The sequence below is a fragment of the Flavobacterium frigoris PS1 genome (assembly GCF_000252125.1).
Classification (GTDB): domain Bacteria; phylum Bacteroidota; class Bacteroidia; order Flavobacteriales; family Flavobacteriaceae; genus Flavobacterium; species Flavobacterium frigoris_A.
On record NZ_AHKF01000015.1, the window covers coordinates 1 to 371,659 of the forward strand.

313 protein-coding genes, 7 tRNA genes and 3 pseudogenes are annotated in these 371,659 nt (G+C 34.7%); 178 read left to right on the forward strand and 145 right to left on the reverse strand.

Translation table 11 applies throughout. From position 1 onward, the window contains the following. Positions 1-593 (forward strand): OmpA family protein (locus tag HJ01_RS05325; RefSeq protein ID WP_040473719.1); only part of this gene is annotated, 593 nt, incomplete at its 5' end. 64 nt (positions 594-657) lie between these two features. Next, positions 658-3,420, forward strand: coding sequence for a PD-(D/E)XK nuclease family protein (locus HJ01_RS05330; protein WP_007137297.1), 2,763 nt, complete (start codon positions 658-660; stop codon positions 3,418-3,420). Between the two features lie 56 nt (positions 3,421-3,476). Here the strand turns inward: HJ01_RS05330 and HJ01_RS05335 are convergent. Beyond that, a pseudogene (locus HJ01_RS05335) lies at positions 3,477-4,265 on the reverse strand (alpha/beta fold hydrolase); the annotation flags it as partial. Positions 4,266-4,456: 191 nt separating this feature from the next. Between HJ01_RS05335 and HJ01_RS05340 the strand changes: the two are divergent. Further along, positions 4,457-5,665 carry an AbiH family protein gene (locus HJ01_RS05340; protein ID WP_007137299.1) on the forward strand — a complete coding sequence of 403 codons (1,209 nt, stop codon included), beginning with the start codon at positions 4,457-4,459 and terminating at the stop codon, positions 5,663-5,665. 135 nt (positions 5,666-5,800) lie between these two features. Here HJ01_RS05340 and HJ01_RS05345 read toward each other — a convergent pair whose 3' ends face one another. From HJ01_RS05345 to aceB, 3 genes are all read right to left on the reverse strand, one after another. Beyond that, complete coding sequence (locus HJ01_RS05345) at positions 5,801-6,601, reverse strand: TIGR00266 family protein (RefSeq protein WP_007137300.1); 801 nt, start codon at positions 6,599-6,601, stop codon at positions 5,801-5,803. Between the two features lie 398 nt (positions 6,602-6,999). Beyond that, positions 7,000-8,292: an aminopeptidase P family protein gene (locus HJ01_RS05350; RefSeq protein ID WP_007137301.1), complete on the reverse strand. Its 1,293-nt coding sequence runs from the start codon at positions 8,290-8,292 to the stop codon at positions 7,000-7,002. 375 nt (positions 8,293-8,667) lie between these two features. Further along, a complete protein-coding gene (aceB, locus tag HJ01_RS05355) occupies positions 8,668-10,269 on the reverse strand; it encodes a malate synthase A (RefSeq protein WP_007137302.1) in 1,602 nt (533 codons plus the stop codon). A 117-nt stretch (positions 10,270-10,386) separates the two neighbouring features. Here aceB and HJ01_RS05360 point away from each other — a divergent pair, with 117 nt between their 5' ends. Further along, positions 10,387-11,868, forward strand: a complete 1,482-nt coding sequence (locus HJ01_RS05360) for a helix-turn-helix domain-containing protein (RefSeq protein WP_007137303.1) — start codon at positions 10,387-10,389, stop codon at positions 11,866-11,868. 64 nt (positions 11,869-11,932) lie between these two features. Here the strand turns inward: HJ01_RS05360 and HJ01_RS05365 are convergent, their stop codons facing one another. Continuing rightward, on the reverse strand, positions 11,933-13,294 hold the full coding sequence (locus HJ01_RS05365) for a hydroxymethylglutaryl-CoA synthase family protein (protein ID WP_007137304.1): 1,362 nt from the start codon (positions 13,292-13,294) through the stop codon (positions 11,933-11,935). Between the two features lie 371 nt (positions 13,295-13,665). On the opposite strand from HJ01_RS05365, the gene HJ01_RS05370 reads away from it, so the two are divergent. The 4 genes from HJ01_RS05370 (at position 13,666) to HJ01_RS05390 (ending at position 18,611) form a co-directional block, all read left to right on the forward strand. Beyond that, positions 13,666-14,331: a succinate dehydrogenase cytochrome b subunit gene (locus HJ01_RS05370; protein WP_007137305.1), complete on the forward strand. Its 666-nt coding sequence runs from the start codon at positions 13,666-13,668 to the stop codon at positions 14,329-14,331. A 12-nt stretch (positions 14,332-14,343) separates the two neighbouring features. Further along, on the forward strand, positions 14,344-16,344 hold the full coding sequence (locus HJ01_RS05375; protein WP_007137306.1) for a fumarate reductase/succinate dehydrogenase flavoprotein subunit: 2,001 nt from the start codon (positions 14,344-14,346) through the stop codon (positions 16,342-16,344). Positions 16,345-16,427: 83 nt separating this feature from the next. Continuing rightward, positions 16,428-17,174, forward strand: a complete 747-nt coding sequence (locus HJ01_RS05380; protein WP_007137307.1) for a succinate dehydrogenase/fumarate reductase iron-sulfur subunit — start codon at positions 16,428-16,430, stop codon at positions 17,172-17,174. Positions 17,175-17,843: 669 nt separating this feature from the next. Beyond that, the gene (locus HJ01_RS05390; protein WP_007137308.1) at positions 17,844-18,611 is read left to right on the forward strand and encodes an amidohydrolase; all 768 of its coding nucleotides are present in this window, start codon (positions 17,844-17,846) and stop codon (positions 18,609-18,611) included. Here the strand turns inward: HJ01_RS05390 and HJ01_RS05395 are convergent. Further along, on the reverse strand, positions 18,608-20,272 hold the full coding sequence (locus tag HJ01_RS05395; protein ID WP_007137309.1) for an Ig-like domain-containing protein: 1,665 nt from the start codon (positions 20,270-20,272) through the stop codon (positions 18,608-18,610). The genes HJ01_RS05390 and HJ01_RS05395 overlap by 4 nt on opposite strands. A gap of 215 nt (positions 20,273-20,487) precedes the next feature. Here HJ01_RS05395 and mce point away from each other — a divergent pair, with 215 nt between their 5' ends. The 3 genes from mce (at position 20,488) to HJ01_RS05410 (ending at position 21,493) form a co-directional block, all read left to right on the forward strand. Then, positions 20,488-20,889: a methylmalonyl-CoA epimerase gene (gene mce, locus HJ01_RS05400; RefSeq protein WP_007137310.1), complete on the forward strand. Its 402-nt coding sequence runs from the start codon at positions 20,488-20,490 to the stop codon at positions 20,887-20,889. 143 nt (positions 20,890-21,032) lie between these two features. Beyond that, positions 21,033-21,106: transfer RNA gene (locus tag HJ01_RS05405), tRNA-Ile, on the forward strand. A 156-nt stretch (positions 21,107-21,262) separates the two neighbouring features. Further along, a complete protein-coding gene (locus HJ01_RS05410; RefSeq protein ID WP_007137311.1) occupies positions 21,263-21,493 on the forward strand; it encodes a hypothetical protein in 231 nt (76 codons plus the stop codon). A 34-nt stretch (positions 21,494-21,527) separates the two neighbouring features. On the opposite strand, the gene HJ01_RS05415 is transcribed toward HJ01_RS05410, so the two are convergent. Continuing rightward, positions 21,528-22,115 carry a riboflavin synthase gene (locus HJ01_RS05415; protein WP_007137312.1) on the reverse strand — a complete coding sequence of 196 codons (588 nt, stop codon included), beginning with the start codon at positions 22,113-22,115 and terminating at the stop codon, positions 21,528-21,530. Between the two features lie 58 nt (positions 22,116-22,173). Here HJ01_RS05415 and pdxA point away from each other — a divergent pair, with 58 nt between their 5' ends. From pdxA to HJ01_RS05465, 10 genes are all read left to right on the forward strand, one after another. Then, positions 22,174-23,220 (forward strand): 4-hydroxythreonine-4-phosphate dehydrogenase PdxA, encoded by a 1,047-nt coding sequence (gene pdxA / locus HJ01_RS05420; protein ID WP_007137313.1) that lies wholly within the window; start codon positions 22,174-22,176, stop codon positions 23,218-23,220. 87 nt (positions 23,221-23,307) lie between these two features. Then, positions 23,308-23,859: a YceD family protein gene (locus HJ01_RS05425; RefSeq protein WP_007137314.1), complete on the forward strand. Its 552-nt coding sequence runs from the start codon at positions 23,308-23,310 to the stop codon at positions 23,857-23,859. A 9-nt stretch (positions 23,860-23,868) separates the two neighbouring features. After that, the gene (gene rpmF / locus HJ01_RS05430) at positions 23,869-24,063 is read left to right on the forward strand and encodes a 50S ribosomal protein L32 (protein WP_007137315.1); all 195 of its coding nucleotides are present in this window, start codon (positions 23,869-23,871) and stop codon (positions 24,061-24,063) included. A 176-nt stretch (positions 24,064-24,239) separates the two neighbouring features. Further along, a complete protein-coding gene (locus HJ01_RS05435) occupies positions 24,240-25,238 on the forward strand; it encodes a beta-ketoacyl-ACP synthase III (RefSeq protein ID WP_007137317.1) in 999 nt (332 codons plus the stop codon). Positions 25,239-25,261: 23 nt separating this feature from the next. Beyond that, positions 25,262-25,738: an acetyl-CoA carboxylase biotin carboxyl carrier protein gene (gene accB / locus HJ01_RS05440; protein WP_007137318.1), complete on the forward strand. Its 477-nt coding sequence runs from the start codon at positions 25,262-25,264 to the stop codon at positions 25,736-25,738. A gap of 89 nt (positions 25,739-25,827) precedes the next feature. Beyond that, positions 25,828-27,174: an acetyl-CoA carboxylase biotin carboxylase subunit gene (gene accC / locus HJ01_RS05445; protein WP_007137319.1), complete on the forward strand. Its 1,347-nt coding sequence runs from the start codon at positions 25,828-25,830 to the stop codon at positions 27,172-27,174. A 260-nt stretch (positions 27,175-27,434) separates the two neighbouring features. Beyond that, on the forward strand, positions 27,435-27,731 hold the full coding sequence (locus HJ01_RS05450) for a hypothetical protein (protein ID WP_007137320.1): 297 nt from the start codon (positions 27,435-27,437) through the stop codon (positions 27,729-27,731). 39 nt (positions 27,732-27,770) lie between these two features. Continuing rightward, complete coding sequence (locus HJ01_RS05455; RefSeq protein ID WP_007137321.1) at positions 27,771-28,067, forward strand: hypothetical protein; 297 nt, start codon at positions 27,771-27,773, stop codon at positions 28,065-28,067. A gap of 44 nt (positions 28,068-28,111) precedes the next feature. After that, a complete protein-coding gene (locus tag HJ01_RS05460; RefSeq protein WP_007137322.1) occupies positions 28,112-28,411 on the forward strand; it encodes a hypothetical protein in 300 nt (99 codons plus the stop codon). A gap of 277 nt (positions 28,412-28,688) precedes the next feature. After that, the gene (locus tag HJ01_RS05465) at positions 28,689-30,017 is read left to right on the forward strand and encodes a sigma-54-dependent transcriptional regulator (RefSeq protein WP_007137323.1); all 1,329 of its coding nucleotides are present in this window, start codon (positions 28,689-28,691) and stop codon (positions 30,015-30,017) included. On the opposite strand, the gene HJ01_RS05470 is transcribed toward HJ01_RS05465, so the two are convergent. The 3 genes from HJ01_RS05470 to HJ01_RS05480 form a co-directional block, all read right to left on the reverse strand. Further along, positions 30,010-32,430 carry an ATP-binding protein gene (locus tag HJ01_RS05470; protein ID WP_007137324.1) on the reverse strand — a complete coding sequence of 807 codons (2,421 nt, stop codon included), beginning with the start codon at positions 32,428-32,430 and terminating at the stop codon, positions 30,010-30,012. The two genes, HJ01_RS05465 and HJ01_RS05470, sit on opposite strands and share 8 nt — an antisense overlap. A gap of 183 nt (positions 32,431-32,613) precedes the next feature. After that, positions 32,614-33,810: an aminopeptidase C gene (locus HJ01_RS05475; protein WP_007137325.1), complete on the reverse strand. Its 1,197-nt coding sequence runs from the start codon at positions 33,808-33,810 to the stop codon at positions 32,614-32,616. Between the two features lie 78 nt (positions 33,811-33,888). Continuing rightward, positions 33,889-35,790 carry a S9 family peptidase gene (locus HJ01_RS05480; protein ID WP_007137326.1) on the reverse strand — a complete coding sequence of 634 codons (1,902 nt, stop codon included), beginning with the start codon at positions 35,788-35,790 and terminating at the stop codon, positions 33,889-33,891. Between the two features lie 155 nt (positions 35,791-35,945). On the opposite strand from HJ01_RS05480, the gene HJ01_RS05485 reads away from it, so the two are divergent. The 3 genes from HJ01_RS05485 to HJ01_RS05495 are packed head-to-tail and all read left to right on the forward strand — an operon-like array spanning position 35,946 to position 38,737. Then, positions 35,946-37,058: an NAD(P)/FAD-dependent oxidoreductase gene (locus HJ01_RS05485; protein ID WP_007137327.1), complete on the forward strand. Its 1,113-nt coding sequence runs from the start codon at positions 35,946-35,948 to the stop codon at positions 37,056-37,058. After that, on the forward strand, positions 37,058-37,801 hold the full coding sequence (gene mtgA, locus HJ01_RS05490) for a monofunctional biosynthetic peptidoglycan transglycosylase (protein WP_007137328.1): 744 nt from the start codon (positions 37,058-37,060) through the stop codon (positions 37,799-37,801). The genes HJ01_RS05485 and mtgA overlap by 1 nt, the downstream gene beginning before the upstream one ends. Next, positions 37,802-38,737, forward strand: a complete 936-nt coding sequence (locus HJ01_RS05495; protein WP_007137329.1) for a lipid A deacylase LpxR family protein — start codon at positions 37,802-37,804, stop codon at positions 38,735-38,737. It abuts the gene before it with no gap. Between the two features lie 60 nt (positions 38,738-38,797). Here the strand turns inward: HJ01_RS05495 and HJ01_RS05500 are convergent. Continuing rightward, positions 38,798-38,871: transfer RNA gene (locus HJ01_RS05500), tRNA-Ala, on the reverse strand. Positions 38,872-38,985: 114 nt separating this feature from the next. Here HJ01_RS05500 and HJ01_RS05505 point away from each other — a divergent pair. From HJ01_RS05505 to HJ01_RS05515, 3 genes are all read left to right on the forward strand, one after another. Then, the gene (locus HJ01_RS05505; protein WP_007137330.1) at positions 38,986-39,753 is read left to right on the forward strand and encodes an enoyl-CoA hydratase/isomerase family protein; all 768 of its coding nucleotides are present in this window, start codon (positions 38,986-38,988) and stop codon (positions 39,751-39,753) included. A 210-nt stretch (positions 39,754-39,963) separates the two neighbouring features. After that, positions 39,964-40,416: a 6-pyruvoyl trahydropterin synthase family protein gene (locus tag HJ01_RS05510; protein ID WP_007137331.1), complete on the forward strand. Its 453-nt coding sequence runs from the start codon at positions 39,964-39,966 to the stop codon at positions 40,414-40,416. Positions 40,417-40,440: 24 nt separating this feature from the next. Then, positions 40,441-41,199 carry a UDP-2,3-diacylglucosamine diphosphatase gene (locus tag HJ01_RS05515; RefSeq protein ID WP_007137332.1) on the forward strand — a complete coding sequence of 253 codons (759 nt, stop codon included), beginning with the start codon at positions 40,441-40,443 and terminating at the stop codon, positions 41,197-41,199. Here the strand turns inward: HJ01_RS05515 and HJ01_RS05520 are convergent. The 6 genes from HJ01_RS05520 to HJ01_RS05545 form a co-directional block, all read right to left on the reverse strand. Continuing rightward, a complete protein-coding gene (locus tag HJ01_RS05520; RefSeq protein WP_007137333.1) occupies positions 41,196-41,552 on the reverse strand; it encodes a hypothetical protein in 357 nt (118 codons plus the stop codon). The two genes, HJ01_RS05515 and HJ01_RS05520, sit on opposite strands and share 4 nt — an antisense overlap. A gap of 66 nt (positions 41,553-41,618) precedes the next feature. Then, on the reverse strand, positions 41,619-42,887 hold the full coding sequence (locus HJ01_RS05525; protein ID WP_007137334.1) for an MFS transporter: 1,269 nt from the start codon (positions 42,885-42,887) through the stop codon (positions 41,619-41,621). Between the two features lie 13 nt (positions 42,888-42,900). Beyond that, a complete protein-coding gene (gene recJ, locus HJ01_RS05530) occupies positions 42,901-44,589 on the reverse strand; it encodes a single-stranded-DNA-specific exonuclease RecJ (RefSeq protein ID WP_007137335.1) in 1,689 nt (562 codons plus the stop codon). Positions 44,590-44,630: 41 nt separating this feature from the next. Continuing rightward, positions 44,631-44,975: a HopJ type III effector protein gene (locus HJ01_RS05535; RefSeq protein WP_007137336.1), complete on the reverse strand. Its 345-nt coding sequence runs from the start codon at positions 44,973-44,975 to the stop codon at positions 44,631-44,633. Between the two features lie 10 nt (positions 44,976-44,985). Further along, positions 44,986-45,708, reverse strand: a complete 723-nt coding sequence (gene rsmI, locus HJ01_RS05540) for a 16S rRNA (cytidine(1402)-2'-O)-methyltransferase (protein ID WP_040473721.1) — start codon at positions 45,706-45,708, stop codon at positions 44,986-44,988. Positions 45,709-45,807: 99 nt separating this feature from the next. Further along, the gene (locus HJ01_RS05545) at positions 45,808-46,959 is read right to left on the reverse strand and encodes a hypothetical protein (RefSeq protein WP_007137338.1); all 1,152 of its coding nucleotides are present in this window, start codon (positions 46,957-46,959) and stop codon (positions 45,808-45,810) included. Positions 46,960-47,200: 241 nt separating this feature from the next. Here HJ01_RS05545 and HJ01_RS05550 point away from each other — a divergent pair, with 241 nt between their 5' ends. Further along, positions 47,201-47,794, forward strand: a complete 594-nt coding sequence (locus HJ01_RS05550; RefSeq protein WP_007137339.1) for a thymidine kinase — start codon at positions 47,201-47,203, stop codon at positions 47,792-47,794. Between the two features lie 131 nt (positions 47,795-47,925). On the opposite strand, the gene rpoN is transcribed toward HJ01_RS05550, so the two are convergent. After that, a complete protein-coding gene (rpoN, locus tag HJ01_RS05555) occupies positions 47,926-49,392 on the reverse strand; it encodes an RNA polymerase factor sigma-54 (RefSeq protein ID WP_007137340.1) in 1,467 nt (488 codons plus the stop codon). A gap of 79 nt (positions 49,393-49,471) precedes the next feature. Beyond that, entirely contained in the window at positions 49,472-50,908 is a 1,437-nt protein-coding gene (gene asnS, locus HJ01_RS05560; protein ID WP_007137341.1) for an asparagine--tRNA ligase, read from the reverse strand. A gap of 309 nt (positions 50,909-51,217) precedes the next feature. On the opposite strand from asnS, the gene HJ01_RS05565 reads away from it, so the two are divergent. Continuing rightward, entirely contained in the window at positions 51,218-51,676 is a 459-nt protein-coding gene (locus tag HJ01_RS05565; RefSeq protein WP_007137342.1) for an RNA methyltransferase, read from the forward strand. 44 nt (positions 51,677-51,720) lie between these two features. Beyond that, on the forward strand, positions 51,721-52,494 hold the full coding sequence (locus HJ01_RS05570; RefSeq protein WP_007137343.1) for a TlpA family protein disulfide reductase: 774 nt from the start codon (positions 51,721-51,723) through the stop codon (positions 52,492-52,494). 107 nt (positions 52,495-52,601) lie between these two features. On the opposite strand, the gene HJ01_RS05575 is transcribed toward HJ01_RS05570, so the two are convergent. The 3 genes from HJ01_RS05575 to HJ01_RS05585 form a co-directional block, all read right to left on the reverse strand. Beyond that, entirely contained in the window at positions 52,602-55,232 is a 2,631-nt protein-coding gene (locus HJ01_RS05575) for an MGH1-like glycoside hydrolase domain-containing protein (RefSeq protein ID WP_007137344.1), read from the reverse strand. Between the two features lie 333 nt (positions 55,233-55,565). Beyond that, entirely contained in the window at positions 55,566-56,396 is an 831-nt protein-coding gene (locus HJ01_RS05580) for a mechanosensitive ion channel family protein (RefSeq protein ID WP_007137345.1), read from the reverse strand. Between the two features lie 264 nt (positions 56,397-56,660). Further along, the gene (locus HJ01_RS05585) at positions 56,661-59,075 is read right to left on the reverse strand and encodes an efflux RND transporter permease subunit (protein ID WP_040473722.1); all 2,415 of its coding nucleotides are present in this window, start codon (positions 59,073-59,075) and stop codon (positions 56,661-56,663) included. 198 nt (positions 59,076-59,273) lie between these two features. Here HJ01_RS05585 and HJ01_RS05590 point away from each other — a divergent pair, with 198 nt between their 5' ends. Continuing rightward, a complete protein-coding gene (locus tag HJ01_RS05590; protein WP_007137348.1) occupies positions 59,274-61,544 on the forward strand; it encodes a cation:proton antiporter in 2,271 nt (756 codons plus the stop codon). 65 nt (positions 61,545-61,609) lie between these two features. On the opposite strand, the gene frr is transcribed toward HJ01_RS05590, so the two are convergent. From frr to HJ01_RS05605, 3 genes are all read right to left on the reverse strand, one after another. Continuing rightward, on the reverse strand, positions 61,610-62,173 hold the full coding sequence (gene frr, locus HJ01_RS05595; protein ID WP_007137349.1) for a ribosome recycling factor: 564 nt from the start codon (positions 62,171-62,173) through the stop codon (positions 61,610-61,612). A 76-nt stretch (positions 62,174-62,249) separates the two neighbouring features. After that, positions 62,250-62,957: a UMP kinase gene (pyrH, locus tag HJ01_RS05600; protein WP_007137350.1), complete on the reverse strand. Its 708-nt coding sequence runs from the start codon at positions 62,955-62,957 to the stop codon at positions 62,250-62,252. Positions 62,958-63,025: 68 nt separating this feature from the next. Then, a complete protein-coding gene (locus HJ01_RS05605; RefSeq protein ID WP_007137351.1) occupies positions 63,026-63,805 on the reverse strand; it encodes a patatin-like phospholipase family protein in 780 nt (259 codons plus the stop codon). Positions 63,806-63,920: 115 nt separating this feature from the next. On the opposite strand from HJ01_RS05605, the gene HJ01_RS05610 reads away from it, so the two are divergent. Beyond that, on the forward strand, positions 63,921-64,538 hold the full coding sequence (locus tag HJ01_RS05610; RefSeq protein ID WP_007137352.1) for a thioredoxin family protein: 618 nt from the start codon (positions 63,921-63,923) through the stop codon (positions 64,536-64,538). Here HJ01_RS05610 and HJ01_RS05615 read toward each other — a convergent pair. The 5 genes from HJ01_RS05615 to HJ01_RS05635 form a co-directional block, all read right to left on the reverse strand. Next, complete coding sequence (locus HJ01_RS05615) at positions 64,535-65,065, reverse strand: hypothetical protein (protein WP_100208534.1); 531 nt, start codon at positions 65,063-65,065, stop codon at positions 64,535-64,537. The genes HJ01_RS05610 and HJ01_RS05615 overlap by 4 nt on opposite strands. Before the next feature lie 773 nt (positions 65,066-65,838). Further along, positions 65,839-66,537, reverse strand: coding sequence for a tRNA pseudouridine(55) synthase TruB (gene truB, locus HJ01_RS05620; protein ID WP_007137355.1), 699 nt, complete (start codon positions 66,535-66,537; stop codon positions 65,839-65,841). Then, positions 66,537-67,322, reverse strand: a complete 786-nt coding sequence (locus tag HJ01_RS05625; RefSeq protein ID WP_007137356.1) for an undecaprenyl-diphosphate phosphatase — start codon at positions 67,320-67,322, stop codon at positions 66,537-66,539. The genes truB and HJ01_RS05625 overlap by 1 nt, the downstream gene beginning before the upstream one ends. Further along, positions 67,323-67,565, reverse strand: coding sequence for a DUF3098 domain-containing protein (locus HJ01_RS05630; RefSeq protein ID WP_007137357.1), 243 nt, complete (start codon positions 67,563-67,565; stop codon positions 67,323-67,325). It lies immediately after the preceding gene. Positions 67,566-67,628: 63 nt separating this feature from the next. Further along, on the reverse strand, positions 67,629-68,504 hold the full coding sequence (locus tag HJ01_RS05635; protein WP_007137358.1) for a cell division protein FtsX: 876 nt from the start codon (positions 68,502-68,504) through the stop codon (positions 67,629-67,631). A gap of 273 nt (positions 68,505-68,777) precedes the next feature. Between HJ01_RS05635 and leuS the strand changes: the two genes are divergently transcribed. Beyond that, complete coding sequence (gene leuS / locus HJ01_RS05640; protein WP_007137359.1) at positions 68,778-71,642, forward strand: leucine--tRNA ligase; 2,865 nt, start codon at positions 68,778-68,780, stop codon at positions 71,640-71,642. 174 nt (positions 71,643-71,816) lie between these two features. After that, the gene (locus HJ01_RS05645) at positions 71,817-72,506 is read left to right on the forward strand and encodes a zinc metallopeptidase (protein WP_007137360.1); all 690 of its coding nucleotides are present in this window, start codon (positions 71,817-71,819) and stop codon (positions 72,504-72,506) included. Between the two features lie 68 nt (positions 72,507-72,574). Here HJ01_RS05645 and HJ01_RS05650 read toward each other — a convergent pair whose 3' ends face one another. The 3 genes from HJ01_RS05650 to HJ01_RS05660 form a co-directional block, all read right to left on the reverse strand. Next, a complete protein-coding gene (locus tag HJ01_RS05650) occupies positions 72,575-73,045 on the reverse strand; it encodes an Lrp/AsnC family transcriptional regulator (protein ID WP_007137361.1) in 471 nt (156 codons plus the stop codon). 159 nt (positions 73,046-73,204) lie between these two features. Further along, complete coding sequence (locus tag HJ01_RS05655; protein WP_007137362.1) at positions 73,205-73,954, reverse strand: uroporphyrinogen-III synthase; 750 nt, start codon at positions 73,952-73,954, stop codon at positions 73,205-73,207. Positions 73,955-73,967: 13 nt separating this feature from the next. Continuing rightward, a complete protein-coding gene (locus HJ01_RS05660) occupies positions 73,968-74,639 on the reverse strand; it encodes a DUF4271 domain-containing protein (protein WP_007137363.1) in 672 nt (223 codons plus the stop codon). 103 nt (positions 74,640-74,742) lie between these two features. Between HJ01_RS05660 and HJ01_RS05665 the strand changes: the two genes are divergently transcribed. The 3 genes from HJ01_RS05665 to HJ01_RS05675 are packed head-to-tail and all read left to right on the forward strand — an operon-like array spanning position 74,743 to position 77,328. Then, positions 74,743-75,468, forward strand: coding sequence for a polyprenol monophosphomannose synthase (locus HJ01_RS05665; RefSeq protein WP_007137364.1), 726 nt, complete (start codon positions 74,743-74,745; stop codon positions 75,466-75,468). 10 nt (positions 75,469-75,478) lie between these two features. Then, on the forward strand, positions 75,479-76,819 hold the full coding sequence (locus tag HJ01_RS05670) for a dihydroorotase (protein ID WP_007137365.1): 1,341 nt from the start codon (positions 75,479-75,481) through the stop codon (positions 76,817-76,819). Positions 76,820-76,833: 14 nt separating this feature from the next. Further along, positions 76,834-77,328, forward strand: a complete 495-nt coding sequence (locus HJ01_RS05675) for a DUF4296 domain-containing protein (RefSeq protein ID WP_007137366.1) — start codon at positions 76,834-76,836, stop codon at positions 77,326-77,328. On the opposite strand, the gene HJ01_RS05680 is transcribed toward HJ01_RS05675, so the two are convergent. Next, a complete protein-coding gene (locus HJ01_RS05680; RefSeq protein ID WP_007137367.1) occupies positions 77,321-78,340 on the reverse strand; it encodes an NAD-dependent epimerase/dehydratase family protein in 1,020 nt (339 codons plus the stop codon). The genes HJ01_RS05675 and HJ01_RS05680 overlap by 8 nt on opposite strands. 93 nt (positions 78,341-78,433) lie before the next feature. Here HJ01_RS05680 and tyrS point away from each other — a divergent pair, with 93 nt between their 5' ends. Next, entirely contained in the window at positions 78,434-79,732 is a 1,299-nt protein-coding gene (gene tyrS / locus HJ01_RS05685) for a tyrosine--tRNA ligase (protein ID WP_007137368.1), read from the forward strand. Between the two features lie 21 nt (positions 79,733-79,753). Here the strand turns inward: tyrS and HJ01_RS05690 are convergent, their stop codons facing one another. The 4 genes from HJ01_RS05690 to HJ01_RS05705 form a co-directional block, all read right to left on the reverse strand. After that, positions 79,754-80,734, reverse strand: coding sequence for an acyltransferase (locus HJ01_RS05690; protein ID WP_007137369.1), 981 nt, complete (start codon positions 80,732-80,734; stop codon positions 79,754-79,756). A 121-nt stretch (positions 80,735-80,855) separates the two neighbouring features. Then, positions 80,856-81,194, reverse strand: coding sequence for a T9SS type A sorting domain-containing protein (locus HJ01_RS05695; protein ID WP_007137370.1), 339 nt, complete (start codon positions 81,192-81,194; stop codon positions 80,856-80,858). A 106-nt stretch (positions 81,195-81,300) separates the two neighbouring features. After that, positions 81,301-82,512: a hypothetical protein gene (locus HJ01_RS05700; protein ID WP_007137371.1), complete on the reverse strand. Its 1,212-nt coding sequence runs from the start codon at positions 82,510-82,512 to the stop codon at positions 81,301-81,303. Between the two features lie 235 nt (positions 82,513-82,747). Continuing rightward, positions 82,748-85,495 (reverse strand): TonB-dependent receptor, encoded by a 2,748-nt coding sequence (locus HJ01_RS05705; protein WP_007137372.1) that lies wholly within the window; start codon positions 85,493-85,495, stop codon positions 82,748-82,750. Between the two features lie 221 nt (positions 85,496-85,716). Here HJ01_RS05705 and HJ01_RS05710 point away from each other — a divergent pair, with 221 nt between their 5' ends. The 9 genes from HJ01_RS05710 (at position 85,717) to HJ01_RS05750 (ending at position 96,916) form a co-directional block, all read left to right on the forward strand. Then, a complete protein-coding gene (locus HJ01_RS05710; protein ID WP_040473750.1) occupies positions 85,717-86,400 on the forward strand; it encodes a response regulator transcription factor in 684 nt (227 codons plus the stop codon). A gap of 86 nt (positions 86,401-86,486) precedes the next feature. Then, positions 86,487-87,563 carry a sensor histidine kinase gene (locus HJ01_RS05715; protein ID WP_007137374.1) on the forward strand — a complete coding sequence of 359 codons (1,077 nt, stop codon included), beginning with the start codon at positions 86,487-86,489 and terminating at the stop codon, positions 87,561-87,563. Positions 87,564-88,270: 707 nt separating this feature from the next. After that, positions 88,271-89,482, forward strand: a complete 1,212-nt coding sequence (locus tag HJ01_RS05720) for a porin (RefSeq protein WP_040473723.1) — start codon at positions 88,271-88,273, stop codon at positions 89,480-89,482. Between the two features lie 99 nt (positions 89,483-89,581). Beyond that, complete coding sequence (locus HJ01_RS05725; protein WP_007137376.1) at positions 89,582-90,445, forward strand: PstS family phosphate ABC transporter substrate-binding protein; 864 nt, start codon at positions 89,582-89,584, stop codon at positions 90,443-90,445. A gap of 186 nt (positions 90,446-90,631) precedes the next feature. Next, positions 90,632-91,840 (forward strand): phosphate ABC transporter permease subunit PstC, encoded by a 1,209-nt coding sequence (gene pstC / locus HJ01_RS05730; RefSeq protein ID WP_040473751.1) that lies wholly within the window; start codon positions 90,632-90,634, stop codon positions 91,838-91,840. A gap of 1 nt (position 91,841) precedes the next feature. Further along, the gene (gene pstA, locus HJ01_RS05735; RefSeq protein ID WP_007137378.1) at positions 91,842-92,720 is read left to right on the forward strand and encodes a phosphate ABC transporter permease PstA; all 879 of its coding nucleotides are present in this window, start codon (positions 91,842-91,844) and stop codon (positions 92,718-92,720) included. Between the two features lies 1 nt (position 92,721). Next, positions 92,722-93,474 carry a phosphate ABC transporter ATP-binding protein PstB gene (gene pstB, locus HJ01_RS05740; RefSeq protein WP_007137379.1) on the forward strand — a complete coding sequence of 251 codons (753 nt, stop codon included), beginning with the start codon at positions 92,722-92,724 and terminating at the stop codon, positions 93,472-93,474. 84 nt (positions 93,475-93,558) lie between these two features. Then, positions 93,559-94,227, forward strand: coding sequence for a phosphate signaling complex protein PhoU (gene phoU, locus HJ01_RS05745; RefSeq protein ID WP_007137380.1), 669 nt, complete (start codon positions 93,559-93,561; stop codon positions 94,225-94,227). Between the two features lie 427 nt (positions 94,228-94,654). Further along, entirely contained in the window at positions 94,655-96,916 is a 2,262-nt protein-coding gene (locus tag HJ01_RS05750) for an inorganic phosphate transporter (protein WP_040473724.1), read from the forward strand. Between the two features lie 103 nt (positions 96,917-97,019). On the opposite strand, the gene HJ01_RS05755 is transcribed toward HJ01_RS05750, so the two are convergent. The 4 genes from HJ01_RS05755 to HJ01_RS05770 form a co-directional block, all read right to left on the reverse strand. Beyond that, a complete protein-coding gene (locus HJ01_RS05755) occupies positions 97,020-98,093 on the reverse strand; it encodes a glycosyltransferase (RefSeq protein WP_007137382.1) in 1,074 nt (357 codons plus the stop codon). A gap of 112 nt (positions 98,094-98,205) precedes the next feature. After that, positions 98,206-101,637: a hypothetical protein gene (locus HJ01_RS05760; protein WP_007137383.1), complete on the reverse strand. Its 3,432-nt coding sequence runs from the start codon at positions 101,635-101,637 to the stop codon at positions 98,206-98,208. Positions 101,638-101,719: 82 nt separating this feature from the next. Further along, complete coding sequence (locus tag HJ01_RS05765) at positions 101,720-102,979, reverse strand: aspartate kinase (protein ID WP_007137384.1); 1,260 nt, start codon at positions 102,977-102,979, stop codon at positions 101,720-101,722. 27 nt (positions 102,980-103,006) lie between these two features. Then, positions 103,007-103,486, reverse strand: a complete 480-nt coding sequence (locus tag HJ01_RS05770; protein ID WP_007137385.1) for a GNAT family N-acetyltransferase — start codon at positions 103,484-103,486, stop codon at positions 103,007-103,009. 168 nt (positions 103,487-103,654) lie between these two features. On the opposite strand from HJ01_RS05770, the gene fbp reads away from it, so the two are divergent. Next, positions 103,655-104,674 carry a class 1 fructose-bisphosphatase gene (gene fbp, locus HJ01_RS05775; RefSeq protein ID WP_007137386.1) on the forward strand — a complete coding sequence of 340 codons (1,020 nt, stop codon included), beginning with the start codon at positions 103,655-103,657 and terminating at the stop codon, positions 104,672-104,674. Positions 104,675-104,721: 47 nt separating this feature from the next. Here fbp and HJ01_RS05780 read toward each other — a convergent pair whose 3' ends face one another. Beyond that, positions 104,722-105,150 (reverse strand): hypothetical protein, encoded by a 429-nt coding sequence (locus HJ01_RS05780; protein WP_007137387.1) that lies wholly within the window; start codon positions 105,148-105,150, stop codon positions 104,722-104,724. 185 nt (positions 105,151-105,335) lie between these two features. On the opposite strand from HJ01_RS05780, the gene HJ01_RS05785 reads away from it, so the two are divergent. The 3 genes from HJ01_RS05785 to HJ01_RS05795 are packed head-to-tail and all read left to right on the forward strand — an operon-like array spanning position 105,336 to position 107,941. Next, positions 105,336-105,929, forward strand: coding sequence for a HupE/UreJ family protein (locus tag HJ01_RS05785; RefSeq protein WP_007137388.1), 594 nt, complete (start codon positions 105,336-105,338; stop codon positions 105,927-105,929). Between the two features lie 2 nt (positions 105,930-105,931). Then, positions 105,932-106,363: a deoxycytidylate deaminase gene (locus HJ01_RS05790; protein ID WP_007137389.1), complete on the forward strand. Its 432-nt coding sequence runs from the start codon at positions 105,932-105,934 to the stop codon at positions 106,361-106,363. Further along, positions 106,364-107,941: a S41 family peptidase gene (locus HJ01_RS05795; RefSeq protein WP_007137390.1), complete on the forward strand. Its 1,578-nt coding sequence runs from the start codon at positions 106,364-106,366 to the stop codon at positions 107,939-107,941. A 24-nt stretch (positions 107,942-107,965) separates the two neighbouring features. Here the strand turns inward: HJ01_RS05795 and HJ01_RS05800 are convergent, their stop codons facing one another. The 4 genes from HJ01_RS05800 to HJ01_RS05815 form a co-directional block, all read right to left on the reverse strand. Further along, the gene (locus HJ01_RS05800; RefSeq protein ID WP_007137391.1) at positions 107,966-108,715 is read right to left on the reverse strand and encodes a lysophospholipid acyltransferase family protein; all 750 of its coding nucleotides are present in this window, start codon (positions 108,713-108,715) and stop codon (positions 107,966-107,968) included. Positions 108,716-108,773: 58 nt separating this feature from the next. Then, positions 108,774-109,379, reverse strand: a complete 606-nt coding sequence (locus tag HJ01_RS05805; RefSeq protein WP_007137392.1) for an FAD-dependent oxidoreductase — start codon at positions 109,377-109,379, stop codon at positions 108,774-108,776. A gap of 2 nt (positions 109,380-109,381) precedes the next feature. Continuing rightward, complete coding sequence (locus HJ01_RS05810) at positions 109,382-109,585, reverse strand: hypothetical protein (protein WP_007137393.1); 204 nt, start codon at positions 109,583-109,585, stop codon at positions 109,382-109,384. Positions 109,586-109,708: 123 nt separating this feature from the next. Further along, positions 109,709-110,287, reverse strand: coding sequence for a MarC family protein (locus tag HJ01_RS05815; RefSeq protein WP_007137394.1), 579 nt, complete (start codon positions 110,285-110,287; stop codon positions 109,709-109,711). A gap of 219 nt (positions 110,288-110,506) precedes the next feature. Here HJ01_RS05815 and HJ01_RS05820 point away from each other — a divergent pair, with 219 nt between their 5' ends. The 4 genes from HJ01_RS05820 (at position 110,507) to HJ01_RS05840 (ending at position 116,326) form a co-directional block, all read left to right on the forward strand. Next, positions 110,507-111,073 carry a DUF3109 family protein gene (locus HJ01_RS05820; protein WP_007137395.1) on the forward strand — a complete coding sequence of 189 codons (567 nt, stop codon included), beginning with the start codon at positions 110,507-110,509 and terminating at the stop codon, positions 111,071-111,073. Positions 111,074-111,335: 262 nt separating this feature from the next. Further along, a complete protein-coding gene (locus HJ01_RS05825; protein ID WP_007137396.1) occupies positions 111,336-112,313 on the forward strand; it encodes a ribonucleotide-diphosphate reductase subunit beta in 978 nt (325 codons plus the stop codon). Between the two features lie 256 nt (positions 112,314-112,569). Then, positions 112,570-114,996 carry a ribonucleoside-diphosphate reductase subunit alpha gene (locus tag HJ01_RS05830; RefSeq protein WP_007137398.1) on the forward strand — a complete coding sequence of 809 codons (2,427 nt, stop codon included), beginning with the start codon at positions 112,570-112,572 and terminating at the stop codon, positions 114,994-114,996. Between the two features lie 829 nt (positions 114,997-115,825). After that, on the forward strand, positions 115,826-116,326 hold the full coding sequence (locus HJ01_RS05840; RefSeq protein ID WP_007137400.1) for an RDD family protein: 501 nt from the start codon (positions 115,826-115,828) through the stop codon (positions 116,324-116,326). A 46-nt stretch (positions 116,327-116,372) separates the two neighbouring features. On the opposite strand, the gene metE is transcribed toward HJ01_RS05840, so the two are convergent. Next, entirely contained in the window at positions 116,373-118,697 is a 2,325-nt protein-coding gene (gene metE / locus HJ01_RS05845) for a 5-methyltetrahydropteroyltriglutamate--homocysteine S-methyltransferase (RefSeq protein WP_007137401.1), read from the reverse strand. 152 nt (positions 118,698-118,849) lie between these two features. Between metE and HJ01_RS05850 the strand changes: the two genes are divergently transcribed. Then, a complete protein-coding gene (locus HJ01_RS05850) occupies positions 118,850-119,311 on the forward strand; it encodes an Lrp/AsnC family transcriptional regulator (RefSeq protein WP_007137402.1) in 462 nt (153 codons plus the stop codon). A 75-nt stretch (positions 119,312-119,386) separates the two neighbouring features. Here HJ01_RS05850 and HJ01_RS05855 read toward each other — a convergent pair whose 3' ends face one another. From HJ01_RS05855 to HJ01_RS17730, 4 genes are all read right to left on the reverse strand, one after another. Continuing rightward, positions 119,387-120,121 (reverse strand): hypothetical protein, encoded by a 735-nt coding sequence (locus HJ01_RS05855; RefSeq protein ID WP_007137403.1) that lies wholly within the window; start codon positions 120,119-120,121, stop codon positions 119,387-119,389. Between the two features lie 82 nt (positions 120,122-120,203). After that, the gene (locus HJ01_RS05860; RefSeq protein WP_007137404.1) at positions 120,204-120,629 is read right to left on the reverse strand and encodes an OsmC family protein; all 426 of its coding nucleotides are present in this window, start codon (positions 120,627-120,629) and stop codon (positions 120,204-120,206) included. A 4-nt stretch (positions 120,630-120,633) separates the two neighbouring features. After that, complete coding sequence (trxA, locus tag HJ01_RS05865) at positions 120,634-120,954, reverse strand: thioredoxin (RefSeq protein ID WP_007137405.1); 321 nt, start codon at positions 120,952-120,954, stop codon at positions 120,634-120,636. A gap of 18 nt (positions 120,955-120,972) precedes the next feature. Further along, positions 120,973-121,131 carry a hypothetical protein gene (locus HJ01_RS17730; protein ID WP_007137406.1) on the reverse strand — a complete coding sequence of 53 codons (159 nt, stop codon included), beginning with the start codon at positions 121,129-121,131 and terminating at the stop codon, positions 120,973-120,975. A gap of 404 nt (positions 121,132-121,535) precedes the next feature. On the opposite strand from HJ01_RS17730, the gene HJ01_RS05870 reads away from it, so the two are divergent. Continuing rightward, the gene (locus tag HJ01_RS05870) at positions 121,536-121,892 is read left to right on the forward strand and encodes a hypothetical protein (protein WP_007137407.1); all 357 of its coding nucleotides are present in this window, start codon (positions 121,536-121,538) and stop codon (positions 121,890-121,892) included. Positions 121,893-121,922: 30 nt separating this feature from the next. Here the strand turns inward: HJ01_RS05870 and HJ01_RS05875 are convergent, their stop codons facing one another. Together HJ01_RS05875 and HJ01_RS05880 are read right to left on the reverse strand one after the other, a co-directional pair. Next, positions 121,923-122,744 (reverse strand): helix-turn-helix domain-containing protein, encoded by an 822-nt coding sequence (locus tag HJ01_RS05875; RefSeq protein ID WP_007137408.1) that lies wholly within the window; start codon positions 122,742-122,744, stop codon positions 121,923-121,925. A gap of 25 nt (positions 122,745-122,769) precedes the next feature. Continuing rightward, complete coding sequence (locus HJ01_RS05880; protein ID WP_007137409.1) at positions 122,770-123,822, reverse strand: flavin monoamine oxidase family protein; 1,053 nt, start codon at positions 123,820-123,822, stop codon at positions 122,770-122,772. A 258-nt stretch (positions 123,823-124,080) separates the two neighbouring features. Between HJ01_RS05880 and HJ01_RS05885 the strand changes: the two genes are divergently transcribed. Then, entirely contained in the window at positions 124,081-125,427 is a 1,347-nt protein-coding gene (locus HJ01_RS05885) for a deoxyguanosinetriphosphate triphosphohydrolase (RefSeq protein ID WP_007137410.1), read from the forward strand. Here HJ01_RS05885 and HJ01_RS05890 read toward each other — a convergent pair whose 3' ends face one another. Genes HJ01_RS05890 through HJ01_RS17125 form a run of 3 tightly spaced genes read right to left on the reverse strand, consistent with a single transcriptional unit; the run spans position 125,428 to position 129,230 of the window. Further along, positions 125,428-126,414 (reverse strand): DUF3078 domain-containing protein, encoded by a 987-nt coding sequence (locus HJ01_RS05890; RefSeq protein WP_007137411.1) that lies wholly within the window; start codon positions 126,412-126,414, stop codon positions 125,428-125,430. A gap of 35 nt (positions 126,415-126,449) precedes the next feature. Next, positions 126,450-128,231 carry a 1-deoxy-D-xylulose-5-phosphate synthase gene (locus HJ01_RS05895; protein WP_007137412.1) on the reverse strand — a complete coding sequence of 594 codons (1,782 nt, stop codon included), beginning with the start codon at positions 128,229-128,231 and terminating at the stop codon, positions 126,450-126,452. 48 nt (positions 128,232-128,279) lie between these two features. Beyond that, positions 128,280-129,230 carry a hypothetical protein gene (locus HJ01_RS17125; RefSeq protein ID WP_007137413.1) on the reverse strand — a complete coding sequence of 317 codons (951 nt, stop codon included), beginning with the start codon at positions 129,228-129,230 and terminating at the stop codon, positions 128,280-128,282. 61 nt (positions 129,231-129,291) lie between these two features. On the opposite strand from HJ01_RS17125, the gene HJ01_RS05905 reads away from it, so the two are divergent. After that, a complete protein-coding gene (locus HJ01_RS05905; protein WP_007137414.1) occupies positions 129,292-129,735 on the forward strand; it encodes a nucleoside deaminase in 444 nt (147 codons plus the stop codon). Between the two features lie 37 nt (positions 129,736-129,772). Here HJ01_RS05905 and HJ01_RS05910 read toward each other — a convergent pair whose 3' ends face one another. After that, positions 129,773-130,609, reverse strand: a complete 837-nt coding sequence (locus HJ01_RS05910; protein WP_007137415.1) for an AraC family transcriptional regulator — start codon at positions 130,607-130,609, stop codon at positions 129,773-129,775. A 127-nt stretch (positions 130,610-130,736) separates the two neighbouring features. On the opposite strand from HJ01_RS05910, the gene HJ01_RS05915 reads away from it, so the two are divergent. Further along, on the forward strand, positions 130,737-131,915 hold the full coding sequence (locus tag HJ01_RS05915) for an MFS transporter (RefSeq protein ID WP_007137416.1): 1,179 nt from the start codon (positions 130,737-130,739) through the stop codon (positions 131,913-131,915). Positions 131,916-132,113: 198 nt separating this feature from the next. Here the strand turns inward: HJ01_RS05915 and HJ01_RS05920 are convergent, their stop codons facing one another. Then, a complete protein-coding gene (locus HJ01_RS05920; RefSeq protein ID WP_007137417.1) occupies positions 132,114-133,658 on the reverse strand; it encodes a ribonuclease E/G in 1,545 nt (514 codons plus the stop codon). A 390-nt stretch (positions 133,659-134,048) separates the two neighbouring features. Next, positions 134,049-134,339 carry an HU family DNA-binding protein gene (locus HJ01_RS05925; RefSeq protein ID WP_007137418.1) on the reverse strand — a complete coding sequence of 97 codons (291 nt, stop codon included), beginning with the start codon at positions 134,337-134,339 and terminating at the stop codon, positions 134,049-134,051. A gap of 134 nt (positions 134,340-134,473) precedes the next feature. Here HJ01_RS05925 and mutY point away from each other — a divergent pair, with 134 nt between their 5' ends. From mutY to gldD, 4 genes are read left to right on the forward strand one after another with little or no spacing between them, the layout of a single operon-like run. Further along, positions 134,474-135,508 carry an A/G-specific adenine glycosylase gene (mutY, locus tag HJ01_RS05930; protein WP_040473725.1) on the forward strand — a complete coding sequence of 345 codons (1,035 nt, stop codon included), beginning with the start codon at positions 134,474-134,476 and terminating at the stop codon, positions 135,506-135,508. Positions 135,509-135,558: 50 nt separating this feature from the next. Further along, complete coding sequence (locus tag HJ01_RS05935) at positions 135,559-135,999, forward strand: single-stranded DNA-binding protein (protein ID WP_040473726.1); 441 nt, start codon at positions 135,559-135,561, stop codon at positions 135,997-135,999. A 23-nt stretch (positions 136,000-136,022) separates the two neighbouring features. Then, a complete protein-coding gene (locus tag HJ01_RS05940) occupies positions 136,023-137,339 on the forward strand; it encodes a gliding motility-associated protein GldE (protein WP_040473727.1) in 1,317 nt (438 codons plus the stop codon). After that, positions 137,314-137,910: a gliding motility lipoprotein GldD gene (gene gldD, locus HJ01_RS05945; protein WP_238531070.1), complete on the forward strand. Its 597-nt coding sequence runs from the start codon at positions 137,314-137,316 to the stop codon at positions 137,908-137,910. The genes HJ01_RS05940 and gldD overlap by 26 nt, the downstream gene beginning before the upstream one ends. A 61-nt stretch (positions 137,911-137,971) precedes the next feature. Here the strand turns inward: gldD and HJ01_RS05950 are convergent, their stop codons facing one another. Beyond that, positions 137,972-138,352: a heavy-metal-associated domain-containing protein gene (locus tag HJ01_RS05950; RefSeq protein ID WP_007137423.1), complete on the reverse strand. Its 381-nt coding sequence runs from the start codon at positions 138,350-138,352 to the stop codon at positions 137,972-137,974. Positions 138,353-138,462: 110 nt separating this feature from the next. Between HJ01_RS05950 and HJ01_RS05955 the strand changes: the two genes are divergently transcribed. Then, the gene (locus HJ01_RS05955; RefSeq protein ID WP_040473728.1) at positions 138,463-139,329 is read left to right on the forward strand and encodes a DMT family transporter; all 867 of its coding nucleotides are present in this window, start codon (positions 138,463-138,465) and stop codon (positions 139,327-139,329) included. A gap of 118 nt (positions 139,330-139,447) precedes the next feature. On the opposite strand, the gene HJ01_RS05960 is transcribed toward HJ01_RS05955, so the two are convergent. Next, entirely contained in the window at positions 139,448-140,863 is a 1,416-nt protein-coding gene (locus HJ01_RS05960) for a M16 family metallopeptidase (RefSeq protein WP_007137425.1), read from the reverse strand. Positions 140,864-140,870: 7 nt separating this feature from the next. Beyond that, the gene (locus HJ01_RS05965; protein WP_007137426.1) at positions 140,871-142,196 is read right to left on the reverse strand and encodes a M16 family metallopeptidase; all 1,326 of its coding nucleotides are present in this window, start codon (positions 142,194-142,196) and stop codon (positions 140,871-140,873) included. A gap of 245 nt (positions 142,197-142,441) precedes the next feature. Here HJ01_RS05965 and rplU point away from each other — a divergent pair, with 245 nt between their 5' ends. Together rplU and rpmA are read left to right on the forward strand one after the other, a co-directional pair. Beyond that, complete coding sequence (rplU, locus tag HJ01_RS05970; RefSeq protein ID WP_007137427.1) at positions 142,442-142,867, forward strand: 50S ribosomal protein L21; 426 nt, start codon at positions 142,442-142,444, stop codon at positions 142,865-142,867. Positions 142,868-142,890: 23 nt separating this feature from the next. Continuing rightward, entirely contained in the window at positions 142,891-143,157 is a 267-nt protein-coding gene (rpmA, locus tag HJ01_RS05975; protein ID WP_007137428.1) for a 50S ribosomal protein L27, read from the forward strand. Positions 143,158-143,433: 276 nt separating this feature from the next. Here rpmA and HJ01_RS05980 read toward each other — a convergent pair whose 3' ends face one another. Together HJ01_RS05980 and ahcY are read right to left on the reverse strand one after the other, a co-directional pair. Beyond that, positions 143,434-144,072 (reverse strand): hypothetical protein, encoded by a 639-nt coding sequence (locus HJ01_RS05980; RefSeq protein ID WP_238531071.1) that lies wholly within the window; start codon positions 144,070-144,072, stop codon positions 143,434-143,436. A 312-nt stretch (positions 144,073-144,384) separates the two neighbouring features. Beyond that, on the reverse strand, positions 144,385-145,701 hold the full coding sequence (ahcY, locus tag HJ01_RS05985) for an adenosylhomocysteinase (protein ID WP_007137430.1): 1,317 nt from the start codon (positions 145,699-145,701) through the stop codon (positions 144,385-144,387). 301 nt (positions 145,702-146,002) lie between these two features. Here ahcY and HJ01_RS05990 point away from each other — a divergent pair, with 301 nt between their 5' ends. From HJ01_RS05990 to HJ01_RS06015, 6 genes are all read left to right on the forward strand, one after another. After that, entirely contained in the window at positions 146,003-146,644 is a 642-nt protein-coding gene (locus tag HJ01_RS05990) for a 4'-phosphopantetheinyl transferase family protein (RefSeq protein ID WP_040473729.1), read from the forward strand. 67 nt (positions 146,645-146,711) lie between these two features. Beyond that, positions 146,712-147,428, forward strand: coding sequence for a geranylgeranylglyceryl/heptaprenylglyceryl phosphate synthase (locus HJ01_RS05995; RefSeq protein ID WP_007137432.1), 717 nt, complete (start codon positions 146,712-146,714; stop codon positions 147,426-147,428). 26 nt (positions 147,429-147,454) lie between these two features. After that, positions 147,455-148,078 (forward strand): nicotinamide riboside transporter PnuC, encoded by a 624-nt coding sequence (gene pnuC / locus HJ01_RS06000; protein WP_007137433.1) that lies wholly within the window; start codon positions 147,455-147,457, stop codon positions 148,076-148,078. Continuing rightward, positions 148,039-150,153, forward strand: a complete 2,115-nt coding sequence (locus HJ01_RS06005; protein ID WP_040473730.1) for a DUF4301 family protein — start codon at positions 148,039-148,041, stop codon at positions 150,151-150,153. Before pnuC ends, HJ01_RS06005 begins: the two co-directional genes overlap by 40 nt. 24 nt (positions 150,154-150,177) lie before the next feature. Continuing rightward, entirely contained in the window at positions 150,178-150,582 is a 405-nt protein-coding gene (gene arfB, locus HJ01_RS06010) for an alternative ribosome rescue aminoacyl-tRNA hydrolase ArfB (protein WP_007137435.1), read from the forward strand. A 301-nt stretch (positions 150,583-150,883) separates the two neighbouring features. Further along, complete coding sequence (locus tag HJ01_RS06015; RefSeq protein ID WP_007137436.1) at positions 150,884-153,091, forward strand: TonB-dependent receptor; 2,208 nt, start codon at positions 150,884-150,886, stop codon at positions 153,089-153,091. A 56-nt stretch (positions 153,092-153,147) separates the two neighbouring features. On the opposite strand, the gene HJ01_RS06020 is transcribed toward HJ01_RS06015, so the two are convergent. Further along, the gene (locus HJ01_RS06020) at positions 153,148-153,561 is read right to left on the reverse strand and encodes a Rieske (2Fe-2S) protein (protein ID WP_007137437.1); all 414 of its coding nucleotides are present in this window, start codon (positions 153,559-153,561) and stop codon (positions 153,148-153,150) included. A 164-nt stretch (positions 153,562-153,725) separates the two neighbouring features. Here HJ01_RS06020 and greA point away from each other — a divergent pair, with 164 nt between their 5' ends. From greA to HJ01_RS06035, 3 genes are all read left to right on the forward strand, one after another. Beyond that, the gene (gene greA, locus HJ01_RS06025) at positions 153,726-154,202 is read left to right on the forward strand and encodes a transcription elongation factor GreA (RefSeq protein WP_007137438.1); all 477 of its coding nucleotides are present in this window, start codon (positions 153,726-153,728) and stop codon (positions 154,200-154,202) included. Between the two features lie 42 nt (positions 154,203-154,244). After that, positions 154,245-154,634 carry an HIT family protein gene (locus HJ01_RS06030; RefSeq protein WP_007137439.1) on the forward strand — a complete coding sequence of 130 codons (390 nt, stop codon included), beginning with the start codon at positions 154,245-154,247 and terminating at the stop codon, positions 154,632-154,634. Positions 154,635-154,697: 63 nt separating this feature from the next. Next, on the forward strand, positions 154,698-155,858 hold the full coding sequence (locus HJ01_RS06035; protein WP_007137440.1) for a transglutaminase domain-containing protein: 1,161 nt from the start codon (positions 154,698-154,700) through the stop codon (positions 155,856-155,858). Here HJ01_RS06035 and HJ01_RS06040 read toward each other — a convergent pair whose 3' ends face one another. Next, the gene (locus tag HJ01_RS06040) at positions 155,859-157,004 is read right to left on the reverse strand and encodes a sensor histidine kinase (protein WP_007137441.1); all 1,146 of its coding nucleotides are present in this window, start codon (positions 157,002-157,004) and stop codon (positions 155,859-155,861) included. 185 nt (positions 157,005-157,189) lie between these two features. Here HJ01_RS06040 and HJ01_RS06045 point away from each other — a divergent pair, with 185 nt between their 5' ends. Beyond that, the gene (locus tag HJ01_RS06045) at positions 157,190-158,065 is read left to right on the forward strand and encodes a flavin reductase family protein (protein WP_007137442.1); all 876 of its coding nucleotides are present in this window, start codon (positions 157,190-157,192) and stop codon (positions 158,063-158,065) included. 26 nt (positions 158,066-158,091) lie between these two features. Continuing rightward, entirely contained in the window at positions 158,092-158,463 is a 372-nt protein-coding gene (locus tag HJ01_RS06050) for a DUF3127 domain-containing protein (RefSeq protein WP_007137443.1), read from the forward strand. Between the two features lie 54 nt (positions 158,464-158,517). On the opposite strand, the gene HJ01_RS06055 is transcribed toward HJ01_RS06050, so the two are convergent. Beyond that, entirely contained in the window at positions 158,518-159,249 is a 732-nt protein-coding gene (locus HJ01_RS06055; RefSeq protein ID WP_007137444.1) for a phosphatase PAP2 family protein, read from the reverse strand. A 94-nt stretch (positions 159,250-159,343) separates the two neighbouring features. On the opposite strand from HJ01_RS06055, the gene aat reads away from it, so the two are divergent. Next, on the forward strand, positions 159,344-159,982 hold the full coding sequence (gene aat / locus HJ01_RS06060; protein WP_007137445.1) for a leucyl/phenylalanyl-tRNA--protein transferase: 639 nt from the start codon (positions 159,344-159,346) through the stop codon (positions 159,980-159,982). On the opposite strand, the gene HJ01_RS06065 is transcribed toward aat, so the two are convergent. Then, positions 159,968-160,543, reverse strand: a complete 576-nt coding sequence (locus tag HJ01_RS06065) for a DNA-3-methyladenine glycosylase I (RefSeq protein WP_007137446.1) — start codon at positions 160,541-160,543, stop codon at positions 159,968-159,970. The two genes, aat and HJ01_RS06065, sit on opposite strands and share 15 nt — an antisense overlap. A 124-nt stretch (positions 160,544-160,667) precedes the next feature. Between HJ01_RS06065 and HJ01_RS06070 the strand changes: the two genes are divergently transcribed. Beyond that, a complete protein-coding gene (locus HJ01_RS06070; RefSeq protein WP_007137447.1) occupies positions 160,668-162,794 on the forward strand; it encodes a M3 family metallopeptidase in 2,127 nt (708 codons plus the stop codon). A gap of 80 nt (positions 162,795-162,874) precedes the next feature. Here HJ01_RS06070 and tsf read toward each other — a convergent pair whose 3' ends face one another. From tsf to rplM, 4 genes are all read right to left on the reverse strand, one after another. Then, positions 162,875-163,699 carry a translation elongation factor Ts gene (gene tsf / locus HJ01_RS06075; RefSeq protein ID WP_007137448.1) on the reverse strand — a complete coding sequence of 275 codons (825 nt, stop codon included), beginning with the start codon at positions 163,697-163,699 and terminating at the stop codon, positions 162,875-162,877. A 137-nt stretch (positions 163,700-163,836) separates the two neighbouring features. Continuing rightward, the gene (gene rpsB, locus HJ01_RS06080; protein WP_007137449.1) at positions 163,837-164,673 is read right to left on the reverse strand and encodes a 30S ribosomal protein S2; all 837 of its coding nucleotides are present in this window, start codon (positions 164,671-164,673) and stop codon (positions 163,837-163,839) included. 171 nt (positions 164,674-164,844) lie between these two features. Continuing rightward, positions 164,845-165,231, reverse strand: coding sequence for a 30S ribosomal protein S9 (rpsI, locus tag HJ01_RS06085; protein ID WP_007137450.1), 387 nt, complete (start codon positions 165,229-165,231; stop codon positions 164,845-164,847). Next, positions 165,231-165,686, reverse strand: coding sequence for a 50S ribosomal protein L13 (gene rplM, locus HJ01_RS06090; protein ID WP_007137451.1), 456 nt, complete (start codon positions 165,684-165,686; stop codon positions 165,231-165,233). The genes rpsI and rplM overlap by 1 nt, the downstream gene beginning before the upstream one ends. Positions 165,687-166,036: 350 nt before the next feature. Here rplM and HJ01_RS06095 point away from each other — a divergent pair, with 350 nt between their 5' ends. After that, positions 166,037-167,062 carry a LacI family DNA-binding transcriptional regulator gene (locus tag HJ01_RS06095; protein WP_007137452.1) on the forward strand — a complete coding sequence of 342 codons (1,026 nt, stop codon included), beginning with the start codon at positions 166,037-166,039 and terminating at the stop codon, positions 167,060-167,062. 76 nt (positions 167,063-167,138) lie between these two features. On the opposite strand, the gene polA is transcribed toward HJ01_RS06095, so the two are convergent. After that, positions 167,139-169,979: a DNA polymerase I gene (gene polA / locus HJ01_RS06100; RefSeq protein WP_007137453.1), complete on the reverse strand. Its 2,841-nt coding sequence runs from the start codon at positions 169,977-169,979 to the stop codon at positions 167,139-167,141. 275 nt (positions 169,980-170,254) lie between these two features. Here polA and HJ01_RS06105 point away from each other — a divergent pair, with 275 nt between their 5' ends. Both HJ01_RS06105 and HJ01_RS06110 read left to right on the forward strand, forming a co-directional pair. Continuing rightward, complete coding sequence (locus HJ01_RS06105) at positions 170,255-171,487, forward strand: metallophosphoesterase (protein ID WP_040473732.1); 1,233 nt, start codon at positions 170,255-170,257, stop codon at positions 171,485-171,487. Positions 171,488-171,561: 74 nt separating this feature from the next. After that, a complete protein-coding gene (locus HJ01_RS06110) occupies positions 171,562-171,858 on the forward strand; it encodes a thioredoxin family protein (protein WP_007137456.1) in 297 nt (98 codons plus the stop codon). A gap of 17 nt (positions 171,859-171,875) precedes the next feature. On the opposite strand, the gene HJ01_RS06115 is transcribed toward HJ01_RS06110, so the two are convergent. Both HJ01_RS06115 and HJ01_RS06120 read right to left on the reverse strand, forming a co-directional pair. After that, on the reverse strand, positions 171,876-172,526 hold the full coding sequence (locus HJ01_RS06115; RefSeq protein ID WP_007137457.1) for a polysaccharide deacetylase family protein: 651 nt from the start codon (positions 172,524-172,526) through the stop codon (positions 171,876-171,878). An 86-nt stretch (positions 172,527-172,612) separates the two neighbouring features. Next, positions 172,613-175,924: a DUF2723 domain-containing protein gene (locus tag HJ01_RS06120; RefSeq protein WP_007137458.1), complete on the reverse strand. Its 3,312-nt coding sequence runs from the start codon at positions 175,922-175,924 to the stop codon at positions 172,613-172,615. A gap of 255 nt (positions 175,925-176,179) precedes the next feature. Here HJ01_RS06120 and HJ01_RS06125 point away from each other — a divergent pair. After that, positions 176,180-176,250 (forward strand) — tRNA-Gln (locus tag HJ01_RS06125). A gap of 100 nt (positions 176,251-176,350) precedes the next feature. On the opposite strand, the gene HJ01_RS06130 is transcribed toward HJ01_RS06125, so the two are convergent. Further along, positions 176,351-177,175, reverse strand: coding sequence for a universal stress protein (locus HJ01_RS06130; protein ID WP_007137459.1), 825 nt, complete (start codon positions 177,173-177,175; stop codon positions 176,351-176,353). 173 nt (positions 177,176-177,348) lie between these two features. Between HJ01_RS06130 and rimP the strand changes: the two genes are divergently transcribed. The 3 genes from rimP (at position 177,349) to infB (ending at position 182,090) form a co-directional block, all read left to right on the forward strand. After that, the gene (gene rimP / locus HJ01_RS06135) at positions 177,349-177,813 is read left to right on the forward strand and encodes a ribosome assembly cofactor RimP (RefSeq protein ID WP_040473755.1); all 465 of its coding nucleotides are present in this window, start codon (positions 177,349-177,351) and stop codon (positions 177,811-177,813) included. 13 nt (positions 177,814-177,826) lie between these two features. Then, positions 177,827-179,080 carry a transcription termination factor NusA gene (nusA, locus tag HJ01_RS06140; RefSeq protein WP_007137461.1) on the forward strand — a complete coding sequence of 418 codons (1,254 nt, stop codon included), beginning with the start codon at positions 177,827-177,829 and terminating at the stop codon, positions 179,078-179,080. A gap of 109 nt (positions 179,081-179,189) precedes the next feature. After that, positions 179,190-182,090 (forward strand): translation initiation factor IF-2, encoded by a 2,901-nt coding sequence (infB, locus tag HJ01_RS06145; RefSeq protein ID WP_007137462.1) that lies wholly within the window; start codon positions 179,190-179,192, stop codon positions 182,088-182,090. Positions 182,091-183,953: 1,863 nt separating this feature from the next. On the opposite strand, the gene HJ01_RS06150 is transcribed toward infB, so the two are convergent. Next, on the reverse strand, positions 183,954-184,343 hold the full coding sequence (locus tag HJ01_RS06150; RefSeq protein WP_007137464.1) for an SPOR domain-containing protein: 390 nt from the start codon (positions 184,341-184,343) through the stop codon (positions 183,954-183,956). Positions 184,344-184,560: 217 nt separating this feature from the next. Here HJ01_RS06150 and HJ01_RS06155 point away from each other — a divergent pair, with 217 nt between their 5' ends. From HJ01_RS06155 to queG, 10 genes are all read left to right on the forward strand, one after another. Then, on the forward strand, positions 184,561-185,883 hold the full coding sequence (locus tag HJ01_RS06155) for a c-type cytochrome (protein ID WP_040473733.1): 1,323 nt from the start codon (positions 184,561-184,563) through the stop codon (positions 185,881-185,883). Between the two features lie 32 nt (positions 185,884-185,915). After that, positions 185,916-188,966 carry a TAT-variant-translocated molybdopterin oxidoreductase gene (locus HJ01_RS06160; RefSeq protein WP_007137466.1) on the forward strand — a complete coding sequence of 1,017 codons (3,051 nt, stop codon included), beginning with the start codon at positions 185,916-185,918 and terminating at the stop codon, positions 188,964-188,966. 26 nt (positions 188,967-188,992) lie between these two features. Beyond that, positions 188,993-190,396: an NrfD/PsrC family molybdoenzyme membrane anchor subunit gene (gene nrfD, locus HJ01_RS06165; RefSeq protein ID WP_007137467.1), complete on the forward strand. Its 1,404-nt coding sequence runs from the start codon at positions 188,993-188,995 to the stop codon at positions 190,394-190,396. Continuing rightward, a complete protein-coding gene (locus HJ01_RS06170; protein WP_007137468.1) occupies positions 190,389-190,913 on the forward strand; it encodes a DUF3341 domain-containing protein in 525 nt (174 codons plus the stop codon). The genes nrfD and HJ01_RS06170 overlap by 8 nt, the downstream gene beginning before the upstream one ends. A gap of 7 nt (positions 190,914-190,920) precedes the next feature. Continuing rightward, positions 190,921-191,466 (forward strand): c-type cytochrome, encoded by a 546-nt coding sequence (locus HJ01_RS06175; protein WP_040473734.1) that lies wholly within the window; start codon positions 190,921-190,923, stop codon positions 191,464-191,466. Positions 191,467-191,493: 27 nt separating this feature from the next. Further along, positions 191,494-192,837 (forward strand): hypothetical protein, encoded by a 1,344-nt coding sequence (locus HJ01_RS06180; protein ID WP_007137470.1) that lies wholly within the window; start codon positions 191,494-191,496, stop codon positions 192,835-192,837. 19 nt (positions 192,838-192,856) lie between these two features. Beyond that, positions 192,857-194,005, forward strand: a complete 1,149-nt coding sequence (locus HJ01_RS06185) for a cytochrome c oxidase subunit II (RefSeq protein WP_007137471.1) — start codon at positions 192,857-192,859, stop codon at positions 194,003-194,005. A 28-nt stretch (positions 194,006-194,033) separates the two neighbouring features. After that, complete coding sequence (locus HJ01_RS06190; RefSeq protein WP_007137472.1) at positions 194,034-195,830, forward strand: cbb3-type cytochrome c oxidase subunit I; 1,797 nt, start codon at positions 194,034-194,036, stop codon at positions 195,828-195,830. A gap of 78 nt (positions 195,831-195,908) precedes the next feature. After that, positions 195,909-196,931 carry a Holliday junction branch migration DNA helicase RuvB gene (gene ruvB / locus HJ01_RS06195; RefSeq protein ID WP_007137473.1) on the forward strand — a complete coding sequence of 341 codons (1,023 nt, stop codon included), beginning with the start codon at positions 195,909-195,911 and terminating at the stop codon, positions 196,929-196,931. Between the two features lie 110 nt (positions 196,932-197,041). After that, positions 197,042-197,965, forward strand: coding sequence for a tRNA epoxyqueuosine(34) reductase QueG (gene queG, locus HJ01_RS06200; RefSeq protein ID WP_040473735.1), 924 nt, complete (start codon positions 197,042-197,044; stop codon positions 197,963-197,965). 46 nt (positions 197,966-198,011) lie between these two features. On the opposite strand, the gene HJ01_RS06205 is transcribed toward queG, so the two are convergent. The 6 genes from HJ01_RS06205 to HJ01_RS06230 form a co-directional block, all read right to left on the reverse strand. Then, on the reverse strand, positions 198,012-199,040 hold the full coding sequence (locus tag HJ01_RS06205; protein ID WP_007137475.1) for a LacI family DNA-binding transcriptional regulator: 1,029 nt from the start codon (positions 199,038-199,040) through the stop codon (positions 198,012-198,014). 260 nt (positions 199,041-199,300) lie between these two features. Further along, positions 199,301-200,320, reverse strand: a complete 1,020-nt coding sequence (locus HJ01_RS06210; protein WP_007137476.1) for a LacI family DNA-binding transcriptional regulator — start codon at positions 200,318-200,320, stop codon at positions 199,301-199,303. A gap of 149 nt (positions 200,321-200,469) precedes the next feature. Next, positions 200,470-202,170: a glycoside hydrolase family 13 protein gene (locus HJ01_RS06215; RefSeq protein ID WP_007137477.1), complete on the reverse strand. Its 1,701-nt coding sequence runs from the start codon at positions 202,168-202,170 to the stop codon at positions 200,470-200,472. Positions 202,171-202,220: 50 nt separating this feature from the next. Next, positions 202,221-203,123 (reverse strand): carbohydrate kinase family protein, encoded by a 903-nt coding sequence (locus HJ01_RS06220; RefSeq protein WP_007137478.1) that lies wholly within the window; start codon positions 203,121-203,123, stop codon positions 202,221-202,223. Beyond that, positions 203,113-203,625, reverse strand: a complete 513-nt coding sequence (locus HJ01_RS06225) for an MFS transporter (protein WP_007137479.1) — start codon at positions 203,623-203,625, stop codon at positions 203,113-203,115. Before HJ01_RS06225 ends, HJ01_RS06220 begins: the two co-directional genes overlap by 11 nt. A gap of 21 nt (positions 203,626-203,646) precedes the next feature. Beyond that, entirely contained in the window at positions 203,647-205,245 is a 1,599-nt protein-coding gene (locus HJ01_RS06230) for a glycoside hydrolase family 32 protein (RefSeq protein ID WP_007137480.1), read from the reverse strand. 181 nt (positions 205,246-205,426) lie between these two features. Between HJ01_RS06230 and HJ01_RS06235 the strand changes: the two genes are divergently transcribed. From HJ01_RS06235 to HJ01_RS06370, 28 genes are all read left to right on the forward strand, one after another. Continuing rightward, positions 205,427-207,430 (forward strand): glycosyl hydrolase family 95 catalytic domain-containing protein, encoded by a 2,004-nt coding sequence (locus HJ01_RS06235; protein ID WP_007137481.1) that lies wholly within the window; start codon positions 205,427-205,429, stop codon positions 207,428-207,430. A 495-nt stretch (positions 207,431-207,925) separates the two neighbouring features. Then, positions 207,926-210,943: a SusC/RagA family TonB-linked outer membrane protein gene (locus HJ01_RS06240; protein WP_100208535.1), complete on the forward strand. Its 3,018-nt coding sequence runs from the start codon at positions 207,926-207,928 to the stop codon at positions 210,941-210,943. An 11-nt stretch (positions 210,944-210,954) separates the two neighbouring features. Continuing rightward, positions 210,955-212,475, forward strand: a complete 1,521-nt coding sequence (locus tag HJ01_RS06245; RefSeq protein WP_007137483.1) for a RagB/SusD family nutrient uptake outer membrane protein — start codon at positions 210,955-210,957, stop codon at positions 212,473-212,475. Between the two features lie 166 nt (positions 212,476-212,641). Then, the gene (locus HJ01_RS06250; RefSeq protein WP_007137484.1) at positions 212,642-215,959 is read left to right on the forward strand and encodes a VCBS repeat-containing protein; all 3,318 of its coding nucleotides are present in this window, start codon (positions 212,642-212,644) and stop codon (positions 215,957-215,959) included. Further along, positions 215,952-219,209, forward strand: coding sequence for a VCBS repeat-containing protein (locus tag HJ01_RS06255; RefSeq protein WP_007137485.1), 3,258 nt, complete (start codon positions 215,952-215,954; stop codon positions 219,207-219,209). Before HJ01_RS06250 ends, HJ01_RS06255 begins: the two co-directional genes overlap by 8 nt. A gap of 44 nt (positions 219,210-219,253) precedes the next feature. After that, positions 219,254-220,579 (forward strand): vanadium-dependent haloperoxidase, encoded by a 1,326-nt coding sequence (locus HJ01_RS06260; protein ID WP_007137486.1) that lies wholly within the window; start codon positions 219,254-219,256, stop codon positions 220,577-220,579. Continuing rightward, positions 220,580-221,491, forward strand: a complete 912-nt coding sequence (locus HJ01_RS06265) for a hypothetical protein (protein WP_007137487.1) — start codon at positions 220,580-220,582, stop codon at positions 221,489-221,491. A gap of 163 nt (positions 221,492-221,654) precedes the next feature. After that, complete coding sequence (locus HJ01_RS06270) at positions 221,655-222,959, forward strand: MFS transporter (RefSeq protein ID WP_007137488.1); 1,305 nt, start codon at positions 221,655-221,657, stop codon at positions 222,957-222,959. Further along, on the forward strand, positions 222,952-224,127 hold the full coding sequence (locus HJ01_RS06275) for a glycoside hydrolase 100 family protein (RefSeq protein ID WP_007137489.1): 1,176 nt from the start codon (positions 222,952-222,954) through the stop codon (positions 224,125-224,127). Before HJ01_RS06270 ends, HJ01_RS06275 begins: the two co-directional genes overlap by 8 nt. Position 224,128: 1 nt before the next feature. Continuing rightward, a complete protein-coding gene (locus HJ01_RS06280) occupies positions 224,129-225,064 on the forward strand; it encodes a carbohydrate kinase family protein (RefSeq protein ID WP_007137490.1) in 936 nt (311 codons plus the stop codon). Positions 225,065-225,094: 30 nt separating this feature from the next. Further along, positions 225,095-226,309, forward strand: a complete 1,215-nt coding sequence (locus HJ01_RS06285; RefSeq protein ID WP_040473736.1) for an MFS transporter — start codon at positions 225,095-225,097, stop codon at positions 226,307-226,309. Further along, a complete protein-coding gene (locus tag HJ01_RS06290) occupies positions 226,306-228,171 on the forward strand; it encodes a trehalase family glycosidase (protein ID WP_007137492.1) in 1,866 nt (621 codons plus the stop codon). Before HJ01_RS06285 ends, HJ01_RS06290 begins: the two co-directional genes overlap by 4 nt. Positions 228,172-228,245: 74 nt before the next feature. Beyond that, positions 228,246-228,680, forward strand: a complete 435-nt coding sequence (locus HJ01_RS06295; protein ID WP_040473737.1) for a CBS domain-containing protein — start codon at positions 228,246-228,248, stop codon at positions 228,678-228,680. Positions 228,681-228,827: 147 nt separating this feature from the next. Continuing rightward, the gene (locus HJ01_RS06300) at positions 228,828-231,107 is read left to right on the forward strand and encodes an NADP-dependent malic enzyme (RefSeq protein ID WP_007137494.1); all 2,280 of its coding nucleotides are present in this window, start codon (positions 228,828-228,830) and stop codon (positions 231,105-231,107) included. 80 nt (positions 231,108-231,187) lie between these two features. Further along, on the forward strand, positions 231,188-231,769 hold the full coding sequence (gene ruvA, locus HJ01_RS06305; RefSeq protein ID WP_007137495.1) for a Holliday junction branch migration protein RuvA: 582 nt from the start codon (positions 231,188-231,190) through the stop codon (positions 231,767-231,769). A 24-nt stretch (positions 231,770-231,793) separates the two neighbouring features. After that, complete coding sequence (sprA, locus tag HJ01_RS06310) at positions 231,794-238,954, forward strand: cell surface protein SprA (RefSeq protein ID WP_007137496.1); 7,161 nt, start codon at positions 231,794-231,796, stop codon at positions 238,952-238,954. An 87-nt stretch (positions 238,955-239,041) separates the two neighbouring features. Next, positions 239,042-239,422: a glycine cleavage system protein GcvH gene (gene gcvH / locus HJ01_RS06315; RefSeq protein WP_007137497.1), complete on the forward strand. Its 381-nt coding sequence runs from the start codon at positions 239,042-239,044 to the stop codon at positions 239,420-239,422. After that, the gene (locus HJ01_RS06320; protein WP_007137498.1) at positions 239,415-239,798 is read left to right on the forward strand and encodes a VanZ family protein; all 384 of its coding nucleotides are present in this window, start codon (positions 239,415-239,417) and stop codon (positions 239,796-239,798) included. Before gcvH ends, HJ01_RS06320 begins: the two co-directional genes overlap by 8 nt. Positions 239,799-240,039: 241 nt before the next feature. Next, on the forward strand, positions 240,040-240,783 hold the full coding sequence (deoC, locus tag HJ01_RS06325; protein ID WP_007137499.1) for a deoxyribose-phosphate aldolase: 744 nt from the start codon (positions 240,040-240,042) through the stop codon (positions 240,781-240,783). A gap of 19 nt (positions 240,784-240,802) precedes the next feature. Beyond that, complete coding sequence (locus tag HJ01_RS06330) at positions 240,803-242,926, forward strand: hypothetical protein (RefSeq protein ID WP_007137500.1); 2,124 nt, start codon at positions 240,803-240,805, stop codon at positions 242,924-242,926. Between the two features lie 173 nt (positions 242,927-243,099). Continuing rightward, the gene (gene cyoE, locus HJ01_RS06335) at positions 243,100-244,002 is read left to right on the forward strand and encodes a heme o synthase (RefSeq protein WP_193363017.1); all 903 of its coding nucleotides are present in this window, start codon (positions 243,100-243,102) and stop codon (positions 244,000-244,002) included. A gap of 2 nt (positions 244,003-244,004) precedes the next feature. Next, the gene (locus HJ01_RS06340) at positions 244,005-244,592 is read left to right on the forward strand and encodes a heme-copper oxidase subunit III (protein WP_007137502.1); all 588 of its coding nucleotides are present in this window, start codon (positions 244,005-244,007) and stop codon (positions 244,590-244,592) included. 42 nt (positions 244,593-244,634) lie between these two features. Beyond that, positions 244,635-245,663, forward strand: coding sequence for a cytochrome c oxidase subunit 3 (locus HJ01_RS06345; RefSeq protein WP_007137503.1), 1,029 nt, complete (start codon positions 244,635-244,637; stop codon positions 245,661-245,663). Positions 245,664-245,681: 18 nt separating this feature from the next. Next, entirely contained in the window at positions 245,682-246,032 is a 351-nt protein-coding gene (locus HJ01_RS06350) for a cytochrome C oxidase subunit IV family protein (protein ID WP_007137504.1), read from the forward strand. Between the two features lie 88 nt (positions 246,033-246,120). After that, positions 246,121-246,762: a hypothetical protein gene (locus tag HJ01_RS06355; RefSeq protein ID WP_007137505.1), complete on the forward strand. Its 642-nt coding sequence runs from the start codon at positions 246,121-246,123 to the stop codon at positions 246,760-246,762. A gap of 11 nt (positions 246,763-246,773) precedes the next feature. Beyond that, positions 246,774-247,460: an SCO family protein gene (locus HJ01_RS06360; protein WP_007137506.1), complete on the forward strand. Its 687-nt coding sequence runs from the start codon at positions 246,774-246,776 to the stop codon at positions 247,458-247,460. Positions 247,461-247,465: 5 nt separating this feature from the next. Then, complete coding sequence (locus HJ01_RS06365; RefSeq protein ID WP_007137507.1) at positions 247,466-248,005, forward strand: DUF420 domain-containing protein; 540 nt, start codon at positions 247,466-247,468, stop codon at positions 248,003-248,005. Beyond that, positions 247,998-248,234, forward strand: a complete 237-nt coding sequence (locus HJ01_RS06370) for a hypothetical protein (protein WP_007137508.1) — start codon at positions 247,998-248,000, stop codon at positions 248,232-248,234. The genes HJ01_RS06365 and HJ01_RS06370 overlap by 8 nt, the downstream gene beginning before the upstream one ends. A gap of 8 nt (positions 248,235-248,242) precedes the next feature. On the opposite strand, the gene HJ01_RS06375 is transcribed toward HJ01_RS06370, so the two are convergent. After that, positions 248,243-249,649 carry a DUF4403 family protein gene (locus HJ01_RS06375; protein ID WP_007137509.1) on the reverse strand — a complete coding sequence of 469 codons (1,407 nt, stop codon included), beginning with the start codon at positions 249,647-249,649 and terminating at the stop codon, positions 248,243-248,245. 178 nt (positions 249,650-249,827) lie between these two features. On the opposite strand from HJ01_RS06375, the gene HJ01_RS06380 reads away from it, so the two are divergent. From HJ01_RS06380 to tsaB, 7 genes are all read left to right on the forward strand, one after another. Continuing rightward, on the forward strand, positions 249,828-250,529 hold the full coding sequence (locus HJ01_RS06380) for an ABC transporter ATP-binding protein (RefSeq protein ID WP_007137510.1): 702 nt from the start codon (positions 249,828-249,830) through the stop codon (positions 250,527-250,529). After that, on the forward strand, positions 250,522-251,766 hold the full coding sequence (locus HJ01_RS06385) for an ABC transporter permease (protein WP_007137511.1): 1,245 nt from the start codon (positions 250,522-250,524) through the stop codon (positions 251,764-251,766). The genes HJ01_RS06380 and HJ01_RS06385 overlap by 8 nt, the downstream gene beginning before the upstream one ends. A gap of 2 nt (positions 251,767-251,768) precedes the next feature. Then, positions 251,769-253,034 carry an ABC transporter permease gene (locus tag HJ01_RS06390; RefSeq protein WP_007137512.1) on the forward strand — a complete coding sequence of 422 codons (1,266 nt, stop codon included), beginning with the start codon at positions 251,769-251,771 and terminating at the stop codon, positions 253,032-253,034. A gap of 39 nt (positions 253,035-253,073) precedes the next feature. Continuing rightward, a complete protein-coding gene (locus HJ01_RS06395) occupies positions 253,074-254,186 on the forward strand; it encodes an efflux RND transporter periplasmic adaptor subunit (protein WP_007137513.1) in 1,113 nt (370 codons plus the stop codon). A gap of 84 nt (positions 254,187-254,270) precedes the next feature. Further along, entirely contained in the window at positions 254,271-255,641 is a 1,371-nt protein-coding gene (locus HJ01_RS06400) for a TolC family protein (RefSeq protein WP_007137514.1), read from the forward strand. Between the two features lie 6 nt (positions 255,642-255,647). After that, positions 255,648-256,937, forward strand: coding sequence for an efflux RND transporter periplasmic adaptor subunit (locus HJ01_RS06405; RefSeq protein WP_007137515.1), 1,290 nt, complete (start codon positions 255,648-255,650; stop codon positions 256,935-256,937). A 65-nt stretch (positions 256,938-257,002) separates the two neighbouring features. Then, positions 257,003-257,674 (forward strand): tRNA (adenosine(37)-N6)-threonylcarbamoyltransferase complex dimerization subunit type 1 TsaB, encoded by a 672-nt coding sequence (tsaB, locus tag HJ01_RS06410; RefSeq protein WP_007137516.1) that lies wholly within the window; start codon positions 257,003-257,005, stop codon positions 257,672-257,674. A gap of 23 nt (positions 257,675-257,697) precedes the next feature. Here the strand turns inward: tsaB and HJ01_RS06415 are convergent, their stop codons facing one another. From HJ01_RS06415 to HJ01_RS06425, 3 genes are all read right to left on the reverse strand, one after another. Beyond that, positions 257,698-258,525 (reverse strand): mechanosensitive ion channel family protein, encoded by an 828-nt coding sequence (locus tag HJ01_RS06415; RefSeq protein ID WP_007137517.1) that lies wholly within the window; start codon positions 258,523-258,525, stop codon positions 257,698-257,700. A gap of 492 nt (positions 258,526-259,017) precedes the next feature. Next, positions 259,018-259,218: a dodecin family protein gene (locus tag HJ01_RS06420; protein ID WP_007137518.1), complete on the reverse strand. Its 201-nt coding sequence runs from the start codon at positions 259,216-259,218 to the stop codon at positions 259,018-259,020. A gap of 129 nt (positions 259,219-259,347) precedes the next feature. Next, positions 259,348-260,247 carry a NifU family protein gene (locus HJ01_RS06425; protein ID WP_007137519.1) on the reverse strand — a complete coding sequence of 300 codons (900 nt, stop codon included), beginning with the start codon at positions 260,245-260,247 and terminating at the stop codon, positions 259,348-259,350. A gap of 158 nt (positions 260,248-260,405) precedes the next feature. On the opposite strand from HJ01_RS06425, the gene HJ01_RS06430 reads away from it, so the two are divergent. Together HJ01_RS06430 and HJ01_RS06435 are read left to right on the forward strand one after the other, a co-directional pair. After that, a complete protein-coding gene (locus HJ01_RS06430; protein ID WP_007137520.1) occupies positions 260,406-261,404 on the forward strand; it encodes a type IX secretion system membrane protein PorP/SprF in 999 nt (332 codons plus the stop codon). Positions 261,405-261,422: 18 nt separating this feature from the next. Continuing rightward, a complete protein-coding gene (locus tag HJ01_RS06435; protein ID WP_007137521.1) occupies positions 261,423-261,941 on the forward strand; it encodes a gamma carbonic anhydrase family protein in 519 nt (172 codons plus the stop codon). A 23-nt stretch (positions 261,942-261,964) separates the two neighbouring features. Here the strand turns inward: HJ01_RS06435 and HJ01_RS18025 are convergent, their stop codons facing one another. From HJ01_RS18025 to HJ01_RS17865, 3 genes are all read right to left on the reverse strand, one after another. Next, positions 261,965-262,267, reverse strand: coding sequence for a LytR/AlgR family response regulator transcription factor (locus HJ01_RS18025; RefSeq protein ID WP_007137522.1), 303 nt, complete (start codon positions 262,265-262,267; stop codon positions 261,965-261,967). A 69-nt stretch (positions 262,268-262,336) separates the two neighbouring features. Then, positions 262,337-262,585, reverse strand: a complete 249-nt coding sequence (locus HJ01_RS18030; RefSeq protein ID WP_316928984.1) for a hypothetical protein — start codon at positions 262,583-262,585, stop codon at positions 262,337-262,339. A 221-nt stretch (positions 262,586-262,806) separates the two neighbouring features. Then, entirely contained in the window at positions 262,807-263,145 is a 339-nt protein-coding gene (locus tag HJ01_RS17865) for a histidine kinase (protein ID WP_238531075.1), read from the reverse strand. Between the two features lie 407 nt (positions 263,146-263,552). Between HJ01_RS17865 and HJ01_RS06450 the strand changes: the two genes are divergently transcribed. Continuing rightward, positions 263,553-263,936: a hypothetical protein gene (locus tag HJ01_RS06450; protein WP_007137525.1), complete on the forward strand. Its 384-nt coding sequence runs from the start codon at positions 263,553-263,555 to the stop codon at positions 263,934-263,936. A gap of 1 nt (position 263,937) precedes the next feature. On the opposite strand, the gene murI is transcribed toward HJ01_RS06450, so the two are convergent. The 8 genes from murI to HJ01_RS06490 all read right to left on the reverse strand — a co-directional run bounded on the left by murI (position 263,938) and on the right by HJ01_RS06490 (position 272,270). Beyond that, a complete protein-coding gene (gene murI / locus HJ01_RS06455; RefSeq protein ID WP_007137526.1) occupies positions 263,938-264,714 on the reverse strand; it encodes a glutamate racemase in 777 nt (258 codons plus the stop codon). A 115-nt stretch (positions 264,715-264,829) separates the two neighbouring features. Beyond that, a complete protein-coding gene (locus HJ01_RS06460; protein WP_007137527.1) occupies positions 264,830-265,330 on the reverse strand; it encodes an OmpH family outer membrane protein in 501 nt (166 codons plus the stop codon). A gap of 25 nt (positions 265,331-265,355) precedes the next feature. After that, a complete protein-coding gene (locus HJ01_RS06465; RefSeq protein ID WP_007137528.1) occupies positions 265,356-266,360 on the reverse strand; it encodes an OmpH family outer membrane protein in 1,005 nt (334 codons plus the stop codon). Positions 266,361-266,394: 34 nt separating this feature from the next. Further along, the gene (bamA, locus tag HJ01_RS06470; RefSeq protein WP_040473738.1) at positions 266,395-269,124 is read right to left on the reverse strand and encodes an outer membrane protein assembly factor BamA; all 2,730 of its coding nucleotides are present in this window, start codon (positions 269,122-269,124) and stop codon (positions 266,395-266,397) included. Further along, complete coding sequence (locus tag HJ01_RS06475) at positions 269,057-269,797, reverse strand: isoprenyl transferase (protein ID WP_007137530.1); 741 nt, start codon at positions 269,795-269,797, stop codon at positions 269,057-269,059. Before HJ01_RS06475 ends, bamA begins: the two co-directional genes overlap by 68 nt. Positions 269,798-269,801: 4 nt before the next feature. Further along, complete coding sequence (locus tag HJ01_RS06480) at positions 269,802-270,485, reverse strand: DUF6089 family protein (protein WP_007137531.1); 684 nt, start codon at positions 270,483-270,485, stop codon at positions 269,802-269,804. A gap of 170 nt (positions 270,486-270,655) precedes the next feature. Next, positions 270,656-271,540, reverse strand: coding sequence for an NAD kinase (locus HJ01_RS06485; protein WP_007137532.1), 885 nt, complete (start codon positions 271,538-271,540; stop codon positions 270,656-270,658). Positions 271,541-271,613: 73 nt separating this feature from the next. Then, positions 271,614-272,270: a CBS domain-containing protein gene (locus HJ01_RS06490; RefSeq protein WP_007137533.1), complete on the reverse strand. Its 657-nt coding sequence runs from the start codon at positions 272,268-272,270 to the stop codon at positions 271,614-271,616. Positions 272,271-272,386: 116 nt separating this feature from the next. Between HJ01_RS06490 and HJ01_RS06495 the strand changes: the two genes are divergently transcribed. The 18 genes and pseudogenes from HJ01_RS06495 (at position 272,387) to HJ01_RS06585 (ending at position 292,654) form a co-directional block, all read left to right on the forward strand. After that, on the forward strand, positions 272,387-273,100 hold the full coding sequence (locus HJ01_RS06495) for a pyridoxine 5'-phosphate synthase (protein ID WP_007137534.1): 714 nt from the start codon (positions 272,387-272,389) through the stop codon (positions 273,098-273,100). Positions 273,101-273,241: 141 nt separating this feature from the next. Continuing rightward, a complete protein-coding gene (locus HJ01_RS06500; RefSeq protein WP_007137535.1) occupies positions 273,242-274,003 on the forward strand; it encodes an alpha/beta fold hydrolase in 762 nt (253 codons plus the stop codon). Positions 274,004-274,049: 46 nt separating this feature from the next. Beyond that, a complete protein-coding gene (locus tag HJ01_RS06505; protein WP_007137536.1) occupies positions 274,050-274,394 on the forward strand; it encodes a phage holin family protein in 345 nt (114 codons plus the stop codon). A 99-nt stretch (positions 274,395-274,493) separates the two neighbouring features. Then, a complete protein-coding gene (locus tag HJ01_RS06510; RefSeq protein ID WP_040473739.1) occupies positions 274,494-274,862 on the forward strand; it encodes a hypothetical protein in 369 nt (122 codons plus the stop codon). Between the two features lie 152 nt (positions 274,863-275,014). Next, the gene (locus HJ01_RS06515; RefSeq protein ID WP_007137539.1) at positions 275,015-275,851 is read left to right on the forward strand and encodes a DUF3347 domain-containing protein; all 837 of its coding nucleotides are present in this window, start codon (positions 275,015-275,017) and stop codon (positions 275,849-275,851) included. 18 nt (positions 275,852-275,869) lie between these two features. Next, positions 275,870-276,394: a heavy-metal-associated domain-containing protein gene (locus HJ01_RS06520; RefSeq protein WP_040473740.1), complete on the forward strand. Its 525-nt coding sequence runs from the start codon at positions 275,870-275,872 to the stop codon at positions 276,392-276,394. Beyond that, positions 276,395-277,198, forward strand: a complete 804-nt coding sequence (locus tag HJ01_RS06525; protein WP_007137542.1) for a hypothetical protein — start codon at positions 276,395-276,397, stop codon at positions 277,196-277,198. 48 nt (positions 277,199-277,246) lie between these two features. Further along, complete coding sequence (locus HJ01_RS06530) at positions 277,247-277,936, forward strand: DUF3347 domain-containing protein (RefSeq protein WP_007137543.1); 690 nt, start codon at positions 277,247-277,249, stop codon at positions 277,934-277,936. A gap of 103 nt (positions 277,937-278,039) precedes the next feature. Beyond that, positions 278,040-281,228: pseudogene (locus HJ01_RS17870) on the forward strand (efflux RND transporter permease subunit). Then, on the forward strand, positions 281,215-282,468 hold the full coding sequence (locus HJ01_RS06545) for a TolC family protein (protein WP_007137546.1): 1,254 nt from the start codon (positions 281,215-281,217) through the stop codon (positions 282,466-282,468). Before HJ01_RS17870 ends, HJ01_RS06545 begins: the two are co-directional and overlap by 14 nt. A gap of 2 nt (positions 282,469-282,470) precedes the next feature. Beyond that, positions 282,471-283,718, forward strand: coding sequence for an efflux RND transporter periplasmic adaptor subunit (locus tag HJ01_RS06550; RefSeq protein ID WP_040473742.1), 1,248 nt, complete (start codon positions 282,471-282,473; stop codon positions 283,716-283,718). Positions 283,719-283,720: 2 nt separating this feature from the next. Beyond that, entirely contained in the window at positions 283,721-284,935 is a 1,215-nt protein-coding gene (locus tag HJ01_RS06555; RefSeq protein ID WP_007137548.1) for an efflux RND transporter periplasmic adaptor subunit, read from the forward strand. Positions 284,936-285,254: 319 nt separating this feature from the next. Next, positions 285,255-285,737 carry a DUF305 domain-containing protein gene (locus HJ01_RS06560; protein ID WP_007137549.1) on the forward strand — a complete coding sequence of 161 codons (483 nt, stop codon included), beginning with the start codon at positions 285,255-285,257 and terminating at the stop codon, positions 285,735-285,737. Positions 285,738-285,762: 25 nt separating this feature from the next. After that, positions 285,763-286,302: a helix-turn-helix domain-containing protein gene (locus tag HJ01_RS06565; protein ID WP_007137550.1), complete on the forward strand. Its 540-nt coding sequence runs from the start codon at positions 285,763-285,765 to the stop codon at positions 286,300-286,302. An 86-nt stretch (positions 286,303-286,388) separates the two neighbouring features. Further along, positions 286,389-289,103: a heavy metal translocating P-type ATPase gene (locus HJ01_RS06570; RefSeq protein ID WP_007137551.1), complete on the forward strand. Its 2,715-nt coding sequence runs from the start codon at positions 286,389-286,391 to the stop codon at positions 289,101-289,103. Between the two features lie 39 nt (positions 289,104-289,142). Continuing rightward, on the forward strand, positions 289,143-289,694 hold the full coding sequence (locus HJ01_RS06575; protein ID WP_040473756.1) for a hypothetical protein: 552 nt from the start codon (positions 289,143-289,145) through the stop codon (positions 289,692-289,694). A gap of 206 nt (positions 289,695-289,900) precedes the next feature. Further along, entirely contained in the window at positions 289,901-290,287 is a 387-nt protein-coding gene (locus HJ01_RS06580) for a DUF302 domain-containing protein (protein ID WP_007137554.1), read from the forward strand. 27 nt (positions 290,288-290,314) lie between these two features. Next, entirely contained in the window at positions 290,315-292,654 is a 2,340-nt protein-coding gene (locus HJ01_RS06585) for a multicopper oxidase domain-containing protein (protein ID WP_007137555.1), read from the forward strand. Positions 292,655-292,755: 101 nt separating this feature from the next. On the opposite strand, the gene HJ01_RS06590 is transcribed toward HJ01_RS06585, so the two are convergent. Further along, positions 292,756-293,298: a hypothetical protein gene (locus HJ01_RS06590; protein ID WP_007137556.1), complete on the reverse strand. Its 543-nt coding sequence runs from the start codon at positions 293,296-293,298 to the stop codon at positions 292,756-292,758. Between the two features lie 259 nt (positions 293,299-293,557). Beyond that, positions 293,558-293,890: a YegP family protein gene (locus HJ01_RS06595; RefSeq protein WP_007137557.1), complete on the reverse strand. Its 333-nt coding sequence runs from the start codon at positions 293,888-293,890 to the stop codon at positions 293,558-293,560. A 525-nt stretch (positions 293,891-294,415) separates the two neighbouring features. On the opposite strand from HJ01_RS06595, the gene HJ01_RS06600 reads away from it, so the two are divergent. From HJ01_RS06600 to HJ01_RS06615, 4 genes and pseudogenes are all read left to right on the forward strand, one after another. Next, positions 294,416-294,487 (forward strand) — tRNA-Glu (locus tag HJ01_RS06600). 308 nt (positions 294,488-294,795) lie between these two features. Continuing rightward, a pseudogene (locus HJ01_RS06605) lies at positions 294,796-295,029 on the forward strand (MOSC N-terminal beta barrel domain-containing protein); the annotation flags it as partial. A 22-nt stretch (positions 295,030-295,051) separates the two neighbouring features. Then, positions 295,052-295,273 carry an MOSC domain-containing protein gene (locus tag HJ01_RS06610; protein WP_262487893.1) on the forward strand — a complete coding sequence of 74 codons (222 nt, stop codon included), beginning with the start codon at positions 295,052-295,054 and terminating at the stop codon, positions 295,271-295,273. A gap of 461 nt (positions 295,274-295,734) precedes the next feature. Beyond that, on the forward strand, positions 295,735-296,238 hold the full coding sequence (locus tag HJ01_RS06615; protein WP_007137561.1) for a CAP domain-containing protein: 504 nt from the start codon (positions 295,735-295,737) through the stop codon (positions 296,236-296,238). Between the two features lie 124 nt (positions 296,239-296,362). Here HJ01_RS06615 and HJ01_RS06620 read toward each other — a convergent pair whose 3' ends face one another. From HJ01_RS06620 to HJ01_RS06640, 5 genes are all read right to left on the reverse strand, one after another. Next, the gene (locus HJ01_RS06620) at positions 296,363-297,355 is read right to left on the reverse strand and encodes a phosphotransferase (protein ID WP_007137562.1); all 993 of its coding nucleotides are present in this window, start codon (positions 297,353-297,355) and stop codon (positions 296,363-296,365) included. A gap of 159 nt (positions 297,356-297,514) precedes the next feature. Further along, on the reverse strand, positions 297,515-298,966 hold the full coding sequence (locus HJ01_RS06625) for a flavin-containing monooxygenase (protein ID WP_007137563.1): 1,452 nt from the start codon (positions 298,964-298,966) through the stop codon (positions 297,515-297,517). Between the two features lie 153 nt (positions 298,967-299,119). Continuing rightward, entirely contained in the window at positions 299,120-299,302 is a 183-nt protein-coding gene (locus HJ01_RS06630) for a hypothetical protein (protein ID WP_007137564.1), read from the reverse strand. Positions 299,303-299,377: 75 nt separating this feature from the next. Continuing rightward, entirely contained in the window at positions 299,378-299,800 is a 423-nt protein-coding gene (locus HJ01_RS06635) for a hypothetical protein (protein ID WP_040473744.1), read from the reverse strand. 21 nt (positions 299,801-299,821) lie between these two features. After that, entirely contained in the window at positions 299,822-300,991 is a 1,170-nt protein-coding gene (locus tag HJ01_RS06640) for an MFS transporter (RefSeq protein ID WP_007137566.1), read from the reverse strand. A 703-nt stretch (positions 300,992-301,694) separates the two neighbouring features. On the opposite strand from HJ01_RS06640, the gene HJ01_RS06645 reads away from it, so the two are divergent. Then, a complete protein-coding gene (locus HJ01_RS06645; protein ID WP_007137568.1) occupies positions 301,695-302,072 on the forward strand; it encodes a hypothetical protein in 378 nt (125 codons plus the stop codon). Positions 302,073-302,216: 144 nt separating this feature from the next. Here HJ01_RS06645 and nhaA read toward each other — a convergent pair whose 3' ends face one another. Next, positions 302,217-303,530, reverse strand: a complete 1,314-nt coding sequence (gene nhaA, locus HJ01_RS06650; protein WP_007137569.1) for a Na+/H+ antiporter NhaA — start codon at positions 303,528-303,530, stop codon at positions 302,217-302,219. A 436-nt stretch (positions 303,531-303,966) separates the two neighbouring features. On the opposite strand from nhaA, the gene HJ01_RS06660 reads away from it, so the two are divergent. The 5 genes from HJ01_RS06660 to serB all read left to right on the forward strand — a co-directional run bounded on the left by HJ01_RS06660 (position 303,967) and on the right by serB (position 310,296). Next, positions 303,967-304,842 (forward strand): hypothetical protein, encoded by an 876-nt coding sequence (locus HJ01_RS06660; protein WP_007137570.1) that lies wholly within the window; start codon positions 303,967-303,969, stop codon positions 304,840-304,842. A gap of 339 nt (positions 304,843-305,181) precedes the next feature. After that, complete coding sequence (locus HJ01_RS06665) at positions 305,182-306,507, forward strand: trigger factor (RefSeq protein ID WP_007137573.1); 1,326 nt, start codon at positions 305,182-305,184, stop codon at positions 306,505-306,507. Positions 306,508-306,909: 402 nt separating this feature from the next. Further along, positions 306,910-307,584 carry an ATP-dependent Clp endopeptidase proteolytic subunit ClpP gene (gene clpP / locus HJ01_RS06670; RefSeq protein ID WP_007137575.1) on the forward strand — a complete coding sequence of 225 codons (675 nt, stop codon included), beginning with the start codon at positions 306,910-306,912 and terminating at the stop codon, positions 307,582-307,584. Between the two features lie 83 nt (positions 307,585-307,667). Continuing rightward, positions 307,668-308,900, forward strand: coding sequence for an ATP-dependent Clp protease ATP-binding subunit ClpX (gene clpX / locus HJ01_RS06675; RefSeq protein WP_007137576.1), 1,233 nt, complete (start codon positions 307,668-307,670; stop codon positions 308,898-308,900). 163 nt (positions 308,901-309,063) lie between these two features. Then, the gene (gene serB, locus HJ01_RS06680; protein WP_007137577.1) at positions 309,064-310,296 is read left to right on the forward strand and encodes a phosphoserine phosphatase SerB; all 1,233 of its coding nucleotides are present in this window, start codon (positions 309,064-309,066) and stop codon (positions 310,294-310,296) included. A gap of 74 nt (positions 310,297-310,370) precedes the next feature. Here serB and HJ01_RS17620 read toward each other — a convergent pair whose 3' ends face one another. Both HJ01_RS17620 and HJ01_RS06685 read right to left on the reverse strand, forming a co-directional pair. After that, complete coding sequence (locus HJ01_RS17620; protein ID WP_007137578.1) at positions 310,371-310,520, reverse strand: hypothetical protein; 150 nt, start codon at positions 310,518-310,520, stop codon at positions 310,371-310,373. Then, the gene (locus tag HJ01_RS06685) at positions 310,521-312,047 is read right to left on the reverse strand and encodes a GH3 auxin-responsive promoter family protein (protein WP_007137579.1); all 1,527 of its coding nucleotides are present in this window, start codon (positions 312,045-312,047) and stop codon (positions 310,521-310,523) included. A 189-nt stretch (positions 312,048-312,236) separates the two neighbouring features. Here HJ01_RS06685 and HJ01_RS06690 point away from each other — a divergent pair, with 189 nt between their 5' ends. Next, positions 312,237-313,031, forward strand: coding sequence for a DUF2797 domain-containing protein (locus tag HJ01_RS06690; RefSeq protein ID WP_007137581.1), 795 nt, complete (start codon positions 312,237-312,239; stop codon positions 313,029-313,031). Between the two features lie 42 nt (positions 313,032-313,073). On the opposite strand, the gene HJ01_RS06695 is transcribed toward HJ01_RS06690, so the two are convergent. Next, positions 313,074-315,698: an AsmA-like C-terminal region-containing protein gene (locus tag HJ01_RS06695; protein ID WP_007137582.1), complete on the reverse strand. Its 2,625-nt coding sequence runs from the start codon at positions 315,696-315,698 to the stop codon at positions 313,074-313,076. Positions 315,699-315,920: 222 nt separating this feature from the next. Next, complete coding sequence (sppA, locus tag HJ01_RS06700; RefSeq protein WP_007137584.1) at positions 315,921-317,681, reverse strand: signal peptide peptidase SppA; 1,761 nt, start codon at positions 317,679-317,681, stop codon at positions 315,921-315,923. A 135-nt stretch (positions 317,682-317,816) separates the two neighbouring features. Between sppA and folK the strand changes: the two genes are divergently transcribed. After that, positions 317,817-318,953: a 2-amino-4-hydroxy-6-hydroxymethyldihydropteridine diphosphokinase gene (folK, locus tag HJ01_RS06705; RefSeq protein WP_007137585.1), complete on the forward strand. Its 1,137-nt coding sequence runs from the start codon at positions 317,817-317,819 to the stop codon at positions 318,951-318,953. Position 318,954: 1 nt separating this feature from the next. Here folK and HJ01_RS06710 read toward each other — a convergent pair whose 3' ends face one another. The 3 genes from HJ01_RS06710 to HJ01_RS06720 all read right to left on the reverse strand — a co-directional run bounded on the left by HJ01_RS06710 (position 318,955) and on the right by HJ01_RS06720 (position 322,397). Further along, positions 318,955-321,288: a T9SS type B sorting domain-containing protein gene (locus HJ01_RS06710; RefSeq protein WP_007137586.1), complete on the reverse strand. Its 2,334-nt coding sequence runs from the start codon at positions 321,286-321,288 to the stop codon at positions 318,955-318,957. Between the two features lie 57 nt (positions 321,289-321,345). Continuing rightward, entirely contained in the window at positions 321,346-321,891 is a 546-nt protein-coding gene (locus tag HJ01_RS06715) for an RNA methyltransferase (RefSeq protein WP_007137587.1), read from the reverse strand. 71 nt (positions 321,892-321,962) lie between these two features. Next, complete coding sequence (locus HJ01_RS06720; RefSeq protein WP_007137588.1) at positions 321,963-322,397, reverse strand: DUF1573 domain-containing protein; 435 nt, start codon at positions 322,395-322,397, stop codon at positions 321,963-321,965. A gap of 162 nt (positions 322,398-322,559) precedes the next feature. Between HJ01_RS06720 and mutS the strand changes: the two genes are divergently transcribed. The 4 genes from mutS to HJ01_RS06740 all read left to right on the forward strand — a co-directional run bounded on the left by mutS (position 322,560) and on the right by HJ01_RS06740 (position 326,021). Then, a complete protein-coding gene (mutS, locus tag HJ01_RS06725) occupies positions 322,560-325,166 on the forward strand; it encodes a DNA mismatch repair protein MutS (RefSeq protein WP_007137589.1) in 2,607 nt (868 codons plus the stop codon). 147 nt (positions 325,167-325,313) lie between these two features. Further along, positions 325,314-325,389, forward strand: a tRNA-Gly gene (locus HJ01_RS06730). Between the two features lie 76 nt (positions 325,390-325,465). Beyond that, positions 325,466-325,551: transfer RNA gene (locus HJ01_RS06735), tRNA-Leu, on the forward strand. Between the two features lie 122 nt (positions 325,552-325,673). Further along, a complete protein-coding gene (locus HJ01_RS06740) occupies positions 325,674-326,021 on the forward strand; it encodes a YegP family protein (protein WP_007137590.1) in 348 nt (115 codons plus the stop codon). A gap of 82 nt (positions 326,022-326,103) precedes the next feature. Here HJ01_RS06740 and HJ01_RS06745 read toward each other — a convergent pair whose 3' ends face one another. Together HJ01_RS06745 and HJ01_RS06750 are read right to left on the reverse strand one after the other, a co-directional pair. Then, on the reverse strand, positions 326,104-326,292 hold the full coding sequence (locus tag HJ01_RS06745) for a hypothetical protein (RefSeq protein WP_007137591.1): 189 nt from the start codon (positions 326,290-326,292) through the stop codon (positions 326,104-326,106). Positions 326,293-326,769: 477 nt separating this feature from the next. Beyond that, complete coding sequence (locus HJ01_RS06750) at positions 326,770-327,996, reverse strand: 3-deoxy-D-manno-octulosonic acid transferase (RefSeq protein WP_007137593.1); 1,227 nt, start codon at positions 327,994-327,996, stop codon at positions 326,770-326,772. 220 nt (positions 327,997-328,216) lie between these two features. Here HJ01_RS06750 and HJ01_RS06755 point away from each other — a divergent pair, with 220 nt between their 5' ends. From HJ01_RS06755 to HJ01_RS06765, 3 genes are all read left to right on the forward strand, one after another. After that, positions 328,217-329,350 (forward strand): DegT/DnrJ/EryC1/StrS family aminotransferase, encoded by a 1,134-nt coding sequence (locus HJ01_RS06755; protein ID WP_007137594.1) that lies wholly within the window; start codon positions 328,217-328,219, stop codon positions 329,348-329,350. Positions 329,351-329,416: 66 nt separating this feature from the next. Continuing rightward, positions 329,417-330,436 (forward strand): UDP-glucose 4-epimerase GalE, encoded by a 1,020-nt coding sequence (gene galE / locus HJ01_RS06760; RefSeq protein WP_007137595.1) that lies wholly within the window; start codon positions 329,417-329,419, stop codon positions 330,434-330,436. Then, the gene (locus HJ01_RS06765; RefSeq protein WP_081478704.1) at positions 330,436-331,635 is read left to right on the forward strand and encodes a glycerophosphodiester phosphodiesterase; all 1,200 of its coding nucleotides are present in this window, start codon (positions 330,436-330,438) and stop codon (positions 331,633-331,635) included. Before galE ends, HJ01_RS06765 begins: the two co-directional genes overlap by 1 nt. Before the next feature lie 65 nt (positions 331,636-331,700). On the opposite strand, the gene HJ01_RS06770 is transcribed toward HJ01_RS06765, so the two are convergent. From HJ01_RS06770 to HJ01_RS06830, 13 genes are all read right to left on the reverse strand, one after another. After that, positions 331,701-331,958 (reverse strand): hypothetical protein, encoded by a 258-nt coding sequence (locus HJ01_RS06770; RefSeq protein WP_007137597.1) that lies wholly within the window; start codon positions 331,956-331,958, stop codon positions 331,701-331,703. Between the two features lie 134 nt (positions 331,959-332,092). Further along, positions 332,093-332,968 carry an ACP S-malonyltransferase gene (gene fabD, locus HJ01_RS06775; RefSeq protein WP_007137598.1) on the reverse strand — a complete coding sequence of 292 codons (876 nt, stop codon included), beginning with the start codon at positions 332,966-332,968 and terminating at the stop codon, positions 332,093-332,095. A 263-nt stretch (positions 332,969-333,231) separates the two neighbouring features. Continuing rightward, on the reverse strand, positions 333,232-333,759 hold the full coding sequence (locus HJ01_RS06780; protein ID WP_007137600.1) for an NADPH-dependent FMN reductase: 528 nt from the start codon (positions 333,757-333,759) through the stop codon (positions 333,232-333,234). A gap of 2 nt (positions 333,760-333,761) precedes the next feature. Next, on the reverse strand, positions 333,762-333,986 hold the full coding sequence (locus tag HJ01_RS06785; protein ID WP_007137601.1) for a (4Fe-4S)-binding protein: 225 nt from the start codon (positions 333,984-333,986) through the stop codon (positions 333,762-333,764). 94 nt (positions 333,987-334,080) lie between these two features. Continuing rightward, positions 334,081-334,368 carry a GNAT family N-acetyltransferase gene (locus HJ01_RS06790; RefSeq protein ID WP_007137602.1) on the reverse strand — a complete coding sequence of 96 codons (288 nt, stop codon included), beginning with the start codon at positions 334,366-334,368 and terminating at the stop codon, positions 334,081-334,083. 9 nt (positions 334,369-334,377) lie between these two features. Then, a complete protein-coding gene (locus tag HJ01_RS06795; RefSeq protein WP_007137603.1) occupies positions 334,378-335,094 on the reverse strand; it encodes a pirin family protein in 717 nt (238 codons plus the stop codon). A gap of 187 nt (positions 335,095-335,281) precedes the next feature. Beyond that, complete coding sequence (locus tag HJ01_RS06800) at positions 335,282-335,857, reverse strand: Crp/Fnr family transcriptional regulator (protein WP_007137604.1); 576 nt, start codon at positions 335,855-335,857, stop codon at positions 335,282-335,284. After that, complete coding sequence (locus tag HJ01_RS06805) at positions 335,857-336,189, reverse strand: DUF6370 family protein (protein WP_007137605.1); 333 nt, start codon at positions 336,187-336,189, stop codon at positions 335,857-335,859. The genes HJ01_RS06800 and HJ01_RS06805 overlap by 1 nt, the downstream gene beginning before the upstream one ends. Before the next feature lie 135 nt (positions 336,190-336,324). Continuing rightward, complete coding sequence (locus tag HJ01_RS06810) at positions 336,325-337,272, reverse strand: bestrophin family protein (RefSeq protein WP_007137606.1); 948 nt, start codon at positions 337,270-337,272, stop codon at positions 336,325-336,327. A gap of 11 nt (positions 337,273-337,283) precedes the next feature. Next, a complete protein-coding gene (locus tag HJ01_RS06815) occupies positions 337,284-338,045 on the reverse strand; it encodes a hypothetical protein (RefSeq protein ID WP_007137607.1) in 762 nt (253 codons plus the stop codon). A gap of 77 nt (positions 338,046-338,122) precedes the next feature. Beyond that, positions 338,123-339,511 carry a sensor histidine kinase gene (locus tag HJ01_RS06820; protein WP_007137608.1) on the reverse strand — a complete coding sequence of 463 codons (1,389 nt, stop codon included), beginning with the start codon at positions 339,509-339,511 and terminating at the stop codon, positions 338,123-338,125. A gap of 2 nt (positions 339,512-339,513) precedes the next feature. Continuing rightward, positions 339,514-340,188 (reverse strand): response regulator transcription factor, encoded by a 675-nt coding sequence (locus HJ01_RS06825; RefSeq protein ID WP_007137609.1) that lies wholly within the window; start codon positions 340,186-340,188, stop codon positions 339,514-339,516. 171 nt (positions 340,189-340,359) lie between these two features. Beyond that, the gene (locus tag HJ01_RS06830) at positions 340,360-340,722 is read right to left on the reverse strand and encodes a DUF983 domain-containing protein (RefSeq protein WP_007137610.1); all 363 of its coding nucleotides are present in this window, start codon (positions 340,720-340,722) and stop codon (positions 340,360-340,362) included. Between the two features lie 91 nt (positions 340,723-340,813). Between HJ01_RS06830 and HJ01_RS06835 the strand changes: the two genes are divergently transcribed. Continuing rightward, a complete protein-coding gene (locus tag HJ01_RS06835; protein WP_007137611.1) occupies positions 340,814-341,677 on the forward strand; it encodes an AraC family transcriptional regulator in 864 nt (287 codons plus the stop codon). Between the two features lies 1 nt (position 341,678). Here the strand turns inward: HJ01_RS06835 and purT are convergent, their stop codons facing one another. From purT to HJ01_RS06855, 4 genes are all read right to left on the reverse strand, one after another. Next, positions 341,679-342,839: a formate-dependent phosphoribosylglycinamide formyltransferase gene (gene purT, locus HJ01_RS06840; protein ID WP_007137612.1), complete on the reverse strand. Its 1,161-nt coding sequence runs from the start codon at positions 342,837-342,839 to the stop codon at positions 341,679-341,681. Positions 342,840-343,003: 164 nt separating this feature from the next. Then, a complete protein-coding gene (locus HJ01_RS06845) occupies positions 343,004-344,872 on the reverse strand; it encodes a peptidase U32 family protein (protein WP_007137613.1) in 1,869 nt (622 codons plus the stop codon). Between the two features lie 409 nt (positions 344,873-345,281). Beyond that, positions 345,282-346,469, reverse strand: a complete 1,188-nt coding sequence (locus tag HJ01_RS06850; RefSeq protein ID WP_007137614.1) for a pyridoxal phosphate-dependent aminotransferase — start codon at positions 346,467-346,469, stop codon at positions 345,282-345,284. 115 nt (positions 346,470-346,584) lie between these two features. Next, a complete protein-coding gene (locus HJ01_RS06855; RefSeq protein WP_007137615.1) occupies positions 346,585-347,679 on the reverse strand; it encodes a fatty acid desaturase family protein in 1,095 nt (364 codons plus the stop codon). 108 nt (positions 347,680-347,787) lie between these two features. Between HJ01_RS06855 and rsmG the strand changes: the two genes are divergently transcribed. Then, a complete protein-coding gene (rsmG, locus tag HJ01_RS06860; protein WP_007137616.1) occupies positions 347,788-348,417 on the forward strand; it encodes a 16S rRNA (guanine(527)-N(7))-methyltransferase RsmG in 630 nt (209 codons plus the stop codon). 140 nt (positions 348,418-348,557) lie between these two features. On the opposite strand, the gene pruA is transcribed toward rsmG, so the two are convergent. The 3 genes from pruA to HJ01_RS06875 form a co-directional block, all read right to left on the reverse strand. Then, positions 348,558-350,186, reverse strand: a complete 1,629-nt coding sequence (pruA, locus tag HJ01_RS06865) for an L-glutamate gamma-semialdehyde dehydrogenase (protein WP_007137617.1) — start codon at positions 350,184-350,186, stop codon at positions 348,558-348,560. A 167-nt stretch (positions 350,187-350,353) separates the two neighbouring features. Continuing rightward, positions 350,354-350,740 (reverse strand): Co2+/Mg2+ efflux protein ApaG, encoded by a 387-nt coding sequence (gene apaG / locus HJ01_RS06870; protein ID WP_007137619.1) that lies wholly within the window; start codon positions 350,738-350,740, stop codon positions 350,354-350,356. Positions 350,741-350,820: 80 nt separating this feature from the next. Continuing rightward, positions 350,821-352,071 carry a DUF5103 domain-containing protein gene (locus HJ01_RS06875; protein ID WP_007137620.1) on the reverse strand — a complete coding sequence of 417 codons (1,251 nt, stop codon included), beginning with the start codon at positions 352,069-352,071 and terminating at the stop codon, positions 350,821-350,823. A gap of 171 nt (positions 352,072-352,242) precedes the next feature. Between HJ01_RS06875 and HJ01_RS06880 the strand changes: the two genes are divergently transcribed. Next, complete coding sequence (locus HJ01_RS06880) at positions 352,243-355,056, forward strand: M16 family metallopeptidase (protein WP_040473748.1); 2,814 nt, start codon at positions 352,243-352,245, stop codon at positions 355,054-355,056. Between the two features lie 66 nt (positions 355,057-355,122). Here HJ01_RS06880 and HJ01_RS06885 read toward each other — a convergent pair whose 3' ends face one another. Genes HJ01_RS06885 through HJ01_RS06910 form a run of 6 tightly spaced genes read right to left on the reverse strand, consistent with a single transcriptional unit; the run spans position 355,123 to position 361,844 of the window. Beyond that, positions 355,123-355,887: a class I SAM-dependent methyltransferase gene (locus HJ01_RS06885; RefSeq protein WP_007137622.1), complete on the reverse strand. Its 765-nt coding sequence runs from the start codon at positions 355,885-355,887 to the stop codon at positions 355,123-355,125. Next, entirely contained in the window at positions 355,887-356,705 is an 819-nt protein-coding gene (map, locus tag HJ01_RS06890; protein ID WP_007137623.1) for a type I methionyl aminopeptidase, read from the reverse strand. Before map ends, HJ01_RS06885 begins: the two co-directional genes overlap by 1 nt. Before the next feature lie 42 nt (positions 356,706-356,747). Then, a complete protein-coding gene (locus HJ01_RS06895) occupies positions 356,748-358,145 on the reverse strand; it encodes a TolC family protein (protein ID WP_007137624.1) in 1,398 nt (465 codons plus the stop codon). Then, positions 358,145-359,494, reverse strand: coding sequence for an HlyD family secretion protein (locus HJ01_RS06900; protein ID WP_007137625.1), 1,350 nt, complete (start codon positions 359,492-359,494; stop codon positions 358,145-358,147). The genes HJ01_RS06895 and HJ01_RS06900 overlap by 1 nt, the downstream gene beginning before the upstream one ends. Before the next feature lie 3 nt (positions 359,495-359,497). Next, entirely contained in the window at positions 359,498-361,162 is a 1,665-nt protein-coding gene (locus HJ01_RS06905) for a peptidase domain-containing ABC transporter (RefSeq protein ID WP_007137626.1), read from the reverse strand. Positions 361,163-361,169: 7 nt separating this feature from the next. Continuing rightward, complete coding sequence (locus HJ01_RS06910) at positions 361,170-361,844, reverse strand: TetR/AcrR family transcriptional regulator (protein WP_007137627.1); 675 nt, start codon at positions 361,842-361,844, stop codon at positions 361,170-361,172. Positions 361,845-362,002: 158 nt separating this feature from the next. Between HJ01_RS06910 and HJ01_RS06915 the strand changes: the two genes are divergently transcribed. Then, entirely contained in the window at positions 362,003-363,241 is a 1,239-nt protein-coding gene (locus tag HJ01_RS06915; protein WP_007137628.1) for a DUF445 domain-containing protein, read from the forward strand. Between the two features lie 58 nt (positions 363,242-363,299). Here the strand turns inward: HJ01_RS06915 and gpmI are convergent, their stop codons facing one another. From gpmI to HJ01_RS06930, 3 genes are all read right to left on the reverse strand, one after another. Beyond that, a complete protein-coding gene (gpmI, locus tag HJ01_RS06920; RefSeq protein WP_007137629.1) occupies positions 363,300-364,817 on the reverse strand; it encodes a 2,3-bisphosphoglycerate-independent phosphoglycerate mutase in 1,518 nt (505 codons plus the stop codon). Between the two features lie 140 nt (positions 364,818-364,957). Beyond that, positions 364,958-367,375, reverse strand: coding sequence for a DUF5916 domain-containing protein (locus HJ01_RS06925; protein ID WP_007137630.1), 2,418 nt, complete (start codon positions 367,373-367,375; stop codon positions 364,958-364,960). A 178-nt stretch (positions 367,376-367,553) separates the two neighbouring features. Next, positions 367,554-369,947 carry a DUF5916 domain-containing protein gene (locus HJ01_RS06930; RefSeq protein ID WP_007137631.1) on the reverse strand — a complete coding sequence of 798 codons (2,394 nt, stop codon included), beginning with the start codon at positions 369,945-369,947 and terminating at the stop codon, positions 367,554-367,556. Between the two features lie 181 nt (positions 369,948-370,128). Here HJ01_RS06930 and HJ01_RS06935 point away from each other — a divergent pair, with 181 nt between their 5' ends. Together HJ01_RS06935 and HJ01_RS06940 are read left to right on the forward strand one after the other, a co-directional pair. Further along, positions 370,129-370,845: a murein L,D-transpeptidase catalytic domain family protein gene (locus HJ01_RS06935; protein WP_007137632.1), complete on the forward strand. Its 717-nt coding sequence runs from the start codon at positions 370,129-370,131 to the stop codon at positions 370,843-370,845. Between the two features lie 568 nt (positions 370,846-371,413). Continuing rightward, positions 371,414-371,486 (forward strand) — tRNA-Gly (locus HJ01_RS06940). Positions 371,487-371,659 lie beyond the last annotated feature (173 nt).

The window sequence follows — 371,659 nt, forward strand, 5'->3', positions numbered from 1 at the left end:
ATAAAGATGATGCTTGTCCAGATGTATTTGGTTTAGCTGCATTAAAAGGTTGTCCAGATGCTGATGGAGATGGAGTTACTGATAAAGATGACAAATGTCCTACTGTTGCAGGTCCAAAAGAAAACGCAGGTTGTCCTTGGCCAGATACTGATGGAGATGGAGTTTTAGATAAAGATGACAAATGTCCAGAAGTTAAAGGAACAGTTGCAAACAAAGGTTGTCCTGAAGTATCTGAAGAAGTTATGATGAAATTGAATGAGTATAGTAAAACTATCTTGTTTGATTCTGGAAAATCTACTTTCAAAAAACAAACTTATCCAGTTTTAGTATCAATTACTGAAATCTTGAAAGAGTATCCTTATTCAAGATTCTTGATTGAAGGTCACACTGATAGTGATGGTTCTAATGAAATGAACCAGACTTTATCTGAAAATAGAGCCGCAGTAGTTAAAAATTACTTAATTGAAAATGGAATTAAAGCTGATAGATTACAATCTACTGGTTTTGGTGAAACTAAACCAATTGACACTAATAAAACTGCTGCAGGAAAAGCACACAATAGAAGAACTGAAATCTCTTTAATTAAAGAATAAATTTTTCTAAAATATTTATAAGAAACGCCTCGATAAATCGAGGCGTTTTTTTTATTTTTATGAAATGACAAATACTTCCTTTTTAGATAAGATTGCGCAGGTTTTAGTAGATAATTACTCCGACAAATTATCCAATACGATAGTGGTACTGCCAAATAAAAGAGCTAAAATATTTTTGATTGAAGCACTAAAAAAGCAAGTTGAGAACAATATTCTTTCTCCTGAAATTATTAGTATTGAGGATTTTATTCAGGATATTTCAGGCATACGCTCCGTTGATCCAATTGAATTACTCTTTGAGTTTTATGAAGTCTATTTGTCAGTCACAGAAAAGTCAAATCAACAATCTTTTGAGCTATTTGCTAATTGGGCAAAAACATTGCTGCAAGACTTCAATGAAATTGACCGCTATTTATTAGATCCTACACATGTGTTGTCTTACCTAAAAGACATTGAGGATATCAAAAAGTGGGGAATCGAAGTAGAGAATAAAACCCAACTACTCGAGAATTACATTGATTTTTGGAAGTTATTACCTAATTACTATCAATCTTTATACGCTCATTTGCTTAAAAAAGGAATTGGTTATCAGGGATTAATTTACAGACAGGCAGTAGATAATCTGATATCTTTTTCGAACTCAGTTACTGATAAGCAGTATGTATTTGCTGGCTTTAATGCTTTAAATGCTTCTGAAGAAAAAATAATTCAACATCTTATTGCTTCGGATAAGGCTAAAATTTATTGGGACGCCGATCAAACCTTTCTAAATGATCCGTATCACGACGCAGGGCTTTTTTTAAGACGATTTAAGGCCAACTGGAAGCATTATAAAACGACTGATTTTGAATGGATTGTAGACGATTTTTCGCTCACTAAAAACATACAAGTCATTGGTACGCCAAAAACCATTGGTCAGGCTAAAATAACCGGTAGTATTATTGAAAATATCATCAGGGATAATCCCGATACAACTTTAGACAAGGTTGCGGTAGTTTTAGGGGAAGAAAATCTTTTGGTTCCGCTTCTATATTCACTTCCATCAACTGTTGGGGCATTGAATATTACCATGGGATATTCTAGTAAAAATAATCCAGCTCAAATTCTAATTGCTAAACTATTCAAGATGCACACCAATGCTTTATCTCGAAACGCAAAGAGTTATGTGTTGTATTACAAAGATGTTTTGGATATTTTAACGCATCCATTGGTGGAGCCGTACGCGAAAACGGCGGGTTTGGTGAATATTATTAATCAAAATAATTATACTTTTATTACTCATCAAAAGGTGATGGAGTTAAATTTAGAACCTACGGATTTGTTTCTTTTACTATTCGAAAAATGGGAAAAAGGTTCGGTTACTGTTTTGCAAACGGTAGCTAAGTTATTGTTAAGAATTAAAGATAATTTGAGCAATGACAATGAAGAAGAGAAAATTACAAAAGCCTTTGTATTTGCCATTTTTAAAGTCATCAATAAACTGATTAATTATTATTCCCAGCACGAACACATTGATAAGATAGATACTTTACATGCTATTTATAAGCAAGTAATTGACTTGGCTGAGGTTTCTTTTGAAGGAGAGCCGCTTAATGGTTTGCAAATAATGGGAGTTCTAGAAAGTAGGGTGCTGGATTTTGATACGGTTATTGTTACTTCTATGAATGAAGGGAAGTTTCCGGCGGGTAAATCACAGAATTCGTTTATTCCTTATGATGTGAAGCGCGAATTAGGACTGCCCACTTTTAAAGAGAAAGATGCGATATATACTTATCACTTTTACCATTTGTTGCAACGTGCCAAGAATATTTATTTATTATATAATACCGAAAGTGAAGGCCTAGATGCAGGAGAAAAAAGTCGTTTTATTACACAGCTTGAAGTAGAAAAACAGGCCAATCATAATTTGACACACGAGATATATAACGCTGTGCTACCAGAGACAGCTTATAAACCCATGGTTATTGAGAAATCAGAAGCGGTGATGACTCGTTTGAAAGAAATTGCATCTGTTGGTTTTTCGCCTTCGGCATTGACAAGTTATATTCGGAATCCGATTCAGTTTTATTTCCAAAAGATTTTAAGAATTCGAGAAGTGGAAGAAGTAGAAGAGAATATTGCTTTGAATACTTTAGGAACTATTATTCACGAAACCTTAAAAGTCCTGTATGAACCTTTTATAGGTAAGTTTATAGCTGAGCAAGATATTCAAAATTGCTTTAAGCAAATAGATGATGAGGTTCTTAAGCAGTTTAAAGCAGTTTATAAAGAAGGGGAAATTAAAAAAGGACGAAATTTACTCGCTTTTGAAGTTGCTAAACGCAATGTTTCCAATTTCCTAAAAGTGGAATTAGAAAGTATTAAAGCTGGTGATGCGATTAAAATACTTGCCTTAGAGGAAACTTTCCAAAGGACTTTGACACATCCAAGATTGCCGTTTCCTGTTTTGATAAAAGGGAACGTCGACAGAATTGAAGAGCGCAACGGAACCATCCGAATTATTGATTATAAAACCGGTAAGGTAGAGAAAGCAAGTGTAACTTTGAAAACCTGGAAAGGATTGACAGAAGAAATCAAGAATGATAAAATTATTCAGGTTTTGGCTTATGCTTATATGTATGAAACCAAATCAAATTCAAAACCAATAGAAGCGGGTATTATTTCTTTTAAAAACTTAAAATTGGGGTTCTTGCCCTTTAATTTTAAAGAAGAAAAAGAAGCAAACATGATTATAAACGAAGAAGTAATGACTAATTATCTCGAGCAAATTGTTGTGCTTTTAAATGAGATCTTGGATGAAGCCGTTCCGTTTGAGGAGAGAGTATAGATTTTCTAACAGCAAAGAATGCAAGGGTATTTCGCTAAGTGTACTAAGTAATTTGATTATATCTTCTTAAAGAATTGCAATAATATTTTGGTCAGTTCTTCTTGATTTTCAATATAAGACATGTGTCCATCGGGGAAAGTGACAAATTCTACTTCGGTGTTTGTAATTTGTGCCTTAGTTTCTTCGTAGTCCAGAATAGGATCTTTTTTGCCAAGGACAAGCATTTTTTGATAAGGCGTAAGATGCAATAAAACTTCTCGATCAGCTCTTATTTTCATTCCTTCCAGTGAAGCAACAATGGCTTGAAGTGGTGTTTTCAAGGCCTCTTTTTTTGTATTTTCAATTTCTTCAACAAGTCTTTCTCGGTTGTTTTCGCTGAATAGATTGGCTACGGCCAAACTAACAAAACCGATGTAACTTTGTTTTACTGCTTTGATGGCACGATCTCGGTTTGTTTTTCGTTCGTCACTGTCGGCTTTAGCGGTAGAATTCAATAAAACCAAACCTTTTATATTTTCAGGATACAATTCGGCGAAAGCCAAAGCCACATAACCACCCATAGAATGACCAACGAGAATCGCTTTGCGGATGCGTAATTCAGCTAAGACGGCATGAACTGCATCAGCATTATCCTCCATAGTGTGCACATACCCCAAACATTCCGTGTCGCCATGACCTAGTAAGTCGATGGTGATTACTCGGTTTTTTTTAGTAAAAGGCGCAACGTAATTGTCCCACATTTTTTGATTTTCTAGAAAACCGTGGAGTAGAACGATTGCAGTTCCTTTACCTGTGTCCGTGTAAGCAATGCTTGTATTTTTGAATTGGATGTTATTCACTTTTTTTGTTTCGTTTTGAGCGACTGCAAAATTAAGGCTTTATTTTTTTTAAACCATGTAAGTTTTGAGGATAGTAGGGGAGATGATTTTAAAACATATAAGGCATGTAAGTTTTTAGAAAAGTATGTTTAAACTATATGTGGGGTAGAAGTTCATGTAAGAGAAAAGACTATATTTGAGAAAAGCATTCTTTTAATATGGCTAAGATTTTAATTACAGGAAATGGATTTGATTTATTTCATCATTTGCCAACAAAATACCAGCATTTTATGTCTGTGATGAAAACAATTGAAAATAGTCAATTTAATAATGAAGTTTCTTTTGATGAATTATTTGGGCTTGAATTTAAGAAAGATTCTAGTAATGATTATAGTGCAATCGTAGATCATTATAAAGTAGAAAATATTTTATTTAAGCATGATAAGGTAAATAAAATAAAGGAGATGCTAAAAGATAATTTATGGTATAAATATTTCTCTACTGTATTAGAGATTGATACATGGATAGATTTTGAGCTTGAAGTTGGAAATGTTTTGAATCAATTATCTGTTTTAATAAAATCAGAAACCCCTCAATCTAAAAAAGTTAATAATTTTAGAGATGTGGCTATAAATTATCCTGATTTTAATTTATTTGGAATTATTGAGCATAAATTTGATGACAAAGAATTATTCAGTGTTTCTGAGAAATATTTAGATAAGAGAAAAAGAGGTGTAAAGATAGGGGGTGTATTGCATGACTTGTCAACTTCATTTGAAGGTTTTATTGTTATTTTCAATCAATATCTTGTTGATATTGTTGGGTTGTTTTATGATTATACAAAACGCGATCAGATTATTCCTTTTCATTTAATTAATGAGATTTACACATTCAATTACACCCCTACATTAGAAAAAATTTATAAAGTTGATAAATCGAAAGTAGTTTATTTGCATGGAGAAAGTAATGATGATTATCAAGTTCAAAATTTAGTATTTGGAGTCAGTGATATTCCAGAAGAAGTAAAAAAAGTAAAAGCATATGATTTTGCTAAATATTATCAAAGAACACAGAAAAACACCAATAGAGAGTTTGTTAAAATACCGATTAGTGAAACAAATAAACTTAATGAAACAATTTTTTACATAATTGGGCATTCTTTAGACGAATCGGATAAAGACTATATTAAAGACCTTTTTAAGTTTCTTAATTTTGATACAAGGGGAACCTCTAAAATATGTGTTTTTTATCATAGTGCTCATGATAGAGAAAATAAATTAAAAAATTTATTTAATGTAATCGACAAGAATGTAATTATCGAAATGAATAAGACTGGTCGTCTTTATTTTGTTGAATTAAATATTAAAAATATAAATGATCAATTCAATTTGAAAACCTATATAAGAAATACTGGCATTTATATTTAAAAATAGCAAAACGACTTGCATTGCTGAAAGTCGTCGTTATTTTGTCATTTCGACGCAGGAGAAATCACATAATCTGAAAAACTTGTGAGATCGCTCCTTCGTCGGGATGATAAGTATGGGGCAAAGGCTTGTCTGTTAAAATCGATTATCACCATCCAATAAATTTCCTAATCCGCCAAGTAAACTTCCTTCGTCATGGCTTTTTCCTCCTGCTCTAGGTGCTGAAGCGATTATTCTATCAGCTAGTCGGCTGAAAGGTAAAGATTGTACGTAAACGGTTCCTGGACCACGAAGTGTAGCGTAGAATAAACCTTCACCTCCAAAAACAGAATTCTTTATTCCGCCAATGAACTCGATATCATAATCTACATCTTTTGTAAATCCTACAATACAACCGGTGTCTACTTTTAGTACTTCGCCTGCTCTTAGTTCTTTTTTGGCTAATGTTCCTCCTGAATGTACAAATGCCATTCCGTCTCCTTCAATTTTTTGCATGATAAAACCTTCACCGCCAAAAAGACCGCGCCCCATTTTTTTAGAAAATTCGATTCCAACAGATACGCCTTTTGCGGCGCAAAGGAACGAACTTTTTTGGCAGATGAATTTTCCTTGAAATTCGGTTAAATCGATAGGGAGGATTTTTCCAGGATAGGGAGAAGCAAAAGATACTTTTCCTTTGGAACTGGCTTGATTGATAAATGCAGTCATGAATAAGCTTTCGCCTGTAAGGACTCTTTTTCCGGCATTTAAGAGTTGGCCAAAGATTCCGGATTTTTGTTCTGAACCATCTCCAAAAATCGTTTCCATCTGGATGTTGTTGTCCATCATCATAAAACTTCCTGCTTCGGCAATGACGATTTCTTGCGGATCTAATTCGATCTCGACATATTGCATTTCTTCGCCAAAAATCTGGTAATCTATTTCGTGTGCTGTCATAATTTTATTTTTTATACCATTAAGGAATTAAGTTTTATTAAGATCAAGATTTATTTTTTATAAATTCTGCGATGGTTTAAGGTATTCATATACGATCTCTAGTAAAAGAATTCGTGTTTTTTTAATAAGACGTTGGTCGTAGTATAAAGTTACGATTTTAAGATTGTTTTAGGATTTGTTAGGAAATTTTATGCGTTGTGGTACTCTGCGCAAGGGATAGCAGCGAAAAGCCCACAGCCCCGTCTCGTCTTTTAGGACGAGACGGGGCGCGGACTTGTAGTGAATAGCCCGACCGAACTGAAGTTTACGGAAGCGGGGATGCGCCCAAAAAATAGAAAGCATAAAAAAACGGTTCACATTGCTGCGAACCGTCTTTATTCTTTTCTGTTTATTCTAAATTAGGAATTCATCAAACTCTCAATTTCATCGATCTCGATTGGGATATTGCGCATCAAGTTGAACGGTTCTCCCGTTTCTTGAATCACTACATCATCTTCAAGACGGATTCCGAAACCTTCAGCAGGAATGTAAATTCCGGGCTCTACTGTGAAAACCATATTAGCTTGCATTGGTTCTGTAAGAATTCCGTAATCATGTGTGTCGAGTCCCATGTGGTGAGAAGTTCCGTGCATGAAGTATTTTTTATAAGCAGGCCATTCTGAATTTTCATTTTGAACATCGGCTTTGTCAAGCAGTCCTAAACCTAATAATTCTGAAGTCATCAATTTGCCAACTTCAATATGATATTGTTTCCAAAGTGTCCCTGGAACAAGCATTTTAGTTGCTTCTTTTTTAACATTCAAAACCGCATTATAAACTGCTTTTTGTCTGTCAGAGAATTTCCCGGAAACGGGAATTGTACGTGTCATATCACTTGAATAATTAGCATATTCAGCACCGACATCCAATAAAATTAAATCGCCCGCTTTACATTGTTGGTTATTCTCAATGTAATGCAGCACATTGGCATTGTTTCCAGAAGCAATAATTGGAGTATAAGCAAAGCCTTTAGAACGGTTGCGTGTGAATTCGTGGATGAATTCAGCTTCGATTTCATATTCCATCACATTCGGTTTCACGAAAGATAAAATACGTCTGAATCCTTTTTCTGTAATATCACAGGCTTGCTGAATCAAATCTAACTCTTCGCTTTCTTTTACGGAACGGATACGTTGCAGAATAGGGTTGCTTTTTGCGACTGTGTGTGCTGGATATTTTTCTTTCCATTTTTTTACAAAACGAGCTTCGCGAGTTTCAGTTTCGACTACTGCGCGATAATGTTCGTTAGTGTTGATGTACATAGTATCAGCATAGGTCATCATTTCGTTTAATACTTTATCAAAATCTTGTAACCAGTGTACATTCTTGATTCCAGAAACAGACAAAGCGCGTTCTTTGGTTAGTTTTTCACCTTCCCAAACGGCAATATGATCATTTGTTTCTTTTAAAAATAGCATTTCTCTTTGGTTCTCGTACGGAGCGTTAGGAAAGAGTACTAGGATGCTTTCCTCTTGATCTACGCCGCTCAAGTAAAAAATGTCTCGGTGCTGTGCAAATGGCATTGTGCTATCAGCGCTAATTGGATAAATATCATTTGAGTTAAAAACGGCAACACTTTTAGGCTTCATTTGAGCCATGAATTTGGAGCGATTTTTTATAAATAAGTCACGGTCAATTTGATGGTATTTCATAACAATGTAAGATTTACGTTTAATACCTCAAAAATACTAAGATTTAATCGTTTCAGCTTATGAATTCGATAATTTTATGTAAAAAAACGACAAAAACGCATTAGCTTAAAAAGAGTTTTTTTAAACCAATGCGTTATGCAATTGAATTAGTAATGCTGATTTTATTTAAAAGTGAGTGAGTTCTCTAGAGTCTCTCATTGCAGTTTTTTAAGATTCTCAAGCGGTTATTTTATTTTGAATGGCGTCAAAATAAGCGGTGTCTACAAAACCTTGGTGTTTAACCGCTTTGAATCTGTTTTTTCGGTAATTTAATTCTCTTTGTCCTCTGGTTTTATCATTTATTTTGACGTCAATAGTTTTTTAGTTAAATGGTTTTTAAATGTATTTGTAACCAGCAATGGTTAGAAAGTCGATGAAATTTGGATTAACAACTAATATGTCTAATAGTTGTTCAGCTAAAATGTATTTTCCTTCTTGATGATTATCGTCGCCAACTAATTTTTTTATTTTTTCGAATTCTTCCATTGCCAATCTATGGTAGTAATTGTTTGTTAGGGCTTTATTATTGTCCAATATGACTTCGTTCTGTAGCCACTGCCACAATTGAGATCTCGAAATCTCCGCTGTTGCTGCGTCTTCCATTAAATGATGTATTGCGACTGCGCCTTGTCCGCTGAGCCATGAAGACAGATATAAAATTGAGATGCTGATATTTTTTCTGACACCTTCCTCGGTAACAGTTCCTTTCGGCACTTCTAGTAAATCGCTTTCTGTGATTTGCAAATCAGCTCTTTTTATATGAATCTGATTTTTTGTAGGCATTTCTTTGTCAAATACTTGCATTGCTAGTGGAACCAAATCGGGATGTGCTACCCAGGTTCCATCATGTCCATTTCTAACTTCTATTTCTTTGTCGGTAATCACTTTATTGAATGCAATTGTATTGGCTTGCTCGTCATTTTTTATTGGAATCTGTGCAGCCATACCACCTATAGCGTGAATGTTTCTTTTGTGGCAACGTTGAATTACCAGTTGTGAATACGCACTCATGAATGGTGTAGTCATGTTTACCTGATCTCTATTTGGTACTATAAAATCGGGGTTGTTTCTTAATTTTTTAATGTAAGAAAAAATATAATCCCATCTTCCGCAATTCAGGCCAACAATATGGTCTCTCAATTCAAAAATTATTTCGTCGAGTTGAAAACTGGCCGTTATGGTTTCTACTAAAACAGTGGCTTTAAACGTTCCGTTTTGCTCTCCTAAATATTCTTGGGTAAATTCAAATACATCATTCCACCATCTCGCTTCTAAATAATGCTCCAGTTTTGGTAGATAAAAATAGGGTGCAGTACCGTTTTTTATTAATTGTTCGTGATTATGAAAAGCATATAATCCAAAATCTGTAAGGGAGCCCGAAGCTTGCTCTAAATCTATCAGAATATTTTTCTCTTGTAAATGCAGTCCTCTTGGGCGAACAATTAAAACTGCTGTATTTTCATTTAAAGAGTATTTCTTATTTTTTAGTGGATCTTCTAAAGAGATGGTTTTGTTTACTGCATCTTTTAAGTTTTGTTGGCCATTCATTACGTTATGCCAAGTTGGTGAAGTGCTGTCTTCAAAATCAGCCATAAAAGTTTTGGCTCCAGAATTCAGTGCGTTAATTACCATTTTTCTGTCAACAGATCCTGTTATTTCGACTCTTCTGTCTAATAAATCTTTAGGAATTGCTGCTGCACGCCAGTTGCTATCTCTAATGCTTTTTGTCTCGATTGGGAAACAAGGTAGTATACCAGAATCAAATGAGGCTTGTTGTTTTTTTCTTTCCTCCAATAACAAAAGTCTTTTGTTGTTGAATTTTTGATGCAGTTCAGTAAGAAAGTCAATCGCCTTATCGGTTAGTATTTCTGGATATTTTCGTGTTGTTTCAGCTGATAACTCGAAGTTTTGTTCGGTTATTTCGGTTTGATGTGTCATGGTTAGTTTATTTTACAAGACAATGTTACGAAAAGTTTTTTATTAAACAAGCGAACGTACGCTAGAAATTAATAAAACTTTTTTTGCGAATTTTATTTTTTAAGCTATCTTTGATGTATGAACGTAGAAAAAGAGTATATCAAATTAATTTTTGGGCTAAAGCTCAAGCAAGCGCGGACCAATAAGAATTTGTCCTTATTTGGCTTGGCTAAAATAACGGAGCTTTCTAAATCCTATTTGAATGAAATCGAAAAGGGGAAAAAATATCCCAAAACGGATAAGATTATTCTTTTGGCAGAAAAGCTGGAAGTTTCATACGATCATATGGTTTCTTTGAAGTTGGATAATAATTTGGCGCCAATCGGGGAGATTTTAAAATCCGGGATTCTAAAAGAGATACCCTTGGATATTTTTGGGATTCAGGAAAACGATCTTATCGATATCATTGCAAATGCGCCAGCCAAAGTAAATGCTTTTATAAGTACGATAATTGAGATTGCACAGCATTATAATCTGACCAGAGAAAGTTTTTTCCTGGCTGCCCTGCGGTCGTATCAAGAGGCGCATAATAACTATTTTGAGGATTTAGAGCAAAAAGTATTAGATTTCTCGAAAGCTTTTCAGATAAATATAAACACTAAGATTTCTATCGAGGACTTAACTGCGGTCCTGACGGATGAATATGGATATACTATTCAGGAGATTGTTTTTTCTGAACAAGAGGAATTGGGTGATTTAAGGTCTATCTATGTACCTAAAAGTAAAACTTTGTTGCTTTCTGTAGATATAGATTCGCAACAAAAAGCATTTATTTTGGCAAAAGAAATCGCCTATAATTACCTTGAAATTACTGAAAGGTTGTATACTTTTAGTTGGATCAAGTTCAAGAATTTTGACGAGGTTCTCAATAATTTTTACGCTTCGTATTTTGCCGGAGCGTTGTTGATTCCTAGAAAGCAATTGGTGAGTGAACTTAATTTATTTATGGCTAAAACGGATCCTAAGCCACAAGAAATGATTGCGCTAATGAGTCAGTTTAATGTTTCTCCAGAGTCTTTTTACCAAAGATTAACTAATATTTTACCAAAGGACTTTCAATTAAAAAACATCTTCTTTCTTCGTTTGTCTCATAAAATAGGTGCAGAAACCTATCAGATAAAAAAGGAGTTGCACATCACTAATCAGCAGGAGCCACATGCTAATGAAATGAATGAGCATTACTGTCGAAGATGGATTTCAGTAAAAACAATAGTAGAATCTATAAAACACAATAAGAGTCATTTTTTTGACGCACAAATTTCGCGTTATGAAAATAGTGGTAATGAATTTTTGGTGTTTTCATCAGCGACGGAAGACCCTTTCAAAAAAGATTGTTTGAGGAGTATTTCTGTTGGGATTTTGATTACGCCAGGGATGAAGAAAAAATTTAAATTCATCGACAATAAATCAATAAAAAAACAAATTGTAGGGGTTACTTGCGAAACATGCGCTGTCAAAAATTGCGAGGAGAGAGCTTCGCCTCCTATTCAATTAGATCTTAAAATTAGAAATGAAAATACGGATTTAATTGTTCAAAAATACATGGCTAAGTTTAGCTGATTAAACGTATTTTAGATAAAAAAACCTAGGTTGTAAATAATTACAACCTAGGTTTTTTCTGTTTTTATTCTATCCATTTGTAATATCGTGCGCCCAATAAATTTGGATTATCTTTTTCTATGCGGTCTAAAGTCCATTCCTTGTGCGGTTTTTTTACGCTGCTGGCTTGTTCTTTTTTATGTAGTTTTTCGTAGGTGTGAAAATCAATTTCAAAACTTTTGTCTAGTGTTTCAAAAAGATTGGTGCCATCTATAGCTTTTTTCCAATCGTTTTGAATTGTACCTTCAAAAACTTTAGATTTAGATCCGCTTCCATAGGCTAGGAAGCCAAATTTTGTTCCTGCTATTTCTCTGTCATTATCATGAAAATAGGCTAAAGTTGAAAGAAGCCCCATGAAAATTGAACCCGTGTATAAGTTTCCTATTAAAGAAGAAGCCAGTTCCGCGGGCATTAATTTTTGGTTTACAAAATCCTTGTATTCGTTAGACTTGCTTGTCTCTTTAAGCTTAGTTTGGTATTCTTGAGGGTCTTCGTTTCCGTTTATGGTCTTCGTTTCTGCATCCAGAGTGTATATCTCTGACAGCATCCTGCGTCCCTGAAAGGCATAAGGTAGGTGCATGATGATGCTTTCCCAAGTGTTGTAAACAGTTCCCACTGTGTCTTTTAATTTTTTGAATGAAAAATAGGCGTCACGGGTGCGATCCATATAACATTGATTGGAATATTGCCCGTCAAAAACAGGTTGCTCCTTGTGTATTTCGATTTCCGATTCTAAGTTGTCAAACCAAGCGTCATTAGAAATCTTTCCGGTGATGGTTTCTTTTGAGATTGTTCGGTAGGGTTTAAAGAAATCAAAAACACCTTTAGTACTGGTGGCCCAATTGTTTTCAAATGCTATGATTCTAGGGTCGGCAGCAATAAGCATGGCTAATGCTCCGGCTCCTTGAGTGTATTCTCCAGTTGAGTTTAAATCGTATTTCGCTAAATCTGTAGTGACAACGATCGCTTTTTTACTTGGGTTTAACTTTACAAAATCAATGCAGTTTTGCATGGCATCAACACCACCGATACAGGCAAAAGTAAAATCTACTACGTCGCATTGGGATAAAGAGTCTTCGCCAAATTGCTGTTCCATTAGTGCAATTAAAAAAGAGCTTATGGGTTTTGAGTTGTCAATACTGCTTTCAGTACCTACGTATATACGGGCAATTTCAGTAAGGTCGATGTTGTTGTCTTCAATTAATCTGGTCAAAGCGTTAGCGCCAAAAACAACGGTGTCTTGGTGTAAATCTGCAAGGGTCATTTTGATTAATCCCAAGCCTTTTTCTAATTTTTCAGGCTCAATATTTCTGGCTTTCGCCAAAGTTTTAATGGGTAAATGTATCTTGGCAACATCAAAAGATATGCTATCAATTCCTACTATCATTTTATTGTTTTTTTGAAATTGTAAAGTTAGAAGCGCGCAGTCAGAATACAATTTTTTAAATGAACAAAATGTCTGTGTTTTGTGTTTTTGTTAATTTATAGGAAAATGGCAGTTGAAATTATAATATTGATAATTTCAGTTCTTTTTGAGTAGCTAATATTGCTCATTTTGCATAACTGTTTTTAAGACTTTTTTGTTAGTTGTTTAACTAACTTGCCGTTGCATAAAGGGTTAGAGCTTATTTTTTAAGGATTTATTAGTTTTTTGGCTAAAACACTTTAAAATCATTATAAATAACAACGAAAAGGTTGTAGTTCAAGTCTATTTGCTTTATTTTTGTCATATTTTTCAAAACAAATTATTCAAATCTTATGGCAAAATCTGCATTATTGAAGTCGTCAATAGCTAAAAAAGTTGCTATGGCGCTTTCAGGACTTTTTCTGATGTTGTTTCTAGCACAGCACTTCTTCATCAATATGACTTCGGTGTTTAGTCCCGACGTATTTAATTCCATTTCTCATTTTATGGGAAACAATCCTTTAGTTCAATTTGTAATTCAGCCTATTTTAATTGTAGGTGTTGTTTTTCACTTTATTATGGGTTTTGTTTTAGATTTTAAAAATAGAAGCGCAAGACCAATTGCTTATGCAAAAAATAACGGCGGAGCAAATTCTTCATGGGCATCAAGAAATATGATTATTTCTGGTTCGGTAATTTTGGCTTTTTTAGGGTTGCACTTTTATGATTTCTGGGTTCCGGAAATGGTTTATAAGTATGTAGCGTTTAATCCATTGGATGAAACTAGATATTTTCATGAATTAGCTGAAAAGTTTGAAAGTCCTATTCGTACAGGATTGTACTGCTTGTCTTTTGTACTTTTATCTGTTCACTTGAATCATGGATTTAGTTCTTCTTTTCAATCGGTAGGTTTCAATAATAAATATTCTAAAGGGTTAAAAAATTTCGGAATAGCTTTCGCTTTTGTAGTCCCTTTTGGATTTATTTTTATTGCATTATTTCATCATTTCAATCATTAATATTAAATTATAATGGCATTAGACTCAAAAATTCCAAATGGTCCAATTTCGGATAAATGGACAGATTATAAAGATCATATTAATTTAGTAAATCCGGCTAACAAACGTAACTTAGATGTTATCGTTGTTGGAACAGGATTAGCTGGAGGTTCTGCTGCTGCAACATTAGCAGAATTAGGATATAACGTAAAAGCTTTTTGTTTTCAAGATTCGCCTCGTCGCGCGCACTCTATCGCTGCACAAGGAGGAATCAACGCTGCAAAAAACTATCAGGGAGACGGAGATTCTGTTTTCAGGTTATTTTATGACACTGTAAAAGGTGGAGATTACCGCTCGCGCGAAGCAAACGTTCATCGTTTGGCTGAAGTCTCTACTAATATTATTGACCAGTGCGTAGCTCAAGGCGTGCCTTTTGCGCGTGAGTATGGTGGGTTACTTGACAATCGATCTTTTGGAGGAACTTTAGTATCACGTACTTTTTATGCTAAAGGACAAACAGGACAACAATTGCTGCTAGGTGCTTATTCAGCAATGAATCGCCAAATAGGACGTGGTAAAATAACAATGCACAACCGTCACGAAATGCTAGATTTAGTAATAGTAGATGGAAAAGCAAGAGGAATTATTGCTCGTAACTTAATTACAGGCGAGATCGAAAGACATTCAGCGCACGCGGTTGTAATAGCTTCAGGAGGATACGGTAACGTTTTCTTCTTGTCTACAAATGCTATGGGATCTAACGCGACTGCAGCTTGGAAAATACATAAAAAAGGAGCGTTTTTTGCGAATCCTTGTTACACACAAATTCACCCAACTTGTATCCCAGTATCTGGAGATCATCAGGCCAAATTAACTTTGATGTCGGAGTCTCTTCGTAATGATGGACGTATTTGGGTGCCTGCAAAGTTAGAAGATGCGAAAGCGATTCGTGAAGGAAAATTAAAACCAACGCAGATTGTTGAAGCAGACCGCGATTATTACTTGGAAAGAAGATATCCTGCATTTGGAAACCTTGTTCCTCGTGATGTAGCTTCTCGTGCGTCTAAAGAAAGATGTGATGCTGGTTTTGGAGTTAATAAAACTGGTGAAGCTGTATACTTAGATTTTGCTGCGGCAATTCAACGTTACGGAAAAGAACAAGCACACATAAAAGGTTTAGACGAAAAAGATGCTGAATTAATTATCAAATTAGGTACTGATGTAGTAGCTAATAAATACGGTAACTTATTTCAGATGTATGAGAAAATTGTGGATGAGAATCCATATGCAACCCCTATGATGATTTATCCTGCGGTACATTACACAATGGGAGGAACTTGGGTTGATTATAACTTACAAACGACTATTCCGGGATGTTTCTCTATTGGTGAATCAAACTTCTCTGATCACGGAGCAAACAGACTTGGAGCTTCTGCCTTGATGCAAGGTTTAGCTGACGGATATTTTGTATTGCCTTATACTATCGGAGATTATTTGTCGCCAGATATTAAAATGGGACCAATTTCTACTGACTTGCCAGAATTTGCCGCTGCAGAAAAAGGAGTGAAAGATCAGATCGAAAAATTCATGAACAATAACGGAACACAGTCTGTTGATCACTTTCATAGAAGATTGGGTAAAATTATGTGGGACAAAGTTGGAATGGCTAGAAACGCTAAGGGTCTTAATGAAGCTATCACAGAAATCGCTGCTTTACGTGAAGAGTTTTATAAAGATGTTAGGGTTCCAGGAACTGATAAGGGGTTCAATCAAGAATTAGAAAAAGCGACCCGTGTTGCGGATTTCTTAGAATTGGGAGAATTGTTTGCTAAAGATGCATTGCATCGTAATGAATCTTGTGGAGGTCACTTCCGTGAGGAATATCAATCTGCTGATGGTGAAGCACAGCGTGATGACGAGAACTTTGCTTATGTAGCTGCATGGGAATACAAAGGGAAACCAAGTGATGCTGTATTGCATAAAGAAGAATTAATTTTCGATAATGTTAAATTGGTAACTCGTAGTTATAAATAGTAATTTGTCGAAAGTTTAAAGTTAAGAGTCACATTAAAATTGGACTTTTGACCTTCGACTTTAAGACTTTCAAACTTAAAAAGATGAAACTTACATTAAAAATATGGCGTCAGAAAAACGCCCAAGATAAAGGAGCAATGGTCGATTATCAAATTGACGGAATTGAGCCAGATATGTCATTCCTTGAAATGCTAGACGTGTTTAATCAAGACTTGATGAATAAAGGTGGAGAGCCAGTAGCATTTGACCACGATTGTCGCGAAGGGATTTGCGGAATGTGTTCTTTGTATATTAATGGTGAAGCACACGGTCCAGATAGAAAAGTAACTACTTGCCAATTGCACATGCGTATGTTCAAGGATGGGGATACCATTACAATCGAGCCTTTTCGTGCAGCTGCTTTTCCAGTAGTAAAAGATTTAGTAGTTGACAGAAGTGCTTTTGATAGAATCCAACATGCAGGAGGATTTATTTCAGTAAATACTTCAGGAAATACGATCGATGCAAATACAATCCCAATTAACAAGCAAGACGCTGATGATGCGTTTGATGCGGCTACTTGTATCGGTTGTGGTGCCTGTGTTGCTTCTTGTAAAAACTCATCAGCCATGCTGTTCGTAGCTGCAAAAGTATCTCAGTATGCATTATTACCGCAAGGAAGAATCGAAGCGACTGATCGTGTATTAAACATGGTACACCAGATGGACGCTGAAGGTTTTGGTAATTGTACTAACACTGGAGCTTGTGAGGTTGAATGTCCTAAAGGAATTTCTCTTGAGAACATCGCTCGTATGAACAGAGAATATATGTCAGCAAGCTTAAAAGGATAATTCTAGAAATAGATTTTATTATATATCAAAAACGCATCCATTCATTTGGATGCGTTTTTTTGTTTTTGGGGTGCCCTACGGTCGGGCTATGCGTTGCAATCTTTTATTCCATAAAAGGATTTCCACTGCTATCCCTCACCCGAGAGAAAGAGTTTAGAATAGAGAGTAAAGAATAAAGAAGAGATAGTGTAGAGGAAAGAATAAAGAGAAAATGTACAGTGGTAATTTGTAGTTTTTTATTTTTGATAAACCAATGGGATAGGAAGCTAAACAAATTCAATAATTGAATGAAACAAATAATAATATTATCTTTTATCGGTTTATGTTTTTGGTCTATGACTACAACTTTTAGAGCAATATTTCTTATTTCAACAAATAAATTTAATGGTTCAAAGACAACGTGGATTCTTATATCAATAATTGCCTTTGTTGGGCCTGTTTTATGGATTACAAAAGGGAATAAACTAATTTCAAAAACGGTCAATAAAAATACCGATTCCGCGAATCTGCAATCCGTGCCCGAAAATAATTCGAAGAATAGATTTTAAAACTAGTTAGTAGTTTTTATTAAATCCGTTCAAGCCGTGTCATCTGCATTCCATTTTCAAGAATAATAATTCACAGTAACACACTATCATCTGTGTGCCATTTTTTTAGTAAATTTATAAAATGAAAGTAGCCTTAATTCAATCCGCATTAGTTTGGGAAAACCCAGAAGCAAACAGAGCTTATTTTGAAGAAAAAATCAATTCAATTACTGAGGAAGTAAATCTAATTGTGCTCCCAGAAATGTTTACTACCGGTTTTACAATGGAGCCCGCTAAAGTTGCTGAGACTATGAATGGCAAAACAGTATTGTGGATGCAAGCTTTGGCGAAAGCCAAAAACTGCGCAATAACAGGAAGTGTTGTAATTGAAGAAAATACTGAATTTTATAACCGCATGTTATTTGTTTTTCCGTCAGGCAAAATACAGCATTATGATAAGAGGCATTTGTTTACGCTTGCGGGAGAAGATAAGGTCTACTCCAGAGGCATTCAAAAATTGATTGTAGAGTACTTTGGTTGGAAGATATGTCCGTTTGTGTGTTATGACCTGCGATTCCCGGTTTACTCTCGCAATGTCGAGGATTATGATTTATTGATTTATGTGGCAAGTTGGCCTGAAATAAGAATAAAAGCTTGGGATACTTTACTAGCAGCCCGTGCCATTGAGAATATGAGTTTTACTATTGGCGTTAATAGAATAGGTGAAGATAGTAATGGTTATAAATATGTAGGTCACTCACAGGTTGTTGATGGCTTAGGAGAATATTTAGTAGCTCCAATTGAATCAGAAGCTGTTTTTATTACAAGCTTAGACCAGTCAAAATTAATTGATGTTCGAAAAAAATTAAATTTTCTAAATGATAAAGATTCTTTTGAAGTAATAAATTAAAAGCCAGGTTTTTTGTTGGCTTCTGTTTTCTTTTTCGGTTCTGGAGTATAAGGAATGCTCACATCAAAAACCTGATCAACATCCCAGTTGGCACGAACATCTATTTCCTTAGAAAAATAAACAACCTCTTCAGAATGTCTTTTTTCTAAAAAGTTACCAGAGTCATACTGCTTATTTTTGTTTTCGTCGTAAATAATGCGCAGGCTGTAGAGGGTAGGATTGATTAGGTTAAAATCAATTGTTGTTTTTTCTTCTGTATATTCTGAAGCTAGCACTTCTCCTTTTGTATCAATGAGTTCAACAATTACAGGGAAATATTTTACATTTTGTAATTGAACGCGCAGATTTCCGAATTCGGCTTCGTTTTTTGTAGTTAATTTATAGCTTAAGCTATCGTTAGATTCCTCGTAAAAATCAGTTAACGCACCTGGTAATAAGTTAAAACTGTATTTTTGATTGGGTTCTTTCTTAAAATCAAAATAAACTTTTTGATTAAAAACATCATATTCTCTTTTAAAAGAAATCTCGGTACTGTCTTTAGTGATTATTTTAATTTTTGAATCATCAAACTTTACTAGCGGAGTTGCGGTTTCAAGAGTAAAACGATCTCTGAAGTTTAAGTTTCCATTTTGCAAGGCACTGATGTTTAAAGTGTCCTTTTTTTGATCTTTAATTTTTACAATATAGTCTTGCATATAGTTTTTTCTAGATACACTAATGGCTAACGAATCTGCTTTCAAAGGCTTGAACCAAATTTGTAAAGAGTCTTTTTTGGGCATTTGAGTAATAATCGATTCTAGGTTCTGTGAATTATTTTTAACGACTATTGTGGGTTGGTTTCCTTTTATGTTTTGTTTGCCATTGTAACCTAACAGCAATCTGTTTCCAGAGGCTTGACTTGGCTTGTATGACCTAAAATCTAATGTTTCCTTGAATAACTCTATTTCATAAACAGTGTCGTTTGGAATGCTAATAAATTCCTTTCTGAATCCTATTTTGTCTTCTTTAGGGTTGAATTTGTTATTACTGTTTTTGTCCTTCATGGCCACTAAAAGATATTTGCCCGCTTTTAGATTTTCTAATCTAAATGTTTTTAAACTATCTAAAGTGTTAGTGACATAGCGAGGAGAATCGTTAAAAACAATAGAGTCATTGTATTTTTCATTTACCTCATAAAGCATTACTGATACAAAGGCATCTGCTTCTTTTTCGTATGCGTCCTTTATTCTTCCGCCTATAGAGAGAGAGTCAATATAATCTCCCGTTGAAAAAACATATTTAAACTGATTGTAAGGATTTCCCTCATTATTATCAGCAATACTTTGACCAAAATTAAAACTATAGGTTGTATTAGGTTGTAGCGTGTCCTTTATCTTTATGTTCAAAAATTTGCTGGCTGCAGTAGGTGATATTATTGGCTCCTGTTTCATGGGAGGAGAAATAATTAATTGCTTATTTAAGTTTTTGAGCTTTATGTTTTCATCGAATACTAATTTGATTTCATCGCCTTTAAAATTGGTGCTGTAGTTTTGAGGGAAACTCATTTTTAATGTAGGGGCAAGGGTGTCTTTTAGGCCACCAGTAATTGTACCCCTTTTGGCGCAGCTAACTATGACCAAAAGTGCTAGTAAGCAAATATATTTTAAATTGTTTTTCAACATATGAAATTATGTGTTAGAGTGTACAAAATAACAATTATAATTAATGGAATTGAAATTTTTTACAGTTTTATTATGGGTATTAACTTCGTTTAGCTTTTATGGCTTGTCTGATTTTTTAGATTTTAATATGTAGATTTACACGAGCGAAAAGCTGGAGATAAAAAGAAACGTGATTTGACTTTTATTTCAAACTAAATTGTAATTAAATAGAACTAATGGAAAAAATAGAACATATAGGAATTGCCGTCAAAGACTTAGCAGTTTCAAATTTAATTTTCGAAAAATTGTTTGGTGCTCCTGCCTATAAATCTGAACAGGTAGAAAGTGAAGGGGTAGCGACTTCGTTTTTTAAAAGTGGGCCTAATAAAATAGAACTTTTAGCAGCCACAAGTCCTGATAGTCCGATTGCTAAGTTTATAGATAAAAAGGGGGAGGGAATTCATCATATCGCTTTTGCTGTAGAAGATATCGTGTCGGAAATTGCGCGTTTGCAGAAAGAAGGCTTCATTGTCTTGAATGAAATCCCTAAAAAAGGCGCGGATAACAAACTGGTTGTTTTTCTGCATCCGAAAAGTACAAATGGAGTGTTGATAGAATTATGTCAGGAAATAAATTAATTTTAGATGTTAATATAATTTTAGAAATCTAATAATCAGTAGTTTTCGATTTCAAGTATTTTAATATTGCTGTTTAGTAAAAATCTAGTGGAAAAATATTTGGAGTAAACGAAAAATAGTAGTAATATTGCAAACTCTTAACCGGTCCTATAGCTCAGCTGGTTAGAGCACCTGACTCATAATCAGGTGGTCCCTGGTTCGAGCCCAGGTGGGACCACTTTTACAAGCCTTTCAAGCAATTGAAGGGTTTTTTGCTTTTAAATAAAACCAAGCACTGCTAAAATTCGTAGCTTTATGTAAATAACCGTGGTTAAATGGCTAATTAGCTGTAATGATTTTTTTTTCTCGGTTAATTTGCTATTTTTGATTCCAAATGAAAGATTTACAAAACAAATATTATTTCTTAGCATTCTTCCTGTTTGGGGTGTTGTCTGCGTTTGCAGATGGTCCAGACCCGCCGCCTCCGGCACCACCACCGCCACCGCCACCGCCACCGCCAGGTTTGGCTGTCGATGAGAATATTTTCGTCTTACTTAGTATTGCAATACTGTTTGGAATTTATATCATTTATAAGAATAACATAAAATTAAAAAGCCCAATCTAGATTGGGCTTTTTGATTTTAAAAGGTCGAGAGGTATTATTTGTTTGAATATAATTTAGAAACATATTTGCCAATAACGTCGAATTCCAAATTAATTTGAGTGCCCACTTCAAAGGTGCTGAAGTTAGTATGCTCATATGTGTATGGGATGATGGCAACGCTAAATTGATTTTTTTTAGAATCTACTACTGTGAGACTCACGCCGTTTACGGTAATTGAGCCTTTTTCAATGGTAAGATTGTTTGATGCTTCATCATATTCAAAGGTGTAAAGCCAACTTCCGCCAGTTTCTTTCGCGGTAATGCAGGTTCCGGTTTGATCAACATGTCCTTGTACCATGTGTCCGTCCAGTCGATCGCCTAGTTTCATGGCTCTCTCAAGATTGACGCTGTCGCCAACCTGCCAGTTTCCTAGATTTGTTTTTTTAATTGTTTCGTCAATAGCCGTTACCGTGTACAAAGTGTCTTTTATTGCGACCACAGTTAGACAGATTCCATTGTGGGCGACACTTTGGTCAATTTGGAGCTCTGTAGTTATTGATGATTCGATCGTGATGTGAAAGTTGTCTTTCTCTTTTTGTATTTCTTGGATGGTACCAAGGGTTTCTATGATTCCTGTAAACATTTCTTGTTTTATTTTACTAAATTTGCACTTCAAAATTAGCAATAAATAACTTGTGGTCATGATGAAAAAAGCAGAAAATATTATCGTCGGAATTTCAATAGGAGATTTAAACGGTATTGGCAGCGAAGTTGTGCTGAAAACTTTCGAGGATTCACGCATGTTGGAGCTATGTACGCCTGTTATTTTTGCCAATGTGAAAATAATGTCATTTATAAAAAAGAATTTAGATTCGACGGTTGCCTTACATGGTATTGATAAACTAGATCAAATTCTTCCAGGGAAGATTAATGTTTTGAATCTTTGGAGAGAAGGCGTGGATTTAAACTTGGGGGTTAATGATGATAAAGTTGGTGAATATGCTGTAAAATCATTTGTTGCGGCTACAAAAGCACTGAAAGAAGGGTTGGTAGATGTCTTAGTGACGGCGCCGATAAATAAATATAATATCCAGTCAGACTCTTTTAAGTTTCCGGGACATACTGATTATTTAAACCAAGAATTAGAAGGCAATGCTTTGATGTTGATGGTTCAAGATAATTTGAGGGTTGGGTTGTTGACGGATCATATTCCGATTAGTGAGGTGGCTTCGCATCTTACGGAGGAGTTGATTAAGCAAAAAATAGAAACCGTAAGACAGTCGTTAATTCAAGATTTCAGTATCAATAAACCTAAAATTGCTGTCTTGGGATTAAATCCACATTGTGGTGATGGCGGTGTGATCGGTAAGGAAGATGATGCGGTATTAAAGCCTGTGCTTAAAAAAATATTTGAAAAAGGGACTTTAGTTTTTGGGCCTTTTGCTGCTGATGGCTTTTTTGGGAGTGGTCAATATGCGAATTATGATGCTGTCATAGCTGCGTATCACGATCAAGGATTGATTCCTTTTAAAACATTGTCGTTTGGTAATGGTGTTAATTTCACTGCTGGTCTAAATAAAATCAGAACTTCCCCAGATCACGGTACCGCTTATGACATTGCGGGAAAAGGGATAGCAGATTATAATTCCTTTAAGGAAGCGGTATATCTTGCTTTGGATGTATATCGGTCAAGAATTCAGTATGCGGAAATCAGTCAGAAACCGCTTAAAATCAAAGAAAAACAGTAGTAAATAAAAAAAGATAAATAAGGTTATTAGTTTTGTAATAATTTTATATCTTTGCACTCCCGAAGTTTGGGGCAAAATTTTGTTGAAATGAATAAGACTAAACAATATTTAATTCCTTTTGTAGGGTTAAAGCTAGGAAAACATCATTTTGAATATCAAATAAGTAATGCGTTCTTTGAAATCTTTGATTATGATGAATTTGAAAGTTCAGACATCAAAGTAAGTGTAGTTTTAGAGAAAAAAAGTGCCATGCTGGAATTGATTTTCAAGCAACAAGGAACGGTTAATGTGCCTTGTGACCTTACTAGTGAGGATTTTGACTTGCCGATAGAAGGTGAGATGAAATTGATAGTGCGTTTTGGAGATGTATATAATAATGACAACGAAGAGTTACTTATTCTGCCATATGGAGAATTTGAAATAGACGTTGCGCAGTATATATATGAAATGATTGTACTTTCGGTGCCTCTAAGACGTGTTCATCCAGGGATAAAAGACGGAAGTTTAAAAACGGAAGCCCTCACGAAACTGAATGAATTAATACTGGAAGAACGTACAGAAGAAAATAAAGAAGAGAATAAAGAAGAAAATATTGACCCGCGGTGGGACAAATTAAAGAAACTATTAACGGATAAATAATATAGTAAAATGGCGCATCCAAAGAGAAAAATCTCCAAAACAAGAAGAGATAAAAGAAGAACACATTACAAAGCTACCGTAGCACAAATCGCTACTTGCCCAATTACGGGTGAAGCGCATTTATACCACAGAGCTTACTGGCATGAAGGGAAAATGTATTACAGAGGGCAAGTTGTTATAGATAAGTCTGTAGCTGTTGCTTAATGCATTTTTTTTGTAAATGATATTAGAACTCTCACATCGTGAGAGTTTTTTTGTTCTTTGTAATTTTCATTAAATAAGAAGTTCCAAAACAATTGGTTTGGATTTTTTTTTGTAATTTTCACCACTTTTAAACGTTTTTTCAAACGGTAACATTTGAAAAAAAATATTCGAATACAATGAATACAATCACAGCCGCAATAACCGCTGTCGGAGCTTATGTTCCTGACTTTGTTCTTTCAAACAAAGTGCTAGAAACAATGGTTGAGACCAATGATGAGTGGATAACTTCGAGAACAGGAATTAAAGAAAGAAGAATTCTGAAAGATAAAGATAAGGGAACGTCTTTCTTAGCTATTAAAGCAGCCCAAGACCTATTATCTAAATCAAATGTCAATCCCTTAGATATTGACATGATAATTATGGCGACAGCTACACCTGATATGCCAGTTGCTTCGACAGGAGTATATGTTGCTACTGAGATTGGTGCGACGAATGCTTTTGCTTATGATTTACAAGCTGCTTGTTCCAGTTTTTTATATGGAATGTCTACTGCAGCTGCTTATATTCAATCAGGGAGATATAAAAAAGTGCTGCTTATCGGTGCTGATAAAATGTCGTCTATTGTTGATTATACAGATCGTTCTACTTGTATCATTTTTGGTGATGGAGCAGGAGCAGTACTATTTGAACCCAATTATGAAGGTTTGGGGCTACAAGATGAATATTTGAGAAGTGACGGTATCGGTCGTCATTTTCTAAAAATAGATGCTGGTGGATCTCTTCATCCTACGTCTTTGGATACGGTAAAAGAAAACAGACATAACATCGTTCAAGACGGGAAAACAGTTTTTAAATATGCTGTAACTAACATGGCAGATGCCAGTGAGTTAATTCTTAAAAGAAATGATTTAACGAATGAAGATGTAGATTGGTTAGTTCCACATCAGGCAAATAAGCGCATAATTGATGCTACGGCCAATAGAATGAATTTAGAAGATTCTAAAGTTTTAATGAATATAGAAAAGTATGGAAATACTACCTCGGCAACTTTACCTTTAGTACTTAATGATTTTGAACATCTGTTCAAAAAAGGAGATACTATTATCTTAGCGGCATTTGGAGGTGGATTCACATGGGGGTCCATTTATTTAAAATGGGCATACGACAAACAATAAATTTAAACTAAAAACAAATAATTATGGATTTAAAAGAAATTCAGAACTTAATCAAATTTGTAGCAAATTCGGGCGTTGCAGAAGTTAAATTAGAAATGGATGATGTGAAAATCACCATCAGAACAACATTAGAAGGAAATTCGACAGAGACCACGTATGTTCAACAAATGCCGTCTCAAAGTCCATTCCAGCAAGCTTTAGCTCCGCAACCAGTAGCACCAGTTGCTTCTGCACCAGTAGCAGCTGCTGAGGACTCAAAATACATTACTATAAAATCTCCAATTATTGGAACTTTCTATAGAAAACCATCTCCTGATAAGGCTATGTTTGTAGAAGTAGGGACAACTATTGGTAAAGGTGATGTTCTTTGTGTTATTGAGGCAATGAAATTATTTAACGAAATCGAGTCTGAAGTTTCTGGTAAAATCGTAAAAATCTTAGTTGACGATATGTCTCCTGTTGAATTTGACCAACCTTTATTCTTAGTTGATCCATCTTAATTAATTTTAAATTATACATTTCAGATGATGTTTTGTTTTATCTGAAATAATTTAAAATTTAAAAGTCATAATTTAAAATTTAAAAAGAGATGTTTAAAAAAATATTAATTGCAAATAGAGGAGAAATTGCACTTCGTATAATACGAACTTGTAAAGAAATGGGCATTAAAACTGTGGCCGTTTACTCTACTGCCGATGCAGAAAGTTTGCATGTTAGGTTTGCTGACGAAGCTGTTTGCATAGGACCGCCTCCAAGCAACTTGTCCTATTTGAAAATGTCAAATATTATTGCCGCTGCAGAAATTACAAATGCTGATGCAATACATCCGGGCTACGGATTTCTTTCTGAAAATTCAAAATTTTCAAAAATATGTCAAGAACACGGAATTAAATTTATTGGAGCTTCTCCAGAAATGATTGACCGAATGGGTGATAAAGCATCTGCTAAATCAACTATGATTGAAGCTGGTGTTCCATGTGTTCCTGGTTCAGAGGGAATTTTGGAGTCATTTGAGCAAACTCAAGAAATAGCAAAATCTTTTGGTTATCCTGTAATGCTTAAAGCAACTGCAGGTGGTGGTGGAAAAGGAATGCGCGCTGTTTGGAAAGAAGAAGACTTACTTAAAGCTTGGGAAGATGCTCGTCAAGAGTCAGCTGCCGCTTTTGGGAATGACGGAATGTATCTTGAAAAACTAATTGAAGAGCCTCGTCATATCGAAATTCAAGTAATCGGAGATTCTTACGGAAAAGCCTGTCATCTTTCTGAGAGAGACTGTTCTGTTCAACGTCGTCATCAAAAACTAACGGAGGAAACTCCATCGCCATTCATGACAGACGAATTACGTCAAAAGATGGGTGATGCTGCAGTTAAAGCCGCTGAGTATATAAAGTATGAAGGTGCGGGTACAGTGGAGTTCTTGGTTGATAAACACCGTAATTTCTACTTTATGGAGATGAATACTCGTATTCAGGTGGAGCATCCTATTACGGAACAAGTAATTGATTATGATTTAATTCGTGAGCAAATTTTAGTTGCCGCCGGTGTGCCTATTTCAGGTAAGAACTATATGCCTGAATTGCATGCGATCGAATGTCGTATCAATGCTGAAGATCCTTACCATGATTTTAGACCTTCACCAGGAAAAATCACAACATTGCATATGCCAGGAGGACATGGAGTTCGTTTAGATACTCATGTGTACTCAGGTTATACAATTCCACCAAATTACGATTCGATGATTGCTAAACTTATTACTACTGCCCAATCTCGTGAGGAGGCTATTAGTAAAATGAGAAGAGCATTAGATGAATTTGTTATTGAAGGAATAAAAACAACAATACCTTTTCATAGACAGTTAATGGATGATCCAAGATATATAGCTGGAGATTATACGACAGCATTTATGGATACTTTTAAAATGATTCCTCTTGAATAGTAATTGATTCAAATATTTATATAAGCCGTACAGTAATGTACGGCTTTTTTTTGTGCTCTTTTTTTGTAAACTGGGTAAAAATTACACGCTTCGTTGTTACAGGAAACACTTTTCTTTGCTGTATTTTTTCTTACTAAAAAAAATAATCGGTTGTTAATCAGTGTTTTTCATTAAATGTTGGTTTTTTAATTTTCACGGCATAATAATTTCATTAGCTAATGTGAAAAACAACAATACAAAATCATTAAAACAGACATATTATGAAAAAGTTAGTATTATCAGTAGCCGTTCTTTTAGGAAGTTTATCAACATTCGCTGCTATCGCGCCAGTACAAAATTCAGTACTCAAAGTAATCACTATTGCAGATGAATACACTGAAATTAAAATTGAAGAATTACCAGTAGCAGTAACAGACGCACTTAGAACAGCCTACCCAGATGCTGTAATTAGTAAAGCTTTTGTGAACGAAAATAAAGAGTACCGTATTGATATTAAAACGGGTGATCAAGAAGGATCTTTATTCGCAGATGCAAAAGGAAAATGGATTCAACAATAACATAACAAACAATTCAATATCAAATAAAAAACACACATTATGAAAAAGTTAGTATTATCAGTAGCCGTTCTTTTAGGGAGTTTATCCACTTTCGCTGCTATCGCACCAGTTCAAAATTCAGTTGAAAAAGTAATCACTATTGCAGATGAGTATACAGAGATCAAAATTGAAGAATTGCCGACTGCTGTTACAGATGCATTAAAAATTGCTTATCCAGATGCAGTAATCAGTAAAGCTTATGTTAGTGAAACCAAAGAATATAAATTAGATGTTAAGATGGGGGATAAGGAAGGATCTTTATTTGCTGACGAAAACGGAAAATGGATTCAAAAATAAGCATTAATAACAAATAGTTTAATAACAAACAAAAAACATATATTATGAAAAAGTTAGTATTATCAGTAGCAGTTCTTTTAGGAAGTTTATCAACATTTGCAAGTAACACAATAGCACCAACAGTAGTTTCTGTAAATGAAATCGTTATGCAAGATGAGTACACAGAGATAGGTGTTGACGCTCTGCCTGCTGCAGTAAAAGCTTCAATTGAGAGTGCTATGCCTGGAGCTGTGGTAGAAAAAGCGTATATAAATGAAAAGAAAGAATATAAACTTGAAGTAAAAGTTGCGGATCAAAGCACTACCATCTTTACAGATGCAAACGGAGCTATTGTCAAAAAGTAAAAATACCAGCAAACAAAATCGTGCTTGTATCAATAGTTTAAAAGCCACGCATTTTAGTGTTTAAGTGAGCTTTAATGAGTGTAAATTAAAATTACAGTGAAAGACCAGATGGCTACTGTTTTTGCAGGTGTCTAAGGTGATTGCTTATAGGTATTAATATCGTATTGCGTTTATTTTTGAGAAGAGAAGTTACTTTATGTGACTTCTCTTTTTTTTGCATAATTTTATGAAAAGACAATTTTAATAACCTTAATTTAGCGTAAAATGTAGCCCAATAATGCCAAAGATTTTATTAATTGAAGATGATATTTCATTTTGTAAACTATTAGAGAAATTTCTAATCAAAAATGCCTATACTGTAACCACTTCGTTTTCTGCTGCAGAAGCTAGAAACGCTTTGAAGGCGGAAATTTTTGATTTAGTTTTAACTGATTTACGTTTGCCTGATGAAGATGGGATTAGTCTTATGGCTGAAATTAAAGTAGCATTTCCTCAGACTCCAGTAATTTTAATGACGGGATACGCGGATGTTAATACTGCGGTAAAAGCAATTAAAAATGGTGCTTCGGACTATATTTCAAAGCCAATCAATCCTGATGAAGTATTACTTGTAATTACTAACGCTTTGCATTCTCCAGCTGTTTCGGCTCCAATAGAAAAGAAACAACAACCTGAAGCAACTTCAAAGGATGAATTTGTGAAAGGAATTTCAAAAGCCTCCACTACATTAGCGGAACATATTAAACTGGTCAGTCCAACTGATATGTCAGTTTTAATTATTGGAGAAAGTGGTACCGGAAAAGAAATTGTAGCCAAAAGTATTCATCAGCAAAGTCTTCGTAAGGGAAATAGTTTTATAGCTGTTGATTGTGGCGCTATTCCTAAAGAACTAGCTGCAAGTGAGTTTTTTGGTCATTTGAAAGGATCATTTACAGGAGCGATTTCTGATAAAATAGGCTATTTTGAAGCAGCTAATGGTGGAACTATATTTTTAGATGAAATAGGAAACCTTTCTTACGAGAATCAAATTCAGTTGCTAAGAGCTTTACAAGAAAGAAAAATAAAACCTGTAGGAAGTAATAAAGAAATAAAGGTGGATATTAGGATTCTGACTGCCACCAATGATGATTTAAGAGAAGCAGTAAAAAATGGTGACTTTAGGGAAGATTTATACCACAGAATCAATGAATTCTCAATTCACTCTCCTGCACTTTCAGAGAGGGGGGAAGATTTAATGTTATTTGCTGAGTTTTTTCTTGAAAAAGCAAATGAGCAATTAAATAAAGAAGTAATTGGATTTTCTCCAGAAGTAATGATGATTTTTCAAAAATATCCTTGGCCAGGAAATCTAAGAGAACTTCAAAACTGTGTCAAAAGAGCGACTCTATTAACGCAAACTGATTTTATAGAAAGTAATGTTTTACCCGCAGAGTTTTTTCAAAAGGAGCTACATGCTGGAAGTGATTTTTCATTATCTGTAAATGAAAAAGAGACTATTTTAAATGCATTGGCAAGAACGCAAAACAATAAGTCAGAAGCAGCCAAGTTGCTAAAAATCACCCGTAAAACCTTGTACAATAAGTTGAAATTATACAATATTAATTGATGGTTTTTTCAATAGATGTTATTAGCAAATGTATTTCTTGATTTAAATTTTCAAATAAAGTTTCTAATGCTGCGGTAGTATAATTATTTGTTTCAAGATTATTTAAAACAATAGCTATTTCATTGGCTTCGATTTGTTTAAACATAGGCGCCATCCTATGAGCAGTAGCCTTAATCGCATCAAAATCACTATTCTTTATTGCAGTTTCTAAAAGAAAAACATTCCTTTTTGTTGATTCGATGAAGGAAGTTAAAACATTTTTAACGGCTTCTTGATCATTGTTTAAAAAGGATTGTAGTGATTGTAATGTAAATAGTTCGTTAGGCTGCTTTACAGTAGTCTCTTCTTCTTGAAAAGGGATCGGCTGTTGATTGAATATAGCTGCTACTGTTGATAACAGTGTTTTTGGTAAAAAAGGCTTTTTTATGACAGTTTTAAAGCCCGCTTTTTCATACACATCTAAAGCTAAATCACTTCTACCCGTTACGGCAACAAGTGGTTGATTTTCATAATTGTCAATCTCTTGTACTGCTTTTGCAAAAGTAAAACCATCCATAATTGGCATTTGGATGTCAGTAATAATAAGATCGTAATGGCTATTGCCAATTTTTTTTAATGCCTCACTTGCACTGTTAAAAGCTATAGCTATATAGTTATTTTGTTTTAATACCTCTGTAGTGAGTTGCAATAAATTAAGGTCGTCGTCAACTACTATGATAATTTTATTTATTGTGGTAATTTCTTCGTTCTTACTCTCTGTAATAGTGTTGTCAAAGTGTAAGGGCAACGTTATTTCAAAAACACTGCCTTCAGTAGAGCTTTCTTTTAAACGAAGTTCACCATCTAATAAAGCAATTATTTTTTTTGAAATGGATAAGCCTAAACCAGTGCCTCCATATATTTTTTCGATATTTTCGTTGGCTTGCACAAATTCTTCAAAAACAAATTCTTTGCTGCCTTCTTCAATGCCTATTCCTGAATCTTCAATAGTAATAATTAGTTGCTGATTGTTCTCCTTTACTGAAGTATTGATTTTAATATAACCTTTTTCGGTAAACTTATACGCATTCCCTATAATGTTGATAAGTACTTGTTTTAATCGAAATGGATCGCCAATGATGGGTTGATTTAATGCAGGATCAGAAATTATACTTAGCGAAATTTCTTTTTGAGAAAATACCGACTGAATGTTTTTAGTAATTCCTTCAATAGCTTCAGGGAGTATAAAACTTGTTTTTTCAATTGCAATTTTTCCCGCTTCTATTTGGGAGAAATCTAGTAAATCCTGTACTAAACGGGATATATATTCAGAAGAGTTTTTTATGTTTTTTGTAAAGTATGACTGTTTTGTTGTTAAATTAGAATTAGCTAAAAGTTCGGCATAGCCCATAATTGTACTTAAAGGCGTTTTTAGATCATGGCTTACTGTTGAGATTAATTGCTCTCTACTTTTCAATAAATTTTTAGTTTTAAAATTAGCAATCTCTAGCTGCTTTTTATAGGACTGAGTTTTTGAAAAATCACTAGTAATCAAAATAGAAAAGAAAATAGTAAGCAGTAAACCAATAATGGCAGCTGCAGTTACAATTTGATTAATTTTTTTAAGTGATTTTTCCTTTTCATTGTTGTTTTGTACAGAGTAAACAATAATTTCGCGTTCAATAATTCGGAGTACTTTGCGAAGTTGATCAGAGATCAATATTTCGTTTTTAAGGAGTTTGTTTTCTTGGATATTTACGGATTCTTTTTTCCTTTCCGTCTCTCTTTTTACATTACTAAGGAGCCTTTTAGAAGCTGATAATATCGAATCGCTTGCTTTTTTTGTAAGTGTATTTGTGCTATCGTCAGGTATGTTTTGATTAAGATAGTCAACATATTTTTGCAAAACGTTACGCTGATAGCTGCCTAATTGTTGTGGGTTTTTAGTAAAATCGCCGAGCTTAAGTTTGCGAAGTGAAAATTCTAATTTGGTAAGTTCGTCGATTGCGTTATTAACAGACGCTTCCTCTGTTGCTTTATTTTTAATCGCTTTTAATAGCCTTATATTGTAGTTTTTTTCAGATAGTAATATGTTAACGCTATCTAATAATTTTATTTGGTATTCCGTTGAAACTAAATTTTTTAAGGAGTCAATTCGAATCTGTAAAGAGTCAGTCTGAACTATATAATTCCTAAAGTCAACTTCAGAGTTTGTTTGTATTGTTTTACGTGCTAAACTCTCGGTTTTGTAAACATTTGTAAAGAGTTTACTAATCTTTAAAACTTTACTTTTTTCAAAGGCAATTTTTTTTTCAATATTGGTGTAAACAATATTTTCAGAATATAAAATCCATCCCACACTAATCACTAACGCTGCTAGGGCTAGGTAACTAATAAAAACCTTTATAGGAATATTACTGTTCTTATTTCCCATTTTTTAGAATTAATGTGGGGTAGATTTAGAAACTATTATTTTATTTCCTTTATCTATTTGAAAAATATCCTGAGCCTCTAACCTCTTCGCGTTGGAATGATTAAAACAAGCGGCATTCGGTTATTCGTTAAGCGTAAAGGATTAAACGGAGTTTGTATTTTATGTCCAACTCGCATTGTGAAATTAAACACCTATTTTACCTGATATATCAGCAGGAATTCCGGCTTTGTTTACCATAAAAGAAGTCGTTTTATATTTCACAAAATTCTTACTCACGTATAAATAACCTTTGTAGTCATTTGTAGTACCCCAAGAATTCTTAACTATATAGTATTCTTTTCCTAGTTGATCTTTAGCAATTCCAACAATATGCATGGCATGATCATCTGTCGTTTGATAATTATCAAATGCTTTTTGACGAATTTCTTCAGTGATTTCCAGTTCTTCTTTAGGGCCGTTAAACATATTCTCTTTTTCGTCTTTTGTCATATCGTCATACTTTTTTGTAGGAACATAAGCGACACCGTTTTTCCAGCTAAAGCTTTTTTCACTCACATCAGATGCCCAAGCCACTGTAAATCCATTTTTTAATGCATTGTCAATGATTGATGTAATTTCATTCATTTTTATATTATAAACCAAATCAAAAGACCAGTTATCTGGAACCATCATCATTGTTTTTTTATAATAAGGCTCAGTAGAATAAGAAGCAAATTCAACGTATTCATCAGGATTAATTCCTACGATTTCTTTTGCAAAAGACTGTGGTGTGTAGCTTTTTCCTTTATAGCTAAAGTTTTTTGGAACTTCACCAAGGTAGGAATCAATGACTGCTGCATAGGCTTTTTCCCAATTTGGGGTCAGTTCTCCATTTGGATTTTTTACCACTGCGGCTAATAATGCTTCTGTGATTCCTGACATTTCTGCAAACTTGTTTTTAGTAGTGCCGTAATTTAAGCCACTATATACTTCCTGAGGGACTGCTCCGTACTTTTTGTACATATTGATTACATCATGTAATTCTCCTCCGTCTCCAAGAGTAACAGCACCATGCATGCGAACATAATTCTTACCTTTTTCCACATAGGCATTACGGGCCGAAAATACCTGAGATATTTCTACCGGCTGTTTGCCTAATCGTATCATTTCAGATTCTAAATAGGAATTGGTAGAATAACTCCAACAAGTTCCTGATGAACCTTGGTTTTTTATGGAAGTATTTGCAAGATTAATTACATCGGTAAATTTAAAGCTTTCAACACTTTTTTCACTAGCATTGATTTTTAATGAATTTACTAATCCATCTTGTGCCGAAACGGTACCCATAGCCAATATAATTGTAGAGGCAAGGAAAAGGTTTCTGATTTTTAAGGGATACATAATTGTTTTATTTAAGTTTTATTATAGGTTTGTTTTTTGATTAAAAAGTTACATTTAAAACCAATTTTAACTTTTTTCTTACAGGGTTTCTTTCAACCATTTGAAAAATTCTTTTTGCCAAACTTGTGCATTTTGAGGTTTTAGAACCCAATGGTTTTCTTCAGGAAAGTAAACGAACCTACTTTTTATTCCACGTAATTGTGCCGCTTGAAATGCCTCTTGCCCTTGTCCGATTGGTACACGGAAGTCTTTACCTCCTTGATAGATTAATATTGGAGTATCCCATTTTTCAACTAAAGTGGCAGGATTAAATGTGGTGTAGGTTTTTTGAGCAACAGCGTTGTCTTTCTCCCAATACGCACCTCCAAAATCCCAATTGCTGAAGAAAACCTCTTCAGTGGTTCCAAACATACTTTGTGTATTAAACACGCCATCATGTGCAATGAAAGTTTTGAATCGGTTGCTGTGTATGCCCGCTAAATAAAATACTGAATAACCACCATAACTTGCCCCGACACAACCTAGACGTTCTTTGTCTACATAACTTTCTTTGGCAACGTCATCAATCGCTGATAAATAATCGTCCATTACCTGACCGCCCCAATCTTTACTAATTTGCTCATTCCATTCCACTCCGTGTCCTGGCATTCCACGACGATTTGGCGCTACGACGATGTATCCGTTTGCGGCCATTAATTGGAAATTCCAACGGAAAGAGTAAAACTGTGTCAACGCGCTTTGTGGTCCACCTTGGCAATATAAAAGGGTTGGATATTTTTTTGTAGCATCAAAATTTGGTGGAAGAATAACCCAAACCAACATTTTCTTTCCATCGGTTGTGGTAACATATCTTCTTTCGGTTTTGCTTAACGCCAAAGAATCGTAGGTTGCTGTATTGACATTTGACAATTGTTTCCAACTTTTTTTCTGCATGTCAAACGAAAATATCTCGGAAGCATGATTCATATCGGCTCTAGTTGTGATAATATTGTTTCCGGAAAAGCCAATAATTTCGTTTACGTCAAAATCACCATCAGTAATTTGTTGAACATGAATTGCGATTTTGGTTAAACCTGGAAAATTAACTTCAAATATTTGTTTGGTTCCATCAATTGCAGCAATAAAATAGACTTTTTTGCCGTCTTTACTCCAGGTAAAACTATCGACAGTTCCGTCCCAGTTAGCAGTTAAGTTCATTTTGATTCCTTTAAAATCGACGATGATGTCGTTTTTATCAGCTTCATAACCATCTCGCTGCATTTGTAGCCAAGTTAGATTACCTGAAGGAGAGAATTTTGGAGATACATCATATCCCAAATTGTCTTCGGTTCTATTTATCGTTTTCCCTGTTTCCAGATTATATTCGTAAATATTTGTATTGGTTGAAATAGCATATTGAGTACCTTCTTTTTTCTTGCTTACATATAAAATATGTTTGCTGTCTGGTGACCAAATGTAATCTTCGTCACCACCGAAAGGTTTTTGTGGGCTGTCAAAAGCCGCTCCGCCAAGGATATCAACTCCAACAGATCCTTCTGTATTTTCTTTATAAAAAACGTGGTTAAATTTGCCTTCATTCCAAGTATCCCAATGGCGATAGTCTAAGCCATCGTAGATTTGCACTTCTGATTTCTCTAATTTAGGATAAAAGTCTTTTCCAAGCACATTATTAATCTTAGCCTCTTCGTTATACACAATGTACTTCCCGTCTGGAGAGATGTTTTTGTCTTTCACTAAATCCTTGTACTCTTTGACTTCAGTCGGAACGCCTCCGTTAACTGGCATGAAATAATATTTTGAATTTGATTTGTTTTCTTCAACTGAAGGGATAGTTACTTTGTAAACTATATTTTTTGCATCTTTAGAAATTCCTAAAGGGGTTACTCTTCCTAATTCCCAAAGAGTTTCTGCTGACATTACATTTTGACCAATTGCGCTTAAACTCATCATAGTTAGGGTTGTAAGGAGTATTTTTTTCATAGGTAATTAAATTAATTTGGAATTCTAAAAGTACACTTTTATTCTAAAATGGGAATCAGGTTTATGTTAACTCTTTCTGAATGTTATTTTGTTTAAAACTGCCAGAAGCATCCCTTAAGTTCGCTAAAAATATTATTTTTATAAAAAATTTGAAGATGGAACTTAGCTATTGGGAATTAAAAAACTGGTTTACAAATGTAGATTATACTGTTGTAGGTAGCGGAATTGTAGGTTTACATGCTGCATTGCGCTTGCGCGAAAGATTCCCAGACAGTAAAATTTTAGTTCTTGAGAAAGGACTGTTGCCTCATGGAGCTAGTACGAAGAATGCTGGTTTTGCTTGCTTCGGAAGTATCTCGGAAATAATTGATGATTTAAAATCCCATTCAGAAGAAGAGGTTTTTAGCCTTGTTCAAAAGCGCTGGAAGGGATTACAATTGTTGCGAAAAAGACTTGGTGATGAAAGAATAGATTTTAAACCTTTCGGAGGTTATGAATTGTTTTTAAAAGAAGATGAGAGTTGTTATGATGAGTGCATGAATAAATTACCGTTCATAAATGAAATATTGAAACCTCTTTTTAGAGCTGACGTATTCGCCAAAGAAATCGATCGTTTTGGTTTTAATGGAATTCGGGAACATTTGGTTTTTAATCCTTTTGAATCGCAAATCGATACAGGTAATATGATGCAGGCTTTATTGAGAGAGGCTATTTCTGAAAATATATTGATACTTAATCGGCAAACGGTGGTTTCTTTTTTAGATAAAGAAAATGAAGTTGAAGTTATGCTGGATGATTTTAGTTTCATCACAAAGAAAATATTATTTGCGACCAATGGTTTTGCCAATGAATTAACAAATGGAGCAGTTAAACCTGCAAGAGCACAAGTTTTAGTTACGGAACCAATTAAAAATTTAGATATTAAAGGAACTTTTCACTTGGATAGGGGGTATTATTATTTTAGAAATATAGGTGATCGAATTCTGTTAGGGGGAGGAAGGAATTTAGATTTTGATGCTGAAACCACTACAGAGTTTGCACAAACAGAAATTGTGCAGAATAAATTGGAACAGTTACTAAAAGAAGTAATTTTACCTAATCAAGAATTCAAGATAGCACACCGTTGGAGCGGTATAATGGGAATAGGAAATAGTAAGAACCCTATCGTTTCTCAATTGTCTGAAAATGTGTATTGCGGAGTGAGATTGGGTGGAATGGGAGTAGCAATAGGAAGTTTAATAGGAACAGAATTAGCAGATTTAATATAATGGCAACAAGAATCACAAAGAAAAAAGCAGCAAGAAAGCCAATAAAAAAGGAATCAAGTGGCTTTATGCAAAAATTAAGCAGCCTTTTGTTTAAAGGGTTTTTATGGTTTATCGGTATATCTGTTTTTTTTGTACTGCTTTTTAAATTTGTACCGGTACCGTTTACTCCTTTAATGGCCATTCGATCCATCGAAAATAAAACTGCTGGCAAAGAAATGATATGCAGTCATGACTGGGAGCCTCTGGAAAACATATCAGTTAATTTGCAAAAAGCAGTGATAGCAAGTGAAGACGGAACTTTTCTGAAGCACAATGGTTTTGACTTTACAGCGATGCAAAAAGCATATAAAAACAATGAGCGAGGCCGAAAAATAAAAGGAGGAAGTACTATTTCGCAACAAACGGCTAAAAATGTATTTCTTTGGCAAGGGCGCAGCTATCTGAGAAAAGGCTTAGAAGCTTATTTTACGGTTCTTATAGAATTTATTTGGGGGAAAGAACGCATAATGGAAGTGTATCTAAATAGCATCGAAATGGGTGATGGAGTATATGGAGCGCAAGCAGCTGCAGAACATTGGTATCGAAAAGATGCAGCCAAGCTTACTCCACTTCAAGCGGCCGGAATTGCTGCAATTTTGCCTAATCCTAGAAAATTTACAGCAACTAGCTCCTCTTCCTATATCAATAATCGAAAAACAAAAATAATGCGTGTTATGCGTACTGTTGGGAAAATAGAATACTAGATGTTAGGTCATAAAGTTCTTTTTGTTCTTGCCATTATGGCGTCAGTTTTTACTTTCGGACAAGGGAAGACTACAGAAATAGGTGCCATTACTGATAATGATTTGTACACTTCGTCTAAAAACGACATGTACTACACTAACGGACTAGAATTTTTTTACCGTCATTTACTTAAAAATAACAAACCAGAAATTCAAAAAAAAAGTATAGAATTTAGATTAGGTCAATACATTTATACGCCTAGATTCTTAGATTCTGACAAAATAGAAATCGTAGATCGTCCCTTTGCAGGGTATCTTTTTGGTGAGATTGGAAAAAATATATTTTACAAGAACGAGTCTGTGTTTAAAGCCGATTTACAATTAGGATATGTTGGTCCCAATTCATTTGGTAAAGAAGTGCAAAAAAATTTTCATAATTTAATTGGGTATAAAGCTGTTAACGGTTGGGAATACCAGATTGAAAACGCACTTGCAATACAAACACATTTTTTGTTTTCAAAAAAATTATTTCTAAAATCTGATAGTAAATCAGTCGATTTTCATTTTCAATCTGAAGCTAATTTAGGAACGATATTTACAGGAGTTTCAACTGGTTTCATGGCAAGACTCGGATTTAAAAAATTAGTGCCAGTTTTTAATTCTAACCTACATGGGGCTTCCATAGCGAGTGCTGAAAGTGAATTTTATTTTTATATCGCGCCGAGTATCAACTATCAGTTGTATGATACAACAATTCAAGGTAGTCTCTTCAATAATAATAGTCAGGTAACTTTTGAATTGGTTCCGTTTCGATTCAATGGAGAAGCGGGTTTTAAATACCGAAAAAACGATTTCAACTTATCGTATGTCTTTGTCTATAGAGGAAAAGAGTTATACAGCAAGACCATTTCAGGTTATTTTTATGGCTCAATAGGAGTTTCGTATTTGCTAAAGTAGAGTACTACTAAACAAAAAAACCGTCAACACTTAATTAAAAGGATTGACGGTTTTATTCTGTGGAGAATATCGGATTCGAACCGATCACCTCTTGCCTGCCAGGCAAGCACTCTAGCCAAATGAGCTAATCCCCCAGAAGTTTTGCAAATATAGTGTAAAAAACAGATGTTTTGAAAAACAATTTTCAAATTTAGTAAAAATGTACCGTTTCCTATTAATATTTTTAACTTTACATAAAAACTACTAAAATGGCAGCACAAGACCCAAATGGTTCACTCAGCACAACAATCAATAATAAAATTGCGACTGTTGAATTCGGGCATCCTGCCAGTAATTCATTTCCACGTCATTTATTAGATTCCTTGACATCTGAAATTAATGCGTTAAGTGGTAATCAGGAAGTTTCATTAATTGTTTTGCGAAGTGTAGGTACAGGAGCTTTTTGTGCAGGGGCTTCTTTTGATGAGCTTTTGGCCGTGTCTAGCCAAGAAGAAGGGACTGTTTTCTTCTCTGGTTTTGCTAATTTGATTAATGCCATGCGCAAGTGTTCAAAAATAATTGTGGGGCGCATCCACGGGAAAGCTGTTGGAGGTGGAGTAGGTATTGCCGCTGCCTGCGACTATGCATTTGCAACGGTTAATAGTTTCATAAAACTTTCAGAATTAGCCATAGGGATTGGGCCGTTTGTGATTGAGCCTGCGGTGAGCCGTAAAATCGGAAAAAGCGCTATGTCTGAAATGACGTTGGCTGCCCACGAATGGAAAGATACTGATTGGGCCCAGCAAAAAGGACTTTATGCCAAAGTACTGCAAGACCAAGTAGAAATGGATATTGATTTGGAACATTTCATAAATAAACTGGCATCCTATAACCCGCAAGCCCTTGACGAAATGAAAAGTGTAATGTGGGAAGGAACGGATCATTGGGACAGTCTTTTACTGGAAAGGGCCGCCGTGTCGGGGCAATTAGTGCTTTCTGATTTTTGTAAAAATGCCTTGTCACAATTTAAAACATAGTTATTAGTATTTATTCTATTTTTATTTGGGAGCTAATCCTGCTATCCGCTATATTCCCGATGTAGAAAAACTACGGCTAAAAAGCCTTGTTTTTCTTATCGGGAGATGCCGCTGCTATCAGGGCTAAAAATCAGTATCGGCAGGAAACAATATATTTCCAATTCATTTCTCATGTCAATTTACTAAATTTGCACACAAAATTATATCTCGATGAGCAATATCAGAATTACAAAAAAATTTAGTTTCGAAACCGGTCACGCCTTATATGGTTATGATGGGAAATGTAAAAATGTTCACGGACATAGTTATAAATTGTCAGTAACCGTTATTGGAAGCCCTATCGTAAACCGAAATGATGTTAAATTTGGAATGGTTATCGATTTTACAGACTTAAAAAAAATCGTAAAAGAAGAAATTGTAGATCAATTTGATCATGCAACTGTTTTTAACGAAACGACACCGCATGTTGAGTTGGCGAAAGAATTAATAAGTCGCGGTCATCACGTAATCTTGGTAGATTACCAGCCCACAAGTGAGAATATGGTAGTTGATTTTTCGCAACGAATTATCGCAAGACTACCAGATGGAATAAAGTTATTCTCTTTAAAACTACAAGAAACTGAATCTTCTTTTGCCGAATGGTACGCCAGCGACAATTTGTAAATTCAAAACCCATACTTTAGCTTCATGCAATTACCTAATAATAAAAAAGTCTATTTCGCTTCTGATCAACATTTTGGAGCGCCAACAGCCGAATTGAGTTTTCCAAGAGAAAAACGATTTGTGGCTTGGCTTGATGAAGTAAAAGTAGATGCCAAAGCTATTTTTTTAGTGGGTGATTTATTCGACTTTTGGTTTGAATATAAAACTGTTGTTCCCAAAGGCTTTGTACGTGTTTTAGGTAAACTGGCCGAAATTCGGGATAGCGGAATTCCAATTTACTTTTTCGTAGGAAACCATGATTTATGGATGGAAGATTATTTCCAGAAAGAATTAAACATTCCCGTATTTTATGACAACCAGGAATATACTTTTGGCGATAAAACATTCTTAGTAGGTCACGGGGACGGCAAGGGTCCCGGAGATATGGGTTACAAACGAATGAAAAAGGTGTTTACTAATCCATTCTCGAAATGGCTTTTTAGATGGCTTCATCCCGATATTGGAGTGGGGCTGGCACAATATCTTTCAGTAAAAAATAAATTGATTTCGGGTGATGAAGACGTTACTTTTTTGGGGGAAGACAACGAATGGTTGATTTTGTATTCCAAAAGAAAACTAGAAACTAAACACTATAATTACCTTGTTTTTGGACATCGCCATTTGCCTATGAAAGTCACAGTAGGTGAAAACTCTGAATATGTGAATCTCGGTGACTGGATTACGTATTTTACCTACGGTGTTTTTGATGGGGAAACTTTTGAATTAAAAAAGTACGAGAATTAATTCATTCCCTCGCCGTATAAATAATCATTTAGGTTAATTTTAAACAAAGTACCTTCTACTAGGTCTTTTACCGAGTTTAATTCGTCCATAGAAACAGCCAAATCAATTTGGGAACAAGGTGTTTTTAGTAAAAATTTGTGACAATTACTTTTGAGTTCACAGTCATCACAACAATTATTTAGAATATAACTTTCTTCAATACAACATTGGAATAGTTTTAATTCGTGTCGGCTGAAATAAAATCCTGTTTCTCTAAAAATCAGTTGTATCTTATCCGTTAATATCTCATTCTCTTTTCTCCAAAAGAAAGAAGTGCCTGATTCGTTATAATAAATCTGTTTCATTTCTTGCATAATTCATTCATTTGAAACAAATATAGCAATTATTTAGATTTATTCTAAATAAAAAACAATTATAATTTACTCCTGATTCTCATGTTCTTCTAAATCTTTCGTCAGGTCTAATTTTCTGAATGTAGGGGAGATTATCCCGGTTGTTAATACCACGAAGAGCGTCATGCTTCCTCCAAAGACCACTGCCGTTACCGTTCCCATTAGTTTTGCCGTAAGCCCGCTTTCAAAAGCTCCCAACTCATTAGAGGAGCCCACAAACATTGAGTTTACTGCCGAGACTCTGCCTCGCATGTGGTCTGGCGTTTTAAGTTGTAAAATGGTTTGACGTATCACTACCGAAATCCCATCAAAAACACCGCTTAGAAACAAGGCTAAAAGCGATACCCAAAAAATAGTGGAAAGTCCAAATACAATAATACAGATTCCAAAAGCAAAAATGGCCGACAATAATTTCATTCCTGCATTCTTGCTCAAAGGAACATAAGCTGTAATGAGCATAGTTATAAAAGCACCAACTGCTGGGGCAGCTCTCAAGAAGCCAAATCCTTCTGGACCTACTTTTAAAATGTCCTGCGCAAAAATAGGTAACAGTGCCACCGCTCCTCCAAAAAGCACAGCCACCATATCTAGTGTTATGGCCCCTAAAACGGTCTTATTATTGAACACGAATTTTATTCCTTCAGATAGGCTTTGCATCACCGGTTCCCCTATTTTTGGATTCATAATAGGTTTTTTTTCAATTTGCGATAAAGCCAGCATTGCAAAAAGGGAACAGCCAAAGACTGAACACATAGACCAGTGTACGCCAATTAAAGTAATCGAAAAGCCAGCCACGGCTGGCCCCGCCACTGAAGCTATTTGCCAAACGGAACTGCTCCAAGTAGCCGCATTGGGATATACTTTTTTTGGAACCAATAGCGATAAAAAAGAAAAAATAGTTGGGCCTAGAAAAGCTCGCACTAATCCTCCTAAAAAAACCAAGAAATAAATAGAGTACAAAATTGTTTTTGTCGCGTAATCTTGTACGACCGCAGGCCAAGTCAATAGGAAAAGCCCAAAACTAATCACCGAAAAAGCCAAGATGCATTTCAACAGCAGTCCTTTCTTCTCTTTCTGGTCGACAATGTGTCCGGCAAACAAAGCCATAGATACTGCTGGAATTACTTCCATTAAGCCAATAAGTCCTAGTGAAAGTGGGTCTTTGGTTATACTGTACACCTGCCATTCGATCACGATAAACTGCATCGACCAGGCAAAAACCATAGCAAAACGCAGCAATAAAAAAGTATTAAATTCTTTGTATCGTAAAGCTGCGTATGGATCTTTCTTTGTCATTTTTTCAATCTAATTATCTAATACTTTTTAATCTCAATTGGATGGATATTTTTCCATTCCATTCATTTTCGTCAATGCAATAAACGGCTTCAAATGGTTTTTGATGCGTGGTTAAATCCATCTTGTCTCCCAATCCAAACCCTATTGCTGGAATTCCTTCAGAATTATTTTGTTTTACAAACAGTTTCAAATGTTCGTCTTCGGCACCCATTTTCTTTGCATAGCCTGTGTCTTTTACATTTTTTGTCAAAAATACTGGCGTCATGTTTTGAGGGCCAAAAGGTTCAAATTGTTTTAAAATACGGGTGAGTTTGGGAGTAATATCTGTAAAGTCTATTTCGGCATCAATCTCGATTTCTGGAATTAACATATCGGGATGGATTGTTTGCTGAACTTGTTTCTCGAATGCTTCCTTGAAAGTCGAGTAGTTTTCTTCCTTTAATGTCATTCCTGCGGCATACATATGTCCGCCAAATTGTTCTAAATGTTGAGAACAGGCTTCTAGTGCATTATAGACATCAAAACCTTTGACTGATCGTGCTGAAGCGGCGTATTTATCACCACTTTTTGTAAAAACAAGAGTAGGGCGATAGTAGGTTTCAATCAATCGAGAAGCTACAATCCCGATAACCCCTTTGTGCCAGTCTTCCTGATATAAAACAGTAGTGAATCGGTCTTTCTCGCCATTATTTTCAATTTGCAATAAACCTTCCTTGGTGATTTGTTTATCTAGTTCTTTACGGTCAGAATTGTATTGTTCAATTTCTGAGGCAAATTGTTGTGCCTGTTCAAAATTAAATTCGGTTAATAACTCCACCGCATGATTGCCGTGTTTGATGCGCCCAGCTGCGTTGATACGCGGAGCAATGATAAAAACGACATCGGTAATATCTAAGCTTTGTTTTTTTATCTGGTGAATCAAAGCTTTAATTCCTGGTCTAGGATCGCCATTGATGACCTGCAAGCCAAAATAAGCAAGGACCCGATTTTCACCAGTCATTGGGACAATATCTGCCGCAATTGCGGTAGCGACGAGGTCTAAGTATGGGATAAAATCATCAATGGTTTGATTTCTTTTGCTTCCTAAAGCCTGTATTAATTTAAAACCAACACCACAACCGCACAATTCATCATATGGATAGGAACAATCGTTTCTTTTTGGGTCGAGAACAGCTACGGCTTCAGGTAAAAATTCCCCTGGTCTGTGGTGGTCGCAAATGATGAAGTCGATGTTTCGTTCTTTTGCGTAAGCGACATGATCAATTGATTTTATTCCGCAATCCAATGCAATGATCAGCGTAAAACCATTGTCATCTGCAAAGTCAATCCCTTTAAAGGAGATTCCGTATCCTTCAAGATAACGATCTGGAATATAAGTAGCAATATTTGGATAGTAGGTCTTTAGATAAGAAGAAACAAGCGAAACTGCTGTTGTACCATCTACATCATAATCGCCAAAAACAAGAATGTTCTCCTGGTTTGCAATCGCAAATTCAATTCGGGCTACCGCTTTATCCATGTCTTTCATTAAGAATGGATCATGCAAATGATCTAATGTAGGGCGAAAAAAATTCTTGGCATCATCAAAAGTTTCAATGCCTCGTTGAACCAATAAAGTGGCTACAAAATCTTCCACATTCAAAGCTCGCGCTAGGTTTTTTATTTTGTCCTCTAGTGGTTTTGGTTTAAGGGTCCAACGCATTGTCTTTTGTTTAAAGTTCCAGGTTTAAAGTTTTTTGTGTTTTATTTCAAATCTAATGCTTCGACTTTAAACTGAATTCCGTCCCATCCGGTTGTCATGAAATTGCGAATATTTTGATGGTCATTGCCTTTTGGATTTTTTAAAACGTCTTCAAAATAATACTCGCCAAAACAGGCTAGTGTTTCTTCTTGTGATAAGTTTTGCAATTTGGCAAAAGCAAACAATTTGCAAGAGCCAGAATTTTCGCCAGCTGTATTTTGTTGATTTCCGTTTTGAAAAGTAGTAGGAGTAAAGTGGTAATTTTCCTCAATTACAGCTATTGTTTCCGGGAATGTTATTTCTTCTGGAGTGTTTTTTAATTTGGATAAAAAAGAGGGTAAAGTCATAGTGTTAAATTTATTCTTGGTCTTCGTCTTTTGAGAATTTACTCTTTTTCACTTCTTTAACAATTGGTTTTCCGCCAACAACCACGACGATTTCACCTCTTGGCGCTGTTTTTTCAAAATGGGTTAAAACCTCACGAGTGGTTCCTCTCACGTTTTCCTCGTGCAATTTTGACAATTCTCTAGAAACACAAATTGGTCTGTCTTCGCCAAAGTAGGTGATGAATTCGGCCAGTGTTTTTACTAATTTATGAGGAGAAACATATAGAATCATAGTTCTCGTTTCCTCAGCAAGTTCTAAATATCGAGTTTGGCGCCCTTTTTTTTCTGGTAAAAAACCTTCGAAAACAAATTTGTCATTAGGTAAACCGCTATTGACTAAGGCAGGAACAAAAGCCGTTGCGCCAGGCAAACATTCGACAGTGATACCGTTTTCGACACAAGCGCGAGTCAACAAAAAACCTGGGTCCGAAATCGCTGGAGTTCCCGCATCAGAAATCAAGGCAATAGTTTCACCTGCTTTCATTCGTGAAATTAAATTCTCGACTGTTTTGTGCTCATTGTGCATGTGATGGCTATGCATATGTGTGCCAATCTCAAAATGCTTTAAGAGCTTTCCGCTGGTGCGCGTGTCTTCGGCTAGAATCAAATCGACTTCTTTTAGGATTCGAATTGCTCTAAACGTCATGTCTTCAAGATTGCCTATTGGTGTGGGAACTATATATAATTTTGACATAAAATGGGATGCGAGTATTCTATTTAGTTTTGGATAAAAACAAAAAACCTTCTGTTATTTAAGCGAGTCTTTATCTTGATTTGTGAAATTCAAATTTGTTTAGAGGAACTTCTTCTCAATGATGTCCATAAAACGTTCTGCATAATCATCTTTTCCTTTCCAATCATTATAATCAGGTTTCACCATTTCTTCTATAAAATTCTTTGTTTCATAAAAGTTGTCAAAAGTGATTAGTTGATTTAGAACGCGGTTGTAATCTTCAGTGCTGTTACCAAAAAGGTGTTTTACAAATGCTATTCTATCGTTCAAATCAATGTCGATTCCTTTTGATAGTTTATCGTTTAGCGACACACTTTTTGCTTGGACCGTTTCAGTTTTTGTTTCCTCTATATTAACTGTAGCTTTTTCTTGTGGAGCTTCAAATTCAGTTATCGGAGGTAAAGCTTCAATATCATCTACTTTTACAAAATGAGGTTCACTATAATTACCGCCTAATAAATCTGCAAATGAGATTTGCATCGTTTCCGGCTGCTTTGGAACTTCCAATTCTGTGTCTTCCGTTAGTTCAAAAGCGGCTTTAAATGTTGGGGGAGTTTCTTTTTTAGCTTCTATATCTTCAACTGTTTCTTCCGCAACTATACTCTCTTGACTTTCCTCTTCCGACAAATCCTTTTCTTCTGTCTCAGGCTGTAGTTCCTGTATATCTGCTTCAAATTCTTCAACAACTGTCTCCTCTTCTTCTATATCTTCGTCCATTTCGTCCATTGAAAATTCAGGTGATGTGGTTCTTTCAACTTTGGAATTTTCTTCTGTTTCTGAATTTTCAGTGATTTCAGATTCATCGACTGCAGTGATTTCTTCAGTTGCTAATTCTTCTTCAGTGGATATCTGTTCGTCTAGATTTTCAACTTCGGCAGTTTCTTCAACTGGGGTGATTTCTTCTAGTGTTGTTTCTTCCGCAAGCGTTTCTTCTGAAGCTTCAGGAAAAACGTTGCTTTCTGTCATTTCAATAACGGTTTCAACAGGCAATTCGGCATTACGGTCATAAAGATCTTCAATTTCTTTCTGCATTTCTGCATAATCTATCGTCGGTTTGGTCGTGCCATAGTTTTCTTCTATAAATCTTAAAACGGACAGTTTCTCATATAATTTTTGAGTTTCTAAATACAATTGATTGATGTCAGATTTATTCTTTATTTTTAAAATTCTATGTGCAATGCTGATTAAGTCGGCTTCCAATCTTTTTTTCATAACGTTTTAGATTATAGTATGTATGGCGTATGTATTTGTGTTTTTTGTCTAATTGTATTTTGCCTAAGAAATAAAGACCTTTTATGTGGAACATTTTATTGTTTAAATAAGCGTTCACGGATTCCCGAATTGATAAAATTTTTCTACATTTGAGACAACGTAAAAGTATAAAATCTTAAGCGGGTTTATTACACTACAAAGTAATAAAAACTATTCATTTTTTAAGTTAGAAAAATACGAAATGTTTCTCGAAAATACAGTAAATCATAAAGAACAATTTGGTTGGATCGAAGTTATATGCGGTTCCATGTTTTCGGGTAAAACCGAAGAGTTAATTCGTCGCCTCAAAAGAGCACAGTTTGCCAAACAAAAAGTTGAAATATTTAAACCTGCAATTGACACGCGCTATCATGATGATATGGTTGTATCTCACGATGCTAATGAAATTCGCTCCACTGCCGTACCTGCAGCAGCAAACATCGCCATTTTGGCCCAAGGTTGTGACGTAGTGGGAATTGATGAAGCGCAATTTTTTGATGATGAGATCGTCAAAATCTGTAATGATCTTGCAAATCAAGGGATTCGTGTTATTGTTGCCGGATTAGATATGGATTTCAAGGGAAACCCTTTTGGACCTATGCCTGCATTAATGGCAACAGCCGAATATGTAACTAAAGTACATGCGGTATGTACACGTACTGGGAACCTGGCTAATTATAGTTTTCGTAAAACTGACAGTGATAAATTAGTAATGCTAGGTGAAACTGAAGAGTATGAACCATTAAGCCGTGCGGCTTATTATCACGCCATGCGAAAAAATGACGAGGAAAAATAAACCCTCTTCCTAGTCTTCTCCGGAGCAGAGGTAGGTTGAATTTAATTGGAATCAAAAAAGTCTACATGACAAAAAAACCTTTCTGACACTCAGAAAGGTTTTTTATATAAATAAATCTCGAATCGGTAATATTATATCTTCTTCCTCATTCTTGCTACTGGAATATCGAGTTGCTCTCTGTATTTAGCAATGGTTCTTCTGGCAATAGGGTAGCCTTTCTCTTTTAACAATTCTGCCAATTGATCATCTGGTAAAGGTTTTTTCTTGTCCTCTTCCTCAATAATATTTTGCAATATTTTTTTGATTTCAAGTGTAGAAACATCTTCACCTTGGTCATTTTTCATGGCTTCAGAGAAAAATTCCTTAATCAGTTTAGTGCCATAAGGTGTTTCAACATATTTACTATTTGCCACACGAGAAACAGTCGAGATATCGAGCCCAACTAAATCAGCGATGTCCTTCAAAATCATCGGTTTCAACTTGGTTTCATCACCATCTAAGAAGTATTCTTCCTGATAATGCATGATGGCATTCATAGTTACAAAAAGTGTTTCCTGACGTTGTCTAATGGCATCAATAAACCATTTTGCCGAGTCTAGTTTTTGTTTGATAAACTGAACGGCATCTTTTTGTGAGCCTGATTTGTCCTTAGATACCTTATAGGTCTGCATCATTTCCTGATAATCTTTGGAAACGTGTAGGGAAGGAGCGTTTCTTCCGTTTAATGTTAATTCCAGTTCACCTTCTACAATTCTAATAGCAAAATCGGGAACTACATTCTCCGTGATTTTGTTATTCCCAGTAAATCCTCCACCTGGTTTTGGGTTGAGTCTTTCGATTTCATGAATTGCTTTTTTTAGCTGTTCATTCGAAATGTTGTATTTCTGGATTAACTTATCGTAATGTTTTTTTGTAAAAGCGTCAAATTGATTTTCGATAATATCAGTAGCCAATTCCACGTATTCTGTTGGCGTTTTATGTTTCAGTTGCAGCAATAAACATTCCTGTAAATCTCTAGCGCCAACTCCTGATGGTTCTAGTTCATGGATTACTTGCAACATTCGCTCTACCGTTGGCTCGTCAGTATAAATACCTTGAGTAAACGCCATATCGTCTACTATGTCTGGAATACTTCTACGAATGTAACCCATGTCATCAATGCTACCTACCAGAAATTCAGCAATATCACGCTCTCCATCATCTAGAATAAAGGTGTTTAGTTGATTGATTAAATCCTGGTGAAAACTTACTGGAGCCGCTAATGGAGATTCACGCTCCTCATCGTCATCACTGTAATTATTCGCTTGAGTTTTATAATCGGGAGTATCGTCACTACTTAAATATTCGTCTATGTTGATATCCTCAGCATCATTTCTGTCTGATTCTGCATCATCATAATCGTCATAATCTTCGTTTTCGAATTCGTCTTTCTCGTATTCATCCTCTTCATTTCCGGCTTCAAGAGCTGGATTCTCATTCATTTCTTCTAATAAACGTTGCTCAAAGGCTTGCGTAGGCAATTGAATTAACTTCATCAACTGGATTTGTTGAGGAGATAATTTCTGTGATAATTTTAAATTTAAGAATTGCTTTAGCATTTTTATTGTTTAAAAGTGTAAGGTTTAAAAGTTTAAAGTTGTTAGAGTTTTAAACAACTTTAAACTTGAAACATTTTTTTTAGAACTCCGCATTCATTGGTGTTCTTGGAAAAGGAATTACATCACGTATGTTAGTCATTCCAGTCACAAACAACACTAATCTTTCAAATCCAAGACCAAAACCAGAGTGAACCGCTGAACCAAATCTTCGTGTATCAAGGTACCACCATAATTCTTCTTCGTCGATTCCTAAAGCTTTCATTTTTTCGACCAAAACATCAAAACGCTCTTCTCTTTGGGAACCTCCTACAATTTCACCAATTCCTGGGAAAAGGATGTCCATCGCACGAACTGTTTTTCCGTCTTCGTTCAAACGCATATAAAATGCTTTGATATTTGCAGGGTAATCAAACAAGATTACCGGACATTTAAAGTGTTTTTCAACTAAGTAACGCTCGTGTTCTGATTGTAAATCAGCTCCCCATTCGTTAATGATATAATTAAATTTTTTCTTTTTATTTGGTGTGCAATCTCTCAAAATATCAATAGCTTCAGTATAAGATACACGTTTGAAATTGTTTTCCAAAACAAAATTTAGTTTGTCTAGCAAAGCCATTTCGCTTCTTTCAGCTTGTGGTTTTGATTTCTCTTCGTCTAACAATCTTCCTTCTAGGAATTTCAAATCTTCAGGACATTTGTCCAAAACATATTTGATCACGTACTGAATAAAGTCTTCAGCAAGATCCATGTTGTCATTCAAGTCATTAAAAGCAACCTCTGGCTCAATCATCCAAAATTCTGCAAGGTGGCGTGAAGTATTTGAATTCTCTGCTCTAAACGTAGGTCCAAAAGTATAAATCTGACCTAAAGCCATTGCAAAAGTTTCTCCTTCTAATTGTCCTGAAACCGTTAGATTAGTCTCTTTTCCAAAGAAATCTTCTTTGTAATTTACTTTTCCATCTTCGGTTCTTGGCGTTCCGTCAAATGGTAAAGCAGTAACTTTAAACATTTCACCAGCACCTTCAGCATCTGATCCGGTGATGATAGGAGTATTTACATATACAAAGCCTTTTTCCTGAAAATAGCTATGTACTGCGTAAGACAATACGGAGCGCACGCGCATAATTGCTCCAAACATATTCGTACGAACACGTAAATGTGCATTTTCACGCAAGTAATCTAAGCTTGGTTTGTTTTTTGGTTGTATCGGGAATTTCTCAGCATCTGAGTCTCCTAGTATTTCCAGTTTGTTAACTTGAATCTCAAATTTCTGTCCGGCACCTTTACTTTCTACCAAAGTTCCTGTTACAGAAATAGCAGCACCGGTAGTTATTCTTTTCAAAGTTTCATCTGGCGTGTTCTCAAAATCGACAACACATTGTATATTATTGATGGTTGAACCATCATTCAAAGCGATAAATTGATTGTTTCTAAAAGTTCTTACCCATCCTTTTGCATTTACCTCGTGTAGTATCGTTGTACTGTTTAGTAAGTCTTTAACTTTTGTGTGTCTCATTTAATTATATAATTGATATTAAAAATTGTCGTTCAATCGGATTACAAATATAATCGATTTCTTTTAATTGTCATTGTTGTAATAGTGTATTCAGGAGCTATTTCCCGCTATTCGCTATATCTTTTACTTTTTAAAGTAAAAAGTAAAAGGATGCCGCTACTATCGGGGCTAGGCTGTAGAGGACTTTTAATTGTCCAAATAGAATTAAAATGCGTCCCAATCGCTAAGTCTCTAATTTCATAAAAAACAAGACATCTTTAAACAAATTAAAAACTTGACAAACCTGCTAACAGTTTGTATTTTTGCAGGATGAATGATAATTTTATAACGGAGTATTTCGGCATAGGAATACAAAATGGTAAAACCCCTGAGAACTTAGGTGTTTTATGGCGCACGGCGCAAAACTTGGGCGCCAGCTATATTTTTACAATTGGAAACCGCTATGCTAAACAAGCCTGCGACACCCATAATGCTGTAAAATCAATCCCTTATTTCCATTATGAAAATTTTGAAGGTTTCTATAAAAACTTGCCTAAAGGAGCGCGATTAGTAGGAGTGGAACTAGATGATAATGCAACTGATTTAGAGGTATTCGAACACCCACGGCGTTGTGTTTATTTATTAGGCGCTGAAGACAACGGTCTCTCTAAAAAAGCCATCGAAAAATGCCATTATTTAGTAAAATTCAAATCCGAAAAGAGCTTAAACGTATCTGTCGCAGGAAGTATTGTACTTTATGATAGAGGTCTTAATAAACCTAGATCATAAAAAATGTTTTGTTTATTGTGCCTTGAACACCTAATTTATTTAGAATGAAAAAACTCTTTTACACGCTTTCTTTCGCCTTGATTTTTACATCATGTATAGGGCAAACTAAATTGGATAAACCTGATGTAAATCCTGTTGAAGTTCAAAAAAGCTATCAAGAGTGGTACAAATATCAAAAAGAGCACATCATGCTTTCTACAGACTTTGTAGCATTAGATTCTAATTCAAACCAAATTACTAAAGTAGCTTTCCTTCAGGAATTAACCGAAGGAAATTACATCCCTATTCGACTAAAGTCTGATACAGCTACTTTGTATTACCAGCTTTATAAAATAGAACCCAAATCTGATTCGAGTATAAAAGCATCTATCGCCGAAACAGCATTCAATGAAATTCAAAATCTAAAAAAAGAAGGTGAACCATTTCCCGTATTTTCATTCAAGGATTTAGATGGAAATTTAATTACAAATGAAAATCTAAAAGGAAAGATTGTCGTTATAAAATGCTGGTACATTCATTGTGCAGCCTGTCTTAAAGAGTTTCCAGATGTCAATCAATTAGTAAGCAAGTATAAAGATAGAAACGACCTTGTTTTCCTGAGCTTAGCTGAAGATACTCCAGAACAATTAAAGCCTTTTTTAGCAAGAAAGCCACTCTCTTACGCTGTTGTTCCTAATATGAAAACGTATATGAATTTGACCTTGCAACTCAACGCTTTTCCCACACATTTTATCCTTAATAAGGAAGGATTTATAGTAAAAGTATTATCAGACTATAATAGTCTAGAGGTTGCTTTAGATAAAGTAAGTAAGGAATAAATTCATCCTTCAATAGAAGGAAATCAATACGTTGTTTAGCTTGTCAGTTGCTTTTTGAACATAAAAAATCCCGCCTTTACAGACGGGAAGTTGAATGGTTTTTATGTTTATTTATTTTCCTCCATTTCCATGATCAAATTGGCAATAAGAGCAGTCCATCCCGTTTGGTGTGAAGCGCCAAGGCCTTTCCCGGTATCTCCATCAAAAAATTCATAAAATAAATGCTGACCTTTAAAATGTTCGTCTTTTGAGAAAACATGGTTATGATCATCAGAATGGTATTGAAATTTCCCTTTCTCATTTCGTTCAAAAAGTTTAATTAGTCTTTTTGTTAATTCGTTGGCAATTTCGTTTAAGTTTAGTTTTTTTCCTGAGCCTGTTGGAAATTCATACAAATAAGTAGCTCCGTAAAAGGTATAATATTTACGCAACGACTGGATAATCATATAATTTAATGGCATCCAGATAGGACCACGCCAGTTTGAATTTCCACCAAACATACCAGAACCGCTTTCGCCAGGTTCATATTGAATTTGGTGATGACCTTGGTCTCCAAAAACAAAAGGATGGTCTTTATGGTATTTAGATAACGAACGAATTCCATAATCAGAAAGAAATTCGTCTTCATCTAATAAGCGTTTCAAAAGGTGTTCTAATCTAAAACCACGCATAATCGAGAATAGAAAATTACCATCTTTATTGGCGTTCTCTATATTTGAAATTAACGATGCCAGATCGGGACGTGTTCTTATAATTTCCTTTGATCGTCTTTGAAAGTCTTTTAACTCTTTAAATAAATCGATATTCATTATTTCGACGGCAAACATTGGAATAACACCAACTAAAGAACGCACTTTCAAACGTTCTGTACTTCCGTCAGACATTTCGACAACATCATAATAGAAATTGTCTTGGTCATCCCAAAGTGAAAGATCTCTTTTTCCAATATGGTGCATTGCCCAAGCAATATTTAAAAAATGCCTGAAAAATTTAGCCGATATTTCTTCATAAATTTTGTTCGTTTTTGCTAACTCGAGTGACATGCGCAACATATTCAAAGAGAACATCGCCATCCAACTCGTTGCATCTGCTTGTTGCATTTTTTTGATTCCCTCTGGCATATGGTTGCGGTCAAAAACTCCAATGTTGTCTAGACCTAAAAATCCTCCTTCAAATAAGTCGGTACCGCTAGTGTCTTTTTGGTTTACCCACCATGTAAAATTGATAAGGAGTTTTTGGAATGCTTTTTCTAAAAATGGAGTGTCGGCTTTGCCAGTTCGCTTTCTGTCTTTTTCATAAACAGTCCAAACTGCCCAAGAATGAACAGGCGGATTTACATCACTAAAGTTCCATTCATAAGCTGGAATTTGACCATTAGGATGCATATAGCTTTCTTGCAAGACTAATAAAAGTTGTTGCTTAGCAAAATAAGGATCTATTTCTACAAAAGATGCCATATGAAAAGCTAGATCCCAAGCTGCGTACCATGGATATTCCCATTTATCAGGCATAGAAATAACTTGTCTGTTATTAAGGTGTTGCCAGCTAAAATTACGGGAGTCAGCTCTTCTGTTGGCAGCTGTTTCATCAGTGCCACCAAATATCCATTTGTGAACATTATAATAATAAAACTGTTTGGTCCATAACAATCCTGAAAAAGCACTTTTTGCAATAGCTTGCTGCTCTTTTGGAATGTCTTCGCTTATAATTTCGTTATAGAATGTTTCGCATTCTGTTTTTCTTAAATCAAATATCGTCTCAAAATCATCCCAGGGATTTTCTACAGCGACATTGCTTAGACGGATTTTTACACTTTTTTCTTCGCCTCCTTTTAAATTAAATTGATGCCAAATAGCAGCTTTAGTACCAAACTTCTCTGGATTTATAGTTGGTTCTCCGCTTATAACATGGTTGTTAATGCCGTCTTTAACATACTGATATTCATTAGGGGAATTATAAATGCGCTCGTTATTCGTCTCATTTTCGCAGAATAATTGTTCACCTTCATTATGATAAAGATAATAGTCGTCATTGCGGCTACTTTTAGAAACAATGCTGTTCTTTGAAACAGATTCCATATTAGGACGTGGATGTCTGTTGTTGTGTTTCCAGAAATTACGAAACCAAAAATGAGGAAGTACATGAATTTCAGCGGTATCTTTTCCTCTGTTGACAACGGTAACTTTCATCAGGATATCATCAATATCCCCTTTTGCATATTCGATATAACAATCAAAATAAGCATTGTCCTTAAAGCTATCAGTGTCTAATAGTTCAAACTCTGTTTCGTCTCTACTTCGGTGATTGTTGTTCGTTATTATTTCCTCATAAGGAAATTCATTATGAGGATATTTATAGAGGTATTTGTTGTAGGAATGGGAAGGTGTTGAAACTTGATGAAAATAAAGTTCTTTAACGTCTTCTCCGTGATTTCCTTGATTATTAGTGAGGCCAAATAAGCGTTCTTTTAAAATAGGATCTTTTCCGTTCCAAAAGGCGGGAGCCAAACATAAAATCTCACGAGAATCGCAAAAACCACCAATTCCTTCCTCACCCCAACGATAAGCATTACTACGTGCTTTATCGTGGTTAATAAATTCCCATGCATCTCCATTTTCACTGTAATCTTCACGAACCGTTCCCCATTGTCTTTCGGCTAAATATGGGCCCCATTTTTTCCAATTTCTGTAATTATTAGAAACGGCTAATTTTTCTGCCTCAGAAATTTTCTGCCTCATATATTGTAGTGTAATAATTAATTTTAGGCTTAAAAAAAGCAAGCATTTATTGTAAAGCGAATAGCTAGAAAGTTAAAATATTCTAATCAATTCTTTTCTTTAGAGTGTGGGGGCAAAAATAAGATTTATTTTTAATAAGTAGTTAAGCAATTGGTTACTATTGCTTAATTGTTAGCTATCGTTAGGATTCATTTGCTATCTCGTAAAAATAAATAATATTAATTGACGAACTCATACTGATATTTTTTTGACGATTGATAAAAAAACTCCCGTCTTTAATGACGGGAGTTTTAATTGTTTGGTAAAAACTAAGGACTCTAAGTCCTTTATAGTTTATTTGTTATTCTGAACATGAACATCCATCTGTGGAAAAGGAATGTTGAGGTCGTAATCAGGAAATTTAGTATATACTTTCTCGTTCATATCAAAAAATACTTCCCAATAATCAGCGCTATTAACCCAAACACGTACAGCAAAATTCACAGAACTGTCAGCAAGTTCTGACAAACCTATAAAACCTGCAGGGTCTTTTAATATACGATCGTCGTCAGCGATAAATTGGTTAATGGCTTTTTTAAAATTCTCCACGTCATCGCCATAAGCAATTCCAAATGTCCAATCAACTCTTCGTAAAGGTTCAGTAGAATAATTGATAAGTGCACCAGTAGATAGTGGTCCGTTAGGAATAATCACTAATTTTTTATCTGGAGTGTTTAACAGTGTTGAGAAAATATTGATTTCTTTTACAGTTCCTGAAAAGCCTTGCGCTTCAATAAAATCACCAATTTTAAAAGGCTTAATAATCAATATAATTACACCGCCAGCAAAATTTTGAAGTGTACCTGATAACGCTAAACCAACGGCTAAACCAGCAGCACCAATAATAGCTACAAATGAGGTCATTTCAATACCTATCATACCCATTACTGTTATGATAAGTAAGGCTTTTAAAATGATGTTTGTTAAACTCTTTAAAAACGGGATAAGAGATTGATCTATTGAAGATTTTGCTAATGATTTCCCAACTGCTTTAGTAACTAATTTGGTTATCCATAAACCAACTACTAAAACTATTATTCCACCTATTAATTTAGGTGCGTATTCAAAACCAAAATTGGTTATTTTGTCTAGATAATCCTCTACAACTATAACTTGTTGATCCATTTATTCTGTTTTTTATTTTTTCTACTCATTAGGCTTTTCGATTTCTCCCCGTTTTTTTTTATTGGTGACTGGACTCCATTTTTAGCGTAAAATGCAATAAAATATTTTTTCACTCGATTTTATTGATTTACAATGTCATTATTTCAAATATACATTTTTTTGAAATAAATCCCAAAAAGTTCGGGTTTTGGATATAAAAAATCCCGCCTAAAAAGACGGGAAAGTTTGTAAAAGCTGAAAATATTGTATTATCAGAGTAGTAATTTATTGTTTTAATGGTCCTTCTTGCTCTTCGGTAGGTTTGCTTAAAACATCAATTTTTGGCTCGATAAATTCCTGTTTGTTGGCAAGTGATTTATTTAACGTTAAAACTAAACACGGCAGCAACATTAGGTTTGATAACATTCCGAAAATTAAGGTAACCGCAATCAGCCCTCCAAGAGCAACTGTACCTCCAAAATCAGACAACATAAACACGGAGAATCCAGCAAATAAAACTACAGAAGTATAAAACATACTGATTCCGGACTCTTTAATAGTTGCAAAAACAGATTTTTTTATCTTCCAGTTGTTGTTTGTCAATTCTTGACGGTATTGTGCAAGAAAGTGAATGGTGTCATCGACTGAAAGTCCGAATGCGATACTAAAAACCAATATGGTAGAAGGCTTGAGCGGAATCCCAAAATAGCCCATCAGTCCGGCAGTAATCATCAAAGGCAGCAAATTTGGAATTAATGAAACCACTACCATTTTGAAAGAGCGGAACATGAAAACCATCAGAAGAGAGATTAGTAAAATTGCAAAAAGCAATGAAGTGACCAAGTTGTCAAGTAGGTATTTTGTACCTTTTTCAAAAACCAATGCTTTTCCAGTCATCACAACTTTATAGCGATCAGAAGGGAATACTTTGTTGATTTTGGTCCATAGCTTGGTTTCAATTTTCTTCATGTTCCCAGTCTCGATATCTCTCATGAAAGTAGTAATACGAGCGACTTGTCCCGTACTGTCTACATAGCTTTTCATGATATTATTCTTGCTGTCTTTGGTCGCGTTTTTAGCATAACCCAAAATAAAGCTTTGTTCTTGAGAAGTGGGCAATTCATAATATTCAGGGTTCCCATTATAATAGGCCTGCTTGGAGTATTTAACCAAATTTAAAATGGAAATAGGTTTAGAAAGTTCAGGGATTTCCTCAATTGTTTTTTGAAGTTCGTCCATCTTTTTCAAAGTAGAGAGCTTCATGACCCCTTTTTTTCTTTTGGTGTCAATGGTAATTTCAAGGGGCATTATTCCTTCAAATTCTTTTTCAAAGAAAAGGATGTCTTGAAAAAAGCCGGTGTTTTTTGGCATGTCTTCAATCAAACTGCCCGATGTCTTAATTTTAAAAGCGCCAATACTGCTGATCAAAAACAAGAATATCGCTACGACATACACATATCGTCTGTTGTATTTTACTGTTTTTTCTATCCAAGTCATGAAAACGCGTGTATAATTACGGTTTAAATGTTCTAAATGTTTCTTTTTTGGAATAGGTTGGTAGCTATAATAGATTGGAATAATGATAAGGCATAAAAAGAATAAAGCAATAATACTCAAAGAGGAAATGATACCAAATTCTCTCAACAATTCACTTTGGGTAACGATAAAAGTGGCAAACCCGGCGGCTGTAGTCAAGTTCGTCATCAGAGTAGCGGTTCCTACTTTTGTAATTACTCTTTGTAGGGCACGTGCTTTGTTACCATGTGAAATGAATTCCTGTTGGTACTTATTGGTCAGGAAAATACAATTTGGAATACCAATGACTATAACTAGTGAAGGGACTAGGGCGGTAAGTACTGTAATCTCAAAATGGAATAGGCCAAGGAGTCCAAAGGTCCACATTACACCAATTACCACGATAATTATAGAAATTAATGTAGCTCTAAAAGAACGGAAAAAGAAAAAGAAGATAAGGGAGGTGACTAACAGGGAGGCGCCTATAAATAGGCTAATCTCGTCAGTTATACTTTTTGCATTCAGTGTTCTTATATAAGGCATTCCTGAAACCTTTAAATCGATGCCTGTTTCTTTTTCAAAAGCTTCAATTTTTGGAATAAAATCATTTATAATATAATCCTTACGATGTATCGTATTTACTATTTTCTTGTCTAAGTAAATCGCCGAGCGAATGGTTCCATTTTTTTTATTGAAAAGCAAGCCTTCGTAAAATGGCATTTTTTCAAACAGCTCTTTTTTTATTGAAGTAAGGTACTCTTGATTTATAGTTTTACTTTGATTAACAAAAGGAACTAATTCAAAAGTTTGAAGGCTGTCGTTTTTTTGAAGCTTCTTTAAATCACTGATGGAAACGATCAAATCAATTTCTTTTTGAGATTTGATATCTTTCATTAATTTATCCCAGGCGGCAAATGCTTTTGGAGTAAAAAAGGCGTCATCTTTAACACCTACGACAATTAAATTGCCTTCTTCCCCAAACATATCCAAAAAGGCATTGTATTCTTTATTTACAATATGAGTATCAGGAAGTAGATTAGCTTCTGTAAAAGAAAACCGAATGTTTTTCCATTGTAGGGCTAAAAAAATGGTTATTAAAACAATAACTCCAAGTATAACTATTCTGTTTTTAAGCACAATTCTGGCGATTAACTCCCAAAAACCTACTTTCAATTTCTTTTTCATAAATGTTTTAAAATGGGTGCAAATGTAGTGAAAACCACCGCTAAACATGAAGTTTATTCAAAGTTTTTTACGCTGTTGTAAAGCTAAATGGTTGTTTTTTAAATTCATGAGAAAGTTAATTTAAGTGTTGTAAAACATATGTTAGAATTTCACATCTTTGTGTGGTTTTTAAAATGACTTAGCTATTATAAGAGGAATATGAAGAAATATAAAAATACCTTGTTTTATTTTAGTGTTACCGGCGGTTTCACCGTTTTGATTTATTGTATACTTACAAGAGGAAAACAACTTGAAAAAGGAAAGATAGCGGCTGTTTCGGATATAGGTAGTAGCACTTGGAATGATTTCACAGCGTCGCTGCAGGATAATTTTAACGATCCTCTAGCAATACTTTTAGCGCAGATTGTGATGATAATTTTGGTCGCGCGGCTTTTTGGATGGATTTTTAAAAAAATTGGGCAGCCTACGGTTATTGGTGAAATCATAGCTGGAATCGTTCTTGGGCCATCTTTAGTGGGACTCTATTTCCCAGGGTTTTCGGCGGCTTTGTTTCCAGTTGAATCCTTAGGTAATTTAAAATTTCTAAGTCAAATAGGGCTGATTCTTTTCATGTTTGTGATAGGAATGGAGCTTGACATAAAAGTTCTTAAAAACAAAGCAAGTGAGGCAGTCGTAATCAGTCATGCAAGTATCGTTATCCCTTTTGCGATGGGTATTGGATTGTCCTATTTTGTTTATAATAAATTTGCTCCGGCAGGCGTTGAGTTTCTTTCTTTTAGTTTGTTTATGGGAATCGCCATGAGTATAACCGCTTTTCCTGTCTTAGCACGAATTGTGCAGGAAAGAGGGATTCACAAGACGAAACTGGGGGCCATAGTGATTACCTGTGCTGCGGCTGATGATATTACAGCTTGGTGTCTTCTGGCGGTGGTAATTGCAATAGTAAAAGCAGGAAATTTTGTGGGCTCGTTGTATGTTATTTCACTTGCGATACTTTACGTGCTTGCCATGATTTTTATCGTAAAACCCTTTTTGAAAAGAATTGGGGATTTATACGGTTCAAAAGACAGTATTGGAAAGCCGGTGATGGCTATTTTCTTTCTTTTTCTGATTCTTTCGTCTTATGCGACTGAGGTAATTGGAATTCATGCACTATTTGGAGCTTTTATGATGGGTTCTATTATGCCTGATGTTTCTAAATTCAGAATGATATTTATAGATAAAGTGGAGGATGTTGCGGTTATTCTTTTACTGCCTTTGTTTTTTGTGTACACCGGATTACAAACAGAAATTGGACTTATCAATGATCCTTATTTATGGAAAATAACTGCAGCAATTATTGCAGTTGCAGTTATTGGGAAGTTTCTTGGAAGTGCTTTGGCAGCAAAATTTGTAGGGCAGAATTGGAAAGATAGTTTAACCATTGGTGCTTTAATGAATACTAGGGGGCTGATGGAATTGATCGTGTTAAACATAGGGTTGGAGTTAAAGGTCCTGACTCCAGAAGTATTTGCGATGATGGTGATAATGGCATTGGTGACTACTTTTATGACTGGTCCTGCATTGGATTTTATCAATTTTGTTTTTAAAAGTAAAGAGGCCCCCGATGCCGAGGAAATTACGAGTCAGAAGAAATATCGAATACTGATTTCATTTGGGAATAATGAGAAAGGGAAATCGTTACTGCGGTTGGCAAATAGCTTGACAAGAAAGCAAAAAAACAGCTCTGACATTACTGCCATGCATTTGTCTTTGAGTGATGAGTTGCATTCTTTCAATATGGAAGAAAAAGAGAAAAATAGTTTTGACCCTATTTTCGAGGAATCAGAGCAGTTAAATCTGGAGATTGCTACCGTTTTTAAGGTGACTAATGATATTGAAACCGAAATTGTTGATGTTGCTAATCAAGGCGATTATGATTTGTTGTTGGTAGGTCTGGGGAAATCTATTTTTGAAGGAACATTGCTTGGTAGGGTGTTAGGCTTCACGACCAGGATTATCAATCCGGATCGGTTGATCGATAAATTCACGGGAAAAGAAGGATTGTTCGAAAACTCTCCCTTTGACGAAAGAACTAGACAGATTGTAGCAAAAACAAAGTTGCCTTTGGGAATTTTGATTGATAAAGAGTTTCAAGAAATAGACCGAGTTTTTATTCCTGTTTTTAAATCGGAGGATTCCTTGTTAATTGATTATGCGCAAAAACTAATCAGCAACAATAATTCTAAAATAGTGGTTTTGGATATAAACGGTCACGTTCGCACCAATTTTGTCATTCAAAGTGCCGTAAATTCATTGGAGCAAAAATACCCAAACAACATGGAGATTGTATCTGAAAATAGCGTTGACACTGCCTTTTTGGAAAACCAAGATCTAATGGTGATCAGTCTTGAAGGCTGGAAAGTTTTGATAGATTCTGATGCTACCTGGTTGAGTAGCGTGCCTTCGGTCTTGATTATTAAACACTAGTTATTGAAAAAAAAATCCGTCTCATTATTTAAACGAGACGGATATTAATTTTGAATTTAAGAAAGTTAAACTTTCATAATGTCTGCTTCTTTCGCAACAAGAAGTTCATCCACTTTCCTTATGAAACTGTTAGTTAAATTTTGAACTTCGTCTTCGGCACTTTTGCAAATGTCTTCAGATGTTCCGTCTTTTTCTAATTTTTTAATCTCTGTATTCGCATCTTTACGAGCATTTCTGATACCAACTTTAGCATCTTCTGATTCTACTTTAGCCTGTTTGGCAAGATCGCGTCTTCGTTCCTCTGTTAATGCAGGAACGCTTATAATAATTACGTCACCATTGTTCATAGGGTTGAAGCCAATGTTTGCTATCATAATCGCTTTTTCAATTGGATGCAGCATGTTTCTTTCAAAAGGCTGTAAAGTGATGGTTCTTGCGTCCGGAACACTGATTTTGGAAACTTGCGAAAGCGGCGTAGCTGAACCATAATAATCTACAAAAACACTTCCTAGCATAGCGGGAGATGCTTTACCAGCACGAATATTTAAAAATTCTTTTTCTAAGTGTGCAATAGAACCGGTCATTGATTCTTTGGTGCTATCTAATATAAATTCAATCTCTTCAGTCATAACTTTTTATTTAGTGGTCAGTGGTCAGTTCATAGTGGTCAGTTTTTACTACAAACTGAACACTGAATACTGCTAACTATATATTTACTACGGTTCCTATGTTTTCTCCTTCACAGATTTTCTCAAGGTTCCCTTGTTTATTCATGTCGAAAATTACAATAGGTAATTTGTTTTCTTGGCTTAAAGTGAATGCAGTCGAGTCCATTACGTTCAGCCCTTTTTTAATTACGTCTTCAAATGAAATGGTATCGAACTTGACAGCAGAAGCATTTTTCTCTGGGTCAGAATCATAAACACCATCTACTCTGGTTCCTTTTAAAATCACGTCAGCATGAATTTCAACACCACGCAAAACGGCTGCTGTATCTGTTGTGAAATAAGGGTTTCCGGTTCCGGCTCCAAAAATCACAATTCTACCCTTTTCAAGGTGGCGAACAGCTCTTCTTTTTATGTAAGGTTCAGCAATAGCTTCAATCTTCAACGCGGTTTGCAAACGAGTAAGCATTCCTTTGTCTTCTAATGCGCCTTGTAAAGCCATCCCGTTAATAACAGTGGCAAGCATTCCCATATAGTCTCCTTGTACTCTATCCATTCCATTGCTGGCTCCAGCAACTCCTCTGAAAATATTTCCACCACCTATTACAATGGCAATTTCTACCCCTTTGTCGTGAATCTTTTTGATTTCTTCGGCATATTCAGCTAATCTCACCGGGTCAATTCCGTATTGTCTATCGCCCATTAAAGCTTCGCCACTTAATTTCAGAAGAATTCTTTTATATTTCATGTGTTTGTTGAGTTGTTTGGTGCAAATATAGTCATATTCTTTTTTTTTGAAATAGTGTCGCCTAAATTTTATAGATTAAGTTTTTCATAAGAGCTTTTTGCTGCCTCATATCCAATGTTGAAAATAGCATCCATTTTAAGTTTGTTCATTTCAAATGTGCTGTAAAGGCTCAACTCTTTAGGTTCAATTAGCCAGTCACAGATGTTAAATTTCTGCAGATTTGTATTTGCCGAAAGAATATCAAAAGCTCTTGAGGTAACAGCCCTGATGGAATTTAAGTCTTTAGCTTCTATTTTTTGAATTGGACTTACATAAACGCCAATTATGGTCTCGCATTGACCTTGTAGAATGTCTGTTGGGAAATGATTTAAAATTCCGCCGTCACTATAATGTTCTCCTGATATTTCAAAAGGTGAAATCACTCCAGGAAATGCAGAAGAAGCTAGAAGAGCATCTATGATTTTTGTGTCTTTGTCAAAAATTTTCAATCGTCCTCTTACCATATCTGTTGCCGTAATAAGGGTAGGTATATTTAATTCGCCTATTACTGCATCCTTAAAAATAGCATGGAAATTATGTTTAAAGGAATCCGAATCGATAAATCCGGCTTTTTTAAAAGTAAAATGTCTCCAATGGAAAAGATATATGGATTTAAAGAAATCTAAAATTTCATCAGGTGTTTTTCCCCAAGCATACATCGCGCCTACAATTGATCCAGCACTTGTTCCAGCTATCCTGCTTGGTTTAATGTTTTTTTCTTCTAAGAATTTAATGGCTCCAGCGTGAGCTAAACCTTTTGATCCACCACCGGAGAGTGCAAGACCAATCGATTTTGAAGTTAATTCCATCTTCAGTTATTTGTTTTTTTGATAAAATTACACTTTTTGTTTACTTAGAACTGAGTTTTATCATATTTAAACCAAGTAATTTGTTTTAACTTTACCTATATAAAAAAAAGTAAACATGAAAATCCCAATCGGCAAGGCATTATTTAAGAGTCATTCGTATTCAGAATATAGAAAATTGGTGTCTGATTTGTTGCGGAATGAGAAATCAACAGGAAAGGAACAATCTCCAGAATTGACAAATTATAGTAGTTTGAATGAAACCCGAATGAATCGTTTGGAGAAGACAATGAAAATTTCGGAAGAGATTATTCAGAGCTTGAAATTTTTGAAAAACGAATATATATGGTTAGTCATTTCTGAAGGTTGGTGTGGTGATGCTGCCCAATTACTTCCTATTTTTGATAAAATGACTGACGCTTCTGAAGGAAAAATAGAGTTAAAAATTGTTTTGCGAGATGAAAATGAAGAATTGATGAACTTGTTTTTAACAAATAAAGCAAAGGCGATTCCTAAGTTGATTGTTATAAATAGAGAAACAGGTGGAGCTCTTGCACATTGGGGACCAAGACCAAAGGGTGCTGCTGATTTAATTGCTAATTATAAAAAGGAACATGGTGCGCTTGATGAGACTGCAAAAGCAGACTTGCAATTGTGGTATTTACACGATAAAGGCATGTCTACTCAGAATGAAATTATTGGGATGATGCTTGATTTAGATAATCAGACTGATTAAAAACTGACTAAGGATAATCCCAGACCGACGCTTCCGGCTTCTTTTTGGTTGTTTATGGGGATGCCAAAACCGCTAACCTCTATAAATAGCAAAAGGTCGTCGGAGGTTTGAAGTCCTAGGCTTATTTTTCGGTACTCGCCAGTTAAGTCACCCCGTCCTAAAGCGATTGTTTTTCCTAACCCCAGTTGAAGAGTGATTCGGGTTTCTTCTCCTATTTTTGGACTAAGTCTAAAATTAGCAAAGATAGGGGCAATGACTAATTTGTCAGTCCATTTCCATTCTAAGCCAGTGTGAATACCAAGGCCAACCCATTTATGATAATGAACTCCGTAGCCTATTTTACTACCTATTCCATCTGGTAGAAACCAGCTTCCTTTTTCATTCGTATAGGGATCAATATCGTCTCTGTCCGGATTTCCTATTAACGGAATATTAATATCAAATTGGAAGTAAGTATTTTTGTTGTTTTGTGCGTAAGCAACTGAACTGAAAAGTAAAAGACACAAAATCAAATTTAGTAATTTCACAATAGTAATAGTTTTGGTCTGTTTTTTTTAATAGTAAAAGTCTTTTGGATTTTACTTTGTAGGTGCCTATTTGTTTCTGTTAAGCTAAAGTTAGAGTCTTTATTTTTTCAAATTGCAATTTAATAAACGAATATAGCTACTTTTTATAGAATAAACCATTGGAGGACAAATCGAAGTTTTTTCTTTATTTCTATGTTGTAATTTTAAAAAGCTATTTAATGAGATTCGTGATCTTTTGGAGAATTTCCTATTTGAAGACGAAGATTTTAGTAAATATTAAACGCTAGTTTTTAAAATCATAAGTAATTCCAAATTACTGGACCACTTTTTTTCAAATTTCTATTTCTTTAGTTTTTTATGGCGTGGAGCGTACGGCAAGCAGACTAAGTTTTTGTTATTCCTAAATTCTGAAGTGAAACGGGTATTTAGAAATAAATTTCTGTGCGTTAACTAATTATATTTTGTTTTTCTGAAAATATAATCGTAATTTAGTGTCCGCCAACCACTTCTACTATTTTCTATTTGATTTACCTTTTTATTGGTGTTACTCTATTGTTTAACAATTTAAAAAACATCACTATGAAAAAGCTATTTGAAAAGTTTTACGATTATTTATCTAATTTCCTGTTTGGAGGCGAAAAAATAAATCATTATTAAACGAGTGGGCATATCCACATAGAAAAAATTAGTATGGTATAAAAATACTTTAATTTTAGAAAAAGAACACATCACAAATTCAATTTTGAATTATGTCATGTGTTTTTGCTTTTAGATTACTCATGATTTATTAGACTTTGTTCGAAGAGTTCCACATCTACCGCATCAGTGACATTATAATCGCCAATTTTTGTTCGTCGTAAAACAGTCAAGTGCGAACCAGAGTTCATAGCAAGCCCAAAATCAAAAGCTAATGAACGAATGTAAGTTCCTTTACTGCAAACAACCCTAAAGTCAATTTCAGGCAATGCTATTCGAGTGATTTCAAATTCGTGAATGGTGGTTTTTCTAGAGGCGATTTCTACTGTGTTTCCTGCGCGAGCATGCTCATATAGTCTAACACCTTCTTTTTTTATAGCAGAGTAAATAGGTGGTTTTTGGTCAATTTCGCCCAAAAACTGTTTCACTGTTTCGTGAATTAATGCGTCATCTATATGAGCAGTTACAAAAGTCTGATCAACTTCAGTTTCTAAATCATAAGAAGGTGTAGTGGCACCAATAAAAAAAGTTCCGGTGTATTCCTTGGCTTGGCCTTGAAGTTCTGTAATCCTCTTGGTAAACTTACCGGTACATACTAAAAGTAAGCCTGTAGCTAAGGGATCTAGAGTTCCTGCGTGACCAATTTTAAATTTTTTAGGAAGCCCTAAGTTGTTTATCAGGGCATATTTTAATTTGTTTACAGCTTGAAAAGAGCTCCACTTCAGGGGTTTGTCAATCAATAAAATTTGTCCGTCTAAGTAGTCTTCGTCTGTCATTAAATGATAGTCAGGGGATGAATGAAAAAATGAATAATCAGTAAAATGATTCCAGCAGCAATTCGGTAATAACCAAAAACTTTAAACCCTTTTTTACTTAAAAATCCGATAAAACTTTTAATAGCTAAAAGAGCCACGATAAAAGCGATGACATTACCAATAATTAATAAGTTGATTTGGTCGTGATTCAATTCAAGACCATCTTTGTAATAGTCGTAACATTTTTTTGCTGTTGCACCAAACATAGTAGGGACGGCCAGAAAGAATGAAAATTCTGCTGCTGATGTGCGTGCTAATTTTTGGGACATTCCACCTACAATACTTGCGCCGCTTCGGGAAACTCCTGGGACCATTGCTAAACATTGGTATAGCCCAATTTTGAATGCTTTTAGGTAGGTAACTTTAGTGTCCTCTGAGTGATTAAACCAATCGTCTACTTTTAATAAAACGATACCACCAAGTAAAAGAGAAACAGCAACCGTGACAGGGCTTTCTAATAATTCGTCTATCATATCGCTGAATAATAATCCTAAAACTACAGCAGGAATAAAAGCAACGAACAATTTAAAATAAAAGTCCCAAGTCTGAAAGAAACGTTTGAAATATAAAACAACAACCGAGAGAATGGCTCCAAGTTGAATCACAATTGTAAAAAGTTTTGTAAAATCATCACTTGCAATACCAAAAAAGGAAGAAGCGATAATCATATGTCCAGTAGAAGAAACAGGCAGGAATTCAGTAATTCCTTCAATAATAGCAAGGACAATAGCTTGTAATGTATTCATTTAAACTTTTTTTGGATTCTTTAAAATGGCATAGACAGTAATTCCAAAACCAATTAAAACAGTTGTTGGAGCGAGACGGATTCTTCTGAAACTGAAGATAGCGTCACTGTAAACGTTTGGATCATCACTTCCGCCGCCTGACATTAGGATAAAGCCAAGAGTAATCACTCCAATACCAATTAATAGAATTTTGTAGTTTGCTTTACCAAAAAGAAATTCTGGTTTTTGTTCGTTATTTTTCATTTATGCTGAATTTATTTCAACATCAAAAAAATGCTGAATTGTACTATTTTTTTAAATCGTAAATTAATAAAGGTCGTCTGTTCTTAAATTTAAGAATCGTTGTGTTGCAAAATAAGTGCTCAACCAAGTGATTAAAATACCAAACCCTAATACGGCTAACAGCACTACTGCAATTAGGAATTTGTCATTCAAGATTCCAAGATCAGGAAAACTGGTTTCGACATATGCTAAAACGCCAAGTAATGCGAGAATTGCTAATACAGCACCCAGCATTCCCAGTTTTATGCTACGCATCACAAATGGTTTTCTTATAAATGCTTTAGTGGCACCCACCATTTGCATGGTTTTAATAATAAATCGGTTGGAATGAATTGAGAGTCGTAATGAACTATTGATTAGTAATACAGCGATAAAAGTTAAAAATCCGCTTATTATTAAAATCCACATACTCACTTTTTTGATGTTGTCATTCACCATATTTACTAATTGTTTATCGTAAACAATATCTGAAATCATTGGGTTTGCACGCAATTGCTTCTCAATTTTAGCAATGCTGTCTTTCTCCACGTATTCTGCTTTTAAGTGGATGTCGTAGGAGTTTTGTAAAGGATTTTCGCCAAGGAAAGTCATGAAGTCTTCGCCAATAATATCAGTATGTTGCTTTGCAGCAGCTTCTTTAGAAACAAAAACATTCGATTTTGCATATTTAGCTACTTTTAATTGTTTGCCAAAAGTTTTCAGAATGCTGTCGTTAGCCTCGTTTTTAAAAAACACCGTCATGGCTATTTTTTCCTTAAAATCGTTCGCTAGTTTTTGGGAATTTATGATGAATAACCCTAAGATTCCCAATAGAAATAAAACTAAGAATACACTTAGCACTACTGAAAAATAAGATGAAATTAACCTGCGTTTTTGAAACTTATCAAATGAAGAACTCATAGTTTGCTTTAATTATGGGGTAAAAATAATAAAGAATTTCTTTATTTGAAGTTAATAACGTCCAAAGTTTCAACTTTCGTACAATAAACGTAAATTTGGCAGCTGAATATAAAATGAAAAAACCTTAGGAACTTTGCAGCTTTGCAACTTTTCAACTTTGAAATGAGTTTAGTGTACGAAAGCAGGACTCCATTAAAATAAAAATTTAAACAAGGAATGACTCGAGCTTTTGCGACAGCATGACTCCGTTAGAAAAAAAAATAGAAAAAGGGAATGAAATACAATCCGAACGAAATAGAGGCCAAGTGGCAAAAATATTGGGCAGAAAATCAAACATTTGCCGCAGAAAATAATTCCGAGAAACCTAAATATTATGTTCTTGATATGTTCCCTTATCCATCTGGAGCAGGATTACACGTAGGACATCCATTGGGTTACATTGCTTCTGATGTGTATTCTAGATACAAAAGACATCAAGGTTTTAATGTATTGCATCCAATGGGGTATGACAGTTTTGGTTTACCTGCAGAACAATATGCTATTCAAACTGGACAGCGACCGGAGGATACTACGTCGGTAAATATTGACGGAGGTTTTGATAAGGAAGGTAATAAAATTGCAGGCTATAGAAAACAGTTGGATAAGATTGGTTTTTCATTCGATTGGAGTAGGGAAGTGCGAACTTCAAATCCAGATTACTACAAACATACCCAATGGATTTTTATTCAACTATTCAATTCATGGTACAATAAAAGCAGTGATAAATCGGAAGATATTTCGACATTAATTTCAATATTTGAAAAAGAAGGAAATGCAACTGTAAATGCCGTTTGTGATGAGAAAATTATTTCTTTTTCAGCATCTGAATGGAATGCTTTCGCAAAAGAGCAACAGGAAAAAATCCTATTACAATATAGATTGACTTATTTGGCAGAGACCGAAGTAAATTGGTGTCCGGGATTAGGAACGGTTTTGGCTAATGACGAAATTGTAAATGGAGTTTCGGAACGTGGTGGTTTTACTGTAGTCCGTAAAAAAATGACTCAATGGAGCATGCGTATTTCTGCTTATGCGGAGCGTTTGCTACAAGGGCTTAACGATATCGATTGGAGCGAAAGTATCAAAGAGAGTCAAAGAAATTGGATTGGAAAATCAGTTGGTGCAATGGTTTCTTTTAAGTTAAAAGAACATGACGCTAATATAGAGGTTTTTACGACCAGACCTGATACTATTTTTGGTGTGACGTTTATGACATTGGCACCAGAGCATCCTTTGGTTCAGGAAATCACAACGCCAGAATATCAAGATAAAATAAACGATTATATTTTAGCATCGTCAAAACGTTCCGAAAGAGAGCGTATGGCTGATGTTAAAACCATTTCTGGTGTATTCACGGGAGCGTATGCTGAACATCCTTTTACCAAAGAGCCGGTTCCGGTTTGGATTGGGGATTACGTTCTAGCAGGATACGGAACAGGCGCTGTTATGGCAGTTCCTTGTGGAGACGAAAGAGATTATGCTTTTGCTAATTTCTTTAAAGGTCAAAGCGGAATGCCCGAAATAAAAAATATTTTTGCCAATGTTGACATTTCTGAAGTCGCTTACGGTTCAAAGGACAATGTAATTATTGCTAATTCTGATTTCTTAAATGGCTTGACTTATAAGGAAGGAACGAAGAAAGCAATTGAAGAATTAGAAAAATTAAACCAAGGGTACGGAAAGATCAATTACCGTTTGCGTGATGCCGTTTTCTCTAGACAACGATATTGGGGAGAGCCATTTCCAGTGTATTATGTAAATGGTTTGCCTAAAATGATTGATGCACAACATTTGCCAATCATTTTGCCAGAAGTAGAGAAATACTTACCAACAGAAGACGGTTTGCCTCCTTTAGGAAATGCTTTAGTTTGGGCTTGGGATACAGCAATTAATAAAGTGGTAAATACTGATTTAGTAGATCATAAAACTATTTTTCCTTTAGAATTGAACACTATGCCAGGTTGGGCAGGAAGTTCGTTTTACTGGATGCGCTATATGGATGCGCACAATGAAAATGAATTTGCAAGCAAAGAAGCCTTGGCTTACTGGGAAAGTGTGGATTTGTATATTGGTGGAAACGAGCACGCGACTGGACACTTATTATATTCCCGTTTTTGGAATAAATTCTTAAAAGACAAAGGTTTTGCACCTACCGAAGAACCGTTCAAAAAACTGATTAATCAGGGAATGATTTTGGGGACTAGTGCTTTTGTTTATAGAATTGATGGAACAAACACTTTTGTTTCGAAAAATAATATTGACGGGCAGAAAGTTCAGCCTATTCATGCAGATGTTTCCATGGTTAATTCATCAGATGAGTTAGACATAGAAAAATTCAAAGCTTGGAGAGAAGATTATAAAGATGCTGAATTCATTTGCGACGAAAATGGAAAATACATTGTAGGTCGCGAAGTAGAAAAAATGTCTAAATCGAAATATAATGTAGTTACTCCAGATGATATTTGTAATGAATATGGAGCAGATACATTGCGTTTGTACGAAATGTTCTTAGGACCATTAGAGCAAGCTAAACCATGGAACACGGCAGGTATTTCCGGAGTTTTTGGTTTTTTGAAAAAACTGTGTCGTTTGTATTTTGATGAGCATGCAATGATTGTCACGGATGTGTCGCCAACCAAAGATAATTTCAAAACTTTACATAAAACGATCAAGAAGGTAGTTGATGATATTGAGAATTTCTCATTCAATACTTCGGTTTCTCAGTTTATGATTTGTGTGAATGAATTGTCGACTCAAGGTTGTCATTCTCGTGCTATTCTAGAGCCATTGGCAATTGTGATTTCGCCTTATGCACCTCACATTGCTGAGGAATTATGGTCATTATTAGGAAATGAAGGTTCTATTGCAACTGTACCATTTCCTGTTTTTGAACCAAAACATTTAGTAGAATCTGAAAAAGAATATCCAGTTTCTTTCAATGGAAAAATGCGTTTCACGATTACATTGCCTTTGGATTTAACCAAAGATCAAATTGAAGAAATCATCATGAAAGATGAAAGAACAATCAAACAATTGGAAGGTAGAACACCAAACAAGGTAATTATTGTTCCTGGTAAAATCATCAATTTGGTTGGGTAGGTATGAATAACGTCTCTACAACGTCAACATATAAAAATCCAAATCCCAATTAATGTGGGGTTTGGATTTTTTTGTATTTATTTTAACGGGTGCCAAATTGACAATCTAAAAATTTGGTTCGTAATTTGATATTTCATTTGTAACTTTATATAGAAACAAAAAAAGATAAAAAATATGGGAATGAGTTATTTGATCTTAGCCGGTGCGATCATGCTGGCAAGCTGGCTGGTGAGCTCAAGGCTAAAAAGCAAATTTGAACAATATTCTAAAGTACATTTGCAAAACGGCATGAGCGGAGCTGAAATTGCCGAGAAAATGCTTGCAGATAACGGGATTCGTGATGTACGTGTGATTTCGGTTGCAGGGCAACTAACGGATCATTATAATCCAACGAATAAAACAGTAAACCTTAGCGAGGCAGTGTATAATCAGCGTAATGCTGCTGCAGCTGCTGTTGCGGCACACGAGTGTGGACATGCTGTGCAACATGCCGTGGGCTATGATTGGTTAACAATGCGTTCTAAATTGGTTCCGTTTGTAAACGTTGCTTCAACTTATATGCAATGGATTTTGTTAGGTGGGATTTTAATGATGGAGAGTTTTCCACAGCTTTTGCTTGTAGGTATAGTTTTGTTTGCTGCGACTACTGTATTTTCAATTGTTACTTTGCCTGTAGAGTATGATGCAAGTCATCGTGCTTTGGCTTGGTTAGAGAATAAAAGGATGCTTACACAGCAGGAACAGGCAGGTGCAAAAGATGCGCTAAAATGGGCAGCAAGGACTTATGTAGTCGCTGCTCTTGGGTCAATTGCGACTTTGTTATATTATGTTTCAATCTATATGGGCGGAAGCCGAAGAGATTAAAAAAAGCCAATATTTTAAATCCCAATTCTCAGTCTTAATAAATGAGAATTGGGATTTTTTTCCGTCTTTTATAATTGTATTTGTCTGTCTATTTGTTGGTCTAGCGAAATGAAAGTTTCAGTTCTTGAAACGCCTTCTATCGCTTGAATTTTGGTATTGAGTAATTGCATCAAATGTTGGTTGTCCCTGCAGATTATTTTGATCAATATCGACCAGTTTCCTGTGGTGTAGTGGCATTCCAACACTTCGGGTATTTTTCTTAATTCCTTTACTGCTTCAGGGTTCTTTGCAGCCTTGTCTAAATAAACGCCAACAAATGCCATGGTGTTATAGCCTAAAACTTTATGATTAACGACAAACTTAGAACCTGAAATTACACCAGACTGTTCTAGTTTTCTCAGCCTTTGATGGATAGCTGCTCCGGATATGCCAATTTTATTAGCAATCTGTAGAATTGGTTTACGGGCGTCGTCCATTAAAGATCTTAAAATTTCTTTATCGATGCCATCTATTTCTACTATAAGGGAGTTGATTTTCATAAGTTGATTTTTGGAACTAAAAGCGTGAATTTGGTTGTTGTTTTAAATCAAAATTAATAAAAATTAGGTTAAAAGGCTTGTTTTTGCTGGTTTTATTTAAAATTAAACAATAAAAAAACCGCGTTTATCGCGGTTTTTTGTATGATGTAAGTAAATTTACTACTTTCCTTTATTGGCTTCAGTAATGTATTTTTCTAATGCCATTGTCATCGATGGTGTGCCTGGAGTAGGAGCAAGAATATCTATTCTTAAGCCATGGTCCAAAGCCTCTTTTTGAGTTGAGCTACCAAAAACGGCTATTCGTGTATTGTTTTGTTCGAAATCTGGAAAGTTTTTGAACAAAGACTTTATTCCCGTTGGACTAAAAAAGGCTAAAACGTCGTAATAAACATCAGCCAAATCAGATAGGTCACTCATCACGGTTTTGTAGAAAATCGCTTGCGTCCAGTCTACTTTTAATCCGTTAAGAGTAATCGGTGCGTCAACATTCAGTTGATCTGAAGCTGGTAAAAGGAATTTTTCGTCTTTGTATTTTTTTATCAATGGTGATAAATCAGCAAAGTCCTTAGGGCCAACATAGATTTTTCTTTTTCTGTATACGACGTATTTTTGCAAATAAAATGCAACAGCTTCTGATTGACAGAAATATTTCAATCCTTCTGGTACTTTAAAGCGCATTTCTTCAGCAACTCTAAAAAAATGATCAACAGCATTTCTACTCGTTAAGATAATTGCAGTGTAATGATTAAGATCGATTTTTTGTAATCTTATCTCTTTGGCACTAACTCCTTCTATATGTATAAAAGGTCTGAAATCAATTTTTACTTTATGTTTTTGCTGAAGCTCAAAGTAAGGAGAATTCTCTACTTTAGGTTCGGGTTGTGACACCAAAATTGTTTTCACTTTCATATTTTAACGTTTTCTAAGCGCCTCCTTTTGTTATCAAATAATACATGAAAAAATAAGGGGCTATTTCGAGAGTGCAAAGATATAAAATAAAATAAAACAACTTACCGAATATTAAATTTTGATATTTTTTTATTGAAATCAAATATGTTATGATATTCAATATCAGCACTATAGATATAATTATTAGTGGAATTATTCTGGATATTGTTTCGTAATAAAATAGAATAATGTTGATTGGCAGTATAATAAGTCCAATATATGTACGATAAGTAACTTTTTGCAGATTAAATTGCTCTACAAACTCTTCGATATTGAATGCTGTTGCAATAATTTTTTCGACCAAATATTTTGATAGAATAAAGAAAATAAGAAAGGTTATAATCTGGATGTAAAATATCAAATCGGTTTTAGATGCATATCCAAAAAGATTTAGTGAAAGTTGGATGAAAAAGGCAAATGAGATAACCTGTGCAAAAAAAAGTGAAATGGTAAATCCGCTTTTCAAGTGACTACCATCGCGATATACCTTGTTATATTTATCTGAAAATAGTAGATTCATAAAATCACCAAATCGATTCTCGTGAACGGATTTGGTAAGGGCGATTATGGCAAATGTTAATATAAATAAAAATGTTGCCCAATCTTTATTATCGGTGATTCTCGGATGCAGTAAATGTTCAATCATAATCGGCAAAATTACTAATTTTTTATATCAATCTTTTTATTATAATTTTATTATGAATCAAATGCCATAAAAACGTTACTTTTGCCGTGAAATCACTAGAAATATGAACGATTGTATTGTTATAATTCCTACCTATAACGAAATTGAAAATATCGAAAGCATTATCAGATCGGTGCTTTCTCAACATAAACCTTTTCATATACTTATCGTTGATGATAATTCTCCGGATCGTACTGCAGATAAGGTTAAACTGCTGCAAACGGAATTTAAAGGGCGTTTGTTCTTGGAAAATAGAGAGAAGAAATCTGGCTTGGGAACAGCATACGTCCATGGTTTTAGATGGGCATTAGATAATGGTTATGATTTTGTTTTTGAGATGGATGCTGATTTTTCCCATAATCCTAACGACTTAGAAAAGTTATATGATGCTTGTCATTTTGGCAATGCTGACTTGGCTATAGGTTCGCGTTATGTTACGGGAGTAAATGTTGTTAATTGGCCATTGAATCGAGTACTCATGTCATATTTTGCCTCAGTTTATGTGCGGCTGATAACCGGTATGAAAATTCATGATGCCACAGCAGGCTTTATATGTTATAAAAGAGAAGTTTTAGAAAATATTGGGCTTAATAAAATAAGATTTGTAGGTTATGCGTTTCAGATTGAAATGAAATATAGAACTTTTTGTAAAGATTTTAATATTGTAGAGGTTCCAATAATATTTACAGACAGAACAAAAGGAGAATCAAAAATGAGTAACTCTATAATAGTGGAAGCTGTTTTTGGAGTGATATCATTGAGATTAAAAAAATTAGTTAATAGTTTATAAGAAAAGTACAATGAATAGGGTTTTAATTAAGAATGCCAAAATAGTAAATGAAGGTGTGATTTTTGAGGGCGATGTTTTAATTGAAAATGACTTAATTGTTGAAATTTCAGAAAGCATAAGTGCCAAATCATCGCAGTGTATCATAATCGATGCCGAAGGAAATTATTTGATGCCGGGAGCCATTGATGATCAAGTGCATTTTAGAGAGCCGGGACTTACTTATAAGGGAGATATAGAATCGGAATCTAGAGCGGCGATTGCAGGTGGTATTACCTCTTTTATCGAGCAGCCCAATACAGTTCCTAATGCAGTTACCCAAGTCATTTTAGAAGAAAAATATCAGCTTGCAGCTGAAAAATCATACGCAAACTATTCTTTTATGATGGGTGCGACTAATGATAATTTGGAAGAAGTCTTAAAGACAAACCCTAAAAATGTCGCTGGAATAAAAATATTTTTAGGTTCTTCAACTGGGAATATGCTTGTTGATAATGAGGCTACTCTTGAGAAGATATTTTCAAGTACACCAATGCTTATTGCAGTACACTGTGAGGATGAAACGACCATTAAAAACAACTTAGAAAAATATAAAGCAGAATATGGTGAAGATGTTCCCGTTACGGTGCACCACCTTATTCGATCTGAAGAAGCATGTTATATATCTTCTTCTAAAGCAGTGGCTCTTGCTAAAAAAACAGGGGCGCGTTTACATATTTTTCACCTTTCTACTGCTAAAGAAATGGATTTGTTTACTAACAAAATTCCATTGGAGCAAAAGAAAATTACTGCTGAGGTTTGTATTCATCACTTGTGGTTCACAAATGACGATTATGCAACTAAGGGAAATCTTATTAAGTGGAATCCGGCTGTGAAAACTGCTAACGATCGAAAAGTACTTTGGGAAGCATTATTGGATGATCGAATTGATGTGATTGCCACAGATCATGCCCCTCATACATTGGAGGAAAAAAAGCAATCCTATCTTAATGCGCCCTCAGGTGGACCTTTAGTGCAGCATGCCGTTGTGGCTATGTTTGAAGCTTTTCATCAAGGCAAAATTAGTGTTGAGAAAATTGTCGAAAAAATGTGCCATAATCCTGCCAAGATTTTCAAAATAGAAAAGCGTGGTTTTATCAGAGAAGGCTATTATGCCGATTTGGTGATCGTAAATTCAGGTTTGCCATGGAGTGTGAAAAAAGAAAATATTTTTGCTAAATGCGGCTGGTCTCCTTTTGAAGGATTTACATTCAAATCTAGAATTACACATACTTTTGTGAATGGACAATTAGTCTATAACAATTTCAAAGTTAAAGAAATTCGTGCGGGGAAACGAATGTTATTTGATCGATAAAATCAGACAAGTAGATGAGAAAAACAATATCTTTTTTAGCAATTTTAATTCTGTTTTTAAGCTGTAAGGAAGAAGTGGTTAAAAAGCCGGAACGTCTTATTAAAAAAGAAAAGATGGTCGATATCATGTATGATTTGGCCGTTTTGGAAGGGGTAAAGTATCAAAATCCAACCTCGTTGGTGACTTATGATATAAACCCATCTCAATACATTTATAAAAAATATAAAATTGACAGTCTGCAATTTGCGCAAAGTAATGTGTATTATGCCTCTAATTATGAAGAGTATAAGGATGTTTTTGATGAAATTATCAAGCGAATCAACGATCAAAAAACGGTGGTAGATTCTTTGGTGAAGATTGAAAATAAGAAAAAGGCCAAGCTTGATTCCATAAAGCTAAAAAAAGCAGTTCCAGTAGCTGAGGATACTTTGATACCACAAAAAAAGAAGATAGAGAATTTAAAATTGGCAAGGAAGAACTTGAAAAATAATGACTCGTTAATTAAATAAATGGTTCCGATTGTAACTTTGAAATTTCTTTAATGTATTGGTGAACGTCTAAAAAGTCTGTTTTTAATTCTGCTTTTATTTTTTCATTAGAATATATATTAGTCGAATAGGATGCCTCAGCTGTGGCTCTCGTTAGCTGTCTTTTTCTTCTTAAAACGGTAGCTAAAATCCAATCGATTCTCCAGCCAATTTGCAGTAAGAATGCTTTTATGTGAATTGTAGGTCTTTTTACTTTTATTGCGTCAGCCATTGTGTTTAAAAGATCACGAAAAACGATATTTTGTGCAATTAGAGTGTATCGTTGATTACAAATTTCACTTCTTGTAAGCTCAGCCGCGATTCTAACTACATCACTAATAGCTACAAAGCCAGTAACTCCTAGGGTGAAAAATGATAATCCATTTGCCACTTTGTTAAACAGCTGCCCGCTTCCTTGTTCGGGAAAACCAGGACCGATGATAATACCTGGATTAACTACTACAACATTTAACCCTTCTTGCTGGCCTCGCCATATTTCCATTTCGGCTCCATACTTAGAAATGGCATAATCACTATGCGGTTTCTCTGGATTCCATTCTGTTTCTTCTGTAATGACAGATTCATGTGCGGCGAGGTCGCCAAGCGCTGCTGTAGAACTAATGTAGCATAATTTTTTTACACCCTTGTCAAGACAAAAATTAACAATGTTCGCAGTTCCTTCAATGTTTGTTTTGCGGAGAAGATCTTCATCTTTTGGATCGAATGAAATTATGGCGGCACAATGGTAGACATAATCAATTCCTAGAAAAGCGTGTTCTAGTGACGGAATATCTACAATATCGGCTTGTACCCATTCTATGGTATCAAACAAGGAGTTTTTTTTGTAGAGACTAAAAAGCGACTTTGTTTTTTCAATGCTTTTTAAATTTCGATAGATAGCACAGACTTTTTGATCTCCAAGGCTTTCGGATTCAATTAAATGAAGTAATAAATGTGCACCTACTAAACCTGTTCCTCCTGTAACTAAAATCATTCTGTAAAGATAATTAGTTTGTTTGATTTTTAGAGCGATTGATTTTCAAATTATGCAATTAAAACTATCTTTGTGAAAATTGATTTTTAGAAAATGAAAAATATTATTTCCGAATTACAATGGCGCGGACTGGTTCACGACATTATGCCTGGAACCGAAGAACAACTTTTAAAAGAAATGACTACGACCTATATAGGATTTGATCCAACTTCGGATTCTTTACATATCGGTAGTTTAGTGCCGATTATACTTTTAGTACATTTAAAAAATTTCGGTCATAAACCTATTGCATTGGTTGGTGGAGCCACAGGAATGATTGGTGATCCTTCTGGAAAATCAGATGAGAGAAACTTGCTTGATGAAGCAACATTAAATCATAATGTAGAAGGTATAAAAGGCGTTTTATCTCGTTTTTTAGATTTTAATTCGAAAGAAGTAAATGCTCCAGTTCTTGTTAATAATTACGACTGGATGAAAAATTTATCCTTCATTAATTTTGCGCGTGACGTAGGTAAACGTATTACCGTAAATTATATGATGGCTAAGGATTCTGTAAAGAAAAGGCTAGCAGGTGAAGGAGAAGGAATGTCTTTTACGGAATTTACATATCAGTTAATCCAAGGGTATGATTTTTATCATTTGCATAAAGAATACAATTGTTTGTTGCAAATGGGAGGTTCTGACCAATGGGGGAATATCACTACTGGAACTGAATTAGTTCGTCGTATGAATGTAGGTGAAGAAGCTAAAGCTTATGCAATGACATGCCCGCTAATCACTAAAGCTGATGGAACAAAATTCGGAAAATCAGAAGGTGGAAATGTGTGGTTAACGGCTGATAAAACTTCAGTTTATAAGTTTTACCAATTTTGGTTGAATACTACTGATGTTGATGCTGAGAAGTATATTAAGATATTTACATTTTTAGATAAAGAGACGATTGATAGTTTGATTGAAGAGCATAAAAGCGCTCCGCACATGAGGGCTTTACAACGTAAATTAGCTGAAGAGTTAACGACTTTTGTTCATTCGAAAGAAGAACTAGAAAAAGCGATCAAAGCATCTACTATTTTATTTGGAAACGCTACTGCTGATGATTTAAAGGAATTGGATGAAGGTACTTTCTTAGAAGTTTTTGATGGTGTTCCTCAAGCTGAAATTGCAAGAAGCGAAATGGAAGCTGGAATTGATATTATTACTGTTTTGAATGAAAAGACAGGATTCCTTAAGTCGAATGGTGAAGCCAGACGTGCTTTGACTGCCAATTCAATTTCTGTCAATAAAGAAAAAGTGAAAGAAGACTTTGTGTTGTCAACGAAAAATTTGATCAACAACCAATTTGTGTTGTTGCAAAGCGGAAAGAAAAACTATTTTGTAGTTAGGGTGGTGTAATGTTTTATTTTAATGAATAAACTAAAGTACCATCAAATTGCAACCTCGAATATCAGAATTATCAAAACGTCCCAATACCTCGAAAGAGTTGTTGGGATTTTTTTTGCCTAAATCCTGAGTGGCAATAAAAGAACAAGAGTTAATATTGGCCAAATCGATTACATTCAGTCCCCCCGTTTTTCCTTGTGGAATATAGCTCAAAGCATCTTCGGTGTCACGAATTAGGATTTGCATCCAAGAAGGGCATTCGAACACTCCATTTCCTAAGGAATAGGCTTGAGAAAGCAGTTCGGTCATTCCATATTCAGAATGGATCATGGAGACTCCAAAACCTTCACATAGCTGTTCGTGTAGTTCTTCGCGAATCATTTCTTTGCGTTTGCCTTTCATTCCTCCGGTTTCCATGATGATGGTATTCTGTAATTTGAATTGCTGCTTTTCAATCAAATCTAATAAAGCATAGGTAACCCCAATAAGAATTACATTTTGGCCTGATTCATCTAATTCCAAAAGCTTTTTGATTAGTTCATCATGGTTGTGCAGGTAGAAGCCGCTATCAGAATGGTTTGATATTTGAATCAAATCTTCGACCATGTAAATTAGTGATGAACCATCTCTTTCAAGATAAGAAGGGAGTAAAGCTAAGACGACATAGTCTTCTATGTTTCCATAAAATTCAGAAAATCCTTTCTGATAGCTTTTTTCGTATATAGAAGTATCAGTTACTAAATGTTTGCTTGTAATCATTCCAGTTGTACCACTACTTGTAAATGTAGCTTGAATTGCGTTTGTAGTAGAAACTACTTGGTGGCTTTTGAAAAATTGTATGGGTAAAAACGGAATTTGCTGTATTGATTTTACTTTTTGCACCTCTATTTTTAGTAGATCGCAAAACTCTTGATACACTAAGTTCTTTTCATATTGAAAACGAAATACTTTTAAGGCTATTTTTTCAAATTGCTTTTGGCCCGAAATGGAAAATATGGTAGCAGATGTAATCAAGAATTTTTATTGCAAAGGTATAAATTTTAATAATCGTTTTGGTTTTTTAAACGGGCGGTAATTATAAATAAAAAAGCTCCAATTTGACTTGGAGCTCTAGAATTATTTTATCAAGTAATTTTTATCGTACAATAAGTTTTCTGGTTGCCGATGCATTTGCTTCAGTGATTTTAATAATGTAAACACCAGAGTTAAGATTTGATATATTTAGTTCTTTTGAAGTAATCAACGTTTGTAGTACTTTTTTACCTAAAAGGTCAAAAATGATAATTTCCTTTTCGGAGTCGTTTTTGGTTGAAATATATACCTTGCCATTGCTCACGGGATTCGGGTACAAGTTCAAGCCTTCAATAATAGAAGTTTCTTGTGCTTTTGGTTGTTGCTTCATGTCTTGGGCATTGCTGCTCAGGGTGAAGAAAAAGACCAATAAAAGAATACTATAGAAGTAATTTTTCGTCATTAGCTTAGTATTGATTAGTAAATATACGAAAAAAATCAAATACTATACCAAAAAAAAATACCTCCCAGAATGAGAGGTATTTTAGTATAAATTTTTGTTTACTCAATTAGAAACCAACAGACCATCCAGTAGCCCAAGCTGGCATTCCAGCACCGTTTCCAGCACCAGTTGAAGTACCTTCAGAAGATATAATTGCAGAAACATTAGCGCTTACTCCACTAGTTGCAGGTGCTACAGCATTTAATTTACCTTTAGTTTTTGTAGCTACATCAGCAATAAAGTTAACGTTTACAGCTTTTAAAGCAGTTGGGATCCATGCGATAGTTTCGTCGTTTTCTACGTTGAAACCTACAGCCCATCCGCTAAACACTAAGTTTGTAAAAATCCCTTTAGTTCCTCTTCTTAATTTCATAGCATCATTTTCTAACCATGTTCCAGTTGTTGGAGCACTTCCAGGCCCTACAAGAGTTAAGTTAGTAATAGATGGGTTAGCGATTGGTGTGTTTGCATATCCTAATTCGAAGTTATCAGCTTCAATTCCTCTATTTCCTTTTCCGAAATCTAATTTTCCGTACCAGTTTGTGTTTGTTCCAGACCATCCTTCAGTCCAGTCAAATTGATCATCTTCGTTACCGATAGAAATTAAGTTTGAAGTATTTACTGTTCCTCCGAAGAATTCTACTCCATCATCAGCTCCCTGAAAAAACTCTACATAATCAATTGTAGTTCCTGATCCAACTCCAAATAATGAAAGTCCGTTGAATTCTTTTTCACTGTTAAAAGCAGCCCCTGCGTATTCAATTCTAAGGTATTTTAATATTCCTGAGTTGTCATTAGAAACAGTTCCACCGTAACTTAAATCTGCTACTTCTGATTGTGCTGTACTAGCTCCACCAGTTACACGATTAATTGGCGCTTTACCACAAATTACTAAACCACCCCAGTCTCCTGCTTTTTTTGTAGTTAAACCGCTTGTCATAACAACTGGTTTAGCTGCCGTACCGTTTACATTTAATTTTCCGCCTTGTGCAATTGCAATGTATGAAGAAGTTCCACCTGTACCTTCAATAACAGTTCCTGCAGGAATGTTTAATGTTGCTCCGCTGTTTACTTGAATTTTTCCTGTTAATTTGTAGGTTTTTGTTGGGTCCAAAGTTACTTCACCATCAGATATAGTTCCTTGAAAATTAGTTGCGTCAGCAGTAAAAGTTGACGAAGGAGGTGTTGAAGGTGTAGGAGTGTCATTAGATGAACAGCTAGTGATTAAACCTGCGGTTAATGCTAAAATTCCAATTAATTTTACAGTTGTTTTTTTCATGATTCTTTAATAATAATTTTAGTTATTTTGTTTGTACAAAGATGCGTAAAGAACTCGTTTTGGATGTTACCTAAATGTGACTGTTAGTTTAAAAAAAGAGCAATTAAACATTAAGCAAATGTTACCAAACACATAGTCATCGTTATTGGATTGCGTAATTTCTTGAGGTATAGCGGTAAAAAAAAAGAACAGCAATTAGCTGTTCTTTTTAGAATCTGTATTTTAATTTTTTAGATTAAAATTGATAGTTTAAACTTAGACTTAAAGACATTCCTTTTTTATAAGAAAGAACATTAACGTCTCCAGTTGCATTTTCTTGAACTCTATTTATTGAAGGATCTAAAAGGTTTTTAACTACTAACCCTAATCCCATTTTTTCAGTAAGTTTTGATTTTGCTATAAAGTCTAATGAACCAAAAGCTTTATCAACTAAATCACCTTTTCCGTTTGTTCCAATTGCATTTACTCTATCTGAAAAATAAGAATAAGCTAATGTTGTGTTCAGGTTACTGTTTTTATTGTTCCATTCGTTAAAGAATGTCAAGTCGGCATTTAATAATAAATCCGATGCTCCAGTAAATTTACTTGTTTTGTTGGTAAAATCTACTTGGTAGTTTGTTTCACTGTTTACTTTTTCAGTATTTAACTCTTGGTTACTGTACAAATACGAAGCGTTAATACCTGCGGATAGTTTTTTAGCATTTTCAGTATCGATATTGAAAAGTTGTTTTCTGTATTCAATTTCTCCACCCGCAACAAATCCATAATCTCCGGTGTTGATAAACGAGATATCATTAGAAGAAGAAGAAATAGTTACTTCGTTCATTGGGTTCAAAATGTATTTTCCAAAAGCAGTAACTGAAATTAGTTCATCACTTTTAGGGAACATTTCCCATTTAAGATCTAAGTTATAATCATCAGATTCGTATAAGAATGGATTTCCTACTTTAACTTGTAGTACTTCCTCATAAACAAATAATGCTCTTTCTTTAAACTGAGGTAATGTGTATGTTTTACTTGCTCCTAAACGCAAATTTTGTTTGTCGTTTAATTCATATTTCATGATTACACTAGGTAAAAAAGCTGTTTTTTCCAATTTATCATTACCTATTCCTCCTAATTGCGTGTACCAGTTTATTTTTTGAGAAATTTGCTCTCCTCTCAAACCTAATATTGCAGTTAGTTTGTTGAATTTGTATTCGGTGTTTAAGAAAGCACCATGTATTATCTGATCTCCACTATAAGTTTGAGGATCTAGAGCATTAAATACTTGTGAATTTCCGCGGAATGTTGCTATAGAAAAATAACCTTTATCGAAATTATCTTGGTTGTAAAACAAATCTAAGTTATTTGGGTCTACAACTGTGTTAGTAAAACCATTGTTTGCTTTGAAGTTGAATTGAGTAGCTTGAAAACCTCTCGATTTTATTCTTTCATTCACGCCTACTGTAAATTTTCCTAGATAGTCACCATCAGCATTTTTGTTGAATTTGTAATCGTATGAAGCATTTGCAGCAAGTTCATCTTCTTTTAATTTTTGAAAGTATCTGTGATTGTCTGGCGCTGATATACTTGATAATTGGTATCCGGTAGCTTCTTTTCTGAAGATATTTTGAACTCTATCAGGCATGCTTCCATCAATGATGTTATAGGACACTCCCCAATTTAATTTAGAACGATCACCTATCCTGTGGTCTCCTAAGATTTGGTTGATCCATAAACTGTTTTTTTCATAATTGAAACGACGAATCAAACCGTTACCGTCATTAGCGATGTCAACAATGTATCCGTAAAATTCTTCTTTTGACTGTGTAGATGTGTTAATGTAAAGCGAATTGAAGCTTACTTTGTTATTGCTGTTGAATTTATAACCAATATTAGCCATTCCGGTAGTATTAGTCTCATATTTCAATTCACTATATTTTGAAAAGTTTTTATTAGCTATACCGTTTCCATTTACACTTGCTTTAGCAGTTCCATCGCTCTTCACTGAAAAGTCATTGTTGAAAGAGGCTGTTGCAAAAAAGCTAAGTTTTCCTTCTGAGCCTACATCAAATGATTTTCCTCCAGAAATTCCAAATGAGTTCGCAATTGGAGTGTAGTCCTGCATTTGAAGAGAGCTATAGTTGTATTGTGTTAAGGCGTTGCTTGGTATTCCTTTACTTGTGAATCCAGTTCTACTCATTCCTCCTTGTAGCTTAAAATTTTCTTCGGCTATCGCATTGGTATTTACTTTTGTTCCGATATCAAATTTTAAGAAACCACTCCCTTTGTAATCTTTAGAAACTATATCTACGTTTCCTCCGGCAAAATCTCCATAGATTTTACCATTGTATACTTTGTCCACTGAAATATACTCAACAATGTCTGTAGAGAAAATTTCAAGATTTAGGTTTTTCTTTTCAGGATCGTTTGATGGTATTGGTAGGCCATTCATTGTAGTTGAATTGTATCGGTCACCTAATCCTCTTACAAATATATTTCCTGAACCTTCTTGTTTGGTAATACCACTTGTTTTAGTAACGGCAGTTGCTACATCACTAACTCCTTTTCGGGATAGTTCTTGTGCTCCAATGCTTTGTTTTATTTCTACGGCATTTTTCTGGTCCAGTAATAAAGCCGTTTCTTTTTGTTTGTTTACCGTTGTGGTAATTACGACATCATCTAGTTTGTAGCTAGAAGATCCAAGAGCTTTGCTTATTGTAATGTTTTCACCGCTTTTTACGGTAACATTAGTTTCTGCTGATTCGTACCCAATGAAGCTAAATTGGATTATGTAGTTTCCGGCTGGTGCATTAATTGTATATTTACCATCAATGTCAGTTGTAGTATTTATTTGTGTTCCTTTTAATAATATGTTTGCAAAAGGTAACGTTTCGTTGTTTGAATCTTTATCAGTTAGTACTCCAGAAATAGTACCTTTATTTTGTGCAAAAGTAAGGGTACTGATAAAAAGCGTTAAAATGAATAATTTCAGTTTCATAGTTGTATTTAATTTTTTGCAAAGTAAAGGCGCTATTGTTAAGATGAGGTTACCTGAGGATTACCATTTTGTTTCTTAAACATTAACAAAAGGTTACCATATTAAATTACTAACGCTGCGGTTTTTTAACAATTGAATTATTATTATATTTACATTCGAAATTAACCTTGTTGGATGCCATTTGTGGGAAGATTCAGCAAGAGAAAAATAATTTTCTACAGATGAAAAAAAAAAACACGAAGATCTTACTTGTTGATGATGAGCCAGATATTTTAGAGATTGTAGGATATAACCTTACTCAAGAAGGATATCAAATTGTTACTGCCGCAAATGGAAAGGAAGCTATTCTAAAAGCAAAAAAAGAGTTGCCAGACCTAATTATAATGGATGTTATGATGCCTGAGATGGATGGTATGGAAGCTTGTGAGAATATTAGAAAGATTCCTGAGTTAAGTAATGTTATCATAACGTTTCTAACAGCTCGTAGTGAAGATTATTCTCAGGTGGCAGGATTTGATGCTGGCGCCGATGATTATATCACAAAACCTATTAAACCGAAGTTGTTGGTAAGTAAGGTAAAAGCTCTGTTGCGTCGATTAAAAGAAGTAGATCAAAATAGTGAAACGTTAAATGTAGGCGGAATAGAAATAAACCGAGAAGAATATAAAATAGTAAAAGACAATATTGAAATTGCACTCCCAAGAAAGGAGTTCGAATTATTTTATCTTTTGGCATCTAAACCAGGTAAAGTATTTAAGAGGGATGAAATTCTTGACAAAGTGTGGGGGAATGAAGTTGTTGTTGGCGGAAGAACAATAGATGTGCATATTAGAAAACTCCGTGAGAAAATTGGTGAGGAGCTTTTTAAAACCATCAAGGGAGTTGGTTATAAGTTTGAAGTTTAAGCATAATACCTGTAAAGAGTTTAATGAAATATATGGACGGAATTTTTTATCTTGTCTTTTATTTTAACTACTCAAGAATTATATAAATGAATATCAGTTTTAAGAAAACCTACAAGTTTGCTGTAAAATCAGCGTTATACATCAGTCTTTTTTCAACGGCATTTGTCGTAGTATTGGTGGCCATGATATTCAATTATACTCCAAAAAGTTTATGGCTGTTTGGGAGTGTTTTTATTGTAATAATCTACGTCTTTTCATTTGTGGTTTTGCAGTATCGGGTAGAGCGTTTTATTTATCGAAGGGTAAAGAAAATCTATGATGATGTATCCCTATTAGAGTCTAGTTCCTTAATCAATTACCCTATAACGACTGATATGGAGACCTTGACAAGGGAGGTGAAGAAATTTGCCACAGATAAGAAACTGGAAATAGAAATGCTTAAGGTTCGAGAGCAGTACAGACGAGAATTTCTTGGCAATGTTTCCCATGAGCTTAAAACTCCGCTGTTTACAGTGCAGGGGTATATTTCTACTTTGCTTGATGGAGCAATGGAGGACAAGGTCATTAGAAAAAAATATTTAAAACGTGCCGAGAAAGGAGTAGAGCGATTAATCTATATCGTTGAGGATTTAGATATGATAACTAAACTTGAGGTTGGAGATTTAAATTTAGATTATTCTGAGTTTGATATCGTAGAGTTGATTCAGAACGTGTTTGATTTGTTAGAAATGAAAGCGGAGAAGAAGAAAATCTCACTCGCTTTTGAAAATTATCATATTCTTCCCAATTTTGTATGGGCTGATAAAGATCGTATTCAACAGATTATAGAGAATTTAATTGTCAATTCTATTAAGTACGGAAAAATTAACGGTACAACGGAGGTGGCTGTTGTTAATTTAACAAAAGAAAAAGTACTAATCCGAATCAGTGATAATGGAGAGGGAATAGAAAAGCAAAACATACCAAGACTATTCGAACGTTTTTATCGCGTAAATAAAAGTGGTTCCCGATCTGAGGGAGGTTCTGGTTTAGGACTTGCAATAGTTAAGCACATAATCGAGGCTCACAAAGAAAAAATTTATGTCGAGAGTGAGTTTGGAGTAGGATCTGAATTTTCGTTCACACTTGAAAAAGCCGACATGAAAAGAGATTTGAAAAAATAAACCTGGCTTGTAGGGGTAATTTTTAGTTATGTTAAGTGGTCTTCTCGAATTAATAACAAGACGGGCTGTTTTTTAAGAAATCTTATTTTAACGAAAAACTAAATAGTAGCACTTTAGTCTACAATACAGTGATTTTGCGTCTTCTTTACTTTTCCCGAAATCGATGAGAGACGACTCCTTTTCATAAAAAAATCATGAAAAGGAGTCGTCTCTATTATTGTCGTGTCGAATGATTTTAGATATTGCTATGCCGAAATGCATTCCGGCATTTAATCCCCAATAATGCTGCAAAGATCTTTGTGCTGGTTGAAAAATGTATGTTTATTGTCTTTACTAAGCTGTTAGATTAAATATACTTTGGTATCTGGAATCAAATAAGGAAGCTCAAATGTTTTCGCGTGTTTTTAATTATTGAATCCCTTGTTGTTCTCTTTTTCTTTTTAAAAAAAAACGTACCAAAATAGTTGAATTTTTTTGCATTTAACAATGTGTTTCTTTTTGGTTATTTATAATTTTAACGTGTTTTAGTGATTTAAAGTGTGGTTTTTCTTGTTTTTTTAAATAGGACGGCTATTTTTAGGTGTTTTTATTTTGTGACCTGTTTTAGCATACATTAAATTCGCCCAATGGTAGCCGTTGTTTAAGATAAAAGATTATATTTAACATTTGTTTTACCTTTAGATAATACAATAACAACAATTATTAAAATGAAAAAGCTTTTATTAAGTAGTGCACTAATGTTCACTATGTTCGTATCAGCTCAAGAGGGTACAGCAGTAACAAAGCCGGTTGAGAAAAAAACAGAATCGAATCAGTATCTTAATTCAAGTAAAAAACTAGGATTTACAGCAAAGGATAGTTTATTTCAAGTAAATATTGGTTTTAGAATTCAAAGTAGAGCCGGATACATAAAAACGGAAGGGGAATCTGGTGTTATTGAAGGAGAAATCAGAAGAATGAGATTGAAGTTGGATGGTTTTGTTTATAATGCAAAGTTTGGTTACAAAGTGGAATTAGGGTTTTCAGCCAAGGACATGACTGCATTCGGTAATGATGGAAATGTAATTCTTGATGGAGTCCTTTTTTACAAGCCTACAAAAAATTGGTTAATTGGGTTTGGGCAAACAAAGTTGCCGGGCAATAATCAAAGGGTAATTTCTTCGGGATCTTTGGAATTTACAGACCGTACAATAAATAACTCTAAATTTAATATCGACCGTGATTTTGGATTGTTTTTAGATTATTCGTTGCAAGATGAGGATCATTTTTCTTATTCATTGAAAGGAGCCATTACTAAAGGTGAAGGAAGAAATTATACAAAAAACTTAAATGATGGTATTTCTCTAACAGGAAAAGTGGAATTGTTTCCTTTAGGAGCTTTTACTAAAAATGGCTCTCATTTTGAAGGAGATTTACTAAGAGAAAAAACGCCAAAACTAATGCTTTCAGGAGCTTTCAGTCAAAACAATAATGCAGGAAGATCTCAAGGTCAATTAGGTGATGATTTATTTGAAGCTAGAACTTTACAATCAGTATTTTTTGATGCGATGTTTAAATACAACGGATGGTCAGCTGAAACATCATACATGTCAAGAATGACAGATGATGCCATTACGGTCAATCCTTTAGATATCACTGAGAAACAAGCTGTTTTTGTTGGTCATGGAATTGATACTCAATTGAGTTATGTGTTCCCTTCAAAATATTCATTGGCAGCAAGATATTCTACTCAAAAAGTGGGTTCTGATATTGAAACAATTAGTCCTATTGTAGATGAATACGCAATCAGTTTGTCGAAATATATTTTAGACCATAAACTAAAAATTCAAACAGAATTTTCATATGAAAACGAAAAGTTTTATACTGGAAATACTTCAGGAAGTTGGTATGCGCGAGTGCAAGTTGAGATCGGTATATAAATAGTATCGAAAAGAAAGTTGCATAACACTAACGTAACATTTGGTTAACATTGGGGTTATACTTTTGTTTAACATTTGAATCAAATAAATTAAAATAAAATGAAAACATCAAAATTATTTCTAATCTTACCTTTAATAGGTATGTTGAGCTGTGGTAAAGCAAAAACGGAAGATAAAGGAGCTGAGGCAAAAACGGATGCTGTATCTATTACAATCAAAGGAAGTGATACTGTTTTGCCATTGGCACAAAAAGAAGCAGAAGATTTAATGAAGACAAATTCAGATGTTACCGTTACTATTGTGGGTGGTGGATCTGGTGTAGGTTTAACAGCTTTAATTGATGGGACTACTGATATCGCAATGGCTTCAAGAGATTTAAAAACAGAGGAAAAATTGAAGTTTTCTGAAATGAAAAAAGAGATTGAACAAGTTATTATTGCATATGATGCGTTAACAGTTATTGTTAACCCTGCAAATAGTGTTTCTAAGCTTACTCGTGAGCAATTAGAGAAGATCTTCACTGGACAAATTAAAAACTGGAAAGAAGTTGGCGGGGCTGACGAGAAAATCGTAGCCTATTCAAGAGAATCTTCTTCTGGAACATATGAATTTTTCAAAGAAGAAGTGTTGGATAAGAAAAATTATGCTACTGATATTTTGAATTTACCAGCAACTGGTGCAATTGTTCAAGCAGTAGGCCAAACTAAAGGTGCTATAGGTTATATTGGATTAGCATATGAAACAAAGGAGGTAAAACAATTGGCGGTTTCTTACGATCAAGGAAAAACTTTTATTGAGCCGTCTGTTGCGAGCGCAAAGGACAAAACATACCCTATTTCTAGACCATTGTTCTATATGTTTGATAAAACAAACGCTGCAAAAGTAAAATCAGTTGTAGATTATGCACTTTCTGCTGAAGGACAAAAAACAGTAGCTGAAATTGGCTATGTTCCGTTGAATTAATAAAGGTTAGTTGTCTATACGTAAAAAGGTTGCCCTAATTTAGAGGGCGGCCTTTTTTGTTTAAAAAGTGTTTTTAAACTTGGCGGGATAACAAGCACTTAACGTTAAATTTACATAAAGTTAACGATGCAAAAACATTAGCAAAGGATGTCTAGCGTAGTTTTGCTAAAAATAAAACACACTGATTTGAAAACAAATTTTAAACAGATTAAAGAAAAGATAATTGAATTTATTTTGATGCTAAGTAGCGCTGCTACAAGTATTACAGTGGTGTTGATTGTCTTTTTTCTATTTATTGAAGGTGCGGGAGTTTTTAGTAAAAAGCCAATAGATAAGGGTTTTTTGTTGGCAGTTAATGACTCAAATTCGGTAAAGAAGCTAGAGCCGTCTCAGATAAAGGATATTTTTGATCAGAAAATAACAAACTGGAAAGAGCTTGGCGGGAAAGATCAAGCTATTGTTTTGTTCAGAACCGGAGATATAACTGACTATTATACCGAAGAAGAACTTGGGCCTAATTTTGAATATTTCCCAGATAAAATCAATGAGCTCATAGCGAAAACACCAGGTATAATTGCATTTTTCTCAGATAAATATAAAAGCAAGGACTTTAAAGGACGTGAACTAGAGTTAGATAAAATTTCAGTATTTAAGTTTTTATCTGATGAGGAATGGTTTCCTACGGCAGAGCCCGTTGCTCAAATGGGGGTCAAGCCGTTGATTTACGGTACACTATTGGTTAGTTTTGGTGCTATTGTGTTGGCATTGCCTATAGGGTTGTTTGCTGCTATATACTTAAGTGAGATCGCAAAGAAACGAACGCGAAATTTTTTAAAACCTCTAATTGAATTGTTGGCGGGAATTCCTTCTGTTGTATATGGATTCTTTGGTTTGGTAATTATTGTGCCGTTGATTCAGAGTGTTTTTAATTTGCCTGTTGGCGAAACCGCTTTGGCGGGTAGTGTGGTGTTAGCCATTATGGCGTTGCCTACGATTATCACTATTTCTGAAGATGCGATGCGAAACACACCCCGCGCAATGAAAGAAGCTAGCTTAGCGTTAGGTGCATCTCATTGGCAAACGATATATAAAGTAGTTATCCCTTATTCTGCGTCTGGAATTACGGCTGGAGCGATCTTGGGAATAGGTCGTGCAATTGGTGAAACTATGGCTGTTTTAATGGTTACAGGAAATGCAGCTGTAATACCGCATACATTTTTAGCGCCCGTTAGAACAATCCCTGCGACCATTGCGGCAGAGCTGGGCGAAGCTGCAAATGGGGGCTTACATTATGAAGCATTATTTGCATTGGGTTGCATTCTATTTGTAATTACTTTCGGAATCAATATGTTAGTTGAAATGGTTACTAACAAGCAATCGCATAAAAAACACTAAGATGAATGTAGAAAATCGTTTAGCAAACAAAAAAAGAAGAAGTCAAAAAATTGCCTTCGGAATATTTAGCTTTACTAGCTATTCTGTTGTGGCACTATTATTTGTAATTTTGGCTTTTATCGTAGTAAAAGGAATCGGTGCTATCAGTTGGGAGTTTATTTCTGAAATGCCTAAAAATGGAATGACCGAGGGAGGTATCTTTCCTGCTATTGTGGGGACTCTTTGTTTGGTTTTGGCAAGTATGATATTTGCTTTCCCTATCGGGGTGTTAGCGGCCATATATTTGAATGAATACGTTAAGGCAGGCTGGCCAAAGAAAATTATCAAACAAATGACAAATAATCTTGCGGGAGTACCATCAATAGTTTTTGGACTTTTCGGGATGTCATTATTTGTAAATAAATTAGGCTTTGGAGACTCTATCCTGGCAGGTGGTTTAACTTTAGGATTATTGGTGCTGCCTGTTATCATTAGAACTACAGAGGAAGCGTTAAAATCAGTTGACGATACGTTCAGGCAAGCTAGTTTAGCTTTAGGAGCTAGTAAATGGGAAACTACAAGCAAAATTGTGTTTCCAATTGCGTTTCCTAATATTATTACAGGTTTAATATTATCGATAGGACGAGTTTCAGGAGAAACAGCTCCTATTTTATTTACGGTGGCTGCCTATTTTTTACCTAAACTACCAACGTCAATTTTTGACCAAGCGATGGCGTTACCTTATCACCTTTACGTAATCTCTACTAGTGGTACTAATATTGAAGCATCTAGGTCAATGGCTTATGGTACGGCGCTTATTTTAATTATTATTGTATTAATTTCTAATTTATTGGCGAATGGTCTTCGAAAATATTATGGAAAAAAAGTAAAAATGAATTAACATGCATAAAATAGAATCACAGAACGTAAATTTTTACTACGGGGAAAATCAAGCTTTGCACGATATTTCGTTGTCGATGAAAGAAAATACTGTTACGGCACTAATTGGACCTTCAGGTTGCGGTAAATCAACTTATTTGCGTTTATTAAATAGAATGAATGACCTTATAGATGATACCAAAATGACTGGAAATATTCTTATTGACGGTACAGACATTTATGGTAATTCCACTAACGTTGATAATTTACGTAAAAATGTAGGTATGGTTTTCCAAAAACCAAATCCTTTTCCAAAAACTATTTTTGAGAATGTGGCTTATGGGTTAAGAGTAAATGGTATCACTGATAAAAATGAAATCGAAGAGCGTGTTGTTACAACAATAGAACAAGTGGCACTTTGGGGCGAGGTGAAAGACAAACTGAAAAAGTCGGCATTTGAACTTTCAGGAGGGCAACAACAACGATTGTGTATCGCTCGTGCTTTAGCAATAAAGCCATCTATATTATTAATGGATGAGCCTACATCAGCATTAGACCCAATTTCTACTTCTAAAATAGAGGAGCTGATTTATGAATTGAAAAATAAATACACCATAGTTATTGTAACGCATAATATGCAACAAGCTGGTCGTGTGAGTGATAATACTGCTTTTTTCTATATGGGTAATTTGATAGAATATGATAAAACAAAATCAATATTCACAAAACCAGCAAAAAAACAGACAGAAGATTATATAACAGGAAGGTTCGGATAAAATTGGTTTTGAATTGTAAGCAGAATCGATTAACTTTAAATCTTCAAATCTTCAAATCTTCAAATCTTCAAATCTTTAATAAAAATGGCGTCACATTTAGAAACAGAACTAGGTAAGCTTAGGGGAATTATTATAAAAATAGGGAATTTAGCCGAAAGCCAGGTAGCTGAGGCGGTTAAGTCAGTGCTTTCAGAGCCTGTTTCCGAAGGGAAGGAAGTGAAAAAAACGGAAAATAAAATTGATAAACTAGATGTAAAAATTGACGATATCTGTCAAAGTGTGTTTGCTTTGCAGCAGCCTGTTGCTTCAGATTTACGGTTTATTATATCTGCAATGCAAATGAGTAAAGAAATAGAGCGAATTGGCGATTTGTCGATGAGCATTATTAAACTTTCCAAAAGCATAAAGGAAAAACATGAATTAATTTCGAAGTTCAATATTACCGATATTGCTCGAGAAGTTGAATTTATTACAGTTAAAACAAATGAGTGTTTTCAAGACATGGATGAAGACATGACCGAAGAAATCTTTGTTTTAAACAATAGCATCAGAAACAAAACCAGTGATGCAACTCAGAATATCATTGCTGAGATGAAGAATAATTCTAAAACTGTGGTGTCAGGCACCAATTTGATTATAGCATTGAAGCATTTTGATAGAATAGCGGATCATTGTACTAATGTTGCAGAATCTATTTATTTTATGATTAATGCAAAGACTATTAAGCATGAAAAAATTACAGATAAAAAGTAATTTTTTTTCGAAGTTTAAAACCAGATTAAAGCTGATTTTCGCATCTTTTTTAATGCAGAAATCAGCTTTAATCTTTGTATGTAGTGAGCATTAAACTTTGTGCACAAAACAAATTTTAACAATTGAAGAATGTGTCGAAACAAGTAAAGCCGTTTTCATTCTCGAATTAGTAAGCGTAAAGATTGTATTCAAGCTCCATATGGGAGATTGTGTAGCGCAGATTTAGAACTTGTAGCCAGCTTTTCTATCACAATTGAAAAGGCAAATTAGAAGAAAGATAATTGCAGCATAATAGCATTATTTCAGAATTTTGACTTTTTTAGAAAAGGGGCTAAATACAAAATACAGGAAATTAAATATATAAACATAGCAAGTTTCGAATAATTAACCGATTTTTGCAGTCCTTTTCAAAAAAATATTGTCAATTATGGAACAAATTTATTTAGTAATGCTCGTTGTTTTGGGTATACTTGCAATAACAGATCTGGTAGTAGGAGTTAGTAATGATGCGGTAAATTTCCTAAATTCCGCAATAGGGTCTAAAGCGGTTTCTTTTCGTACTATTATGATTGTGGCCAGTTTAGGGGTTTTAGTGGGGGCATTATTCTCTAGTGGAATGATGGAAATTGCCAGAAGCGGTATTTTTGTTCCGGCGATGTTTAGTTTCAATGATGTGATGATTATTTTTCTGTCCGTCATGATTGCAGACATCGTACTATTAGACTTTTATAACTCTTTTGGGATGCCGACTTCCACCACTGTATCAATAATTTTTGAACTTTTAGGTGCTGCATTCTGCCTTGCGCTTTATAAAATATACATGTCAGATGGTGATTTGAATACAATTGGCAATTATATTAATACTGAAAAAGCGACACAAATTGTCACCAGTATTCTTCTGTCTGTAGTGTTATCGTTTACTTTGGGTAGTTTTGTTCAGTATATTTCTCGTTTGATTTTTACTTTTCAATACGAAAAAAGAATGAAGTATATCGGGTCACTCTTTGGGGGACTTGCCATTACAGCTATCAGCTTTTTTATCCTGATTAAAGGATTGAAAGGTGTTTCTTTTATCAGTGCTTATACCCACTCGTGGATTAAAGAAAACCAATGGATAATTATTGGTGGAAACTTTGTCTTTTTTACCGTGCTTTCTCAAGTGTTAATGACCTTTTTTAAGGTTAATATTCTCCGAGTGATTATTATTATCGGAACCTTTGCATTGGCATTGGCTTTTGCCGGAAATGACTTGGTAAACTTCATCGGAGTTCCAATTGCAGCATTCAATTCCTATCAAATTTTTAGTGGCTCTGGAGTATCAGGAGATGTTTTTATGATGGGAGCTTTGGCGGATGAAAATATCGTAGCGCCATTCTACTTTTTAGTTTTTGCAGGATTAGTTATGGTAATAACGATTTGGACTTCTAAAAAAGCAAAAAGTGTTATTGAAACTGAAGTCAATTTGTCAAGGCAAGATGAAGGTTCTGAGCGTTTTTCATCGAACGCTTTGTCAAAATCTGTCGTGAGATCAAGTGTATATATGGGACAATGGTTGAATTATGTCTTGCCTAAATCCATTCAATTAAGAATTGATAAACAATTTGAAAAGCCCGAATTAAAAGGGAAAAAGAAAAAAGATGAACCTGCTTTTGATATGATCCGTGCTGCAGTCAATCTTATGGTTGCTAGTATCTTGATTTCTATTGGGACTTCATTAAAATTACCGCTATCTACTACTTATGTTACTTTTATGGTGGCTATGGGATCGTCATTTGCTGATAGAGCTTGGGATAGAGAAAGTGCCGTTTATCGAATAGCGGGTGTTTTTAATGTCATAGGAGGTTGGTTCTTCACAGCTATTATTGCTTTTATATCGGCTTTTGTCATTGCTTTTTTATTAAAAGTAGGAGAGGTTTTTGCTTTTGTAGGACTTTTGGTTGCTTTGGGTATTATCTTATATCGAAGCGCAAAAAAATATACTAAAAAAGAGAAAGAAGTACAGGAATTGCTGCTTCTTAAACGGGAAGATATTGTGACGATTAATGAAGTTATTAATGAAAGTAGAACCCAGATTTCAAGCGTTATCCATAGTACTAATGAAATTTACAGTGATGTAATTGATAATTTAGGGCTTCAGGATTTAGGCAAGCTTAAAGACAACAAAAAAGCCTTAAAGAAGCTGGAAAAAGAAGTTGATGAATTAAAGACGAATGTGTATTATTTCATCAAGAATCTGGATGAAACTTCTGTAGAAGCTAGTATGTTTTACATCATGATTCTCGGCTATTTGCAGGATATGATCCAATCGCTAGTTCTTATCACTCAATACAGTTACAATCATATTGACAATAATCACAAACAGCTCAAATTCAATCAGATTAGAGATCTTAAGAAGGTAGATAACGAGTTAATGGCTCTTTTTGATAAGATAGAAGTTATTTTTAAAGAGAGCACTTTTGATAACATTAGCAATCTGATTGAAGGAAAAAATGAACTTTTAGATTTGGTATCCACGTTGATTCAAAAGCAAATTGGAAGAATTAGAACTGTTGAAACAAGTCCTAAAAATAGTAAATTATATTTTGCCTTGCTTTTAGAAACTAACGATTTAATCAAAGCAACGATGAGTTTACTGGAGTTATTCAATGAGTTTAATACTCATGCCAATTCAAAGGTTACGAAGATTTAGTTGAAGTTTTGTCTGTAGTAAATAAACGGCCCAAGCCCATTCCTATGAATGAGTTTGGGCTGTTTATTTATAGAAAACATCAAAAATATTAATTGATAGTGCTTTACGGTTTGAAAACGCTAAATAGATTTGTCCAGTCAATCGAAGTGTTGAAATAATGTAATCCAGCATAAGAATCGACTTCTGATAAATTTTCAATGGTAAAGCTATCTTGATCTGCATAAGGAACTAAGCCTTCTTTTTTTAGTTTTTTTGCTAAATAGACTTGTTCGTACTGCCCCGGCGTGGGGATGAAAAAGGCTTTTTTTTCCAGTTTTACTAAATCCATAATAGTGGTGTATCCAGACCTACATAAGATAATTTCACTTTCGTTAAATGTTTGCTCTAGTTGGCGGCTGCTCATAAAATTATAATAACTAACAGTATCAATTTGTTCTTTTATTTGATTTGACTCGACCACTCCTTTTATAAAAACTACATTGCCTTTGAATCTTTGAATTTCAGTTTTTAGTTTTTCTTCCAATATTCCACGTTGGGGTTCGGGTCCTGAAAGTATGATCATTAGGTCATATTTTTTTTGCACGTCTTTTTTATGCATTCGGCTTAAAGGACCAATATAATTCACTTTAAGAGAATCGTTTTTTATATGACTTAATTCTCCGGCTAAATTTGGAGTGGTTGCAACATCTGGAACCCAACATTCTAAATGTTTTTTTATAATATTTTGATGCAATTTAGTAGTCAGCCAGGTAGTGTTTCCTGTCATCACTTGTAATTGATGCGTCACAAATACAGAAGGGATTTTTTTACTAAAAACCCCCAGTCTATTATCCGATATAATTCCGTCTATCTCATATTGAGTTATCCATGTTTTTACTAGTTTTTGCTCGTCTAGAATCGCCGTAATCATTTTTGGTAAGTTTTGTATCAATTTCCATTTGAAATTTTTACCGTTTTTGGGATACTTTATTTGATAGGATGGCAGTTCTAGATATTTTAAATAAGGAAATTCTTTTCGTAGTAATTCAAGCGCAATACCATCTGATGCGATTATAGGAATGTAATTGTTTTCTTGTAATGCTTTAATAATAGGAATGCAACGAGTTGCATGTCCTAGCCCCCAGTTCATGGGCGCAATCAAAATAGTTCTAGTGTCGTGGTTTGCGTCGTTAAACATAGATTGGGCTTTTTTATGCAAGTTACGCAAACAATAGATTTGTAAATATACAGGCTGGATTATCAAAGTATTAAGTTATTATTCCATAATGTGAGTAGAAGAGTGGATTGTTTTAAAAATAAGCTCTCAATTGTATGTTTCCTGTATGAATGGTTTGACTTGATTCACTCTTCCGCCCTTGATAATTTAAGTTAATGTCAAGAAATTGGGTGATGTTCTTCTGAAGGAGTATTCTCCATGTTATATTTTGACCTGTTTGCAGCCCTTCCAGCATTTGAAAGCCTACGGATGAGTACTCATTGCCATTGAATTTGTTTTGATAAAAGGAAACTTCTCCATTCATGGTTAACTTGTTTTCGCCAGCATAAGTAAATGATGTTCCAAAACGGTTTTGTAGTAAGGTTTCGAATTCACCTATTTTGTTTTCTTTATTTTGTAGTTCATAAAAGAGATCCCAACTTGTGTTTTTTGAAAATAAGTAACTGATTTTTGGAGCTAATTGATAGCCTTTTAAAGTGTAGTTTTTTTCAGCGAAGTTTTCAGATAGGATAGACGTTTGTATTGTTTTTGCAAAAAGACCAAACAGCCAACTTTTCCTGTATAAATGGGAGTATTGAATTTGATGGGAACTGTTATCCGATTCTTGGGAGCCTATAGAAAGCAAGTTTTTGGTCTTGTTTTCCAAATAAGAATAGGTGACAGAATGGTCTTGTTTTCCTCGATTGTAGAACAAGCTATTTCTAAAACTAGAGCTCAAACCCAAAATATTCTCCTTTGAGGAAGCGAAAGGATTCAGTTCGAAGTTGTTTCCTTCGTTTTTAGTTTTTCGATCAATGATAAAGGAAGTCTGATTATAAAAAAATGATGCCGCTTTTCTAAATCCAGTTTCATTTTGCCATTGATTAGGGTTTAAAATTAACGATTGAGAGAATTTAGTTTGATGGGTTTTTATATAAACCCGATTGGGTAAATAGATTCTAATGAATGTGGCTTGATCGATAAATGGAGCCACTTCAAATTCTTGTAGTTCCTGAATCCCATTGTCATTGTAGTCATTCCAAGTGTAAACTCCTTGTCCGGCCGGAACCTCTAGGTAAGTAAATTCTTGTTGTGCTAGCGTTCCTGAATTAGTTTCGTAGGCAGTTGTCGCTTGAATCAACTGATTGAAGAAACGGTCGTTGTATACAATTCTGGAATTTAGAGTAGGTTCTTTCTTCTTTGTAGAGTCAGTAAAATTCAGAACTCTATAATTGGCATAAATGGACAAGTCGCTTTTATTCGTTTGGATTAATTTTGATCTCAAAAAGTAGGCTTGAGAACTGTTCACTTTTTGCAATAAACCATTCTGTATGCTGTCGTTGTTTCTTTTCAAAAATCCGAGTTCGACAAATACCTTTGTGCTGTCACCTCGGCCTGTAAAAAAACCATATTCGGAAAAGCGTTGACTTAAATCTGAAAACTGTTTTGTCGATTTATTTTTCTCCTGGTTGTCTTCAAAGCGCTGGCTGGTACCAATCCAGTTTTTATCAAAATGATACCGGATTTGAGATTCATTCCTAATGAATTTGGAAGAAGTTACTGTACCATCACTTTTTAAGTAGCTTCCTTTATTTTTAAATAACCAGTTTTTCGTATTATAGTTACCATTTAAGATATGTCTATTACCAGAAAAACTATCTGAAAAAGCCAATTTTTCAAATTGGTATGTTATCAATCCTTTATTTGAAGAATCAATTCCTTTGTTCAAATTAAAGTTAAGTCCCGACACTAATAAACTTTGATTTCCACTTGCCGTTGTCGCCAGATTCCAGTCTCTGTTAAATTCGATGGTATAAAAGCGTTCTATGGAGCTGAATTCTTGTTGAGTAAATTGGTAATTAGCAAATGCGTCAACATTCCATTTTGCAGAAAAAAGGCGCTGACTTATATTTAGTTTTCCGCTTAAACCCTGGTTATCGGAGTCGTCACTATTCGAAAAAAGATTTTTATCGTTATTACTGACTGCTATTTCAAAATCAATTGTTGATTTTTCTGAGGGTTTATAATTTCCCAAAAATGTGGCGACTTGAATTTTTGTAGGGGATACCAGTTGGATAATTGGTTCGTAATCCCCTTGTGGAATAGCATTAATAGGACTGACGTATTCATATATCCGAGTGATTGCTGAAGCGTTCGTTAACACGTAATTTCCTTTTTTGGCGCCAATTAAACTAAATCTAACATTGAACAATTCTTGCTCTGAGTCATTTGAATATTCAAAAACTTCAAGTCCGTTAATAATAGTTTTTCTATATAGCACTTTGTTGTCAGAATAGGAATCCAAGTATGCTGATGGCGCCACCATCAATTCTGGATTATCACCCGAGGCCACTAATATTTGCGCTTGTTCTTCTGTAAGGTTTTGTTGTAGTGGTTGGTTTTTGATGTCATTTTCAGAATATAAATAACTACCAAAACTCCATTTCTCATTTTTGTGCGTAACTCCGGCATAGGTTACAAATCGGGTGTAATTTCTATCAGAGTATTGGTATTCTATCGCAATTCGCATTTCAGAAGTAATCGTAAACAAAGGTGTAAATGTAATTTCCCCAGCATTGTAGTCAATAGTATAATCGTTGTTTTCTCCTCTTTTTAAAAGGAGTCCATTTACATAAACGCGCTCAGAACCGGATATCACAAGGACATACAATTCTCCATTTGTTCCTTTTAACTTGTAGGGACCTTGGCTACCTTCAATACCTATAAAATTACTCTTGGCGTATTGGCCTTTTACCAAAGCAGCCGATGCAAAGACATTAGTTTTGTTTTTATTAGTTCCAAAAGTGAAATTGGCGGAAATTCCTTGTACTTTTTTATTGAAATTTAGAAATTGAGTTTTGTGATTTTCAAGAAATACATCTCCCGCCCGTAGATTCCATTTGTCGCTGTAAAGTTCCATGAACACATTATCAAACTGGTCTAGTTTTTGGGAATATCCTCCATCTTGTAATGGAATATTGCTGTCTTGTAAAGACGCTCGTAAACTCACTTTGTCGGATAGTTTTCCCGTAATCTGCAAATCAAGATTGGAATTTAAAACCGTGTTTTGGTTATTACCTATCGTAACGCCACGGGTAATGCTCCCCGAAGTGCTTAGTCCATCAAACGGAATATTTTTTTGTGTGGGATTCGGGTCAATTCGATAGATTTTCTCGTCATTGATGTCATTAGTGACGATTCGGCTAGGGTCGTAAGTTTGATATTTTTTCGTTAGAAAATCGGGATATTTTAAGTATTGTACCGTTATCGAATCTAAGTCTATGGGAAAATTTTCGTTTAGAAATAATGTTCCATTTTGAAAATTAACAGTATAGTGAGCAGGGTCAATAGTTGTGTCTTTGGCGTCAAGCAACTTAAAAAAACTCGAGTTGAGGCTTTCGTTTTCAAGATGAATACTGTCTTTAGAAACAGGGATTTTTTTTGTTTTGTATAATGATTTATTTTCCTGGGCTTGTAACCCAGAAAAATAAATAATCATTACTAATAGCAATACTTTTTTTAACATAAAGAAAATAACGTCTATGTTTCAAAAGTAGTGTATTCTACATTATTGTGGGCGTTTGTGATGCAATAACGATTAAAGTTTATTATTTATCATCACTAGTTACAATTTGCATGGTTTCTGTACTCACTTGTTTTAGTATCACTTTTTTACCTTGTTCAACTGTTTGTGTGGCCATGTCGTCAAAATGTCTAATGGTGTATAAAGTAACATTTTCGCTAAAATCAACTTTGAATTTTTTTGACAATATAGTGTTCAAACTTTTAAAATTGTCAAATTTATCCTCTACACATACTGAAAAACTAATTGCGGTATTTTGAATCAAGTTTACCTTAAGCTTGAATTGGTGAAATAAAGCGAAGATTTCGCTTATGTTTTCCTCCATGATGAAAGAGAAGTCAATTGATGAAAGAGAAATTAGCAATTGGTTTCTTTTAACAATAAAGCAAGGTAAGAAAGGCTCTAACGCAACACCTTTAGAAACGCTTGTTCCTTTTAGTAAAGGGTTAATGAAAGATTTCACATACAATGGAATTTCTTTTTTTTGTAAAGGCTGTAATGTTTTTGGATGAATTACTGTTGCACCATAAAACGCTAATTCTATCGCTTCACGATAAGAAATCTGATTTAGTAAACTCGCATTTTCAAAATACCTTGGGTCAGCATTCATAACTCCGGGAACATCTTTCCAGATAGTTACACTTTCAGCATTTAAGCAATAAGCAAAAATAGCAGCAGTATAATCAGAACCTTCACGGCCTAATGTAGTGGTGAAATTATTTTCATCAGAACCCAAGAATCCTTGAGTAACGTTTAAAATTTTTCTTTTTACATTTTTGGAGATGTTTTTTTGAGTTGATACCCAATCCACTTCTGCATCCCTATAGTTTGAATTCGTTTTAATAAAATTGCGAACATCGATCCATTGTGTTTGGATGCCCATAAAATTCATGTAATGACTCAATATAGTGGTAGAGATCAATTCTCCAAAACTGACTATCTGATCGTAAACAAAATTATAGTTTGGTGATTTGTTATGGGTTAAAAAATATTCTAAATCTGAAAAAAGGGACTTCACCGCAACGAAAACTTCATTTTTGTCGTTTTCGAATAGATCTAATAGGATTTGGTTATGATATTTTTTTACTTCCTGTACAGATGATTGCAATGCGGATGATTTGTCAAAATAGTCTTTTATGACCACTTCAAGGGCATTTGTTGTCTTTCCCATAGCGGAAACTACCAACAGTACATCCTCAAAACCTACTTTTTGTAAAACGTCATAAACGTTTCTGATCCCTTCGGCATCTTTTACAGATGCACCTCCAAATTTGAATACTCTCATATTTTTTTAACAAATAATTTTGTAACTTTATTTCAATCTATTATCGACAAAGTAATTAATTCCCTCCTCGTCCATTTGTGCCAGATACCAGTCTTTTAGGACTTTTGCGCCTGATTTTTCATAAAATTCAATTGCGGGGGTATTCCAGTCAAGAACATGCCAATCAATTCTGCGTACATTGTCTTTCTTGCCTTGTTTGATGATCTCAGAATACAAAGCGTAACCTAATCCAGTACCTCGCATCTTATCTTTGACCACTAAATCTTCTAAATGGATTATTTTCCCTTTCCAAGTGGAGTAGCGGTAATAATACAATGCAATTCCTACAATCTCTGATTCTACTTCCGCAACAAAAACATGAAATAATGGATTAGGACCAAAACCATCACGGATCAAATCATCTACCGTTATTAAAACCGCATCTGGTTCTTTTTCATAATCTGCCAGTTCTTGAATCAGTTCCAAAACGGCGTTCATGTCTTCCGATTTTCCTCTTCTAATATTCATATAATCTAATTTTAAAGGTTTAGATGCCCAAAATAAGCTTTTTCAACTCCTAATTTAGCTGTTTTATCAGCAAATATACAATACTGATAAACTAAGTAAATTTTATTCAAATCATTTTCACAAAATAAGCGATATTTGTGACCTTAAACTAACTACAACGATGTCGTAATGGAAGAACGCAACAAGACCTTAGGGGAATTTATCATTGAAAACCAAAATGCCTTTCAATATTCGTCAGGCGAATTATCCCGAATTATCAACTCAATCCGATTGGCAGCTAAGGTTGTTAATTATAAAGTAAACAAAGCTGGACTGGTGGATATAGTGGGAGCAGCAGGCGAACAAAACATTCAGGGAGAGGACCAACAAAAATTGGATGTCTATGCTAATGAGGTTTTTATTCAAACCCTAATAAACCGTGAAATTGTATGTGGAATAGCTTCTGAGGAAAATGACGAATTTATAACTGTTGAAGGAAGCGATAATAGCCATAATAACAAGTATGTGGTTTTGATGGATCCGCTGGACGGTTCGTCTAATATTGACGTAAACGTTTCTGTGGGAACTATATTCTCTGTTTATAGAAGAATAACTCCAATAGGAACTCCGGTAACAATAGAGGATTTCTTACAGCCCGGAACAAACCAAGTTGCTGCGGGATATGTTATCTACGGTACATCTACGATGATTGTTTATACAACAGGTCATGGAGTAAATGGTTTTACATTAAATCCAGCAATTGGAACCTTTTATTTGTCACACCCAAGCATGCAATTTTCTGAAGACGGAAATATTTATTCTATTAATGAGGGGAATTATGTTCATTTTCCTCAGGGTGTTAAAAACTATCTTAAGTATTGCCAATCAGAAGAAGGCGACAGGCCGTATACATCTCGTTACATAGGAAGTCTGGTTTCAGATATTCATAGAAACATGATAAAAGGGGGGATTTATATATATCCAACTAGTTCTAAAGCACCAAAAGGGAAGTTACGACTGTTATACGAATGTAATCCAATGGCATTTATTGTAGAACAGGCCGGAGGAAAAGCCTCTGATGGTTTTGGGAGAATAATGGAAATTCAACCAACCGAATTACACGAACGTGTTCCGTTTTTCTGTGGAAGTTATAATATGGTTGAAAAAGCAGAAGAGTTTATGCACGATGCGAAATTAAGCAAGTACTAAAAATAAAAACGCCCTAACAAAATTAGGGCGTTTTTTATATACTTATTTTATTCGTGTTTTTGCATTTCTGTAAGGAAGTCGTCTAAGTCTGCTTTTTTGTCTACCAAAGATAATGCTGTGGCAACAATAAGGTCTACGTTTTCAGTAGTGAATCCAATACCTAAGCTAAGTTTCTTTAGCATTACTTCTTGATTGTCTCCCAATACGTGATCAACATTCACTATTCGTGCCAGATCATATAAACGCTCTAATCGTTGCGCGTATAAGTAAGGAGGGTTGATTGGGTATTTCGAAGGGTTCTCTAAAATTTCGGCATATTCTGCTTGCGAAATTTCCAGTCGAATCGCTAATTTGTCTAAAAATTCTTTTTCTTCCGGGGCAAAAACCCCGTCTGCTAATGCTAATCTTACAATGGAAGAAAAGTGACCTTTATTTCTTTGTTTGAATTCGCTATCAAATAAATCTGAAAATGACATAGTTAATTTTTTATTTATATTGTGCAAATATAATTCAATTTTTAAAATATTAAATTTCTTTTTAATTTTTCTTTGCCAACTGTAATTTTTAATAAAATTTAACTAAGGATTTGAAGGTTCGATTCAGTCATTTTCAAAATTAATCGTAAGTTTACAACCCCTTTATCAATTTAATTATTTAACCTATGTCACAGTTTTGGATTTATTTTCAAATAGGATTAAAGCATGTTTTAGATATTCATTCTTATGATCATGTTCTTTTTTTAATTGCATTAGCCATTCCGTTTTCTTTCAAAGATTGGAAGAGATTAACACTTTTAGTATCGCTCTTCACTATTGGTCATACCATGGCTTTATTGCTTTCTGTTTTTGGTATTATTGCTATCAAAGTAAACGTGGTCGAATTGTTGATTCCAATAACTATTTTGATAACAGCGCTTTATAATCTTTTTACTGCAGGTAAATCAAATAAGAAGGAAGGCTTGAACCTAATATTTTTCGTAACCTTGTTTTTTGGTATAATACATGGATTGGGTTTTTCAAACTATTTCAAATCGATTCTTGGCGGTAATGCCGTGTCTAAATTATTGCCTTTGTCTGAATTCGCATTAGGAATTGAAGCTGCACAAATTGTTGTGGTTTTTATTGTTTTAATTTTGTCGTATATTGTACAAACCGTTTTTAGATTCTCAAAAAGAGATTGGGCATTGGTGTTTTCGGCATTCGTAATAGGAGTGGTATTGCCAATGATAATTGGAAATGAAATTTGGATAAGATAAAAATGGAGACAAAAAAGTTGAATAAATACGATAAAGCGTATCTTAGAATTGCTACGGAATGGGGGTTGTTATCATATTGCAAACGGAAACAAGTGGGCGCAATAATTGTTCGCGACCGAATGATAATTTCGGATGGTTATAATGGAACGCCTTCTGGTTTTGAAAATTGCTGTGAGGATGAAGAGGGATTGACTCGTTGGGATGTTTTACATGCAGAGGCTAATGCAATTCTAAAAGTGGCAAGGTCCACTCAGTCCTGTGAGGGAGCAACTTTATATATAACGCTTTCGCCATGCAAAGAATGCAGTAAATTAATACACCAATCCGGAATTAAAAGAGTGGTGTATCATAATGGATACCGAGACGACTCGGGAATTCAGTTTTTATTAAAAGCGGGGGTGATGGTTGAGCATATCCCAGCATTAGAGGAATAAATGAAAACAAACATTAAATATCTTCCTATACTTCTTGGCGCTACTCTTGCAGTTGGGTTTGCGTTAGGCGGACTTTTGAATTCCTCTAACGAGAATTATTTTTCAGCAACCAGCACTTCAAAAACAAAACTCAATAAACTTATTGATTTTATCGACAATGAATACGTAGACGAAGTCAATACAGATTCTATAGTTGATATAACCGTTGATAATATATTAGGACAACTTGATCCGCATTCTGTTTATGTGCCTCCAAGTGAGCAGGCACAAGTGGCAGAAAACATGAAAGGCGACTTTGTGGGAATAGGAGTTAACTTTTATATGTACAAAGATTCTCTAGCGATTATAAAACCAGTTGAAAATGGCCCTTCGGCAAAAGCGGGAATTAAAGCGGGTGATCGAATTTTATACGCTGGAAAGACAAAGCTATATGGACGTAAATTGTCAAGTGATAGTTTGTTTTCTAGTTTAAAAGGAGAGCAAGGTTCCGTAGTTGAGCTTACAATCTACAGAAAATCAGAACAAAAGAAAATAAAAGTAAAAATTAAAAGGGATGTCATTCCTTTGAAAAGCGTCGATGTCGCGGTGCTTCTCGATCAAAATACAGGTTATATAAAAATCAATCGATTTGCCGAGACGACCTTTGAAGAGTTTAAAATAGGTTTGACTAAATTAAAAAAAGAGGGCGCGAAATCACTAGTTATTGACCTTAGGGATAATGGCGGTGGTTATATGGATGAAGCCATTGAAATTGCTGATGAACTATTAAAAGACAAACAATTAATTGTTTTTACCAAAAGCAAAAAAGGCAATGTTAAGAAAACCTATGCTACTAAAAAAGGGGAGTTTGAGAATGGAAATGTATTTGTATTAATTAATGAAAATAGTGCTTCTGCTAGTGAAATTCTAGCGGGTGCCATTCAGGATAATGATAGGGGAACTATTGTAGGGCGCCGTTCATTTGGTAAAGGCTTAGTGCAACGCGAAATGGATTTTAATGATGGTTCTGCAGTGCGGTTGACGGTTGCGAGATATTATACACCTACTGGGCGATCCATTCAAAAGTCTTATTCTAAGGGGAATGAAGAATATTTTAAAGAGTCAGAATCTCGTTTTGAAAAAGGAGAGCTGTATGAAAAAGACAGTATAAAGGTAGTGGACAGCTTGAAATTTAAAACACCAAAAGGAAAGATTGTATATGGCGGAGGAGGAATTGTCCCGGATATTTTTATACCAATTGAAGTGGAGCACGGTGACGTAAACGTAGTGTATTTAATGCAATCCGGTATAGTGGGTAATTTTGTTTTTGAGCAGTTAGACCAAGACAGAAGTGTTTTTAAAGGGCTTCCATATGTGGATTTTGTTTCCAAAATGAACGCTAGCAATTTGTATTTTAGTCAATTTCAGAAAAAACTATATAAAAACGGATTAGAGATAAATTTGACAAATAGTAAGGCAATTGTAAAACGCTATCTCATGGCTGAGTTTGCCCGACAGTTGTATGGAGAGACAAGCTATTATGAGATTGTCTTAAAGGAAGATGCGATGGTTAAAGCAGTCTTGAAGGGTAAAAAATAAAAGGCGTAAGTAGTTTATGTGTTTTTATTTTTCATTATCCCAATCTGTTCGATATCGAATAAGTTCCTTATCTATCATTTCTTTAGACGTTTTTAATAGATATTCTGGATCTTCAGAATATACTGGTGGGAAATAAGTAATTTTTATTTCGGTGGTGAGTTTTCCAAAACATTTTAAAAAGTGCGGAATAAAGGTGTCATCATTTACGAAAGCATCTGTCTTTACTTTGTAATCGATAGCGACAGGTATTATCGCAGCTTTTATTTGGGTAGCGGTCTTAAATGAGCCGTAATTAAAATTTACTGTTGTAGGTGAAACATGAGTTGTGCCTTCTGGAAAATTAATGACTGAATTGCCATTATTGATGACTTCTTTTATGTTTTCGCATGTTTTTTGTCGGCTGTTCTGACATTCTCTTTCAACAAAGATCACTCCCGATATTTTACAGATATAACCAATGAGTGGCCAAGATTCCACCTCTTTTTTGCCTACTGGGTAAGCATGAATATGGCCTACAATAACTATTGGGTCAAAATAAGAACGATGATTGGCTACAATTAATCCTTGAACTGTTGGTAGTTTACCGTATACAATTGTACGGATTCCTAAAATCAGGTTTGTTGTTTTAATTATAAAATCACGTAATAAAAGTGCATTTTTCTTTGTAGTTTTTTCGCTCCAAAACAGACTTAATATATAAAAGCTTAGGGAAAAAAAGGAGACGTAAATAATAAAAATCAGAAGTCTGGCAAGGCTTAAAATAAATGAAAACATATATTAGATTTATAAAAGGGTAAATCTAACATTATTATTCTAATATGCTAATTTCTATTTATCTAATACTGTCGTGTGCATGAGTTTGAACGCCATTGTTCCATAAAGTAAGGATATCTGTGCCAACTGCTGCTCCGCTTCCGGAAGCAATAGCCAATTGACTTCTCCAGCCTGCAAGGGTACCGGTCACGTAAATCCCTTCGGCTACTTTGTGATCTAGGTTGCGCAATTGAATTCTTTGTTTTGCAGCTAGTGATTTTTGGTGCGGCTCTACATATTCCATCAATCCTTCAATCGAAAATGTATTTGCAGCGCCAATACCAATGACAATTATTTTGGACGTATAGCTATTCTTGTTTGTAGTAACAGTAAATTCAGGGAATTGACCTTCTACTTTCAGGACTTTTTCGTTTAGAATTTGTGTAATGTGTGGATAAGTGTCAGACAGATGCTTCGTGCTTTCTTTTAGTAAGTCAGAACCCAAGGTGCCTGGAGTAATACCGTAGGCATTATTGAAAACAGCTTCTTGTAGCGAAGACGCTTTCTGATGTGTTAAAATTCCAATTTTTTTTTCGGTGACAAACGCTTTGTTTTTTGCGGAGCCCAAAATAAGGGAGCATGAAATGCCAGAAACGCCTCCGCCGATAATTAAAGCATCAAACATAGTTATAGTTTGTCATTCATTTTTTCTTCAATTTTTTTGGACATTCTAAAAATCAACAGAATTAACACTGCGCAGAATGATGCTGCAATTCCAATAAAAGCAACTACGCTATCTCCTTGAAATGGATGTTTGAAGTCTAATAATGTGATATTAAAGATAATAAGCGCCAATGCCAGGAATACTAAGATGTTGGTGAATATTTTCATAAGATTGTTTTTTCTCTGTATTTTAAAAATGAGTTGTGGAAGCGATTTAATTTAAATGCATCTCCAGAAAAATCAGATTGATTTCACAGACTACATTTTGAGGTAAATTTATAAAAAAAAATATTAGACAAACAAACCTTTAACATTAGCTGCGAATAATTTAACAGCAATTGCAAGCAATATAACTCCAAAAACTTTTCGGATGATTCCTAAGCCTGATGATCCAAGCATTTTTTCAATTTTTGAGGATGATTTTAAAACTAGGTAAACTAGTGCTATATTAAGTAAGATAGCAATAATTATGTTGATTGTATGGTATTGCGATTTTAGGGATAGTAAAGTAGTCATTGTTCCTGCACCAGCAATTAAAGGAAAAGCGATTGGAACAATAGAAGCTGTTTCTGATTCTTCTTCTTTGTATAAACGAATGCCTAAAATCATCTCTAGTGCTAAGAAAAAAAGCACAAAAGCACCGGCTACTGCAAAAGAATTCACGTCAATTCCAATTATGTTTAATAATTCTTCTCCAATAAAAAGAAAAAGGATCATTATAATCATGGCCACAACACTGGCTTTTTCAGACTGAATGTGGCCTACTCTACTCCGTAAGTCAACAATAATAGGTATGCTTCCTAAGATGTCAATTACGGCAAAAAGTACCATTCCAACTGTGGCAATCTCTCTAAAATCTATTTCCAACATGAATTTTTTATTTTTTGTTTGCAAAGGTATAAGATTAGATGAGTTTTTGTTATAAACACCCTTTTTTTAAGTATTCTAATTGGAGGTTTTGTCACATTCTTTTTTTTAAACCGACTCAGTTGCATTTTGTATTAGCGTTGTGTTAAAAGCAATATTTAATCAAGACCCTTTGTCTTAGTTTGACTATCTTTGCGCTTTATAATCACAGTACCCATAGCAATGTTTCAATTAGGAAAAACCATCGTTTCAGAAGATATATTAGATAAAGATTTTGTTTGCAATCTGTCAGCCTGTAAGGGTGCGTGTTGTGTTGATGGCGATGCCGGAGCACCACTAAGTGAGGAGGAAACTAAAATTTTGGAAGAAATATATCCTAAGGTAAAACCATTTCTTCGCAAGCAGGGAATAGCTGCAATCGAAGCGCAGGGAGTTTGGGTAAAAGGTACAGATGGAGACCTTGAGACGCCGCTGATTGATGATAAAGATTGTGCCTACGTTATTTTTGACGGTAAGACCGCTCTATGTGGTATTGAGCAAGCTTACAATCAAGGGGTGATCGACTGGAAAAAACCTGTTTCGTGTCATTTATATCCTATCCGAGTAAAAGATTTTACAGAGTTTGCTGCGGTTAATTATGACAAATGGGATATTTGTGATCCAGCCTGTTCTTTAGGTCAGGAGCTAGAAGTTCCCGTGTACAAATTTGTCAAAGAAGCATTAGTCAGAAAATTCGGTGAGGATTGGTATATGGAACTTGAGAAAGTGGCTCAAGACATGAAAAAATAGATTTCGGCTTATAAATATTTTCTTATTCCCAGTTTGTAAAATCCTATATTTCACGGTGCTTTAAGTACTTTAGTAAAATTTAAGGCGCTGTATGTCAGTTTCTTGCGGATGCTATTAAAATCGTTCTGATTTTTGCATTTTGTTAAAAACTATGACCGATTGTGAATAAGTTTGGCTTTTTATAACCACCATTTTTTACAATCTTTGTAATCCACAGAATACATAAAATTTCGTTAAAATTTCAAAAAAAACAACAACAGCAATGTCGCAAATTGAACCAATACTACAAGAAAACAAAAATCGTTTCGTAATTTTTCCTATCAAGCACCATGATATATGGGAGTTTTATAAATCAATGGAGGCTAGTTTTTGGACTGCAGAGGAAATCGATTTGTCTCAGGACTTGAATGACTGGAATAATAAACTGAATGACGACGAAAGGTATTTCGTTAAACACATTTTGGCGTTTTTCGCAGCTTCAGATGGGATTGTAAATGAAAATTTAGCTGAGAATTTCGTAAACGAAGTGCAATATGCTGAAGCGAAATTCTTCTATGGCTTTCAGATCATGATGGAAAACATACATAGTGAGACTTACTCCTTGTTGATTGACACTTATGTGAAAGATGATGCTGAAAAAGATCAATTGTTTAATGCATTAGAAGTTTTTCCAGCGATTAAGAAAAAAGCGGATTGGGCTTTACAGTGGATCGAGTCAGATTCGTTTGCTGAAAGATTGATTGCATTTGCAGCTGTGGAAGGTATTTTCTTCTCGGGAGCATTTTGCTCTATCTACTGGTTGAAAAAACGTGGATTAATGCCGGGACTTACATTCTCAAATGAATTGATTTCTCGTGACGAGGGTGTTCATTGCGATTTTGCAGTGCATTTACACAATCACCACTTGATAAATAAAGTGCCTAAAGAAAGAATCAGAGGTATAATCGTTGATGCTTTAAACATCGAAAGAGAATTTATTACGGAATCACTTCCGGTAAGTTTGATAGGGATGAATGCAGTGTTGATGACACAGTATTTAGAGTTTGTTGCTGATAGATTGTTAGTTGAATTAGGTTGCGATAGAGAATACAATACTACTAATCCTTTTGATTTCATGGATATGATTTCATTGCAAGGGAAAACAAATTTCTTTGAAAAGAAAGTGGCTGAATACCAAAAATCAGGTGTTATGAATACTGATGGTGATGCCCAAAAAATCTCATTTGACGCTGACTTTTAGATTGACGACAAAATAAAACAAATCAATTTGCGCTTTGGGAACTGTTGTTTCCATAAATGCTCAATTTGTAAATTAGCTTAGCCCCGATAGCAGCGAAAATCCTTTTGTTTTTTTTAAAATAAAAGATTGAAGCGAATAGCGGGAATAGCTCCTGATACTGAAGTGAATTCAGAATTAATAAAAGATGCACAGTGTTTGAATATTGAAATTCATTTTTCAATGTTTAAATTTTTCAATAATAAAAAAAAGTAAACTTATGTATGTAGTAAAGAGAGATGGCCATAAGGAGCCTGTAATGTTTGATAAGATTACCGATAGAATCAAAAAGCTGTGTTACGGTTTGAACGAATTAGTTGATCCAGTAAAAGTGGCGATGCGTGTGATTGAAGGTTTGTATGATGGTGTTTCTACCTCTGAACTAGACAATCTTGCTGCCGAAACTGCTGCTTCTATGACTATTGCGCATCCTGATTATGCACAATTAGCTGCTCGTATTGCAATATCAAACTTACATTCAAATACTACCAAATCGTTCTCAGAAACGATGAACGAAATGTATCATTATGTAAATCCAAGAAATGGACAAGATGCGCCATTGCTTTCGGAAGAAGTGCATAAAGTGATTCAGGAAAATGCGGAATTCCTTGATTCCCATATCATATACAACAGGGATTTTAATTACGATTATTTTGGTTTTAAAACATTAGAGCGTTCTTATTTGCTTAAGATAAACGGAAAAATTGTAGAGAGACCACAACATATGTTAATGCGTGTTTCTGTAGGGATTCACTTAGATGATTTAGAGTCGGTTTTAGAAACCTATGACCTAATGTCTAAAAAATTCTTTACGCATGCTACGCCTACCTTATTCAACTCAGGAACGCCAAAACCTCAAATGTCTTCTTGCTTCCTTTTAGCAATGCAAGACGATAGTATTGACGGGATTTACGATACTTTGAAACAAACAGCAAAAATATCGCAATCAGCAGGTGGAGTAGGACTTTCTATTCACAATGTACGTGCAACAGGTTCTTATATTCGTGGAACTAATGGAACTTCAAACGGGATTGTTCCTATGTTGAGAGTCTTTAATGATACGGCTCGTTATGTAGATCAAGGTGGTGGAAAACGTAAAGGAAGTTTTGCTATTTATATCGAAACTTGGCATGCAGATATTTTTGATTTCCTAGACTTGAAAAAGAATACAGGAAAAGAAGAAATGCGTGCTAGAGACTTATTCTTTGCAATGTGGACATCAGATTTATTCATGAAACGCGTACAGGAAGACGGGAATTGGACTTTAATGTGTCCTAACGAATGTCCTGGATTGTATGATGTTTACGGTGAGGAATTTGAAAAAATGTATACTGATTATGAAAAAGCGGGTAAAGGTCGAAAAACTATTAAAGCACATGAGTTGTGGGAGAAAATTCTAGAATCTCAAATTGAGACTGGAACGCCATACATGTTGTATAAGGATGCTGTTAACCGTAAATCAAACCAAAAGAATTTAGGAACGATTCGTTCGTCTAATTTATGTACTGAAATCATGGAGTACACTTCTCCTGATGAGGTTGCGGTTTGTAACTTGGCTTCACTCTCATTACCAATGTTTGTTGATAATGGGAAATTTGATCACGAATCGCTTTATACAGTTACTAAACGAGTAACTAGAAATTTAAATAAAGTTATTGATAGAAATTACTATCCGGTAAAAGAGGCCGAAAACTCAAATATGCGTCACAGACCAATTGGTCTTGGTGTACAAGGATTAGCAGATGCTTTCATCATGTTGCGTTTGCCTTTTACATCTGATGCTGCTAAGAAACTGAATCAAGAAATTTTTGAAACACTATACTTTGCTGCTGTAACTGCTTCTATGGAAATGGCAAAAGAGGAAGGACCGTATTCTTCATTTAAAGGATCGCCAATGTCTCAAGGGGAATTCCAATACAATTTGTGGGGAATGAAAGATGAGGAATTGTCAGGTCGTTGGGATTGGGCTTCTTTACGTAAAGAAGTGATGGAACACGGTGTTCGTAACTCTTTATTAGTTGCGCCTATGCCAACCGCTTCAACATCTCAAATATTGGGTAATAACGAAGCATTTGAGCCTTACACCTCTAATATTTACACACGAAGAGTGCTTTCAGGAGAATTCATCGTTGTAAACAAACATTTACTGCACGATTTAGTAGAGCTTGGGTTGTGGAACGAAACTATGAAACAAGAATTGATGCGTAATAATGGATCAGTTCAGGACTTAGATATTCCGCAAGATTTGAAAGAGTTATATAAAACAGTTTGGGAGATGTCAATGAAAGACATTATCGATATGTCACGTCAACGTGGTTATTTTGTAGATCAATCTCAGTCATTGAACTTGTTTATGCAAAATGCCAACTATTCTAAATTGACTTCGATGCATTTTTATGCTTGGCAATCTGGATTGAAAACAGGAATGTACTACTTGAGAACAAAAGCTGCGGTTGATGCGATTAAGTTTACCTTGAATAACGATAAAAAAGCAGAGCCTATTGTGGTAACGTCTAAGCCAGCTGCTATTGCAGTTGAGGCTATTGAAGCCGTTGAGCCTGTTGCAATAAACGCTGAAGAATACAGAGCAATGCTGGAACTGGCTAAAAATGCTGGCCCAGATGATTGCGAAATGTGTGGTTCTTAATTAGAAAATAGAATAGAGAGTAAAGAATAAAGAGAAACAGCTATCAATTTGATAGCTGTTTTTTTATGCTTGTATTTTGACAATCAGTACTGTTTTTTAAGAGGATTAAAACCTTAAAAACAGCTTCTTTACTCAAGAGCAAATACAATCGATATTTACACTTTATTTTTCTTTTGTTTATTAGGGCAGCTAACTGTTTTAGCTAATTAGTTCTTTAAATGTGACGTAATTATATAAAAACATCCAAAAATTCTATAAAAGTCAATTGTCTCATGCAGAGTATATTTGTAATATCAAATGACACAATTATGGGCGCAATTGAATATAGTAAGAAAATAAGCAATGGAATAATACAATTATTTTATGCTACTTGTACTAATGACTTGATTGTGTATTCAAAACAAGCTAGTAATATAGAGATCTTTATTTTGGCCTTTTTCATAGAATGTAATCGTCACTTTATCGCTGATAGCCTTTTTATGGATGTGTTTAAGAAGTATTTGTAGTATGTTTAAACAATAGTAAAGATCTATTTATAGAAGGCGTTTAAGAATCAATCATATAGAATAAGAACAGCAATCAATTTTGATTGCTGTTTTTTTTGGGGGAGCTTTCTCCCGCTTTCCATTTCAATCGGGGATAGGGAATTAATGTTTGAATTGATTTTAGGCTTGTCAAGTTGATTGGGATTTCAGTTGTTTTAAATGGTAAAAGGAATTGTAGAACTAGTGTAATAATGAAAATTCTTAATAATAATACAAGAATAAATCACTATATTTGAGTAGGTTGAGATTATTTATTAGACTTTTTTAATATTAAAACAGTAAATATGAAAAACAAAGAATTTGCAATTACAGAGAATGTGCTCGCTTCACAAGGACAACGTTTCCTTAATGTAATAATTGACTCCCTCTTTATCTATATCCTTGTTTTAAGTGCAGGGACTACTATTGTTTTAATAGGGGAAGCTACAAATAACTTTGCAGTTTCTGGATGGGTTGAAAATATGAATTTTGTAGAAATTGTTGCTTATGGCTTGCTAATACTGTTTTTGTATTACTTTTTATCCGAAGTTTATTTCTCCAGAACACTAGCGAAATTAGTTACCCGTACTGTTGTTGTTAGAAGTGATGGTTCAAAACCCACGATCAAAATGATTTTTATTAGAACCATAAGTCGGTTTATTGTTTTTGAGTCCTTATCTTATTTAGGAGGGATTTCTAGAGGATGGCACGACAGTCTTTCAGGAACTTATGTGGTCAAGAAAGAAAAATTAGCAAAAAGCAAACATTACTTTCAACATCCAGAAGAATTTGGAAGAGTAGAATAATAGAAAAACCTAGTGTATAAGAGACACTAGGTTTTTTCATTTTCAATTATATTGTTGCGGTATTGGAAACGGCAATTCGCATTTGTTTGGCTGCAGTAACCATCTCGATTAATGCTTTTTTAGTTTCGTCCCAGTGACGTGTTTTTAACCCGCAATCAGGGTTTACCCATAGTTGGTCTACAGGAATTACAGCAGCAGCTTTCTCTAGTAGATCAACCATTTCCTGACTAGAAGGAACACGAGGCGAGTGAATATCATATACTCCAGGGCCAATTTCATTGGGGTATTTAAAGTCGGCAAAAGCGTCTAATAATTCCATTTGCGAACGCGAACATTCTATTGTAATCACATCAGCATCCATGTCAGCGATGTTTTGTATAATATCATTAAACTCACTATAGCACATGTGTGTGTGGATTTGAGTGTCGTCACTCACGCCACTTGCCGAAATTCGAAATGCTTTTATAGCCCAGTCTAAGTATGTTGCCCATTCTTCCTTACGCAATGGCAGTCCTTCTCTGATGGCCGGCTCGTCAATTTGAATGATTTTAATTCCTGCTTTTTCAAGATCTACTACTTCGTCACGAATCGCTAGTGCAATTTGTGTACAGGTTTCTGACCTTGGTTGATCGTTACGTACAAATGACCATTGTAATATTGTCACAGGACCTGTAAGCATTCCTTTGACCCATTTTGGAGTTAGCGATTGTGCAAACTCGGCCCATTTTACAGTCATTGGTTTTGGTCGAGAAACATCGCCATAAATTACAGGTGGTTTCACACAACGGCTTCCATAGCTTTGAACCCAACCATTTTTGGTAAAGGCAAATCCATCCAATTGTTCACCAAAGTATTCTACCATATCATTACGTTCAAATTCCCCATGAACTAAAACATCAATGCCTGATTCTTCCTGAAAACGAATCGTTTCTTCAGTTTCTTTTTTAATGAGGGTATCGTAATCGGATTGCGATAATTCTCCTTTTTTAAATTTTGCTCTCCAGCTACGTACTTCGGCAGTTTGTGGGAATGAACCAATGGTTGTAGTCGGGAATAAGGGCAATTTTAGCGCGTCAATTTGCAGTTTTCTTCTTACGGAGAAAGAGTTTTCTCTTCTGGAATCTTCATCTACAATACTCGCTACTCTATTTTTTACTTCAGCATTGTGAATAATTGTCGCTTTTTTTCTATTGCTATTTGCAATTGTATTTTCTTCAAAATGAGCTTGGTCGCTCTCGGTGATTTCGTTCGAAGCTAAATTGCGAAGTACAACTACTTCTTCTATTTTTTGTTTGGCGAAAGCCAGCCATTGCTTAATTTCAGGAGTTAGTGTTTCTTCGTTAGTTTCTAATTCCAAGTCGCAAGGCGAATGAATTAAGGAGCAAGATGGAGCAATAAAAACACGATCACTACCTAAGACATCGGTTGCTTTCTGGATTAATGCCAATGACTTTTTGAAATCATTTTTCCAAATGTTTCTTCCGTCAATTACTCCAAGTGAAAGCGAAGTGTTTTTTGAAAGCAAATTAGACTCTAAAATATCATCTAATTGTAACGAACAACGTACTAAATCTAAATGAAAAGTATGAACTGGAAGAGATAAGGCTGTTGCCAAATTTTCTCCAAAACAATCAAAATAGTTAGCAAGAATGATTTTGATATTCGGGAATTTTTCATTGATTTTCGTGTAAGTATACACTAATGCCGCTCTTTCAATATCAGTTAGATTTAAGGCTAGAAAAGGTTCGTCAAACTGAACGTATTCTACTTTTTCATCCTGTAGCTTCTGTAAAATATTAAAATAAACAGGAAGCAGTTTGTTGATTAGCTCAATTCTATGAAAGCCTTCTTGCTTCTCTTTTCCTAAAAGCAAATAAGAAACGGGTCCTATGATTACTGGTTTTGTTTGGAATCCAGCTGCTTTTGCTTCTTTGTATTCATCAATTATTTTTTCTGAAAACAAGCTAAATCCTTGATCTTTTGTAAATTCAGGTACAATATAATGGTAGTTAGTGTCAAACCATTTGGTCATTTCCATGGCTACAACATCTTGACCTTCTTTTTGTGCGCCTCTTGCCATTGCAAAATACAAGTCGAGAACTGAATTCTCTTTGGCGAAAGCCGAATACTGCTCCGGAATAACTCCAAGTGTTAAAGATAAATCAAGTACCTGGTCGTAAAAAGAGAAGTCATTTGACGGAATTAAATCAATTCCACCATTGTATTGAAGCGCCCAGTTTTCTTTTCGAATGTTTTTTCCAGTTGCTAAAAGTTGTTCGGCTGTAATTTTACCAGACCAATATAGCTCGCTGGCTTTCTTTAATTCTCTATTGCTGCCTATTCGTGGATAACCTAAATTGTTTGTTTTCATTTTTAGTGTTTTTTTCTAGGCAAAGGTATAGTCTTAGTATTAATTACTTATTTTTGCATTATACTTAAGTAATAATACTTGTGTTGTTTAAATCGTGCAGTAATTTGTTTTGTGCGATAGTAAAAAAGATAACTTTAACAGTAAAATTCACTATGGAAAATTTAGATTCAACCGACTTACAGATTCTGAGACATCTTCAAGAAGACTCAGATATCAATATAAAAGACCTAGCGAGTAAGTTGTTTTTAACAGCAACTCCGATTTATGAACGTATAAAAAGACTGGAAAGAGAAGGCTACATAATGAAATATGTAGCTTTATTAGACAAGAAAAAGATGAATCTGGGAATGATTGTTTTTTGCAATGTGCGGTTAAAAGAGCATGCCAGAAATGTAGGAAGCAATTTTGTTAGAGATATTGTGGCACTTCCTGAAATTATAGAATCGTATAATATTGCGGGTGACTATGATTTTATGCTGAAAATATTGGTTAAAGATATGGAGAGCTATCAGGATTTTGTAATGAATAAATTATCTACGATTGAAAACATTGGTAACACCCAAACTATTTTTGTGATGGGCGAAATTAAGCATAGTACGGCACTGAATTTTTAGATTTAACTTATTTGAGACATAAAAAAAGGAAACAATATATGTTTCCTTTTTTAGCTAGGAGTGTTTTTATAAAACTTATAAATCAGTAAACGGATCTTGACCGTTATTGATTTCTTCAATTGATTGTGCTGTTTTAACGTTCTCTAGTTTTAAATCCAATAGACCTTTATGACTTGTAGCGATTTTTAGATTATTTGGAAACGTTTTCCAATCTTCCCAACTCGTTTCTAATCCGCCAATAGGAATAATACTAACCCACATTCTCCAAGCTTTTGGCATATAATTTTCATCGACTAACCATACATAAGAATCTCCAGGCGTACTTCCTCCAGACGCATAAGTAACAATAAGTGCTTCTTGATTGTCTTGCATCACGATACTCCTTGTAGTACCTGCATCGCGTAATTTGAATGGAGCAATAAGCCAAAATGAATCATTGTTAAAGTAATCATTTGCTTTTTTTATGGCATCCGTTTTTTGGGAGTTGTTTAGTTTTTTGTCGTTTTCGTAAGCCACACCTTCTAGGGTTTTATTATTGTAAAGGACTTTTTTATCATCCCATTTCACTTGGACTAAATTGCGTTTTTTGTCCCAGAGATAATGATGGTTTCCTCTAAATGTAAAAGAAACAACGGTAGTAGTATCCCATGCTTTTTGATTGATTGCTGTTTGGATTTTATCAGTAAGTGCTTCGGCTTTAGTTCCCTCTTGTCCAACGGGCAAAGGCTTGCTTGTGAAATACAAGAATGCTGCGATGGAGATAATTAGGATAAGAATAATAGAGCCTGCTATTTTGAAGATTTTTTTCATTTTTTATAATTGGTTTATTTTAAAATGCTTCTCAAATGTAGCAAAATAAGACCATTTGTGCAGGACGTTTCTGAAGTTGTTATTAAACCAAAACTTTTTCTGTAAGTTCTACTGCGTTTTCTATATCCCAATCGCCTTCAATCATGCGGTGAACGTAGCATGCATCGGCTTGTTTAAGTAATTCGGTTTTTTGTTCTGCAGTTAGGTCGCCTTTAATTTTAATTTTGGCAGTAACATGAGAGCTAAGTTTTCCGTCTTCACCACGTTTTACGTTTAGTTCAAATTCTCCATCAACTTCACCAATTTCCCATTTATTTTTTCGGGCAATGTAGCGTACTGTGGCCACCTTACACAGGGCAATACTAGACAAGATTAAATCCTCTGGCGAAAAACCTAAATCGGTTCCTGTGCTTGAAGTGGGTTCATCACCTACAATGGCATGTCTACCATTTGTAATTAAGGATTGGTATCCCGTAGTTAGGTTTTTTATGTTTATTTTCTTTCCCATGATATTAACTTTTTAAAATGCTTGTTAAATGACTCGTCATTACTGATTTACTTTGTATTCCGTTTTGAGTACCTACAACTTCTCCGTTTTTAAAATAGAGCAGGGCAGGAATGCTTCTTACTTTAAATTGGGCGGCTAGCTCTTGATTTTTATCTACATTAATTTTTGAAATCACTGCTTTACCATCAAAGTTTGCCGCTAATTCTTCAAGTGCAGGATGCAAAGCCTTACAAGGACCACACCAGTCAGCAAAGAAATCTACTAGCACTACGTTGTTTGTATTTATGGTTTCGTCAAAATTGTATTTGTCTAAATATTGTATCATTTTATTTTGAATTAATAATTATATGAATAAGTTGTTTTCGTCACAGTAGTAATCAGTGATTGCCAGATTTTGGCAAAAACTGTCTTGTGTTACTGCAATTATTTGTGTTGTTTCATTTGGAGTATTAAGACCTAAAATATTTTTAAAGCCTCCGATAATTGTATGTATTGTTTTCATGATTCCCGTTGTTTCAGTTTGATGGTACAAAGGTGCGAAGAAAGCTAAGCTTGAAGTTAGGTCGCATTTCCCGTAGAGTTGTTCATTCTTCCCTTAACGCCTTTTTTAGGGGTTTAGGGGGCAGATATTTTGTTGGTTGTAGGAACATTTGTCTCGCTTTTCGTTTCAATCTTTTTATTTTTAAAGGAAAAAGAAAAAGGATTTCCACTGCAATCGGGGTTAAGAGATTATGTTTAGTGGTTAAAAAATTGAATTGAGTGGACTGATGAAGAAAGAATAGAGAGAAAAAAGTAAAGGGGAAGAGTAGATAAAGGTTAATTTTCTTTCTTATATTTAATTTCAAATTATGTCACGCAACCATTTCCTATTAATCGAGTCTTAGAATAGAACCAAATAATCAAAAAATGAAAAACACTTATTTAATCTTAATTGGCACTTTAATTTTTACGTCTTGTTCAAATAGTAATGATGTTAATCAATCTTTTAATGTAGAAGGTACTTTTGAATATAAGATTCTTAATTGTGATAATACCGGACAGCCCGAAAAGAATTGTACCGAAATAATCACATTTATAGATGATTCAACTGTTGATGTATTAATAGGAGGAGGAGACATAACGGAGAGAACGAACTATTCGATATCTAAAAATAAAATTGGTATTGATGGCTTACAAACTGATATTTCTTTTAATATTAAAAATGATTCTACACTTATTCGTATTCAAAATGGTGAAATCTGGAAAAAAGCAAATACTAATTAAATCCGCAATAGCTCTTGAAAACACTAGGAGTTATTCCGCTTTTTTAAAATCAGATGGGGAAACACCTTCAATTTTCTTAAAAAACCGACTGAAAGACTGAATGTCTTCATAACCTATTTCGTAAGCGATTTCTTTGATGCTCTTGTCAGAATAGCGCAAAAGGCGGCGCGCTTCAAGAATGGTGCGGTTTTGAATAACCTGCAAAGGTGATTTTTCATTGTATTTCTTGAATAAATTCGATAGTGTCTTCGGACTTTTATTCAGCATTTCGGCGTAATCCGCCACCTGGTGCTTGGTTTTAAAATTGCTTTCGACCAAATAATTGTATTCTCGCACAATATCCAATTGCTTCTTGTCAAATGTGGTCAGCTCTGTTTGTTCTTTGTACACGCGGGTGCATAAAATAAGCAAACGTTTGAGCATCATTTGTAGCATGTCGTTTTGTAAATCATCTTTGGAAACCATTTCGATAGCAAACATTTTCCATAGAATTTCAAACTTCTCTAGTTCTTCCGCAGGAATAGAAATCTTAGGTAATTGAGATGCTCCAAAAAACAAAATTCCCTTGCAACCTACCTCGCTGTCGTGATCTGCAATGCAGTAAAATGCCCTGTTGAACCGAATCAAACGCGCTTTGTTCAGTTTTAAAACTTCAACTTTATGATACTCGGTTAAAAATAAAACCGAATTTGCCGGAAACAAATGCGCAGTTCCGTCAACATTAATTTTTAATTCATCTAAGGACCAAATAACACTCAAGCCGTCGGTAATTTTTTCTTTAAGCAAATCATAATTGCTAGCGTCAATTTCGGCTAATCGGATGAATTCATTAAGTTGGCCTGTGTAAAGCATAGTTGTCTTTTGGTTAAAACCTACATTATAATTTTAAAATGGCTTCGACAGTGTTTTCGGCAGCAATTACGGCGCCTTCCATATAACCAGGATATTGATTGGCAGTTTCTGTTCCTGCAAAAAACAAGTGATTGTCGCAGTATGATTCCCTGAATAAAGGATGTCCATTATTTTGATGCGGGTACATAAACCCAATTTGCCCAGCACTTTTAGTTTGAATTTCTCTTGCCCAAACCGTCTCATGATATGACGTAAAATTTAGCGCTTCCTGACCAAAAACTTTAACTAATTGTATTTTTAATTTTTCTAAGCGCTCTGTTTTAGAATACATCTCCATTCCGGAACTGATAAAACCACAAAGTGCAAATTTATCTAATTCGGAATTTGATTGATCATAAAACTCGGTTATAGGCCCCACATTGCTAAAAAATGTGCCCGAAAAATTCTTGTTACGCCAGAAAGGCTCAGCATATACAAAAGCCACTTTAATAGAATCTTGCATCCAAGTATGGGTTTTCTCAGTAATATCACTCAGTTTTTGTGGTAGTGCAGGGGTGACAATAATATCATTTGCAAACAAGGCTAGCGGCAAGGTCGAAATCACATAATCAGCTGCAAAAGATTGATTTTGAGTCGTGATTTTAACTTTGCTATTTTCAAAATTGAGTTGACTAACTATTTCGTTTAAGTGTATTGGAACAGTAGCTAATTTGCTTTTTAGGGTTTCGATAAGTTGGCTTGTGCCACCCGAAACTCTGTAGCTTGGACTATTTTTCGGAATCTGGATTTCTTGTACTGCAGCAGCTGAAAACGGTTCGAAATACGAAGTGCCTTCCATGAATTGTTCGAAATAATTCAAATCCAGTTCGCTTAACAGCTTTTTGAAATTAACATGAATGTCGTTAAACCATGTAGCACCCATTTCGACTTGAGCGGTATCAGAATGTAATGTGTGAATTCGTCCACCAACCCGATCTCTAGCTTCGATAATTTCAATATTAAAACCTTTATTTTGCAAGCGGTAGGCGATTAATAATCCGCTTAATCCTGCACCAAGAATTATAATTTTTTTATTCATTTTTTTTTAATAATAATAGCTTGTAAAAATACAATCTGTTTGTTTAATACTGACTTTTGGAGTATCAATTTATCAAATAGTCCTATTGTAGTTTTTAATAATAAACAAAGCTCAGGTTAGATTTTAATAATAGGTTTAAGTTAAAGTGGTTTTGTTTTCTTTGGTTAGTTTTAGAAATCAGAATAAAGCTATTTTTAGTTATCGCTATTTCTCTATCTTTGAAAAATAATCCAATTATTCAAAATCGAAAAACACAGTATGAACTGGGAACAACTTTTATCATTAAGACGCCAAGGCGATACAAGCAAGCGATTACGTATTGAACAGGATGATACCCGTTTGGGTTTTGAAGTTGATTATGACCGCATTATTTTCTCTGCCGCTTTTAGAAGTTTACAAGATAAAACACAAGTTATTCCTTTGTCTAAAACTGATTTTGTTCACACTAGGCTGACGCATAGTTTAGAAGTTTCGGTCGTTGGGCGTTCTTTAGGAAGATTGGTTGGAAAGAAAATCATAGAAAAATACCCGCATTTAAAAGAAGTTCACGGTTTTCATATGAATGATTTTGGAGCCATAGTCGCTGCAGCTTCACTAGCGCACGATATAGGTAATCCTCCTTTTGGTCACTCAGGTGAAAAAGCGATAGGAGAGTATTTTTCTATCGGAAAAGGAAAACAATACAAAGACCAGTTGTCTAAAAAAGAATGGCAGGATCTGATTGATTTTGAAGGGAATGCGAATGGTTTTGCAGTTCTTACTGCCAGTCGCCCAGGAATTGAAGGCGGACTTCGTATTTCGTACGCGACTTTAGGGGCATTTATGAAATACCCAAAAGAAAGCTTGCCCAAAAAACCAACTAAAGATATAGCTGATAAAAAATACGGTTTCTTCCAAAGTGACAAAAAGTTCTTTCAGGAAGCCGCAAAAGACATGGGATTGATTCCAAATAAAACAGGAGACGATATTGGTTTTGAAAGACATCCTCTGGCTTATTTAGTAGAGGCAGCTGATGATATTTGCTACACTATTATAGATTTTGAAGATGGAATTAATCTTGGACTAGTTTCTGAGGATTTTGCGTTGGAGTATCTTATCAAATTGGTAAAAGAAAGCATTGACACATCTAAATATAAAACACTTACTACTAAGGAAGATCGTATTAGTTATTTGCGTGCTCTGGCAATTGGTAGTTTAATTAATGATGCCGTAAAGGTCTTTATAGATAATGAAGAGGCTATTTTAGATGGTAAATTTCCATTTGCTTTAACAGACAAAAGCAAATACAAAGCACAGATGGATGACATCATCAGTATCAGTGTAAAAAATATTTACCAAAGTAGGGAGGTTATTGAGAAAGAGATTGTGGGTTACCAAATTATTCAAACCTTATTGGATAAATTCATTACTGCCTACGATAATAATTTTAATGGCACAGCTTCTAACTATGATAAATTGATTTTAAAAATGTTGCCGGAAAGACACCATTTAGAAAAAGAAGATTTATACGGTAGGTTGCTTCATATCTGTCACTACGTATCGCTACTTACAGACGGAAATGCTTTGGAATTATTTGAAACGATAAATGGTAAAAAAAGAGATTAATTAGAATTGATACAAGATTCCTACTCCTAAAACTTGTTTTAATTGAGTTTTGGGACCTACGGTAACTTGATTTCCATTAAGTTCTTCTTTGGCCTTTATGTCATCGTCATAAATGATATGAAGGCCAATGTTGGTTTTTACGTACTCATTTACCTTTAAATCTAGCATCAGGTCATAATCAATATCGATATTTCCAAAATTATTTATGTAATCAGAATATAGACTTAAGCGATTTTCTAAAGTGATGTTTTTTAAGATTTCTTTTTTATATAAAGCTGTCAGCAGGAAACCAAGTTCGATCTTCGCTCTTTCACCTTCAGAAATTAAATTACCGTTCAAGTCATACACCGCTTTAACAACCCCAAAAGCCCCCAGGTTAGCTAATCGCTGATCTAAAACAAAAGTTATTTTTGAAGTGAATGGAGAGAGATAAAGCATTTCATCCTTCTTTTTTGTGGCATATTCAGCACCAAGACCTAAGAAAATATAGGCTGGGGCAAAAGGGCTCGAAACAGAAATTTCCTTATTTGGATACGAATAACCATTGGTAAACTGCGTATTTAAGTTAAATTTTGCCGAGTGATACCAGTTAGAAAGAGTATCCTTTCGATAGCCTAATGTTGAGCTAAACTGAAATGCATCTTCTGTTTTTCTAAGCTCAATACCATCCTGTTTGTTTAAACCATAACGCATAATCAGTTCGTTTGACCAACTGTAATTGTCTGTGGCGTACACTCTGTTAAATTTGGTTTTTAAAAGTCCCGATATCGAACTGGTACCCCCGGCGTTCCAATTGACAAAGGCGATTTCAGATATATCGAAACCTATTTTGTTTTTATTTGTCCAATGCGATAAAGTATCCTTAACTGGAACGAGTTTAGCTACCTTAACTGACTTGTCTGGCTGTATAGTGGTTATGATTTTCTGAGAGAAAGTATTTATAGAAAAGAAAAAGAATAGGCAGGCAAAAGATAATAATTTGGTCATAGGTTAGTTCGTTAAAGGGCGCAAAATAATTATTTTCATTTAGTTGAAAAAATTATTTCTAAACTTTTAACGTCAATATTGCAATATTGTTGTAATTCATCAACAGTTCCGTGTTCTATAAATTCATCAGGAATCCCCAATGTTTTTATATTTGCAGAATAATTGTGATGGGATGCAAACTCAAGAATCGCAGTTCCGAAACCACCCGAAACCACTCCGTCCTCCAATGTTATTACCGTTTTATACGTTTTGAATATGGAATGTAATTCCGCTTCATCTAAAGGTTTGACGAACGCAAAATCATAATGAGCGATAGTGTTTGGATTGTTTAAATTAGCTAAGGCCAAAGTAACATTTTTACCTATAGGACCATTCGACAGGACTGCTGTTTTAGTACCCTTTTTTAGACAGCTTGCAAGGCCAATTTCAATTTTTTCATATTTTCCAAAATGTTGAGACTGCCAATTCACAATTACTCCTCTACCCCGAGGGTAACGGATTGCTATAGGATGGTCTAAACCTAATTGAGCGGTATATAAAATATTTTGCAGTGCAATTTCATTCAATGGCGAATAGATAATGATATTGGGAATGCAACGCAAATAAGCCAAATCAAAAACGCCATGATGTGTAGCTCCATCTTCGCCCACTAAGCCGGCTCTATCCAAACAAAAAATAACAGGCAACTTTTGTATAGCGACATCATGGATGACCTGGTCATAAGCGCGCTGTAAAAAGGTGGAATATATGTTGCAAAAAACAATCATTCCCTGTGTTGCCATTCCAGCTGAAAGTGTGACAGCATGCTGTTCAGCAATTCCTACATCAAAAGCACGATGAGGTAAGGCATCCATCATAAATTTTAAGGAACTTCCGGAAGGCATTGCCGGTGTAATCCCTATTATTTTTTCATTTTTTCTGGCTAAGTCTAATACGGTCAGGCCAAAAACATCTTGGTATTTTGGAGGAAGCTTTTCTTCTGATTTTAAATAAATTTCGCCCGACTTTGCATCAAATTTTCCAGGAGCATGGTATTTGACCTGATCTTCCTCGGCTTGTTTAAGTCCTTTTCCTTTTGTGGTTATTACATGAAGGAATTTAGGTCCTTTTGCTTTTTGTAAACGTTTTAGTTCTTTGATAACTGCGAAAATATCATGGCCGTCAATAGGTCCTGAATAATCAATATTCAAAGACTTGATCATATTATTTTGCCTTGGGTTTTTTCCGTTTTTCACTGCGGTAAGGTAATCTTTCAATGCACCTACACTTGGATCAATACCGATTGCGTTGTCATTTAGAATCACCAATAAATTAGCGTCAGTAACTCCGGCGTGATTTAGTCCTTCAAACGCCATTCCTGATGCTATGGAGGCATCTCCAATGATTGCTATATGCTGTTTTTCGAAATCTCCTTTTAAATTAGACGCAATTGCCATTCCTAAAGCTGCGGATATGGAAGTGGAGGAGTGACCTACGCCAAAAGCATCATAGATACTTTCGCTTCTTTTTGGAAAGCCAGAAATACCTCCTAGTTGTCTGTTGGTATGGAAATTTTCTCTACGGCCTGTTAGAATTTTATGTCCGTAAGCTTGATGGCCTACATCCCAAATCAGTAAATCATCTGGGGTGTTGAATACGTAATGCAGTGCAATGGTTAGTTCGACCACACCCAAGCTTGCTCCAAGATGGCCTTCTTTTACGGATACAATATCAATTATAAAATCACGTAATTCTTTGGCTAATAGAGGAAGTTGTATTTCGTGTAATTCACGTAAATCCGTTGGGTAATTAATGCTTGAAAGTAGATTATCTGACATAAAGCAAATTTACAGTTTTATAGTGGAAATTTAGTTCATTCAAATAGGTTATTGTTTAATAATAATAGAGTCAATTCTTTGATTAAATCTTTTCTTAAAAAACGAATTTTTTAAAGTATCCGTTTTGATAATTAGTGTTATCGAATATAAGTGTCGTGTCACTTTCCCGTTTTGTGTTCCGGGAATCCATTTTTCAGATTTTTCTAAAAGTCGTATCAGGTCTTTTCCCATTCCGTCTCCAATATCTTTCAGTAATTTGATATTGCTTAAGCTGCCGTCTTTTTCAGTTACAAAACAAGCTTGGATTTCACCATTTAAGTTGTTCGTTTCTTTAGAGAATATATAATTACCCTGAATGTAATCTTTGAATTTATCCATACCGCCTTTGTATTCAGGATCTGTATAAACCGCTCCTCCCATATATATTATTTCCTCCTCCTCAGTAGCTTTACTAGTATTAACGACGTCTGTTTTTATTGGTATTACTTCTCCGCATATAATTGTTTTGGGTTTTACAAATTTCACTTGATCCGTTTTTGGAAGCGGCGATGGCGGAATATTATGTTCTAAACTATTATTTGGGCTATGTTTTGGTGGTAATCGCATCCCAACAACTGTGTTTTTGATTTCTATAGAATCAGTAATTATTTCAACTTTGTTAATTTGTTGCTTATTTCCATTTTTATCTACACAGCTAAATAATGTGGTTCCCATTGCCACAAATAAAGCAATTAAAAACATCTTGTGATATTGAGTTTGTGAATACACAACCCGACTTGGAACTTGAATTGTTAAAGAATCCAATTGTGACTTTTTGAACCTTCCACAGATGTGATTGTTCTGCTGAAAATACACTTTAATTTCGCCAGGAAGCATAGCGGTAAAATCAACCACAGTTTTAGAACAACTGCCACAAAATCGACCTTTATCGGTTGCTTTCATTTTGTTCCAATCCTCATTACAAGGTTCTGGTATGTTTATTTTATAATTTGATTCCATAAAATTAAATAGCAATAATTAAAAGTACAGAATAATAATATCAAAACAGTATTTTTGTTTTATGGAAAACATCTTTACCGACGAATATTTTATGAAAAAAGCTTTGAATGAGGCTGAAATAGCTTTTGAAAAAGGCGAGATTCCTGTTGGAGCTATTATAGTAGTAAATGATACTGTAATCGCGAGGAGCCATAATTTGACGGAATTGCTTAATGATGTTACTGCCCATGCCGAAATGCAAACCATAACTGCTGCGGCTAATTATCTTGGGGGTAAATATTTAACGGGTTGCACGCTTTATGTAACTCTGGAACCGTGCCAGATGTGTGCAGGAGCTTTATACTGGAGTCAAATTTCTAAGATTGTTTTTGGAGCCCGAGATGAAAATAGAGGTTTTGAGAAAATGGGAACCCAACTGCATCCTAAGACTATTGTAAAACGCGGAGTTATGGCAGAAGAAGCTTCGGACTTGATGAAGCGATTTTTTGCTGAAAAAAGAAAATAATATGTAAAGGAATTACTCTCCTTTACATAGCTAAATTCTATTGCAGTTTACTGATTTCACTAGGTTTCATGTTTCTTTGCTTCTTAAAATAATTTGAAAGATGGCTTTCATCGGTAAAACCAAATTCATATGCGATTTGTTTAATAGGCATTTGGTTGTTGATTATTCTTTTTTCGATCAATTGTATTCTAAGTTTATTGATATAATCTCTATAGGTAATTAAAAAATTACGTTTAAAATAAGTTCCAAAGTACGTATGTGAAATATTAAAATGTTTTGCAATGTTTTTGATTTGAACGAGTTTTGGGTTGTAAATATTTTGATGAATATAGGAAAGTATTTGATCGTTATCTATTCCTTTTCCTGCAATTTTTATATTCAGACCCTGTATTGTTTCTTTAATCAAGCCAAAGATGGAAAGTATTTGATAGAAAATAATCGGAGAAGTAGCGATGTTTGTTTTGCAATCATATTTAGTAATATTTTCAATTGTGTTTTTTAGTATTGTTTTGCAAGGGTCGTCGAGTCTCAGAACATTTTCTTTGAGATATTGATCTCGCATAAAATTTTCTGGTGTATTTAAAAGAAAGTCATCACACGAAAGTTTTTTATTGGAATTGAAATAAGTGTCGGTGAATTTTATAAAGACAAAACGGGTACATTTTTTAATGTCAAAATAATGTTCGTCATCAGGCGAAATTACAAATAAATCTCCCGTTCTATAGGGTAGCAGGTTTTTGTTTAAATGATGAATTCCATTGCCTTTTAGTATATAAATAATCTCATAATAGGTGTGACTATGCGTTGGAAGATGAAACTTCTCTTCTTCAAATTCATCAATTACTAATGTTTCAAATTGATTTAGTTTCTTCATAGCGTATAGTTACAAGTTTATAGTGTAAAGTTACAATGTATTATGCAGTTTTATAAATAAATTTGCAGGATCTAATAGTAGCTCATTTTTAAACGGCTACGAAACACAAATAATTAATTTTTTTAAAATGAAAAAAAGTCTTGTTTCACTCGCGTTGGGTGGTTTAACTTTGGGAGTAACAGAGTTTGTGATGATGGGTTTGTTACCAGATATAGCTACTGATTTAAAAATTAGTATTCCCGTTGCGGGATATTTAATTTCTGCCTATGCTTTAGGAGTTGTTATTGGAGCACCGTTATTAGTAATTGTCTCTAGAAATTACCCACCCAAAAAAACGCTTTTAGCCTTGGTCACGATGATGGCGATATTTAATTCTTTGTCTATTATTGCTCCTAATTATGTATTTCTATTTGCTTCCCGGTTCCTTTCAGGTTTACCTCACGGTGCGTTTTTTGGAGTGGGAGCTGTAGTTGCGAGTCGACTGGCAGATAAAGGTAAGGAAGCGCAGGCAATATCTATTATGATTTCTGGTTTGACAATAGCAAATGTCGCAGGAGTGCCCATAGGAACTTACGTGGGGCATAATTATTCTTGGCGTTATACTTTCATTATTATCTCATGTATAGCACTTATTACTTTTGTAGCGGTTTATTTTTGGATGCCAAACCTGGAAGCGAGAGCAAAAGAAACCATAAAAAGTCAGCTGCAATTTTTCAAGAAACTGGATGCTTGGTTGGTCATAGGGATTTCTGCAATTGGTTTTGGCGGATTGTTTTGTTGGATAAGTTATATCGCTCCGCTGCTTACGGAGGTTTCTGGTTTTTCTGCTGGTGATGTCTCGTATATTTTGATAATAGCCGGACTTGGAATGGTCTTGGGGAATTTTATTGGTGGTAAGCTGGCGGATAAGTTTTCAGCCGAGAAGACAATTATATATTTGCTTCTGGCTATGGCTTTTGACTTGTTGTTGGTGTTTTTCTTTTCATCAAATCAGTATGTCAGTTTAGTATTAGTTTTTTCTACGGGCTGTTTTGCGTTTGCTGTTGTGGCGCCTATTCAGATGCTCATGATTCAAACAGCCGTTGGTTCTGAGATGATTGCATCTGCAGCTATTCAGGCGGCGTTTAATATGGGAAATGCTCTTGGGGCTTTTTTGGGTGGTTTGCCACTGATTGCTGGATTTAGTTATGCGTCTCCTAATTTGGTGGGAGCGGGTATGTCATTAATTGGAGTTTTAATTACTTACGTTTTTTTACAAAAAAGATTAAGGGACTTCAAGTTGCAAAAACTTTTAGTACTTGACTAGGGGGTGTTCTTGAATTTTTTAAATATAGCCCAGATGGAAGTGGAAATCCTTGTGTGCCGGTTTTCGGCACATAAGATTGTAATGGACAGCTGGAAATGGCTCCTTAAGAAAATACTTAGTTTTATTCTTCACGAGGAGACACAAAAAAACCGCCAATCTTACGAAAGGCGGTTTTTAATTCTGAATTTGTTTCAGAATCTAGTCTTTTATAGCAGTTCCTTTTTTATCATAGAAATGATATTCTAGATACGTGTAAGCGTCACGAGGAATGATTTTTACCCATTTCTTATGTTCAAAAAACCATTTTGAACGTAATGATGGAAAACCTTTGGTAAGGTATGCAGCCACGAACGGATGTACATTAAGTACAACTTCTTTATGACTTTTTAAAACTCTTTCTAAATCAGAATTGATTCTATCTATAATTAAAATTGGCGCTTCAATTTCGCCTTTAACATCATTAGGATCTTCCTCTCTAGTTTTAATATTAACTTCTGGTCTTACTCTTTGTCTCGTAATTTGGACTAATCCAAATTTACTAGGAGGTAAGATCTTGTGTTTCGCTTTATCATCGCTCATTTCCTCTCTCAAGAAGTCGAACAATATTTTACGGTTTTCAGGATTAGACAAGTCGATAAAATCAATTACAATTATACCACCCATATCACGTAGACGCAATTGTCTGGCGATTTCGGCAGCGGCAATCATATTGACTTCCATGGCGGTGTCTTCCTGGTTGGTGGCTTTATTAGAACGGTTTCCGCTGTTTACGTCAATGACGTGTAAAGCTTCAGTATGTTCGATAATAAGATAAGCACCTTTACTCATGGACACTGTTTTCCCGAATGAAGTCTTGATTTGTCTCTCTATGTTGTATTTCTCAAAAATGGGCGTATCATTTGATTGATAAAACTTAACAATTGATTGTTTTGAAGGTGCAATTTCTTGCAAATAATCCTTCGTTTGGTTGTACAACTCTTCATCATCAATTTGTATACCACTAAAGGTATCGTTGAAGACGTCTCTTAAAATTGATGAAGCTCTATTGAGCTCTCCTAATATTTTTGACGGATGATGAGCGGTTGGTAATTTTTTACACATTGCATCCCATCTGCTAAGCAGGTTCTGCATGTCTTTTTCTAATTCGGCTGTATTTTTGCCTTCTGCTACTGTGCGAACAATAACACCAAATCCTTTTGGTTTGATCGATTGTACTAATCGTTTAAGACGATCCTTTTCTTTCTTGTCTTCTATCTTTTGAGAAATAGAGACACGATCCGAGAAAGGGACTAAAACAATAAATCTTCCGGCAAGAGAAAGCTCAGCGCTGATCCTTGGTCCTTTTGTAGATATTGGTTCTTTTACAACTTGTACTAAAATAGATTGGTTGGCATTTATTACATCAGTAATAGTACCGTCTTTGTCTATCTCTTTTTCAAACTGAAAGTTTTTTAGGGAGAAATCTTTTATTTTACCTGCGCTTACAAGTTTTATGAATTTCAGTTGGGAAGTTAGATTAGGACCTAAATCATGATAATGTAAAAAGGCATCTTTTTCATAGCCTACATTTACAAAAGCAGCATTCAGTCCAGCAACTGGTTTTCGTATTTTAGCGATAAAAATATCACCTACTTGAAAGTTGCTTTTCTCTTCTTCTTTGTGTAATTCAATTAGTTTTCCATCTTTTAATAAGGCAAAATCTACGAAATCAGAACTAGATCTAATGATTAATTCTTTATTCACGATGTAAATTTTTATCCAAACTTTTAGTTTAAAGTTTAAAGTTTCAGGTTTAAATTTTAAAAAAAACTCAGACCATAAACTTTTAACGCATAACTGAATTGTTAGGATGGATTAAACAATAAATTTAACAGGTATTGAACCCGGCGAAAAGAAGATTAGTGGAGAATAGATTAAAGAGTAGAGACTTTTTGAGTCTGTGTTCCATTTTCTTTTCCCTTTCGTCTTTTTTCAATTTCAATGAACGTTTAAAAAGAAAAAAGTAGTTTAAAACTACTTTTTCTTTTTGTGACGGTTAGCTCTCGCTCTTTTTTTACGTTTGTGAGTAGCGACCTTATGTCTTTTTCTTTTTTTACCGCTTGGCATATCTTTTCGATTTTATGATTAATATTATTATTTTGCTTCGTTATTTATTTTTACACCTTCTACAAAAACTTTTGCAGGTTTGAATGCAGGAATGTTGTGTGCAGGAATTTTAATGGTTGTATTTTTAGAGATATTTCTTCCAGTTTTTTCAGCTCTTGTTTTTACAATAAAGCTTCCAAATCCTCTTAGGTATACATTGTCACCAGTCTCTAATGAATTTTTAACTTCAGTCATAAAAGTCTCTACTGTTGCTTGAACATCACCTTTTTCAAGACCTAATTTTTCTGAAATTTTTGCTACGATATCTGCTTTCGTCATTTTCTTTCCTTATTTATTATATTGTAATAATTTTTTTGAGTGTGCAAATATATGAATTTAAAAAACAATTATTCAAGCTAATTCGTTAAAATTTAATCACATAAACTTTTACATTTGCAAACAAATATTTAACAATGAAATTTTCTAATTCGCTTATACAGTGGTATTTAATTAATAAGCGAGATTTACCTTGGCGAAATACAACAAATCCATATCTAATTTGGCTCTCTGAAATCATGCTGCAGCAGACTCGTGTTGCTCAGGGAACGCCGTATTTTTTGTCTTTCGTAGACGCTTTTCCAACCGTTTTTGATTTGGCTAAAGCCGATGAAGAGCAAGTCTTAAAATTGTGGCAAGGACTGGGGTATTATTCACGTGCCCGAAATCTTCATAAGACTGCTCAATATGTAGCTACGGAACTGAATGGTCTCTTTCCGGATAACTATAATGACCTTTTAGGACTTAAGGGTGTTGGTGAATATACAGCAGCTGCTATCGCCTCTTTTTCTTATGAGGAAGCTGTTCCAGTTGTAGACGGAAATGTTTTTCGGGTTTTGTCTCGTTATTTTGATTTGGAAACTGATATTGCTTTGGCTTCAGCCAAAAAGGAATTTGCAGCTTTGGCTTTCGAATTAATGCCAAAAGATAATCCGGCAACTTTTAATCAGGCCATCATGGAGTTTGGAGCTTTACAATGCGTTCCTAAAAGTCCCAATTGTGGTATTTGTGTTTTTAATGAAAGTTGTGCTGCTTTACAGAAAAAGAAAGTAGATCAATTACCAGTTAAATCAAAGAAGCTTAAAGTAAGGAATCGGTATTTTAATTATTTAGTAGTTTCTGATGATAATGAGGATACGATAATTCAAAAACGAACATCAAAGGGGATTTGGCAAAATCTATATGAGTTTCCTTTGATTGAAACGGAGGCGGTTGAAAATTATGATTATATAGCAGAGCGAATCGAAAATGAGTTTTTTGTCAATGAAAGCGTGGGGAGTGTCATGGAATATAATGAAAAAAGTATCATCCATAAACTTTCTCATCAGCATTTGCACATCAAGTTTTGGAAAGTAAATATAAAAGGAGTTATAAAAAATGGTACAGATGCCGCGACTTTAAGAACATTTCCTTTTCCTATAGTAATTCATAATTTTATCGAAAAGGAGTAATAGTAGAATCTGAAAAAAATGTATCTTTGAGATATATCCATAATAATAACATGAACGGAACACTAAATAAAGTGATGCTAATTGGGCATCTTGGCGATGAAATAAAAATGCACTATTTTGAGGGTGGCAATTGCATTGGACGATTTCAATTGGCGACAAATGAAGTTTATATCAATAAAACTACCAACGAAAAGATAACCTCTACTGAATGGCATAATCTGGTAGTGCGTAATAAAGCCGCTGAACTTTGTGAGAAACATTTGTCAAAAGGGGATAAGATTTATGTAGAAGGCAGAATTAGGTCACGCCAATGGCAGGCTGAGGACGGAACTGCAAAACACACGAGTGAAATTCAGGTGACTGAATTTACATTCCTGTCTACTAAAAAAGCTGCTGAAAACAACAAGCAGATTCCCGCACCAGAATCCGTAAAAAACACTAACTTTGACCCACAAAATAATGGCTTACCAATCAATGATTTGCCGTTTTGATTGTTTAACTAATTTTATATAATTTGGACCCAGATCCCAGTTTAATTTTTGCGTATACAGTAGATAGTAATCTAGTATATGGATTTATCGGAATAGCCGTGTTGCTTATATGCTCGGCATTAGTTTCCGGTGCAGAAGTAGCATTATTCTCGTTGTCGCAAACAGACGTTGATGAAACAATACAAGGAAACGCTTCCAAAGGGAAAATTATCTCCGATCTTCTAGAAAGACCAAAAAAATTATTAGCAACGCTACTTGTGGCTAATAACTTCATCAATATAGGAGTGGTGATCTTATTTTCTTTTATAGGTGGAAACTTGTTTTCTTCTATAACTTCCCCGGTATTAAAATTCACTTTAGAAGTAGTTCTGGTAACCTTTTTGTTGTTACTGTTTGGTGAGGTTTTGCCTAAGGTATATGCCAGTAGAAACAATATAAAGTTTGCTAAATCGATAGCTTATCCAATAGCAGTACTTGATAAATTGCTTTCGCCAATAAGTATTCCCATGAGGGAAACTACGGTTTATTTGCACAATAAACTTGGGAAACAAAAAACAAATTTTTCGGTAGACCAGCTATCACAAGCTTTGGAATTGACCTCGTCAGAGGAAACTTCATTGGAAGAGCAAAAAATATTGTTTGGTATTGTCACTTTTGGGAATACAGATACGAAGCAGGTGATGAGTCCTAGGATAGATATTTTTGGTTTAGAAATAACGGAATCTTTTTCTGATATATATTCGAAAATTATTGAAAAAGGGTATTCAAGAATCCCGGTTTACAGAGACAATATTGATCAGATAGAAGGTGTTTTATTTGTTAAAGATTTGCTGCGCCATTTAGATAAGGAGGATTTTGAATGGAATACTTTGATTAGGGAACCTTTTTTTGTACCTGAAAATAAGAAGCTGGACAATTTGCTGAAAGATTTTCAAAGAATGAAAAGTCATCTTGCCATCGTAGTTGATGAATATGGCGGTACTTCAGGACTTGTTTCGTTAGAAGATGTGATTGAAGAAATTGTTGGAGATATCAGTGACGAATTTGATAATGAAAATGTGAATTTTATTAAAATTGACGATAAGAACTATCTTTTTGAAGGAAGAGCGAACTTGAAAGATTTCTATAGGATTATAGATGTCGACGAAGAAGTGTTTGAAATTAAAAAAGGCGAAGCCGAAACCTTGGCCGGATTTATCCTCGAAATATCAGGAAATTTTCCTGCTAAAGGTCAAAAGATTGCATACGAAAACTGCTTGTTTACCATTGAAACAGTAGATAAAAAACGGATCAAACAGATAAAAGTAACGATTGATGCTAAGATTAAAGATGGGAAATAACAGGCAAAATCGTAATTCCATTGTTGGGATAGTTTTTACGGTTTTGGGACTATTATTGTTTACTGCTTGTAAGGATGATGTTTTTCCTAAGCCGGCCAGTCATTTGCGTTTGGATTACCCAATGGCGAAATACGTGGATTTTGAGAATGATTGTCCGTTTAGTTTCGAAATGAATTCTGAGGCAGTAATAAAAGGAGAGAAGGATTGTGGATTTACTATTTCATATCCAAAAATGAAGGCGACAATTTATCTGACTTATAAACCGGTCAACAGTAATATTAATTTCTTATTGAGAGATGCTCAGAAATTAACGTATGAGCATGTTATCAAAGCTGATGATATATTAGAGCAACCTTATTTGGATTCAAGTAAAAAAGTATATGGAATGTTTTATCAGGTTGATGGTAATGCGGCTACTAATTCTCAATTTTATGTAACGGATAGCACCAAACATTTTGTTACAGGTTCTGTTTATTTTTATGCAAAGCCCAATTATGACTCCATTATGCCTGCAGCGAGTTATGTTAGAAATGACATGCAGCGTTTAATGGAAACCTTGAAATGGAAATAAGAATATAAAAAAAAGCATCCGCCACGGCGGATGCTTTTTTTTATACAACAAATGGGTTTTATTATGATTTCATGTTTGAAACGGTGTATGTTTTCCCGTCTCCAGTAGCTTGTACCACTTTTGTCAATGTTTCGGGTGTTTGAATAGTTTTGTCAAAAGTTACTATGCCTATTTTTTTCTCAAAATCAATTGTGGCAGTTTGTACCCCATCAAGATTGGATAATTCTTCTTGAATCGTTTTGGCGCATCCAAATTCACAAGTCATTCCTTCTACGGAAAAATTAGCTGTTTGTAGATTTTCGGCAGCAATTTCCTTTTTTACTTTTGGAGCAACTGTTTCGGTTGTAGCGGTTTCTTTTGTAGCTTCTTCAGCATTATTTTTACAGCTCACTAATAAAAGAGCGGCAACTGCAAGGGTAGCTATTGCTTTTGTAAACTTCATTATGTTTTGGTTTTAAGTATTTTACTGAAATTTAAAATTCATTCCAAAATTAATAAAAAAACAGCCTTTAATTCATAAAATTATTACAATTTTGGGGCAAAATACTGTTTATGGAATCGAAACAAATAAAGTGGGCTTACTTAATGGTTCTTGCCTTAGTATGGGGAAGTTCATTTATTCTGATAAAAAAAGGGTTAATTGGTTTGTCTGCGTTGCAAGTAGGTTCCTTACGAATTATATTTGCTGCTGTTTTTTTATTGTTGATTGGTTTTAAAAGTTTACCAAAGATTCCAAAGCAAAAGTGGAAATATATTGCAATGACTTCTATGTTTGGAACTTTTGTACCTGCTTTCCTTTTTGCATTGGCGCAGACTGAAATTGATAGTTCGGTAAGTTCTATTCTAAATTCCTTGACACCTTTAAATACGCTAATTCTAGGCTCTTTAGTTTTTGGTGTTAGTTTTCAGAAGCGTCAGGTATGGGGTGTTTTTATAGGTCTTGTGGGTAGCTTGCTTTTGGTGTTTAATGGCGCGATTAATCACCCTGATCAGAATTATTATTATGCTATTTTAGTGATTATTGCATCTATTTGTTATGCCGTTAATGTTAACTTGATAAAAAGGTTCTTGTCAGATTTGAGTCCGTTAAGTATTACTACGGGTAACTTTGCGGTATTGCTTCTTCCAGCGTCTCTGATTTTGTTTTTTACTGGTTTTTCTGAAGCAATTCATTTAGAAAGCGTGCAGCATGCCGTTTTGTTTATTGTTATTTTGGGAGTAGTAGGTACTGGAATTGCAAATATTTTGTTTTTTAAATTAATCCAAATATCTTCTCCTGTTTTTGCGACTTCAGTAACTTATTTGATTCCAGTTGTGGCTTTCTTTTGGGGTTTGCTGGACAATGAAATGCTTACTCCTGTTCAGTTTTTGGGTGCATTCATTATTTTAATTGGTGTTTATTTGTCTGCCAAAAAGTAGTTTTCGCATTTAGCTGAGTTTGCTTTGGTAGTTCTAGAAAATATAAAAACACTTTTAATAACAATATAGGCCGTCTTTTGGACGGCTTATATTGTTATTAAAAATAATTGAAAGTATTTTATTTGTAGATTGGTTTTTCTACTGGATTACCGTAATTATCAAAATAAAACATAGGAATATCGAGTTTTTCTAGACCTGGAATTACCTCTGACCCTTTTCCTGCAATAATAATACGTGTGTTGTCAATTAGGAGGTACTTATTGGCTGCTTTAAGAATATCGTCTGGAGTTACTGCATTGATAGTTTTGATGTAATTTTCGTAAAAATCCGTCGGAAGGTCTTCTGTCTCAATGTTTAAAGCATATCTGGCAACGGATTGTGGTTTTTCTACCTGCATCACAAATCGGCCAATATAGCCTGCTTTTACATCTCTCAATACTTCTTCGGAAACTTTTTCTGTTCGTATCTTTTTTATTTCCTTTATGAATTCGACAACTGCGCTATCAGTTGCAGAAGTTCTAATAGATGATGCAGATCTTAACTTTGAAACATATTTGCCTGCTCCTATTATAGCATTGGCACCATAGGTCCAGCCATGTTCTTCTCTCAAATTCATATTTAAGTAGCTGTTGAAATCGCCTCCTAATATATAGGTGGCAATGACAGCGGGAAAGAAGTCTTTGTCTCCCATTCTTAAATAAAGGGTATTCACTAAAGAAATTTCGGATTGCACAGCATTTGGTACATCTACAAAATTAATTTGTGTAAACGGAACGTTTTGTGGCGCCGTATAGCTTAGTTTTGGTGTGGCTCTTTTTTTCCAAGAACCAAAAAGTTTTTCGACAATAGGTTTAACTTCTTTGAATTTCACATCTCCTATGATGACTAAGTAGGCGTTTTCAGGAACGAAGTAGTTTTCATAATTAGTAACAACATCAGCAAGAGTGATGTTTTTAACTGTCTCTTCGGTTATATACTCTCCAGATGGGTGGTTTGGTCCAAAGGCCAAAGCATCTACTACTCTGTTGGCAATCGAGGGAACACTTTTTTCTTGGGATCTTATGCCTTCTAGTAGCTTTGCTTTTTCTTTGTCAAATTCTTCCTGTGTGAAGTTAGGATTAAGCGCGCCGTATGACATTAATTGTAATACGCGTCCCGAATGTTTAGAAAGTGAACTGGCATAGGTGCCGTTTGAGCTAAAAGCCATATTGGCGCCCAAGAAATCTACTTCTTCATTAAAGTCGTCTTTGGTGATTTTTGTACTTCCGCTTCCTATTAGACTACTGCCTAATTGATCGACTCCTTTTTTGTTTCCTTCTGCAAATGGTGGATTGTCTAAAGTTAGGTTGTAAGTAACTCTAGGTAGTTTGTGGTTTTCAACAACCATTACTTTTAGTCCGTTTGGCAAAAAGAAGGTTTGTGGTTTTTTTAGATTTACAACGGGTGCTTTTCCGGCTTTAGGTTGTGTGCGATCTTGTGCTTGCATAATTCCTGTTATGAATAATAGGATTAATATAATTCTTGTTTTTTTCATGATTGTCTTAGTTCTGTGCAGTTTCTGTAGCGGGAACGTAATCCAATAACAATCGTTGGTTTGGATTTAGGTATTTTTTTGCAACTTCTCTGATTTCTTCTCTAGTGATAGAATGGTAAAGATCGATTTCGGTATTTATCAAATTGATATCTCCATATAGTAAATAGTACTTCGCTAGATTTTCAGCTATTCCTTCAACATTTGAGTTGTTGTTCACGTATTGTGATTCAAACTGATTGAGTAGTTTTTGATAATCTTTTTCGGAAATTAAATCCGTTTGGATCTTTACGATTTCTTCGTCTATTTCCTTTAATAAATCTTCCGAACTGTGAGTTCCCATTGGTAGACCATACAGTATATACATGCCGTAATCTTCCTGGCTAAAGCCAACAGCTCCAATTTGCAGTGCCATTTTTTTCTCGTCTACTACTTTCTTGTAGAGCTTCGAGCTTTTTCCATCGCTTAGGTAGGATGAAATAAAATCTAAAACACGAGCGTCTCTTGTTTTCATAGATGGCGTTCGGTATGATGCCACTAACATCGGAATTTGAATGTTTGGGTCGTAGTAAGTTGCTTTCAAAGTTTGTGTTATCGGTTCTTCGATGAAAGTTTGTTTTTTGATTTTTTCCCCTTTTTGGATTGGGCCAAAGTATTTTTCAATCCATTCTTTGGTTACAACTTTTTCAAAATCACCTGCTACTACTAATACAGCATTATTAGGGATGTAGAATTTTTTGTTGAATTCCTTGAAATCTTCTAGAGTAGCGGTGTCCAGATGTTCCATGGAGCCAATCGTAGACCATTTATAGGGATGGTTTTTGAACATGTTTTCTTTTACGACGTTTATTATTTTGCCATAAGGGCGATTGTCATAGCGAGAACTCTTTTCTTCTTTTATGACTCCGTTTTGGGTGTCTACGCCAATTTGATTGATAACGGGATGCATCAGTCTTTCGGATTCCATCCAAAGTGCCAATTCTAAATTGTTCGACGGGAACACTTCATAATAATACGTTCTGTCATCCGAAGTGTTAGCGTTGTTTGTGCCTCCATTTGAAGTTACTATTTTGAACCATTCCCCACGTTTGATGTTTGCAGTTCCTTCAAAAAGTAGGTGTTCAAAGAAATGGGCAAATCCTGTTTTCTCTGGATTTTCATCTTTTGAGCCTACATGATACATTACAGAGGTTATGACAACTGGGGCCGTGGGATCATGATGTAAAATAACATGCATGCCATTATCGAGATTGTATTCTTCGAAAGCTATTTTTTGGGCTGTGGCCACTCCTCCAAGTAAAAGCGCAGTACTTATTGCCATTATCGATTTTTTCATAAGGATTAATAAAAATGTATATACAATAGGTGTAAAAACGGAAATTATTGTTACTTCAAAAATACCTTTTTTTAATGATGAATGCTTGAAAGTTGCATCTTATTAGCTGAACTGATATATAAATGGTTAGTTAAAGCCTTGAAAACCGTGGAAAATCCAAAGAATATTTTTTTTATTTTCAAGTGATTGGATAGTAAAAATTAAATTGTATATTTGCAACCTTAAAAATCAATAAATCAATCCGTATGTATGCAATCGTAGAGATAGCAGGGCAACAATTTAAAGTAAGCAAAGACTTAAAGGTTTATGTTCATCGTTTGACTAATGAAGAAGGTTCAAAAATTTCTTTTGACAAAGTTCTTTTATTAGATGACAATGGATCTATCACTTTAGGCGCCCCAGCTATAGAAGGTGCTTCAGTAGAAGCTAAAGTGTTACAACACTTAAAAGGAGATAAAGTTATCATTTTCAAAAAGAAAAGAAGAAAAGGATACAAAAAGAGAAACGGTCATAGACAATATCTTACTCAAATTGTAATTGAAGGTATTACTGCAGCAGGTGCTCCTAAAAAAGCAGCTCCTAAGAAAGCGGCAGCTGAAGCAACTACTGAAGAGGCAGCTCCTAAAGTAAAAAAAGCTCCAAAAGCTAAAAAAGAAGATACTAAAGAATAATAACAATATTAAACTAATACGTCATGGCTCACAAGAAAGGTGTCGGTAGTTCCAAGAATGGTAGAGAATCAGAATCAAAACGTTTAGGTGTTAAGATTTTTGGTGGACAAGCTGCCATTGCAGGGAACATCATCGTAAGACAAAGAGGTTCAAAACACAACCCAGGTGAAAATGTATACATCAGTAAAGATCATACATTACACGCAAGAGTACCGGGAATTGTTAAGTTCCAAAAGAAAAGAGATAACAAATCATACGTTTCTATCCTTCCGTTTGAAGTTGAAGCATAATTGATTTAATCAATTTATTAAAAACCCGTTTCGAAAGAAATGGGTTTTTTTTTGGTCTGTCTCTATTGTTCTCCAGAGGAGAGGGGACTGTACGGGAATTGAATTAGGTTGATTTGCTGTTTGTGGGCGTTGATTAATTTCTATTTATTGAAATGGCGTATGATTATACCGGTGTGCTGTAGTGCATCTGTATCCAGAAGTTCAAGACAATAGTTGTAATTTGTGTTATTGTTACAGATTTTAGATCTGTACAGTTGACGTCGTTTAATTAAATGCTTACTGCAATTTAAAATAATAAAGTACCAGAGTTCCGCAAATCATTTCGGAGTAGCCTTCTTCTATTTTATCTCCAATGTAAAGTGCTGTTAACTCTCCGGTATCTTTGTCGATGTTGTAATCCCATACTTGGCTATTTGAATATAAAACTTCTGTAAAGGAATACGATTCTGGATTTTTGGAGAATTTAATTTTTTCTGTTTTTACTAATTTCCACTTTTTTGAATTCCGATACAGTTCAAAAAACAGCATCTCATCTGTATTGATAGTAATCATTTTTCCAACTAAGCCGTCATCGCGGATAACCCAATCTGGGTCTTTGGAAATCCATTTCCAATTTCCAATTAAGCTTTTAACCTTGTTTTTTCTAAAAATAGACTTTAAGGAATCTGCTTTTTTTAGGGCAATTTGAGCAATTTCAGATTTTTGATTCATGTTATGTACAAATGCGAATAATCTGGCGACTACTACATAATCGTGAATCTCAAGTGTTTCTTGTGTGTCATTAAATAGTTTTTTCTGATACTCGTTTCGGGTGTTATCTTGGGCACAAAGTGCGGTGGCTAATAATAATAGTAAAGGAAAAATGTGGTTTTTCGTAGGATTCAAAACTGGTTTTTTCGATTGTAATTCTATCAAATATACTATAATTAGGAATCGGTTTTATATTCTTAAAAAGTAGAGGTGCTCTGTAGTGTGTTTATGCTAGAAAACATATCCATTGAATAATAATAATGTCTGTATAGTGCCGCTAGAGGGATAGCAGCGGCATCCTTTTATGTAGTCCTGATAGCTATCGGGACTACATAAAAGATACAGCAAATAGCCCGACCCGACCCCGATAGCTATCGGGGTTAATAGGGTCTCGCCCAAAAACAAGAAACCCTCGCTTCTCAGCAAGGGTTTTTATAAATCTAAAATTATAATCAGCAATCGCTAATTTACAATCATTTAGTATCTGTAATATTCTGGTTTGAATGGACCGTCAACTGCAACTCCAATATAAGCAGCTTGATCGTCACGTAAAGTTTCCAATTCAACTCCTAATTTAGCCAAGTGAAGCATTGCAACTTTCTCATCTAAATGTTTTGGTAACATGTACACATCGTTGTTATATGCTGCACTGTTTTTCCACAATTCGATTTGAGCCAAAGTTTGGTTTGTAAATGAGTTACTCATTACAAAACTTGGGTGACCTGTAGCACAACCAAGGTTTACTAAGCGACCTTCAGCCAAAAGGATGATGTCTTTACCGTCAATAGTATATTTATCAACCTGAGGTTTGATTTCAACTTTCGAAGCTCCGTGGTTAGTGTTCAACCAAGCAACAGCAATTTCGTTATCAAAATGTCCAATGTTACAAACGATAGTTTTATCTTTCATTTGCTCAAAGTGAGATCCTAGAACGATATCTTTATTTCCTGTAGTTGTGATAATTATATCAGCATTTCCAACAACCGTGTTTAATTTTTTAACTTCAAAACCGTCCATTGCAGCTTGTAAAGCACAAATTGGATCGATTTCAGTAACTGTAACGATAGATCCAGCACCTCTAAAAGAAGCAGCAGTACCTTTTCCTACGTCACCGTATCCACATACAACCACTCTTTTACCAGCAAGCATAATATCAGTTGCACGACGAACTGCATCAACTGCAGATTCTTTACAACCGTATTTGTTGTCAAATTTCGATTTAGTAACCGAGTCATTAACATTAATAGCAGGCATTGGTAAAGTTCCAGCTTTTACTCTTTCGTATAATCTGTGAACTCCAGTTGTGGTCTCTTCAGATAAACCTTTGATTCCAGCAACTAATTCTGGGTAACGGTCAATAACCATGTTTGTCAAATCTCCACCGTCATCAAGAATCATGTTCAATGGTTTTCTGTCTTCACCAAAGAAAAGAGTTTGCTCGATACACCAGTCAAAGTCTTCTTCGTTCAAACCTTTCCAAGCGTAAACTTGAATTCCAGCAGCAGCCATAGCAGCAGCAGCTTGATCTTGTGTAGAGAAGATGTTACAAGATGACCAAGTCACTTCAGCACCAAGAGCGATTAAAGTCTCAATTAAAACTGCAGTTTGGATTGTCATGTGTAAACATCCAGCAATACGAGAACCAGCAAGTGGTTGTTCGTCTTTATATTCAGAACGAAGTGCCATTAAACCGGGCATTTCAGCTTCAGCTAATTCAATTTCTTTTCTTCCCCAGGCTGCTAGAGAGATATCTTTTACTTTGAAAGCCACAAAAGGCATAGTTGTAGTACTCATTTATAGTATATTTGTAATTGTAAATTTTTTGCAAAATTACGTAATATCTTTAGAAAAACACTAATTTCTATAATATTTATGAAATGTTTAAGGGCTTAATCTTTTGAATATTAGCGTAATAATTTTGTTTTTAGTCAGAGAGGAGTAATGCTTAGGAGCAATTTTCCGCTGTGCACTATATCTTTTATGGCTCCTGATAACTATCAGGAGCCATAAAAGGATGCCGTTTCCATCGGGGCTAAAAAAAAAGTAGTGCTTTTATGAATTGATAGTTCATAACTTATAACTCATATTTAATTAAATGCCGTTACATAAAACCATAAATCTCTCCCAAAGCGCTGGGATGTCGACTCAAATTTTTGTTTGGAAAATCACCGAGAGTTACGTGCAGCTCTTTGATGAAGTAGCGTTAAATGATAGTAATCTTATACGGCTAGCTGGTATGAAGTCTGAATTGCATCAAAGAGGTTTTCTTAGTGTACGCAGGTTATTGCAGGAATCAGGTTATAATGATTTTGATTTGTTTTATGACGAATTCGGCAAGCCACACCTTAAAGACGGCAAACATATTTCTATTACCCATTCCTATCATTTTTCGGCAATAATCATTAGCGAACAGACCGTAGGAATCGATATCGAGCTACAACGGGGGAAAATCATCCGAATCGCAGATAAATTTGTTGACGAAGAGTTTAGTTATTTGGATAAAAATAATAAGGAGGAATACATAAAAAAACTTACTGTGATTTGGGGTGCAAAAGAAGCCATTTTCAAAATAAGAAACGAAAAAGGAATTAGTTTCAAAGACCATATCAAAGTCAAAGCATTCCGTCTAGAGGATAAAGAGTCTAAAGCGGAACTTCACTTTGATAATATCGTGAAGAGTTTTAAATTATTTCATGAAGAAATTGAAGGTTTTAGACTTGTTTATACTTTTGAGTAAGAGTATTCAGTTTTTTAGTATTCAGTAAAAAAAATCGCGAAAATCAGTGGTAGTCGCGTAGTAAATAATGACAAACATTTATAACGAAATAATCCAGTCAAAAATAGAGTCTAAAAAGCTCCTTGCTATTCTTCTTGACCCGGATAAAATAATCTGGGACCATTTAGAATTGTTGATAAAAAAAATTAAGCAATCACCAGCAACACATATATTCATTGGCGGAAGCCAGGTCAAAACAAATAGAATCGACGAATTAATTTCTCTGCTGAAGCAAAAAGTTGATTTGCCGATGGTACTTTTTCCTGGGAATCCATCCCAGATTTCAAATGAAGCCGATGCTATTTTATTCCTTTCGTTGATTAGCGGCAGAAATTCGGATTATTTAATCGAACATCAGATACAAGCAGCCCCGATTCTGAAACAAACCCAATTGGAAGTTATTTCTACAGGTTATATGCTAATCGAAAGCGGAAAAGAAACTGCAGTAGAACGTGTGAGTAAAACAATACCTTTAGACAGATATAATCTCGACTTGGCATTGGCAACAGCTCTAGCAGGAGAAATGTTAGGGAATAAATTAATTTATCTGGAGGCGGGAAGTGGTGCAAAACAAGCCGTTCCTAAGCAAATGATTGAATTAGTTGCTCAAAATATCAAAATCCCATTAATTGTTGGTGGCGGAATTGTAGATTTGCACGGTATAAAAAAAGCCTATGATGCAGGTGCTGATTTGGTAGTAATAGGTACGGCTTTTGAAAATGACCACGACTTTTTTAGTAAATAGTTTCAATTAAGAATTAATACCAGACCATGATAGATTTTTTTCTAAACGCCTACAGTAATGTGTCAATGACCCATATTGTATTAGAGTTTATTGTTTTTGTATTCGGTATTTTAAGTGTTTGGTATGCTAGACAAGAAAATATTTGGGTTTATCCCACCGGATTGATAGCAACAATAATTTCGACCTATTTGCTTTATAATGCAGGTTATCTTGGTGATATGATGATCAATGGATACTTTTCAATCATGAGTATTTATGGATGGTACAAGTGGACTAGAAAAGTAAAGGACAGCGATACGATGCCAATTACTAGAACTAATAGCAAAGAAAAATTAATTGGTATTGTGTTGTTTTTTGCTACAATTTTCGTAGTTTTCGAGATATATTATTTGTTTGATTATGAAATAAATACGGACAATTATATTGATATTATAGCCTCGGGAATATTTTTTACAGGCATGTGGTATATGGCCAACAAGAAAATCGAAAATTGGACTCTCTGGATTATTGGAGATTTGATTGTCACCCCGTTATACGCCTATCGCGGACTAGGAATGTTATCGTTACAATATTTAATTTTTACAATTTTGGCTGTTTCAGCTTATTTAGAATGGAGGAAAATCTTACGCAAGAGCGATCTGCAATTATAAAAATCGCTATGTTTGGTCCAGAGAGTACTGGAAAAACAACGTTGGCTATACAGTTGGCTGAATATTATAAAACGGTATGGGTTCCCGAATTTGCAAGGGATTATTTGCAAGATAAGTGGGATAAAAGTCAGCTCGTTTGTGATGTTGATGATATGCTTCCTATCGCCAAAGGTCAAACTAAATTAGAAAATGAAAAGTTGGTAGTGGCTAATAAGTATCTGTTTTGTGATACTAATTTAATGGTTACCAAGGTTTTTTCTGAAGTGTATTATGATTATTGTGATCCATTATTGAATGAAGCAGCACAAGAGCATGAATATGATTTGTTTTTTCTAACTGATATTGATGTGCCTTGGGAAAAAGACGACTTGAGAGATAGACCTCAAGGAAGAGAGTCTGTTTTTACCGTTTTTAAAAAATCATTAATAGATAATAATAAACCATTCATTACGCTTTCTGGAGATAAAAACTTACGTCTTAAGAAAGCGATCTCAATTATTGATGAACTGGCGGAAGCCAAAGAAATGGGATTTTCATCTGTTGACTTTGTGCAATTAAATGAGCTTGGAATTTCATTGGCGAATTTTAAAAAGCAATTGGAGATATTTAAAAATGGAGTTTCTAAAACGGTATTGATTGAACCAGCTACATTATATAATGGGATTATCAATCTTTCCGAAAAGGAATCCAATAAAAAAGCTGTTTTTTTTGATGAAAATAAGGATAACTACAAGTTACTAAAATTTGTGCCGGCTTCTGGAGCAGCAAGCCGAATGTTTAAGTTTTTAATTACTTTTTTACAAGAATTTAATGTTACAAAAGAAAGTATTAATGCATATGTAAACAGAAAAAAAAACAATAAACTTCCAGTTTTTGTAGTGGGTTTAGAGAAGTTTCCTTTTTACGAGGAAATTGACAAAAAGTTAAGAGAAGAAATCTCAAGTTTTGACTCTCTTCATAGAAATTTAAAATTTTACTACTTTATTAAACTACTCTTATCGGGAGATTATTTTGATTATGCAAATAAACCTAAGGGAGTTCTTCCTTTTCATAAATATAAAACACATACTGCAACTGCTGTAGAAGAGCATTTGTACGAATGCTCTCAATATTCAAGTTCTAATGGAGTATCTAATTTGCATCTTACAGTTTCAGAAGAGCATTTGCCTCAATTTGAAGCAATAATAAATACAGTCAGACCTTTGATTGAAGAGCAAGATAAAATCAGTATAAATGTAAATTATTCTTTTCAGAAAAAGAGTACGGATACCATTGCTGTAAATGTCGATAATAGCGTTTTTAGAACACAAGATGACAAACTTGTTTTTAGACCGGCAGGTCATGGTGCTTTAATTGAAAATCTAAATAATTTAGATGCGGACATTGTATTTGTCAAAAATATTGATAATGTAAGCCAAAATGATGTTGATAAGGTTACTTTTCATAAAAAAGTATTGGCAGGAGTTTTGATTGAACTGCAACAGAAAATATTTTATTATTTGAAGTGTATTGATTGCGGCACCATTGATAAGACTTTACTGGATGAGATTGTAGATTTTTTAAAAGAAAATCTGAATATTATTTTGCCTTTCGATTTTAATGCCTTGAATTTTGAGGATAAAGTCCAAAAGACAGCAGTATTACTAGACAGACCTATAAGGGTATGCGGAATGGTAATAAATGAAGGAGAACCTGGCGGAGGACCTTTTTGGACCAAAAATGGAGATGGGGTAATTTCTTTGCAGATAGTAGAATCTTCTGAGGTCGATTTAGTAAATAAGAAACAAGAAGATATATTAACGGGTGCGACTCATTTTAACCCTGTAGATTTAGTTTGTGGGATTAAAAATTATAAAGGAACAAAATTTGATTTAACAAAATTTGTTGATCATGATCGCGGTTTTATCGTTGAGAAAAGTGTTTCTGGAAAGGACATAAAAGCATATGAATTGCCTGGTTTATGGAATGGGGCAATGGCTAACTGGCTGACTGTTTTTGTCCAGGCTCCATTAGTCACCTTTAATCCTGTTAAGACAGTGAACGATTTGCTAAATGGTGCCCATCAACCAAAATAATTTTCTGAAACAATTTTAGTATAAATGGAAATTCAAAAACTAATATCAGAGCTAAAATATAAAGCAGTGCGCAGTAGTGGTGCTGGCGGGCAAAATGTCAACAAGGTTTCATCAAAAGTGGTGTTGTCTTTTGATTTAAAAAAATCCCAAGCTCTGATGGAAGAAGAAAAACTCTTATTGGAAACAAATCTGTCTTCACGATTAACTTCAGATTCGATATTAATCTTGAATTGTGACGAAGACAGAAGCCAATTGAGGAATAAGGAAATTGTCACCAAACGGTTTTTGGAATTGATCAAAAAAGGATTGGTTGTACAAAAAGCAAGAAAAGAAACTAGGGTGCCAAAATCAGCAATCAGAAAACGGATAAAGAGCAAAAAAAACACATCTCAATTGAAGCAAAATCGTCGGAAACCAGATGTAGACTAATCAGATTGTAAATATAGTTTTTGTAGCATTTTTAACTTGTTTGCGTTCTTTTGTTATTTGCAATTAAATTACAATTTCTTGTTTGATTTTTGGTTTTTTTAAGATTACATTTGCAGCGTCTCAAAGGGGTGCTCTAAATAACGAGCTGAGATCATACCCAACGAACCTGGGCGAGTAATGTCGCTAAGGGAAAAAATGACAAAAAAATAGCGTGCACACTATCTATTTGTCGTAGGAAACAATCATTTATTAATTTAACAAAAGGAATAATTCCCCCTTTTATTCGTAATCTTATTTACGGATGAATACTTTATTTAATTTTATTAGCCGCAAAGGCACAAAGACGAAACGGTCAAACTTACTCTCGACTCGTCTATCTATTATCTTCTTTTTTCTTTTTTCTTTTTTTTCTTTTTCACAAGTCAAAGACACTACACAAGTAAATCAGCTTGATGAGGTGCTGGTTTCGGCAGTGCGGGTCACGACAAAAACGCCTGTCAGCTTTAGTAATTTAGACAAAAAGGAAATTAAATTTCGAAATTTAGGTCAGGATATTCCTATTCTGATGAATTACCTGCCATCTGTAGTGACAACATCAGATGCTGGAAACGGAGTGGGATACACCGGAATTCGGGTGCGTGGTAGCGATGCTACTCGTGTGAATGTTACTATCAATGGAATTCCTTATAACGATTCAGAAAGTCACGGCAGCTACTGGGTCAACATGCCAGATTTTGCTTCCTCCCTAGAAAGTGTGCAGTTGCAGCGCGGGGTAGGTACTTCCACTAATGGATCTGGTGCTTTTGGAGCAAGCCTGAACATGCTTACGGATAGTTATACTAAAGAAAGCAACGGGGAAATTTCGAATTCTTTCGGAAGTTTCAATACCCGAAAACATACGGTGAAATTTAGTACGGGTTTGATGGATGATCACTTTGAATTAGCGGGACGATTGTCCGCATTGAAATCTGACGGTTATATTGATCGTGCCAGTTCTGATTTGAAATCATATTTTCTGCAAGGGACCTATGTAGGCAAGACTACATTGATAAAAGCTTTAGTCTTTGGAGGAAATGAAAAAACCTACCAATCTTGGAATGGTATTGACGCCGAAACTGTTATCAGTGATAGAACGTTTAACTCAGCGGGAATTTTTACGGATGAATCTGGAAACACCCGATTTTATAATAATGAAACCGATAATTACCAACAAGATCATTCTCAATTACATTGGAATGAAAGAATTTCTGAAAATTGGAATACAAATCTCGCTTTCCATTATACCAAAGGCAAAGGTTACTACGAAAATTACAAAGAGGATGCTGATATGGCCGATTATAATTTGCTTCCCGTTGGTTCGGTAACGACTACAGATCTTGTGCGTCAGAAGTGGTTGGATAATGATTTCTATGGAACCACATTCTCTGCCAATTACAAAAGCGAAAAGTTGGATGTAATTCTAGGTGGAGGATATAATAAGTACGAAGGTAGCCATTTTGGGAAAGTGATTTGGGCTCGATATGCATCAACATCTGAATTGGGAGATCATTATTATGATGATGTTGCAACTAAAATGGATGGTAATGTTTTTGCAAAAGCAAATTATCAAATATTGGATAAGCTAAGTCTATATGGTGATTTGCAAGTGAGAAACGTCCATTACAAAGCTGATAGCCCTGAAACAGGATTAGTCAATGACAACTTTAATTTCTTTAACCCAAAAGCAGGATTAAATTTTGAAATTAATGACAACAATCAGTTGTATGCTTCGTATGCAAGAGCCAATAGAGAACCTAACAGAACGGATTATGAAAATGGAAGTCCAAAACCCGAAAAATTAAATGATTTTGAATTTGGATTGCGTCATAACACAGCAAAAGTGAAGTTGAATGCGAATGTCTATTATATGGCCTATAAAGACCAATTGATTTTAACTGGAGCATTAGATGATATAGGTGCTCCGATTCGTAAAAATAGTGGAGATAGTTATCGTTTAGGTTTGGAGCTTGACGCGACAATTGCAGTTTTAGACAATTTAATTATACGTCCAAATGTTACCATAAGTACTAATAAAAATAAAGATTTTCGTTTTGAAAGAGACGGCGTATTAACCGCTTTGGGTAACACTAACATTGCGTATTCTCCTGATTTTATCGCGGGGAATATTATTACTTTTTTGCCTGTAACTAGTTTTCAAATTTCATTATTATCTAAATTTGTTGGAGAGCAATATATGGGAAATATAGATTCAGAGGGTTCTAAATTGAAGTCTTATTTTGTAAACGATGTCAATGTTTCTTATGAGTTCAAACCTAGATCGGTTTTCAAATCGATACTATTAACGGGATTAGTCAATAATGTTTTTGATTACAAGTATGTTTCAAACGGTTATTTCTTTACTTATGATGATGATTACTCAAATCCTCCGGCAATCACAACAATTGAAGGAGCTGGGTATTATCCTCAGGCAGGAATTAACTTCCTTGTTGGATTGACATTGAAGTTTTAGATTGAAAATTTGTTATACCTTAAAAAGCCCGAAAGTTTTACTTTCGGGCTTTTATGTTAATTATAAACGCGAAGCACATTTCCATTCACTTCAACACGATATTGTTTTAGGGGGTATTGTGAGCCACCCTGGCCTGTAAATAAGCTGTATTCAGCACTGTCGCAAGGACAAATCAAATTAATGCCTTTTAGCGTCATAGTAGAGCAGCTGCTAATTACTTGATTAGGACAAGCTGCATCAAAAGCATTGTAACCACTTCCTGTATTAAATATATAGATTCCCTTAGTGCCAATACCAGAATAATAGATAGCATTGCTAGGGTATTGCAAGTTCGAATATGCGGGTAAATTCATATTGATGTCTATTGTAAAAGTATAGTTGGGTATGTAAGGATTTTTATTGTTAAAACTACTGTCGCTACAGCCCAAAAATAAGGTCAATACAATGAATATGAGGAGGTGTTTTTTCATTAATTAAAATAAATTAAAAGTATTAGTTAAACAAATTTAATTTATTTAACTTTGAATTAAATATGATTAACATATAATTATAGACAAAAATAAAACAATAATATTCTTGTGGAAAGAAATCCCGTCCTGATGGGATTTTTTCTATTTACATAAACGATGAAACTATGAGCGCAATATCTTATTACACAGCAGAAGGCTTAAAAAAATTAAGAGAAGAATTAGATTATTTGAAAAGTGTGATGCGTCCAAAAGCGTCTGCAGATATAGCTGAGGCAAGAGATAAAGGTGATTTGTCTGAAAATGCAGAGTACGATGCTGCAAAAGAAGCACAAGGAATGCTCGAAATGAGAATTGCAAAATTAGAAGAGGTTCATTCTAACGCAAGGTTAATTGACGAAACACATCTTGATGTATCTAAAGTCTTGGTTTTGTCGAATGTGAAAATTAAAAATCAGGCTAATGGCATGGAGTTGAAATACAGATTAGTAGCCGAAAGTGAAGCGGATTTGAAAACTGGAAAAATTTCTGTAACCTCTCCAATTGGGAAAGGTTTACTAGGAAAATCAGTAGGAGATGTCGCTGAAATTACAGTTCCAAACGGAGTGTTGCAGTTTGAGATTTTAGAAATTTCACGTGACTAAAAGTATAACAAACTACCTATAATTCAATTTAATATTTAGCTTATGAGTTCAATTTTTATGAAAATCGTAAACGGTGAAATTCCATGTTATAAAATTGCCGAAGACGATAATTATTTGGCCTTTCTAGATGTGAATCCTAATGCAAAAGGACATACGTTATGTATACCCAAGTTTGAAGTAGATAAGATTTTTGATATGGATGAAGCTCACTATTTAGGGTTGATGCATTTTTCAAGAAAAGTAGCCATCGCCATAGAAAAGACGGTTCCCTGTAAAAGAGTGGGTATGGCAGTTGTCGGTCTTGAAGTGCCGCACGCACATGTTCATCTGATTCCACTTAATGAAATGGATGAAATGCGTTTTCAAAATAAAGTTACTTTATCAAAAGAAGAATTTGAAAATCTTGCAAGAAGTATTCAATTGAATTTTTAATCAAAATGACACCATAAAAAAAACACGATTATCGTGTTTTTTTTATGAAAAAATCGAAATTATATGAGAGCTACTTTTTTGTCTCTATGCTTATTTTTATCTCTTTTAAGTTTTTCCCAAGCTAAAAATGAATTTGCAGGCATTGATTCTAAAATGGATAAAATACCGACTCAAGATAGTAATTCAACAATTGCTATAGCGAACTATATTTCTTCAAATTTTAAAACAGAGGCTGAAAAAATTCGTGCACTGTTTTATTGGACAGCTTCAAATATTAATTATGATGTGTCTAAAATGCTTACGCCAAATGTCAATGAAACGACTCAAGATAGAATTGACGATGTACTAAGGACTAAAAAGGGCGTTTGTAGCCATTATGCCGAAGTTTTTAATGATGTTTCTAATAAAATGGGAGTAAGCTGTTATGTGATTGAAGGTTTTACAAAGCAGAATGGAAAGGTCGCCAACTTATCTCATGCCTGGTGTGCTGCAAAAATTGACAAAAAATGGTATTTATTTGACCCAACTTGGGGAGCTGGTTATGTAAATAATAATACGTTTTTTAAAAAATTAAACAATTCCTATTTTAAGGTGCAACCTAATGTATTAATTGCGTCACATATGCCTTTTGATTATATCTGGCAGTTTCTAGATTTACCCTTAACCAACAAAGAATTTTTAGAAGGTAAAAGACAACCACTGAATTCTAAAAAGCAGCTTGATTTTGAAAAAGAAATAACGAGATATCAGTCTTTGGGAGATAGTGATAAGGCATTTGAATCTTCTGAAAGAATTGAGAAAAACGGACTGCTAAATGCACTGGTTATTGAACAATACAAATATAAAAAAGAAGCATTTAGGGTTTATACTCAAAATAAAAATATAGAAAAATTGAATGCTTTGTATACTAGTTATAATGAAAATATTTTTCTTCTAAATGATTTTATTATTTATAGATTTAAAAAGTTCAAACCAGCTCAATCTGATGAGGAGATGAGAAATTGGATTCAGAATGTGAAGGGCAAATTTAAAAAATGCGAAACTGATGTTTACAATATTGGAATCGTAGGTAAAGAAAACACTGGAAGCTTATCTAATTTGAAAAAATCAATAGCAACTGCATTGATGCAAACGGAAGAGCAAGAACAATTTTTAATGGAATACTTAAGTAAGAATTCAATAGGAAGGAAAGTAATGCTAAGTAATTTTAAAATCAGGAATTGATTATTTTACTTTGTACGATATTTGCATTGTAGTTCCTTTTCCAACTTCAGAATGAAGGACCTTTATAGCGCCCTTGTGATATTCTTCAACTATTCTTTTTGTTAAAGAAAGTCCTAAGCCCCAACCTCTTTTTTTGGTTGTATATCCCGGTTCAAATACGGATTTGAATTGATTTTTCTGAATTCCATTTCCGCTATCAGAAACATTAATTTTTACAGAATGGTTTTCCTGTTGGATTTCTAAAGCTAATTGGCCTCTACCTTTCATCGCATCTATAGCATTTTTCACAAGATTCTCAATCGTCCAACTATGTAGTGTAGGGTTGAGCATTACGTAGATTGGAGCTTCTGGGCCTTTATATGTAAAAGTAACTTGTTTGGAAAAACGGGATTGAAGATAATTATAAGATTGTATTGTTTCTTCTACGATGTCTTTGTTTTCTAGAATCGGTTCTGAGCCTATTTTTGAGAATCTATCCGTAATGGTTAATAATCGGTCGATGTCTTTTTCGATTTCTAAAGTGGTAGATTCTTCAACGTTGTCCGCTTTTAGTATTTCGACCCAGCCTATCAGTGAAGAAAGCGGTGTGCCTATTTGATGTGCGGTTTCTTTAGCCATTCCGGCCCATAGTTTATTTTGTGTGGCTATTTTAGTACTCCTGTAAAAATAATAAACTAAGGCTGCAAACAATACGATAATGAGCAGTAATGCTATAGGGTAATATTTAAGCTTATTGAGTAATGCCGAATTTCCATAATACAGCTTTTGAAATTTTCCAGGGACATATTCGATAACAATGGGGTCATTTTCATTTTTTAAATCGAATAAAAAAGCAGCGGCATTTTGCTCGTGTATTACAATTTCCTCATCAATATTGACAGTATTTATGATACTGTCATGCTCGGTCAGAATTATGGGTATAGAAGTGTTGTTGCTAAAAATTTGCAGTGGAAGTTCAACATCAGTATTCTCACCCGCATTAATAAGTGTTTTTTGGGCGTTTGCCCAAAGATTCATTTTTAAACGTTCTTCATTTTTGAATATTTGAAAAAAAGTATAGGTGTTCCAAAGGATTAGTGAAATGATCAAAAATGAAGCGAAAATTATGATCCAACGAGTTGTGTTTTTTCTTTCGGAAAACTGCATAAATGAGATTTTGAGGTATAAATATAACGAAATATTAATAGGATTATTTTAGTTGGGACTAAAAGGCATTTTTTTGTGTGATGAAAATGTTTTTCGCGTTAAATGATTCCTCACTCTTTCTATAGTAAAACCATTTCCTTACTTTTGCAAATCGAGTCATGATAATAATTAACAACTAAACAACTATGATTAGCATCGATCCAAAAAGTATAGAAACGGCTAAATTGCAGGGCTATTTACAAGGTTCTGTAGGACCTAGACCAATAGCATTTGCAAGTACAGTTGATGAAGATGGAAATCCAAATTTATCTCCTTTTAGTTTTTTTAATGTTTTTAGCGCTAATCCTCCTATTCTTGTTTTTTCGCCAGCAAGACGTGTTCGCGATAATTCGATTAAACATACTTTGATCAATTGTGAGGCTACGAAAGAGGTGGTAATTAATGTGGTAAACTTTGATTTGGTACAACAAACCTCACTGGCCAGTACAGAATATGCAGATGGTGTGAATGAGTTTGAGAAATCTGGTTTAACAGCAGTTGCTTCAGATTTAGTGAAACCATTTAGAGTTAAGGAATCTCCGGTTCAGTTTGAATGTAAAGTCAATCAAATTATCCCGTTAGGAAAACAAGGTGGCGCAGGGAATCTGATTCTATGTGAAGTAGTAAAAATTCATATAGACGAGTCTGTTTTAGATGAAAACGGAGCTATTGATCAGCATAAAATCGATTTAGTGTCGAGATTAGGTGGTAATTGGTATTCAAGGTCAAATCAAGGTTTGTTTGAAGTGCCAAAACCCCTATCGACTCTAGGAATTGGTGTGGATGCAATCCCCAAGTATGTAAAGGAAAGTACTGTCTTTGACGGAAATGATTTAGGGAAATTAGGAAACATAGAAGCCTTGCCTACGACAGAAGAAGTTAGTATATTTGTAAAACAAAATTTTTCTATAAAAGCAGTTTTAAGCTCAGATGACGTTGAAAAAGTTCATTTAGAAGCTAAAAAATACTTAAATGATAATGATGTCCTTTCTGCATGGAAGGTGCTTCTGGCAAAAAAATAATCTTAATAACAATTAAAATAACGAAGATGGAAGTTACAGGAAAAATTAAAGTTGTCAATCCAGAACAACAAATTAGCGCCTCATTTAAAAAAAGAGAATTGGTTGTTACAACAGATGAACAATATCCTCAACATATTATGGTTGAGTTTACTCAAGACAAATGTGATTTGTTGAATAATTATAACATTGGTGAAGACGTAAAAGTATCAATCAATTTAAGAGGTAGAGAATGGGTTAACCCACAAGGGGAAGCTAAATATTTTAATAGCATACAAGGATGGAGAATCGAAAAGTTAGCTAATGAAGCACAAGCTCCTTCAGCTCCTATACCTGCTGCTCAGGCATTTGCTCCAGCTACAAACTTAAATGAAGAAGAGCCGGATGATTTGCCTTTTTAATTAAAAGTATCGATTTTGAAAAAAAGCCTTGAAATTTTCAAGGCTTTTTTTATGCTAAAAATTGGGGTTTATGATGGCGCCAAAGCCTATTTGAGTGCCTAATTGTGGGTAGATTAAAGCAGTTGCTTTTTTCTTTTTTGATATTCTAAAGGATTGCAATGGGTTAATATGTGAAAATAAAATACCAGATGCCATACCTATTCCGGCACCAGTAAGTACATCTGAGGCATAGTGCTTGTCATTGGCAATTCTAAAAGCGGCTGTTGCTCCAGCAAAAAGGAAACCACTGCTGGCATACCAAAAATTGTCGTCTTTATATTCATAATATAAAAGTGTAGCATTTGTAAAAGCAATTGCCGAATGTCCAGAAGGAAAACTTAAATTATTAGATTTGTCCGGACGTTCCTTTTTGGCTAAGCTTTTAGTTATTTCAACCACAACTAAAGTAGCGGTATTGGCGAGGAATATGTTTACAGTTTGATTTCTAAAATCAGTTTTGGGTTTAAATCCTAAATATTTACCTAAATAGATTTGTCCAATAGGAACAAGAGGGAATATATTATCAGCTTGTGATCTGAAACCGGAACCAAAAATAGAATTTGTTTTTGTTTGAATATCATTATTAAACTCAGAGTTCAGAAGAATAGCGCCGCTTACAATAAAAGCAGTTGGTACTATAAATGAGGTGTAGCTGAGTTTTTTTGATAACTTTAAACTATCCGCTTTTTGTCCATACATTTGTGTAATAATTAATGTAAAAACGAGTAGAATTAATTTGAATTTCATTGTAGTGTCTTTATAAAATGGACTAATTGATTTTTGAAGTGAATTAGTTTTACCAAATTTAAGAGTATTGATTTAATTTTTAGTTTAAAAAAGAATGTATTATTTATCTGAAGCTTTATTTTTTCCAGCGATTTCTCAAACGCATTCTTCAGGAATTATAGCCTTAGGTGGTGATTTGTCTGTTGATAGATTACAATTAGCTTATAAAAGCGGGATTTTCCCTTGGTTTGAAGATGGCGAACCCATTACTTGGTGGTCACCTAACCCAAGAATGGTTTTATTTCTTGAGGAATTGGTTGTGTCTAAGAGTATGCGGAACATTCTAAATAGAAATTCTTTTAAAGTTACATTCAATCAAAATTTCAGAGATGTCATTTCAAATTGTCAAAACATTAAGCGAGATGGTCAACTAGGGACTTGGATAACTAATGATATGATTGAAGCTTATTGTAATTTGCATGAATTAGGCATTGCTAAATCCGTTGAGGTTTGGCAAGATGATGAATTAGTTGGAGGTTTGTATGGTATTGATTTAGGTCATGTGTTTTGCGGTGAAAGTATGTTTTCTAAAGTTTCCAATGCTTCTAAAGTCGCATTTATTCATTTGGTTAATCATCTAAAGGTAGCTAATTATAAGCTTTTGGACTGTCAGGTTTACAATCCGCATCTGGAAAGTCTGGGATGTAGAGAAATCGAACGGGATGATTTTATGCAAATTTTACGAGTTCAATAACGCTGTCATTTTCCAACAATCTTCAATATGGTCATTCACCATTCCTGTCGCTTGCATATGGGCGTACATAACGGTAGAGCCAACAAATTTGAAGCCGCGTTTTTTTAAATCTTTGCTGATTTCGTCCGAAAGGGGAGTGGTGGCAGGCACGTCTTTTAGGGTTTTAGGATTGTTTATGACAGGTTGTCCATCGGTGAAATTCCAAATATAGGAAGAGAAACTTCCAAATTCTTGTTGTATCTCCATAAAGGCAATTGAATTTGAAACGGCTGAACGGACTTTTAATTTGTTTCGAATGATTCCCGTATCTAATAAAAGTGCTTGAATTTTTTCCTCAGAATATTTAGCAATTATTTTATAGTCGAAATTGTCAAATGCTATGCGGAAATTCTCTCTTTTGTTTAGGATAGTTATCCAGCTTAGTCCAGCCTGAAATGTCTCTAAGATAAGGAACTCAAATAAGGTGGCGTCATCATAAACGGGAGTTCCCCATTCCTGGTCGTGGTATTCTTTATATAAGTCGCTCGATAAGCACCAACCGCATCTTGTTTTGTTTTCCATTTTTAATTATTTATATTTTCAAAGATATTAAAACCAATCAGTATTATGGCAAATTGGACTGTAGCTTAGGTTTTTTTAATTAAATTTAGCAGCCAAAAGTACACAAGTATAATACCATGTTAATATGAAAAAAATAATAACAGTTTTAATGATTAGTTCAACAATATTAAGTGTTAGCGCTCAGGGAGGTTCAAATAATCCTTTGCTCAAAAAATGGATTGGACCGTATGGTGGTGTTCCTGCTTTTAATGAATATAATATTTCGCAAATTAAACCTGCCTTTGATGTTGCGATTAAGGAACGTCTAGATGAGATTGATGCTATTGCTAATAATCCGAAGGCCGCGACATTTGAAAATACAATTGCTCAGATGGAACGTTCTGGTAAGGACTTTAAGCGTGTCATGACAGTCTATGGGATTTATTCTTCGAATATGAATAGTCCTGAATTTGGACCAATTGAAAGAGAAATGGGGCCAATATTAGCATCTTTGTCAAGTAAAATTTATCAAAATAAAAAATTATTCAAAAGAATTGAAGGCTTGTACAATTCTCCTGACAAAGGCAAGTTAAGTACTGAGCAACAAAGGTTGATTTGGTTAAATTATACCAACTTTGTCAAAGAGGGAGCAAATTTAGATCCTGAAGCAAAGGAAAAAGTGGCTCAAATTAATAGCGAATTAGCAGGCTATTTTTCTAAGTTCAGTCAAAATTTATTAGCTGAGGAAAATAATCAATATGTGGCTCTAATCAATCAAGGCGATTTTGACGGTTTACCAGAAGGTTTGAAGAAAGCTGCGATGGCTCAGGCTAAGGAGAGAAATTTGAGTGTCCTTGGTGCTATCGGTAATACACGTTCGTTTGTGGATCCGTTTCTTACTTTTAGCACTAATAGAGAGCTACGGGCTAAAGTATGGAGTATGTATGTTAAAAGAGGTGATAATGATAATGAATTTGACAATAAGTCAACCCTTGTTAAAACTTTACAGCTAAGAGCTAAGAAAGCTAAATTACTTGGTTTTCCTACTTTTGCACATTGGAACTTAAGTAATAAAATGGCTAAAACTCCTGAGCGTACCATGGATTTAATGATGTCGGTATGGGAACCTGCAGTTGCACAGGTACATAAAGATGTGGCAGCGATGCAAGAAATTGTTGATGCTGAGGGAGGTAATTTTAAAATTTCACCTTGGGATTATCGTTATTATTCAGAGAAAGTAAGAAAAGAGAAATACGATTTAGATCAGAATGTTATCAAGGAATACTTGCAGTTGGAGAAATTGAGAGAAGGTATGTTTTGGGTTGCTGGTGAATTATTTGATTTGCAATTCAAGCAGATTTCCAATGTTCCTGTTTACCATGTTGACGTAAGAGTTTGGGAAGTGTCTAATAAAACAACAGGGAAGCTCGTTGGTCTTTGGTATTTTGATCCTTATGCTCGAAAAGGAAAACGTTCTGGAGCTTGGATGAATGCATATAGAAATCAAGAAAAAATGGATAGTGCCGTTTTGACAATCGTCTCTAACAATAGTAATTTTATTAAGGGGGCAGACAATGAGCCTGTTTTAATTTCTTGGTCAGACGCGACAACTTTATTTCATGAGTTTGGTCATGCCCTTCATGGATTGTGCTCCAATGTGAATTATCCTAGTCTTGCCGGAACTGCAGTTGCTAGAGATTACGTGGAATTTCCGTCTCAAATTTTAGAGCGTTGGCTTGAAACTCCTGAAGTATTGAGCAAGTTTGCCTTGCATTATAAAACTAATGAACCAATTCCGATGGCTTTAGTGGAGCGTATTGAGAAAGCATCTACTTTTAATTCGGGATTCTCAACAGTTGAAACGATTGCTAGTTCATTAGTAGATATGAAATTGCATTTAGCTGGAGATACATTAATTGATCCTACTGATTTTGAGCATGAAACTTTAAGTCAACTGAATATGCCTAACGAAATTGTAATGCGTCATAGAATTCCTCAATTTGGACATATATTTTCAAGTGATGGTTACGCAGCAGGCTATTATAGTTACTTATGGTCTGATGTGATCAGTACAGACGCATACGAGGCTTTTACCGAAGGGAAAGGTCCTTATGACAAGGAAGTGGCGAAAAGGCTTTACGATAGCGTTTTTAGTGTTGGAAACACGACTGATCAGGGAGACGCGTATAGAAGTTTTAGAGGACGTGACCCTAAAACTGATGCTTTAATGAGATCTAGAGGTTTTGATTCTTTTAAAGTGGAAGCAAAATAATAATTCAGAAAATGTGTGATAAAAAAAAGAGCGATTTGAAATTCAAATCGCTCTTTTTGTATTTTAGAAGTAAATCAGGATTAACCTAAAGCAGCTCTTTTAAATCCTGTAACGATAAGATCTTTATCTAAAGATTTTACGTAGTTAGCAACACTTAATTTGTTGTCTTTAATGTAATCTTGGTTTACTAAAGTATTGTCTTTAAAGAAACGAGCTAATTTACCTTTAGCAATATTGTCTAACATTGCTTCTGGTTTTCCTTCTTGACGAAGTAAGTCTTTAGCAATTTCGATTTCTTTTTCGATAGTTACAGCATCAACACCCTCTTCATTTAATGCGATAGGAGACATTGCAGCAGCTTGCATAGCGATATTTCTAGCTACTTCTTCAGCTCCAGCAGGTGCAGCAGATAAAGCAACTAAAGTAGCGATTTTGTTTCCAGAGTGGATGTAAGATCCGATAAAAGCACCTTCTAATTTTTCGAAAGTTCTGATTTCTAATTTTTCTCCAATAACTCCTGTTTGCTCGATTAATTTATCAGCAATAGTAATTCCGTTGAAATCTGAAGCTAAAAATGCTTCTTTGGTATCAAAGTGCAATGCTTGGTTAGCCATTTCGGTAGCCATTTTTACAAAGCTTTCGTTCATTCCTACGAAGTCAGTCTCACAGTTTAATGTGATAACTACACCAGCAGTTTTGTCAGCATTTACAACAGCAATCGCAGCACCTTCAGTAGATTCTCTATCTGAACGGTTTGCAGCTACTTTTTGTCCTTTTTTACGAAGGTTTTCGATAGCTAAATCAAAATCTCCTTCTGCTTCAACTAGTGCTTTTTTGCAGTCCATCATTCCTGCACCAGTTATTGTTCTTAATTTATTTACGTCTGCAGCAGTTATAGTTGCCATATGTGTTGTTTTTTAAGGTTAAAAGTAAAAATTCCAATTCTTAAATCCCAAACCCCAATTTTAACAAATTATCAACTTATTGTTTCTAATTTTTATATGGAACTTGGAATTTAAAATTTGGAATTTAAAATGTTGTTTTATTCTTCAGTTGCTGGAGCTGCTGCTTCAGTTGCCGGAGCCACTGTTTCAGCTGCTGGAGCTGCTGTTTCAGTTGCTACTGGAGCTACTTTTTCAGCCGCTGGAGCTGCTACTGTTTCTGCAGTTGCATCAGCTTCTTTGTCAGAACCTCTATCAGAAAGTCCTTCAACAATTGCAGCTGTAACTAAAGATAAAATTTTATCGATTGATTTAGAAGCATCATCATTTGATGGAATTACATACTCTACTTCACGAGGATCAGAGTTAGTATCAACCATTGCAAAAACTGGAATGTTTAATTTTTGAGCTTCTTTTATTGCGATGTGTTCAGCTTTGATGTCTACTACAAATAATGCAGCTGGTAATCTAGACATATCAGAAATTGAACCTAAATTTTTCTCTAATTTAGCACGAAGACGATCAACTTGTAAACGCTCTTTCTTAGAAAGTGTCATGAAAGTACCATCTTTCTTCATTTTATCAATAGTAGCCATTTTTTTAACAGCTTTACGGATAGTTACGAAGTTAGTTAGCATTCCACCAGGCCATCTTTCAGTGATGTAAGGCATGTTTGCAGCTTTTGCTTTTTCAGCAACGATGTCTTTTGCTTGTTTTTTGGTAGCAACAAATAATATTTTTCTACCTGATGCAGCGATTTTTTTCAAAGCTTCATTAGCCTCTTCAATTTTTGCTGCAGTTTTATATAGATTGATAATGTGTATACCATTACGTTCCATATAAATGTACGGAGCCATGTTTGGATCCCATTTTCTAGTCATGTGTCCGAAGTGAACACCTGCTTCTAGTAATTCTTTTACTTCTACTTTGTTTGACATTTTTTGTACTAGTTTACGTTCTGTTGATTAGCAATGTATAAATGGCGATTGCTCGGCTAAATACATTTAGATGCTAAACTAATTCCTACCTCGGTAGGCAACAACAACATTGTTTTAAATTCAATAATAAATTCAATGAGTCTTGAATAAATGTATTCAAGACAGGCAATATTAACGTTTCGAGAATTGAAATTTCTTACGAGCTTTCTTTTGACCGAATTTCTTACGTTCAACCATTCTTGGATCTCTTGTCAATAAACCTTCTGGTTTCAAGATTAGTCTGTTTTCAGCATTTACTTCACACATAACACGTGCTAATGCCATTCTTACAGCTTCTGCTTGTCCAGTTGAACCACCTCCGTGAACGTTTACTTTTACGTCAAAGTTAGTTGCATTTTCTGTCATAGACATAGGTTGCATAACTTTGTACTGTAAAGTAGCTGTTGGGAAGTAAGTCGCGAATTCTTTTTTGTTTACAGTGATTACTCCTGTTCCTTCCGAAACATAAACACGTGCAACAGCGGTTTTTCTTCTACCGATTTTGTGAATAACTCCCATTACTTAAGATCGTTAAGGTTAACTGTTCTTGGTTTTTGTGCACCTTGTTTGTGCTCTGAACCAACAACAACATTTAAATTTCTGAAAAGTTCAGCACCAATTTTGTTTTTTGGTAACATTCCTTTTACTGCTTTTTCTACTAGTAATGCAGGATTTTTTGATTGCAATACTTTAGCAGTTAAAGTTCTTTGTCCCCCTGGGTAACCTGTGTGACGCATGTAGATTTTCTCGTCCATTTTGTTACCTGTAAGGTTGATTTTCTCTGAGTTGATAACGATTACGTTATCCCCACAGTCAACGTGCGGTGTGTAACTTGGCTTGTACTTACCTCTAAGGATCATTGCGACCTTTGATGCAAGACGTCCTAAGTTATGCCCATCAGCATCTACAACAATCCACTCTTTTGTAACGGTGGCTTTGCTTGCTGATTGTGTCTTGTAGCTTAATGCGTCCATAATATTATTTAAATTAAACATTCCATCCCCATTAAAGGGGATGCAAAAGTACAATTAATTATTTTAAATACAAATACCTTGAAAAGAATAATTTTTAGATGTTTTGTCTCTGATTATCAATTGTATATTTCAGATATCATGCGTTGCTTCTCTTTTAGAATTATTGTTAATGGAGACTTTCTATTTTTATATTACTTTTGTTATCGAATATAATATTTTATCTTGCGATTTAATGACCCCCAACTGTAAAGTGGAGAATTGCTTTTTTGATGCTATAGTCGTACTATATTGTTGGGCAGCAAAACCTTTGGTCCCTATAAATTACTAATAAAGTCAATACATACTTAACTATGAAAGTCAAAGCAACTCTTAAACAAATTGCCAAAGAACTTAATGTTTCTGTTTCTACAGTTTCAAAAGCACTTAATGATAGTCCTGAAATTAGTGATTTAACAAAAATAAAAATCAAGGAATATGCGAAGTTAAAAAATTATAAACCTAACGTCATCGGTTTGAATCTTAAAAATAGAAAGACAAAAACAATAGGCGTTATCATCCCGAATATTCTTAATTCTTTTTTTGCCAAAGTATTTAGTGGTATAGAAAAAGTGGCTGATGAAAAGGGGTATAATGTTATTATGTGTATCTCTAATGAGTCATTGGACAAAGAAGCGCATACTCTTGAAATGTTAAGTAATGGAACTATTGACGGATTTATCCTTTCTGTTTCTGAGGAAGCGCAAAAGCTGCACGATTATGATCATTTTGCTTCAATTATTAATGACGGTACTCCTATAGTAATGTTTGATCGAATAGCAGAGGGTATAGATTGCGATAAAGTGGTTGTAGATGATTTTGATTCGGCATTAAACGCCACTCAACAATTAATAGATTTAGGTTGTAAGAATATAGCTTTATTTTCTTCAGTTGATAATTTAAGTGTTGGAATATTGAGAACACAGGGGTATTTGAAAGCACTAAAGGATAATAATATTGCTGTGAATGAGGATATAATTCTTCGTACAGATTCAGAAGATGATTTAAATTTTAGAATTCAAGAAATTGCTGAAGACCAAGTAATTGATGGGATTTTTGCTTTAGAGGAAAGTGATTCTGTGGCGGCATTGAAATACGGCCTTAAAAAAGGAAGTAAAATTCCAGAGGAGCTTTCTATTATTGGTTTTGCCGATGGGATACTTGCTTCCAGAAGATTGTCTCCAAGTTTAACTACGGTTAGTCAACACGGTGTAGAAATTGGAGAAGTTGCAGCTAGATTACTTATTGATAGATTAGAGTCTGACGAAGAAAATAAACCTTACGGTACGGTTGTCATCAAAACTAAATTAAAAGAAAGAGAAACGACTAGGAAATTATAATCATATATATATCTTCGATATAAAAAAATCCACTCCTTTACTTAATTGGAGTGGATTTTTTTTTGGGTTCTATATATTAATGTGCTTCCAGCCAATCTTTACCAGCTCCTAATTCTACATCTAAAGGAACTTCTAGTTTAAAGGCGTTTTCCATTTCGTATTTGATCATCTCTTTCATTTTTTCTAGTTCTGAATTGTGAATGTCAAACACAAGTTCATCATGAACTTGAAGCAGCATTTTGCTTTTGTAATTTTCTGAAATCAATTTTTCGTGAATATTAATCATCGCAATTTTGATGATGTCGGCTGCACTTCCCTGGATTGGTGCATTAACCGCATTCCGCTCTGCTCCACCACGAACTATTGCGTTTTGTGAATTGATGTCCTTTAAATAACGACGACGACCCAAAACTGTTTGTACATATCCGTTTTCTCTTGCAAAATCAATTTGCTCTGAAATGTATGATTTCAATCTTGGATAGGTTTTGTAGTAAGCTTCAATTAAAGCTGCACTTTCAGAACGTGATAAATCTGTTTGATTTGAAAGTCCAAATGCAGAAACTCCATATATTATTCCAAAGTTTACCGTTTTTGCGTGGCTACGTTGTTCTCTGGTAACTTCTTCCAATGGAACGTCAAATACCTTTGAAGCAGTAGATTTATGAATGTCTTCATTATTCAAAAATGCTTTTATCATATTTTCCTCACCACTCAATGCGGCAATGATGCGTAATTCTATTTGCGAGTAATCGGCAGATACTAAAGTATAGTTCTCGTCTCTTGCTACAAATGCTTTTCTTATTTGTCGTCCTCGTTCTGTACGTATAGGGATGTTCTGTAAGTTAGGGTTGTTAGAGCTCAAACGTCCCGTTGCAGCTACGGTTTGCATATAATCAGTATGCACTCTCAGGGTAACAGGATCTACTTGATTTGGCAAAGCATCAACATAGGTGTTTTTAAGTTTTACTAATTGGCGCCAATCAAGAATGTCTTTTACGATTGGATTCTCATTAGCTAAATAACTTAAAACTTCTTCGCCAGTGGCATATTGTCCTGTTTTTGTCTTTTTTTGTTTGGCTCCGCCAATTTTCAATTTATCAAATAAAACATCGCCGAGTTGTTTTGGCGAAGCTAAGTTGAAATCTTCTCCTGCAATTTCATAAATAGCAGTTTCTAGTTTTTTAATGTCAGTATCTAAATCATGTGATAATGACTTCAGGAAATCAGTGTCTAGCCTGATACCTTCTTTTTCCATATCGGCCAAGACTTTTACCAGAGGAATTTCAATCTCTTCAAAGAGTTTTTTGGTCTCTGTTTTTTCTAATTCAACAGAAAATAGTTGCTTTAGCTGAAAGGTGACGTCAGCGTCTTCTGCTGCATATTCTTTGATTTCCTCTAAATCTACATCACGCATCGATTTTTGATTTTTTCCTTTTTTTCCAATTAAGGTCTCAATCGATTTTGGAGAATATTTCAAATAGGTTTCAGATAGTATGTCCATATTATGGCGCATGTCTGGATTGATCAGATAATGAGCAATCATGGTATCAAACAGCTTTCCTTCTACATTAATTTTATAATTAGCAAGGATCTTAAGGTCGTATTTTAAGTTTTGGCCAATTTTTTCAATTGATTCATTTTCGAAAAAAGGAATAAATTTGTTAATCAAAACTTGAGCTTCTTCTTGATTTTCTGGAAAGGGAATATAAAATCCTTTTCCTTTTTCGAATGAAAACGAAATACCAACAAGTTCAGCATGTAATGCATCTAATCCTGTAGTTTCGGTATCAAAACAAACGGATTCTTGTTTCAGTAAATTTTGCAAAAGCAATTTTACACCCAAGTCGCCTTGGATAATCTGATACGAATGTTCTGTGTTTTCTAATGTGTTGTAATATTGGTGATGCGTGGCATCTACATTTTCATTAGGTATTGCACTTGCAAAAAGGTCAAATTGCTCTTCACTTTTTGGTTGTGGGCTTTTGTATAATTTAGTTTCTTCAATGGCAGTGTTCATTGTGGCTGTTCCGCCTTTTTTGAAAATGGCATCAAACTGTTCTGCCATTCTTCGAAATTCCAACTCGTTAAAAAGAGCGTCTGTTTTCTCAACATCTGGAGTTGATAATTCATAATCAGTTTCGTTAAAAACAACCGGACAGTCAAGAAGTATGGTTGCTAATGTTTTAGACAAAAGTCCTTTCTCCTTGTTCGCTTCAACGTTTTCCTTCATTTTTCCTTTTAGCTTGTCAGTATTTGCTAAAAGGTTTTCCATGGTTCCAAATTCTTTTAGGAACTTCTTCGCGGTAACCTCACCTACGCCGGGAAGTCCAGGAATATTATCGGCGGCATCTCCCATCATACCCAGAAAATCAATTACTTGATCGGGTCTTTCTATCTCGAATTTTTTTAAAACTTCAGGAACGCCCCAAATTTCAATGCCATTACCCATTCGGGCAGGTTTATACATGAAAATGTTTTCAGATACTAATTGTGCAAAATCCTTATCAGGAGTAACCATAAATACTTTGTAGTTTTCTTTTTCGGCCTGTTTTGCAATGGTTCCTATTAAGTCATCCGCTTCGTAGCCCTTTACTTCTATAATAGGAATGTGCATAGCACGTAAAAGGTCTTGTATATAAGGTACAGCAATTTTAATAGCTTCAGGAGTTGCATCGCGATGCGCTTTGTACTCTGGGAAAATTTCGTTTCTTAATTGGCTTCCACCATTATCAAAAGCGACCGCTAAATGATCTGGTTTTTCTCTTTTTATTACGTCCATTAAGGAATTCATAAACCCCATAATTGCCGAAGTGTCCATTCCTTTGGAATTGATTCTAGGGTTTTTTATAAAGGCGTAATAACCACGAAAGATTAAAGCGTAAGCATCAAGAAGAAAAAGACGTTTTTGTTGTGACATAATTGTGAATTTGAAAAGATTTCAAAAGTACAAAACTTAAAAGATAAAGAAGTGACAGATTTTGATATTTCTAATAATCGATAGAAGTAGTTTTTACTTTGTCAATTTCCTCAATTTGGGCTTGCGGTATAAAGGTAGAAATGCTATTGCTTGTATCGGAATTTAAAGAATGCGAACCTGACAAATGAAATTTGGTGCGATTTTAGTTAAATATTGATTAATATAAACTCATAATAGTTCCTTAATTTGTTATTTTGCCAAAAAAAATATTTAAAATGGTTATCCGTATACTTTTGCTAAGTTTTGTTCTTCTTATAATCGAGCTATATGCGTTTCAGGCATTAAAAACTTTGGTAAAGTTAAAGTGGATTTTAGTTTCTTACCAAGTCGTCAGTTTGATCGTTTTGCTTTTTATCGTTTATTCCTTCACGAAATTTGACAGTTCTGTAGGTCAGACGAAGCAAACTATGTTCACTATGGGGCTGCTTTTAGTGGTTTATGTTCCAAAAATGATTCTGACTTTATTGCTGTTAGGGGAGGATATTTTTAGGATTGGTTCTGGATCCGTTAATTATTTTTTAGAAAATGACAATGTGGCTTTCCTTAATTCTAGACGAAAATTTGTTAGCCAAATAGGTTTAGGTTTAGCTGCGATTCCATTTATGTCTTTAATTTACGGGATAACCGTTGGGAAATACAATTACAAAGTGATAAGGCAACGTATATTTTTCCCTGATTTACCAGATGCTTTTGACGGTTTTACGATAACGCAAATCTCAGATGTACACAGCGGCAGTTTTGATAATCCTGATAAGATCAATTATGCTATTGATTTAGTCAACGAGCAAAATTCAGATATGATTTTGTTTACTGGTGATATCGTGAATACGGATGCTAAAGAAATGCATCCTTGGATAGAGACTTTTAATAGGATTCAAAAGCATGAATATGGTAAATATTCTGTTTTGGGGAACCATGATTATGGAGAATATGTTACTTGGCCTACTGAAAAAGATAAAGAAAATAATTTCGAGGCAATAAAGGATCTCTATGGACAAATTGGATTTAAATTGATGTTGAATGAGCACACTTACATTGAAAAAGGGAGTGATAAAATTGCATTAATTGGAGTGGAAAATTGGGGTCATAATTTTAAAAAAGCTGGGGATATTAAAAAAGCATCTCAAGGTATAGATCAGAAAGATTTTAAAATTTTAATGAGTCATGATCCTAGCCATTGGGATTATGAAATCAAAAACCATGAAAGTAATTTTCACTTAACGCTTTCTGGACATACGCACGGAATGCAGTTTGGAATTGAAATTCCGGGTTACTTTAAATGGAGTTTAGCGCAATATGTGTATGCGCAATGGGCTGGTTTATATGAAAATTTAGGGAGATATGTTTACGTAAATAGAGGTTTTGGTTTTCATGCTTACCCTGGAAGGGTAGGTATTATGCCTGAAATTACTGTCATTGAACTAAAAAAAGGGAAGAATGTGGCATAATTCGTTAAAAAGTCTACATTTGTAAATTAATGTCTATATTTTTAAATAGATTTAAAAATTAAATTTTTGGTATTATGTCAAAATTTGGAGAACTTATAAGTGCACAGGTGCCTGTGTTAATTGATTTTTACACAGACTGGAATGAATCCTCTGTTTCCATGCATCCTGTTATTAGAGATGTTGCTGCTGCCCTTGGTGACAAGGCTAAAGTCATTAAAATTGACGTGGATAAAAATCAAGAATTAGCTGACGCTTTACGTATCAAAGGACTTCCTACGCTTATGATATATAAAGCAGGGCAATTGATTTGGAGACAATCAGGCGAGTTGGACGCAAATACTATTATTGGGATTGTACAAGAACAATTGTAATTTATTATTTTGTATTCCTATCGAACTGTCTCATAGATAAAGTTGTTTTCGTCCAGATAATCTAAAACTTTAGGCAGTACATATTCAAGATTTTTGAATGCTTTCATACTGTCGTGAAAAACTATTATACTTCCTGGTTTTATATTTGAAACCACATTTCTCAAGCATACCTCTGTTGAGATTGTTTGGTCAAAATCTGCACTTAAGACATCCCACATTATAATTTTGTATCCCTGTTTCAGTACTTCTTTTGCCTGTTTGGATTTGATTTTTCCATATGGGGGGCGAAACAATTTGGATGTGTTATTACTTTCTTTCAAAAGCAAATTAGAAATCGAATTTTCACAATCCAAAATGTTGCGGGAGTATTCGTCTGTGCTTGTGTTCCATCCGTTTAAGTGATTAAAAGTATGGTTTCCTACGCAATGGCCCGTATCAATTATTTTTGTAAAGATTAAAGGATACGTTTCGATATTTTTCCCAATACAAAAGAAAGTGGCTTTGGCATTGTGTTGTTGCAGCTGTTCTAAAACCCACTCTGTAATTTGGGGTGTAGGTCCGTCATCAAACGTGAGGTAGATTTTATTTTCGTTGTTGGGTATGTCCCATACATACTTTGAAAATATTTTCTTGATGATTGAATTTGTTTTTATCCAGTAAAACCCCATTTTTATTTTTTAGTTTAAAAGTAAAAAAAATGTGGCATAATCTTGAGATTATGCCACATTTTTAAAGTTATAGTTTTATTTAATAACTATTCTTTTTCACGACCAAAACGCTCAAACATATTGATGTAAGTGTTAAAAATGGTTTTGTTTTTGTTGTAAAAAGTAAGGTCTCCATTTTCTTTCATTACTTGCAATAAGCTTCTGTATCGCTCAATGTCAGTTATTATGTCAACTGCAATGCTACTTTGGTCTGAAGGCGGTAAACTTGTATAATAATTAAGGTTCTCTTTGTACTTGGTCATTAATTTGTCCAAAAGCTCCTGTGCTTTGGTTTTTTCGCCAATTTGATAGTACCCTTTTGCGAATGGTTCAACTAAAGAGTAGTAGCCAAATTTATCAAGCGGCATTTTTGTCATCGCCAGGTTTATAATTTTTCTTGCCTTGTCTATTTTGCCTTCTTCGATTAATTTATCCATCAATCGGGCAAGATTAGTTCTATAAGTTATACTTTCTCTTCTGGTTTCTGGATCATGATAAATTTTATCACTGTCGCTATTTCCCCATTCCCATTTCATGATATTACTATACATTTTATCTGTATCTATTTGTCCCATGTCTAATGGACTTCCGTCCTTAGGAATTTTTGTTTGTAGTGGAACTAACTTGTAGACCATACCATCTAATTGAAGGTAGTCTTTCATCCAAAGGTAGTCTTCGTTGTCAAAAGCTCCTCCACTAAAGTAAATAGGTCTTTTCCAGTTGTTGTTGGCTACGATGTCAAGCATCATAAGTCTATTTTTATACAATGCATTTCCTTTGATATCAATATCAATATAAGGAACTATAGAGTCATTGTATTTAGTAGCAACTACCTTGTTTTTTATTATGCTGTTCTTGTCAACAGGAATTCTAATTTTATTCGTTGGGTAAAAATGTATTGTTTGTCCATTCTGCATGCCAACAGTAGATTTTGGGTTTTTGATAAAAGTTAAAAAATCTTTTATGTCCCATCTGCTTTCTGTTTTTGGAATATGAACCACATAATCCAGTTTGTCTCCTACATATTGATCATGTGTGAAAGAAATAGGCAATGGTTCCGATTCATAAGTTTTGGTTTTCATTTGGTCAATATACCAATCGGTCATAAAAAGGCTTGTGTTTACGATTTTGACATCGGTTCTCACTTGCTCAATTTCTTGCGCATACCACAGTGGGAAGGTGTCGTTGTCACCTATGGTGAACAGGATGGCGTTAGGGTCGCAGGAAGTCAAGTATGCTTTTGCCATAGCAATTGCGGTATACTTTCCAGAACGGTCGTGATCATCCCAGTTTTGTGAAGCCATTAAAACCGGCGCAGCCAATAAACTGGCGCAGATGATTACGGGACCTGCAATTCTTGGTGCTAAATATTTTCGTAAACTGTCATAGAGTGCATAAACTCCAAAGCCTATCCAAATCGCAAACACATAGAATGAGCCAACTAAGGCATAGTCGCGCTCTCTAGGTTCAAAGGGTCTTTCGTTCAAATAAATCTTCAATGCAAATCCGGTAAATAGGAAGAGTACTACTAATACATAAAAACTTTTTAAATCTTTCTCAGCATGATATAGCAAACCGATTATTCCGAGTATGAATGGTAAAAAGTAATAAACATTACGGCCTTTATTGTTTAGAACATCTGACGGTAAATTATCTTGTGAGCCTACGTGTAATTCATCAATGAATTTTATTCCGCTAATCCAGTTTCCATCTTGATTGTCGTATCTTCCTTGCACGTCATTTTGTCGTCCAACAAAATTCCACATTAAATACCTTATATACATATAGCCAAATTGGTATTCAAACATGAAGCTGAAATTGTCTACCGTCGTTGGTTTGTCTATAATTAAATAGTCTCCGTAACTTTTTAGGAATTTTACATAGCCCTCGTTGTCAATCTGTTTTTGAGCGTATGCTTGTCTAAATTCGGATACCGTTTTTTGAATTTCATTCTTTAACTGTGCGATAGCTCTATTATAATCCTCTTCGGATATTTTATTGACATCTATACCGTATTTTGCTAAATCATCTTCATAAGGATATGCAGGATTTAATCTAAATTCGGGTGCATTTGTGAAATTCATGTAGTTTTCAATATGGTCAGAGCTCCACATTCTAGGTAGAATAGTCTTTTGTGCATCGTCACTATTTTGCTCAGCGTTTTTGAAATTATTTACAATAACATATTTCCCTGCTTTATAGTCTCTTTCGTAGTTAGGGGCTTTGTCTAGGTAAGGATTGTCCTTGTCCAGTCCGGCAAAGGTTTCTGTATATTGTGCTCCGTAGAACAAAGCGTTTGACCCGTATTGTTCCCTATTATAATAAGCTAATACTTCACGTGCATCTGAAGGTTTGTTCTCGTTGATTATTACATTCGCATTCGCACGAATAGGTAACATAGTCCATGTTGAAAATCCTATCAAAATGAACAAGATACATAATATAAGAGTATTGTAGACTACAAGACCTTTGTCTTTGGTGTATTTTAAGCCAAAATAAAATGATGCGCAAAGCAATATAGCGACCAATATAGTTCCTGAGTCAAAAGGCATTCCTAAATCATTTACGGTGAAGACTTCTGTTTTTGCGAAGAATGCCATTGTTAAAGGAAGTAGTAATTTAAAAATGAACAATAAAATGGAGATAACCACAACGTTTGCTATGATGAAGCTTTTGATTGTAACGGTTTTATAGTGCTTGAAAAAGTACAGCAACCCAATAGAGGGTATTGTCAATAGTGCCATAAAGTGAACTCCAAATGATAAACCAATAACTAGCGAAATAATTAATAACCATTTATTTCCTCTTGGGGAATCCATATCCTGTTCCCAGCGTAGTCCTAGCCAGAAAAGTAGAGATATAAGTAAAGTTGCCATGGCGTACACTTCAGCTTCTACTGCGTTGAACCAAAAACTGTCTGAGTAAGTATAGGCTAAAGCACCTACAAAAGAGCTCCCAAGAATTACGATTGCATTGCTTTTATTAATTTGGTTTGTTGAATTGCCATCAGTACTTGAGTCTGAAATTCTGGAAACCAGTTTTTTCAAAATCATGGAGGAGGACCAAAACATGAATAAAATGGTAAAAGCGCTTGAGAAAACGGAAGTCATATTTACCATCAAGGCGATATGTTCATTGTCTGAGGCAAACATGGCAAAAAAAGCGCCAATCATCTGGAACAACGGAGCTCCTGGAGGATGGCCAACTTGAAGCTTTGCTGCTGTAGCGATATATTCCCCACAATCCCAAAAGCTCATTGTCGGTTCAACAGTTAGTGTGTAAGTTATTAATGCAATTCCAAATGCTAACCAACCAATAATAGTATTCCATTTATTGAAGTTGAATGTCTCCTTATTCATGTATTGAAATTTAGTTATAATTTTAAGTTACAAAGAAAATGTTTTTTTATTTAAGGTTGTGGAGATTCTCCAATTTTTCTGTCAAACTAATTGAATTTGGTAACGTATTGGTTTTAAGTATTTTTCGTTATTGTGTTTTTGTAATTCGAAATTTATTCGATTTTTTTTTAATAAAAAGGTGAAAAAAGTTTGCGCAAACTAAAATTTAGTATAAATTTGCACTCGCTAAGCAATAATGCTGCAAGGCAATTAAGCTGGTCTATGGTGTAATGGTAACACAACTGTTTTTGGTGCAGTCGTTCAAGGTTCGAGTCCTTGTAGACCAACGAAAGCCTCTCAAGTAATTGAGAGGCTTTTTTCATGTTTTTTTTAATAAATACGTTTTGTAGAAAGCTTTTTTTTGATTCAGTTGGTTCTATAGCGGAGTTATATTCTAAAAGTGATTACCGGTTTAATGGCATGATTTACCAAGTCTTCACTTATGCTTCCTGTGAAAAAATGTGCTAAACCCGTCCTGCCGTGGGTGCATAAACCAATGAGGTCGGCATTAATTGAATTAGAAAAATTGCGAATTCCTTTTTCTATGTTTACATCATTATAAATATGAGTGCTGTAATTTTTAATGTCGAAACCAGACATAAAGTCGTTTATGATTTGTTCTGAAAGGGCTGTAGGTTTAAAGCTGTTTGGTGTGCATATCATGACCAAATTAAGTTTTGCATTGAATAGAGAGGCGAATTTGATCATCTTTTTAAATGGTTTTTTTATTTCCTTTGAAAAATCTGAAGCGAAAACAAAATTAGCAGGTTTAAATTCAGTGGTGTTTTTTTTGATAACTAGGACTGGAGCGTCAGATAAGCGAACGATTTTTTCAGTATTGGAGCCAATAAGTACTTCTTCTATGCCGGAAACGCCATGGGAACCCATCACAATTAAATCTATTTTATTTTTTCTGCAAAACGACAGTATTCCTTCAAAAGCGCTCTCAAATTTTACTGATTCTGTTACCTTTATCGCTTTTAAAAAGTCTTTGTCTTTGGTTTTTTGAAGAGTTTCATTTGCTTTTTTTATAAATAACATTACCTCGGGTATCGCTGTTGATCCCGTTATAGCGTCGTTCATTTGATTAGGTACTTCCAGCATATGGAGTAAAAATATTTCTCCATTCGTTTTTTTTGCTATTTGAGCAGCGATTTTTAATGCATTATCTGCATGTGCTGAAAAATCGGTTGGGACTAGTATTCGTTTCATGATTTAAGGATTTAATTGTCGTAAAAACCTTTGTTTTAATGCTTCAATAAAGATAAGAAATATTTTAACAGCAACCTATCAATCCAATTTATAAAAAAAACACTATATTTGCACCGTTATTTATTAAAATCTAAGTAATGAGGGGACTAAATGTCCCCTCTTTTTATAAAAATATGACATTTAAAGAAAAAGTAAATTTATTGTTGACAGAAGCGCTTTCAGAAAAGCAATCGCTTTTTTTGATTGACCTAACGATCACGGACGCTTTTAAAGTTATTGTAACTTTAGATGACGACAATGGTGTGGTTTTGCAAGATTGTATCGATATCAGTCGTGAAATCGAAAATAATTTGGACAGAGAAGAACAGGATTTTTCTTTGGAGGTGGCTTCAGCGGGGGTTTCTTCTCCATTAAAGCACATCAGACAATACAAGAAAAACGTAGGTAGGACCTTGATTGTAAAAACTAATACAGAAAATATAGAGGCGGAATTAGTGGAAGCTAATGATGATTTCGTAATTTTGTCGTGGAAAGCAAGAGAGCCCAAAAAGATAGGAAAAGGTAAAGAGACGGTTCAAAAGACCCTTGAAATACCTTATGGAGACATAAAAGAAGCAATTGTTACAGTAACATTTTAATTAAAGAATTCGCATGGAAAACTTAGCATTAATCGATTCATTCTCAGAGTTTAAAGATGATAAACTTATTGATCGTGTAACGCTTATGGCAATTTTGGAAGATGTATTTAGAAATGCATTGAAAAAAAAATACGGTTCAGACGATAATTTCGATATTATCATAAATCCTGATAAAGGAGATATGGAAATTTGGAGAAGAAGAGTAATCGTTGCTGACGAAGATCTAGATTTTGAAAACGAAGAAATTACGTTGACAGAAGCTAGAAAAATCGAGCCTGACTTTGAAATTGGGGAAGATGTTTCGGAAGAAGTGAAGTTAATTGACTTGGGAAGAAGAGCGATTTTGGCTTTACGTCAAAATTTAATTTCTAAAATTCACGAACATGACAACACTAATCTTTACAAGCAATTTAAAGATTTAATAGGTGAAATATATACTGCCGAGGTTCACCATGTGAGACCTAGAGTAGTTATTTTAGTTGATGATGAAGGAAACGAGATCATTTTGCCAAAAGAAAAACAAATACCATCTGATTTCTTCCGTAAAGGAGATAACGTTCGTGGTATCATTGAAAGCGTTGAACTAAAAGGGAATAAGCCTCAAATTATTATGTCTAGAACTTCTGAGAAGTTTTTAGAAAAATTATTTGAACAGGAAATCCCTGAGGTTTTTGACGGATTGATATTGGTTAAAAATGTAGTCAGAATACCAGGTGAAAAAGCCAAAGTTGCTGTAGATTCTTATGATGACAGAATTGATCCTGTAGGAGCCTGTGTTGGAATGAAAGGTTCTCGTATTCACGGAATTGTGCGTGAATTAGGAAATGAAAATATAGATGTTATTAATTACACAAGTAACATTCAATTATATATAACGAGAGCATTAAGCCCTGCAAAAATATCTTCTATTAAAATTAATGAAGAGACTAAAAGAGCTGAAGTGTTTTTGAAACTTGAAGAAGTTTCGAAAGCGATCGGTAGAGGTGGTCATAATATTAAATTGGCAGGATTACTTACTGGTTATGAGTTAGACGTTATTCGCGAAGGTGATGTTGCTGGCGCAACTGCTGATGATGATGATGTTGAGTTGACTGAGTTTTCGGATGAAATCGAAGACTGGGTTATTGAAGAATTTGCAAAAATTGGATTGGATACTGCAAAAAGTATTTTGAAACAAGATGTAGAAGATTTAGTAAGAAGAACAGACCTAGAAGAGGAAACGATTCTAGATGTAATGAGAATATTGAAAGAAGAATTTGACAGTTAGTCAATGGTTCTTCAACGATAAACATGCCACTTTATGTTTTTCTTGATCGGTAAGATCGAGTTAATAGTAAAGTGAGGAATAACAAAAAAGGTAATAATAAAAAGGTTTTATGTCTGAAGAGAGAATTATTAGAATAAACAAAGTTTTAAGGGAATTGAATATTTCTTTGGAAAGAGCTGTGGATTATCTAAAAGATAAAGGAATTGCTATTGAAGCAAATCCAAACACAAAAATTTCTGACGATGTATACAATGTCTTGTGCGGTCAGTTTGCAGGTGACAGAGGGAAAAAAGAGGCTTCGAAAGAAGTAGGCGAAGAGAAGAGAAAAGAGAAAGAAGCTTTGCGTGTTGAGAGAGAAAAGGAAATTGAAGACAAGCGTAAGCATGATGAAGAGATCCTTAAGCAACAACAAGAAGTTATAAAAGCAAGAGCTGTTATTGCTGGACCTGTTCAGGTTGGTAAAATAGATCTTGGCCCTAAGAAAACTCCCGCTGCTCCGGTAAAAGCTCCTGTTGAAAAAGCAGAGGCTCCTAAGACTGAAGCTCCTAAAGCTGAAGTTGTAGCTGAAAAACCGGTTGTTAAAGAACCTGTACAAGATAAAGTTGATTCAGACAAAAAAGAAGTAAAACCTATTGTTGGAATTAAGTCCCCTAAAAAGGAAGAAAAAATTGAGGTTGTTAAAGAAGTTGTAGCTGCAGCAGTCAAAGAGGTAACTCCAGAAGCTAAAGCGGCTCCCAAAACAGGAGAAGCTCCTGTTGAAGAGGCTATAACAACTCAATATCAAAAACTTTCAGGTACTAAGTTAACAGGACAGACTATTGATTTGTCTCAGTTTAACAAACCGAAAAAGAAAAAAGAAGAGCCTAAAATTACTCCAAACAAACCGGGAGCACCTGGTAGTGCGGCAAGTAATGCTAATAAAAATAAACGCAAAAGAATTGCGCCAAAACCTGGTACACCGAGACCTCCTGGAGTTCCTGGTGCACCAAATCCTAATAAAATTACACCAAATGTTGGTGGGGGTGGTTATAACGCCAATAGAAGTGCTAGACCTGGATTCGTAAAAGGAAACAGACCAGCGATCGTTGCAAAAGTAGAGCCAACGGAAGAGGAAGTTAAAAACCAAATTCGTGAGACTTTAGAGAAACTGCAAGGTAAAAAAGGTGGTAAATCAAAAGCGGCTAAATACAGAAGAGACAAAAGAGATACGCATCGTCAGAAATCTGATGATGAACAAAGAGCGATTGACGAAGGAAGTAAAACTATTAAGGTTACTGAATTTGTTACTGTTAGTGAAATTGCGATAATGATGGATGTGCCAATTACAAAGGTTATTGGAACATGTATGTCTCTTGGAATTATGGTTACTATGAACCAGCGTCTTGATGCAGAAACATTGACAATTGTAGCAGATGAATTTGGTTTTGAAGTTGAATTCATTACTGTTGATATTGAAGATAATGTTGAAGTTATTGAGGATAGAGAAGAAGACTTGGTCTTTAGAGCTCCTATCGTAACTGTGATGGGTCACGTCGATCACGGTAAAACATCTTTACTAGATTATGTTCGTAAAGAAAATGTTATCGCAGGTGAGTCTGGAGGAATTACACAGCATATTGGGGCCTACGGAGTAACCCTGGATAATGGTCAGAAAATAGCTTTCCTTGATACACCGGGTCACGAGGCGTTTACCGCCATGCGTGCACGTGGAGCTCAAGTTACAGATATTGCCATTATTGTGATTGCTGCCGATGATGATATCATGCCGCAAACAAAAGAAGCAATTAGCCATGCTCAAGCAGCTGGTGTTCCAATTATATTTGCTATTAATAAAGTGGATAAGCCAAATGCTAATCCTGAGAAAATCAAGGAGAAATTGGCAGGTATGAATTTACTTGTTGAAGATTGGGGTGGAAAATATCAATCTCATGATATCTCTGCGAAAGTGGGAACAGGAGTTAAAGAATTGTTAGAAAAAGTACTATTAGAAGCCGAAATTTTAGATTTGAAAGCTAATCCAAACAAAGCGGCTCAAGGAACTGTAGTTGAAGCCTTCCTAGATAAAGGGAAAGGATACGTATCTACAATATTAGTACAACATGGTACACTTAAAGTGGGTGACTATATGTTGGCTGGAAAACATCATGGTAAGATCAAAGCGATGCATGATGAAAGAGGAAATGTTGTTACGATAGCAGGACCTTCTACACCAGTATCTGTTCTAGGTTTAGATGGAGCAGCGACAGCTGGTGATAAGTTCAATATTTTTGAAGACGAAAAAGAAGCAAAACAAATTGCATCAAAACGTTCTCAATTAATGCGTGAACAATCAGTTCGTACACAACGTCATATTACATTAGATGAAATTGGACGTAGAATTGCATTAGGTCAGTTTAAAGAGTTGAACGTGATCCTTAAGGGAGATGTTGATGGTTCTGTTGAAGCATTATCTGATTCGTTCTCTAAACTATCTACTGAAGAGATTCAAATTAATATCATACATAAAGGTGTTGGAGCAATTACTGAAACTGACGTTATGTTAGCTTCTGCTTCAGATGCAATCATTATCGGATTTAACGTACGTCCTGCAGGAAATGCAAGACAGTTAGCAGATAAAGAAGAAATTGATATCCGTTACTATTCTATTATCTATGCAGCTATCGATGACTTGAAGGATGCAATGGAAGGAATGTTAGCTCCTGAGATGAAAGAAGAGATTCTAGGTACTGCTGAAATTAGAGAGATATTCAAAATTTCTAAAGTAGGATCAATCGCAGGTTGTATGGTTATGGACGGTAAAATCGCCAGAAACTCTAAAATAAGAGTTATTCGTGACGGAGTTGTGGTTCATGCAGGTGAACTTATAGCGCTGAAACGTTTCAAAGATGACGTGAAAGAAGTAGCCAAGGGTTATGATTGTGGTATCCAAATTAAAGGATATAATGACATCGAAGAAAGAGATGTTATTGAAGCTTACCATGAGGTTGCGATCAAAAAGAAATTGAAATAGAATTTAATTTCTATACTATTATAAAAAATCCCGATTCGTCGGGATTTTTTTTGTTTTTAATCTATGTTGAATTGGAAGAGTTTTGAGTATTTCCTGGAGCTATTTCCCGCGATTCGTTTCAACCTTATTATTTTGATAAAAAATAATAAGGATTTCCTCTTCTATCGAGGCTAAGGTTCCTGTGTTAGCAGAAGCTTTATTTTTCGTGTTAGATTTAGTAATTAAAAAGCTAGTCTAAGCGAGCGGGGATTGCAAAACCTTTTCTAGTGAATCTTATAGGACTTTTTGTCTTTCACAGCGTTTCTTTTAGATACTCCATGGGTGTATTGAAGTATAAGTTCGGCCGATTCGCGGAAGGTTTTTTAATTAAAACTGCAGTAGCATCTTGGTCTTGTCATACTGAAGTCAAAATATTTTTTTTAAAAGAGAAAACATTAAAAAGGATTCTATTTAGTTGTTTTTAAACGCCTTTTTATATTCTTGTTGCTCTACTTATGATTGTGATTCAAGTGCACAGAGTTTAAAGAGCGATGGATGTGTTTTAGTTGTAATAAAATACCAAGCGATGCGGATAGTCGATTTAAATATAGAGGAGTTAATCTAATTACAAAAAAAGATGGTCATTGTGATTCTGACGGAAGTGATAGGTGGTGGTCAGTATTTAAGTAAAACCTTGAAATTATCGATACTATAATTAAAAGTGAAGGAGACATTATTTATAGTATTCATAAAAGCGATACTATTTTGAGTGTGAAAGTAAGGTTTGTAAAAAATATAGTCGTGATGTGTTAAAATCTGTTAATGAAAGAACTACTATCACTGACGGATTGTATTTCTCTTTGCAACGAGACCGCAGATTAGCAATCTATGTGAACAAAAAATTAAGTAAAAACAACAAAATTGTCCCATCTGTAACAGAGAGGGCAAAAGAATAATTTAAATAAATTAGAAAACTTCTTTGTTGTGTAGCGATCAGTTTTATGCTTTTAAATTTTATGTATTCGTAAAATGTAAGTCCGTTTGCTTAATTGAAGATTCCGGATTAATTATTCATAAAGTTAGAGGAGTTTTATATAGAAGAGAGGAGAGATGTGAAAAGTCATATAAATGTATATAATTTAGGGAACAAAGGGAATCCTATTTTTGAATTTGGTGTTTTTTTTTCATTTAGTTTGGTTGGACCACATTTTTCGTGGCGAATTTTTATATTTCATAATAGTTGGATCTGTAGTTTTAATAGTGTGGGAGCTTTTGACTCGATCGTAGTTTTTAGAAGAATTTATAGAATGCATTACGATTTTAAAAATTTCAGAGGTAGATAGGATCATATATTTGAAAGCTATCAGTAATTATGTGCAGGGAGAGTTGGACTAAACTTATGGTGCAGATATATTGAAGTAGTAGGAAGTGAAAATGGCGCTCAGTAAAGTGATCTAGTCGCTCATGGAATTCGGTTACTACGCGGACTTTTGGCTAGGTAGGTTCACGTTCTGTATCTCTAAAGTAGAACTATTAGAAACAACGAAAAAAGACAGGAATACGGCTTTAATTAGAGTTGCTTTTTTATAGAATTGTGCCTTTGGCAATTGCTAAGTCTTGTCGGGGTTATTTATATATAATCGGTCTGCATCTGTTAATTGGAGTAGCGATTAAGTTCTATTTTTATAAAGACGTGTGGTTTTTCCTTTTTTGGGTGAGGGATAGTAATGAAAAGCCCGGAGCCTGACTAAGGAAGTGCGAGGACTTGCAATGAATAGCCCGACCGAAGCTTGCGGAGGGCACCCCAATAAAATAAAGAAAGCCACTTCATTAATGGAGTGGCTTTTTATCTTTATTGTTTTTAACAGTTTTATTCTTGTCAAATTATTTTTGTGGTTTTATTATATAAGCAGTTTCATATTTTTTCTTGATTTCAATCAAGTTACGCTCTGCCTCTATACGGGTTCTGAAATTTCCAATCCAAACCTTGTAGTTTGGGGTGTTGAAAACGATGGTTCCGTCAAGGTCGGTGAAATTTTGTCTGCAGTCATTCAAAGCCTTTTTTGCTTTGTCAGTATCTCCACTAAAGATTTGAATTTTATAGCGCTCATTTACAGCTATTGAGGCATTAATTTTTCTTTTTTCATTCAACAATTGTTCGAATTTTGGATCTTGATTGACGGTGACTTTTCGATCTTGGGCTTTAGTATTGATTGTTATAATGCATAATGCAAAGGAGTAGAAAAGGGCTTTCTGTATAGGTGAAATTTTCATAACTTAATGGTTTTTAGGCAAAAATAGTATTTAAAGGAAGATTGTAGAGCAAAATTATTATTTAGAATAAATATAAATTGAAATTAAGATTATTTTAAGGTTTTGTGAATAGTTCATAAATCGTATTTTTGTCGAAGTTTAAAATAAAGGAACAGTTTCACTATAAGAGTTTATAGAAAAAACTGTGCCAATTTTTAGTAGATAATCATTATACTTTATGAAAAAGGTGGGTAACCATAATTCGACCTCAAGGAAAATGTTTTTCAGTTTAGCTTTAATGCTGACTTTTTCCTTAACTTCAATTGCGCAAGTTGCTGCTCCAGCAGCTGCAGCTGAAGTTCCAGTAGCCACACAAGGTGGTGACCCAGTAAAGGGTAAAGAACTTTTTAATTCAAATTGCGCTGCGTGTCACAAGCTAGATGCCAAGGCAACAGGACCTATGTTAAGAGGTATCTCTGCAAAGCACGATATGCCATGGCTTTATAAGTGGATTCACAATAGTGCTGATTTGATAAAGTCAGGGGATGCTGCCGCGGTTAAGGTTTATGAAGCAAATAATAAGGTTCCAATGACTGCTTTTCCTGCGTTGTCGGAAGGGGATATTGACAATATTATTGCTTATACTTCAGAGCCAAAAGCTGAAGCTCCTGTTGCTGCCGTTGGTGGTGCTGTAGCTGGTGCTCCGCAAGAGGGTGGTGGTGTTTCTAATAGCATTATTTTAGGTGCTTTGGCGCTTGTTCTAGCAATGTTAGTAGTAATGTTGTTCTTGGTGAATAATGTTTTGAGAAAAGTTGCTAAAGCAAACGGAATAGAAGTGGCGCCTAAAGCGGCTACTACGCCAATATGGGTTGCTTTTGCTAAAAATCAATTCTTAGTTCTTGTAACATCAATATTTTTATTGTTGGCAGGTGCTTATTTTGTGTACGGTTTTTTAATGCAAATTGGTGTAGATCAAGGTTACGAGCCAATTCAGCCGATTCATTACTCTCACAGAATTCATGCTGGGGATAATGAGATTAACTGTAAATATTGTCACTCTGCTGCTAGAGTTAGTAAAAATGCAGGAATTCCTTCTTTGAATGTTTGTATGAACTGTCACAAGAATATTGCTGAAGTTGCTGAGTCAACTGCTACTCCTGAATACAGCAAAGCGTTTTATGATGAGCAAATTCAAAAGTTGTATACTGCAGTAGGTTGGGATAAGTCTACTCAGTCATATACTGGAAAAACACAACCTGTCAAATGGGTTCGTATTCATAATTTGCCTGATTTTGTTTACTTTAATCACTCACAACACGTTACTGTCGCTGGAATTGAATGTCAGACTTGTCATGGTCCTGTAGAGACTTATGAGATTCAGAAACAGTTTGCTCCTTTAACAATGGGCTGGTGTATTAATTGTCACAGAAAGACCGAAGTTAAAATGAAAGGGAATGAATATTATACTAAAATTCACGAAGAGCTTTCTAAAAAATACGGTGTAGACAAGTTGACTGCTGCTCAAATGGGTGGATTGGAATGCGGAAAATGCCACTATTAATCAAATTATTAAGATTTTAATATTTATATACAATGTCATCAAACAAAAAATACTGGAAAAGTGTTGAAGAACTTGAAAATGGTTCTATTGTTGAGGCGCTTAGAAATAACGAATTTGTTGAAGCAATTCCTACTGAAGAATTCTTAGGAAATAATGACGCAATGTCATCTTCAACTTCACGTCGTGATTTTTTAAAGTACGTAGGATTTAGTACGGCAGCAGCTACGCTTGCAGCTTGCGAAGGTCCTGTGAACAAGTCGATACCTTATGTATTACAGCCAGAACAAATCATTCCTGGAGTTGCGGATTATTATGCTACTTCTGTTTTTGATGGTTTTGATTTTGCAAATCTTCTTGTTAAAACACGTGAAGGGCGTCCTATTAAAATAGATAACAATACTATTGAAGGTGCAAAATTTTCTGCTAACGCTAGAATTCATGCTTCTATATTATCGTTATATGATAATATGCGTTTGAAAGAGCCTAAAGTTGAAGGTAAAACTTCTACATGGTCTGCTGTAGATGCAAAAATTAAGTCAAGTCTTTCGGATGCTAAAGCTGAAGGAGGTCAAGTAGTCTTATTAACCAATACATTGGCGAGTCCGTCAACTGAGAAGTTGATTGCTGAATTTATTGCTTTAAATCCAAATGCTAAGCATGTGATTTATGATGCGGTATCTTCTTCTGAAGCCTTAGATGCTTTTGAAGCTGTGTATGGTGAAAGATCTTTGGTTGACTATGATTTTGCTAAAGCTTCTCTTATAGTTTCTGTTGGTGCTGATTTTCTTGGAGATTGGCAAGGTGGTGGATACGATACAGGCTATACGCAAGGTAGAGTTCCTAAAAACGGAAAAATGTCACGTCACATCCAATTGGAAGCGAACATGACTTTGTCTGGTGCTGCTGCTGATAAACGTTTGGCAATGTCAACTGCAAATCAAAAACAAGCATTAGTACAAATATATAATGTTGTGACAGGTTCATCTGTTGCTGTGAATTTAGATGCTAAATTTAAATCTGAGGTAACAAAAGCTGCTCAACAATTAAAAGCTGCTGGATCAAAGGGGCTTTTGGTTTCTGGTATTCAGGATAAAAATGCTCAATTATTAGTTTTGGGTGTTAATCAAGTATTAGCTAGTGAATCTTTTACTACTTCTGGTGCGAGACAAATTAGAAAAGGTTCAAACGAAAAAGTAGCACAATTAGTTAAAGATATGAAAGCAGGTAGCGTTCATACTTTAATAATGAGCGGTGTTAATCCGGTTTACACTTTGGCGGATTCTGCTACATTTGTAGAAGGGCTTAAGAAAGTTAAAACATCTGTTTCTTTATCTTTGAAGGAGGATGAAACGGCTTTAGTTAGCACTATTGCTGCTCCAGTTCCTCATTATTTAGAATCTTGGGGGGATTTAAGTCTTACCAAAGGAACTTATAGTTTGACTCAACCGACGATTCGTCCTTTATTCAACACAAAACAACTTCAAGATGTTTTAATGTCGTTGAACGGAATGTCTGGTGCTTATTATGATTATTTAAAAGCAAGTTCATCAGCTTTTGTTTCTGGTGCTTCTTGGAATAAAGTATTACATGATGGTGTTAATGTAGGTGTTTCTCAATCACTATCTGGTGGTTCTGCTGATTATACTGCTGCTGCAAATGCATTAGCCAAATCAAAAGCTTCGGCTGGTTTTGAATTAGTATTGTATACTAAGACAGGAATGGGAGATGGACAACAGGCTAACAACCCTTGGTTACAAGAATTTCCAGATCCTATTACTAGAGTGTCTTGGGATAATTATGTTACCGTTTCGAATGCTGATGCGAAACAGTTAGAATTGTCTAATGAAATCGTTGCTAACGGTGGTTTGAATGGAAGTTATGCTAACATAACTACTGCTGATGGTGTGAAGCTGGAGAATGTACCGGTCATAGTTCAACCAGGTCAAGCTGTAGGAACAATTGGTTTAGCTTTAGGTTACGGTCGTAAAGCGGCTTTGAAAGAAGAAATGCAGGTAGGTTTAAATGCTTACCCTTTATATAAAGGTTTCAATGATGTACAATCTGTAACATTTGAGAAGGCTGCCGGAGAACATGAGTTTGCTTGTGTTCAAGGTCAAAAAACATTGATGGGTAGAGGGGATATTATCAAAGAAACTACTTTGGAGATATTCAATACTAAAGACGCTGAAGTTTGGAATGAAGTTCCAATGGTGTCATTGAATCATGAGGAAGTGAAGGCGACATCTGTAGATTTATGGGATTCATTTGATCGTTCAACAGGACATCACTTTAATCTTTCTATTGATTTGAATGCTTGTACCGGTTGTGGTGCTTGTGTAATTGCTTGTCATGCTGAAAACAATGTTCCTGTAGTAGGTAAATCAGAAATTAGAAGAAGTCGTGATATGCACTGGTTGCGTATTGATAGATATTATTCTTCTGAAGACACCTTTGAAGGGGATAATGAAAGAAAAGAAAATATAGCTGGGTTGTCTGACTCATTATCTACATTTAATGAAATGGAAAAAGCAGGAGATAATCCTCAAGTTTCTTTTCAACCTGTAATGTGTCAACATTGTAATCACGCTCCATGTGAAACTGTTTGTCCAGTTGCGGCAACTTCTCATAGCCGTCAAGGTCAAAATCATATGGCATACAACAGATGTGTTGGTACTCGTTACTGTGCAAATAACTGTCCTTATAAAGTACGTCGTTTCAACTGGTTCTTGTATAACAAAAACAGTGAATTTGATTACCATATGAATGATGATTTAGGTCGTATGGTATTGAATCCAGATGTTAATGTTCGTTCTCGTGGAGTTATGGAAAAATGTTCAATGTGTATTCAAATGACACAAGCGACTATTTTAAATGCAAAAAGAGAAGGAAGAGTTATTGTTGATGGAGAATTTCAAACAGCGTGTTCAAATGCTTGTTCTAACGGAGCAATGAAATTTGGAGATGTAAATGATAAAGAATCTGAAGTTACTAAATTGTCAGAGGATGAGAGAATGTATCATCTTTTAGAGCATGTCGGAACAAAACCAAATGTGATTTATCACGTCAAAGTTAGAAATACTTAATAAATATAAAATCAATTTAAAGGATTATGTCTCATATATACGACGCTCCCATTAGAAAACCTTTAGTTATAGGTGATAAAACTTATCACGACGTAACAGTAGATGTAGCTGCGCCTGTTGAAGGTAAAGCAAACAAACATTGGTGGATTGTATTTTCAATCGCATTAGCCGCTTTCCTTTGGGGAATTGGTTGTATCATATACACCGTATCTACAGGAATTGGAACATGGGGATTAAATAAAACAGTTGGTTGGGCATGGGATATCACAAACTTCGTTTGGTGGGTTGGTATTGGTCATGCAGGAACATTAATTTCGGCAGTATTGTTATTATTCCGTCAGAGATGGAGAATGGCAATTAACCGATCTGCAGAAGCAATGACAATTTTCTCAGTTGTGCAAGCAGGTTTGTTCCCAATTATTCACATGGGTCGTCCATGGTTAGCATTTTGGGTACTTCCAATTCCGAATCAATTCGGATCTTTATGGGTGAATTTTAACTCACCTTTATTATGGGATGTATTTGCAATTTCTACTTATTTGTCAGTTTCATTAGTTTTCTGGTGGACTGGTTTATTACCTGATTTTGCGATGCTAAGAGATAGAGCAATCACTCCTTTTAATAAAAGAGTCTACTCAATATTAAGTTTTGGATGGAGCGGTAGAGCAAAGGATTGGCAACGTTTTGAAGAAGTATCTTTGGTACTTGCAGGATTAGCTACTCCACTGGTACTTTCTGTACATACTATTGTATCAATGGACTTTGCTACCTCGGTAATACCTGGATGGCATACTACCATATTTCCTCCATACTTTGTTGCAGGTGCGGTTTTCTCAGGATTTGCGATGGTAAACACATTGCTTATTATAATGAGAAAAGTTTCTAACTTAGAAGCTTATATTACTATTCAGCATATCGAATTGATGAATATTGTAATCATGATTACAGGATCTATAGTTGGTGTTGCTTATATTACTGAGCTTTTTATGGCTTGGTATTCTGGAGTAGAGTATGAACAATATGCTTTCTTAAATAGAGCTACTGGACCTTACTGGTGGGCTTATTGGTCGATGATGACTTGTAATGTTTTTTCACCTCAGTTCATGTGGTTTAAAAAATTAAGAACAAGTATTATGTTTTCATTTATTATGTCGATTGTCGTAAACATCGGTATGTGGTTTGAAAGATTTGTAATTATTGTTACTTCACTACACAGAGATTATTTGCCATCTTCGTGGACAATGTTTTCACCAACATTTGTTGATATTGGAATTTTCATAGGAACAATAGGATTCTTCTTTGTTTTGTTTTTATTATATGCAAGAACTTTCCCAGTGATCGCACAAGCAGAGGTTAAAACAATTTTGAAAGCAACAGGAGATAATTATATTAGAGAAAGAGCAGCTAATAAAGATTTACATCATGAGTAATAAAGTAATTTACGCCATTTATAATGACGATGATATATTGATGGATGCGGTTAAAAAAACCAGAGCAGCCCATCATCATATTGAGGAAGTTTTTTCTCCATTCCCGGTACACGGTTTGGATAAAGCGATGGGTCTTGCGCCTACTAGATTAGCTATATGTGCATTCTTATACGGTTGTGTAGGGATATCAGTTGCAACAGCTATGATGAATTTTATAATGATTCAGGATTGGCCACAAGATATTGGTGGTAAACCAAGTTTCAGTTATATTCAAAATATGCCTGCTTTTGTGCCAATTATGTTTGAAATGACCGTATTTTTTGCGGCTCATTTAATGGTGGTAACTTTTTATATGAGAAGTAAATTGTGGCCATTCAAGCAAGCAGAGAATCCTGATGTAAGAACAACAGATGATCACTTCCTAATGGAAGTGTCCGTTAACAATAATGAAGAAGAATTAGTTTCTTTTTTAAATACTACGGGAGCTGTAGAAGTTAAAGTAATAGAAAAGCATTAATTTAGATATGAAAAGGGTATATAAAATAACACTATTATTTGGCATCACTATTTTGGTGGCATCTTGTCATAATAATTCAGCACCGAACTACCAATACTTTCCTAACATGTATGAGTCAGTGGGCTATGAAACATATTCAGAGTCTAGTGCTTTTGCTAATGGAAAAGAAGGTCAGCTTCCTGCAACTGGAACTATAAATAGAGGTTTTGAACCTTATGATTATGAAAATACACCAGAAGGCTATGATTTAGCCAAGGCAAATCTTAAGTCACCACTAGATTCTATAGATAGAGGTTCAGACAAAGGGAAAGAGCTTTTTGAAATCTATTGTATTAGTTGTCATGGGGCTGCTGGGGACGGTAAAGGTAAATTAGTCGAAAGAGAAAAGTTCCTTGGTGTACCGAGTTATAAGGACAGAGTTATCACTGAAGGAAGTGTTTTTCACGTTGTAACTTATGGTTTAAATGCAATGGGTTCTCATGCAAATCAATTAAGTGTCCATGAACGTTGGTTAGTTGCTGACTATGTTCTAAAACTAAAAAGCCAATTATAATTGTTGAACAAACTGATCGTAAAAGATATGTATACATTTTCAAGTAAATTAAAAACTTTCTCTATCATCTTAATGGCCGTAGGTCTATTAGGAATAGGATATGGTTTTTTAACTGCACCAAAAGATATTCACGAAGTTGAAACCATTCTCGCTTCTGAAAGCCATGAAGGACATGGTGAGGTTAAACATGAGACTTCTGAAGTTGCTGGCGAAAGTCATGCTGCTGCAGAAAATCATAACGAAGTAAAGGATGCTTCGGAACATAATGAGCATTTAACACATGTCTTACATCAATTGCAAAATAAGCCTTGGGCCGCATTGTATGTTGCTTGTATTTTCTTTTTGCTTGTAACAATGGGGGTTCTTGCTTTCTATGCAATTCAGCAAGTTGCATCGGCAGGCTGGTCACCAGTATTGTTTAGAGTTATGCAGGGAATTACTGCTTATTTACCATGGGGTTCTGTAATATTCTTTGTTATTTTAGTATTGTGTGGATTGCATTTTAATCATATGTTTATATGGTTAGATCCGGAAGTAGTTGCTCATGATAAGCTTATTGCTGGTAAATCAGGTTACTTAAACTTTCCTTTTTGGATTGTTAGAGCTGGTATATTTTTAATAGGATGGAATGTATACAGGTACTATTCGGCTAAAAACTGTTTAGCACAGGATGAGTCTAAAGATGATAGTTTTTACAAAAAGAATTTCAATATATCAGCGATGTTTTTGGTTTTCTTTATAGTATCAGAATCTATTATGTCATGGGATTGGATTTTGTCTATTGACCCACATTGGTTTAGTACTTTATTCGGATGGTATGTATTTGCAAGTTTCTTTGTAAGTGGTATTACAACAATATGTATGGTTACTTTATATTTGAAATCGAAAGGATATCTAGAGCATGTTAATACAAGTCATATACATGATTTAGCTAAATTTATGTTCGGATTTAGTGTTTTCTGGACGTACCTTTGGTTCTCACAATTCATGTTAATTTGGTATGCAAATATTCCTGAAGAGATTACATATTTCATCACAAGAATTCAATTGTATAATTTACCGTTCTTTGGAGCCGTTGTTATGAACTTTCTTTTTCCAATATTAATATTAATTAACACTGATTTCAAAAGAATCTCTTGGGTACTTGTTATGGCAGGTACAGTAATATTAGCGGGTCATTATATTGATTTCTTCAATATGATTATGCCAGGTACAGTTGGAGACAGATGGTTTATTGGAGTTTCAGAAATTGCATCAGTTCTTTTCTTTTTAGGATTGTTTATTTATACTGTTTTCACAGCATTAAGCAAATCTCCTTTATTGCCAAAAAGAAATCCTTTTATAGAAGAGAGTAAACATTTTCATTATTAATATTTAAAGAAGTAAACAGATGACAAGTTTGTTGGTAATTATAGTTTTAGTTTTATTAGCTGTTGCTCTATGGCAATTGACTAAAATATTCGACCTTACTCAGGTAGGTTCTGATACGGACAGTTCGCAAGTAGCTTCCGATAATGATAATAATATACAAGGATATTTAATGTTTGGCTTTTTAGCCTTTATATATATATTTTCAATATATGGATTGTTTACATGGGGACCTCTTGTTCTTCATACACCGGCTTCAGCTCATGGAGCTCAGGTAGATAATCTAATGAACATTACTTGGATTCTTATTTTTATCGTTCAAGCGATTACTCAAGTGTTATTGCATTACTTTGCTTTTAAATACAGAGGTAAAAAAGGTCAAAAGGCATTGTATTTTGCAGATAATAATAAATTAGAGGCAATTTGGAGTGTTATTCCGGCTATTGTGTTGGCTGGTTTGATTCTTTACGGCTTATATGCATGGACAAATATTATGTTCATTGATGATGAGGAAGATACTGTGGTTGTTGAACTTTATGCTCAACAATTTAAATGGACGGCAAGGGTTGCTGGAGAAGATAATGTTCTTGGAAAAGCAAATGTAAGATATATCGAGGGTGTGAATACGCTTGGTGTTGATATGGCAGATGCCTATGCGCAAGATGATATAGTTGTTTCTGAGCTTCATATTCCAAAAGGTAAAAAGATACATTTTAAGATGAGATCTCAAGATGTTTTGCACTCTGCTTATATGCCTTATTTTAGAGCGCAAATGAACTGTGTTCCTGGAATGGTTACTGAATTTGCTTTTGAGCCAATTTACACCACAGCTGAATATAGAGAGTTGCCGTATATGATTGAGAAAGTATCTAATATCAATGCAATAAGATCTAAGAAAAGTGTTGCTCTAGTAGCTAAAGGGGACGCCGCTCTTGATCCTTACGCTTTTGATTATTTGCTTCTTTGTAACAAAATATGTGGTGCATCACATTATAACATGCAAATGAAAATTGTAGTAGATACACCAGAAGATTACAAGAAATGGTTATCAGAGCAAGTGAATTTAGCGCAACAAGTTAAAGAAGCAAACGCTCCTGCAGCGGTTGAAGGAGCAGATGCTCCTGTCAAAGCAAATGATACAGCAGCTGTTGCTAAAATAGCGATGAAATAATTATTAAGAAAATTTAAAGTAAACATATATGTCAGCAGAAGGTCACGATCACGGACACGATCACGAACACGAACACCATCATAAAGATACTTTCATTACTAAATATATCTTTAGTATTGATCATAAAATGATTGCTAAGCAATATTTGATTACAGGTATTGTAATGGGAATTATTGGTGTTGGAATGTCTATGCTTTTCAGAATGCAATTGGCATGGCCAGAAGAGTCTTTTAGAATATTTAATATATTGTTGGGTGACAAATGGGCGCCTAACGGGGTTATGACAAATGATATTTATTTATCATTAGTTACTATTCACGGTACTATCATGGTTTTCTTTGTATTGACCGCGGCTTTAAGTGGAACATTTAGTAATTTATTGATCCCACTTCAAATTGGTGCTAGGGATATGGCTTCTGGTTTTATGAATATGATCTCATATTGGTTATTCTTTTTATCAAGTGTAATCATGATAAGTTCACTGTTTGTAGAGTCTGGACCAGCAAATTCGGGTTGGACTATTTATCCTCCATTAAGTGCTTTACCTCAGGCGATTTCAGGTTCGGGGTTAGGGATGACTTTATGGCTTACTTCTATGGCAATCTTTATTGCTTCTTCATTAATGGGGTCGCTAAATTACATTGTGACTGTAATTAACTTAAGAACAAAAGGGATGTCAATGACTAGATTGCCTTTAACAATTTGGGCTTTCTTTGTAACAGCAATTATTGGAGTTGTTTCATTTCCAGTTTTGTTATCTGCAGCTTTGCTGTTGATCTTTGATAGAAGTTTTGGTACTTCTTTCTTCTTGTCTGATATTTATATTGCAGGAGAGGTTTTACATTACCAAGGTGGTTCACCAGTTTTGTTCGAGCACTTATTTTGGTTCTTAGGGCATCCTGAAGTGTATATCGTTCTTTTACCTGCGTTAGGTATAACATCTGAAGTTATTGCTACTAATTCGCGTAAGCCTATTTTTGGATACAGAGCAATGATTATGTCTATAATTGCAATTGCATTTTTATCAACTATTGTTTGGGGTCACCACATGTTTATCTCGGGAATGAATCCATTCCTAGGTTCAGTGTTTACTTTTACTACATTGTTGATCGCAATTCCATCGGCCGTAAAAGCATTTAATTATATTACAACACTATGGAAAGGTAACTTACAGTTGAATCCAGCTATGTTGTTTTCTATAGGTTTAGTTTCTACGTTCATTACTGGTGGTTTAACAGGGATCATTCTTGGAGATAGCACATTAGACATTAATGTTCACGATACTTATTTTGTTGTAGCTCACTTTCACTTAGTAATGGGTATCTCTGCGCTGTACGGTATGTTTGCTGGTATATACCATTGGTTTCCAAAAATGTTTGGAAGAATGTTGAATAAGAACTTAGGTTATGTTCACTTTTGGGTTACTGCAGTGTGTGCTTACGGTGTATTCTTCCCGATGCACTTTATTGGACTAGCTGGTTTACCAAGACGTTATTACACAAATACAAACTTCCCTTTATTTGATGATTTGCAAAACGTAAATGTACTTATAACTACATTTGCTTTAATTGGTGGTGTTTTTCAATTAGTATTTTTATACAATTTCTTTCATAGTATTTTCTACGGACAAAAAGCAGTACAAAATCCTTGGAAATCGAATACACTAGAATGGACTACTCCAGTGGAACATATTCATGGTAACTGGCCGGGGGAAATTCCAGAAGTTCATAGATGGCCTTATGATTATAGCAATCCAGGTCATGATGAGGATTTCGTTCCTCAAACTGTACCTATGAAGCCTGGTGAAGAAGTTTTACATCACTAGATTTAAAAAATATTTTAAATGCCTTTCTAATTTGAAAGGCATTTTTTTTTAGTTATAACTTTGTCATATCTTTGTTACATGAATGAAAATTTAGATCCCACAACGAACGGATATAATTCCGAAGAATTTGATCTTGAGAAAAAATTAAGACCATTATCATTTGATGATTTTGCTGGTCAAGATCAGATATTAGAAAATCTGAAAGTTTTTGTGGAAGCAGCCAATCAAAGGAATGAGGCTTTAGATCACACCCTTTTTCATGGTCCACCTGGCTTGGGTAAAACTACGTTGGCAAATATATTAGCTAATGAGTTGCAAGTTGGAATTAAAATTACTTCGGGTCCTGTTTTGGACAAACCTGGTGATTTAGCGGGTCTACTAACTAATCTCGAGGAAAGGGATGTCTTATTTATAGATGAAATCCATCGTTTAAGTCCAATTGTTGAAGAATATCTGTATTCTGCAATGGAAGACTTCAAGATTGATATAATGATCGAATCAGGTCCAAATGCGCGTACTGTTCAGATTAATTTGAATCCATTTACTCTGATTGGAGCAACGACTCGTTCTGGTCTGTTAACGGCTCCTATGAGGGCTCGTTTTGGAATTTCATCAAGACTACAATATTATAGTGCTGAACTATTGACAACAATAGTGGAACGCAGTGCAGCCATTTTAAAAATGCCAATTTCTATGGAAGCAGCTATAGAAATTGCTGGTAGAAGTAGAGGGACGCCTCGTATAGCAAATGCTTTGTTGCGTCGTGTGCGTGATTTTGCGCAGATAAAAGGGAATGGTACAATTGATATTGAAATAGCAAAGTATGCTTTAAAAGCGTTAAATGTTGATGCGCATGGACTGGATGAAATGGACAATAAGATTTTGACCACCATTATCGATAAATTCAAAGGTGGTCCGGTAGGACTGTCTACTTTGGCAACCGCTGTTTCTGAAAGTAGTGAAACAGTTGAAGAAGTATATGAGCCTTTCTTGATTCAGGAGGGGTTCATAATGAGAACGCCTAGAGGGCGGGAAGTGACAGATAAAGCATACAAGCATTTAGGTAGGGTTAGAACGAATATTCAGGGCGGATTGTTTTAGTTGTAGAAAAGTATTGCTACTATTCGTTGTATTCTGTTGATGGTATATATTGCAGCTGCCTAAAAGGATTCTTGTGCTGGAAGGACTATTTAAAACCCTTTAAAAATTGAATTATTACAAAAACTAATTATACAGAGTTCATTAAATCCGAAGCGAAACGTCTCGGATTTTTAACTTGTGGTATATCTAAGGCTGGTTTTCTAGAACAAGATGCGCCACGACTTGAAGATTGGCTGAACAAAAATAGTCATGGGCAAATGACGTATATGGAGAATAATTTTGACAAACGATTGAATCCAACATTACTTGTCGATGATGCCAAAAGTGTGGTTTCACTTTTATTAAATTACTATCCTGAACAATTTCAGAATCCTGATTCCTATAAAGTTTCCAAGTATGCCTACGGACAAGATTATCATTCGGTAATAAAAGATAAGTTGAAAGAACTACTTTTTTCTATTCAATCTACTATTGGAGAAGTTTCAGGTAGAGCCTTTGTTGATTCCGCACCTATTTTAGATAAGGCTTGGGCAGCTAAAAGCGGTTTAGGCTGGATAGGAAAGAACAGTAATTTATTGACTCAGAAAGTAGGCTCGTTTTACTTCATCGCGGAACTCATAATTGACCTAGAGTTAGATTATGACCACGCTACAACAGATCATTGCGGGAGTTGTACAGCCTGTCTTGATGCCTGTCCTACAGAAGCTATAGTGGCCCCTTACGTTGTAGATGGAAGTAAATGTATTTCCTATTTTACAATTGAGCTTAAAGAAAATGTACCATTAGAAATGAAAGGTAAATTTGATGAATGGGCGTTTGGCTGTGATATTTGTCAAGACGTTTGCCCTTGGAACAAATTTTCAAAAGCACATAATGAGCCGCTATTTAGCCCGAATGCCGATTTTCTATCAATGTCGAAAAAAGATTGGGAAGAAATTACTGAAGAAACCTTTAAAGCAGTCTTTAAAAACTCACCTTTAAAAAGAACAAAATTTCAAGGTCTTACACGTAATATTGAATTTTTAAAACAGTGATTTATTTTCAGGGAGTGTAATTGAATTACTATCTGTGAAGAGTTTTTTAATTCCTTCTCATGGATGATTCTCTAATTATTGTGCTGGTTTCCAACTCAATAGTTCTGGGAGTGAATGGAGTTCCTTCTTTATGGCAATTCATTTCTTCCAACAATAAATTAAATGCTTTTACACCCATTAAATGACTTGGTTGGTCAACAGTACTCAATTTTGGAGTCAGTACTTGTGACATAAACCAATTACTAAAACCAATTACTGCCACTTGTTCAGGGATTTTCACATTGTTATCGTTAAAATACGATAGTACGCCTACGGCAACTAAATCGGTAATAGCAAATATGCCATCGACATCAGGATGCTCCTCTAAAATTTGTTTTGCAAAATCGATTCCTTCTTGAAAAGTCACGTTTTCGCAGGTGTAAACTAGCTTTGAATCAAAAGGGATGTTGTTTTTTTCTAGTGCTTTTTTATATCCAATAAAACGATCAATTGCGTTTTGAGGATTTAATGGGCCACGGATATGAGCTATTTTTTTGCAACCGCTATCAATTAAGTGTTGAACAGCACTTAATGCTGCTTTTTGATCATCAATAATTACCTTAGAGCATTTTGAAAGTTTTGAAATTTTATCAAACATGACAAAGGGTATATTTCGATCAATTATTTCCCTTATGTGTTCGTCGTTATTTGATTCATTCGAGAGTGACATTAGAATTCCATCGACTCTTTTATTAATCAGCAATTCTACTTGTTTTTTCTCAAGTGCTAATGTTTCATTCGACTGTAAAATAATAACCAAGTATTCGTTTTTTTCTGCTTCATCAATAATTGCATTGATAATATTCGAAAAAAAGTGATGCATTACTTCTGGGATTATTAAACCTATCGTTTTAGATTCTCTTGTTCTTAAGTTAACTGCAAAACTATTTGGGGTATAATGTAATTTTTGCGCAAGTTCCACAACTGCTTTTTTAGTTTTCTCACTTACATCTGGATAGTTCTTTAATGCTTTAGAAACGGTTGTTATTGAAACGCCTAGTTTAGCGGCAATTTCTTTAAGAGTGATGTCTTTCATGAACTAAATTTCTAATAGTTTAATGGTATAAAGTATATTTTGTTTTAATTTTCGATTTTTATCTAAAATTATTTAAAACATGATTTTTTGATGTGATTTTCCTTACCAAGGTATTAATTTTAATCTAAGATTTATGTTAAATTAATTAAATAAATTTGGCGTAGTATAAAGTACGGTGATTTTTAATCGTTATTTTAAGACTGGTACTTTTTGAAAGGATGTTCTAGGTTTTGATTTGATATTTAATCAATCATAGGGTATTACGCAGATCCTCGTTCAATTATACTTGTTGCTAATTCTATTGATTGAAATTGAATTGGATTGTCGGTCTTTTTTAGTTCAATTTCATCAAATAAAATAGAAGCGGCTTTTTTTCCTATTTCGTATCCAGGTTGATCAATTGTAGTAAGTTTTGGAGTAATAATTTCAGACATAAAGGAGTTACAAAAACCAAAGACTGCTATCTGTTCTGGCATTTTTATTTTTATGTCATTTAAATATTTTATTATACCAATTGCTACTAAATCTGTGATAGCAAAAATAGCGTCTAAATCAGGATGTTCAGCTACTGCTTTTTGTGCATTTTCATAACCATCTTCAAAATCAGTGTTATTATCGCAAATATATACTAAGGACGAATCATAGATAATATTGTTATCTTCAAGTGCTTTTTTGTACCCTAAAAAACGATCAATTGAATTTTGAGGCATAAATGAGCCACGGAAATGCGCAATCTTCTTATGTCCTTTTTTAATAAGATAGGTCACTGCGTCATAAGCCGCTTTTTTGTCATTGATTGCCACTTTTGAGCAGTTAACTAGTTTCGCAATTTTATCAAAAAGAACTAGTGGTGTTTTGTTAGTTATTATATTTTTTATGTGATCGAAGTCTCCAGTTTCGTTAGAGAGCGACATTAGAATTCCATCTACTCGTTTATTTAGCAAAAGTTCAATCTGCTTTTTTTCTATGTCTAATTTTTCATTAGATCTCAAAATGATAACAAGATATTTTCTTTTTTCAGCCTCTGCCAGAACACCTTCAAATACTTTCGAAAAAAAATTATAATCGACAGTGGGAACGATCAGACCAACTGTTTTAGACTGCTTTGTTCTCAGGTTTACGGCAAAGCTGTTTGGGGTGTAATTTAATTTATTAGCTAAATCAACGATTTTTTTTTTAGTTTTTGGGCTTACATCAGGGTAGTCTTTTAGCGCCTTTGAAACAGTTGTAATAGAAACTCCTAATTGATCTGCAATTTGTTTAAGCGTAGCGTCTTTCATGTATGTACCCCTGATTTAATAAAAATAATAACAGATTATTTACAACAAACTTACAATTTTATTAATTGAAATTCATTTTAAATAATCTGTTTACATGGTAAGTGGGGAGTTCAATGGATAAGTAATCAACATTAATGTTTTTTGAAAAATTATTCGAATTTAATAATCACGGATTCATAGGGACGTAGCTGATTATTTTTAACTGGTGTGGAATCATTATAATTATTCAATATTACTTCATGTTTTTCCAATTTGAATTTTAAATTGTAGGTAGCAGTGTCATTAGTGAAATTTAATAATACTAAAAGTTTTTTTCCATTTAGCTCTCTCATATAGGCATACACGTTTGGGTTTTCTTTGTCTAGCAATGTATATGTTCCATAAACAAATGCCGGATTATCCTTTCTAGTTTGGACTAGTTTTCTGAAGTAGTTTAAAACTGATTTCGGGTCTTTTTCTTGTGCTTCAGCATTTATGGTTTTAAAATTTTGATTGACTTTTAACCAAGAATCCCCTGTAGTAAAACCTGCATTTTTGTTGGCATCCCATTGAAAAGGAGTGCGCCCATTTTCCCTTGCGATTTGTTTTTGTTCTTCTAAGAAAGCATTTAGATCTCCCCCTTTATTTTTTATATTGGTGTATTTATTACGAGTTTCTACGTCGTGGTATTCTTCTATCGTTTCAAACCTAGGATTCATCATACCGAGTTCATCGCCTTGATAATAAAAAGGAGTTCCTCGCATAGTCAAAATAAAAGTTGAAAGCATTTTTGAAGATATTTCTCGAAACTCAGGAGAATCATTACCAAACTTACTTACCATTCTCGGTTGGTCATGATTCGCAAGAAAGATGGCCAACCATCCTTTGTCTTTGAACACAGTATCATAGTTTGAAAACATGTTTTTGTATTTTACAAGGCCAAAATCATGTAAATGCTTTCCGATTTCAACACTTTCAAAATGATAGGCTATGTCTAGTTCTTTGCGCTCTGGATCAACGAATTTCATGGCCTCAATAGGAGTACTTCCGGCTCCTTCAGCGACGGTCATTAAATTGTATTTGCTCAAAACCTCGCTGTTCATTTCTTGAATATATTCATGTAAATGAGGGCCATTACCATAAAACTTGATAATTTCTACAGGCTTATTCACTATTTCTATAGGTAGTTCAGGATAGCTATTGTCTTTTGATATAAACTGAAAAGCATCCATTCTAAAGCCATCTATTCCTTTGTCAAGCCAAAACCTCATGATATCGTGAACTTCATTTCTTAGTCTAGGGTTTTCCCAATTCAAGTCAGGTTGTTTTTCGGAAAAATAGTGTAGATAATAGGAATCTGTTGTCGCGTCGTACTTCCAGGCATTACTATTTATGTCAAACCAGCTCCATCTATAAGACGGTTTTCCTTTTTCGGCTGGCCACCAATGGTAATAGTCCCGATATTTATTATCTCTAGAACTTCTGGATTGTTTAAACCATTCATGCTCATCGCTACTGTGATTGACCACTAAGTCCATGATTAATTTAATTCCTCGTTTATGCATCTCTGCCAATAAAAGATCAAAATCTGACATGGTTCCAAAATCTGACATGATTTCGCGATAATTACTGATGTCATACCCATTGTCATCATTTGGAGAAGCATAAATAGGGTTGAGCCAAACGGCATCTATTCCCAGGCTTTTTATATAATTAAGTTTAGAGATAATCCCTTTTAGATCTCCTACGCCATCACCGTTGCTATCCTTGAAACTTCTTGGGTATATTTGGTAAACAATAGCTTCTTTCCACCATTTTGGATCTTTACCAGCGATTATAATATTTTGATCAAATTGCTCTTTTATAGTCATGCTTTAGTAGAATGTTTTAGTTTGAAAAATTGATAATGTTTTACAATTGCTTAGATTGGATTCATGAATTTAATCACTTTTGAATTAGAAATTTTAGGGTTGGCGCCTTCTTTTTCCGCGACAAGAGCACCTAGAGCACAAGCAAAGTCGATTGCGTTCTGGGGGTCATTTTCGGTTAATAATTTACTGATTAATCCTGCCAGAAAAGAATCTCCAGCACCTACAGTGTCAGCAACTTTTACTTGATAACCACTATTGTAATAAAACTTTTCGTTATAATATAATACAGCCCCATGGTTGCCTAATGTTACGCAAATACGATTTGTATTTGTCGATTCGGCTATATAAACGATGTTTTGCCTTAATGAATGGTATGGCGAATTTAGAAATTTACTTATTTCGTATAACTCTTCGTCATTAAATTTTATTAAATCAGATTGCATCATCAAGTTAATAAGAATTTTTTTCTTGTAAAATGGGGCTCTTAGATTAACATCAAAGACTTTGTACTTAGCATAGCCTATTAACTCTACTAGAGTTTCAAACGAAGTTTTGTCTCTGCAAACAAGACTGTCATAAATAAAGGCATCTGCTTTTTTTGCTATATTTTCTATTTCTGGATTGCATTGTATTTTATCCCAAGGTGCTGGGTAATTTATGGTGTAGGATGCTGAACCTTCACTGTTTAAGTGTACTATAACTTCGCCCGTTTTATAAGTAGAATCTACTTGAATATGAGTGGTGTTTACTTTGTTTTTCTTAATATAAGATAGCAGCTCTTTTCCAATGTCATCATTCCCAATACGACTTATTATAGAAGTGCTAATACCCAATGAGGCAAGACGCAAAGCTACATTTAATGGTGCTCCTCCAATTTTCTTGTGCGCTGGAAAAACATCGTACAGTACCTCTCCAAAACAGACAACAGTAGGTTTTTGTAAATTATTTTCCATTGTTTAGCAGTTTGTTTTCTAAATTTTCAAGCTTTAAGCCTTTGTTTCCGGACATCACGAATACGGCAAAGATCAATTGTAAGACGATTATAAAAGTAAAGTGGGCAAATATGGGTAAAAGATTTACTTTGAATAAATCGATCACAACAGGAGCTGTCAAAGTAATCAAAGTGGCGAAGATGTAATGGATTCCTGTGCGAAATGATTGTCCGTTTGCTCTAATATTATGTGGTAATATTTCGGAGATGTATGTAAGCGCTGCAACAGCTGAAACTCCTAAACCAATACCTTCAACAAATCTAAAAAATGAGAAAAAGTAGGGATTCGATGCTGGCACAGAACCTACTGCCGGTACCAAAAATAACATTCCAATCCAGAATAAAGGCTTAGTAAGCCACAGTTCTTTTATAGGTAAGTTTGTTCTAGAGATGACAAAAGCTTCAAAACCAAATAAAAATCCGGCTAGCGCTAAGGTAAGAGGCGAGTTTCTAACTTTATTCATTATTTTGGTTGTTAGTTTAGTTTAACTTTTATTCCAAATGCCTTTTATATAACTTAAGGAGAATGCTTTGACTTCTTGATTTTCATTTGATAGCATAGTCAATATTGTATAAGGTTTGTTTGGAAAAATTTGTTCAGTGAAACTATATATTCCACCATCTAAAAAGATTTCGATTGATGACCAGTCCATAATGATTTGGTAATTGATGGTATTCGAAACGATATTAGGTACTGCTGTTTTATGAATTTGTTTACCAAAACTTTCTTCAAAGTTCACTATGCCAGAATGGCGTCTGTCAATAGAAAATGTTTTTTGTTTTGCATTGTATTCTATGGTTAAAGAGTCCTTTGCTTCATTTGAAAAAATGAGCTTTAAATCTTTATCCTCTGTAGTAAAGTCAATTTCTGATTGGTTGAAGTTGGGATAATTAAGTTCAACTTTTTTATTTGGTTTTAAGGTGATATTTTTATGTGAATACTCCTGTTTTAATTGACTTTTTAGTTGGTTGACAGCGGTACTTTTTAATACATAATCATTATTTATTTTTACAAGTGAGAGTTCTCTTGGAAGAGTCATAGCGCTTCGCCAAGTTTTAGTTGGAGTATCTCGTGCGTAAATCCAGTTGCTCATCCAGCCAATAAAAATGCGTTTATTGTCAGGGGTATTGTTATAAGTGACTCCAGCATAATTGTCCGCGCCATTATCAATCCATTTTATGTCTTTTTGATTAGTTTTGAAATTTTCTCCATCAAATTCCCCTATAAAATACTGGGTGCCCGAGCCACCATTTGGTGAGCCAGGGTTGATGCTTATAAGTAATACCCATTTCTCTTCTTGGGAGTCGGCTACTTGTAGTTTAAAAAGGTCGGGGCATTCCCAAACTCCTCCATGAGCTCCTGTATTTTGACCAAAGTCACTTTGAAATTCCCAGTTAATTAAGTTTTCAGAAGTAAAAAATTGGGCATGATTTCCCGCAACTAATACTAAATTCCAAAGATTTGTTTCAGGATTCCAAAATACTTTAGGATCTCTAAAATCTTTTTGGGCACTGTTTTTTATAATTGGATTTCCATTGTACTTCTGCCATGTGTCACCCTCATCTAAACTATAAGCTAGGCCTTGTGTTTGAAAATCTTTTCTTCCAGATTTTTCACCATCCATATTATGGTAAGTAAAAACAGCAACCATTGGCGGATTTTCAAGTGTTCCTAAACCTGAAGTGTTTTTTATATCGACAACAGCACTTCCTGAAAAAATAAGTCCAAGTTTGTCTGGAAATAATGCTATTTTTTTATGTTCCCAATTAATTAAATCTTTACTGCTAGCATGTCCCCAATGCATAGGTCCCCAAACTATATCCTCTGGGTAATATTGATAAAATAAATGGTAGACTCCTTTATAGTATACCATCCCATTCGGATCATTCATCCATTTTTTTTCAGGAGAAAAATGAAATTGAGGACGAAAGGGCTCTTTGTAGATTTTTGACGAATCAATAACTATTTTTTCATGAGAGTTGATGGTTATAGCAATGTGTTCTGATTTCGTAGTACAAGAAGTGAATGTTAATACAATGGATATTATGCTTAAAAACAATATTTTATTTAATTTTATGCGCATAAAATTATGATTTTAATTTTTTTAGGTATAAAATTAAAAATCATTTTGAATTAATTGCATTTGAAATTAACGATAACGTTTTCGAAACCGCGAAAACGTTTTCGATTTGGATTTGTAAGTAATAAAACAACTTTTATCTTATTATTTATCTAAGTTTGAAATATTTTTAAATTGAAATATTATGAATGTAAACATTAAGTACTTACTATTACTAATTGTCAGTCCGGTTGTTTTTGGACAAGCAAAAGCAGACGAATGGCATTTATCGGCTAACTCGAGAGATAATTATTATGGAGTGGCTATGGCAAACGGTCAAATAGGAATTGTTACAGATGACACGCCGTTAAAAACCAAGGAGATTATTCTAAACGGTGTATACGAAGCTAGTCCTGAAAATGGAATCAGCAGAATCGTTAGAGGTATTGAATTTTTGAATCTTCATCTATCAATAAACAATCAAGAGATAAAGTCGGATAATATTGATAATTGGCACCAAATGGTTTCGATGAAGGAGGGAACTAGTACCACATCATTTACTTTTAAAGATTTAGTTTCTGTAGATTATACCATTTTGGCAAATAGAGCAATTCCTTATTCTGCTATGGCAATTGTTGAAATCACTCCTAAAAAAGATATCGAAATAATCGCGAATAATTATATGGTTGTACCAGACGAATTGAAAGAAGCGAAAAGTCAATTCAGAGTGTTGAAAGACAATCAATATATGATGCCGGTTTTTGGGACAACTGCAAAAACATTATTTGGGAAACATCTTGTTTCAGCATCGACAACCTTTCTTTTTGATGGGCAGAGTGAAACTTTGAAGCAAACTGGAAATGAAGTTGGTTTCGCTAAAAAACTACTAAAGGGAAAGAAATATAGATTTGCTATCGCAGGCGGTATATGTACATCGAAAGACTTTACCGATCCTTTAAACGAATCCGAAAGACAACCTATCTATGCGTTGCAAGAAGGAATTGACAACTTGCTTAACCGTCACAAGCAAGCTTGGGCTGAGCTTTGGAAAACTGGTGATATTCAAATCGAAGGGGATCTAGATGCGCAGCAACGCGTACGATTTGCTCTATATAATTTGTATTCTTATATCCGCCCAGAGACCAGACAAAGTATCGCTCCGATGGGTTTATCCTCTCAAGGATACAATGGACATATTTTTTGGGATTCGGAACTTTGGATGTATCCAACACTTTTAGCATTGCAGCCTGATATGGCGAAGTCCACACTGGATTATCGATCTGATCGTTTGCAGAAAGCCAAGCAAAAAGCTACTATTTATGGTTATAAGGGAGCTATGTTTCCCTGGGAGTCGGATGATACAGGGGAAGAAGCTACACCTACCTGGGCTTTGACAGGAATTTTTGAGCAACACATTACGGCAGACGTTTCGATTGCTTTCTGGAACTACTATGCATATACACAAGATAAGGCGTGGCTAAAGAAAGAATGGAATGTTTTGAAAGAGACTGCTGATTTTTGGGTGAGTAGAGTGGTTAAAAATAATGACGGTAGTTACTCTATATTAAATGTAGTAGGAGCGGATGAATATGCACAGCATGTCGATGACAATGCGTTTACAAATGCATCAGCTATTGAAGCTTTAAAGAATACAATTAAAGCGGCTACAATTCTTGGAGAACCAATTGATCCTCGATGGGCAGATGTATCAGATAATTTAGTTATCCATGTCAAAAATGGAATTACTCAAAATTATAAAGGATACGAGGGGCAAATAATCAAGCAAGCGGATGTGAATTTGCTAGCTTATCCTTTAAACGTAATAACCGATAAAAAACAAATCGAAAAGGATTTAGAATATTATGCTGCAAAGATTGATCCTAAAGATGGACCGGCAATGGCATCTGGTGTACTATCTGTTTTATATGCGCGCTTAGGTAATAGAGAGAAAGCTTATAGTTATTTTGTAAAATCGTATTTGCCAAACAGCCGACCTCCTTTTGGTGTTTTTTCTGAGTCAGCTAATAGTAATAACCCTTATTTCGCAACAGGTGCTGGAGCCATGCTGCAAGCCGTTATATATGGTTTTGGTGGAGTGGAACAAACGGACATGGGATTGAAATACAATAAAGGACTTTTACCTAAGCAGTGGAAATCCTTAAAAATCATTGGACTGGGAGTTGACAATAAAACAATTACCGTAGAGTAGTATACTGTTTGCATTATTGCAGTATTGACAGCCATAAGTACCTGTATTATGAAAAGTAATAATACGGGTACTTGTGGCTTTTTTATTTTCTATTTTTCAGATTGAGTCAAAAACAAGGTTTCTTTAGAAAATTTTTTAAAATAGGAGGTGATGACTCTGGAGGCTATTGATGAATAATCAAGAAAAGGAAAGAAACGTTAAGTAATTAGCAACGATTTTTACTCTGACAGTCTTTTTTTAGCAAAAACGCAGTCGGTTTTTGCTCTAAAACGGCATAAAATAGTGATATAAGTAAATTTTTATATTTTTTTTATACTTTATATAATAATAGTATTAATTTTTTGGCATATTAATTTTAAAAACGAAAACGTTTTCGGCGTTTCGAAAACGTTATAGTTACTGTGTTTCATAAAGTTTTCATAAAATTTTAACTAAGTTTGATTTCAATTAAACAAAACCATTTAAACAAATTATTAACCAACTTATTTATTACGTATGAAAAATAGTCTAATCAAAGGCTTGATGGTGTTTCTAACGATACTATGTACAAGTTTGACATATTCGCAAGATGTGTCTGGTACAGTATCTGACGCTAGCGGTCCACTTCCAGGGGCTTCAATATTAGTTAAAGGAACAACAATTGGAGCACAAACAGATCTTGATGGAAAGTTTACTATCAGAAATGTTGGAGCAAATGCAGTTTTAGTTTTTAGTTACATTGGTCTTAAAGCTCAAGAAGTAAGTGTAGCAGGAAAAACTTCAGTTAAAGTTATTTTAAAAGAAGACTCAGCTGAATTACAAGAAGTGATCGTTGTGGGTTATGGTACAGTAAAAAAGAAAGATGCTACTGGTGCAGTTGATCAGATTGGAGCAAAAGATTTTGATAATGTATCGTCTCCTTCTCCAGCACAATTATTGAGAGGAAAAGTAGCGGGTGTACAAGTAACACAGTCAAGTGGGGAGCCAGGAGGTGGTGTTTCGGTAAGAGTTCGTGGAAATTCATCTATTCGTTCAGGTAATGGACCTTTATATGTAATTGATGGTGTACCAATGGATGGTGGAAACGTTTCTGCTGGAGGTGGTCTTACTTCAAATACAGGTGCGCAAGATTTAGGAACATCTTCTGCTAGAAACCCATTAAACTTTATCAATCAAAATGATATCGAAAGTATCAGTGTCTTAAAAGATGCTTCTTCTACAGCTATCTATGGATCTCGTGGTGCAAATGGGGTAATTGTTATTACAACTAAAAAAGGAAAGTCAAAAGAACCACAATTAAGTTATAGTTCTTCAGTTACTTTTAGTAAAATGTCAGGAAATTTTGGAGTTATGAGTCCAGAGCAATTCGTTGCTGCAGGTGGTGACGATAAAGGATCAAGAAGTTACGACTGGAAAGATGCAATTTTAAGAAACGGTTTTTCTATGAATCATGATTTATCTTTTTCTAAATCGACTGAAAATTCAAATACAAGAGTCTCTTTGGGTGCATCAAATACAGATGGTATCGTTAAGAACACAGGATTAGATAAATATTCAGCTACTATTTACAATTCAAATGACTTTTTTGGAGGAGCTTTGAAAGTAGAAGAAAGAGTGATGTATGCTTCTTTAAAAGATCAGACTACATTATTGTCTAATTCCGCAGGTTTTATTGGTAGTGCAATTGGGACAGCTTTATATTGGAATCCAACTTTACCAATCTATAAAGCAGATGGTACGTATAATGTAGTAAGTAATACATATTTGAATCCAGTACAGTTATTGAATAGCTATAATGATTATACGAACACAAATAAATTTTTGGGAAGTATCAATACTACTTGGAAAATTAACAGTAAATTAAAATACACTTTCTTATTTGGTGTAGAGAGCTCTACTTCAGCTAGAAAAGTAGAATTACTTCCAACTATTGAAATTTTGAATACTGCACAAGCAGTTGTACCTGGTACAGGAACAGACCCTAACACAAATCCAGCGATTACTAAATTTGGACAAGCGGTAATTAATTCTCAAAATAAATTTAATAAAACTTTTGAGCACACATTGAATTATAATAATGACTTTAGTGATAATTTCAATTTAGATGCTTTAGTAGGTTATTCTTATTATGATTATACTGCTGACGGATTCCAATCTTCTGCAATAGGATTCGATAAGAATCAATCTAACCTAATTGATAATATTGAAGGTGGTTTACAAAATGAATACAGAGTTTCATCTTTTAGAAATAGAACTGAACTTCAATCTTATTTTGCAAGAATTAATGCTACTTTGTATGACAAGTTGATTATTACTGCAACATTACGTTCGGATGGTTCTACAAAATTAGGTGTAAATAATAAATATGATTATTTCCCATCTGCAGGTGTCGCTTATAAAATAGTTGAAAATAAAGACGGGATTGTGAATGATTTTAAAATTAGAGGAAACCTTGGTAAAACAGGGAACCAAGAATTTGCACCTAATTCTGCTATTTCTAGAGGTGCTTATGGACTAAACGGTTCGTTAAATTTAGATAGCAATGCAAATGCTGATTTGAAATGGGAAACTACTAAATCGTATGGTGTAGGAGCAGATTTTGAATTTTTTAATAATAGATTAACAGGTTCTGTTGATTATTTTCAAAGAGATACTAAGGATTTAATTTTCCCAGTTCCCGCTGCTGCAACACAGCCAGGACCAGCATCACCACGTTTCAAAAACTTGCCTGGAAACTTAATTAATAAAGGAGTTGAAGTTGCTTTAAGTTATAAAGTGATTGAAAAAGAAGATTTTAGTTGGGATGTTTCAGGGAATGCTTCATTCTTGAAAAATGAGATGACTAATTTTGCTGGATTTATTTCAACTGGAGGTTTAAATGGTCAAGGTTTGTCAGGTGCATATGCACAGGTAATTACTAATGATAAACCAATTTATTCTTACTATATGTATGAGTGGAGAGGGTATGATTCAACTGGAAATTCTGTATATGCTGATGCAGCAGGGAATGATACAGGTTTAGGTACAGCAGCTAAAAAATTGTTAGATAAACAACCATTACCAAAAATTAACGTTGGTTTCAATACTAACTTTTCTTACAAGAATTTTGACTTAGGTGCTTCTTTCTATGGTGCTTACGGACATTATATCTATAATAACACCACCAATGCTTATTTCTTCAAAGGAGCTTTTTTAGGGGGTAGAAACGTAACTCAAGAAGCGGCTACATCTGAACAAGCGCAAGGAGATCCAAATTCACCTTCGACTAAATACTTAGAAAAAGGAGATTTCTTAAGACTGGGTAACTTGACTTTTGGATACACGGTTAAAGGAGCTATTTTAGATAGATTTAAAATGTCTACAGCGAGATTGTATGTAAACGCTTCTAATTTATTCGTAATTACAAGTTATTCAGGTTCTGATCCTGAAGTAGATACTGATAAAACATTGAATGGTGTTCCTTCTGCTGGTATGGAGTATTTATCATATCCAAGAGATAAAAGTGTATCTGTAGGTCTTAACGTAACATTTTAATTAAAAAAACGATGAAAAGAATAAATATTATAAAAAGCATCTTATTGACTAGTACAATTGTACTTGGAGTAAGTTGTACTAATCTAGATGAAGAAGTATTAGATGGCGTTGTTGTCTCTAATGAAGCTGGAGGTTCTATCAATACTGGATCATTATTGACAAGTGCTTATGAAGGTTTGAGAGGCTTTGAAACGCAAGGACAAATGTTTGCCTTAGACGAAATGTCTGGAGATGCACTAGTTGGGCCAACACGTGGAGGTGACTGGGATGATAATGCGACATGGAGACAAATCCACGTTCATACTTGGGCACCAGATCATAACGAAGTTAGAAATGCTTGGAATGCTTTATTGTCTCAAGTATACAATTGTAACATTGTTATAGAAAATGGGTCTGGTTCTGAAGTAGCTCAAGCTCGTTTTTTAAGAGCATTTTATTACTATAATGTAATTGATTTATTTGGACAAGTTCCTTATAGAGAAGCAGGTTCTGCATTAACGCTTGATCCTAAAGTATGGAATAGAACTGAAGCAACGGAGTTTGTAATTAGTGAGTTAGAAGCAATTATTGGTTCTTTACCAGCTAGATCAGCAGGAGATGCAAGTTTTGCAAATACAGATGCGGCTCACTTTTTGTTAGCTAAATTATATTTGAATAAAGCGGTATTTGAAGCAGCTGATGCTGCTGGACCTTATACTTTTGCTGCTGCCGATATGACTAAAGTGGTATCTCATGTTGATGCAATAAACAGTGCGTTATCTGTCGATTATTGGGATAATTTTAAACCGACTAACAATACCGCACCAGAAATTTTGTTCTCTTCGAAAAATGTTCAAGGTGGAGCAGGTGGAGGAATTCAATTTCATTGGAGAATGGGAATGCATTACAATCAAACTCCTGATGGATGGAACGGTTTTGCAATTGTGGCAGAATACTACAACAATTTTAACCCGAATGACAGACGTATCAAAAATTCTGATCCAGCTATTATTACAACATTTGGTAATAACGTAGGAATGCAAATAGGTCAAATGTATAAGCCAGGTGGGACAGTTGCGTTGAAAGACAGAAATGGGAATCCTTTATTTTATACTTCTGCGATCACTTTAATTACCAGTGGTGCTACTCTTGAAACAGCAGGTATTAGAATGCAAAAATACATTCCAGATGCTGCTAACGTTGGAACACCAGATAATGATTTTGTATTCATGAGATATTCTGATGCTTTAATGATGAAAGCAGAAGCAATTGCTAGAGGTGGATCTGGAACTAATGATGTTGCTAAATTGGCTACAATTGTATCAAGATCTGGACAAGTTGGTGTTTTTCCAACTACCCTAGAAGGAATTTATAAAGAAAGAGGTAAAGAATTGTGGTTAGAAGGATGGAGAAGAAATGATATGGTTCGTTTTGGACACTTCTTAGAGCAAAGAGAATTAAAGCCTTATGTTTCTGATAAGAAATATGTTTTGTTTCCTATACCAGCAGATGCTTTATTTAATGCAAATCTTGCTCAGAACCCTGGTTACTAGATTTTTGAAATAATTATTATATTTTTGAGTTAGTTATAGAGAGGGCAATTGTATTGCCCTCTTTATTTTTTTAATTTTAACTCGATTCTTTGTTTTATTTACTGAATATTATATAAATTAGACCATTCTTTTTTTTGAAATGTCTTAATTAAATACTACATATTATATGTTCAATCGTTACGTATTCTTTTCTGTTTTTATTCTTCTTTTTGTCAATTGTTCCAAAGAAAATACTGAAAATAAAAATTTATTGTTTTCCAAACTAGACGCTTCACAAACAGGAATTAACTTTGTTAATGAAGTGAAGAATGGAGAAGATATGAATGTATTCAAATATAGAAATTTTTATAACGGAGGTGGGGTTGCAATAGGAGATATCAATAATGACGGGCTCTCCGATATTTATTTCACTTCTAATCTTGGTACAAATAAATTATATTTAAATAAGGGGAATTTTAAATTTGAAGATATTTCAAAAAAAGCAGGAGTTGAGGGTTCTAAATCCTGGTCAACGGGTGTCGTAATGGTCGATCTTAACGGAGATGGCTTATTGGATATTTATGTTTGTAACGCAGGAAACATAAAAGGGGACAATCAAAAAAATGAACTTTTCATCAATAATGGTAATGCGACTTTTACTGAAAAGGCAGATGATTACAATCTTGCCGATACTGGAATAACAACGCATGCTGCATTTTTTGACTTTGATAAAGATGGAGATTTAGATGTTTATATTTTAAATAATAGTTTCATACCAGTAAGTAGTCTAAATTATTCTAATAAAAGAGAGTTGAGAGATAAAGATTGGGATGTGGCTGATATTCTAAAAGGAGGAGGAGATAGATTACTTCGCAATGATAACGGAAAGTTTGTTGATGTGAGTAAGGAATCGGGTATATACGGAAGTCTTATAGGTTTTGGTCTAGGAGTTACTGTAGGTGATATAAACGGAGATTTATATCCAGATATTTACATCTCTAATGATTTTTACGAAAAGGATTATTTATACATAAATAATAAAAACGGAACCTTTACCGAACAAATACAAGGATGGGCATCTCACATAAGTCAATCTTCGATGGGTGCAGATATGGCAGATGTTAATAACGATGGGAAGGCTGATATATTTGTAACGGATATGCTACCTGAGTCAGACGAGCGTTTAAAAAACACAACCAATTTTGAGAATTATGATTTGTTTCTTCGAAAAATAAACTTGGATTTCTTCAATCAATACATGCAAAATACCTTACAGGTTAATAATGGCAATAACCAATTTATGGAAATTGCTAATTATGCGGGTGTGGCCAAAACGGATTGGAGTTGGGGCGCTTTGCTGTTTGATATGGATAATGACGGATACAAGGATATTTACGTATGCAACGGCATTTACCATGATTTGACCAATCAAGATTTTGTTGATTTTTTTGCAAATGAGTTCATGCAAAAAATGGTGGTGACAGGAAAGAAAGAGCAAATAAAAACGATCATAAACAAAATGCCAAGTACGGCAATTCCAAACTATGCCTTTAAAAATAATAAAAATTTAACCTTCACGAATGAAGCCGATAATTGGGGATTAGGTACACCCAGTTTTTCAAATGGTGCCGCATACGGTGATTTGGATAATGATGGTGATTTAGATTTGATTGTCAACAATGTCAATATGGAAGCTTTTGTGTTTCAAAATAATTCTGATAAAAACAAAAAGAATCATTTTATAAAGGTAAAATTGAAAGGAGAAAATCAAAACAAATTTGGTGTAGGAAGTGTTGTGGAGCTCTTTTCTGGTGATGAAATTATCAGACAGGAATTAATTCCTTCCAGAGGTTTTCAGTCTTCTATTGATTATGTGATGACATTTGGAATTGGAACTAAGAAAATTGACTCTATACAAGTGATCTGGCCCAATAGTAAATTTCAAACTATAAAAAAAATCACTAACAACTCAACACTTAATTTAAATATTGCGGATGCTAAATTAATCTATGTGCCAAAAATTGATAAGCCAAAACCATTATTTACAGAAAAACAACATGTCTTTTTAGCAAGTAAAGAGAATGATTATATCGATTTTGACCATGAAGGATTAATTTCAAAAGAGTTATCACAAGAAGGACCAGCATTAGCAGTGGCGGATATTAATGGGGATGGAAAGGATGATGTTTTTATAGGTGGAACCAAAGGCACTTCGGGAAAAATTTATTTAAATAAAGGAGATGATAATTTTGCAATTACAAACCAAGCGGATTTAAATTTAGATTCAGATTTTGAAGATACTGCAGCTAGTTTTTTTGATGCTGATGCTGATGGAGATATCGATTTATTAGTTGGCTCTGGCGGAAATGAAAAAACAGATCAGGCTAATTATAAAAACCGCTTGTATTTGAATAATGGAAAAGGAATTTTCACAAAAAGCAAAAGCAATATTCCAACGACTAATAATAATGTTTCTGTAATAGCGCCATATGATTTTGATAATGATGGTGATGTAGATGTTTTTATTGGTAGCAGAAGCGTCCCTGGTGTTTATGGTATAGATCCAAAACAGTTGCTGCTGGAAAATGATGGAAAAGGAAACTTTACAAACAGCATTGAAAAAGTAGCTTTCAAATTAAACGAGGTAGGAATGGTCACTGATGCGGTATGGGAAGATATTGATAATGATTCCAAAAAAGATTTAATAGTAGTTGGTGACTGGATGGCACCACAAATATTTAAAAATACTGGTCGAAGATTAGCCGAATTTAAATCTAACATTACGGATTATCCTGGTTTTTGGAATGCAGTTAGTTGTGTGGATTTGAACAATGACGGGAAAAAGGATTTGATCTTGGGTAATAAAGGAACAAATACAACCTACAAGGCTTCAACCGCTAATCCATTGAGGTTATTTGTAAATGATTTTGATCGAAATGGTACCATTGAGCAAATTGCTACTCGTTCCATAAACGGTAGAGATATGCCCTTAAATTTAAAGCAAGACGTGGCCAAACAAATTCCGTTGATTAAAAAAAGGAACTTAAGTTATGCTGACTATGCTAAAAAGTCATTTCAGGAATTATTTGCTAAGGAAGTTGTTGATAATACAATACAAAGAATAGCTACGATTCAGGAAAGCGTAATCGCAATTAATAAAGGCAATGGGCAATTTGAAATTAAAGTGTTACCCAAGGAAGTCCAATTCTCTTCGGTAAATGCAATCTGTATAGTAGATGTTAACAAAGACGGAATTCTGGATATTATTTTGGGTGGAAACCAATATGAATTTAAACCTCAGTTTTCGAGGTTGGATACTAACTACGGAAGCGTGCTGCTAGGAAATAAAAAGGGGACTTACTCATGGACTCCATACAATAAATCAGGTTTCTTCATGAAAGGGGAAGTCAAGCATCTACAATCAATAAAAGGCAAGAACAATTCAGTATCAATAATTGCAGTGATTAATGATAACACTCCTAAAATATTTAAAAGCAATGAATAGATTTTTTCGAATTATACTCGTTTCACTGCTGATTGCAAGTTGCTCTAAAAAGCAAGATCATTTATTTGAAAAATTAGCATCAAATAAAAGCAACATCACGTTCAATAATCAATTAATTGAGGATAAAAACATCTCGATTCTCGACTACCTCTATTATTACAATGGTGGAGGAGTAGCATTAGGAGATATCAATAATGATGGTTTGGTTGATATTTATTTTACATCAAATCAGGGGAAGAATAAATTATACCTGAATAAGGGTGGTAATAAATTTGAAGATATATCGAGTAAAGCAGGAGTCGAAGGCCAAAGTGATTGGACTGCAGGAACAGTAATGGCAGATGTTAATGGAGATGGGTATTTAGATATTTATGTTTGTGCGGTGGTAGGAATCAATGGCTTTGAAGGTCATAATGAATTGTTTATCAATAATAAGGACAATACTTTTACAGAAAGTGCTGCCCAATGTGGATTAGACCTGGATAATTACAGTTCTTCGGCTGCTTTTTTTGACTTTGATTTAGATGGTGATTTAGATATGTATTTGTTAAATCATGCAGTGCATTCTGAACAATCTTTTGGTAATGTAGATGTCAGAAATAAAAGAAGCTACGAATGTGGAGATAAATTGTTTCGAAATGATAATGGCAAATTTGTTGACGTAAGTGAACAAGCAGGTATTTTTGGCGGAGCCAATGGATACGGACTAGGACTAGCTGTTTCCGATTTTAATTTAGATGGATATCCAGATATTTATGTGGGTAATGATTTTCATGAAGACGATTATTATTACCTAAATAATGGAGATGGTACTTTTACTGAAAGTTTAAAAAAGCATTTTGGGCATACTAGTAGATTTTCAATGGGAGTTGACGTAGCTGATATTAATCATGATGGATTCCCAGATATTCTGACTCTTGATATGCTTCCTGAAAATGAAAAGGTGCTGAAAACATCATTAGGCGATGATAATGTTCAGATGCTTAAAATGAGAACCGAAAAATTAGGGTACCATTTTCAGTATACTAGAAACATGTTGCAATTAAATAATGCGGGAAATAATTTTACTGAAACAGCACTTCTTAATGGTGTTGCTGCTACGGATTGGAGCTGGAGTGCATTATTTGCAGATTATGACCAAGATGGAGAGCAGGATATTTTTGTGGGCAATGGAATTCCAAAGCGTCCGAATGATTTAGACTATGTGAAATATTATTCTAATGATCAGGTAAAAAGTAAAATAACCTCTACAAAGTTATTGGATAAAGAGGCTTTAATGAAAATGCCAAAAGGGAATGTGACGAATTATTTTTTTCAAGGTTCGCCTAATTTGCAGTTCAAAAACAGGACTAAGGATTGGATTGAGAATGATTCCATAATTTCAAATGGGAGTGGTTATGCAGATATTGATAACGATGGAGATTTGGATGTTATTACAAATAATTTAAACAGTATTGCATCACTATATATTAATAGGACAGATACTGTCTCTAATTATTTAAAAATAAAGCTGCAATTTCTAGGAAAAAATACTTTTGGAATAGGGGCTAAGGTAATCTCCTATTCTAAAGGCAAAAAGCAATTTAAAGAACTGCAAACAACAAGAGGATTTCAATCTTCATCTGAACCGATCATTCATTTCGGTTATGGGAAAGCAAAGGCAATTGATTCTTTAGTGGTGATCTGGCCAGACAAGACCTATCAAACAATTAGAAACATAAAAACAAACCAGACTCTGATTGTTAAGGCGTCTAAGAACAGAAGAGTTTTTGATTATCGAAAATTACATCCAGCAGTCCCGGTCGTATTTAAAAAAGTTGAGGGTAATCTAGGAATCGATTTTACACATGAAGAAAATGATTATATCGATTTTATTTTTCAAAAATTAATTCCATACCAGCGTTCTGATCGTGGACCTGCAACCACTATAGGTGATCTAAATGGAGATGGGAAAGAGGATGTTTTCTTTGGTGGATCTAAAAATAAGAAGGCAGCAATTTACATTCAAAGTCCGAAGGGTTTTTCAAAAAAGTCATATAGTGAAGTCGAAGGAGACTCTATTTATGAAGATGCTTCTGCCGTAATTGGGGATTTTAATAATGATCAAGTAAACGATTTATTTGTAGCTTCTGGAGGTGGTGAAAACGCATCTAATTTACAGGATCGTTTGTATGTTTCTTTGAACAATCAACTGTCTAAATCAACTTTGATGGAGTTGTCCCAGAACGCTTCATTTGTAAAAGCATTTGATTACGACAATGATGGGGATTTAGATGTTTTTATAGGGAATAATTCTATAAACAATAGATTTGGAAGTATGCCTGATTGTTATTTGTTGAATAATAATAAAGGGGTATTTACAAAGGTTCAAAACAAAACTTTTTCTAAGATAGGTATGGTTACTGATGCCGTTTTTACTGACTTTAATAAAGACGGGAGAGTAGATTTGATTGTTATAGGAGAGTGGATGAAACCTACTTTTTTTGCAAATACCAGTGGTAAATTTGTAGATGTAACTAAAACTATTTTTTCGGAAAAAAGCAACGGATTATGGCAGGCAATTATTCCTTTTGACATTGACAATGATGGGGATTTAGATTACTTGGTTGGGAACTGGGGTTTGAATTCTAAATTTAAAGCTTCTCAAGAGTTTCCTATGAAAATGTATTATGATGATTTTGATGCCAATGGCTCTTTTGAAACCATAGTTGCTACAGAAAAAGCAGGTAATTATTATCCAATTTTAGGAATGGATGATCTTGCAGAACAGTTCAGTGGTATGATCAAAAAGAAATTTCAATCCTATAAAGCATTCGCTGGAAAAACCGTGGAAGAAGTCTTCAGTCCGCAAATGCTCTCCAAAGCAAAAGCTTTTGAAGTTCACAATCTAAAATCAGGATATTTGAAAAACCAGAACGGAAAATTCACTTTTGTTGCCTTTTCTAATGACTTACAGGTTGCTCCAATCAATTGTTTTGTAAAGTCTAATTTTGATTCTGACAAAAAGGAGTCTGTTTTTGCTGCAGGAAATTATTTTGGCGTATCGCCATATCACAGTAGGTTTGACGGATTTTCTGGAGCTTTAATAAAAAGTCAAAAGGAGATAGTATTAGGTAGTAAAATAGGAATTGATTTATCTGGGAAAGCAGTAAGACAGCTAGATATAATTAATTTCAACGAAAAAAAATACCTATTGGTTAGCATCAACAATGGAAAAGCTGAGGTATATCAAATGCCAATGGTTAAATAATATAATCAGAATAGATTTTGCCCTCAAATTAAATACAGAATAAAATGAAAAACAATTTTTTTATTATTACTTCAATTTGCCTTTTTTTCATGTCATGCAAAAAAGATAAATCGATTGTAGTAAGCCCAGATGAGTACCATGCAGCGATTGAGAATGTGACACAAATTATGATTCACGATATATTTTCGCCTCCAGTTGCAAGTAGAATTTTTGTTTATCCAAATATTGCGGCTTATGAAATAATTGTGCAAAATAGTAAAACGTACAAGAGTTTTAATAATCAATTGAAAGGTCTTGATCCAATTCCTAAGTTAGATCCAAAGACAGGTGTTAATATTGAAGTTGCCGCTTTGATTGCGCATATGGATGTCAGTAAGCAGCTTGTTTTTTCAGAAGAATTGGTGGAACACTTTAGAGACAGTCTTTACCAAAAATGGGGACAAGAAAACGAAAAAGAGTTTGAAGTTTCTAAAGAGTATGGGCTTAAAGTAGCTGCACATATAAAAAAATGGATGGATAAAGACAACTACAAGGAAACGCGTACGATGTCAAAATTTTCTGTTTATGCAGATCAACCAGGAAGATGGCAGCCAACACCACCAGCTTACATGGATGGAATAGAGCCTCATTGGAGTGAAATCAGAACATTAGTATTGGACTCTGCTTCACAATTTAAACCAATACCTGCTTTGGCTTTTTCTCTAGATAAAAAATCGCCGTTTTTTAAAGAAGTTCAAGAGGTATACGATATCAGTTTGAAAATGAAAAAAAAGGGAGACGAATGTGATGAGGTAAAAATGGCACAATTTTGGGATTGCAATCCTTTTGTTTCGGTTACTCAAGGTCATATGATGTTTGCTAAAAAGAAAATTTCTCCCGGGGCGCATTGGATGGGAATAGTGAAAATTGCATGTAAAAAATCGAATGCAAATTTTGAAAAAACGGTTTATGCCTACACGGAAACATCAATAGGTATGTTTGAAGCTTTTATAAGTTGTTGGGATGAAAAGTATAGAAGCAACGTAATCCGTCCTGAAACGGTAATAAATCAGCATATTGATGAAAACTGGAAACCAGCATTACAAACCCCGCCATTTCCTGAATATACAAGTGGACATTCTGTAGTTTCTACTGTCTCAGCTAATATCCTTACATCAATTTTTGGAGATAACTTCTCTTTTGTTGATGACTCAGAATTACAGTTTGGCTTGCCAAATAGATCTTTTAAATCCTTTAATGAGGCTTCAAAAGAGGCTGCAATGAGTCGATTTTATGGCGGAATTCATTATAGGGCATCAATCGAAAATGGAATTGTGCAAGGGAAAGAAATTGGAGATTTTGTAGTGAATAAACTGAAAATGACTAAATAAATGAAAACTAAGAAAATTATAACTAGTAGTCTTGTTTTTATTTTTTCGGTGCTCTTGGTCTGGTACCTTTTCGTAAAAGTGAATGATTACTGTATTTCATTTAAAGTTAAAACAGCTACCGGGACTGTTTTTCAGGGAATTAATGAATGGTCTATATCCCGATTAAGCAGTAATAAGGAAAGTTATGTCATCCTAGAAAAGAAGAACTTCAGCTTTATTAAGCAGGAAATGAAGAAAGGTAAAGTGACAATGGAATATACTTGGGATATTAATTCTATAAATGATTCTATTACTAACGTGAGTGTTGGTATAAAAGAATTGAATAACAGTATTTATAATAGGCTTACCGCTCCTTTTTTTAGTACTAATTTTAAAGAAACACAGCTAAAAAAGATTACTGACTTTAGGAATGGCTTAAATAAACATAATGAAAGCTTTAAAATAAAGATCGATGGTGAGCGAACTTCAGAGGAAGTCTTTGTTGCCTATCTCAGTTTAAAAAGTGTATTACAAGAAAAAGCGCAAACCATGATTAGGAACGATGACATTATTACGGGATTCCTGCATCAAAATAACATTAAAATCGAGGGGAAACCTTATTTAGAAATTCAAAGCTGGAATCAAGATAAAGAAACACTTGAATTTAATTATTGTTTTCCTATTGATAAAAACACTAGGTTGATAGAAAATGACATGGTAAAATTCAAAACAATACCCGCTGTTAAGGGATTACAGGCAACCTATTTTGGAAATTTCAGGACATCTGACAGAGCTTGGTTTGCCTTGTTGGATTATGCCAAAAGTCATAACCTTCAATTAACCAATAAACCACTTGAACATTTTCTTGCAAACCCTTTTAATGGAGGTGATGAACTTAGCTGGGAAACTAAAATAATAATTCCTTTTGAATGATTACCTAAGTGATAAATTAAGATTATTTTAAGAATTCGAAAACGTTTTCGGTACTTCCGAAAACGTTTTTGTTTTTATAATGTAATTAATTATCAATTTTAAAATTAATTTTATTTTAAATAACCATAAATATTACGAAATAACTAATTTATAAAGAGATCCAATGAAGTTAAAGCTTAGTTTTTGGCAGATAATTAATATGAATGTTGGTTTTTTTGGAATTCAATATAGTTTTGGATTACAACAAAGTGCTGTTAACCCGATTTATGATTTTCTTGGCGCTAGTCCAGACCAGTTACCTATATTAAATCTTGCAGGTCCATTGACTGGTTTATTGATTCAACCTATTATTGGTGCAATCAGTGACAAAACTTGGTTGCCAAAATTTGGTGGCCGACGAAAACCTTATTTTTTTATTGGCGCAATTCTATGTAGCATCGCTTTATTTCTTTTTCCTTTCAGTAGTTCGTTATGGATGGCAGCAGGCCTGCTTTGGGTGTTAGATGCAGGAAATAACACTGCGATGGAGCCTTATAGAGCGTTCATTGCAGATACACTAGAACCGGCTCAACAAGCGACAGGGTTTCAGGCTCAAAGTTTCTTTACGGGATTTGGCCAAACTTTGGCCAATATTTCGCTATTTATTTTTCCCTTAGTTTTTGTTGGCACAACTGGAAAATTACCAACTTGGGTTTTCGCCTCGTTTTTTCTTGGCGCCGTTTGTTCCATCGGATCTGTTTGGTGGAGTTCACATACTACCAAGGAAATCCCACCTACCCAAGAAGAATTAAGAAAGATAAAAGAGGAACCATTAGGCATTTTAACACCATTTACTGATATATTTTCGGCAATAAAAGAGATGCCAAAAGTGATGTGGCAGTTAGCGTTGGTTTATTTGTTCCAATGGTATGCGTTATTTTGTTACTGGCAAAACTCCTCAAAAAGTATTGCGCTGTCTGTTTGGAACACAACTCCTCAGAAAGATATGAAATTATATGGAGAAGCTGTAAGTTGGACAGGTTTAGTCAACGGATGGTATAATATTGTAACTTTTTTATGCGCCTTTGGATTGGTTTATTTTGCAAGAAAATATTCGCCAAAGATGGTTCATTTCACTTGTTTGTTGTTGGCGGCAATTGGGTTTTTAATATTTCCACATATTGAAAATAAATACCTGCTGTTTCCCGCAATCACTGGTTTCGGGATAGGATGGGCAAGTATGATGGGGATTCCCTATTTAATGGTTATCAACAACATTCCGAAAGAACGTTATGGTGTGTACATGGGAATTATCAATATGATGATTGTAATCCCTATGTTTATTCAAACCATAACATTTGGCTATATACTCAAGAATTTTTTAAATAACGATGCGAGATTAGCAATTAGTTTTGCCGGTGTTTTATTGATTATTAGTGCAGTGTGTACCTTATTTATTAAAACCAAAAAAGAGGAGTTAAGTGAGTGATTTAAGTTATTTGAAAGCGATTGAATTACTGAAAAAAGTATCTTCTTCTAAGGGTTTTTTAGCAAGTGCTCATGATATTTCAAATTATAAAAGAGTTTGGGCTCGTGATGGCGTAATCTGCGGATTAGCCGCTTTAGCATCGGGGGATGAGGAATTGATTACTGCTTTTAGACTTACATTAGAGACATTAGTCATTAATCAGCATGAAAATGGAACGATTCCATCAAATGTTATGACAAATGGGGAAGATGTTGAGGTTAGTTATGGAGGATTAGCTGGTAGAGTTGATGCTGTTACTTGGTTTATTATTGGGATTTGTCAGTATGCTTTTTATAAAAACGATGCCTCTTTCGTACAGAAACATCAGGTTAATATTAAAAAATGCCTACAGCTGATGGAAGCTTGGGAATATAATAATAAAGGGCTTTTGTATGTGCCTTTGTCTGGAAACTGGGCTGACGAATACATTACTGAAGGCTATGTTTTGTATGATCAATTACTACGAGTTTGGGCTTTGAAAAGTTACAATCATTTTGTAGATGATAAATCAATTTTAAACAAAATCGAGAAAATTACTGAGCAAATTGAAGTTAATTTTACTCCTAATTCCGTGGGAGAAAAATTCCACGAAAGAGCGTATAATAAAAGAAGCATAGAACATTTTATGCCATGTACTTTTTCTCCAGCAGGTTACAAAGCCCAGTTTGATGCTTTTGCTAATTCATTGGCTTTGTATCTGAATATTGGTTCTGAAGAATTTCAAAATGACATTCTGGAATATTCAATTGGACTTAAAAAAGAAATGCCATTAGGTCTATTACCCGCATTTTGGCCGCCAATTGAAGAAACTGACATCGATTGGAACTTACTTAAAAACAATTGCAAATATGAATTCAGGAACTATCCAAATGAATTTCATAACGGTGGTAGTTGGTCTATGGTTAATGGTTTTTATGGCTTAGGCTTATTGGCCAAAGAAAGAAAAAAAGAAGCGTCAGAAGTTTTAGTAGCAATAAATGGGGTAAACGCAGTTGATGATTACAGTTTTTATGAAAACTTCAATAGTCAAACGAAGATGCCAAATGGAGTTCCTTTTTGTGCATGGAGTGCTGCTGCGTCGGTAATGTTACATCAAAGTATAAATAACAACTTTAAATTTTTAGTATAAAGTGGAAAAAACAATAGATATTATTTGTGCAGGAGAAGTGCTAATTGATTTTATAGGGCACGAAGTTAACACTTCGATAACCAGAACTAAAGATTACCATCGTTTCCTGGGTGGCTCGCCTACAAATGTAGCCGTAAATGCAGCAAGATTAGGATTAAAATCGGTATTGGTGGCTACTTGTGGTCAGGATGGTTTGGGCGACTACATTGTCCGAAAATTGAATGCGAACGATGTGATAACTTCGTATGTACGTAAATCAGACATTGAACCCACTTCTATAATATTAGTATCAAAATCAACAAGTACACCTGATTTTATAGCCTATAGAGAAGCAGATTGTCAAATTGACCAAAGTCAAATTTCAGTGGAGTTGTTGGAAAAATCTAAAATCTTTCACACCACTTGTTTTGCCTTGAGCAAAAACCCTGCGAGAACGACGATCTTGGAGAGTGCAAAAAAAGCGAAAGCATTAGGATTACAAACTAGTATTGATATCAATTTTTCAGAAAGAATTTGGCCAGATCGAGAAGAGGCAAAAAGGGTGTTAAAAGAATATTTATCGACAGATCCATTTGTTAAACTTAGTGAAGATGATTGTTATAGACTTTTTGCGGAAGCTAAAACGGAAGATTTTATTTTCGAATATTTTCATGGCTTGGGAGCATCAACAATATGCTTGACCAAAGGGAAGGACGGTGTGGTTTTGTCAAGTTTAGAGCATGGAATGTTTCATCAAAAGGCAATGCTTATTGATGATATAAAAGACACAACTGGTGCTGGAGATGCATTTTGGACGGGTTTTTTATATGCCCAATTGCTAAATAAAAATTTAGAGGAAACAATTACAATTGCCCAAAAATTAGCGGTATTAAAACTTCGTAATGTTGGCAGATTACCAGAAGATATTAATTTTCAGGAATATTTAAATATTGATTAAAAAAGCATTAAAAAGAAATACCAATAAGAAATGAAGAAAAACACTGTCAAATTAGCAATGTATTTGAATTATTTTGTCTTTGCAATTCTGCTCAATAGCGTTGGAATTGTAATACTAAAAGCACAAAAAAATTACGGGGTAGATGAATTACAAGCCAGCATTTTGGAAGCTTTCAAGGACTTACCAATTGCAATTGTTTCTTTTTTGATAGCGTCTTTTTTGCCAAGAATAGGCTATAAACGAGCCATGCTAATTGGACTAGGTTTAGTGACAGTTGCCTGTATTACCATGTATTTTGGAAATTCATTTGATACGGCAAAATTACTTTTTGCCACTGTTGGAGTATCTTTTGCATTGATAAAGGTGTCAGTTTATTCTCTTATTGGAACCGTAACAGAAAACCAAAAAGAGCACAACAGTTTAATGAGTAGTATTGAAGGGGTGTTCATGATTGGTATCGCTTTGGCCTACTTTTTATTCCCAGCCTTTAATTCAGACACAGATCCTGATGCCTGGTTAAACGTATATTGGTTATTGGCTGGAATTTCATTATTGTCATTTGGATTTTTATTTTTTGCCAAATTTGAAAATCAAACAGAAATTCCGGGTGTAGATTTAGCCGATGATTTTAAGCAAATGTTCAAGCTCTTTGCTAAACTGTTGACTGTTGTATTTGTAATAAGTGCTTTCTTATTTGTTATGATAGAACAAGGAATCATGTCTTGGTTGCCTACTTTTAATGATAAGGTATTGCATTTGCCGGAGAACATCAGTATCATGATGGCAAGTATTTTGGCGATTTCTTTAGCGGTTGGAAGACTTCTTGCTGGTGTGATTACAAAAAAAATAAATTGGATATGGGTGCTGAGTTTTTGTATCGTTATGGCAATGTTACTTGTAATTTTTGTGCTGCCTAAAACGGTTGGCTTAGAGGTAAAGGAAATTAATACACTTGGTGATATTCCTTTAGTTGGATTTGCGTTTCCTTTAGTTGGGTTGTTTATAGCACCTATTTATCCTCTTTTAAATTCAGTGGTGCTAAGTGCTTTGCCAAAAAAGCTACATAGCTCTATGACGGGTTTAATTGTCGTTTTTTCTGCGCTTGGGGGTACAATAGGTTCTAGAGTTATAGGATACTTATTTAAAAATGAAGGTCCTGAAAACGCGTTTTATTATACTCTTATACCCATGTCGTTATTGCTTGTTTCTTTCTTCATATTAAAAAAACTAACTTCAAAATCATGAAAATTCAAATAAACATAGACAAAGTATTTCGCGAACTATTACTTCAAGAAGATACGGATCAAGATAAAAAAATTACAAAGGATGATCATGGACCTAAGAGGTTTGTTTTGGTTGATGAAAAAACAAAAGTCGAAATTGTAATCGAAGGCACCTATCATTTGGCCAATTTACTTCAGGAGTTGGCCTTGCTAAAAGAGAATAAAAAGGAGTTGGGCGAGGTTGATCTGGCTCGTATTAATGAGGAGCCGGTTGAACGTATATCAAGAAAAATTAGAGAAGATTATTGGAATGAGCTTACCAGAACTATTGACAAAAAAGGCTTGACGCAAATTCTCGAAGATGAAAAGACTTCAAACGAGATTCCTACGCTTTATGTTTCTGCAAAAGATATACAGGGGGTTAAGTATTTTCAGGATTTAGAAAAAGAACTGCAAAATTTTACGGTTGGAGTTTTGCCAGAAGATTATTCGGATGAATATATAGAAACTTTGAATACCAAACCGGGGATTTTAGCCTTGGCACTCGAACAAAAAACATACAGTTTACAAGGTGTTCCTTTTGTAGTTCCTGGTGGAAGATTTAATGAAATGTACGGTTGGGACAGTTATTTTATAGGTGTTGGATTGATCATCGATAAACAGGTGGATAAAGCGAAGGCCATAGCCGAAAACTTTAAATATCAAATTATACATTACGGAAAAATATTAAATGCAAATCGAAGTTATTATTTGACCAGAACACAGCCTCCGTTGTATTCGTCCTTGTTAATTGAAATTGTAAAGCAAGAGGTTCCAGATTTGGAATGGTTGAAAAGCCACTTGGAAACAGTAATATTGGAGTATAATACCGTTTGGATGGTCCAAGGAAAACGACTGACATCTACAGGTTTAAATCGTTATAAATCAGATGGAGTCGGGATGCCTTTTGAGGTAGAGCCAGGGCATTTTGATGATGTTTTAGCATCATATGCAGAAAAACACAATTTAGCTATTAGGGAATTTGAAAAGCAATATTTGAATAGGACTTTAGTTGATGCAGAACTAGATGAGTATTTTGTTCATGACAGAAGCTTACGCGAAAGTGGCCATGACACTACAAACAGATTGATAAATACTTGCGCAAATCTCAATTCTGTTGATGTAAATAGTTTCCTTTATAAATATGAAAAAGATATCGCTTATCTTATCAAAGAGTATTTTAAAGATACTTTTCAAACTGCTGACTCGCTTTATACTTCTGAAGATTGGAATAAAAAAGCAAGTTTCAGAAAAGAGAAGATGAATGAATTGTGTTGGAACGAGGAGTCAAGTATGTATTTTGACTATGACTATGTAAACGAGAAGCAATTTCCATTTGAAGCTGCAACCACATTTTTCCCTTTATGGGCCGGTATGTGCAGTGAACATCAGGCGAAGAAATTAGTGGATATTGCACTTCCTAAATTCATTAAAACAGGTGGGATTACAGGAAGTACAAAAGCGAGCAACGCTAATTTTTCTGAAGACGCACCACAAAGACAATGGGATTATCCCTTTGGTTGGGCTCCGCATCAAATACTGCTTTGGGAAGGATTGATAAAATATGGCTTTACCGAAAAAGCACAAGAAATGGTTTATAGATGGTTGTGGTTGATAACTAAGAATGCTGTGGATTACAATGGAACTATCCCGGAAAAATTTGATTTGGAAACTAGCTCCCACAAAGTTTTTGCTGAGTACGGGAATGTAGGTACTGAGTTTGATTATATTTCTAAAGAAGGGTTTGGGTGGGTAAATGCTTCCTATCAATATGGTTTGCAGATTTTGAATGCTTGTTTAAAGCAGGAGCTCAATAAGTTGACTTTGCCGGAAGATCTTTTTTAGCCGTTATTTTTTTGTGAAATTGGCTGTTTCTATGATATTTTTTTTAACTTTATACTCAACCTAATTTATTTAAGATGACTGTTAATCAAATATTAAGCACAAAAGGAAACGAAGTGTATTCAATAGTTTCAACGATCACAGTATATGACGCCATAAAAGTGATGGGTGAAAAAAATATTGGAGCAGTCTTGGTAATTGAGGATTCATTATTGAAAGGAGTTTTGTCTGAACGAGATTATGCCCGAAAAATTGTTTTAAAGGATAAATCGTCAAAGGAAACTTTAGTAAGTGAAATTATGGAGGGGAGTGTCATAACCGTGAAGCCAACTGATAACCTAGAGTACTGCATGGAGTTAATGACTACCAAGAGAGTTAGGCATTTGCCGGTGATCGAAAACAATACTGTTGTCGGGATTATCTCCATAGGGGATGTCGTTATTTCAATCATTGAGGTGCAAAAAGACACTATAAAACATTTGGATTCTTACATTAGTGGAACCAAAGCCTAATTAAAAATAGAGACATTTGTATAAATAGCTGCCAATTAGTGCAGCTGTTTTTTTTCTATACAAGAGGTTTTTTATAAAAGAATAGTATAAAAGCCTACTTTTTAAACCAAGTCTTATATCTTTGTAAGCTAGACAAAATCCAAATAAATGAACAAGAATAGCAAGAGAAGAGAAGCGTTATTATATCATGCAAAACCAACTCCAGGAAAGATACAAGTTGTTCCTACTAAGAAATATGCAACACAAAGAGACTTGTCCTTGGCATACACCCCGGGTGTAGCCGAGCCTTGTTTGGAAATCGCAAAGGATGTTAATAATGTTTATAAATATACTGCTAAAGGAAATTTAGTAGCTGTGATTACCAACGGAACAGCTGTGTTAGGGTTAGGGGATATAGGTCCTGAAGCATCAAAACCTGTTATGGAAGGGAAAGCACTATTGTTTAAAATATTCGCAGACATAGATGTTTTTGATATCGAAATAGATCTTAAGGATATTGACAAATTTATTGATACGGTGAAAGCAATTGCCCCGACATTTGGAGGGATAAATTTAGAGGATATCAAAGCTCCGGAATCATTTGAGATCGAGAGAAGGTTGGTTGAGGAATTAGACATACCTGTTATGCATGATGATCAACATGGAACCGCGATTATTTCATCTGCAGCTTTGTTAAACGCACTTGAGTTAGCTGATAAAGAAGTCAAAAATGCTAAAGTAATTGTTTCTGGTGCCGGTTCTGCAGCTTTGGCTTGTGCTAATTTGTATGTTTTGTTAGGTGTTAACCCTACGAACATAACAATGTTTGATAAGGACGGTGTGCTTTCAGAAGACAGAACAGATTTATCTGTATTGCAACAAAAATACTCGATTGGAAAAAAGAAGACCACATTAGCTGAAGCTATAAAAGACGCTGATGTTTTTTTAGGACTTTCTGCCGGAAATGTTCTTTCTGCTGAAATGCTACTTTCAATGGCTGATAATCCTATTGTTTTTGCAATGGCCAATCCAGTTCCAGAAATTGATTATCATTTAGCAATAGCGACTAGAAGTGATATTATTATGGCTACTGGAAGGTCTGATTATCCTAATCAAGTTAACAATGTTCTTGGATTTCCGTATATATTTCGTGGTGCATTAGATGTTCGTGCAACTAAAATTAACGAGGCTATGAAAATGGCTGCTGTTAGGGCTCTTGCAGCTTTAGCTAAAGAATACGTGCCTGAACAAGTAAATATAGCTTATGGTGCTACCAAACTTATCTTTGGTCGCGACTACATTATTCCTTCTCCATTTGACCCTAGGTTGATCACTGTTGTTGCGCCTGCAGTGGCAAAGGCAGCAATGGATTCTGGAGTGGCATTAAATCCCATTACGGATTGGAATAAATACGAAGAAGAACTTCTGGACCGATTAGGGAACGACAATAAAATGGTTCGTTTGATTACCAATAGAGCTAAGATGGATCCAAAAAGAATCATTTTTGCAGAAGCGGATCATTTAGATGTTCTTAAGGCAGCCCAAATTGTTCTTGAAGAAGGAACTTGTTTGCCTATTTTACTGGGGAACATGGAAATTATTTTGGAACTGAAAAAAGAGTTGGGTTTTGAAACGGAGGTTCCCATAATTGATACTAAAATTGATGAGGAGAACGCAAGAAGAAATAGATTTGCAAATACTTACTGGGAGTCTAGAAAGAGACGTGGAATATCTTTATTAGATGCTCAAAAATTAATGCGAGAAAGAAATTATTTCGCAGCAATGATGGTAAATGAAGGAGAAGCAGATGGATTAGTTACTGGATACACTAGAAGTTATTCGTCTGTCGTGAAACCTATGTTGCAGCTTATTGATAAAGCACCAGGTGCATCTATCGTAGCTACTACAAATATGATGATGACTGCTAGAGGACCAATGTTTTTGTCTGATACGGCCATAAATATAAATCCAACTGCTATTGAATTAGCTAAGATTGCCATTATGACTGCTAAAACGGCTAGGATGTTTGGAGTGGAGCCTGTAATAGCCATGGTGTCTTTTTCTAATTTCGGATCTTCAACAGATGAAAATGCCACTAAAGTACGAGAGGCTGTTGCTTATTTGCATGAACATCATCCAGATATGATTATCGACGGGGAAGTTCAGGCTGATTTTGCTTTGAACCAAGAGATGTTAAAGGAAAAATTTCCGTTTTCTAAATTAGCAGGTAAAAAGGTAAATACTTTGATTTTTCCTAATCTGGATTCGGCTAATATCACTTATAAACTATTGAAGGAATTAAATAAGGTAGACTCAATTGGACCAATTATGTTGGGAATGGGGAAACCTGTCCATATATTCCAGTTAGGTGCAAGTGTGGAAGAAATGGTTAATATGGCAACTATTGCTGTTATTGATGCCCAAGAAAAACAAAAGAAAAAAAGATAAATTGAATTAAAAAAAGTTCTTTGCTTTGGCAAAGAACTTTTTTTAATTCAAATAAAAAACGAAATATATACAGTATATTTATGATAGCACATTTACAAGGAAAATTGGTTGAAAAAACACCAACGCAAGTCATTATAGATTGTGGAGGTGTGGGGTATCACGTAAATATCTCTTTACATACCTATTCATTGCTTCCTAATGCTGATTTTATTAAACTATTTACCCACCTTCAAATAAAAGAAGATTCACACACGCTGTTTGGGTTTATGGAGAAATCAGAAAGGGAGATTTTCAAAATGTTGTTGTCAGTTTCAGGTATCGGCGCAAGCATAGCAAGAACAATGCTTTCTTCTTTAGATCCTAAACAAATAACCAATGCGATTGCATCTGGTGACGTGGTTACTATACAGTCCATAAAAGGTATTGGGAGTAAGACTGCGCAAAGAGTAATACTTGATTTGAAAGATAAGGTTTTGAAATTATATGATTTAGATGAAGTTTCTATGTCACAAAGCAATACAAATAGAGATGAAGCGTTATCTGCTTTGGAGGTTTTAGGTTTTGTTAGGAAAACTTCAGAAAAACTTATTGAAAAAATCGTAAAAGAAGATCCAGATGCTTCTGTCGAAGTAATTATTAAAAAGGCTTTAAAAAACTTATAAAAGAAACTTAAAAGCACGAATTGTATGCGCAAAATTTGTATTTTTTTGCTGGTTTTATTTTGTGGTTTTGTATCGCATGCACAGGTAAATGAAGAGGCCCAAGATACAGTAAAAACAGGCTTTTCTATAGGAAAAGTCAAGATAAAAGACCCTCAAAGTGTCCTCTCGGCCTATACTTATGATCCTGTTTCGGATCGATATATTTATACCAATTCAGTTGATGGATTTTCCATTAATTACCCTATTATATTAACTCCAAAAGAGTATGAAAGTTTAGTTTTGAAAGAATCCATGAGAGATTATTTCAAGAAGAAAAGTGATGCTATTGATGGAAAAAAAGAGGGTAGTGAGGAAGCGAAAAAAGATTTACTTCCCAAATACTATGTAAATTCAAACCTTTTTGAATCCATTTTTGGGAGCAATACTATAGATGTTAAGCCTACAGGTTCTGTAGAAATGGATTTAGGCCTTCGATACACAAAACAAGACAATCCCTCTTTTTCTCCAAGAAACAGGTCTAACTTATCTTTTGATTTTAACCAAAGGATCAGTATGAGCTTAATGGGTAAGGTGGGTACAAGACTGAATGTAAACGCTAACTACGATACCCAGTCGACTTTTGCTTTTCAAAACTTAATGAAATTAGAATATACCCCTTCAGAAGATGATATTATTCAGAAAATTGAAGTGGGAAATGTTAGTATGCCTCTGAATAGCTCACTGATTAGAGGGGCGCAAAGTTTATTTGGAGTAAAAACCCAATTGCAATTTGGTAAAACTACTGTTACAGGTGTTTTTTCAGAGCAAAAATCCCAGACTAAAAGTGTAGTAGCACAAGGGGGTGGCAAGATCGAGGACTTTGAAATGTTTGCGTTAGATTATGATAATGACAGGCACTTTTTCCTGTCCCAATATTTCAGAAATAAATACGACGCTTCACTTAAAAATTACCCTTTTATCGATAGTAGAGTGCAAATCTCAAGGCTTGAAATATGGGTTACCAATAAGCAGACTCGTGTTAGCACGAATTCTAACAACTTAAGAAATATCATTGCACTTCAGGATTTGGGGGAAGGGCAGTTGACTGATTCAAATGGCAATCCAATAAACGATAATGAAATCGTTGTTTTAGATCCTTCAACTGGGATCTTCAATAGCGCGGTTAATTCTCCTTCTGACAATTCAAATAACGATTTTGATCCGGCACAAATTGCTGCTGGGACTGGTTTATTGAACAATAATATTCGTGAAATAGTGACCTCAAGTTCTGGTTTTAATGTTTCTGTTAGCGAAGGTCAGGATTATTCAAAATTAGAAAACGCAAGGAAATTGAACGCTAATGAATATACCTATAATGCTCAATTGGGGTATATTTCATTGCAACAAAGATTAGCTAACGATGAGATTCTCGCGGTAGCTTATCAATATACAATTGGGGATAAAGTGTATCAGGTTGGAGAATTTGGAAGTGACGGTGTAGATGCTACAGTGGTTACGGGTACAAATGCTTCTCAAGCTATCATAACCCAAAGTTTGATTTTGAAAATGTTGAAGAGCAATTTAACAAATGTCAAAAATCCGGTTTGGAATTTGATGATGAAGAATATTTACCAAATCCAAGGTGCTTACCAGGTTAAGCAGGAAGATTTCAGGTTTAATATTCTTTATACTGATCCTTCGCCACTAAACTATATTACAGCAGTTGAAGGTAGTCCGTTTCCAGCAAGTCCATCTGCAGATAATAAAGTTGCAGAAACACCATTACTTAAGGTGTTTAATTTAGATAAACTAAATTACAATAATGATCCGCAAACTGGAGGGGATGGTTTTTTTGATTTTATGCAAGGCATAACTATTGATTCTCAAAATGGGCGTGTAATGTTCACAACTAAAGAACCGTTTGGGGAATTGTTGTTCTCTAAACTTTCAAATGCGGGAACGGCTGAAAATTATAATGATCCAGCAACTTATAATGCAAACCAAAAGAAATATGTTTTTAGAAACATGTACCGTAATACGCAATCAGGAGCATTGCAGGATAGTGATAAAAATAAATTCCTTTTAAGAGGTAGGTATAAATCATCGGGAGATGACGGAATTCCTATTGGGGCATTCAACGTTCCTCAAGGTTCAGTTGTTGTTACGGCGGGAGGAAGGGTTTTGGTTGAAGGGATTGATTATAGTGTGAACTATCAATTGGGAAGAGTCCAAATTTTAGACCCGTCGCTACAGGCCTCTAACACACCAATTAATGTTTCATTGGAAAATAATTCTATTTTTGGTCAGCAAACCAGACGTTTTATGGGAGTAAACGTGGAACATAAAATTTCAGATAACTTTTTGGTTGGAGGAACATTCTTAAAAATGACCGAAAGACCATTCACCCAGAAATCAAGTTTTGGTCAAGAATCTGTTAACAACACTATTTTTGGATTCAATACTAATTTCTCTACTGAAGTTCCTTTTTTGACTCGATTAGTAAATAAATTACCAAACTTAGATACTGATGTACCTTCAAATCTTTCCGTACGAGGAGAAATTGCATTTTTAAAGCCTGATTCTCCAAAAGCGGATCAGTTTGAAGGAGAATCAACTATATATGTAGATGACTTTGAGGGGTCACAATCCACTATTGATATGCGTTCAGCTTATGCTTGGAGCCTTTCTTCAACACCAGATAGGAATGTTAGAAGCACATATGATTTCAATGCCAATGCGAATGATTTGAGCTATGGTTTTAAAAGAGCAAAACTGGCTTGGTATTCCATCGATCCTGTTTTTTATACCCAAAAACCAGCTGGAATTACTAATAACGATTTGTCATTTAATAGTACCAGGCGAATTTATAGTGAAGAATTGTATCCATTAACTGATATTGCTCAAGGACAATCACAGGTAATAAATACTTTGGACTTAAGTTACTATCCTTCAGATAGAGGGCCTTATAACAACAATGCCAATTTTAAAGCAAACCCTGCAGAAAATTTTGGTGGGATTATGCGATCATTAAACTCCACAAATTTCGAACAAGGGAATGTAGAGTATATCCAGTTTTGGGTTCTAGATCCATACGAGGGGATAGGAAAGATCCCTCAAAACAATACAGGTAAAATCTATTTTAATCTAGGGGAAATATCTGAAGATGTTTTGAAAGACGGAAGGAAACAATATGAAAACGGACTTGGACCTGACCAAATACTTGTAAATCCCAGACCATTGTGGGGGGATGTTCCTGCTTCACAGTCTTTAATCTATGCATTTGATGCTAATGCAGACAATCGAGCCAATCAAGATATTGGTTTAGATGGTCTGGCTAATGCCAATGAAGGTGCTGTTTATAATAATTTTGCCTCTGACCCAGATCCGGCGGGAGATGACTATACTTATTATTTGAATACTTCTGGGAGCATTTTAGACCGATATAAAAATTACAATGGAGTGGATGGAAACTCGGTGGTCGATATTAACAATCCCAATAGAGGTTCCTCTACAGTGCCAGATGTAGAAGATATCAATAGGGATAATACGATGAATACCATTAATGCCTATTATGAATATAGTATCGATGTTCAACCAAACATGACAGTGGGTCAAAATTATATTACGGACATAAGAAATACACAAGTAACACTAGCTAACGGAGAAGTAACTGATTCGAGATGGATCCAGTTTAAGATCCCAGTTACCCAACCAGAAAATACGATTGGAAACATCTCTGATTTTAGATCAATCCGTTTTATGAGAATGTTTATGACAGGCTTTAACCAAGAGGTAACGGTTCGTTTTGGCTCTTTGGATTTAGTGAGAGGAGAATGGAGAAGATTTACTAATACCCTCGATTTTAATGATACAAATGTAACGGATGATAATACTGATTTAGATGTGTTGGCAGTAAATGTTCAGGAGAATGGCGATAGATGCCCTATAAATTATGTTATACCTCCAGGGGTACAAAGGGAACAATTGTATAATAACAATACCCTTATTAATCAAAATGAACAAGCCCTATCGCTGAGAGTTTCAGGGGATGGACTAGAGCCAGAAGATTCTAGAGCAGTTTTTAAAAATGTGAGTATTGACATGCGTCAATTCAATAAATTAAAAATGTTTTTGCACGCGGAATCTTTGCCTAATGAAATTGTTCTTAGGGATGATCAGATGATTGGTTTTATTCGTTTTGGAAACGATTTTACTCAAAATTTTTACCAAATTGAAATTCCTTTAAAAGTAACAACGCCATCGTCTACATCTGGAACAGACTGTTCTGCTTTGAGCGCTGAACTAGTTTGGCCCGAAGCCAATGAAATAGATCTGTCTTTGGCATTATTGACCCAATTGAAAATTCAATCCATGAGCGTTGATTTAAGCACTTTGCCGTTGGATGGGATTTATTACCAAAACGAAGATGAGCTTAACCCTGCATTATCCGGTAAATCGAATAAATTAAGATTAGGAATCAAAGGGAATCCTAATTTCGGCTTGGTTCGCACATTGATGGTGGGTGTTAAAAGTAATGAAACGCATCAGGACATCAAAGGGGAAGTTTGGTTCAATGAACTTCGCTTGGCCGATATGGATAACCAAGGTGGTATGGCAGCCGTCTTAAACGTAGATTCAAATCTTGCTGACTTTGCCACTATTTCAGCGACAGGAAAGAAAAGCACGATTGGTTTTGGTGCTTTGGAACAAGGACCAAATGAAAGAAGTCGTGAAGACATTCAACAGTATAGTATTGTAACCAATATGAATCTTGGGAAAATGTTGCCTGTCAAATGGGGTATTAACTTACCTTTTAATTATGCAGTTGGCGAAGAAACGATAACTCCAGAATACGATCCTTTTAATCAGGATATCAAACTAAAACAGTTGTTGGATAATACTAGTGACTCAGAGCTGAAAGATAATATCACGAGCAGAGCTATAGATTATACAAAACGTACTAGTATCAATTTTATAGGTGTCAGAAAACAGAGAAGTCCCGAGCAAAAACAACACGTTTATGATCCGGAAAACTTTACTTTTTCTCAATCCTACAATAAAGTCGAGCGACATGATTTTGAAATTGAAGATTATTTAGACCAGCAGGTAAATTCATCTGTAGATTATGCATTTAGTTTTCAACCGAAACCAGTAGAGCCTTTCAAGAAAATGGAATTCATGAAAAAAAGCGACTACTGGAAATTACTGAGTGACTTTAATTTTAACTATCTGCCTTCTAATATATCGTTCAACACGAATATTATTAGACAGTATAACCGTCAACAATTTAGGCAAGTAGAAGTTCAGGGAATTGGACTTGATCCTTTATACAGAAGAAACTTTTCATTTAATTACCAGTATGGTTTTAATTATAACTTAACTAAAGCATTAAAACTGAGTTACACGGCTTCGTCAAGCAATATAGTTAAAAACTACTTGAATGAAGATAACGAGCCAATTGACAGTTTTTCAATATGGGATAGCTATTGGGATATTGGAGATCCTAACCAACACATGCAGCAGTTAATTGTGAATTATGAAATTCCAATTAACAAAATTCCAGTATTCAGTTTTATAAAAGCAAATTATTCCTATACGGGAGACTATAGTTGGCAACGTACTTCAAATGCCTTGTCGCAAATAGAGATTGAAGGAACCGCTTATAATTTAGGAAACACCGTTCAGAATGCCCGTTCTAATAGTTTGAACTCAAGCTTCAACATGGATATGTTGTACAAATATTTGGGTATTTCACCAAAAGGAAAAAGGGCGACGGTTAAACCAAGGGCGGCGGCTCCTAAACCTGGCGAAAAAGTGGTTAATACATCCGCCAAGTCACAAGGTAAAGACAATGAGTTTGTTGATGGATTACTTGGTGTCATAACGAGTATAAAGAACATTCAAATTAATTATACAGAGAATAGCGGGACCGTTTTGCCAGGATATACACCGGGTGTGGGATTCCTTGGATCTTCAAGACCTTCATTAGGTTTTATTTTTGGAAGTCAAGATGATGTAAGATATGAAGCGGCCAAAAATGGATGGCTTACCAATTATCAGGACTTTAATCAGAATTTCTCCCAAGTGACCAATAAGATGCTTAAAGCTACTGCAGCTATAGATTTATTTCCTGATCTGAAAATTGATTTAACGGCAGACAGATCTTATTCTAAAAATTATTCGGAGCAATATGACGTTTTTGACGGTCAATACAATTCGCGCTCGCCGTATACATATGGTCTTTTTTCAATTTCGACGGTTTTGATTAAGACTGCGTTTTCAACCAGTGATGAAAGTTCCTCGGCAGCATTTGATGACTTCAGGTCAAATAGGCTTAAAGTGGCTACAAGATTAGCGTCAGAACGAGGGATTGATGTTAATAACCCTATAAATATTGATGATGAAGGCTATCCTTTAGGGTATAGTAAAAACAATCAGGCTGTATTGTTGCCGGCATTTCTGGCAGCTTATTCAGGTAGTGATGCCTCTGGCGTTTCATTAGGGATTTTTAGAAATTTTCCAATTCCTAATTGGGCAGTCAAGTATAACGGATTAATGCGGTATGATTTATTTAAAAGAAATTTCAAAAGGTTCTCTTTGCAGCATAACTATAGGGCTTCTTATACAATTAATCAATATCGATCTAATTTTGATTATGATAAAACTCCTGATGGAGTTGACGCTAGTGGAGACTATTTTAATAAGACTATTATGTCTAATGTTAATTTAGTGGAGCAATTCAGTCCGCTAATAAGAATGGATTTTGAATTGAAAAGTTCCTTAAAAGTGCTTACCGAGATCAAAAAAGACAGGGCATTATCCATGAGTTTTGATAATAATCTACTGACGGAAGTAAAAGGAATTGAATATGTTGTTGGGCTTGGGTATCGCTTTAAGGACGTGGTCTTCTCCTCACGATTAGCTGATAATCCTACGGGCATAATTAAGGGGGATATAAATATGAAAGCCGATTTTTCTTATCGAAATAATCAAACCGTCGTTCGATATTTAGATTACGATAACAATCAATTAGCGGGTGGGCAAAATATCTGGTCTTTGAAATTGACGGCTGATTATTCTTTCAGTAAAAACCTTACAGCAATATTCTATTATGACCATTCATTTTCCAAAGCAGTGATATCAACTTCATTCCCTTTAACTAACGTTCGATCCGGATTTACGCTTCGTTATAATTTTGGGAATTAAAATTTAGAATCTAAACTATATTTGAATAGAAGATTGTTACATTTGCGGAACAATAATTCAATTATCAATTATCAATTAGTATTTATTATGAATATACCTACAAATTTAAAGTACACAAAAGATCACGAATGGATTAGCTTAGAAGGTGATGTTGCAACGGTAGGGATTACCCATTTTGCGCAAAAGGAACTAGGGGATATCGTTTATGTTGAGGTAGAAACTTTAGACCAAACTCTGGAAAAAGATGAGGTTTTTGGGACAGTTGAGGCAGTAAAAACAGTTTCTGATTTATTTCTTCCATTAGCGGGAGAAATTGTAGAATTTAACGATGCTCTTGAAAGTACTCCGGAAGCGGTAAATTCAGATCCTTATGGTGCTGGATGGATGATAAAAGTTAAAGTTTCAAATGTTGCGGATTATGATTCGTTACTTTCAAGTGAAGCTTATAAAGAATTGATTGGTGCTTAAACAATTATTCTTTTTGGCGGCTGTATTATGGACAGGAATCGTTTTTACACTTTGTCTGGTTCAATCAGACAGTCTTCCGGTAGTAAACATTGAGAATCTTGATAAAGTGATACATGCTTTTTTTCATTTTGTGTTTACATCACTTTGGTTTTTGTTTTTAATAAGCAATACAAAGGATAAAAAGATATTTATGCCATTGATGATTGCATTCATGCTTTCCGTTTTTTTTGGAATAGCAATTGAAGTTTTGCAAGGATTGTATACGACAACCAGAAGGGAAGATGTACTTGATGTTGCAGCTAATATTTCAGGAGCAACGTTAGCTGTTTTTTCGATCGTTATGTTTTATAGAATCAGACGCTTAGATACAAATTAAAATAAATAATAATCCCGCTTCGGCGGGATTTTTTGATTTAGGGATAGAGTTTTTTTTATTTAGTATTAAATTTATTGGCTGATTGGATTAGTTTTATTTAATCACTAAATTGGCACTTTAAGAATTGTAATTCAGCAATAATTTTTGTTGTATAAAAGTGAATATGGATACAAAACTAATGCAGATTTAATATGTATTTTTGTGCGCCATTGATTAGTATTATCGTGAAATTAATAAAACAATGAACATCAAACAATATTTAGATTCGACCTATTTAAAAACAGCGAGTCAGGCTGGACTTAACCAAAGCCAAAATGAACTTGTTGGTAATAAATTTATTCAAGAAGCCATTGATGAGAAATTCAAACTGATTATGATTCGGCCTGATATGGTTTCCATGGCTAGAAAGATGGTTGAAGCTGCTAATTCGAATGTAGAAATAGGAACAGTAATCGATTTTCCAGAAGGCAAATCAGCAATAGAAGCTAAGCTTAATGAAGCCATGCAGGCAATTCAAGACGGTGCTGATGATTTGGATTTTGTTTGCAATTATGAGGCGTTCAAGGAAGGGAATTTTGACCTAGTAAAAGAGGAGATTCTGAAAGGAACACAATTGGGATTGGATAATAGTAAAGTTGTTAAATGGATCATTGAGGTTGCGGCATTAAATGAGAAGCAAATTGTACAGCTATCTGCTTTAGTAAAAAATGTAGTGGTTTCTAATTTTAAAGAGAAAGATTTCGCTTCTGTTTTTGTGAAATCATCAACAGGATTTTATAAAACTGAAAATAATTTACCTAACGGCGCGACGGTTTCATCTATAATACTGATGTTAGAGAATGCATCGCCACTTCCTGTAAAAGCTGCCGGTGGCGTAAGGACTTACGAGGAGGCTTTAGAGATGATTCGACTGGGCGTAAAACGAATAGGGACGTCGGGAGCAAAAGCTATTGCGAAGGGCGAAAGCACACAATCAGGATACTAAACATTCAATCAAAAGTAACATGTCAAAAGGTTTCTTAATTTTATTTTTATCATTTTTTTCTTTTTTTGCATATTCTCAAAACGGAAATAATAACTCGTCCCAATTGAATTTGAGTCCTGAGCGATTTCCGGTGTTTCCTAAATGTGAAAATTTAGAATCAACAGATCTGGAAAACTGTTTTTATAGTAAAGTTCAAGATTTTGTTTTTCAAAACTTTGTAGTGCCAGAAAGCCTGATGAAGAATGATTTTTCGGGTAATATAAAAGTCCTTTTTGAAGTGGATAGTAATGGGGTTTTTAAAGTAATTTATGTAAATGCTGTCGACGAGGAATTGATACAGGAGTCGAAAAGGGTTTTTGGTAAATTCCCGAAGATTATCCCTTCCACTTATAACGGAAAACCAACGTATTCAAAATACAATATCACGATTTCAATTCCATTAAAGGATTCAGAGACAATTGCTGCAGAAGCGTTAGTGCGTGCCGAAATTTTGCAAAACAAAACAAAGCAGCTTACAGAGCTAGATAGTATTGTCTATAAAAAGTATAATAACCCTGAGTTTAAAAGTCATTTAAATATTCCATTTTCACATAGCTATTATGCTCAGTTTGATGCTTCTTTAAATCAAGTAGGAAGTAATAATCATACGGCCTCAAAACCATATACTTATCTTGAGGTATCGAAATATTATGATTTCAAGGGAGTTAATGATAAACTCAAGAAAAAAGCATCAGGTTGGTGGGCCCGAAAATTATGGAATGAAAATGCGGTTGAAATTCAAGGGGACGGGTATTGGTTAACGCTAAACCCCATTTTGGATTTGCAAGTTGGTAAAGCTTCTCATAGTGATGTATCTTATACTTATGTCAACACTCGTGCACTTAATTTTCGTGGCGGTTTAGGGGATAAACTTAATTTTACAACAACGGTTTTTGAGAGTCAAGGACGTTTTGCAGACTATTTCAATCAATATGCTGAATCTATAAGACCGGCTGGTGGTAACCCTGCAATTATTCCTGGTGTAGGGATTGCTAAAGATTTCAAGTCAGATTCATATGACTTTCCTTTGGCCGAAGCCAATATAACTTTTGCGCCAAGCAAGTATATCGATGTGCAACTGGGCTATGGAAGAAACTTTATAGGTGATGGTTATCGTTCTTTATTAGAAAGTGATGGAGCTAGTCCATATCCGTATTTTAAAATAAACACTAATTTTTGGAAAATTAAATACACTAATACCTATATGTGGCTAAAGGATGTGCGTCCGGAGGTTACACTTGAAAGAACCTATGCTACAAAATTTATGGCAAACCATTATTTGAGTTGGAACGTTTCTAATAAACTTAATATCGGTTTATTTGAATCCGTAATATGGACAAATACTAACGATAGGGGGTTTGACGCCAGTTTTGTCAACCCAATTATCTTTTATAGATCTGTTGAGTTTGCTTCCTCAGCTAGAACTGGAAACGCATTATTAGGCTTCTCGTATAAGTATAAGTGGAATAATCAGGTCAACTTGTATGGGCAATTTCTACTAGATGAGTTTTCTCTCGGAGACATCAAAAGTGGCGATAACAGTTGGAAAAACAAATATGGATATCAGCTGGGTCTAAAGTATTACAATGCGTTTCATGTTGATAATTTATTATTGCAGTTAGAATACAATCATGTGCGACCATATGTATATTCACACAGCGTGCCGATTACCAATTATGGTCATAATAACCAAAGTATAGGCCATCAATGGGGTGGTAATTTCAAGGAATTTATTGCAATCGCACGTTATCATGAAGGAAGGTATTTTGGCGATTTTAAAATTACCGCAGGTACCCGTGGGCTTGATTTTGACACGGCGGAAGATAGTTATAATTATGGTGGAAATATCTATAAGGATTATGATGAAAATAGAGCTTTAGATTCTGGAGTAAAAGTGGGTCAGGGTAATAAAACGGCTGTCTTTATAGCGGATATTCAAGGGGGTTATTTGGTGAATCCGACAACAAATCTAAAGCTTTTTGGAAGTTATATTTATAGGAGTTTTGATCCTACGATGAATACCGCAACTACTTTCAATCAAAGTACTAATTGGTTTACATTAGGAATGCGAGCAGATATCTTTAATTGGTATTTTGATTATTAAGTATTGCTTTAGAATTCATAAGCCTATAATTAAAGATTTAATATTAAATTCGTAATTATAGGCTTTGTGTTTGACTGATGATTTTAGTTTAAAAAAATCCAAATTCTACAATCTAATTTGTCTATCTAATGTGTACCTTTGCAGCAGTTTTATAAAACCTAATGAAAACCGCATTGAATACTACGTCAAATACATTTTCCCTTAAAACGATTTTTCTCGATTTTAAAGAAATCACGAAAGCAGGATTGGCTATCAGTGTTTTATTTTCCTCTATTGCGGGATATTTTCTCGGTTTTGATGAGAAGCACCCTTTTCAATGGTCTGTTTTGATAATGCTTGCTATTGGAGGCTACTGTATGGTAGGTGCTTCTAATGCTTTTAATCAAGTTATTGAAAAAGATCTAGACGCTTTGATGAATAGAACTAAAAACCGACCTGTTCCGGCGGGAAGAATGTCTCCTTCTACTGCGTTGCTAATTGCTAGCTTATTGACGATAATTGGAATTGGTTTGCTTTATATGATTAATCCTAAAACAGCAATGTTTGGTGCGATTTCTATATTTCTATATACTAGTGTTTATACTCCACTGAAAACTGTGACTTCTTTGTCTGTTTTTGTAGGTGCTTTTCCCGGGGCAATACCATTTATGTTAGGTTGGGTTGCTGCAACAGGAGATTTTGGAATTGAAGCAGGGACTTTGTTTTTGATTCAGTTTTTCTGGCAATTCCCTCATTTTTGGGCGATTGGATGGTTTTTATATGAAGATTACGAAAGAGCTGGTTTTTTCATGCTTCCTACAGGAAAGAAGGATAAAGGTACCGCGCTACAAGTTATCTTGTATACTGTTTGGCTAATTATCGCTTCCTTATTGCCTTCTTTAGGTTATACAGGGAAGTTATTTATATCGCCTATAGCGGCTGTACTGGTGTTTTTGCTGGGGCTCTGGATGCTATATTATGCGGTGCAACTATACAAATTGAGAAGTGCTAAAGCAGCAAGAACTTTGATGCTAATAAGTGTTTCGTATATCACTTTGTTACAATTCGTTTATATAATTGATAAATTTTTGAGATAATTATGGAGATTACAATGACAAAAGGCGAACATACAGCGAGGACAGCAAGATCATACAAATTGATATTGTTGTTTGCTATGGTCAGTATGACTATGATGTTTGCGGGACTTACAAGCGCGTTCGTGGTGAGTAAGTCTAGGGTGGACTGGTTAAAGGATTTTGAACTGCCTACGGCTTTCTATTACAGTACTCTTGTGATTATAGGGTGCAGTGTTACTTTTCATTTGGCTAAAAAGGCCATTCAAAAAGATAATAAAAGTGCCACTACTACATTTCTTTTTGCTACTTTAGCCCTGGGAATATTATTTGTGGTTTTGCAGTTTGTAGGGTTTGGTCAAATTGTGGAAAACGGCTATTACTTTACAGGAACTGAGAGTTCAATTACAACAACATTTCTTTATATTGTAACGGTTGTGCACCTGATGCACCTTGCAGGAGGGTTGATTTCTCTTCTAATTATAATTTATAATCATTTTAAACAAAAATACAATTCGACTCAAACTCTTGGAATAGAACTAGGTGCAATGTACTGGCACTTTCTTGATTTCTTGTGGCTGTATTTATTTGTATTTTTATATTTCTTTAAATAAGAAAAAAACGTAAATTTGGGAACTTTTTAACGAATAACTTTTATGGAAGCGACAGTTACTACTGCAAATAGTGAAGAAAAAACTTGGGGAGGCGGCAATGAGCCAATGGGAGCAAGTTATGGTAAATTAATGATGTGGTTTTTTATCGTGTCAGATGCCTTAACGTTCTCTGGATTTTTAGCAGCCTACGGTTTTTCTAGATTTAAATTTATCGAAACGTGGCCATTGGCCGATGAAGTGTTTACTCACTTCCCATTTATGCACGGTGTGTCTGCACCAATGTACTATGTGGCGTTAATGACTTTTATTTTGATTTTTTCATCTGTAACGATGGTTTTGGCCGTTGATGCAGGTCATCAAATGAAAAAAGACAAAGTTGTTCTTTACATGTTTTTAACCATTATCGGTGGTATGATCTTCGTAGGGTCACAAGCTTGGGAATGGAATAATTTCATAAAAGGAGAGTATGGTGCAATTGAGACAAAAGGAGGTAGTTTACTTCAGTTTGTTGACAAGGAGGGGCATCGTGTCGCACTTGCTGATTTTGCTGCAACTTTGCCTGTAGAAAGAGAGCAATTGACAAGGAATAAAGGAAAATGGTTCATGAGTGAGCCTGCTTTGCCATCCTACTCACTAGCTGAAGTTCAGGCAGGTTTTAAAGCTCATCCTGATTTGTTGATAAGAACGGAAGTTATTTATGAGGGAGATGAGGCAACTATGAAGGATGCTAAAATCAATCATGATTTAACCAAAATTAAGCACAAAACAATTTTAACAAGAGAAGAATCTCTGTTAAGATTAGGACAAGCGACTTATGTTGTTGAAGGTGCGAATTTGACAAGGAATGAATACGGAAGTAAATTATTTGCTGATTTCTTTTTCTTTATCACAGGTTTTCACGGTTTTCACGTTTTCTCAGGGGTGATTATAAATATCATTATCTTTTTTAATGTGCTTCTTGGAACTTATGAGAAAAGAGGAAGCTATGAAATGGTAGAGAAAGTTGGTTTGTATTGGCACTTTGTCGATTTAGTTTGGGTATTTGTTTTTACAGTATTCTATCTAGTTTAATTTTTAAAGATTATTATTATGTCACACGTACATGTATCAAATACAAGTAGAATTTGGAAGGTTTTTGGAATATTATCTGCTGTTACAATTGTAGAGGTAATCTTGGGGATTCTTAAGCCAGAAGCATTGCATTTAAATCATTTCTTGGGGATGAACTTGCTTAATTGGATATTCTATGCTCTAACAATATATAAAGCGTACTACATTGTATATGCCTTTATGCACATGGAAGGGGAGAAAAGTAGTCTAAGATCTGCAGTTGTTTTACCTGTTATATTTTTAATATTGTATTTACTTTTCATTCTTTTGACTGAAGGTAATTACATTTATGGGGTTTTTAAAGATTCAACTATTAAATGGAATTTTTAACGATATATTAATTCAAAAAAAAGGGTATCCGCTGCGGCGGATGCCCTTTTTTACTTTATTTTTGTACCCTTAATGACATCTACTCCTAATGAAAAAAAATATTGTTCTTTTTGTTCTTTTTATCTTACCTATCGTTGCCTATCTTTTTTTTGCATCTGGTGTTAATGGTTTTACAAAATTGCCTGTTATAACGCCTAAAATTCCCGATTTTGGGAAATGGGAATCTTTGAATGGTGAAAAAGTAAGTTTAGATAATAAAATTACTATTCTGGGTTTTGCGGGTGAAGACGTTTTAAAGCACAGAGGAAATCTCTTTAATCTAAACGAAAAAATTTATCAACGATACCATACCTTTAAGGACTTACAATTTGTCATGATCTGTCCTTTAGGAACAGAAGGTGACATCAGGAAAATTATGGATGCGCTGGATGAGTTTACTGATGTTTCGCAATGGCATTTTGTTTTTACAACACCTGACCAAATTAATGCGTATTATGACCAACTTAAATTAGTTGGAGAACTGAATAAAGATTCAGGTACTTCAGATGTTTATATTGTAGACAAAGACAGAAGTCTTAGAGGTAGAAAAGAGAAGAAAGGGTACAAAGAAGGATATGATACTTTTCATCCCGCTGATTTGAGTAATGAGATGCTAGATGATTTTAAGGTCATTCTTTATGAATACCGTGCTGCACTTAAGAAAAATCATAATGCCACGAAACAACTTTAAAGTTATAGTTTATGTTTAAAAATAAATCTTACATCGGTATTTCATTTATAATTCTCGTTTTTGGAATTTACGCAGTCCCTAAAATTATTTCCAGAATACAAAACAATGAAGTTGTAAAGGGGGAACGTTTGGACATGGTTAGCGGAGCAAATAGTGATGTTGAAAAGTTAACTAAAATTGGACCAGCTCCAAAATTTGAATTGATTAATCAAGATAATATCAAAATTACAAATGAAACCTACAAGGGTAAAGTATATGTATTAGAGTTCTTTTTTACAACTTGTCCGTCTATATGCCCTAAAATGAATCAAAGTATGCTTGTGATAGAAAAGACATTTTTTGGTAATCCAAACTTTGGTATAGTTTCTATTACGATAGATCCGTCTCACGATACACCATCTGTTTTAAAAGCTCATGCTGAGTTATTAGGGGTTAAATCTTCAAATTGGAACTTCTTAACGGGCGATAGAGAATATATATTTAATTTGGCTAACAAGGGCTTTAATCTTTATGCCGGGGAAAATAGTAATGTAGATGGAGGTTTTGAGCATTCAGGCTTATTTGCTTTGGTTGACAAGAATGGAATTATTCGTTGTAGAAAGGATGATTTTGGTAATCCTATTTTATATTATGATGGTTTAGATAAAAAAGGGGTTAGGGATATACAGCAAGATATTAATGTTCTGTTAAAAGAGTAATTGTTATGAAAGATCAAAGTTTAGAAAAAAAATATAGTAAATGGATTGTTGTTTTATCAGTTACAATTCCGATTGTGGTTGTGTTGCTTTTCAGTGTTAATTTAAAGAAAATGGGATTCGCGGTGGAGCCACTTAGTTTTCTTCCTCCTATTTATGCTTCAATAAATGGTGTTACAGCAGTGCTGTTAATCGCTGCCGTATTAGCAATTAAAAACGGCAAGCGAAAATTGCATGAAAACTTGATGAAAATGGCTATTGGTTGTTCTATTGCGTTTTTAGGTATGTATGTAGCGTATCATATGACTTCTGATTCCACAAGGTTTGGTGGAGAGGGTGCTATTAAATATGTGTACTATTTCATCTTGGTAACGCATATATTTTTATCTGTCATAATTATACCGTTAGTTTTAATAACATACGTTCGTGCATTGGCACAAGTATTCGATAAACATAAAAAAATTGCCAAAATTACCTTTCCTATTTGGCTATATGTTGCCATCACAGGTGTTGTGGTGTATTTAATGATATCTCCTTACTATGTTTAAAAAAAGTAAACTACAGGCTTCTTTAATCGCTTTATGTCTCTTTGTTTTTTCTGCTACAGCAAGTGCACAATGCGCAATGTGTCGGGCGGCATTAGGTGGTGAAGGCAATAAAGTTCAGGCGCAGGCAGTAAATGACGGAATTGTGTATTTGATGTTGATTCCTTATGTTTTAGTAGCTGGTATCGGTTATGCTGTTTATAGATTATACAGAAAGAAGAAATCAGTGTAATCTTTGTGCTATTGTTTTAAGCCGTCAATTGAAATGTTAATTTCACCGCTTACTGCAATAAATGCAATAATGGCATTATTGGTTAATTGGATTTTTTTGAATTCAATGTCTTCCATTTTTCCGTTTACAAAAACTCCAGGCATCGGATTATAATTTTTTAAGTAGGTTAGCATTGTTTGCTTGCCTTCATTTAAATTCGATTGGATCGAATAGCGACAATTTTCCTGAATCTTCCTTAAGATGATTCCCTGCGCAAGCCAGTTAGCAGTGCGCATAAGTTTGTTTTTTGTGTCCAATATGTATTCTAACTTTTCAAAGTAGATTTCCTTTTTTTCGTCATTGTACTGCGGTAAACCTGAGAGGTAGATTGTCCCGTTAACGGATCCCAATAATTCCAAGGCAATTACAATTCTGCCCTCTTTATGCCAAATGGAGACATTCTGTACTTTTACTTTCTTTCCACCTGATCCAAACTCTTGGCCGCTGAAATTCTTTGTCATTATTTTAGAAGCTTCATGGTAACTTGAAACAGCTACAATGTTTGCCTTTACTTGATTTGGTATTTTTGAGACAGACTTCAAAATAATTTTATTGGCATCAAATTTGGTTATTGGTTGTTGCCCTATTAAAGTTTCCATCGTGCACTTCATTCCCATTTGTAATACAAAAGAATCCTCTTTTAATTTTGCAGCGGTAGAGTATATTTCTATAGGTATGATTCTAAGCCAACTCTCGTAGTCATCATTCATTTTAAAAGGAATGCAAATTTGCTCTAATGCTCCTAAGACATTAGGCTTGAAGTCCATGGATTTTGCAATTGCTTCATCTATTTTCTTTTCTATTTTAGATTTAAATAGTTTTATTGCAGGGTTGATAAGGTAGGTTACGGGAACATTTTTTCCAAAAACGGACATTGTGGGTGCTTGATTCCAGTCTAAAGACTTTAAAACCGTCTTTGTTTTTAATTGCCAGTTATTCAAAGCAATATCACTTGTTAACGTAACTATGCCGTTTAAATTAAATTCTCTAGTATTGTAGAGTTCAACTCCCATTGTTTTTGAGCCAATTCTATATTTAATTATTGCCTTTAAAGGAAGGATGGTTTCTATTTTTTCTCCAGAAGTTCCATTGCTGTTTTGGATTGTAATAGGAGCCTGTTTCCATATTTTAATTTCAATATCGTCATCCTCGATAGTGCTGTCATCATAAATCAGTCCATTCAATATCGAATTCGTTTTGTTCTGGATATCTTTCAGTTTTACGCTGATAGGTAGGTTTATAAAGGAAGGGTTGTTCTCGTATACCAAAGGAGTTGCATCGTCTGGTTCTGGTTTTAGTGTATTTATTTTTTGCGAAGTGGAACAGCCCAATAGTAAAGAGCAAAGAAAACTAAGGGTCACAATGTGTTTAAGCATTTTTTGATGTTTTTTGAAGATGTAAAATTAATAAAAGAAATATTTTTTTTTAAAAAACTGTAACAATTATCTTGTAATTAAGTCTTATGAATTAAGATGTTGTGCTACGATTCTGCTTTAGGGTGAATGGTTATTCTGTTTTTTAGAAGAGACTATTGTTTTAAAATATAAAAAAATTATGATAGAAATTAAAGACTTACATAAATCCTATAAAATGGGAAGCTCTGAATTACATGTCTTAAAAGGTATTAATTTTAATATCAAAGAGGGAGAACTTGTTGCTATTATGGGTTCGTCTGGTTCTGGAAAGTCGACACTATTGAATATTCTTGGTATTCTTGACGAAGCTGACTCTGGACATTATATATTGGATAATGTTCCAATTAAAAAATTAAATGAAACAATTGCTTCTAGATATCGCAATCAATTCTTAGGCTTTGTTTTTCAATCTTTTAATTTAATCAACTATAAAAGTGCTTTAGATAATGTGGCTATGCCATTGTACTATCAAGGTGTAAAAAGAAAAGAACGTTATGAAATTGCGATGAGTTACCTTGAAAAAGTAGGCTTAGCAACTCATTATCATCATTTGCCTTCAGAACTTTCTGGAGGGCAAAAACAACGTGTTGCTATTGCGAGAGCTTTGGCATCAAATCCAAAAGTATTATTGGCCGATGAACCTACAGGTGCTTTAGACACAAAAACCTCATATGAGGTAATGGAATTGATTCAAGGTATTAATGACGAAGGAAAAACAATATTAATTGTTACTCATGAGCCAGATATTGCAGCAATGTGTAAAAGGAATGTTGTTTTGAAAGACGGATTAATTATTGACGATAAAATGGTAGAACAAGTAAGAGCTTCTGCGTATGTTTAATGTGGAGCGATGGCAGGAAATATTTGAAGCTATAGCCAAGAATAAGCTGAGAACCTTTCTCACTGGAATTTCTGTGGCTTCTGGTATTTTTATTTTAGTAATACTGCTGGGTGTAGGAAAGGGACTTGAAAATGGGATATCCAAACAGTTTGAAAATGATGCCGAAGGGGTTATTTGGATTTGGGCAGGAACTACTACAAAAGAATATAAAGGATTAAATCCTGGAAGGCAGATTCAGTTACACAATAGTGACCATGAGCTCGCAGTTCAAAAATTTGATAAACAGATAGATAAAGAAAGCGCGAACTACGCGCTTTGGAATGCAAATATAGTTTATGGTAAGGAGACTGGAAACTATGATAATCAAGGGGTAACTCCCGAACATCAAGCAATCGAAAGGCTTACAATTCTCAAGGGGAGATTTGTAAATGTCAATGATATTATCAATAGTACAAAGGTTGCCGTTATTGGCGAAAAGTTGCGATTGGATTTATTTAAAGACAAAGATGCGATTGGGGAGGAAATTTCAATAAGCAATATTAAATTTAAGGTGGTTGGGGTTTTTATGGATCCGGGCGGTGAACGAGAGGAGTCTAGGGCTTATTTGCCATTAAGCACCGTGCAAAAGGTTTTTGTAGGTGGAGACAAGATTAGCAATTTAGCTTTTACCCTTCATCAAAAAGATACTTATGAAGAAGCTTTAGCGGAGTCGGTTCAATTCACAACAGAAGTGAGTCAAATACTTAAAGGGAAAAATACAGTTGCACCAGATGATTTGAGCGGTATTGGTATAAACAGTACCATTGAAAACGTCAAGCAATTTTATGATTTAAACTTATATATCCGATTATTTTTTTGGTGGGTTGGGATTTGTACCATAATTGCGGGAGTTGTTGGGGTGAGTAATATTATGATGATTATTGTAAAAGAAAGAACAAAAGAAATTGGAATCAGAAAAGCACTTGGAGCTTCGCCTTTCTCTATTGTAGTTATGATTTTGCATGAATCTATTTTTATAACTACTATTTCAGGTTTTATAGGGCTTTTGTCAAGTTTGCTATTGCTAGAATTGGTAGGACCAATGGTCAAAAGTGATTATTTTTTGAATCCAGAGGTGAATTTTGGTGTGGCGTTAACCACTTTAATTTTGCTCGTGTTTGCAGGAGCTTTGGCAGGTTTTTTTCCAGCTTATAGGGCAGCAAGTATTAAACCGATTGTAGCACTTAGAGACGAATAACTATGTTTGATAGAGATAGATGGATTGAAATTTTAGAGGCCCTTACGGCAAATACCTTCCGAACGGTTTTAACCGCTTTTGGGGTGTTCTGGGGGATATTTATTTTAGTGATTTTATTAGCAGCTGGGAAAGGTTTAGAAAATGGAGTTAAAAAGGGTTTTGATGGAATTGCGACAAATACCATGTTTATGTGGAGTCAAACTACATCTAAACCGTATAAAGGGCTTCCTAAAACAAGACAATATAGTTTTAAGAACAATGACGTAATTGCGTTAAAGGAAAATTTCCCGGATCTTCTTTATGTTTCTCCACGAAATCAATTAGGAGGGCATAATGAAGCTAGCAATGTTATTAGAGGAACAAAAACAGGTTCTTATACTATTTTTGGAGATTATCCAGAGTTGGTTAAGCAAGAGCAAATGGAAATTGTTAATGGGCGATTTGTGAATCAGCAAGATATTACTTTGAAACGCAAGGTTGCTATTATAGGACGTGGGGTGATTAGTGAATTGTATGAAAGAGCTGAAGAGGTTATAGGAACTTATATAAAAGTAAATGGCGTAAATTTTATGGTGGTGGGTGTTTATAATTCAAAATCCAGAAATAATGGCGATGCTCAATCTGCTCAAAAAAATATATTTATTCCGTTCTCTACTTTTCAGCAGGCATTCAATTATGGGGATACAGTTGGGTGGATGGCATTAACGGCAAATGATAATGCTTCAATTACAGAACTAAAACCGCAAATTTTAGATTTCATAAAATCCAGACATTCGATACATCCAGATGACGATAGAGCTATTGGAAATTTTGATTTATACCAAGAGTTCAGCAAGATTCAAGGTTTATTCATGATTTTAAGATTTATAGCTTATTTCGTAGGGACATTGGTATTGCTTTCTGGAGTAATTGGAATTTCTAATATCATGTTAATTGTAGTAAAAGAAAGGACTAAAGAGATAGGTATTCGAAGAGCATTAGGGGCTACGCCAGCAGCAATACGTTCTCAAATTCTATTAGAGGCTATTTTTTTAACAATTATCGCAGGGATGTTTGGTATTGCAATGGCAACTGGAGTGGTCGCAGTTATTAATATAGTGTTAGATACAATGCCAAGCGAAGGAATGATGTTTGCCGACCCAAGTGTTGATCTAACAGTAGTTTTTATCGCCTTATTTATATTAGTAGGTTCCGGTTTGCTGGCGGGATATATTCCGGCGCAAACTGCAATAAATATCAAGCCAGTAGACGCATTGCGAACAGAATAAATTATCAATCAAAAAATAATCGATTAAATCAAAATCAAAATGAAAAAAGGAGGAACTATAACTATTTTAATTTTTATCGCCCTAGTCTTTTTTGGAGCATTGTATTATTTGTATGCAAAAAATCAGGAAGCTCCAGTTGTTTTTAAAACAGATAAGGCTGAAATTAAAACAATTGTTAAGAATACGATAGCTACCGGTAATATTGTGCCAGACGAAGAGGTGTTGATAAAGCCTAATATTTCTGGAATTATTGAGGTAGTATACATCAAAGCGGGACAAAACGTTAAAGCGGGGGATTTGATTGCTAAAATTAAGGTGGTCGCTAATGTGTCTAATTTAAGTAATTCACAAAATCAATTGCAGTCCGCTAAAATTGAATTAGATAATCAAGAAAAACAGCATCAAAGACAAAAAACTTTATTTGATAAAGGAGTTATTTCTGCTAATGATTATGATGCAGCACAATTAGCTTATAATAGTGCAAAGCAAAATTATAATGCAGCTAGAAGAAGTTTAGATATTATTAAAACCGGAACGACATCAGGACTTGGTGGTTATGCTAATACTTTGATTCGTTCTACCGTAAACGGAATGGTGCTTGATGTTCCTGTGAAAGTAGGGAATCAGGTTATCGAAAGTAATAACTTTAATGAAGGGACGACTATTGCTAGTGTTGCTGATGTAGGCAGAATGATATTTGTGGGTAAAATTGATGAATCAGAAGTTGGGAAAATCAAAGAAAAGTTGCCTATCGAAATTACTGTTGGAGCCATTGAAAATAAAAAATTTGATGCTGTTTTACAATATATAGCTCCAAAAGGAGTGACGGAAAACGGAGCAATCCAATTTGAGATTAAAGCTTCTTTAGAAAATAGGGATGATACTTTTATCAGAGCAGGATTAAGTGCTAACGCTTCTATTATTCTTGAAAAAGCAGATAAAGTTTTGGCTTTGAAAGAAGCGTTAATTCAATTTGATAAAAAAACTCAATTGCCTTATGTTGAAGTAGAAACTGGTTCCCAAAAGTTTGTTAGAAAAAATCTTGTTTTAGGTGTTAGCGATGGGATTTATGTCGAAATTAAAAGTGGAATTAGTGCTTCGGATAAAATTAAAATTTGGAATCAAGGATTGAAAACTCCTGATTCTAAATAATAAAAAAACCTCTTAAAAGAATTTCAGTTAATAGATAAATGTTAAATTTGTGTAGTACCTTTGTTACACTTCCATTCAAAATATATGAAAAAAAATAGTTGGATACCCTTAGTTTTACTCTTTGCTTTTAGTTTGTCGTCACACGCCCAAACTAAAAAATGGACATTGGAGGAATGCGTGAAATATGCATTAGACAATAATATTTCGATCAAACAAACCGAGCTCGATACGGAGTCGGCACTGATTGATAAAAAGGGTGCAATTGGTAATTTTTTGCCTTCATTAAATGCTAATGCAAGCCATTCCTGGAACGTTGGTTTGAATCAAGATATTACCACTGGACTTTTGCAAAACAAAACGACGCAATTTACGTCTACTGGAGCAAGCGTAGGTGTTGATATTTATAAAGGATTACAGAACCAAAATACTCTTAGAAAGGCTAAACTCTCTATAATAGCAGCACAATATCAGTTGACAAAAATGCAAGAAGATATTGCGCTTAATGTGGCTAATGCTTTTTTGCAGGTGCTTTTTAATAAAGAGAATCTGAAAGTGCAGAATGAACAAATGAGTATTAATGAAAAGCAATTGTCTCGTTCGCAAGAGTTGGTGAACGCTGGGACAATTCCAAGGGGAGATCTATTAGATATTAAAGCTACTTTGGCATCAGATAATCAGAAAATTATAACTGCCGAAAATTCATTGTTGATTTCTAAATTAAGTTTAGCACAGTTATTACAGCTTGGTAGTTTTGAAAATTTTGATGTAGTCGATGATACTATGGTAAATGACGAAAACAATATTTTAGCTCAAGAACCTACTGCAATTTATGATAAAGCGAAAGAAGGTAGAACCGAACTGAAAATTGCACAAACTAATTTAGAAATTGCAGAGAAAAATGTGGCTATTGCAAAAGGGGGTTTTCAGCCTACTTTGCAAGGTTTTTATAATTTCAATACGCGTATTTCTTATGCGGATACTGCTTTAAGAGATGGTAATGGAGCAATTATAGGGGTGCAATCTGCGCCGCCGTTCTTTGATCAGTTTAGTAATAATAAAGGACAGTCTTTTGGAGCACAATTGAGTATTCCAATTTTCAATGGATTTTCGACGAGAAACAACGTAGAGCGTTCCAAGGTAAGTTTAGAAAAATCTAAAATTGCATTAGAACAACAAAGTTTAGATTTGCAAAGAAATGTCTATACTGCATTTGCTGATGCTAAAGGAGCATTAAAGTCTCACGAGTCAGCCCTCATTGCTTTGGAGTCTAGACAAGCATCGTATTCTTATGCCAAAGATAAATTTGATGTTGGTTTGATGAATTCTTTTGATTTAAATCAATCTCAAACCCTACTCTCTAATGCACAATCAGAAGTCCTAAGATCTAAGTACGATTATATATTCAAGATTAAAATATTAGAATTCTATTTTGGAATCCCTATCATTAAAAATTAATTAAACATGTCAAAGAAAACAATTTATATCTTAATAGGTAGTGCTGTTGCATTAATCGCATTGTTGATAGTACTTTCAAAAACGGGAGTTATTGGAAATAAAGATGAGGGAAAAGAAGTGGAGATAGCCACGGTTAACGCTTCAAAGATCGTGGAAACGGTTTCGGCGACCGGGAAAATACAACCCGAAATTGAAGTTAAAATTTCTTCAATGGTTTCTGGTGAAATTATTTCGTTGCCTGTAAAAGAAGGTCAAGTTGTAAAGAAGGGAGATTTGTTAGTTAAGATAAACCCCGATTTATATACTTCAAGTTTAAATAGAACTGTTGCCGGTTTATCTGGTTCAAAAGCGGGGTTAACCCAAGCTGATGCTCAGTTTAAAGAGGCTAAGTCAAGTTACGATAGGAATAAAACTTTATTCCAAAAAGGAATAATTTCTAAAGCGGATTGGGATAAATCAATCGCTTCTTTTGAAGTAGCAAAAGCGACTAAACAAACTGCTTATTTTAATGTACAAAGTGCTTCTGCCTCGGTAAGTGAAGCTAAGGATAACTTAGGGAGAACAATTATTTATGCACCAGCTGATGGTACAATCTCTGTGTTGAATGTTGAGTTAGGTGAACGAGTACTGGGTACACAGCAAATGACTGGAACTGAGATTTTGAGAGTTGCCAACTTGAATAACATGGAAGTTGAAGTGGATGTGAATGAGAATGATATTGTTAAAATAAAAGAAGGCGATTTTGCTAAAGTTGAAGTTGATGCTTATTTGAAAAAACAATTCAAAGGAGTTGTTACTAGTATTTCTAATTCGGCAAGTAGTACACTGACTTCCGATCAGGTAACCAACTTTAAGGTGAAAATAAGAATCTTGAAAGAATCGTATGAAGATTTATTGGTAGGTAAACCAGCTGCTTATTCTCCATTTAGACCGGGAATGACTGCAACGGTTGATATTATAACCAAAACAAAGAAAAATGTTTTGACTGTGCCGATTAGTTCGGTAGTTGTAAAAGCGGACACTGCTGCAGTTAAAGAAATCAAAATACCAGAGGATACAGATGAAAAAAATGCAGCTCCTAAAAGCGATAAAAAATTCGAATGTGTTTTTGTAAAAGTGGGTGACAAAGCTAAAATTAGAGTTATTAAGACAGGAATTCAGGACGATGCCAATATCGAAGTGCTGAGCGGTCTGAAAATCGGAGATGTTGTAATAACGGGTCCGTATACCACTGTTGCTAAAGAGCTAAACTCGGGAGACCTAGTTTCTGAAAAAACCGATAAACCAAAAAAATAAAGCTGGAGGCTGATTTGGATCATAATTCTAAAAAGCACTCAAATTAATATCACAAACACTTAAGATTGAATTATATTCTCAACATCGAGACCTCTACTAAAAACTGTTCTGTTTCTATTGCTAAAGCGGGTAAGACCATAATTTGCAAAGAAATTGCAGAAGAAGGATATTCTCATGCAGAAAGATTGCACGTTTTTATAGAGGCAAGTTTAAAAGAAGCAGGAATAACTTATAAAGATTTGTCAGCGATTGCGGTGAGTCAGGGCCCTGGCTCTTATACAGGGCTACGCATTGGTGTGTCAGCGGCTAAGGGATTGTGCTTCGCATTAGACCTTCCGTTAATTGCAGTTGACACATTGAAAGTGTTGGCTTCACAAGTAACAATTTCCAACGGATTGATTGTTCCAATGATTGACGCCCGCAGAATGGAAGTATACAGCGCTATTTTTAATACAGAATTTGAAAAATTAAGAGAGGTACAAGCCGAAATTATCAATGAGGATTCATTCGAAAACCTTCAGGACACAATTTATTTTGTAGGAGATTGTGCTGAGAAGTGTAAAGCTGTTTTGACAAAAGAAAATTTTGTCTTCCTTGACGAAATTAAATATCCTTCGGCAAAGGAAATGAGTGTGCTTAGCTATGAAAAATATAAAAAAAACGACATCGTTGATGTCGCCTATTTTGAACCTTTTTATTTAAAGGATTTTTTGATAACTACTTCAAAAAAACAATAATACGATATATTGGGTTTTCGCTATTAGGTAGTGGTAGCTGAGAATTCTTTAACATAAGGTTGTATTACTATACCAGCAGTATCAAAAGCAGCTTTGCAGTTTTCTAATGTTTCTGTGAAAACAGCGCCAAAATCTTCGTTGTTCGCCCAAGGTCTAACAGCTAACTGAATAGCACTATCCGTAAGATTTTTTACGAAAACCTCTGGTTTAGGAGTTTGAAGTACTTTTGGATTGTTGTTTAATACCTCCATTATTAAATCTTTGGCTTTTTTAATGTTTGAATCATATGAAATTGAAAACGTCAGATCGGCTCTTCGGTATTTTTGTAAAGAGTAATTAGTGATCGTACCGTTAGATAAGATTCCATTTGGGATGAATACTGTCTGATTGTTTGCGGTTGTTAATTTGGTTACAAAGATTTGTATTTCAGTAACTGTTGCTAATTCTCCTTGGGCTTCGATTAGGTGTCCTACTTTAAAGGGCTTAAAGAGAATAATCAGCATACCGCCAGCAAAATTTGAGAGTGATCCTTGGAGGGACAATCCCACAGCAAGTCCCATAGCTCCTAGAATAGCCACAAACGATGAAGTTTCAATGCCGAGCTTTGAGATAAACGTAACAAATAAAAGCACTCTCAAAACCCATAGTAAGATGTCAGCCAAAAAATTGGTTAATGTTGGGTCTAAATCCCTTTTGATCATTACTTTTCTAATTAACCTATTGATCAGCCCAATGGCATAAAGGCCAATAAATAAAATCAGGAATGCAGAGATTAATTTTGGGGAATATTCAATTAAATTTTTCACAAAAGTGCTGGCGTAATCAGCAACATAGTCTTGGCTTAAGGTCATTTTTTGAGTAATAAAAAAAACCTCTATTAGGGAAGGTTCAAGTTTATACTGTAAAATTACAAATTAATTTTTTTTTTATAGATTAATTGGTAGTCCTCTTCTATTTTATTTGTCTTTTTATTGGAAGTGTTTTCTTTCACTTTTTTGATTACGTCCCCTAAGGCATCGCTCGCTTTTTATGAGTAAGCGCTAACAGCTTCTTTTACTTCTGATTAAAGCGACTCGGCTTTATCAGCCAATTCATTTGCAGCTTCTTTGGCAGAGCCAAATAAACTTTTAAAAAATGATGATAGTCCCATGTGGTGTTTGTGTTAAATTAGGATAGAGGAATAAGCTTTTTTTTCTTTACGATTGCGTCATTAATTAGTAATAGTTTGCTGACAATAAATGAATTACTATAAATTAGTTTTGTGTGTCGTAATTTAAGGTCGAGAGTATGTATTATAAAAAAAGCGTTTCATAAGAAACGCTTTTTGTCTTTTTAAGATAGAGTTATTCAAGTTCAAATGTTACTTTAAGAGTTACTCTATATTCCATTATCTTACCGTCACTTACCGCAGCACTTTGGTCTTTTACATATACAGATCGTATGTTTTTTACAGATTTTGATGCTTTAGTAATTGCTTTTTGAGTTGCATCTTCCCAGCCACTATTTGAACTGGAAAGTAATTCAATAACTTTTAATACTGACATAATTTCTATTTTTTTTAGTTAAACATAAATTTAACTAAAATTTTTTCAATTATATTCAAGTTGAGGTTAATAAAATCATAATACGCTGTAAACAAGAAGGGTATTGTTTTTTTAATGATGTTTTATCGGTTATCCATTTACTGCTTCTACTTGGATTTTATCATCGTTTAACATGCTTTTTAGCATATTTTCAATACCGGATTTTAAAGTAAATGTAGATGAGGGGCAGCCACTACAAGCGCCTTGAAGAACTACTTTTACTACTTTATCGCTCTCGTTGTAGGAGTCAAAAATAATGTTACCACCATCAGCTGCCACAGCAGGTTTTACATATTCTTCTAAGATATTGATGATTTGTTGGGAGGTGACATCTAATTTGTCAAAATCCTCATTTTTGTTTTTTTCTTTATTCTCTTTGGCTAGAACAACACTTTCGTCAAGAACAATTCCTCCGTTTTCGATGTACTGTTTGATGAAGCTTCTTAACTCTAATGTAATCTCTTCCCAATTATTCACTTCGTATTTAGTAACGGAAATATAATTCTCATCAATGAATACTTCTTTTACATATGAAAATTTAAACAATTCTTTTGCCAACGGTGAAGGAGCGGTTTGGTCAATGTTTTTAAACTCTATTGCGTTTTTAGTTAGCATGCGGCTAACGACAAATTTTAAAGCAGCAGGATTTGGCGTTGTTTCGCCATAGACTGTTACAGGCTGTTTTTTAGTTTTGTTCTCCTCGATTGTGATTATTGTCCCTCCATTGTTTACGAAAGTGTCAATTTGTTCTGCAACTGCATCTTTCACGTCGTCCCATTCCACAATGCTATATTTTTCAATAGCTATAAAATTTCCTGAAATGTAAACCGTTTTTACAAATGGTAAATAAAATAATTGCTGTGCTAGGGGAGATGCTTTTGCCTCGTCTATATTTTTGAACTCATAACTTTCATTTTGAGTTATAAAATCTTCGAATTCAAATTTTAATATAGTTGGGTTTTGCGTTTCTTTTATGGTAACTTTTGTCATAACTTTTGTAAATTTTTACAAATTTAGCAAAGTTATTTTGCACGAATAACTATATTTGATATAATAATGAATAAATTAACTTTATTTTAGTTGTTTAGATGAATTTCTATGGATCTTTTCTTCTGCGCTACTGTTTAATTTTAAATAATAGTATTTCAATGTATATAAAAATTAAAATTTTATTAGTACTTTTTTTCATAACATCTTACTCTTTTTCCCAAGAGGGAATACCTGTTTATTCAGATTATTTATCAGATAACTATTATTTGATACATCCTTCGATGGCTGGTGCCGCAAATTGCGCTAAAATTAGGCTCACCTCAAGAAAACAGTGGTTTGGCCAAGAAGATGCGCCAGAACTACAGACGATTAGTTTTAATGGAAGGGTGTCTGAAAAAGCTGGAGCAGGAATCATTTTGTTTAACGATAAAAATGGGTATCATTCTCAAAAGGGAGTCAAATTGACCTATGCTTATCATCTTATGTTTTCTAGGGATGAAATTGATTTAAATCAATTATCATTTGGAATAAGTGGTGGTTTAATCCAGAGTCAGTTAGACGAGACAAGTTTTTTACAATCTGGTGATTTTGACCCAATTATTGATGGGACTGTGGTTCAAAAGGACTCTTATTTCAATGTAGATTTTGGAGCGTCTTATAATTATTTAGACTTTTATGTGCATGGTACTGTGAAAAATGCAATTGAAACGAGAAGGGATATCTATACAGAATATGAAAGTGATAATTTAAGGAAATATCTATTGAGTGCTGGTTATGTTTATGGTGATAGTGACCGCATATTATTGGAACCATCGATACTGTTTCAACTTGTTGGTAAGACCAAAGAAAAGTCTATCGATTTGAATATGAAAGCATACAAGAATTTAGACTTTGGACAACTATGGGGAGCTCTTTCCTATAGAAGAAGTTTTGATGGCGCTGAATATACTGACGGGAACGGGGTTTCTAAACAAAAACTTCAATACATTACTCCTATTGTAGGGGTGAATTTCAAGAATTTTATGTTTGCCTATACGTATTCACATGTAACAGGCCCGGTTAAGTTTGATACTGGTGGTTATCATCAAATTACATTAGGTGTTAATTTGTTCTGTAAGCCTGTAAAATACGAATGTAAATGTCCCGCAATTAATTAATTCTAATTATATACTTTAATGTTAATAAAGTCTGTCAACGGGAAAACGCCCGTAATACCGAAAGATTGTTACGTAGCCGAAAACGCAACAATTGTAGGAGATGTATATTTTGGAGATTCTTGTAGTGTTTGGTTTAATACAGTAATAAGAGGTGATGTTAATTTTATTAAAATTGGGAATAAGGTAAATATTCAAGATGGGGCTGTAATACATTGTACCTATAAAAAACATCCTACTATCATAGGGAATAACGTGTCGATAGGCCACAATGCGATTGTTCATGGCTGTACCATTCACGATAATGTTTTGATAGGTATGGGTTCCATAGTTATGGATAACTGTATAATCCAAAGCAATTCTATCGTTGCGGCTGGAGCAGTAATAACTCAAAATACCGTTGTGGAGTCTGGATCAATTTGGGCAGGAGTTCCTGCTAAAAAAGTAAAAGACATTGATCAGTCAAATTTTGCTGGTGAAATTGCAAGAATATCAGATAATTATGTGATGTATTCTAGTTGGTTTAAAGACGAGGAATAATATACGCTACTAAAAAGCAAAAACTACAAATTGATCTTTTCAAAGGATGAGTTCTTATAACTTTCACTGATAGGAATTCTGTCGTCTGCAATTACGGCCTTATTTTTTTGAATGGATTTTACGTGTTTTATATTGATGATATAAGAGCGATGTACTCTAGCAAATCCTTTCGATGAAAGTAAGTTTTCTAGCTTTATTAAACTAATTAAAGTTAACGTGTATTTAGAGTCAGTTGTATATATTTTGACATAATATTTCAATCCTTCAATATATAAAATGTCTGCAAAGTTCAATTTTACATTTTCATATTCAGCTATAACAAACATAAAATATTGTTCAATTTCAGGGCTTGTAATTCAATTTGTAGGTGCCGTTACATTTTGAGGACTAAAAATTTATTGGGCTCTGATTACTGATTTTAGAAATCTGTGAAAAGGGATTGGTTTTACCAAATAGTCTACTGCGCCAAGGTTAAATCCTTCTACAGCATAGTCAGAATAGGCGGTGGTGGAAATGATAAGTGGTTTTTTATCAATAGCGTTGTTAAAAGTGTTAACGAGGTTAAGAGAATCTATTTTGCTAACTAACTCTTTGATTAAATCAACAACCAATGGTTCATCATCTATAATAACACATTTCAGCATATTTAATATTTTCTATTATAAATTTGAATTCTGATTCTTTAGTTAGTTTTTCCTTGAGTTTGATAAAGAATCAAATTTAAATGTACGTTGTAGCTGTCTTCGGTTTCAGCTATTGTAAGCTGATGCGTATTTGGATAGAGAAGATCGAGTCTGTTTTGTATGTTTGTTAATCCAATTCCAGAATATTTAGGGTCCTTAATATAGTTTTTATTTTTTTCTGTCTAAAAGTCTAAAATAGCATCGGTGATAGTTATTTTGATTTTCACATAGGCGACTCCTTTGTAGTCCGTTCCGTATTTGAAGGCATTTTCAATGAACGAAATTAAAAGTAATGGTTCCATATATTTATTTCTAGTTTCTCCATGAATATTTATGAAAATATTCTCAATGTTGTTCAATCGTAATTTTTGGAGCTCAATATAATTTTTGATATAGTTTATCTCCTTTCCAAGAAATACAGTTTTATTGTCAGTTTCATAAAGTATATAGCGCATCATTTCTGATAAGGTTACTATAGCATCTGGTACCAGATATGATTTTTTGTAGGCTAATGAATAAATACTATTGAGTGCATTGAATAGGAAATATGGGTTTGTTTGTTTGTTTCCTCAAATAGTTCAGTTGTGAGGCGGTTCTATGGGTTCAGCAGTAAGTTGATTTTGCTCTTTATCATAATCCGATAATGCTTTTATGATTGTACTGACCGCTATTATAAATACATAAAAAACAGAAGAAGAGACTTTTTTGAAAAAAGGGAGCTTTTCTACGAAAAGGTATTACTCTTGTTATTTGATGTCCCGTTGTATCATGAACTTTGGGAGCTATCGTTCCTATGAAATTAGGAATGAAATGGACTGTCCTTATAATCGCAAAAAAAGTAATTATCAAAAGTACTATTGCTAAAAAGTCCCCGTGTTTTTTATGCAGGAGTAATTTTGGAACAAAATATAAATAATTAAATTTTACTTTGGACTATAAAAAGAGTTTGTGGAATGGTACAAATCAATCTGATATTTACGGTAGCTATGTTAATCAAGATAAATTTGCCACGGTTTTTTTATCTAACAAAACCAAGTGTGTCAGAACCTATTTTGACAGAATACAATATGGTACAGGAATAAATTATGATTCTGGTTTTTTAGAAATCGACAATAAAAGAATTAACAACTTCTCTTTATCTGTTGGAGTTTTATTACCTGTGGAGAATAAAGCTTTTTCAGCGCTTAATGGGACTTATTCTTATGGTCAAAAGGGTAGTATAAGTAATGGGCTAGTCAAGGAGAATTATCACAAATTGTCTCTTAATATAAGCTTAGATGGTATCTGGTTTGTCAAAAGGAAATTTGAGTAGATCAAAAATCTTTTTCAATAACGAGGAATTTATTCTCTAGAATTTCCTGAAGTACTTTTGGATTGGTGTTGGTGTAAAAAATAGCTTCGTTTGAAGTAGTTGATGAAAGTCCCACTCGTTCCTTCAATACATTTTTTGTTTGTTTAGCCACTGCTCGACCTGAATCAATAATTTGGATATGGTCCGGAAGTATTTTTTTTATTTGGGGGATAAGATAAGGATAGTGGCTGCAACCCAATACTAAGTAATCGATATTGGCTTCAATCATCGGAGTTAAATAGGAGTGTAGTAGTTTTTCCATCTCTGGGGAATTCATATTACCGCTCTCAATTAATTGTACTAATCCATGACCTACCTGTTCCACTATTTTCGTATCATGAAACATCTCAGCAGTCTTGTTAAATAGCTCGCTGTTTAATGTTCCTTGGGTAGCAAGGATTCCTATGATTTGTGTCTTAGAATTGGCTACTGCAGGTTTGATGGCGGGTTCAATACCAATGAATGGAACATCATACTTTTCTCTTAATTCTCGAATAGCATTAGTGGTTGCTGTGTTGCAGGCAACAACAATTAGTTTACATCCCATTTCGAGCAATAAATCCGTATTTTTCATGCTTAAAGCAATGATTTCTTTTTGGGATTTTTGCCCATAAGGAGCATTCTTGCTGTCGGCTAGGTATATTGTTCTTTCATTAGGAAGAAGATGGTGAATTTCTCTCCAAATTGAAGTGCCTCCTATGCCTGAGTCGAAAATACCTATCGGTTGATTATTGTCCATTAAAACAAAGTTAAGTTGTCTTGTTTATATATCCTAAATAATTATATCACAAAAAAACCGCTCGATCCTTAATTTTGGATGAGCGGTTTTTAAATTTTATAGTGATTTTTATCTACTAGAAACCTAAGTCTTTTTTTACATCAGCAGTCAAGTTTGGACCGTCAGCAAGTAAAAGAGTTGAACCGTCTAATACATATTGGAAACCTTTAGCTTTTCCAACTTTCTGGATAGAAGCTCTAACTTTTTCCATTAATGGTTTTACGATATCAGATTCTTTTTGTTGTAGTTCTTTTTGAGCATTGTCTCTAAAGTCTACAATTCTTTTTTGCATGTCTTGAACTTCTTTAGAACGATCACCGTTTATTGCATCAGTAACAGTTGCAGATTCAGCTTCGTACTTTTTTAATTTTGATTGGTATTCTTCAACCATTTGCTTGTAATTGGAATCATAAGTTCCGCTTAATTTCTCAAGTTGTTTTTGCGCATCTAGCATTGCAGGCATTTTTGCCATTATTTCACTTACATCAACATGTGCTGTCTTAGCTTGTGCGTTAATAGTTTGATTTGCTCCGAAAATGAATAATGCAGCAATTAATAAAGTTTTGATTTGTTTCATCGTTTTTAAAATATTAAGTAATTAATTATTGTTTTAGTTTAATTTGTTCTTCTCTTGATTTTTTAATTGAATCTCTTACCTCGAGTGTTCTTAATCTTCTTTCATCTACTGCTTTTCTGCGGTCTTCAATCACTTTCTTGCGATCTTCCAATATTTTGGTTCTCGCGTCAATTTGATTTTGCTTAGCTTCTTCAACAGCTGATTTTGCGGTGTCTTTACCGTCAGTTATGTTCTCTTTCTTGTCTTCTGTTTTAGTAGAGGCAGAAATCGTGCCATTTTTTTTAGCTTCTCTATCAGCAATTATTTTTTGTCGTCTTTCTTCGAATTCCTTTTTCTTTGCCTCTTGGGCTAATTTTCGGTCAGCGATGATTTGATCTCTTGCAATTTTCTTGTCATCTAATGCTTTTTGTCGTTCCGCCATAGCTGGATTTTCATCCAGTGCATCTTCTTTGCTTTCTTTGGCCTCTTCGGCTTCAAGTTGTTTTTTTGTCAGCTGCTCCCTTTTTTCGGCTCTGTTCAAAACCCGCAAAACCTGATCGCTAATGTCAAACCTCTTTGCTGAAAAGAGCATCGTTAAATCAGATGATTTGTCGAATATGAAATCATATTTTTTTGCTTCAGCAATATCTTGCACTGCAGTAAAAACTTGATCTTGGATTGGTTTTACCAACAAGGATTTCTGTATCATCAAATCCCCATTTGCTCCAAACCTTTTTTGCTGAAAATCTAACATCTCGTTTTCAAGAAACTTGATTTCCATCTCTCTTTCCTCGATAAGTCCTTTGGTCAATAAAGCCTTTTCTGCCTTAAGAGCCTCTTTTATTTTGTCAATTTCGATTTTCTTGGATTCAATTTCTTGTTTCCATTTTTGTGCTTTTTGCTCTAATTGGACACTGGCTTCTGTATAGTTGGGCACATTTTGTAAAATGTACTCCATGTCAATATAGCCTATTTTTGTCCCTCTAGTTTGTGATTGAACAGTGTTCGCCACAATCAATGCTAGAATCAGAATTAAAAAATGTTTTCTCATAGCTTTTGGTATTAGAAAATCTTAATACATTCTCTTAAAATTGTTGACCAATAATGAAATGGGTTTCCCATCCATTTGGTTTTGTTTCTCCTGGAAGTGCGTCAAAACCTTTTGCAAAATCGATTCCTAGTAACCCAAATGCTGGCATAAATACACGTAATCCAACACCTGCTGATCTATTCAATGCAAACGGGTTATAACTTTTAAAATTCTCATATGAAGAACCTGCTTCCAAAAATGCCAATGCATATATAGATGCCGATGCTTTCAATGTTATTGGATAACGCATTTCTAATGAAAACTTATTGTATACTGTTGCTCCAATTTGTTCTCCTGCGCTATTTATTGGTGTTAATGAGTTGTTTGGGTAACCTCTCAGCTGTATGGTTTCTCTTCCATCCATCGAGTAATTGGCTAATCCATCTCCTCCCACATAGAATCTTTCAAAAGGAACTACTCCTCTGTCCTGATTATACGCGCCTAAGAAACCAAATTCGGTTAACGTTCGCAGTACTAATTTACCATAAACTTTTGTATACCAATCTGCTTTAAATTTTATTTTATAATATTCTAACCAATTAAATTTCTTTTGATCCACTTTTGCAGGATCTGCGGCAGCATCTTGATAAGTAAATACTTTGTTTCCTGCGGCATCAATGTAGTCACCTATATTAACAGTATTGCCATTAGCGTCAACTTGATTTGATCTGTCAACAGTGTTTTTTAATTTATATTCTTCCTTGTCTCCCAGTGCAGCATAATCAATTCCATTCAATAGTGAATAGGGTGGAGTCAATTTAGCAGAAAGGCTAAACTCCGAACCATAAGTAGGGAAAATTGGATTAACTCCTTTGTTACTTCTAGATAATCCAACTGTATATGCTAAATTTCTAGAAGCTCCGTTTCCAAATGTAAACAACCCCGTGTTATAGTTGTTCAAATCATAATGTTGGTAACTTACAGACTGAGACAATACAAAATAATCATCCGGCACTGTCAATCTTTTGGCTAAGCCAACAGATAAAGTTAATATATTAAAGCTTTTTTCTTTGTCTACTTTTTGAGTGATGTAATTATTCAAAAACTGCTTGCTATACGATATAGAAGAGCTAAACTGTACTGGTTTCTTTTGTCCGAACCAAGGTTCTGAAAATGATACGCTATATGTTTGGAAATAGGTGCTACCTTGTAATCTTAACGATACTTTTTGACCGTCTCCCATTGGCAAGGGTTTATAAGCATCTTTATTAAGCATGTTTCTGGCTGAAAAATTGTTAAATGACAATCCTAATGTACCAATGAAACCACCTCCACCATAACCACCTTGAAGTTCAATCTGGCTAGAACCTTTTTCTACAAGTTGGTATTCGATATCTACAGTACCTGCAGCAGCATCAACATGTTTAAAGTCTGGATTTATGGCCTCAGGATCAAAAAATCCTAATTGTCCAATTTCACGAATTGTTCTTACCAATAATTCTTTACTGTACTTTTCTCCTGGCTTTGTTCTTAATTCTCTGTAAATAACACGGTCATTTGTCTTGTCGTTTCCAACAACGGTAATTTTATTGAAGTATGCCAATGGACCTTCAGTTACCCTTATCTCGAAATCAATCGTGTCATTTACCGTCTTTGTTTCAACTGCATTAATGGTTGAGAATAAATACCCGTTGTTTTGGTATAAATTGGTGATGTCTTCTCCATCAGGTTTTGATTTATCAGCAATTCTTTTTTCAAGAAGTACTCCATTGTAGGTTTCTCCTTTTTTGACACTTAATATTCTGCCTAAAAATTGATCTGAATAAACGGTATTTCCTAAAAACTTAATGTTTCCAAAATAGTATTTATTTCCTTCCTCTACATTTATCTTGATCGATAATGCGTTTTTGTCTTTGTTATAGGTAATCGAATCCGATAGGATTCTTGCATCTCTGTATCCTTTTTCCTTGTAGGATGCTATAACTTTTTCTAAGTCTGTTTTGTATTTTGCTTTTATAAATTTTGAAGCTTTCAATATGCGGAAAAAACTTTTTTCCTTGGTGTCTTTCATTGCCTTACGTAAGGTTTTGTCAGATAGTTTTTCATTACCAACAAAGTCAATTGCAGCAATTTTTATTTTCTCTCCTTTATCAACGTTTACAACCATGTTTACTTGATTGACTGTTGAGGTGTCTTTTACAACGTTTATGTTTACTTTAGTGTTGTAATAACCGTCTTTTTTGTATTTGTTTTCTATGTAATTTTTTGTTGTCGTAATAAGGTTTTCATTTACTACTTTGCTTTTGGTTAGTCCGTTATCTTTGATTAAAGCCTCGGTCTTATTTTTTTTAATTCCAACAAACTTTACATTACCTAATTTAGGTAGTTCATTAATCTCCAAATCAAGATAAATGCTGTCGTTTTGGATTCTGTTTATATAAAAGGAAATCTCATCAAATAAACCAAGTTTACCTAATTTTTTTATCGCATTACTTATCTGTTCTCCTGGTACTGTGATTTCTTGACCTCTTTCAAGCCCCGCAAAAGTAACTACGGTTTGGTCATTGAAACTGATCTTATTGGTTAGAACAACGTCGGCTAGGATGTATTTTTTACCTTGATCAAAAGGAACTCTATCTTGAGCTTTAATTTGTGAAAAACTTCCCAAAATTAGAAGGGTAAGGACTGCTTTTATACTTTTATTCAACACTAAAAAATTATTTAATTTGTTCACTTGTTTTTCCAAATCTACGTTCTCTTTTTTGATAACTAATAATAGCCTCATATAAATTCTGTTCTTTAAAGTCAGGCCACAATACATCAGTAAAATACAATTCTGCATAGGCTATTTGCCACAACAAAAAATTACTTATCCTATGCTCTCCACTTGTTCTTATTAATAAATCTACATCCGGTAAATTTTGCGTGTAAAGATGCTCATTTATAATTGAATCGTCAATAGAGTCTATTGAAATTATATTATTTTTAACTTTATTACTGATGTTTTTTACAACATTTATTATTTCTTCTCTTGATCCATAACTCAATGCAAGGGTCAACGTCATTTTAGTGTTGTCCTTGGTTTTTTCAATCACATCAAGAAGTTCCTTTTGAGCAGATTGTGGCATCTTTTCGAGATTACCTATCGTATTCAATTTGATATTGTTGCTTTGTAATGTTGTAAGTTCTTTCTTTAATGATTTGATTAAGATTTTCATTAAAGTGTCAACTTCTAGTTTAGGTCTATTCCAATTCTCGGTAGAGAATGCATACAGGGTTAGATTTGCTATACCTAGTCTTGCGCAAGTTTCAATTATAATCTTCACGGATTTTGTTCCGCTCTCATGTCCAAAAGCTCGCAATAACCCTTGTTGTTTTGCCCATCGCCCATTTCCGTCCATTATAATGGCCAAATGTTTGGGTAAGTTATTCTTGTCTATGTTTTGTAGTAAATCCATTTTTTTAGTCTGCACAATAACAGGGTTTTTCGCCAAAGGTATATGTTAATGTTAACCCTGAAAAAACGTACCAATCATTATTATTTATATTTCCAAATTTCAGTTCTTCTAAGTTTTTATTAGTGGGGTTGCTCCCGTCAATATCATCAGCGAGTGTGTATCTTGCCCCAACCTCTAATCCTAGTATAAAGCGACTGTTTAGGTTTGCTTTAACGCCAACAGTCATTGGAATTCCAATTGTTCCGTGGTCTGCGTCAGATCTTGTTTCGCCGTTTACAAAAAACAGACCATTGTATTGGGTGTAATTAATTCCGCTATATATATAAGGAGTAAATTGTCGCCCTAATTCATGAAGGTTAAAGTCGAAAAAATTGAATTCAAGGCCTAAAGATACTTCTTTTATGTTATTTTCAAAATGATAGCCTCTTTGACTTCTACTGGGTTCTTTGGAATCAAAATCACTTGAAGTTATTTTTGACTGTGTGTAAGAAAAGCGGTAAGCATGCCTAGGGCTTTTATTCCACTTATAAAGTATCCCGATTGCAGGTTCATGAGGGTCAATATACGTAGTTGGACCTATGTCTCCTATATAGTTGCTACCGCCTGCAAATACTCCAATTTCATGTATCTGAGATTGCATGGTTATAGTCGACAGTAAGCATATAAAGAAGCGGAAGATTTTAATCATTTTAATTTAAAATTGCGTGCAAATATAATAATTATCAATAGGAATCAATATCCATTGTGTTAAATGTCATTATTATTTCATTTATGGACAGATCGACTGATATGAATTGAAGTTGTTTAAGCAAAACGAAAGAAAAAGATAAAATCGTATAGAGCTGCGGAAAAAAAGGTTTAATTCCTTTTGTCTTCTCCCCAAAGCAATTTGGTGCGGAGGGTTTTTAAAAATGTTTCTTCTGGTATTTCGACCATGTTTATTTGAAAAGGGGTTTTTTTTATGGTCAATACTGATTCATTTCCAACTGAAGTGATTCTGGAGTCCAATGAAACTAAATAGTTGTCTTCTCTACCAGAAACTTTTAGTTTAATTTCTGTTTCGTCTGGAATTACAAGTGGTCTTGCATTTAGATTGTGTGGTGCAATTGGTGTAATCACTAAGCTTTTTACATCAGGGGTGAGGATTGGTCCTCCGCAACTTAGGGAATATCCCGTTGATCCGGTTGGTGTCGATATAATTAATCCGTCTGCCCAGTAGGAATTTAATATTTCACCATTTAAAAAGGTGTCAATTGTTATCATCGAAGTAGTGTCCTTACGGCTGACTGAAATTTCGTTCATAGCAAAATTGATGTCCTGCAGTGCTTCATTTGGTGGGTCGCACGTTAAACTCAGTAAGGTTCTTTTAGAAAGAGTGTATTTTTTATCGAGAACAATTTGTAGAAATTCATCAATGTTCTCCTTTTGTACAGTGGCTAGAAAGCCCAATCGACCAGCATTTATACCTAAGATAGGCACGCCGGAATTTCGAACTAAGGTTGCTGCCCTTAAGATAGTGCCATCACCACCAATGCTTACTAACATGTCAAAGCTTTGGTCCAATTCTGTGTGAGATGAAAAAGTATTATACTCTTTTTTGATGATTTCTTTTTCATAGAGCATTTCAAGAAAATTAGCCTCAATAACTAACTCTACCTTGTTTTGATTAAAAAAAACAAAAATGTCTCTTATAATTGGTTCTGTACTGTTTTGGTAATATTGACCGTAAATGGCTACTTTCATTAGGCTGCTTAATCGTTTGCTTATTAATTTTTGATTCTGTGAATGACGGTTAAATCAGTAACCGAATAAACAACTACATATTAAGGTATTTGTCTAAATAGTCCGAACGGTCTTTTAAGGTATTGATATAATTGTCTTCGTGGTGTTCAGATGTGATTTCATAACCATACCTTCTAAAGGTTTGGATGATTTCATTTATCGGGCCTAAGTTTATTTTTACAGTAACTTCAATAGTGTCTATGTCTGATTCAGAAATGAATAGGCCTAGTAGTTTTCCATTGTTGCTTTCCACTATTTGTGTAATCTGGCTCATTGAATAATCTAAAACTCCTTTTTTAATTTTTATAATACTTCCCGGTTCTTTTAAAAAGGGTGTTTGGTGAAAAAAACTCATGATGTCCTCTATTTCATAATAGCCAACATAGTTGTTGTTTTCGTCTAAAACGGGTATCAAATTCGCACGGTTTTTTGCAAAAATCTCCAAAACCTCGATCCAGATAGAATCAGTTCTGGTAAAAAAAGGCTCGAGCGTATATCTGTAATCGTGGACTTTTTTATCATCATCAAAAGTTTCGATGTCTTCAGTGGCAATGCTACCTATGAAAACACCCTCCTCAACGACGGGAAAATGGGAGTAGTTTACGTCCGCAAAAAAATCTTTAACAGTTGCAATTTTATCTTGGCTGTCAATGGCTTTAAAATCAGTGGTTATGTAGTTTGTAATTTCCATCTTAAATAAATCCTCAATTTTTATGCAAAATAATCAAAAAAAGGCAAAAACTCCTACCTTTTACTTTGTATTTTTGCTTCAATTAAACCTTTATTATTCAATCAAAAAGTATTCCAATGACAAAGTTAAGTGTAAATATCAACAAAATAGCTACTTTACGTAATGCTCGTGGAGGAAATGTACCTGATTTATTAAAGGTAGCAACCGATATTCAAAAATTTGGTGCACAAGGAATCACCATTCATCCCCGTCCTGATGAGCGTCATATAAGATACCAAGATGCTCGCGATCTAAAATCGGTCGTTTATACAGAATACAATATAGAGGGAAATCCGCAGCATAATTTCATCGATTTGGTTTTAGAGTGTAAGCCAGACCAAGTTACTTTAGTACCAGATGCAATTGGTGCAATTACCTCTTCGGCTGGATGGGATACCATCAAGAATCAGTCTTATTTGACTGAAATGATTCAAGAATTTCAACGTTACGGCATTAGAACTTCGATTTTTGTTGACCCAATACTAGAAATTATCGAAGGTGCAAAAAAGACGGGAGCGGATAGAATTGAATTGTATACGGAAGCCTTTGCGTACCAATACGGTTTGGGCAATGAAAACGGGATCGATCCTTATGTGAAATCAGCGGTTCTGGCAAATGAATTGGGACTTGGTGTCAATGCTGGTCACGATTTGAGTCTGGACAACATTCAGTTTTTTAAACAAAATATTCCAGGTTTATTAGAAGTTTCTATAGGTCATGCTTTAATTTCAGAAGCGCTATATTTAGGTCTAGAGAATGTGGTTAACATGTATTTGCAAAAATTAAAATAAAATAATTGGGGCATGACCCGCAAAAAAAAGCGGGTCGGGCTATACGCTACAATCTTTTATATTATTTCGCTGTCGCTTCATTATATAAAAGGATTTTCGCTACTATCCCTCATGCAAACCCAAAATAAAAACGACAATTAAATGCTATATTCAAAAATAGAAGGCGAAGGAAAACCATTATTGATACTTCACGGATTTTTAGGAATGTTAGACAACTGGAAAACACTTGGGACACAGTTTTCTACTGAGGGTTTTCAAGTGCATATGCTAGACCTGCGCAACCACGGTAGGAGTATACAGTCGGAAGAATTTAGTTACGAAATAATGGCTAACGATATTTATGAATATTGCCAAGCTAATAATTTAGACAATGTTGCTATTATTGGACATTCGATGGGGGGCAAAACGGCGATGTTGTTTGCCACCACGTATCCAGAAATGGTCGATAAATTGATTGTTGCAGACATTGGTCCTAAATTTTATCCTCAGCACCACCAAGCCATTTTGGCAGGTTTGAACGCAGTTGATTTTTCGAAGAAACCAGGACGCTCTGAAGTGGAAGATATTCTTTCACCATTTATAACGGACTTTGGCACCAGACAGTTCTTGATGAAAAGTTTGTATTGGCAAGAGCCAGGGCAATTAGCTTTTCGATTCAATCTATCTGTTTTTAACAAAAAAATGGATGAAATAGGAGTGCCACTTCCGGATGCCGCCATTTTCAATAACCCTACCCTTTTTATCCGTGGCGGAAATTCTAATTATATTTTAGACAGTGATTTCGAAAACATAAAAAAGCATTTCCCCGCTTCAAAGATCGAGACTATCCCAAATACAGGTCATTGGCTTCATGCCGAAAACCCAAAAATGTTTCACGAATTGGCAATTTCTTTTTTAAAATAAATCCAACGAGAAAAAATAGTACTACTTTTATTAAAAATTAAACGACATGAAACTAATCGTCAGAATTCTTATTACATCAGCTTTGGTATTGCTTATTGCTAACTTCATGACAGGAGTTCATGTAGATGGTTTTAGCAAAGCCTTAATTGTAGCTGTGGTTCTTGGATTACTTAATATTTTTATTAAACCTATATTAGTGATTTTGACTTTACCAATTACTTTTATAACCCTAGGTTTGTTCTTATTAGTAATTAATGCGCTAATCATTATACTATGTGATAATATCGTGGGAGGTTTTAGTGTGGATTCTTTTTTTACAGCTCTATTGTTTAGTATTATTTTATCAGTATCTCAGTCGCTTATGTATTCAATACTAGGAGATACGAAATAAATTAGTAGTAAAATTGTTTCTTTTAGAAGCGGTTTTAACAATTATTTAGTGCTGAACTAATTTAGTTTCACTAATTTTGTTACGTATTATAGAAAAAAAATGAAGAAAATCCACTTGTTATTAATTGTTTTGCTTGGCGTCTTCCTGATGCCAACTACTACTTTTGCATGTGGCGACCGTTCAGTAAAAAAAACTTGTGCTAAAGAAATGTCTTCAAAAGAAGGCGAGAAAGATTGCTGTAGCAAGGATTCCAAGTCAAAAAGCAAAAGTCACAATGGTTGTAATGGAAAGTGTGGGCACGCTATGTGCAGTGCTCCATCCTTGAGTATAGGAATAGTTTCTTCTATCCCATTAGAAATTGATGACAATGTTTTTAATTTTTCTACTAAAAAAACAAAATTTTACCAATCAGTATCCTTCACTTCTGCAGGATATTCGTCCATTTGGCTTATACCTAAAATAGGCTAAATTCTTTTTTTGACAGCCAATTGTGTGTCAAATTCAAAGCAAGTTTTGCTTTACAATCAATTATTTATCGGCTATTTTTAATTATTAAAGTATAGTTTAATCGCTATGGTTTGGTCATTATTTAGCTTATTCAACTTCAAATTATATAGAGAATGAAATCACTAAAAACAACGGTGACGGCAATAGTACTATTGCTGTCAATGGCAGTTTCCACTGCGCAAATTAAAAATGCAAAAACGGAAAACATGAAAATTTTTGGCAATTGCGGAATGTGCGAAACCAAAATTGAAAAAGCTGGAAACCTTAAAAATACTGCAATTGTAGATTGGGATAAAGACAGTAAAATAGCTACGATTACTTATGACACCGCTAAAACCAATCCAGATGAAATCCTGAAGCGTATTGCATTGGCAGGTTACGACAGCGAAAAATTTCTGGCGCCAGATTCTAAGTACGATACACTTCATGCATGTTGTCAGTATGATCGTGATGCTAAAGAACAGAGCAAAATGGACGTAAATGTAAGTACTGATATGGAATCAAATGAAAGTATCGCTATACAAGAACAGACAAATCAGTTGAAGTTAGTTTTTGATGATTATTTTTCAGTAAAAGATGCATTGGTGAAAACAGATGCTGCAACGGCATCAATAAAAGCAAAAGGCCTACTAGAAGATATTAATACCGTAGAAATGGAAAACTTGAAAATGGAAGAGCACATGGTTTGGATGAAAGTATATAAAGATCTGGGTTCCGATGTTAAGAAAATTTTTGAAACGCAGGATATTAAAGTTCAGAGAGAATTTTTCAAATCGGTTTCCAAAAATATGTATGAGTTGATGAAAGTTTCAAAAGAAGATACACCAACTTATTATCAGTATTGCCCAATGGTTAAAGCCAATTGGTTAAGCAAAGAAAATGAAGTTAAAAATCCTTACTATGGTTCAAAAATGATGACTTGTGGGTCTACTGTTGAAACTATTAAATAATAAATCAAAGTCAAGAAAATGAAAGTATTTAATATCAAACAACTGTTAATAGCCTTTTTAATGGTGATTACATCAGTCAATAGCTATTCTCAAATTACAAAAGCTGAAATCATTGCTATTGGTTTAACTTGCTCAATGTGTTCTAATGCAATTAATAAGCAGTTTAAATCAATGGCCGGAGTAGAAAGTGTCAGCACTGATTTAAACACAAATACATTTACTGTTAATCTAAAAAAGAACAGTTCATTAAGTCCAAATTCACTAAAAGAGAGTGTGGAGAAAACTGGTTTCTTTATTGGTTCGATGGTATTAACAATGGATTTGGGAAGTGTTGAAACTAAAGATAACTTAAAAGTTAAAAAGGAAAATGGAACTTATGTGTTTGTAAATCCAACTGATAAATTTATCAATGGACTAGTAAAAGTGAAGGTGTTAAATGACGGTTTTGTTACCAAAAAAGAATACAAAAAATCGGAGAAATCACTTGTGAAATACCTTGGTTTTAGTTCCCACGATAAGACATATCTTATAAAAGTAATTTAAATGAAATATTTAGGAATGGTGTTTTTGATTTTGATTTCTTTTCAAATCAAGGCACAAGAGTTGTTTGTTATGACTGAACCTGCCAGTAATATGCCAGCTGGCTCTATAGGAATTCGAAATACAAGTTTGCTTACTTTTAATAAAGGCGGAGGCGTTAATTACCAAGACATGCCTGAAATAATGTGGGGCATTAATAGAAACTGGATGATCCATGCTACTGCATTCATGAATGACAAAGAAGGTGATTTTATGTTTCAAGGGGGAAGTATATATGCTAAATATCGTTTCTTCTCTATTGATGATATTCACAGTCATTTTAGATTAGCCGCTTTTGGAAGGCTAAGTACTAATAATTCTCCTATTGATCAGGAAGGAATTGAAACTATTGGGCTTAATTCTGGATATGAAACAGGAATTGTGGCAACTAAATTAGTGAATAAAACGGCCATAAGTTCGTCCGTTAGTTATGAAAGAGCACTTAATAATAATCATTATGAGTTTCCCAACACCCAAAGTAATAGTGCTATGAATTATACGCTTTCGATAGGGCAGTTATTACATCCAAAAAAATATACTAGTTTTAAACAAACCAATATTAATGCGATGGTTGAATTCTTGGGACAACGATTAAACGGCAACGGAAAATCGTATTTGGATGTTGTTCCCTCAGTTCAGTTTATAATTAACAGTCAGGCAAGAATTGATGTGGCATACAAACAAGAGCTATACACTACGATGAATCGTACGGCTCCAAATGGGTTTTTGCTTCGACTGGAATACACTTTTTTTAACGTAACAAATTAAAACAGGTACAAGACAAAAAATATTTACAAATACTTAAATTATAATAAAATGAAAAAAATAATTCTTACGGTAATGATAATGGCAATGACAGTAGTATCATGCAAAAAAAATGAAGGTAGTAGCACAACAGAACCAGTAACAACAGAATCAAGCTCTGAAGTGTATTCTTGCCCAATGCATCCTGAAGTACATGGCAAACAAGGGGAAGCCTGTTCTGTATGCGGTATGGAATTAACGGAGCCAGTTACCCAAGTGGCAACTGCTCCTGAAGAAGTTAAAACACAAGCGGAACCATTGAGTAAATCATCGTTTTCTATTGAGGGAATTTTGAACAATTATTTAAAAGTAAAAGACGCATTAGCAAACGATAATTCTAAAGAGGCGGCCAATGCAGCCAAAGATTTAAATGCGACATTAAAGGATTTAAAATCTGATAAAATTGAGACTGAATTTAAAAAAGTGTACGCAGATCTTGCTGATGATGCTAAAGAACATGCGGAACAGATTGGGGATAATTCAGGAAAAATCGACAGCCAAAGGGAACATTTTGCGATGTTGAGCAAAGATGTTAACGAATTGATCAAAATTTTTGGAACAGACAGAAAAATATATAGAGACTATTGTCCAATGTACGACCAAGGGAAGAGTGGGTATTGGATTAGTGAAACCAAGGAAATCAAGAATCCGTATTATGGATCTGAAATGTTGACTTGTGGCGGAATTACCAACGAATGGTAAGAAGAAGTAACCCATTGGATCGATAAAATGAAAGATCGTCTTTCATAAAAAACAGTATGCTATTATGGTAGAAAAATTAATATCATTTTCTCTAAAAAACCGAATGCTTGTTTTACTCGTTTCAGCTTGTTTATTTGGCTGGGGGATATACAGCGTGCAACAAAATCCTATTGATGCTATTCCTGACTTGTCAGAAAATCAAGTTATTGTTTTTACGGAATGGATGGGTAGAAGTCCACAGGTAATTGAAGACCAGGTGACTTATCCACTGGTTTCTAATTTACAAGGAATTCCCAAAATAAAGAATATCCGAGCCTCGTCTATGTTTGGGATGAGTTTTGTATATATCATTTTTGAAGAGGATGTAGATCCATATTGGGCAAGAACCCGTGTATTGGAACGACTAAATTATGCACAGCGCTTGCTGCCTGATAATGTTGTTCCCACTCTGGGGCCTGATGGGACCGGGGTAGGTCATGTTTTTTGGTATCATCTGGAAACTAATGGAATGGATTTGGGAGAACAACGCGCCCTGCAGGACTGGTACGTGAAGTTTGCTCTACAAACCGTTCCTGGAGTAGCTGAAGTAGCTTCGTTTGGAGGATTCGAAAAACAATACCAACTGGTTTTGGACCCTTTAAAAATGCAGTACTATAATGTGAGCATGATGGAGGTGATGAAAGCGGTCAAAACGAGTAACAATGATGTGGGCGGAAGAAAGTTTGAAATGAGCAATATGTCCTATATCGTCAGGGGATTGGGCTATATTAAAAACATAAAAGATGTAGAAGACATTGCCATCAAAAACTACAATTCGATACCCGTAAAGGTAAGTGACATTGGCTCGGTGCAAATGGGTGGAGATTCGCGTGTTGGGATTTTTGATGCCAACGGCGAAGGGGAAGTTGTGGGCGGAATCGTGGTGATGCGCTACGGAGAAAATGCCGATAAGGTGATAAAAGCCGTAAAGCTTAAAATGAAAGAAGTCGCAAAAGGATTGCCGGAAGGCGTTTCCTTCAAGACTTCCTATGATAGAAGCGTACTGATAGAAAAAGCAATCGAATCGGTTAAAGGGACTTTGATAGAGGAGATGATTGTAGTGTCCATTATCGTTTTGCTGTTCCTTTTTCATTGGCGAAGCGCACTGATAATTTTGATACAATTGCCGATATCCGTTGCCATAGGTTTTATTTTATTGGAAGCTTTCGGGATTTCATCCAATATTATGTCTTTAACCGGTATTGCACTGGCGATAGGGGTTGTGGTTGATGATGGAATCGTAATGGTCGAAAATGCCTATCGGAGCATCTCTGAGAAACAGGAAGAATTGGACAACAATCATTAATCAACAGTGATGAAAATATTATTTAAAAGAATATTCAAGAAAGAGCATGATCCGCTGCCTCCCGAAGAAAGGATGAAGCTGATTGAGGACTCCTCAAAATTAGTTGGGCCCGGTGTTTTTTATTCGACACTAATCGTAATTGCTTCTTTTTTGCCCGTTTTTCTATTGACAGGGATGGAAGGGAAATTATTCAGCCCTCTGGCTTGGACCAAGTCGTTTATATTAATTGTAGACGCTTTTCTAGCCATAACACTGACGCCAGTTTTAATTAGTTTTTTGCTAAAAGGGAAACTTCGTCCTGAAAATAAAAACCCAATCAACAGAAAACTGGAAAGTATCTATACGCCCATTCTGACTTTTTGTTTGAAATGGAGAAAATCGGTATTAGCAGTAAATATAGTTGCTTTATTAATAGGTGGATTGATGTTTACCCGACTGGGATCTGAATTTATGCCGCCTTTAGATGAAGGTAGTATTTTATTTATGCCTGTAACCTTACCCGATGTTTCTAACTCTGAGGTAAAACGCATCTTGCAGGTTCAGGACAAATTAATAAAATCGATTCCGGAGGTTACCCACGTTTTAGGAAAAGCGGGTAGGGCTAATACGGCAACCGACAACAGTCCGATAAGTATGATTGAGACCATCGTTTTGCTGAAACCCCATAATGAATGGAGAGACGGGAAAACGAAAGGCGATATCATAACGGAAATAAACAATAAGTTACAAATTCCCGGAGTGACTAATGGTTTCACGCAGCCCATCATTAATCGAATTAATATGCTTTCTACGGGTATTAGAACTGATGTGGGAATAAAAATATATGGTGCCAGTCTAGACACTATTGATATTTTGTCCCAAAAAATTAAAAAAGCACTGGAAGGCACCGAGGGAGTGAAAGATTTATTTGCGGAACCTATTACTGGAGGGAAATATATTGATATCGTTGCCAAGCGAGAAGTGATAGGTAGGTATGGACTTAGCGTTGATGATGTCAATAGTGTCGTTGAAGCGGCCATTGGAGGGATGATATTAACGACAACTATCGAAGGAAGAGAGCGGTTTTCGGTCAATGCAAGATATGCGCAAGAATATAGAAACAGTCTTGAAGCCCTGAAAAAACTTCAGGTTCAGACAATGGATTTTGGACCAATACCTTTAGAAACCGTCGCCGACATTAAAATAAGCGATGGCCCGCCAATGATCAATAGTGAAAACGCCATGCTTCGTGGGAGCGTTTTGTTTAATGTTCGGGGTCGCGATTTAGGGAGTACCGTACAGGAAGCTCAGGACAAGCTGAATGCAATGATCACTAAAATGCCAAAAGGCTATTATATGGAATGGAGTGGACAATGGGAAAACCAAATTCGGGCCAACAAAACATTAGGCATGATTTTACCCTTGGTTGTCATTATCATTTTCCTGATTTTATATTTTACCTATCGCTCCATGAAGGAGGCATTCATCACGATGATTACGGTGCCTTTTGCCTTGATTGGTGGGATTTTCATGGTTTACTTTTATGATATTAATTTATCGGTGGCAGTCGCAGTTGGTTTCATCGCTTTGTTTGGTCTGGCCATCGAAACTGCGATGTTGATTACCATTTATTTAAATGAAGCCATGATCAAAATGGTGGAGAAACATGGAAACAGCAGAGAGACACTCACGGAAGAGATATTACGGGACTATATTATTTTCGGCTCTGCGAAAAGATTGCGTCCCAAGTTAATGACAGTATCTGTCGCTTTGTTTGGGTTAATCCCTATTTTATGGTCAACGGGTACAGGGGCTGATGTAATGATTCCTATTACGGTTCCGCTTATTGGAGGAACAATCACTTCAACTATTTATGTATTATTAGTAACGCCGGTTGTTTTTGAAATGACAAAACTTCGTGAATTAAGAACAAAAGGTAAAATAGAGATTATCGATGCGAAACATTAAAAAGTATATCGTTATAGGTTGTTTGATTTTTGGCTTTGCAGATGTATATGGGCAAACACTTTCGCTGGATGCCGTTTTGGGTATAATCAAAAGCAACAATCCACAGTTAAAAATGTATGATGCCGAGATTCAAAGTATGGATGCTTCGGCCAAAGGCGCAAATAGCTGGATGGCACCACAAATTAATACAGGTTTGTTTATGGCGCCTTACAATGTGAAAATGTGGAAAGCGGATGAAATGAATCCGGGAATGGGTGCTTATATGGTTGGCTTTACGCAAATGATTCCCAATGGCTCCAAACTGAAGGCCGATTCCAATTACATGAACGCGATGTCTTCAGTGGAAGCCGAAAACAAAAATTACACCGCCAATCAGCTGAATGCTTTGGCCAAAGCCAATTATTACCAATGGCTGGTGTTGGATAAAAAAATAAAAATCGCCAATGACAATTTGTTGCTTTTGGAATACATGATAAAAAGCATGGAAATACGCTATCAATACAACATGGACAAACTGCCAACGTATTACAAGGCGAAATCCCAATACAGTGGATTGCAAAGCATGTTGGTCATGTTGCAAAACAACATTGCTCAAAAAAGAATCATGCTCAATACCCTGATGGCAAGGGATAAAAATACGGTCTTTGAAATCGATCCGACCTATTCATTAAAGGAATTTGATGTAATGGAATCAGACAACAGTTCCCTTTCCAAAAATCGCAGCGATGTGCAGGCGATCGAAAGAACAATGGAATTGAATCAGTTGAAAATTGAAACCGAGAAATCGAAATTGTTGCCGGAGTTTGGCGTGAAATACGATCATATGTTTGCCTTTGGCGACCGTCCACAGCAATTTTCATTGATGGGTATGGTTAGTATTCCGATGCCTTGGTCTACTAAAATGAATAAGGCGACGATCAATAGCATCAAGATAAAAAACGAAAGTCTGGAATGGCAAAAACAAATGATTCTCAACGAGGCAACGGGCATGATTTCAGGGATGGAAACTGAATTAAAAAATCTTAAAAAGCAATATGATATTGCCGAAAAAAGCATCATTCCGGCATTGCAAAGAAATTATGATACGGCAATTCTGGCCTGGCAAAATAACACAGGTGATTTGTTTGTTGTGCTGGATTCATGGGAAGCATTAAACATGGCTCATATCGATAAATTAGATAAACTTCAGGCTATTTTGAGTACTCAGGTAGAAATCGAAAAACAACTCGAAACGAAATAATTATGAACAAATATTTAAAATATAGTTTGTTGGCTATCGCGGTTCTAACTGTTGGATTCACCATTTATTATTTTGTGGAAAAATCGAATGATCAAACTTCCCATTTACATGAAGAGGAGGTTTACACTTGTTCTATGCATCCTCAGATCATAAGAAACGAACCCGGGAATTGCCCCATTTGTGGAATGACTTTGGTGAAGAAAGTGAGCGAAAAGCAGCCTGAGGAAAATCATTCGATCGAACACTTATTGGAACCCACAGATCAATTTGTGGTGGGGAATTTTCAAACCACTACGCCTAAAGATACGACAATAAGCAGTGAACTGCATTTGCCGGGACTTGTGGCCTACGATCCTAATTCGTCCGTAAACATATCCGCAAGAATCAGTGGCAGGATAGAAAAAATGTATGTGAATTACAAGTTTCAAAAAGTAAATAAAGGCCAAAAATTATTTGATTTGTACAGCCCGGAATTACTGACAGCCCAGCAAAATTATCTTTATTTGATAACCAATGATCCGGAAAATACTTCAATCATAAAAGCATCAAAACAAAAATTGTTGCTTTACGGAATGAGTAGCAGTCAGATCAATTCATTGGCTGCAGCCAAAAGGGTAAATCCGGTAGTGTCCATATACAGTCCAAGTAGTGGAATTGTAGAAGGAACGGAAAGCAAGGACAAAAGCACAACAGGGAATATGCAAAGCGCCGAGACAACAACGACTTCTTTGGATTTAAAGGAAGGAGATTATATCAAGAAAAACGAAATTGTTTTTAAATTGGTGAATACGGATAAAGTTTGGGGGGTCTTTAATGTTATACAGGGCTACAATAGTCTGGTAAAAGTAAATCAGTCGATTAGAATTTCGTCGGAATTAGACAAAAAGGATTATTTCAACGCGAAAGTGAACTTTATCGAAACGCAACTTAACCAAAACGAAAAAACCAACCGAGTGAGGGTATATCTTAATAACAGAAATTTAAAATTCCCCGTCGGTTTGCGACTGCAAGGAATTATAGAAACAAATCCAGTAAAAGGAATTTGGCTAAGAAAACAAGCTTTGGTAAGCATCGGAACTAAAAAGGTGGTTTTTGTTAAAAAAGAGAATGGTTTTAAAACTGCGGTAATAAAAACAGGGATTGAAATCAATGATTTCGTTCAGGTTATCGAAGGAGTCTCTACGCAGGATACCCTTGCCGGGAATGCGCAGTATTTGATCGATAGCGGAAGCTTTATAAAAACGGAATAATTATGAAAAAGATAAAAACAATAATTTTTCTATTTATGATCTTCGCTTTTCTTGCTGCCTGCAACGGTAAAAACGAGGAAGATCATAGTGAACATCAGGCGGAAAAAAATATTTACTATACCTGCTCAATGGATCCTCAGGTTAAGGAGGACAAACCGGGGAAATGTCCTATTTGCCATATGGATTTAACGCCAATGAAAAAAGACAATTCTGCCTCAAATGAGATTGCGTTAAGTGACCAGCAGATAAAACTGGGTAATATCAGTGTACGGACGATTTCTGAAACGGAAAGCAGTCTGGTAGAAAATTATACGGGGGTTTTGGCGGTTGACCAAGAGAGAATGAAAACCATTTCTGCCAGGGCTATGGGACGAATCGAGAAATTATACTTTAAAACCGAAGGGGATTACATCCAGAAAAACCAGGCTGTTTACCAGCTCTATAGTGAAGACATTGCCATAGCCAAACAAGATTATTTCGCTGCATACCAACAACTGTCCATGCCCGGTGATTTTGGTAAAAACGCTAAAAGCATGTTGAATGCGGCCAAGCAAAAGCTGTTGTTCTATGGTTTGTCTAATAGCCTGATTGAGAGTATTAAAACCAATTCTAAAATTTCGCCATACACTACTTTTTACAGTACCTATAGCGGTTATGTTTCAGAAATTACGGCAACAGAAGGCAGTTATGTCATGGAGGGCGCCGCCGTTATCAAGCTGGTCAATTTAAACAGTCTGTGGCTTGAAACGCAAGTAAACGTCAACTATGCTAAAAGTTTAAAAATAGGGCAGTCGGCAAAGCTGTCTTTTGCGGATTATCCGAATAACGAGATAACCGCAAAAATTTCGTTTATCAATCCCGAAATAAATCCGGATTCCAGGTTGCTTTTAATCAGAATGGAAGTGCCTAATCCGAATTTACTTTTAAAACCTGGAATGCAGGCGGTAGCCAGATTAACACAATCCAATCTAAAAGGGGTGTTTATTCCTATCGATGCGGTGATCAGGGAAGAAAATGCTACCTATATCTGGGTCGAAAAAAGCCACGGTATTTTTGAAAATGTAATGGTCGAAACCGGAGCGGAATCGAATGGAATGATTGAAATTAAATCGGCCTTAGATCCAGCCAAAAAAGTGGTCATTACCGGAGCTTATGCCATCAACAGCGAATATAAATTCCGCAAAGGCAGTGACCCCATGGCAGGAATGGACATGTAAGTAATGGAATGGGGTAATACTTTGTATGTTAATTGGTTAAATTAACCTAACTTAGTAGGATAACAATGAGTTTTAAAGCAGTGGAAGTAAAGTATGAGTTGGAAAAAATAGTCATCATGTTGTATCAATTATACAGATTTGTCAAACGATTTAGATTCTTTTGTGAATTTGGTAAAGAAAATTATAATTGGTTTGAAATACCGATATCATTGCTTAAATCTTTCTAAGATGGGACCACATAAGAAGTCCCGATAATTTTAAAACAAAATAAGTTTAAAAAATTAAGATCTTTAAAAACAACCTTTTAAAAATTAATTTATTGGAAGAAAATCACACACATTCAAAGAAAAATCCTTACGTAAAATTTGCCTTAATTATGGCAGTTTCATTTGTAATTATGTACTTGATAATGTTTTTAAACGTTGCAGAATTTAGTCATATTTTCAACAGCTTAACTCGGTTTTATATGACGACATTAATAATGATTGCTTCTATGGCAATTTTGATGTTGTTGTTTATGTGGGGCATGTATCCCAATCGTAAAATTAATATGAGTATTGTAGCGTTTGCAGCGGTTTGCTTTTTTGGTACATTGTATTTATTGCGTACTCAAACTCCTATAGGAGATATTCAATATATGAAAGCAATGATTCCTCATCATTCCTCGGCAATAATGACCAGTAGTAATGTTGAATTTAAAGATCCCAAAGTTAAAAAATTAGCTGAGGACATCATAATTGCTCAAGAAAAGGAAATTAAGCAAATGAATGAAATGATTAATCGATTGGAGCGTAAAGAATAGTAGTGTGAAATTATACATAAAAAATATGGTTTGTGGCCGTTGCGAAATGGCTGTCAAATTGGAATTAGAAAAAATGAAGCTACCTGTTATTTCGATAAAATTAGGGGAGATAGAACTATCTCGTGAACTAGTAGAAGTGGAAATAGAAAGGCTAGCAAGTAATCTTAAGGATTTAGGTTTCGAATTGTTGGAAGATAGTGTAAGCAAGACAATTGCGCAGATTAAAAATCTTATTATTGATTTGGTTCATTATCGAAATGAAAAATTAAAACTCAATTTATCGACTTATTTATCTGAAGATTTGAGGCAAGATTACAGTGCTTTGAGTAAACTTTTTTCGGTAAGCGAAGGGATTACAATTGAACATTATTTTATTGCGCAAAAAATTGAAAAAGCAAAGGAGTTGCTTGTTTATGATGAATTAAGCCTGAGCGAAATTGCGATTCAACTCAACTATAGCAATGTAGCCCATTTGAGTAATCAATTTAAAAAAGTGACAAGTTTTACGCCTACGCAATTCAAAAAATTAGGCGACAACACCAGAAAGCAAATTGACAGTTTGTAAATCTTACAAATGGTTACCATAATTGTGTAACTGAATAAGACCATGTTATTCGGATATTTGTAAGGCTAACTTAAAATAGCGTGAAAATGACACATGCCTATACTGTTACCGGAATGTCTTGCGACGGTTGTCGTACCAAGGTGGAGAAAACATTGAACACCATTGATGGGGTTGAAGCGGTCGTTTCTTTAGATCCGGCAACTGCAACCATAACAATGGAAAAACACATTTCAACTGAGAAGTTACAAGAAGCACTAAGTGTTGCTGGAAAATATACCATAGAGATGAGCCATCCTAAAAAGCCATCTGACGAATTAAAAATAGAAGCTGAGGTAAAAGCCTGTTGTGGCAACCATCATCATCAGACTAATGATAATATGGAGAATCCGGAAACGGCTAGTACATATTATTGTCCCATGCATTGCGAAGGAGATAAAGTATATGACAAAGCAGGAAGATGTCCAGAATGTGGTATGCATTTAGAAAAAGTATCTGAATCAAAAGAAAATACAGCAGAGAAATCCTGTTGTGGCACAAAGAAGGAGTCTGATAATAAAGACATACCAGCCGCAGCTCCTGGTAAATATTATTGTCCCATGCATTGCGAAGGCGACAAAGTATATGACAAAGCGGGAGACTGTCCTGTATGCGGGATGGATTTAGTGCAACAACCTATTCTGAACCAAAGGCAACAATATACTTGCCCGATGCACCCGGAGATAATTCAGGACGGACCAGGTTCATGCCCTATTTGCGGAATGGATTTAGTTCCTATGGAACCCACCGACAGTGAGGAAAATAAAACCTACAATGACTTGATGCGAAAGATGAAAATAGCGCTGATTTTTACAGTGCCCATTTTCATAATAGCGATGTCAGATATGATACCAAACAATCCTTTGATGCAAATCATGGATATGAAAAACTGGAATTGGGTGCAGCTTGCCTTATCCATACCAGTAGTTTTTTATGCGGCTTGGATGTTTTTCATTCGCGCTTGGAAATCTTTGGTTACTTGGAATCTTAATATGTTTACGCTTATCGGAATAGGTTCGGGAGTCGCATTTATATTTAGTGTTTTTGCAATTTTCTTTCCAGATGTTTTTCCGGCTGAATTCAAAACTGAAACTGGAGCTGTTCACTTGTATTTTGAAGCGACAACAGTAATATTAACATTGGTTTTATTAGGACAGTTATTGGAAGCCAGAGCTCACAGTCAGACCAGTGGAGCTATAAAAGAGTTGCTTAAATTAGCGCCTACAGAAGCCACTTTGGTAGCTGATGGAGAAGATAAAGTAATATCGATTCATGATATTAAAAAAGGAGATTTATTACGTGTAAAACCAGGAGATAAAATTCCTGTTGATGGTAAAATCACCGATGGGGAAAGTACTATTGACGAGTCGATGATTTCAGGAGAACCTATTCCTGTCGATAAAAAAGTCGATGATGTCGTTGTTGCAGGGACTATAAATGGGAATAAATCATTTGTGATGGTTGCTGAAAAAATTGGTTCTGAAACCCTGCTTTCGCAAATTGTTGAAATGGTTAATAATGCCAGCCGATCTAGAGCGCCTATTCAAAAATTAGCGGATAGAATTTCTAAGTATTTTGTGCCTATTGTAGTAGTTGTGTCTATAATTACTTTCTTTATTTGGGCAAATTTTGGACCAGAACCCAATGCTTTAATCTACGGATTTATCAATGCTGTGGCAGTTTTGATTATCGCTTGTCCATGCGCCTTAGGTCTAGCAACACCCATGTCCGTAATGGTGGGAGTAGGTAAAGGAGCGCAGTCCGGAGTTTTGATAAAAAATGCCGAAGCACTAGAAAACATGAATAAGGTGAATGTTTTAATTACTGATAAAACAGGAACGATAACAGAGGGGAAACCATCAGTAGAAAAGGTTTTTTCATCTAATGATCAAGAGGATGATTTGTTGAGAAATATCGCTTCTCTCAATCAATACAGTGAACACCCTTTGGCGCAAGCCGTAGTAAATTTTGCAAAAGCGAAAGAGGTGTCACTAATAGAAGTCAAAGATTTTGAATCAATTTCTGGAAAAGGAGTAATAGGAACAGTATCAAATAAAAAAATAGCATTAGGAAATAAAAAGCTAATGGAACAAGTAAATGCTTCGGTTTCGGAGGATTTAGAAAATAAAATTATTGCAGAACAAAAACTAGGCAAAACAGTTTCGTATATCTCAGTAGACAAAGTGGTTTTGGGATATGTGACCATCACTGATGCTATAAAAGCGACAAGTGTTGCGGCTGTAAAAGAATTGATGCGTCAAGGTGTTGAAGTGATTATGCTTACGGGTGATAACGAAAATACCGCAAAATCGGTGGCCGATGAATTGCAATTGACGTCTTTTATTGCAGGTTGTTTGCCTGAGGATAAACTCAATGAAATTAAGCGCTTGCAAGCCGAAGGTAAAATTGTAGCGATGGCCGGTGATGGAATCAATGATGCTCCTGCTTTGGCACAAGCTGATATAGGTATAGCAATGGGAACAGGAACTGATGTTGCGATTGAAAGTGCCAAAATCACTTTGGTAAAAGGCGATTTACAAGGTATTGTGAAAGCCAAAAAACTGAGTCATGCCGTGATGAAAAATATCAATCAAAATTTGTTTTTTGCCTTCTTTTATAATGCACTCGGAATACCGATTGCTGCAGGAGTTTTATATCCGTTTTTCGGAATTTTACTTTCCCCAATGATTGCTGCTTTGGCGATGAGTTTTAGTTCAGTTTCCGTAATTGCAAATGCATTGCGATTGAGAGGATTAAAACTTTAATGAATGAGGATTAACTTTAATTTAATTAAAAATAATATCATGAAAACACTACAGAAAATTGTACTATCGGTTGGGCTAATCGGACTTCTAAATTCCTGCCAGTCAACAAATCAGGTTTTGTCAAAATCAGACAAGAGAATGGAAATAATGAATACTATTGCCAATGACGAAAGCATGTCAAAGGAAATGATGGGAATATTGATGAGTAGCAAAAGCGGCAAAATGACGATGATGAAAGGGCATCATGCTAAGATGAAGGAAATGATGAAAGAAGATCCAGAAAGGATGTCAGAAATGATGGATAATCCAGAAATGATGAAGCTACATCAAGCTAAAATGATAGCAAAGATGAAAGATAATCCGGAAATGAAAAAAATGATGATGGGCCATATGAAGGAAATGATGAAGGATGATCCAGAAATGACGAAAGAAATGATGAAAGCAATGATGGAAAAGGCTAAAGATGATAAAGCGATGATGTCAGGAATGTGTAAAGAAATGATGGGGAATGAGAAAATGATGGAAATGATGGAGAAGATGAAGGGTGACAAAATGGATATGAAAAAAATGAAAGACGAGAAGCAAGAATAGATTGAGTAAATAAGAATTTTGTTTAACCTTAAAATATAAAGCTATGTTTAATAATGGAAATGGAGAAATGCACATGGGATCTTACTCATTCATGGGAATGCATATTTTTTGGTGGTTCTCAATATTAATTTTTGCACTAGTATTATTAGTATTAGCGCACAGGTATAGAAAAAGGAAATAAGTTTAATTTAAAAAATAAAATAATCATGGAATACTATTTTAGTAAAACAATTAATGACAGCTTCGAGAATGCGATTCAAAAAGTAACAGAATCCCTGAAATCGGAAGGATTCGGGATACTGACGGAAATTGATTTGAAAGCGACATTCAAGAAAAAGCTAGACATAGATTTTTACAATTACACGATTCTGGGTGCCTGTAACCCTCCATTCGCTTATGATGCCCTGTTGGCAGAAGATAAGATAGGTACAATGTTGCCTTGCAATGTAATAGTTCAAGAAAAAGTGGCAGGCTTAATAGAGGTTTCTGCAGTTGATCCGGCAGCTTCTATGCAGGCAGTAGAAAACGAAAAACTTGCTGAAATTGCTACCGAAATTAGAGATCGATTAAAGAAAGCGATTCATCAATTATAGGTTCATATTTTGGTTGCAAATAAAAGAATGAAAATGAAAATTAAATCAAGCCTTTTACTATTACTCATCGCATTTGCGGCAAATGCTCAAAAAGTCGTCCGCTATGATTTGTATGTAAAAGATACAGTCGTCAATTTTTCAGGAAAAGAAAAAAGGGCGATAGCGGTTAATGGGCAAATTCCTATGCCAACTCTTACTTTTACAGAAGGAGATATTGCTGAAATCTACGTTCATAACGAATTGGAAGAAGGAACTTCCCTGCATTGGCATGGGTTATTTTTACCTAACAAAGAAGATGGAGTGCCATTTCTTACACAAATGCCAATAGCTCCTCATACGACTCATAAATATACATTCCCTATTGTACAAAGCGGAACTCATTGGTACCATAGCCATTCTGGTTTGCAGGAGCAGATAGGAATGTATGGAGCTTTGATTTTGAAGAAAAAGGATAGCGATCCTACTTTTAGAAAAGGAATTGATGATTTGCCAGCGATTCCTGTTGTTTTGAGTGAATGGACTGACTATAAACCCGAAAATGTGCACCGAATGCTGCATAACGCTTCGGATTGGTTTGCCATTAAAAAAGGCACAACCCAAAGCTATGCCGAAGCCATTAGAAGTGGTCATTTTAAAACCAAATTTACTAATGAATGGAAGCGAATGTTAGCAATGGACGTGAGTGACGTGTATTACGATAAATTCTTGATAAACGGATCTAATGAATCTATGGCAAACGTTTTGAGTAAATCTAAAGCGGGAGACAAAGTACGTTTGCGAATTTCTAATGCGGGCGCTTCCTCTTATTTTTGGCTGACGTATGCAGGAGGCAAAATTACAGTCATTGCCAATGACGGGAATGATGTAGAACCTGTTGAAGTAGATCGATTGATTATTGGTGTTTCTGAAACATATGATGTTGTGGTGACCATTCCTGCTGATAATACGGCTTATGAATTTTTAGCTACGCCAGAAGATAGAACTAAGTCAGCCTCTCTTTATATTGGTAAAGGCATCAAACAATTGGCATCACCTTTACCAAAATTGAACTATTTTGAGGGGATGAAGATGATGAACAACATGATGAACATGGATGGTAGCATGGACGACATGGGGATGGATATGAGCCTTCAAAAAATGGACATGAATACGGTGATGTATCCGGAAATCACTGGAGTGATAGAGAAACGAGCAAAGAATACAGAGAATAGAGAAATGCAAGATCAGTTTTCCGATAAAAGGAATTTGAAGTCTGACAAAATGGATCATTCAAAAATGGACATGAAGTCGGACAAGATGGATATGAAGGATTCAAAAATGGATCATTCAAAACAGGCAATGGGTTCCGAGGAAATTGTAACCTTAAACTATGGAATGTTAAAAGCACCAGATATTACCACACTTCCAAAAGATGCTCCAGTTCGGGAATTACATTTTGAATTAACAGGAAACATGAACCGTTATTTGTGGAGTATGGATAACAAGGTTTTGTCTGAGTCGGATAAAATTTTAATCAAAAAAGGAGAAAATGTTCGTATAGTGATGCATAATAATTCAATGATGCGTCATCCAATGCATTTACACGGTCATGATTTTAGGGTCTTAAATGGTCAGGGAGAATATGCTCCCTTAAAAAATGTTTTGGACATTATGCCGATGGAAACAGACACCATCGAGTTTAATGCGAATGCAGATGGCGACTGGTTTTTTCATTGTCATATTTTATACCATATGATGGCAGGAATGAATCGTGTTTTTAGTTATGAAAACTCGGCTCCCAATCCACTTTTACCGAATAAAGAATGGGCTTACAAGAAATTGCAAAACGAAAGTAATCAACTACACTTTATGGCGGAAAATGATTTTGCTACAAATGGTAATGATGGTAAAGCCATGGCGCAAAATGCAAGATGGAGTTTTGGAACGGAATGGCGTTTGGGTTATCACGACGAACACGGTTATGAAACAGAAACACATATAGGTAGATACATTGGAAAAAATCAATGGTTGATGCCGTTTATAGGTTTTGATTGGCGTTACCGCAAAATGGGTATGAACGAAGTAGAGAAAAATGTTTTTGGACAATCGACTACCAAAGACAATCGTGCCGTAATGAGTTTAGGAGTTAATTATACTTTACCTTTATTGGTTATTGCACAAGCTGAGGTTTTTAGCGACGGGAATGTTCGTTTTCAGTTGATGCGGGAGGATATTCCGGTTTCAAAAAGACTGCGAATGGCTTTTATGATCAATACCGATAAAGAATATATGGCTGGATTAAAATATATAGTAGGTAAAAATATTGGCTTGACCACGCATTACGACAGTGATATGGGAGTAGGTTTTGGAGTAAATCTGAACTATTAAAAGACTCGATTTTCAATTTAAAAAAAAGATGTTTGCGTAAAAAGCAAACATCTTTTTTTTGTCATTATGTGTGACACTTTTTCAGCCAAGTCATTTTTTTATTACTTACTTAGCATCGCTTGATAAATTTGTATGGTTATCTCGTCACTCCAGCCTTCTGGCACTACAATTTGAAAATCCTTTAATTGCAATTTAAAATTAAGTGTAAGTAAAGAAGAAAAGATTTCGCTACCAGCAACGTGTTTAAGTTCACCATTTACATATATTATTTTTATTATTTTGTTCATAGACAGTTGTGCCGTGAAATTTAGTTTCTGATCTGGATGTTCTAAGGTGTTTACGTAGGGAATGTTCAGTTTCCCTTTCAGTATTACGGGCTTTAAGGATGAGTTTATCAGTATCACATTTAGTGAGTCTGTTTCGGTGTGCAAAGTGGTCGGATCTAGTGATAACCCTATTTCAGCAGTTTCATAATTGATTAAAACGGACAGATGATTACTACTGGCAGTTACTATGGAATCCATGTGCGAGCCAATAACGGCTATAACTCCCTCTCTGGTTTGGTATTTTTGCTGTGCCTTTATCGAAAAGCTACTAAGTAGTACGAAAGTAGCTAGCCAGACTGTTTTTAAATTTTTTATCATCAGTATAGCATTAAATGAATTGCAAAATATTTTTAATCAGTTAGTTCTCTGTTTTTTAAGTAACTATGAATTTACGTTTTATTTAGGATCACATCTCTTTTTTTAGGTAAAACCTTCATTTTTTTCAATGCTTCGATAAAGTTGCAGCCTACTAATTATCTTGGTAGAGATGTCAAAATGGGATTACTGTTTAAATAAAAAAAACCAGCTTAATATACTAAACTAGTTTTTTTCATAATCTTAAACTCACTAAAAACAGTTAAACTGTCTGATCGTCTATTGTTGCCTCAGCAGCATTATTCTTTACCGATTCAATTCCTTTGTCTCGTGCAGCCGTGCTTGAATATATTTCACTCGTACCGATAACCTGATGGTTAGCCGCTTTTAGGTTGAAGTACGGCTTTCCGATGGAAGATTCTTTGCGATCATAGTTTGCATCTTCCGGGGCGTTTTTTCGCACGGACTCCATTCCGTTTTCGCAAGCGGCTTTAGAGTTATACGCTTCACTAGTCAGAATGGTCTCGCCATTTCCCGCTTTCAAATTGAAATGGAACGATCCATTTGCTGTTTTGGTAATTACAAATTTCCCCATAAGTATTTAGTATATTGATTATCATAAATTTAGGCAAAATATTATTGTAATGGAAATTATAACGATTTATTTTATTTACAAAGTTTAGTCAATAATTAAGTATTTGTAAATTAAGAAACTGTTTGTGTTTTACCCCTAACAAAATGGTTTTAAGTGGCTAAGGGTGAATGAGGTAAATAGTTTTGGCGGAAGACTTCAAAAAATGGCTTTTAGGGTCAATACAGCTAAGGAATTTCCCCAGGAATGAATTGCATCGTGGATAAAAAGATTGGCTTGACCAGGCATTGTGACAGTGATAGGGGATTAGGTTTTAGATTCAATGGAAATTATTAAGTTGCTAGTGCTTTATTTTGTTCCAAAAAAAAAAATAAAAAAAAATCACTTCTTTTTTTTATGGCAAGTGCTAATTATGAAGTAATTATAATTTTCAAATAAAAAAAACGCTATTTCTACTCGGCGGTTTTGAGATTTGGCTTTGTGCATCTCAAAAATAGTTCTATTTTTGTACCCGCAATAGAAAAGCAAGGCCCGTTCGTCTATCGGTTAGGACGCATGGTTTTCATCCATGTAAGAGCGGTTCGATTCCGCTACGGGCTACAATATTCTACAAATTGCGATTCAGATTTTTTTTAATTGATTTCGCTATTTGAATGTGTGAATTAATTTCAATTTACTTCCTAAAACTTAAAACAAGCCTCGAAAATTAAACCTTTCGAGGCTTTTTTTTGTTGTTTGTCGTGGCTGTTCTTTTTTGGAGATAGGATAAAAATAAAGTCGTTATGCTTTAGCTTTTGGAAATCTGGATTTATCCCGTAAAATCATAAGGAGGAATTAGCCTTCAAGAATCTAATGTAACAGGCCATGGTTTAGAGAACTATCGCCGTTGTATATAAGTTGATGAAGAAGGTGTTTTTCTTTCCCAAAGAACAACTCCTGAATTGGCACTGTTCAAGACTGAAATTGTTGCCAATCATTTAGTGATTAGTCACAAAGGAAACTCGACTAATATAGTTAAAATAGATTTGAATCCTGCTCAACAAGAAATCAAAGCGAATCTAGAAACGGTAGTTTGGGACGATACCGTTGAAGCGTATGAAGTAGAAAAGAGAATTTCGAAATGGTTTTTCTTTTTTAATTAAAGGGCAAGCGTCTTTGGATGATTTGAATTCCAGTTTAAATGTAGCTATTCCCATGAAAGAATTCCGACCTAATTTTATTTTTACAGGAGGAGAAGTATATGAAGAAGAAACTTGGAGCGAGTTCACAAGAGGGAATCTTGCTTTTTATGGGGTAAAACCGTGCGGAAGATGCGTAATGGTTGGTATGTCTAGAAAAGGGAATTGTTGCCGGAAAAGAGCCTTTATTGACTTTGTCCAAATATAAAATGGTGGGGAATAATGTGATTTTTGGCCAAAATTTAATTACACTTAAAGAGGGAAGTATTGCCGTTGGAGATGCTGTGGTTGTATTTAAAAAGAAAGCTGTTTTAAATTTAACCGAATTAAAGGGGATTAAGGAAATTAAAATTTAAAGCTGAGGAGCAGCTGTTAATGTAGTAACATAAAAAAAGCGATGATGTGTTCATGGCTTTTTTTTATGCTTTATTGTTTGGGAAGGGATCGTATATCGGTCTTTAGAGTTGCGATATAGTTTAAGATAACTCACCTTATCGCTGTTATCTGTTTTCTAATCAAAGGAGTATAATCGCTCGTTTGAATGTAGATAAGTGCATTTCGTCGATTATTTTTACTTTTTATCGGGATTGCTGGTAAATTTGGTAAACAATTAGAAAACAATAACAATCATTTTGGGATTCAATTTTCTCGAAAAAAAACATAAATATTATGAACTTCTATTTTCTACGTACCTTTTTATTCATCACAGTAATTTTTACGATGAATTCTTGCTCATCTGATTCCTCTGAAACTCAAACAGTGGAGTCCACAACTCAAAAGATGGTTAATTATAATTACAGTGCATCTGAGATTGAAACAATGAAATTGATAAATGAATACAGAGTCAGTGTTGGATTAAATGTTTTGGAAAAAATAGATTTTATCTCATTAAAATCAGAAGAACATGACAATTACATGATCGCTAATAATGTTGTTAGTCATGATGGTTTTGTAACTCGTGCGGAAGAAATAAAGAAAGTGTTATCGGCCAAAGGGGTAGGTGAAAATATAGCTTATAATTATAGTACAGCTCAATCTGCTTTAAATGCATGGTTAGCAAGTCCTGGACATAAAGAAAATATAGAAGGTGATTATACTCATTTTGGAATTGCAATTAGAGAAAATCCTACAACTGGAAAAAAATATTACACAAACATCTTTGCTAAAATATAATTAGATTTTGGTTAGAAAGAGACTGTCTTCCCCCCGAAAGGCAGTCTTTTTTTTATGTCAAAAGAACAACTCTTTTACAAGTTCTATTTTTTGGATTAAGTTAGTTTCCAGAAGTGCGAGTGAACTATGTCGCAACTTCTTTCGGTTCATTATATTCAATCCATGATTGCATTCTGCCAATATACATTTTCAGGTAATTTTCAGTCAAAAAGATGTTAGACCAATCAAATCGCTGCGATTGTATGCCAAGATAGAAAATCCAGATCGCCGCTGCAGCCTCCGGAATTAAATTAATTTCTTGTTCAGATAACGTTCTTATGCTTTGATAGCCTTTTAGAAACTGATCTTTTTTAAGTTCATATTCGGCTTTATCACTTTCTATATGGAATAACTGTTTACAAAAATAAGCCACATCTGAGATTAGTATTCCGTTGCCACAAAAATCAAAATCAAAAATGCTGATTTCGTTTTTGTCTGTAACACTCATATTGTCATACCAAATATCCAAATGGATAATTCCCTTTTGAACTTTCATAAAGTCGATTGTATCAAAAGTCCGGCTGATCTTCTCACTTTGTTTGTTAATGAATTGCATTTCAGCATTTGATTCTGGAAAATGGTTTCGTGCATGTTCATAAGGTAATTTGATTAGTGTTCCCGAGTTATAAGTAATCCGATTGATACTTTTATTGGTGGTTACCGTATGGATATTTGCCATAAGTACACCTAAAGAATAGCAGGTTTCAGCATCCATGAACCTCATTTTTCCGCCTTCGGCAAATGAGAAACGCACGGCATAACGGAGTCCTTCGGGGGCGTTTATGTCTTGTATGAATATGTCTTTCTTGTCAGCAATGGGATATGAGATGCTAAGTTGGTTCTCTTTTAGGAGTTGTAACAACTTGATTTCTTCCTCAATTTCAGATTTTGAGCGCCAGTTATAGCAGTACACTCGCAACACGTATTTCGTGTCGTTATCAGTAATAAAATAAGTGTGATTCATTCCAGTTCTAAACAATCGGCAACTACAATTTTGGCTCAGTCCGTATTTTTCTATAACTAATTGTCCTAAAGCAGTAGCTGATAGTGTGGAGTTTGTAACTGGGAAATGTGTCATTTTTTTATTTTTAGGCGGATTGCAAAGCTACGTCATCCTTTACATTAGCAAAGTACCATCAACAATGAATTACTTTAAAGTAGGCAGCGCTCATGGTGTTTGTTTTTGCAATGTGACTCTTCAGTTTTTTAGTGTAAGCTGCGCTAGCCTTGGCTTTTTTTATTTAAAAAAGCGAATTCTTTTGTCTTTAATGGTATCTACACGAAGCATTTTGTAGTCCAGAACATAATTTTGGTAAACACGCCATGGTGCTTTGTTTCCTTGGCTAGGAAGCGTATTCGCTGCTCTATTAATGTATCCAGAATTCAGGTTGAGTAGCGGAATAGGTTTTAAATTGGTCTCAACTACTTTTGCCTGCAATGCTTTATAATTGTGCTTGTCTAAATATTTCAAGACTCGGGAAATGTATTCGCTAGTAAGGTCACTTTTCAACGTCCAAGAAGCATTGGTATAGCCAACAAAAATAAAGAAGTTGGGTAGATCGCTTAACATAAGACCTTTGTATACAAAAGATTTTGAAACATCAAAAGGTTCCGAGTCTACTTGGATTTTTACTCCTCCAAACGCCACTAATTCAAGTCCAGTTGCAGTAATTATAATGTCGGCGGATAATGTCTTTCCTGATTTTAATAAAATCCCATTGGTTAGAAAACGATCGATTTGATCCGTAACAACTGATGCTTTTCCTTTGCGAATGGCTCTAAAAAAATCTCCGTTTGGGGCAATGCAAAAACGTTGTTCCCATGGATTGTAGTTGGGGATAAAATGTGGATCTACAGGAAAATCACCTAAACCTTTTTTAGCGCCTTTTATAATGAATTTTTTCATTGCCTCAGGGAAGTACTTACACAGATTAAAGAAGACAATAGCATAAAAAATATTTTTAAACCGAATCAGTCTGTACGCGATTTTTTTAGGGAATATTCGTTTTATACGCGCAGCAATTTTGTCTTTATTGGGTAAAGCAGCAATATAAGTTGGCGAGCGTTGTAGCATCACAACTTTTGCCCCTTGATCAGTAAGCTCGGGAACAATTGTTACAGCAGTGGCTCCACTACCAATGATGACCACTTTTTTATCGGTAACATCTAATTTTTCAGGCCATTTTTGAGGATGGATGATTTCACCTTCAAAATTCGATTGATCCTTAAATTCAGGAGTGTAGCCTTTAGCGTAATTATAATAACCGCTACAGCTAAAGATAAACTGGCAGCTATAAACGGTTTCTTCCTTCGTAGCAGTATTTACAGTAGTGACCGTCCATAATTTCTCTTCTGTATTGAAGTTATAAGAAAGCGCACGTTGTTCGTAGATGATATGATCTCTTACTTTATATTCATCTGCGGCTTCATTCAGGTATTTCAAAATAGAAGGTCCGTCAGCAAAAGACTTTTGGTCTTCCCATGTTTTAAAGGAGTAACCAAAGGTGTACATATCCGAATCAGAACGGATTCCCGGGTATTGAAACAAACTCCAAGTACCTCCAAGTTCAGTTCTTGCTTCTAGAATAACATAGGTTTTCTCAGGATTTTTGCGGGACAAATGACAGGCAGCGCCTATACCGGATAATCCTGCTCCTATAATGATAATATCGCTATGCCTCGTATTCATATTTGTTATTTTTAGATTTCAATGCTGTTGCAAAATACAAAATAGAATGAATAAAAAAACACCATTTTATTTTGTTCAGTATTGGTGTTTGTAACTGGTTTGAAAAGTGGTAGGACTTTTATAAAAGCTACTATTTTTTTTTGAAGATTTAAATCAATCTTTTTTATCCTGTTGTTCCGTTTGATTTTGATTTCCATGAATCATGCTTTCGCCTACGTTCATTCCGTTTGACATTCCAATCATGAATGCTGTTAGCATTAGCATGATTTTTCTTTTGACCCAAAGAATAGGGCGCTTGGATTTCTCCAAACCTGGTTTGTTTTTTTGTTTATACATGGTGTAAATGATAAATGATTAAACATTTGGTATCATCATTATGCATGAGATTGCATAAATGCTTAGAAATAATTTCTAAGCTATGTATAAACGGTTAAGGGAGTTTGTTGAAGTCATCATCTCACTTATAAAGAGATGTTGCATTATAAATGAACTTGCTTTTTGATAAAGTTTTACTCTTAATTTAACGAGAACTTTAATTTGAAGACTGTAAATTGCGGCAAATTGAAGATAAGTAAAAGGAATAGAAATTACTGTTTTTACAGCGGTTGCTTGATTGAAATCATATAATTTAGAACGGTATGTTTTCCATTGACTACTAACAATCGGATTTGAAAACTGATAATATTCAACCTGATTTGATTGAGATTCTAAAGTACCATCGTTTACCATCAAGCCAAAGGCAAGAAAGAGTGCAATAAGATATTTTAGCTGTTTGATCAATTTAGAGGTTTTAAATTTAGAATCAAAAGTATGTGTTTTTATGTTAATTGTCAATACTTATGTTTGTTGAAAATCTCAGCTCCTCTTTTTGCTTAACGCCAATAAACCAAGAATAGGGCCAATAGCTAAACAGATGTAAATGCTGTTGGAATCGGTTACTGTTTTTAGAGAACTGATTAATTGGATACTGATTATTGTTATGGCGAAGCCAATGCTATTGACAATAGTAAGTGCCGTTCCTTTAATTTCTGCTGCGGCATTTTGAGCAACTAAGGTCGAGAAAAGCGGAGAATCAGCCACAACGGTCATTCCCCAAAAAAGCATTAAGGCGATAAAAAGCTGTTGTGATGCTATCGCAAATAGGAACGGAGAAATAAGACAGCAAACACAAGAAAGAGCTAAAGATATAAATGCCATTTTTTTAGTGCCAAAAGCTTCTGATAAGTACCCACTAAGTACGCAAGCAAGTCCGCCAATCCCGATGATTAGAAAAGATAAAATGGGAATATTAAAGTTGGTTTCAGGATGTAAATCGTTATAGGTTTTCAACATCAACGGTGTAAATGCCCAAAAAGCGTATAACTCCCACATGTGTCCAAAATACCCAAAAGCAGCAGCACGCAAGTTTTGGTTTTTGAATATTCCAAAGAAAGCGGATAGGTTTACGCCTTGACTTTGTTTTCTATAAGGGCCGTCAGGAACTAAAATAACCATCATCAAACCACCAATAATGGCAAGCGAAGAAGTGGTGATTATAACTGATTCCCATGGGAATACATTTGTTATTCCTTTTAATAAATGCGGAAAAGCAGTTCCTAATACTAAGGCGCCAACTAAAAACCCTAGCGATTTACCTAATCCTTTTTCGAAATGATCAGCGGCAATTTTCATCCCAACAGGGTAGATTCCGGCAAGGAAAAAACCGGTCAAGAAACGTAAACTAAGCATTGTGGCTAAAGTATTGGCTTCCCATAATATACCTGCGTTAAATGCCGCTCCAAGCAATGCACTGATCAAGAATACTTTTGAAGGAGAAAAACGATCAGCAATTGCCAAAAGTGCAAAAACTAAAGTGCCTAAAATAAAGCCAAATTGCACCGCAGATGTAAGATGACCAATGGCTGTTTCGGCAAGGCCAAAATTAATCACTAAGTCGCTCATCACAGCATTACTTGCAAACCAAAGGGAAGTGCAACAAAATTGGGCAATAACAATTATAGGAAGAATGGCTTTTAAACGGTTCATGTAGATTGTTGTTTTCTAATAAAAGCAAAACTAAAGTATTATTTATAAGGAAGCTGAATTTAAAACTTTTGCTTTTGCGGCTAGCGCTAAAGTACTGCTCGTGCCCGCAATCAAAATCAATTGCTAATTATTTTAAAAGCACAAAGCTTTCTTGAGGTGAATCGCTAGGATCTCAGTTTCTTGAAAATCTAGGATGTCGTGTTTTTTTACCTTAAAGCCATAGGTTGTATTTACTTTGAATTTGATCATAAACATGTGAATTATGTAACCATTGTATGGAATTGTATCACAATTTAGAAGATGTATAGTGTTATATTTACTTTCCGTAGATTAATTGTGGATCATCTAAAATTATTTATGTGAAAAACCCCTAAGCGCTATAAAGAATTACCAGAATTATAGGTTTGATTTTAGGCATACTTGGAATTATTAGACATTTATCAGATGTTGCAATTCTAACAGTACACAATTACAGGCTACAGTTTATTAGTTTCATTGTTTTGGTAGTAGGAACCACATTAATAGAAGTTAAAATAATTAGATTATGCCTGTAAATACCACTTGTAAATAGCTTTTAAAAAATCCCAAATTCAGGAAATTTTGCATGGCTGAACAAGAAGTTTTGCAGAGTAGAAAGCTATCGGTCCTATTAGGCCTGCTTTTTACAGTTTAACAGAAATATTAATACAATAAACATTTAATTATGTCAGAAAAAAACAAAAAACAATTTGGTGTTTGGATGGACTCACATCATGCAACTATTGTAGGTAGAGAAAATGTAGATTCAGGTAAGTTCGTAATATTAGGTCACGAAAAAGTGGATGATCAATTTGTGCATACAAGCGAAAGCGCAGCTGATAATGCCGAAAGGGATTTTCTTCACAAACTATTCAAAGACATCACTGCCCATATGCAAAATGTTGATGAACTACATTTGACAGGAACAGGAACAGCTCAAGAACAATTTATTAAATACTTGAAGGAAACGCCACAGTATAAAAATGTTGCTGCTACAGAAAGCACTTCAAATAAAATGAGTGATGAAAGTTTAATTGAATATGTGGCTGCACAGTTCAAATAGTCGTTTTAAATAAACAAGGCTGATTTATCAGTTTAAATAAATGCCCCCAAAAAGCCCTGTGCGATTTGGGGGCATTTTTGCTATAAATAGACCGCTTTTTTTTATACTTTCTGTTCAAGAGCGGGCTTTTGGAAAGTCGCTGGGTTAATTTGTTGTAGGTTCACTTTTACTGGTTAATCGCAAGATAGAGTACCCTACTATTCCAGAAATAATTGATCCAATGATAATTCCAACTTTTGCGGAATTAATACTTATCAAATCGCCTCCAAAAGCCAAATTGGCTATAAATATTGACATTGTAAATCCAACGCCCGCGATGGCTGAAACCCCTAATATTTGCTTGAATGTTACGCCTGAAGGTAATTCGGTCACGTTGAATTTAATACCCAAATACGAAAACAATGCCACTCCAATAAATTTACCAACAAGGAGGCTGATTGCAATCGTAGTCATTAAAGAAAAGTTAAAATCATAACTAGTGCTTATTACGACACCTGCATTTGCAAATGCAAATAGTGGTAATATTAAGTAGGAAATCCAGCTATGTAACTTTTTTTCAAGATGTTGCAGAGGTGAACGAACTTCAGAAGTTAAGTCATCTAAATTATCAATACTTTTTATTTCATCTTTTGCCAGCAAAGGATTTTCATCATCATCTGATACCTTAACGATAGTGTTAGAAATAGAGGTAAGACTTTCTGAAAATGATTTTATCTTAAGTTTTCTTTTTATAGGAATTGTAAATGCCAAAAGGACACCTGCAATTGTTGGGTGTATCCCTGATTTAAGAAATAAGAACCAAATAATAATAGCTAAAACTAATCCGATGTCTAATGAAAATTTTCGTTTGTAGTACAATAAACCCAAAAGGACAATAAGAATAATTCCATATAAAATAAAAAGCCAATTAATATTTACACTATAAAAGATTGCGATGACAAGAACTGCTGCAATATCATCTATGATTGCAAAAGCCGTAAGAAATATTTTTAAACTCAAAGGGACTCTTTTTCCTAAAGTGCTTAAAATAGCTAATGCAAAAGCAATGTCTGTTGCCATTGGTATTCCCCAGCCTTTTACAGTATCTGGGTTTTTATTTAAAAATAAATAGAGGGCAACAGGCACCATGACTCCGCCTAAAGCGGCAATAAATGGAAAGGCTGCTTTTTTTACTGTGTTTATTTCTCCAATTAATAATTCTCTTTTCAATTCTAACCCAATCACAAAGAAGAAAATAGCCATCAAACCGTCATTAATCCATAAAATCAAAGGCTTTTTTAATTCGAATTCTTGAAAGGATATTCCAATCTTGTATTGCCATAAATTTTCATAGGACGCGCCGTAAGCTGAATTCGCCCAAATTAAAGCGATAATTGTTGCTCCAAACAGCAATATTCCTGCTAAACTTTCAGTTTTAATAAATTTTTGAAATGGTGTTAATAGGATTTTTTTAATCATTTGTTTTTGGGTGTTTTTTATGGTACATTTTGTTCCTCTAGCCTTTTAAAACTTATGAAAATGAGTGTTTCTGGGTGAACGAAAGTACGATTAAAAATGCAGCTTCCACTAAATTTGTAGATGGGAAGCTCAAATCAGTGTGTAAATATGGTTTGTAAAGTCATTTTTAAAAGGGGCTCAAAGTCAGGAGATTTTGCGCAGCTGAGGTTGTGGTTTGTAAGATGGTTTTTTAAAGTAGCTCAAAGTAAGGAGAGTTTTCGCAGATGGCCGCAATCAAAATCATTTGCTGATTATTTTAAAAGAAGTATGATCATTAATTACCTAATATTTCTTGTTGCTCTTTTTTATACTTGGTGTTCAATAGCAGGATGAGCGTGGGCTCTTTTTTTGTATATATTTGTATTACCAATTTTAATAAATAATTTTCTTTAAAATTATGGATGCAAAAAGTTTTTTTTCCTCCCAGCAACTTAGCGAATTAATAGATATTTTTAAAAGTAAAGACACTAAATCTTCATCAATTCAGGAGTATTTAAATGATTTTGGAATATTGACAACATTTTTTGGTTTTGTTTGCTTTGATATGCCTGCAACAATAAAAATGCATAGAGTAAGAATTAATGAAAAAGGGAAAGATTTTACTTGTCTCAATGAATTATGGTGTCCGCCTATTGACAAAATAGAGAGAATTGGGAGGTGTAATGATAAAGGAGAACAGATTTTGTACATGTCAGGAGGTGGGGATACAGCTTTACGTGAAATAAATCCGCCAATTGGTTCAGTTGTAACTTGTTTAGAGTGCGAATTGGTTGAGGATATTAAGGTATTTGAGATAGGTGTTCTGAAAAATAATCAAGGCGAGGTGTTCTTGCAACAACTTGCAGATTTTCATAAAATTTCAATAAATCAATTTTATAAAGGAGATCAAGACTTGATTGATTTAGATACAAAATTAAAAGATTATATAGTTGAAGAATTTACAAAACAGATTGTGATCGGTGATGAACATTTATATAAAAAAACTATTTCAATAGCAAAATATTTTTTATCGAACCCTACGATTGAAGGATTGATGTTTCCTAGTATTAAATCAAATTTATTGAGTATTAATTATGCTATTCCAAAACAATTTGCAGATAAAAAGTTAAAGCCAACTAGAATTGATGTTCTAAAAATTGTAGGAAATATTGATGGTAGGTTAAGATTTGAATTTTTAAAAGGATGTTATGAAAATATAAATTTCAGTAAACCAATTAATTATACTAATTCTCGTCCGATAGAAGGTTGGGCATTTCAAGAAAAGAATCCTTAATTTAAATTGTTTTTTTTCTGCCTAAAATATTGTTTTCAACAACTCGGTTTGGCTTTATGATCTTAGACTTTCTAACTTTCCACTAATTCCGCGTGAAGGATGGTAGTGGAGCTCTTTATGGTTTTGTGCCGCAGGGGAAAACAATAAAAGCAGGAACGTACAGCCTGACCCTTGTGGTCACGCCCAGAATAAAGGGAAGACAGCTGATTTTCGGACTTAGAATTGGCTGAAATTAAGTGTCGTGCGGCAGCTCCAGGATAGGGGATAAAAAAGCTTGGTTGGCTTGGAAAAATTTTATAATTTTGCAGTCGAATTTTATCATGTAAATTAAAGAAGAAGATGGATATCAAAAGAGTAGCATTAGACGCTGTAAACGAAACAATTGTAATGACAGTTGTTGCTATGGATTACAAAGGTCAAGTAGCAAAAAGAATAAACGAAAAAATGCCTTTGGCAACCGTTAAAGGATTTAGAAAAGGGGCTGTGCCTAAAGATCTTGTTGAAAAACAATACGGTAAAGCAATCAAACAAGAAGAAGTTCAAAAAGTGGTTGATTTGGCTTTAGAGCGTTTCGTTCAATCAGAAAGATTAAACCTTCTTGGAACTACACTTCCTAAAGTAAACGAAGATTTTTCTTGGGATGCTGAAGAATTGGTTTTTGAATATGAAATTGGTTTAGTTCCTGACTTCACATTAGACTTAGAGGCTAAAAACGATATCGTGAAATATGTAGTTTCTGCTGACGACAAATTAATTGATGGTCAAGTAGAGCGTATCCAAAAACAATTTGGTACTGCCATTCCTCAAGAAGTTGTAGTTGCTGAATCTGATTTGACTGGAACTTTTACAAACGAAGAAAAAGGAATCAACAACACAACAACTATTGCTTTGGATATTTTCAAAGACAAAGCGACTGCTGATAAATTCATCGGTAAAAAAGTTGGTGATGTGGTTACTGTAAATACTAAAGATTTATTTGAAGACGCACATCAATTGATGGACGTGATGAAAGTAGGTCATGATGATGTTCACGAATTAGCTGTTGATGTAGATTTTACAATCGAATCAATCAACACAACTGAATTAGCTGAATTGAACCAAGAATTGTTTGACAAATTGTTCGGAGCTGGAACTGTTTCTTCATTAGAAGAATTGAAAGCGAAAATCAAAGAAGATGCTGAATCTCAATTTGCAACTCAAGCTGACCAAAAATTATTAGCTGATGTTACTGAATTTTTGATCTCAAGCACAAAATTTGATTTGCCAGCTGAATTTCTTAAAAAATGGTTACAAACTGTTGGAGAGAAAAAATTATCAGCTGAAGAAGCTGAAGTTGAATATGCACGTTCTGAAAGAGGATTGCGTTTTCAATTGATCGAAGGTAGAGCAATGGCTCAATCTGACATCAAAATCACTTTTGAAGACTTGAAAACATTCACTACAAAAAACATCCGTCAACAAATGGCACAATTCGGACAAGCAAATCCTACGGACGAAGAAGTTCAAGGAATTGTTGCAAGAGTTTTGTCTAACCAAGACGAAGTAAAAAGACTTTCTGATCAAGTTGTAGCTGAGAAATTATTGGAATTGTTTAAAGAAAAAGCAAACCCAACAACTAAAGAAGTTACTTACGACGAATTTATCGCTGCGTCTTACGGAGAATAAATTTCAGTCTGTACAATCCTAAAGTCGAAAGTCAAAAGCCCCAAGGAAGCAGGAGATTATTAAAATTTTATGATTTGATTACAGATAGTAAACAATAAAAAATAGTTATATTTGAGCGTCAGGAAATTTTTTTTTTGACGCTCTTTTGTTTGAATTAATTTTTAGAAGCTACTCCAGCTTTCCGTTGCAAGTTTTTTCAACTGTTTCTGTTTTTATTCATCTTTTAAGAGCTTCTTTCAGTCGCTTTACAAGAATGAAAAAACTAAAGAACAGTTTTTAAAAAGCTTTCCACTCTAATCTGGGCTAAAAAGAGGACATATTGACATCATTTGGAAATAGGTACGACCTTTGCTTTAAAGAAAACAGACACAATAATAAACGTAAAACTTAGAACAAAAAAATATGAACTACGGTAAAGAATTCAAAAAATTTGCTACAAAGGATCACGGTGTAAACTCCATGTATTACGATAAAATCGTAGGTGCAATGACTCCTAAAAATATGACTCCTTATATCATTGAAGAACGTCAGCTGAATATTTCGCAATTAGACGTTTTTTCGAGATTGATGATGGACAGAATTATTTTCCTAGGAACAGGAATTGATGATCAAATAGCTAACATCGTTCAAGCACAATTGTTGTTCCTTGAAAGTGCCGATGCTTCTAAGGACATTCAAATTTATTTGAACTCTCCAGGAGGAAGTGTTTATGCAGGTTTAGGAATATATGATACTATGCAATACATCAAGCCTGATGTAGCTACAATATGTACAGGAATGGCTGCTTCTATGGGAGCGGTATTGTTATGTGCAGGTGCGCCAGGAAAACGTTCAGCATTGCCACATTCAAGAGTAATGATTCACCAGCCATCAGGAGGAGCACAAGGTGTTGCAACTGATATGGAAATCAACTTGAGAGAAATGTTGAAACTGAAAGACGAATTGTATAAAATCATTTCGCAACATTCAGGGCAAACTTTCGAAAAAGTGCACAATGATAGCGAGCGCGACTATTGGATGATTGCTGAAGAAGCAAAAGCATACGGAATGATTGATGAAGTGTTGAAAAGAGGATAAAAAATAGTTTCAGGTTTCAAGTTTAAAGTTATTATGGAAGCGTAAAATTTTAAACTTGGAACTTTAAACTTGAAACAATAAAGATGGCGAAAGAAAAATTAGAATGTTCATTTTGTGGAAGGAAAAAGCCAGACACCCAACTATTAATAGCTGGAATTGATGCACATATCTGTGATAAATGTATCGAGCAAGCACATGGGATTGTTTTGGAAGAAATAAAATCAAGTGGTGGTTCAAAACTATTGGGAGATCTTGTTTTAAAGAAGCCAAAAGAAATCAGGGCGTTCTTAGATCAATATGTTATTGGTCAAGACCAAACTAAAAAAGTAATGTCGGTTGCGGTTTACAATCACTACAAACGTTTGATGCAACAGCAACAAGACGATGAGGTAGAGATTGAAAAAAGTAATATCATCATGGTAGGTCAAACAGGAACTGGTAAAACTTTGGTTGCTAAAACCATTGCTAAAATGCTAGATGTTCCTTTGGCTATTGTGGATGCTACGGTTCTTACTGAAGCAGGTTATGTAGGAGAAGATGTCGAAAGTATTTTGACTCGTTTGCTTCAGGCAGCGGATTACGATGTGGCCAAAGCGGAAAGAGGAATTGTGTTTATTGATGAAATTGATAAAATTGCCCGTAAAAGCGATAATCCATCAATCACTCGTGACGTTTCTGGAGAAGGAGTACAACAAGCTTTACTAAAACTATTAGAAGGGACAGTGGTTAACGTGCCACCTAAAGGAGGACGTAAGCACCCAGACCAAAAATTCGTGGAAGTAAATACGCAAAACATTTTGTTTATCGCAGGTGGTGCTTTTGATGGAATCGAAAGAATTATTTCGAAACGATTGAATCGTCAAGCTGTTGGATATTCGACTTCTAAAAATGTCGATAATATTGACAAAGAGAACTTGTTGCAATACATTATCCCAAAGGACATCAAAGATTTTGGATTAATCCCGGAGATTATTGGTCGTTTGCCAGTATTGACGCACATGGATCCATTAGACAGAGAGACTTTAAGAGCGATTTTGACACAGCCTAAAAATGCATTAATCAAGCAATATCAAAAATTGTTCTTGATGGATGAGGTTGAATTCAGTATCACTGATGAAGCTTTAGATTTTATCGTTGATAAAGCCTTAGAATACAAATTGGGAGCTCGTGGATTGCGTTCGTTATGCGAGGCAGTATTAACCGATGCGATGTACGAATTACCAAGTTCTGATGACAAGATTTTAGAAATTGACGTAGAATATGCTAAGGAAACTTTGAACAAGAATTTGTTGAAACGATTAGAAATCGCTTCGTAAAGATTGCATTTTTCATAATAATATAAACCTGTTCAGTCATTTGAACAGGTTTTTTTGTGGATAATTTGAACTATTTGTTATTGTTCGAAAAAACAAACATTATACTTTTTTATAAACATTAGATTGACGATTTTTGTTTGCTGTAAATTAATATTAATACAAAATGATAATAGAAGAAAAAGAAATTATTTTATTAAAAGTGTCTGGTCAGGACAAACCAGGAGTAACCGCCGGTTTGACTTCTATATTGGCTAACTATGATGCTATTGTGTTAGATATTGGACAAGCAGATATACATGACACCTTGTCTTTGGGTATTTTGTTTGAAATACAGTCAGGCTCTACTTCAGGACCTGTTTTAAAAGATTTGTTGTTTAAAGCGTATGAATTAGGGATCAAGGTTAAATTTATTCCTATTACTATTGCGGATTACGAAATTTGGGTAAAAACACAGCACAAGGAGCGCTATATCATAAATATTTTGGGAGAAACATTGACAGCGGCACAGTTGTCTGCCGTGACCAAAATAATGTCTGACCAAAGTTTAAATATTAATGCCATAAAAAGATTAACAGGCCGAGTTTCTATTATTGAAAAAGAGGAGTTTCCTCGTTCTTGCGTACAATTATCCGTAACGGGCAACATTTTAGATAAGACTTTGATGACTTCTAGTTTTATGGAAATTTCCAGAACTTTGAATGTAGATATCTCTTTTCAGGAAGACAATATGTACAGAAGAAACAGACGTTTAGTGTGTTTTGATATGGATTCTACCTTAATTCAAACAGAGGTTATTGATGAACTAGCTGATTTGGCAGGCGTAGGTGTGCAGGTGAGAGCCATCACAGAATCAGCTATGAATGGTGAAATTGATTTTAGCGAAAGCTTTAAGCAACGTATGGCTTTATTAGAAGGTTTGAGTGAAGATGTGCTGAAAACAGTCGCTGAAAACTTACCTATAACTCAAGGGGCACATCGCTTGATGAAGGCCTTAAAATATTACGGATACAAAACCGCAATTTTATCTGGAGGATTCACCTATTTTGGGAAATATTTGCAAAAAGAATTAGGTATCGATTACGTTCACGCAAATGAATTGGAAATTATAGACGGTAAATTGACGGGTAATTATTTAGGTGAAATTGTAGACGGCGCAAAGAAAGCCGAATACCTACAAGCCATAGCTGATAAAGAAGGCATACATATCGAGCAGACTATTGCAGTGGGTGATGGAGCTAATGATTTGCCTATGTTGAACCTGGCAGGTCTGGGAATTGCTTTTCATGCTAAACCAACGGTGAAGGAAAGTGCTTCGACTTCCATCTCTAGTTTAGGATTAGATGGTGTGTTGTATCTTTTAGGTTATCATGACAGACATATTGATATGATGGAGTAAATCCTTTCTTATAAAATTTATAAATGGCTTTAGTTCTTCTCGAACTGAGGCTTTTTTTTATATATTCTAGATTTTTATACCTTAACGGAAGACACTTTTTCAGGTTTTTCGAATGCTTGTTTTTCGGGGGTTTCGCAAATTCCTCTTGCTCCACAACCCATTCTGTGTGGTCCACAGGAAACCAACAAAGAAATTGCAAATAGGAGTGCGAGTAGTTTTCTCATTTATAGTGTTATTTTGACTTGCATGTTTTTTAATTGCTCTAGATAGTCTCTTTGGTTCGACAATCTTGGTATTTTATGCTGTCCACCTAATTTGTTGCCGTTTTTTAGCCACTCATAAAACAGATTTTCGCGAGCTATGTTTATAACTAACGGATTAAGAGTCATGTTATTGTGCCTTTTTGCCTCGTAATCTGAATTAACGGACTGTAAGGTGTCATCTAAGACTTTCTGAAACAATGCCATGTCAGTTGGTTTCTTTTTGAATTCAATCATCCATTCATGTGAGCCTTTCTCGCGGTCTATCATGAATATAGGTGCAACGGTATAATCAACTATTTCAGAACGAGTGACTCTACATGCTTTGGCAATAGCCTGATCTGTATTTTCAACCATTAACTCCTCGCCAAAAACATTAATATGATGTTTTGTTCTGCCCGTTACCCTAATTCGGTACGGACTTAATGAGGTGAAGCGCACGGTGTCACCAATTAAATAGCGCCACAATCCAGAATTGGTTGTGATGACTAACGCATAATTTTTAAATAACTCCACGTCTGCTAAACGAATGGTTTTTTGATTGATTGTTCCAAAAGTATCCATTGGGATAAATTCATAGAAAATACCGTAATCCAACATCAATAACAAATCGCTGGAGTTGTTGAGGTCTTGGATGGCAAAAAAACCTTCGGACGCATTGTATATTTCGTAATATTTAAAGTCTCTTTGAGGGAGTATTTTTTTGTACTGTTCTCTGTAAGGCTCAAAGCTTACACCGCCATGAAAATAGACTTCCAGATTAGGCCAAATTTCAAACAGATTCTCTTTTCCAGTGTCTTCAAGCATCTTATTCATTAAAACAAGCATCCAAGAAGGAACACCTGCAAAACTAGTGACGTTTTCTTTTTTGGTTTCATTTATAATCGCTGCAATCTTTGCTTCCCATTCGCTCATAAGCGAAATTTTATTGTTTGGGGTGCTGCTGAACTCAGCCCAAATAGGCATATTTTCAATCAGGATAGCAGATAAATCGCCAAAAAAAGTATTGTTGTCCTCATATATTTGAGCGCTTCCGCCAAGGCGAAGGCTTTTTCCAAGGAAAAGTTGTGAGTCTTCATTGTTGTTTAAATATAGGCACAATAAATCTTTACTGCCTTTATAATGGCAATCTTCCAGCGCTTCATTGCTCACGGGGATAAACTTACTTTTTGCATTTGTGGTTCCGCTTGATTTTGCAAACCATTTTATTGGGGTTTCCCAAAAAACATTTTGCTCCCCCTTACGGGTTCTTTCAATCAGTGGTTGTAGTTCTTCATAAGTAGAAATGGGAACTCTATCAGCAAAAGTAGCATAGGAATTTATTGTAGCATAATCATATTCCTTACCTAAAACAGTATTTTTTGATGACTGAATTAAATTCATAAGTAATTCTTCCTGAACTTCGTTAGGATATTTCAGGAAAAGTTCGATCTGATGGATTCGTTGTTTCAAGACCCAGGATGCAAATGAATTAAGTAATTGTATAGGCATTTTTTAAGTTAGGATTTTAGATTTAGGATTTTGGAATCAGGATTTGAATATCAAATAACAAATAGTAACTTTACAATGTTACCAAAAATAGTAAAAAAATATAGAATTCCTAACAAAGGCATGCCAATTCAGGGTTTAAAACCAAACCTTATTTTGAATTCCGAATTCTAAAAACGAAAAATATAATTTATGCAATACGAGGGAGTACTTACAAAAATGCAAACAGAATTAGGAGATCCAATTCAATATTACCTAGTTTTTGAAGACAGTTTTTTGAATGTGAATCAATTACTGAATAAAAATATTGAAATTAATTTTTCAGGTTACCAATGTTTGAATTGTGGTAAAAAGAAAAAAATATACCGTCAGGGTTTCTGTTATGATTGCTTTTACTCGAGCGCCTCCGTTGGAGATTGGATTATGAAACCAGAATTGAGTACTGCTCATCTTGGGATTCAAGATAGAGATTTGGCCTATGAAGAAAAAGTGCAATTGCAGCCGCATATTGTTTACTTGGCTTTGTCGAGCGAAGTGAAAGTAGGAGTGACCAGAAAAACGCAGGTTCCCACAAGGTGGATTGATCAAGGGGCAATTCAGGCTATTTCGATCGTTGAGGTTCCTAATCGCTATTTAGCGGGAGTTACCGAGGTAGCTTTAAAAAATCATTATGCTGACAAAACCAATTGGCGTAAAATGTTGACCAATTCTATTGAGCATATTGACCTTTTGGAAGAAAGATTAAAACTCGAAAAGATACTGCCTGCAGAAGTTCAAGAGTATTTCTTTTTGAATAAAAATGATTTGTATGAAATGCATTATCCCGTTATTGAATATCCCACGAAAGTGAAAAGTTTAAGTCTTGAAAAAACGCCAACTTTTGAAGGTAAATTAACAGGTATAAAAGGCCAATACTTAATGTTTGAAGATGGCACAGTATTTAATATTCGGAGCTCTGAGGGATATGTAGTTAAGATTTCAGTATAATTTAAAAGCCCAAAAGTATTTTGCTTTTGGGCTTTTTGTTTGTTAAGGAGTTTTAGGTTCTTCCTCAACTTTTTTCTTTTTATTGAAGAGTCCTTTCAATAAATCATTTGCTTTTGTTTTTACTTCTTCGACCGCTTTTGTTTTGGCCTCTTCTTTTGTTGCCGGAACAACCGTTTTTGTAGTATCAGCGGGCTTCTTGTTTTTATTGATGTAATCACTTAAAGCAGATGTCCCTTGATTTAACAATCGCTCCTTTTGTTGCGCTACCAATTGATTAGTCAGATTAGTGACGGCACTTTTTATATCAGTGCTGATTTTTGGGTTAGTGAAGTTTCCGGTTAAGACAGCATTAATGGGTATGCTTTCCATTTTCGCGGCATCGGCAGCTGATAATTTAGCAATTAGCGCATTGGCTTCCGTTCCTAGGTATTTAGCAGGCACATCAAATTTTAAATTGTAATTCATTTTTTGGTCAAAGCCATGGCTTCCACCAATGGTAGCTTTAATATCCTTATACTTGATGTCAAACGGTTTTACGTTAACCATTCCGTCCTTGAAGGTGATTGCGGCTTTTAAGTCGTTTAAGTTCAGCTTGCTGACATCAATGAACTTCAGGTTAGAACCCAATGCGGTTAACAAGGTCGAATTGCTTGCGTTTACAGTGGTAGAAAGTAATTGTCCTAATAAATCACCGGTCAGTGTTTTTAGATCGGGACTCATTGTATTTTCGTTAAGAAATCCATTCAATTTAATGGTTGAATTCAGTTTTCCATTGATAATTCCTGCAAGTGGCGCAAGTTTTTTCAACAGGTCCAGTTGGGTAAACGATTGTGCAATATCCACTTGGTTTAGTCCCAGATCCATTTGGAAAGTAGGGGTTTTTCCTTTTGTGGAGACGGCACCATTTAACCCGATTGTCCCACCAAAAATAGAGCTTTTTATATTTTCCATCGTCAGTTTTTCGTCTTTGACAATCAGTTTTCCAGAGACATCTTTCAAAGTTAGATTATCATATAGGACCGTATTTGCTTTAGCTGTAAGCGAGCAATTCAGGAAAGCTGGGATTTTCATCGCTTCCGTTTTCGTGCTAGCGGTTTTACTGTCTTCTTCGGGTGTCATGAAATCACTAACAGCTATTTGGTTTGAATTTAGATTGAAATTCCCTTTCAATTCTTGGTTTTTGAAAATAAAACCGTAAAAATTCTCCAAAACTCCCGTTACGCTAATGTCACTTTTTCCAGTTGTCGCATTAAATTGTTTCAAATTGACCTGACTTGGATTAAACTGAACCAATGCATTGCTGATGTTCATGGTTTTGCCGTTTTCGTCAGCGTATTTAAAATCAGACAGGCTCATTGTTCCTGCATTTTTTATATTCTGGTACTCACTTTTTTCGACTGAAACCATGTCAAATTTGGTAGTTACGTCTGCTTTCAATATTCCGGTTAACGGTTTATCCAGTTTTATAGGATAGGCCTTAGATAGGTTAGATAAATTGATAGTTCCTTTTAAAGCGGCATCAACTATGGCATTTTGGGTAATGTTTTTAATATTGGCTTTGGCATTAAAAACATCCTGATCTATTTTAAAAGACAGTTTGTCCAGATTAATGTAAGTGTCATTTAAAACTCCAGTTTCGTTGATGATTTTAGTATTAATTACGATGTTTTGCACTGATTTAGGTAAATCAGGGTATTTGAATGAAGCATTATTTGATGCGATATCAACATTGAATTTAGGTACAGTAGTATCCGAATAAAGCCCTTTGGCAAAACCAGCAACGGTAAAGTCTCCTGTTGTTTTTACATTATCCAAACTTGAAGCGTATGCTGCAGGTATGATTCCCAAGAAATTTTTGAAAGAAGAAGTGGGAGTTTTGAATTTTAAATCATATTCCTGACCGGCATCAACCAATTGGATAAACCCATCGAATTCTAATGGCAGCTGATTCACTAAGGCTTTGTTTTCTTTGAAGGTGTATTTGCTGTTTTCTAAATCGATACCCAAAACAGCATCTAGTGTCAATGGAACTTGATTCATATAATTGACTTTGTCCATGTCTAAGGTGATTTTTGCTGTAGACTTTGTAACTAAATCTAGTTTTGAAGTAGCAAAGTCGCCAGTCCCTTCATGATTTAGGCTGTCGATAAGCATTTTTATTTTTGAGCTTTCGTCGAAGTACTTAAACTTAAAATTTTCAAATTTATAGCTTTTAATGTTTAATGCTAATGGACTACTTTTTTCATCAGTGCTTGTTTTATCTTTTAAAGCAATGTCATAGTTCCCAACGCCATCTTTATTGAATATGATATTTATCAGACCGTTTTTTGAGGTAATCCCCTGAATGTCGATGGCTTCATCTTTGCCTTTAAAGAGTTCTTTAATAGACATTTTTAAGTCTAATTCTCCTAGGGAAACTAAAGTATCTCCAGCAAACGGTGCTTTGTTTATAATGACCAATTGATCTAGAGTTACGTTTGCATTTGGGAAATTTTTGAATAGACTCAAATTGGCATCAGCAAAACTGACCTTGGCATCCACTTTTTGATTGATGGCATCAGTAATTTTAGCTTTTATCTCATCTTTAAAAAAGTAAGGAATCGCAAATAATGAGACAGCAACTAAGATAATTATGGTTCCAATGATTTTTAAAATGGTTTTTAACATAAGATATGAGGTTTGTTTCTATTTATTAAGCAAAAATGTTGCCGTAATTTATTTACAAAAATAGTGATTTATGAATTAGTCGTTCTCTAAAGTTTTCATAAATAATAGATTGCTGTTTTTAAGTGTCGCAGCTATAACGAGTTGTAGTTTTGAAAAAGATAAAAGCAAAAAAAATCCGTTTGAAAATTTTTCAAACGGATTCAGCTTTTTAGAGCATTTTTTTTATTGAATATTCATTTCAAATGGCATCATAGTCTGAACACCTTTCTGAGATTGCATTCTTTTTATTCCTTGCAGTACTTTATAGTTTTCTTCGCCTAATTCCTGTTTTATGAATGATTCTTTTGATTGTGCAAAGGGTAAGTTCGCTAAAAGGTCATCGAGGTCTTTCTCGTATTCAGGATAATTACGAGTGTTGTACTTTTTGATCTTAGCTATAGTTGCCGCTTCTTTTATTGCGTCATTCAATCCACCAATTTTGTCTACAAGTCCAATTTTAAGAGCTTCAGAACCAGTCCAAACTCTTCCTTGTGCAATAGAATCGACTTGTGCAAAACTCATTTTTCTTCCTTCGGCAACATGAGTTACAAAAGTCTTATAGATATGTTCTACACCTTCAAGTGTAACTTCTTTGAATTTATCATCCAATGGAACAAACGGACTGTAGCGAGCCGAATTGTCGTGGGTTTTTACTTGTTGTGCATTGATGCCAATTTTTGTGGTGAGTTTGCTGAAATTAGGTAATATTCCAAAAACCCCTATCGAACCAGTAATAGTGTTGTTTTCTGCAAAAATTGTATTTGCATTACAGGCGATATAATAACCACCCGAAGCAGCATAATTCCCCATTGAAACAACGATAGGCTTTATTTTCTTAGTCAATTCTACTTCTCTCCAGATTAAATCTGAGGTCAATGCGTTTCCACCCGGACTGTCAATACGGAGCACGATGGCTTTTACATTTTTATTTCTTCTCGCTTCTTGCAAAGAACGACGCATGGATCCTTCACCTATAGTGTTGACATCACCTTCACCGCTTTGAATTTCGCCTTGGGCATAAATAATAGCGATTTCCTCTTTCGCATCATTAATGTCTGATGTGGTCATCATTTTTTTAGTGTAATCGAAGATGTCTACTTTATTGTACTCTTCCTCTTTTTCTACCTTTAACAATTTTCTGATGGCGTCATGATACACATCTTCATATGCGATGATATCTACTAAATGCTGCGCTTTTGCCATTTCTGGCGTTCTTGCCAAAAGGCCATTTGCGATTTCGTTAAGTTTTTCAACAGAAACGTTTCTGCTTTTTGAAATTTCTGTTACAACTGAACTCCAAATGGAATTTAATAAAGCGGTAGTTTGTTCTCTATTGGCATCACTCATTTCATTTTCTAGAAACGGTTCCACGGCACTTTTATATTTTCCATGTCGTATCACTTCCATTTTCACACCAGATTTTTCCTGAAAGTCTTTGAAAAAAAGTATTTCAGCTGACAATCCTTTGAAATCCATGTCACCTACAGGATTTATATAAATAGGACTAGCGACAGAATTAAGGTAGTATTCTTTCTGAGTATAGGAATTGGCATAAGCCATTACAAATTTCCCCGATTTCTTGAAACTTTCTAGTTCATCTCTCAAGGCTTTGCTTTGCGCCATTCCCAATGAAGACTCACCGTTTAAAATGGAAATTCCTTTGATGTCACCATCTGTTTTTGCTTCTTCAATGGCATTGATTACATCTGTTAAGCCAACACTTTTTTTATCTGAAAATATTTTTATCCAAGGGTCTTTGTATTTTCCTGCATAATCATATTGTATGTTTTTGAGGTCTAACTCGATTACTGAGTTGTTCTTTACTACTACCGTTTCAGATTCGCCTCCAAAAATGGTAGCAATCATCAGAATTCCAAAAAAGAACAGCATTAAAAAAACAAATAAACCTATAATGGTTGCCAATACATTTCCTAAAAACTTCATAATTATATTTTTTTAATAAGTAGCAAAAAAGGATGGATTGTTACAGTTTTTATTCACAATATCCGAATTTAGTTACCAACACTTTGTGCAAATATAGTTCTATTCTGAAATTCTTTTAGTTAATTTGCGCTTAATATGAAATCACAGCATCAGGTCATTTTATCGATAGGAAGCAATCAAGGGAATCGACTTGAAAACCTGACACAATGCATCGACTTGATACATCGTGAAATAGGAACGGTTATCAAAGTATCTAAGATATATGAGACTCCTGCTTGGGGTTTTGAAAGTGACGCGTTCTATAATTGTGCCTTGGTTTTGCATACTTTTAGTTCAGCATCTAAAATACTTACCCAAGTTTTAAAGATTGAAAAAAAATTAGGCCGCATTCGTAATGAGAAAAAAGGATACCAATCTCGAATTATTGATGTTGATTTGATTGCTTTTGATAATGATATTATCAAAACCGAAAAACTCCAAATTCCGCACCCCTTGATGCAGGAAAGGAAATTTGTGTTGTTGCCTATTCAGAATTTAAATTTGGATTGGGAGCATCCTGTTTTTAAAAAATCAATTTCAAGTCTGCTTCAAGCCTGTCCGGATGATAGTAATTGTGTTGTGGTATATCATTTAGAAAACCCTTTACAGGATATCTCGTTGGAGCAATTCAATTATGTTGCTTTCGAAGGAAATATTGGTGCGGGAAAGACCACTTTGGCAACAAAAATTGCAGAGGATTTTAATGCAAAGACGGTTTTGGAACGTTTTGCCGATAACCCATTTTTGCCAAAATTCTATGAAGACCAAAATAGGTATGCGTTTCCGTTAGAAATGTCATTCCTGGCTGACAGATACCAACAACTTTCAGATGATTTAGCACAATTTGATTTGTTTAAAGACTTTCTAGTTGCCGATTATCATATATTTAAATCATTGATTTTCGCAAAAATTACCTTGGCGGAAGATGAATATAGACTATATCGTAACCTTTTCGATATCATTTACAGAGAAATGCCGAAGCCGGATCTCTATATTTATTTGTACCAAAATTCAGAGCGTCTGCTGCAAAATATTAAAAAAAGAGGTAGAAGTTACGAGCAAAAAATTCCAGCTGAATATTTAGACAAAATCAATAGTGGCTATTTGGATTATATCAAATCGCAAACAGAACTGAATGTTTTGATAATTGATGTTTCGGATAGGGATTTTGTAAAAAACCAAGAGGATTACCTCTATATTTTGGGAGAAATTAAAAAGAAGATTTCTTCTTGATCTATCTTTTTAATGAAAAATGACCTGTTATTTCGGGTTTAGTGTCATCAAATCTTAAACGATACCAATAATCATCTGCAGGTAAAATTTTGCTATTGTATTTACCATCCCAACTATATTTACTTGGAGTTAAGTTTGTTATTAACTTACCGTATCGGTCAAAAATTTGAGCGCTTGAATTAGGGTAGTCGCGCATTTCCTTTATTTCCCATACATCATTGAAACCGTCATTATTTGGAGTAAAATATTTTGCTATGGTAAAAACAGTAAAATCTTGAGCTATTAGATTGCATCCGTTATTATCTCTTACAAATGCAGTACTTAGACCGCTAGAAATGTATGCAAATTGATTTGAAACTTGGAAATCTATGCCGTTAATCGAGTATTCATAGTAGCTTTGATTGTTTACTAATTCTATTTTGATTGAATTTTCATTTACCAGAATTGAATTAAAAATAGGTTTTGGATGTTCTGTAACGCTAATGTTCTTTTTTGATTCACAAGAAACGACAGTCGGTGAACTAATAGTTACGCTGTAATTACCTATGGTAGAGACTGAAATCACTTGGGTCGTTTCGCCGCCCGGTGACCATAAATAAGTCATACCGGAGATTGAAGCGTCTAATATGATGCTTTCGCCCTGACATAAAACTACTTCCTCGGTAATTGTGTTTATAGGGTATACTGTTGCTGTTACTTCAGTTCTGAGGCTTGTACAACCATTTGAAATGGCTTCAGCATAATAAGTTGTTGATGCGTTTATGACTGGGGTCATAAAAGAATTTCCTGTGTATAATAAAGAGCCTCCAGTTGGTACATCGTACCAATTTATATTTCCAGTTGACGCTACTGCTTCTAGAGTAACGGTTCCTGAACCACATATGGAAGATGGGGAGGCAGAGTTAACCGTAGGTGAATTGTTTACAGTTGCAATAACAGCGGTTCGTGTCGGGCTTGTACAGCCATTTGCAATAGCATCAACATAATAAGTGGTAGTTATTGAAATTATTGGAGTTGTAAAAGTATTTGCTGTCGCCAATAAATTTCCTGATGAATTATACCAGTTTGTCGTTCCTGCTGAAGCTGTCGCTGTTAAAGTTGCATTCCCAGAGTTGCAAACTGAAGTTGCGCTTGTTGATGTAATTGTTGGTAATGTCTTTATAGTAGCTATAACTTCTGTTCTAGAAGTAGTTGGGCAATTTCCATTTGTGGCGTCAACGAAATAAGAAGTTGTTGTGTAAATTGTAGGTGTTGTATATGAATTTCCTGTATGTATAGATGAACCTCCAGTTTTTGTAGTGAACCAATAGGTGTTGCCATTTGAGGCGGTAGCTTGTAACGTGACATTGCCCGAGTCGCAAATTGAAGCTGAAGTTGTGCTATCTATTCTGGGAATCACGATAGTAGTACTTGCAGAAATTTGAAGAATTGGATCTCCGGGCATTCCGCCATATTCTACAATGTAGCCCTTAGGTTGGTAATTTCCACTAGGCTCACCAGTATTTGATAAATCATTCCAAGATCCTGGAATTCCAACTCCGGGAGCAGTAATATGTGCATAATCTTCATTTTCAGACTGGTTAGGTTCATTGGTGTTCCAAAGCGCAAAATTGGGAGTAGAACCGTTTACAGTACCATTCCAAAATATAACTCTGTCAATAACTGGTCCTGTTACCCATTTCCAGATACCTTCGATTTCCGCATCACTTCCACCAATCCAACCAGCTCCTGCTGCTTGTTCTCCTGAAATTATAGCCTCATCTGCAGTTAAAATTGTCGCTAAATAACCTTGTAAACCATAATAATTAAGTGACTCTGCTGCTATTTTAGCATTGGTCCAAGTAATTCCTAAATTAGGGACATATTGATAATAATGTCCTGTTGAAGGAAGATAGTTGGCTTGACCAATACTTATGGAAAAATTTCTAATCCCAGATGGTGCAAAACTTGAATTACTGAACTCGATATCTTTTATCGCTGAAACGAAATCTATGTATAATACCGGTGTTCCACTAACGGGACTTGATAGTTTTAGTTTTCCTGCAATAGGATCCCAACTGGATATAATCGTTGGGTGTGAAGTAGGATTAACTAATTGTAAGTTATCTTGTCCATTAACATATCCAGCTGATATTTGGATATAAATAGCATCTGTACTTGTGTCATCAGAATCGGTTATTGTTACGTCTGTTACAATTTTTAATGAACTTCCTGCGCAATATATCTGATTTCCGGTTGCAGTAATTATGGGGGCTCCGTTTGCAAATAAAGATTTAGTTAATTTTGGTTTTGGAGACTCAGTATTTGCAAAGTTCTGATTTGAAATAAGAAACATAAAAACTAAAATTATACAAAACGATTTGTTTTTGCCCATTCTATAAAAGTATAGTTTTTAAATTAACTGTTTTGGCCAATTTAATTTTTGAAACAAATCCCAAACAACTATTCCTGTACTTACAGAAATGTTTAATGAATGCTTAGTTCCTAGTTGGGGAATTTCTATGCAGCCATCGCATTGGGCAACCGCTGCCTGTGAAACTCCATGCACTTCGTTTCCAAAGACCAGAGCATATTTTTTGCCTTTTTCTACTTCAAAATCTTGAAGAAATATGGCGCTTTGCACCTGTTCTATGGCTAGGGTTGTTATATTGTCGCTCTTCAAATTTTCAATAACTTCAAGAACATTTTTGTTGTGTTCCCAAGTAACAGTTTCAGTTGCGCCCAAGGCTGTTTTGTGAATTTCTTTGTTTGGAGGGGTTGCTGTGATACCACATAAATAGATTTTTTCAATCAAAAAAGCATCGGCAGTCCTGAAGACGGAGCCAATATTGTGCAAACTGCGGACATCGTCTAAAACGATAATAATTGGAGTTTTTTCTGATTCTTTAAAGGCTTCAATTGATTTTCGATCTAATTCGCTGTTTTCTAGCTTTCTCATTCCGTTTTGAGTTTGATTCAAAAAAAAAAGCTTCCGATTTAAGGGAAGCTCTTCTTTCTATTAATTAAAATTTAGCTTTTTGATGCGTCGTCAGCTAATACAGTTCCTTTTATTGTAAGTACTTTAGTTGGACTTCCTGCAGCATTAGATGTTACAGTTACTGTTTTTGTGAATGCCCCAACTCTGTCAGTAGCATATTTTACACCAATAATTCCTTTTGCTCCTGGAGCAATTGGCTCTTTTGGAGATGTAGGAACAGTACAACCACATGAACCTTGAGTGTTTGTAATAATTAGCGGCTTGGTCCCGTTGTTTGTAAAAACAAATTCACGTTTTCCATCCGCGTTGTGTGCGATTGTTCCGTAATCAATTGTTTCTGAAACGAAAACCATCCCTGCTCCATCTACTTTAGCCACCTTAGCCTTTATCTTTTTTGTAGTTTCCTGGGCATTAGAAGTAGTAACTCCTAAAACGGTTAGCATAGCTAGTAAAATTATTTTTTTCATTTTGTGTCAATTTTAAAATTTATAACAAATCTAAATAAAATATTGAATTTACATCTTAATTTTTACTTAAAAAATTTCTAATTTTTTTTTAACCGCCGACTTATTAGTTATTAAATATTTAAATTCGCTGATATTTTTCTCATACATATAAAATCAAATAATTTGGCAGCTAAAGATAAAGTGGTTAAGGAAACACCGTTAATGAAACAATATAATGAGATCAAAAGGAAGTATCCGGATGCATGTTTGTTGTTTAGAGTAGGCGATTTTTACGAAACTTTTGGTGATGATGCAGTAAGAGCTTCTAGGATTTTAGGGATTACCCTGACAAAGAGAGGGGCGGGCTCTGCAACGGAGACGGCATTGGCGGGTTTTCCACATCATTCGATAAACACCTATTTACCTAAATTAGTTAAAGCAGGTCTTCGTGTCGCAATTTGTGATCAATTAGAAGATCCTAAGATGACAAAAACTATTGTGAAACGAGGGGTAACTGAATTGGTTACTCCGGGAGTTTCCATGAATGATGAAGTTTTAAGTTCCAAAACAAATAATTTTCTAGCTTCAATATATTTTGCCAATAAATCGATTGGAATTTCCTTTTTGGATGTTTCTACTGGAGAGTTTCTTACAGCCCAGGGGAATGCCGAGTACATCGATAAATTACTGCAAAATTTTAGTCCAAGTGAAGTTTTGATTCCGAAAAATAATAAAAATGAATTCCGTGAAATTTTCGGAGATGACTATCATAGCTTTTATTTGGAGGATTGGATTTATAAAGAGGATTATGCATTCGAAATCTTAACAAAACATTTTCAAACGGTTTCCTTAAAGGGATTTGGTATTGAAGACTTGAAGGAAGGGATTATTGCTTCTGGAGCTATTTTGTATTATTTATCAGAAACGCAGCACAATAAAGTTCAACACATCACGGCTATTCAGCGTATAGCTGAAGATGCTTATGTTTGGATGGATCGATTTACGATTCGTAACTTAGAATTGTATCACAGTTATAATCCAAATGCTGTTACTCTTTTGGATGTAATTGATAAAACGCTTTCGCCAATGGGAGGACGCTTATTAAAGCGTTGGCTTGCATTACCGTTAAAAGACGGAAATAAAGTTCGAAGTCGTCATCAGGTAGTTTCCTATTTGAAAGAGAATCAGGAAGTTTTGCAAAGTATGCAGCAACAAATCAAACAGATTTCAGACCTGGAACGTTTGATTTCCAAAATAGCTGCGGGAAAAGTATCGCCGCGTGAAGTTGTATATCTCAAAGAATCGTTGGATGCAATTATTCCTATAAAAACATTAGCCTTAGAAAGTCCGCAGGATGCAGTAAGGATTATTGGCGACAGTTTGCATAGCTGTGATTTATTGCGCGAAAAAATTAAAATGACATTAAACCAAGATGCGCCGGTAGCTGTTGCGAAAGGGAACGCTATTGCCAAAGGAATTAGTGAAGAACTGGATGAATTGAGGGCAATCTCAACTTCCGGCAAAGATTTTTTAGATGGAATTGAAAAGCGAGAATCGCAATTAACAGGTATTTCGTCGTTGAAAATTTCTTTCAACAACGTTTTTGGTTATTATATTGAAGTAAGGAACTCACATAAAGATAAAGTGCCGTCAGAATGGATTCGTAAACAAACATTAGTAAATGCAGAGCGTTACATTACTGAGGAGTTAAAAGAATATGAAACTAAAATTCTGGGTGCTGAAGAAAAGATTCAAAAAATAGAATCAGAGTTGTTTGAGCAATTAGTTGCTTGGATTGCAACCTATATAAAACCAGTTCAATTAAATGCTAATTTAGTGGCGCAGTTGGATTGTTTGTGTTCTTTCACACAGTTGGCTATCGAAAACAGATATGTTTGCCCAGAACTTGATGAAACCTTCGAACTGGAAATTAAGAACGGTCGTCATCCTGTTATTGAAAAGCAATTGCCAGTAGGAACTCCTTATATTGCAAATGATGTTTTCTTGGATCGAGAAACCCAACAGATGATTATGATTACCGGTCCTAATATGTCTGGAAAGTCTGCTATTTTACGGCAAACCGCATTAATCGTGTTGTTGGCTCAAATGGGAAGTTTTGTCCCTGCTGACAGTGTAAGGATGGGGACTGTTGATAAGATATTTACCAGAGTGGGAGCAAGTGATAATATCTCAATGGGTGAATCTACCTTTATGGTCGAAATGAATGAAACAGCCTCTATTTTGAATAATATTTCCGATAGAAGTCTGGTTCTGCTAGACGAAATCGGGAGAGGAACCAGCACTTATGATGGGATTTCTATCGCTTGGGCTATTGCTGAGTTCTTACATGAACATCCTTCTAGGCCTAAAACGCTATTTGCAACGCATTATCACGAGTTAAATGAGATGACCGAATCCTTGCCAAGGATTCAGAATTACAATGTCTCAGTCAAAGAGCTTAAAGACACTGTTCTTTTTATTAGAAAATTGGTAAAGGGAGGAAGTGCTCACAGTTTTGGAATTCACGTGGCAAAAATGGCTGGAATGCCTCAAATCGTGATTTTGAAAGCACAAAAGTTATTGAAGAAATTAGAAAGGGATCATTCTGGCGATGTATTGAATGGAATAAAATCGGAGAAAGACGAAATGCAAATGAGTTTCTTTAATTTAGACGATCCTTTGTTAGAGGAAATCAAAGAGGAAATTCTAAATCTCGACATAAATACCATAACCCCGATGGAGGCATTGATGAAATTGAATGAAATAAAAAGAATGATCACCAGAAAATAAATTTATTTTTTTAAAGTTGGGGATATCAATAGTTTAACTTTTATCTTAAATTTTTTTGTAAAAAAGACTTGTGTAATTCAATAAATGTCCTAAATTTGCATCCGCAATACAGAACAAGTATTGCGGTTCTTTTTAAGAAATGAAAATGCGAAAATAGCTCAGTTGGTAGAGCGCGACCTTGCCAAGGTCGAGGTCGCGGGTTCGAGCCCCGTTTTTCGCTCCAAACCATAAAATACTTGGATGGTAATTATGTTTAATTAATTTTTTAAAATTAAATATAAAAATCGAAGAGTAATAATGCTCGGATGGTGAAATTGGTAGACACGCTGGACTTAAAATCCAGTGAACAGCAATGTTCGTGCGGGTTCAAGTCCCGCTCTGAGTACTAAAGCCTCTTCTTTTGAAGAGGCTTTTTTTTTGTTTATATACGGATGCTTCTTCATTCAGAATTTAAAAGTAAATGTTAATTCTAATTGGTTTTAAAATTAAATATCATCTATTCAAAATATGGCTTCTTTTGTAATTACGAAACGATTTAGCGGAGATTATAAGTTTGAGCTTACATCTAGAAAAGGGAAAACCATTTTTACGAGTAAAGCGTACGAGTTGAGAATGGATTGTGAGTCTGATGTAGAGTATGTAAGATCGGCCTTTCAGACTTGTTCTTTTGTAAAGTTTAAAACGACTGGCGGAAAATTTTTCTTTAGGCTAGTCATTGGTGATGTGGTTATGGCTACCAGTAGGAAGTATACGACGGAACTGATGGTGCAGAAAGGAATTGACGAAATAGTTAAGTATGGTTCAGAAGCGGAGATTCTGGATTTCTCTAATAATGATTTTAAATTCGAGGACTAGTATCTTTATAATTTAATTATTGGCAATAAAAAAGCCATCACGTTTGCACGGATGGCTTTGATTTTTTTTGTGTAATTAAAAATTACTCAGCAGCAGGAGCTTCAACAGCAGCAGAATCAACAGCTACAGCCATAGTATCTACAGCAACAGAATCAACAACTACAGCAGTAGTATCAGCAGCTACAACTTCTTCAGCAGGAGCGTCAGCTTTTTTACAAGATACAACAGTTAAAACAGCAACAACAGCTAAACTTAAAAATACTTTTTTCATCTTAATTTAATATAAAGGTTAATTATTAATTCGACGCAAAGATATACATTTTTTGATATGTAAATAATTTTTTTATTTTTTTTTTAAAAATAATATTTCATTTGCGTTTTTACTCGAGATGGCAAGAATAATGCCGAATAATAATGCTTTGAAAAGAAGTTGCTTTTTTTTGAATTATCTAAAATTTTGAAGCCTATTTTTGTGAGATTACTATTTTACCACCCTTTTATTAAATTCTACAACGTATTTTTAATTAATTGGTTTTAAATATATTATATTGTTCTTATTGAGTATTCGTAAAATATTTTACCAACTTAAAATGTGGCGAGATCGTTTTTTAGGAAGGAAAGGATCTTTGCTCAGTAAATGGATTTATTGTTCTAATTCGTCAGCTATTGATTTCTTTTCGATTTAAAGAAAATAGAAGGATAATAGCTGCAATATAACTAAGAATTTAGGGCTTAATCTTTGTTTGATTTACAAGGATTTCATGATGATGTTTGTCGCGCCTTTGTTCATTAATACAAAAGTGCTGCAAATGTGTCCTTTTTCACTTCTGATGGCATCGTTTAAAAGTAAATCTTTAAAGGCGTCATTCAATTCTTTCTTGGTCGAAATAGAGATGCAGCCGCCCATATTTACCAAAGCCGTCGCTTCTGCAAAATGAGAATAATTTGGACCTATCACGATTGGTAGACCAAAAGTAGCTGGTTCTAGTAAATTGTGGACACCTGGATTACCGAATCCTCCACCCACATAGGCAATGTCAGCATAGCTATAAATTTTCGTGAGAATACCAATAGTGTCTATTATGAATACATCAAAATCAGCAAGGTTTTTGCCTTCCATTTCTGAGAACAAAACGGTTTTTTTTGTGATTCCATTTTTCAACAATTCTATTTGGTTGTCTTTTATGTTGTGGGGAGCGATGATGAACTTGACATCAAATTCATTTTTATTGATGAAATCGATCAATAAGGTTTCGTCTTTTGGCCAAGAACTCCCAACAACGATTGTCAATGTGTTGTTTTTGAATTCGGAAATATATGGCAAGGAATTGTCTTTTTCTAAAATGGCCGCCACCCTGTCAAAACGAGTATCGCCTGAAACAGCAACATTTGATTTGCCTAATTGCTGTAATAGTTTTTTTGAAGCTTCATTTTGTACAAAAAAATAGGCAAAGCTGTCTAGTGCTTTCCTGTAAAAACCGCCGTACCATTTAAAGAACATTTGGTCTTTCCTGAAAATGCCAGATATTAAATAGGTAGGCGTATTTTGAATCTTGAGCTCATTTAGATAGTTTAGCCAGTATTCATATTTTATAAAAAAAGCTATTTCAGGATGAACGATGTTTAGGAATTTCTGTGCATTGCTTCTAGTGTCAAGGGGCAGGTAAACAGTAGCAGCTGCAACGCTATTGTTTTTGCGGACTTCATAACCTGAAGGAGAAAAAAAAGTAACTACAATTTTGTGAGAAGGATATTCTGTTTTGATTTTTTCAATTACAGGTAAACCTTGCTCATATTCTCCCAGTGATGCCGCATGGAACCAAATTGTCTTATCTGAAGGTTTTATTTTCTGTTCTAAAGTAGCAAAAACATGTTTGCGGCCTTCTACAAAAAGATTGATCTTTGAATTGAATAAAGCGATTAATTTTAAGAGTGAACCCGTAATTTGTATTACGATATTATAGAGGAAAAGCATACCGGGATTTTTATTTTGCTAAAATACAGTTTCTTTTGTTTATCGTTTAAATCTTCGTGCTTAAATTCATATTTTTGCAGTTAACAATTGTAATAATGTATAAAAGGATTGCTTCGATTTAAAAGAGTGCTACATCCGAAAGGAATATATAAGTTCAGCTACTTTGCATGCTTTGTGCCTTTTTTGAGTTTTGGGGTTAATTGGCTTAAATAAAATATAAATGAAAAAAATCCAAATGGTTGACTTAAAAAGTCAATACGATAAAATTGCAACTACTGTAAATGATTCTATTCAAGAAGTTCTAGATACAAATACTTATATCAACGGACCGCAGGTGCATCAATTTCAAAAGTCATTAGAGCAGTATCTAGATGTGAAACATGTAATCCCTTGTGCAAACGGGACTGACGGTTTGCAAATTGCTATGATGGGACTTGGTTTAAAACCGGGTGATGAGGTAATTACTGCTGATTTTACTTTTGCCGCCACGGTAGAAGTGATTGCTTTGTTGCAACTAACGCCCGTTTTGGTCGATGTTGATATGTATAACATGAACATTTCTATCGAAGCTATTAAGCGTGCAATTACTCCAAAAACAAAAGCGATTGTTCCTGTTCATTTGTTTGGTCGTGCTGCTAATATGGAGGCTATTATGGCTTTAGCCAAAGAACATAATTTATATGTCATTGAAGATAATGCGCAAGCTATTGGTGCTAATTGTAAATTTTCAGATGGCAGTAAAAAGAAAGCTGGAACTATTGGTCATGTAGGATCTACTTCGTTTTTTCCGTCTAAAAACTTAGGCTGTTATGGTGATGGTGGTGCTATTTTTACAAATGATGATGCTTTAGCACATACTCTACGTGGAATTGTAAATCACGGAATGTACGAGCGCTATCATCATGATGTGGTGGGAGTAAATTCTCGATTAGACAGTATTCAAGCTGCTGTTTTGAATGCAAAGTTACCTTTGTTAGATCAATACAATAAAGCAAGACAAGATGCTGCCAGAAAATATTCTGCCGCTTTTGACGGACATAAGAATATTATTGCACCACAAATTTGTGATATTTGTGATTGCCATGTGTTTCACCAATATACTTTGCGAATTGTAAATGCTGATAGAAATGGATTAATGCAATATTTGTTAGATAAAGGAATTCCTTGTGCTATTTATTATCCAATTCCTTTGCATTCCCAAAAAGCATACGCAGACTCTCGTTATAAAGAAGAGGATTTTCCTGTGACAAACCAGTTAATAAAAGAAGTGATTTCATTGCCTATGCATACGGAACTTGATGATGAACAGATCAAGTTTATTACCGATAGCGTTTTGGGGTTTTTAAACAAATAATTTTTCGATTAATCGTTTTATCGATAGTCTGACTGATTATCGAGCAAATAAACAAATAAAGAAGAAATGAAAATATTAGTTACAGGAGGTTTAGGTTTTATAGGGTCGCATACTGTTGTCGAACTGCAAAATGAAGGTTTTGAAGTAATAATAGTTGATAATCTTTCTAATACTTCATTGGATGTACTGGATGGAATTTCAAATATCACAGGGAAAATTCCGGCATTCGAAAAGTTAGATTTACGCGAAAAAGATAAAGTGCAAGAGTTTTTTAGAAGACATGTTGATATTGTGGGCGTTATTCATTTTGCGGCTTCAAAAGCAGTTGGCGAAAGTGTAGAGGACCCTTTATTGTATTATGAAAACAACATCAATACCTTAGTTTACATTCTTCAGGAGTTACAGCGAAAACAAGAAGCGAGCCTGATTTTTAGTTCCTCTTGTACCGTTTACGGCCAGGCCGAAATAATGCCAATTACAGAAGGCGCTTCTATTCAGCCAGCAATGTCTCCTTATGGGAATACGAAACAGATAGGGGAGGAAATCATAACAGATACCACTAAAGTAACTAATATCAATGCTATTTTGTTGCGTTATTTTAATCCAATTGGTTCTCATCCTTCTGCTGAGATTGGTGAATTACCGTTAGGTGTTCCTCAGAATTTGGTTCCATTTATTACACAAACGGGTTTTGGTTTACGTAAAGAACTGGCTGTTTATGGAGATGATTACCCTACACCTGATGGAACTGCGGTACGCGATTATATTCACGTTGTAGATTTGGCAAAAGCCCATGTGATTGCTTTGCAGCGATTATTGAATAAAAAAAATCTTGAAAAAGTAGAGACTTTTAACTTAGGAACAGGAACAGGAAGTTCTGTATTAGAAGTAATTCAGGCTTTTGAAAAAGTAAGCGGTCAAAAATTACCATATAAAATCGTGGGGCGTAGAGAGGGAGACATTACTTCGGCTTATGCCAATACTAGTAAAGCCAACAATGTACTAGGGTGGAAAGCTAAATCAACACTTGAAGAAGCGATGGCTAGTGCATGGAAATGGGAGCTGAAAGTAAGAAAAGCACAATAATGATAAGGAAAAGCGCGCTGTTTTTGAGTTTAATTTTAATCATATCATGTAAAAGTTATGATAGGAGTAAATCAATTCTTTCAACTCAAAAACAGAGTACTTTAAGTGGCGGGAGCACTATTGTGATTGGACACCGCGGTACGCCAGGGTATTTACCGGAACATACTATTGAAGGATATACTAATGCCATAAAAATGGGAGCCGATTTTATTGAGCCCGATTTGGTGATGACAAAAGATGGTTTCCTAGTCGTTCGCCATGAACCGATGTTATCAGGAACTACTAATGTTTCTGAAATTTCTGGATTTGCATCCAAGAAAACGACTAAAAACGTAGACGGAAAAGAAATAAATGATTGGTTTGTTTCTGACTTCACTTTATTAGAAATAAAACAATTACGTGCAAAACAGGCTTTTGCAGAAAGACCACAAGAGTTTAATAACTTATATCTCATTCCCACATTTGAAGAAGTTATTGCTCTCGCAAAGCAAAAATCAAAAGAATTAGGTCGGACTATCGGAATATACCCAGAGACGAAACACCCTTCTTTTCATGAAGCGCAAAATTTACCTATTACAGATAAGTTATTGGAACAATTAACAGCAGCTGGCTGGAATAGTTCAGACGCTCCCGTTTATGTCCAATCGTTTGAAGTTTCAAATTTGCAATATATTAGAAAAAGATCAACGGTTAAAACCATTCAATTATTGAGTTGTTATGACGTTGCTCTAAATGGAGATTTAATTTTCACAGTCCCAAAAGGGGAATTAATTTCTGACGGAATGCCTTACGATTGGTACTTGAAAGGAGATAAAAGAGATTTTAGTTTTTTCATCAGTCCGGAAGGATTGGATTTTGTGAAAACTTATGCTAGCGGAATTGGCCCTTGGAAGACTTTTATTATTTCGTACACAGGAACTGATGTAAATAAGGACGGAAAGGCTGATGATATAAACGGTGATGGAAAAGTAGATGATGCTGATAAAATAGCGTCACCGCCAACAAACTTGATTCATGAAGCCCACAAAAGAGGTTTGCAAGTGCATGCTTATACTTTTAGAAATGAAAACCGACGTTTACTTAACAGTTACAATGATGATCCTATTTTAGAATACCACGCTTTTTACAAATTAGGAATTGACGGTGTGTTTTCTGATTTTAGTGATACCGCCGTTCAAGCCAGGTTATTACCGTTTTAAATTAGTTATGAAATAACTTAAAACATAAAAGGCTATCACTTGATAGCCTTTTATGTTTTTTTTAATTATTCTGTAGCAGCTTCTTTCATTTTTTTGCCGGCCTCATCCATTTTCGCAGCTCCTTTTTCAAGAGTTTCACCAACTTTTACTTTGGTTGAGTCAACTGCAGCGTCAACTTTAACAGCTGCTGTATCTATAGCTTCGTCCATTTCTGCACCAACAGCTTCTGTGGCTTCTTTCATTTCGTCTTTGGTTTCTGTCTTACAAGAAACGGTCATTAAAGTGGCAACAAATGCTAATCCCAAAAGTATTTTTTTCATCATTTTGTATTTTATAAATTAAAAATTTTAGTGAACTTACTATATAAAGATATTAAAAAAACCCTTGCAAATATTTATTTGTAAGGTTTTTGTTCGTTTTTTAGGATTTCCTTCTGGGATTTGAAACTTGATTTTATTTATGCGTTAGCAGTTGCTACTTCTTTATCAATTTTCCCAATCAAACCAGCTAATACCTTTCCAGGGCCAACTTCAGTAAACAAAGTAGCACCATCTTTTATCATTTGCTGTACGGATTGTGTCCATTTTACAGGAGCAGTCAGTTGTATGATTAAGTTTTTCTTGATTTCATTGGCATCAGAAACTGCGCTAGCTGTTACATTTTGATAGACTGGACAAATAGGCGTGGAGAATGTAGTTGCTTCAATAGCTGCTGCTAATTCTTCTCTAGCTGGCTCCATCATAGGCGAGTGAAAAGCGCCACCTACAGGCAATAATAAAGCTCTTTTTGCTCCAGCTTCTTTCATAGCTACGCAAGCTGCTTCAACAGCCGTAGTTTCTCCCGAAATTACTAATTGTCCCGGGCAGTTGTAGTTTGCAGCTACAACAACTCCGTCGATTGATGCGCATACTTCTTCGACAACATTGTCAGCAAGTCCTAAAACTGCCGCCATAGTTGAAGGTTTTATTTCGCAAGCTTTTTGCATCGCTAAAGCCCTTTGTGAAACTAATTTTAATCCGTCTTCAAATGATAAGCTACCGTTAGCTACTAATGCTGAAAATTCTCCTAGAGAGTGGCCCGCTACCATTTCTGGTTTGAAATCGGTACCCAAGGTTTTGGCCAAAATAACCGAATGTAAAAAGACGGCTGGTTGAGTAACTTTGGTTTCTTTCAACTCTTCTGCAGTACCTTCAAACATAATATCCGTGATACGAAAGCCTAATATTTCGTTTGCTTTTTCGAATAAGTCTTTGGCTAATGCCGAATTTTCATATAAGTCCTTGCCCATTCCTGTGAATTGTGCCCCTTGACCGGGAAAAACGTATGCTTTCATAAAAATTGTTTAAAGTTTAAGGTTTCTCAAATTATTAAAATGAAACCGACTGCAAAAATAGCACTTTTTTTAGGAGTGCCAACAATTGTTGTTATTAGCAACAGTTCTATTGTTATATGGGGCAATATTTACAAAGTTTTTCGTCGCTATCAGGGATGAAATAAAGCAAACTGGAGTTTAAACAAATAAAAAAGCGCTGCTTGATACAACGCTTTTGTGATAAAATTAGAATCCTTTTCTGCTAACGGGATTTTTAGCTCAAACTAAAGTGTAATTGATTCTATAATTTGCAACAGCTCATTGTTTAAGTCTTCATTAGTTATTCCTTCTTTTTCGTCAAAGTTTTCATTGAAACTCGGTAATGAAAAGCTTCCTTTTACCACAGCGCCCTGAAATGGGAAACGATTTTTTGCTGTTTCTAATACTGAGCTTCCACCTCTGGGTCCGGGAGACGTCGCCATTATTAATGTTTGTTTTTCTTGAAATGTTTTAGCGTGAATTCTAGAAGTCCAATCGAAAATGTTTTTAAAAGCGGTTGAGTATGCCCCGTTGTGTTCTGCAAAAGAGATAACAAGCAAGTCAGCGGTTCCCAGTTTAGTATAGAAATCTTGCGCTAGTTGTGGAATTCCACTTTCGGTTTCTTTATCTGTGGAAAAAATAGGCATTTCATAATCATTTAAATCTAAAACTTCAACTGATGCGTTGTCAAATTTTCCTGCAGCATAAATGGCTAATTGTTTATTTATGGAGTTTTTGCTTGATGAAGCGCCAAAAGCGATAATTTTTTTCATTGTTATTTGTTTTTGTAATAAGTTAGGGCTCCCGAGGGGCATTTATCCACGGTGCTAATTATTTTTTCTGTTGAAGACCCCTCAATATTTATCCAAGGCTTTTCTTTAGGCTGAAATACTTCGGGGTTATTACGAACACAGTTGCCTGAGTGAATGCATTTCCCAGACTGCCATACAACGGTAACACTACCATTAGTATATTCTTTTTTAATGTCTTTTGGATCCATAATTATAAGTTGGTTTTACTGGTTCTTTTTCCTCTCTAAGTTTTTCAAATGGAACATTTTTATGCAATTGAAAATAAGGCTGTTTTATTTTTGTCTATTGTAAAACGTCTGTAAATTCAGGGGTTTTGTCAAAAACATTTTTAGCAAATGGACAAAGCGGAATTATTTTAATACCTCTTTCACGAGTAAATTCGACTGCCTTTTCTACCATTTTTTTGCCAAAACCTTTGCCTTTATTGCTAGGGTTTACTTCAGTGTGATCAATAATGATTTGCTGCTCACCGGCAAAAACAAATGTCATTTTTGCCTCAACCTTACCGTCAATTTCAATATAGAAAAAGCCTTTTTTTTTATCGTATTCTAATTCTATGATTTCAGACATGATTTTTTTTTAGTGTTGCATAGGAATTTCCATCAATAAGAACTCAGCATCTGTACTTGCTTTGATTTCGAAGGAATTCAAGTTCCATATTCCAAAACCGTCACGAGTTTCTAGTTCTTGTCCATCTATAGTTAGCGTTCCAGACAAGATAAAAGCGTAAACGCCATTTCCTTCCTTTTTCAAATTGTATGTTGTTGTAACTCCTTTGTCAAATTTACCCAAATGAAACCATGCATCCTGATGAATCCAAACTCCTGCATCTTCCGGATTTGGAGAAAGAATCTGTTGAAGCTTGTTTTTTCTGTCTTCAGGGTTTAAGGTGATTTGTTGGTAACGCGGGTCTACATTTTGCTTATTTGGGTACACCCAAATCTGCAATAATTTAGTTCTTTGGTCTGCATTAGGGTTAAACTCACTGTGTTTTACGCCAGTTCCAGCACTCATAACTTGCACGTCACCACTTTTGATGGTTTCTGTATTGCCCATGCTGTCTTTGTGCGCTAAATCACCTTCCAAAGGAATTGTGATGATTTCCATATTGTCATGTGGATGCGTTCCAAAACCCATTCCAGCAGCGACGGTATCATCATTCAAAACGCGAAGCGCTCCAAATTGAACTCTATCTGCATTGTACCAACTTGCGAAGCTAAAACTGTGATATGCATTTAACCATCCATGGTCAGCATGTCCTCTCGTATCTGCTTTATGTAAAACTGTATTTTTCATAGTGTATAAATTTAGTGATTTTTTTATACTTCAAATTTACAAATATTGTACAGTGCTAGCACTTAATCTAGATTAAGAAAAATAGTGGTCAATGTTCAGGAAAACAGTATTCAGAAAATCACTGCTTAGCGAAAAGGTGTTTATCATTGAGTTATTTATAGTAAAAGAAGCCAGACAGAGCTGATTACTATCTTTTCAGTAATCGAGATTTCATTTTACTAAAGAACTCAGGCGTTACACCTATATAGGAAGCTATTTGTTTTTGGGACACTTTTTGAATTAGCGTTGGGTATTTTTTGCAAAACTTTTCAAAACGTTCTTCAGCAGATAGGCTTAAATTATCCATTAAGCGTTCTTGATTCGCCACCAAAGAATTTTCTGTTAAGATTCTGAAAAAGCGTTCTAGTTTTGGAATTTCGATGTATAGTAACTCTTGGTTCTCTTTTGAAAGTAGAACCACTTCAGCATCTTCAAGGACTTCTATAAAAAGATTGCCCGGTTTTTGAGAAATTAAACTGTACATATCACCTATCCAATAACCTTCGCAAGCAAAATTCAAAACATGCTCTACAATATTATCATTGATGTTGAAACTTCTCAAGGTACCGGAATTCACAAAGTAGGAGTGGGTACAGATTTGGCCTGAATTCAACAAAATACATTTGGCCTTAAAATGATGTGCTTCTGTTTTTGATATAAAAAAAAGCTCTTCTTCCGGAGTAAGAGTTATATGCTTTGCAATATTTTGAAGAATTAAAGACATTATTTTTGTTCTTTATTTCCTTCGGGTAGTAATGTAAAAGAAGTGGCGACGAAACGGTTGTTTTTGACTTTACCAACTACGGCTGCCTTTCTGATTGCTTCACAAAAACCATCAGTGGCATGTGCATCGCCATGTTCATTGATTGAGCTACCATCAACAAAATACGCTTTTCCATCGATACGAACGGCTAAGTCACAACCTTTCGCTTTTAACCCAAACTGACATTGTCCGCAAGAAGCTTCAACTATTTGCGTTTTTACAGCTTCTTTTTTGTCTTGTGCATTAGAAATTAAAGCGAAAAAAAGGAGCAGGATTGAAAATGTATTTTTCATTATTAAAGAATTTACTGATGCTAAGGTAATTCCTTTTTTTACTCGTTTGACAACTTATTAATAAAAAACCGGCTCAAACTAATGAACGCGGTAAATATATTTGTGTAATTGAGAGTTAATCTTTCTAGGATAAACTCATAATACAAAGTATGCATCACTTTTTGTTTTTACAACTTCTGTGGTGTTAATTAATGGCGGACCGTTTTCAAATTCATTTCGATATTCATTAATCATCTGTGTAAGATTTTTTTCGATCGAGTTAGAAATTGCCGTAACTGGAGTGTCTGTTGGTCTGTTTTCGAATGGATCTTGTAATTGAATTGCCATTTTTTCAATTAGAAAAAAAGCAGCTGCAATTGTAGTTACTAAGGGAATAGCAAACCATCCTAGCAAACTAGTTAAACCAAAGGGTAACAGAAAAATAAATAAACACAATGTAAATCGTATGTACATACTATAAGTAGTTGGGAAGATGGTGTTTTTTATTCGTTCAGATTTACCCATCGCATCACACAAACGTGTAAGTGTTTTGTCAATTTCTACTTGTTGAAAAGTCTTTAGTTTTCCACTATTTCTAGCATCTCTTAAATCTTTAGCATGGAGGAGCAATATAGCATTAGGAATATGAATGTGGTTTTTTACAAAGGACAATTCATCTTCTGTTAAAAAAGATTTAATAGGTTTTATAGCGTCTTTATTTCTCAGAAATTGCCCTAAACTATAACACCAAGCAATCTGCCTTTTTGCGAATTTTTCTTTAAAATCATTCGCTTCAACCGAAAAATCGGGGTCTTTGTAAAACGTGATTACTTGTCGAACTAGTGTCCTTGAATCGTTTACAATTGATCCCCAAATAATTCTTGCTTCCCACCATCTGTCATAAGCTTGGTTGGATTTAAACGCTAATAACAATGATATTATAGTACCAATAATGGTGGGTACGGCAAAGGGAATGTCAATAGAAATGTTTAAATAATAGTGATGAAACATTTCAAACAATACTGAATAAGCAATCACTAGTCCAAGTTCAACTTTAATTTTTCCTAGAACATATTTTAGCGGAATTCTTTTTTTTAAAAGCATTTTTCTTGTTTTTAGGTTAAACTTAATTCTTGAAAATTATGTTCTAAAACCATTTCTTCGTAAAGTGATAAAACGGAGAGGCCTAAAAAGATAATATTGTCTTGTTTCGGGCTCTTTTTTAATTTTATTTTTTTGGGTTTACGTGTTTTTACCAATAAGTTAACTCCGTTTTTGTTAATAACCTCAGTTAGATAGGGAGTGAACTCTTCGAGATTTGTAGTCTCAATATCAGAGGTCATACTCACGATTTGGGAGCAGAAATTTTTGGTTATAAATTGCTGTAAATCCTCAATAGGAATAGTGGAAGCTGTATTTTCAATATAGAGGGCTTTGTTGAAAACGTCCTGATTCTCCATAGCTCCTAAATGTAAGATAGGGCATTTTTGATTGTCTAATAATTGAACTAAATTCTGTATTATTCTTTTTTCCTCTTGGTGGTAGGAATGTGTGACAATGATGAGGTTCAATGAAAAATGCTCGATGATTCGTTTAAAAACAGGAGAAGAGATTCCGTATTGATTGTGGATTTTAAGCGAGCAATTGTCAAATTTTGAAACGATCTCTCTACAAATATGAAGAATATTTTCTTCATTAGCTGTAGACTTATTTATAATTTCTCTTAAAAAGCTAGAAGGGGAAGAGTACGTATCTGGAGTTTCAGAAATGAGCATTAAAATAATTTTACAGTCGTTTCCTTTTGCAAGATTAACAGCTGTTTTTACAGCGCCAATTGTATCCTCTTTTAATGTTGTAGGTATTAAGAAATTTTTCATATGTATAATTGTTTAGTTTATACATACAAAATAACTTCATGGAAATTAGAGCGATATTAATGTAACATTAGAATTTCCTAAGAATTGACATTAGAATTTTTAATGTTGGATTTATTGAAAATAATGGTAACAATAGTTCCTTTGTTTTGCTCCGATTGTACATGCAGTTCACCATCATGCATTCGGATAATTTTCATAGCCAGTGGCAATCCCAATCCGTACCCAGTATATTTTGCAGCTTTTTCTCCTCTAAAAAAAGGTTCATATAAGTGAGGTATATCCTCCGGAGGGATACCAATGCCAATATCATTTATTGTTATCTTTATTAAATTTTTGTCCGCGGTAAGTGTTACAAATACTTCGTCATTATTAGAATATTTTACACCATTAGAAATGATATTATTAATAGCTAATTCTAATAATGGTCGGTTACAGGGAATCAAAAACATATTGGAGTTTTTGGGCGCTAAATTAAGTTTAATGGTTACTCTGTTTTCAGGATAAATATTGTCAATATCCGATTTTACATCCATTACTAATTCATCAATTCGGATGATATCCATTACTTGCTTTTTTCCATCGTAGCCAGTTTGGGTGAGTTTTAATAAACTTTCCGTTAAATTCCCGAGCTTTGAGGCTTGGTTGTAAATGTTTTCTAAAGAGGTTATGTATTCGTGTGTTTCCCTTTCTTTAAGGAGCATTATCTCTGATTCTGCAATTATAGTTGTAATTGGAGTTTTTAATTCATGTGAAGCGTTGTTGATAAAATTAGTCTGTATTTCAAACGAAGTCTCAAGCCTGTCTAACATATGATTAAATGTTTTTGATAGATCCGAAATTTCATCTGAACTGCTATTTTTCGGGAGTCTTTTGTGAAGGTTTGATGCGCTAATACGGTTGACTTCCTTAGTTATTCGTGCTACAGGATTAATGACTCTTTTTGCAAGAATACGTCCAAGAAAGAACGCTAAAATTAAAAAGCCTATACTTCCAAAGAGCATTATTCTAACGATGTTTATTGTTGTTTCATTTCCTCTTCGATCTATAGCAGAGATGATTACAATGTATTTTTGATTGTTCTCTTGGAATATTTGTCCCAGATAATATTTATTGTCAATCTCTAACCAATCTTTACCGTTTTTTAAAATATTCGTGTAAAACTCGTTTGTAAGGTTGATATTTGGGTTGTATTCAAAAGTGTTTTTACTGTTTATTTTAAGGACAAAATCTTCTTCATTCAGCAGCTCTTCAAGACCATTTTTCTTAAGTTCACTGTAATATTTGATTTTTTCAGGATTGTTTTGAAAATGAATTGAAGCAACAATTTTTGCTCTATCTTCTAGTCTTTTTAAAAAATAATATTGATTGTTACTTCTAAATAAGAAAAAAACGACAATGCATAAAAGTAAAGTGCTTAAGGTGGAAAGGGCAACGTAAGTAAAGGTGATTTTTTTTCTAATATTCATTTTTAGGATTTAATTATATAACCAAAACCTTTCATTGTTTGAATGAGTTTACTGTTAAATGGCTTGTCTATTTTTTTTCTTAGATAAGTAATATAAACATCTACTACATTAGTGTTCATGTCAAAATTAATATCCCAAACATTATCTAAAATTTGGTGTCTTGATACAATCTTATCTTTGTTTTTAGCAAGATAATACAATAATTTAAATTCTTTTGCTGTCAAAGTTATTGTTTGTCCAGCTCTTTTTACAATTTTTGAATTGCCGTTAATTTCTAAATCATCTATAGTTATTGTATCTATTTTTTCTAGTTCTTGATTTGCTCTTCGTGCCAAAGCATTTACTCGTGCATCTAATTCACCAAATTTAAAGGGTTTTGTTAAATAGTCATCAGCTCCTGCATTAAGACCAGTGACAATGTTTTCTGAAGTACTGAGAGCTGTTAATAACAATATTGGAACAAAATTTTTGCTGGCCCTTAGTCTTCTGCATAATTCAATCCCATTTATTTCGGGAAGCATTATATCTAAAATAACGACATCAAAAGTGTAGTTATTAATCATTTCTAAGGCAGTTTTGCCATCCATAGCAACGCTTACATCATTGTTTTTTTCGATAAAGCCTTTTCTTAAAATCGATAAAAGGCTGGGCTCGTCCTCTACTATGAGTAAATTCATATTGCTGTTTTTGCGTTGTTTGCAAAAATAGGTCTTAAAACCTTGATATTATTTTAAAAAAATGTTATTTAATTCTAAATGCCGTACAAAGTAGTTGTTTTATATAGGAATCAATAGCGGTAAGTCTAATTTCTACCCATTTGTATGGTATTTAGTAGCGAATTTAAGGGGCTATATCGAATAATTTTTGAACATATAAATCCATAATAGACGCGAAAATCGAATGTTAAAAGGTGCCATCACAATAATAACAAAGGCAATTATAGCAATGATTCGTAAGTCGAATGTTTCTGTAAAGAAAAACTGGGCTACAACATAAGTAGCGATGGATTGCGCAACGGTTAACCCATAATTGACATACATAGCGCCAAAAAAATAGCCGGGTTCTTTTTCGAATTTATATTGACAGTGAGAACAGCTCTTATTCATTTTTGGGAATCCAATATTGAAGAAGATATTTTTTTCATTAAATACTTTGCCTCCATGACATTGAGGGCATTCGTTATTTAAGATATGAACAAGTGAATTTGCCATTTTAATTTTTTTTCAAAGGTATTTGTTATTGCTATCAGATATGTTTTCTATATTCGCTAGTTATAGCACAATTAAGACATTTCGAGGAGTTATGAAAAAATATCCTATTTATACGATTCAGCGATTCAACTGTAATTCAGTCAACAGTGATTTTTATATCAATACCTTCAAAAATCATCTGCTAACCCACAGTTTTGTAGAAGAGCCACATAGGCATGATTTTTATGTATTGGTCTTTTTTACTGCGGGTTCAGGTACTCATGAAGTCGATTTTGATAAGTTTAATGTGCGGGCTGGGAGCGTTTTTGTATTGCAGCCTGGGCAAATGCATCATTGGAGTTTGTCTGAAGATGTAGAGGGGTTTGTGGTTTTTTATTCAAAGGAAATGTATGATCTTTATTTTGGACAAAAAGACATTGACAGCTTTCCTTTTTACTCTTCAGCGAATACTAAATCGGAGATTGTCTTGACGAATCAAGAGTCTGTTTCGTTACAGCCTTTGTTTAAAATGATGTTGGTAGAAAGTGTAGAAAGGAAAATTTTTAAGCAGGATAAAATATTAAATTTATTAGATATTATTCATATCGAATTAGCAAGAAAATACAATGAGACTGTAGTCCCAGAAGTCCACTCTTACAATAGTAAGATAAAGCAGTTTGGGCAACTATTAGAAAATAAATTCATTGATAAAAAAACAGCTTCCTATTATGCAAATACACTCAATATAAGCCTGAAACACCTCAATAGAATTTGTAACGAAATAGTACGTAAAACTACTACGCAGGTAATTACTGAGCGCATTATTCTGGAAGCAAAGCGTATGCTGATGAATAAGAATTTGACAGTTAATGAAATCGCAACCAAATTAGGCTACGATGATTACTCCTATTTTGTGCGATTATTTAAGAAAAATACTGGAATGACACCAAAGGCATTCCGGCAATCAAAGCGATAATTTAATACTGAACTTCAATTAATGCAGCGGCTTGTTTAGCACGTTCCACAATTTCCTCAATAGGTGTTTCTAAAGTATCATTTGTCAATGCAACTCCCATTCTTCTGTATGGTCTTGAGCTTGGTTTACCAAAGATTCTAAAGTCAGTTTTAGCTAAAGCAGCAATTTTTTCTAATCCTTTGTATGTTGGGTTTGTACTATTTTCTGATGCTAAAATTACTGCACTTGCAGCTGCTTTTTCAAGTGTGATTCCTGAAATAGGCAAACTTAGAATGGCTCTTAAATGCAATTCGAATTCATTAAAATTCTGAGTCCCCGCTAGTGTTACCATTCCAGTATCATGTGGTCGAGGAGAAAGTTCAGAGAAATAAACACCATCGTCTGTCAAGAAAAATTCTACACCAAAAAGTCCAGCGCCACCGAGTGCTTCTGTTACTTTTTCGGCCATGTCTTGTGCTTCGTATAAGTCTTTATCTGAAATTTGAGCGGGTTGCCAGCTTTCCTGGTAATCGCCACGTTCTTGACGATGACCAATAGGCGCGCAGAATAAAGTGGGATTATTATTTTGGGTAACGGTTAATAGTGTTATCTCCGAATTGAATTTGACAAAAGCTTCTACAATTACTTCAACTACATCACCACGAGAACCGTCAACGGCATAATTCCATGCTTTCTCAATATCAGCTTCTGTTTTTATAGTAGATTGTCCTTTTCCTGAGGAAGACATCAAAGGTTTTACTACACAAGGCATTCCTACTACTTCAACTCCTTTTTGCAATTCTTCGGCTGTAGTAGCGTAACGGTAATTAGCTGTTTTTAAGCCCAAATCTTTAGCAGCTAGATCTCGAATGGCTTTACGGTTCATGGTGAAATTGGCTGCCTTTGCTGATGGTACTACTGTGATTCCTTGTTTCTCATAATCATAAAAACGTTCTGTGCGAATGGCTTCGATTTCCGGCACAATAAAATCAGGTAGATGTTTTGCTACAATTCGATCTAATTCATCACCATCAAGCATATTGATGACTTCAAAACCATGAGCAACTTGCATGGCCGGTGCGTTTTCGTAACTGTCAACAGCAATTACGGTTTGCCCGATGCGTTGCGCTGCGATTACAAATTCTTTTCCTAACTCACCTGAACCTAGCAATAGTATTTTCATGTTTTTGTTGTCTTAAATGGAATGTAAAAATACTGAATTGATTTTTTGTGACGGCAAATCCATCAATTATTTTGTGTTAAATGAAGTGTTGGAAGAGGAACAATTCTATTAAAATGAAACGTATAAAAAAAACCGATACTATTTAAAGCATCGGTTTTTGTATTTTAGTGTTCGTGATCTTCTTCAATTTCAAATTCAGCATCTTTTTCCCAAATTTCCATCTCACAAGGTTTGCAATTGAATTTTAGCTTGTACTCCAATTCGCCTTGTTTTAGTACTAATGGTTCTTTGAGCTTTTGATCCATATTTTCACGATGGTATTTTGGGCATCTTTCCAGTTCGTATTTAATACAATATTTAGTTGTCATTACGCGAGACTTTCCTGGTTCCCACTGCAATTCAAATGCTTGTTCGATTTCAGTAACTCCATGACGTTCGTAGAATTTACGGGCCATTTTATTAGATACATTATACATGAAATCCAATTTGGTTTCTGGATAAGGATGTGTGGTTTTTACCATTTGGTGTTCTTCACGATGGTAATTTGCTAGACGTATTTCAGACAATTGCTCGTAAACCGTTCTACGCATTTCGTTTACTTTCGATATTGGTAAGAACCAATTTTGAGAGAACATTACATTAATTTCATCAGCGGTGTAAGGAGTGAATCCTGTTTTTGCTAACTGAGTTTTTATGTTTTCTTCTATTGAAAGATTGTTTTTAGTCTGTTCTTTGGCGTGTTCTAATTTTACAGTACTTACGTAGCCATCTTCATCAGTAGCGATAAGTTCAAAACCAGTTTCGTTTTCAGTCAATAATAAAGTAGTTCCTATTTTTCGAACTGCACTGTCTTCACGCTCCACAATTTTGATAAATGCGGCATCATTGTTACGATAGATAAAAGTTCCCGGAGCTAATTCTTTTAAAACATTTGGATATGCCAAGCCGTTTTCGACTTTGTTGACATAGATTCCGTCCGCTTCATTGTTTTCGTTGATGTAGCAAAGACCATCACCGTTATTCAACATTTCTCCGTTTTCTATTTCGTAAGCATTGGCTGTTGTTTTGATGAGTTTACCAATGTATTGCCCTTTTGATTTTGGACTTTCCCAAGAGCCAATAGTGCTGTGGCGCTCGTTTACAAAATAGTCAGTATAACCACGGTTGAAACTTTTGTTCAAAGCAGAGTCAAAGGTAAAAGTACATTTTCCCGATGATGCTTTGGTATATTTGTCGCTTCCTTCTAAAAAGCTGTCTAGCTTTTGTCTCAGGTAAGAAACATTATTTTTCACATAGACAATGTCTTTCAAGCGACCTTCGATTTTAAAGGATATCACACCCGCTTCAACAAGATTCGGTATTTGGTCTGAAACGTCAAAATCTTTGATGGAAAGCAAGTGGCTGTTCTTGATTAAAGTTTCACCATGACCATCGATTAAGTTGTAGGGTAAACGGCAGTTTTGTGCGCAAGAACCACGGTTTGCAGAGCGTTCACCATTGGCTACACTCATATAGCAATTTCCACTAAAAGAAACACATAAAGCGCCTGTCACGAAAAATTCTAGTTCCACATCAGCAGTATCGCTGATTTCTTTTATTTGGTGCAGGTTCAGTTCACGAGCCAAAACGACACGTTTCATTCCAGCTTCTTTTAAGAATTTTATTTTTTCGGCATCACGGTTGTTGGCTTGTGTGCTCGCATGCAATACGATAGGGGGTAGATCCATTTCCATGATGGCCATATCCTGGACTATCAGTGCATCGACACCTATTTTGTACAGTGCCCATATCATTTGGCGACAGGTTTCTAACTCATTATCGTACAAAATTGTATTCATAACGACAAATACTTGTGCGTGATATAAATGTGCATATTTTACAAGAGCGGCAATATCTTCGATGGAATTGGTTGCATTAGAGCGTGCGCCAAATCTTGGTGCGCCAATATAAACTGCATCGGCACCACTATTGATGGCTGCTATTCCATGAATTAAATCTTTGGCAGGAGCCAGTATTTCTATTTTCTTCTTCATCTTTAAAACTTTAGGCTTTTAGGTTTTGGCCTAAAATAGTTTGCAAAGTTCCTATAAATTATCCAAGATTTCTAATTAGGGTAAGGGTTTTTTGGAAATAATTCAGCTAAAAGAGAAATGTGGGGTAAAGATTGGACCTTTTTTTATAATTGCTCAGCTCATGCCAACATATTAAAAGGTGTATTCGTATTGATATCTCAGGAATTTATCGGTAATAGATAATGATAAAGACTAATTTTATAGGGGATTCGCGTGAGGGATAATAGCGGCATCCTTTTATAGAGCGAAAGCGGAATAAAAGATATAGCGAATAGCCCGATTCGCCGCCGCGAACACGCCCAAAAAAAATACCTCAAGAAAATTTCCTGAGGTATTTATGTATTTATTTAAACCGGATTAAGACTTTGGGCTATAGTGCTAATGCGTCTTTAATTCTTTTTAAAGCTTCTTTTAAAATGTCGTCGCTAGTTGCGTAAGAGAAACGGATACAGTCTGGGTTTCCAAAAGCATCACCTGTTACAGTTGCTACATTCGCTTCGGCCAAAAGATACATTGATAAATCCATTGCGTTATTGATTTCAGTTCCTCTTAGTGTTTTTCCGAAGAAAGAAGAAACGTCAGGGAATACATAAAATGCTCCTTCTGGAACGTTGATTTTAACTCCAGGAATTTCTTTTAGCAATCCTACAACTAAGTCTCTTCGGCTATGGAAAGCGTCAACCATGTGTTTTAGAACACTTGGATCAGCATCTACAGCAGTGATAGTAGCGCGTTGTGCAATACTGTTAGCTCCAGAAGTTACTTGTCCTTGGATTTTTGTACATGCTTTTGCGATAAATTCAGGTGCTCCTATGTAACCAATTCTCCATCCTGTCATAGCGAACGCTTTGGCAACTCCGTTTACAGTGATTGTTTTTTCTAACATTCCTGGGATAGATGCAATACTGCAAAAAGTCCCTGAGAAATTGATGTGCTCATAGATTTCATCTGCAACAACGTATACATGTGGGTATTTTTCTAATACTTTAGCCAATGCAGTTAGCTCTTCACGGTTGTAAACAGATCCAGATGGGTTACAAGGTGTACTAAACCACATCATTTTTGTTTTTGGTGTGATAGCAGCTTCTAATTGTTCTGGTGTGATTTTAAAATCACTTTCGATAGAGGTTGGAACTTCTACTGGAATTCCTCCAGACAATTTTACGATTTCGAAATAAGAAACCCAGTAGGGTGCAGGTAAAATTACTTCGTCACCATCATTTAGCATTACTTGTGCAATGTTGTATAATGATTGTTTTGCTCCAGTTGAAACTACAATTTGAGACGGTTTGTACTCTAGATTGTTGTCTCTTTTAAATTTTCGGCAAATGGCATCTTTCAATTCACCATATCCTTCCACAGGCGAATAGGTGCTATAGTTTTCGTCAATCGCTTTCTTTGCTGCTTCTTTGATGAAGTCAGGTGTATTAAAGTCAGGTTCCCCTAAACTTAAACTGATGATGTCTTTTCCTTGTGCTTTTAATTCTCTGGCCAAAGCAGCCATTGCTAATGTTTGTGAAGTCGCTAGGTTGTTAATTCTGTCTGAAAGTGGATTCATTAAAGTAGTGTTGATGCCCTAGATATGAATAGGTAGGGTAGTTATTGATTAGTTTTTAGTTTTATTTTGATTGTAGGGAGGCACTACAGTGCCTCCCTACAATTTTCGTGTACAATTATATAAGTTCTGGTTTCATCCCCAATTCTTTCAAATGTTTGAAATGGGCGATAACTGCGCTGCGCATCGTTTTGTATTCATAATACGGCAAATTGCATTCTTGTGCTGTTTCTTTCACGATTTTTGCAATTTTCCCGTAATGTACATGACTGATGTTAGGGAAAATATGGTGCTCGATTTGGTGGTTTAAACCTCCAGTATACCAGTTTACAATAGCATTTTTTGGAGCAAAATTGGTAGTTGTAAATAATTGGTGAATTGCCCAAGTATTGTCCATTTCTCCTAATTCATTTGGTGATGGATTAGTTGTTTCTTCTACAACATGTGCTAGTTGGAATACGATGCTCAAAATCAAGCCAGCGGTATAGTGCATGATAAAGAATCCGATTAATACTTTCCACCAAGTAATGCCTATCACTATTGGCAATACAATCCAGATGGAAACATAAATTACTTTTGTAATTATTAAGGTTGTCCAAAGGATCTTAGGGCTTTTAGCTTCTCCATAAGATAATTTTCTTTTTAGATAACTTTTCATTTGCTTGAAATCAGTTGTTAACGCCCAATTAAAAGTAAGCAGTCCATATAAAAATACGGAATAATATTGTTGAAAACGGTGGAAATTATGCCATTTTGCATCTTTTGTAAAGCGGATTATTCTTCCTGCATCAAGATCCTCGTCATGACCTGGGATGTTAGTATAGGTATGGTGAAGTACATTATGTTGTACTTGCCAGTTGTGCACATTTCCTGCTAAAACGTAAATGGTTCCTCCCATGAATTTATTTACCCAGCTTTTATTTGAGTAGGAGCCATGATTTCCATCATGCATCACATTCATTCCTACTCCAGCCATCCCTATTCCCATAACAATGGTCAATAAAAGATGTGCCCAAAAAGGCATGTCAAGAGTTAAAATCAAAAAGTAAGGCGCAAGAAAAACAGTTATAAGGATAACTGTTTTTAAATAAAGCCTCCAGTTTCCTGTTTTTTGTATGTTGTTTTCTTTGAAGTAGTTGTTAACCCGTGAGTTAAGCGTTCTGAAAAACTTCAGGTTATCTTGTCTTGCAAATGTAGGTGCCGTATTATTCATATGTAAATATAATAAGTTCCAAAGATAATTATTATAAATTTTAACTGTGCCAAATTGAGTTAAATATTTAAGAGTTAAAAATAGTACTTTTGTTAAAAAAATAGAACGATGGACGAGATTATTAAGCATTTTCCTTATTTAACCGATATTCAAAAAGAGCAGTTCGCAAAATTGGACGATTTGTATCACGATTGGAACGAAAAAATTAATGTCATTTCTAGAAAAGATATTGATGCCTTATATACCAAACATATTTTGCATTCCTTGGGGATTGCCAAAATCATAAAATTTGAACCTGGGACTTTTGTCTTGGATGTAGGAACTGGAGGTGGATTTCCCGGAATCCCACTGGCGATTCTTTTTCCGGAGACCCGTTTTTTTCTGATTGATATAATTGGTAAAAAAATAAAGGTAGTTCAGGCTGTTGCCGAAGCATTAGAATTGAAAAACGTGAAAGCGGAACAGTTGCGTGCTGAAAACGTAAAAGGTGATTTTGATTTCATCGTGAGTCGTGCTGTTACTAATATGCCTGATTTTGTTTCTTGGGTAAAGACAAAAATTAAGAAAAATAACAAGCACGAGCTAAAAAACGGAATCCTTTACCTAAAAGGCGGAGACTTGACAGAAGAATTGAAGGATTTTCCTAAAGCGACTGAATATAATTTAGCTAATTTCTTTGAAGATGAATTCTTTGAAACAAAGAAAGTAGTGCATTTGCCCTTGAAGTTTACAGTTTAGTCAATTATTTGAGCGTCTTAAGGTTGAAAGAGTAGAATAACATCATAAAATTCAAAAAGCCGAATCTAAAATTTTAGATTCGGCTTTTTTATACTTGCAAAGTTTTTTAAGACTTTCGACGTTCATACTTTAAGACTCATTTATTCTCCCAAAAATGGGTATCTGTAATCTGTTGGAGTTACAAAAGTTTCTTTGATTGTTCTAGGAGAAGCCCAACGCAATAAGTTCAATGGAGAACCCGCTTTGTCATTTGTTCCTGAAGCTCTTGCTCCACCAAATGGTTGTTGTCCTACGACAGCACCTGTTGGTTTATCATTGATATAGAAATTACCAGCAGCATTTTGTAATTTCACTGTTGCTACTTCAATAGCATAACGATCTTGACTGAAAACAGCTCCTGTTAATGCATATTCAGATGTAGTATCTACTAACTCAAGAGTTTCTTCCCATTTAGCATCTTCGTAAACAAAAATTGTCATTACTGGTCCGAATAATTCAGTTGCCATAGTTGAGTAATGAGGATTAGTCGTTACAATAACTGTAGGCTCAATAAAGTATCCTACTGATTTGTCGTAGTTTCCACCAACGATAATTTCAGCATCAGAATCTTTTTTAGCTTGGTCAATAAAACTAGCCAATTTGTCAAATGAACCTTCATGAATAACGGCAGTAATAAAATTACTGAAATCTTCTGGAGAACCCATTTTCATTGATTTTACATCAGCGATAATTTGTTCTTTTACTGCTGGCCATAAACTTTTTGGCACATAAGATCTGGAGGCAGCTGAACATTTTTGTCCTTGAAATTCAAAAGCTCCACGAACAATACCTGTAGAAACTTGTTTTGGGTTCGCACTTGAATGTGCTATGATGAAATCTTTTCCACCTGTTTCCCCTACGATTCTTGGGTAGGTTTTGTAATGGTGAATGTTAGTTCCAATTTTTGCCCAGATGTCTTTGAATACGTTAGTTGAACCTGTAAAGTGAATTCCAGCAAAATCACGACTTGCAAGAACCGTATCCGTAATCATTTGCGCATCTCCAAAAACTACGTTGATAACTCCATCCGGAACTCCTGCTTCTTTGAATACTTCAATAATGATTTGTGCAGAAAATACTTGGCTATCACTTGGTTTCCAAACAACAACGTTACCCATCATCGCAGCACTAGCTGGAAGATTAGCAGCAATTGCTGTAAAGTTAAACGGTGTGATTGCATATACAAATCCTTCAAGAGGTCTATATTCTAAACGGTTCCACATATCTGAGGTAGATGTTGGTTGATCCCCGTATATTTGAGTCATGAATTCTACGTTGAAACGTAAAAAGTCAATTAATTCACATGAAGCATCAATTTCTGCCTGATGAACATTTTTAGATTGCGCAATCATTGTTGCAGCATTTATTCTTGCTCTGTAAGGTCCTGCGATCAATTCGGCTGCTTTAAGGAAAATAGCGGCACGTTGTTCCCAAGCCATGTTAGCCCAAGCAGTTCTAGACTCTAATGCGTTTGCAATAGCTTTCTCAACATGAGACTTTTCGGCAAGATGATACGTTCCTACGATATGTTTGTGATCGTGAGGAGCCGACATTGTTTTTGTATTTCCAGTTCTAATTTCTTCGCTTCCAATATATAATGGCACGTCAATTTTAGAATTCCACATTTTAGTGTAAGCTGCTTGAACGGCTGCTTTTTCAGGTGAATTTGGTGCATACCCTTTTACTGGTTCGTTTACCGCTTTTGGTACGTGAAAAAATCCTTTTAGCATGATATTGTAATTTGTTAATCTGTTTTAACAGATAAGATTAGACAATTATAAATAAATAAATTACTGTAATTGTTGCGAATAATTTATTGCAGGACAAAAGTACAAATGATAATTTGAAATTTTGATAAATTTAGTATAAGAAAAAGGAATATCTTCAGTAGTAAACGTTAATTCAATGCAAATGGGGCGCACAATTTAAAAGTAGGTACGAAAACTTTAAAGTTTTTTGTGCTCGTAAAATTAATCATATTAAAATAGCCTTTCATTGCGCCGTAAGGAGACGACAACAAACAACCTGAACTATAAGTATGGAGTTCCCCTGGTTTTAAAACTGGTTTTTTTCCGATGATTCCTTCGCCATCAACAATCTCTATATTGTTTAGAGAGTCAAAAATTTCCCAATGTCTTGAAGTCAACTGGACAGAATCCTTGCTGTAGTTTTCTATCGTGATCTGATAACTGAAGGCAAAGTGGATTTTATAGTTCTTGAAGTAAGTGCCTTCAAAACTAGTCAACACCGAAATTTTTATGCCTCTTGTTATTTGAGAAACCATAATAAAGTATTAAATATGTGTGTAATAACAACAAAATTACAATTTTTTGATTTTGTTTTGCCGCTTTTCTAAATATTTTTTTAATTAATGATATTTAAGGAGTTAGCAGATCCTTTACCTATTACCCTATAATAGCGATCGGTGTTTTCACGGTAGTAGACTAAAACGGAATAATCATTTTCCGTTTGATAAAAATTTCCGTCAATCGCATTTTCATTATCAATGACTCCCTTACTATCAGAAATGATATATTCAAAATTCGTAAACCCTTGTTTAATTAAAATGGCTTTTTCATAAATCCCTTTTTTAGGATTGTAATCCATCTTGAATTCAGGTACAAGACTGTAATTGTTAAACATTCCATTAATAAAGATCTCTTTGTTGCTTCTGAAAGTGGGCGCTGAAAGACTAAAATAGACCCAAGCATAATCGGCTTCAATCTCGCTATTCTCTGCGTTTAAATTGCGTACTACAAAATTGCCATTAACGTCTTCGAAAACAGAGTAGGGAAAATTGGCGCGTGCGTTATTGGTGTACAAATAAGAATTGTAAATTTCGGTACTTCCATCTACTCGTGATACATTGTTATTGGCAGCTCTAATGTCTTTATTTTCAAAATACAAAAATTCATTTCCAGCCCAAAATTGGGTTTCGGTATCGTATTTGTAAATTAAATCATTCCCAATTGTGTATTGTGGGAGTATATTTTTGATAGCAGTATTGAACTTTCCGTTTTGGAGAAGTACTACTTTGACATTTTTAATAGGGTTTTGAAAAGTAATCGTACTCGATTTTATGGTAAACTCTAAATTTTGTCTAGTCTCTAAATTACGCACCGTTCGGGCTCGCTTTACTTGTGTTGGAACGGCTACTAGATCTTCGTACAAAATGAATTTTCTCGAGAAAATGACCTCTTTGCTATCATTCAAAATTTTAAGCATATAATTTCCACTGAGTAGTAATTGTTGTGTAAACTGATTAGGGATTGACAATACATAGTGGGAATATATCTGCAAGGTGTTGAAAGAGTTCGTGTAATTCTGGATTCTTTGATTGTCAAAACCTAGCAAATATTCGCTTTTTGGAATTTCTGTCGGATTCCATTCATAATCACAGTGTATAATTTCGTAATAGTAATCGGCTTCATTGCCAAATAAGTCATCAAATTGTAATTGGAATCCACTACCTAATTGGAATATTGGAATAGCATTTTGATTGTTTTGAATAAAGGATATAGTCTTGATTTTAAATGGTGGTGCCACTTCATTTTCTACTTGGGAAAATAACAGATGGATAGAAGATAGAAGTAGTATTGTAAGTAATTTTTTCATTTAAAGAAAGCGCTTAAAAGTGTTAAATATAGTGATTAATAGTTGAAATTAATACATCTGTAGTGAAATTGGAATCGTTGTTTATTGTAAGAAAAATGTTAAATATTTCTTATTTAACGCTTGGTTTTGTGTTTTTTAGGATTAGATTTATTAAAAAACAAACAAAACTATATGAAGCAATTTTCTAAAGTTACCATTGGATTACTATTCTGTTCTTCAGTGATTTTCGCGCAAGACCTTGACCTTTCTAAAAAAATCCCATTAGATCCCTCCGTAAAAACAGGTGTTCTTGAAAATGGATTAACTTATTACATCAAGAAAAATGCCAAACCTGAAAACAAAGTTGATTTGCGATTAGTTGTAAATGCAGGTTCAATTCTTGAAAATGATGACCAAAGAGGATTAGCTCACTTTATGGAGCACATGAATTTTAACGGTACGAAAAGTTTTCCTAAAAATAAATTGGTAGATTATTTACAAAGTATTGGGGTGAAATTTGGACAGCATTTAAATGCATACACAAGTTTTGACGAAACGGTATATTTCCTTCCAATTCCTTCTGATAGTCCAGAGAAATTAGAAAACGGTTTTAGTATTATCGAGGATTGGGCATTTAATGCTGATTTAACTCCAGAAGAAATTGAAAAAGAAAGAGGTGTTGTTTTAGAGGAGTATAGGTTAGGTCTTGGTGCCGACAAAAGAATGCTTAGTCGCTATCTACCTAAAATGATGTACAACTCACATTATGCGGATCGTTTGCCAATTGGAGAAAAAGAAATTTTAGAGAAATTCAAATACGATAAAATTGTTAACTTTTACAAAGATTGGTATAGACCAGATTTGATTAGTGTTATCGTGGTTGGTGATATAGATGTTGCTGCTATGGAGAAAAAAGTGAAAGAACATTTTTCTAAGTATAAAAACCCAGCAAACGAGAAGGAGAGAAAAGTATATGAGGTACCTAATCATAAGGAAACTTTTGTAGCTGTTGAAAGTGATAAAGAAGCACCTTACACAATGGTTCGATTACTATATAAGGATTACGAATCACCAAAAAAAATGAAAACTATAGGTAATTATAAGAACAATATAACCGAAGGTTTATTTACTACAATGATTAATAATAGACTAAGTGAGTTAGTCAATTCAGCAACACCGCCTTTTACTTATGGTTATTCGTATCATGGTGGGACATATGCAAGAAGTAAAGAAGCGTATCAATCCTTTGCAGTTGTTCAAGAAGACAAACAATTGTCAGCACTTAAGGTTTTAGTAGTTGAAAATGAACGTGCTAAAAAGTATGGATTTACAGTAGGAGAGTTAGAAAGAGCGAAATCTGAAGTTTTGGCAGAATATGAGAAACAATATAATGATCGTGACAAAACTGATTCAGATCAATTTGTAGCTCAGTATCAGTCAGAATTTCTAGAGCAAGTGCCTGCTCCTGGAATAGAATGGGAATTTAAAACAACAAAAGAGTTGTTGCCTTCCATTTCTTTGGCCGATGTCACTTTATACATGAAGGATTTAGTAAAAGAGGACAATAGAGTAGTTATTATTACGGGTCCAGAAAAAGAAGGATTAGTTAAGGTTACAGAGCAGCAAGTTTTAGGTGCATTAAAAATAAATGCTGATGAAATAACAGCTTATGAAGATTCTAAAGCAGTAACTAGCCTACTTAGAAATGAGGTTAAGTCGGGAGCAATTCTAAAGAAAGAAATAGATGCAAAACTTGGTCTCACAACTTTATTCCTTTCGAATGGTGCAAAAGTGAAGTACAAGAAAACTGACTTTAAGAATGATGAAATCCTTATGGACGCAGTAAGTTTTGGAGGAACAAATACCTATTCTAATGACGAAATAATTAAAACTCAATTTGCTAATGGAGCTTTGGCGGAAGCAGGTTTCTCTGGTTTGTCACTAAATGATATCAACAAATTCATGTCGGGTAAAATTGCTTCGGTTAATCCTTATATCAGTACTTTTACTGAAGGCTTAAAAGGTAGATCTACTCCTAAAGATTTAGAATATTTGTTCCAAAGTACTTATGCTTATTTTACAGATTTGAATTTAGATCCAGAAGCTTTTGAAGGCTTTAAGCAAAAGCAATCTGCTTTTTATAAAAATATGGCTTCACAACCTTCTTTCTTTTTCCAACAAGAATTGTATGCCTATTTGATGAAAGAAGATCCTAGGTTTAACGGAATTGTCCCTACTGATAAAACATGGGCGAAAACGGATTATCAATTGGCTTATAAAAAATACAAAGAACGTTTTGCTAATGCTGGGGATTTTGAGTTCTTCTTTATTGGAAACGTAGATGATAAAGTTATGGAGGCTTTTGCTTCTAAATATATTGCTTCATTACCATCAACTAAGAAAAAGGATGTTGTAACTGATTTGGGATACAGAATGCTAAAAGGAGACTTGAAAAAAGTAATCAATAAAGGTACAGATCCTAAAAGTACAGTTTCGATTATGTATTACGGAGATGCTGTTTATTCGGAAAAAGAAGCGCTGGCAATGCAAGCATTAGGCGAAGTGTTGACCATTAAATTAATTGAAGAATTAAGAGAAAATGAAGCTGGTGTTTATGGAGTAAGCGCTCGAGGCGGCATGACTAAAGTGCCCAACGGTTCTTTTAATTTCAGAATAGGTTTTCCTTGTGGTCCAGAAAACGCTGAGAAATTAACAGTATCTGCTTTAAAAGAATTACAAAAAATAATCGATAATGGTCCTGATGAAAAGGATGTAGCTAAATTTAAAGAAGCGGAGTTGCTTGAATATAAAAAGGATATTAAGGAAAATCAATTTTGGTTGAGTAATTTTACTCAGTCTTATATTGATGGAAAAAGTCCTGAGAGAATTCTTCAAGTTGAGGAAGCAATCAATAAAATTACTGCCAAAGATATTCAGGCAGTTGCTAAAAAATATCTGACTAAAGATAAGGTTGTCGCAATGTTGATGCCAGAAGTCAAAAGTTAAGTTGACAACAATTTAAATTAAAAATGCCCGTTAAAATCTAATTTAGCGGGCATTTATTTTAATGTGTTATTTGAAACAAACGGGAATGATTTCTCCTTTTGCCAAACAATATTTCTCTACTAATTCGGGAGCAATTTTATGGGTGTAATCTTCTTCGATTACTTTAAAACCAATGCCTCTTAATTTGTCAAAATAGTCGCGACCGTAAATACGCACATGGTCGTATTGTCCAAAAATTTCAGCACGCTTTTTTTGGTCTGTTATGGTGTCATCCGCAAAAGTTACTGCTCTAGATAAATCTTGTGGAATTTGTAAAATAGCCATTCCGCCTGGTTTTAATACGCGATATAATTCTTGCATGGCTTTAGTGTCATCTGGAATGTGCTCTAAAACGTGATTACACAAAATAATATCATACTGGTTGTCCTCAAAAGGCAAATCACAAATATCTGCTTTTACATCGGCCAAAGGTGAAAACAAATCGGTTGTTGTGTAATCAAGATTCTTCTGATTTCTAAACAGTTTGTAGAATGCTTGTTCAGGAGCAAAATGCAAGACTTTTTTAGGAGCCGTAAAGAAATCAGTTTGCTCATTTAAATACAACCACAGTAAACGGTGTCTTTCTAACGAAAGTGTACTTGGCGAAAGCACATTGTTCCTTTGGGTTCCGTAACCGTAGGGCAGGAAGGTTTTAAAGCTTCTTCCGTCAATTGGATCCGTAAAAGTATTTCCTTTTAAAGCAAAAGCTAAAACTGGACGCGCCACATAACTTAAACGAATAAGTAATGGGCGAGGAATTGTATTAAGTACGAGTTTGAAAATTTTCTTCATTACAGTACTAATGGTGTTTTTCTAAACTCATCTTCTTCATTACTTACAATTCCTAATGCTTGATACACATACGCAAAAGTAGAAAGTAGCTCTGGTTTACCGTCAATAAGCGCTACATCGTGTTCGAAGTGAGCACTTGGTTTATTATCTGCGGTTGTTATCGTCCAGCCGTCTTTATGCTGTTTAATGTTACGCGTTCCTTGATTAATCATGGGCTCGATTGCAACAACCATTCCTTCAACAAAAAGCTTGCCGCGACCGCGTTTGCCGTAATTTGGCATTTCAGGATCTTCGTGCATTTTTTGTCCAAGTCCATGACCTACTAATTCGCGAACGACTCCGTAACCAAAAGATTCTGTGTACTTTTGGATTGCATTACCAACGTCTTCCACACGGTTTCCGGCTTTAAATTCACGGATTCCAACATAAAGAGACTCTTTGGTCACTTGCAATAATTTTTTTGTTTCTGCTGAAACTTCTCCAATTTCAAAAGAATAGGCGTGATCGCCATGGTAGCCATTTTTAAATGCACCACAATCAACAGAGATTACATCCCCACTTTCAAGAGGCGTATTGTTAGGAATTCCGTGTACAACTTGTGCATTCGGGCTCATACATAATGAGTTTGGGAAACCGTATAAACCAAGGAAACTAGGGACAGCTCCATGATCACGAATGAATTCTTCAGCTAATTTATCTAAATATAGAGTGGTAACGCCTTCTTTTATTTCAGAGGCAATCATTCCTAATGTTTTCGATACTATTAAGGCGCTTTCACGCATTAATTCTATTTCTTCACGGGATTTTACTATAATCATATTTCTTATTTTCAGTTGGCAAAAGTACGATTTTAAAATTATTTAATCCGGATTAGCCATAATTTTAAAAAGTTCAGAATTAGAGACGAAATATCTGTTTTCTAAAGTAATTGATGCTAATTGTGCACTGATCAAACTGTTCTCTCTGCTGTTTATTAAAAAAAGGGAGCTTTCGCCAAAAGAAAAAAGACGTTCCTCTGATTTTAGCATCAGACCATAGTCTTCTGCTAATGTCTTTATAATTTCATTTTGTTTTTCTAGGGATTCGATCTCCGTTTTTTGTGCGCTAATTTTATTCGACAGTTGTACTTTTTCTAGGTTTAAAAGGAACTCTGTTTCTTGGATTTTATATTGGGCTAGTTTCAGACTGCCTCTTTCTTTTCTTAAAAATAAAGGAAAGTAAAAGTTCAATCCAATTTTATAATCTTCAAATTGATAGTTGTCAATATAGCTTGGCTCAGCTAAATAGGTGTATCCAACATCAATTTTGGGTAAGAGCATATTTGCTTTAAGCTTTTTTTCGACGGTCAAAATTTCAATCTTATTTTCTAAACTATTAATCTTTGGATGATTTTCTAACGTAAAGTCATTGTTTAATAGATCATTTGTTTTTAATGTTTCCTGTATCGTTCCCTCTAAATTTGATTCTGGAGTAAGTGCATCAGAAAGCTCAAGCGGAATAGAATTCTCCAGCCAAACGAAATTAGACAGTTCTAACTTTGCTTTGTTTAACTTTAGTTTAGAATCTTCGAGGCTCAGCTTTCTATTCTTCACACTTATTCCAGCTTCAATGCTATCAATTGCACGTTTGTCTCCCGCTTTTATTAAGGATTTAATTCCGTTAAATCGATTTTGTGCATTAGTATTATACGTTTCGTATAATTTCACTTCATTAAACGTTTTCTTCCAATTAAAATATGCTATCGACGCATCATATAGGACGGCAATTGCCTGGAGTTTTCTCTCGGCTTGACTTAGTTTTATTTGAATTTTTGCCTTGCGTACATCAGCCATTCTTTGATTAATGAATAAACCTTGTCCTAAAGGAACTGTTATTCCTAATGAGGTCAATCCTTGGTTAGGAACTGTGTTTTCCGGATTCAGATAGATTCCTTCATTGTTGTCAAATCCCGCTTTTATTTCGATTCCGTACCAGGTTGGGATTTTAAAACTACTATTTAGAATGGAATAATACTCTTTGTTTTTGAACTGTTTTTCCTTAAAATCGACTTCAATTTTTGGGTCAAACCCACCACGAGACATCATGAGATTAGCTTGCGCTTTATTGATTTCTAAATTGGCATTCTTAACTAGCGGATGGTATTTTTTTACATATCCTAAGAACTCATTATAAGTGAATTCTTTTGATAAATTTTCGATTGGAACTTGCCCAAAGGCAAAGGGACCAAACAACAGTAAAAGGATAATTAGCTGTTTCATTATTTTTTATCTTTAGCTGTTTTTGAGTTTGTTTTATAATAATTAGGAGGAAACCCATTTAGGACTCGCCATACTTCAAACCAAATTGGTACGGTGTCAAGTAGAGCAATAGTTTCAGCACCTGATCCAATACTGATTTTTTTGGGCCATGCGTCTTCCTCTTCATCTGGAGCAATTAATATTCTGTATTTTCCATTATCGCTTATGAAATTTTCGATAGCGACGATTTTTCCGCCAAAAGTTCCATAAGAAACATCTGGCCATCCTGAGAATACGATTGTAGGCCATCCATCAAACCAAATTCTTACTTTTTCGCCTTTATTGATTAATGGTAAATCTATTGGGTCTACGTAAGTTTCAACAGCAATATCATATTTTGCAGGCATTATACTCACAATAGGAGTTCCTTCTTTTACAGTTTGACCTATCCCGGCTTGTAAAACTCTGTTGACATAACCGCTTTGAGGTGCTTTTATATAATACATTCCGTTTCGAATGCTGTAATTAGCATATTGATTTTCTAGCTTGTTTACTTGTGCTTCGGTATCATATTGATTACTTAAAGCAGTAAATTGGTCACTTTGTGCTTTTGATGTTTTCTCAGAGTATTCAGCAGTAATTCGGTTTGTTTCTACTTTAGCATTAATATATTCATTTTTGCTGCCTAGGAATTTATTTTCCTGAGTGATGATTTTCGCTTCTACTTCTTGCAGTTTTAGTCTTTTGTCTTCAACATCAGTCAATGGTTTAAGTCCTTCATTATTCAATTGAACCGCTCTATCATATTGAGTGTTTGCAATCTTAAGTTGTGTTTTTACGGCAACAAGATCCATGCTGTCACTTTTTATTTTTAATAGTGATTGTTTGATTTTGTTTTGCGCTTGTTCTAGTTTTAGTCTTTTTTCACTTTCTATCGATTGAATTTGACTAGACAATGCAGTTACTTTTGAACCATAAGATTCTAACGATGATTTTTTTGCACTGACTTGTCTCTTTGTATTGGCGACTAAATTAGGGTCCATGTAGTCCTCCTTAATTTCGGAAATATAAAGAATAGTGTCTCCTTTATTTACAAAATCACCTTCTTGAACGTACCAGTTTTCTATTCGTCCAGAAATTACACTTTGGATCGATTGTGGCCTTTGGTTGGGCTTTAACGTGGTTACTGAACCTGATCCAGAAATGTTTTGAGTCCAGGGAAGAAATAATATTAATATTCCTAAAATACAAACGGAAACGATAATTCTGTTTAATATTTTTGAATTTGAATTTAAATTCAGATTTTTAATCGTTTCAAATTTTTCTAAACTTGGAGGATTAGTTTTATTATTGTCAGATATGTTTAGCATAACCTATAGGTTTTTTGAGTCTTGTTGAATATGTCCATTTTGCATGATAATTTCTCTGTTGCATTTTGTTTTCCAATACGGGTTTTTTGAAGAAACAATAATCGTCCATTTGTGCTCTTTGGCGGTAATGAAATCAATAATTGCATTAGCTACTTTTTCATCCATCGTGTCTGTTGGATCCTCGTAAAAAAGGATTTTGGGTTTATGAATAATACTTCTTGCTAATAATATTTTTTGCGCATTCGAGGAGGACAATTGTCTTCCTTCAGGAAACAGAAGTGTATCTAAGCTTTTTGGTAAAGATTTGATAAAAGAGGTTAATTGAACCCCGTCAATTGCCCATTTCAAATCTTCTTGGCTGATATTCTTATCGTTAAATGTAATGTTGTCAAGATAAGTTCCCTCAAAAGGGGATTCGCCATAGATGATGCTTCCTATTTGTGAGCGGTATTGTTTTAAATCTATTTTTTTGAAGGTATTATCATTGATATAGAAACTTCCAGAGGTAGGTTTTAGTAAGCCTGACAGTAATCGAATGAGAGTAGTCTTACCAGAACTATTTTCGCCAGTAATAAAAACTCGTTCTCCTTGATCAATTCTCAGCGAAATATCGTTTAGAATGGTGTTTTTTGAATCCGGAAATTTGAATTGGATCTGATCTGTTTCTAAGGTGATATCGGAGTAGCAATAATTGCTGCTTTCATTTTCATATTCTTCTTCTAAACTCAAATCTGTCACCTGACCAATTTTCTCTACAGAAGTTAGAACATCATAAAAGGTTTCTAGGCCGAGAATGATTTTCTCTACAGAGTTAATGACTAATAAAATGATAATTTCGGCAGCGACAAACTGCCCAATATTCATTTGTTGAGAAACTACTAAAAACCCTCCAATTGAAAGTAAACTTGCGGTTATAATTACTTTAAAAATAATTAATTGGGTAAATTGTCTTTTTATGACATTGAAATGTTTTTCTCTGTAATTCAGATAGTCGCTCACTAAGTGGTCGTTTTTTTGAAGACCATAATCAAAATTGAGTTGGTTTCTAAAACTGAAGTTATTTCTTGCCATTTCCTGCAGCCAGCTGGCAACTTTGTACTTGTACTTTGATTCTTTTAAACTAGTTTCCAAACCTGATTTATAGGATAGTTTAAAGATAAAATATAAGAGGGTAATTAACATTATACCAAACAAAATGAAATAAGGATGGTATAATGATAAAAGGATGACTCCAAAAGCAATTTGCAGTAAGGCTGCAGAAAAGTCAATTAGTAGTTTTGAAGTTCCTTTTTGAATAATCAAGGTGTCAAAAAAACGGTTGGCTAACTCTGGTGGATAAGTGTCGTATAGTTCTTCAAATTTAATTTTGGGTAATCGAACAGCAAATTCAAATGAGGAACGAACAAATATTTTCTGCTGTAAATTCTCAGTTATTCTCAGTTGCATTAAGGAAAGAATTCCTACAAGAGCAACACCCATTACAACAAGAAATATCAAAACAATCCATGAGACACTTACACGTCCTGATTGTATGAAATTGATGATAGCTTGTATGCCTAGTGGAAGGGATAAACTGACTAATCCAGCAAATATGGCATAGAAGAATAGCTGTGAAATGTCTTTTTTGTCTAACGCTAATAAATTGTAAAATCTTTTTAATGGAGTCATTGCCTATTTATTTTTTTAAAACAGTTGTAATAAGATTAATATAAAAATCAGTTGGACTAATGTTTTCGTTACAATTGGTAATCGTAGTTAAATGATCTCTTAAAAAATGCTGATGAAGCGCCCCTTCAATTATATTTGAGGCAAGGCTTTTTGCAAATGGGTAGTCAGGGTTGACAGCAATTATTAAATGAACAATTCGATTGATTACGTTTTTGTATATCAAAAAGAAGCCTTCTTTATTTTCTTCATCAACTTCTTTGGTGTGAAGGGTCTTTGTGAATTCAGAGATGATTATTTTATTTAAAACTGATTCGTTGATGTGTTTTGTAGCTTCGTCATCTTCAATTTTTTCAGTTACAATGATGATCGCTTTTTTTAGCTTATCGAAAGAATCTTCGATGTTGTTTGTAGCAAAAAACAATTTGTATTCCATCCAATTCCAATACCAAGAAGAAAGATAGACTAATAATTTGTGTTTATTTTCAAAGTAGCGATAAATAGAGCTTTCATTAGAACCAATTTTTACTCCTAACTTTTTAAAAGTAAAATCATCAAAACCAATATCATCGATTAAAAGAATACTTTCTTTGATTATTTTTTTTCCTAACGTGGAGGTCTCAGGATCTTTTACATAGATCTTTTCGTTTACTTGTATCTTAATAGTTGATATTAAATCTCTCATAATTAATATTATTTAGTGCAAATATAATAGCAATACTATCAAATACAATGGTTTTAAGTTTTTTTTAAAATAAAATTAATGCTTTTAGAAGAATTCTGGTATTGATAGATTAATAGGAACTAATCTGTAAATTAGCATAAATTTAAAAAGTAAACACCATGGCTGTGACAAATGAATCGGCTCTAGACAAAGAAGGTCAGTTAGCTAAAATGAAGCGCATTGCATTGATTGTTTTGGGTTTTGCAGTGCTTTGTTTTTTTGTGGGACATTATTATAAAATAGCTTGGCTGAAGGCTTTTAGTGAAGCAGCTATGGTAGGTGGTATTGCTGATTGGTTTGCGGTAGTCGCTTTATTCCGACATCCGTTAGGAATTCCTATTCCACACACGGCATTAATACCTCAAAATAAAGATGCTATTGGTCAAAATTTAGGTACTTTTGTTTCAGATGAGTTTTTGATTAAAGAGAAATTAGAAGTGAAAATTGACGAATTTAATTTTGCTGTCAAAGCTACTACATGGCTTTCTACTGAAGATAATGCTACTAAAATAGCAGGTTTAGTAGTTGAAAATCTAATTCCAGGAATTCTTAAAACAGTGGATGATGAGGATGTACGACAGTTTATTCAAACGCAATTTCAAGCTAAACTGAATGAAATTAATTTTGGAGAATGGGTTGCAATGGGACTAGAATCTTTATCTAATAGCAAAAAACAAGAGGAATTAATAAGTAATTTGCTGATCATTTTTTCAGAAGAATTACAAGATAATAAGGAAGTTATTCGCGAAAAAGTAAAGGGATCTACACCTTGGTACACTATGGGAATCGCAGATAAAAAGTTGGCTGATGGTATTTTTAATGGACTTTATGAATTTATCGACCAAGCAAGAGAATCGGATAGCTTAATACGAAAACGCATTGATTTGTATGTCGTAAATTTTATTGATGAATTGAAAAACTCAGCTGAAATGCAACAAAAGGTGAATTCTTTAGTAATCGAGTTTACTCAGAAAAAAGAAGTGCAAGATTACATAAGTTCTATTTGGGAGAAATTAAAAACTGCTGTCACAACGGATTTAGAGAAGGGTAGCGACTCAAAAATAAAATTGAGTTTGGCTACTATGGTTCGCAACTTCGGAAAAAACATTCAGGACGATCCTCTAATGATTACTAAAATTAATGATTTTGTAAAAATAGATTTATTAGCAGTTTTGATTCGGAACAAAAAAGCCATTGGAGATTTAATTGCCAATTCAGTTAAAAGTTGGGATAAAAAAGAAATCTCAAATAAACTTGAGTTAGAAATAGGCAAGGACTTGCAGTATATTCGAATTAACGGAACTGTAGTAGGTGGTTTGGTGGGGCTTTTGATTTATGCTGTAGAGCAGTTTCTTTAAATAAAAAAAGGCTACTCTTTTGAGGAGTAGCCTTTGAATAAAATATATTTCGTTGTTCTTATAACAGGGAATGTTGTGTCATGACTGCCGGTTTTTCAATGCCCATCAATTCTAGAATAGTTGGTGCAATATCACCTAAAACTCCGTCGTGAACTTCTTTAAGATCTTTGTCGACCAGAATAAAAGGAACCGGATTTGTAGTATGTGCGGTATTAGGACTTCCGTCAGGATTAATCATGGTTTCGCAGTTACCATGGTCAGCAATAACAAGAACGGTATAGTCATGTGCTACAGCCGTTGTGATTACTTTTTCGACACATTTGTCAACAGCTTCGCATGCTTTTATAGCTGCAGCCATAATTCCTGTATGACCTACCATATCACCATTGGCAAAATTAAGGCATACAAAATCAACATCGCCCTTTTCAAGCTCAGGAATCAATGAATCTGTAAGTTCAAACGCACTCATTTCAGGTTGTAGGTCATAAGTGGCCACTTTAGGAGAATTTTTTAAAAGTCGTTTTTCGCCTCTAAAAGGGATTTCTCTACCACCAGAAAAGAAAAAAGTAACATGAGGGTACTTTTCCGTTTCGGCAATTCTGATTTGGGTTTTGTTGTGTTTTTCTAAAACTTCACCTAATGTTTCTTCGATGTTGTCTTTATTGTATACCACTTTTACATTTTTGTATGTTTCATCATAGTTGGTCAACGTTACATAATACAAATTGAGTTTGTGCATGTTTTGTTCGTGAAAGTCTTGTTGCGAAAGTGCTTCAGTCAATTCTCTTCCACGATCCGTTCTGAAATTAAAGAATATAACAACATCTTCATCTTCGATTGTAGCAATTGGTTTTTCGTTATCATCCACTATAACTATTGGGTTGATGAATTCGTCAGTTATATTTTCGTTATAACTATTTTCGATTGTAGCAACTGCATTTTTAGAAGGAGTTCCTTTTCCGTTTACCAATAAATCGTAGGCAAGTTTCACTCTTTCCCAGCGCTTATCACGATCCATGGCGTAATATCTCCCTATAACAGAAGCGACTTTAACGGTAGTATTTGAAATGTAGTTTTCTAAATTCTGGATATAGTTTTTTCCTGATTTAGGATCGACGTCTCTTCCATCTGTAAAAGCATGAACAAAAACATCTTTTAATCCATACTCTTGGGTTGCATCAATTAATCCGCGTAAATGGGAAGTATGGGAGTGAACACCACCATCAGAAACCAATCCTAAGAAGTGTACTTTTTTGTTATTGTCTTTGGCATATTGAAAAGCGTCTTTAAGCACTTGTTCTTTAGCTAAAGTTTTATTGGCTACGGCCAAATTTATCTTAGCTAAATCTTGGTATACAATTCTACCAGCACCTAAATTCATGTGTCCTACTTCACTATTACCCATTTGTCCTTCTGGCAAGCCCACATTTAAACCGTCAGTTCTAAGTTGTGCGCTTGGGTAATTTTTATAAAGACTATTTATAAACGGAATATGTGCATTGTCAATTGCTGATACTTTCGGGTCTGGAGATTTTCCCCAGCCGTCCAAAATCATTAGTATAACTTTCTTGTTCATTTTAATATGTTTTAAACAAAGATAAAGTATTTATAAAATCTTCTTAGTCAACAAAGTTACTATTATACATTCGGGAGAGAAGGCATTAAAATAATATTAATTTTATGGTGTATGTGGTCTTTTTTTAAAATTAATGCACCTTAGGATTTGCTTTTTAAGCTATTGTAGTCAATAAAATATTTTACGCTTATCGAAAAAGCATGATTTAATGCGTCATTATTCAATAAATCAGTGACGTTCTTTTCAAAATTCTTGTTAATAGTATTTTCAAAATTTGCGGCATTGTTTCTATAGAGAACAGAGACTTGGCTACCTGGAGCAAACCACCAAGAGTAGGACAGGTCAAAATTCCAAGAATTAAAACTGGAGTTTTTATTCGTATTATAGTTGGTGTAATCAGCTAGTCGTCCATTTTGTTCTAAGGACAAATAGTTTTTATTCTCTGCATAAGACCAATATTGGCGTATGGCGAGATCGAAGTTCATTTTGCTGCTAATGGAGTATTTTCCTGAAATACTGTTGGAGTAAGTAATTACGTTCCTGCTAGCAAACACAATAGTTTCTGGCGTGCTGCTGTTTAGGTCTTCATCTATACTGTCTACAAATCCCTTATTGTTGTTTCTTCTTTGGAAATAAAAATTATAGTTCATGGAAAACTTATCGTTAAAACGATATCTTGGTCCTAACAAGAACTCATAGGTACTCCTTTCGGTTTCGTTAAAAATCGAATAGGAAGGGTTAAAATCAATTGCGAATTTATTATTGTAATTTGAGGAAATGTAAAGCCAGGCATTATATTTTTGAGGTAGGATTACATACCTATTGGCTGTTCTTGCTTCATAGAAATCATACGATTCAATGGGGTTTATATTGACACCAAATCCTACATAATGATTTTTTTTAGTGTCAAGGTTTACATTTATATTTATATTATTTCCTTGAATTTTCCCTGTTTGTTTGTGAAACTGGGTATACATATTGTAGTTTAACTTAAAGCTATTAAAAAGCGTAGTGGGATTTAATATTCTGTAGTTTGCATTCCCGTAGATACTATAATAGTTAGTTTCAAAATTAATTCCTAAGTCGTTGTTGTCGTAGTCTTTAGTGACTAAGTCTGCACCAAAGCTGTATCTGTACTTGCCACTAGTTTCTGCAAAATTTAATGTGGTATAAACTCCTTTTTTATCTTCCAAGGCGTTGATATAGCTGTATTTGAAATTTCCGGAAAGGTTGTAAGTGTTTTTTTTAGTATTTAAATCCCAAACTAATGCTGATACGTTTGCATCACGAAATTTTCCGTTTCTAGTGACATTTGTATTAATAAAAGAAAAGGAAGAATTTTTTCTAAAGCGTTGATCCAGAACAAGAATATTGTAGTTCGTTAAAGGTTCCACTTCTTCTCTTCGGGTTTCTTTATTCACCGTGTTCTCAATAGTTGCATAGGTTTTTTCGGTTACTGCATTTAGCACGCCTATTCCTAAACCGCCTTTTGTTCTTCCTGAAACTTTCAAAGCATTTATTAAGTTGACGCTTGATGGGTTTTCAATAACTTCTTCATTATCTACAGTTGTAGGGTAAGCGGATGGTCTGCCACCTATTCTTCTAGAATATACTAAATTTCCTTTGCTAAAAAGGTCAGTTCCTTCGGTAAAAAAAGATCTATTTTCATTAAATTGCTGTTCAAATGGTCCTAGGTTTAATATCTGGTCATCGTATTTTGTTTGTCCAAAATCGGGGATTAAAATAGCGTCAAGAGTAAAGGCATCGTTAATGCCGTATTTAATGTCTAAACCGCCTTTCAGTGTTCCGTAGGTTTTTTGTTTAGAATTGGCATTTACATAAAAGGAAGAATAGGGTAAAAGGAATAACCTAGTAGGAGGTTTGATATTTTCAATTCCCTCAAGGACTCCAGATTGTTGTGTGAATGTCCCCACTTTTGAATCAATATAATTCCAAGTAAATTTTTGACGATCTCTTCTTATTTCCCTAAAAAAATTCAGACCCCAAGTTTGTTTTTTTTCTCCAGAGAATCGCAGTGCAGCATATGGAATACGCATTTCCACAACCCATCCAAAATCAGTTATTAATGCCTTGCTTTTCCATACAGCATCCCATGAATAGTCTTCGCCATTTGCATCTGTGGTAATACAATCAGCTTGTCCATCTGATGCGCATACATAAAACTGAAAATCTTGTTGTCCGTCATTAAATCCGTTTATGAAAACTCCAAATAAATCAGATGTTCCAAAGTCATCTCTTTTCGAAATCTCTTTTAGTATTTTATTGGGTTCGTCGTCATATAAAGTCGCAGCTATATAAACAGCATCATTGTCATAAACTACTTTAACGGTGGTTTTTTTGTTTTCAGTAATTGGCTTTCCATTGTCAGGTTGAAACATGATAAAGTTATCAGCGATAGGAGTTGTTTCCCAGATGCTCTCCTCAAGTTTTCCATCAATGGTAATAGTACTGGATGTAAAGTTTGTTTTTAAGACTTTCTTTTGGCTGTAGCCAAGGACAGAAAAAAAGAGAATAACTATAAGAAGTAACTTTCTCATGTGATTTTTATTGATGTGATGATTGATGAAATGGTATTTTATATAAAAATAGACCACGCTTTTATAAATTTGTTACAGTTTTTTTTAACAAAAAAAATCCAAGCATATTTTATTCGTTGAAAAAACATGATTGATCAAAAAACTTAATCAATCATATTATGATAAGTTGATGCAGTTATTAAAATTTGTTTTTCACTCTGTTATAGTCAATAAAATAGCGAAAGCTAACGGAAAAGATATTGGTCATATCTGCGTCAAAAACGTTTTTAAGGTTAGCGTGGAAGTTTTTCTCCACATTGTTAGACCCAATCTGAGTGTAATTACGATATAATACTGAAAGTTCACTTCCCGGAGCAAACCACCAAGAGTAAGATAAGTCGAAGTTCCAAGAATTGAAATTTCTATTTTTATTTAGGGAATACTCATTGTTTGGATTAAGATAACCATTGTCCTGTAAAGTAAAAAAAGTATCATTGTCTGAGTATGACCAATAATATCGTCCGCTAAGATTTAAAGTCATCTTGGTGTTGATCGCATATTTACCGGTGATATTGTTTTGCAGAATTTCTCTATCTCTTTTACCAAAAATGATGTCAGTATTGTCAAACGCCACCCATCCACGGTCATTTAGCTTTTTAGTGTATTGGAAATCATAGGCTAAAGACAACTTGTCGTTGAATCTATATTTTACACCCCCATTAAGCAGATAAGTAACTCTTTGATCTTCGTCAAATTTAGTTATTGCAGATTCAATTTCATAGGTGAAAGCTTTGTTTTGATTAGTAACAAATGCGGCATAAACGGTAGCGCTTTTTGGGATGTATACAAACCGCCCGTCTACACGAGGCTCGAAAAAATCAAAGCGATCCAAGGGGTTTAATTGAAAAAGGAATTCAACGTAATTGTTTTTTAAAGTAGTTGCCTTTATAGAAGTTTTGTACCATCCTTCCTGGGTTTTACCGGTTGTGTTTTGTACTTCTAAATTTAATTCTTGCTCAATTTTAAATGTATTGAAGAATTTTGTAGGGTTAACTATTCTGTAGCTCCCGTTAGCAAAAGCACTATGGTAATTGGTGTAAAAAATGATTCCAAGGTCATTTATGTCGTAATTTTTAGAGATGTATTTTCCGGAAAGGAAGTACCTGTATTTCCCGCTTGTTTTTGCGAAATTCAATGATGTTTTGATACCGTCATAATTCTCAATGTCATTAACGGTGCTGTATTTTAGGTCACCATACAAATTATAAGAATTTGCTTTGGTACTCAAGTCAAACAATGCGGCAGAAACATTGGCGTCTCTAAAGCCTCCATTACGAGTTGTGTTAGTATTTACAAATGAAACCGATGAGTTTTGATTAAACCGTTGGTCAAAAACCAATACATTATAGTTAGTCAATGGTTCTATAACTTCTTTTCTATATTCATCCGTGTCGGTGTTTCTAATGGTGGCGTAGGTTTTTTCGGTGATGGCATTCAAGAAGCCAATTCCTAGTCCTCCTTCTGTTCGTCCAGATACTTTTACTGCATTGATTAAATCAACGGTGCTTGGGTAATTCGTGATTTCTTCATTAGCTGCAGTTTCAGGAACAGAACTAGGTGAGCCACCTATTCGCCTGGAATAAAATAGATTTCCTATATTAAATAAATTGGTTCCTTCAGTAAAAAAAGGTCTGTTCTCATCTAGTTTTTGTTCGAAAGGTTCTAGATTTAAAATGGCATTATCAAATTTTGTTTGTCCAAAATCAGGTACTAAAATGGCGTCTAATGTAAACGCATCATTAATTCCGTATTTAATGTCCAAACCAGCTTTAAAAGTTTTATCGGAGCCCAATTCGTTTTTTTGATAATAAAAAGAGGTGTAAGGAATAAAGAAAAGACGGGTTGGTGTATTTATATTTTCTATTCCTTCAAGAATTCCCGCTTGGTTAGTGACGGAGCCAATTTTTGTGTCAACGTGATTCCAAGTGTATTTTTGGACATCTCGCTTTACTTCTCTCATAAAGTTTAGTCCCCATGTTTGTTTCTGGGAGTTAGAGAAGCGTAGGGCGGCGTAAGGGATTCTCATTTCTACCACCCAACCGAAATCGGTTATTGAAACTTCACTGTCCCATATTGCATCCCAAGAATAGTCTTCGCCGTCCTTTGTCGCCACGCAGTCCATTTGACCGCCAGCGGCACTTACATAAAACGTATAATCTTGTTGTCCATCATTAAATCCATTAATAGAAACTGAAAAATGATCGGAAACCCCAAAAACATCTCTGTTAGTAATTTCTTTTTGAATTTTATTGGGCTCACTATCGTATAAAAGGGCCGAAATGTAAATAGCATCATTGTCATATAAAACCTTTATTTCGGTTTTTTTATCTTCACTGATAGGCTTGCCGTTGTCAGGTTCAAACATGATAAAATTAGAAGCTATTTCCGGGTTTTCCGTCCATGCTGCTTCATTTATTTTACCGTCGATAGTAATGTTACTCGTGGTAGATTTTGCAAAAAGGACTTTTTTCTGACAATAGCTGGTTAAACTAAATAAAACAAGAAAAGGTAATAAAAAGCATTGAAATCTCATTGGTTATTGTGATTTGGGTCATACAAAAATAACATAATTAACATAAAATCAAAATATTGTTAGATGTTCATGGGTCTAAATATGGAGGGGAAATGGTTAAAAATACCTTAAAACATCCAATGGCGTAATTGGATTAAGTAAATTTTTAATACTTTTGTAACTGTTAACCAAATAAAAATCAATGATATACAAGTTTTGCCCCGCTGTATTGTTATTAATTCTTTCGTTCTCTCCTGGTAATTTGTTCTTTTCTGAGACCAAAAATGTGAAGGAAATTGCTAAAGTAATAAAAACTAGTTCCGAAACGAATGAGGAAGCCATTTATAATAGTCTGAATTCAAATCAATTCGCCCTGCCCCAATTAGAAAGTTTTAAAGAAGCTTTGAAGGGTTTTTATATTTTAAAAGAAAAAGGTTTAATTAGTAAAAATATATTGACACTAATTGATTTTAGTATGTCATCGAATTCCAAGAGACTTTGGGTAATTGACTTGACTACAAATACAATTTTGTACAATTCTCTAGTTGCTCATGGAAGAAACACAGGAAATGAATTTGCAACTAGTTTTTCAAATTCACCTCAGTCTTTTAAAAGTAGCCTTGGATTTTACGCAACAGGAGAAATCTACAGTGGAAAACACGGAAATTCACTAAAATTAGATGGCTTGGAAAAAGGTATAAATAGTAACGCTAGAGAAAGAGCTGTTGTTATTCATGGCGCGGAGTATGTTTCAAATTCATTTATTCAAAACAATAAAAGACTGGGAAGAAGTTTAGGTTGTCCTGCTCTTCCTTTAGAATTAACAGATAAGATAATACAAACGATAAAGGATAAATCCTGTTTGTTTATTTATTTTCCTTCTGATAGCTACAAAGGGGCTTCTAAATTAATTTCTTAATTTTTGAATAGTAAAGAGAAATTATAAGTCATTTCAGGAAGCTTTCCAGGCTTCATTTATTCAAAATAGTTACAAGATAAAAGTCTTTAGTTGAAATTGTTATTAAGCGATTTTAACTAAAGACTTTTTTGCAGTAGTCAAGAGTAGTTTTTTACTATCGAGACAGTATTGAAAAGTAGTAGTTGTTTGGCGCTTTCTGTTTTCTAAAACCGTTATGGCTTGTATTTGTGATTGATTTTGTTTTGAAACAGAAGTTTGTTTTTTGTGTGCCGGATGTGTCGCAGTAGATTTTGGGTTAACATTAAGGGCTAAAAAACGGTTTGTCGCTAAATTATCGACTTCAAAGCGACAAGTACAGCTTAGCTACTATAGTTGAAGAGCCTCTTATTTGAATAAATCAATCACAGAAGCTATTGTTTTTGTAATAAATTAAAGATTGACCTAAAATAATTACGCTGTAACAATTTAATTTTAAAACGGTTAGAATTAAAGCTCGTTTTTCTGTAAAAATTTAGGGTAAAAAACTTGTTTCAAAGCTAACTTATTCTCTATATTTGCACTCAGTAATGCGAAAGTAGCTCAGTTGGTAGAGCTCCAGCCTTCCAAGCTGGTTGTCGCGAGTTCGAGCCTCGTCTTTCGCTCTTTAAAGCCGAAACATTCATGTTTCGGCTTTTTTATTTTAGCTTAAAAAAAGATTAAAACAGTAGTGTTTTTTGACATTCTAATTTTTATTTCTTTTTTTTATTAAAAAAACTTGTGCAGGATGATTTATTATGTATCTTTGCACCCTGTTAATGCGAAAGTAGCTCAGTTG

Bases quoted from the DNA above. Each gene is read 5' to 3' on its own strand.
- HJ01_RS06515 (WP_007137539.1), top strand. From the start codon at position 275,015: ATGAAATCACTAAAAACAACGGTGACGGCAATAGTACTATTGCTGTCA.
- HJ01_RS06925 (WP_007137630.1), bottom strand. From the start codon at position 367,375: ATGAGAAAGTTACTTCTTATAGTTATTCTCTTTTTTTCTGTCCTTGGC.
- HJ01_RS06785 (WP_007137601.1), bottom strand. From the start codon at position 333,986: ATGGATCCAAAAGACATTAAAAAAGAATATACTAATGGTAGTGTTACC.
- HJ01_RS06390 (WP_007137512.1), top strand. From the start codon at position 251,769: ATGTTTGATAGAGATAGATGGATTGAAATTTTAGAGGCCCTTACGGCA.
- HJ01_RS06615 (WP_007137561.1), top strand. From the start codon at position 295,735: ATGAACTTCTATTTTCTACGTACCTTTTTATTCATCACAGTAATTTTT.
- HJ01_RS06370 (WP_007137508.1), top strand. From the start codon at position 247,998: ATGTTTAAAAAAAGTAAACTACAGGCTTCTTTAATCGCTTTATGTCTC.
- HJ01_RS05330 (WP_007137297.1), top strand. From the start codon at position 658: ATGACAAATACTTCCTTTTTAGATAAGATTGCGCAGGTTTTAGTAGAT.
- greA (WP_007137438.1), top strand. From the start codon at position 153,726: ATGAGCGCAATATCTTATTACACAGCAGAAGGCTTAAAAAAATTAAGA.
- HJ01_RS06790 (WP_007137602.1), bottom strand. From the start codon at position 334,368: ATGTCTGAAATCATAGAATTAGAATACGATAAAAAAAAAGGCTTTTTC.
- leuS (WP_007137359.1), top strand. From the start codon at position 68,778: ATGAAATACAATCCGAACGAAATAGAGGCCAAGTGGCAAAAATATTGG.
- HJ01_RS05810 (WP_007137393.1), bottom strand. From the start codon at position 109,585: ATGAAAATATTCACCAACATCTTAGTATTCCTGGCATTGGCGCTTATT.
- HJ01_RS06875 (WP_007137620.1), bottom strand. From the start codon at position 352,071: ATGAAAAAATTACTTACAATACTACTTCTATCTTCTATCCATCTGTTA.
- purT (WP_007137612.1), bottom strand. From the start codon at position 342,839: ATGAAAATACTATTGCTAGGTTCAGGTGAGTTAGGAAAAGAATTTGTA.
- HJ01_RS06570 (WP_007137551.1), top strand. From the start codon at position 286,389: ATGACACATGCCTATACTGTTACCGGAATGTCTTGCGACGGTTGTCGT.
- HJ01_RS05360 (WP_007137303.1), top strand. From the start codon at position 10,387: ATGAACGTAGAAAAAGAGTATATCAAATTAATTTTTGGGCTAAAGCTC.
- HJ01_RS05995 (WP_007137432.1), top strand. From the start codon at position 146,712: ATGACAAACATTTATAACGAAATAATCCAGTCAAAAATAGAGTCTAAA.
- HJ01_RS06685 (WP_007137579.1), bottom strand. From the start codon at position 312,047: ATGCCTATACAATTACTTAATTCATTTGCATCCTGGGTCTTGAAACAA.
- HJ01_RS06520 (WP_040473740.1), top strand. From the start codon at position 275,870: ATGAAAGTATTTAATATCAAACAACTGTTAATAGCCTTTTTAATGGTG.
- HJ01_RS06285 (WP_040473736.1), top strand. From the start codon at position 225,095: ATGAAGAAAAACACTGTCAAATTAGCAATGTATTTGAATTATTTTGTC.
- HJ01_RS06585 (WP_007137555.1), top strand. From the start codon at position 290,315: ATGAAAATGAAAATTAAATCAAGCCTTTTACTATTACTCATCGCATTT.
- ahcY (WP_007137430.1), bottom strand. From the start codon at position 145,701: ATGAGTACTACAACTATGCCTTTTGTGGCTTTCAAAGTAAAAGATATC.
- polA (WP_007137453.1), bottom strand. From the start codon at position 169,979: ATGTCACAACAAAAACGTCTTTTTCTTCTTGATGCTTACGCTTTAATC.
- HJ01_RS05380 (WP_007137307.1), top strand. From the start codon at position 16,428: ATGAAACTTACATTAAAAATATGGCGTCAGAAAAACGCCCAAGATAAA.
- HJ01_RS06645 (WP_007137568.1), top strand. From the start codon at position 301,695: ATGTCAGAAAAAAACAAAAAACAATTTGGTGTTTGGATGGACTCACAT.
- HJ01_RS06190 (WP_007137472.1), top strand. From the start codon at position 194,034: ATGTCAGCAGAAGGTCACGATCACGGACACGATCACGAACACGAACAC.
- HJ01_RS05515 (WP_007137332.1), top strand. From the start codon at position 40,441: ATGCAATTACCTAATAATAAAAAAGTCTATTTCGCTTCTGATCAACAT.
- HJ01_RS05395 (WP_007137309.1), bottom strand. From the start codon at position 20,272: ATGTTGAAAAACAATTTAAAATATATTTGCTTACTAGCACTTTTGGTC.
- HJ01_RS05510 (WP_007137331.1), top strand. From the start codon at position 39,964: ATGAGCAATATCAGAATTACAAAAAAATTTAGTTTCGAAACCGGTCAC.
- HJ01_RS06625 (WP_007137563.1), bottom strand. From the start codon at position 298,966: ATGAATACGAGGCATAGCGATATTATCATTATAGGAGCAGGATTATCC.
- HJ01_RS05990 (WP_040473729.1), top strand. From the start codon at position 146,003: ATGCCGTTACATAAAACCATAAATCTCTCCCAAAGCGCTGGGATGTCG.
- HJ01_RS06300 (WP_007137494.1), top strand. From the start codon at position 228,828: ATGAACAAGAATAGCAAGAGAAGAGAAGCGTTATTATATCATGCAAAA.
- pstB (WP_007137379.1), top strand. From the start codon at position 92,722: ATGCATAAAATAGAATCACAGAACGTAAATTTTTACTACGGGGAAAAT.
- HJ01_RS06885 (WP_007137622.1), bottom strand. From the start codon at position 355,887: ATGAAGAAAATTTTCAAACTCGTACTTAATACAATTCCTCGCCCATTA.
- sprA (WP_007137496.1), top strand. From the start codon at position 231,794: ATGCGCAAAATTTGTATTTTTTTGCTGGTTTTATTTTGTGGTTTTGTA.
- HJ01_RS06915 (WP_007137628.1), top strand. From the start codon at position 362,003: ATGGCTGTGACAAATGAATCGGCTCTAGACAAAGAAGGTCAGTTAGCT.
- HJ01_RS05790 (WP_007137389.1), top strand. From the start codon at position 105,932: ATGGAGACAAAAAAGTTGAATAAATACGATAAAGCGTATCTTAGAATT.
- clpX (WP_007137576.1), top strand. From the start codon at position 307,668: ATGGCGAAAGAAAAATTAGAATGTTCATTTTGTGGAAGGAAAAAGCCA.
- HJ01_RS05655 (WP_007137362.1), bottom strand. From the start codon at position 73,954: ATGAAAGTGAAAACAATTTTGGTGTCACAACCCGAACCTAAAGTAGAG.
- HJ01_RS06185 (WP_007137471.1), top strand. From the start codon at position 192,857: ATGACAAGTTTGTTGGTAATTATAGTTTTAGTTTTATTAGCTGTTGCT.
- rsmG (WP_007137616.1), top strand. From the start codon at position 347,788: ATGGACGAGATTATTAAGCATTTTCCTTATTTAACCGATATTCAAAAA.
- HJ01_RS05505 (WP_007137330.1), top strand. From the start codon at position 38,986: ATGGCAGCACAAGACCCAAATGGTTCACTCAGCACAACAATCAATAAT.
- tyrS (WP_007137368.1), top strand. From the start codon at position 78,434: ATGAAAAATATTATTTCCGAATTACAATGGCGCGGACTGGTTCACGAC.
- HJ01_RS05475 (WP_007137325.1), bottom strand. From the start codon at position 33,810: ATGTATCCCTTAAAAATCAGAAACCTTTTCCTTGCCTCTACAATTATA.
- HJ01_RS06855 (WP_007137615.1), bottom strand. From the start codon at position 347,679: ATGAATAATACGGCACCTACATTTGCAAGACAAGATAACCTGAAGTTT.
- HJ01_RS06505 (WP_007137536.1), top strand. From the start codon at position 274,050: ATGAAACTAATCGTCAGAATTCTTATTACATCAGCTTTGGTATTGCTT.
- HJ01_RS06405 (WP_007137515.1), top strand. From the start codon at position 255,648: ATGTCAAAGAAAACAATTTATATCTTAATAGGTAGTGCTGTTGCATTA.
- HJ01_RS06245 (WP_007137483.1), top strand. From the start codon at position 210,955: ATGAAAAGAATAAATATTATAAAAAGCATCTTATTGACTAGTACAATT.
- HJ01_RS05765 (WP_007137384.1), bottom strand. From the start codon at position 102,979: ATGAGAGTATTCAAATTTGGAGGTGCATCTGTAAAAGATGCCGAAGGG.
- fbp (WP_007137386.1), top strand. From the start codon at position 103,655: ATGGAAGAACGCAACAAGACCTTAGGGGAATTTATCATTGAAAACCAA.
- HJ01_RS05635 (WP_007137358.1), bottom strand. From the start codon at position 68,504: ATGAGTTCTTCATTTGATAAGTTTCAAAAACGCAGGTTAATTTCATCT.
- HJ01_RS06425 (WP_007137519.1), bottom strand. From the start codon at position 260,247: ATGACAAAAGTTACCATAAAAGAAACGCAAAACCCAACTATATTAAAA.
- HJ01_RS06270 (WP_007137488.1), top strand. From the start codon at position 221,655: ATGAAGTTAAAGCTTAGTTTTTGGCAGATAATTAATATGAATGTTGGT.
- HJ01_RS05850 (WP_007137402.1), top strand. From the start codon at position 118,850: ATGGAAAATTTAGATTCAACCGACTTACAGATTCTGAGACATCTTCAA.
- HJ01_RS05705 (WP_007137372.1), bottom strand. From the start codon at position 85,495: ATGAAACTGAAATTATTCATTTTAACGCTTTTTATCAGTACCCTTACT.
- HJ01_RS05830 (WP_007137398.1), top strand. From the start codon at position 112,570: ATGTATGTAGTAAAGAGAGATGGCCATAAGGAGCCTGTAATGTTTGAT.
- HJ01_RS06155 (WP_040473733.1), top strand. From the start codon at position 184,561: ATGAAAAAGGTGGGTAACCATAATTCGACCTCAAGGAAAATGTTTTTC.
- mtgA (WP_007137328.1), top strand. From the start codon at position 37,058: ATGGCAACAAGAATCACAAAGAAAAAAGCAGCAAGAAAGCCAATAAAA.
- HJ01_RS05605 (WP_007137351.1), bottom strand. From the start codon at position 63,805: ATGGAATTAACTTCAAAATCGATTGGTCTTGCACTCTCCGGTGGTGGA.
- HJ01_RS06770 (WP_007137597.1), bottom strand. From the start codon at position 331,958: ATGATGAAAAAAATACTTTTGGGATTAGCATTTGTTGCCACTTTAATG.
- HJ01_RS06015 (WP_007137436.1), top strand. From the start codon at position 150,884: ATGAATACTTTATTTAATTTTATTAGCCGCAAAGGCACAAAGACGAAA.
- HJ01_RS06495 (WP_007137534.1), top strand. From the start codon at position 272,387: ATGACAAAGTTAAGTGTAAATATCAACAAAATAGCTACTTTACGTAAT.
- HJ01_RS06435 (WP_007137521.1), top strand. From the start codon at position 261,423: ATGTTAATAAAGTCTGTCAACGGGAAAACGCCCGTAATACCGAAAGAT.
- HJ01_RS06830 (WP_007137610.1), bottom strand. From the start codon at position 340,722: ATGGCAAATTCACTTGTTCATATCTTAAATAACGAATGCCCTCAATGT.
- rplM (WP_007137451.1), bottom strand. From the start codon at position 165,686: ATGGACGCATTAAGCTACAAGACACAATCAGCAAGCAAAGCCACCGTT.
- HJ01_RS06820 (WP_007137608.1), bottom strand. From the start codon at position 339,511: ATGAATATTAGAAAAAAAATCACCTTTACTTACGTTGCCCTTTCCACC.
- HJ01_RS06175 (WP_040473734.1), top strand. From the start codon at position 190,921: ATGAAAAGGGTATATAAAATAACACTATTATTTGGCATCACTATTTTG.
- ruvA (WP_007137495.1), top strand. From the start codon at position 231,188: ATGATAGCACATTTACAAGGAAAATTGGTTGAAAAAACACCAACGCAA.
- frr (WP_007137349.1), bottom strand. From the start codon at position 62,173: ATGACTGAAGAGATTGAATTTATATTAGATAGCACCAAAGAATCAATG.
- rsmI (WP_040473721.1), bottom strand. From the start codon at position 45,708: ATGTCAAAATTATATATAGTTCCCACACCAATAGGCAATCTTGAAGAC.
- HJ01_RS06695 (WP_007137582.1), bottom strand. From the start codon at position 315,698: ATGTTAAAAACCATTTTAAAAATCATTGGAACCATAATTATCTTAGTT.
- HJ01_RS06385 (WP_007137511.1), top strand. From the start codon at position 250,522: ATGTTTAATGTGGAGCGATGGCAGGAAATATTTGAAGCTATAGCCAAG.
- HJ01_RS06850 (WP_007137614.1), bottom strand. From the start codon at position 346,469: ATGAATCCACTTTCAGACAGAATTAACAACCTAGCGACTTCACAAACA.
- HJ01_RS06575 (WP_040473756.1), top strand. From the start codon at position 289,143: ATGAAAACACTACAGAAAATTGTACTATCGGTTGGGCTAATCGGACTT.
- HJ01_RS05905 (WP_007137414.1), top strand. From the start codon at position 129,292: ATGGAAAACATCTTTACCGACGAATATTTTATGAAAAAAGCTTTGAAT.
- HJ01_RS06220 (WP_007137478.1), bottom strand. From the start codon at position 203,123: ATGGAAAATAATTTACAAAAACCTACTGTTGTCTGTTTTGGAGAGGTA.
- HJ01_RS06240 (WP_100208535.1), top strand. From the start codon at position 207,926: ATGAAAAATAGTCTAATCAAAGGCTTGATGGTGTTTCTAACGATACTA.
- HJ01_RS05585 (WP_040473722.1), bottom strand. From the start codon at position 59,075: ATGAAAAAGAAATTGAAAGTAGGTTTTTGGGAGTTAATCGCCAGAATT.
- HJ01_RS05465 (WP_007137323.1), top strand. From the start codon at position 28,689: ATGCCAAAGATTTTATTAATTGAAGATGATATTTCATTTTGTAAACTA.
- HJ01_RS05570 (WP_007137343.1), top strand. From the start codon at position 51,721: ATGAAAAAACTCTTTTACACGCTTTCTTTCGCCTTGATTTTTACATCA.
- nrfD (WP_007137467.1), top strand. From the start codon at position 188,993: ATGTCTCATATATACGACGCTCCCATTAGAAAACCTTTAGTTATAGGT.
- HJ01_RS18030 (WP_316928984.1), bottom strand. From the start codon at position 262,585: ATGCTGAAATGTGTTATTATAGATGATGAACCATTGGTTGTTGATTTA.
- map (WP_007137623.1), bottom strand. From the start codon at position 356,705: ATGATTATAGTAAAATCCCGTGAAGAAATAGAATTAATGCGTGAAAGC.
- serB (WP_007137577.1), top strand. From the start codon at position 309,064: ATGATAATAGAAGAAAAAGAAATTATTTTATTAAAAGTGTCTGGTCAG.
- HJ01_RS06005 (WP_040473730.1), top strand. From the start codon at position 148,039: ATGGAGGAAAATCTTACGCAAGAGCGATCTGCAATTATAAAAATCGCT.
- HJ01_RS06835 (WP_007137611.1), top strand. From the start codon at position 340,814: ATGAAAAAATATCCTATTTATACGATTCAGCGATTCAACTGTAATTCA.
- pnuC (WP_007137433.1), top strand. From the start codon at position 147,455: ATGATAGATTTTTTTCTAAACGCCTACAGTAATGTGTCAATGACCCAT.
- HJ01_RS05910 (WP_007137415.1), bottom strand. From the start codon at position 130,609: ATGAAGAAACTAAATCAATTTGAAACATTAGTAATTGATGAATTTGAA.
- gldD (WP_238531070.1), top strand. From the start codon at position 137,314: ATGCTAAGATTAAAGATGGGAAATAACAGGCAAAATCGTAATTCCATT.
- pdxA (WP_007137313.1), top strand. From the start codon at position 22,174: ATGATGAAAAAAGCAGAAAATATTATCGTCGGAATTTCAATAGGAGAT.
- gcvH (WP_007137497.1), top strand. From the start codon at position 239,042: ATGAATATACCTACAAATTTAAAGTACACAAAAGATCACGAATGGATT.
- HJ01_RS06150 (WP_007137464.1), bottom strand. From the start codon at position 184,343: ATGAAAATTTCACCTATACAGAAAGCCCTTTTCTACTCCTTTGCATTA.
- HJ01_RS06510 (WP_040473739.1), top strand. From the start codon at position 274,494: ATGAAGAAAATCCACTTGTTATTAATTGTTTTGCTTGGCGTCTTCCTG.
- sppA (WP_007137584.1), bottom strand. From the start codon at position 317,681: ATGAAGTTTTTAGGAAATGTATTGGCAACCATTATAGGTTTATTTGTT.
- deoC (WP_007137499.1), top strand. From the start codon at position 240,040: ATGAACATCAAACAATATTTAGATTCGACCTATTTAAAAACAGCGAGT.
- HJ01_RS06910 (WP_007137627.1), bottom strand. From the start codon at position 361,844: ATGAGAGATTTAATATCAACTATTAAGATACAAGTAAACGAAAAGATC.
- HJ01_RS05895 (WP_007137412.1), bottom strand. From the start codon at position 128,231: ATGTCAGATAATCTACTTTCAAGCATTAATTACCCAACGGATTTACGT.
- HJ01_RS06130 (WP_007137459.1), bottom strand. From the start codon at position 177,175: ATGAAACGAATACTAGTCCCAACCGATTTTTCAGCACATGCAGATAAT.
- HJ01_RS06555 (WP_007137548.1), top strand. From the start codon at position 283,721: ATGAAAAAGATAAAAACAATAATTTTTCTATTTATGATCTTCGCTTTT.
- HJ01_RS06905 (WP_007137626.1), bottom strand. From the start codon at position 361,162: ATGACTCCATTAAAAAGATTTTACAATTTATTAGCGTTAGACAAAAAA.
- HJ01_RS06290 (WP_007137492.1), top strand. From the start codon at position 226,306: ATGAAAATTCAAATAAACATAGACAAAGTATTTCGCGAACTATTACTT.
- HJ01_RS06550 (WP_040473742.1), top strand. From the start codon at position 282,471: ATGAACAAATATTTAAAATATAGTTTGTTGGCTATCGCGGTTCTAACT.
- HJ01_RS05925 (WP_007137418.1), bottom strand. From the start codon at position 134,339: ATGACGAAAGCAGATATCGTAGCAAAAATTTCAGAAAAATTAGGTCTT.
- HJ01_RS06210 (WP_007137476.1), bottom strand. From the start codon at position 200,320: ATGAAAGACGCTACGCTTAAACAAATTGCAGATCAATTAGGAGTTTCT.
- HJ01_RS06715 (WP_007137587.1), bottom strand. From the start codon at position 321,891: ATGAGAAAGCTAGAAAACAGCGAATTAGATCGAAAATCAATTGAAGCC.
- HJ01_RS05340 (WP_007137299.1), top strand. From the start codon at position 4,457: ATGGCTAAGATTTTAATTACAGGAAATGGATTTGATTTATTTCATCAT.
- HJ01_RS05890 (WP_007137411.1), bottom strand. From the start codon at position 126,414: ATGACCAAATTATTATCTTTTGCCTGCCTATTCTTTTTCTTTTCTATA.
- HJ01_RS18025 (WP_007137522.1), bottom strand. From the start codon at position 262,267: ATGTTTGTTATAGCTGAATATGAAAATGTAAAATTGAACTTTGCAGAC.
- HJ01_RS06500 (WP_007137535.1), top strand. From the start codon at position 273,242: ATGCTATATTCAAAAATAGAAGGCGAAGGAAAACCATTATTGATACTT.
- HJ01_RS06055 (WP_007137444.1), bottom strand. From the start codon at position 159,249: ATGAAATTCAAATTAATTCTACTCGTTTTTACATTAATTATTACACAA.
- HJ01_RS05965 (WP_007137426.1), bottom strand. From the start codon at position 142,196: ATGAAAAAATCGATAATGGCAATAAGTACTGCGCTTTTACTTGGAGGA.
- aat (WP_007137445.1), top strand. From the start codon at position 159,344: ATGTATTATTTATCTGAAGCTTTATTTTTTCCAGCGATTTCTCAAACG.
- HJ01_RS05805 (WP_007137392.1), bottom strand. From the start codon at position 109,379: ATGTTTGATGCTTTAATTATCGGCGGAGGCGTTTCTGGCATTTCATGC.
- HJ01_RS17125 (WP_007137413.1), bottom strand. From the start codon at position 129,230: ATGGAATCAAATTATAAAATAAACATACCAGAACCTTGTAATGAGGAT.
- gpmI (WP_007137629.1), bottom strand. From the start codon at position 364,817: ATGAACAAGAAAGTTATACTAATGATTTTGGACGGCTGGGGAAAATCT.
- mutY (WP_040473725.1), top strand. From the start codon at position 134,474: ATGAAATTTTCTAATTCGCTTATACAGTGGTATTTAATTAATAAGCGA.
- HJ01_RS06530 (WP_007137543.1), top strand. From the start codon at position 277,247: ATGAAAAAAATAATTCTTACGGTAATGATAATGGCAATGACAGTAGTA.
- HJ01_RS06040 (WP_007137441.1), bottom strand. From the start codon at position 157,004: ATGCAGTTTTCCGAAAGAAAAAACACAACTCGTTGGATCATAATTTTC.
- HJ01_RS06095 (WP_007137452.1), top strand. From the start codon at position 166,037: ATGAAAGTCAAAGCAACTCTTAAACAAATTGCCAAAGAACTTAATGTT.
- HJ01_RS06225 (WP_007137479.1), bottom strand. From the start codon at position 203,625: ATGAATAAAGTTAGAAACTCGCCTCTTACCTTAGCGCTAGCCGGATTT.
- HJ01_RS05935 (WP_040473726.1), top strand. From the start codon at position 135,559: ATGAACGGAACACTAAATAAAGTGATGCTAATTGGGCATCTTGGCGAT.
- HJ01_RS06780 (WP_007137600.1), bottom strand. From the start codon at position 333,759: ATGAAAAAAATTATCGCTTTTGGCGCTTCATCAAGCAAAAACTCCATA.
- infB (WP_007137462.1), top strand. From the start codon at position 179,190: ATGTCTGAAGAGAGAATTATTAGAATAAACAAAGTTTTAAGGGAATTG.
- HJ01_RS05545 (WP_007137338.1), bottom strand. From the start codon at position 46,959: ATGAAAAAAAGATTGGAAGCCGACTTAATCAGCATTGCACATAGAATT.
- HJ01_RS05675 (WP_007137366.1), top strand. From the start codon at position 76,834: ATGAGAAAAACAATATCTTTTTTAGCAATTTTAATTCTGTTTTTAAGC.
- HJ01_RS06485 (WP_007137532.1), bottom strand. From the start codon at position 271,540: ATGAAAGTAGCCATTTACGGTCAATATTACCAAAACAGTACAGAACCA.
- HJ01_RS05460 (WP_007137322.1), top strand. From the start codon at position 28,112: ATGAAAAAGTTAGTATTATCAGTAGCAGTTCTTTTAGGAAGTTTATCA.
- HJ01_RS06030 (WP_007137439.1), top strand. From the start codon at position 154,245: ATGAGTTCAATTTTTATGAAAATCGTAAACGGTGAAATTCCATGTTAT.
- HJ01_RS05780 (WP_007137387.1), bottom strand. From the start codon at position 105,150: ATGTCATTTTCAGATTTATTTGATAGCGAATTCAAACAAAGAAATAAA.
- HJ01_RS05860 (WP_007137404.1), bottom strand. From the start codon at position 120,629: ATGGGAAAGAAAATAAACATAAAAAACCTAACTACGGGATACCAATCC.
- folK (WP_007137585.1), top strand. From the start codon at position 317,817: ATGAAATCACAGCATCAGGTCATTTTATCGATAGGAAGCAATCAAGGG.
- HJ01_RS06415 (WP_007137517.1), bottom strand. From the start codon at position 258,525: ATGACCTTAAGCCAAGACTATGTTGCTGATTACGCCAGCACTTTTGTG.
- HJ01_RS05535 (WP_007137336.1), bottom strand. From the start codon at position 44,975: ATGACTTTACCCTCTTTTTTATCCAAATTAAAAAACACTCCAGAAGAA.
- HJ01_RS06480 (WP_007137531.1), bottom strand. From the start codon at position 270,485: ATGATTAAAATCTTCCGCTTCTTTATATGCTTACTGTCGACTATAACC.
- HJ01_RS06490 (WP_007137533.1), bottom strand. From the start codon at position 272,270: ATGGAAATTACAAACTACATAACCACTGATTTTAAAGCCATTGACAGC.
- HJ01_RS06375 (WP_007137509.1), bottom strand. From the start codon at position 249,649: ATGCTTAAACACATTGTGACCCTTAGTTTTCTTTGCTCTTTACTATTG.
- rpmF (WP_007137315.1), top strand. From the start codon at position 23,869: ATGGCGCATCCAAAGAGAAAAATCTCCAAAACAAGAAGAGATAAAAGA.
- HJ01_RS05365 (WP_007137304.1), bottom strand. From the start codon at position 13,294: ATGATAGTAGGAATTGATAGCATATCTTTTGATGTTGCCAAGATACAT.
- HJ01_RS05630 (WP_007137357.1), bottom strand. From the start codon at position 67,565: ATGAAAAATAACGAACAAAAACCAGAATTTCTTTTTGGTAAAGCAAAC.
- HJ01_RS05820 (WP_007137395.1), top strand. From the start codon at position 110,507: ATGTTTCAATTAGGAAAAACCATCGTTTCAGAAGATATATTAGATAAA.
- HJ01_RS05720 (WP_040473723.1), top strand. From the start codon at position 88,271: ATGAAAAAGCTTTTATTAAGTAGTGCACTAATGTTCACTATGTTCGTA.
- HJ01_RS06340 (WP_007137502.1), top strand. From the start codon at position 244,005: ATGGAGATTACAATGACAAAAGGCGAACATACAGCGAGGACAGCAAGA.
- HJ01_RS06465 (WP_007137528.1), bottom strand. From the start codon at position 266,360: ATGAGAAAACATTTTTTAATTCTGATTCTAGCATTGATTGTGGCGAAC.
- HJ01_RS06380 (WP_007137510.1), top strand. From the start codon at position 249,828: ATGATAGAAATTAAAGACTTACATAAATCCTATAAAATGGGAAGCTCT.
- HJ01_RS06525 (WP_007137542.1), top strand. From the start codon at position 276,395: ATGAAATATTTAGGAATGGTGTTTTTGATTTTGATTTCTTTTCAAATC.
- HJ01_RS06355 (WP_007137505.1), top strand. From the start codon at position 246,121: ATGAAAAAAAATATTGTTCTTTTTGTTCTTTTTATCTTACCTATCGTT.
- HJ01_RS06395 (WP_007137513.1), top strand. From the start codon at position 253,074: ATGAAAAAAGGAGGAACTATAACTATTTTAATTTTTATCGCCCTAGTC.
- HJ01_RS06825 (WP_007137609.1), bottom strand. From the start codon at position 340,188: ATGAATTTACTCATAGTAGAGGACGAGCCCAGCCTTTTATCGATTTTA.
- bamA (WP_040473738.1), bottom strand. From the start codon at position 269,124: ATGAGGCTATTATTAGTTATCAAAAAAGAGAACGTAGATTTGGAAAAA.
- HJ01_RS05410 (WP_007137311.1), top strand. From the start codon at position 21,263: ATGAAAGATTTACAAAACAAATATTATTTCTTAGCATTCTTCCTGTTT.
- HJ01_RS06800 (WP_007137604.1), bottom strand. From the start codon at position 335,857: ATGTCTTTAATTCTTCAAAATATTGCAAAGCATATAACTCTTACTCCG.
- HJ01_RS06880 (WP_040473748.1), top strand. From the start codon at position 352,243: ATGAAGCAATTTTCTAAAGTTACCATTGGATTACTATTCTGTTCTTCA.
- HJ01_RS06900 (WP_007137625.1), bottom strand. From the start codon at position 359,494: ATGCTAAACATATCTGACAATAATAAAACTAATCCTCCAAGTTTAGAA.
- HJ01_RS05875 (WP_007137408.1), bottom strand. From the start codon at position 122,744: ATGCTTTACACAGGCCAACTTAATGAATTCATCCGATTAGCCGAAATT.
- HJ01_RS06565 (WP_007137550.1), top strand. From the start codon at position 285,763: ATGGTTTGTGGCCGTTGCGAAATGGCTGTCAAATTGGAATTAGAAAAA.
- HJ01_RS06255 (WP_007137485.1), top strand. From the start codon at position 215,952: ATGAATAGATTTTTTCGAATTATACTCGTTTCACTGCTGATTGCAAGT.
- HJ01_RS06460 (WP_007137527.1), bottom strand. From the start codon at position 265,330: ATGAAACAAATCAAAACTTTATTAATTGCTGCATTATTCATTTTCGGA.
- HJ01_RS06260 (WP_007137486.1), top strand. From the start codon at position 219,254: ATGAAAAACAATTTTTTTATTATTACTTCAATTTGCCTTTTTTTCATG.
- HJ01_RS06590 (WP_007137556.1), bottom strand. From the start codon at position 293,298: ATGATAAAAAATTTAAAAACAGTCTGGCTAGCTACTTTCGTACTACTT.
- HJ01_RS05870 (WP_007137407.1), top strand. From the start codon at position 121,536: ATGAAAAACACTTATTTAATCTTAATTGGCACTTTAATTTTTACGTCT.
- HJ01_RS05645 (WP_007137360.1), top strand. From the start codon at position 71,817: ATGGGAATGAGTTATTTGATCTTAGCCGGTGCGATCATGCTGGCAAGC.
- HJ01_RS06930 (WP_007137631.1), bottom strand. From the start codon at position 369,947: ATGAGATTTCAATGCTTTTTATTACCTTTTCTTGTTTTATTTAGTTTA.
- accC (WP_007137319.1), top strand. From the start codon at position 25,828: ATGTTTAAAAAAATATTAATTGCAAATAGAGGAGAAATTGCACTTCGT.
- HJ01_RS05660 (WP_007137363.1), bottom strand. From the start codon at position 74,639: ATGATTGAACATTTACTGCATCCGAGAATCACCGATAATAAAGATTGG.
- HJ01_RS06420 (WP_007137518.1), bottom strand. From the start codon at position 259,218: ATGTCAGTATTAAAAGTTATTGAATTACTTTCCAGTTCAAATAGTGGC.
- HJ01_RS05750 (WP_040473724.1), top strand. From the start codon at position 94,655: ATGGAACAAATTTATTTAGTAATGCTCGTTGTTTTGGGTATACTTGCA.
- HJ01_RS06935 (WP_007137632.1), top strand. From the start codon at position 370,129: ATGATATACAAGTTTTGCCCCGCTGTATTGTTATTAATTCTTTCGTTC.
- HJ01_RS06665 (WP_007137573.1), top strand. From the start codon at position 305,182: ATGGATATCAAAAGAGTAGCATTAGACGCTGTAAACGAAACAATTGTA.
- HJ01_RS06230 (WP_007137480.1), bottom strand. From the start codon at position 205,245: ATGCGCATAAAATTAAATAAAATATTGTTTTTAAGCATAATATCCATT.
- HJ01_RS05425 (WP_007137314.1), top strand. From the start codon at position 23,308: ATGAATAAGACTAAACAATATTTAATTCCTTTTGTAGGGTTAAAGCTA.
- HJ01_RS05815 (WP_007137394.1), bottom strand. From the start codon at position 110,287: ATGTTGGAAATAGATTTTAGAGAGATTGCCACAGTTGGAATGGTACTT.
- clpP (WP_007137575.1), top strand. From the start codon at position 306,910: ATGAACTACGGTAAAGAATTCAAAAAATTTGCTACAAAGGATCACGGT.
- trxA (WP_007137405.1), bottom strand. From the start codon at position 120,954: ATGATACAATATTTAGACAAATACAATTTTGACGAAACCATAAATACA.
- HJ01_RS05800 (WP_007137391.1), bottom strand. From the start codon at position 108,715: ATGTTTTCATTTATTTTAAGCCTTGCCAGACTTCTGATTTTTATTATT.
- HJ01_RS05760 (WP_007137383.1), bottom strand. From the start codon at position 101,637: ATGTTAAAAAAAGTATTGCTATTAGTAATGATTATTTATTTTTCTGGG.
- HJ01_RS06580 (WP_007137554.1), top strand. From the start codon at position 289,901: ATGGAATACTATTTTAGTAAAACAATTAATGACAGCTTCGAGAATGCG.
- HJ01_RS05390 (WP_007137308.1), top strand. From the start codon at position 17,844: ATGAAAGTAGCCTTAATTCAATCCGCATTAGTTTGGGAAAACCCAGAA.
- HJ01_RS06035 (WP_007137440.1), top strand. From the start codon at position 154,698: ATGAGAGCTACTTTTTTGTCTCTATGCTTATTTTTATCTCTTTTAAGT.
- HJ01_RS05770 (WP_007137385.1), bottom strand. From the start codon at position 103,486: ATGAATATTAGAAGAGGAAAATCGGAAGACATGAACGCCGTTTTGGAA.
- tsf (WP_007137448.1), bottom strand. From the start codon at position 163,699: ATGGCAACTATAACTGCTGCAGACGTAAATAAATTAAGAACAATAACT.
- HJ01_RS06400 (WP_007137514.1), top strand. From the start codon at position 254,271: ATGAAAAAAAATAGTTGGATACCCTTAGTTTTACTCTTTGCTTTTAGT.
- HJ01_RS05625 (WP_007137356.1), bottom strand. From the start codon at position 67,322: ATGAATACATTACAAGCTATTGTCCTTGCTATTATTGAAGGAATTACT.
- HJ01_RS05435 (WP_007137317.1), top strand. From the start codon at position 24,240: ATGAATACAATCACAGCCGCAATAACCGCTGTCGGAGCTTATGTTCCT.
- HJ01_RS06180 (WP_007137470.1), top strand. From the start codon at position 191,494: ATGTATACATTTTCAAGTAAATTAAAAACTTTCTCTATCATCTTAATG.
- HJ01_RS06070 (WP_007137447.1), top strand. From the start codon at position 160,668: ATGAAAAAAATAATAACAGTTTTAATGATTAGTTCAACAATATTAAGT.
- HJ01_RS05550 (WP_007137339.1), top strand. From the start codon at position 47,201: ATGTTTCTCGAAAATACAGTAAATCATAAAGAACAATTTGGTTGGATC.
- pyrH (WP_007137350.1), bottom strand. From the start codon at position 62,957: ATGAAATATAAAAGAATTCTTCTGAAATTAAGTGGCGAAGCTTTAATG.
- HJ01_RS06430 (WP_007137520.1), top strand. From the start codon at position 260,406: ATGTATATAAAAATTAAAATTTTATTAGTACTTTTTTTCATAACATCT.
- ruvB (WP_007137473.1), top strand. From the start codon at position 195,909: ATGAATGAAAATTTAGATCCCACAACGAACGGATATAATTCCGAAGAA.
- metE (WP_007137401.1), bottom strand. From the start codon at position 118,697: ATGAAAACAAACAATTTAGGTTATCCACGAATAGGCAGCAATAGAGAA.
- HJ01_RS06595 (WP_007137557.1), bottom strand. From the start codon at position 293,890: ATGGGGAAATTTGTAATTACCAAAACAGCAAATGGATCGTTCCATTTC.
- rpsB (WP_007137449.1), bottom strand. From the start codon at position 164,673: ATGTCAAACAAAGTAGAAGTAAAAGAATTACTAGAAGCAGGTGTTCAC.
- HJ01_RS05665 (WP_007137364.1), top strand. From the start codon at position 74,743: ATGAACGATTGTATTGTTATAATTCCTACCTATAACGAAATTGAAAAT.
- HJ01_RS05650 (WP_007137361.1), bottom strand. From the start codon at position 73,045: ATGAAAATCAACTCCCTTATAGTAGAAATAGATGGCATCGATAAAGAA.
- HJ01_RS05840 (WP_007137400.1), top strand. From the start codon at position 115,826: ATGAAAAACAAAGAATTTGCAATTACAGAGAATGTGCTCGCTTCACAA.
- HJ01_RS05415 (WP_007137312.1), bottom strand. From the start codon at position 22,115: ATGTTTACAGGAATCATAGAAACCCTTGGTACCATCCAAGAAATACAA.
- rimP (WP_040473755.1), top strand. From the start codon at position 177,349: ATGACATTTAAAGAAAAAGTAAATTTATTGTTGACAGAAGCGCTTTCA.
- HJ01_RS05610 (WP_007137352.1), top strand. From the start codon at position 63,921: ATGAAAATCCCAATCGGCAAGGCATTATTTAAGAGTCATTCGTATTCA.
- HJ01_RS05885 (WP_007137410.1), top strand. From the start codon at position 124,081: ATGAACTGGGAACAACTTTTATCATTAAGACGCCAAGGCGATACAAGC.
- phoU (WP_007137380.1), top strand. From the start codon at position 93,559: ATGGCGTCACATTTAGAAACAGAACTAGGTAAGCTTAGGGGAATTATT.
- HJ01_RS05795 (WP_007137390.1), top strand. From the start codon at position 106,364: ATGAAAACAAACATTAAATATCTTCCTATACTTCTTGGCGCTACTCTT.
- galE (WP_007137595.1), top strand. From the start codon at position 329,417: ATGAAAATATTAGTTACAGGAGGTTTAGGTTTTATAGGGTCGCATACT.
- HJ01_RS05955 (WP_040473728.1), top strand. From the start codon at position 138,463: ATGGAATCGAAACAAATAAAGTGGGCTTACTTAATGGTTCTTGCCTTA.
- recJ (WP_007137335.1), bottom strand. From the start codon at position 44,589: ATGCGTTGGACCCTTAAACCAAAACCACTAGAGGACAAAATAAAAAAC.
- HJ01_RS06755 (WP_007137594.1), top strand. From the start codon at position 328,217: ATGAAAAAAATCCAAATGGTTGACTTAAAAAGTCAATACGATAAAATT.
- HJ01_RS06115 (WP_007137457.1), bottom strand. From the start codon at position 172,526: ATGGGGTTTTACTGGATAAAAACAAATTCAATCATCAAGAAAATATTT.
- HJ01_RS05375 (WP_007137306.1), top strand. From the start codon at position 14,344: ATGGCATTAGACTCAAAAATTCCAAATGGTCCAATTTCGGATAAATGG.
- HJ01_RS06815 (WP_007137607.1), bottom strand. From the start codon at position 338,045: ATGAAAAATTTCTTAATACCTACAACATTAAAAGAGGATACAATTGGC.
- HJ01_RS05880 (WP_007137409.1), bottom strand. From the start codon at position 123,822: ATGAATAAAAAAATTATAATTCTTGGTGCAGGATTAAGCGGATTATTA.
- HJ01_RS06250 (WP_007137484.1), top strand. From the start codon at position 212,642: ATGTTCAATCGTTACGTATTCTTTTCTGTTTTTATTCTTCTTTTTGTC.
- HJ01_RS06330 (WP_007137500.1), top strand. From the start codon at position 240,803: ATGTCAAAAGGTTTCTTAATTTTATTTTTATCATTTTTTTCTTTTTTT.
- HJ01_RS06750 (WP_007137593.1), bottom strand. From the start codon at position 327,996: ATGCTTTTCCTCTATAATATCGTAATACAAATTACGGGTTCACTCTTA.
- HJ01_RS06235 (WP_007137481.1), top strand. From the start codon at position 205,427: ATGAATGTAAACATTAAGTACTTACTATTACTAATTGTCAGTCCGGTT.
- HJ01_RS05915 (WP_007137416.1), top strand. From the start codon at position 130,737: ATGAAAAAAAGTCTTGTTTCACTCGCGTTGGGTGGTTTAACTTTGGGA.
- accB (WP_007137318.1), top strand. From the start codon at position 25,262: ATGGATTTAAAAGAAATTCAGAACTTAATCAAATTTGTAGCAAATTCG.
- HJ01_RS06795 (WP_007137603.1), bottom strand. From the start codon at position 335,094: ATGAAAAATACAGTTTTACATAAAGCAGATACGAGAGGACATGCTGAC.
- HJ01_RS06690 (WP_007137581.1), top strand. From the start codon at position 312,237: ATGCAATACGAGGGAGTACTTACAAAAATGCAAACAGAATTAGGAGAT.
- truB (WP_007137355.1), bottom strand. From the start codon at position 66,537: ATGACAGACGAAGACTACTTAGACGGACAAATTTTATTGATTGACAAA.
- HJ01_RS05345 (WP_007137300.1), bottom strand. From the start codon at position 6,601: ATGACAGCACACGAAATAGATTACCAGATTTTTGGCGAAGAAATGCAA.
- HJ01_RS06350 (WP_007137504.1), top strand. From the start codon at position 245,682: ATGTCACACGTACATGTATCAAATACAAGTAGAATTTGGAAGGTTTTT.
- pruA (WP_007137617.1), bottom strand. From the start codon at position 350,186: ATGCTAAAAGGATTTTTTCACGTACCAAAAGCGGTAAACGAACCAGTA.
- arfB (WP_007137435.1), top strand. From the start codon at position 150,178: ATGGAAATTCAAAAACTAATATCAGAGCTAAAATATAAAGCAGTGCGC.
- HJ01_RS05525 (WP_007137334.1), bottom strand. From the start codon at position 42,887: ATGACAAAGAAAGATCCATACGCAGCTTTACGATACAAAGAATTTAAT.
- HJ01_RS05455 (WP_007137321.1), top strand. From the start codon at position 27,771: ATGAAAAAGTTAGTATTATCAGTAGCCGTTCTTTTAGGGAGTTTATCC.
- HJ01_RS06805 (WP_007137605.1), bottom strand. From the start codon at position 336,189: ATGAAAAATACATTTTCAATCCTGCTCCTTTTTTTCGCTTTAATTTCT.
- HJ01_RS06360 (WP_007137506.1), top strand. From the start codon at position 246,774: ATGTTTAAAAATAAATCTTACATCGGTATTTCATTTATAATTCTCGTT.
- rpmA (WP_007137428.1), top strand. From the start codon at position 142,891: ATGGCTCACAAGAAAGGTGTCGGTAGTTCCAAGAATGGTAGAGAATCA.
- HJ01_RS06895 (WP_007137624.1), bottom strand. From the start codon at position 358,145: ATGAAACAGCTAATTATCCTTTTACTGTTGTTTGGTCCCTTTGCCTTT.
- HJ01_RS05565 (WP_007137342.1), top strand. From the start codon at position 51,218: ATGAATGATAATTTTATAACGGAGTATTTCGGCATAGGAATACAAAAT.
- HJ01_RS05450 (WP_007137320.1), top strand. From the start codon at position 27,435: ATGAAAAAGTTAGTATTATCAGTAGCCGTTCTTTTAGGAAGTTTATCA.
- HJ01_RS06740 (WP_007137590.1), top strand. From the start codon at position 325,674: ATGGCTTCTTTTGTAATTACGAAACGATTTAGCGGAGATTATAAGTTT.
- asnS (WP_007137341.1), bottom strand. From the start codon at position 50,908: ATGAGACACACAAAAGTTAAAGACTTACTAAACAGTACAACGATACTA.
- HJ01_RS06630 (WP_007137564.1), bottom strand. From the start codon at position 299,302: ATGTATAAACAAAAAAACAAACCAGGTTTGGAGAAATCCAAGCGCCCT.
- apaG (WP_007137619.1), bottom strand. From the start codon at position 350,740: ATGGTTTCTCAAATAACAAGAGGCATAAAAATTTCGGTGTTGACTAGT.
- HJ01_RS17730 (WP_007137406.1), bottom strand. From the start codon at position 121,131: ATGAAAACAATACATACAATTATCGGAGGCTTTAAAAATATTTTAGGT.
- murI (WP_007137526.1), bottom strand. From the start codon at position 264,714: ATGGACAATAATCAACCGATAGGTATTTTCGACTCAGGCATAGGAGGC.
- HJ01_RS05715 (WP_007137374.1), top strand. From the start codon at position 86,487: ATGAATATCAGTTTTAAGAAAACCTACAAGTTTGCTGTAAAATCAGCG.
- HJ01_RS05755 (WP_007137382.1), bottom strand. From the start codon at position 98,093: ATGTTTAACGACGCAAACCACGACACTAGAACTATTTTGATTGCGCCC.
- HJ01_RS06045 (WP_007137442.1), top strand. From the start codon at position 157,190: ATGATTAGCATCGATCCAAAAAGTATAGAAACGGCTAAATTGCAGGGC.
- HJ01_RS06545 (WP_007137546.1), top strand. From the start codon at position 281,215: ATGCGAAACATTAAAAAGTATATCGTTATAGGTTGTTTGATTTTTGGC.
- HJ01_RS05350 (WP_007137301.1), bottom strand. From the start codon at position 8,292: ATGAAATACCATCAAATTGACCGTGACTTATTTATAAAAAATCGCTCC.
- HJ01_RS05480 (WP_007137326.1), bottom strand. From the start codon at position 35,790: ATGAAAAAAATACTCCTTACAACCCTAACTATGATGAGTTTAAGCGCA.
- HJ01_RS05700 (WP_007137371.1), bottom strand. From the start codon at position 82,512: ATGAAAAAAACAACTGTAAAATTAATTGGAATTTTAGCATTAACCGCA.
- HJ01_RS05825 (WP_007137396.1), top strand. From the start codon at position 111,336: ATGTCGCAAATTGAACCAATACTACAAGAAAACAAAAATCGTTTCGTA.
- HJ01_RS06170 (WP_007137468.1), top strand. From the start codon at position 190,389: ATGAGTAATAAAGTAATTTACGCCATTTATAATGACGATGATATATTG.
- HJ01_RS05680 (WP_007137367.1), bottom strand. From the start codon at position 78,340: ATGATTTTAGTTACAGGAGGAACAGGTTTAGTAGGTGCACATTTATTA.
- HJ01_RS06120 (WP_007137458.1), bottom strand. From the start codon at position 175,924: ATGAATAAGGAGACATTCAACTTCAATAAATGGAATACTATTATTGGT.
- rpsI (WP_007137450.1), bottom strand. From the start codon at position 165,231: ATGGGAGTTATTCACAAAATCGGTAGAAGAAAAACCGCTGTTGCACGT.
- HJ01_RS05695 (WP_007137370.1), bottom strand. From the start codon at position 81,194: ATGACGAAAAATTACTTCTATAGTATTCTTTTATTGGTCTTTTTCTTC.
- HJ01_RS06065 (WP_007137446.1), bottom strand. From the start codon at position 160,543: ATGGAAAACAAAACAAGATGCGGTTGGTGCTTATCGAGCGACTTATAT.
- HJ01_RS05710 (WP_040473750.1), top strand. From the start codon at position 85,717: ATGAAAAAAAAAAACACGAAGATCTTACTTGTTGATGATGAGCCAGAT.
- HJ01_RS05590 (WP_007137348.1), top strand. From the start codon at position 59,274: ATGAAGAAATATAAAAATACCTTGTTTTATTTTAGTGTTACCGGCGGT.
- nhaA (WP_007137569.1), bottom strand. From the start codon at position 303,530: ATGATTAAAAAAATCCTATTAACACCATTTCAAAAATTTATTAAAACT.
- fabD (WP_007137598.1), bottom strand. From the start codon at position 332,968: ATGAAAGCATACGTTTTTCCCGGTCAAGGGGCACAATTCACAGGAATG.
- HJ01_RS06020 (WP_007137437.1), bottom strand. From the start codon at position 153,561: ATGAAAAAACACCTCCTCATATTCATTGTATTGACCTTATTTTTGGGC.
- HJ01_RS05855 (WP_007137403.1), bottom strand. From the start codon at position 120,121: ATGAAAAAAATCTTCAAAATAGCAGGCTCTATTATTCTTATCCTAATT.
- HJ01_RS06620 (WP_007137562.1), bottom strand. From the start codon at position 297,355: ATGACACATTTCCCAGTTACAAACTCCACACTATCAGCTACTGCTTTA.
- HJ01_RS06050 (WP_007137443.1), top strand. From the start codon at position 158,092: ATGGAAGTTACAGGAAAAATTAAAGTTGTCAATCCAGAACAACAAATT.
- HJ01_RS06720 (WP_007137588.1), bottom strand. From the start codon at position 322,397: ATGAAAAAAATAATTTTACTAGCTATGCTAACCGTTTTAGGAGTTACT.
- rplU (WP_007137427.1), top strand. From the start codon at position 142,442: ATGTATGCAATCGTAGAGATAGCAGGGCAACAATTTAAAGTAAGCAAA.
- HJ01_RS06765 (WP_081478704.1), top strand. From the start codon at position 330,436: ATGATAAGGAAAAGCGCGCTGTTTTTGAGTTTAATTTTAATCATATCA.
- HJ01_RS05670 (WP_007137365.1), top strand. From the start codon at position 75,479: ATGAATAGGGTTTTAATTAAGAATGCCAAAATAGTAAATGAAGGTGTG.
- HJ01_RS06845 (WP_007137613.1), bottom strand. From the start codon at position 344,872: ATGAAGAAGAAAATAGAAATACTGGCTCCTGCCAAAGATTTAATTCAT.
- HJ01_RS05520 (WP_007137333.1), bottom strand. From the start codon at position 41,552: ATGCAAGAAATGAAACAGATTTATTATAACGAATCAGGCACTTCTTTC.
- HJ01_RS06205 (WP_007137475.1), bottom strand. From the start codon at position 199,040: ATGAAAGACATCACTCTTAAAGAAATTGCCGCTAAACTAGGCGTTTCA.
- HJ01_RS06640 (WP_007137566.1), bottom strand. From the start codon at position 300,991: ATGAACCGTTTAAAAGCCATTCTTCCTATAATTGTTATTGCCCAATTT.
- HJ01_RS06345 (WP_007137503.1), top strand. From the start codon at position 244,635: ATGGAAGCGACAGTTACTACTGCAAATAGTGAAGAAAAAACTTGGGGA.
- HJ01_RS05370 (WP_007137305.1), top strand. From the start codon at position 13,666: ATGGCAAAATCTGCATTATTGAAGTCGTCAATAGCTAAAAAAGTTGCT.
- HJ01_RS05725 (WP_007137376.1), top strand. From the start codon at position 89,582: ATGAAAACATCAAAATTATTTCTAATCTTACCTTTAATAGGTATGTTG.
- HJ01_RS05580 (WP_007137345.1), bottom strand. From the start codon at position 56,396: ATGGATCAACAAGTTATAGTTGTAGAGGATTATCTAGACAAAATAACC.
- HJ01_RS17620 (WP_007137578.1), bottom strand. From the start codon at position 310,520: ATGAGAAAACTACTCGCACTCCTATTTGCAATTTCTTTGTTGGTTTCC.
- HJ01_RS06295 (WP_040473737.1), top strand. From the start codon at position 228,246: ATGACTGTTAATCAAATATTAAGCACAAAAGGAAACGAAGTGTATTCA.
- aceB (WP_007137302.1), bottom strand. From the start codon at position 10,269: ATGACACATCAAACCGAAATAACCGAACAAAACTTCGAGTTATCAGCT.
- HJ01_RS06160 (WP_007137466.1), top strand. From the start codon at position 185,916: ATGTCATCAAACAAAAAATACTGGAAAAGTGTTGAAGAACTTGAAAAT.
- HJ01_RS06810 (WP_007137606.1), bottom strand. From the start codon at position 337,272: ATGCTTTTAAAAAAAAGAATTCCGCTAAAATATGTTCTAGGAAAAATT.
- HJ01_RS06475 (WP_007137530.1), bottom strand. From the start codon at position 269,797: ATGGATTTACTACAAAACATAGACAAGAATAACTTACCCAAACATTTG.
- nusA (WP_007137461.1), top strand. From the start codon at position 177,827: ATGGAAAACTTAGCATTAATCGATTCATTCTCAGAGTTTAAAGATGAT.
- HJ01_RS06215 (WP_007137477.1), bottom strand. From the start codon at position 202,170: ATGACTATAAAAGAGCAATTTGATCAAAATATTATAATCGCTGGTAAA.
- HJ01_RS06110 (WP_007137456.1), top strand. From the start codon at position 171,562: ATGTCAAAATTTGGAGAACTTATAAGTGCACAGGTGCCTGTGTTAATT.
- HJ01_RS05575 (WP_007137344.1), bottom strand. From the start codon at position 55,232: ATGAGGCAGAAAATTTCTGAGGCAGAAAAATTAGCCGTTTCTAATAAT.
- HJ01_RS06105 (WP_040473732.1), top strand. From the start codon at position 170,255: ATGGTTATCCGTATACTTTTGCTAAGTTTTGTTCTTCTTATAATCGAG.
- HJ01_RS05950 (WP_007137423.1), bottom strand. From the start codon at position 138,352: ATGAAGTTTACAAAAGCAATAGCTACCCTTGCAGTTGCCGCTCTTTTA.
- HJ01_RS05495 (WP_007137329.1), top strand. From the start codon at position 37,802: ATGTTAGGTCATAAAGTTCTTTTTGTTCTTGCCATTATGGCGTCAGTT.
- HJ01_RS06365 (WP_007137507.1), top strand. From the start codon at position 247,466: ATGAAAGATCAAAGTTTAGAAAAAAAATATAGTAAATGGATTGTTGTT.
- HJ01_RS06265 (WP_007137487.1), top strand. From the start codon at position 220,580: ATGAAAACTAAGAAAATTATAACTAGTAGTCTTGTTTTTATTTTTTCG.
- rpoN (WP_007137340.1), bottom strand. From the start codon at position 49,392: ATGCTAAAGCAATTCTTAAATTTAAAATTATCACAGAAATTATCTCCT.
- HJ01_RS05485 (WP_007137327.1), top strand. From the start codon at position 35,946: ATGGAACTTAGCTATTGGGAATTAAAAAACTGGTTTACAAATGTAGAT.
- pstA (WP_007137378.1), top strand. From the start codon at position 91,842: ATGAATGTAGAAAATCGTTTAGCAAACAAAAAAAGAAGAAGTCAAAAA.
- HJ01_RS05960 (WP_007137425.1), bottom strand. From the start codon at position 140,863: ATGAAAAAAACAAGAATTATATTAATCCTATTATTCATAACAGGAATT.
- HJ01_RS06660 (WP_007137570.1), top strand. From the start codon at position 303,967: ATGGATGCAAAAAGTTTTTTTTCCTCCCAGCAACTTAGCGAATTAATA.
- HJ01_RS06745 (WP_007137591.1), bottom strand. From the start codon at position 326,292: ATGAAAAAAGTATTTTTAAGTTTAGCTGTTGTTGCTGTTTTAACTGTT.
- mce (WP_007137310.1), top strand. From the start codon at position 20,488: ATGGAAAAAATAGAACATATAGGAATTGCCGTCAAAGACTTAGCAGTT.
- HJ01_RS06710 (WP_007137586.1), bottom strand. From the start codon at position 321,288: ATGTTTCTTATTTCAAATCAGAACTTTGCAAATACTGAGTCTCCAAAA.
- HJ01_RS05785 (WP_007137388.1), top strand. From the start codon at position 105,336: ATGTCACAGTTTTGGATTTATTTTCAAATAGGATTAAAGCATGTTTTA.
- HJ01_RS05470 (WP_007137324.1), bottom strand. From the start codon at position 32,430: ATGGGAAATAAGAACAGTAATATTCCTATAAAGGTTTTTATTAGTTAC.